Raw genomic sequence first — 426,658 nt, 5'->3', positions numbered from 1 at the left:
CCATGCCGAACTCAGTAGTGAAACGAAACAGCGCCGATGATAGTGTAGCATTTGCTATGTGAAAGTAGGACATTACCAGGCTTCAAATTAAAGAAACCCGTTACAGCAATGTGACGGGTTTTTTGCTATCTGGGATTTAGCTAATAGCCAAGAGCCCAAACCGAACTCAGTAGTGAAACAAAACAGCTCGAAGGCGAGCCCCACGGAAGGCCGCCCCGACGCAAAGATAGTATCCCATTTGCTATGTGACTTTTTACCGCTGTGGGCACTATGACATTATACAGGCTTCAAATTGTAGAGAGCCCGAATCTAACGATTCGGGCTTTTTTACGTCTGTAGGAAAGTAAATGTGGGTGAATAGCGGACAATAAACGATGTAGCATTTCACTGTGGCTCTCCACCGCTGAGGGCACGACGACATTCTACTGCGTAGCGCACACACTTCAAATTGTAGAGAGCCTGAATCTAACGATTCGGGCTTTTTTACGTCTGTAGAAAAATTAATTTAGGTTGTACAAACTCAAATTGGAACAGCCTGAAGACAGCCTCCGGCGATGCTAGTGATACCAAACTGTATAAATCTTTGATCAATTTAAATAATTAAATTGCACTATAATGTAGTTAAAAATTTTTATTTAGAACAACTAGATACAAAAATTTTTTGCCTAGTTCTAGCGTAATTTTCTTTACGCTAAATAGACCCCATATATAAGCAGATTGGTATAATAGCTGTATTAACAGGAGTGGATATGTACCAAAACTTTCCTTTATTAATAAATACCAGATCTAATGCTCAGCATCGATTGAAGTTATTTGCCGATCCCCGCTTTACTGAGGGGAAAAAATAGAACCGAAATCGCTTTTTTAAAAGTGAGCAGAAGAAGTATAAATATTTGGAGCAAAGCATACTTTGATCATGGTTTAGTGGGCTAAGTAAAAACCGAGTAACAAAGAGTTAATCGTTCCTAGAAAGAATCTAAAGGGCAGCGCATGTCTGGCATTTATGCTGCGTTATCGCCAATTTATGGGGAATGCCCACACGGCATAGGTCTGCCTTGCCTGAATACTAAACAGTCTGCTGAGAAATCAATCACGAAAGGTCAACACGCCCTAGTAAAATCATATGTAGTCGAAAGCAATCAGCTCAAGCACAAGACGCTTTTAAAAAATTCTAAATCGAAACGGTCCTTAAGACCCCAGAACATGTGTCTCTTGATAACGTGCTTGTTTGGTTTCAAGATGAAGCACGGTTTGGTCAAAGAAGCACAACCACTAAAATCTGGGCAGAGAAAGGAGCAAGACCAAGAGCGATTCAACAGCAGCAATTTGAGTATTCATACCTTTTCGGCGCTGTTTGTATTAGTAACAGACATACTGAAGCACTTGTTTACTGGTGAGTAATAGTGAAGGAATGAGAAAACATTTAAAGCTTATATCAAATCTATATCTGAGGGTAAGTACTCAGTAGTTATAATGCATCAAGCTAGCTGGCACTCAAGCTATCTTGTTGCAGAATTCAACAATCTCGTAATTATCCATCCATTCCCTTATTTACTTAACCTGAACTCTGGTTAAGAGATTTACTACGTATTGAATCATGATGATATTTAAATTTATTTTCCCCAGCCAGAGATTTTCAGTGAAAAAAAGGCAACTTTATGCGTCAATAGCGGGCCTATTGCAAGTAAATTCAACGCAGTTAGCGCAAAAAATAGCTGCTAGAGATAGATTTATTATAAAGAGTTTAGGTTACTTAGTGTTGGCATGGGATATTCGTTGAATGGATCAAAAACGCCAGCGTGAGCTGGCGTTTTAATGCAAATTCAAAGCTAATTTATAAAAAAATAATTAAGCTTTAGGCCCTGCATTCTTTATATCATCAGACACATCGTACTTAGCAAAGTTTTCAGTGAAGTCAGCAGCAAGTTTAGCGGCATATTCATTGTACTTAGCTTTATCTTCCCAAGTATTGATAGGATTGAGTAAGTTAGTATCTACACCCGGAACTTCAACAGGTACATCAAGGTTTAATACATCGATATGTTGTGTTTCAACACTTGCTAATTTACCTGATACGATTGCATCTACAACTGCGCGAGTTGTTGGAATGTCAAAACGTTTACCAGTGCCGTAAGGACCACCTGTCCAGCCGGTATTAACTAAATATACTTTAGCGCCAAACTCGCGTACTCGTTTCATTAGTAACTCGGCGTAAACGCCTGCTGGACGAGGGAAAAATGGTGCACCAAAACATGTTGAAAACGTAGATTCAATATCACTTGTAGAACCAATTTCAGTCGATCCTACTTTTGCTGTATAACCACTTAAAAAATGAAATGCGGCGGCTTCTTCGCTGAGTATTGATACCGGTGGTAGTACACCACTAACATCACATGTTAAGAAAACAACGGCTTTTGGTTCGCCTGCACGGTTTTCTACTTTTCGCTTTTCAACGTGCTCAAGCGGATAGGCCGCACGGCTATTTTGAGTTAGGCTCGTATCGTGAAAATCTGGAACGCCTTTTTTATCTAACACGACGTTTTCTAAAATTGTACCGAAACGAATAGCATCCCAAATAACAGGTTCATTCTTTTGAGAAAGATCGATACATTTAGCGTAACAACCGCCTTCGATGTTAAATACACTACCGGGTGCCCAACCATGTTCATCATCGCCGATTAAAAAGCGAGTTGGATCTGCAGATAACGTTGTTTTACCAGTACCTGATAAACCAAAAAATAATGCAGTATCGCCAGCTTCGCCTACATTTGCAGAGCAGTGCATTGGTAATACACCTTTTGCTGGTAGTAGGAAATTTTGGACAGAGAACATCGATTTTTTCATTTCACCGGCATAACGCATACCCGCAAGTAACACTTTACGCTGCGCGAAGTTAATAATAACCGTGCCATCGCTATTTGTGCCATCACGTTCTGGCTCACATACAAATGACGGGACGTTCATCACTTGCCATTGAGGCAGATCAGAAGCGTTGTAATTTTGTGGTTCAATAAACATATTTTTGGCAAAAATATGATGCCACGCTGTTTCTGTAGTTACAATAACAGGCAAGTAATGCTCGGTGTCCGCGCCAACTTCTAGGTGAGAGGTGAAGTGGTCGTTACTTTGAACATGTGCTTCTACGCGAGCCCATAGTGCGTCAAATTTATCTTCATCGAATGGGCGATTTACGTTGCCCCATTGGATATCGTCTTGAGTAGTTACTTCTTGAACAATAAAACGATCTTTTGGTGAACGACCAGTACGACGACCGGTGATTGCAACAAAAGCTCCGTTTGCGGCTAAAGTCCCTTCGCCACGGCGGATCGCGTGCTCGACAAGTTCAGCTGCGGTTAAATCGACAAAACGTGTAGCGCTTGAAGTCATGTTTATACCTAACTATATGAGAGATTGAACGGATAGCTCTGGGTTCTTAATTACCTTAAGCTGTAATTATAGTAACAGAAGGGTTGGGGATGTTCGAGCCTATGAAAGCGTTAAAAACACATATATTTAGTAAAAAACATGAATAATTTCAATGATACCGGTGTCATAAAAGTTGTTAGTTTTATGACACCGGTATCATTTTTTATGAACAAAAAAGCTGCAGTGTTTACAGCTTTTCAGAGTGTACTTTTTTTAGAGGGGGTTCTTAATTAAAAATGTTTTTTACGTCTTGTTCATTAAAAACATATTCTTTTAAACAATAATGACAGCTAATGTTAACCGAACCTTTTTCATCAATATCTTTAAGTAGGTCTTGCTGTCCTATATTGACAAGGGCAGTAATTGTTTTCTCGCGACTGCAACCACACTTAAATTTAATGGCCTGTGGTTCGAACACACGAGGGTTATCTTCGTGGTATAAGCGAGTAAGCACTGTATTAGCATCAAGATGTAATAGTTCTTCGTTTTTAATCGTATTACTTAGGGCTTCTAAATGGGCAAAGTCTTCAATTGATTTTTGCTTGTCAACAGGGAGTACTTGTAAAAATAAACCACATGCTTTAGCGCTGCCTTCAGTTGTATCAGTTGCAAACCAAAGACGTGTTTTTAATTGCTCTGACTGCTCAAAGTAACTTTCAATACACTCACTCAATGTATCGTGTTCTAAAGGCACAATGCCTTGGTAGCGTTCGCCTTTATCTGGGGTAATAGTTATCACCATGTAACCTTGGCCGATAAGCTCTTTCACGGTGGTCCCTGTTACTTCACTTTGCAAACGAGCGATACCACGCATATTTTGTTTATCGTCGCCATTAATAACTGCGTATTTAACAGGCCCATCACCTTGTAACTGTACGGCTATTTCACCTTCAAACTTTAAAGTTGCAGTGAGTAAGCATGTTGCAACGAGCAATTCACCTAGTAATGCTTTAACAGGAGCCGGATAATTATGATCGGCAATCATTTCATTGTAGGTACTTTCGATTTGAACGAGTTCGCCACGAACATCTAGTTCATTGAATAAATAACGGTGAAGTAAATCTTGTTGCATGAGCGGCTTTACCTAACTTGATTTCATTTTTAAGAGTTCGCGTCTTTGCTTTTTATCTGGTTTTTTTACCGGATGAGGTGCAAAGAAGCTGTTATTTTTACGTGCGATGGTATTCTCTTCGCGTTTAACAATACTTGCAGCAGATTCTTGATACAAGGTCTGTGCAATGGGGGCGCTTTGTCGGTTTTCAAGCACTTTTAATATAGTAACTATTTTTTCATCCACGCCTTGAGCAAGTTTAACGGTTGCTCCAACCTCTACAATTTTACTCGCTTTGGTACGCTGGCCATTATAATGTACTTTACCGCCTTGTACCATTTCACGAGCAGCTGCGCGTGTTTTATAAAAACGTGCTGCCCATAGCCATTTATCTAATCGAACTTTTACTTCGTCTGCATGGTCTGAGTTTGACTTGCTATTACTTCTTTTACTCATAAGGCATTCTATCCACTTTAGTTATAACTTAAAATTTATCATGGAATCATCATCGGATGAAGGTATTACATAGGAAGTTTGCTTTTTATACAGACAAGTTAAATTAATTCATTCTGTTTACAAAGTTTAATATTAGTACTCTTGTTGAATGAAAAATGAAAGGGTACTATGGGTACGCGCTTACGCAGTAAATTAAAATAAGAATACTATTTATGGAACAGCAAATTCAGCAATTTAAACAATTTTTAACGCGGTTACCGCATGCTAAATTAAGTGCGTTAGTTACACTGTTAGTTGTTGTTTACCTTGCTTTTTTATTATCAAAATTAGTTTGGCTTGTTTGGCCAAAGCCGGTTATATCTCCTCTTGCTCCTGCGCAACATACTAGTCAATCAAATAATGTTCGTAATAGTTCGGCCCAACATATCATTGAACAATTTTTATTCGGTAAAGCAATTGTAACAAATAACAATAACACTGCGCAGCAATCGCAGGTTGTTAACAATGCGCCAGAGACTCGCCTAAGTATTAATCTCACTGGTATTGTTGCGGTGAGTAATGATGATCAAGGTGGAGTGGCGATTATTGAATCACAAGGTAAACAAGTAAGTTATTTAGCTGAAGATGTTGTACAAGGTACCCGAGCTAAAGTGGCGCAAATATTACCAGACCGTGTAATTTTAAACGTGAGTGGCCGCTTTGAAACATTAATGCTCGATGGTCTCGATTTTACTAAAACGGTATCGATGCCTGTTTTAGCTGCACGTAATGATGAAGATATGGGGCCGCAGCAATTTGTATCGAGTGAGCTGAAAATAGATGCCACTGCTGATCCGCAAGTAAAGCAATCAATAATAGAGACACGTGAAGAATTACTCGAAGAACCAGGTAAATTATTTGATTACATACGTGTTTCACAAGCAATGAACGATGGAGAGCTCATTGGTTATCGCTTAAGTCCAGGTAAAGAACCTGCATTATTTAAGCAAATGGGTTTACAAAATAACGATTTAGCTATTGCAATTAATGGCTATCAACTAACAGATCTAAAACAGGCAATGTCAGCTATTAATGAGCTGCGCAATAGCACGGATGCCAATATCACTATAGAACGTGATGGCGAACAAATAGATGTGCAATTTAGTCTGCAATAACATAGCTTTGGAGTTTTAATATAATGGTTCAGGTGCTACACCTCAAAAAAATTAAAAAAGGGTTAGCTAAGTACGCGGCACTTTTTTTAGCGGCAAGTATTTCATTGTCAGTTTCAGCTGTTGAATACGCTGCTAACTTTAAAGGGACAGATATCAACGAGTTTATCAACATCGTTGGTAAAAACCTTAATAAAACAGTCATCATTGACCCTAATGTGCGTGGCAAAGTAAACGTACGCAGCTATGAGTTAATGGATGAAGCACTTTATTATCAGTTCTTTTTAAATGTATTGGAAGTTTACGGTTACTCGGCCGTTGAAATGGATAATGGCATTATAAAAATAGAAAAAAGTTCTGATGCTAAAAAGTCTAATGTACCACTAATTACCGAAGGTAGTGACGCTAGCGGCGACATGATGATCACACGAGTTGTACGAGTTAAAAACGTAAGCGTACAAGAACTTGGCCCACTGGTAAGGCAATTTAGTGACCAAAAAGATGGTGGTCATGTTGCAAACTTTAATGCGGCAAATGTGATGATGCTTACGGGTCATGCAGCATCGGTTAATCGTTTAGTTGAGATTATTCGTTCGGTTGATCAAGCTGGCGATAAGCGTGTAGATATAGTTAAGCTTAAGTTTGCTACTGCTGATGATGTAGTGTCAGTGGTCGATAATATCTACAAAGATAATGGTAAAGGCAGTGTTCCTGAGTTCTTAATTCCAAAAGTAGTGGCAGATGGCCGAACTAATAGTGTAATTGTAAGTGGTGAAGGTCAAGCTCGTACGCGTGCAATTGAACTTATTAAGCGCTTAGATGGGGAGTTAGAAAGCCAAGGTAATACAAAGGTATTTTACCTAAACTACGCGAAAGCTGAAGATTTAGTGAAAGTATTACAAGGCGTTAGTAAATCGCTAACGGATGATGCGCAAGGCGGGGCGACAAAAACACGTAGCCGCAGTAAAAATGAAACCAGTATTGAAGCCCACCCAGATTCCAACTCATTAATTATCACAGCGCAACCAGACACAATGCGTTCACTTGAATCAGTAATAGAGCGAATAGATATTCGTCGTGCACAAGTTTTAGTCGAAGCCATAATTATAGAAGTGATGGAAGGCGATGGGGTTAACCTCGGGTTGCAATGGATTTCTGAACAAGGTGGTATGCTGCAATTTAACAATGGTAAAACGGTTCCTGTTGGGTCTGTTGCGGTAGCAGCTGAACTATCTCGAGATAAAACAGTGACTAAAACGATCATAGGTACTGAAACAGGCACACCTACTCAATATAACGAAACTTCTGAGGGTGACTATGGCCCTTTAGCTTCAATATTGGGTGGTATTAATGGTTTAGCAATGGGTGTGATAAAAAATGATTGGGGCGCTATTATACAGGCAGTATCAACCAATACTAACTCAAATATACTGGCAACACCGTCTATTACAACAATGGATAACCAAGAAGCATCTATTTTAGTCGGTCAAGAAGTGCCTATTATTACTGGCTCTCAAACAGGTACAGATAATGGTAGTAATCCATTCCAAACGGTTGAGCGCCAAGAGGTCGGTATTAAACTAAAAGTAACACCGCAAATTAATGATGGCTCAGCGGTACAGCTTACTATTGAACAAGAGGTGTCGAGTGTTAGTGGTGCAACCGCTGTTGATATTTCAGTGAATAAACGTTCAATTAAAACAACCGTTATGGCCGATGATGGTGGCATGGTTGTTTTGGGTGGTTTGATTGATGAAGACGTACAAGAGAGTGTTTCTAAGGTGCCATTACTAGGGGACATACCTGTATTAGGGCATCTGTTTAGATCAACAAATACAACGCGCAAAAAGCGTAATCTAATTGTATTTATTCGCCCGACTATTATTCGTGATGGTATAAGCATGAATAAGTTAAGCTTTAACAAGTATAACTTTATTCGTGGTGAGCAATTTAAACAGCGCGAAGATGGGATTGAGTTAATGCCTGCGACTGATTCACCAATTTTACCTGAATGGAATGATGAATTAGTACTGCCACCAACGTATGAAGATTCTTTACGTAAACAAAATGCACAAGAGCGTAAAGATGACTAATGCGATTGAAGAGATAAACCAAGATGTGGTTCATCCTAAAATGCATAAGCAGGACGAGCTATCAATCGATGATGTGCTAATCGAACTCCCCGCAAAGCGATTACCGTTTTCGTACGCAAGACGTGCTGGTGTATTACTGAGCAAAAATAAAGAGCATCGAATAGTATATTACCGTGGCGAGCTTGATGTGGAGGTACTATTAGAAGTACGCCGTATTGCAGGGCATGGTTTTACGCTTGAGCAGCTTGCGGATGATAAGTTTGAACTATTGCTTGAAGCATCTTATCAGCGAGATAGTTCGGAAACCCAGCAGATGATGGAAGACATTGGCAATGAAGTTGATTTATTCTCACTTGCTGATGAACTCCCGCAAACTGAAGACTTACTTGCTGGTGACGATGATGCACCTATCATAAAACTCATTAATGCCATGCTGAGCGAGGCAATTAAAGAGGGCGCGTCTGATATACATATCGAAACCTTCGAGCAAGAGCTTGTTATTCGTTTCAGGGTGGATGGTGTATTAAAAGAAGTGCTTAAGCCAAATCGAAAACTGGCCTCTCTATTGGTGTCGCGTATAAAAGTAATGGCTAAGCTTGATATAGCCGAAAAGCGTATCCCACAAGATGGTCGCATTAGTCTTCGTATTGCAGGACGTGCAGTTGACGTGCGTGTATCTACAATGCCATCGAGTTTTGGTGAGCGTGTAGTACTGCGTTTACTTGATAAAAATAATGCCCGCCTAAATCTTGAAGACTTAGGTATGACCGCAGATAATCGTGCATTGTTTTCAGATTTAATTAGTAAACCCCACGGCATTATTTTGGTAACAGGGCCAACGGGCTCTGGTAAAAGTACCACTTTATACGCTGGTATGAGTCAAATTAACTCACGTGATCGTAATATTTTAACTGTTGAAGATCCAATTGAGTACGAGATCCCAGGCATTGGCCAAACACAAGTTAATAGCAAAGTTGATATGACATTTGCTCGAGGTTTGCGTGCAATATTACGTCAAGATCCTGATGTAGTGATGGTGGGTGAAATACGCGATCTTGAAACTGCGCAAATTGGTGTTCAAGCGTCACTTACCGGTCACCTTGTTATGTCTACTCTGCATACTAATACCGCATCGGGTGCAATTACCCGTATGGAAGATATGGGTGTTGAACCATTCCTACTTTCATCTTCATTGCTCGGTGTGTTGTCGCAACGTTTAGTACGTACGTTATGTAATACCTGTAAAGAAGGCCACACAGCAGACGAGCATGAATGTCAGCTGTTAGGTGCTCCTTTTGAAAGCCAACCGACGATTTATCGAGCTGTAGGTTGTGAGGAGTGTAACTTCAATGGTTACCGTGGTCGTACTGGTATTCATGAGTTGCTGGTAGTTGATGAAACAATACGTGAAATGATTCACAACGGTAAAGGTGAGCAAAGCGTAGAGAAATACATTCGTAAACGCAGTCCAAGCATCCGTCAAGATGGGTGTAGCCGTGTACTTGCAGGCAAAACAACACTTGAAGAAGTATTGCGTGTTACCCGTGAGGAAGGTTAATTATGGCGGCGTTTGAGTATCGTGCCTTAGATGGTAGGGGTAAAGAAAAAAAAGGTATTTTAGAGGCTGATACCGCGAAACAAATTCGCCAAATTTTACGTGATCAAAAATTAACGCCACTTGAGGTAGTCCCAGCAGCGCAAAGTGACAAACAAGTAAAAGGTGAAAAAGCGCCTTTATTAGGTAGCTTTTTTAAACCCACTATATCTACTTCTGATTTAGCACTTATCACCCGTCAATTGGCCACGTTAATTCAATCCGCATTGCCTGTTGAGGGAGCCGTCATGGCCGTAGCCGAGCAATGCGAAAAACCACGTTTAAAGCGCATGTTGATGTCGGTACGTTCAAAGGTTGTTGAAGGTTATACACTTGCCGATGGTATGAGTGAATTTCCACATGTGTTTGATGACTTATACCGTGCAATGGTTGCAGCAGGTGAAAAGTCGGGTCATTTAGATCAGGTATTAAATCGATTAGCTGATTACACTGAGCAACGCCAACATATGCGCAGCCAAATTACGCAAGCTATGGTTTACCCTATTATTCTGGTTATATTTGCCATTGGTATTGTTGCGGTTTTGCTGGGAACAGTAGTCCCTAAAATATTAAAAACCTTTGAAAAAACCAAGCAAGTACTCCCTTGGACAACAGAGTGGGTAATGGCCGGTAGTCATTTTGTACAAAACTATTGGTTTATCAGTTTAATTGCTATCACTGGCATCGCTATTGGTATTAAACATGCCTTAAAAAAACCAAAAATACGTTTTTGGTGGGACAATCGAATACTCCACATGCCAGGTATTGGTAAGGTTGCACGTGGTATAAATACAGCTCGCTTTGCGCGAACGCTAAGTATTTTGTCATCAAGCTCAGTACCTTTACTCGAGGGAATGCGTATATCGGGTGGGGTGTTAGTAAATGAAAAAATTAAAAAAGCAGTGGCGGATGCTTCCGATAGAGTGAGTGAAGGTGCTAGTTTACGAGCTGCCCTTCAGCAAACTAAGTTGTTTCCACCGATGATGCTGCATATGATAGCCAGTGGCGAAAAGTCAGGCGAACTTGAACAAATGCTAGAGCGCGCTGCAAATAACCAAGACCGCGAATTTGAAAGTATGGTTAATGTATCGTTAAAATTATTAGAACCGGCAATGATTGCCTCTATGGCGGTTATTGTACTGTTTATAGTGATGGCAATTTTGCAGCCAATAATGGCAATGAATAAAGCCGTAGGGCTTTAACTCTTGCTTAGTTTTTTTATATATTAGTGGTTTTACCTAAACCATTTTTACTTAATATTTTAGAATAATGAGGTAATTACGTGAATAAACAATCAGGTTTTTCTTTACTAGAAGTGATGGTGGTACTGGTTATCATCGGGATGATTATGTCAATTGTTGCGCCTAATATTATGGGTCAGCAAGAAGAGGCTGCAATTGATAAGGCACACTTGGATATTCAGCAACTTGAAGACGCAATGAGCCTTTACAAGCTTAAAAATAAAAGCTATCCAACCACAGAGCAAGGCCTTGAAGCGCTTGTAAATAAAACGAATATTGAACCGGTACCAAAGCGTTTTCCAGATGGTGGTTTTATTAGTGAATTACCTGATGATCCATGGGGTAAACCATACCAATTAATCAGCCCAGGAGAAGCCGGGAAGTTTGATATTTTTTCTGTTGGACCTGATGGTGAAGCTGGTACAGAGGATGATATAGGTAACTGGGATCCTGAGAAGCAATAATGTTAATCAATAGTGCTTTGAATTTATACGTTAATAACCAGAGCTTGCTATGCAAGTAAGCTCTGAACGTATGCATAGAAAAAGCCGAGGCTTTAGTTTAATTGAAATTTTAGTGGTATTAGTGATCATCGCTTTTGCTACCAAAATGGTGGTATATAGCTTAGAAGGCGGTGCAGAGGATGAGCTAGATACTCAAGCACTTAGGCTGCATACCACCATTAATATGGCATCAGAGTTTGCTATTTTGAACCAAGTTGAATTGGGATTTCAGGTAGACAAAAATAAGTTCGAATTTTTAGTTTTTGATAGTGAGAAATGGATAACGTTTGACCGAGAAGAGTTATTTAATCCCGTTGAGTTTGACGAACGTTTTAAATTAACACTAAACCTAGAAGATTTAGCGTGGGCAGCAGATAACTTACTCGAACAATCCAATTGGCGTGAATTAATGAGCGGCGGCGACGAAGACAGCTTATTAGAACTTAAAAAGCTCAAAATCCCTCAAGTACTTATACTGTCATCGGGTGAAGTCAGTGCATTTCAGCTAACACTTGAGTTAAAAGATCAAAGAGAGCCTGTTTACTTTATAGAGGGTGAATTTACTGCCCCTGTTAATTTGCGCCGAGAGCCAGAATAATGGATAACAATAAAGGATTTACTTTATTAGAGGTATTAGTTGCGCTAAGTATTTGTGCTATGACAGGTATTGCAGCAATGCAAGTAACTAGCGAGCATATACATCACTTATCAAGCATTGAAGATCAAACATATGCCTCATGGGTCGCAGAAAATATCTTGGTAGAGCAGCGCACTAAAGGTGAGCAATGGCAAAGTAAAAGCGGGTTGCGTGGTAGCGAAGTAATGGCGGGGGTTGAGTGGTTTTGGCAACAAGATGTGATGCCTACGGCCGACAAAAGCTTTGTTAAATTAACCATTACTGTTTTTAGTGACGAGAAGTACGAGCGTTCTGTTTATGAGCTTTCCACCTATTTGAATAAAGGTAAGAAATAAGTGAAGCAACGTGGATTTACATTACTTGAAGTAATGGTCGCTCTAGGAATTTTAGCCTTTGTTATTATTGCTACTCACCAAATATTAGAGACTACGACACGGTCTAAAGATGCCTCAGATGAAAAAATAGCTGAGTTAAATGGCTTACAAACTACATTCAGGTTAATGGATCAAGACTTTAGCCAAATGACTAAACGCGCAGTGCGAAACGAAGCCGGCGATGTACAAGAGCTCTATTTACTCGCTGGGCGTTATGTTTTAGAAAGCCAATATCATGGGATTGCGTTTGTGCGTGATGGCTGGGTAAATCCAATTAATTTACTACCCCGCTCAGAATTACAAGCGGTTGGTTATAGAGTGATTGATGATAACTTAGAAAGAGTGTATCGCGTGTATGTAGATCAACTTGATAACACTGAACCACGAGTGCAAGTTATCCTCAAAGGTATCGAAGAGCTAAAGTTTGAATTTCTTGATGACAAAAATAAATGGCTAGAGCAATGGGATATTAAGGCATTACCGAAAGCGGTTGCCGTTACATTGCAGCAAGTTGACGCGAAACCAATTCGCCGTGTATTTTTAGTGCCAGGACAAGGCAAGGTGATCACGCCCACGAGTACAGCAACAAATGGTTCAACACCTAATACAACTAATAAAAATAGCAGAGGCACGCCATAATGGGGTATCAATCATCGCGTGGGGCTGCCATTGTTATTGTATTATTTATGGTGGCGTTAGCGGCTATTTTAGCTGTAGAAATGAGTGCTAATTTGATGGTCCAAGTACAAAAAAGTACCAATTTGCAAGGACACCAGCAAGCTAAGTGGTACGCATATGGTGCAGAAGAACTAGCTATTAAAGCACTTACTCAAAGTAAAAAAGATGACCCTGAGAAAACAACATTAGATCAAATATGGGCAAAACAAGGTGATGTTCCTTATCCAGTTGATAATGGCAAGCTGAGTGGCAAAATAACGGACCTACAAGCTTGCCTAAATTTGAATGCTTTAGCCGCAGAACCTGATATAAATAGTGCAAATAAAACAAACCCAGCGCATAAAGCATTGTTTACATTACTTGAAAACATAGAAGACTTATCTGCGAATGAGTCTGAAGAAGCAATGGCTGACAGTGTATTTGATTGGTTAGATGCCAACAGCATTACATATCGCTCAGGTGCAGAAGAGGGAGAGTATTTGTCACAAAAATTCCCATACCTGACCGCAAATAGCTTATTTGCATCAACTTCAGAACTACGATTGATCAAAGGCTTTAATCCGCTGGTAATGGAAAAAATACTCCCTTACGTGTGTGTTATTCCAGGTAGTACTTTGCTTTCTATTAATATAAATACATTAACGCCAGAGCAAGCTCTCCTACTCAGTGCGTTTATTGATGAGTTGAGTTTATCCGGGGCTGAGGCCGTAATAGCAGCAAGACCAGAAGCTGGGTTTGATAGCAAAGAAGTATTTTTTGAACAAGTACTTCAGCAAGGCGGGAAAAACATTAAAGCAGTAGAAAACTTATTTAGTATTAATAGCGAATATTTTAAATTACAAACGCAGGCAACGTTTGTTGATTTGCGTTTTTCGATGACCACATTACTGTATGCCAGCAATGGTGACGTAACGATACTGGCGCGAAAATTTGGAGGCGTACAGTGACAGAAATATTATTGATCCGCACGGGTCAAACTGAACAAGAAACACTTAACTGGTTAATATACTCACCACAAGAACAAGAAATAATAGCCAGTGGAGAGCTTGCTAATGCCAGTCATTTAAGCGAGCTAAGTGAAAAAGCGCAAAGTCGTGAGGTGGTTATTTTACTGCCAAGTGATCAAGTACAGCTAAAAACAGTTACTTTGCCTGCTAAATGGAATCGTAAGCTTGAGCAAGCACTACCGTATATGCTTGAAGAAGATATTGCATGTGACGTAGATGATTTATTTATAGCGGTCGGTGAATCAACCATGATAGATGAGCAACATGCTATACGTGTTGCTATGGTCGATAAAGAGTGGTTTGAGCAATGGCTTGCGCTATTTGTAGAGCATAATTTGTCTGTATATAAAATATTACCAGATGCTTTGTTATTACCTACAGCAGATGATGCAATAACGGCCATAGAACTCAATGGACAATGGTTATTTAAGCAAGGTCAATGGCATATAAGTGCTGTAGAAAGTAGTTGGTTAAATGGTTATTTAACGGCAATGGGTAATCCTGACATAAAGCATTTTAGCCCAGCGACTCAATTTCCTGAAACGGTTAGCCTGCAAGCGCAAACAAGTGATTATGATTTACCTTTAGCATTATTTGCTAAACAGCTTGATAACGTTAAATTCAATCTTCGCCAAGGCATGTATCAACTTAAAAAGAAAAGTACATTATGGTGGGGATACTGGAAAAGTGCTGCGGTTATTACAGGTGTTGCATTAGTATCAACTATTGCAATAAAGGCCGTAGAATTAAATCAATTAAATACTCAGCTAGAAATCACAAAGGCACAAGTGGTTGAGCGTTACCAGAATGCGTTTCCAGGCACTAAAGTTCGTCCGCAACTTGTTAAGAGTCAAATTAGAGGCGCATTAAAAAAAATACAGGGGTCAAGCGACGCTGGCTTTTTAGACTTAACAACAAATTTAGTTAATGTATTTTCTCAAGTGAGTGAATTCACACCTGAAAATTTACGCTACGATAAGCGTCGTAACGAGCTGCGTATTCGAGCTAGGGCGAAGGATTTTCAAACTTTCGGTAAAGTAAAAATATTGCTTGAAAAGCAAGGTTTAACGGTTGACCAAGGCTCATTGAATAACGATGGCGACTTTGTCGTGGGTGAAATTAAACTGCGAGGTGCGGTATGAAAAAGCAGTTGATGCAACATTGGCATTCGCTAAAGGAACAAGAACAACATTTAGTTATGATTGCAGGTGGTGTGTTTATTATTTTCATTTTAGTAATGGGGATCTTTAGGCCACTAAATAATGCAATAGAACGTGCTGAGCAAGCGCAAATTAAACAACAAGAGCTATTGGTTTGGGTTGATGAGAGTATTGTTAAACTCAAAGCTGCGGGCAGTACACAAATTGCCAGTAGCCAAAATTTAAGCCAAATAGTTAACTCAACGCGTGCTCGCTACAAAATTAGCATCAGCAAAATGCAGCCAAGTAATGATTCACTGCGTTTGACGCTCGACTCAATCGAGTTCAATCATTTGATAGAGTGGCTCGATGAACTTGTTAATCAGCATGGTTTACGTGTCGAGAACTTGGATTTAAGCCGCGATGATAAATCTGGTTATGTGCGCGTAAGCCGCTTGGTATTAGAGAAGTAATTAATGAAAAAAACAATAACATTATCTATTTTATTTTTATTTAGCTTTATTATTTTTTGTATTGTTAAGTTGCCCGCAGTTATTGCATTGGACTTAGCTAAACCTTATCTACCTAAGCAGTTAGAAGTAGGTCAAACCGTTGGTAGCATTTGGCAAGGGCAAATGATGCAAGTACGCTTTGATGGCGAGCAATTAAATAATGTGCGTTGGGATATTGCTGGATGGGAGTTATTTACCGGCAACTTAAATACTAATTTAAAGTTTGGTGATCCGCGTGAGCGCAGCGATATTTCAGGCTATGCAAATGTAAATTATGGCTTATTTAATAATACAATTAAAGTAACTGATGGGCTTGTTCGCTCCACCGTTGAAAGAGCAATGCAGCGTATTCAATTACCACTGCCAGTAACAGCAAAAGGCCGCGTAATATTAGAGCTTGATGAATACAGCTCAGGCACGCCCTATTGTGAATCATTAAAAGGCGAAATAGCGAGTCCAGATATTGATGTACAGGGTTTAAACGGTTGGTTTAACATTGGTCCGCTTGGTGGTAACCTTAGTTGTAAGTCTGGCGACATAGCCATACTTATTGATCCTGATAACACCTTAGGGCTTGAAGCTGATGCGATGTTAAAGGCTAATTTCGATTTTAAAGTAGCTGGATACGTAAAGCCTGATGCAACATTACCAAAAGACGTACACGATGCAGTGAAGTTTTTAGGTCGTCCAGATAGAGAAGGTCGTTATCCGCTTAATTTTTAATGTTTACAAATAAAGAGTTTTAATGCAATTACCTCAATTTACTGAGTTGCATGCTACGCAGCTCAGCACATTTTTAGATACTCAGCCTGAAGCGATGACCTTATCGCAAAGCCAAGGTTACTTGTTTGGCGTAATTTGTTCTCCTGAGCCATTAGACGTGCATGAGTGGATTGCACAAATCTTACCAAACACGACAGATAATTTAGACGAAGAAGTCTTGTTTTTATTTATGGCGTTATACCATCAAATAAGCGAGCAAGTGTTTGAGATTGGCTATAAATTACCAACGCAATACAGTTTTGATTTTTGTAAAAGCTGGAGTGAAGGTTTTTTAACAGCGACAACGACTTACACTCAAAAACTATTAACCTCTGAGCAATTAGAAGCAGAATATAATGATGCATTAGAGAGCGCTCAAGCGACATTAAGCTTTTTTGCTCTAGGTGAAGACGCCATTACTACTATCGCTGCGCAAAATAACTTAGGACTACAATCGCTTTGCTTACAGCAATATGAATTAATGGGTGATTTTGCATTAGGCTTTGCCGAGTTGATTGAAATTGTCGCACTTAATAGTGGTTTGTATACAGATGAAGGGTGGGACGAGTAGCTTTTGGGTTACTTATTTTTATAAGTAACCTATTATAAATCTTATTAAGCGCCTAATTCTAACTCTATGTCTGTGCAGCCTTGCTTGCACTTTATTATGCCTTTACCAGACTCTCCAGTGGCTAAATTGAGTGTTAGCATGGTGTTGCACTGTTCGCATTTCAATGCTTTTCCTTGCGCTAATTTCTTAAGCATATTTCGATGTTTGTGAAATGAGTCGCTCGCTTTTTTATTCAATTTTGAAAAGTCCATTACTTCACTCGCTTTTGCGCTAACGATTCAGACACTATTTTGCATACTGTATTTAAGCGGTCATCATAAAAATACAGATTTAAATCACGTTCGCGACAATAACGTAAATGAAATAATCGTACTGAATCATCTGTTGTAAATGTTTTTTCTACATATTCATGCTCAGATTCTGATAATCCCAATTGAGCGCTTATATTGCTTTTAGCCATGCTTGCTGCTGGGTTTCTATTTACTTTTGTTGACTCGCCTAAAAGGCTAACGCCTTCACCTAAAAGCTTTTCTCTTGGCTCTTTTATAAGCGGATGATCGATAGTAAAAAAAGCAAGGATCACAATGACTAATATAATAAATTTTTTCACGAAAGCGCAAACCTTGATCTAAATAGGGTTAAATTATTATGCAGTGTAATAAAATGTGTTTTAAAAGCAAGTGGCGAGGGTGAATAAATTATTAGCAATCAATACCAGTAATTCTAATCAATATTGGTATAATGGCTAGCAGCAGTCAGATATTTCTGAAATATCTGAAAGTATTCAAGTGTCGATTTATTAAACTGAGCATAGTTAGCAAATAACTTGTTAGACCTTATAATATTAGAGTATTTGAATATTGCTGAACTTTTCTTTCCAAGCGGCGTTGAGGAACTTCGATGGACAAACAAATTAAAGTAAAGAACATCCCTGTAGAGGTTAAAATCCAAAAACCGGATTTAAGCCGCCAAGACGACAGATTCAACCCCCGAAACCGCATTTATGTGCGTGCTGTAAAAGGCCTCCATCAGTTACTTAGGCAACGCATCGGTTTTTTAGGCTTACTTGCATTTATGTTGCTCCCTTGGATTAACTTTAACGGTCAACAGGCCGTATTGTTTGATTTGATGGGTCAAAAGTACAATATTTTTGGCTTAACACTATGGCCTCAAGATTTTACTATTTTAGCCTTTATTTTTATGTTGGCGGCCTTTGCGCTGTTTTTGGTCACTACTTTTTACGGCCGAGTATGGTGTGGTTATACCTGCCCGCAAACGGTGTGGACTTTTATATTTATTTGGTTTGAAGAAAAGTGTGAAGGTAAAGCTAATCAGCGTAAAAAGCTCGATGAGCGGCCAATGAACTTTGATAAGTTTTGGCGAAAAACCGCTAAACATACTAGTTGGATATTATTTTCGTTATATACCGCTATTTCTTTTGTGGGTTATTTTACACCTATTCGGGAGTTGCTTCCTGATTTTGTCACTTTCAATCTAGGGGGATATGCGCTTGTTAGTGTGATCTTCTTTGCAGTATGTACCTATTGCAATGCAGGTTGGATGCGTGAAATTATGTGCTTACACATTTGTCCGTATTCTCGCTTTCAGTCGGCTATGTTCGACAAAGACACGTACACGGTAACTTATGATGAAAACCGTGGTGAAAGTCGCGGTCCTCGTTCTCGTAAAGTCGCTCATCAAGATTTAGAAATGGGTGACTGTATAGACTGTAATTTGTGTGTTCAAGTATGCCCAACAGGTATTGATATTAGAAATGGGCTACAAGCCGAGTGTATAAACTGTGGTGCCTGTATAGATGCGTGCGATGGTGTAATGGATAAAATGGAATACCCGCGTGGGCTTATTTCATATACAACAGAGCGAAACCTCGAAACACCTGAAAATAAAACAAATCCTTTGCGAGCTAAAATAATAGGTTACACGGTCATCTTAGTAATATTAACCAGCGCACTCGTGGCTAACATCGCACTGCGTAAAACAATGGACTTTGATATTATTCGCGATCGTAACCAATTATACCGTGTTGATTTTGATGGTTTAGTAGAAAACACCTATACATTAAAGGTCATTAATAAAGCGCAGTACGAGCAAACTTTTAATATTAAAGTACAAGGTTTAGATAACTTTAAATACATAGGAAAACAGTCATTCACTGTGCAAGCAGGGCAATCACACAATGTGCCTTTATCATTAGTAATGGATCCATATGACTTAAAAGCACCTATGACAGAGTTTAACTTTGTGCTTTCACCAATTAACGAACCAGATAACGAAATATTGCAGCCAAGTAACTTTTTCAAAGCGCGATAATAAATTAACAAAAGCGGGGCAGCCCGCTTTTATTTTGTATAAGAGGCATATGAGTAAATTTAGTTTTGTTGACTTAACCCCTGACCTTATTCTTGATGCTATCGAAAGCGTTGGTATTTATGCCGAGTCTGGTTTACTTGCTTTAAATAGCTACGAAAATAGAGTTTACCAATTTGTCGCTGAAGGCGGGAAACGCTACGTCGTTAAGTTTTACCGCCCCGAGCGCTGGAGCAAAGAGCAAATTCAGGAAGAGCACGATTTTGCATTTGAGCTAGCAGAGGCCGAAGTGCCAGTTGTTGCCCCAATAGTGCATAACGGAGCAAGCTTGTTTGAACATCAAGGATATTGGTTTACGCTATTTCCTAGCGTAGGCGGGCGCTTATTTGAAGTTGATAACTTAGATCAACTTGATGTGTTAGGGCGTTTAATTGGACGTATGCATCAAATTGCTAAAACAAAAGCATTTACGCACCGGCCAACAGTGACATGCGAAGAATACTTGCATACAGCTAAAGTTCATCTACAAAAAAGTAACTTAGTCCCTCTTGGTTTAAAAACAGCTTTTTATACTATTTTAGATTTAGTAATAGAAAAAGCTCAAGCGCAATACAAAGAGGTAGAAACGATACGTCTACATGGGGACTGTCACGCAGGCAATATTTTGTGGGCAGGAGACGCACTTATGTTTGTTGATTTAGACGACAGCCGCCAAGGGCCTGCAATTCAAGATTTATGGATGATGCTCAGTGGCGACAGAATGACACAGCTGTTACAGTTAGATACCCTAGTGGGCGCATATGAAGAGTTTTGTGATTTTGATCACACTCAACTCAAATTGATTGAACCTTTGCGAGCAATGCGTATTATTCATTATATGGGTTGGGTCGCAAATAGATGGAGTGATCCGGCTTTTGTACGGAACTTTTCATGGTTTGCAGATGACAAATATTGGGAGCAACAAATTTTAGCTCTCAAGGAGCAGCTTTCTGCATTACAAGAAGAGCCGTTAAAGTTATTGCCATAACATTTTCTTTAAAGACTATTACAATGAGACACACATGCTTAAAAAAATAAAACTTAGCTTATTGCTTCTTTGTTTACCCTTTGCAGCTTTTGCTGCACAGTTTGAAGTTGATAACCAATATACAGTTATTGATGTAGAAAAAAGTTCAACTGCACAAGTAACCGAGTTTTTCTCATTCTATTGCGGCCACTGCTTTAAGTTTGAACCTGTTGCTAAAGCTATCGAAAAAAACTTACCAGACGATGTCGTGTTTATTAAAAATCACGTTAACTTCTTAGGCGGTGTGTCACCGCAAACACAATCAAATTTAAGTTTTGCTTATTTAATTGCTAAAAAGCATGGTCAAGCACACAATATTGCTGAACAAATATTTAAGAGTATTCATATTCAAGGTGCACCGCTAACAGAAATAAAAGATGTTAAAAAACTCCTAGAAATTAATGGTATTGATAGCAACACGTTTGATAGTGATATTGCTAGCATGCCAATTATTTCTGCTGAACGCGCACTGCAAGATAAGCAAAATAAATATTCAGCGTTAGGTGCGCTCACCGGAGTTCCTACCTTTATTGTTAATGATAAATATAAGATAAATATAAATACTATTAAAAGCCAAACAGAGCTTGATGAGTTAGTTAAATTTTTACTAGCATTATAAATTTTTGGAGAATAAAAATAATGATCAAATTAGTTAAAGCAGGCTTGCTTGCACTATTACTGCCTATGGCAGTGACAAGTTTTGCAGCAACTTATGAAGAAGGCGTGCATTACGATGTTGTATCTGAGCGCGCAACTAAAAAGCCAGAAATTAAAGAGTTCTTTTCATTCTACTGTCCGGCATGTAATAACATGGAAGGACTCATTTCAGAATTTAAACCGTCACTTGATAAAAACGTTAAGTTTAAAAAGAGTCATGTAGATTTTGTGGGGGTTCGCGATCCAGAAAATCAACAAATGATGAGCCAAGCGCTTGCAACAGCAGAAGTACTTCCGCAAAAAGATAAAATTATCTCTGCTATTTTTAATCACATTCATACCAAGCGCGCTAAGTTTAATGAGCTTGCAGATGTAAAAGATATCTTTGTAGCGCAAGGCGTTGATGGCGGTAAGTTTGACAAGTTGTTTAAAAGTTTTTCGGTACGTACGCTAAGCTCTAAAATGAAACGCGATCAAGACTACTTTAAAGAAAAAGGCGCACTTCGTGGTGTACCTACTTTTATTGTCAATGGTAAATATAAGTTAAACCTCGGTAAAGAGTCGGGTATAACTAAGCCAGAAGATATCAGTAAACTGATTAACTATTTAGCAAATAAATAAGTTTAGCTAAATCAAAAAAAGCTCCTTAATGGAGCTTTTTTGCTTTATAAGGATATAGTGATGGAAAAAATATTAGTATCGAGTTGCTTGCTAGGACAGCCTGTTCGCTACGATGGTAGGGGGCACGCAATTTTGCATCCACAGCTTAATTTGTGGCAAAAACAAAATAGATTAATAGTGTTTTGTCCTGAGGTCGCTGGTGGGCTTCCTATACCTGGGGCGTGTTGATCTTTGTAGATTGAAATTTGTTCAATCGCGGCGCGAGGTTTGTAACCTAGTGGGCTAAGTAAAAGCCGAGCAACAAAGAGTTGATTGTCCCTAGAAGGAACCCTTCGGGCAGCGCATGTTTGGCATTTATGCTGCGTTATCGCCTATTTATGGGGAATAACCACACTACATAGGCTCTGCCTTGCCTAAAAACCAAACATACAGCTGCAAAATCAATCACGAAAGGTCAACACGCCCTATATCCCCTGCTGAAATAATTCAGGGGAGAGTAGTTACTAATTTAGGAGAAAATGTAACAGAACAGTTTCAAACTGGAGCTAATATAGCGTTAGAACTGTGTAAAAAGAATCAAGTTCGTTTTGCCCTACTTAAAGAATCGAGCCCTTCTTGCGGACGAAATACAATATATGATGGAAAGCATCGCGGAGTAAAAATCGAAGGACTGGGTTTAACTGCTGCATTATTAATAAAAAATGGTATTCAAGTATTTAGTGAAGAGCAAATACCAGCACTTATAAAAGTACTGGCACTTTAATTCTGGCTGGTTATTTGCGTTGTAAAAAAACACCAGACTCAATGTGATGTGTATATGGGAACTGATCAAATATAGCAAAGCGCTTAACGTTGTGCGTACGTGTTAAGAGATCAAGGTCACGCTCAAGGGTTTCAGGATTACACGATATATAAATTATGCTTTCGTAGTTAGCCACTAAGTCACAGGTTAATTCATCCATGCCCGCGCGCGGTGGATCAACTAATATGGTTTGGCAGTCATAGCTTTTAAGGTCAATACCGTCTAAACGAGAGAAAGTACGCTCACCGTTCATAGCTTGGGTGAATTCTTCGCTCGACATACGAATAATATCTAAGTTCTCTACGTTGTTTTTAGCAATATTGTATTGAGCAGAGTGTACAGATGATTTTGATATCTCTGTTGCCAACACTTTATTAAACGAACCAGCTAACGCAATTGAAAAGTTACCGTTGCCACAGTAAAGCTCTAATAAATCATTTTTAAGTGGTTTACATAAATCTTGTGCCCACTCCAGCATACTAATATTTACTTTAGCATTAGGCTGAGTGAAACTGTTTTCTACTTGTTGGTAAATAAGCTCGTGACCATTAACTGTTAAGCGTTCAGTTACAAAGTCATCACCCAGCACTTCTTTTTGTTTGCGAGCACGGCCAATAAAGTCAATTTTGTATTTACTGCTCAGCTTTTCTTTAAGCACTTTAATTTCATTTAACCATTCATCATCTAGTGGCTTGTGATAAAGCAAACTTACTAAAATTTCACCACTTAGCGTTGATAGGTAATCTATTTGAAATAACTTACGACGTAATATTTCGCAAGGCTTAAGGTTTTCAATCATCACCTGCATTACTTCACCTACTAAAGGTGCTGCTGGATCAAACGTATCAACACGGATTTTGTCTTTTGTTTGTTGATCAAACATTATATGAAACAGATCGTCGCCATCATGCCATACTCTAAATTCAGCACGTTGACGGTAGTTAGTTGGCTCTGAACTAAATACTTCTAATTGTTCTACACCAAAACGTTGGAACTGTGCACGTATTCGCTGCTCTTTCTCGCTTAATTGTGCATCGTATTGTGTGGTATCGATTTTAATAACTGCCATTAACGTTACTACCTTATCTCTGAGATCTGTTTATCGGCGCTATTGTAGGGGGCGAGGCGTATTTGTCTAGTTTTGACTAGAATTAATGCTGTTTTTTTGTGCGTTCCCCTTTAGTTTTATACGTTATAGCCGATAATAAATTACTCACGCTTAGGAGACGAATTATGAAAATCAATAATTTTGGCTTTATGCCAAATAACAATATCAATAAATTCAATAATAAAGTAACGATACCACAGCCAACAATTAAGTCTCCTCAAGATAGTTATCAACAAAGCGGGAAAGAACTTGCTGCAAAAGTGTTGGGCGATAAGATGGCTGAGCAACTTGGCTTACCTGTTGCTGAGAAAAAAGCAGATAAGTCATTATTTGATTTTGGCGAGGTAGTTAAAAATGTACTCGATTTTGTGACAGGTACACTCAAAAATGCGAAGGCTAATGGTGCTGATGATGACAAGCTCAAAGGCATACTTGGTGAAGCCCGCAAAGGTGTGCAAATGGGGATTGATGATGCAATTGATGAATTAAAAGGTACCGGTGTATTTAATACCGATATTGAAGAAGGCATTAATAAGTCCAAAGAAGGTATCTTTAATGGTCTTAATAAGCTTGAAGATGATTTGTTTAACCCACAACCGGCGAGTGTGAGTATTAGTCAGGCTCAATACGCTAGTTTAAGCAATAACGCTGAATACAAATTTACTACTGCAGAAGGTGATGAAGTTAGTATTAGTTTCTCCGACTCTTTTGAGTCACAGTCAGCGAGCGGTTATCAAAAGCAGGGAAATAGTGAAGGGTATATAAGTGAATCATCGCAGTCTCGAGAGTTATCATTTTCTATGTCGGTTAATGGTGATTTAAATGAAGATGAACAAAAAGCGATTAATGAACTAATGGAAGACATACAAGGAGTGAGTAAAACTTTTTTTAGTGGCGATTTAGACAAAGCATTTGAAGAAGCGCAAGCGTTGAGTTTAGATAACGAACAGTTAGTCGCTTTCTCAATGGATTTAAGACAAACCAAAACGGTTGCAACGATAAAAAGCTACGAAGAATACAGGCCAATACCAGAGAAGGCGGTCTCGGAAAAAATAGCCCCTTTTAATGACGATTTAAAAGAAGTTTATACAAAAGCAGCCGATCTGGGTCTGCAAAGCCAATTATCGGGTATTATGGAATGGTTAAATCAAGATCAAAGCGGGATTGATAAATTAGTTGATTATACTAAAGCAATGTTTGAAAACCTGGATCAGCTAAATACTGCGGCAGATGAGCTGGCTAATCTAGAATCACCGCAAAGTTAAACTGCTTTCCTTTACAAAAGTGACATGTCAAACTGCTATTCTTAATTTACAGTAGGAACAGTGGTTTGTCAGTGCACATTATGGTTTTTGATTCAGGTATTGGTGGCACTACGGTACTTGAGCATATTCAGCAGAGCATACCTCATGCTCAATACAGTTATTTTATGGATAATGCTTTACTGCCATATGGTGCTCAATCACAACAAACTATCATCAATCGTTTATGCGCCCTTGTACATTTCATCAAACAAGAAGCCCTCGACGTCGATTTAATTGTTATAGCCTGCAATACCGCATCCACGTCAGCGTTGAGTGCGGTACGTCAAATTACTGATATTCCAATTGTAGGCGTTGTACCTGCAATAAAGCCGGCGGCTCAATTAAGTCAATCAAAACATATCGGGCTTCTTGCCACGCCTACAACTGTATCAAGTTCATATACGGCTAAACTAATTCAAGAACATGCCAGGCATATAACGGTGAACTTATATAGTAGTGTTAAGTTGGTGTCGCTGGCAGAGCAGTACTTTTTTACTCAACAACTAGATACAGATGAGCTTTATAAAGAGCTGGATAGTTTAGAGATCAATAAAGAAGTTGATGTGTTGGTGCTAGGGTGTACACATTTTCCTATTTTAGCTAAACCAATAAACGCGTATTTTAATTCAAAAGTACAGTTGCTTGATTCTGGAGCTGCAATAGCCAATCGTGTTAGTGATTTACTTAGTAGTTACTGTGGGTTGAATAAAAAAGCTTCGCATACAAAAAAGCCGCTGCAATATTATGCAACGGCTGATATTTTTAGTACTAAGCTAGTAGTAAAGCTGGTTACACTGATTGATCAAGTTCAGGACGTATTGAATTAGCATCCTCATCTTGTTTTTGCTTTGCTTCACGAACTTTTAAAGTACGTTGTTGGAACTCACTATCATTTAACTTTGTTATAGCATTGTCAGCATCGGCTTGCGCCATTTCAACAAAACCAAAGCCACGACGTTTGCCAGTATTTTTGTCCTTTAATAAGCGGACATTAAATACTTTGCCTTGTTCTTCAAATAATGCACGAACAACACCTTCGTTTGCGCGATAAGGGAGGTTACCAACATAAAGAGTCTTAGTTTTCACTTCAACTTCTTCAGCGCCTTCAGATGACATTGCTGCGATAACAATTCCACCTATTAATAAACCAGCACCAAATAATAGTGCAGGGTCTAAGGCTAAGCTGCCAAAAACAAATTTAATGACAACAAAACCAACTACGGCAAGGATAACAGAAAATATAAAAGACTTTTGATCGGGTAATTTCATTTTAGATCTACCAATAAACAGGAAATAAACATTAATTTAACATTGTGAACTTGCTATCTTAACGTCTTAATCAAACATAGCAATGGTATTTGTGTTAAATAATAAAAAACAGTGTAAAAAAGCATCACCTTAGCTGTGTTTTTATATGGTTTCATGGTGTTTTGTTCTATTTTTGTTCGAACAGTAAAAAGATCTTAAAAAAGGGTTGATCTGTTTTCGGATCTCCCTATAATGCGACCCCACTGAGACGGGAAACGGCAACGCATAGCGAGGCAGCAACGACTCAGAGAGTTACATAAAACTTAAGTTTTGAATCTTCCAAAAGAAAGTTTAAAACTAAGTGTTGACTCGAAAAATAAAGGGTGTATTATTCGCATCCCTTGAGACGCTAAAGCGACTCAAAACGTTCTTTAACAATATAAAGCAATCATCTGTGTGGGGTGATAACATCAAGATGACTGTAACTCTAATCGCGCCAATCGCGATGGATGAAGGTCTTCGTTTTGCTATCCGTGAAGGCGGCCGTACTGTAGGTGCTGGTGTTGTAGCAACTATCGTAGCGTAATTATTAGCCTAGCTAATTATTACCAAAAAGCCCGAGCTTAGTCTCGGGCTTTTTAATGCCTGAAGAAAAGTGTCAAATGAAGGTGGCGTATCGTAGCGTAATAATTAGCTTAGCTAATTATTACCAAAAAACCCGAGCTTAGTCTCGGGTTTTTTAATGCCTAAAATAAAGTCTTTGCTTAATTTTTATCTCTCAATAATTCTTATTATAATACCAATCGGCGTAAACCTTTGAGTAATTTAATGGTAAGTGTCTAGCAGAGTACACCAGCCTATAACTCGTCGAAACTACTAAGCTATTTTCGAGTTTTAATTAGGAAATGACCATGAGAAAAACATGTAGCTCTGGCGAAGCAATACGCTAGCGAACTGAGAGTTGCTAACAAAGTTCGTATCAAGGCGTTTTGTTAGCACAAAGATCACGAAACACGTCGACTTTCAAAAACCCATTAGTGGACTTGTAGTACTCATTGAGGGTGTGCAGAAACGTGATGCCTACATTAGGGCATTATTTTTAAGCGAAAGATAAACTCAAATTGCTGTATTGGAATAAAACAGGCTTCAAACGAATCGAAAATGTAGTGGTCAATAAAATTTGACTACAGTTTTAGAGTCTTCGTACTATTTTAGGTTAATTTAGCACTAAACCGGCGTTATAATGATTGCAACTGAATGCGTTGCAGGTTTAAATTTCGCCATTTTTTCCACCAAATTTGTATGCAGATAGCATAACCTGTTTTTCTTAACGTAATTGGTATTACAGTTTAGATGGGGTTTTAATTCTTCAGTATCTGTTTAAGTATGCATACAGCCCACTAGTGGCTCGTGTAATCGCTTTCCACGCCTTGGGATAGGTACGATTATTAACTCAACGAAATTAGGTAGAGCTTTCATCCAATTACTCAATGGTCTTGCGATCCTATCTGCATAGGGAAAGCTAATTAATTTTATGAATTGGCACCAGATTGCCTAGAAACGAATAATACAACACCGCTATAGTTGAGTCTAAGTGATAAAAAACTAACAAAATAAGCACTCCGTAACAATATACTCTGAGGTCACTTGGTAATAGACGTTGAGCTTTGTGCCCGCAGGGACGGCGCTACTTAGAGTATCCATAATCTGAAATGTTAACATATTTTGATTAAAATCTAATAATTTGGCACATTTAAAGCCGAAGAATTCACCAACACTTGCGTATAGCGCTTTATAAATACTCTCTTTTGCTGAAAATATAATGCTCAGTGGAGAGGAGAGTTGTTTACCTAGTCGCTGAAATACCAAGATTTCATCCTCTCTTAATATTTGATTATTAAGATTATCCTCAAGCTCATCAGGCATCTTTTTTTCAATATCTATACCGATTCCTTTGGCTTGGTTTGCATGCATAACTATCGCTATAGCAAGATCTGTCGTATGTGAAATTGATCCTATTGCTTTTATAGGCCATAAAGGCGCTCTACTTTTTGACGTGCCGATAATCTGATGTTTAAACCCCAATTTATCAAGGGCTCTTGTGGCACAAATTCGACCAGCTAAATATTCAGCTTTTCTTTTTATTACTGCCTTATTTAATTGTTCAGGAAAAGGTTGTCCGTAATATTGAAAACTATCGGGGGTAAAATATTGCTCAGAAAAGTTTATACAATAAAAGGGTACTAGTAATTGAGAGGTGAAATTAAAATTTTCTAGAATTTGCATTTTTTACTCCAATATTGAGCGGCTAAGCGTTTCAGGACTAGTTTACAAGGTCAAACATGCAATTTAAAATACATATCAGCTTTAAGGTACTAAAGTTTTTACGTCGAAAGACCAAGCATATGCGTAATGCTGGTCGGTTAAGTGAAAGCCAATAAATGAAAGAGCTACAGGGCGATTCAGCTGAATTTTCCTGTAGCCCTTTAATTATATAACTTGAAGCACTTATATCGGATTTCTATAATCAGTACTAATTTTATGAATAAGAGTGAATATATATTCATAGAATGCTTAACGGGCTGGCATTAGAGTAGATGCTTTTAAATCTAAACTAATACACGTACTAGATCACATTAATCGGTAGTGTTCATCAACTAGTTCAACATGATTTCCCATAAGATAATTCAGAACATTGTCATAGATTACATCTTTTAACTTAATTTCTTTCTGTAACGTGGTTTAATGGATTCTACTACCCCAGTTAAGAGATAATCAACTTAACTGGGGATCGATAATGACAAAACGTAAAAAGTATTCCAAAGAATTTAAACTTGATGCCATCGTATTAGTTGTTGATCAAAACTACTCTCAAGCAGAAGCCTCTATAAATTTAGGGGTAAATCCCAACATGCTTAGTCGGTGGGTAAAAGAAGCTGAAAATGATGATGGGCAGGCTTTTAGAGGGAACGGTAATTTAACCCCTGAGCAAGAAGAGATTAGAGAGCTAAAAGCGCAAGTGAAACGCCTAGAAATGGAGCGTGAAATATTAAAAAAAGCGACGGTCTTCTTTGCCAAAGAAACGAAGTGAAATATTCGTTCATAACCCAATACAAGAAGACTTGGCCTGTGGCGGCCATGTGCCGAATACTGTGTGTAAAAAGTAACAATTACTATAGTTATCAAAAGCGACATTCAACTAAATCAGAGGATCCAACACATCAAGAAATGATTGATTGGGTCAAGGACATAGCGCACTTCAGTGATAATACTTACGGTGAAAGGCGTATTCAGAAAGTCTTAAATGCACTCGGTTTTCCGGTGAGCCGTCACAAAACAGCACAGTTAATGAAAGAGGCAAATGTCTGGGTGCGTTATAAAAAGAAATACAAAGTAACAACGAATAGTGACCATAACAAGCCTATTTATCCCAATGTACTTGAGCAAAACTTCAACGTTGAAGCCGCTGATCAAGCTTGGGGACAAGATATCACTTATGTTTGGACTGCAGAAGGTTGGTTGTATCTGGCGGTAGTGATTGATTTATATTCGCGTAAAGTCGTTGGTTGGAGCATGGGCTCACGAATGAAAGCGCAGCTTGTCTGTGATGAACTGACTATGGCGATGTGGCAACAGCAACCCAAAGCAGGGTTAATTATCCATTCAGATTAAGGGGTTCAATATGCAAGCCACCAATATCGTAGATTGCTCAAGTCAAATGACTTTATTGGTAGCATGAGTAAGAAAGGCTGTTGCTGGGATAATGCTGTTGCAGAGAGCTTCTTCGGTAGTTTGAAGCCAGAGAGAGTGCATTGGAAAAATTACCCAACGCGTTATGAAGCTCAGCAGGATGTAATGAATTACACCTGCATGTGGTACAACAGTCGTCGCTTGCATTCGTACTTAAATTATCAAAGCCCAAATGACTTTGAAGAACGAACCGAAACATTAGATATAGTTTCTTAACTAGGGTGACTGAATTTAGTTGACCACGTCAAATAGATACTCTAAGGTGATTTCCTCCCCCCTCTTGCTTGCCTTGAGCAAAATTTAAGTATTTAGATTCATTACTCTAACGTACTAGATTAAATGTTGTTAATTAGCTAGGGATATGTTTTTATATCAAAAGATAATTGTCTAATCCCTATAATAGATATAAACATTTTCGAACGATTAAAGATAAATAGAAGTTTTTTATAAAAGCTTTTAACTGATTATTTGAATTACAGAATCAATAACAGGGGACGGATATCCAAAATTGGCAAAACAATATATTTCAATTAACTAAGGATAGTTATGCAAGCTTCAAGTATTTTCAACGGTTATATCGGATCACACTTATGTTACCATCTCGGGAAAAGTGGAATCTTTGATCTTTTCAACGATGCCGAAAAAATTGACATAAAAACCCTCACGGATAATAAAAATAACGAACAAAAATCAAGCCTGTTTAAATCCTTAATTGACTATAGCCTTAAGTTTGGACTTTTTGAGCAAGATCAGCATGAAAAGTTATCGTTAACGACATTGGGTAAAGATTTAAAAAAAACGTAGGCTTTTTTACTTGGGCTGTGGGCGGTTATGGTGATTTCATCAAAAACTTTACTTCGATAAATCCAGACAATGGCGAATCTTTTTACTCAATGGTCGACGGTGGTGATGTGGCACTGGGTTCGCGCCAAGCCAATCGTGCTTTTATGTGGGATACGGTGGTCGCTGAATTTGACCAACAAGATATCAAAAACATTGTTGATTTAGGCAGTGGTAATGCAGGTGCATTGATTAATGTCTGTAAGGTTTTTAACGGTGTTAATGGTATTGGTATCGACATTAGCAGTAAAGCGATTGTTGAAGCCAACGAAAACATTTTAAACAATGATATGCAACAGCGCATCACGGTGCACAATCAAAACGTATTAGACGCTATTGATGACCCTGCACTGGGCGAAAAATTTGACCAAGTCGATACAGTAATGTCTTTTATGATGATGCACGATTTGTTTAACGCCCAAGACCCAGTCAAAGTATTGCGTAAGCTGCGGACTACCTTCCCAAATGCAAACACTTTTTTCATCGCTGACACCTTTTTGTCAGATGAGCAGCAGCTTGACGCCGATACACCGATTTTCAGTTATGGTTTTGAGTATGTGCATCATTTTATGAACATTAAATTGTTCAACAAAGAAGACTATGAGCAGTACTTTGTTGAGGCCGGGTTTGAAATCACTAAGGTGAAATATCTTAATGTGCCAAATACCTATTTATACGTTTTAAAATAGGGGCAATATTATGAGTAATCATCAGTTTTATAGTGATTTACCAATATTCAAAGAGGTTGAGGGCCATACTCGCTCGGTGCCGTTTTTTCTTTGCCAAGAGATGTTTGGTGGTATGCCCTTTGAGCTGGCCGGTGGCGATATTTCTCAATTGGTTGATGTGCCTGTGGCCAGCCCTCATTGTCATGAGGTTGATGAGATTTATTTTTTAATCTCGGCCAAACCCGCTGATGCGATCATTGATGTAACCATTGACGGGGAGGTGAAAACTTATGTTTCACCAAGTGTCATACATGTGCCAGCAGGTAAAGAGCATCAATTTATCACCAAAAAAGCCAGTAGTGGCAGTTTTTGCTTTGGTATTTTGTACGGTAAAGAAGGAAGCCAGTAAATGACTAAATTAACCACCTTTAACGCCAGCGATAATCATGTGCAAAATCGTTTGCATCTAAACGAAACCAACAGTGATAAATTGCAAGTGTTAGATTCGTTATTTTTGGACGAGTTTAAAAAAATCAGTACCTACCCCGATCCAAGCAATGCTGAATTAATCAACACCTTGGCAGAGTTTTATCATGTGCCAAAAGACATGCTAATACTGGGTAACGGTGTCGACGAAATAGTGTTATTGATGTGTCTAACCTTTTTAAAAGGTGGGAAGTCGAGTTTAATTGCTGAGCAAACTTTTCCTGGTTATGAAACTTCAACCATAGTGGTGGGCGGCAAAAACATTAAAGTGCCTTTGGTGAATTTAAAATGTAACCTAGAGCGCTTTAAAGATGGTATCAATGATGATGTGGCGGTAGCATTTTTATGTAATCCTCATAACCCAACAGGTTCGCTGATGAGGATCAATGAGGTAGAGCAGTTTATTGAGGTGATGAACCAAAACAACATTATTCCGATCATTGATGAAGCGTACATTCAATTTGCTGATGAACAAAAACACTCGGTTTTGCAAAAAATAGCCAACGGTGCCAATGCGATAGTGCTTAGAACGTTTTCTAAAGCTTATGGTTTGGCCGGATTGCGGGTGGGTTTTGCCATGGGACCTAAAGCATTAATCGACCTAGTCGCACAGTCGGCGTTGGCTTTGCCTTTTAGGGTGAACCGATTTGCCCAACGTTTGGCTGGTGAAGTATTATCATTGGGCACGCTAGAGAAAACAGTGCAAGAAGTGAATGGTTTGATGGCACAGTTGACGGCTCAACTGAGCCAAAACAACATCGAATTTGTGCCTTCATCTACCAATTTCATGTGCTTTAAACCGCACCATGGCACCGAGCAATTGATGGCTAGGGCGAATCATTTGGGCACTCAGGTTCGCGACTGCACGGCTTTTGGTTTATCTGGCTGGATCCGAGCATCGATTTGCAGCCAGCAAGATTTACACAATTTGTTAAATTTGCTCAGCATTGTGCCCGTTGAGGCTAAAGACGAAGAACTACTTCAAACCTGTGAGTAATGCCACCTTTAATTTACGCTTTAAGCAAATTTTAGTTACCGCTATACCGCATATGTTGTTGATGATGTCGCAAAGTTTGATCAGTATCGTCGACATGCTCATTGTGGGCAATATTGGCGTGACTGCGATTGCGGCTGTTGGTTTGTGTGGCTTTATATTTGCAGTGCTCACCAGCGGTGTTACCGGCATTATGATCAGCGTGCAGTCTGTTGTTGGCAAAAAAATCGGCGAAGGAAAACCGCAAAGTACAGTGAATGCATTGCATGGCGCTTTGCTTGTTGCCATTGTAGTTGGTTCAGTCATTACGTGCAGCTTATTTTTTATCCCTTGGTTTATCTATTTGTTGATCGATGATCCGCTGTTGGCCAGTAACAGTATCGAATATCTTCAAGCCCTAGTGTTGGCTGCACCTGCTATAGGCGTGGTTAGGGCCTTTCGGGGTTATTTTGCTGGCATCGGAAAAAATCGATTCAGCTTGATGGTCATTTTGTCTATTTATACGGCAAATATTTTGATCAGCTACAGCTTAGTGTCGCTTGGTTTTGGCATTAAAGGAGCTGGATTGGGTACTGCCATATCGTTTTATATTGGCGTTTTGTTGTTTTTGGCTTGTGGTTTTTTAGTCGATAAACAGTATCGTTTTTTTAAGCGGGTATCGATCACAGTTCATTTCAAAGAGATCGCCAAGTTGTCGTTTTATGCCGGTTTTCAACAACTTTTTTTCTCCGCTGGATTTGCTGTCATGTTTATCATTGCCAGTCAAATCGGTGCTCAATCACTGGCTATTGTTACGGTGCTGAACAATTTGATGCTGTTTAGTGTGATGCCGTTGATTGGATTAGGTCTGGCGTCTGCAACATTTGTCAGTCATTCGTTAGGTGCAAAGCAAAACGGTGAGGCAAAAAAATGGGGCAATACAGCTCTGGCAGTCGGTTTAACCTTATGTGCACTGCAATTATTGATATTATTGATACCACAGCAAGTGCTGACATTATTTTTAAAAGATTCGGCTTTGGTTGAGAAAGTGCTTGGATTATTTCAACTCACTGTTATTTTTATCTTTTTTGAAGCTTTTGCACAAATTTTGAAATTTGCGATGTTTGGAGCAGGTTATAATCGTCGAATTGCTAGGGTAACTATCGCTTTACAATGGCTATTGTTTATCCCTGGGGTTTATTACCTTTGTATCGTGAAAAATCAGCACATTGACGTACTTTGGTTTTGCTTTTTAGCTTATAGAGCCATCGAGGCACTATTGATAGCCCTGATGTGGCAAGGTGAAAAATGGTTTTTTGATAGCACAAAACAGGCTGACATCGCCAAATAGCCTCTGAATTAATTATTAAAGGATTATCTAATGAACATACTCATTATTAACTTCGAATCGTTGTCAGCAAACCCTGTTTCACAATGGTTGGCACAGCACAATTGTTACATGATCACCACTGAATATTCGCTCAAAAATATTACCCCGGATGCTGCAAGCAGCTATAAGCATATTGTTGGTATTGATAGTGCTGATAATGATGATTTGATTTATTATTTTGCCGAAAAGCTCAATAGTAATGTTAAATTTGATTATGTAATCGGCATTCGCGAGTTTGACCTTTTACCTGCGGCTTATTTACGCAAGCAATGGGGTTTACCTGGTGCGTCTTTAGCGTCTACTATGGCTTATCGCGATAAAGGGCTAATGAAAACCCTGTTACGTGATAATAATATTGATGTTCCAGCGTTTTCTGTGATCGACAATACTTTGGATTTGACCAATTTCATTAATACCAACCAATACCCAGTATTGATTAAGCCTAGGGCATCAAAAAGCTCAAGAGGAATTTCGGTGTTAAGGGATGAACAGGATTTATATCAAAGGCTTAAAATAGGTTTGAAACGATCGTCAGAAGACTTAATTAATTTAATGGTCGAAGAATTTATTGATGGTCCAATGTACCATATTGATGGTTTGGTGATCGACGGTGAGATCCGCTTTATTTGGCCTTCACTGTATGTGACCAATTGTAGCGGATTCCCTGACGGCGAGCATATTGCCAGTTGCATGTTGGCATCAAACGACCCATTGCTTGAGTCACTCAATCGTTATGTCAGCGATTGTATTGATGTATTGCCCTCGCCTGAAAACTTTGCTTTTCATGCCGAGGTGTTTAACTGTAGTGATGGTTCATTAAAGTTATGTGAAATCGCTGCCCGTGCTGGAGTTGGTCCGGTGATGACAGCCATTGAAAATGTGTTTGGTATCAACATAAAAGAAATTGCTTTTAAAGCGTCTATTGGTCAAAAAGAACCCCAGATACTTGATCATGTGATTGTTGAACCAGAGCAATTTTGCGGTTGGATCATCATTCCAAATAAAGTCAGTAATACTTATGTTGATCACTTGCCGAGCAAATGTCCTTTTGAACAGGTGAAAAACTTTAATGTATTCGCCAGCAACGGCGATTATTTTGATGACGAGCGGTGTGTATTAGCCGAAATTGCTATTACTGGGGCTAGCACGGAAGAAGTCAAAAACACCATTGAAAAAACTATGGATTGGTTTAATTCGACGGTACAGTGGAAGTCGAGTATGTGATTTTTTTAAGCATGCTACACCAAAGAAGTTAGTATTAAATCAAGGGTAAAAATTCATTCTAAATAAAGTTTAACCGTATAAAAAACCATATCAAAGTGAATGAAAACCATGATGGTTTTTGATTATAAAAGAAATCTTCTTTATGCTGCTTTTATCCTTAAATCTAGATGTTTTAAATGTCTCCTTTCATACACACCGAACCCGAGGAGCAAAACCTCCCTTATCCTATCAGTCTACATCGCCAGCGGTGGCCTGATTAAAAAAAGCCCGAATATTACTATTCGGACTTTTATCTAACTGATTAAACTATATGATTTAGGATTATAAAATAGAGATGAAACTCTATTATTACATCATTCCGCCCATACCACCCATTCCGCCCATGCCACCCATATCAGGTGCACCAGCTTCATCTTTTGGGATTTCAGCTACCATTGCTTCAGTAGTGATCATTAGACCCGCAATAGACCCTGCAAATTGTAGTGCAGAGCGTGTTACTTTAGTTGGATCTAGGATACCCATTTCAATCATGTCGTTGTATTCGCCAGTTGCTGCGTTGTAACCGTAGTTACCATCGCCGCCTTTAACTGCGTTAATTACAACTGATGCTTCTTCGCCAGCGTTAGTTACGATTTGACGAAGTGGCGCTTCCATCGCACGAAGTGCAACTTTAATACCGTGGTTTTGATCTTCGTTGTCGCCAACTAAATCAACTAGCTTGCTAGCAGCACGTACAAGTGCAACACCGCCGCCAGGTACTACGCCTTCTTCAACCGCTGCACGAGTTGCATTTAATGCATCTTCAACACGGTCTTTTTTCTCTTTCATTTCGATTTCAGTAGCAGCACCTACTTTGATTACTGCAACACCGCCAGCTAGTTTAGCCATGCGCTCTTGAAGTTTTTCTTTATCGTAGTCTGATGTTGCTTCTTCAATTTGTGCTTTAATTTGTGAAACACGACCGCTAATACCCGCTTCTTCACCAGCACCGTCAATGATAGTTGTATCATCTTTGGTGATGATTACGCGCTTAGCTGTACCTAGGTCTTCAACTGTTGCTTTTTCAAGCTCTAAGCCGATTTCTTCAGAAATAACAGTACCGCCAGTTAATACGGCGATATCTTGTAGCATTGCTTTACGACGGTCGCCAAAACCAGGTGCTTTAACCGCTGATACTTTAACAATACCGCGCATGTTATTAACGACTAATGTAGCTAGTGCTTCGCCTTCAAGGTCTTCTGCGATGATTAGTAGTGGTTTGCTTGCTTTAGCAACCGCTTCTAATGTTGGTAATAATTCGCGGATGTTAGATATTTTTTTATCTACAAGTAGAATAAATGGGTTATCTAGTTCAACAGTGCCTTTTTCTGGGCTGTTGATAAAGTAAGGAGATAAGTAACCACGGTCAAACTGCATGCCTTCAACAACATCTAGTTCGTTTTCAAGTGATTGACCTTCTTCTACAGTAATAACACCACTGTTACGGCCTACTTTTTCCATTGCTTGTGCAATGATGTCGCCAATCTCTTTATCAGAGTTAGCTGAAATAGTACCTACTTGTGCAATGGCTTTAGTGTCAGCACAAGGAACAGATAACGCTTTAAGTTCTGCAACAGCAGCAATAACTGCTTTGTCGATGCCGCGCTTAAGATCCATCGGGTTCATGCCCGCAGCAACCGCTTTAAGGCCTTCGTTAACAATAGACTGTGCAAGTACTGTAGCGGTAGTTGTACCATCGCCGGCTGCATCATTTGCTTTAGATGCAACTTCTTTAACCATTTGTGCGCCCATGTTTTCAAACTTGTCTTCAAGTTCGATTTCTTTTGCTACAGATACACCATCTTTAGTGATAACTGGAGAGCCAAACGATTTGTCTAGTACAACGTTACGGCCTTTAGGACCTAATGTAACTTTTACTGCGTTTGCTAGGATGTTTACGCCAGTTAGCATTTTAGCGCGTGCGTCACCTGCAAAAAGTACTTCTTTTGCTGCCATGTTTTAAATTCCTCTAAATTCTTAAATGTTTATAAACGAAAAGTAGGTTTAGCCTACAATGCCTAAAATATTATCTTCACGCATGATCAGGTACTCTTGACCTTCGATCTTTTCAACTTTTTCAACATATGAGCCAAATAACACAGTGTCACCGGCTTTAACTTCTAACGCTCTCACGTCACCGTTTTCTAAAACGCGACCATTACCTACGGCTATAACTTCTCCGCGAGTTGACTTCTCAGCTGCAGAGCCAGTTAATACAATACCGCCAGCAGATTTTGTTTCTTCTTCTAGACGTTTAACGATTACGCGATCTTGTAAAGGACGAATGTTCATGTTTTTAGTTCTCCTAACAGTTTCTGAACAGGACAGAAAAAAGCTTTTCTAATTTGCATTCATTAATGGGGGTAGAGTGAAAAATTCCAAGAGAAAAAACGATAAATTTTTAATCTTTTCGCTCATATTCACCATCAATAGTTGTTGGCTGGTCCATTTGCTGCTGTTCACGCGGTGAATGCGGTTGTTGAGCAAATGGCGATGGCCCTTGTTTCATGCTTGCGCTCATTCTAACAGTTGCTTGGCTAGCAAGGCCTGCAGCCAATTTGTTACGAATAGCAGGGGTTAGTAATAGTAGTCCAAATACGTCAGTCATAATGCCTGGGGTAAGTAATAATACGCCCGCAATTACAACGCATATTCCGGTAAATAATTCTTTAGCTGGCATTTGCCCTTGCGCCATTTGCGTTTGCACATTCTGCAATGCGCCCATGCCTTGTGTCTTCACCATTTTGGCACCTAAAATAGCGGTCATAACAACCAGTGCAATTGTTGCAAACCCGCCAATTACATCGCTTACTTGAATTAGTAAGGCGATTTCGATAATAGGCACGATGATAAACAACACAAATAAAAATCTAAACATAACGCTCTCTAAATAATGACACTCAAAAGAGTTGATGAAATATAAATGAGGGTGACGAGGTCTCTTTTCAAGGTTAGGGCATCGCTATAGTTATTTTACTGTTATTTTAGCGTCTACACATTGTACCCTCTATCAGATACTATGAAGCTAGACACTGTTAAATAAGTAAGGTTCATAATGACTACGCAATTTAAACTGATTTTTACGACCTGCAAAGACGAAGGCGAGGCACGTATGCTCGCAAGGGCGTTAGTAGAGAAAAAACTCGCTGCTTGCGTAAATATCTTACCCAATGTGGGAGCTATTTATATGTGGGAAGGTGAAATAGCTGAAGCAATAGAAGCTAAATTACTTATAAAAACGAAATCAGACAAGATGAACGATGTGTTTTTAACCATAAAAGCAATGCACAGTTACGAAGTGCCAGAGATACAAGTTATTGATGTTGCAACCGGAAACTTAGCCTATTTTAATTGGATGGATGAGGTATTAAATTAATGCGTTTTTTCTTTTTATTGTTGGTAACTTTATTAGTTGTGCCTGTAAAGGCTGCGACTAATAATGTGCTTGGTGATTTATTAGGACCTCCTCAACATACTTTTTTGCCTGTAGAGCAAGCGTTTGCATTTGATTTTGACCAGCAAGGCAATACTTTGTTTGTGGGCTGGGATATAGCACCAGATTATTACCTGTATAAAAAGAAAATAGAAATCATTGCCAAAGGCGCAAACATTCAAGTGGGTGACTCTGGTAGTGGCGAAATTATTGAAGATGAATTTTTTGGTAAAACAGCAGTCTTTTTTAACGCTGTAAGTGTAATAAGTAAATTAAGTAATGTTACCGACGGTGCCGTAGTTAAAGTGCGTTACCAAGGCTGTGCTAAAGCAGGGCTTTGTTATCCGCCAGAAGTGATTAGTATTCCACTTAGTGTAATTAGTGGCGCACAGATTAAGAATGTAGATCAAAATAGCGCTTCCGATAAAGCCGCAACAGCGCAAAGCACATTTGCAGCCCTTAACGAGCCAGCAGCTGAACCTGCAACAAATTCAGGTGACACCGAAAAAGAACTTACTTTTACTGAGCAATTAGCAAGTCAGAGCTTAATAACTAATTTACTCATATTTTTTGTCGTTGGTGTTGGCCTTGCTTTTACGCCATGCGTATTCCCCATGTTTCCTATTTTGTCGAGCTTAATTGCGGGGCAACAAAATCTTTCTACTAAAAAAGCCTTCGCATTATCGTTTGTATACGTACAAGGTATGGCTGTTACCTATGCGGCTCTTGGTCTCGTTGTTGCAGCACTAGGTGGGCAAGTACAGGGGTATTTACAGCATCCATTTGTGCTAATCAGTTTTAGTTTGCTGTTTGTATTACTCGCTATGTCGATGTTTGGTTGGTACGAAATAAAACTACCTAGCAGTATGATGAATAAACTCACTCAGGTAAGTAATAATCAAAAAGGCGGCAACTATGTTGGCGTATTTTTAATGGGTGTACTTTCGGGATTGATTGCATCACCTTGCACTACGGCGCCACTGTCGGCTGCACTCTTATTTGTAGCGCAAAGTGGCGATTACCTAGTAGGTGGTTTAACGCTGTACGTGCTCAGTTTGGGTATGGGATTACCATTGTTATTACTCGGTACATCTGGCGGTAAATTGCTGCCTAAAGCGGGTGGTTGGATGGAGCAAGTTAAAACCTTGTTTGGTTTTGTAATGTTAATAGTGCCACTTATATTACTTGAGCGTCTAGTAAGCGCTGACATTATATTATTAATGGCAGGTGTGCTTGCATTAGCAACAGCACTGTACTTACATCATTGGCAAAGTAGCCAAACACAACGCAAGTTAAAAACTGCATTATGGTTTGCTGCCACTCTATTAGTTATTACAGGCTTTACGTTAACTAAAAACTACTTTTGGCCAGTACAAGTACAAACAGTACAGGTAAGCTCACAAAATAATGAGTTTAAACAGGTTGCTGATTTAGCCGAACTAAAAGAAGCCGTTGCACAAGCAAACGACGAAGGTCGAATGGTTATGGTCGATTTATATGCCGATTGGTGCGTGGCGTGTAAAGAGTTTGAACATTACACGTTTCCAGATGCCCAAGTACAAGATGAGTTTAGCCACTATCAGCTTATTCAAATTGATTTAACTGAGAGTGATAATAAAACAATTGAGCTAATGGAAGAGTACACGGTGTTCGGTTTACCGAGTATTTTGTTTTTTAACACCCAAGGTAAAGAGCTAAGTACACAACGTGTAACGGGCTTTTTAAATGCTGAGGATTTTGCTAAACACCTCGCTGTAGTGCGCGCTAGCGCACAATAATAGTGCAACAACGCCACTTGATTTAATCAAGTGGCGGATTCTGATTTCCTTCCTGATTTATTCCTACAGCACTGATTAGACCAGTATTTTGCTGCTATTTACGTCGAAATCACTATAATAGTTGGTTAACGTGAGAAATTGTTGCTACATTACTTTTTTTACTTACTTAAAAGTGAAAAATTAGCTAGTAACTGCTTAACTCATTACTTATAGGATATATCGCGTATTATGGCTGCAAAATTTAGCTTTTTAGTTATAAATGGTCCAAATTTAAACATGCTGGGCAAGCGTGAACCGGATAAATACGGTTTTCAGACGCTCAGTGAGATTATGAACGAACTAATCAGTGCCGCTAATAGTCTAGATGTTGAGTTAACGCATTTTCAAAGTAATAGTGAGCAAGCACTCATTGAACGAATACACGATGCTTGGCAAGCGGTTGATTGCATAATAATTAACCCAGCTGCATTTACGCATACTAGCGTCGCATTACGTGATGCACTGTTAAGTGTTGATATTCCGTTTTTTGAGGTGCATTTAAGTAATGTGCACGCACGTGAAGCGTTTCGCCATCATTCGTATTTTTCTGATGTGGCACAGGGCGTGGTATGTGGATTAGGCGCAATGGGTTATCACGCAGCATTGAATGCAGCAGTTAACCGGTTGCAAAATACAATTTAAATTAACACACAAACTAACTAATAGGCGGGTCGTATAATGGATATTCGCAAGATAAAGAAGTTGATCGAATTAGTAGAAGAATCAGGTATCGCTGAGCTGGAAATTACTGAAGGTGAAGAATCAGTACGTATTAATCGTAACAATATGAGCGCAGGCCCGGGTTACCCGCAATTTGCTCCACAGCAATATGCACCAGCGCCAGCAGCCCCAGTTGCAGCAGCTCCTGCTGCAGTTGAAGCAGCACCAGTAGCATCGGCAGAACCTACGGGTCATCAGGTTAAATCGCCAATGGTTGGATCTTTTTACGCAGCGGCCTCTCCAGAAGCGCCAGCGTATGTAGAAGTAGGTCAGCAAGTTAAAGTTGGCGATACACTTTGTATCATCGAAGCTATGAAAATGATGAACCAAATTGAATCAGACAAAGCGGGTACAGTAAGAGCTATTTTAGCTGAAAATGGCGAGCCAATTGAATTTGATCAACCTCTATTCATAATTGAATAATAGCGTAACGTAAAAGGCCAACTCTAATGTTAGATAAAGTAGTCATTGCAAACCGAGGTGAAATTGCACTTCGTATATTGCGCGCCTGCAAAGAGCTTGGGATCAAAACGGTTGCTGTGCATTCAACGGCGGATCGCGATCTTAAGCATGTATTGCTTGCAGATGAAACCATCTGTATTGGTAGACCAGCAGCCACTGAAAGTTATTTAGATATTCCGCGCATTATTGCAGCGGCAGAAATAACTGATGCGGTCGCTATTCATCCAGGTTACGGTTTTCTTGCAGAAAACGCCGATTTTGCCGACCAAGTTGAGCAAAGTGGCTTTGTATTTATCGGTCCTACAGGCGACACTATTCGCCTTATGGGTGATAAAGTATCTGCTATCGCAGCAATGCGTAAAGCAGGCGTTCCATGTGTGCCAGGATCTGACGGTCCTGTATCAGATGATAAAGAACGCAACATGCAAATTGCTAAACGCATTGGTTACCCAGTAATCATCAAAGCCGCTGGTGGCGGTGGTGGTCGTGGTATGCGCGTTGTTCGCAGCGAAGCTGAACTTATTGATTCAATAGCCTTAACACAGCAAGAAGCTAAGCAGTTCTTTGGCAATGGTATGGTTTACATGGAGAAATTCCTTGAAAACCCACGTCATATTGAAGTTCAAGTATTAGCGGATGGCCAAGGTAATGCAGTACATTTAGGTGAACGTGATTGCTCTATGCAACGTCGTCACCAAAAAGTAGTTGAAGAAGCGCCAGCGCCAGGTATTACAGCTGAAACACGTAAATTTATTGGTGAACGCTGTACACGAGCATGCATTGAAATTGGTTACCGTGGTGCAGGTACGTTTGAGTTTTTATACGAAAACGGCGAGTTTTACTTCATTGAAATGAATACACGTATTCAGGTTGAACACCCTGTAACTGAAATGGTTACTGGTATCGACTTAATCAAAGAACAATTAAAGATTGCTGCGGGTCAGCCTTTATCGTTCACTCAAGACGACGTTGTTATTCGCGGTCATGCTATTGAGTGTCGTATTAATGCTGAAGATCCAGAAACGTTTATTCCGTCACCGGGTAAAATTACACGTTTTCATCCAGCTGGTGGGTTAGGTATTCGTTGGGACAGCCATATTTACGCTGACTACACGGTTCCACCACATTACGATTCTATGATTGGTAAGTTAATTACTTACGGTGAAAACCGTGACGTAGCCATTGCCCGTGCGCGCAATGCACTTAATGAACTTGTTATTGACGGAATTAAAACGAATACTCCTCTGCATAAGAGAATTCTTGCAGATGAGAACTTCCAAAATGGTGGTACGAACATCCACTATCTTGAGAAAAAACTAGGATTATAATTCTAGCGTTTTAAAGAACCGGCTTAGGCCGGTTTTTTTATGCCTGAAACTGCAATTTATCGCCTTAAATAAATATTCTGGTATGATTAGCAAACATACGCTTTTAAGTGAATTTTTGAGGTAGTTATGACGCGTAGTTTTGAATCACACCTAAATGATGAAGTAGCCACAGTCGCCATGGGAAACCAAGTTGCGGTTATTATAGAACAAGGTGCGGTGATTTATTTACACGGCGACTTAGGGGCTGGTAAAACAACCTTTACCCGTGGCGTTGTGCAAGGCTTTGGCCATGCAGGTAAGGTTAAAAGTCCGACATATACACTAGTAGAACCTTATGAGCTTGAACGAGCAAATGTTTATCATTTTGATTTATACCGTTTAGGCGATCCAGAAGAGCTCGAATACATGGGAATACGAGACTATTTTTCGGCAGATGCAATTTGTGTTGTTGAATGGCCTGAGAAGGGTGGCGAATTTATTCCTGTGCCTGATTTAGATATTACCCTAAGCTATGTGGGTAACGAACGTAAAATTGTTATTAATAGTGCGAGTGATCGCGGTATAGCAATTGTCGAAAAACTAAATAAAAAACAATAAAATAGTGAAGGCAGTAATTATCAAATGAGTCGAGCTGTAGTTAAACTCTTTATTTACCTTATGGTTATTACTATAAGCCTGCCGCTGTGGGCGAAAAATACTATTAATAGCGTACGTGTATGGCCATCTCCAGATAGTACGCGTGTGGTGTTTGATTTAAATGACAAGCCCGATTTTAGTTATTTTATGCTAAAAAATCCTAGTCGTTTGGTGGTGGATTTAGAAAACACCAACGAGTTAAAAATACTGCCAAGTGTCCCCCCAAAACACCAAATAGTAAGTAAGTTACGCTACTCAAAACCAAAAAATAAACAAAGTGTCCGGTTAGTTTTTGAATTAAACGCACCAGTAAAACCTGTTGTGTTTGCTTTAGCACCTACAGGTCCTTATAAAAATAGACTCGTTGTTGATTTATATAATAAGAGCCAAGCAAAAACTGTTGTATCACCAGCACAAACAGCGGCTAAAAATCGCCAATTAAGCCAAGAGCGCGATATTGTTATTGCGATTGACGCAGGTCATGGTGGCGAAGATCCTGGCTCCATCGGTCCATCAGGCACGTACGAAAAAACGGTCACACTACAAATCGCTAAACGCTTAGAACGTATGATTGATTCTGAGCAAGGAATGATTTCGCGCATGGTCCGAAGCGGCGACTATTTTGTAAAGCTCAATACGCGTACAAATCGAGCTCGTGAGAAAAAAGCCGACTTTTTTGTTTCTATTCATGCAGATGCATTTTCAAGCCCAGGTCCAAATGGTGCCTCCGTGTGGGTATTGTCGCTCAGGCGAGCAAACTCAGAAGTTGGTAAGTGGATTGAGGATCAAGAAAAACATTCAGAGCTATTAGGTGGTGCGGCCGATGTGATGAAAGACGCGGCTAACGAAAAGTACTTAGCGCAAGCATTGCTTGATATGTCGATGGATCACTCAATGAAAACAGGTTTGAGCGTGGCTGAAGTCATGGTAAAAGAGTTACGCAAAGTGGCGAAACTGCACAAAAAAGATCCACAACATGCGAGCTTTTCAGTATTAAAATCGCCAGATATTCCTTCTATTTTGGTGGAAACAGGGTTTATATCTAACCCACGAGAAGAAAAACTTCTTAAAAGTGCGAATCATCAAGAGCGTTTAGCTAAAGCGATATTTACTGCGATTAAAACTTACTATTTAAAAAATCCACCTGATGATTCTTTATTTGCCAAATTAAGGTCGCAGTATCCGACTAAGCATAAAGTGCGCCCAGGGGAGTCTTTAAGTATGTTGGCAAGTCGCTATGGCATTACAGTCAGTAAATTAAAGCAAGTTAACAAACTAACCTCTAATACTTTATTTATTGGGCAAGAGCTTGATATACCGCAAAGTTAGACCTTATTGTCAGCGTAATGTTTGCTAGGAAATCTTATGAATATTGAAATATTACCCGCGCGTTTGGCTAACCAAATTGCCGCCGGTGAAGTGGTTGAACGCCCTGCGTCGGTAGTAAAAGAGCTTGTCGAAAATAGTTTAGATGCTGGCGCTACACGTATTCAGATAGATATAGAGCGCGGCGGTCATAAGCTTATTCGTATTCGCGATAATGGTTCTGGTATTAGTAAAGATGAACTAACACTTGCGCTGTCTCGTCATGCAACCAGTAAATTAAAATCACTCGATGATCTTGAAAATATTTGCTCTCTTGGCTTTAGAGGAGAAGCGCTTGCCTCAATTAGCTCGGTATCGCGCTTAACGCTTAGTTCAAAACCTAAAGTGCAAGAAACGGCTTGGCAAGCCTTTGCAGAAGGTCGCGATATGGCAGTGCAGGTAAAGCCAGTTGCGCATCCCGATGGGACAACTATTGAGGTAAAAGATTTATTTTTTAATACTCCAGCACGCCGCAAATTTTTACGCACTGAAAAAACAGAATTTAGTCATATTGATGAACTTATAAAGCGTATTGCTCTTAGCCGTTTTGATGTATCGATTACACTGACTCATAACGAAAAGGTAGTTAGGCAGTACCGCGCTAAAACAGACCCAACACAAGCAATCTCACGTGTGGCACAAGTTGCCGGCAAGGCATTTGTAGAGCAAGGGTTACATATTCAATCAGGTGAGGGCGGTTTACAACTGCATGGCTGGGTGCTGCCAGTAGGCTCAGCAAATACCACTCAGTACACTTATGTAAATAATCGTATGATGCGCGACAAGCTTATTTTACATGCGATCCGCCAAGCATTCGAAGAGGTAAGTGGTACTCAAGAATTACCTGGATTTGTTATTTATATTGATATTGACCCGCGACAGGTTGATGTAAATGTTCATCCAGCTAAGCATGAAGTACGTTTTCATCAAGGGCGCTTAATACATGACTTTATACTACAGGCCATTAAGCAGGTCGTAGTGCCACTGCAAGGTGAGTTTACCAATGAACCAGCAAGCGCTGAGAATGAGGCTGCACCTGCGTTTATAGAGGCGACGCATAGCTGCTCGAATAATGTGGAGGCCGAAGGGGTATTTGATTACCCTAAATCGCAATTACAACCAGCTCACTCTAGGGGGGTTGATAAGTCGTCACCAGGAGCTAGCCGTGGCGCCCATAGTGGCGCATATCGTGCGACACCAAGCACAAGTCATCATGATGTAAATGCGTTTTATCAAGGTGTTAGTGAGCAACATGCGGCGCATTTTGACAACGTAGCAAACATACCCGTAACACCGCAGCAGTTAGAGTCTGCGCATAATGTTTTAAAGGTTGTTTCAATTATCAGTGTTCATGACGGTGTATGTGTATTCAGTGCTGGGCAGCAATTGTATTGCTCACATTTTAAATATGCGTTAGTGGATGATTGGCATAATCAAATTAAAGAGCTTGGTAACTTGGAAGGAAAAGCCTTGTTGTTACCTGTGCGAGTCAATTTACCAAAAGAGGATTGCTTGGTGATAGAAGCGCAGCAATCATGGTTTACTTTACTTGGTTTTGAGCTCGTAATAGAAAAACAATTTGTAATGGTTAAAAAATTGCCTGCGTGCTTATATTTACTCGATGTAAGTACAGCGGTAGATGAGCTGCTTAATGCATGCAAAGCAGAGCTTGAAAATATAGATAACTGGTTGGAGTGGCAACTGAAATGCGTGCCAACTCGTTTTTATGCAAGCAATGCATTTTTAACGCAGCAGCTGCGCTTACAAAATAATCCGCAAACTATTGAACGTTTACGTCAAAAAGCAGTTAAAATAGAGCTAAATCACTATTTAACGCAATTAGATTAAGGTATTCGTGTTGAGTCATTTACCAGTCATATTTTTAATGGGTCCAACCGCTGCTGGAAAAACGGCGTTGGCAATTTCGCTGTGTGAACATTTAAATACAGAAATAATCAGCGTTGATTCAGCGTTAGTGTATAAGAGTATGGATATCGGCACCGCTAAACCAGATGCCGAAGAACTTGCTCGCGCACCACATCATTTAATTGACTTACTTGATCCGAGCGAAACGTATTCTGTGGCTGATTTTAGGCGTGATGCAATAAAAAAAATTGATGAATTTCACCAACAGGGTAAAGTACCTGTATTGGTTGGAGGTACGATGATGTACTTTAAGGCACTGGTCGACGGTTTATCGCCACTTCCAGAAGCTGATCCACTAATAAGAGCAGAGCTTGAAGCACAGGCTAAGCAATATGGTTGGCCGCACTTGTATCAAGAGCTGGTAAAAATTGATCCACAAGCCGCTCAGAAAATGAGTGAAAATGATTCACAAAGAATTAATCGCGCTTTAGAGGTTTACCGTATAACAGGTAAAACAATGACTGAATTGCAAAAGCAAAAACAGCCTGCTTTACCTTATACTTTTCATCAGTTTGCTATTGCACCGCAAGAGCGCAGTGAGTTACATGCTCGAATTGAAGAAAGGTTTAAAATAATGATAGAACAGGGGTTTGAAAATGAAGTTTCGACCCTATATCTACGTAAGGATTTGCACCCCAATATGCCTTCTATTCGTTGTGTAGGTTATAGACAAATGTGGGATTACCTTGCGGGTGAAATTGACCATGATGAAATGCTTTTTCGCGGTATCGCAGCTACACGTCAATTGGCTAAGCGTCAATTAACTTGGTTGAGAAGCTGGCCTGATGTAACTTGGTTAACAACAGGCGATGAAGAAAACTTGCATCGTGTAGTAAGTTCGCTAAGCTAGTAGTAGTTGAATTATTTAGCTTTGTTAAATAAGTTCAGCCACTTAATTATAATAACACCTAGAACGAAGGAATAATAACATGGCAAAAGGCCAATCGTTACAAGACCCATTTTTGAATGCACTACGTCGTGAGCGCATTCCAGTATCAATCTTTTTGGTTAATGGCATAAAATTACAAGGTAAAATTCAGTCATTTGATCAATTTGTTATTTTACTTGAAAACACTGTAAATCAAATGGTGTATAAACATGCAATTTCAACCGTTGTCCCTGCTCGTGCAGTCAACTTCCAAGGTGTGTTAGGGGATGACAACTCAGAAGAGCCAGAAGCTGGAAATGTTTAAATTAGGAGCGTAATATTTGTTTGACCGCTATGAATCCGGCGAGCAGGCAATTTTAGTCCATATCGACTTACCTAAAGAAGGAGATCGTGAAGATCTTCATGAATTAGAGATGTTGGTATCTTCTGCTGGTGTTAGTAGTTTGGCGGTTGTGCAAGGCAGCCGTCAAGCACCACATCCGAAACTATTCGTCGGTACCGGTAAAGCAGAAGAAATAGCTGAAATTGTAAAAATCCACAATGCAGATGTCGTTATTTTTAATCATCAACTTAGACCGTCACAAGAACGTAATTTAGAGCGTGTTTGTGAGTGCCGTGTCCTTGATAGAACGACACTAATTCTTGATATTTTTGCCCAACGTGCACGTACCCATGAAGGTAAGCTGCAGGTAGAGTTAGCACAACTTCGTCATATGTCGACTCGATTAATTCGAGGCTGGACCCACCTTGAACGCCAAAAAGGCGGGATTGGTTTACGTGGACCTGGGGAAACTCAGCTCGAAACTGATAGACGTTTATTGCGCGCGCGCATTCAAAATATTCGTGCGCGTTTAGCCAAAGTGGCAGTACAACGTGAACAGGGTAGGCGAGCTCGTACACGTAATGAAATACCTACCGTATCGTTAGTGGGATACACTAATGCGGGTAAATCAACGTTATTCAATCGAATTACAAACTCAGACGTGTACGCAGCCGATCAGTTATTTGCAACGCTCGATCCGACCCTACGTAAGCTTGAGTTAGGAGATGTTGGCCCCGTTATTTTAGCTGATACAGTAGGCTTTATTCGTCATTTGCCGCACGATTTAGTCGCTGCTTTTAAAGCAACACTTACTGAAACTCGTGAAGCTGACTTGCAACTACATGTGATTGACGCGGCAGACTCTCGTCTTCAAGAAAATATTGAACAAGTACAATCGGTGCTCAAAGAAATTGAAGCCGATGAAGTACCACAGCTATTAATTTATAATAAAATTGATGCGCTGGATAACGTAAGCCCACGTATTGATCGAGACGACGAAGGCCAACCTATAAGGGTATGGCTTAGCGCTCAAACTGGTGAAGGGTGTGAATTACTGAGCGAGGCTATTAGCGAGCTGCTCGCTAAGAAGATGTTTAACGAAACCTTATTTCTTACGCCATTGTATGGTCGTCTAAGGGCTACATTATTTAGTTTAAACGCAGTACATGAAGAGCGATTTGATGAGCAAGGGAATTGGCTGCTAGATGTTAGAATGCCAATGGTTGAATGGAATCGTTTAATTAAAGAATTTGGTCCTGAAATTGCTGGTTTTATCAGCCGTAATTAAAAATTGGCGTTTTAATGTCGGTTTTAGTATGAGAAACGCGGTAGATTTGTTAGATTTAACACAATTTCCTAATTTATTTAGATAACAATGGAGTATAGCTATGGCCTGGAATGAACCGGGTAATAATGGCAATGATAAAGATCCGTGGAATAATAAAGGCGGACGTGATCAAGGCCCACCTGATTTAGACGAGGTGTTCCGTAAGTTTAGTAACAAGTTCGGCGGCTTATTTGGCGGGAAAAAATCCGGCAATGGTAGCAGTGGTGGACTTGGCGGAGCCGGTATTTCATTCATACTCATTATCGCCGTTATTGTATGGGCGTTAAGTGGTATTTACACGGTTAAAGAAGCCGAGCGTGGTGTGGTTCTTCAGTTTGGTAAATATGACCGAATTGCGGATCCTGGTCTGCGCTGGAAAATGACCTTTATTGAAACAGTAACTCCAGTCGATATTGAAGCAGTTCGTTCATTATCAGCTTCTGGTTTTATGTTAACCGAAGACGAAAACGTGGTAAGCGTTGAGTTTCAGGTTCAATATCGTGTTATTGACCCATATCTTTACCTATTTAGCGTAACCAATGCTGACAGTAGTTTAGAAGAAGCGCTAGACAGTGCGCTGCGTTATGTAGTTGGTCATGCAAAAATGGACCAAGTATTGACTAATGGACGTGAAGTTGTTCGTCAAAGCACTTGGGATGAGCTTAATAAAATTATTGAACCGTATAACTTAGGCTTAATAGTGACTGACGTGAACTTTAAAGATTCTCGTCCGCCGACTGAAGTTAAAGATGCATTTGATGACGCGATTGCGGCACAAGAAGATGAAGAGCGTTTCATCCGTGAAGCAGAAGCCTATGCCCGTGAAATTGAACCACGTGCTCGTGGTCAAGTAACACGTATGACCCAAGAAGCTGAAGGTTACCAAGAGCGTATTACACTCGAAGCACAAGGTGAGGTAGCTCGCTTTGAAAAGCTATTACCTGAATATCAAGCGGCTAAAGAAGTTACCCGTGAGCGCTTATACATTGATGCAATGGAAGAAGTGTTAGGTAGCAGCTCTAAAGTATTGGTTGATGTGAAAGGCGGCAATAATATGATTTATTTACCTCTTGATAAAATCATGGACAAGCAAGGAACGTCAACACGTGTTGCACTACCAAGCTCAAGTGATATTCAAGATTTACGAAATAAAGTAAATACGTCACGCAATAGCTCTGTTAATAGTGGTAATGACCGCTTTAACAATGATCGCTTCAATGATGGGAGATAATCATAATGAAAAACTTTAGTTTAGTAATACTATTAGCTGCCATTGTTTTGTCTTTCTCAGCGGTATTTGTTGTACCTGAAGGACAAAAAGCAATTGTAATGTTGTTCAGCAAAGTACAAAAAGACAACGACGATCAAGCGGTTGTTTATGGCCCAGGCCTGCATTTGAAAGTGCCATTTTTTAGTCAAGTACGTCGCATTGATGCACGTATTCAAACATTAGATGGGGCACCTGACCGCTTTGTTACCAGTGAGAAAAAAGACTTAATTGTTGATTCGTTTGTAAAATGGCGTGTTAACGACTTTAGCGCTTTTTACTTACGTGCACGTGGCGATAAGCAATACGCTGAAACGCTACTTAAACAAAAAGTAAATAATGGTCTTCGTACAAACTTTGGTACACGTACAATTCGTGAAATTGTATCGGGTGAGCGTAGCGAATTGATGGAAGAAGCGTTAGTACAAGCTTCTGAAAGTGCGCGTGAACTTGGTATTGAAGTATTAGACGTACGTGTTAAGCAAATCAACCTACCACAAGAAGTAAGTAGCTCTATTTACCAACGCATGCGCGCTGAGCGTACTGCGGTTGCTAAAGAGCATCGTTCTGAAGGTCAAGAAAAAGCTGAGACCATTCGTGCTGGTGTTGACCGTCGCGTAACAGTAATGCTTGCTGATGCAGAGCGTAATGCACGTTCTGTTCGAGGCCAAGGTGATGCTGATGCCGCAGGTATTTACGCTAATGCGTATAATAAAGACCCTGAGTTCTTCAGTTTTGTACGTTCGCTTGAAGCTTACAAAAAGACGTTTAAAAATAAGCAAGACGTTATGGTGCTTTCACCAGATAGCGACTTCTTCCAGTATATGAAAGGCGCAAAAGCTCAATAAGTTTTACGCTAATTATTAAAAAATTAAAAAGCCCTACATTTGTGGGGCTTTTTGTTGAATGTAATTTGATGCTTTAAATCACTGTTATTCATGTGGTTATATGATGATATTTGGATATAACAATTGTACGCAGAAAAAATAAGCTGAACAGGGGTGATCTTTACTTTAGTTTTCTGGTAAAATCTCGTCCTAATTTTCTCTAAGTGAATTTACGATGGGTAAAAACGTTGTTGTATTAGGCACCCAATGGGGTGACGAAGGAAAGGGTAAGGTAGTTGATCTCCTTACAGACAAAGCATCTTTAGTAGTTCGTTATCAAGGTGGCCACAATGCGGGTCATACTTTAGTTATCGAAGGTGAAAAGACGGTTCTACACCTTATTCCATCGGGTGTATTACGTGACAATGTTAAATGTGTGATTGGTAATGGTGTAGTTTTATCGCCAGAAGCGCTAATGAGAGAAATTGGCATGCTTGAAGAACGTGGCGTACCAGTACGCGAGCGTCTTCTTATAAGCGAAGCATGTCCGCTAATCTTGCCTTTCCATGTTGCATTAGATGTAGCCCGTGAAACTGCACGCGGTGATAAACCAATTGGTACAACTGGTCGTGGTATCGGTCCTGCGTACGAAGATAAAGTTGCGCGCCGTGGTTTACGTGTAGGCGATTTATTTAATCCTGAATTATTTGCAGCTAAATTAAAAGAAGTTCTTGAATACCATAACTTCACTTTAGTTAACTACTACAAAGTAGACGCTGTAGATTTCCAAAAAACGTTTGATGATGCAATGGCTGTTGCTGATATCTTAAAAGCAATGGTTGTCGATGTAACTGAGCTTTTAGATCAAACGCGTTTAGCAGGCGAAAATATTTTATTTGAAGGTGCACAAGGTACATTACTTGATATCGATCATGGTACTTACCCTTATGTAACATCTTCAAACACTACCGCTGGTGGCGTTGCTACTGGTGCTGGTTTTGGCCCTTTAAACCTTGATTACGTTTTAGGTATTATTAAAGCGTACACGACACGTGTTGGTTCAGGCCCTTTCCCTACAGAGCTTTACGATGGTCTTGATAAACAAGATCCAGTAGGTAAGCACTTAGGCGATAAAGGTCATGAATTTGGCGCAACAACAGGTCGACTTCGTCGTACTGGTTGGTTAGATGCAGTCGCTATGCGTCGTGCGGTTCAAATCAACAGTATCTCAGGTTTTTGTTTAACTAAGCTTGATGTTTTAGATGGTTTAGAAACACTTAAAATCTGTACTGGTTACAAGCTTGAAGATGGCACAGTTACTAACGTAACGCCATTAGCAGCTGAAGGTTACGATAAAGTAACGCCAGTATACGAAGAAATGCCAGGTTGGTCAGAGAACACAGTTGGTGTAACTACACTTGAAGGCTTACCTAAAGCTGCGATTGACTACATCAAGCGTATTGAAGAAATTACTGGTGTTCCAATTGATATTATTTCTACAGGTCCAGATCGCGTAGAAACTATGGTACTTCGCAACCCGTTTGTGTAATTACTATTAGCCAAAAGAAGCTGCCTAGTGCAGCTTTTTTTATGCCTAAAATTCACCTTGGAACGATCTTTGTATATTATTTAATAAGTTTATTTTTATAAGTGGTGAACATGCGTTTATTTTCTCATAATTGCGTATTAACGTTTTTGTTAATCTCGCTGTCTTTATTGATAATACCCAATGGCTTAGCAGAAGAAACGTCCGCCGCAGTGCCTTTATACACAGAGCCAGAGCTAATTGCGTTGATCAATAAAAATACACATTTAGCTCGCGTTAAGGCAGATGATTGCCAGCTAGTGCAAGATATAGAGGCACGAGCCAATAAAATGGCATTGCCGTCTTATCAGTTTTTGTATGGCGATATGCTGGCTTATAACGTATGTGTTGACCGAAACGTAGAGTTAGGTGTCTATTACATGCGAAAAGCTGCTGAGCAAGGCTTAGCGGCAGCGCTAGAGCAGTTAGGGCGTTACTACGACACTGGGCGTTTAGTTCAGCAAGATAAAGCAATGGCAATTACGTATTTGCGTGAAGCATCGTCGCAAGGCAATCTAAAAGCACAACTACGTTTAGTTAAATTATTTAATGATGGCTATGGCAGCCCGCGTGATTTTGAAGATGCATACCGCTGGCTATTTAATTCTATGGTGGCGGATAAAGCGACTCATAAAAAAATTGAGCTAGCATTGACTAAGTTAGCGCAAAAAATGCCAGATAGTGTGGTTGCGAGAGCTCGTCTTCCTATTTAATGGCCCTTAAAAAACAAAACCCTAACTTCTTAAGTTAGGGTTTTTGAGTTTTTACAGGTAGTAGAAGTGTTTAACTTTCTTCTTTAACCTTTATTTGCGGGTCTTTTAAAACCGACATTTTAGGCGGCTGTAATGCAACAACACGCTCGCCTTCTTGCGGCGGTTTTTCCATGTTAATAGTAAAAGGTCTTAGCTTAATAGGTGTATCTTCGTCGCTATCTTTATCACCTTTAAGAATAAATAAAGGGATAGCTTCTGGGTTCATTTCTAAATATTGCTCCCAGCTAAACTCATCAGAGATACGCGTTGCGCTCACTTTACCACCTTTGGCAATAATACTACTCAAACGTGCATATGAACCTTCATCCCCAAACAGTATTTGTCTAGATAAAAATGTTGCGCTATCTTTATTTGCTTTTGCGTGCGACGTTGATGAGCGTAGCGAAAATACATTTTTTTCATTAAGTAAGTGAGAAAAGTATTGAACACCTAACGCGTTATGATGGCGATTAGGGGATAACGCTAATACGCTTCGAATCGTTGTTAGTGGCAAATAGCGCTCAGCATGTTCTGATTGTGGATTACCGTAATAACAAGCTAGGCCATCCATACGAGCCATTCTGCAGTTCTCCCATGCTGGATCTGAAAGGTGAACCGGAATATTTTGCTCTTGTAGACCACGGCCGATTGCACGTGAGACATGGTTGGCACCAATAATTAATATAGTATTTGGTGACGGTTGACGTACACCCAATAACTTAGCAACAGGAATAGCGGTTAAGCTCTGTAGTACAACGGTAATAATGATCACTGTAAATATGAGTGGCACCATTTTTTCAGCATCAGCAACGCCAGCCTCCATCATACTTAGTGCGAATACAGACCCCACAGCAGCGGCAACAATACCTCTAGGGGCTATCCAAGCAAGCACTAAGCGAGACTTCATTGGCAGCTCAGTGCCATAGGTAGAAATAGCAATACACAATGGGCGAGCAACAAAAAGCACTATCGCTAAAAATATAAATACATCGCTGTCGAGCATCATTAAATCAGAAAGCTGCAACCGAGCTGCAAGTAGAATAAATAATGTTGAAATTAAAATCATCGATAAGTCTTCTTTAAACTCAAGGACGGAATCAATTTCTAAATCATCTTGATTGGCAAGCCAAATGCCAAATACAGTCACTGCTAATAGGCCAGATTCATGACTTAAATAGTTTGATATCGAAAAGCTAACAAGCACTAGTGCTAAAATACCAAATTTATGTAGCTCAAATGGGAGCCATTCGCGTCGCATTAACAGTGTTGTTAGCCAGCCAGCAGCAACACCAATACTTAAACCAACACCCAGTGTTTTAATTAGAGCGATAATAGTATGACTAAGTACTTCTCCCTGGCCTACGAGCATGACGGCTTCAAATACTAATACCGCAAATAATGCACCAATTGGGTCAATTACAATACCCTCCCAGCGAAGTATTCGGTCTATATCCTGTGTTGGTCGCATTGAATTTAGCAGTGGTGCTATAACGGTAGGACCTGTTACAACGAGTACAGCACCTAGCACTGCTGCTACGCGCCAATTAAGCTCAAGCAGCCAATAAGCACTTAGGCTTATAATAATACAAGTAACTAGCATGCCAATTGAGCAAAGGTTTCTTACCACTTTGCCAATACCTTTTAGCTCCCTAAAATGCAGGGTGAGTGATCCCTCAAATAAAATTATTGCAACGCTTAGTGATACAACCGGAAAGAGTAAATCACCTAAAAGTGCATCAGGATCTAAAACACCACTAAATGGTCCAAGTAAAAGACCAGTAAGCAATAAAAAGAGGATAGCGGGTACTCTAAAAGCCCACGCGACCCATTGGGCAAGCACAGAGCAGAGTGCGATACCGGCTATGTAAATTGCTGACATAGATTAAGAATTCCTTATTTGAGACGATATATTTTAAAAGTATAACTTTTGTTAATTATTAATACAGGGGTATACACGGGAAATTAAAATATTACTAATCAATTTTAGCTGCTTATAAAAAATTAGTCGGTTTTAATTACAGTGATTAAGGGTGAATACCTTATAAACCCCTAGCAGGCCTATCTATCTAATTGATTTATATATTAAATAACTGTTTAGATAGCAATGCATAATAGACTTGTTTGAATTTTAGCCTTGATCTCAGTGCGTAATATAGCGTATTATACTTCGAGTTCGAATTATTAGTTATCTAATTAAGATTGCAGGATTAAATAATTGGGTGTTAATCTTATGCTCATATTCGTTATGTATAATCCTGTTTTAAATGCTTAATTAGTAATTGAGCGTTAAAATATCATTTACCGAACTATTTGGTATGGTTTTGCTAAACAAATTTGTTTATTCAATTAAACAAAAAAAGGTTTGAGTTGAACTATTACCTTGCAATATTTAATCCCCATCGTGGCGATTAAATCTCGGTCCTTAAGTCTTCACCCTATCTGTTGGTGTATCAGACTCTAGAGGCTCTATGTATGTTGTTAATAAAAAAGCCACACACAGCTTTTTACAGCGATGCATAAACAACACTTTTTAAACTTTCTTACTAGTACAACTCATAAACTGAGCTGTATCTATTTTATTTCTGAGCTTAAATTTAAAACAATGTTTTAGATTTTGCCTACTTGTGTGTGTTTAAAAGCGTTGTGAATGATAAATAAATCCGAAGCTATGTTTTGTACCTAGCTACTTAGTTTTAGCTCACCAATAGTGGGCACATATAAAATGGAAAGTTGAGCATTTATGCAAAAGTTAAATTGGCGACGCATTGTACTTAAAGTAGGCAGCGCTTTAATCGCACCAGATCAAGATGGTTGCCGTTCACGTTATATATTAACCATCGCACAGTTTATCGTTCGTTGTCGTGCCCGTGGTATTGAAGTGATCTTGGTTTCTTCTGGCTCGGTAGCTGCTGGCTCACACTTATTCCCATCGGATAAGCCTCGCTCGGTTGTCATGAAAAAAGCAATGGCGGCGGCAGGTCAAACAGAAATGATAGCTATGTGGGATCGCTTTTTCGATTTTCCATCAGCGCAATTGTTATTAACGCATGGTGATTTACGAGACCATGAACGCTACCAAAGTATTCGAGAAACAGTATTTACTTTACTTGAGCACGGTATATTACCAATCATTAATGAAAACGACGCTGTAACGACAGACGATCTTAAAGTGGGTGACAATGATAATTTATCTGCAATGGTTGCTGCCGCTGCCGATGCCGATGCGCTACTAATCTTTTCGGACGTTGATGGGTTATACGATAAAAACCCTAACTTACACCAAGACGCCACTTTATTACCTGAAATAAAATCAATTGATGAATCTATTTATGCTATGGCAGGATGTGCTACAAGTGCTGTAGGCACAGGTGGTATGAAAACTAAAATAGAAGCGGCTGAAAAAGCAACATCACACGGCATAGCAACCTACATTATTAATGGGTTTAAAGAAGAAACGTTTACTCGGCTACTCGCGGGCGAAAACCCTGGCACTATCTTTCTGCCTTACGAAAAACCAATGCAAGATTCGGTACATTGGATGACGCACACAGCAAACGAGCAAGGTGAAGTTGTTGTCGACGGGTCGTTCGATGAATCGCTTGAAGGTGAAACCGGATGTATTCGCGGTGATGAGATAGTTGAAGTGCATGGTGAATTTGCTATCGGTGACACTATTTTAGTCCGTAGTGAGGACGGCACGCGCTTAGCAAAGGCGACCGCGAACTATAGTAGCTGCTTATTAAACTTTATTGCAGACAACGAACAGAGTGAATTCAGCGATAAAATGCAGGATTCAATTGGACCAGTTATATCTGAAAAACATATCGCACTATTGGAGAAATCATGAGTTTAATTACGGACATTTCACGTCAAGCAGCTAAAGCTGCACATACACTTGCTTTACTCGATACCGAGACTAAAAACAAAGTATTAGTTGAAATGGCAGCGGCACTAAGAGAGCAAAAAGACTTTATAATTAAAGAAAACGAAAGCGATTTAAGCGCAGCACGCGACAATAACTTAGCAGCTTCAATGATTGACCGTTTAACGCTAAACGATGAGCGTATAGAAGCAATGGCAGAAGGTATTGAAGTTATTGTTAGCCTTGATGATCCTGTTGGGCAGTTACGCGACATTACTGAGCGTCCAAATGGTATCAAAATTCGTAAAATGCGTGTACCTCTTGGTGTTGTATGTATGATTTATGAAGCCCGCCCAAATGTAACGGCCGATGCGGGTGCACTTTGTTTTAAATCAGGTAACGGCGTAATTTTACGTGGCGGTAAAGAAGCACTTAAAAGTTCGCAAGCTATCGCAAGTGTGATGCACAGCGTACTTGAAAAGCATAACTTACCAGTATCACTTATTTCAGTGATTCCAGATCCAGATCGCGCACTATTAATGGAATTAATGCAGCAACGTGAAAGCATTGATTTAATCATTCCACGTGGCGGCGAAGGCTTAATCAACTTTGTTACTGAAAATAGTACGATTCCTGTAATTCAGCACTACAAAGGTGTTTGTCATCTTTACGTAGATAAAGATGCAGACCTAGAAGTTGCGCTTAACTTACTACTTAATGGCAAAACGCAGCGTACTGGTGTTTGTAATGCACTAGAGGGCTTGGTTGTTCACCAAGATGTTGCCGATGAGTTTTTAAATCTGTGCGCAGTAGTATTGCGACAAGAAGGCGTGAAAGTAAATGCTGACAGCTTTGCGGCCAAATATTTTGATAATGCAACCGTGCTAGCGGACGATGAATTTGGTGAAGAGTATTTAGATTTAGAGATTGCCATCCGCGTGGTGCCTAATTTTACAGCCGCAGTTGAGCATATTGCACAATTTGGCTCAAACCATACAGAGGTTATTTGTACTAAAAATCAAACAGCGGCAGAGTTATTTCAACGCAGTGTAGATGCTTCTGTTGTTATGGTTAATGCTTCTTCACGCTTCTCTGATGGTTCACAGTTAGGTTTAGGTGCAGAGATTGGTATAGCAACATCTAAGCTTCACGCATATGGTCCTATGGGTCTTGAATCACTTACTACTGAAAAGTACTTAGTGAATGGTGAAGGCCAAGTCCGCGAATAAGCTAACTAGCCTGAATCCTGGATAATAAATCTATCTTAAGCAGCTATTTTCAGCGCTAACTACGTTGAATTTACTGAAAACCTCCGGCTAGAGAAAATAAATTTAAATATCACCATGATTTAATACGTTAGTAAATCTCTTAAGTAGAGTTCAGGTTAACTATATAAAACAATAAAGCCGAGCATAGCTCGGCTTTATTGTTTTAGCTTCGAAATGACTCGCAACACCGTTAGTTATTTATTTTTTTAAGCCATTCGCTTGCAGGTTCTGGCTTATGTAAATGATAACCCTGCAGGATAACTTGAGGATACTCTTGTAATAAATCAAAGTGAGATTGATTTTCCACCCCTTCAGCCACAACATCTAGTTGAAATAACTTTCCTAAACTGACTATCATATCAATAATTAATTTATCGTTATTATCCTTCGGTGCATCAAAAACGAATGATCTATCTATTTTTAATTCTTGGATCGGTAACTGTTTTAGATAAGTAAGACTAGAATAACCAGTGCCAAAATCATCTATTGATACACGCACACCTAGGTTTTTTAATAATTGCACCGCTTCGATTGCTGATTCAATATTATTTAACAGCGTGCCTTCAATGATTTCTATTGTTAATTGGTTCGGCTGTATCTTGTAGCTATCTAGTTGCGTTTTTAATAGCGATAAAAAACGCGGTTCATGGAAATGTCGACCACTAATATTTACAGATACACTTAGTGCTGCATGGCGTTTATCTAACTTTTTAATCAACGATAAAGCATTTTTAAGTACCCAACAATCTAGGTCATAAATGATGTCTGACTCTTCAGCAATAGGAATAAACTCCGCTGGGCTAATAAACCCTTTCTGAGGATGGATCCAACGCAATAATACCTCACCGCCTTTTAGTATTTGCTGACTATTAAATTGTGATTGTACATAAAGGGTAAACTCATTTTGTGAAATAGCTTTGCGTAAATCTTGTTCAATTTCAAATCGGCGTTTAGCTTGCTCACCAAACGAATTATCAAAAAAAGTAACGCGGTTTCCGCCTTTCTCTTTCGCTTTATAACAGGCGGCTTCGCAGTTTCTTATGGTTTCAATTGCACTTTCCCATTTGTCTTCACGAGGAAAAATATACGTGCCGATGCTTATGGTAATACTGATTTTTTGGCCGTCAATTATAAAAGGCTCATTAATCGCACTTAATAATTTTTGGGCCTTATGCTCAGCTATTTCTTGAGTTCTTAGGCGACCAACACCTTTCTCAACACTGCTCAGCGCTGAAAACCCATCACTACCTAAACGTGCTATAACATCTTTTTTACCAAGCTTATTGTGAATGCGCTTTGCAAGTTCTTTTAAAACTTTATCGCCTGCTAACAAGCCTAGTCCATCGTTGATGGAGCGAAAGCTGTCAATATCTATAATATAAATATAAGCATAGTTATTATTTAAAGAGCAATTTTGTAGTTGTTGCTCTAACTGCTTTAAAAAGCCATTTCTATTTGGTAACGCTGTTAGCTCATCATGCCATGTAAGATAGTCAATGCGTTCCTGTGTTATTTTTAAACTTGAAATATCGCTAAAAACAGCAATGAAATGAACTTTAGTGTCTTGTTCGCTCTTTACCATACTAAGCGTTAATAGCTCAGGGTATAGTTCACCATTTTTTCGTCTCGTAACAAGCTCCCCACTCCAATAACCGGCCTTATTAGCATGCTGCCATACATCACTAAAGCTAACGCCTAGTTGATTATTTTGCTTTAGTTCATGCAATTGCGTGTTGAGAGCTTCTGTTTCAGTAAACCCTGTAATGCGGCAAAAAGAAGGATTAACAGCGATAATACTGCCTAGTGAATCAGTTATAACAACGCCATCTGCAGTGCCTGTAAGAGCTTGGTAAAATAACTTTTGCTTTGAAGATAGCAGCTTTAATTCTTCTTCTCGCTTGCTTAACTCAAGAGCAAGTGCTTCTATCTCAAGTAGTTTATCGTGTAAGTCAAAGTTTTTTTCGATGAGTCTATCAAGCATCCCTTGTGATGTGATATGGGTGCGAACCCTTGCCCTGACTAACGCAAGCTTGTAAGGCTTATGGATATAATCAATAGCGCCTAGCTCAAAACCATACTCTTCAGAGTCCTCGGTTGTAAGTGCTGAAACAAAAATAACAGGGATACCTTTAGTACTTTGTCTCGATTTTAGTGTTTTACATACTTCGTATCCATCCATGCCTGGCATCATAATATCAAGTAGGATCAAATCGGGGCGAGTAGATTCTACAAAAGCTAAAGCTTGTTCACCGCTGGTAGATACTCTGATGTCGTAATCGGTAAGTAACCCCTCTACCAAAACATGAAGGTTATTGGGTTCATCATCAACAATAAGTACTAAAGGTTTGTGCTTACTGCTATCAGACTCAGTTGTTTTTTTTGCCAAGTACATCGAATGCACACTCAATCCTTTTGATGATAATTACTATATAATTTAGCTTAGTTCTTTGTTATTGGCTAGGGCGTGTTGACCTTTCGTGATTGATTTTGCAGCAGACTGTTTGGTATTTAGGCAAGGCAGAGCCTGTGATGTGTGGTTGTTCCCCATAAATAGGCGATAACGCAGCATAAATGGCAAACATGCGCTGCCCTTTGGGTTCTTTCTAGGGACGATTAACTCTTTGTTGCTCGGTTTTTACTTAGCCCACTAGGTTACAAACCTCGCGCCGCGATTAAATCGCCCCTAGATTGAACAAATTTCAATCCACAAAGATCAACACGCCCTAGTTTAAATCCCTCTCTCTAAACTTGGTTATTAGCTCTATTACTAATTGATAGTTAAAGTGATTAATAGCTGATTTAAGGCCAAGAATAGGGTGAGGTGGCTTAAATGGTAAGTTGTCTAAATTGCTCAGTAAGCTGTTAGGAATAGGCTTGGCATTAATAGCTAATTCATATATCTCTTCTATTACATCATTTAGAGCCGCATTGGTATCCAAACTATTATCACTATGAATTTGTTGGGTTAATAGGTATTGGTCTATCGCTTGAAAAGTAATAGCGAGTTGCTTACTAAATTGTGCAAATGAAATAACGTCTTTATTTTTAATCTGTGATTCAATTTTTTTAGCGTTGTGTTCTAGGTTTTCTAATCCTAAAGTTCCTGCTAGGCCTTTTATTGTATGAATATGACGCACCAGATCTATATTGTTATTAGCGTCTAAAAATTCTTGGCACTTTGTTATAAAGTCCTCGTAATCAGTAGAAAATTGTATAAGCAGTTTATTAAATAAACGTTCATTGCCCTCCAAATTTTTAAGCGCTAACGAAACATTGATAAGCGATTGCTCTTTATTTGTTGATAGGTGTTTATTTATAACCTCATAAAATGTATCAAAAATAAGTGGTTTTGCTAAAAAGTCATTCATACCAGCTGTTATAGCTGCTTTTTCATCTTCAGGTAATACCGCCGCTGTTAATGCTATTATTGGTAGTGTTTCGCCGCTTTCTCTTAATTTTTTTGTGGCTGAAATACCGTCCATCACAGGCATTTGGATATCCATAAGAATAATGTTGAATGTCTCTTTTTTTATGCATTCAATCGCTTCTAGTCCATTTAGTGCAGCAACACTATCCACCTCTAGCTTTTTCAGCATGGCGGTTGTAATTTCAACGTTTAATGGGTTGTCATCAACTATTAATGCTTTGCAGCCTTTAAATTTATTGAAAGTTTTATTTTTAGCGATTGTTATCGTTTTTTGTGGAGCAAGTAACTTTAAAATATCAGAATCATTGTAGTGTTTAGCTATAACATGCACATCTTTATGTATCTCTTGTAGAGTAGGCTGCTCTGTATCAGTAATGATCACAATTATTTTTAGAGCGTGTTCAAATGCCTGACTGTTCTCAATTAGTTTATGTAAAATAATACTGCTTTTTGCTTCATCCTGGGTTAATGATAAAATAACAATATCAAAGGGCGAGTTAGGTTGAGATATTTTAGCAAGTGCGCGTAGTGGCTCTTTAGTTGTTTCAGGGGTTATATTTATATCGCTTAACAATGTTATCAGCTTGGTTACTTGTTCTTTTTTAGGGGCAATTAATAAAGCGCGTTTTTTTGATTTATGCTGAGGTGGTAATGTAAATGGCAAAGTAAAATAAAACTCACTGCCTTTATTCATCTCGCTTCTGACTTGTATATATCCGCCAAGTACTTTTGCAAACTGCTGACTTATTGTTAAACCAAGCCCTGTACCACCGTATTTACGGGTGGTTGAAGCATCACCCTGATAAAAAGAATTAAACACTTTTTCAAGTTGCTCCTGCTTTATTCCGACTCCAGTATCCTTAATGCAAAATCGTAGATTTATAATGTTTTTTTGCTGAGAAATAGTTTCTATAATAAGTTGTATTTTCCCGTGGTCGGTAAACTTTATCGCATTCCCAACACAGTTATTTATTATTTGGTTTAAGTAGAAAGGATCACCAATTAGTTCTAAATGAGGGTCTGCATGTAAATTAAATTCGAGTGCTAAGCCTTTTTGGTTCGCTGTATCTTGAAATAAATTAGCGGTGTTATTAACAATGGAGTCGAGTGTGAATGGAATACTTTCTATTTTTACTTCTTCTGAGTCAAGTTTAGAAAAGTCTAAAATATTATTCAAAATATGAAGTAAATTGTGCGCACTAGAAAAGGCCTTGTCGGCATAATGTTGTTGCTTTGTAGGGAGGGAACTATCTTTAAGTAGCTGTAACATGCCTAAAACTCCATTCATCGGAGTACGCAGTTCATGGCTCATGTTTGCAACAAAATCGCCTTTTATTTGATTGGCTTTTTCAGCTTGTGTTATGGCAATAGTGAGTTCTTTATTCATGGCTTCCATCTGTATGTTCAAGCCTTGAGTTTCGATGAGCAGCTCTTTCGTTTGTTTATTTTTGGTATATAACGCATTCGCCGCCTTTATGGCTGAGGCTATTTCACTTTGGTTATTGCTTTCATAATCTAGAATGACCGGTTTTTCGTTATTCATATCATTTAGCAAAGCGGTAAGCTGGGTGATGGGCTTAATAACTTTATTAAAAATAAAATAGCTCACCACAATGAGAATAACGGTAATTAACACGGCCAATAAGTTTGCTTGCTCGGCATTGGTGATTAAGTGTGAACTGAGTGATTTTTCAGCTTCATCTAATTTGCTTTTTTCTGCATCTTTAATTTGATTAGCTAAGTAAAGCAGTTCATTTTCAATACCCGTTAGTACAACATTAATAGAAAAAGTATAGCTACGTGTGAGTAATACAAGCTGATTATATGCTTTTTTTAATTGAGTGGTATGACTTATAAGTGAGTTACTTTCTTTTGATATGCTGGATAATTTAAGGTGCAAATGCTCAAGGTTTTGCTTAACATTTTGTGCGTTATCAAAATTTGGCTTATAAAGATAACTGACTGTTGCATGTTCCAAATTACTTATGGTGAGTAAAATATTTGTATAAAATGCTTTTTTTTCATTTTTTGTTGAAGTGTCTAAGCTAATAATGTGTGCTTTTAGCTCTGCAATAGGTTGTTTAAATTGTGTTATGTAGAGCTGCTCACGCTTTGTTCTATTAATAACAACTTGGCTAAATGTTTCCTGATAGTTATTGAGGTACTCTTTTAAGCGCTTTAGCTCTTCTTGATATGATGAGGTGTGTGATGAGGCATTCATGTTTAACTTACTTAAACTAAGATTGGCTTTTTTTAAATAAAAATTAAATTTTTCTATGGTGTTTTCATTCGCATGGTTCACATAGGCAATAGCTTGGCCTTGGAGCGACACTACATCATTTTCTAAGTCAGTGACGTTTTCACTTTGCATGAGGGCACTGTGTTGTATTTTTTGCGTGTTAAGTAACGATTTTTGTGAGTAATTAAATAAGTAGCTTTGTAAAAGTAATAAGCTAGTAAGGAGGCATGCAGCTAAAACTATTTTTGATTTTATTGAATGCATTTTCATTAGCGACTAATCAACTCATACCATTTTTGTAAACTATAGTCGTATGTTGGCATCACTGTATTCCATACCGCAACATTGCTAAAACGTTTAAGGTAACTGCCGCCATTGCGTTGTTCTCCCATTTTTACTGCTATTTTTCCATTGGTATCTAATAAATTAGCTTTTGCAGCTTTACCGTCGTACCAGTAATCCCACTCATGAGGCGACAGTAAGGGTTTTGAACGTTGAGGATTACTAATATAATAGCCTTGGCGAGCAATAAAAGCGCCGGGCCAACCAGATAACCACCAATTCATATAATCGTAAGCTGCATCTTTTACACTATCTTGTGTTTGTGATGATAAGCACATAACGCCATGCCAGCCTCTATAGCCTTCTTTTGGCGCTGCAAAACGTACATTTACACCTTGCCCATTTAGCGTTGAGACAGCTGGTGAAAACATGCTTTCTATGTGTACTCGTTCACTTTTCATAAACTCGACGGACTCGGGAACTGAGTTCCAATAACCACTAAAATGACCTTGGCGTTTAAAATCAAGTAAAATACTAAATAGCTTATCTAGCTCAGCTCGAGTCATCGCGCCTATATTGTCAAAGGTAATAAGCCCTTTGCTTTGAGCTGCTAATGCAAGATCGAATAAGCCAATAGCGGGCGCATTTACAATGGCTACTTTGCCTTTATTGGTACTGTCTAGTAGCCAACTCCAACTTTCTGTTTCGTAAGCAATGCCAGGTTTTATGAATTGTGTGTTATAGCCAAAAGAGTCAACATTATGTACATAGGGTAAAAAGCTGATGTGGTCGCTTTCCTGTGGGCTTAATGTTCCATCTGCTTGCACATTTAATAATTTATAAGGCGCATCCCCAGCACCAATATTCGCATTGGGCGTTAGGCGTCCAGTTTTGGTCAGTGGGTTTATTTCATCAAAGTGAGTCAGTCGTTTTTTTTCTATAGGCTGAATGGAGCCTGCATTCCACAGTATATTAATACTGTTAGACCACTGCTCATATAAATCGAATGAGCTGGGATCCATAGAGGCTTTTTGCAAGACAGCAGCACTGCCAGCAGGGGAAAACTGTATATCAATACCTAAGTCACTCATTGCTTGTTTGCGAATAGCCTCTTGCAAAGTTACATGAGTACCAAGCACTCTTAATGTTATTTTTTTGCGAGCAAAAACATAAGGAGCATGTGTAATTACACCGGCTGCTAATCCTAGAGTTGCAAGTTTTTTTAGTGTTGAGCGCTTGGGGGTATCCATTTCAAGCCTAAAGTCTTAATGCATATGACATTATGTATAGCTAAGAACTTGTAAAGACTCAAGTTAAAATAGGCGAATTATAAATGAGAGTAGGATAAAGTTTAATGGATTATGCTATAAAATATAGGTAGTTTGAATATTATAGAAAGGGTAGGAAAGTGGTGGAGCTAAGCAGGATCGAACTGCTGACCTCCTGCGTGCAAGGCAGGCGCTCTCCCAGCTGAGCTATAGCCCCACATTCCTATTTTATGTATTACATAAAAGCTTGACTGCTGAGTTTCAAGCGGGACGAACTTTAAGTTTTTTTATAAATTTGGTCAAGTATTTTTTTACTATTTTTACTGTTTACGTCAATTTTTGATAGACTTGGCTTAATTTAAAACTAAAACGATAAAAATAATGAAAAAATGCGCGCTAATGTTCATGGTTTTACTCGCCGGTTGTGTTTCAAGCAATGAACCATCTTTTGAAATAAATAATAAACAGTTTCACGAAAAACAGGATGATCAAGGGAATAAGTTGTTTGCTTATGTGGTTTCGGTAAAAGCAAAACACCGCGATAACTTTGAACTCGATCGTGGCCCGAATAATAGACCAAGCCGTAGTGAAATTAAAAAATATATTGAGCAAGAACATTTTGAAGAGTCGAGTGTTTTAAAGCTAGAGTTAGAGGATCAAGCTGTTAAGTTATTAAACCAAGAGCTAAAAATGCGTCAGTATTGTGATAATAAACACGAAGTAAGCGAAGTATTGTGGCGAGACTTAAGCGTACTGCTCAGAGGGCGTTGTTTGTAATATGCTAGCAGATAAAACAATGTTAGCGACGATTCTAGCGCACTTACATATTGCCTATGATGTAATCGAGCACCCGCCGTTACACACAAGCTTAGCGGCTGATGAGTTTATGGTTAAGCGGCCTGGTACGCGACTGAAAAATTTATTTTTACGTGATAACGAAGGTAAGCAACATTTTTTAGTGATTACAGCGCATAACAAGCAGCTGGATTTAAAAACACTTTCAAAGCAACAGGGCCTTTCGCGTTTAGGATTTGCATCAAGTGAACGACTAGCAAGGTTTTTAAAAGTGACACCTGGGTGTGTCTCAATGTTGGCACTTTTAAATGATAAGCAAAATCAAGTGAGCTTATGGGTTGATCAAGATATTTGGCATGGAGATTTGTTTCATTGTCATCCGTTTGAAAACACCCAAACGTGGTTGCTTAATAAATCAGATTTAGAAATATTTTTTAATCACACAAAGCATCAGCCTCGCGTTGTATTTTTGCCCTCAAGATAGGCCCACACAATTAACGATAAACCACATAAGCAAACAGTAAGTAGAGTAAGCATAAACGCTGTTTGCCCATAATGTTGGTACACCACACCGGGTAATAACGAACCCAATGCGCCACCACTGTAATAAAACGATACATATCCGCCATTGGTTACACTAGGTGGCGCTTTGCTTATTTTATTAACAAGCGGCGCTGCGGTTGAGTGAATTACAAACATTGCCCCACAAAATAAAGTGAATGCGATTAAAAACAAGCTAAGCTGGTGGCTCATTAATAAAATAATACTCACACTATAAAAGCTAAATACAGCGGCTAAAAGGTGCCAAGCTGAAGGGGCTTTTTTAAGTAACCAAGGCGCAGCAATAGAGGCGAGGGCACCAACTAGGTAACCACTGTAAACCAAGCCAATATCGCGAGTATTTGTGATTAAAAACGTATTTTGCAATATAAATGGTAAATAATTAAGTAGTGCGGCAAAGCAAAAAAACATACAAAAAACGGCACCATATACTTTAAGTACAGCGCCTTCTTTTAGTTGTTTAATGTAATCTAGTGGTAAAAGCTGTGACTTTGTTGATGGATTTGTAAAGCGAGAGTGTTTAATTGTTAAAGCTAAAAAAATAAGCATAAAGGCTATAACATAATAAAAGCTCTGCCAATGCCATAAATCGCTAAACAAAGCGGCAAGTACGCGGCCAAAGTAACCCCCAATAATACTGCTACCTATATAAAGGGTCATATTTTTTTGAAGTGCATCAGCGCGATAGCTCATACCTATATAGCTAGTCATTGCAGTTAAAGCCGCAGGAAGTGTTAAGCCTTGCAAAAACCTAACTAACAATAAAAGCTCAAAGCTAGGTACATAAATGAAAAGTAGACAACTTAGGCCTAAAAAAACCATTGCAATACGCAATATGAGCAGCGGGTTATGTTTTGCTAAAAGTACACCATAAACCAGCGGTGCAATAGCTAAAGGTAGCATAGTTGCAGTCATCAGGCTGCCGGCTACTGCAGGGGCTACACTAAATTCGTTCGCAAAAAGGCTGAGTAGAGGTTGTGGTGCATAAAGCACAAAAAAGATAAATACCGAGCAAACGAGTAGATGAGGTAAACGCATTATATGGCTTATACATTTGCTTATTGACTGTACAGTAGTGTATTAAAAATTGCCTTTAATTGATAATTAAAACCACTAATTTTGCGCTACATCATGGTTTGTTTTAACTAGTTTGCTAGATTAATGTCGATAGCGCTGTTATTTGCACTCGTTGGTGATTAAAATAACCTTAATATTAGTTTTTAGTGGAACAAAGCCATGGGTTCATTACAAGACCAATTGCTTCAAGCAGGATTAACAACATCGCATAATGCTAAAGTTGCTAAATCAGAAAAACGTAAGCAACAAAAAAAGCAAAAGAAAGGGGCTACAAGTAACCCAAGTGATCTGCAAAAGCATATTCAACAAACTAAGCTAGAGCAGCAAAAAAAGGCTGAAGAGCTCAATCAAGCACGTCAAGGTGATTTAAAGCAGCGCGAGCAAGAAGCACGGGTTAAGCAAATTTTAGAGCATCATAACCAAGATGCTATTCGTGGTGAGCGCACATTTAATTTTACTTATCAAAATAAAGTAAAAAATATCGACGTAAACGAAAAAACGCAAAAAGCGTTATCGGGTGGTCGTTTAGCTATATGTGTACTCGAAGGGCAATTTTACGTTTTAGACGACGAACCAGCACGCAAAGTGGCTGAAGTTGACGAAAAGTATATTGTTTTTCATGTAGAGCCAGAAAACAAACCAAAAGACGAAGACGATCCATACGCAGATTTTGAAGTACCCGATGATATAGTTTGGTAATAAGCTATTAAGGGTAAGCTCATTTTTATTTGCTAAGGTATATAAAAATGAGTAGGAACGAGTTAGCAGTTTGGTTAAGTTGATCGTCTAGCGTCGTTTCGTACGTATGCTTTTTATTTGATTGTTTACTACAATCAATAGAACAGTTTTTTCTAACCGTTAAAAAAGAAGAGTAAATACAATGAGCAAGATGAAAACACTACTACTAGGCGCGGGTATTAGTTTAGCCGCAAGCTTCTCGTTTAATGCAGCTGCCGCTGATGGCGCTGCACTTTATACAGCTAAAAATTGTCAAACCTGCCATGGCGCTGAAGGTAAAGCACCAATTATGGGTATGTACCCAAAACTAAATGGTCAAAATAAAGACTATTTAGTTGCACAAATGAAAGACATTAAATCAGGCGCGCGTAGCAACGGTATGTCTATGGCCATGAAAGCAATGGTTGCAACGGTGACTGATGAAGAGTTTGACGCAATTGCAGATTACCTAGCTAACGTAAAATAATTTACGCAGTTATTTAGTTTTATAAACAGCCACACAATAGTGTGGCTGTTTTGTTTGTGTTTGCTATAAAATAAAGACTGCTTTAGACTTCTAAACATCTATTTGTACTGATTAACAATGTACGCTTTGAAAAGGTTTAATATGTTTGATTTACCTCAACTTGATTTAAAAAATAAAGTATCAGCACAAGAGTGGCAACTGCGTATTGACTTAGCGGCATGTTATAGGCTGGTTGATCATTTTCGTTGGGGCGATTTAATTTATACGCATTTATCAGCACGTTTGCCTGGCACCGATCATTACTTAGTCAATGCCTTTGGTTTAACTTTTGATGAAGTAACTGCGTCTAATTTAGTGAAGGTCGATTTAAATGGTAATATTATCGACGATACGCCATTTAGTATTAACCCAGCAGGTTTTACCATTCACAGCGCGATTCATGAAGTTCGTGAAGACGCGCATTGTGTTATTCATCTTCATACTAAAGAAACAATTGCTGTTGCCACGCAAAAAAAAGGTTTATTACCGCTTAGCCAGTATTCAATGTTTTCACTGCCATCGCTTTCTTATCATGGCTACGAAGGGCTTGCGGTAAACGACGATGAACGAAAAGTGCTGCAAGACGATTTAGGCAGCACTAACCATATGTTATTAGTCAATCACGGTGGCCTAACGGTAGGTCCAACTGTGGGCGATGCGTTTATGCGTTTTTATGATTTACAGCGCGCATGCGAAATACAATTAGCGCTGCAAGCAAGCTCGCAAGAGGTTATTGAGGTACCGCAGCCTATAATCGACAATATTTATAATCAAGCAAACGTAGTACACAGTGGCAGCACTGGCGGGCAACTTGCGTGGCCTGCGATGTTACGTAAAGCGTATCGACTTGACCCTAGTTTTGCAAAATAACCCATAGTGGTTAATAAGGAATTTAAATGAAAGTAAATCGTGTTGAAGTATTTGATATTCACTGTCCTGATAGACCTTCCTGGACACCGGTGTTTGTACGTATTCATACTGATGAAGGCATTAGTGGTGTTGGCGAAGCGGGCCTTGCTTACGATTTAGGTCACAGCGCAGCCGCAGCCATGATTAAAGAGATGGCTGATGCCTTTTTAATCGGCCATGACCCGTTTCAAACCGAAAAACTATGGTCACGTATGCTGCGTGAGAGCTTTTGGGGCTTAGGCGGCGGACCTGTTGTATATGCTGCAATGAGCGCAATTGATACCGCACTTTGGGATATTAAAGGTAAAGCGCTTGGTTTACCTGTATACCAATTATTAGGTGGTAAAGTTAACGACAAACTACGTACATACGCATCGCAATTGCAGTTTGACTGGGATAGCGAATTTAAAGCGCTAGTACAGCCGCAAGAATATGCAGAAGCTGCTTTAAAAGCGATGGCTGAAGGTTATGATGCGGTAAAAGTAGATCCAATTCAGTACGATAAAGATGGCAATACTTATTACGACCGTACAAAAATAATCTCACGTACTGAAATGAAACTTTACCGTGCACGTATGCAAGCAATTCGCGAAGCCGTGGGCGACGAAGTAGATATTATTTTTGAATGCCACAGTTTACCGGGTGTTACCACAGCCATTCAGTTGGGTGAAATTGCAGAAGAATTTGACTGTATGTATTTTGAAGAGCCAGTTAACTACTTAAACCATTCACTGCATGCCAAAGTAGCCGATAAAGTATCGGTACCGATAGCCGGTGGCGAGCGTTTGTATAACCGCTGGGGAGTGCGTCCATACTTAGAAGATCAAAGTATTGATGTACTACAGCCAGATATTGGTTTGTGTGGCGGTTTTACCGAAACCAAAAAAGTATGTGACTATGCTGATATTTTTGATGTACGTATTCAGGCGCATGTATGTGGTGGCCCAGTTGCTACAGCAGCCTCGCTGCATTTAGAAACAGCGATACCTAACTTTTTGATTCATGAACATCATACTTATGCGATTAAAAAGTGGAACCGTGAATTGTGCTTGCAAGATCCACAACCTAAAAATGGCTTTTTTGAAGTATCAGAAGAGCCTGGGTTAGGTATTGAATTAAACGATGAGATTGTTATGCGCTCTCAACGCGTAGAAATAAAATAGTTCAGCAAAGCATAATAAAGCCCCGCAGCCAATGTACATTGGTTGCGGGGCTGTTGGCTAATTGTTATTTATTCAATAGTGTTTTCTAAATTAGAAGATTCTATTTTTTTGCCTTTATAAATGGTAAATAACTTACCGCCAAAGCGAACTTTACCGCGTTTTCTTTCTATTAATGCGCTGGGTATTATTTCATTATTTAATAGCTCAACAAATTGTTTGCGTGCGCGATGAATTTGAATATTTACATGCGCTTCACTGATCCCTAAATCCTTAGCTAGCTTTTTAACTTGTACCCACCCTTGTGTATCTGCTTCAAAGCCATTTTGAATATCTTGTAGTTTATAACGCGCTAATAGCAGGGTGAGATAGTGATGTGAGCGAACATCAAAATCGAGTAGTGCAGTCTGACTTTTAATTTTAAGTTCGGCTAACTCTTCATCAAGACTGAGGTTAAAAATAAATTCCAAGTTATTACTTGGCTGTGCTTTTAGCTCGACTGTTTTTTCTTGGGTGGCTGCGCCAGCTAGAAATAAGCGCCATACATTGTTGCCCACACGCAAATCTTGACCATCATTAATTGGTTGTTGTAAGTGTTCATGCATGTCTTCATAATACCAACAGTGCTGCTGTGAATCGAAATGCAAAATAACTTCAGGGTGCTTATTATTAGGTAAAAAGTGGTATTGCTCTAGGTATATAATTTGCTCTTGTGATTCATTTACCGGAAACAGTAAATCTCGTGGTGGCTCTACCGAAGTAACGTGATACACCAAATTATTGATTTGTGAAAAACTGAGTTTATCGCCTTGTTTTAAAAGTGTATTTTGGTTTGTAGCGATTTTAATGTCGTTTAACCAGACCCCATTTTTACTTAAATCATTGATATACCATTGCTCATTAAGCCACTCAATTACGGCATGGATACGTGTGACTTCAGGGAAATCAAGAAAAGTATCTACAGAATGCGCTAATCTACCAAAGCGATGAAAGGCACGTAAATATAAGTTTTTTTGCGATTTAGTGTGTTTTAAAATGGCCATAATTAATCATTTATTTCCAGTTGTTATTCTTTATTATAGTTAAATAATATCAATAGATTGCAATTATTTGACCTTTGAAGTTAAACTAATGGTTAACATAATTTTAATAATCGGGAGCAGTGTGTTTAAACTCGAAGATCATTACCGAGAGCTACATCCTTTGGCGCAAGGTGGTATGAGTAAAGTATACCTTGGCATTGATTTAAAATTAGATCGACAAGTGGCGCTCAAGGTCATTGATTTATCATCTCCTATATCTGATAAAACCTTGTTGGAGGCTAAATTATTAGCGTGCTTTAATCATCCAAACATAGTGCAAATTTATAAAACTATTCAACATGACGAGCAATTGATTCTAGAGATGGAATATGTCAAAGGCACAACGCTTGAATGCTTAATTAAACAACAAAATCTTACACTACCAAAAAAACTTGAGTTGCTACTTGATATAACTCAAGGACTATTTGCAATACATCAACAGAATATTTTACACCTTGACCTCAAATCAGCCAACGTATTGGTTAATGAAAGTGGCTCAGCTAAAATTGCTGATTTTGGTATTTCACAAATAAAAGACACTTTTCAAACTCAAGAAAACAGTAGTTTTGGTAGTTTAACAGCTATGTCGCCAGAGCAACTAAACGAGCAGCCGTTAGATTTTAGAAGTGACTTGTTTTCATTGGGGCTAATTGCTTACCAACTTTTTGCTAACCAACATCCATACATGGGGCAATCGCCCACACCTTCTAATAAATCAATTGCAGAACAAATAAAAAATAGTCGCTGCCGTGCTGATGCTTGTGCTATTGCGGATATTCCTGAGCCATTAGGATTATTGATAAATCGTCTTCTTTCATATCATGTAAAGCAACGTCCTGCATCGAGTGCTGAAGTTATTGAAGAGTTGAAGCATATCATGATGTTGCTAAATAATAATAGCGAGACGATTTCTCTGGCGGATATTCAGTTAGCAAGCAAACAGAAAAAATGGAAAGAATTTACTGTTTTTACATTATTATCGTGTATTGCTATTGGCCTTTTTTCAGTGAGTATTTGGTACTGGCAGGCAAATAAACCTAAGACTTACGTTGCAGTACTCCCCATTGAGTTTAGCAAAAAAACTAAGCTATTAGATTCTCAAAAGCAAGTGCTCAATCTGGCAATTAATGATGCTATTAGACAATATTTATTAGATACCTCAGGTTATGCGTTAATTTCTCAGATCGAAATTCGACAAACTCAAAAGTTATTAGGAGACAATTTAAGTTTGCCTATTTTAGGCAAAGCGCTTAATGCGGATCAGTTACTTACTACTCATTTAGACTGTACTCCATTGTCGTGTGATATTAATTTAAGTTTACTTGATGGTAAAACTGGCACTTTAGTTCGTGCTGAAAGAAGCGCGAGTGATACTGAGAATTACATGGGTATTTATAATGTAACAAGCAGCTTCATCGAAAAACTCTATACGGGTGATATTGCGACTAAACAAGCATTAAAAAAAGAGCGTGAATTTTTAGAGCGCTATGTAAGCTTGGTCAACGTTGTTTCAACTAACTCCCGAAATACTCTTTCTGTCATTGCAGATATAGAGGATTTAATATTACATAGCCCTGAATTTACACCTTTATATCCACTATACCGTAAAATTGTACTGCGTCATTATGATGAAACACTCAATCCTGAAGTGATAAAAAAACTAAAAATGACATTAGATACGCTTCCGAGCGCTTATCATGACAGCCCCGCTTATTTAATTGATTTGTTAGAGATTTATCAACATGTTAAAGACAAGTACAATACGGATATAGTAATCGGAAAAATCCAAAAATCAGATATTGAAGAGTTTCAAAAGCAAACTTCGCTAGCTATTTATTATAAAAGAAGTGGTGAGCTAGAACGTTCATTAACTCATGCAAAGCTTGCTTATAAAATAAGACCGATGCTTATAACAACACGAAATTTAGCAATTGTTCATGTAATGCTCGGGGATAATAAAAAAGCATCTGAATATTTATCAAAAATATTAACACATATCCCAAATGATTTTTTTGCCTTGCAAACACTGGCTGATATTTCGCTGTTATCAGGAGATTTAGTTAAAGCGGAAGTAAATTATCAGCGATTAATTACGAGTTCGACAGCTATTTCATCAACATATTCAAATTACTCTATTGTGTTGTCTTTAAAAGGGGATCTTACAGAAGCGCTATATTATGCGCAAAAGGCAGTGGAACTTTCGTCTAAAAATAGTACGCAACAGCTTAACTTGGCCGATATTTTATTTATGTTAGGTAAAAAGGATCAGGCTTTTGACATTTATAAAAACATAGATAAAGGGATTGCTGATGATACACAAGTTGTTGAACTCTTATTAGAAAAAGCGCAAGCGCAAGTTCATTTAGGTAAAAGCCAAAAGGCGATGATTAGCATTGATCGGGCTTTAAATCAAAACTCTGAATTAAGTGAAGTTTATTTTGTAAAAGCTATGGTTCAAACCATTTTAGGAGAAAAGTATTCAGCGGTGGCATCGATAGAACAAAGTATCAAAAAGGGCTGGAGTCCTGTGTTCTATCGGCTTATTTGGTTTAAACCGTTATGTACAGAGAATCAATTTAAAACACTCTTAGGTAAAGAGAATTATAATTCTCTCTGTACATAGGTCAGTTAGTCTGGTTCCATATCTTGAAGGATTACGCGCGGATCTTGAGAAAAATAACGCATTTTAGATTCCGAATTAGCTTTATTTTTCGCTACAAGGCGGAAGTTTACTTCATAATCCGCACTCTCACTTAGCAGGCCAGAAATAGCTTCATCTGGATTGTCAGCAAGTTTTGTTGCCAGCTCAGCAGGTAATGCGTGAGCAGGAATAATGCTTGAAATAGACACAATAAGTGATTGACCGCCATTTGCTACTATACTTGTTAATTGATAATTAAAATTATCTTTGGCATCAGAGAAATACGTGCCATTTTCAGCAAATTCCCACTCAGGGCAATCAGCCAATTCATAATATAAATTGACGGCTTGCCCTGCCTTTAGTTCTTTATAATCAATACAAATATTTTCACTATCTCCACCCGTTGGGCTAGAAATGTCCCATTGTCCATCTTCTTTAGGAATAACTCGAAAGCTAAGATTACTCATTTTAATATCCTGTTTTAGGGTTAATAAATATCATTGTAGTTACTTTTGCAGCTTAAGTAAGCTGCGGTTATGTATAAAGCATATACTTAAGTGAGCTTAGCGCTTTTTTGTATATCACTGCCACAGAGTAAACTAATTATTTACTCGACAATTAACATCATTTAGCGCTTTGGTTGCCTTGCTATCAAGGTGGCGCACAAAACATTGTCCATCTTTAATCATTAACTCAAATTGATCGGGCATGTTGAGCTGCTTGCCCATAATAGGGTTACCCAAAGCATCTTTTTTATTAAGTCTATCAAGTGTCACCGTACTGCTTGTTAGAAATACGTCATCAGCCAATTGTACATGCGGACTATGAAGTAGCAGGGCGATAACTTCGGCGACAGCGGCACTATTAGGCTCTACTAATAATGCATGTTGCAGCTTAGGTGTCGACTCTGAGCTTTGTGCTGAGCATCCAGATAGTGCAATCGCTGTAATAATAGTGACTATTAATGAACGTATTTTCATAGTTTATCTCATGTTATCGCGAAGAATAATGTTTTGTTCAAGCATAGTTTGGATTCGCGTATCTTTTACCTCAGGGGTATCAGTAGATGATGCAAAACCGCGCATGCTGTTTATTGAGCTTGCTGCTGGGCAGCTGCCGGAGGTGCGATACTCTAATGCTGTTCTAAGCAGTCTTTCATCCGCACTACCTAGTTGCTTGGTAAAATCATCTGCAACGGCGCAGCCTTCAATGCGCACTGGTTGACGAGCGTTATCAACCGTATTTTGCGGTGCAAACCCATCTGAGTATTCACCAAAACCTTTATTATTCTGGCCAGTAAATTGAATAGTGAAATAAGTCGTATCACAATTATTGGTAGGGTAAAAACCATAGGGCTTACCACATGTACCAGAGCCAATTTGAATAACCTCTATATCAGCACCGCGTAACCCATTCATAATAGCCTCACTTGCAGAGCAAGTATTACTGGTGGTAAGTACATAAACACGATTTAGGTTTAGTGTAGGTAGTTGGCTGCCGCTTACAATACTTGCGCTTTTATCAAACCCTTTAAACTGATTAGTAAAGGGCATCGGCGTTATTGTTTCACCTGTTACAGGGTTTGTATTTGGATTTTTATCATTAAAGATTGTACGCTCAAAAAATTTACCTTGCGTGTTTGCGTTACCCGCAACCATGTAGGCAACTTGACTAGCCAATTCTAATAAGCCGCCGCCGTTGTAGCGTACATCAATCACTAAATCTTTAATATTACTCGCAGCAAGTTCGTTAAATGCATTATATAGTTGCTCTTCGGCAATCGCGTTGTGAGTATTAAATTGAAAATACCCGACATCACCACCGGCAAGGTCTGTGCGAACATTGATCACTGGTTGGGATGTTACATTTTGGGACGTAAGTGTAATGGTGCGATTTTCGTTAGTGCTGATATCTTTAAATATAAACTCAGTTACTTTCCCTGTTAGCTTTGGAAATAAGCCTGCATTAAGGGTACTAACATCACTAGCTGAAGTTGCATTAACAAAATCAATCCCATCGACTTCAACAAGCTCAAATCCACGTATTATATTTTGACTACTTGCTGGCGTATTTGGCTCGGTATAGGTAACAACGGCTTGTCGTGGGGCACTACTAGCGATTAATTTTATATTAAAGCCATAGCCATAACTAATGCCGGCTTGGTTTTGGCGCTCCCATTCATCGGTTGATAAAGTGAAATGAAAGTTATCTTTCTCAGCACCAGAGTCAGTAAGTTCGTTCGTTTTAAGCAGCTCAAAATAATCAGCTACTGCGCTGGTAAGCGCAGGGTCGGTATCTATAATTTCGTCGTACCACAGGTAAGTTTCGTTACTCCAAGAGCGCAGCCAGTTTTTTTCATTAATTGCTTGGCACTGCCCTTTAAACTGATTTGCATTAGCAAACGTACCGGAAACCCAGCTGGCATTATTTGTAGTTGTGCCAGTACCAGTACTTGTATCGGCTGAGCTTCCTCCACCGCCACACGCGACTAGAGTGCTAGCGAGTGTTAAAGGTAGAAGTATTTTTGCCATATTTAGTTTAGTTAGAGTGAACATGTAGAGGCTCGCTTTTTATACTGTTGAGTAAATATAGCGGTTTTTATTTATACTTGGTAGAGAAGTTTAGCGTTTTTGTAGCTTAATTGGTGCCAAGTGCCTTCACTATGGCATAAATCTGAATAAGAGTGCCATAAGTTGTTGTAGCTAGTGTTGATTTGGCAAACGGGGAAGTTACTAGCAAACATAATGCGCTGCTCACCAAACTGTTTTAAAATTGTGTTAAAGCATTCAATTTGTTGGTGATTATTTAATGCTAAAAGCTCAAAGCCTGAAAACTTTATAAAAATATTACAGTGCTTGGCTAGTTGTTTAATCGCTTGTTGCCACAGTGCAGTATTGTTAGGTAATCCCGCATGGTTAATGACAATCTGTAATTGTGGGAGGTGCTTAGCGTAGTGAGCAATTTTTTCTGTCACCAGTATATTTTCAAGCTCAAACTGCGCCTCAAAATGTAATTTTAAATGACTTAGGTGCTCTAGATTATCAAAGCAATTTTTATTGAGTAAGCGGGGTGCATCATTGCCTTCGGTTATATCCCTAATACCAGCTAAATGAGTATGTTGAATGTTTTTTAGTGCAGCAGAGAAATAATCAGTTTCTTGATCAATTTGCGCAAAACTAATTGCTTTAAAAGGTGTTTTTTTTAAGTGCGTGGTTAGCCAATGTAACTCATTTATTGGCGCATTATTATCAAACCCCGCTTCAATATGTACAAGACCTGCAAGTTTATAATCGGTGCTTTGAATTAAATCTTCTTCGCTAACAGGCAGTTTTATTTTGTCTAAATTTGGCCATGCTGGTGGGGAAGCACCTTGTAACCATGAGTATTGACCCTCACTTAAATTAAAAAAGTGTACATGTGGGTCAATTATTTTTGTACTCATTGGGCTGTATAGCCACCATCAATGCTTTGTAGGCTGCCAGTAATAAAGCTGGCATCGTCACTTGCTAAAAAACTGACAAGTGCCGCAACTTCGTCAGCTTGACCTAATCGATTTAGCGGTTGAAGGCTGGCTTCTTCGGCAACTATTTCAGCTTTGTTAGCGCCACTTTGCGCGCAGTACGCATCTATTGCATTGTGAAATAGTGGAGTCTCTATTGTGCCAGGACATACCGCATTTACACGAATATTAAAGCTGGCGTAATCAAGCGCTGTTGTTTTTGCCATTGAAGCAAGGGCATGTTTAGTTAGGTTATACGCAAACGAGTTTTGCTTACCTATAATTGCCTGATCAGAAGCAATTAATATAATAGAACCACTATTTTGGACTTTCATATTAGGTAGTACACTCTGTACGGCAGCGTAAGCACCTTTCACATTAAGTGCAAAAAGCGCATCGAGGGTTTGCTCATCGGTGCTTTCAATATTAGCGCTTAAGTGTTTTCCTGCGTTGGAAACAAGTACGTCAACACGTTGTGTTTGTTTACATATGGACATTATACAGTGGCGTACGGCAGCGACATCACTAACGTCGCATAGATGAAATTCACCGCTGTCGCTAGGCTCTATATCAAGGTTGTGAACTTGGTAGCCGTTGTGTAATAAACGCTTTACTACGGCTAAGCCAATACCTTTTGTACCGCCAGTGACAATCGCAACTTTAGACATACTTGCTCCTTTAGTGCTTATTAGTGCGAGTGACCACAACCGCCTTCAGCATGAACATGGCCATGAGAAAGTTCTTCATTTGTTGCTTCGCGAACAGAAACAACCTCAACAGCAAATGTCAGTGTTTTACCAGCAAATGGGTGGTTTAAATCACAGTCTGCGTTAAAACGGCCTACTTTAACAATCGTTACCTGATGGCGACCTTGATTAGAGGTAACCATTGCAGTCATGCCTGGTTTCCATACTTTAACATCACCTTGTAAGTGCTTTAAGGGAATGCGTTGAATTAAGTCATCAACACGTTCGCCATAAGATTCACTTGGCTCTAATGTTACGCTAAATTTTTCACCAGCGGCTTTTCCTTCAAGGGCTTTTTCTAAACCAGGAAGCATGCCTTCGCTGCCATGAATATAAGTAAGCGGTGCGTCGTTTGTACTCGTTTCTACTTGCTCACCCGCTTCGCTAAGGGTGTAATGAAATTCAACCGCTGAATTTTTACTAATTTGCATGCTTGTCTCTTTAAATTTTACTATGTTAGGAGGTGATTTTACGCGAAATAGAGTTGTTTATAAACTTAACGTGGTTGATTTAGTGTTTTTTGTAGATCTAATAGTAAATTCTTTTTTATTGGTATTGCTTTAGGTTTTTTTGCTTGGGGTATAAACATCACGAGTTGCGTACCAGGTTTTAATACACTCGATGCAGAGAGTTTATTCCATTTAGCTAAATCACTATGAGCTACATCATACAGCTGGCTGATTTCCCATAGATTATCACCTTGTTTTACCTCATAGTTTACTTCTATAGTGGGAATAACCAATTCTTTATGTTCAAGGTAGGGACTTATTTTATAGTCAACCGTAAGGGATTTTGGAAGCGTTTTTGGTTGCCCAACTAAGAGCTTTTCACCAACACTAATTAAGTTTGTTTGTTTATTATTAAGCTGTTTTAAGGCGATGACTGACATGTCGAAACGCCTTGCAATGCTATAAAGTGTATCGTTTTTTATTACTATGTATTCACCTGCAAAATTAGCCCTAAAAAATTGGCTTTTTAAAAGAGCTTCTTGTCTGATAGGGAGAAGTAAAGTGTGCGGGCCATTGGGTGAGCTTTGATTTTTTAAATAGCCTTGATTGAGCGCATGTAATTGTTTTGAACCTACACCTGAAAGTTTAGCGATCACCGAAAAATCAAATTGTTGACCGACATCCATTTGTGTAGTCAATGGTTTGTAAGCTAATTTTGGACGCTTGAGTGGTTTTTTCGGGTGTTTGACCAGGTAGCTCAATGCAAGTAGTTTAGGTACGTAATCGGCTGTTTCCTTGGGTAAGTTTAACGACCAATAATCGGTGCTTTTTCCTCTTTTTTTGTTTTTTTCAATTGCACGTTTTACGCGACCTTCGCCAGTATTATAAGCAGCAAGGGCATGTAACCAATTACCATCAAAACGTTTGTGTAAGTAGCTCAAATAATCAAGTGCCGCATCAGTTGAGGCGAGTACATCTTGACGACCGTCATACCATTGATCTGACTTTACACCAAAGTGATGTGCCGTTGCGGCTACTAGCTGCCATATGCCTACCGCTTGTTGCGATGATACGATTGTGGGTCTAAAGCCGCTTTCAACAAATGGCAGTAACGCGAGCTCCATGGGTAAGCCTTTTTTTTCAACCTTTTTCACAATGTGATAAAAATAGGGAGCGGCGCGCTTATTTACTGTGCGTAAATAATTTGGCTGTTTTAAATACCAGTTAATGCGCTTATTTAACGCAACGTTTTTATGAATTTTGAAATGCAGGTTATTTGCAACATGTACCCATAAGTCAGTTACTTGAGTTTGACGCTTTTTAATATCAGTTTGTTTAAGTGGCGATGGTGCTAGTTTAGAACTGCTTTGTTTTTTTTGTAATTCATTTTCAGATTGGTTATCTGCCTCATGGTGGGTAAGTATTTTTGGAGCATCTTGTAGCTCAGGCTCTGTACTCCCGCAACCAAATAAAAATAGACTTAAACAAAATAAAACCAAGCTGCGCATAGTGATCACTTTTATACATTCCTTTTATCATTTTAACACAATCCGTTGTGTTGAGTTATTTAGTGTTTTTAGCGCGGATTAGCCCAGCTTGTAAAAATAAATCACTCGATTTTTTGTTAAGTGTCTCTTCTGTATAAGGTTTCATAACTGATTCAGGGAACGACAGCATCAGCTTTTCTACAGTCTGGCCTTTATTGTTTTTTACATGCTCAGTAATGGCTGTTAAAAATAATAAAGGCTGTTTAAGCTGAGCTCTATTAAGCGTACCACCGTGGCCTGGAATAATTAAGCTGAGCTTTGAATCGTTTATATATTGCTTAAGAAGTGCTTGCCAGCTTTTGAGTTCACCGTGACCTGGATAAGGGAGCCAATCTACAGCATCACCTCCAATTAAAACACTGCCACCGTTAGTACTAATGGTTAAATCGCCATTGGTATGTGCTGCATGCGCATTAAGCGTTAGCTCAAAACCGCCTAAATCGAGCGTTTTGCTCTTATTGATAGCAATTTGAGGGGCATTAAGTTGATATTCTCGCCAGCGAAATAGTCGCTTTTTTGCTAACTCTAATTTCTCTCGCCACTGTGGTTGATCTTCTTTAGCAATATTGGCTAAGCGTTGGTAGCTGAGTTCTATACTTTTTTCATAATTATCAAGCTGATTAGTAAATGCTTTTTGATACACACTAAAGTTATCATTGACTCGTTGATGAACAATTAGTTTTGCGTCAGGATAAAAGTGCTGCATTACTGCCATGCCAAGTAAGTGATCATCATGGTAATGCGTAGCAACTAAATAACATAAAGGGGTTTTGAGGCGTTTTTTTAAATCATTAACTAATCGTTCTACACCAGCAAAATTTCCGCTCGCATCTACAAGTAGCGCACATTTTTTGCCCTCAATTAACACTTGATTTGAGTCGTAAAAGCGCAGTTTATCTTCTTGTTTTAAAAATTGAATGTTGGCATTAATTGTCTCCCAACTAACTGCTGCATGGGATAGAGGGGCTAAAAAGAGCAAAATATATGCTAGTAGTAAGTGCTTACATGAAGTGATTCTATTGGAATTAATTAACTTCATTTAATCTCTCAACGCTATATTATTTTAATTGCTCTTATAATAAACAAAAAGCGCAGTGTGCGCTTTTTATTTTTGATGTTTAGGGTCACTTGCCAAATATTGACTCAATTTATCAATAAGTTGGTCTTGTTGTTGCTGCTCAACTGTAGCCTGTGTATTTGCTTCTAGCAATTCATGGCTTAAGTTAAGCGCAGCCATAAGTAAGGCTTTTTGATCGCTTCTGACTGTTGAGCGTTTTTTCATTTTATCAACTAAGTCATTTAGATTTTTAGCTGCTGCTATTAATGCATCTTCTTGTCCTTCGGGACAAGCAAATTGCTGCTCTTTACCTAGCAACTCAACAGTGACCCGCTGGTTTTGCAGCTCAGACATTAGTTAGCCTGTTGTGCGCTTTGTAACTTATCTAGAAGACCCGATAACGTAGTGCTCGCATCTTTTTGTTTTTCTTCGTTTTCAAGAGCTTCCAACTGTAATAGTTCATTCTCGTCAATGAGTTTACTATTTTGATCTTTTAAGTTAGAAACATCTGTTTGTAATTGATTGTTACGATCAATTAAGGAATCGATCAGTTGTTCGAGTTGTTGAAGAGTATTGTTATTCATAAAGGCGCTCATATAACTGTAATTAATGTCATGCAAATGTAAAGCAAAGTGTGTTGATTTGCCAGCATTTACGGCGGTTTTAGCTGATTTTTCTTCTTCGTTAAGGGATAATTCAGCGTATGTGCTTTTTCATTCAGAAATGGTTCACTCTCAGTTGCCAAAGTATAGAGCTTATGGTTCACTGTTTTTTATTAAATAGCGTATGGCGAAAATAAACAATGCTTAGTTACAGACACTCATTTCATGCTGGTAATCCTGCTGATGTACTCAAACATTTAGTATTAGCACAGGTGCTAGGCTATCAAACGCTTAAAGATAAGCCGCTTGATTATATAGACACGCATTCGGGTGCTGGTTTTTTTGAATTAGCTGCAGCTGATGCACAAAAAACACAAGAATATCAAGATGGTATTCAAAAGCTATGGCAACATACAAGTAAGCACGCAGCACTGAATGATTACATTGAGTTAATTAAATCATTTAACGAAACGGATGCACTGGAGTTCTACCCAGGTTCGCCAAAAATAGCTGAACATTTTTTACGTCGCCAAGATAAAGGCTGGTTTTTTGAACTTCATCCGCGAGATCTATTGTTACTAGAAGAAAACATGCAAGGTAAGCGATCGATTCGTGTGCGTGGTGAAAATGGTTTTGCAGGATTAGTGGGATTACTACCACCAGCATCTCGTCGAGCGTGTGTATTGATTGACCCTCCTTATGAAATTAAAGATGATTATGAAACAGTTGTGGCGACTTTAATTAAAGCATATCAACGTTTTTCTACCGGCACTTATATGATTTGGTACCCAGTAGTAGATAGAGAGCGCATTAATAATATGGAACAAGGGTTAATAGATTCCGGCATGCGAAACATTCAATTGTTTGAACTAGGCACTGAAGAAGATACTGATGTGCATGGCATGACGGCATCTGGCATGATAGTCATTAATCCGCCTTGGAAGTTAAAACACACTATGGATGAAGTGTTACCAGAGTTAATGAGTTTATTGAGTAAACCAAGTGGTTTTTATCGTAGCGAACAGCTCGTTGATGAGTAGGTTTTTATCACTTTAGCTTATAAAAAGCGCTGTATTTACAGCGCTTTTTTTGTCTTATTTTTTAACGAATTTGGTTAAAATAACAATACGCTGGCCGTCAACACGGCCTTCAATATGCTCAGGGTTACTTGTCAAACCAATGTTACGTACAGCGGTTCCACGTTTAGCGGTAAGGCTGCTACCTTTAACATCTAAATCTTTAATAAGTGTCACAGTATCACCCGCTTGAAGTACCACACCATTGCTATCAACATGTTTAACATCGTCATCTTCTGCAAGTGCTTTTTTAGCCCAAGTAAGCGTGTCTTCTTCAAGGTAAATCATGTCTAGTGCGTCTTGCGCCCAGCCATTGTCTGGTGCTAAGCGCGAAAGCATTCTATAAGCGACAACTTGTACTGCTGGCGTTTGGCTCCACATACTGTCGTTTAAGCAATGCCAATGTGTTGGTGTTAATTCGCTATTGCTTTCGATTTGATCTTTACATGTTTGGCATGTGTAAATGCATTTATCTGAGTGGGTGTCTGTTACAGGAGGGACTTCGTAAACAGCTAGATGATCAGTTGCTGCACACAATTCACATTGGCTATTACTGCGTTCAATTAAGGCTTTTTCAATACTCATGGAGGCTCTTTTTCAGTGAGTTAACATTTTTATTTATTATACCCCAGCAGAGTCGCTTTGTGTTATATACCCCTTCATTTTGTATGGTTATAGTGTGCAACAAGCGAATTTTTAATATAGGTCTGCGTAATTATACCAATTTTATTAAAAACATGATCATTCTAGCGTATTAAATAACTCACTAACTACGTTAAAAATTATGATACATAGAACAACTATGTATCATAATTTTAGCCTTGTTATTGCGCTATTTTCTTATCGCCATAATAGATCACTAATTTAATGCAATTGGTATTAAGTAAAACCTCTTAATTGAGAAATTGTCACAGGGATTAAGATATTTTTACTATACTTTTAATATGTCATCTGTATTAAAGTGACTATATTGAGTGTTATTTGCAAATATGAACTTACAGGCTAAACCTATTGAAAGTGTCTAATACACCTAATTCAACTCCTTCTATAACGCAATATGTTGCTAGGCAGCCCATATTTAATATTGAAAAAGAACTATTTGCATATGAGCTGCTATATAGAAACTCGCCAAATAACGCTTTTCCAGTAGGTACAAGTGATCAGCACGCCACCAGTCGTTTATTTTTTAATACACTTATGTTGGTGGGGCCTGAGAAACTTACCGCCAATCAACTGGCGTTTATAAACTTATCTACGGATGCATTGCTTGATGATTTTCCAAAATTATTAAATCCAGAAACCACCGTTATTGAAATAGTCGAACGTGCAGTAAATATTGCGGCGGTTGCTAATCGTGTGCGTGCACTTAAAAAGGACGGATATATTTTTGCGCTCGATGATTATGATGGTGATGCTAAGTGGGAGCCACTATTAGCGCTTGTTAGTTATATTAAAATAGAAGCAGATGAACCCATTATAAAAACGACTATATGGGTCAAAAAGCTTAAACGTAATTATCCACACTGTAAGATTATTGTTGAACGTATAGAAACGCACCAGCAATTTTTATTATTAAAAGCGGCTGGATGCGATTATTTTCAAGGGTTCTTTTTTTCTCAACCTGAGATGATTTCCTATAGTGGTGTCGATCCATCTAAAGCAAGTGTATTTGACTTATTGAAATCGGTTTCAAAAGCGTCTTTGTGCTTTGAAGAAATACACCAACGTGTGGCTAAAGATATAGGGATCACCACGCGCATATTAAAGTTGGCCAATGCACGTTCAGGTAATGCTAGTTTGGTCATTACTTCTATCTCACAAGCTGTAGTTTACTTAGGCGAAGATGTTATTCGTCAATTCGTTCGAGTGTTGGCTTTGAGTGATTTGGGTATTGATAAACCGACTGAATTAACTAAATTTGCACTTGTACGAGCAAGGCTTATGGAGCTAATTTTAAGTGAAAGTGATAAAGATCTAGCTGAAAAAGCTTACTTGGTAGGCTTGTTTTCGATGCTTGATGCTATTTTGGATATAGAGCTAAAGGTAATAGTGGAAGAGTTTACACTCGATGAAAGCATTAGTGCTGCGCTATTAGTAGGTGCAGGCGCTTTGGGTGATTGTTTACTGCTGGTTAAAGCGATAGAAGGACAAGATTGGTCATTGGTTGATTCAACACTTCAACAGATCAATTCACAACTTTCGATTGAGGAACTTTATAATTTTATTTTAGAGTCGATGCTTTATAGTGACGATGTGATAGAGGTTATGGTTGATTAAGTATGCGTAATTGGTTGTCTGTTTTAAGTATTATAATTGCGATAGGTTTATTGTTGCCAGGAATTACAAAGCCGGTATTAACAATAGAAGGTAGTATAGATAAATCAAAGCTAGCGCAAGCGGGTATTGAAATGCTGGCTGAAGAGGGGGATGACCGTACTCGTAGTATGCTAATGATGTTTTCGAACATGTTAGGGCTTGATAAGTTAGAAGGCGAGATTAGCGCCTATAACAAAACACAAAGTATTTTAGGCACAGTTAAAGAGCTTGCTAATAACAATAATCTATTTGTAGCCGCTTTAGTGGGGTTGTTTTCTATTGTTATTCCAAGTTTGAAGCTATTATTACAATTGCTCTATTGTTGCCTGCCTTTGAATGGATTTAAGCAAAAGCTCGGTCTGGTTATTTGTGCATTGAGTAAGTGGAGCATGGTTGATGTATTTGTTATTGCATTAATAGTGACTTACTTAGCAGGTAACGCTCATGGTAAAAGTGGTGAGCTACTTGTTATGAATGCACAATTTGGTGAAGGGTTTTGGTATTTTAGCGCATATTGTATATTTGCAATTATCGCCAGTAACTTAATTAAAACACCGGATAAACCGCAATCTACATAATTAAAGTGTTTGTGGTTGCCGTTTGGTTACCTTACAATCATTTTGAAATTTATTAAAGGGCATAATGTTGCAACGTTTTTACTCTAGTTTACTCATGATAACTTTGCTACTCACTTTTGTGGGTCAGGCAGTTGCGTCTGTAGCTATGGTATGCGAAATGCCACATATGCCAACTAAAACAGCAATGCATGCCCAAATGCCAATGACACAAAGTAGTGATGCAACAGCTGTCGCTAGCATGTCTGAAAATATGATGCAGATGGATTGTTGCGACGACGAAAGTACGCCAAAAAATGATTGTAAATGCCCTATGAGTGGCTGCGCTGCTAATTCAATGCTTAATGTTGATACTTTATTTAGCGTTACTTTACTTGAATCTGAAAAAGTAAATGTACGTGTATTTACTACACAAATTAATATACCTCGTTCACTCTATCGCCCTCCTATGTCTGCTTAATAGCAGGATAGGTGTAATATCAATTTTATTGAAAACATGCTCATTCTAGCGAGTTAAATAACTCTCTAACTGCGTTAAAAATTACTTATATAAAGCAACTATACTGCGTAATTTTTTCCTTGTTATAGAGATATTTCCCTACCGCAATAATAGATCATTAATTCAATGCAATTGATATAGAAGGTTTTTGTAAAACTCCTAAACACCTTTTTTGCTTCCTAATTTAAGATTTTCTTTTATTTTTAGATGGAGCAGGTGATGAACCACGCTGTAAGTATTAAAGTCGTATTATGTAGTGTTATGTTATTTAGCACCGCCGTTAATGCGCAAAACAATTCAAATAACCTAAATACAGATACGCTAAAGCAAGTCAGTAATGAGCAAACGCTTAGCTTAACGCAAGCGCTTAATTATGCGCTAACGCATGAGCCATGGCTAAAAGCGAATAGCTACCAAGAAGATGCAGCAATAGCGCAAAGCATTGCCGCAGGCACCTTACCCGATCCTGTTTTAACGGTTGGCTTACTTAACTTACCTACTAACGGTTATGCGTTTGATCAAGAAGGGATGACGCAGTTTAAAGTTGATTTGAGCCAAAAGTTTAGTCGAGGGAATAGTTTAGCGCTTAAACAAAAAGCATTAGCACAGTCTGCGCAGCAGTACCCTTGGCAGCGCGCCGATCGCTTAGCACAAGTAAAAGCAATTGTGATTGAGTCGTGGTTAAACGCGTATCGTGCTCAGCGTAGTATTGCTTTAATTGAGCAAGATAAAGGGCTATTTACTCAACTTATTGACATTACCGAAGCAAGCTACGCAAGTACCTTAGGTAAAACACGTCAGCAAGATATTATTCGTGCGCAATTAGAGCTCACCCGTCTTGAAGATAAACTGGTTATGCTTGAGCAGCAATTTGAAAGTGCTAAAAACCGTTTAGCACAGTGGTTACCTATTAATATGCTTATGCAGCCTTTAAATGCCGAGTTTACTAAAACCACAGGGCTGGTTGATTTTTCGAGCCTTGAATTTGATGAACTAATACAGTTACTCATGGCGCATCCCGCAATTATTGCGCTAGAGAAAACGGTCACAGCAAAGCAAACCGAAGTTGCGCTCGCTAAGCAAAGCTACAAACCTCAAATGGGCGTTAATGTGGGTTATGGTTATCGAGATGATACCCCGATGGGGGAGTCGCGAGCTGATTTACTCTCGGTAGGGTTTAATGTTGATTTGCCATTGTTTACTGATAACAGACAAGATCAACAGGTTAAATCGGCTATTGCTAGTGCAGAAGCTACTAAAACACAAAAGCTGGTGGCGCTTCAAAAACTCAAAGGCATGTACTTTAAGGCGTTTAGCCAACTCGCTCGTTTGCAAAAACGCGATGCGCTTTATCAAAATACGTTATTACCGCAAATGTCAGAGCAATCTCAAGCAACACTAAATGCTTATACACGCGACGACGGGGATTTTTCTGACGTAATGCGTGCACGTATTAGTGAACTTAACGCCAAAATTGACGCACTTAATATTCAAGTAGATCAACATATTATTACCGCCCGCCTTAATTATTATGCAAGTAGCTTAGACACCCAAGTAATGGCAGAACAAACTGGAGAATTACACAATGAATACTAATTTAAAGTTACTTGTTGTCGCCTTAGTTGGCGCCTGCGCCTTTGGGTTAATAGGCGGCTTGGTAATGCAATTTTTACCTAGCAACTCGGCAATGAATGAACAGCAAAATGCTAACAAACAACCCTTATATTGGGTAGCCCCTATGGATAGTAATTACAGGCGTGACACGCCAGGGCTGTCGCCAATGGGAATGGATTTAGTCCCTGTGTATGAAAACGATAGCAACGCTCAGGATGGACCTGGTGCTGTAACTATTTCGCCTGCAGTCATTAATAACTTGGGTGTAAGAACCGCCAAAGTAGAGCTTAAAACACTTCACAGCGATATAAATACAGTGGGTTACGTGCAATATAACCAAGATCAACTTATTCATATTCATCCGCGCGTAGAAGGCTGGATTGAAAGCTTATACGTTAAAGCGCAAGGTGCACAAGTTAAAGCCGGTGAGCCTTTATATACTTTGTACTCACCACAGTTAGTGAACGCACAGGAAGAGTTTTTACTGGCGGTTAATCGTAATAATAGCGTGTTAATTCGCGCTGCAAAGGCGCGTTTAGAGTCGTTAAACGTGTCTGCTGGATTTATTGGGCGTTTGCATAAAAATAAAAAGATAATGCAAAATATTACTTTTTACGCAAAGCAAAGTGGTGTGGTAGATGAGCTAAATGTGCGAGAAGGATTTTACGTAAAACCCGGCACATCAATGATGAGCATTGCTCAGCTTGATGAAATCTGGGTAGAGGCACAAGTGTTCGAGCGCCAATCAGATCTGGTTAGCGTGGGCTTACCTGTAACGATGACGCTTGATTACTTAAAAGGTCAAAAGTGGCTGGGTAAGGTTGATTACATTTACCCCGCGCTTGATGCTAAAAATCGGACGCTGCGTGTCAGGCTTAGATTTAATAATGTAGATCATCGGTTAAAGCCAAACATGTTCGCGCAAGTGAGCATTCACGCTAAAGCGAGTAAGGCGCAATTTACAGTCCCTAAAGAAGCGGTAATTCGCACGCAGCATCAAAACCGTGTGGTTATTGCATTAGGCGAGGGTCGTTTTAAATCGGTAGAAGTCGAAGTTGGGCAAATTAATAGTAGTGAAGCAGTCATTTTGTCTGGTGTAACGACAGGTGACACGGTAGTGACATCAGCACAATTTTTAATAGACTCTGAATCGAGTAAAAGCTCTGACTTTAAAAAAATGGAAATGCCTAGTTCTGGTATCAACTCAGGTATGAGTTCAGGCCCGAATACGGATATGCAGCCACAAAGCGCCACGGTTAACGGCACTATTAACGCCATAGATACACAAAACCGCATTATTAATATTAGCCGAGAAGCCATTAAAAAATGGAATCGAGAACCCGCCACAATGGACTTTGTATTAGCGCCTGATATTGACATTACCCAGTTTGAAAATGCCCAGTATATTAATTTTACTTTTAGCATTATTAATAATGAATTTGTAATTACTAAAGCGCAAAATGCAGAGCCGATTGATCATTCTACTATGCAACCTATGCAGCACAGTTCTCACTAGGAGCCATTATGATAACTGCTATTATTCGCTGGTCTGTTGGCAATCGCTTTTTTGTGTTGTTGCTTACATTAATTTTAATGAGTGGAGGATTGTTTGCACTAAAAAATACGCCCGTGGATGCCTTGCCTGACTTATCTGATGTTCAGGTCATTATAAAAACCACTTACCCGGGGCAAGCGCCGCAAGTAGTGCAAGACCAAGTCACATTTCCGCTCACCACCGCAATGCTTTCTGTGCCGGGTGCGCAAACCGTAAGGGGTTTTTCGTTTTTTGGTGACTCGTACGTTTACGTTATTTTTGACGAAAAAACTGATTTGTATTGGGCGCGTAGCCGAGTACAAGAATACCTAAGCCAAGTAGCAAGTAGATTACCCGATAGCGCTACGCCAGAGCTTGGCCCTGATGCAACAGGCGTAGGTTGGATTTACTTATACGCACTCGTTGATAAAACAAATAAACACGATATTAGTCAGCTACGAAGTTTACAAGATTGGTTTTTAAAGTTTGAGCTACAAACTGTGCCCGGAGTCTCTGAAGTGGCTGCAGTTGGTGGCATGGTTAAGCAATACCAAGTCAATGTAGAGCCTGATAAATTACGTGCATATGGTATCCCGCTTAGCCTTATTCAAACGGCTATTCAACAAGGCAACCAAGAGATGGGCGCCTCGGTAGTTGAAATGGCTGAAGCTGAATACATGGTAACAAGCACCGGCTACATTAAGAGTGTTGCCGACTTGGAAGCTATTCCGCTTGGTGTAAACGCTAATGGTACTGCGCTGCAATTGCGTGATGTAGCTGATATTAGAGTCGGACCGCAAATGCGCCGTGGTATTGCAGAGCTAAATGGCGAAGGCGAAGTAACCGGCGGCATTGTTATTATGCGCTATGGCGAAAATGCACAAAAAACCATTGAGCTCGTAAAAGCAAAATTAGAATCGCTTAAAAAGGGATTACCAGAGGGCGTTGAAATAGTCCCAGTGTACGATCGTTCCAACTTAATAAATAACGCGGTAGATAATTTAACAAGTAAGCTAATTGAAGAGCTTATTGTAGTTGCCTTAGTGTGTGTGGTGTTTTTGTTTCATGTACGCTCATCGCTGGTGGCGATTATTACGTTACCGCTTGGGATTTTAACGGCATTTATAATTATGTATTGGCAGGGGATTAACGCCAATATTATGTCTTTAGGAGGAATTGCAATAGCGATAGGCGCAATGACTGACGGTGCTATCGTCATGATTGAAAATATGCATAAACATATGGAAAAAACGCCCCTTACCAACGAAAATCGCTGGGAAGTTGTGGCTAAATCGGCGAGTGAAGTGGGCCCTGCATTATTTTTTAGTTTATTAATTATTACTGTCAGCTTTATGCCGGTATTTATTTTAGAAGCGCAAGAAGGGCGTATGTTTGCGCCACTCGCTTACACTAAAACCTATGCGATGGCGGCTTCTGCTGGGCTTGCGATTACCTTGGTGCCGGTATTAATGGGTTACTTTATTAGAGGTAAAGTCATTTCGGAGCAAAAAAATCCAGTTAACCGATTACTTGTTGCAGGGTATCGTCCACTCCTTAACTGGGTGCTTAAATTTCCAAAAATGACATTGGTACTCGCGGTGGTTGTTTCTGCTATTGGCTTTTACCCGGTAAATAAAATAGGCAGTGAATTTATTCCGCCACTCGATGAGGGCGATTTAATGTATATGCCCACAACGTATCCTGGTTTATCGGTAGGTAAAGCACGCGAAATACTACAGCAAACCGACAAGTTAATAGCCACAGTACCCGAGGTTAAAACGGTATTTGGTAAAGTTGGGCGAGCAGAAACCGCAACAGATCCTGCGCCGCTTACAATGATAGAAACGTTTATTCAGCTAAAGCCAAAAGATGAGTGGCGCGAGGGTATGACGCTTGAAAAACTTAAAAAAGAACTCGACGGTTTGGTTAAGTTTCCGGGGCTAACGAATGCGTGGGTAATGCCAATTAAAACACGTATTGATATGCTTGCAACGGGTATTAAAACCCCAGTGGGCATTAAAGTTGCGGGACCAAAGTTGAGTGAAATTCAAAAAATTGGTCAACAAATAGAAGTGCTTTTAAAAGATGTGCAAGGCACCGCATCGGTTTACTCAGAGCGAGTAGCCGGTGGACGTTACATAAAAGTAGATATAAATCGTGAAAAAGCCGCGCGTTATAGCTTAAACATTAGCGACGTACAGCAAGTTATATCGACTGCAATAGGTGGTACAAACGTGACACAAACGGTAGAGGGGCAAGAACGCTACCCTGTTAATTTACGATACCCGCAAGCATACAGAGACTCGCCAGAAGAGCTAATGTTGTTATCTATTGTAACGCCTACAGGGCAGCGTATAGCACTTGCTGATGTAGCCGATGTGTTTATTGAAGATGGGCCGCCTGGTATAAAAAGCGAAAATGCACGGTTAAACGGTTGGAGTTTTATTGATATAGGTGGCGTTGATATTGATACTTACGTTGAACACGCTCAGCAAGTGCTCGATAAAGACCTAATACTACCTGCTGGCTACTCAATTACGTGGGCTGGGCAGTATGAATACATGCAGCGTGCTAAAGACAAACTGACTTATGTATTACCACTTACATTAGCGATTATTATTGTATTGCTTTACCTTAATTTTAGAAGCTTTGCTGAGGTCACTATTATTATGGCTACGTTGCCACTGGCAATGATTGGTGGCGTATGGCTCATGTATTTAGAGGGCTTTAACTTTTCAGTTGCTGTAGGAGTGGGTTTTATTGCCCTAGCCGGTGTTGCGGTAGAAATAGGGGTCATAATGTTGGTGTATTTAAACCAAGCCTATCAAGAAAAGTGCCTCGAAGCAGAGCGCGCAGGCAAACCGCTTAGTTTAGTGCAATTACAGCAAGCCATTATTGAAGGCGCTGGACTTCGAGTTCGCCCTGTAATGATGACAGTTGCGACAATTATTATTGGCTTGCTGCCTGTGCTTTATGGCACGGGCACCGGAAGCGAAGTAATGAGCCGAATAGCAGCGCCTATGGTTGGCGGTATGGGCAGTGCAATTGTACTCACCTTACTTGTTATTCCTGCGGTGTATTTTTTATGGCGTAAAAAAGGTCTTCAATAAATTAAATATATAGAGCAATACACTTACATATTGCTCTATAAAAGTTACTTATAATTTGTAAGTTGTTCTATAAAATAGTTATATATTACCATCTTGAAATTCAAGTGATTGTTTTATAGGTCTTTTTAGTTGGCACGTTATACGCAGAGTATTACTTATACAGTCAACAAGTAAGGAATGCACATGCAAGTTAAAACAATTAAAGAGGTATACGATTGGACCGTTTTGTTTCATACACAAATGGCGGCAAATTTTCATAGTGTCAAAGGTATACTCGATGAACATAACGCGATGCTGGTGGACTATTACTTAAATTACGAAAAAAAACTAGCTGAAGATTTAGTCGGGTTTAAGGCGATAACCGAAATAAATACGCTCGATACTTATAGTTACGAATACTTTGCTAAAAACCCTGAATTAATTACATTTCAAGATATTAGTAAAGATCAGCAATTTGATGAAAAAGTTATTCAAGGCTACTTAGCACAACAGCATCAAAAAGTGATTGAGTTGTACGAATACTTACTTGAACGCGCTAAAACAGATAACGGCCAAGAAAAACTCCAGCAAATATTAGAGCTTGAGAAGCAAGGCATAAAGCAAATGATGCAAAGCACTAATCGTCATATGGACATGTAATGCCAATTTTATTAAAAAAATGAGCATTCAAGCGTATTAAATAACTCACTAACTACGTTAAAAATTATTTATAGTCGACTGCATGGATGCAGAGCAATGCAGGGAGCAATTGCCGAGAACAACTACATACCATAATTTTAGCCTTGTTATTGAGCTATTTTCTTATCGCTATAATAGCTTACAAATTTAATGCAATTGTATAAATTATGTAACTATGAACACTTTGTGTGATGCAAGGGTTTAGCTTTTTATTGATTCTAAATTTGGGTCTAAAAGTTGTTTTTTATTAGCAAGGGAATGCTGCTTTCCAACAAAAAAATTTAATCCATGTTTGTCTAATAGTGCTCTGAAATTCAGTATGGACGGACCTTTAGCAATTACTTTCATTTTTTTTAGTTGAGTAATTGCTAGTACTCCTTGAAGTTGGAAATCGTAACTTTGTTGTTGTAATACGCGCTTACTAAACGTTGAGCTTAGTAATAGATAATCAAAGTTAACGTCAGTCAATAAATTAAGCTCACACCTATCTTTGGCAAAGTTATTCAGCCCAATTGAGTAACCAAGTAGCGAAAGCTTCTTAAGGTTTTCGAGCTGTATTGCACATGCTTGGCGAATTTCTTGTTCATCAAATAGTAAGCAGAGTTGGCTTTGACCTTGTTGCTTACTAAGCACTTCGGTAAATAAAGTAAATTCGTGTAATCCTAGCAATAGACATGAGCACGGTACCAATGCCATTTTTATATTCGCATTTACAGCTTTAGTGAAGGCGCGTTGTAGTAGCTGCAACTCCACTTGTACGTGCTGCTCTTGATCGACTGCAAACTTTTTTAAAATATCAAAACTAGTAAAACCAAGTATTGGGTGCTCCCCAAATGCTTCAAATAATGATTCTGATTGATGCTGTTCATTTAAAGTAATTATTTCAGAGCTTCTAAAGCTCATAGGTAATGCGTCAAGATGATGAAGAGTTTGCTGTTCTTGCTCTGGCACAGACTGGGTTAATAAAGGATGGAATAACTCGTATCGGTTTTTCCCAGAATTTTTGGCGTAGTACATAGCAGCATCAGCATCACGGATAATTTCGTCGGTATGTTTATAATCGAGTCTCGAGTAAGTTATACCAATACTCGCACCACTTTTTAAAGAGGTGTCTTTTAAGCTAAATGGCATTTTCATTAAATCGATAATACGATTAGCAACATCTTCTGCCTGCTGTGGCTCGGTTAGATGGGTTAGCAAAATAACAAACTCATCTCCACCTAAGCGCGCTAATAAATCGTGATCACGTATACATTGCGAAAATAACTCACCAACATTTATTAAAAATTGATCACCTGCTTGATGTCCTAGCTGGTCGTTTATATCTTTAAATTTATCTAAATCAATAAACAACACGGCAAAATGGTGTTCAGGGAAACGTTGATAGTGCTGTAATGTTTTTTCGAGTTGAGTTAAAAACAAGCTGCGATTAGGTAGACTGGTAAGCGAGTCATGATGCGCATCATGATAAAGTTGTTGCTCTATTTTCTTTCGCTCATCTATTTGCATTTGTAAGTGTAAGTTTGTTTGGCGTAACTCCTTGGTTTTTTCGTTTACTCTAGACTCTAATTCATGGTAGCTTTTCTTAAGAGCTTGATTAGCGAGCTTTGTTTGCAATACCGCTGCAATTTGGTGAGAGACAAAGGTTATTAGTTCACAATCATCTTGGCTAAAAATATGTTTGTTATTGTAAGCCTGACAAACAATGAGGCCAATTACACCTTGTGATGTTTTAAGTGGAGATCCTAACCAACTGGTGGCTTTTTGTTCTTTTTGTACCGACTGGCTACGTTGTACCGTACCACTTTCTAATAACTCTTTAGCTCGACAAGGGTGTATAAGTTGAGTTTCTTCAGTACTAATTACCAGTTCGCTGTAACCTTTCGAAAAGCGTCTTGGTAATGTGTTTTCTTTAAATTCATCGACACAGTAGGGAAAGTTTATCCAACCGGATTCTTTATCATAAAGCGCAATATATAAATTTTCAGCGTAGGTAATTGTTTTTATTATTTCGTGTATTTTGAAGTAAGCATCATTAATATTTTTAGCTTGAGTCGCCAGTTCTGATATCTTAAATAAAATTTGCTGGCGTTGCAGGGCATGTTTACGTTGCTCAATTTCAATGTTGAGCGCGTCGTTACTATGCGTTAGTGCACGAGTTCTTATTTTAACTTCAGACTCAAGAAGCTCACGTTTTTTTACACGCTCTATAGCCGTAGCTAAATAAAGCGACATAACCTCAAGTAGCTGTATTTGTTGTGAACTATATGTTTGCTGCGTATCGTAGCTTTGCGCTGCTAACACACCAATAATATTTCTTTCTTGGTAAACAGGTACTCCTACCCAATGTTCTGCAGGCGTTCCCATTGCTTTAAATAGACCTTGATCCGCTGCCTCTTGCATTTGCTGTTTGGTAAAGTGAGTTGTTTTACCTTGCTTAAATACGTATCCAGTTACCCCTTTATCAAAACAATTAGGTTGATTAAGGGCAACGGCAATTGCGTCTTTTTCATCTGAAAAATAAGAAAGCTCTAACGATTGGCTGTGTTGATCTAACAACACGACATAAAAACTTTTACTGGGAACGTACTTTTGCAAAATATCGTGAATGGCGGGGTAGAGTAAGGTTAGCTCGGCAACAGTGCTTGCTTGCTCTGATAATTGGATAAGAGCATTTTGTAAATGATGCGATTGCTTGTATTTTTCTAATAGCGTTTTAAGACGTTTATTTTGATACGCTAATTTACAATGCGCTGAGCGTTTATCTTCCAATGATGTAACCGGCTATTTTTATTGTATAGTTATTAGCCTTATACTTTCATTTTTAGCGTTCACCGTCAAGTTGATATTATCGTAAAGTAGTCGCTAAAAGTGCTAAATTAGGCATTAAAAAAGGCTTACCTGTCGGTAAACCTTTTTATTTTAAAAACATTTTGTTTATTTAGATGACATAAAATCGATAGCTGCGCTAATTTCATCATCAGAACAATCCATACATGTACCTTTAGGAGGCATTGCGTTGAATCCGTTAAGTGCATGATCGAGTAAAATATCTTTACCTTTGGCTATACGTGGAGCCCAATCGTCAGCTGATTTTGGTGCACCTAATGCGCCTGTGCCATGACATGCAAAGCAAGAGCTTTGGTATACTTGTTCGCCAGAACGGGGGCCAGTAGGTACGGCAGCTGCAGCGGCTTTATCACCTTCAAGATATACAGCACCAATTGGCGCGAGACGTTTTTTAATTGCATCTTCAGTCATAGAGTTATCATATGGCTGTGCGTATGCGGTGGTTGCTAGCAATAATAATGCTGCAGCTGTTAATTTTTTCATTTTGCTTTGCCCACTTCGATTTGAACGTGATCAATCACGATATAGATGACGGAAATTGAACCGATTATAACTCTCTGGCGCAATTTATAAAATGCTAAGAGACGTTTTTATTAATAAAACTGAATACTTTTTGCGTTAACGCAATAAATTTAATAATTTTTGCTTTTTGTTTAGCAATAAAATAAACGTAGTTAATTATAAACAAGTAAACGATCTTAAGATCAAAGTTAGTTTATAGCCAATACGCTACTAACAAGCTTTTCGATCCCAGCATCTGCGTCAAGAATAGTTTGAGCCAACATATAAGCAGGTGTAGTCACTAGTTTGTTCGATTGATCAATAACGACATTATTAATCTCGCAGTTAATATGTGTTGCGCCCAATAAGCTAAGTGCTTGTGCAGTATCAGGATCGTTGCCAATAGTAAGTTGAGCATTGTTGTAAATAAAAGGGATTAAAGCCGGTGCAATACACATATAACCGGCAGGTTTTTTTGCTTGAGCAAATGCTTTACAAGCATTAAGTACGTCATTATTAATAGAGGCTTGAATGCCTTTAACGGCAAAGTCGCATAAGTTTTTCGCAGCGCCAAAACCACCAGGAACAATTAGCGCATCAAACTGAGTAATATCGAGCTCAATCAGTGATTTGACTTCACCTCGCGCAATGCGAGCTGCTTCTGTTAATACATTTCGTTTATCAGTCATTACTTCGCCGGTTAAATGATTAACTGTGTGAAGTTGTTCGATATCCGGTGCAAAACATTGATAAGTGGCACCATTTTTAGCTATGTGTAACAAAGTTAAAATTGCTTCATTAATTTCACTACCATCGTATACGCCACACCCTGCTAATATTACAGCTACATTTTTCATGCTTTTGTGCTCCTTAATTGAATTTTCTAGGTGTATAGTTTGAAGTTTAACATGGACGAAATTTTTCGTTTAAATAAAATTTAGTATAAAAAACGTTCGCTAAGTAAGTTGTTGCGCGGTATATGCCATTCGCTAGTTATACTCTATGAAAAAAAGTATAAAGGATCGCTATGATCTTTGATCCATTATGCTAGAATACTCCTCCGGTTATTCAAATGGATAGGAATAATCAAAGTGAGTAACAACATAAACGGTTATTAAAAAACCTTTTTCCACATTGGTTTAAAATAATAAAAAAAGAACCTCGTATTATCTTTTTTAAACAAAAACAAGTAGTTAAAGTATTTTCTAGGCATTTTAAAATGCTTTGGGAGAATAGCTTGTGGCTGTTATCTACACACTTATCCACAGCTTGCTCTAGTTTTAATAACACGATAAGCAGTAATTCTCTGTCGTTTTATTTACTACCTTATGGCATGCTTATAATTACCTTAATTTTTTGCATTTAGGATCCAAATTCACCATGGCTCAGATCCCCGAAAACCCACTTATTTTAGTTGATGGCTCGTCATATTTATTTCGTGCTTATCATTCTCCGCCGCATTTAACTAATTCTAAAGGTGAGGCTACGGGCGCTATTTATGGCGTGATCAATATGCTTAAAAGTTTGATCAGGCAATATGATCCCTCACATATGGTGGTTATATTTGACGCTAAAGGCAAAACGTTTCGTAATGATATGTACAGCGAATATAAAGCAAATCGTCCGCCAATGCCGGATGACTTACGCACTCAAATAGCACCGATACACAGTATTATTAAAGCGATGGGCTTTCCGCTAATTAGTATTGAAGGCGTTGAAGCTGATGATGTTATTGGTACATTTGCACGTATAGCATCAGAGCAAAAGCGCCATGTACTCGTCTCTACTGGCGATAAAGATATGGCGCAGCTTGTTAATGAACACGTTACGCTAATAAACACGATGACCGACAGTATTTCAGATCCCGTCACCGTGGTTGAAAAGTTTGGTGTAGGCCCCGAACTTATTATTGATTACTTAGCATTAATGGGCGACAAGGTTGATAACATTCCGGGCGTTGAAGGTTGTGGCCCTAAAACTGCGGTTAAATGGTTAGAAAAATATGGCTCTCTTCAAGGTGTAATGGATAACGCCAGTGAGATTAAAGGTAAAATAGGTGAAAAGTTAGCAATTGCGCTTGATCATCTGCCTTTAAGCTACGAACTTGCAACTATTAAGTGCGATGTTGAAGTGGAATCTGATCTTGATACATTCAAACTTCAAGAGCCTAACAAAGACGAATTAATTGCATTATATGGTGAGTGCGAATTCCGTCGTTGGTTAGCTGAGTTACTTGATAACCCTAAAGATGCTGAAGGTCACTTAGCAGTACCTACCGAAGCCAATGAATTACCAAAAGTAGAAGATGCTCATTACGAAACGATTTTGACGCAAGCGCAGTTTGATACATTAATAGATCAATTAAATAGTGCTGAGTTATTTGCGTTTGATACTGAAACAACAAGCCTCGATTACATGAAAGCGCAATTGGTGGGCATGAGCTTTGCCGTAAAAGCGGGTGAAGCTGCTTATTTGCCGGTAGCGCATGACTACCCGGGTGCACCAGAACAATTAAGCCTTGAATTTGTAATGCAAAAATTGGGTCCAATTTTGGCAGATGCAAACAAAGCTAAAGTAGGGCAAAACCTTAAATACGATAAAAGCGTATTAGCTAATGCAGGTTTTGCGCTAAATGGCATTAAGTTTGACACTATGCTTGAGTCGTACGTATTCAATAGTGTGGGCACGCGCCACGATATGGACTCGTTAGCTCTTAAATACCTCGGCCATAAAAATATTAGCTTTGAAGATATTGCTGGTAAAGGTAAAAAGCAGCTTACCTTTAATCAAATTGAACTTGAAAAAGCAGCGCCATATGCTGCAGAAGATGCCGATATTACTTTGCGCCTACATGAGGTGCTTTGGCCAAAAATAGCGGCAGATGAAAAGCTAAAATCTGTATTCGAAGATATAGAAATACCACTTGTTAGCGTGATTTCTGATATTGAATGCACCGGTGTTGCAATCGATAGCAACATGCTTGCAGCGCATAGCCAGCGCTTAGGTGAGCGTTTAATTGAGCTTGAAAAAGAAGCGTTTGAAATAGCAGGCGAACCATTTAACTTAAGTTCTCCAAAGCAACTACAAGTATTGTTGTTTGAAAAACTTGAGCTGCCGATTATCAAAAAAACGCCTAAAGGTGCACCTTCTACCGCAGAAGAAGTATTGCAAGAGCTTGCTCATGATTATCCGTTACCTAAAGTAATTATAGAGCACCGTGGTTTATCAAAGCTTAAATCAACGTACACCGATAAATTACCATTAATGGTGAATGAGAAAACCCAGCGTGTGCATACCTCTTATCATCAGGCCGTAACAGCCACGGGGCGTTTAAGCTCAACGGATCCTAATTTACAAAATATTCCAATTCGCTCAGAAGAAGGACGCCGTATTCGTGAAGCGTTTATAGCCGCAGATGGTTACAAAATTGTCGCTGCGGATTACAGTCAAATTGAGCTGCGTATTATGGCGCATCTTTCACAAGACAAAGGTCTATTAAGTGCATTTGCTAACGGCTTAGATGTACATAGTGCAACTGCCGCTGAAGTATTTGGTGTTGAGCTTGATGATGTAACTACCGATATGCGCCGTAAGGCTAAAGCAGTAAACTTTGGCTTAATTTATGGTATGTCTGCATTTGGTTTAGCACGTCAACTAGATGTGCCACGCCACGAAGCGCAGCATTACATAGATAAATACTTTGAGCGTTTTCCAGGTGTATTAGAGTACATGGAAACAACACGCGAGAAAGCGGCTGAAAATGGCTACGTTGAAACTATATTTGGTCGTCGCTTACATTTACCAGAAATAAACGCACGTAATGGCGCGCGCAGAAAAGGAGCCGAACGTGCTGCTATAAACGCACCAATGCAAGGCACTGCCGCTGATATTATTAAAAAGGCAATGCTGAGTGTTAACCGCTGGGTACATGAACAAGCGCCAAATACGATTAAGCTACTAATGCAGGTACACGATGAATTGGTATTTGAAATCAAAACAGAGTGCGCGGCACAATACACAAAACATATTTGTGAACTTATGTCACAAGCAGCTGCACTTGATGTGCCGCTCATAGTTGAAGCTGATGAAGGTGATAACTGGGAGCAGGCTCATTAATTGATTTTAAGCTATAAATAACGCGGCTAATTGCCGCGTTATTTTTTATGGGTTAATTGCCAAAAATCGTCGTTTTTGGTTTGTTGTCAAATGCTCATCAAGTAAAGCTGTGATCATGTGTTGAGCTTGTTGCCCAGTGTATTGCTTATTTAATTGATCAATTTGAGTTACTAATTGTAAGTTTAGGCTCTGCCATTGCAGGCGTTGTTGTTGCAAGTTAATTAAGCGTGTTGCGGCAGCATCACCAAACTCTCCTGCGAGCTGGTTATAATCCTGACTAATAAGTGCTTGTTCAAGTTCATTATTTAATGCGTTTAACTGCTTGCTTGGTTTTAGCGCTTGAGTAAGGTGTTCAGGTAATGCTCCCTCAAGGTTTGCTAATAATTGTTGCTTTAACTCATCATTAATATGGCGATCTTGATTGATCTCGAGTTTAGCAATGGTATAGCGTTGCCACTGATTATCATCATCAAATAGTAGCGCAATCTCATCGTCGTTAAAGTATTGGCTTTGAACCGCAAGCATCTCTTTTAATTGTTCCGATAGCGATAAACCGTTTAGCGAATTTTGTAGTTCAGCAATGGCTTCTTTAAAGCTTAAATAACGGGCAAATAAAGCCGCGTGTTTTTTACATTGTTGTATTTGCGTGCAGGCTTGCTGTGTTTGCGTAATGCTAAAATTATCGTGTTCTTGCTCAGCTAGAATAATGTGGTCAAACATATCATCAACAGCCGTTGGAATGTTCACATCTGGCGGAAGAGTCTGCTTGTTAGGCTGAAAGATAAAATAACTAATAACAAGGGCCGTGATAATAAACACAAGCCCTACAAAGTATGAACGAAACATTATTTACAAACCCATGTTTTTTAGACGGTTTGCGTGCTGGCGATAAACGCTAAGTGGATCGGTTTCAAAAATATGATGAAAGCCAATCATCTGATTTACTTCATCAAGGTGATTCATTTTGTAGTTGTCTTTTAAAACATAGCCAAGGTGGCTACTACAACGTGAGACTAATCCATCATCATCCCCAGGAATGAGTAATGACGTAATCGCTAATGGAGCATCTGAGGGATCAAAAACATTAGTGAGTGTGCGAGTGCCGCTCCATGAAAAGTAATAAACGCCATTACTTGCTTGCATTGTGCCTTGGTCGCACTGAGATGCGGGTAAACCTTCAGGATATTTCTGATTAAACGCAAGTGCACCTTTCGTGGTTAAGCTCTCAAGTGCTCCAACAGCATTTTGTGGTAATCCATTATTACCTGATAGTAGTCCGATTAATCCACCAAAGGCATTAAATGCAGCTTTTGCAACGCCTTCAAGTTTTGAACCAGGAATTAGGCCTTGACGAACAACATCAGCAACAGGGCTTCCAAAATTTACGCCACCGACACTGGTTGCCGAAGCAATAATATCAGGACGAACAGAAGCGACATAACGAATACTTTGCGCGCCTTGGCTATGACCAATTAGATTAACTTTAGACGCGCCCGTTAATGCCATTATTTGTTCGACTTGTTGCAGTAATTGCTCACCTCGCTGCTCTGAGCTATTTACAGATGAAACTGAAGTGACATAAACGCGAGCGCCATCTTTACTTAGATTTGTTGGAATACGATAGAAGTAATCAATACCTAAGATGTCGTCAAACCCCATTATTCCGTGAGTCAAAACGATTGGATATTTAGTTTGCGTATAGCCTGCATTTGCTGCAAAGCTTAAAATAAACAGTAAGCTACAAATAGATAGAACAAATATTTTTTTCATAAATGGTACTCTTTTGTGTATGTTTTATAACGTCATTAAACTGCTATTAGCAATTTCATTTGTGTGTTTTTTATTCAGCGCGTTACTAATAAAACAAATAATTAACATTTTAGCAATGTTAATTTTAAGTTAAATTAAAATGAAATTTGTAGGATTAGTTATATGTTTATCAATTCTTTCAATTCATCCCTTTATTTAGTTTATTTCTCAAGCCTAGTTTGTTAAAGTGCCGCCCGTCCTATCCTGTAGGACATCCTGTTGATGATGCATCTGAAAAGGTGCAACAAATTGATAGCTTCTCCCCAGTTTGCTATATCGGCCTACCAACGTGTTTGTTGGGCCGTTTTTTGTTTTATCCCCCCTTACATTAATCTACTTATTACTCATCCAAAACTCAGCTTGTATACCAATTTAAATCGATCATAGCTGCACCTTAAAGCCGTCTTTTTAAATAAAGTCGTAATGAAAAATCGAATCCGACATTTTAGTATGGTTTGGGGGAACATCGGGTGATACCATCAAACAAGGGTCTATTTAACCTAAACTCCAGTTAAGAGGTAACACATTGGACCATAATGATATTTAAATTTATTTTTCTCTAGCCAGAGGTGTTCAGTAAATTCAACGCAGTTAGCGCTGAAAATAGCGGTTTGAGATTAATTTATTATCCAGAGTTCAGGTTATTCATATTTATTTAAGGAGTGCATTATGTTTAAAGCGTTAGCTATTGCAGGTTTATCGTTATCAAGTTTGGTTATTTCTAATGCCGCTCAAGCTAACTGGCAATTAGTAAATGATAAAAGTCAGTTGAGTTTTGTTTCGATTAAAAAAGATACCGTGGCTGAATCACACCATTTTACTAACCTCGAAGGTATGCTTTCAGATAAAGGTGAGTTTAGCGTTAGTATTGATTTAACATCAGCTGAAACCTTAATCCCCATTCGTAATGAACGTTTAACAACGTTATTATTTGAAGCGGCTAAATTTCCAAATGCCGTTTTAACGGCAAATTTAACTAAAGAGCTGAGTAATATTAAAAAGCCCGGTCAATATGTATTGAAGGGTATTAAAGCTGAGCTTGATTTTCATGGTAATAAAAAGCCATTAGTAATTGATGTACTGGTTAATAGTACGCAAAATGGAGATTTAACGGTGTCATCATTTACACCTATTATTATTAATAGCGATGATTTTGGTATAACGGAAGGTGTTAAACAGCTGCAGAAATTAGCGGGCTTACCTTCAATAGCAACAGCTGTGCCTGTTACGTTTGCAATTACACTTAAAAAGCAGTGATTTCTTTAAGTGAGCTTAGCAAGCAATTAAGCGAGCCAAGTAAACCTTTTGATAGTTGGCAGCCTACTTATTGTGGTGAGTTGCCAATTGTCATTAATCATGAAGGTAAATGGTTTTACGAAGGCAGCGAAATAACACGCCTCGCCATGGTAAAGCTATTTGCTTCTGTATTATGTAAAGAAGAAGAGCTGTTTTATTTAAAAACACCCGTCGAAAAAATAACAATAACGGTTGATGATGCACCGTTTATTATTGTTGATTGGCGTTTTGAAAATACAGCACAAGGGCAGGTTTTGTGTTGCATCGATAATGTGGATAGGCTGTGGTTGGTGGGCGCTCAGCAGCCTTTGTATGTGAAAGATTATAAAGGCTCAAAAGTGCCTTATTTAAAGCTACCTAATGGGTGTAGTGCGCGTGTTGCGCGAAGCGTATTTTATCAGTGGGCTGAAAAAGCCGAGACTGATAAGCTCGGCTACTTTATTAAATCTGCTGGTAAACAGTTTTATTTATCGTAATTCAGACGTATTAAGCGTCTGGATTAGTTTCCTCAGTCGCTTTATCTGCAGGTGGCACTGCTATGATAGGGCCCAAAAACCATTCATCTAGCTTTTTAGCAACTTCTGGTAAGCCCGTGCCTTTTAGTGATGAAAATGCATGGACTGTTATATCCCCATCAAGCGTACTTAATTCACGGCGAACTTGCAGTACTTGCGCTTTACGTGCGCCTTGCTTAAGTTTGTCAGCTTTAGTCAATAGCGCCAATACTGGAATTTCACTACCAATTGCCCAGTTAATTAAATCGCGGTCTAGATCTTTTAAAGGATGACGAATATCCATTAAAATAACGATACCTTTTAAGCTTTGGCGCTTTTGCAGATATTCACCTAACGACTTTTGCCATTTCTTTTTCATTTCGATTGGCACTTTAGCAAAACCATAACCTGGCAAATCGATAAGGCGCATATCGTCAACATCAGCTAAATCGAATGTGTTGATCAGTTGAGTACGGCCAGGCGTTTTACTGGTACGTGCTAGTTTTTGATCTGTTAATGCATTTAATGCACTTGACTTACCTGCATTGGAGCGACCGGCAAACGCAACTTCAATTCCCGTATCAGCAGGTAATTTAGTAATGTCTGGAGCGCTTGTTACGAAAGACGCAGTATTATATTTGATACGAGATTTGAGCACAGGCTCTCCTAAAACTTAAAAAAATAACATTGAGTAAACCAAATTTACTCAGGGCGCGTATTTTATACTATAAAGGATGTATTAAAAAGCGTATTTAACCACCTAAAAGCAACGCCTGTGGTACATTTAAAACATGTTAAAGCTTAATCTAAGTCAAAACCCTGTAAATTATAAGCTTAATATGTGTAGAAAACGTGCCAGAGAATTTATTATCGTGTAGAATATGTTTATTACAGCATCACGATTGTAGATGATACAGGGTCGGAAACAGAGAATTCACCATGAAAAAAATAGCACTATCTTTAACAATATTGCTTGGTGCGTTGTCAGCAAGCAACGCAACAGCATTTGATGGCGATGTAAACGCAGGTAAAGAAAAATCAGTAACGTGTGCGGCTTGTCACGGCCCAGACGGTAATGCACCGATTAACATTTACCCTAAAATTGCAGGTCAACACCCAGATTACATCCTTAAACAACTTAAGGATTTAAAATTAGGTATGACGTCAGGCGGCAAAGAAGGGCGTATGGATCCAGTAATGAGCGCAATGGCTATGCCACTTAGCGAGCAAGACATGAAAGATCTATCTGCTTATTTTTCTTCAATGAACATGTCTGAAGGTGTTACACCTAAAGATGTTGTTGAAGTTGGCGAAATGTTATTTAAAGCAGGCGATGCCGAACGAGGAATTCCTTCGTGTGCTGCATGTCATGGTCCACGTGGCAATGGCTCATCACTGGCTAAATTTCCAAAAATTTCTTTTCAGCATCCAGGATACATCAAAGCTCAGCTTGAAAAATTCCGTGATGGTACACGTCATAATGACCTAAATGGTATGATGGGCGATATAGCGAAGAAATTAACAGATAAAGACATTGAAGTGCTTTCTCAGTACTTAGGCGGTTTACACTAAAGTCGTATTTATTTAATTTTAATTAATAAATACACTACAATGTTTACAAAAAGCAGCTCAAGCTGCTTTTTTTGTGCCTGAAACTAGCGATATTGCCGTTGTTATTTGTAAGACATTGGCCATACGGTAGTGTAAGAAAAGTCTTATTTTAAAAGTTTTATTTTTATTAAGTTATTGTAATTTAAATGAAGTTGAATTTGTTAACGTAGATGCTGCAAGAAAAAACATATAAATTAGTTGTAACAAAGTTATTAACGAGTAGATTAACCACTGTCGCAAAACAACAATAATAAAACGGAAATTACTATCAAGGAAAGTAGCGCGGCATGACTACATAGCACAAGATTAGTGCTACTAAAGGAAATAATAAAAAAGTGTCAGGATGGCCGATAATAATAAAAAACTCATGGAAGTTTAATAATAAAAACAAAATGGAATGTAACAAGGAACGTAAAAATAATAACAATACGGACTGATAATAATAAAAATAATAAAGACTAAAAAAAGTCGAAGGGAGAAGTGTCCAGATAATGGCGCTCAGATTAGCAGGCGGTAGAGATGTTTTCTCTACCGCCTTTTTATTTGTCCTGTTACAATACCCACCGTTTAAAATTAGCGATTAATTAGCTAAGGCGCTTTTAAATGGGAAACCCAACCTCTATAGCGCAAACTGAATTCTTCTGGCTAGGCCAGCACTGCGATGCCCATTAATTTGCGCTTCGCTCAAAACCTCTTAAGTGAGACGATCAAGATATGAGTAGAACTAAAAAGTCACGCAAAAGCCCAGCAAACGGACCTGTTCGTTTAAGCCAAGATAAGCTTAAAGAAATGCGCGCATTAAAAGAGCAGCGAGTTAAAAAAACCAAAGGTGCTAAGCCTGGTTCGCGTAATGCACCTGATGCATTAAATGGCGATAGCCAAAATTCACAGTCAGGCTCTAGAGATAAGCGCATTGGTAGTAAAAAACCAGTGCCACTAGTTGCAACGACTGTTGAACCAAAAGTAGAAATGAAACGTAACTTAAAGCCAACAATTGAGCTTAAAAAAGTTGTGCAACCTGAGTTTACACCAGAGCAAGAGCTTGAAGTGCTTGAAAACGATGTGCGTTTACTTAAATTAGTAGAGCGTCACGAAGGCGGTGAGCTATTAACGGGTAAAGATGCCAAGTACTTTAATAGCCGCATTGCTCGTCATCAGGTTTTATGCGAATTGTTAGGGCTTGAAGACGACGATGAGCCAGAGCTTGAAGATGACTTTATTGACGAAGATAATTCAAACTCAGACTTTGATCAGTATCTATCAAATGATTTAGCAAATGAATGGCTAGATGATGAAGAAGATAAGTAATTAAGGGTAATTAATGAGTACTGCGATAATTTTGGCCTTGTTTTCAGGCGCGGCTATAATAGCTGGTTTAGCATTCTATGCCGGTCAGTTGCTGTATAAGTTAAATGCGCAAAAAAAGTTAATTGCTAAAACGCAGGCTGAACAAAAGCAAAAGCTTGAAAAGTCGCGTTTAAAGCGAAACGCAAAACTAGCCGATAGTATTCATTTAATTGCACGTGCAATGAATGAAGAGCAGTGTGAGTTTTCTGAAGGCTGTTTACGCATTTGGGTACTTATGTCTCAATATAGCTTTGAGAACGAGCAAGATTTGACTGTTAAATATCCTGGTATTTATAAAATGTATCAGGTAGTTAAAGAAATGCCGACGCACGATGCACGTAAAAAATACGCTAAAAAAGAGATTTTTAAGCTAGATAAAGCTCGCTGGCAAGCTGAAGAAACACTTAAAGATGAAGTTAAAGCCGATTGCGCTAAAATTATCATCGAGTTTAAAGCCGCTCCAGGCAGCGATAAAGTGGTTTTTAATTAAAGCTACAACTCAAATACAAAAAGCAGACCTAGGTCTGCTTTTTTTTGTGCCGATGTATTTATTATCCAGAGTTCAGGCTAAATCACTCTTGAAAAGCGCGTTGCGTTAATTTGTTTTTGTAAATGAGCGTCAAAGCACATGCAAATAATACGAATAAATAAGTTACCGCGTGGTGTCACGCTAATTTTATGCTCAGTTATCGTTAGCAACTCATCTTTAATGAGCGGTGCAAGCGCAATTAACGCATCTTTAAAGTAGTCATTAAATACAAGCGTATGTTTTTCGCTAAACGCTTGTATATCTAATTCAAACTGGCAAATTAGCTGCTTAATTGCATCAGCACGAATTACATCGTCATGTGTTAAGTGCATACCTTTATTAAGAGCACAGCCGTTTTGTATTTCTACGCTGTGGTAATAATGCTTTAATTCTTTTTGATTTTGTAAAATGGCAGTGCCAATTTGTGAAATTGATGACACACCTAAGCCTAATAAATCACAATTTCCATGTGTTGTGTAACCTTGAAAATTACGGTGTAATTTACCTTTATTTTGTGCAACAGCTAGTTCGTTATCAATTTTTGCAAAGTGGTCCATACCAATAAACTGATACCCTGCTTGCGTCATTTGTTCTAGCGTATTTTTAAACATGGTGAGTTTATTATGTGCACTGGGTAAATCTACCTCTTTAATTTTTCGCTGTGCGGCAAAGCGCTCTGGTAAGTGCGCATAGTTAAACACCGATACTCGGTCAGGGCTTAACTCAATAAGTTGCTTTATAGTTTGTTTAAAGCTCTGTGGTGTTTGTAGTGGTAGCCCATAAATCATATCTGCATTAATAGATTGAAACCCCAGTTCGCGAGCTTGTGTAATTAATTGCTTAACGGTATCTGCATTTTGCGGGCGATTAACAGCAAGCTGTACGTCATCGTTAAAGTCTTGAATCCCAAACGAGACACGATTAAAGCCAAGCATTCTTAAATCAACAAGCATATTATCGGCAAGTGAGCGTGGGTCTATTTCAATGCCGCGTTCAGTAGTTCGCGTAAAATTAAAGTGCTGCTCTAAAAGCTTTATTAAACGGGTCATTTGTTTTGCGGTTAAAAAAGTGGGTGTACCGCCACCTAAATGTAATTGCTCAACCGTGTAGTTTTTAAATAAATGAGCCTGAGCAATAATTTCTTTTGCTAAAAAATCGAGATAAATATCTGCTTTAGATTGGTGGCGTGTGATTATTTTATTGCAGCCACAGTAGTAGCAAAGCTGGCTACAAAACGGAATATGAATATACAAAGAGAGTGAGCGACTATTTGATGATTCTATCGCGCTTAGTAAGTCCTGCTGCTGATACTCATCACTCAGCGATAAAGCGGTGGGATACGAGGTGTAACGGGGGCCAGACACATTATATTTGTTTATTAGGGTTTCATCCCACTGTGGAAGTTTAATCATCACGCGCACCTAAGTATTTATTTAGGGGGAGATTATAAAAAAGTACACAGGGAGGCAGTTTGATCTATAACAAAAAAGGTGCCAAAGCACCTTTTTAATAAAATATAAGTTAATACGACATAAACTAATACGTAACGGTATGTGCATCTTTGAGATATTGGAATAACTCTTTATAACCTTTACCTGGCTTTTCAGCTTTCGCTTCTTTTGCCGCATTACGAACTAATTGGCGCATTTGTTGACGATCAAGAGACGGAAACTGTTCAATCGTCTCATTAATAAGGTCATCGCCTTGTTCAATTAAATCTGAACGTAGTTGCTCAATTTTTTTGACCAATACTTCAGCTTGGTTATTTTTATTAAGCATTACATCGATAATCGCTCTAATAGCGTCAATGTTTTCTACAGTACGCAACGTTTTAGCAATGTAATTTAAGTGACGGCGGTACGCGTCGCTTTTATTGCTAATTTTATCAGCGACTACCATGGCCGCTTTTAAATCATCATTTAATGGTAGGCGTTCGCGCTGTTTTTTACCCATTTTGGCAATTTCAGTACCTAACTGATGAAACTCTTGCGCTTCACGCTTAAGCTCCGTTCTTGATACATATTCAATTTCTTCTTCAATTTCAGCAGGCTTGCCTTTTTTCTTTGCCATGGGGTGCTCTTAAATAAAAATAACTTTTGCCATTATACATGAATATGATACTTAGGAATATTAGCTGATGTGATGCATTGAGTGTGTTAGCATTTAAATATAAGAAATGCGTGCATTATGCCCCTAAGGCTCAGGACTTAATTTATGAAAAGCCAACAAAACGATCCAATTTATTCGCAAATATCGCAAGTTAAAGATGCGGTAGCAGAAGTACTCGAACATGCTAAAAAATTAGGCGCGACAGCTGCAGAAGCGGCCATGTCTAGTACGTCTGGTTTATCGGTTAGTACACGAATGGGTGAAGTAGAAACCATTGAGTTTAACCAAGATGGCGGCTTAGGCATTAGCGTATATGTTGGTAATAATAAAGGCTCGGCGTCAACCGCTGATTTAAATCCAAAAACATTACGCACGGTAGTCGAAAAAGCGATTGATATAGCCAAATTTACATCGGATGACCCATTCAATGGCGTTGCTGATAAAGAGTTACTTGAATTTAATCCTAAAGATTTAGATTTATACCATCCTTGGGATGTAAGCCCAGAGGAAGGTATTGAGCTTTGTCATGCAGCTGAGCAGGCTGCATTAAATGCAGATGAGCGTATTGTTAATTCAGATGGCGCGAGTTTTTCATCGCACCAAGGGTTACGTGTGTACGGTAATAGCCATGGTTTGATAACGGGTTTTCCACGTACTCGTCATAGCATTAGCACTATGGTAATAGGTCAAGATGGCGAACACATGCAACGGGACTCTGCTTACACAGTGGCGCGCGATCAAGCGGGTTTAAATGATGCAGCAGCAGTGGGTCTTGAAGCCGCTGCTGAAACATTAGCCAAATTAAACAGCCAAAAGTTAGGCACAATGAAAGTTCCGGTTGTTTTTAGAGCAGACATTGCAAACTCATTGTTTGGTCACTTAGTGTCGGCCATTGGTGGTGGCGCGCTTTATCGTAAATCAAGTTTTTTACTTGATAGTTTGGGCACACAAGTATTTAGTAATTGCGTAAACATTGCAGAGCGTCCGCATATTTTGAAAGGCTTGGCATCGTCACCGTTTGATAGCGAAGGCGTTAAAACATTCGACAGAGAAATTATTCAAGGCGGCGAGTTACAAACTTATTTATTAGCAAGCTATGCCGCGCGTAAAATGAATATGAAGCCAACAGGCCACGCTGGCGGTATACATAACTGGCTTGTTGAGCAAACTCATAACGATTTAGCTGCACTATTAAAAACCATGGGCACAGGCTTATTAGTAACCGAGCTAATGGGGCAGGGCGTAAATACAGTAACGGGTGATTACTCACGTGGTGCTGCTGGCTTTTGGATTGAAAATGGTGAAATTCAATATCCGGTAAGCGAAATTACCATTGCCGGTAATTTAAAAGACATGTTTAAAGGTATTTCTGCTATTGGTGGTGATATAGAACGTCGTGGTGGTATTCAAACTGGTTCAGTATTAATAGAGCAAATGCAAATAGCCGGCGCGTAGTATTAATACGCAGTGTATACTTAGACCGAGAGTATTATCTCTGGGTCTAAGTGAGTTTTTACGAGGTGTAAAATGGCTAAAGATAGATATGCACCAAAACCGCTAACCGATATTATGGCGGGGTTAAATAATCGTTTATCGGCTTATGCGGGCAAAAGCCAAACACTTGATACACAGCAAACCTTATTAAAAGATTTTTTAGGACCTAAATTGGGTGATAAATGCCGAGTTAGTAATTACCGAGACGGCACGCTAATGATAGAGGCGGTGTCGGCACCTATTGCGCTTAGACTTAATTACTTAAAAATGGATATGCTTTCGCATTTTAGAGCCGCTGGAATGGCAGAGCTCGGACAAATAAAAATCACTGCAAATCCTCAAGCGACTCAGCGATTAAGTACCGCGAACAAGTCGGGTAGTCCTACAGTTACCAATTCACGAAAAATGAGTGAACAAACAGCGGATTACTTAAATGCAATAGCAGCTTCTGCACCTCCTTCTTTAAAAGAAAAGCTAGAACGTTTAGCGCTTCATGGAAAAAATAAAAGTTAGCCTTAACTACCCACCATCTTGTTATTGGTGGGGCTAATTTGGCAGCTCACCGTATTCAAAATACTTTGTTACATATTCTATTTTATTGTTGGCTTAATGAGGTTTATGATACTTCATGGTGCTTTTTATTATTTAAAGCCCCTTGATACCCATTCCATTAAGTAAAAGCGTATAGGCAGTGCTATTTTTACTCCTGCTATATTCAAGAATTTAATGGAGTTGGTATGTGATACCAACCCGCATAAATCTTTGATCAACTTAACGAATTAAATTGCACTATAACGTCGTTAAAATTTTTTATTTAGAACAACTAGATACAAAAAATTTTGCCTAGTTCTAGCGTAATTTTCTTAACGTTAAATAGACCCCATATATAAGCAGGTTGATATTAAATTCTAACTAACAAACGGAATCATTATGAATAAAGTAACAATGGCCGCTGCGAGCATCGCGCTTGCACTTGGTTTAGTAGGTTGTGGTGAAAAACAACAAGAAGCTAAAGTAACCGACACTCCAGTAGTAACAGCGCCTGCTGAAAAACCACTAGAGCTTGGTATTGAACTCGCTAATATGGATAGTTCAGTTCGTGCACAAGACGATTTTTACTACCATGTAAATGGCCAGTGGTTAGCTAAAACTGAAATACCAGGTGATAAATCTAACTACGGTTCTTTTTCGCAGTTATATGATGAGTCGCAAAAAGCGATGAAAATAGCCCTTGAAAGTGCAGCCGCTAACAAAGCCGCTGAAAAAGGCAGCGATGAATATAAAATTGGTGCATTTTACAAAAGTTACATGAATCAAGCTTCTCGTAATGAGCTAGGTATTACGCCATTACAACCATCAATAGACACGATTGATAGCGTTAAATCTAAAGCAGATTTAATGGGCTTAATGGCTAAAGTTCAAAAACAAGGTGGTAGTTTACCGTTTGGTTGGTTTGTAAATAACGATGCTAAAAACTCAAGCGAGTATGCATTGTACTTATCTCAGTCGGGTCTTGGTTTACCAGATCGTGACTATTACTTAAAAGATGACGAAAAATTCACTAAAATTCGTGCATCTTATGAGCAATACATCACCGATATTTTAGCTAAGTCAGGCGTTAAGAATGCAGCAGAAGCAGCTGAGAGCGTGCTTGCATTTGAAAAAACATTAGCTGATGCTCAGTGGAGCCGTGTGCAAAGTCGTGATGCAACTAAATCTTATAACAAGATGACAGTAGCAGATGCTAGTAAACTGATGGGCGACCTTGATTTAGCCGAATTTTTTAAAGATGCAGGCGTAAGTGCAAATGACATTATTGTACGTCAACCAAGCTACTTAGAAGCACTTGCTACTATTTATAAAGACACTGGTTTAGCAACGTGGAAAAACTACTTAAAATTTCATTTTGTAAGTGGTTATGCAGAACTACTTAGTGAAGATCTAGTTAACCTTAATTTCGACTTTTACAGTACAACACTGCGCGGTGTAGAAGAGCAAGCACCACTTTGGAAGCAAGCAGTTGATGCATCTAACAGTGTACTTGGTGAAATTTTAGGTAAAGTATACGTTAAAGATAACTTCCCACCAGAAGCGAAAGCGCGCATGGAAGAGTTAGTTGATAACGTAATTAAAGGTTACGGTGTTGCTATCGAGAACCTTGAGTGGATGAGCCCTGAAACTAAAATTGCAGCGAAAGAAAAGTTAGACAAATTTACGCCTAAAATTGGTTATCCAGATACGTGGAAAGATTACTCTGAGCTAAAAATTAACTCAGATGAGCTAGTTGGTAACTACATTCGTTATAGCGAATGGGCATACGCAGACATGATTGCAAAATTGGGTAAACCAGTTGATCGTTCTGAGTGGCACATGACACCGCAAACAGTAAATGCTTACTACAACCCAGTAAACAACGAAATTGTATTTCCAGCCGCTATTTTACAACCGCCATTCTTTAACTTAGAAGCAGATGATGCAGTAAACTACGGCGCAATTGGCGCAGTAATAGGGCATGAACTTGGGCATGGTTTTGACGACCAAGGCGCTAAATATGACGGTGACGGTAACTTACGTAATTGGTGGAGCGAGTCAGATCTTAAGCAATTTGAAGAGCGAAGCGCTGCTTTAGTTGCACAGTATAACGAGTACAAACCATTTGAAGATGCAAGTGTTAATGGCGAGCTAACGCTTGGCGAAAACATTGGTGACTTAGGTGGCTTAACCGTTGCGCACAAAGCATATATGCTATCTTTAGGTGATAAAAAAGCCCCAGTGATTGATGGTTACACAGGCGAACAACGCTTCTTTATGGGGTGGTCACAAATTTGGCGTCGTAAATATCGTGATGAAGCATTACGTAATCGCTTAATGACAGACTCGCATTCACCAAGTCATTACCGTGTAATCGGAATCTTGTCGAATATGCCTGAATTTTACAAAGCGTTTGACGTAAAAGAAGGCGACAAAATGTATATCAAACCAGAAGATCGCGTAAAAATTTGGTAATTAACTAATTACCCCGATTTAAGGTTAATTAAAAGCCAGTAAGTATTTAGCTTACTGGCTTTTTTATACGCCATAATCATTTTATTCTTTCAGCCTTACTATAAACGCTATAAACGCGGTAATTAACTGCAATTTAATGCGATACCGACTTTTTTGAGATAGTACTGTTCTTGCTCTAAATCTGCTTGTAGTAGAGTATATTCTTGTAAGTAGCCATCGCAAAATTTTATAAATAACCCTGTGCTGCTTGCGCTAATTTCCATGCTTGGCTTTTGACTCGCTTGCCGTTTTTGATTAAATAAAATAGCTAAACGCAAAATAGTAATAAGCTTAAGCACTCGCTGCTGCGAGATGGTTATAAAGTCGGAGAGTTCATTAAGCTTGATTTTCTTACGATAAAAGCGAATAAGCGAACTTAGTATTAATTGCTCCTGTTGCGTAAAACCAGGTAATTGGCTATTGGCAACAATATAGGCACTGTGTTTATTTATGCCTGATGAGTTTATAGATAAACCAATTTCATGCAGTTTTGCTGCCCACATCAGTAGTGCAATATCGTCTTGATTATTAAGTTGCCATGGGCCTTTTAAGCGTTCGTAGAGCCAACTAACCGTGTCAGAAACACGGATTGCATGGGTCTTATCTACGGTGTATCTGTCGCTTATATTATTAATGGTATTACTGCGAATGTCGTTATCAACCAGTTTTTGCTGCATTTCATGGAGTAACCCTTCACGCAGCGAAAAGTCGCTGTAGGTAAGCTGGGTTATTGCAAACTCTCTAAAAATAGCGATTAGGATGGCAAGGCCACCACAAATACTAAGCTGGCGTTCAGGCGTTAAACCTTCAATTAGCAGGTTATCTATTCGTTGAGCGCTGATAAATTGTTGTTTAAGGTTAATTAAATCGTCGTAAGTTATACAAGATTGATGTGGCTTTTTCGCACTTATCATCGCGAGTATTGCCTTAATTGTACCCGATGTACCAATAACATTTTTCCAGCCTTCGTTTATGTAACTAGCAAAAATAACTTCTATTTCTTGCCCCGCTTTTATTTCAGCTTTATTGAAGTGCTTAGGGCTAATTATACCATCAATAAAAAATTGATTTGTGTAACTAACACAACCCATATTACGGCTAGTAAGTAGTTTGTGTTGAAAGTGCTGGCCGATTATTAATTCTGTACTTCCACCGCCAATATCAATTACAAGACGGTTATCTTCATTATGTAGGTAGTGGGCAACACCTTGATAAATAAGACGAGCTTCTTCTTGTCCTGCAATAACGTTAATATGAAATGGAAATACCTCATTTGCGTGTGCTAAAAAGGCATGGATATTTTTAGCGCGTCTAAAGGTATGGGTTGCCGCTACTTTTACATTACAGGCAGGGAAATCTTGCAGAGTTTTAGCAAACTGTTTTAGCACGACTAAAGCGCGATCAATAGCATACTGGCTTAGTTTTGACTTATCATCGAAGCTATCAGCTAAATACACACGCTGCTTTTCTTTATGTAAAATTTGCAGTGTGCCATCAACTTCACGAGCAACGACTAAGTGAAAGCTATTCGAGCCTAAATCGACAGCGGCTATAGATGGGCGATTACTCATTGTTATAATTACTTTCCCATTTTTTTAGATGATCATAAGTCGCTATTTGTGAACGAATTTTTTTACGATTCCCACGTCGCACATAAGTGTTTTTTTGTTCTTTGTCGATTAAGCGTGCTTTTGTGCGGTCTTTAAATTGTAGCTCTAAAATATCAATAATGAGCAGCTTTAATTTAGCGTCTAAAATTGGCACGCCCACTTCAACACGATGGTCAAGATTACGGGTCATCCAATCAGCAGACGAAATATACACTTTGTCCTCGCCGTTATTACCAAACACCATTACGCGAGGATGCTCTAAAAAACGATCAACAATACTAATCACTCTTATGTTATCGCTAAACTTGGCTACCCCAGGTATTAATGAGCACATACCGCGCACAATAATGCGAATTTTGACGCCACAACGACCAGCATGATAAAGCTTATCAACAAGCTGCTTGTCGACCAAATTATTTACTTTAACGGTAATTTTACCGGCAAAACCATTTTCGACGTGTTGAATTTCTTTATCGATTAAATCGAGTAAAGTGTCACGAGCATTGATAGGTGATAGCATTAAGTATTCAAAACTAAAAGGCTTATAGCTGCTTTCTATAAATCTAAATACGCTGTCGCATTCTTCACAGATCCCGACATGTTTCGTGAATAAACTAAAGTCGGTATATATTTTGGCGGTTTTTTCATGAAAATTACCGGTTCCAATATGCGCATACTTTACTATTTGGCCTTTTTCTTTACGTTGAATAATACACAACTTGCTGTGCACTTTTAACGCGGGTATACCAAAAATTACTTTAATGCCTGCGCTGCTTAATATTTTTGCCCATTCAATATTATTTTGTTCATCAAAACGGGCCTTTAGCTCAACCATTACGGTAACTTGTTTGCCATTTTTAGCGGCATTAATCAATGATGAAATAAGCCGCGATTTACTTGCAACACGATAAATATTAACTTTAATTTGTGTCACTTTAGGATCAAAGGCTGCTTGGCGCACATATTCCAGTAAATGATTAAATGTGTGGTATGGGTAGTAAAGTAAAATATCTCGCTCGGTAATAGCGTCAAATACGCTGGTGTGTTTGTTAAACGCGGTGCTTTGTAATGCAGGTAATGGTTTATTTTCAAGATACTGCCGGCCTACATTAGGGAAGGCAATAAAATCTCTAAAATTACGGTAGCGTCCAGCTGGGATCAGCGCATCATGATGGGTTACATTTAGCCGTTTTTTCATTACTTTAAGCATGCTTTCGGGCATCGTTTCGTCATAGACTAAGCGTACAGGTTCTGCATAAATACGTTGTTTTAATCCTTTGGACATCTTATCCAGCAGACCCTCTTCTAATTCATCATCAAGATTATATTCGGCATCACGGGTAAGCTTAATTGAGTGACCTTGGATAGTTTGAAAACTAAAAAAGCTGCTGAATACGTCATTTAAAAAATATAAAATAACATCATCAAGCATCACAATAGTTTTATGGCGGCGGGTTTTCTCGCTTGGTAAATTTATAAATCTTGGTACACGATCGGTTGGCACTTCGAGCATTGCGTAATGATTTTTCTCGTCACTCATTTCTACAAATAAGTAAGTCATGGTGTCATTTACGTAATCTGAGTAATCTCTATTTTCATCAAGTAAGATTGGGGATATATGTTGTAGAACATTGTCAGTAAAGTAATTTTTTAACCAATTTAAATGAAATTCACTTAGCTTCTCAGGTCTATTTACGTGAATATTATGTGTGGTTAAATCATTTAAGATTTGTTGGTGAATTTGATTGAATTTTTTACCAAGCAGTAATACTTTCTTTTGTATCTGACTTAGTAGTACTTCGTCTTCTTCAAAATTAGCATTGGGAAGTTTGCTTAATAAAATGCGGCGTTTAACGTCGGCTACACGGACTCTGAAAAACTCATCAAGGTTATTAGAAAAAATACCTAAAAAACGTATGCGCTCAATTATAGGGTTACTTTTGTCTTTAGCTTCTTGCAGCACACGTTCGTTGAACGACAGCCAGCTTAACTCCTTTGAAAAATACTCAATAACGTGGGTGTGTTCTATGTGGGCATTCATACTTCATTCCGCTATTTAATGCTGAATAAAATATAATGTAACTTAATGACATTAAAATGACATGCGTGCCAGCGATGTGGCACGCATAAGGGAGTATTATACTTCTTCGGTGTCTACGATTAGATCACTTGTTATTGACTCGAGCGCATCAATAACTTCTTCTTTATTCATTCCATTTGGCAAAGTGACTGTCGCCACAGCGCTAAAAATAGGTACTCCCCAATTAGGTGCGCTTTGTTGTCTTGAATTTAAGTGAGTAATATTAGCCCCTTTATGGCGTATCACACTTGCTAGTTCTTGAACAATACCAGGGCGATCGTTACCTGTAATAACTAGATTAATTTGCTCAAGTGATGATTGTTCAATTTCAGTGTTACCCGCTTCAATGCGTACATCGAGCTTGGGAAGTGCATTGAGTGCGCTTTGTAAGGATTGAAAATGCTCCTCTGCTACTTCAAGTTGAATAATACCTGCAAAGTGACCTAGTAGATGGCTCAAGTTACTACTAAGCCAGTTTCCGTGATTCTCCAATACGACCGAGGAAATATTCTCGACTAATCCAGGGCGGTCTTTCCCTAAAATAGTAATAACCAGTTGCTTCATAAATAATTCTCTTTTTAAGGCCAAAGAAAGTAAATGCGTAGGCACTAAGTGTTTAATTTATCGGTTGTTAAAGTGTAGCTATAAAGTCCTAATTTTAAATTGATAAAAGCGGGATTTAATATACATGCTATGCATTTTCTAAAGCTACGATTGCCTATTTGATACTTTGTGAGTATTGACCTCGATAAATGCTTTGTCCAATTATTTTACAATTTAGTTCACTTATAAGTCACCCATTTAAAGTTTTATTAAGCTAATTGTTTAACTGCTTTATTTATAGTTGCTATTAAGAGCTTATTATTACTGCTGTAACATTACTGTCATCTTGATGAAATATAATTTATGCAACGTTAAGATTTAAGGGTGTTTTGATGACTTCCAATCCGAATAAACCGACTTTTAATACGGATCGAAGCCGTCTATTTAAAGATCGGTTTGCCCAATTTGGCATAACCGCAGGCGGGGTAATGGTATTAGTGGCACTGCTATTAATATTCTTTTATCTTCTTTATGTAGTACAACCAATTTTTGAATCAGCTAAAGTTGAAAAGCGTAACAGCTTAAACATTGCTAATGCAGATCAGATTGTCGGTTTAGGCGTTGAAGAGCAAACTGAGGTGGCTTATTTATTAGGTCAACAAGGGCAAGTTGATTTTTATAATATTGAAAAATCAAATTTCGGTAAAAAACTCAAAACCCTCGATGTCATATTGCCAAGCGAAGCAAGTAGTTTTGCAACAAGCGCACCGTTTCAGGGGCAATATGCTTATGGCTTGAAAAACGGCACCGTGGTGGTGGTTGTACCTAAGTTTTTAGTTACCTTTCCAAACAACAAGCGAAAATTAACCCCACGTGTTGATTATCCACTTGGTAAAATGGCATTAGCAGTAGATGAGCAAGGAGCGGCAATTAAGCGCTTTGCGTTTAGTCATTACGAGGATAAAACGGCTGTGGTTGCGTTAACTGCAGATAAACGTGTTTTATTCAGCAGCTTTGTGGCTGAAGAAAATATGTTTACCGGAGATGTTGAATGGGTTGTGCAGCGCACTGAACTTGATATCGAAGGCCGTGTAGATGAGCTTCTAATATCACCAGATACAACGCGTACATTTATCCGTTCGGCTAATCAAATTTATGTATATGATACACGCGACCCAAGCGATGTTGAGCAAATACAATTGCTTTCAGCCAACGAAGAACGCGCAAATATAGTGTCTGCTCAATTATTAGCGGGTGCAAATTCGTTAATGCTTGCTAATGATAATGGTGAAGTTTCACAGTGGTTTGAAGTGAATACTGATACTGGCCGAGAGTATCAAAAAATTCGTTCATTCGAGACGAGTAAACAAAGTAAACTCAATATATTCACAGAATTTTACCGACGTACATTTTTCACTACCAGCAGTAATGGTGAGTTGGGTGTTTACTACACAACAAGTGAAGCTAAATTATGGCAGGGTAAAGTAAGTGAAGGTGAAATTAAAAACTTTGCAATTGCACCACGCTCTAATGCCGCATTAATTTTAGCGGATGACAAATTAACGGTACTAGAAATACACAATGAACATCCAGAAGTAACGTGGTCAGCACTTTGGCAAGAAGTATGGTATGAAGGTTACCCAGAGCCTGCTTATATTTGGCAATCAACCTCAGCCAGTGATGACTTTGAATCTAAGTTTTCATTAGTGCCAATTTCGTTTGGTACAATTAAGGCCGCATTCTACGCCATGTTATTTGCAGTACCAATTGCATTGTCATCGGCTATTTACACTGCTTACTTTATGTCGAGCGGATTACGTAAAGTTGTTAAACCAACAGTAGAAATAATGGAAGCACTGCCGACTGTTATTTTGGGCTTTTTAGCGGGCCTTTGGTTAGCACCACTGATTGAAGAGCATCTACCCGCAATTGTTGGATTGCTCATCTTATTACCGCTAGGTATTTTAGGTGCTGCATTTGGGTGGACTAAATTGCCAGCTGGTATTCGTCATAAAATTCCTGAAGGCTCTCATTCAATAATCCTTATACCCGTTGTGTTATTTATTGGCTGGTTTTCATTTGCGATGAGCGAAACGATTGAGCTTTGGATGTTTGACGGCAACGTACGTCAATATTTAACAAATGAACTTGGTATGACGTTCGATCAACGTAACTCACTAGTTGTTGGTATTGCGATGGGCTTTGCGGTTATTCCTACTATTTTCTCAATAGCAGAAGATGCTGTGTTTAGTGTACCTAAGCATTTATCAAACGGTTCATTAGCGTTGGGTGCAACTCAGTGGCAAACACTTGTACGTGTTGTATTGCTAACTGCCAGCCCTGGTATTTTTTCCGCCGTAATGATGGGGTTGGGCCGTGCTGTTGGTGAAACAATGATTGTACTGATGGCCACCGGTAATACACCAATAATGGATTGGAGTATTTTTCAAGGAATGCGGACGCTTGCAGCAAATATTGCAGTTGAAATGCCAGAATCAGAAGTAGGCAGTTCACACTATAGAATATTATTTTTAGCGGCTTTTGTACTATTCATATTCACCTTTATTTTCAACACAATCGCTGAGTTTGTTCGCCAGCAATTGCGTGAAAAATACAGCTCAATGTAAGTGGAGAGACACGACATGGTAAAGCAGTGGTTTAGGTCTGGTTCTCCTTGGATTTGGATGACCGGTGGTGCAGTGAGCATCAGTTTGATTTCAGTGTTAGGTTTATTAGCAATGATAGCCTGGAAGGGATTAAGTTTTTTTTGGCCTTCTGAAGTGATGCAGTATGAGCTTGAAGGCTCTATTGCAAAGCAAACCGTTATTGGTGAAGTTTACGACCGAGAAATGGTACCCAAAGAGCGTTTATCTGCAACAGGTGTTGATGTATCAGCATTTGATAAAGAAGAGTTTGAGCGTTTACTTATCAAAACAGGTAACCGTGAATACGTCGATTTAGATTTTCGTTGGATACTTGAAACCGATATAAAAGAAAAATCGGCACCAGCGACACTTGCGGTATTTGAGCGTAGTAAAAACGGTAATTTTTATGGTTACCTAGAGAACGTTATTAAAGATGGCAAGCCAGTTGCTGGTGATACCGTTGAGGCTTTACACGAACTTGTTGATCGCGCAGTTGATTTAAATGATGAAGCGCTTGATTTACAAAACGGCGATATTGGCCACATTAACTATGAACTTGAACGCTTACGGTTAAAAGAGAAAGGTTATTTACTTGATAATGAGTTAACCGATGAGCGTGTTGCTGAACTTGCTCAAGCGCGTGCTAATTTACGTGCAGAGTATGGCGTACTTGAAAAAGAGTTATTCGCACTGCGTAAACTTGCAAAACGTGACTATGTTACTGTAAAAGATATGCGCGGTGAAATTGTGACTATCCCTATGTATCAGGTACTTGATGTTTGGTTTCCAAATGACATGGGCTTTTTTGCAAAACTAGGTCATTACTTTGTACAGCTAGGCAAGTTTGTATCTGATGATCCGCGTGAAGCAAATACCGAAGGTGGCGTGTTTCCTGCCATATTTGGTACTGTTTTTATGGTTATGCTAATGGCGGTAATAGTAACGCCGTTTGGTGTTGTCGCTGCAATTTACTTACATGAATATGCAGCGAAAAACGCAGTGACGAAAATGATTCGTATTGCAGTCATTAACTTAGCCGGTGTGCCTTCAATTGTATACGGTGTATTTGGCTTAGGCTTTTTTGTTTATATGTTAGGTGGTAGTTTAGACCAATTGTTTTACCCTGAAGCATCGCCAACCCCTGTATTTGGTACGCCGGGTGTAATGTGGTCAGCATTGACATTGGCTATATTAACGCTCCCTGTTGTAATTGTATCGACCGAAGAAGGGTTATCTCGAATTCCAAGCACGGTACGTGATGGTTCATTAGCGCTGGGCGCAACAAAAGTTGAAACGTTATGGCGTATTGTAATTCCAATGGCAAGCCCTGCAATTATGACCGGTTTAATACTCGCTGTTGCGCGCGCCGCAGGTGAAGTTGCACCATTAATGCTGGTGGGTGTGGTAAAAATGGCACCTACATTGCCACTTGATGGTAACTTTCCATATTTTCACTTAGATAGAAAGTTCATGCATTTAGGGTTTCATATTTACGATGTTGGCTTTCAAAGTCCAAATGTTGAAGCAGCGCGACCACTGGTATATGCAACTGCATTTTTATTGGTGTCGGTAATTATAACGCTCAACATAACGGCCATTGGTATACGTAACCATTTACGTGAAAAATTCAGATCGCTTGAACACTAATTAGTAAAGATTTTATAGGTAATAAACATGATTACAGTCGCTACACAAGTAAACCAAGCAAATTTGGGCATGAAGTTAGATTTAGATAATTTAACCGATGAGCAAAAAGCGCTAGAAATTAAAGACCTTGATCTTTACTACGGTGATAAACAAGCGCTTAGTAAAGTGAACATGAGCATCCCAAAAGGCCAAGTAACGGCGTTCATTGGTCCATCGGGTTGTGGTAAATCAACGTTACTGCGTTGTATCAACCGTATGAATGACCTTGTTGATATTTGTCGCATTGAGGGTGAAATATTACTGCATGGACAAAATATTTACGATAAAAGCGTTGATGTTGCTGCGCTTCGCCGTAATGTGGGCATGGTGTTTCAACGCCCTAATCCGTTTCCTAAATCAATTTATGAGAATGTGGTTTATGGTCTACGCTTACAAGGTATTAAAGAAAAGCGCAAACTAGATGAAGTGGTAGAGCAATCACTTCGTGGCGCAGCCCTGTGGGATGAAGTAAAAGATAGATTACACGATAGTGCATTTGGTTTATCGGGTGGTCAGCAACAGCGTTTAGTTATTGCTCGCTCAATTGCGATTGAGCCAGAAGTCCTTTTATTGGATGAGCCGACATCGGCACTCGATCCAATTTCTACTTTGGTAATCGAAGAGCTAATAAACGATTTAAAGAATAAATTTACCGTTGTTATTGTTACACATAACATGCAACAAGCAGCGCGAGTATCTGATCAAACCGCCTTTATGTACATGGGTGAATTAATTGAATACTCAGATACAAATACCTTATTCACAACACCAACGAAGAAAAAGACCGAAGATTATATTACCGGTCGTTACGGTTAATTAGCCTATTACAGCGTGTTGTATAAGATCAAAAGAGAAGGTAATTATGGAACATAACATTAATAAACACATTTCTGGGCGCTTTAACCAAGAACTAGAAAATGTGCGTAATCACGTATTAAGCATGGGTGGCTTGGTTGAGCAACAACTAAGCAGTGCACTTGATGCCGTTAGTCGAAACGATGCAGAGCTTGCGCAAAAAGTCCGTGAAAATGACTATAAAGTAAATGCTATGGAAGTGAACATTGATGAAGAATGTACACGAATTATCGCTCGTCGCCAGCCTGCGGCTAGCGACTTACGTTTAGTAATCGCCATAGCGAAAACAATTGCTGATTTAGAGCGCATTGGTGATGAAGCAAAGCGAATCGCAAAAGTTGCTCTTGATTCATTTACCAAAGATCAACAAGATCTACTCGTAAATATTGAAAACATGGGCCGCCAAGTTTTAAAAATGTTGCATGATGTACTTGATGCATTTGCCCGTATGGATGTGCAACGAGCATTTCAGGTTCACAAGGAAGATGCCAAGGTAGATCGAGAGTATGAAGCCATTACACGTCAAATTATGACTTATATGATGGAAGACCCTCGTTCAATCCCAAAAATTATGGACTTAGTTTGGTCTGTTCGTTCGTTAGAGCGTATTGGCGACCGTTGTCAAAATATTGCTGAATACATTATTTATTTTGTAAACGGTAAAGATATTCGTCATACATCTCAAGAAGATATAGAAAAATCATTATAAATTTAACTATTTCATTCTTTTGTATTAAAGCGACCTTGTGTCGCTTTGTGCGTTGCAAGAGCAAGTGAAGCAATAAAAAGCGTTCACAATCGTTGTTAATGCTGTAAAATTCATGCTGCAAAGCATATCAATTTGATTAAAGGGTCAGTTATGCCTACAAACGCGTTTTTAGGAGTATTTGCAAAATCTCCTATCAAGCCAATGGAAGAACACATAAAGAAAGTTCATCAAGCAAGTAAAGCTTTGATACCTTTCTTTAATCACGTATTTAAAGAAGAGTGGGTACAAGCTGAAGAGCTTCGCATCACGATTCGTAATTTAGAGCGTGAAGCCGATGATATGAAAAGAGATATACGTTTACAGTTACCGCGCGGTTTATTCATGCCGGTAGAGCGTACAGATCTGCTCGAATTAGTAACCCAACAAGATAAAATTGCAAATAAAGCAAAAGACATTGCTGGACGTGTGATTGGTCGTGAAATGACCATTCCAAAAGTTATGCAAGTTGATTTCTTGGCTTATTTAACTCGTTGTGTTGATGCGACAAAACAAGCATCTAAAGCAATTAACGAATTAGAAGAGCTGCTAGAAACAGGCTTTAAAGGTCGTGAAGTGACCTTAGTAGAAAAAATGCTAGTTGAATTGGATGCAATAGAACAAGACACGGACGACATGCAAATAAAAGTACGCCGCCAACTACGAGATGTAGAAGGTGAGTTAAATCCAATTGATGTGATGTTTTTATACAAAATCATTGAATGGGTTGGCGAGCTTGCAGATATTGCAGAGCGCGTAGGATCACGTCTTGAGCTGATGTTAGCTCGTTAATTTAAAATCAGTTCAAACACGAAAGATTAAGGTTTTACAATGGATATCATTGCATCTTACGGCACGGTATTAATTTTAATTGCCGCAGCAGTCGGCTTTTTTATGGCTTATGGTATTGGCGCGAATGACGTAGCTAACGCCATGGGTACTTCTGTAGGTTCAAAAGCATTAACAATCAAACAGGCTATTTTTATAGCAATGATTTTTGAATTTGCAGGTGCTTATTTAGCTGGTGGTGAGGTTACATCAACAATTCGTAAAGGAATTATTGATGCGGCACCATTTGCAGATATTCCAGAACTTATGGTTCTGGGTATGATTGCTTCTTTATTTGCAGCCGGAACATGGCTATTAATGGCTTCGTTTCTAGGTTGGCCAGTATCAACGACTCACTCAATCATTGGTGCAATCATTGGTTTTGCATTAGTTGCAGTAGGCACTGAGGCAATTCAATGGGATAAAGTAGGTGGTATTGTAGGTAGTTGGATTATAACGCCTGCTATATCTGGTTTTATTGCATACTTAATATTTATGAGTGCGCAAAAGCTTATTTTTGATACAGACGCTCCACTTAAAAATGCAAAGCGTTATGTACCGCTTTATATGGGCCTAGCAGGCTTTATTATGGCCTTAGTTACAATTAAAAAAGGCTTAAAACATGTTGGTGTTAATCTAGGTTCTGTTGAGGGTTATGCACTTTCAATCGCTGTTGCAGTGGTTGTAGCAATTATTGGTAAAATTGCTATTTCTCGCTTAAACATTGATCCTAAAGCCGATAAGCAAATGCAGTTCAACAATGTTGAAAAAGTATTTGCAGTATTAATGGTACTAACAGCCTGTTGTATGGCGTTTGCTCATGGCTCTAATGACGTTGCTAATGCTATTGGTCCACTAGCTGCTGTTGTAAACATTGTTGAAAACAATGGTGAAATTGCTAAGAAAGCCGCTATTGCTTGGTGGATTCTACCGCTTGGTGGTTTTGGTATTGTGGCAGGTCTTGCTATTTTAGGTAAAAAAGTAATTAAAACGATTGGTGAAGGCATTACACATTTAACACCTAGCCGTGGTTTTGCTGCTGAATTAGCTGCCGCTTCAACGGTTGTTATTGCATCAGGCACAGGTATGCCAATCTCTACTACACAAACCTTAGTGGGTGCGGTATTAGGTGTAGGTATGGCGCGTGGTATTGGTGCTCTTAATATGAGTGTTATCAGAAACATTGTAGTTTCTTGGGTAATTACGTTGCCAGTTGGTGCTGCCCTTGCTATTGTTATTTTCTACGTACTAAGAACCGCATTTGGGGTTTAACAAAAAAGTACTCAAAGACTTTTAGCTTGAAAAGATCTCAATGCCCTAGGTGTTGGGGTCTTTTTATTTGTGGAAAGAAAAATGACGAATCTCCCAAGTATTAAACAGTTACAGTATTTGTTGGCTGTTCACCAGTATCAGCATTTTGGCCGTGCAGCGAATGCGTGCTTTATAGGGCAATCAACTTTAAGCAGTGCGATTCAAAACCTTGAGGAAACACTTGGTTGTCAGCTCATTGAGCGAGAAAATCGTAGCCTTATGTTTACCAGCATTGGTGAGGAAGTAGTAGAACGTGCACGTAGGATTATTAACGACACAATTAGTTTAAAAGAGCTTACTAAAAGCTTTTTAACACCACTGCATGGTAAATTAACCGTTGGTGTAATACCGACTATCGCCAGCTTTATTGCGGCTCGGCTCTATCACTTTTGTAAAGAAACTTTTGGTGATTTAGAACTGGTGTTAATAGAGGATACGAGTGATAAGTTACTCGATAAGCTCGAGCATGGACATATTGATTTAGCGTTACTGGCTTTGCCATATGAAACCGACAAGTTTCACACTCAAGTGCTTGCTAAAGATCATTTTAGTTTGGTGCATCATAAAGATTACACACCAGCAAAGGGCGTGGAGGATTTTAATTTACTGCCGGATGCAAGTGTATTTTTACTCGAACGAGAGCACTGTATGACAGGGCATGCGCTCAGTGCGTGTCATTTAAATCGTGCTAGCTGTATTAACCCCTTTGAAGCGGCGAGTTTGCATACATTGCTTAGTATGGTTGAGCATCAGCTTGGTGTGACTTTTTTACCGCAAATGGCGATTAATGCCGGTATTTTGGATAATAAAAACATGATTGCGACCCCTTCGCAAAATGATGCATATAGGGATGTGGGTATATTGTGGCGTAAGACAACTGGGCGTATTCGTGATTTTAAATTGTTTAGCCAGCAACTTGAATCATTCTTAAAGTATCAATGCAGCTTAGATTTTATTAAAAAATAAAGCAGCTACAAAGGCTGCTTTTGATCATGTTTATGACCTTCGAAAGGTTCTAGTTCAGGTAAAAATAATAGGTAAATCCATACGACTAGGTTAAAGTAGGGCACACATCCTAAGATAGTAAATACCTTAACAGGATAGCCTTTAATCGTTGCATATCGATAACATTGATATGCAATAACAAAGTGTATAGCTAGTAACAAAGTAACTAATTGCATCATACCTTTCTCCTTAAGATCCTAAGTAGTATCAAACTTAACTACAAAAGCCAGTTATGTACCATTAAGTGGTAATGTCATGTTTTTCAAGTGTAATCCGTTAAACAGCATGACATTCGCTGTGTTGTGAGTAGAGTATAGGCAATAAAGACAATAATGACAGCAATAAAATGCTTAAAATTGTTTAATTTTACGGATTATTAGCTAGGTGATTGTTGATAAAAAACTTTATTATTTAAAATATTTTCAAGCTCAGCTTTAACTTTTTCGATGGGCATTGGGCGAGCTATAAAGTAGCCTTGACCATAATCTACGCCAATCTCTTTTAGTGCATAAAAGATCTCTTTATTTTCAACATATTCAGCTACAGAGAGTTTGTCGAGAGAGCTACTTATGTCATTGATTGCTTTTACTAGGGCTAAATCAATAGGATCATTTAGCATATCACGTACAAAGGAGCCATCAATTTTAACATGCTGCGCGGGAAGTTGTTTTAGATAGTTAAACGTACTAAAGCCAGTACCAAAATCATCTATTGAAAAGTGGCAGCCTAGGTTATTCAGCTTTTCGATCATTTTACGCGTTGCTTTTAAATTATTTATACTTGCTGACTCAGTAATCTCAAAAATAATACGGGTAGGAGATACTTGGTACTTTTCTAAATTTGATTCAATAAGCGGTAATAATCGTTCATCTAAAAAAGACTGAGCAGATAAGTTAATAGCAACTTGCTTTAATTCTGGATGTTTCGCAACGCAAGAAACGGTGTTACGTATAACGCATTGATCCATCAAAAAAGTATCGTTTAGCATTTCAAGAGAAGGAATAAATTGGTCAGGATATACGAGTTTATTATTGAGTTTTAAGCGCAGTAGAACTTCAAAATAGGCTACTTTATTCTCTTTAAAGTCCCATATAGGCTGATAGTGAAGCTCTATATTATTTTGCTGTAATGCTTGGCGTATTTCATGGCCCCACTCTAAACCTGTTTGTAATGTATTGTTTTGCTTATCTTCTTTTGAATAGCAGTGAACTAAGTTACGACCTAAGTTTTTAGCAATATATAAAGCAATGTCGGCTTGTTTTAAACACTCATTAGGGTCACAATTTTTGGATGTTATTTGGGCTAAACCAATAGAGCAACTTATAGTATAAACTTGGTCGCCAGACATAAATGCATGTTTTTCTATTGCACTGCACACTCCCTCTGCTACTAAGTGAGCCTCAAGCAAGTTCATATTTGTTAGTATTACGGCAAATTCATCGCCACCAATACGACAAACTAGATGATCACCACCAATATTATCTTTAAAAAGCTCAGCGACTTCTTTTAAAACAACATCGCCTTGATGATGCCCTTTGCTGTCGTTTATTATTTTGAAATGGTCAAGATCAATATAGATCAATGCGTGTTCAATATTGGTATGTGTTTGATCAGGCATGCAAATTTGGTTAAGTTGTTGATCAAAATAATAGCGGTTGTGCAGTCCCGTTAATGTGTCGTGTAATGCTAAATGACGCAGCTGTAATTCTGCTTGTTTTCGTTCATGGATATTATCGATTGTTGCAGTAATTGTCGCATTATTACGACTATTTTTAATCAGCTGAAGCCTGCATTCAACCCAAATTTCATTCCCATTTTTATGATTTATTTTTATTTCAATTTGTTGTTGCTGATCACCGCCATGGAGAATATTGCTTACTGTATTTTGTAGTTTTTGCTGGCATTCACTTGTACAAAAATCAGTGAGTGGGCGTTGCAGTGAATACTTCACGCCAAAGCCACTGAGTGTCTCCCATGCTGGGTTAATGAAGCGAATAAGGCCTTGTTGATCTAGTTCAAGGACAACCGTATTTAAGTGCAATAAAATACGTTGATGAGCTGAAAATAACTCTTTGTATTTTACTTCACTCAAACTTAATTGCTCAACTTTGTTGGCAAACTCAGCGTAACTCACCATAAAATCTTCTCGGCGTGCTGCGTGATCACATACTTTGTTCAAAAATGAAGGGTCGTAGGGGGCGCGGATAAAATCGGTAACGCCTGACAGCAAAAGCTGTTCGGCATAGTCTGCATCTGCGTTATCTATAATCGTTACAATCGCTTGCTTAGGGTTATGCTGTAAAATATCTTCTACTAATATGCTTGATATTTCAGCCCTATTTGCTGTTGCATCGAGTAACACAATTGAAAACTGCTGCTGATAATAAGCACTAAGCGCCTCTTTACTTGTGGTTACATGAGTAATTGCAAAGTTTAGTTTGAGTTGTTCGCTAATATCATTGGCTTTACTTTGCTGAGGTTCTAATAGTAATAGATTTAAGCGACTGCTTTTTTCTAAGTGTGTTGACAGCACATTAGCCAAAACTTGTGGCAACATATCTTGATGCTCAAAAGGCAGTACCGCATCAATACCATAGCTACGGGCGGTCGTTTCGGCTATTCGCTCACAGTAGATAGGGGGAGTTAGTAATATAGGTGTGTTTTTTGTGGTTTTTAATAAACCAGAACGGATCATTCGAGAAAAACGCCAGCCATCAATCTTACCTACATTCAGCCCTGTAATAATAATATCTACAGGTTGTTGCTTTAAGATTTTTAAGGCTTCCTGACTGTCTTGGACTTCAATAAAAGTAAACACATTTAAGCTATCTAAAGTGGCACGAATAGTGCGGCGCTCAGCACTACTTGCATTTAATATTAGCAACTTAAGCCGTTTTGCCACGTATTATTACCCCTACAAAAACTTATAATTATTTAACCGAGTTAGAGTAATGACATTTCTTTACAAGAACAAGAAGATTTGACTCTAAGTATAGACACTATTGGATTTTTGAGGTTGAAATTACACATTTCCCTTGTTTTTATACACAATAGAATATTGTTTAATTTATATAAGTAACCGAACTTAAGACATAGATTACTCGGTTTTTATTTATTGCCACAAAATAGTAGCCGCAGCTATTGCCAAATACCTTTAAATCCACCGAAATTAGGCTGATTTCTTGAGCTTAATACACGATAGATATACACTTGGCGCGATTTTAAATGATGTGGATAACCAATTATGCGCGTGGCTGACTTTAGCTTTGACTTACCTGATGAATTAATTGCTCGCTTTCCTAAAACGGATCGAACGAGTAGCCGCTTACTCAAGCTTGATGGCCCAAGTGGCGAGATTGAGCACAAAGTTTTTAGTGACATACTTGAATTAGTTCATGAAAATGACTTATTAGTTTTTAATAACACCAGAGTGATCCCTGCGCGTATGTTTGGCCAAAAAGCATCGGGTGGTAAAGTTGAGGTTTTAGTTGAGCGCGTACTGGATGAGCATCGCGTGTTGGCGCATGTTCGAGCAAGTAAGTCATTAAAGCCTGGTAACGAAGTGATCCTCGAAGGTAAAGCTAAAGCAATAATGGTGGCGCGTCACGACACCTTATTCGAACTTGAATTTGATCATAGCCAAAATGTGCTCGATATATTAAATGACATTGGGCATATGCCATTACCACCTTATATTGATCGCCCTGATAATGAAGCCGACCGCGAGCGCTATCAAACGGTTTACGGTGAAAAACCAGGTGCTGTTGCAGCGCCCACAGCAGGCTTACATTTTGATAAACAACTAATGGCTGCGTTAAAAGAAAAAGGCGTACAAATGGCATTTGTTACCTTGCATGTTGGCGCAGGGACATTTCAGCCAGTGCGTGTAGAGACGATTGACGAACATGTAATGCACTCTGAATACATTGAAGTACCACAAGATGTTGTAGACGCCGTTGCACAAACTAAAGCAAACGGCGGGCGAGTGATCGCTGTTGGTACAACGTCAATGCGTTCACTCGAATCTGCTGCAAAAATACATGGTGGCAAGCTCGATACTTACTTTGGTGATACCGATATATTTATTTATCCGGGTTATCAGTTTAACGTAGTGGATGCAATGGTTACTAATTTCCACCTACCAGAATCAACGCTTATTATGTTAGTGAGTGCCTTTAGCGGCCAAGAGAACATAATGGGGGCTTATAACACCGCAATTGAACAACAATATCGCTTTTTTAGTTACGGTGATGCGATGTTTTTAACACGTAAATATTAAATTTTTAGTAAAAATAACTACAAACCCCAACACATTTTTGAGGTTTGTATTTACGATAGTAAATCAGCATCGAATTTACCGTAGCTAATAGTATTAACTTAGCAAAAAGGGTAGAATCAAGCGGTTAAATTATAGCTTGTTGGACTGTTTTTCTGACATTGAGGATGATATGAAATTTGAATTAGACCGTACAGACGGAAAAGCGCGCCGTGGCCGCTTGATTTTTGACCGTGGTGTAATAGAAACACCCGCGTTTATGCCTGTAGGTACCTACGGTACTGTTAAAGGTATGACGCCGGATGAAGTAAAAGCAACGGGTGCACAAATTTGCTTAGGGAATACTTTTCACCTAATGCTTCGCCCAGGTACTGAAATCATCAAACAACACGGTGATTTACATGACTTTATGAATTGGGACTTTCCAATTCTAACTGACTCGGGCGGTTTCCAAGTATTCAGCCTTGGTGCTATGCGTAAAATTACCGAAGAAGGGGTGTTGTTTAGTTCACCTGTTAACGGTGAAAAAATTATGATGTCGCCAGAAAAATCAATGGAAGTACAGCGTGATTTAGGATCTGATATTGTTATGATATTTGACGAATGTACGCCGTATCCTGCGACTGAAAAAGAAGCTAAAGACTCTATGGAGTTATCGCTTCGTTGGGCTAAGCGTTCAAAAGAAGGGCATGGCGACAATCCATCTGCGTTATTTGGTATTATTCAAGGTGGTATGTACCCACAATTACGTGCACAATCACAAGCTGGTCTTGAAGAAATTGGTTTTGATGGTTATGCATTAGGTGGCCTATCTGTAGGTGAACCTAAAAACGAAATGATGAATATTCTTGATCATTGTGCGTTTAAAATGCCAGAAGACAAACCTCGTTATTTAATGGGGGTTGGTAAACCTGAAGATTTAGTTGAGTCAGTGCGTCGTGGTATTGATATGTTTGATTGTGTTATGCCAACGCGTAATGCGCGTAACGGTCATTTATTTATTACCACGGGCGTTGTTAAAATTCGTAACGCTGTGCATAAAACAGACACAGGACCATTAGATCCAGAGTGTGATTGCCATACCTGTGGAAACTATTCGCGTGCCTACTTACATCACCTTGATAAGTGTAATGAAATTTTAGGTGCTCGACTAAATACAATTCATAACTTACGTTACTATCAACGTGTTATGGAAGGTTTACGTAACGCGATCAGCGAAGGTAAATTAGAAGAATTTGTACAAGATTTTTATGCTCGCCGAGGCCAAGAAGTGCCAGAGTTGGCTGATATAAAAAATTAAACTTTAAAATTATAGAGGAAGTATCATGAGTTTATTTATTTCAAATGCACAAGCAAGTACTGGCGCAGCAGCTGCCGGCGGTGGAACTATGCAAATGCTAATTATGTTAGCTATTTTTGGTTTAGTTTTTTACTTTTTGATTTATCGTCCACAAGCGAACCGTGTTAAAGAGCACAAAAGCTTGATGAATGCGATGGCAAAAGGTGACGAAGTGCTAACCCAAGGTGGCTTAGTCGGTAAAATCGTTAAGATTTCTGAAGATAAAGATTTCATCGTTATCTCTTTAAATGAACAAGCAGAAGTAACAGTACAAAAATCGTCTGTATCTGCAGTATTGCCAAAAGGCACAATGAAGTCACTATAAAAATAATAAGGACGACCCCGTGTTAAACAAGTTTCCAGTTTGGAAGTATTTACTTGTTTTAGCTGTGGTAGCCATTGGCCTTTTATATGCCTCTCCAAACTTGTATGGTCGCGATCCGGCTATACAAGTTTCAGGTGCTAAAGGCGCTGATGTCGATCTCAGTGTTGTAGACAAAGTAAACGCAATCTTAAAAAAACATAATGTAACCGCTAAATCGACAATACTTGAAGATGGACAAATTTTAGTTCGTTTAAAAAATGTTGAAGAACAGCTAAAAGCGCAAGATTTACTGCGTGACTCGCTAAGTGATGATTATATTTCTGCTATTAATATGGCACCAGCTCAACCGGCTTGGTTAAAAGCGGTGGGTGGTAACCCAATGAAGCTAGGTCTTGATTTAAGTGGTGGTGTACATTTCACCATGGAAATCGATATGGCGACAGCGGTTGATAACCAACTTGAGCAAATGGAACAAGATTTTCGTAGTGATCTGCGCGAAGAAAAATTACGCTACCGCAGTGTTCGCCGTGTAGCTGGCTCAGAGCGTATGCGTGTAGAAATGCGTACCGAGGCCGATAAAGACGCGGCAGAAAACTTCCTGGAGACTCGCTACCCACTAAACGTTTATATTGATGATAGCAGCAACGATAACGCATTTTTTGCGACAATGAGTGAGCAAAAACTCAAAGAAATTCGTGATTACGCTATTAAGCAAAATGAAACGATTATTCGTAACCGTATCAACCAAATTGGTGTTGCAGAGCCAAACGTACAGCGCCAAGGTGCTGAGCGTATCATTGTTCAACTGCCAGGTATTCAAGATACAGCCCGCGCTAAAGAAATTTTAGGTGCTACGGCAACGCTCGAATTTCGTGAAGTAGACGAAAACGCAGATGTTAGCGCGGCTGCTCAAGGCCGTATTCCGCCAGGTACTGAAATGATCATGAGTCGTGACGGTTACCCTGTTGTACTTAAAAAACGCATTATCCTAGAAGGCAGCCACATTACTGGTGCGCAATCTGGCGCAGATGAATATCAACGTCCACAAGTAAGCATTTCGCTAGATAGCAAAGGTGGGGCAAAAATGAATGCCTTTACCAAACGCGCTATTGGTAAGCGTATGGCGACGGTATTTATTGAATATAAACCATCGGGTAAAAAAGATGCAGACGGTAAAGCACTTCCACCTATTAAGGTAGAAGAAGTAATAAACGTAGCAACAATTCAAGCTCGTCTTGATCGCTCGTTCCGTATTACGGGTATTGATAACCCTGCTGAAGCGCATAACTTGAGTTTACTACTTCGTGCTGGTGCGCTTGTAGCGCCAATTCAAATTGTTGAAGAACGCACGGTAGGACCAAGCTTAGGCCAAGAAAACATTGAAGCAGGTATGACTGCGGTTGCACTTGGTTTTGCGTTTGTACTGGTGTTTATGCTTGTGTACTACAAAGGCTTTGGTATGGTGGCAAACCTTGCACTTGCGGCTAACTTAGTACTGATTGTAGGTGTTATGTCGTTAATTCCAGGTGCTACGCTTACTTTGCCAGGTATTGCCGGTATTGTACTAACAGTTGGTATGGCTGTTGATGCTAACGTGCTTATTTTTGAACGCATTCGTGAAGAGCTGGCCGATGGCCGCAGTCCTCAACAAGCGATTCATTTTGGCTACGATAGTGCATTTAGTACTATTTTTGATGCCAACATCACCACCTTAATCGCTGCCATTATATTGTTCGCAGTAGGCACCGGCCCAATAGCAGGCTTTGCGGTTACGCTTGCGATTGGTATTTTAACTTCAATGTTTACAGCTATTGTTGGCACCCGTGCGGTAATCAACTTGTTTGTTGGCGGTAAACGCATTGAAAAACTTTCTATTTAAGGAGCAGACATGCAAATTTTAAGTTTGGGTACTCGAACCCTTCGTTTCATGTCTCTTCGAAAAGTGGCTATGGGCTTTTCGACGTTATTAATTTTAGCGTCGTTTGCATCAATTTTTGTTAAAGGCTTAAACTTTGGTTTAGATTTTACCGGCGGTACTGCGGTAGAAGTTGGTTTTTCACAGCCAGCTGATCTTAAAAAAGTACGTGATGCGCTAGCTGATAACGGTTTTGCTGATGCATCGGTACAACTGTTTGGTTCAAGCCAAGAGATTTTGGTTCGATTAGCACCACGCGGCAGTGATGTAAAAGCGGAAGTAATTGGTAACCAAGTAATCGACGCACTTAAAAAAGCAGACGACAGCGTAGTAATGCGCCGTATTGAGTTTGTTGGCCCAAGTGTAGGTGAAGACTTAAAAGAGCAGGGTGGCTTGGCCATGTTAACTGCGCTTATTTGTATCTTGATCTATGTTGCATTTCGCTTTGAATGGCGCTTTGCTGTGGGTGCGGTAGGTGCACTATTACATGATGTTATTATTACTGTAGGTTTGTTTTCTGTATTAGGTTTAGAGTTTGATTTAACTATATTAGCGGCAATCCTTGCGGTAATTGGTTATTCACTTAACGATACTATTGTTGTATCGGACCGTATTCGTGAAAACTTCCGTAAAGTACGCATCGACGATACCGTTGAAATTATTGATATTTCACTTACGCAAACACTTAACCGTACACTTGTAACATCAATCACCACTATTTTAGTATTGATTGCCTTGTTTGCATGGGGCGGACAAACTATCCACGGTTTTGCAACTGCATTGCTGTTTGGTGTGTTTATTGGTACTTATTCTTCAATTTATGTAGCCAGCTCGGTTGCTCTTGCAATGGGCGTAAGCAAAGAAGATTTAATACCAGAAGTAATTGAAAAAGAAGGCGCAGACCAAGACGCTATGCCGTAATGGATTTGTAACTGCTTTATAAAAAAAACCGCTCCTTGAGCGGTTTTTTATTGTCTGTTGTTTGGCTATCTGCCATATAACGGTCATACAGGGTTGTTACTTTGTCGCTCTTATCATAATTATAATTGGGCCTAGCAGTGACTGTGCAACGTAAAGTTTTAGAATATATTTTAGATAACGGTGAAATAACCACATTATTCCAACCTATTTTTGATATATCTAATCACACTATTTTAGGCTACGAAGCCCTTAGTCGAGGGCCTAAAAATAGCCCTTTAGAGATGCCAAATAAGCTCTTTGCAGTTGCTCATGAACATGGACTGATTTCTGAACTTGAATTGTTATGCCGCTCCAAAGCAATCGAAAATTTTGTAAAGTTGGCCTTGCAAGGAAAACTGTTTTTGAACGTAAGCCCTAAGATTTTACTCGATCCGTGCCACCCCAAAGGAGAAACCCTACACTTAATTGAGCAATTTGGTTTGGCGGCCAATCGCGTAGTGATAGAGGTGACGGAGCAAGAAAAAGTAGACGACGGTTTCTTGTTGTTAAAAACTATCGCGCATTATAGAGAGCTGGGTTTTACCATAGCAATAGACGATCTGGGAGCTGGCTATTCAGGGCTAAAGCAGTGGTCAGAGCTACAGCCCAACTATGTAAAAATAGATCGTTACTTTATAGATTACTGCGATCAAAGTGAGGTTAAAAAAGAGTTTTTAAAATCAATTACCGTGCTGGCTAGAGCAACTAACACCTCTGTGATTGCTGAGGGGATTGAGCGTCCTGAAGAGTTGGCATTAGTCGAGGGTTTAGGTATTAAAAATGTACAAGGTTTTTTACTCGAAAAGCCAAGTCAGCAACCAAGTTACGATTTTAGATCAGAGCAAATACAAGCCCTTACGCTAAAGGAAAAAGATCAATTTGATCAATCTATGGCAATAGGGTTGCTAAACCTCACACAAGCTCAAATTGGCAGTGAAACACGCTGTAAAGATGCTCATAAGCTATTTGAACAGGATAAGTCGATTATTAGTATCGCGGTATTAAACCAGCAAAGTCAGCCTGTGGGGCTACTACACAAGGATCAACTAACCGAAGTGTTTGCGGCACCTTATGGCCATGCGCTTTACGATAAGCGCCCAGTGACAGCATTAATGGATAAGCATCCATTGGTTGTCGACGAAAATCAAAAACTAGATACGGTGAGCCAGCAAATAACGGAGCAAGATTTTGATATTCGTCGTCATATTGTGATTACACGCAATAATAAGTATTTGGGATTAGCGCCACTTAGAGATATTTTAAAACATATAACAGAAGAAAAAATTCGTCACGCCCAGCATGCAAACCCGTTAACGATGTTACCTGGCAATGTGGCAATAAATGAAACAATCGAGCAGAGATTGCGAAACAGAGATAAGTTTTCTCTAGCTTACATTGACTTAAACCATTTTAAGCAATTTAATGATTTATATGGCTATGCCAGTGGCGACAGTGTGATCAAGCTGTTAGCGGATGTAACCGTGCAAGCTTGCGCAAACAGTGCTAACTTTGTAGGACATATTGGCGGCGACGACTTTATGGTTGTGTTTGATCAAACCGACGCGGTCGCTATTTGTAATACTATTATTGAACAATTTGAACTGCAGTCGAGAGTGTTCTTTACACCAGAGCATATAAACAATAAAGGGTACTGGGCAACAAATCGCGAAGGCGAAAAGCAATTTGTACCTTTACTTACTTTATCGATAGGCTTAGTGGAACCTGATTTACAGCAGTGTAAAAATAGTCATCAAGTCGCTGCATTAGCAACGGATGCTAAAAAAGAAGCCAAACGATATCGCCATAGCTATCTTTTTATATGTAAACGCAGAAGGCCAGCCCCCGCAGTAGTGCGCTTAACAACTAATAAAAGGGCGATTTAAAACCATAGGTGATAACTAAAATGATAACTATGTTGCCATTGAAGTATTTAATTAGTGCGATAAGTTTATTTGCGTGTAGCGCGATAGCAAACGAGGTTAATATCGTACATATTGCACAAGAGCAGCGCGTACAATATGCCCGTGATGACTACCTCAATGAACTACTTGCAAAAGCGCTTATTAGCGCACAATATCCTGCTGACATTCGCGCTGTACTCATTCACCCACACCAGCAACGGACTTTAATTGCGCTTGATACAAAAAGCCTGGATTTATATTGGAGTATGAGTAGTCCTGAGCGAGAATCATTAGCCATAGCGATTAAAATACCCTTATTTAAAGGCTACATAGGCAAAAGAGCATTATTGACCAGTAAAGATAGCTTAACTAGGTTTAAAGGTATTAATACCATAGAGCAGCTTAGTAAGCTTTCTGCTGTGCAAGGGCATGATTGGCCTGATACCAAAATAATGGCTTTTAATGGCCTGCATGTAAGGCCACTTGCAAATTATCAAGCGATGTTTACATTAACCAGCAGAGGGCGTATCGATTATTTTCCGCGTTCATTTATAGAAGTTAATTCAGAGTTAGAGGCAAATAAGCAAAGCAACTTGATGATAGTACCTAATTTATATATTAGTTATCCAACGGGGTTTTATTACTTTGTGTCAAAGCGTAAACCAAAGCTTGCAGAGGCAATTGAAAAAGGATTAAAAATAATGCAAGAAAATGGAGAGTTTGATGCGTTGTTTAATGAGTACTTTGCCAAAGAGATAAATAACTTGCCTTACAGTAAAGCTGATACTGTTGAAATTAAACTCGACAACCCTTATTTTTAGGCACAAAAAAAGGAGCCCAAGCTCCTTTTTAGCATGCTATTAAACGCATTAAATTAGCGAAGTAACGACTCAGTTAATACTGGACGAATTTCACGAATAATTGCTTGAGTCAGTTTTGGTGAACCACAAATGATATTGCCACTGTGGTTATAGTTATTGCCACCAGCGAAATCTACAACCATACCGCCCGCCTCTTTAACCATTAGTTCGCCCGCAGCAGAGTTCCACGGTTTTAAACCAATTTCAAAAAATCCATCAACACGACCCGCTGCAACATATGCCATATCTAAAGCAGAACAACCCGCACGACGAATGTCTGCAGTGTGCACAAATAATGCTTTAAACGCTTCGGTGTATGCATCCATGTGGTTTTTGTTTTTGAAAGGGAAACCAGTCGCGAGTACAGTGCCCGCAAGAACCGTTGTTTTGCTAACACGTAAGCGTTTGCTATTAAGTTGAGTACCTTGGCCGCGAGATGCAGTGAAAAGTTCACCACGAATTGGATCATAAATAACAGCTTGGTCCAAACGACCTTTAACTTTAAGTGCGATAGAAACCGCATAATGAGGGATGCCTTTGATGAAATTAGTTGTTCCATCGATAGGATCTACAATCCATTGGTAATCATCATCCTTGCCTTTATGCTCACCTAATTCTTCACCAACAATAGAGTGAGTAGGGTAAGACTGTAAAATAGTGTCACGAATTACGGCTTCGGCTTCTTTATCAATGTTAGTTACTAAGTCGTTAGCGCCTTTTTGTTGCACTTCAACTTTTGATAAATCTTCACTTGCGCGAAGTAAAATTTTGCCTGCGTTGCGCGCAGCGCGAACCGCAATGTTTAACATTGGATGCATGGAGTTACCTTTGGGTTGTAAAAGAACGTTTATATATTTCAGCCGGCGTATTTTAGCGACTTTTGACATAAAGTAAACAATAAACCCCAAATACTTATGTTTGTTTTTTATACAACATTGAAAGTTTAGCGTATTTATTAAAATATTTAGAGGGGATGCTGCTTTTAAAATAAAAAACTAAAAATAACACTTTACCTAAAGTTAGCTTGAGGTTTTATCGTGTGCCTAAATTAATAAACAGGAACACATTATGTATTTAGAGCACGTTAATTTAGTCGCTAATAATATTGAGAGCATGCTTAAATTTTATCAAGCCGTCTTTCCGAATTGGTCAATTAGAAGTGAAGGCGAGGGTACTTGGTATGGAAAGCCCAGACGCTGGGTACACTTTGGCGATGACACCCATTACATAGCAATAAGCGATCATGGTGAAGGTGAAAACAGAAACCTATCGGGTCATCAGGTGGGTTTTGCGCACTTTGCTTATGTAACTAATAACCTAGATGAGGTAATAATACGTTTAAATAAAGCAGGCTTTGTAATAAGTAAGGATGGCAGTGACAACCCATTTAGAAAAAACGTCTACTTTGTTGATCCGGCGGGTTTTGAAGTAGAGTTTGTCGAGTATTTAAGTGATATCCCCAGTGAAAGAAATAATGATTTGTAGCTTTATACTAAGCACCGTAAATTACGGTGCTTAAACATACTCAATATTATTGACGATTATTACCAGCTCCCAGCTGGGTTTTTAGCTCATTAGCAAAACTTATAAATTTTTCTTTTATGGTGCGTTTAATTTTTACTTCAACAGAGCCTAACACTGCTCTTCCTTCAATATGAATAGTGGGTCCTTGGCGCTTATTGAGCGATACCGATTTATTTTCAAGGCTACTTAAAATACAAAACATTTTAGACACTACGTTTACATGCTCCGGTACGTAAATTTCATCGCTGCCAAAAATACAATTAACGTGAATAGTCACATTTTGATGAGCAAAAATAGCGTCAGTAAAATCAAGTACCACCGAACCCATAAAATTGCTTAGATAAATATTTTTTGGCACAACCCATTGGCCACTTCGCTCGTTAGAGCCCAAGATGCTGCGTAGCGTAAAGTCATCATCACTGTTTTGCTGTGCACTGTAGTGTGGTGTGAACTGCGATTGTTTTTCGGCTTTGTATTGCTGATCGGTATTAAGTGTTAAATCTTCTACTAAGGCGAGTAGGGCTTCGTTATTAGATGCATCCATCGCTTTATCTAAGCGCCTTTCAAATGCATCAACAGAAATAATTCCATGACTGTAATTATAAATTAATTGATCAATGACTTGTTCGCGCACTTGCTCTATTGGACGGTCTTCAACTTTTACAGACATGGGCATTCCTTATTATATTCGCTATTAATATTGCTCTTGTTAGTTTGATTGCAAATCATATACCACTTATAAGTACTTTAATTATCAATGGGTTAATTTTTAACTCGTTTTTTATTTCGTTATATTAGCGATAGATTAACCAAAACAGCAATTATCTAGCTAATTTTACTATTTGAGAAAGTTTTACCGATAAGTCTGTAAATACTGGCATAGCCATAATCAAATTATTATCAGCATTAAGCTTAACTCATTGATTTTTAATATTAAATAAAGTTGGCCTAAAGTTCGCATTAATAAAAGTGTCTTTAATCAAAAGGAGAAAGATTATGAAAACATTTAACAAATCTATTATCGCGGCTTTAGTTCTTGGTTCTACGGCTATGAGTGCCCAAGCAAACAGCTGGGAAAACGAAAGTAAAGATGCTTGGATTGATGGTAAGGCAGAAACAGTTCTTCTTATGAACACTAATCTAAACAACTTTGACATTAATACAGATGTAAAAAATGGCAAGGTAGTACTTACAGGTAAAGTTGATAGCGAAGTAGAAAAAGAGCTAGCAGAAGAACTTGTATTTAGCCTAGACGGCGTATCTGGTGTTGACAACAGCCTTACAGTTGTTAAAAATATGGATACTAAACACACAGACAAAAACATGATGAACGATGATGATAACGACTTAACTGACGCTAAAATCACCACAGTAATCACAACGCGCTTCCTGTTTGACTCAGAAGTGGGCGGAACAGATATTGACGTTGATACCGACAACGGTATAGTAACCCTTAATGGTTCTGTAGAATCTGAAGCTGAAAAACAGCTAGCAGTTAAAATCGCTAAAAATGCTGAAGATGTTCGTGACGTAGTTGATGAGTTAACTATCGTTGCTGAATAACACAGTGTAGCTAAAACCCAGCATTGCTGGGTTTTACGTTTTTTATACCAATAACATTAAATCAGTGAGCTATTTAATGCTATAGAAAGGTCATATTTTTAATGAAATTGGTATTAATACTTAATTTAAATGGAGTTTTATCGTGGATATCATTCGTATAATATTATCTGTTTTATTGCCGCCGCTGGGTGTGTTTTTACAGGTAGGCTTAGGTTTACATTTTTGGTTAAATATTTTACTAACCTTGTTAGGCTATTTCCCAGGACTGATACATGCAATTTATATTATTGCTAAAAAGTAATACTGTTCAACCCGCTGCATAAGTCGCTGTGACTTGAAAATGACGATTTTTAAGTTTAGAGGTAAATTGAATTTATCAGCGGGTCGTAATTTTAATCAGTCCACACCTTCACCGTTCGCTCTAATTTTTGTAAATTTAATATTTACACCCACCGAAAGTTTACTATTTAAGCAGTTAGCTTACTGATTGTTAAAATAAATGTTTTTGGTAGTGACAAGCCCCTAAAAAGTTTTTATACTGCAGTCCACTTTAGTCACTCAGGTGATTAAACGTTTCAAAATTAACTGTTTCAGTTATATAAAGTTGGCCCCTTAGCTCAGTTGGTTAGAGCACACGACTCATAATCGTTAGGTCCCCAGTTCGAGTCTGGGAGGGGCCACCACTTTTACAAGCTTTCCAAGTAAATACCTACTAACCAAAATTACCTTGTGCTACCTCTGTGCTACTTTTTACTATAAATCAATTATTAAAAATAGTCCTATCATATTAATTGATATTGCAATTAATATCTTTAAAGTAAGCATTTGGTCTCTTTTTAATAGAGCTAACTAAAAAGGATTCATTGCAGTCATTATTTTATTGGCTGTTAAAGCATATGAGGCAATATATGGATAATGGCTATACCCTACTGATTTCTATACTAAGTGGTTTATTTGGAGCCCTAATATCAGCTTTCTTGAGTTTTAAAGTTAGAGTTATAGCCCAAAATAAAATAAAAAAGGACTTAGAACATCGTATTGCTTATGTCTATGTATCTCAGTTAAGTTTTTTGGTTGCTGCAAATGCATGGTTACAATCTTTTTTTGAGAAAATAGAAGCTCAAGTAGACACTCCGATCCCTGAAAATGAGTTTACTTTTTCACACGCGATATCAATTATTTTTGAAGATATGATTAGAGAAAACAATAGTCATTCATACGAAAATATAGTTGGTTTTGAGGGATTAGTAGAGCTTCATATTGACAGCCTAACAAAGACTTATCTGACATTTGAACAACAAGCTGAACTCCCGAAAGATGCTCTTATCTTTTACCAACGTTATGAGAAGAAGCTAAAAAATGTTGTTGTAATTATTAAGCAATTTAGCTCGTACCTTTCAGATAAAGAGCAGTTCTTAAAGCTTGATGCCATTCAAATTTATCAAGCAATCGAAAATATTAAACTATTTCTTGATTCAGCAGGGTTGCTGCGTACAGCAATGATTAAGTTCGGGAAAATAAATCAAGCTGAAGCTAACTCAATGCTTGAGCAACAATTACAAACTATTGAAAAAGATATTTTAGTAGCAGGTAAAAATAAGGTGCAACTATCAAAAGCAAGAGAATTTTTAATTAGAGAAGGGGCAATTAAAAAGTGAAAGATATCAAGCCCAAGTTAATGTTACCTTGAAATCAATGTTTTATGTTGTCCATAAAAACTCTATTGATTATAAAGAGCGGCTGGTAAGTAGCGACTGAATATGCACACGATTGAACTTTTACAGTATTTTTGGAGATAACATGACATTGTTTTGGGCTGCTATTAGTGCGGTTTTAGTTTTTTATTTTAGGGAGTCAATAAAAGTTGCACATCAACAGCGAAATATAACATCAAAACTTGATGCTTATTTGGTTCACTGGTCTTTGAAAATAATAGAGGGTGATGACACTGTCTTTAAGTTATCTAGTGTAGGTTTAAGCTGGGCTGAAAAGCATCAGAATTGTAATAGCATTAAAGAAGTATTAAAAATAAATGAAGAGTTCAAAGTAAAACTTCAGGAAATGAAAAGTGAGTTATTTTTAGAAGGTGTATTTGAAGAAGTGATCTCGAGTGCTAATCAGAAAGTGAAAAGCAGTGGGCTTAGCTTAGATCAAATCTCGAAAATGCTAACAGAGTATCGTCGTGATTTTATAGACGGAAAGTTGTACCCAAGCGATAATGACTTATCGGTACTCACTCCATCAACGGCTAGGTTAGCTATATCCTTAAAGCTTAATATAATATCTATACTTGAGGGGTTGGTGATATTATTGGTTAAGATTGAAAAAGCTCCAAATCAAATGGAATCAAAAGATGAATTATTTGATTTATATATTTGCTGGCTTAAAGTTGTTCGAGATAAGCACTTATTGATCAAGTCAAATCGAGAGCTACTGTCTGAAGGGGTATTTAGGATTGCCTGTAGTAACTTCATTTCTGGTTTATGAAGCTGGGCTCAAAAAACTGATCAATTAAGTGTTATTACGTATTACCTTAAATAAACCTCAGTAATTTCAGCTCTGAAGTGGCCTAGCTCTTGCGACACAGTTTCAAGAGCAATAGCTCTCGCTAACCCCAAGCTTTTTAGTTCTGCCATTCTCTCTTGTGCATAGCTGTGTCTAAGACCATGACCGCCATTAGAAAAAAAGAGTGTGCGACTAGATGCTTTAGAGAATGAGCACGACCATTTATGGCCACCGCCAAGATCGTAGCGTTGCAAATAGTTAATTTCCCTGTCACGAACGGTTATAGGCTGTGCTAAGCGCCTTTGTTCTAGCTGTGTAGCTAATGCGTTAGGTATTAATACATCACGGATTAGGCCGCCTTTGCCTTTCACTGTATAAATACAACCTTCTCGACCAAGCCATTTGCTGTCTAACGTTGGGCGGCTATCTGCTTTACGCTCTGATACTCTGGCTATTGTTAAAAGTTCATGGGCTCTTAATCCTGCTGCGTAGGCTATTTGTGTAGATAAATTATATTTTCTAGTTTGATGTTCACTGATTGCATGAGCTTGGACTGGAGTGTAGGCGCGAGACTTTTCGATTATCTCTTTTTCGGATTTTATGACAGTCAGCGTTTCTTTAGGGCCAAGTTTACTATTGAGTTTAAACATAGCTTGAATTGCTTGCCGTTCCATATCCAGCGTTTTTTGGCCTGCAAACTCACTGCGGTAATCAAGATATTTATAAGCATCTTGAATACTCATGCCTTGCACACCATTAATGCCAATATCCTTTGACCACCGAGCTATTTTTATCAGCGCAGTTTTATAGCTTCGAGCAGTTCCTAGAGATTTAATAATTTTGTGCTTATATAAGTTTTTAACCAGCTTCTCCGCTTGCGTTTCTGGTTTTGCGAACTTAGCCATTCTTTTGTACCCACCGTTTTACAGTTGTCCAATGTACTCTCACTCCTTTACGCAAGAGCCATCTTTGAAGATTGGCTATACATGTATCTTCCTCGTAAAGAGCTAGAAGTCGCTGTTTATCTAGCTTGGATGGCTTAAATCGTTTTTTACTGATCAATTTTTTCTCGTTTTTTAGGCGCAGTGCTTCTGCTTTAGCATTAAAGGTCATAGTTATTCTCCGGTGTGGTTGTAAGAAAAACTGGCTGATTAAGCTCAGCGGCTAACGCCTATTCGCCCCTGTTTTACGCATGCGTAAGGCTCGGACTGATCGCGCCTAAAAATCAAAAGACTTGGTTTTATAATGAAGCTGAAAGCTTCTGAAGTGGGGGTTACAGAGAATGTAACAACGTGTTGAAGGCAGCAGGAAAGCGCCTGTTTTTTTCTTGCCCGTAGGGCTTGATTAACATTTAGATTAGCAGCTTTAATTAATATTTCAATCTGCAAATAAAAATCTGCGTGTAAGATGCTCAAGAGCCCATACCCCGCTATGTTCAAGCCTATTTTAGGCTTCTACATAGCGGGGTATGGGCGAAGCCCAGGAAAGAGAAGGCAATTGCTCATGATGCCTCAGTTTGAAATGGTTTAATTAATTAACTTAAAAGTGATTTATTACTTCATTCACACTTTTAAGCATGATAATTATTAGTTTCAATTACAAGGAATATTGAATGACTGAAGAGACTAAAAGAAAAAGCGAAACAATAGAGAGAATTGCGACCAAACTGTCAATCTTAGCTATTTTAGGCGGTGCAATTGCTGCTATTAATCATTATGCAGGTTATAGCTTTTTGAAGGGAGTTATAGAGGTTATAGGATTAGGCAATTCCAATGTTGAATTAAGTAATCAAGAAACTACACATATGACTATGTTTGCTATCCGTACTATGCACGAGAACTGGATGGACGAGGTAGCGAAGTTTTTCAAAATGGGTTGGGAAAGTATTTCTGTACTTTGTCTTATTGTTGCTCTCTATTGGTATTTATTTTTTGAGCACAAACTATCAAAAAAGAATAAAAATAAGCCAAGTAGGGTGTTCAATTGGCTTAAAAAAATTCCTGGTGGCTTAAAAAAATTGTTCGCATATCCTTTTTTCGCATTTATAGGGTTGATCATTTATATGATATCTATATCCACCTTGCTGTGGGTTGTTTGGGGTATTTTATCAATATTCTTTTCGGCTGGTCAGTCTTATGGCGCTAAGTTAATAGGGGATGGTGTTTGTGGGTCTTTTAAAGAAGTAAAAAAAGAAGAATATAGTAAGGTCTCGGGGTGTACAGTTTATATTGATGCTTATGGTAATTACTTACAAGGTAGAATCGTTTACACGGGTAAGAAAGAGTTTATTTTTGTCACTAATACAGAAAGTGTTATTTTTGATGAAAAGGGGAAACATTTGGCTTGTTCACCAAGATATGATTTAGATAAGGGTGCTGATAAGCAACTTAAGCATCATTGTAGTGCGCCATTAGCTATCCTAACCAAGTCTGATAAATAATTATATTTCAATTATTAGAGTCGGCTGCCTTAAGAGCTAGACTCTAAAATAACCAATGCTAATTTATCTTCGATACAATATAGATACGCAGTAGGCACCTCTAAAATATCAGCAAGTGCTTTTACTGTTTTAAAGTCTGGGGCATGTACTCCTTTTTCGTATTGGTTCATTCTTGCTGATGCAGAAAACTCATCCATTCCAGCTAAAATTCCTAACTGTTTTTGCGATAGCCCTTTGGCTTTTCTTGCCTCTTTTAAGCGTTTTGGAAATGGTGATTCGTCATTAGTTTTCATTATTTATTGTTCTTAGCTTGAAAACTAAGAGTTTCTTAGCTTTAATTGAATCTAGATACTAAGGAGTCCTTAGCTTTTGCTTTTGTAACGAATTTAGTTTGGAGGAATGAATATGCTTGAAACGTTTGTGTGTGTATTGGTCGGGGCTATCTACTTGTTGGTAAGTATCTTTACAAGCGATGAGCAGTCGTCGAACGAAAACGAGCAACTAGATCAATTGAATGATGGCATGGGCAATATTATCGCTGATGGTGAATTTATGTCACGTCAAGAAGCTGAGGATGCACAATCACGTGGTGAACTTTACGATACCTATTACTAATCACTTAAAAAATAGGGCAGTGTTCAAAATTAGGCATGCCTAATTTTAAGGAGTAATTTAATACTACTTTTAGGCTTACTCAAAAAGTTGAGGTGAGGCCATTCATTCCTTTAGAAGCATTTATCTTTTATATAATTAGTTAATTAAGGGTAGTAGGTTTCGCCCTTAAGCTACCCAAAGCTTCCAAATTAACCTACACAAATCCCGTATTGAGGTAAAATATCATCGATAATTGTTAATTTATGCTTTTTTGCTGCATCATGAAAATACTTCCAGTTTGATGTCATAAAATCGGCAGTAAATTCATATCTGTCTTCATCACCATTAGCCAAAGTGGTCCCTAGAGCTTGATGTTTCCATGAACCCTCTCCTTTAGCTATATAATCAAGGGTATATGCACCTAAGTTGAATCTATCGTTTTCAATTGCTTCTAGCCAAAGCTTGTGGCGAGTTTCGCCTTCGTTCATATCAAACTCTATAAAACACTTAGATATCTCAAGTTTTAACTCCTCAGGTAGTCCATTTTCTTCAATATCTAAGTATCTTTGATAGGCTTTACATAACTCATTTGCAGCTATTAAGAAGTCTACAGTATTATTTCTCACTACCTCTTCCCCTAACCCATTGGTATAGCTCCACTCTTGATGGGGAAGATCTGGATTGGAAAGTGCTTGGCCATGGCCTAGGCTAGGTATGTCATCCTGAAAAATGTTAGAAAAGAAACCTGAAACTCGTTCCGTAAGCTCAAGCTCTGGGTGTCCATTCCGATCTAAAATATTTTCAACTTTATTAACATCATGATTGACTCCTGCAAAGCCTTGATGCCCCCAAGTATCAATAAAAACATGAGAGGTAATTCCTAATCGATGTAAACCATAAGGTCTATTTTTTTCTGCAATACATTCATCAATCATATCTTTAGCAATATAAGAACCAGGTTTACACACCAGCTTTTTAATGAATGTTCCAGATGGATTTTGACCAGCAGGTAGGCCACCGTTGCCAGGAAGAAAATGGAATGGTACCCAGACTTTCATATTCTTCAAGCTGTCTAGGTTTTTATAATCCAACATTTTATGAGCTGTAGCTATACGTTCATACGCAGCGCCGTTACTGAACTCTATATGACCATAGTTTGTTGCATCATCCACATATTGAGATGCGTGAGCAATAATAGTAGCTTCTTCTACCGAAAATCCAGCAGCTCTTGCTATAACCCATGTCATACCGTGGTGTAAATCAATTTGCATTTTACAATCCTTATTTGTTGTTTTTTTATCCACCTTTCCAGTAAAACACAAATTATCTCAAAGGTTAATTAAGAACTGCCATAGCAGATATGCTGTTTTGCTTTTACTTTCTCTTTTTTGGTTATGTTAAATGCTTTGATGTTTTTTTTGTACCTATAAAAAACCCATAAAAAGTCAGGGGGGTTTTTCTGAGAATAAAAAAGATTTATGTGAATAATAGTAAGCACTCAAACTAAATGGTAATTAATCGGAGTGCTTTATGCCGAAAATCAAACCTCAATTTTATACAGCAGATGAAGTTGCAGAAGCTTTATGCTGCTCTAAGCAAACCTTATACAATAAGCTAAGTGAGAACAGGCAAGCAAAAGCGCGTCACTCACTGCCTCCTTATATCAAGCAAGGTGGTAAAACACTCTTTCCTATATCAGAGTTCCACCACTGGATTGAAACGCAGCCTTTAATTCGTTGTGGGGAGGTATATTACTAATGGCCTTCACACTAAACAGCAAAGAAATAATCACCAACTGTCCTATCGAAGAGCGAACTTTTGGTTCATACCCAGCCTTTTTGATTGATCCATGTATTTTGCCCCTTAAAAAGCTTGAGCAATCCACTATTAAAGGCTTTGGCAAATACAAAACTGTAATGTTGAGCAGTCCTCAAATTTTGCCTCATGGTCACTATGCAAGGTTGATCATTGCTCACCTAACAACACAAGTCAGTAGAAGGCCAGAGCTTCCCTCATACGTCATAGCCAAATCTGTAAGTGAGCTATTTCAGCAAATAACAGGACAAGACAGCATATCAGGTGGCACATACGCTAATTTTTTACTCTCTCTCGAAAGAGTATTTGATACGACATTTACAGTTGTCCCGACTAATAAATCAAAAGATAAAATGCGAAGAAGGGGATTTTTCGCTGAGGCGGATAATTTGATTAACCATGAGTATGGTATTGGCTATTTCAATGCTAAATATAAACAGGTTCTCTATACCCCCTCGAACAGCTTTAAGGCGCTGATAGCTGATGATAAAAGCATTATTCCCATTGATTTAAGGTTCCTTCAACTTGCTCGAGCTAAAGACATAGTCCTCGCCCATGATCTTTACTTGTATCTCATACGACGAGGTTATGGACGTGAAAAAATTGTTTTTGTCCCTTGGGGAACCCTCCACAAAGATGTTTTTCCCTACCTAGACAGGCTTGCTCTGAGTAGGTTCAAGCGGCGATTTTTGTGCGCTTTAGACTTCATTCTTGAATGCCATCCTCACTCTGGCATCCGTTTAGATAAAAAGGATAAAGGTATCGTCATTCCGCCTAACAACTATCTACTTCGTGGCAGAGGAGGCTAGTTGTTTAGTTGCTTACAAATTATGTATAAGTAGTTGCTAGTAATGTCACTGGCGGGCAAAAGTTTGTCACTGGCGAACAGTTTTATGTCACTGAGAACCAAATGTTTGTCACTGAAGGACAGTACCACCAATGTAGCCCTTTATTATCAAGGCCTCTAGCTCCCTACTTAATACCTTAAATTCTCAATATCCAAAAATCTTATTATTAAGGACACTTAACTGTGAATAACAAAACTTATAAGTACGAAAAGTACATGAAGAACCTGCCTTACATCAAAGACCTTCAGTTATACAAGGCTGTGGGGATGACTCTTTATCTTGTCATTGATAAAAATAGAACTTTAAAATTTGCACTCTCTTCTGCAAGCACAAAGCATAATTTTAAGCCAAAGAAGCGAATTGAAGACCTTGCCCGAATCGCTCTCCTTGATGACTTCTTCGACAAAAGGCAAAGAGCTAATGCATCAATAGAAAAACGAGAAGAGGCTGCCCAAATTCATAGGGTATATTCAGAATTTGAATCACTTGCTAATAGGCACTTAAGTGACATAATGAATAGAGAATCATAAGGCTTCATATGACACCAGAAGAATTAGAGCGACAGGCAATTGCCTATGCTAAAAATAATAGGACTCGTATAGCTCGCGAGTTAACAGATAAAGATCGGTTTCCTCCCGATAACAGGCCGGTTTCTGTTTTTATGGCAGGTTCGCCTGGCGCAGGAAAAACTGAAGCTTCAAAAGCTTTTTTAGAAGAAATTGGTGCTGATAATGTACTCAGGCTTGATCCAGATGAGTTAAGAGAACTAATACCTGGTTATACAGGTGATAACTCTTATTTATTTCATCGTGCTGTATCTTTTATTGTTGAGAGAACACTTGATCATGCTTTTAAAAACAAGCAGTCATTTTTGTTAGATGGTACTTTGGCAAGTTATGATGTTGCAGAAAAAAATATTGAGCGTTCTATTCGTAAAGGTCGAAAAGTGCTTATTTTGTTTGTGTACCAAAAGCCAGAGTATGCATGGGAATTTGTTGAAGCCAGAGAGAAGTTAGAAGGGCGTAGAATTTTACCAAATACTTTTATAGATCAATTTTTTGCATCACAAAATGTTATCAAGGAACTTAAATTAAAATTTGGAAGTCAAATTAAAGTAGATTTATTGGTTAAGAATAATAAGGGCCGAACACGTTTTTATCATGATAACGTTCAGGCAATTGAGCATCATTTAGATGAAAAATTCACTAGAGAAGATCTACAGAGCCTGATAGAATCACCATCCAGCTCAAAAAACGAGCTTTAGGAGTACCTATGTTTTCAAATTTATTAAAGCCAAAGCAAGCTCAAAATTCTAAGCTTTCAGACTTTGTACTTGACTCAAGTTCAAGTGAGAAAAAGCGAGTTTATAATCAAGTTATTGAGCGAGCAATTTCCTCTCAAGTACAGGTAGTAAACAAAGCACCTGTAGGTCAACGATAATTAATAAAAAGTCCCGTATAGGGACTTTTTTGATTTAGAAGAAATTTATAAATATCAACTTAACAAAGTGCTCATCAGCTCAACTTTTTGTTCCTTAGTTAAGTTGGCCAACAGACTTTTCATTTCACTCATTTGATCGTTAGGCTTTTGTTCAATCAAACCTGCATATTTGGCTATTGTTTCTGTTACTTTTTCTGCGGGCTCTTTAAGCTCCTCAGCGGTTAAAATTAAATAGCCAGCAGTTACATCACTTTTATCTGTAATATGGTTTAGAAGGCGTTTAAGGAGGTATCCTGACACTCCGCTACTCTCTGCCATTGATGTAAATGTGCGGCGCAAATCATGCGAAGTGATTTTTACTCCTGCAATTTGGCATACATGTTTTAACGTTTTCTTAGGATCAGTTAGGTAGCCTTTTTTACTATTTGTACCAAATACATAGTCAGATACCTTATAATCTTTTCGTCGATTAAATATCTCAGCTAATCGATCTGTAATAGGGAACTCGACATCTAAGCCATTTTTTGTATCTTCTAAAATAAATATCCTATCTTCAAGGTGTACTTGTGACCAAGGAAGTTGCAGTAACTCTGATCTTCTTAGGCCTGAAAAGGTTAAAAACTCCAGGTAATCACAAAAACCAACGCGAGTATTTTGACGATATTTAGCTGCTTCATTTCTAACTTCATATAATGCATCTACAAAAGGTTTTAGTTGTGAACGACGCAGCCGTGTTGTTTTACGCTTTACATTATTCCAGCTTCGTTTTTCAGAAAGTGCATCTACAGGGTTTTCTGGAAATAATGAGCGACCTTCAGAAGATTTGTATTCAGCTTTAGCAAAGTTAAATAAAGCACGCATTAGGCGCATGGTATAATTTGCCTGAGCAGGACTTCTTGAGGTTATTTCTCGTTGGCGCTTTAAAATCATTGTTTGATTAATATCGGCTAGACGTTTGTTATGCCAATCAGATAGGTAGCAATCTATTTTTTGTTGATACCCTCTTTCAGTTATAGGCTTAAGATCTCTAGATTCGATGTATGAATCAAAGGCTTCTTTCAAGGTAATTGAAGCTGCTCTAAATTGGCGCTTAAGGTCGTTCGGGTTTATACCCTCAGCAATATCTGCCATTACTTTACGAGCCATTCGCCTTGCATCATCAAGTGTAATTGATGGAAAGTACCCAAGGGTGACATTAATAGGAGTATCTCTCCCTGGTATCTTTTTATAAACTCTAAATGATTTTCTACCAGCTACGCCTACATCTAAAATGAGTCCTGACAATAGATTGTCATAATAGCGAGTGCGTTTACCGTTTGATTCTATCTTTTCAAGCGACAATTCTGTGAAGCGAAATTTTGTGTCTGACATATGGTGCTACCTCTGTGCTACTTTGAACGTAAAATTTAACGTTCTGAAATACATAATGATTTATGCATCAGAGGTAGGGTTTATTCAATAACCCCATGATATAACTATAAAAATTAGTAAATAGCTATATCAAAAAGTAACTCGTAGTAAGTCCTTGTTTTGCAACTCATAATCGTTAGGTCCCCAGTTCGAGTCTGGGAGGGGCCACCATTTTTACAAGCTTTCCAAGTAAATACCTACTAACAGAAATTACCCTGTGCTACCTTTCACTATAGCAGATACATTAAAGCTTACTATTTTGAATACGAGACAGACGGTGATCCCCCTAGAAATAATAGATTTGGAACTGATTTATCAAGTGAATCAAAGGTTACAAGCTGACTTTAAAAGTAATACGCTGAGTGGCATTACAGCCACAAACCAGAAATTTAATCTCTGCACGAAGGTAGGAAAGTAAAACCTAACTCCACATCAGTTGCTTTTCTTAGTCTGAAGGGGAAAAAGGAGCTTCTTGATAGTAATGAGAAAAGGAAATAGACTTAAAATTTGCAAGACTTAACGAAACAAAAGTGCTTTTTAACGGGCTGAGTTTGTATCTAAGTAATTTCAGATTTAAAGTGACCTAGGTCTTGAGACGCAGTTTCAAGAGCTATTTGCCTAATTATCCCTAACTTTTGCAGCTCAGTCTGTACCACTTCGGTCTAAGCCCATGACCGCCATTAGAAAAAATAGTGCGCTATTAGTCGTTCTTTAAAATGAGCATGACCATTTACTTCAAATTGCTCAAATACTTACGCTGTTGGTATTATGTATCACTCTTCTTTACTAGCTTATCTAAATCACCAATTAATGAGACTAGCTTGTTGTAAGAGTGATGATTTGTTTGTAATCTTCAAATTTGCCTTCATTTTTCACTCTCTCAGTTTTATTTGTCTCACTGCTATTTTCTAGTGTTTTAAGTAATACATTATCAATAATGCGAATATTACTTTCGCTGGTTGTTTTTTCGGCGAGTTTTGTTTTCAGTTCATATTGAGATAGGAGCGGATTTTTTTGATAGGTTTTTTTATCAATATCTACTTTATTACTTTGTCCTACTTCAACTAATTCACCATTTTGGGCGGCGGCATTGATTTCATACTCTTCTTTTTTATTGTAGTGATCTGGCCGATCAAGTTGATAATCAAGGTGAGTATTTGCAGTCTTGCTTTGATTAACTTCATTTGAGTTGCCAGATTTATTCAGCTCGGTGCTTTGCTTTAATTCAACAGCACTCGTAGAAGACGTTTTGTTAGCTTTAGAAAATTCAAATTTAGCATCAAAATCGGCTAATTTAGAAATACCAGTGCCTAAGGCGTTGGTTTGTTCTTGGTTAATATCTTTATTACGAGGATCCTTTATAATTATTTTATCGACTAAGTCTGCGACTATGTCTTGTCCATTAGTAAATTGTTCCTTGGCAATTGACTCTATACTGCTATATTGCTCTGCTGCTGTAGACATGCTACTAAAAGCGTCTTTAAATAAAGCAAAGCCTTTGCGCATGTTCATGTCACTTTGGCGACCAAATATTGATTCATTATCGTTACTATTGCCTTTACTATTTTGGCGATTATCTTCCAAATTTTTATCTAAAGTACTAAGGTATTGCTGCATTTGTTGGTCATCTTTGTTGCCAAAAATAGACATGTCTAACGCGAAGTTTATTTTTTCAGCCCCATTTGATGATTCAAATACAAGCCCTTGTTGCTCTTTACTAATGTTATAACTAAGAGAAAGAGCATCATTTTCATACTTAGTGTTTTTATTATCGTCTTTATTATCATGTGTTTTTGAAAACGATACATCAAAGCCTGATAGCTGCTGACTATTAAAATCGGCTAAAAAAGTCATGTCAATCTTATCTAAAGAGTCATCGCCGTATTTTGATGTTTTTGTAAGGCTAAAGTAATCATCGGCCATTTTACCGACTCCAGAAAGCACTTCGGTGAGTGCCTTATGCTCAGCTTCGGATAAATCGCCTTCAACTTCATAGTTAAGAATCGTTTCACTTTTTTCTATAGAATCATTCTTTGAGTAATCAATAGAGATGCGAACAATGTCACCTTCTTGTGTTTTTACTGATAATTCAAATCCAGACGTTACATCATCCTTATAGGCCTGGACTGTTTCTTCGATGCTTTTTTTACTTTTGGCTAGAAAGGATTTTTGCTCATGACCTAATTGCCCAAGCCCAAGTAAAATATCACTTGTATTGGTATAGGCTGTATTTACATCTCGTACTGATTTATCTAGATAAGCGAGTAGATCATCACTGTTTTTATTTTGCGTTAAGCCTTCTTGGTAATTGGTGAATATTGTTTTGGTGGTAAGTTCTTCATTAGACAGTTTATACGTGGAAGACGCTTGTTGAGTCGATTGAGGTATTAATTTAGAAAGCTCTTGATGCAGTAGCTGCTCAACTTTTTCTTGGCTGAATTTGCTAAGGAGTTCTTCTGTTATTTCTGGTGCAATACTTTGCAATTCATCCGTGAGTGCGTACTCTGAATTACTGTTTGCTTGCGTCATTTTTGCAATTGAACTCGGCATTCCATTAAATATATTAATCATAATCATTCCTTAACTCTGAATTTATATTAGCCTATGTATCGGTCAGTAAATTTAAAACTTTAACCTAGAGCGTATTAATCCTTGGTGGTTGAATTTGCAGCAGTGTGTTTGGTGTTTAAGTAAGACAGAGCCTATGATGTGTGGTTGCTCACCATAAATAGGCGATAACGCAGGAGCAGTTACCGAGCCCACTAGGTTACAAACCTCACGGCGCGATTAAATCGCCCCTAGATTGAATGAATTTTAATCCACAAAGGCCAACACGCCCTAACAAGATATAAACTTTACAGCTAAGACGTATTGATGTTGATGATTAAATTTGACACAAATTTTGAGGTGAAAGTTAATCTTAAATAATTAACCTGAGATCTGGTTAAGAGATTTACTAACGCATTGAATTATAGTGATATTTAAATTTATTTTCTCTAGCCAGATATTTTCAGTGAAAACAAGGCGAATTTACACGTCAATAGCGGGCCTATTGCAGTAAATTCAACGCAGTTAGCGCTGAGAATAGCTGCTCGGGATAGATTTATTATCCAGAGTTGAGGTTAATTAACAAAACTATTTTTTTCAGTCCTAAATCTGTCTTAGTTTTATAATAAACAGATTGTTATGTAATAATTTTTTGAATCACTTTTACTGTTAATTATTTCTTAAATTCTCAAAGATGATATCCTGTTTGAGTCACACTTAAATACATAGAGCATACTCGATACAATAATGATTAATAACCAATTCTATATAGCAGGGAACCTGTGAAAATACCAAAACGCCTACAACCTCTCGTTGATGATGGTTTAATTGATGAGGTTATCAGCCGATTAATGAGCGGCAAAGAAGCCGATGTTTTTGTTGTTCGCTGTGGCGAGCATATTCGTTGCGCCAAAGTTTATAAAGATGCTGTTAAACGTAGTTTTAAAAAAGCAGCCCAGTACCAAGAAGGGCGAAAAGTTCGTGGTGGTCGCCAAGCCCGTGCTATGGGGAAGCGTTCAAGCTATGGTCGACAGTTAGAGGAAGAGATTTGGCAAAATGCTGAAATTGATGCCTTATCACGTTTAGCTAATGCGGGTGTACGAGTTCCAGAAACATATTGTTGTATGGATGGCGTGCTAATTATGGAGTTGGTTTCTGATGATGCTGGCGATGTTGCACCTCAACTTGGCCATGTAACGTTGACGCAAGAAGAAGCGATTGCACAACATAAGTTAATGATGCACTACATTATGTTGATGTTGTGTGCGGGCATTATACATGGTGATTTATCTGAATTTAATGTTTTAGTTGATGATAAAGGGCCCGTTATTATAGATTTACCGCAAGCGGTTAATGCCTCTGCAAACAATAGTGCTGAGGCTATGTTTGCCAGAGATGTAAATAATATGCGCCGTTATTACGGTGAATTTGCACCGGCTTTGTTACATACACAATACGCTAAAGAAATGTGGGCGTTATTTGAAGAAGCTAATTTAACACCTAATTCTATACTTACTGGCGAGTTTGAAGACGATAGTGAAAATGCTGACGTTGATTCTGTTTTAGAAGAAATTCAAGCGGCCAGAGAAGAAGAAATAGAACGATTGGAGCGTATTAACGGCTCCGATGATGATGAATAAACTAGGTTTTTTGATGCTTTAGGATTAATTTTTTAAATTTGCTCTACTTTTTTTGGATCACAGCGTTTAGCTAAACGCTGTGATCCAAAGAGTGCTTTGTACAGTGCCAATCCGCAATAATACTTAATCATTTTGAGGTGCCAAATTTGGCGCTAACTGCGTTAAAATTTCCTCATTTAGAACAACTAAATAACAAAGTTTTTGCCTTGCCATCGACACGTCTTACTGCCTAAAAAATAGAACACTTAATTAAGTGAATGAGTATAACAAACTAATTTTTACGATATATCTCATGCTCAATATCATAAATAATTACGCTTAAGCTGTCTGATTCTCTGCAATAGGTTTTTAAGCACGAAAGTAAGCGCTCGCTTAACATTTGTTTTTGTTCTATGGAACGTCCAGCCATTATATGCGCTGCAATATGAATAAACCCTTCTTTACCTGCACCTAGTTGATATTGCTGATAAGCAATGGCACGTGTTTTTATGGTTTCTAAATCAAACAAACCACTTTCGAAAGTGGTGCTATGGATTTTTTCTACCAGAACTTGTGGCAAAACAGGGAGGTCTTCTGAGTGTTCAATAATAATGTGCGGCATTTAGACGTTTCCTATTGTGTATTACAGCATGGGCATGGGTTAATTGTATCAATACAACAGGGCTCACTAAACCCTGAATTATTTAAAACCTTTGCTTTAAACTAATTTAGTCGTATTAATTTTTGATGTTAGTATAAAAGCCAATAAGTGAACCCTTGCTTATTTAGGTTGGCACTCAATTGTCGATATATTGATTAAGGATATGTATGAAACTACTACAAAAAATTAAACATTTGACTGTACTTGTGGGGGCTGTTGTTGCCTTAAGTGCTTGCTCTGATGATGTCGCATCGGTAAGTCTAGGGTTATTTACGACTAAAGATGTTGTAGTCAACTCTCAGCAAGATCCAATCATTAAAGGGGTTACGTGCCATATTAGCCATATAGAAGCTGATTTGGATTTTTCTGATCCGTCAGATATGTCTATTGCGTGTCGTCAAACCGGACCGATTACCGCAGATCAACTTCAAGCAATTGATCGTAGTAAATCGGGCGAGGTTGTATTTAAATCATCTAAAAGTATTCTATTTAAATCGTTAAAAGTACGTCGTATTTACGATGCTAAAAATCGTACTTTATTGTATTTATCGTATTCAACTAAAGAATCAAGTGGTAGTCATCACCATGCGCTATCGACAGTACCGCTTTATAACACCAAAGCGTGGGACTGGGCACTTGAACAAGAATAATTATACCAATTGCATCAAATGAGTGATCTATTATAGCGCGAAGAAAATAACACAATAACAAGGCGGAAATTGTGACATATAGTTGTTCTATATGAATAATTTTCAACGCAGTTAGTGAGTTATTTAATGCGATAGAATGATCATGTTTTTAATAAAATTGGTATTAAACTAAAATTAAAAGAGCACATTATGTTAGCTTTATTTAAATCAGCACCATTATTAGAAGCGCAAGAGCAGCAATGGCTTATTGATACGTTTATTTGGGCTGTCGAAAATTTTGATGTTGAGTTTTTTACTAAACAAACCCAAATTGTATTGCCAACAGCTGCGTTTTTTCCAGATTCGGTATCAAGTATTGAAGAAATGGCGACGAATGTTTTTACTCGCGTTACTAATTACGCGGGTATGAGCGCATGGCCGATTCAGCTTGTTGCGCCGCAGCAATTACAACCACAGGTTTTTCCACATTTTGAATTTAGCGATAAAATACGTGGCGAAGGCAGCCATTTAATTGTGCCACCGAGCCATATGGTGAGCGTTTCTTTTAATCCAAATCAGATTAACCAGCCGCAGGATTTAGTGGCAAGTTATGCAGGTACATTGGCCACTATACTTATTCATCATGTTGGCGTGTTACCGCCAGGCGGTAAAGAATACTTACCACAAGCGGCTGATGCACTTGCTTGTTTTTTAGGGTTTGGCGTGATGATGAGCAACACTGTGTATCAGTTTAAAGGCGGTTGCGGCTCGTGCTATAACCCATACGCTAATCGTGAAGCTAAATTAAGTGAAACTCATACTGTGTTTATGCATGCACTTGTTAGTTACTTTAAAAAAGATAAAAATTCTAAAAAACATTTAAAGCCACATCTGCGCAGTCAATTTAAAAAAGCTCAAAAAGAAATTAAAGAATTAGTACATAACTCGGCTAATCCGCTGCTATTAGCATATTCGCCAAACTAGTAAGGGTGCTTGTGGATTACTTAGATGAGTTTTTACTGATTGTTATTGCCCATTTTTTTGCTGTAGCAAGCCCTGGTCCCGACTTTGCTGTAGTACTTAAGCAAAGTGTTCAACAAGGTCGGCGTAACGCATTGTGGACAAGCGCAGGTGTTGGCGCTGCTATTTTACTGCACATTGCATATTGTGTTTTAGGTGTTGCGCTTATTTTAACGCAATCACCTAGTTTGTTTATGGCGTTGAAATATGTAGCGGGTGCCTATTTAGCTTACTTGGGCGTACAAGCGCTTAAAGCGGCAAAACCGCCTGCAAGCGCTGAAGATGAGGTTGAAAACAAAATAGTTCAAGAAGAACCAGTGTGGCTTGCCTTCAGACGCGGATTTTTAACAAATGCGTTAAACCCAAAAGCAACGCTGTTTTTTATGTCGTTATTTACGCTAGTGATTAGCCCAACCACACCGACTAGCGTGCAGGTAGGTTACGGTGTGTACATGGCGCTGGCTACATGGGCGTGGTTTTCAATGCTTTCAATGGTGCTTTCTAAGGCGAGTGTAAGAGAGTTTTTCCAACAGCGTGGCTACTGGTTTGACCGTGGAATTGGCGTTATTTTAATTGCTCTGGCGATACGTGTTGTTATTTAACCTGAACTCTGGTTAAGATATTTACTAATGTATTGAATCATAATGATATTTAAATTTATTTTTCTCTAGCCAGAGATTTTCAGTGAAAACAAGGCGAATTTACGCATCAATAGCGGGCCTATTGTAAGTAAATTCAACATAGTTAGCGCTGAAAATAGCTGCTTGAGATAGATTTATTATCCAGAGTTCAGGTTATTTAACTTATTTAAAAAGCGCAGGAGATAACATGCCGCTCTATAATTTTTCGTTTGGCTCTAATATGTCATCTAATCGTTTATTAGCGCGTTTACCTAATGCTAAACGAGTTGGAACAGCGGTTCTTAAAGGATATGAACTTACGTTTGACATGTTATTTAAAGATGGCTCAGGTAAGTGCAGTATTTGCCCAAGCGCTAAAAAAGATGAACTAGTTTATGGTGTTATTTATGAGATTAGTGATGCCGAAAAAATCATTTTAGATGGCATTGAAGGCGCCGGCTACGACTGCGTAGATATAACCCCAACGCTATTAACAGGTGAAACAATAAACGCACATTGTTATATAGCAAATACGCACGACAGCGATGTGCTCCCATATGACTGGTACATAAAGCATGTTCATCGCGGAGCACTTGAAGCCGGCGTACCAAAAGCATACAGTGATGCTATATTAAATCGTCCACAAAAAAGCGATACCAATCAAGCACGCGCAGCCCTTGAGTTTGCCGTACATCAACAATAATAAATAGGATTGATATGAAATTAACCCAACTAGCCACAATTGCTTTATTAGTAGGCACTGCCTTTAATAGCTCGGCACAAGTAGACACCGACAAAATTGATAACGTGATCAAGGCGTCAATGGCACGTTTTGACGTGCCTGGAATGGCGGTGGCTATCGTTGAAAACGATAAAGTGATATTTGCTAAAGGCTTTGGTGTCGTTAATCTTGAGACCAATAAAAAAGTAAATAAAGATACCTTATTTGGTATTGCTTCAAACACGAAAGCGTTTACTTCCGCTGCACTGGCTAAGCTGGTTGATGAAGGTAAATTAAGTTGGGACGACCGCGTTATTGACCGCTTACCAGAATTTAGGTTGTACGACTCATATGTAACACGCGAAATGCGTATTCGTGATTTATTAAGCCATCGCAGTGGGCTCGGGCTTGGGCAAGGCGATTTAATGATTTGGCCAAGCACGGATAAGCCCGTTGATGAAATTTTAGCTGGATTAAAATATTTAAAACCTGCGAGCAGCTTTCGTAGTAAATATGCTTATAACAATTTGATGTTTGTTACCGCAGGCGAAGTGGTTGCACGTGTATCGGGTATGAGCTGGAACGATTACATCGAAAAAAACATTTTACAGCCACTGCATATGGATAATTCACGCGCCGGCTTTTCACGTATTCCAAAAAGTAACACTAACTGGGCAACAGGCCATATTCCTATGGATGGCATGCTTCATCCATTTTTTGTGAACTACCTTGAGGACTTTAGAGGCGCAGGCGCAATTGCATCAAGCGTAAGCGACATGAGCCAATGGCTTCGTACGCAATTAGCAGGCGGTAAAATGCCAAATGGCGAGCAGCTCTTTAGTGAGCAACAGCAAACGCAAATGTGGCATCCACATATTACGTCTATTGCATCTAAAAGTGCGTTTGAATCATATCATCAGCAATTTAGAGGCTATGGGTTAGGTTGGAGTATTGAAGACTACCATGGCTTTAAAAAGTTAGGTCACGGTGGTGGTATTTTAGGAATGGTATCGCAAGTAACTCTGCTACCAGAGAAAAAACTCGGTATTGTTATTTTATCTAACCAACAAGCTTTTAGCGCGCTTTCGGCGGTTACACACGAAGTGCTAGAAGACGCACTTAACCTTGAAGATAAAGATTGGGTTGAAGACTTAGCTAAAAAACACTTTGAAGGAAAACAAAAAGCGTACGCTAATGCATCCCCAGAAGCGCCCGCTGATTATCAGCCACAATTACCAAATATTAATTACACGGGAACATTACATGATGATTGGTATGGCGACGTCATTGTTGAGCAGTTAGATGGCAAATTACGGATTGATTTTACACACACTAAACGCTTAAAAGGCACGCTTGAGCATTACACGGGCAATACATTCATTGTTAAATGGGACGAAAAATTGCTAGAAGCTGATGCGTTCATAACTTTTGATATGGACACAAAAAATAGAGTTAACGGCGCTAAAATGCGCGCAGTATCAACAGCGGTTACTGATTTTAGCTTTGACTTTAGAAACCTACAGCTAAAAGCAAAATAGTAATTTAATCTCGCTATACACCAAAGTCGCAAAGCCACTCGTCGGTGGCTTTGCTATATTAAGTTTTTACACCTTGTAAGGGACTTTTTATGCGTACCGCTGTTATTTCTCATCCTCATTGCCGTAAGCATAAAATGATAGACGACCACCCCGAGTGCCCTGAGCGTCTAGATGCTATAACCGACCGATTACTTGCCAGTGGTGTAGATGTCGGCTTAACGCATTTGCAAGCTCCTAAAGCAGCGCGAGAGCATTATTTACTTGCCCATGACGAAGCACTTGTTAAACACGTAGAAACCACACTCCCAATCGAGGGGCTCGCTAATTTAGATGGTGATACTTGGTTATGCCCTGATTCGTTTAAAGCAATTGAGCGTGCAGTAGGTGCAGGGGTGTTTGCGGTTGATGAAATACTTGCGGATAAGCTAGATGCCGCTTTTTGTTCGGTGCGCCCACCAGGTCATCATGCTAATAGAGAGTCATCCTCAGGATTTTGTGTGTTTAATAACTTAGCTATTGCCGTTAAGTATGCACAAAGCAAAGGAGTTAAGCGCATTGCGATTGCTGACTTTGATGTACACCACGGTAATGGCACACAAGATATTTTTATCGATGATGAAAATGTGTTGCTTTGTTCGTTATTTCAGCATCCTTTTTACCCTAATACGGCAGTAAAAAATAATAATCACATAGTTAATTCACCGCTGCCAATAGCCAGTAATGGCGACGATTTAAAAGACGTGTTTACTCAACAATGGCTGCCAAAATTAAAGGCGTTTAAACCCGAATTACTTTTTATCAGCGCAGGGTTTGATGCTCACTTAGAAGATGATATGGCAAGCCTAAAGTTTGTTGAAGATGACTACATTTGGCTTACCGAGCAATTATGTGAAGTAACAAAAGAAAGTGGCTGTAAAGGGGTTATATCGTATCTTGAAGGTGGCTATGCGCTATCAGCGTTGGGTAGAAGTGCTGTAGCGCATATAAAAGTGCTTACTGAGATTTAATTGTGCTGCGTTTTATAGCTCAAGTAAGTTAAATGCCTGCTCAACGGTCAGGGTCGTTATTTTACTTAAACAACAATGCCCTTCATTTAATAAGTAACTTGTTGTGATTACAGCAAGTTGCTCTGCGCTTAACGGCTCTCGCGGTGTATTGTCTAAAGTGCAGTACTCACCACATTTATTAAGTATAACCACATCAGCTAAATCGTTTGTTGTAACGCTGTGCAAGTGCTCTTCACGCTCTTTTTGTGTGTGCGCTATTTCAAGCTCATTATAAACAATAAGCAACTGTGGAAATTGATTAAGCATTTAGCCTACCGTTACTTCGTAAGACGTAAATTTACGAATGTTAATAACGCCTTTTTCGAAAATTAAGTACTGGCCTTTAATACCCTGTAATACACCACTTACAACGGGGTCTTTATCAAAGTTAAATGAGCTGATTTTTGTTGGGTATTCGGTGACTGGAAAGCCTAAATTAACCACATCTTCATCTAATTGCTCTATTGCTGTTGCACCAAATAACTCGCTTAGTTCGTTGAGTTTTTCGCTAATTTGTGGAATTAACTCAGCCGCTGCTGCTTTTAAATCAAGTGCTTCGTTTTGGCCTTTCAACATATTGCGCCAATTGGTTTTATCAGCAATAAATTCAGCCAGTGCCACTTCAACTAAACCTGATTGCAGGCGAGTTTGTACTTTGAAAATAGGCAATGCTTGAGTTGCACCTTGATCAACCCAGCGGGTAGGTATTTGTGTATGACGAGTAATACCGACTTTGAGTCCTGAGGTATTGGCAAGATATACATAGTGCGGGATCATGCAGTTTTCTTCGCCCCACTGTGGCTCTCGGCACGTACCTTGATCGTAATGACAGGTTTCTGGTTTCATAATGCACATATCGCAGCTAGCGAGCTTGCGCATACAGACAAAACAGTGACCTTGAGAATAGCTTTTTTTAGTTTTTTTACCGCAGCTAGAACACAAAATAGTGCCGCTAAAGGTAAGTGTAAGCTCTTTGCCTATTAGTGCGTTTAAGTCTACTAAGTGCTCACCTACGGGTAAGTGGTACTGTACTGGTTCGGTTAAGCTCGATTTTAATTTACGCAGTGTGCCTTGCATCTTTACTTGGCCCCTAAAGATGTTAAAAAGAGGAGTCTAACATTTTTAAGCTATATTGGCTTTTTAAGAAATGTAAATAATCGGTGTAAGGCAGCGCTTTGGCATATAAATAACCTTGAGCGTAGTTAGCGTTCATGTCTTTAAGTAGATGATGAATTTCTTGGGTTTCAACGCCTTCTATAGTGATTGATAAGCCCAAGTTGTGCGCCATATCAATGGCAGTTTGTACAATAACCTGATGAGTTGGGTTGTTAGGTAGGTCAAAAACAAATGATTTATCTATTTTTAGTTCACTAAAGTGATAATTAATTAAATAACTCAATGACGCGTAACCCGTACCAAAGTCATCTAAAACCACTTTAATACCCAATGCGCCTAGGTCATCAACCAATTTAATGAGGGCATCTTGACTATCTACAAAAGCTGATTCGGTCAGCTCAAATTTAAGTAAACGTGCAGGTATTTGATATTTAATTAAAATGTTTTCTACTTTTTCAGCTAAATTATTGATAGCTAAATTTTTAGCGCTTAGGTTTACGCTTATGGTGTGTTCAGGGTAGCCATTTTTTGTAAGCTCAACAATATCTTTACAGGCCTGCTCGATAACCCATAGAGTTAACTCGTTAATAATCCCAGTGTGTTCGGCAAGAGTAATTAGCTCTTCTATAGATAAACTGCTAAATGCAGGATCGGGCCAGCGTAATAAAGCTTCAGCCCCACTTACTTGGTTATCAAATAAGTTAACTTGTGGCTGATAGTACAGTGCGAGTTGATTATTATTTATTGCTTGTTGCAATTTGGCCGCTAAAGATACATCCATCATGAGGTTATTGCTGCTTGAGGATGAACCTATTTGGTTTGGGCTGTTTTTGGCGTTTTTAAGTGCCAAATAACCACGCTTTAACCAATATTCAAAATCGTTATTTTGAGCAGCAGAGCTAATGCCTATACTGTAATTAAGTTGCAGGTTAAGCCCTTTAATTTCATATTGCTTAGGCAGATTATTAATTATCTTTATCAGTAGCGCTTCTAAGGTTTCTTGATTTTGTGTTTTAGTTGAAATACAGGCAAATACACCGCTATTCAGATCAGCCAATCGAGGGCTTGTATTTAAATTTGTTTCAAGGATTACAAATTGACGTTCGTGGCTTAATTCGAGTTCAAGCTGTTTCGCTATATGTTTTGCCAGTGCATAACCTTGAGAAGGGGTAATAATGGTATTGAGCGAATTGAAGTGACGTATTTTTATTAAACACAAAGTGGTAGAGCGTTCTTGGCCTTGTAATGCCATAAATGCGTGTTTTAGCTTTGAGCTATTAAGTAGCTTAGTTTGTTGAGTGTGTGTGGCGTGGTAGAGTGCTCGTTCACGTTGATAACGCACTCGATCGGCTAATGCCATTGCCATCAATATCACTTCACATAGTATGGCGACTAAAAAAGCATGGCGTGTAGTAAAGCTATAAGATAAAAGTCCAGTGAGCTCCATTGGCTGTATTGCAGCACCAAATATTAAAGGTATCCACGAAAGCACGTAAAACTTAGCCCATCTAAATCCAGTACGTAGTTTTTTATAAATTAAAATAACACAGACAAGATAAAGCACGCCCATCACGCAAAAGAAGATGGGTGCTGATATGTTCTCAGGAATGAATAAGCTACTTATTGCTAATATAAACATAGCGTAAAGTAACGATATGCCCATCTTATAACGCCAGCACTTATCTTTGTGGTAGCGTAAAAACATAATGCAAAAAGACAGTGTAAAAAAAGAGATCGCGTAGTTAGTAAATATAACTTTTTCGTGAATAAATAATTGCCACTCTAAAGGCCATAAGTAGAAACCAAAGCCCAGTACTGCTCCCATCATGGTTATTGCACTAATAATATAACCAATATAAATGAGGTAAACACGGTCTTTTATGCCAAAATAAAGAACCAAGTTATAAAGCGCTGCCATCAGCAAAACGCCCACAAAAATCCCCCAAATACCCGTTTGCGAACGCACTAAATCGATAAATTCTTTGTCACGATATAAGTTAACAGGCGTTTTACTTATACCGATAGTGTCTATTTTTAGAACCAATCGTTGTGATGTTCTACTATCTAACGAAAAACGAATATGCGGTACGCTGTATTGAAATAATGAAAGTAACTCTTCCTTATCGCCGAGCCTGAAAGTATTAATAATTTCATTGTTTTTTGTTAGGTGATATATAGTGAGGTGATCGACCATAGGATTGTCAAAATGAGCAACTATATTTTCTTTTTTTAAGCTCTTATTTTCTAAGTCAAGAAATAGCCAATAATTTTGCTGTGCAAAGCTCCAAGGTATTTCAGAGAATGAATCATGAATAAGAAGATTTGGTTGGCTCACTATATCGTTAAGTGTAAGTGTTTTTTTCTCATCAATGTAATACGCATAATCGAGGTACACCGGTGCCGTTTTATCAATTGTATATCGAGTAGGCATTACAAGGTTTGATGTCAATGTACTGATAATAAAAAATATAAATATCAGAATGGCAACAGCAATTGCATTGTAGCGTAAAGTTCTTAGTTCCAATATTTGCGCACTTTTAAAGACCTTTTAAATAGTGTAGCACTAAAAAAGCGCAGGTAAGCTGCGCTTTTTTAGTTTAATTAACTCATTACACCAATAAGTTTTACTCGTGGGAAGCCTATTGCTCGCGGGCAATGGCACGATAAGCAATATCTGTACGATATTCCATACCATCCCAGCTAATTTGTTTAACAAGCTCATAGGCGCGTTGCTGCGCTTCTGTAACTGTATTACCGAGTGCTGTTGCGCATAATACGCGACCGCCTGCGGTTACAACGTCACTGCCATTTTGCTTAGTACCGGCATGAAATACTTTTTCGCCTGCGGGGTAATCAACTTGCAGCCCCGAAATAACATCACCTTTTGGATAATCACTAGGATAACCTTTAGCGGCAAGTACGACGCCAACGGCTGCGCGTGAGTCAAACTCAATCGTTGTTTTATCAAGTTCTACACGGTTAGCTGCTTCAATCAATTCAACAAGATCTGACTGCAAACGTAGCATCATTGGTTGAGTTTCAGGATCGCCAAAGCGACAATTGTACTCAATTACTTTAGGAGTGCCTGTTTCGTCAATCATCAAACCTGCGTATAAAAAACCTGTGTACGGATGGCCTTCGCTTGCCATGCCTTCTACTGTAGGGGTGATCACTTCGTTCATAATACGCTGGTGGATTTCATCAGTAACAACAGGCGCAGGTGAGTATGCACCCATGCCACCCGTATTAGGACCCGCATCGCCATTGTAAGCGCGTTTATGGTCCTGACTGGTAGCAAAGGGTAATACGTTTTTGCCATCAACCATAACTATGAAAGAGGCTTCTTCACCGTCTAAAAATTCTTCAATAACAACACGGCTTCCCGCATCACCAAACGCATTACCCGCAAGCATATCGCGAATAGCATCTTCAGCTTCACGCTCGTCCATGGCTACAATTACGCCTTTACCCGCAGCCAAACCATCTGCTTTTACAACTATTGGCGCGCCTTTTTCTTTTAAATAAGCAAGAGCAGGGTCAATTTGTTCAAACGTTTGATAGTCGCCTGTCGGGATTTTATGACGTGCTAAAAAGTCTTTAGTAAACGATTTAGAGCCTTCGAGCTGAGCTGCGCCCGCAGTAGGGCCAAAAATAGCCATGTTATGTTCACGAAACTTATCAACAACACCCAGTACTAACGGTATTTCTGGACCTACAATTGTAAGCTCTACTTTATTTTGCTGTGCAAAACTAAGTAAACCCTCTAAGTCGTCAACGTTGATTGCTACGTTTTCAAGTTTAGGTTCAAGTGCAGTGCCTGCATTACCAGGTGCTACAAATACAGTGTTTACTTTGATGTTTTGAGCGGCTTTGAACGCAAGCGCGTGTTCGCGGCCGCCGCTGCCAATGACTAAAACATTCATGGCGAAAATTCCTATTTAAAGCGGTTTCTTAAATTTCAGCGTCATGCGGTCGCTTTCACCAATGGCTTTATATTTATCAGCATCTTGTTCGCCGAGTCTTAAGCTTGGTGGTAGCGTCCATACCCCTTTAGGGTGATCGGCTGTATCTTTTGGATTTGCATTTATTTCACTGCTTGCTACTAATTCAAACCCTGCTTGTTTTGCAAGCTCTACTACGTAGCTCTGCTTCATATAACCTGACGTTTTTTGATCTTCGTCAGCGCGCTCTTCAGCTAAACGGTGCTCAACTAAACCTAATGTGCCACCTGGTTTAAGGGCTTTATAAAAAGCTTGGAATGCACTTAATGCTCCGCTTTTATCTTTGCCCATGTACCAGTTATGTACATTACGAAATGTTAAAACCATATCGGCACTGCCAGCTGGCGCAATATCTAAATGTGTTACAGGCGCAAACTCAGTAATTTTAACGCTATTAAAACGCTCATCGTCAGCTACTTTTTGCTTAAAGCCCGCAAGAGAGCGTTGGTAGTAGCCAACTGATGAATCAGCAGGAAAATGCGCAGCATAATAAGTGCCTTGCTCTTTTAGTGCTGGCGCTAAAATTTCACTATACCAACCACCGCCAGGTGCAATTTCAACAACGGTCATTGTTGGTTTAAAGCCAAAAAATGCCAGTGTTTGAGCTGGATGGCGATATTCGTCACGAGCACTGTTTTTAGTACTGCGCTCACTTGATTTTAGTGAGTGCTCAAGGCTCGATTCGTGGTTATGGCTAAGTGCCATAGTCGAAGTCATAGTTAGTGTGGCTACAAGTAGCGATTTTAGCGCAAATTTCATCATCTGTTCCTTCACATTATAATTTTAAATAGGTTATTGAATAGTCAGAATACGTGAATTTATAGCAAACAAAAAGGGCTAAACCAACGTTTAACCCTTTGTGTGATTAGTGGCGGAAATGGCGCATACCAGTAAGTACCATTGCCATACCAGCTTCATCTGCGGCAGCAATTACTTCTTCATCGCGCATTGAGCCACCAGGCTGAATTACCGCAGTAATACCAGCGGCTGCTGCTGCGTCAATTCCATCACGGAATGGGAAGAACGCGTCAGACGCCATAACTGAACCTTTAACTTCAAGGTTTTCATCAGCGGCTTTAATGCCTGCAATTTTAGCTGAGTATACGCGACTCATTTGGCCTGCACCTACACCAATAGTCATGCCGTCACGGGCATAAACAATCGCGTTTGATTTAACAAACTTAGCGACTTTCCAGCAAAACAGTAAATCTTTAAGTTCTTGCTCTGTAGGCTGGCGCTTAGAAACAACTTTTAAGTCGCCTTGCGTTACCATGCCTAAATCGCGATCTTGAACTAAAATGCCGCCGTTAACACGTTTAATATCTTGGCCAGCGGCTTTACCTGTCCACTGTCCACATTCTAATAAGCGAACGTTCTTTTTAGCTTCAACAATTTTTGCAGCGTCGCTCGAAATACTAGGTGCGATAATTACTTCAACAAATTGACGGTCAACAATTGCTTGTGCAGTTGCAGCATCTAGCTCTCGGTTAAAGGCAATAATGCCACCAAACGCAGATGTAGGGTCTGTTTTAAAAGCGCGCTCGTATGCTTGTAGAATATTGCTCCCAATTGAAACACCACACGGGTTAGCATGTTTTACAATTACGCACGCTGGTACATCAAATTCTTTAACACATTCAAGTGCAGCATCGGTATCTGCAATATTGTTAAACGAAAGGGCTTTACCTTGCAATTGAGTGGCTGTTGCAACTGATGCTTCAGCAATGTCATTTTCAACATAAAAAGCAGCATCTTGATGTGAGTTTTCACCGTAACGCATATCTTGCTTTTTAGTGAACTGCATATTGATAGTACGTGGGAATTTAGTCTCTACAGCAGCTTCCTCGGTGTAATCAGGAACCATTTTACCAAAGTAGTTAGCAATCATGCCATCGTATTGAGCTGTGTGCTCGTATGCGGCAATCGCTAAATCAAAACGGGTCTTATACGTAGTAGAACCATTGTTGTTTTGCATTTCACTAATAAGACGGTCGTAGTCGCTCGCGTTTACCACAATTGTTACATCTTTGTGGTTTTTAGCGGCTGCACGAACCATTGTAGGGCCGCCAATATCAATATTTTCAATGGCATCTTCAAGGCTGCAGTTTTCTTGAGCGACAGTATTCGCAAAGGGGTATAAGTTAACTACAACTATGTCGATAGCAGAAATGTCGTTCTCTGCCATTACGCTTTCATCTTGTCCGCGACGGGCTAATATGCCGCCGTGAATTTTAGGGTGAAGAGTTTTTACGCGACCATCCATGATTTCAGGGTGGCCTGTGTGATCTGACACTTCAGTCACTTTTATGTCGTTATCAGCAAGTAGTTTGCATGTGCCGCCAGTTGACAATATATCAACGCCTTGCGCTTCTAGTGCGCGGGCAAATTCAACAATACCGGTTTTATCAGACACACTTAATAGTGCGCGACGAATGGGACGATGAATATCCATTGTAGTTTGATTTCCTCAGTTAATGAGCTAGCTTAGAAGCGGGCATTTTAACTGATTACTACTCAAAAAACGACTTATAAAGGCTTAATAAGCGTGAGCATTTTGCAATTTGGTTAATAAGTTGTAGGCATAAAAAAAGCACCCTAAGGTGCTTTTTTAATAATTAGCTGTGGTAAATCACAGCCAGCATATTAGTTCATGCCGTATTTTTTTAGCTTTTTACGTAAAGTACCACGGTTGATACCTAGTAAAATTGCTGCACGTGTTTGATTACCACGTGTGTATGTCATTACTTCTTCAAGTAATGGCGCTTCTAGCTCTGAAAGAACAAGGTCGTAAACGTCTTGCACATCTTGACCGTTAAGCTGTTTTAAATAGTGGTGAACAGCTTTTTTTACTGCATCACGCAATGGCTGCGGTTTCTCGTGTGACTGAACATGAGGGTTAGTGATAAATGGAGAAGTCACGTTTTGTTCGAACATTATTAAGTCTCTTTCTTTCTTAGTTAGCTGCTAGTGTTTTAAAGTATTGCTCTAATGCGACGACCTGTGCCTGTGGGTTGTCGAGCGCATTAAATACTCGCCTAAACTGACCATCACTGTCATGGGTTTGCAAATACCAAGATACATGTTTGCGAGCAATTCGTGCGCCCATTGGTTCACCGTAAAACATATGGAGGTTTGTTAAATGCTCCATTAAAATGCTGCGTACCTCTGCAATAGCAGGTGGCTGCATATGTTCACCAGTTCGCAAATAGTGGTCTATCTCCCTAAATATCCAAGGGCGACCTTGGGCGGCTCGACCAATCATAATGGCATCTGCACCCGTATAGTCTAAAACCTGTTTTGCTTTTTCAGGTGATGTAATATCACCATTGGCAACAACAGGGATCGACACTGAACGTTTTATATCCCTAATCGTGGCGTACTCAGCATCACCTTTATACATACATGCGCGCGTACGCCCATGTACAGCAAGTGATGCAATGCCATAACGTTCAGCTATTCTCGCAATCTCTACACCATTACGGTTATCCGGATCCCATCCTGTACGGATTTTAAGTGTCACAGGTATATCAACAGCATTAACAACTGCGTCAATAATCTCTTCCACAAGTTCAGGAAACTGTAATAAAGCAGAGCCTGCGAGTTTCTTGTTCACTTTTTTTGCTGGGCACCCCATATTGATATCTATGATCTGTGCACCGTTAGCAACATTGAATTGTGCGGCCTGCGCCATAAGCTCAGGATCTGCTCCTGCAATTTGCACAGCACGTATACCCGATTCACCGCTGTGATCCATACGGTTCATCGACTTTTCTGTTTTCCAAACCCTAGGATTAGACGATAACATTTCAGACACAGCAAGCCCAGCGCCTAAGCGACGACAAAGTTGTCTAAATGGTCTGTCTGTAATGCCCGCCATTGGCGCAACAATTACATTATTCTCAAGTTGGTATTTACCGATACGCACTATATTCAATAGGCCTCTTTTCAAGGGGCGCTAAGTTTACGGTTTTTTTAGCAAAAATCAAAGGCTATAAATTGAACAAAAGTGACTTTTTTTTGCACTTTTCGTATTGACATTTGATAACCGTATGACGAAGCGGTTTATTTGTGTGAAATTTAAGCTGATTTTGTTTTTACTATAAAATAGGTTTATTTTTTATTATGTAAAAAAATAGTAAAGCCTGTTAAATACAGGCTTTACATGAGCGTTTTGAGTTAATACTCTAAATTCATGTTTTAAGTGAATTACACTTTTTTGGTACCACTGACGCGTGTCCAGTCACCTTCAACAGCAATATTATCAAGTTCAATAAAAGGCGCGTAAATATCAGCAACTGATTGTGCTTGCTCTTCTAAAATGCCTGACATGGCAATTTTTCCGCCTGGCTTTAATAAGCCTAAAATGACACTGTGTAATTCTCGTAGCGGCTGCGCTAATATATTTGCCACAACAATGTCGGCGCTAAATTCCGGCTGGTTTTCAGGCAGGTATACTTCAAGTTTGTCAGCCACCCCATTACGGTTAGCATTATCTAGGCTTGCTTCGAGTGCTTGTGGGTCAATATCAATCCCAATCATGCGCTCTGCGCCTAGTTTTATAGCAGCTATGCCTAAAATGCCTGAGCCACAGCCAAAATCTACCACTGTTTTACCTGTTAGATCTTGGCTTTCTAACCATTTGAGGCACAGCGCTGTTGTTGCATGTGTACCCGTGCCAAAAGCAAGGCCCGGATCAAGTAGTACATTTACTGCATCAGGATCTGGAATGTCGCGCCAGCTTGGACAAATCCACAGTTTTTCACCAAATTGAATTGGGTGGAAGTTATCCATCCATTCACGTTCCCAGTCTTTATCCTCAAGCTGCTCAATTTTATAAACTAAATTGTCTTTCAGCTCCTCATGACGTTTTAATAATGCAACGACTGCGTTCATATCGTGATTAGCTTCGAACAAGCCAATAACTGTGGTATCAGCCCAAAATACAACAGTGCCAATTTTTGGTTCGTAAATAGGGGTGTCTTTTGCGTCAATAAAGGTTACTGAAGCGCTACCCGCTTCCATTAATAGGTCGCTTACGGCATCAGCTGTTGCAGCATTGGCATTAATTCGAATTTGGATCCAAGCCATGGTTATTTCCTTCAAATAGAAAAAAGGCCGCTATAGCGGCCTTTTTAGTTTATATAGTAGCGCTAAATTATTTAGCGTCTAAAAAGCTTTTCAGTAAATCTGAGCGAGAAGGGTGGCGTAATTTACGCAGCGCTTTCGCTTCTATTTGACGAATACGTTCACGTGTTACGTCAAACTGTTTACCTACTTCTTCTAAGGTGTGGTCGGTATTCATATCAATACCAAAACGCATACGCAGTACTTTCGCTTCACGAGCTGTTAGGCCTGCAAGTACATCGTTAGTTGCGCCACGAAGCGACTCCATTGTTGCCGAATCGATTGGCGAATCAATAGTTGTATCTTCGATAAAATCACCTAAGTGAGAATCTTCATCATCACCGATTGGTGTTTCCATTGAAATTGGCTCTTTAGCAATCTTAAGTACCTTACGGATTTTATCCTCAGGCATCATCATGCGTTCTGCTAATTCTTCTGGATTTGGCTCACGACCCATTTCTTGTAACATTTGACGAGAGATACGGTTAAGTTTATTAATCGTTTCAATCATATGTACTGGAATACGGATTGTTCTTGCTTGGTCAGCAATAGAACGAGTAATTGCTTGACGTATCCACCACGTAGCATAAGTAGAGAACTTATAACCACGGCGATATTCAAACTTATCAACCGCTTTCATCAGACCAATGTTACCTTCTTGAATTAAATCCAAGAATTGTAAGCCACGGTTTGTGTATTTTTTAGCAATTGAGATTACAAGACGTAAGTTAGCTTCAACCATTTCTTTTTTCGCACGGCGGGCTTTCGCTTCACCAATGCTCATTCGACGGTTAATGTCTTTAATACGCTCAATGCTTAAACCTGTTGTTTGTTCAATAACAGATAATTTATTAATGCTACGAATGATTTCTGGCTTAACTTCTTCAAGTTTAGCTGAATACTTTTCGTTACCTGAAATTTCTAAATCAACCCAAGAAGCGTCTGTTTCGTTGTTAGCAAAATGCTTAACGAATGTTTTCTTTGGTAATTTAGCAATTTGAACAGCTTGCTTCATGATAAGACGTTCTTGAACGCGAACTCTGTCCATCATTTCACGCATGTTATTTACCATGCGATCAAACTGTTTAGGTATTAATTTAAAGGTCCTGAAAAGCTCACCGATTTCAAATATGGCAGCTTGTGATTCAGGATGCGAACGACCTTTAGCTTCAAATGTATCACGTGCTTTATTGTATAGATCACGTAAGTTTTCAAAATGAATGCGCGCTTCTTCAGGATCTGGCCCTGTGTCTACTTCTTCTTCATCTTCATCGTCGCCATCAATATCGTCTTTATCATCTTTATCATCATCAAGCTGTTTAGCGCTTAATTCTGAACCAATGTTAGTTGCCGAAATTGGCGCTTCATCTTCATTAGGATCAATGAAGCCGACGATAATATCGCTTAAACGCATTTCTTCGGCTTCAAACTTATCCCACTGTTCAAGTAGGTAAGTTATCGCTTCAGGATATTCAGCAACAGAAATTTGTACTTGATTGATACCTTCTTCAATACGTTTAGCGATAACAATCTCGCCCTCACGTGTCAGAAGTTCAACAGTACCCATTTCACGCATATACATGCGCACAGGGTCTGTAGTACGGCCGATTTCTTTTTCTACAGTCGCAAGGGCTGCAGCGGCAGCTTCAGCTGCGTCTTCGTCTGTCGTTGTTTCTTGCATCATTAATTCATCAGCATCAGGCGCGTTTTCGCTAACCTTGATACCCATGTCATTAATCATGCTTATGATATCTTCTACTTGATCTGAGTCTATAATGTCTTGTGGAAGGTGATCATTTACTTCTGCAAAAGTTAAGTAGCCTTGCTCTTTACCCTTTTGAATCAGAAGTTTTAATTGTGACTGAGGAGTTGGATCCATAGAGATTGTTTCTTCCACTCTGATAAGTTGATACAACAGGCGCCATCATGTAGTTTGCATTAAGCTAACTAGAATAATGTGACGCAGTGAATAGCACAGTATAACAGCCTAAATCAAATCTGACTAGGGTCTGTTGGTCTTTCAGGATTAAAGTTTATTCAATCCAAGGGTGGTTTAATCGCGGCGCGAGGTTTGTAACCTAGTGGGCTAAGTAAAAACCGAGCAACAAAGAGTAAACCTCCCTTGGGTCGAACCCAAAGGGCAGCGCGTGTTTGGCATTTATGCTGCGTTATCGCCTATTTATGTGAAATAACCACACTACATAGGCTCTGCCTTGTCTAAATATCAAACACACTGCTGTAAACTTAACCTCGAAAGATAAACAGACCCTAACTGTTAGTAGCTTTTAACGCTGTCATTAACAAATGACATTCAAGTCTTTCGTCGCTATTGAGACCTTGTGTCTTGTCCTTTATTAATAAGGTCTCTAGTCGATAATTTAAACACTGATCTTCAATAAATTTAAAAGTATTTTTAAAAACAGTCTCTAAACGCTCTTCATTTATCTCATGTTGCCACATTGTGAGCTTAATTAGTGGCTCATAGTCTTCAGTTCCTCTGAAAAATTCAAGCAGCTGTGCGGTGGTAATGTTTTCTTTTTCTAATGCTTGTTCTTGTAAGCGCAACAGTAGGCCGATACCAGCGATATTCATTTGCGCTAAGTCGGGCAAATAAGGAATACTTTTAGCTAGTTGTGGGTGTTGAATTAAAATTCCAATGGCTTGGCGCATCGGTGTTATTTTAAATTTTCGCTCAATAGAATGCTGCTGCTTAGGTGTTTTTAAGCGATTATTAAGCTGCTCGCGTGTTCGACCAATTAAACGACCGAGTTGTTCAAGAATATTTTCTTGGTAAAACTCACTGGGTATTTTTTCGATGAGTGGCAGTGCAGCGCTCAGTAGTTTTGCTTTACCTGAATCAAGCGTTAAATCTATTTCTTGGCTTAATTTATTAAACAATACTTTAGTGAAGTCATCAGCTTCACTTAAGCGTTGTTCAAACAGTTCTTTACCTTCCTTTTGCACTAAGGAATCAGGGTCTTCACCATCGGGTAAAAAAGCAAAGTTTAAGGCTTTTCCATCATTCAAATAAGGGAGTGCATTTTCAAGTGCTCGCCAAGCAGCATCACGGCCTGCACGGTCGCCATCGTAACAACAAATAACTTTATCCGTTGTTCTAAAAAGGGTGTGCATGTGCTCGCTTGTTGTTGCAGTACCAAGTGCGGCTACAGCGTATTCTATCCCTTGCTCAGCAAGCGCCACCACATCCATATAGCCTTCAACAATAAGCACATGGTCTAACTTTTTATGGGCTTGTTTTGCCTCGTATAAACCATATAACTCAAAACCTTTATGAAAAATTCGGGTTTCGGGCGAGTTTAGATATTTAGGGCCTTGGTCTGCTTGCATTACACGACCACCAAACGCAACCACACGTCCGCGTTTATCGCGGATTGGGAACATTAAACGATCGCGAAAAAAATCAAACTGTCTGCCTGGTGTTTTTTCTGAAGCGAGCTTTAGCTCAACCAATTGTTCTTTTTGATCTTTATTGCGACCAAGTTGAAGGCATAAACCATCCCATTCACTCGGGGCGTAACCAATCATAAATTTCTTAACTATTGCACCGCTTAAACCACGGCCTTTAACATAGTCAATGACTGCCGCCGAATTGCTGTGGTGTTTTAATTGATGCTGATAAAAGCGCGCTGTATGGAGCATTAAATCGTAGTCAGAGCGTTTTTGCGCTGCGGTACGTTCTGGCGCTGAATTTGTGCCTTGTTCTCGAGGTACTTCTAAATTAAGCATGCTGGCTATTTCTTCAATAGCATCAACAAATTCAAGTTTTTCATATTCCATCACAAACGAAATAGCGTTCCCGTTAGCACCACAGCCAAAGCAATGATAAAACTGTTTATCTTGCGATACAGTGAACGATGGGGATTTTTCGTTATGAAATGGGCAACAAGCTTGATAATCCTTACCTGCTTTTTTTAGACCTACTTTTGAGTCTATCAGGTCGACAATATCGGTTCTGGCAAGTAAATCATCTATAAAGTTACGTGGGATCTTTCCAGCCATTAGTAAAATACAGTCCTGAAATAATAAGAAGAATAACGAATATGAAATTTACTTTTTTATACTTGCTTGATGCAAGATATAACATGCTTTAACTTACCAAAATGATAGCTAAATAAATAGGGAAGCTATCAATAATTTCATTTTAAAGTGGTAAAATTGATGCATTTTTATCAAAGCTAAAAACAAAGAAACCGAGCACAAGGCTCGGTTTACTTCAATCATACTATAATGTATGTGGGCGTATTAGGCAGTTAATCGTTGCTTAATTAAACCAGAGATTTTGCCCATATCGGCGCGACCTTCAGCTTTGCTTTTGATTATACCCATTACTTTACCCATGTCTTGCATACCTGCTGCGTTAGTATCAGCAATAGCCGTGTCAATGAGAGCAATTATTTCTTCTTCACTCAATTGTTGAGGTAAAAAAGTTTCAAGCGCTACTATTTCATTGGCTTCAATATCAGCTAAATCATCACGCCCAGCATCTTTGTACTGAGTGTAAGAGTCACGACGTTGTTTAACAAGCTTCACTATAACGGAGGTAATGTCTGCGTCGTCTAGTGTTATTTGCTCGTCAATTTCACGTTGCTTGATTGCAGCAAGTACCATGCGAATAGGGTTAAGACGTTGTTTGTCTTTAGCTCTCATCGCATCTTTTTGCGCATCTTTTAGCGTTATTAAAAGGCTCATTTATACAAGACCTAATATATTAGTATAATTTAACGCGGCGAGCGTTATCACGAGAAAGTTTTTTCATGTGACGCTTAACAGCAGCAGCTTTTTTACGCTTACGCTCAGCTGTTGGTTTTTCATAGTGCTCGCGACGACGAACTTCTGAAAGGATTCCTGCTTTTTCACATGAACGCTTGAAGCGACGAAGTGCTACGTCAAACGGTTCGTTCTCTCTTACTTTAATTACTGGCATTAAAAATTCACCTACCTAAATTATGAGCGTTGCTCAAGTTGATCAAACATTGATCAAGTGGTTCAAAAATGGTGCGGTATTGTAATCCGAAGCAACACCACATGTAAAGGACAATATTAACAGAAACGCATCATGTAAAATAGTTTTAATTTGCTTGGCGCTGATACAACCTACAGAATACTTGTCCAGCTTTCTTTTCTTTAAGTAACAACCAGTTACTGGGCGCTTCAAATGACTTTAAGTCACTTTCTACTTCAACATAAATTAAAGATTTTGAGTTGAGCCATTGATTTTTTTCTAAAAAAGCACAGCTAGTTTGGGCTAAGTTTTTATGAAAAGGGGGATCAACGAAGACAAGATCAAAAGGGGCATTTAGATTTTTTTGTTCCAAAAACGATAATGTGTTTGTGTTTTTTACGTGCGCATTTTGCAATTTCAACGTCGTTATATTCTGCTCAAGCTGTTTTGCGGCTGATGAATCAAGCTCAATAAGAGTAGCACTCTTAGCAAAGCGAGATAATGCTTCAAAGCCTAAACCGCCGGAGCCGGCAAAGCAATCGAGCACGTTTGTATCTCGTGTATCTTGCATTAACCAATTAAAGACTGTTTCTTTTATGCGGTCTGTGGTCGGGCGAAGACCTTGTACGTCTTTTACTGGAAGCTTTCGACCTCGAAATTGACCACTTATAACTCTAATAAAGCCATCACTCGATGTGTTGGTGTCTTTATTTTTCGCTGTTTTATTTCTCATTTAGCTCACTAAAAAATGGTATCTGGGATCTAGCTCAGATAATATTACAGTAGATTACGTATAGCTTCATTTTTCAACCGCATTAAAAGTGTTACTATTTAACACTTATGTTTTGAACGGTTGTTTGGCTGGCAAATATTGCTGAGCATTTCCAAGCTATTTTCAAATTTTAGTTTATCAGATTTTTATAAGTGGTTATTAGCAAGTATGGCAAAAAAAAGTAAATTCCTGTCTTGGTTAGGTTTTGGTAAGTCAGATGAAAAACAAACAAAAGAAACTAATAACCAACAAACGTTGGCCGAACAACAAGAAACTGAGCGTTTAGAGCAAGCACGTGTTGAAGCTGAAAAAGCAGAGGTTGAGCGTTTAGAACAAGCACGTGTTGAAGCTGAAAAAGCAGAGGCTGAGCGTATAGAACAAGCACGTGTTGAGGCTGAAAAAGCAGAGGTTGAGCGTTTAGATCAAGCACGTGTTGAAGCTGAAAAGCACGCTATTGAACAAGCACATGCAGAGTTATTGGCAAAAGAGCAAGCTGATGCCCAAGCACAACAATTAGAGCAACAACATCGTTTAGCTGAACAAGAAACGCAAATGCGCCTTGAGCGAGAGCGTATTGCAGCCGAACAAGCAGAGAATGCGCGTTTAGAGCAAGCACGTGTTGAAGCTGAACAAGCAGAGAACGATCGTTTAGAGCAAGCACGTGTTGCAGCTGAAAAAGCAGAGAACGATCGTTTAGAGCAAGCACGTGTTGCAGCTGAACAAGCAGAGAACGATCGTTTAGAGCAAGCACGTTTTGCAGCCGAAAAAGCAGAGAACGATCGTTTAGAGCAAGCACGTATTGCCGCTGAACAAGCAGAGAACGATCGTTTAGAGCAAGCACCTATTACCGCTGAACAAGCAGAGAACGAGCGTTTAGAGCAAGCACATATTGCAGCTGAACAAGCAGAGAACGCTCGTTTAGAGCAAGCACGTATTGCAGCCGAACAAGCAGAGAACGATCGTTTAGAGCAAGCACGTATTGCCGCTGAACAAGCAGAGAACGCTCGTTTAGAGCAAGCACGTGTTGAGGCTGAAAAAGCAGAGAACGCTCGTTTAGAGCAAGTACGTATTGCTGCAGAAATAGCAGAGAACGCTCGTTTAGAGCAAGCGCGTGTTGCAGCTGAACAAGCAGAGAACGAGCGTTTAGAGCAAGCGCGTATTGAGGCCGAAAAAGCAGAAAGCGATCGTTTAGAGCAAGCACGTATTACGGCTGAACAAGCAGATAAACCTAAAAAAGAAGGGTTTTTCTCTCGTCTTAAAAAAGGTCTGTTAAAAACTCGTCTCAATATTGGTTCTGGGTTTGCATCAATATTCAGCGGCAAAAAAATAGACGATGATTTATTTGAAGAACTTGAAACCCAACTATTAACTGCCGATTTAGGTGTTGACACTACCATGAAGTTAATCGATCGATTAACTGATGGCGCAAATCGTAAGCAGCTAAAAGATGGTGATGCGCTTTATGAACTGATGAAGCAAGAAATGGCAACCATGCTCAAAACTGCAGAGCAGCCTTTAGTTATACCTGTTGATAAAAAGCCGTTTGTTATATTAATGGTGGGCGTAAATGGTGTAGGTAAAACAACCACTATAGGTAAACTAGCTAAGCAATTTCAAAGTGAAGGCAAGTCAGTTATGTTGGCTGCCGGTGATACATTTAGAGCCGCAGCCGTTGAACAATTACAGGTATGGGGAGAGCGCAATAGTATTCCTGTTATTGCACAGCACACAGGTGCTGATAGCGCGTCTGTTGTTTTTGATGCATTCCAAGCAGCCAAAGCTCGTAAGATTGATGTGTTAATCGCCGATACAGCGGGTCGCTTGCAAAATAAAGATAATTTAATGCAAGAGCTTGAAAAAATAGCACGTGTAATGAAAAAAATAGACCCAGATGCGCCGCATGAAGTGATGTTAACAATAGATGCTGGAACAGGTCAAAATGCTATCAACCAAGTGAATTTGTTTAATCAATGTGTTGGTTTAACGGGCATTACTCTTTCAAAACTTGATGGGACGGCAAAGGGCGGTGTTATTTTTGCTGTGGCTGATAAATTTAATATCCCAATTCGTTATATTGGTGTTGGCGAAAGCATTGATGATTTACGCACTTTTAAGAGTGACGACTTTATTGATGCGCTATTTAGCCAAGATGAGGACGACGTTTAATTTACCAAAAGGGAGCTTGCTCCCTTTTTAATTGCGAGGAATACCAATTGCATTTGTGTTTTTGATGAAGTTGGCATAATAAAAAATGATACATTTTCAGCAAGTAAGTAAAACATATCCAGGAGGGCATCGCGCTCTCGAAAAAGTTAATTTTCATATCAAACAAGGTGAACTGGCGTTTTTAACCGGCCACAGTGGGGCGGGTAAAAGTACGTTATTAAAGTTGATTAGTTTAATGGAGCGCCCATCAGCGGGTAATGTATTTATTAACGGTGTTGATTTAAATAAGGTTAACTCACGCCAAGTTCCTTATGTTCGTCGTGATATTGGCATTATTTTTCAAAATCATCGTTTATTAGAGCGCTATAGCGTATTTGATAACGTAGCATTACCATTAATCATTGAAGGTACTCACCATAACCAAATTTCAAAGCGTGTTCATGCTGCTCTCGATAAGGTGGGTTTAATTGATAAAATAAAATGTCACCCGTCTATGCTTTCAGGAGGCGAGCAGCAACGTGTTGGTATTGCTCGTGCTATTGTAAACTCTCCGCCAATTTTATTAGCCGACGAGCCGACTGGTAATTTGGATCCTGAGCTTTCAATGGAAATTTTGCGATTATTTGAAGACTTTAATAAACACGGTACAACGGTGCTTATTGCTACACACGATTTAGGTTTGGTTGCGCGCATGAAATACAGAAGTTTAACCTTAAAAGAGGGGCGAATGCTTCAAGACCCCTTAGCTGAGGGGGCATTATGAGCTTACTGTTTAAAGGTCGCCATAATAAAAACGAAAAGCAAAAAAAATCTATCTTGGCTGGCGGTTACTTTTTTATTATTAATATTTTTCGCCAAGGCGTGCATAGTCTCGGTGAAATGTGGCGAACCCCTTTGGCATCTTTGATGACAATTGCCGTGCTTGGGTTGAGCTTAACACTACCCGCCACACTTTATTTAGTGGTTAAAAATGTTCAACAAGTCAGTAGTGGGTTTGAAGAAGCGAGCGAAATATCATTGTTTGTAAAAGAAACAATGAACGAGCAACAAACACAAACCTTAGTTAAACGACTGGCACTTTACCCAGAAATTGAAAGTGTGACGTTTATTTCAAAGCAGCAAGCGCTGACAGAATTTAAAGATGTGTCAGGGTTTGGGCAAGCGTTAGAGTACTTAGATAGTAATCCACTTCCTGATGTTGTGCTTATAACGCCAACTAAGCGCCATAGTCAACCTAACGCAGCTAAAGCGCTTTTAACCAAGCTTGAAAATGAGCGTGAGGTTGATTTTGGTAAGCTAGATATAGCTTGGTTAGAGCGTTTAAATGCACTCCTTAGCTTACTAAAAGAAAGTGTAATAACAATCACGCTACTATTATTGACTTCGGTTACGCTTATTATTGGTAATACTATTCGTTTATCTATTATGGATAAAAAAGAAGAAATACAAGTAATGAAACTGGTAGGGGCTACCAATACATTTATTCATGCGCCATTTTTATGGACTGGTATTTGGTATGGCGTTATTGGCGGGTTATTCGCTTTTGTATCGGTGGCTTTGATGATGTGGTGGCTATCTTCTGCCGTAAGTACTGTTGCAGGGGTTTATCAAACTAGTTTTTCGTTGATTGGCTTGTCATTAAAAGAATTTGGATTTTTGGTTTTACTTGCAACAAGCTTAGGCTTTATTGGCTCATACCTTTCTGTAAATCGTTATATTAAAGAAATAGAACCTGACAAAGTATAAGTGAACCAACCCAGCTCGATATGCGTATGTTGTTGAGCTGGGTTATACCTCCCATTATTAAAACTGTCATAATTTTGTACTATTCTCCATTTTAAGTAATGAGTTGTAAACGATGTGCTGCGCTAAGGTTAAGCCCTTACAGTGCCTTAATTCATCACTTATTCAGTCGCTTATAGTAGACTTAGACAACGCTAAAAACCTCTTGATTTATGATTCTAAAAAAGTTTTAAATTGGGGTTAGCACTCTTAGGTAAAGAGTGCTAAGATGGTTTCAAATGTTTATCACCGAGGTGAAAAATGAGTAAAGATTTATACGCAATGGCACTTACAGTCGGACAACAAAGCGCAAGCATGGACGGTTACCTTCAAGCGGTAAGCACTATCCCTATGCTTAAAGTTGAAGAAGAGCAAGAGCTTGCCAAGAGGCTTCAGGAAGAAGGCGATCTTAGTGCTGCAAAGCAACTCATTATGTCGCATTTACGTTTTGTAGCGCATATTGCTAAAAGCTACTCGGGTTATGGTTTGCCACAAGCAGACTTAATTCAAGAGGGCAACATTGGCCTGATGAAAGCGGTAAAGCGTTTCGACCCTACCGTAGGTGTTCGTCTAGTATCGTTTGCAGTGCATTGGATTAAAGCAGAAATTCATGAGTTCGTGCTTAAAAATTGGCGTATTGTTAAAGTTGCAACGACTAAAGCACAACGTAAATTATTTTTTAATCTGCGCAAAAACAAAAAACGTTTAGGTTGGTTTAACCAAGCTGAAGTGAGCACTGTGGCAAGCGAGTTAGGTGTAAGTGAAAAAGAAGTTCGTGAAATGGAATCGCGTATGAGCGGCCAAGACATGGGCTTTGACTTAACTGGTGATGATGACGATAACGCACCAACAAGTACTTATTCACCTGTACAATACTTGACCGACGGCGCAGCTGATTTAGCTGATGATGTTGAACAACAACAGTGGAAAGAACAGGCGCATACGCGTTTATTTAGCGCCCTTAAAACACTCGATGAACGCTCGCAAGACATTGTTAGTGCACGTTGGTTGTCTGACGACAAGGCAACTCTTCAAGAGCTTGCACAAAAGTACAGCGTATCTGCTGAGCGTGTTCGTCAGCTTGAAAAAACAGCGATGAAAAAGCTACAAAGCGCTATGAGCTAATAGTGATTTGAGCAACAAATTTTAAAAGCCCTGCATGAAAATGCGGGGCTTTTTTGTTTTTGTATAGGTTGCTTTGAGGCAGTAAAGTCAGTTGAAATAAGCTGAGCAGGTGCGCATAAACTATAGCGACCCGCTAATTTTTTCGATTTTTAAATGTGCTATTACATAGGAGGGTTTCACAATGTCATCAGTGCCTACAAATAAAGATGAATTGTATCAAGCGATAAAACTAAACTCTGAAAAAATACTTGAAGATTACTTATCAATTCCAAAAGAGTATGCACATAAAAATGGTATCGAGGGTAATGTTAAAGGAGCGATAATTAATGTTGCAGATACACTCGCTTACCTTATTGGTTGGGGCCAGCTAGTGTTAAAGTGGCACCAATTAAAGTCAGAAGGTTCTGATGTTGATTTTCCAGAGACTGGGTATAAATGGAATGAGTTAGGTCAATTGGCTCAATGCTTTCAATCACAGTTTAAAAGCTGGTCATATAGTCATTTGATTTTAGAGTTTAAAGTGACAATAGCTAAAATATTATCGCTTATAGAGTCCTTAGATAATCATAGTCTTTATGACACTGCTTGGTATGAAAAATATACGCTAGGTAAAATGATCCAGCTAAATACATCTTCACCCATGAAAAACATGCGCATAAAAGTGAGGCGGTTTAAGAAAATCAATCAAATATAGCAGTAGATCGTATGATATTTAAAATTTAAATATTCAGTACCTTTTAAGTGTTATTTTTTTATTTTCACTTATTGCTTGCTACATTATTTCACTCAACTTTACCTAGGGCGTGTTGACCTTTGTGGATTGAAATTTGTTCAATCTGGGGCGATTTAATCGCGGCGCGAGGTTTGGCATTTATGCTGCGTTATCGCCTATTTATGGGGAGTAACCACACGACATAGGCTCTGCCTTGCCTAAAACCAAACAGCCTGCTGCAAAATCAATCACGAAAGGTCAACGAGTCCTAGCACTTATTCTTTTGCCCTCGGCCTGTGCGAGTTGAATATATTTATGTTCGACCAGCTGTGAAACTGGCACAAGTTCGAAACCTTGCTCTGATAGTTGTGGCAATACTTTGCGTAAAAAGGCAATTGTTTCTGGGTAGGGGTGAGCAATTGCAATAGCAAAATTATGCTTAGTGGCTTGCTGTTTTAACTCATCAAACCTCAGTTGTAATTGTTCTGCAGTGGTTATGTTGTCTAAGAATACTTGGCGGCTAATATTGGCTACACCTAAAAAGTTAGCGGCATTTTGAGCTTGGCTTAAATCAGTAGTGCGACTATCTAAAAAATATAAATGACGTTTTTTGAGAACCTCCATAGTCCACTTCATGGCTTGGCTTTGTTGCGTAAGTGCTGAGCCCATATGATTATTAACCCCCTTAACTTGTGGCAAGCTCGCTAAAGCTGTGCCTAGCGTTTGCTGAAGCTGCTCTTTAGTCATATTTAGTGTAAGTGCGCCTGGGCCTAGCTCTTTATCATTTAGCGCCTGCATAGGGACGTGAAGTAATAACTCTTTATTTGATTGGCTAGCAAGCGTTGCAAAAATTTGTGAATAAGGTGTGTGAGGTAAAATTGAATATGACAATTGCCCAGGCAGAGTTAAAAATTCCAAGTCCCGTTGGTGATAGCCTATATCGTCAATCACTATTGCTATTTGTTTAGCCTTTACATCTATTGATGCAAAGTAAAATATCAACAAAAATGATGTTATTATTTTTATATTTATAGTTTTCACTTTATAATTTTTATTATCTTTAGGCTCAGTAAGTCGCTCTAAATAAAACGATATTATTGCATGCTGAGTAATTGTTTTGCTTTAACTAATTGCAAATCAGCTAGATTACTTACAGGTAATTGCTGAGTGCTTTTAGTTTGTTCGTTTTTTATTATAACGGCTTTATTGTTTTGTGAAAGGTTTGTTTGATTAATCGCCACATCGGGTGTTATTCCTACGCCATCAATTGATTTTCCTGACGGTGTAAAGTACTTCGCGGTGGTAAGTTTTAAGGCTGTATCTCCATTACCGAGGGGAATGAGTGATTGTACAGAGCCTTTACCAAAAGATTGATTTCCTACAACGGTTGCACGATTATTATCTTTTAAAGCCGCCGCTAAAATTTCAGCCGCTGAAGCTGAATTTTCATTTATCAGCACTACAATGGGGGCGCCTTTTAATACATCACCTCGTTTAGCGTAAAAAGTTTTATTTGCATCAAAAAAGCGACCTTTAGTTGTAACAATAGTGCCGCTTTGTAGAAACATATCAGATACGGCAATCGCACTTTGCAGTGTACCGCCGGGGTTATCTCGCAAATCAATAACAAGCCCCTTAAGTGAGTCATCATAATAGTTTTGCATTGCTGTAATTTGCAAAGCAACTTCTTGCAGTGTGTTATTAGAAAAAGTGTGAATGGCTAAATAACCAGTGCCAGAATCTAAGACTTTGCTTGTAGCACTTTTTAAATTTATTAGTGTTCGAGCAACGTTAAAAGATATATAAGCTTTACTTGTTTGGCGTTGTACGGTTAAGTTTATATCACTAAAGTTGCTATTTCTTATTCGTGTGGCGACTTCGTCAAGTGTCAAATTTTCAACGATTTCGTTATTAACACTTATGATAATATCGCTGGCTAAAATACCGGCTTTTTTGGCGGGAGAGTTACTTACGACGTCTACGATGGTTATTTTGTCTTTAATACTTTTAACTTCAATTCCAAGACCCGTATAGTGGCCATTAGTGTTGTTAAATAGAGCGGTGAGTTCATGCTCGTCTAGGTATTTGGAGTAAGGATCGAGTTTTGAGTACAAGCGTTCAAATTGCTGAGTGCTGTATTCTATGTGTTGGCTGTTTTGTAAGGCCAAATCGTCAACGTAATAGGTGTGTATATTAAATAAAATCTCATCTATTTGTTGGCTTTTTAATTCTTTTACTGAGCTAGCTAGAGCCTGGCTAAATGAAAAAATAAAACTAAATAAAAGCAGACTCATTATCAAGCCTGCATACATTGTTTTTGAATGGTTTGTAGTGGCGGTTTTATTTATCATCAGCTGCTCCAGAGCGGCGCAGCGGTTTATTCAATTAAATGCGTCTGCACCATTTTACAGGATTTACTGCGCGTCCTTTGTGGCGTATTTCAAAGTATAGACCAGAATTTGCTTGTCCGCCGCTTTGACCAACTAAGGCTAACGTTTCGCCTTCACGCACCATATCGCCAACATCTTTGAGAAGCGTTTGTGCGTGTCCATATAAGCTCATAAAGCCTTCGCCATGATCTACAACAATCACCCAGCCATAGCCTTTCAACCAATCAGCAAAGACCACTTGACCATTATGCACGCTGTTAACATTAGCGCCTTCTACAGCCCCAATCAGCACTCCCTTCCAATCAATGCCGCCATGCTTTCGTTGACCAAATGTGTGCTGCAACTTACCTTTGCTTGGCCAATCTAGTTTTCCTTTGCTTTTATTAAGGCCGAGCAATTCAATTTTTTGTGTTTTTTCTTTTTCGAGTTCTTCGATAGTCGAGATTAAGGTTTGCTGGTTTTCTTTTAAATAGTTAATCGAATCTTTGGTACCGCTAAGTTGTGCTTTGAGGTTGTTAAAATTCGCTTTTCGATCACTTTGGGCTGCAATTAATGCGGTTTGACGTCGTTTTTGTTCGTCATGTAGCTCAATTAGTTGTTGCTCTGTTTTTGCAAGTTCAATTTGATTCTGGGCAATTTGCTGCTGCAGTACTTTTAGCTCTTCAATTTGCTTTATTCGGGCTTTATTTAGATAGTTATAATAACTAAGTGTACGCTCAAACTTAGCTGTGTCTTCTTGATTTAGCATCATTTTAGAGTAGTCATCGCCACCAGCCATGTAGGCACTTTTTAATTGTGCGGCTAAAATACGTTGAAACTGGGCATGCTTTTCATCGAGCTGCTGTGCTTTTTGTTGCTGCTGCTTTTGTTGCTGTTGGGCTTTTTTAACTGCTTGTTCTGCCATATTCAGTGCTTTAGCATTTTTAGCGATATCTAGTTCGTGGCTTTTGAGACTTGTTTGTAATTTAGCAATTTTTTTACGTTGCTCATTGTATTCGGCTTGGCTTTGGTTAAGAGCCTGTTGGACTTCTGATAAGTCCTTTTTAGTACGGTCTTCATTAGCGACAGCAGGAGCTGTCGCCAATGAAGCAAGTATTAAAGTGTATTGAATTAATAGATTAATGCGTCTATTCATGTGTTATTTCAGTGTCATGATAGGTGTGCCAGTCATTTCACTTGGCTGCTTCATACCCATTAAGTGCAGCATTGTGGGCGCTACATCGCTCAATGCCTTATCTGCTGATGGGGTTGCATCACGACCTACATAAATAAATGGTACAGGTTCGCTAGTATGTGCTGTATGCGCTTGTCCCGTTTTAAGGTTAGCCATTTGCTCGGCATTACCGTGATCAGCTGTTATTAATGCTTCGCCACCAAACTCTTCAAGTGCACTGATAACACGGCCAATGCAAATGTCTACTGCTTCGCAGGCTTTAACGGCAGCTTCAAATACACCAGAGTGACCAACCATATCGCCGTTAGGGTAGTTACAAATAATAGCGTCGTATTTACCACTTTTAATTGCTTCAACGAGTTTATCGGTTAACATTTCTGAGTTCATTTCAGGTTGTAGATCGTATGTTGCTACTTGCGGCGAAGGGATAAGCTCGCGTGTTTCGCCTTCAAATTCGTTTTCGCGGCCACCACTAAAGAAAAATGTTACATGGGCATATTTTTCGGTTTCAGAAATACGCAGCTGTGTTTTGCCATTTTTTTCAAACCATTCGCCTAAAACATTAACTAAAGGCGTAGGGCCAAACGCAACGGGTGCATTAATATCAGCAGCGTATTCGGTCATCATTACAAAAGCACTAAGTTTAGGTGTTTTTGTTTTAGTGAAGCCATCAAAGCTAGGTTCAACAAAAGCGCGCGTAATTTCGCGAGCTCTGTCGGCTCTAAAGTTTGCAAAAATGACAGTGTCGCCATCGTTTATTGTTACTGGGGTTGCGCCTTCTGGGGAGATGGTTGTAGCGGCGACAAATTCATCGTTTTCATCGCGTTCGTAAGCTGCTGCAAGAGCAGCAACGCCGTTGTCATAACTATAGTCACCCTCACCTAGGGTCATTACGTTATACGCTTTTTCTACGCGGTTCCAACGGTTGTCTCTGTCCATTGCATAATAACGGCCAATTAGCGAGGCTAAGCGGCCGCATTTAAGCTCACTAAATAATGCTTCGATTCGTTCGATAGAGGTTTTGGCACTGCGCGGCGGTGTGTCGCGGCCATCTAAAAATGCGTGAAAATATACGTTTTTTGCACCGCGCTTTGCTGCAAGTTCAATACTTGCGACTATATGATCTTCGTGGCTATGTACGCCGCCAGGGCTTAATAACCCCATAATATGAACTGCTTTGCCTGCCTTTACAGCCTTATCTATATTTTCAACAAGTGCAGGCGTTGAATCAAATTCACCATCGTTAATTGCTTTAGTAATACGAGTGAAATCTTGATAAACGACACGTCCAGCGCCTAAATTTACATGGCCAACTTCTGAATTTCCCATTTGTCCATCAGGAAGACCAACATCAAAACCCGAAGCTGAAATTAATGTGTGTGGGCGTGTAGCCCATAAATTGTCTAATACCGGCGTGTTTGCTGCTAAAATAGCGTTACTTTGCTCATCTTCGCGATATCCCCAACCATCTAAAATCATTAATACCAGTGGTTTTTTATGTTCTGTCATAATAGTTCCTGAATAATTAACACCTGTCTGGCTTTAGCATACCGTGTTTTGTAGCTAGAATCAGCAATCAAAACAGCATATTAAAAATTTTCATAATACGGTATAAAGTAAAGTTGTTAATGTGTGCTTGGTGAGTAGCATGCAGGGGGATTTATGTGCTTTTAAACCGCCGTAAACTCGCATTTTAAGTTGGTTTGGGTATACTTGCGTGGCTAAAGTCTAAAATATCTAAAACATAGCGTTTTAGGATGTAATTTATAGTGGAAGTCGAATGGATCAATATATTGAATTTATCACCAATCACCCCATTTTAAGCCTTGCTTGGGTTGGTATTGTATTTCTTATTGTTAGTGGCTGGATAAAAAGTAAGTTTTCAGCTGTACGTCAAATAAATCCTCAGCAACTTACGTTACTTATTAACCGTGAAGATGGTCAAGTAATCGATATGCGTGCGCAAAAAGAGTTTAATAATGGGCGTATTTCTGGTGCTGAACACTTAAGCCCAGAGAATGCGAAGAAATCTGACTTTTCAAGCCTTGAAAAGTACAAGACTAAACCCATTATAGTGGTATGTACTACAGGTATGACTGCCCAAGGTACTGCAACCGCTATGAGCAAAGCAGGTTTTGAACGTGTCTATGTATTAGCTGGGGGCATGGGGGCGTGGCAATCTGCGAGCCTACCAACCACAACAGGTCGCTAATCATTTTAGCTAGACCGATAGAGGATTTATTATGAGTAATGTTGTTTTATATACTAAGGCGTATTGTCCATTTTGCCAGCGCGCTCTTTCGCTACTAAATAGCAAAGGTGTTGAGTACACTAATATTGATATTGGTGTTCAGCCTGAGTTACGCGATGAAATGATTGCAAAAGCGGGTGGGGCAAGCACAGTACCGCAAATTTTTATTAATGATGAACATATCGGTGGCTGCGACGACATGATGGCTATTGAAGCGCAAGGTAAACTTGACGCTAAGCTAAGCGCTTAATTTAATTATAATAACGAACAAGTTAGGAATAACAATGAACGAAGAAACTCAAGATGTAGCAGCTCAAGAAAGTGGCGCACAATTTACAATTCAACGTATTTACACTAAAGATGTATCTTTTGAAACACCAAATTCACCAGCTATTTTTCAAAAAGAATGGACGCCAGAAGTTAAGCTAGACTTAGATACTCGTTCTAATAAATTAGACGAAGGTGTATTTGAAGTTGTTTTAGCGCTAACTGTAACCGCTTCACTTGGCGAAGAAACTGCGTTTTTATGTGAAATTCAACAAGCAGGTATTTTTACTATTGCTGACGTTGAAGAGGTGCAACTTGCACACATGCTAGGTGCATTTTGTCCTAACGTGTTATTCCCATATGCGCGTGAAGCAGTATCAAACCTTGTTAACCGTGGTACTTTTCCACAGCTTAACCTTGCGCCAGTTAATTTTGACGCATTGTTTGCACAGTACATGCAACAACGTACTGCGCCAGCTGACCAGGTTACAGCAGACGCATAATTTATGAGTACAGCAACGACAGCTGTTACTGTATTAGGGGCGGGGTCTTATGGCACCGCCCTTGCTATTTGTTTAGCCCGAAATGGTCACAATGTGACGCTTTGGGGGCGCAATAGCGACGACGTTGCCACGCTTGCAGCTGAGCGGAAAAATCAACGTTACTTACCCGATGCTCCTTTCCCTGATACTCTTTTTCTTGAAGCCGATTTACAGCGTGCCGTTGCTAGTAGCGCTATTGTGCTTGTTGTTGTGCCAAGCCATGCATTTGGCGATACACTTGCGCAGATAAAGCCTGCATTGCAAGAAGGTGTAAAAGTTGCTTGGGCGACCAAAGGGCTTGAGCCAAACACGGGGCGCTTATTACAGGAAGTTGCTTTACAAGAGTTAGGTGATGGTATTCCATTAGCGGTACTTTCGGGTCCTACATTTGCAAAAGAGATGGCGATGGGATCACCGACTGCTATTTCTGTATCTTCCACGTCTCCTGAATTTGCTCAGCAGTTAGCTGATTTACTTCATTGTGGCCGCTCATTCCGTGTGTATAACAATGATGATTTTATTGGTATACAGCTAGGCGGTGCGGTTAAAAATGTTATTGCAATTGGTGCTGGTATCTCAGACGGGGTAGGTTTTGGCGCTAATGCACGAACTGCACTCATTACACGTGGTCTTGCAGAGTTATCGCGTTTAGGCTGCGCTCTTGGCGCAAAACCAGAAACCTTTATGGGAATGGCAGGTCTTGGTGATTTAATTTTAACCTGTACTGATAATCAATCACGTAATCGTCGATTTGGTTTAGCACTAGGTAAAGGCGAAAGTGTCGATGCTGCTATTGAGTCAATTGGTCAAGTAGTTGAAGGCTTTAGAAATACCAAGGAAGTGTATTTGCTTGCACAGCGTACTGGTGTCGAAATGCCAATTACTGAGCAAATCTATAAAGTTCTTTATGAAAATAAAGATATGAAAGAAGCTGCAATGGCGTTATTAGGCCGAGAGCAACGTTCAGAATAAAAATAAGCCTTCCAGTTCAATTATGTACTGTAAGGCTTATTATTTCAGGTTTTAAAAATACTTACCGACTTTTTCAGTTGCAGGGCCAGTGTTTTCATATCTTCTGAGTATGTTTGAACTTGTTCAATTTTCCCCATACTGTTTTGACCCGCAGAGACGACCTCATTAATATTTTTACTCAAGTCCTCAGCAACCGCGCTTTGTTCGGATACAGCACTAGAAATATGACTCGACATATGTGTAATTGATTCTATCACTTCAGATATATTTGAAATCAATTCGCTGGCTGTACTTGCCGCACTCATGCTTTCTTGGCTCATATTTTTACTTAAACTCATAACATTTACAGCTGATTGTGATCCCTGTTGTAGTTTATTTATTGTTTCATGGATCTCAGCCGTGCTTGTCTGTGTTCTGCTCGCTAAAGATCTTACTTCATCAGCTACTACAGCAAATCCACGGCCTTGTTCACCGGCTCTGGCAGCTTCAATCGCGGCATTTAATGCAAGTAAGTTCGTTTGCTCTGCTATTGCCTGAATAACATCTAGCATAGATACAATGCCCTGCACGCTATCTTCAAGGCTACCTATAACCGTTGATGCTTCATCGAGTTGAGCAGCTAATCTCTCTATTGAGTTAATTGAGCTTAAAAAGGCATCATGCACCTTTTTAGCATCTACATTTGCTGTTTCAGCAGAGCTTAGCGTCAACTTAGCATTACTTTCAATTTCTACTGCCGATGACGCCATTTGTGTAATTGCAGTGGCAATTTGATCTGTTTCCGACTGCTGCTCTGTCAAATAGCGAAAACCTTCACTGCTAACATCAGAGATGCTACCAGCAACGTTAAACGAATCCTCAACGGAAAGCTTAACATCGTTAATCAGCTCGGCTATTTTATGTTCAAACTGATTAAATGAAGCCGCAAGTTTTCCTATTTCGTCATTACGGCGAACAATTATTTGTTGAGTTAAATCACCATCTCCATTGGCAATAGTTGCCATTTTTTCAGCAACTTCAGATAAAGGTTGAGCAACTAATTTTTTAAAAATATAAACTAAAACGGCGCCTAAAATAGTCACTAGGAGTAAAACTTTAATGATTGAAAATATAGCCAACTCAAGCAGTGCCGCTTCAATGTGACTAAATTCGACATAAAGGTTAATTTTGCCAACTTTATTTTGCGTTCCGGCATCATCATAAAACAATTCATTTTGTACCATTGACGGTGTTTCAGCCCCGTCGGTTTCAACAAAAAGTTGTCCGTTAGTATCATATATAGTGATTTTTGATATATTTTGAGATGCAACTTCCGCATTGATTAACTTTTTAGCTAGTTCATCTTGAAAATTCCACATCGCATTGGGCAGTGATAGCCCAATGCGTTCTTTTGTCAGATTAATCTCATTATCAAGCTTTAGTTTTAATTGGCTACTTTGTGCAGTGTAATCATAAACACCAAAGCAAAGTAAAACAAAAACCATTGCGCTTAATGTAGTAATAACCAGTCTAAATAAAATTGAACGAGTCAAAATAGCCCCTTACTTAAGGTAGTTTGCCATAATGGTATTAACATCGATTTTTGCTAGTCCTTGATTATAAATTGTTTGCCATTTTTGTCCTTCTGCATCATTTCTAAAGGCAATGTATAGCTTTTTATCTTCTAATAACGTTGTATTCATGGCTACTTTACTTTTTATTCCTGCTAAAGACTTATCTGTAGCTAGTAAATACTTAAGCACATTGGCATCAATCACCGCAGCATCAATTCGTCCAGCAGCTACTTTTTTAATGTTTAGGACATCAGAAGGTGCTGCGTCGCCTTTAATTGTGCCAGAAGCTATCATGTCATCAAGCTCCTTAGTGTTGACATAATCTTGTACAACACCAATACGTTTACCTGAAAGGTCATTCACCGATGAAAAGGTTATTGGCTTAGCGCTATTTTGCACAAGGCCGAGCGGACCAGTGCCAGTTGCATCAGAAAAAATAAAATCACTGGTTTCGTGCATATATTCTGGAAAGTATCCAACATATTTTGAATTTGCTTGTAAGGCCGAATTTACTGCACGAGACCAAGGATAGAAGTCAACAATAAGCTCATGCCCTTCAGCCTTAAATGCAGCTTTTGCAACGGCTACAGATGCGCCTTGTTGTTCTAATGATTTATCAGAATAAGGTGGCCAAGCCAGTGATGTTAAATGCACTGTTTCAGCAGCGACGAAATTAGAAAAAGTAATAAAAATAAATAGTAATGTAATTTTCATGTATAAACCCTTAGAAATTAAATGTTCTTGAAACGGTTATTAGTAAAGTTGTATCGCCGTATGTTTCTAAATTTGTACCTTCATAGCCTGCAGCCAAATTCAAATCACTCCATGTATAATTTGCGGTTATACCCAATGCATCTAGTTATCGTCGAAGCTTAAAGAATCAGCACTTAAGCTAATTGAGAATACATTATTAATTGGAATATTGTGCGTCCAGCCTCTGTAGTAAAATCATCCCATGCGTACCAAAATTAAGGTTAGTAGTGCAAAAATTGAATTTAGCATAAGTTTTGATGTAATCATAATGGGAACTGAATTTATCACCCGAGTATGTCTATTGTGCAATATCAATACCTAGATTAATTAAACCGGTTAAGCTTGTGTAATAGCCAATATAAGCATCTGCTTCTATATCTGTACATTCTTGAGTTTGACTAACGCCATTAAATAAGTAATCAGACGCAAACGGAGTGGGCTAAAAGTAACGAATAATAAAAAAGTTTTCCCATAGAGTTTTAACTATAAGTAAATAACTGTATGAGAATGAGCTTAGTTCAATAATTATATTTATGAGAAACGTACAAGAAAAAAATTAGCGAATATTAGGCGTGTTGAGCTTTCTTGACTTTGCAGCTGTATGTTTGGTTTTTAGGTAATGCAGAGCCTATGTGGTGTGGTTATTCCCCATAAATAGGCGATAACGGAGCATAAATGCCAAACATGTGCTGCCCTTTGGGTTTTTATAGGGACGATTAAATGTTAATTGCTTCAGTTCGTAGGACGAATTGTTCTACTAATATTCATTAAAAATAGTATTGAACAACTCTTTATTGTTGGCCCAGCTTTGGGCTTAGGAAATAATAGATTGATGATTTAGCCAAGGGCTTTAATTTTTACTTATGATATGCCTTGGCTTAAATGTAATAAAGGATCTAAAGCACTATTGTGCGTTAGGAAAGCCTAATTGACGCCACGATTCATAAACAAATACAGCGACTGCATTTGATAGGTTCATGCTGCGGCTATTGGCTTGCATAGGAATGCGTACACGTTGCTCATTTGGCAGTGCTTGGATCATATCATCTGGAAGACCACGAGTTTCAGGGCCAAATACAAGGCAATCACCCGCTTCGTAACTTGCTTGATGATGAAATTGGCTACCTTTGGTGGTGCATGCATATACTTTTTTAGGTTTACATTTTTCAAGGTAATCTTCAAATGAGGCATGACGCTGAACATGGCTAAACTCGTGATAATCAAGGCCAGCACGTTTTACACGTTTATCGTCCCACTCAAAGCCCAGCGGTTCAATTAAGTGCAGCGAATAACCTGTATTTGCGCACAAGCGAATAATATTACCCGTATTAGGCGGTATTTCAGGTTGGTATAAAACGATATCCAGCATAGTGAGCCTTTTCAATAATCTAAAGTTTAACGATGTGCAGTATACACGAAACCCTCAAAAAAAATGATATACTCAAATTATTGAATACATCTATTTAGCGGATAAAAACGTGCATAACCGTAGTTACGAATTTTGGGTTAAAACTTCCAGTATTGTTACCATGGTCATGGTTAGTTTGATGATTGCTGCAAAAACGTGGGCATGGCTAGCATCGGGGTCTGCGTCAATGCTTGGCTCGTTAACCGACTCACTAATGGATATTACGGCCACGGCGATGAGCTTTTTGGTTTTAGGCTACGCGCTGCGCCCAGCTGATGACGACCATCGATTTGGTCATGGCAAAGCCGAAGCCATAGCGGGGCTTGGGCAAGCTGCATTTATTGCTGGCTCCGCTTGTTTACTTGCATTTCATGGTGTTGAGCGCTTGTTTAATCCCGTTGTTCTTAGCCATTCTCTTCTCGGTGTTTGGGTAAGTATTTTTGCCATTGCGTGTACTTTAGTTATCGTATTTGTACAAAATAAAGTGATTAAATATACAGACTCAATCGCAATTAAGGCCGATTCTGTGCATTACAAAGGCGATTTGATTTTAAATGCTGCTGTGTTACTCGCTATTTTATTAGCTTATTACGGGGTGATGTATGCCGATCCACTCTTTGCAATTGGTGTAGCCGGCTACTTAATTTATAACAGTTGGGATATTGCTCGTGATAGTGCCGACCACTTAATGGATAAAGAGCTGCCAGATGATGAAAAACAAAGCATATTTGACATAGCCAAGGCGCATACTGATGTGCATGGTGTACATGGTATTCGTACTCGCCAAGGCGGCAAAATTAAGTTTATTCAAATGCATTTAGAGCTTGATGATAACTTAAGTTTAATTCGCGCACATAATGTAGCTGATGAAGTTGAAGCATTGATAACCAAAGAGTTTGAGTCACAGGTCGATATTTTAATCCACCTCGATCCATTGTCGGTAATTGTTAAGCCGTCACCGACTCACAAAACTGATACAAGCTTGTAAGCAGAGGTTTGCGTATTTCATCACGTTCAAAGAACAGTTCGTGCTTCGCGCCAGTAAAGCTTTCTAATACCGCGTTGTCGTGCCGGTTTGCCAATTTATAGTGTGCATTGTTGTCGACTATCTCGTCGTTTTGCGCGCTGGCAATATACAGCGGAATGGATACGTTTAATGTATCCATCGACGATATAAATGCAAACGTAGCATTTAACCAGCCATAAGTAACACCACCAAGCTGTAGTAACGGCTCTTCATGATAGGTTTTTCTAAATAACTCGTAACGTTCAAGGCTACTGGTTAGTGTATTTAACGCAAATTCATCGGCAGTGTAATCGGTTTGTCCTAGCGCATAAGTGTTTTTAAAGCCAAGTTGTGTTGCTGTACTTGCAACGAATTTAGCTAAAGGTTTTGGTATGCCTTTAGTGTAAATGTCGAGCATAGGGGCTGAGAAAAATGCGCCACTAAAATTGTGTTTAAAATGTGCAAGATACTCAAACGCGACGGCTCCACCCATAGAATGGCTCACCAACACCTTACTCCCTTGCCAATGAGCATCTACAACCCGCTTATTAAATAAATTTAGATCAGCACTGTAATCTTTAAATTGGTTAACATGGCCTTTATGTTTATTTTTTAGCTGTCGGTAAGAGCGACCTTGCCCTTGATGATCGGCGATAAACACCGCAAAATTATTGTTATAAAGCTCCCACAACAATTCTTTATATTTATCTAATCCTTCAAGACGTCCTGCGCTGATAACAATTGCAGTGTGTGCATTATTAGGCAAAGCATAGGCATAAAATAGTTGCCCGCTAGGAGTCTCTAAATAAGCTTTAATGAGTGTTTTGGTATAAAAGTTATTAATCGTTAATTGATTACTTTGCAGGTCGTGCTCACTACTATAAAACATGGTTTACTCTTTAATTATCGGCAGGGTGATATTAGCACACAAGCCGCCTTGATCTTTATTCGATAATACTAAACTACCGCCGTGTGCGGTAATCGCATTTTTTGCAATTGCTAAGCCTAAACCAGTACCACCACTTACACGATCCCTGGCATCTGATTGCCTAAAAAACGGCTCACAAAGTTTATTAAGTTGCTCATCTGGTACACCAGAGCCATCGTCACATATTTCTATATAAATTGCATCACAGTGCTTTAGTGTAACGCTAATGGTGCTATTTGCGTATTTAATGGCGTTACGCAGCAAATTTTCAAGAGCGCTGGCAATAAGGGCTTCATCGCAGTCAATGCTCACTTGTGCATCACCACTTACTTGTAATTTTTTACTATTTTGTTTGGCCTCAAATTGTGCATCATTTAGCACATGGTCAACAATAATTTGTAGTGACTGGGTTTGTAATGAAAGCGCTTGGCTTTTTGCTTCTAAGCGAGAGACTTGCAGCACATCAGCAATCATTTTATCTAACTGATTAGCTTCTTTTTCTATACGTAATAAATACGACTGACTAGCTTCGTTTGCTTGCATTTGAGCAAGGCCCGTTGCCATTTTTAAACGCGTTAATGGCGAGCGCAACTCATGGGATATATCGGCAAGTAAGCGTTTTTGAGAGCTAATAAGTAGCTCCAATTGATTTGCCATGCTGTTGAAGTCACGACCAAGTATGCCAAGTTCGTCTTTTCTGTTTATTGAAATAGCAGCTCGCGCACTTAAATCGCCATTGGAGAGTTTAATCGCGGCTTTCTTTAAGCTGTTAATTGGCGCAATTAAATTGCGACTAAATAAAAAGCTTAAAATCAGAGAAGCAAAAATAGCAATAAACACTTTCATCCAAATAGGCATTAATTTTAAACGAATAAAAAACGGCTGTTGCTGATTAATATCTATTTCGTATAAATAAAAGTCACCTTCAGGCAGGGTTATTTTTATAGGTCCAAAAGCTTGGTATTTTTCGGTAAAAATAACTTGTGGAGCCATATTTTTAGTGAAATTAAGTAAGCTTAAATCTACATCACTCGGCACTTGTTTGCTCGTCAATGAATCCTCAAGTTGATCTGAGTTTAAATATAATAATTTGCGTTTGGATAGGCGAGGATGAGAGAGCGTTTCACTAAGCGAACGCCTGTGTTTAATAACCGAGCGCTCGAGGTTTTTGGCTGTGTAAAGCAGGTTTTTCTTCATAGGCCCGTGCAAAGGCTCATTACTTACCGCATTGATTGCAGTAATGTTACTTAAAAAAATGAGTGCAGTAACCGTGCCTATTATTGTTAACCAAAACCATATAAATATTTTAAAAAATAAATAATGTCTAGGGTTTTTAACATAAGTAAACAAAGCAGACTTACTCGCCTTGAATGAATACATAGCCTGTGCCTCGCATTGTTTTAATTCGCTCTGTAGGGATGTACTCAGCTATTTTTTTACGTATATTACTAACGTGCATGTCTATAGAGCGATCGAATGACGCCAAGCGGCGACCCAACACCTCTTCGCTAATCAGCTCTTTACTCACCACGTCACCAGCATTTTTGCAGAGCAACGCTAATATTTCATATTCGGTGCCTGTAAGGCACAACACATGCTCGTTTATAGAGGCTTCTCTGGCAGCATAATTAACGATTACACCATTGATTAGTACTTTGTTACTGGCCGTCATATTTAAACTATTTATATGCTCAATACGGCGCGTAATTGCTTTAACACGGGCGAGTAATTCACGGTGGTTGAAAGGTTTTGGAATATAATCATCGGCGCCTAGCTCTAAGCCAAAAATGCGATCGAAGTCTTCGCCTTTTGCAGTGAGCATAATCACCGGTGTCAATTTGGTTTGTCTTAACTGTTTAAGTACTTCAAAGCCATCGAGAGTCGGTAGCATTACATCAAGCAATATGAGTGCGTAGTCGTTCGCCTGAGCTAGCTTTAAGCCTTGCTCGCCATCGTGTACGCTTTGTATTTCAAAGCCCTGCGCCTTTAAATACTCGCTTAACAGCTCACAAAGGCCCGTATCGTCATCAATCATTAATAGTTTCATTTGCAAACCCTTAGAGTTACTTATGGCGTAATTTTACGCGCAAAATTATCTGAAAGTGAATCTTTACACAACCTTTACACTGCTTTGCGTTACTTTGCATTGCAAGATGTATAGTTAACTCAGCTGATTAAGCAGTGACAACTAACCGAACTAAACCATAAGTTAAACCCATCGTTAAGGTATGATTATGACTAAATTAAATACACTTTCTAAATTAGTACTTGTTTGTGGTCTTGCAACTGCCACTCTAGGTGCAGGTAGCGTAATCGCTAAAAGTGACGGACACAAGCAAGGCCATTCTCAAGCGCATTTTTTACTTTCTGAACGTGGTGCTAATAAGCTTGATTTAACCGATGAACAACAAACCCAATTAAAAGCAATTTTTGAAGCTCAAAAAGCCCAAATGCAAACGCTAAGAGGCACTGATAAAGAAGCCCGAAAAGCGCAGCATGAGGCTAACAGAGCAAAAAAAGAAGCATTACTTGCTTCTGTTAGCTTTGACGAAAATGCAGCAAAAGAATTATTAGCGCAACGCCATCAAAAAGGCGAAGAGGTTGGACTCATTAAATTAAAAACTCAGCATCAGGTATGGCAAGTTTTAAATGCAGAGCAACGCGAGAAATTTGAAAAAATGCAAAAGCGTATGAGTAAAAAGCACCGTAAACAAAAAAGTTAATTTTACTTTTTTGTAAATACAGGGCTAAGTAAAAACCGAGCAACAAAGAGTTGATCGTCCCTAGATCGAGCTCAAAGGGTAGCGCATGTTTGGCATTTACACTACGTTATCGCCTATTTATGGGGAATAACCACACTACATAGGCTCTGTCTTGCCTAAATACCAAACAGTCTGCTGTAAAATCAATCACGAAGGGTCAGCACGCCCCAAAAAACCAGCGTAATGCTGGTTTTTGTTTTTAGGGCATTATGGAGATAAATTATTTAAAAAAATCATCTTCATTTTTAGCCATCATGGCTTCAATATCTTCAATCATGTCTTGGCTAAATTCATCTGCGGAGGTGATTGGCGCAGAAATTTTATTATTTTCAAACGACCACTCACCGAGATCAATAAGCTGGCAGCGCTTTGAGCAAAACGGGCGAAATGGACTTTGCTCTGACCATTCAACTTTAGTTTTACAGGTTGGGCAGTTTACAACAGTAGGCATAAATTACTCTCTACAAATTTTTGGTGCATATTACATTACTTAACCTGAACTCTGGATAATAAATCTATCTCAAGCAGCTATTTTCAGCGCTAACTACGTTGAATTTACTTACAATAGGCCCGCTATTGATGCGTAAATTTGCCTTGTTTTCACTGAAAATCTCTGGCTAGAGAATAATAAATTTAAATATCACCATGATTCAATACGTTCGTAAATCTCTTAACCTGAGTTCAGGTTACTTAGATGTGAGTCTCTAAGTATTCTAAATTATATCTTCAGAGCTTTATAATTATTACGGTGAGTCTTTAAAAATTAGTCACACGGTTAATTTCAGCAAGTGAGGTCATACCATCAGCGGCTTTACGAATACCAGATATACGCAAATTATTAAACCCAGCTTTAAGAGAGACATCTGCTATTTCTAATGAGTTGCCGCCGCGCATAATAATTTGGGCAATTTCAGGAGTGATTTGCATAACTTCGTAAATACCCACACGACCTTTATAGCCATCAGTGCAGCTATCACACCCTTTGGGTGCATAAAGTGTCATTTCACTTATTTGTTGTGCGCTAAAGCCTTGGCGAGTGAGTTCTTCGCTTGGTAGTATTTCAGGCGTTTTACACTTAGGGCATAAACGACGTGCTAGGCGTTGGGCTATAATTAAGCTGATCGAGCTTGCTACGTTATAAGCTGGCACACCCATATTTAATAAACGGGTGATTGTTTCCGGTGCAGAATTAGTATGTAGGGTTGATAATACTAAGTGGCCGGTTTGTGCCGCTTTAATAGATATTTCGGCGGTTTCTAAATCACGTATTTCACCCACCATTACCACGTCTGGATCTTGACGTAAAAAGGCGCGTAATGCATTGGCAAAGGTCATATCCGCTTTAATATTAATTTGTACTTGGTTAATACCTTCAAGGTTAATTTCAACCGGATCTTCTGCGGTGCTAATGTTGCGCTCTGGTTTATTTAGTATGTTTAAACCAGTGTAAAGTGATACTGTTTTACCAGAACCGGTTGGCCCTGTTACTAAAATCATACCTTGAGGTTGAGCAAGTGCATCCATATATAATTTTTTTTGTTCTGGTTCGTAACCTAATACATCAATGCCTAGCATAGCGCTTGAAGAATCAAGGATACGCATTACTATTTTTTCGCCCCACAGCGTTGGCATCGAACTGACACGAAAGTCGATACTTTTTCGTTCAGTTATTTTTAGTTTTATACGGCCATCTTGTGGTTTACGTTTTTCAGCAATATCGAGGCGTGCCATTACTTTTATACGCGCAGAAAGTTTAGTTGCAAGAGTGTTGGGCGGACTTGCTACTTCGTGCAAAATGCCATCAATACGAAAACGGATGCGGTATTTGTGTTCATAGGGTTCAAAGTGTAGATCAGACGCGCCTTTTTTAATTGCATCCATCAAAATTTTATTGATGTAAACAATGATCGGCGCATCTTCTTTTTCATCATCTTTTGGTGCGGAGTCTTTTACACCTTCGGTGTCTAAGTCTGCAAATTCTTTAAATTCATCATCACTTAAATTTAAACTTCCCGCTGCATCGAGTAATTGCTCAATTTTATTATTAAGCTGAATATAATCAACAACAACAATCTCACACGACAAACCAGTGCTAAATTCAAAATTTTCAAATGCGCCATAGTCGGTTGGATCAGAGGCTGCGATGTAAACTTTTCTATCTTTTTTTACCAGCGGTAAAATATGATGCTTGCGAATAAGTTTTTCTTTTACCAGCTCTGCAGGAATTTTAGCAGGATCAAAATCTTTTAGATCGAAGTAGGGTACGCGAAATAAATCGATGCATTGTGCAGCTAAATCTTTACTGTCGATTTTACCACATTTAGAAATAAGCTCAGCTGTTGAGGTAAATTCTTGTTGTTTTTCTTTGACCATATCTGCATCGATACGACCAAGGGTAATAAACTTTCTCAATAACGGTGAGTTAATATTCATTGCGCACCTGTTTAAATCTTTCAATGTTAACAATTTATCAGAAAAAAGAAGGGGATTACATCACTCTTCACAATCTAGGCTAATTTTATAAGCTGAAACCGTAATATATGACCGTTTAAGTTGTGTTTTTTGACACTAATTTTAAGTAATGATCATGAAGTAACAAAAGATCTAACTTTACGAGTGCTAAATCGCGGTCGTTATTTAAAATGTCGTCCGCTTTTTGCTGTTTATTTTCACGAGACATTTGCGTGGCAATAATACTATTTACTTGATCAAGACTCACGCCGTCGCGTTTAACGGTTCGCTCTACTTGTATGTTTTTAGGTACGTCTATGAGGAGAGTACGATTGCACTGTTTATCAAGGCCATTTTCAAATAACAATGGTGCAACTAAAACGACATAAGCACTACTGGCCGCATTTAAATCGGCGAGTATTTTATTACGGATCAGAGGGTGAAGTAAGTTATTTAGCCACTCTTTATCTGTATGGTTAGTAAAAATACGGGTGCGCAAGGCACTTCTGTTTAACGTACCATCGCTTAGTAATATCTCTTCACCAAAGTGAGCAATTATTGCATTTAAACCTGTGCTGTTGGGCTCTACCACTTGGCGAGCGACTATATCGGCATCAATAATTGTTATCCCAAGCTCCTCAAACATATTACTGATAGCTGTTTTACCGCAGCCAATACCACCTGTTAAACCTAATACCCAATTTGGGCTTTTGGTATTTTTTTCACCTGTTTGCTTATTCATTTTAGTAACCAACTAAATTTAAATACATAGTTTGCAGTTGGTTGCCCCAAAGCATAGTGATCCAACCTGCGATTGCCAAGTAAGGGCCAAAAGGAATGGGGGTGGCTTTGTCTTTTCCTTGAATACTTAATAATGTAATACCAATAATGGCACCGACTACGCTTGAGAGTAATATAATCGTGAGCAGTGATTGCCAACCAAGTAGGGCACCAAACACGGCAAGTAATTTAAAATCGCCGTAGCCCATACCTTCCTTACCGGTAAGTAACTTAAATAACCAAAATACACTCCATAAGCTTAAATAACCGCAGGCCGCACCAATAATGGCATCGCTGGGTGATATGGTATAGCCCATTACAGATGCTATTAAGGCAAGCCACACAAGCGGTAATGTAAGCTGGTCGGGTAAGAGCATGTGATCAATATCAATGAATGTTAATGCAACTAATGCCCACGTAATTAAAATGTAGAGTAATGCTTGTTCATTAGCACCCACAGTATATGCAACAGCTAAGCTCAATAGCGCGGTAATGGCTTCAACAAGTGGGTAGCGTGCGGCTATCGTATTTTGACAACTTGCGCATTTTCCTTTTAATGCGAGCCAACTAATAATTGGGATGTTTTGCCAAGGTTTAATGGCGGTTTTACAGTGCGGGCAGGTTGAGTTGGGTTTTACTAAATTAAATGGCGTGGTATTTAAAGGTGCGCTATTTTTAAGGTCATCCTCTAATAAAATACGGCATTCACTTTGCCATTCTTTTTGCATCATTAAGGGCAGCCGATAAATGACCACATTTAAAAAGCTACCTACACATAAACTAACTAAACCAATGGTGGTTAAGTAAAACCACAATTGGCTTTGCATTACTTCTATAATACTTTGCATATAAAAAACCAAATAATTAAATAACAGAACCAAGTTGGAAAATAGGAAGGTACATAGCAACAATTAAACCACCGACCAGCACACCGAGTACAGCCATAATTAATGGTTCTAATAAGCTAGATAAGCCATCAACTGCATCATCTACTTCTTGCTCATAAATAGTGGCTACTTTGGCCAGCATATCATCAAGTGCGCCAGACTCTTCACCAATAGCAACCATTTGGATTACCATATCGGGGAATATTTTTGAATTGCGCATAGCCCAGTTCATCTGGTTACCAGAGGCAACCTCTGCTTTTATATCTAAAATAGCATAGCGATATACCGCATTACCTGAAGCACCCGCCGCAGAATCAAGAGCCTCAATTAACGGTACACCAGCTGCAAACGTGGTAGAAAGTGTGCGCGCGTAACGCGCAACGGCCGCTTTATTTAAAATCATGCCTATTACAGGTAGCTTTAATATAATCCTATCGTTGGCATCACGCAGTTTTAGGCTTTTAAGTTTGGCTTCTTTAAAAATCCACCCAGCGGCTACTATTATTACTAATGCCATCCACCAATATTCTTGCATAAATTCAGAGATAGCAATCACAAATAAAGTAAATGCAGGCAGCTCAGCACCAAAACCAGCAAAAATATCCTGAAATTGCGGGACTACAAATATGAGCAAAATAGAAGTAACAATAAGTGCCACCACTAATACCGCGATAGGATAAAACATGGCTTTTTTAATTTTGGATTTAAGCGCTTCAGATTTTTCTTTATAAATAGCAACGCGATCAAATATTTTATCAAGTGCGCCCGATTGCTCGCCCGACTCTACTAAATCGCAATATAAATCATCAAAATAACGTGGGTATTTTCTAAGTGCAGTAGACAGAGGTTGGCCGGCTTTTACGTCACCCGCAATCGCTTCCATTAGCTTACTTACACTCTTATTAGTTGCGCCAGAGGCTATCATTTCTATCGATTGTATAAGGGGGACGCCTGCCATAAGCATGGTGGCAATTTGCCGAGTTACTAATGCTATATCTTTTGGGGTTATTTTTTGAGTACGTATACCAAATAAAGGTTTTGGTTTGCGTTTAACTTTTGAGGGGGTAATCCCTTGCTTGCGCAGCTGTGCTTTAACCAAAGCAATGCTATTCCCAGTAAGCTCTCCTTCAAGACGTTTTCCTCGGGCGCTAACACCGATCCATTGGAAAGTATCGAGTCCTTTGCTTTCTTTTTTTTTTGCCATGCTGTTATCCTGCTGCTGCACCATATAGGTATAAGCTTTGTAATGTATAATAGCCATAAATTTGAACTTAAACAATTGATGCTATTACTTTTAGGTATTAATTCACTGGTAGGTTTTGAAAATGAACACTCAAAAATTTCGTATAAAACTAAAATGGGCTTTAATGCACTTTGTTTTAGGTGCTATTTTTCTATCAATACTTAGTTTGCATATTTTTAATAATTGGTTTTTTGCTGGACGCTACTTATTAACCGATTTGGTAGAGCTAACATTAATTATACTATCTTTGGATTTAATATTAGGGCCAATCCTTAGTTTTTGGCTGCTCTCACCGGTAAAGCTTTTTAAAGAAAATATAATAAATATATTTGTAATTTTATTGCTTCAATTGAGTTCATTAGCTTATGGCATTATTCAAGTCGATAGTCAAAGGCTTGAATACATAATAAAGTGGCAAGGTTCATATTTTGCTGTCACTAAAGGTGATTCAAGAAAAAGTAGAAAATTAGAAAATTTTTATACTTTTAAAGAACCAGCTGTTGGTAGTAAAAAAAGAATAATTTATAATGAGTTACTTAAAAAATCAGTTTCACCAGTTGAGATGTACGAGTTTTTTGAACAATCTAGTTTTGAAGCTGAATGTGAAAAAACATGCGAGATTATTACTAAAAAAGGTGTTGTGAATGTGACAAAAGAAAATAAAGAATTAGTTTTTAACAAGTCCCTTCATTAATACAGGTACTAAGAGACGATAGCTGCCATAATAGCTGATTGGAATTTACTATCGCTGTAATGATATAAGTATCCCCTGAGCTTGATATAGATGCTTCGCTAGCCGCAGTAGATTTTATTTGATAAGTGCCGGATGAGTTAGATATTTCTATGTCTGATATGTAGTTAGGTGCTATAAAGTCTGATTTTTTAGAACTTGTTTTTTCAAATGAATCACATTCACTAAGGGAGTGTTTGATATAAAAGCAAATTTCTACTTGGCGTTGAAGTGCGTTAGAAGCAAGAACAACCTCGGTAAATTTAGAGCGTTTAAAGTGATTGTTATAGGTAGGGAGAGCTAATGATAATAATACCCCTATAATAGTGATAACTATCATTAGCTCTACTAGAGAAAAGCCTCTGGCTATTCTCATTAGCTAGCTATTAACAAATGCCGTTAGATATACATGAGCCTGTTTGGACCCAAGTCAATGTTCCTAGCGGTGCTGCAGCTGTTCCTGCAGGCGATGGTGTTAGTATGTATGTAGAGTCATCAACCGTACTCTCGCCGGTTGCGGTAACAGCAGCTGTCTTTATTGTTATAGCAACTGATTTCACTTGTGTACCAGCTGCAGCCCCATCTGCATCTAAACCAATTTTAGCCGCTGTATCACAGTTCTCTAAATCACCTTCCCCGCGAGTTTGGTAACAAACATCAATTAAACCCTTAGCTGATGATGCAGCAAGTACAACCTCAGAGAAGCGTGCTTTTTTAGTGTAAGTTTGATATTGCGGTAAAGCGATAGCAGCAAGAATACCGATGATTGCGATAACAATCATTAATTCTATTAGGGTGAAACCCTGTTGTTTTTGAGTCATTGTTTTCATGTTTCCTCTCCTAAAGGATAGATTTTTGTATGTTCAATCATGTAAGTGGCAAGCCGCTTAACTTAATTGATTTATTTACCGTTTTATTTAAAGTAAATTTTACTGCATTTTTAGCTTAGGTTTAAACACAAAAGCTAAATACGAATTCATTATATACAAGCTATTAAACGATTAACTAAACACTCACTCCTTTATATGCTAGGAATACCAAACTGCATAAATCTTTGATCAATTTAACGAATTAAATTGCACTATAACGTCGTTAAAAATTTTTTATTTAGAACAACTAGATACAAAATTTTTGCCTAGTTCTAGCGTAATTTTCTTAACGTTAAATAGACCCCATATATAAGCGGATTGGTATAACAACTAACAGCTCAGAGTATAGACATAAAATAAACAGTTTAGTGACTTTCGTTTTTACAACGTTAATAACAAGCTGCTTTTTACTTGGTGCACCTCTGTTACTTAGTATTGCTTTTAAAGTGTAAGTAATACACCGGTGTAATTCTATCACTGTTTTTTACTATTTAGCATCGTTGTAAAGCTAAAAAAGGATACTTTATTTAACAAATTGTTACAAAGTAATCCTTTTGGGTTATTAAATGCTTTTTTTCATATTCTGTCAATGAATTAGCGAGGTTTAAGTTTTATTTTTGTATTATTTTCAGTCGAAACGCATAGATAAATCGATTGATTGTAAATTTTTTGTTAGTGCTCCGCTTGATATAAAATCAACACCCGCTTGTGAGTAGGTTTTAAGCGTTTGTAGAGTCATATTGCCTGAAACTTCAAGCTTTGCGCGTTTATTAGTTAAAACAACGGCTTGCTTAATTTGTTCAACACTAAAGTTATCCAGCATTATAATATCAGCGCCAGCATTAATGGCTTGATCTAGCTCATTAAGTGATTCAACTTCTACTTCAATTGGTTTATTTGGGTGATTTAATTTTGCTTGAGTAACGGCTTTGTCAATTGTGCCACAGGCTGCGATGTGGTTTTCTTTAATTAAGAATGCATCAAATAAGCCAATGCGATGATTTGCTCCGCCGCCACATTTTACTGCGTATTTTTGTAATGCGCGCAGGCCCGGTATGGTTTTACGGGTATCGAGTAATTGTGTTGTGGTGCCACTTAACTCTTTTACGTAATGGGCCGTTGTTGTGGCTGTGCCAGATAATGTTTGTACAAAGTTAAGCGCGGTACGCTCAGCCGTTAATATTGAGCGGGCTGAACCGGAGGCCGTAAATAAAGTGCTATTAGCTTTCACGGTATCACCATCATTTATAAGCACAGTTACGTTAACTGTTGGATCTACTTGTTTAAATACTTCAAGGATAATGTCTTTACCGCAAAATATGCAGTCTTCACGTGTTATTACTTTAGCGCTTGCTTGCTCGTTTTGTGGGATCAGTTGCGCGGTAATATCACCCTCTTGCGCAGTTTGATAATTTAAATCTTCGTCGAGAGCCAAAGTGACTAGTTGAGTGATGAGAGTGTGCGAAATAGACATAGTAAAGCTCATAAGCGTTAATAAATTAAGCAAATTTTACTATGTTTGTCGATGAAAGAGAAGCGCTTAGCTTTTAATGCTCGACTACAAACAAGATCAGTTTAGAGATGGTTTTTCCTTATTTAACCTGAATTCTGGTTAAGAGATTTACTAACGTAGTTAACGCTGAGAATAGCAGTTTGAGATAGATTTATTAGTTAGAGTTCAGGTTATTGAGCATTGATACCAAAAAACTTAGCATTGGACGTTACTCGCTATCATTTTTTTTATAAATCCTTTAGCATCAGTGCTATATATTTTTGGTATTAATACAATAAACGTGTCATGAAAATAGATTTAAATGGTGTGATGAGTAACACGCTCCAGCGTAGTTGTACGCATTTTGATGAGCGTCCAGATAATACCGATATTTCATTGTTGGTTATCCATAATATATCGCTACCCGCAGGGCAGTTTGGTACGCCTTTTGTGGATGATTTATTTATGGGATCACTTAACTGTAATGCTCATAACAGCTTTGCTGATTTAGAGGGAGTTAGGGTATCAGCACATTGTTTTATTAAGCGTACTGGCGAAATTTTACAATATGTACCTTTTTCTAAGCGAGCGTGGCATGCTGGTTTATCTGAATTTGCAGGGCAAACAGCGTGTAATAATTTTAGTATTGGCATTGAGCTAGAAGGCACGGATACCACTGCTTATACTTTAGCGCAGTACAAAGTGTTAACGAGTGTGGTGCAATCTATAATGCAACGTTATCCTAAAATAACACCTTCACGTATTGTGGGGCACTGCGATATAGCACCGGGCCGCAAAACCGACCCTGGCGATAGCTTTGATTGGCGATTGTTTTTTAATATGCTTGAGCAATCAAGCTAAGAGAGTAACTACAATGATTTTGGTTTCTATAATAATAGCATTAATACTTGAGCGTTTAGGGGCTCGCTCAAGTTATTGGCAAATAAGTTATTACGCGAATGGTTATTTAAAACGCTCGACTAAATTACTCGCAGCGAAAGGTTTATTTGCCTCAGGTATTGGATTTTTAATTTGGCTTGGGCTTCCTGTTATTGCGATGGCGTTTATTTATTGCTTATCTGACTTTGTGTTGTGGCACTTGGGTATTAATGTTGCCGTGCTTTTAGTGTGTTTTGGTTGTGCAAAACAACGTGCGTTATATAAATCATACTTAAATGCTTTAACGCGAGATGATGGTACAGCAGCATCGTTATATGCGTTGCAAATTGGGCAAAAGCGTACTGAGGATCAAGATAACGGCGAAACCTTTGGGCAAACATTAGCGTGGGTTAATTTTAGATTTTACTGCGCGGTTATTTTTTGGTTTGTTATTTTAGGTGCGCCAGGCGCTGTTTTGTATGCGTTAGTACGTACTTTTGCAGATCTTGTCAGAGAAGATCATAAGGTGATTTTTGCCAAACACTTTAAGTTAGTACATAAATTGTTATTTTGGCTTGATTGGTTACCAGCGCGTATAACGAGTTTTGGTTATTTAGTGATAGGAAACTTTAATAAGGGTACAAGTTGTTGGCTGCGTTATGCGCTTGATTTTTCCAGCCCTAATCGCAAGGTCGTCACTTGCACAGCATTAGCCGCTGAACAAGTAGAAAAACGCTATTACGGCTGTACCTACGAAGCCACTTGTATGATTAAGCTTGTTAAGCGCAATGTATTATTTTATTTAGTCCTTATAGCGTTGCTTACATTATTTGGTGGGCTGTCTTAAGTTAATACCTTCTTAATAAAGCACCTTATGCAATGTGAGGTGCTTTATCTTTTTATAATTTTCAAACACAATAAAATAGAGTGAAAACTCTAAACTCATCTGGTCAGACCAATTGCTTTTCATCTTGTTAACGTTCTCTTTTTGTATCAAATTGTGTATTGTTTGACCTTCGTTCAAAATGCGTTACGCTACTGCTATTACTCAAATGTTGTGTAAATTGACAGCTATTAGGCTTTTTGATACCTTATTGTCAAATTTTGGTATGACCAATTTACCTTCTGGGTAAGTCATACCTCTTAAAGCCTTATTTTATGGGCTCTTGGTATTAATACAACGCGGACGTTGATTCATGTCTTTAAAGATTAAAGCAGCAAAATTATCTGATGTTATTTTACAGCAACTAGAGAACATGATTCTTGAAGGCTCATTAGCACCAGGTGAAAAGTTGCCACCAGAGCGTGAACTAGCAAAGCAGTTTGAAGTGTCTCGCCCATCGCTGCGTGAGGCGATTCAAAAATTAGAAGCAAAAGGTTTAGTGACGCGTCGCCAAGGTGGTGGCACGTTTGTAAAAAATCAGCTAGAAGAAGGCCTTACTGATCCATTGTTTGATTTGATTAGTAAGCATCCTGAATCGCAGTTTGATTTACTTGAATTTCGTCATGCATTAGAAGGGATTGCAGCTTATTACGCAGCACTGCGCGGGACCAGCACCGATTTTAGCAAAGTAAAACAAAGCTTTGATGAAATTGCCCTAGTTAATGATGATTTACAGCAAAAAGCAAAAGCGATTAATGAATTTCACTTTAGCGTGGCAGAAGCTTCGCATAACGTGGTGTTATTGCATTTAGTTAGAGGTATGAAAGCGCTGCTTGAGCAAAACGTATTGCAAAATTTAACTGTTTTATTGAAAAAGTCAGATATTAGCAGTCAGTTAGCCCAGCACAGGCGTTTATTAATGGATGCCGTTATTGACGGTAATCCAGAACAAGCCCGTTTAGCAAGTAATGCGCACTTAGCATTTATTGAAGAAGCATTGCTTGAAGCAGGCAAAGAACATTCGCGAATTGAACGTAGTTTAAGACGCACCAAACAAAATTAAGTTAATACGCGACTACTTTGAACACACTAAATCAAGTAGTAGTGAGATTAAATTAACAATATTCGTATTTTACACATAAGGAAACCTCCATATGTCTGAAGTCAATAAAATTGACGTAGACGCGCTAGAAACACAAGAGTGGTTACAAGCTCTTGAATCAGTTGTGCGCGAAGAAGGTGTTGAACGAGCTCAGTTTTTACTTGAGCAAGTATTAGAGCAAGCCCGTTTAGACGGCGTTGATATGCCAACGGGTATTACCACGAACTACGTTAATACTATTCCTGTAGATCAAGAGCCTGCTTACCCAGGTGATGTAAATCTTGAACGTCGTATTCGTTCAATTATACGTTGGAACGCGATTATGATCGTTCTACGTGCATCTAAAAAAGATCTCGACTTAGGCGGCCATATGGCGTCTTACCAATCATCTGCTGCATTTTATGAAGTGTGTTTTAACCACTTCTTTAAAGCACCAAATGACGTAGACGGTGGTGACTTAGTTTATTATCAAGGTCACATTTCTCCAGGTATTTATGCGCGTGCATTTGTTGAAGGGCGTTTATCAGCTGCACAGCTTGATAACTTCCGTCAAGAAGTTGATGGTGAAGGCATACCGTCTTACCCACACCCTAAATTAATGCCTGAATTTTGGCAATTCCCTACAGTATCAATGGGCCTAGGTCCAATCGCGTCTATTTATCAAGCGCGATTCTTAAAGTACTTAGATGGCCGCGGCTTGAAAGACACTAAAAATCAACGTGTATATGCGTTTTTAGGTGATGGCGAAATGGACGAGCCAGAATCACGTGGTGCTATTTCTTTCGCTGCGCGTGAAAAGCTAGATAATCTGTGTTACCTAATTAACTGTAATTTACAGCGTTTAGATGGCCCAGTAATGGGTAACGGTAAAATCATCCAAGAGCTTGAAGGCTTATTTAAAGGCGCTGGCTGGAACGTCATTAAAGTAGTATGGGGCAGCGGTTGGGATATCTTACTTGCTAAAGATACTACCGGTAAGTTACTACAATTGATGAACGAAACCATCGATGGTGATTATCAAACATACAAAGCTAAAAATGGCGCGTACGTACGTGAACATTTCTTTGGTCGTTATCCTGAAACAGCGGCACTTGTTGCTGACATGACAGACGACGAGATTTTTGCTCTTAAGCGTGGTGGTCATGAACCATCAAAATTATACGCTGCATTTAAAAAAGCTGAGCAAACAAATGATCGTCCAACGGTTATCCTTGCTAAAACTGTAAAAGGTTACGGCATGGGTGAAGCGGCTGAAGGTAAGAATATTGCGCACCAAGTGAAAAAAATGGACATGTCACATGTGGCACATTTACGTTCACGCTTAGGTTTAGATGATTTAGTGTCTGAAGAGCAACTTGCAGAGCTACCTTATTTAGAACTTGAAGAAGGTTCGCCAGAGTACAAATACCTACATGCTCGCCGTGATGCATTGAAAGGTTACACGCCAAAACGTATTCCTAACTTTACTGAAAAGTTACAGCTACCAGAAGTAGAAGCATTTAAGCCATTACTTGATGAGCAAAAACGTGATATTTCTACCACGATGGGCTTTGTGCGTGCACTTAATATCTTATTAAAAGATAAAGGCATTGGTAAAAATATCGTACCAATTATTGCTGACGAAGCGCGTACGTTTGGTATGGAAGGTTTATTCCGTCAAATCGGTATTTATAACCCGCATGGCCAAAACTATACACCACAAGATCGTGATATCGTTTCTTACTATAAAGAAGCTACATCAGGTCAAGTACTGCAAGAAGGTATCAATGAGTTAGGTGCAATGTCGTCATGGGTTGCTGCTGCAACATCATACAGCACTAACGATTTACCAATGATCCCATTCTACATCTACTATTCAATGTTTGGTTTCCAACGTGTTGGCGACATGGCATGGATGGCAGGTGACCAACAAGCACGTGGTTTCTTATTAGGTGCTACAGCCGGTCGAACAACGCTAAATGGCGAAGGTTTACAGCACGAAGATGGTCACAGCCATATTCTTGCTAACACTGTGCCTAACTGTATCTCTTACGATCCAACCTATGCGTATGAAGTTGCGGTTATCATCCAAGATGGTATTCGTCGTATGTACGGTGAAGATCAAGAAAATATTTACTACTACTTAACGCTAATGAACGAAAACTATGCACAACCTGCTATGCCAGAAGGTGCTGAAGAAGGTATTCGTAAAGGTATTTACAAGCTTGAAAGCTACGCGGGTAAAAAAGCCAATGTACAGTTATTAAGCTCAGGTACTATTATGACTGAAGTACGTAAAGCCGCTACGATTCTAAGCGAAGAGTATGGCATTGCGTCTGACGTGTTCTCTGTAACGTCGTTCAACGAGTTAACACGTGATGGGCAAGATGTTGAACGTTTCAACATGCTTAATCCTGAAAGTGAGCAAAAAACAGCGTACATCACAAGCGTATTAAACGACTCTGTGACTGTTGCAGCAACGGATTATATGAAAAACTACGCAGAGCAAGCGCGTTCATTTATTCCAAGCAGCAACTACAAAGTGTTGGGTACTGATGGTTACGGCCGCTCTGATAGCCGTGAAAACCTACGTCGTCACTTTGAAGTTAACGCAAGCTACGTTGTTGTTGCTACGTTATCTGAACTTGCTAAACGCGGTGAAGTTGAGAAGTCAGTAGTTGTTGATGCGCTTAAAAAGTTCAACATCGACACTAACAAACTTAACCCACTGTACGCATAAGAGGTTTGCAATGAGTATTGAAATTAAAGTACCAGATATCGGTGGCGATGAAGTTGAAGTAACCGAAATTCTAGTAAGTATTGGCGATAAAGTAGATGTTGACCAATCATTACTAACGGTTGAAGGCGATAAAGCCTCAATGGAAGTGCCTGCTGCGCAAGCGGGGACTGTGAAAGAGATTAAAGTAAACGTTGGTGATACAGTAACAACTGGCTCTTTAGTCTTTTTGTTTGAAGGCGAGAGTGAAAGCACTGGCTCGACTAAAGCATCAGCCGCTGCTCCAGCTAAATCTGAAGAGGCAGCACCTGCTGCTTCTACAGGTTCTTCAACTAAAGAAGTAACAGTACCAGATATTGGCGATGACGAAGTTGAAGTAACTGAAATCATGGTTGCTGTTGGCGACACCGTTTCAGAAGAGCAATCTATCTTAAACGTTGAAGGCGACAAAGCCGCAATGGAAGTGCCAGCGCCGTTTGCTGGAACAGTTAAAGAAATTAAAGTGGCCGCTGGCGACAAAGTAAAAACAGGCTCACTTGTGTTTGTTTTTGAAGTAGCAGGAAGTGAACCTGCGGCACCAGCTAAAGAGTCGGCTCCTGTAGAAGCGCCAGCAGCTAACTCAACAGAAAACGCAGCACCAAGTACTAAAGAAGTGAATGTACCTGATATTGGTGGCGATGAAGTTGAAGTAACTGAAATTATGGTTGCAGTTGGTGATACGGTTGAAGAAGATCAATCAATCTTGAATGTTGAAGGCGACAAAGCGGCAATGGAAGTACCAGCTCCATTTGCAGGTACAGTTAAAGAAATTAAAGTAGCCGCAGGCGATAAAGTATCGACTGGTTCATTGATTTTTGTATTTGAAGTTGCAGGCAGTGCGCCAGCAGCATCTGCACCCGCTGAAAAATCAGCACCTGCAGCAGCGGCTAAAACTGAGTCGGCACCGGCTCAAGCAGCACCTGCAAAAGCAGGTAATGAAAGCTTCACAGAAAACAGCGCGTATGCTCATGCATCGCCAGTTGTTCGCCGTTTAGCGCGTGAGTTTGGTATTAACCTAGCTAACGTTAAAGGCACTGGTCGTAAAAATCGAGTGGTTAAAGAAGACGTGCAAAACTATGTTAAAACATTAGTTAAGCAAGTTGAATCTGGTCAACTATCAGCAGGTAGTAATGCTGGTGGTAGTGAGCTTGGTTTAATTCCATGGCCTAAAGTCGATTTTGCTAAGTTTGGTGAAATTGAAGAGAAAAAACTATCTCGCATTCAAAAGCTATCAGGCAAAAACTTACACCGTAACTGGGTACAAATCCCACACGTTACACAGTTTGACGAAGCTGACATCACAAGTCTTGAAGTATTCCGCAAAGAGCAAAATGCACTTAGCGAGAAGAAAAAGCTGGGCGTTAAAATCACACCACTTGTGTTTGTGATGAAAGCAGCGGCTAAAGCACTTGCAGATTTCCCAACGTTTAACTCTTCACTGTCTAACGACGGCGAAAGCTTAATCCTTAAAAAGTACATTAACATTGGTGTTGCAGTTGATACGCCAAATGGTTTAGTTGTACCAGTGTTTAAAGATGTTGATAAAAAAGGCATTATTGAGCTATCGCGTGAATTAATGGAAGTATCTGTTAAAGCACGTGACGGTAAGCTTACATCGTCTGATATGCAAGGTGGCTGTTTTACTATTTCTAGCCTAGGCGGTATTGGCGGAACGGCATTTACGCCGATTGTTAATGCACCAGAAGTGGCTATTTTAGGTGTATCTAAATCTGAGATGAAACCTAAATGGAATGGTAAAGAGTTTGAACCTAAGCTAATGGTTCCGCTGTCTATGTCATACGATCATAGGGTTATTGACGGCGCATTAGCAGCACGCTTTACTGTAACGCTTGCAAGCTACATGAGTGATATTCGTCAGTTAGTGATGTAACCAATTTAATAAAATTGGTGTACGCAATTAAATAAAATCAAATCCCAGCCAGTTGTTTTTAGCTGGGATTTTTACTATATGCAATGATACAATCTTTGCACTATTTGTGAATTGCTCTGATTTTCTGCCTTGCAGAAACATGGCAGTTAAATTTTAGGGCAATGTCCCGTTCAAACGATTAAGGTAAAAGCATGAGCAACGAATTAAAAACTCAAGTTGTTGTACTAGGCGGTGGTCCTGGTGGTTATTCTGCGGCTTTCCGTGCTGCTGACTTGGGCTTGGAAGTTACATTAGTAGAATCTCGTGAAACATTAGGCGGCGTATGTCTTAATGTTGGTTGTATTCCTTCAAAAGCACTTTTACACGTAGCTAAAGTGATTGATGATGCGGCTGAAATGTCATCTCATGGTGTTACTTTTGGCGCACCAAAAATAGATTTAGACCAAGTTCGTACTTGGAAAGATTCTGTCGTTGGCCAGTTAACTGGTGGACTAGAGGGCATGGCTAAAATGCGCAAAGTGAAAGTCGTATCTGGTTACGGCAAATTCACTGGCAGCAATACTTTAGTTGTTGAAGGCGCAGACGGCGCTACAACTATCACGTTTGATAACGCGATTATTGCGGCTGGCTCTAAACCGGTTAACTTACCTTTCATCCCACAAGATGACCGTGTAATTGATTCAACTGGTGCATTAGAACTTAAAGACGTACCAGAAAAACTACTTGTTTTAGGTGGTGGTATTATAGGTCTTGAAATGGGCACGGTTTATCGTGCACTAGGTTCTGCAATTGATGTTGTAGAATTTGCTGATCAATTAGTACCAGCGGCTGATAAAGACATTATCAAAATTTACCAAAAATACGTAAGCAAAAAATTCAACGTAATGCTTTCAACAAAAGTTGTTGGCGTTGAAGCTAAAAAAGACGGCTTATACGTAACATTTGAAGGTAAAAACGCACCAGCAGAACCGGTACGTTACGACAAAGTACTTGTTGCAGTTGGCCGTACTCCAAACGGTAACTTACTTGATGCTGAAAAAGCGGGCGTAAATGTTGATGAGCGTGGCTTTATTAATGTTGATAAGCAATTACGTACTAACGTAAGCCATATTTTTGCAATTGGTGACTTAGTTGGTCAACCTATGCTTGCGCATAAAGCGGTTCATGAAGGCCATGTTGCTGCAGAAGTTATTTCTGGTCAGAAGCATTTCTTCGACCCTAAATGTATTCCTTCAATTGCGTATACAGACCCAGAAATCGCTTGGGTAGGTGTTACTGAGAAAGAAGCAAAAGAGCAAGGCTTGAGCATTGAAACTGCGGTATTCCCATGGGCAGCTTCTGGTCGTGCTATTGCATCATCTCGTACTGAAGGTTCTACTAAACTTATTTTTGATAAAGAAAGTGGCCGTATAATCGGCGGTGCTATGATTGGTATTAACGCGGGCGAAATGCTTGGCGAAATCGGTCTAGGTATTGAAATGGGTGCAGATGGTGAAGACTTAGCGCTTACTATTCATGCTCACCCTACATTGAACGAATCAATCGGCCTTGCAGCTGAAATTTTTGAAGGTTCAATCACTGACTTACCAAACAAAAAAGCAGTTAAAAAGAAGAAGTAATTTAACTTTTTAGTATTTGCTTGAAAAACCCAACTTCGGTTGGGTTTTTTATGTCTATTTTTAACCTAGATAAATATAAGATTAAATAACAAGAAGTCGTTACAATGCGCGCTTAATTAATTGAAGGTAAATACAGTGAAAAACTCAGTTTTAGCATTACGCGCTCAACAAATAAGTGAATCCCGTCGCGAGTTTAATGCTCGAGGCGGTAAATTAGATCGCTGTGAGCAATGCTTAATAGCGAAGCACTACTGTATTTGTAAAGGTGTTGAACATGCCGATTGTGAGGCTGCTGTGTGCTTATTAATGTATCACAATGAAAGCTTTAAACCTTCAAATACAGGGCGTTTAATTGCTGAGATAGTACCAAATAACCACGCTTTTAGATGGGATAGAACAGATCCTAATCCAGCGCTTTTGGCCTTAATAAACGATCCTCAGTATCAGCCGATGGTGGTTTTTCCCGCTGAGGATGTAGAAGAAGGTAGAGCCATTACAGAGGTTAATATTGAATCAGGTAAAAAGCCGCTATTTATATTTTTAGACGGTACATGGCGTGAAGCTAAAAAAATGATTCGTAAAAGCCCGTACTTAGATAACCTACCTGTGCTTTCTGTTACTGCTGAGAAACTATCTGATTATCGTCTAAGAGTTGCGCCTCATGCGCATCAATTAGGCACTGCCGAAGTCGCTATTATGGTGCTAGCGCTTGCTGGCGAAATGGATGCATCAACAAAGTTAGAGCAGCATTTCATCAAATTTCGTGATGCGTATTTACTCGGTAAGCGTAACAAAGGCCGGCCGTTAGAAGGTTAATGTTAAACACAGCTGTAGCTTTAACCTCGAAAGATAAATAATCTGAACTCTGGATAATAAATCTATCTCAAGCAGCTATTTTCAGCGCTAACTGCGTTGAATTTATTTGCAATGGGCCCGCTATTGACGCGTAAATTCGCCTTGCTTTCACTGAAAATCTCTGGCTAGAGAAAATAAATTTAAATATCACTATAATTCAATGTGTTAGTAAATACCTTAACCAGAGTTCAGGTTAGAGAATAAATTTATTATAAGCCGCTATTTTCGGCGCTAACGGGGTTGAATTTACTAAAGTCCCATAATCAGAACTTAACATGTGTACCCCTGCATATAACTGTACTGGCAATAAAAAGCTAATTGACTGTAGATGAACAGCACTCTACTTTGCTTGAAAACTAAACATATTGCCGGAAATGTAATTTCATAGGTTAATACTAACCAGCATCAGTATTTGAATAATTCGATTTTTACATTTTGAAATAAGCTTTCCTTAATTTCTCCTTTACTTGAAATCAGTCCTTTTTCATTGTTATTTTTTGTTTTGTTAATTCTTTTTTATGCCGCTTGTCCCATTAAACTGTCCTCCTGTACCATTTTTAGATAAATCAAATTATACCCACTAGATATATGTTTATAAATCTCGTAATGTTTCCAAATGGTGAACAGCTTGTAACAAGTTGATGCATTCTCATTCGATTTCACTCTCGATTACACCCAGGTTCTATTAGCGCTTAGAGTTTAAAGGCCCTATTGCACAGATAGATTTAACTTTCCGATAAGGAGATAACTAAAGAGCTCGATTAGTGTAAAAAATGAAAAGATAACGATTAAATAATCATATAATTTAGGAAGTAGAAAATGAAATTAATGAAATTAAAAAAAACCGCAATTGCTACTGTTATATCGTTACAGCTTTTGGGTTTTGGCCAAGTTGCAATAGCCGATAGCAAGATCCCAGAAATTTCACCAATCATGTACGACACACTGGGTGGTGGCTTAGATGGTGCTCCGCTATTTATTGACGTTGGTTCGGATAGTTTTTTACTTGAGAAAGATAAGTGGCAGAGTATTCAAATATTTGCAGAGTCGGCCGTTGGCCTACCAAATAGTGAGGCTGCATTTAGAAGCGCAACTCGCTATCCTAATAGCACACCATTGAATAATCACTATATCTCTCTGATGGGAACGTTTGGGTCTATCTATTCACTAGGAGAAAGCTGGAACCGTAAAATTTATCCTGATGCGATTAATCTTGCTACAAAATTAGCAAATTATTCGGATATTCATTTGGCGTTAATTCAACCTTTTATCAATGGGTTAACTAGCTTACAGAACGCATCTCTAAGTGGAGATTTAAAAGCTGCTGAACAAAACCGTCAAACTACCATTGCATTTCTTAACACCTTTATTAATTTTGTCGATGGCAACCTTACTTCAACAGAATTGCTAGTGGACCAAATAATCGCTTTTCAGTCTGGTTTAACAACACAATCTGGTCAGCTCAATCAATCCGAGATGACTCTTGGCGATATTCTAAATAAAGAAGAGCCCGCTAATATTCGTTCCCGTATTGCTAAGTTAAAAGAAAAAATAGCAAAATTAAATGAGGATATTAGTGATAAGGAACGCGACATAGGTTTAACGGCTATTGGCGGTCCATTAGCCTTACTTATAGGCGGCAGCATTCAAGGCGCTCAGCTAGAAAGTTTGAAAGACGATGTTAAAGATATTGAATCTCAAATCGAAACTCAAAATAAAGAGCTGGCACATGCTAGCAAATTAGCAACCTCATACGAAGTCGCAAAATATCAAGTAGAAGGCATGAATACAAAAATAAAAGATGCACTTAGAAACGTACGTTCAATACAAGTGCACTGGCAAGCATTGCACAGCGATATGAGCTCACTAAGGGATGTACTTAAAGAGCTAGACGGCGAGAATGGATTGCGTAACGCCAATGTTGTGGTTGCCGGTATTGTTTCATCACCACTTGCTAGTAATGCTAGCAACTCTTGGATAAACATTTCCAATAAAGCGAAAGCGTTCTTACAAAACGCATACCTTCCAATCTCAAAACAATAAACTAACCACTATTCAAACAGTTGCACTTTTAATCAATATGAAGGAGTAATCTAGACTGGGTCTAGGTTATTTCCTTATGTTGTTATTTTTCTGCAACAGGGAGTTATTATGAAATATTCTTTACTCAGCTTATTAATAGGCTGTACTTTCGCGAGCCAAGCGGCCACATGGTCAGATTTATATCAGCTTAAATCTAGCGATAATTTGCCTGCTGTCACGATGAAAAGCCAGCAACGGGTTGATGATCAAAATTATTTGGTGTCAGCCCTTCACTTAAACCTTAATGACGTGCTAAATAACGCAAAGGATCACAGTACTATAGTGATTGCTGCCGACACGGTTGAAATTAATCGAAATATGCTATTTGATGCGCCAAACAAACGGATATTTATTGTTGCACGAAAAATCATAGGAGATGGCACTCTCAGTATTAATTTAGACACTCAAAAGGCGCAAGCATCGACGCTAGTGTTGGTAGCGGATTCTGTAGAAGCTAAAATTAATATTGTAACAGCGCATTCACCAAGTGACGGAGAGCTTGAGCGCTTTAGTGTTGAGCCAAAATCATTTGGTACACTTTACCAAGTTTTTCAAGGGAATAAGTTTACAAGACCGATTTCGTCTGATCTAATTTCTTTGATTTCAGTCCATAAAGAATACATTTTAGATGTATTTGAAAAATCTTTTGATATGGCTGTTTCTATTTATGATCAAAACCCTGCATTGAGCCTCGAAATGCTAACTTGGGCTGAGTCTATTTTAAACTCAGCGCACAGTGTCAGAGAGTCAACATCTCAGTCAAAGAACTTTTACTTGCAGCTTGCTAATTTTAAACAATTTTTATCTTACGCAACCATCAATAAAAATTATGTGCCTAGCTTATCTCTTGATTTTTACAAACTAACGCTTAAAACCTACATAGAGGCAATGGAAGCATATCAAGCCAGCTACAATAACTTTAAACAGCAAGGCCGTAGTTTAGAAAGTAAACGCCAAGATCTTACACTGATGCAGAATAATTTATCTGACGTTGCTGCCGCTGAACAGCGTATTATTTCTCGTTCTGTGGAGCAACTTAACAGCTTAGTAAAAACGCTTGGTGAGCAAAAGAATTCGTTTCAAGCGCAAGATAACAATGTATTTGATTCAGCTTTAGTTTTTGAAACGGGGATCTCGGATTACAAACAAGACAAAATAAGCGAAATAGGCCTCAAGGTTATAGGGACTGTCGTCAATGCGGGAAAAGCACTTGCTGGCGCTGCAGGCGGTGACGTTAGCGGTTTGACAGAGTTGATTGCTAGCCTTCCGGAAACTATCAAAGAAATTAATGAGTTGAAAACCAAAATCGATGATATCGCCTCGTTAATGCAGCGAGTACAAACGGTTGGTGGTCAGCTAGATTCTTTATCGAAAAAGACAGCAAATCCTTTTTCTAGTAGCGAGTTAGCCTTTGAGTTTAACCGTCTTAATGCGCTTATTCCTACAAAAGAAGAGTCTAACCGTATCTGGGATGAGTTTTTAATTACGGCAAAAGCACAGATGAAAAAGGCTATTGATGAAGATATTGATGGGTCAAGCGATTACCAAGTTGCAATTGAAAAGCTAATTAATCATGGTAAAGCAATTGTGGCTGTTGAAATAGACGTAGCGCAAGAGCAATCTCGCCAGATTGACTTGCGTATCACTGCCGATGCGAAGCTTAAGCAGATCAGCCGAATTGATGAATTTCTACAAAACAATTTAAATAGTCTAGATGAAGTACAGCAAATGGAAGAGCAGTTATTCCGCACACTAAACAATCTAAAACGACCTATTTTTGTAGCGTTGACTAACTATCAAGCCGCTTTTAATTATTGGTCGTTAGGCGAAGCTATTGTGATGCCAAGTCTTAATCAAACTTATCAGGAGTACCGCCGCGACCTTGCATTACTTCGTGAGCAAGAAGCAGCTTCATTGGAGAGGTTTAATCCACGACCACAAGACTTTATGCTCACAATTGATAACTTAAATGCGCCACAGCAGCTTGTAGATTTTGCGAAAGATGGCGAGATGAGTTTTACTTTATCATTAGATAATGCCAATTTTTCACAGTTTGATCGTGTGCGCTTAGATGAAGTAAATGTTGTAATTGAAGGTAATGAGTTAAGTGAAAATCAGCGATATGACATAGAAGTGAGATCGAGTGGTCACTACCTAGATAGATTTAAAGGGCAGCCTTACCAATTTAGTGCTGAGTCACTTTATCGCTTAGTTAGCTACGAGTTGTTAGATAGTCAATTATCCCGTATTGCGCTAATTACCAGTGGTGCAATTGCTGGTGACTACGCTATTAATTACTTTGAACCAACCCCTTTTACAACTTGGTCTATTAAGCTTAAACAACCAGAGTTATATGATTTAAGTAAAGTAGAAAATATTAAGGTGTCGTTTAAGGGAAATGCCATCCCTAAACAATAAATAGAGGGCGTATTTCTTTTTTGAGATTAAATTTGCAGTTGTGTGTTTGGTTTTTAAGTTAGGTTGAATCTCTGAGGTGTGGTTATTGCCAATAAATAGATGATGCGGGGCATAAATCCCAAACATACGCTGCTCACGGCTTTTTCTCAAGGCAGATTGCTCCTGTGTTACTTGCATGTAGATAATAGATCATAGGTAATAGATATTTAATTTTAGCCGGATACAGAATTATAATGCTCACATACGCTGCAGCTAATTAACCTGAACTCTGATTAAAATATTCACTAACGTGTTGAATCATGCTGATATTTAAATTTATTTTCTCTAGCCAGAGATTTTCAGTGAAAACAAGGCGAATTTACGTGTCAACAGCGGGCCTATTGTAAGTAAATTCAACGCAGTTAGCGCTGAAAATAGCTGCTCAAGATGGATTTATTATCCAGAATTTAGGTTAATTAGTTTGTTGAAACTTATTTGGGCTTCTAATCGGTTTGAATTTTAAGCAAAGAAAAGCGCGCTCTATCTCTAGGCGCGCTTGCGGAATCTTCTAATTTTGCATCCTGCAATTGAACTTAATCAACTCCAATTTTTACTAATCCATGTCTATTACTATATTACTTTTTAGTTCTATGTAATGTAGAACAATCCAGATCTATATCCTTTATTCCTAAACATCCTGTAGGGGTAAATACTATTACCAAATCCTCAATTGCACTTCCTAGTGCATCCATGTTTTAAGCAATCCCTTGTGTTACCTAAAAAGGCCTGTCCATTTATTCCTTTAACGTCCTGTTAAACAACTAATCTGTGTTGTTATCCTTTTCGCGTCTTCCTGACGCTGTCCATATTGCAACATTCCATTGTGATACTCGTCCTGAGCCTGTCCTAAAATCCGTATTATCCTGAGTAACCTAATCATTGGTTGGTCGAGTAAGCAATCCATTTCCATTTACTCGTAAGCATCACTGCTTGGTTGATGAGTAAATTATAGGTGAATAAGGTAGTTAAAATAGGATAAAGCGGCATCAAATTGCAGCTAGTGCAACTGTGATTTTTTATTTATTATTAAAATACAATGGGTTACTTTTTTTATGCTGCTTTTTTGTGTTATATTTTACTCATTTGCTGTCATATCCGTGAGAGATCTCCCACATGGTATTTCCATTTCAGGCGTTTCTGTCTATTTACAGCCATTTAAAGTGTGCACTTTATAGCGGTTCAAGATAGAATTATTTGATAATAGTTATTGTTTAGGTGAAATAATGAAGAAAGCACTTACTATCGTTTTGGGACTTGTTGTATCAGTACCTGCATTTGCAAATGACGTTGTTAATATTTACTCTTTTCGTCAACCGTACCTTATTCAACCCATTTTAGATGATTTTACAAAACAAACCGGTATAAAAACTAATGTTGTGTTTGCAAAAAAGGGCTTAATTGAACGCGTTAAACGAGAGGGGAAGCACAGTAAAGCCGATCTAGTTTTAACCTCTAATTTTAGTGCGCTTATTCAATTAGAAGACTTAAATTTAACGCAAAGAATAAAAAGCGACAGTGTCAATAAAAATGTGCCTGCAGCTTTTCGCGACACAGATGGTCAGTGGGTTGCATTAACAAAGCGCGTGCGAAATGTTTATTCGTCAAAAGAGCGTGTAGGCGCGTTACCAAACCTAACTTATGAAGATTTAGCAGACCCTAAATATAAAGGGCAAATTTGTACTCGTTCGGGAAAACATCCGTATAACTTAGGGCTTGTTGCATCTATGATTGCTCATCATGGTGAGGCAGAGACTAAAGTGTGGCTGGAAGGCGTTAAAAATAACCTAGCGCGTAAACCGCAAGGCAATGACCGTGCTCAAGTAAAGGCGGTTAAAGAGGGGTTGTGTAACTTAGCGTTAGGCAATAGCTACTATCTTGGTAAAATGCTACAAGATAAAGAACAAAAAGCATGGGCTGAGGCGGTGAATATTAATTTTCCGAATCAAAATAACCGTGGTTCGCACATAAATGTATCGGGTGCTGTTATTACAAAGTTCGCTAAAAACCCTGAAAATGCCTTGAAACTTATAGAGTATATGACCGACAATAAAGCACAAAACGTGTATGCCTCGCTTAATATGGAGTATCCGGTTAAGGCAGGTGTTGAATTATCAAGTTTGGTTGCGTCTTGGGGTAGCTTTAAGGAAGACAGTTTACCACTTGATGAGATCAGTAAATATCGTCCGTTAGCACTTAAGCTGATTGATGAGGTGAAGTTCGATCTTTAATGAATTATAATTTTAAGCTGTCTAAATGGCAGCTCTTTGCGTGGTCGACAGGCTTAATATTGTCGGCCCCGCTGCTCTTCCTCTTATTTGAATCCGTACAGGGCGACTCAGAGGTATTTACTCATCTCTGGAATACCGTACTTTGGGATTACATAACTAACACTGTGTTGCTGATTTTCGGCGTTTGTGTGCTCAGTTGTGTGATCGCATTGCCGCTTGGATGGCTAACTGCTTACTGTCGCTTTCCCGGTAAAAAACAGTTTGAATGGGCACTTATGCTGCCCCTTGCCATGCCTACCTATATTATTGCTTACGTATATACAGATTTATTAGATTACGCAGGCCCTGTGCAAATAACGTTGCGCAAGTGGTTTGGCTGGCAATCACCTAATGATTACTGGTTTTTTGATATACGCACATTACCAGGTGCCATAGTGATGATTGCTTTGGTTCTTTATCCGTATTTATTTTTGATTTTTAAAACAGCGCTTCGCGAGCAATCGTTTAAATTAGTCCAAGCTAGCCAGTTAATGGGACTATCTCCTTGGAAAAGTTTTTTTAAAGTAAGTTTAGTACTCTCCAGAGGTGCAATTGTTGCGGCCCTTGCGCTCATTAGTATGGAAACGATGGCTGATTTTGCAACGGTCAGTTACTTTGCTGTAAGCACCTTAACGACCGCTGTTTACGATACATGGTTTGGTTATTACTCACTGACAGCGGCTGCAAAAATATCGGGTGTTATGCTATTACTTTTATTTTTAGCATTAATGGCTGAGCGCTTTAGTCGCCGTGAACAGGCCGTGTTTGAGCGCCAGTCGAGCGTTAACAGTGAATCGCTTTATATTTTAAAGGGTAAGCCAGGGTGGTTAGCCACTGCATTTTGTAGTTTTATTTTACTGATTTCTTTTGTGATCCCCATAGCGGTACTTATTAATTATGCCGTTACTTATTTTGGTAAAGCATGGAGCAGCGAGTTTTTTAGTTACGCTTGGCAAAGTTTAAAAGTAGCAGGAGTGGTGAGTTTAGTAACCATTGCTTTGAGCATATTAGTGGTTTTTTATCAGCGCGTGGCAAAACAAACATACCCGCTTATTCCAGGACGCTTAGCAAGCACAGGCTATGCATTGCCTGGCACCGTACTTGCCATTGCGGTTTTATTACCGCTTACATTGTTAGAAAATACCATAAATACAGTACTCGAACCGTATAATTTAGACATAGGTTTGCTGCTTAGCGGCAGTGTTTTTACCATTATTATTGCTTATATTGTTAGGTTTTACGCTATTGCACACGGAGCGATAGAGTCGAGTTTTTTACGCATTAGTCCATCACTTGATATGGCAAGTCAGTCAATGGGTAAAAGCCAAGGGCAAACATTAAGGTTAATACACTTGCCTCTATTACGACGAGGTTTGCTTACTGCGGCGTTACTGGTATTTATTGAATGTATGAAGGAGCTGCCAGCGGCATTACTACTTAGACCCTTTGGTTTTGAAAGTTTGGCGACTCACGTATTTCAGTATGTAAGTGATGAGCAACTAGAGCTGGCCTCTATATCTGCTTTATTTATTGTGATTGTGGGCTTTATTCCTTTGTATTTTATTAACCGTTCTATGGAGCAACGTAGTTAAATGAGTAGTTTAATTTTACAAGGCGTAAGTTATCACTATAACGACACCCAAGTGCTTCATGATCTAGATTTAACGGTTGGTAAAGATGAAATAGTGTGTTTACTTGGGGCCAGTGGTTGTGGAAAAACAACGACACTTAAAGCTATCGCAGGATTAATTGAAACGAGCCAAGGCCGTATTTTTATAGATGGTAAATTGGTGAGTGATGAAAGCTCATTTATTTCACCAGAGCATCGTAACATTGGCATGATGTTTCAAGATTATGCGTTATTTCCACATTTAACAGTTGCTAATAATATCGCATTTGGGCTAAGTTCAATGGATAAAGCCCAGAAGCAGCAACGTGTTGATGAAATGCTTAAACTTGTGCATTTAATTGGCTGTGCCGACAGGTTCCCGCATCAGTTATCGGGTGGTCAACAGCAACGTGTTGCTATAGCTAGAGCACTAGCTTATAGGCCGAGTTTATTACTCCTTGATGAGCCTTTTTCTAATATAGATACTCAAGTACGTTTTGAGTTAATCGCTGATATCCGGCGAATTATTAAAACATCTCAAGTGTCTGCTGTATTTGTGACACATTCAAAAGAGGAGGCATTTGCCTTTTCAGATACACTTGCCATTATGCATCGCGGAAAAATTGCTCAACAAGGCTCGCCAGAGCAGCTTTTTTCAATGCCAAGTTCAAAGGAGGTTGCGCAGTTTCTGGGTCAAGGCATATACTTAAGCGCAGAAGTATTAACGGCAACTGAATACAGTACTCCGTTTGGCTTAGTTAAATCGTATATTGCGCATGAACATACTGCAAAAGCAGGGGAAATATATGTTCGTCCTCACCAAATAGAGTTAGTGAGCGACAATATACATAATGAACAAAGCGAGCGAGCAACAATATTAAGCAGTCGCTTTATTGGCTCTGCGTATGTTTATACGGTTGTTATTGCTGAACAGGAAATTGAAGTTGCTGCACAATATGGCCAGTCATTTGATAAAAATGAGCAGGTTATAATAAAAATAAAACCTCACACGGTGAATTTTTTCGAATCATAACTAATTTGTTATTCGCTGTGTTAATCCGTTTATAAGCTAAGGAATGACAATGGCGCAAGCGCAGTCGGGGATTTGTGCTGAGGCAAACTTACACGGTTTGCATTTATTTTTTAATGTGTTTGATGGCCAAGATGAGTCTCTGCGCGCAAAACTAAAGCAAGTTAGTGCAATAGAAGAAGAGTTTAGCGACCAATTTTCTGAATCAATGCTGTCATGCATGCTTGCTATCGGCGCACAGTACTGGCCGCATATCTTGCCTGAATATATCCCAAGTGAATTACAGAGTTTTCCTAATATAAATCACAGCGATCATCATATGAGCGTGCAGCCGTGTGATTTATTTGTACAAATACGCTCAGACCGAGAAGACGTTAATCATTTATTTGCACTGCAAATTTTAAAATTATTTGCCCCCGATGTTGAGCTGGTGGAGCAAATTCGTAATTTTCGGTTTTTGGATGGCCGAGATTTTAACGGCTTCATTTATGGAGGCGACACAGCCCTTGGAAGAAAGAAACGTGCTACGGCCTTGGTAAATAAACAGGGGAGCTTTGAAGATCAAGGCAGCTATATTCATGTACAGCGTTATAAGCACGATTTAACAATGTGGCAGCACTTATCATTGAGTGAGCAAGAGCAAATAATGGGGCGTACGCGTCTTGATAATACGCTTATTACACCTACTGTAGAAACCTCTCATGCTGTGCGTAGCGAGCTAAAAGACGAAAGCGGGCAACCGCTATTATTAAATCAGAGCATGCCTTACGGTGATGTTTACGAGCAAGGGATGTTATCTATTTCCTGCGCCTCGACAGGAACAGCATTTGAAAAAGTACTGAAAAGCCGTTTAGGTGAGAAAGAGTGTTATGATCAGTGGCTTGATTTCACTCAAGCCGACATGGGTTCTGCTTTTTTTGCACCCTCTATAGGATTTTTAAAGCAGCTTTAATTTTTTAGCTTGTTATACCAACCGGCATAAATATCTGAACAAGTTAACGAATTAAATCACTCTATAACGTTGTTAAAAATTTTTTATTTAGAGCAACTAGATATAAAAATCTTTGCCTAGTTATAGCGCAATTTCCTTATCGTTAAATAGACCCCATATATAAACCGGTTGGTATTAAACGTTATCGAATAATAGTCTTACGCGCTCTAGTGTGACGTCTATTTCAGATATTTTTGCAGGTGCAATGAATATTGTATCGTCGCCTGCAATGGTCCCTAGCACGCCATCTGCTTTACCTAACGAATCGAGTAAACGCGCAATAAGTTGAGCAGCCCCTGGGCTTGTGCGAATAATGATCATCATTTCGTTGTGCATAATGTCGATTACTAATTGGCGTAATGGGCTCTTTGCCGTGGGAACGCCCATTTCTGCAGGTAAACAGTAGACCATTTCTTGTTTAGCGTTACGTGTACGTACCGCACCAAACTTACTTAGCATCCGAGATACTTTGCTTTGGCTGATATTATCAAAACCTTGCTCTTTTAACGCGTCAACTATTTCGCCTTGAGAGCCAAAATTCTCTTCTTTTAAAAGTGATTTAAATGCTTTTACCAGTGCTTCTTGTTTATCTTGCGGTTGCATAGTCTTTATTCATTTTTGTTATTTATGTCGTAAATTCTACACAATAATGAATAATTATGCAGTAGTTGTTTAGTTAACTTGCCAGTTTGATGCGATAAACCAATAAAGTTTACAACTATGGTCGAAAATATACCTGAAATACACAGGATAAATTTGTTTTTAGTCGCTAATTTCATTATCTTAAGAGCCACAAATATTTCCTACCTCAAATGACGGAGAATTCCAATGAAAGTTGCTGTATTAGGTGCTGCAGGCGGTATCGGCCAAGCATTGTCTTTATTATTAAAAACAGGCTTGCCAGCTGGCTCTGAATTATCACTTTATGATGTTGCACCAGTAGTACCAGGTGTTGCGGTTGACCTTTCTCACATCCCAACAGATGTTAAAGTAGCAGGTTTTGGCGCAGATGAACTAAACAAAGCGCTTGAAGGCTCTGACATCGTTCTTATTCCAGCGGGTATGCCACGTAAACCAGGCATGGACCGTGCTGATTTATTTAATGTGAATGCTGGTATCATCAAAACGTTAGCAGAAGGCATTGTTGCTAGCTGTCCTAAAGCGTTAGTTGGTATTATTACTAACCCAGTAAACGGCACCGTTCCAATTGTTGCTGAAGTATTCAAAAAAGCGGGTACTTACGACGCTAAACGCGTATTCGGTATTACTACGCTTGACGTTATTCGTTCAGAAGCATTTGTTGCTGAGCTAAAAGGCGTAGACGTAGCAACAGTGAAAGTACCAGTAATTGGTGGTCACTCTGGCACAACTATCCTGCCTCTACTTTCTCAAGTTGAAGGTGTTTCTTTCACTGATGAAGAGGTTGCTGCACTTACTCCACGTATCCAAAATGCAGGTACTGAAGTTGTAAATGCTAAAGCAGGCGGTGGTTCAGCTACGTTATCTATGGGCGCTGCTGCTGCTCGTTTTTGTATGTCTTTAGTTAAAGGCCTACAGGGTGAGGAAGTTGTAGATTACGCGTACGTTGCTGTTGAAAATGGTGATGCAGAGTACTTTGCACACCCAGTACGTTTAGGTAAAAACGGCGTAGAAGAAATCCTTTCTTACGGCGAACTAAGCGCATTTGAAACAAAAGCAAAAAATGACATGCTTGAAACACTGAAAAAAGACATCAAAGAAGGTGTTGATTTCATGGCGTAATAGCCGGTTTGAGCAAAAAAAAGCCTGCATTTGCAGGCTTTTTTTTGCTCAGAATTAAGTTCACACTGTGTAACTAGTGGTCGCGATTAACCGCAATTCGGGCAAGGCTTATGAGAGCTTGCTTATAGTCAGACTCAGCTAAAAAGTCTAAACACGTAATGGCTTTGTCAGCTTCAAGCTCTGCTTTTTGCATTGTAAATTCTAGCGCGTTGGTTTGTTTAAGTGCAGATAAAATTTCTTCTAAATGATCCATGCCATTACTGTGTTCTATTGCATCACGAATGAGTTGTGTTTGTTGCTCATTACCGTGCTGCATAGCATAAATAAGCGGAAGCGTTGGCTTACCTTCAGCTAAATCATCGCCAATGTTTTTACCTAATTGGTCGGCATCTGCGTTGTAATCGAGTACATCATCTACTAACTGAAACGCGGTGCCTAAATGCATACCGTATAGGTTTAGTGCATCAAGCGTAGCTTGATCTTGCTCTGTAATGATCGCAGCAAGGCCGGTGGCTGCTTCAAACAACTTAGCTGTTTTAGAGTAAATAACCTGCATATAGCTAGCTTCAGTTGTATCTGGGTCATTACAGTTCATTAATTGCAGTACTTCACCCTCAGCAATTATATTGGTTGCATCGGCAAGTATTTGCATAATTTGCATTTTGCCTAGGCCAACCATTAGCTGAAATGAGCGAGTATAAATAAAATCACCTACAAGTACGCTCGCAGCATTGCCAAATTCAGCATTTGCAGTAGGCGTGCCACGACGCAAGTTTGATTCATCTACAACATCATCATGTAATAGCGTTGCTGTATGAATAAACTCAACAATTGTCGCAAGCGTTATATGATCTTTACCCTGATAACCGAGTGCTTTGGCTGCTAAAATAGCTAACATTGGACGAACACGCTTGCCGCCACTATTAACTATATACAAACCAAGCTGGTTAACTAACGCCACATCTGAACGCATTTGCGCATGTATAAGTTGATTGACGTCATTCATATCGCTTTTGATTAACGCCTGGATAGCTTGTATATCCATTGATCTCCGAGCCAATTTTTATGTGTGAACGGCGCAGATTGTACAACAAAAAATGCACTAGCTCGATATTTTGTGACGATTGATTGAAAAAACACTATTAAAGTATTGAATAGAGGCTTAATTTGGCAAAGTAACTGATTAATTGATAATCAAAATGCACTGTCAGTTAAGTTTAATTATTATACTGTAACGCTCCTAGTTAGCTGCGATAGTTTATTTTAGCTAATGGTTAAAAAGCGCTTGGCAAAAGGGCTAATTAATATAAAATGGAGGAAATAATGAATTGTCCTCAATGCAGCTACTTTTTATTCGTTTTAATTACAAAAGAGGGTTGCTAGTTTTTTCGCATTAGCGTAAACTTCGCGCCCTATCGAAGAATATTTTAGTTGCGCCGATTTGAGGGCGCACAGACGGAGTTAATTATGTACGCGGTTTTCCAAAGTGGTGGTAAACAGCATCGTGTGACTGAAGGTCAAACGATTCGTCTTGAAAAATTAGACGTTGAAACTGGTGCGGCAGTTGAATTTGATTCAGTGCTTTTAGTTGCTGATGGTGAGAAAATCGAGATCGGTGTACCGTTCGTAAACGGTGGTAAAATAACAGCTGAGGTTGTTTCACATGGTCGCGGTGAGAAGATTAAGGTTGTTAAATTTAGACGCCGTAAGCATTCTCGTAATCAAATGGGCCATCGTCAATGGTTCACTGAAGTTAAAATCACTGGCATTAGCGCTTAATTAGAGGTACTTAGAAATGGCACATAAAAAAGCAGCTGGTAGTACTCGTAACGGTCGCGATTCAGAAAGCAAACGCCTAGGTGTTAAGCGTTTTGGTGGCGAATCAGTTCTAGCGGGTAGCATCATTGTACGTCAGCGTGGAACTCGTTTTCACCCGGGCACTAACGTAGGTATCGGTAAAGACCACACTATCTTCGCAAAAGCAGATGGTAAAGTTCAATTTGAACAGAAAGGTCCTTTAAACCGTAAATACGTAACTATCGTAACTGAGTAATCAGTAAGGTAGTTAAAAAACCCCGCCTTTGCGGGGTTTTTTGTTTTCAGTTCTTTTATAATATATACCTAAGTGTTTTTTCGTTGTGTGCTCTAAAGGCTACTTCGGTATATAATAGTTAAATTAACAAGCCAATCCCTAAAGTGAGTAATCATGAAGTTTGTAGATGAAGTAGAAATTCGCGCAGAAGCTGGTGACGGTGGCAGCGGTATCGTGTCTTTCCGTCGTGAAAAATATGTTCCTGATGGTGGACCTGATGGCGGTGACGGTGGAGACGGTGGTAGTGTTTATCTACAAGCTGATGAAAACTTAAATACCCTTATCGATTATCAATTTGAGCGCTTTCACAGAGCTGAACGCGGTACAAATGGTCGTAGCCGTAATTGTACTGGCAGAAAAGCAGATGATTTGTTTGTTATGGTGCCGGTTGGTACGCGTATTATGGATGTTGAAACGCAAGAAGGGCTTGGCGATTTAACTCAACATGGTCAAAAAATTCTAGTTGCAAAAGGCGGTTTCCACGGCTTGGGGAATGCGCGTTTTAAATCAAGTACTAACCGAGCGCCTCGTCAAAAAACATTAGGTACACCAGGTGAAGTACGTAACCTGAAGCTAGAGCTACTGCTATTAGCTGATGTAGGCTTACTAGGCTTGCCAAATGCAGGTAAGTCGACATTCATACGTAGTGTATCTGCAGCTAGACCGAAAGTGGCTGACTACCCATTCACTACGCTTATACCTAACTTAGGTGTTGTACGCCCTGAGGCAAATAAATCATTCGTTATTGCCGATATACCAGGCTTAATCGAGGGGGCTTCTGATGGTGCTGGTCTAGGAATACAATTCTTAAAGCATTTAGAGCGTTGTCGTGTGCTATTACATATCATTGATCTACTGCCAGCAGATGGTTCAAACCCTATTGATAATGCTTTTGCAATAATTAATGAACTGCATCAGTACAGTCCAAAATTAGCTGAAAAGCCACGTTGGTTGGTATTCAACAAAATAGATTTGTTACCTGAGGATGAAGCAAAAGCTTTATGCGAAAAAATAGCTGAAGAGCTTGGAGAGACTGAAAATATTTATAACATTTCAGCGATTAATAAACTCAATACTCAGCCTTTAATTCACAACATCATGACGTTATTAGATAGCATGCCGAAAGAAAAGTTTGCTGAAATAAAAGATGAAGAAATAGAGTTTAAGTGGGACACTTATCATAAAAAAGCCACTAAAGGCGACGATGATGATTGGGATGACTGGAATGAAGATGATTACGACGTGGAAGTTGTCTACGAGCGTTAATTACAGTTAATTATATAAAAGGAGCAATCGCTCCTTTTTCTTTGTTTAATTATAAAGTTTTAGGTATTTAGAATGGTAATTTCAATGATTGCTGCAATGGCAAATAATCGTGTAATTGGTTTAGAGAATAAAATGCCTTGGCATTTACCCGCCGACTTACAGCACTTTAAAAGAATAACAACGGGTAAGCCGGTAATAATGGGTCGTAAGACGTTTGAGTCAATAGGGCGTCCTTTACCGGGTCGTCGTAATATTATTATCACTCGAAATAGCAAATACTGTGCGGAAGGCATTGAGATTGTTACAACACCAGAGGCTGCTTTAGATCTAGTTGGTGATGTGGAAGAAGTGATGATTATTGGTGGTGGGAATATTTACCAGCAATTTTTAGAGCATGCTGATCGCCTATATTTAACGTTTATAGATTTAGATATTAAGGGTGATACACAGTTTCCTGATTACCAAAAAGTTGCTAATTGGGAAATAAAAGAAGAAGAAAGTAAACAAGCTGATGAAAAAAACAAATCTAGTTATAAATTCGTAACTTTATACAAAATTAAATAACATTATTGCGGTATCTTTAGTTAGTTGATACAATATTGACCAATCAACATAGGAATAAAGTACCATAAAGGTGTATCATGTCTAAATTATCAAAGTTAGTTGTTATTGCTGCTGTTGCAGTTGGTTCATTTTCTTATACAGCGCCTGTAAATGCTGACGATCAATTAGCGGTATCCATTTGTGAATATATTGCTGCTGATGATAAAAATCGCCTACGTAGTAAACTTAAAAGCTCTCGTGTAAAAATTCGTAATATTTATGATGCAGTCCAATGTAATGGTAATAACTTATTACGCCATGCTGTCGCAAGCAATGCCGTTAGCACTGGTGAGTACATAGTTAAAAACCTATCGAAGAGCTCACTTGCAGATGGTGCAGACATCGCTTGGGCTGAAAGTAATGGTAACGGTGGTTCACCTCTTATTGCTGTAATTAAAGAGCGTGCAGGTCTTTAATTAAGAAAAGTAAAACTCCATATACCCTTTATTTAATGAGGTATGGTTTTATATAAAAAAGCGCTCCTTTATTTGGAGCGTTCTTGTTTTAAAATAGTATTTTTTCACCTCGCTAAAATTGCACCTGCAATGAACATAATAATCACCATCAGGCAGTTCGTAAACTTCGCTATTTTACTTGACCGTTCCCCTCGTTTTTATAACAACCACTAGTCACCTTCTGAATTTGACAAATCACATTACTTTTAATCGTCGTTGTAGCCCTTGGATATGTTGACCTTTCGTGATTGATTTTTCAGCAGTGTGTTTGGCATTTAGGCAAGGCAGAGCCTATGTGGTGTGGTTATTCCCCATAAATAGGCGATAACGTAGCATAAACACCAAACATGCGCTGCTCTTTGGGTTCTTTCTAGGGATGGTTAACTCTTTGTTACTTGGTTTCTACTTAACCTGAACTCTGGTTAAGATATTTACTAAGGCATGTTGATGACGTAAAGGGTAGGGGAGTCTATTTAAATATAGTGCTCTAAATAAAAAAGCCGTATTTAAGTTATTAAATACGGCTTTTTTATTAAGTTATAAGTTCGAATTTACACTTTGAAAGCATCTACAGATAAGCGTAATTCTTCAGCTAGTTTCGCAACTTCAGAGCTCGAAATGTTAGTTTGACTTGCACCTTCAGCTGTTTGTTCTGCAATCGCTACAATTGATTCAAGGCGCTCGCTAATTTCTTGGGCTACTTGCTGCTGCTCAAGCGCGGCAGTGGAGATTTCTTCACTGACATCGTGAGCTTGTGATACAGCAAATGTGATTGAGTCAAGAGCAGTGCTTGCAAGATCTGATTGTTCAACACACGATACGGCACGCTGCTTACCTTTGCCCATTGCCGTTACGGCCGCTTCTGCGCCAGTCTGCAGTGATTCAATCATTGATTGTATCTCTTGGGTAGATTCTTGCGTTTTACTTGCTAAAGAGCGCACCTCGTCAGCTACAACGGCAAAACCTCTGCCATACTCACCAGCACGAGCTGCTTCAATCGCAGCATTTAATGCAAGCAAGTTAGTTTGGTCTGCAATACCACGTATTACATCTAGTATACTGCCAATTGATGCACTGTCTTGATGTAGTTTATTAATAACCTGAGAGGCGTCATCAACTTCACGAGCTAATTGCTCAATAGTTGATTTATTATTATTAGAAATACCTTTAACGCGTTCAGCTTCTTTATCGGCATTTTTAATTTCACTTAGGGCTTGCTGCGCACTATTGCTAACTGTTTGCGATGTACTACTCATTTCGGTTGTTGCAGTTGCAGCTTGCTCAACCTGAGCCTGTTGATTACGAATTGCTTGGCTTGATTCCGCTGTAATTGCAGATGTCTGCTCAGATGCAGCAGCAAGTTGAGTTGAGCGAGAAATAATACCTTTAATCAAGCTACGTAAGCTATCTATTAATGTGTTACAACTTTTCGATAGTTCGCCAAATTCATCTTTAGCACTGTCATCTAATCGCTGTGTCATGTCACCACTAGCAACAATATCTAAAATTCGATTAACCTCTGCAAGCGGTTTGGTAATTCGGCTTACGGTAATAACTGCAATAAGAATCGCAAGAATAGTCGCAATGATCATACCAACCCATGTCCATAAATTGGCAGAATCTACATCATTACGAACCCCTTCTTGAAGTTTAAATGCTTCGTCACTAGCGCGGTTAACTAATTCATCAATTTGATTTAGTGCCATTTTTGTTGCTTGTTCAGATTGCGCAAGTTCTTTTTCTGTAAGCGTAATCGCATCAATTAACCGCTTTTTATTTGCAGCCAAACTATTGCTGCCTTTTATGTTGTTTTCTAGAGTATCAACAAACCCTTTAAGGCTACCAAATAAATCACTATGGCTTTGCTCTATAGCTGGCTTGATTAAAGCGACTGTGCGTATCACTTCATCTAGATAATAAGTTTGCTCATTTTTAACAATATCGAGTGTGTTAAGTGTTTTAACAGTCAGCATATCTGTACTGTTACTTACAACTGACATAAAGTTGTTTTCTAAATTATTAGCGGCTTGAAATGCGCGAGGGTGATTTTCTTCTAATCCATCAATATCAATGATATCAAGAACCAAAGAGTTCGCGTCTTCAGCATTAAGCTCTATTTTTTCAAGCTGCGCTTTTAATGTTTTATTTAGCGCGAGTTGTTTTGCTTTGTCTGCGATTAAGTTCTCAACAGTGCCTAAAAAGCTTAAATATGTTTTTTCTACATTTTGGCTGTTTTGACTTAGTTCGGGATCTTCTTTAACAACAGCCTGTAGTTCGCTATGAAGCGTATCGAATAACTTTTTTTGTTCTAGTACACGTTTTTTTATTGGCTCCAGCTCACTTGCTGACGAGGTATAAAAGCTAGCTTGGGCAGCTTTACTCATTAAGATAAATTCGGCTTGTAGCTCAGAACTCTTGTTCAATGCAGGAAGCGATAAGAGGTTCACTTTTTGAGTAGAACGGTCAATATTGGCTATTTTTATTAGAGAGTTGCCACCAATTATTAAAAGTAAAAGTGTGATGAATATAAAACCACCCCAGATACGTTGCCTTACAGTTAGATTCATATGGATTTCCACTCAAAAGTACTTCATTTAAAACTTATCGGCATTTATGCTGATAAGTTAAGTAATTAACAACAATATATTTAATTATATTTTAACTCTTAGTCTACAAACCTAACAGATGTACAGTTTTTTTTCAGTTTATTTAGACAAAAGATGAGATTTTTCGGTAATTCTTTTTTTATTCGCGAGTTCCATTAAGGTCATGCTGTTACCCCATACACAGCCTGTATCCAAAGCATGTACGTGCTTGTAACCCGTTTCACCTTTAAGAGCAGCCCAGTGACCAAAAACAATGTCGTGTTTTGCATTGTAAATATTTGGATGACAAAACCAAGGATTTAAAGTGTTACTCTGGGTTATTGTGCCTTTTGCATTAAGTTCTAACTTATTCTCGAGTGTTAAAAAGCGCATCCGAGTGAAGTAGTTAATTATGTATCGAAACTTTTCAAATTCATCGAGAACGCTTGACCACGCTATAGGATGAGGTTGATACATCAGTTTAAAAAACATTTTAGCGTTATTTGATTGATAACAGGTCTGTGCAAATTGCGCGTGTTTTAATGCTTGCTTAACTGACCAATCAGGATTGAGTCCAGCATGGGATATAAAACTATTATGTTTTTCTAAATATAATGCAAGTGGTTGAGTTTGCAAATAACTAACATAGCGCTGTAGTTTATTGCTATCAAATATTGGAACGAGTTTATCTTTTGGGTTGGCGGGTTTATTAAGATAATGACAGGCAATCATGTGCAGATCATGATTGCCAAGAGTGATGGTTACGCTATTTTGGTGCTTATAAATATAATCTAAGCAAGCTAGGGAGTCCGGCCCTCGTGCTATTATATCGCCCACTAAATAAAGATGATCTTTACTGGGATTAAAGTCAACTCGTTGCAGTAAGGCGTTAAACTCATTAAAGCAGCCTTGTAAATCACCTATCGCATAATCAGCCATCAGATATAGCCATTACTTAATGTAAAATATTAGGGCATGCTAAACGAAACACGTTAATTGGGGCTTGGAACTCAGAACCAAATTCGTTGCGCAGAGTATAATGCCCTTGCATTGTACCTACTGGCGTATCGAGGATAGCACCGCTCGTATATTTGTAACTTTCTCCAGGCCCGATTGTGGGCATTTCACCTACAACTCCTTCGCCCTCAACTTCAATTTCTTTACCATTTGCATCTGTTATCAACCAGTATCGACTGAGTAATTTAGCACTACAAAGGCTGTGATTTCTAATTGTTACCGAATAAGCAAATACGTATTTTTCAATTTCAGGTTGTGATTGGCCTTCTACGTAAAATGTTTCTACCGATACTTTTACAGGTGATCCAATATTACTGCTTGTTGTCATAAATCCAGTTAGCTATATCAATAAATTGTTGTAAAGATAAGCGTTCAGCACGTAATGTTACATCTATTCCAATGCTGGTAAGCTCTTCAGCGGTTAGTAGGTTACCTAAACTATTTCGTAATGTTTTACGACGTTGGTTAAAGGCTTCTAGACAAACCGTATTTAAAATTTTAACGCTTTTTGCAGTGCGTTGTTCTGGTTTCTTAGGTATTAGGCGAATTACAGCCGAATCTACCTTAGGTGCAGGTTTAAAACACTCTGGTGGAACCTCTATCACTGGCATTGCGTTACAGTAATATTGAGTCATTACGCTTAGGCGACCAAACGTTTTGCTGCCAGGGCCTGCCACCATACGTTTTACTACTTCTTTTTGTAGCATAAAGTGCATGTGTTCAATATTGTCAGCAAACTCAAAAAGGTGGAACAATAATGGTGTTGAAATATTATAAGGTAAGTTACCAAACACTTTTAATTTTTTGTCATCTCTAACTAAGCTTGCAAAGTCAAACGTCATTGCATCGCCTTGGTTTACTGTTAGCTTAGGACCTAAAAAAGGGTGTTCAATTAAACGTTGCGCTAAATCTTTATCTAATTCAACAACCGTTAGGTGGCCACTTAGCTCAGCAACAGGTTCTGTAATTGCGCCAAGGCCAGGTCCAATCTCTACTAAGTTGTCTTCTGGTTTAGGATCGATAGCAGAGACTATTTTATCGATAATCATTTCGTCGAATAAAAAGTTTTGCCCAAAACGTTTACGGGCGCGGTGTCCTAAATGTACTTTATCGGTCATTGATTTGTGCTTTTTCTTGGGCGAGCTTAATTGCTTCGCGGATCGCTAATTCAAAACTGCCAACATCGGCTGTACCTGCACCGGCTAAATCTAGCGCAGTACCATGGTCAACTGAGGTGCGAATAAATGGTAAGCCGAGCGTTATATTCACCGATTTACCAAATCCTTTGTATTTTAGCACAGGTAAACCCTGATCGTGATACATAGCAAGTACTGCATCTGCTTGCGATAAATATTTATCTTGAAACAGAGTGTCGGCAGGTAAAGGGCCAATTAGATTCATTCCTTGGCTTCTCAGTATTTCGAGTGTCGGAGTAATCGTTTCTATTTCTTCACGGCCAAGGTGGCCATCCTCTCCTGCATGTGGGTTTAATCCACACACTAATATTCGAGGTTTGTCGATACCAAACTTAGTTTGTAAGTCGTGATTTAAAATCCCAGCAACTTTGATTAATCTATCTTCGGTAATCGCACGTGATACGTAAGCAAGCGGTATATGAGTTGTTACGAGTGCAACCCTAAGTCCTTCAGTTGCTAACATCATCACCACATCAGCGGTATTTGATTGCTGTGCAAAGTACTCTGTATGGCCGCTAAACGAGATGCCAGCTTTGTTAATAATGCCTTTATGCACAGGCCCAGTAACAACAGCATCGTATGTGCCATTCATATTTTTTTCACTTGCTATGCGCAAAGTATCTAATACATATTGACCATTTGCATCGTTCAGTACACCAAGCTCTACCTTAGCAGCTAAATCGACTTGATCTATGTATACACTGCCTGCTGGAGCGGGTAATGCTGGCTTATTCTCATCAAATTTAATTAAATTAATCGATAAACCAAGATGTTTTGCGCGCTCTTTGAGTAGTGAGCTATCTGCAATAACAACAAGCTGTGCATCCCACGCTTGCTGAGCAAGCGTGAGTAGCAAGTCTGGGCCGATACCAGCAGGCTCGCCTGGAGTAATAGCAATTCGTAAAGTCATATTTACTCGTCTGTAGGAAGAATGTTTACGTAAGCTTGCTCGCGCATTTCTTGCTGCCAATTAAAACTTTCTTCCTTAAATTTACGGTTAAATAGCATGCCGTGTGCGCGATTACGTTTAGCTAAGTCTGTTTTATCAGCCACACGTTTACCTAATAGCTGAACTATATGCCAACCGTATTGAGTTCTAAATGGTTCGCTAATTTCATCTTGGTTGAGTGAAAGTAGGGCATCTTTAAATGCTGGAACGTATGTTGTTGGGTCGGTCCAGTCGTATTCACCGCCTTTAAGTGCTGAACCAGGATCTTCAGAATGTTCTTTAGCTAACTCGGCAAAATCTGCAGTGCCTGCGCGCAACTCTTTGGCAAAACCAATAAGCATATTACGTGCTTTTTCTTCACTTAAAATAATTGATGGTTTAATCAGTATATGTCGAGATTTAACTTCAGTTGTTTCAACAACTTGACGTCCACGGATTTCTTGAACTTTAATAATATGAAAGCCAGCACCAGAACGAAGTGGACCAATAATAGCGCCGCTTTTTTGGCCCTTTACTGCTTCCGCAAATAATGACGGCATTTCATTGATGCCCATCCAACCAAGTTGTCCGCCTTCAAGTGCTTTTGAACCACTAGATGAAGAAATTGCAATACGTTTAAATTCTTGGCCGTCTTGCAAAAACTCAATGACTTTATCTGCACGAACCTTCGCATCAGCGATTTCATCAGCGCTTGCATTGTTAGGGATATCAATGAGGATATGACCAATATCATACTCTTCAGTATTTTGACCTTGGCTCTCCATGATTTTTAATAGATTATCAACTTCTTGCTCGCTAATGTAAATGCGACGATCTACATTTGCTCGCGTTACTTGTTGCGTCGTAATTTCTCTGCGTATTTCTTCTCGGTATGCTTGAAAGCTCTCGCCTGAGTCTTCAATAGTGCGACGTAAATCGGCAATGCTTCCGCCTTGATCTTTAGCCATGCTTGCTAATGTTTGATCAAGTTGGCTATCAGATATTTCTAGGCCCATACGATCGGCCATTTGCATCATTAGCGTTTGACTTACTAAACGCTCTATTGCTTGTACACGAAGTGTTTCGTCTTTAGGCAGTTGTTGATTTTGCTCTTTGGCTTGCTTTTTAACACGATTTATAATGGTGTCAACTTCGCTTTTTAAAATAACCCCTTCGTTTACAACGCCTACGACCTTATCAATCTCTACCGGAGCTGCTACTGCACTTTGGCAAAGGCTGACACTTAAAACTGCTGATGTTAATAATTTTTTTAAATTCATATTCTTTTTACTACTCTTGCTAATAGTACTATTGTGATACTAGTTATTAAGAAAATACGGTCTACGATAACCAAAAATACCTTGCTGTAATAATTTTTGTGCACCGTAACTGTTTTTACTACCAAGCCCTTTTAATACAAAATTCAAACGAATACTTGAATCAAAAGTTGCTTGCTCTTGTCCTATTGACTGATTCAAATCTGTTTCAATTTGACGATGGCCAGTAATTTGGAATGCCCAACAGCATGATTCATACTGCAAGCCACTCAATATTTCAACACTTCTATTATTATCGAGGTCACGATGATAGCTTGCAATAAACTTCCATTCGTCACTAATTGGAATGCTTGTAAAAACGCCTGCTTGTTCAATTGTATTTCCTGAGACATCATTTGCATAGCGATGGTTCAATTGTACTAGTTGATTATTGTCACCTTTATAATCTAAGGTCGCATTTGATTGGATCATCTGTTTACTATCGGTATCATATTGAATACCGCCAGAGAAGTACCAACGGCGATGCCAATGTAACATGGTTTGTGCCGCAAATAATGCATTGTAATTAGTACCAGAGGCTAGCCCTTGCTCTGTCGGCTTAGCTGAATCACTTAAATAAAATATTTGTCCGGCACTAAAGTTAAATACCTCTTCTTGTTTTTTATCGAACAAGCGCGTTGTTGCACCAAGAGTGAATTGATTGGCAGCAGCAATGCGGTCAACACCCGAAAAGCGAACGTCTCTAAATAAACCGTAGTAATCGTCTTGTAGTTTAGTGGTATCAAACAAGCCTATATCAGATTGATCTTTATTGGTTGTATACAAATATTGAATTTGTGGCTCTAGGGTTTGAATACCATCTTCAATAAAATAGGATGTATCACGCTCAAAATTGAGTTGAGAATATAAGCGAACTTTTGGAATTGTTCGAGATATGCTTTCGCGATATTGTGTTCCTTCTAAATCACCATGTTGCTTATAGTTTGTTTGCAATAAACTTATTTCAGACAAAAAAGACCATGCATGCTCTTTATAATCAAAGCGTGCTTTAGGCTCAATATGAACACGTGTTGCTTGATCAATAACTGCTGAGTCATTCGTAAAATGGCTTATTTCACCAGCGATACTTAAATCAAAATTATCAACGCGCCACGGTGCTGTTTGCGTAAAGTTAATTTGCGGTATTGCGGTATATGACTTTAAATGATCACCTAGTACTTCAAAGTTTTGTACTTTAATATCTGTCCGCCACGTCTCGCCGAGATGGGTTAATGAACCTGTACGATATAATTGAGTGTCAGTTTTACTGGCGTAGTTAGATTTTAGATCAGTAATATAGTTATCATCGCTCACGTTACTGATATCAACGTTGGCGCGCCAATTTTCACCTATATAGCTTCTTTGTTGCCAATGAAACATATAACGTTCACCAAGATCGGGTTCAGAGTCATCTTTGTTTAAGTACTCTATACCGACTAAGCCTTCGTGCTGCTCTGTTAAGTATCTAAACTCTGTTTGTAGTTGCAGGCCTTTGCGCGACATGTAGCGTGGCGTAATGGTGGCATCTAAATTAGGTGCAATATTCCAGTAATATGGCGTTATTGTTTCAAGTCCATATTTATCCGAACTTGAGATGTTTGGTGTAAGCAAGCCCGATTTGCGGCGCTCATCAAGCGGGAAAGTAAAATATGGCAAATACAAAACGGGTGTATCAAGAATTCGTAATATAGCGTTATGTGTTTCGCCCCAGCCTTCCTCGCGCGATAAATTAATTTCGTCCGCTTCGATTTCCCATGCAGGGGTTTCGCCAGGGCAAGCAGTAAAGCTTGCATTCATGAGCATTAAGCCAGACTCATTAATTGATAGCTTTTCAGCACCGCCTTTACCTTGTTGCTCAGTTAAGCTGTAGTCTGCACCAAGCAAACTAACTTCTGAATTATTTAGGTCAGCGTTTAAGCCCGTACTACTTATTTGGCTAATGGCATCTCGGTAAGTAATTGGGCCTGTTGCATTTAATAAACCGCGTTGCTTGTCTATCAGGGCAGTTTGTGCGGACAAACTCATCTTAACGGTGTTAATATCAACATTGCCGGTAAACTCAGCGCTTTGGGTGCCCAAGAGCTCTACATCATCAGCTTTAATGTCAACGGTACCAAGTTTGAGACCTGGAAGCGGTTGCCAAGCTCTGGTTTGCATTGAAGTGCCACAAAATTTGTGCGCAAATTCAGTTTCGGCAAGCGATGGTGCGCTAAGAACGCTTAGCATCAATATGCCCCAGGTTTTGCTCATTTATAGACCTCAATGTTTTTTATTTTATTTAGACTAGACATAATAAAGGAAAATAATGGCAAATACAGTAATTGACCTAATTAACTTAGTGAAAAGTAGATATCTTATAAAATGACACGCTTTAAAAATTTACAGCAATTTATAAACACACACTTTAATACTCAGGTAGCTACCTTAACGGCTATTACGGCCGATGCGAGTTTTAGGCGTTATTATCGTTTAAATTACGCTAATAAGCGCTTTATAGTGATGGACTCAGATCCACAAAAAGTGAATAACACTCCTTATATACTGCTCAATCCTGTATTTACTGAACACGGCTTTTTATTACCTCGTATTATAGCCAGTGATGAAACACAGGGCTTTTTTATATTGAGTGATTTAGGGTGTACACATTTGGCTGATATGCTCGACGATGTAAATAGGGTCACGTACTATCAACAGTTAATTACGTTAAGTGCGCAGTGGGCAAAAACACCGGCATCGCCATACATGCAAGCTTATAACAAAGATTTTATTACGCTTGAATTAGATATATTTAAACAATGGTTAGTTAATGATTTTATAGATCTTGAATCAACCTTAGAGTCAAATACCCAACTGCAAACAATGTGGCAAGCAAGCTGCAAGCTTTTAACTGAGGTCATGTTAGCTCAACCTACGGTAACAATGCATCGCGACTACCATAGTCGCAATATAATGAATAGCGATGGTCAATGGGCAATTATAGATTATCAAGATACAGTTCGCGGTCCGCTTTGCTATGATCTCGTATCGCTACTACGCGATTGTTACTTTAAATTACCAAAAGATGAGCTAACAACTTTACTTGAATTTGGTTACGGTGAGTTTACTCGTCAAAACTTAGTGGCTAACACTTCCTTTAATGAGTTTAAATATTGGTTTGATTTAACGGGCCTGCAACGCCATCTAAAAGCGGCAGGTATTTTTTGTCGATTATATTTACGCGATGGTAAGGCCGGCTATTTAGACAATATTTTACCTACTCTTGATTACATCATTGAGGTAGCGGCTAATTATCCCGAGCTTAAAGCGTTGAGTGATTGGACTAAAAATAGCATAGTGCCAAAAGTGATTGAAAAGTTAGCAAAGGAGCGCAAATGAAAGCGATGATTCTAGCTGCAGGGCGCGGACAACGCATGATGCCACTCACCCAAAACATGCCAAAGCCTATGCTAAAAGTGGCTGGAAAACCGCTGATTGAGCACCACATTAATAGTTTAAAAGCCGCTGGTATTAAGGGCATTGTAATAAATCTCGCGTGGCAAGGTGATAAAATTAAAGATTACTTTAAAGACGGTAGCCAATTTGGTGTAAGCATAGAGTACAGCCAAGAAATTAAGGGAGGGCTTGAAACTGCAGGTGGCATTATTCAAGCGCTACCATTACTGGGGGATTCATTTATTGTTATTAATGGCGATGTATTTACCGATTACGATGTCAGCTCGCTTGCTCAGTTGCACTTACAGCCAGGTGAGGCGCATATAGTATTAATAGAAAATCCACCACATAACCCTGAGGGAGATTTTACGTTAAGCCATTTATCGCCCGAAAGTCCAAAATATACATTCTCAGGTATTAGTCGTTACCAAGCGGACTTTTTTAAAGGTATTGAACTGGGTAGCTGTCCACTTGGGCCAATATTGCGTAAAAAATTAAGTGAACGTTTAATCTCAACCGAACTCTATATTGGTCAGTGGGATGATATAGGTACACCCGAGCGTTTAGTGGCACTTAATGAGCGCTTAGCGCTAGCCAATACATAAAATTTACTAAAAGGTAGTTATTTAGATGTGGGGAAAAATACTCGGTTTTTGTTTTGGCTTTATGTTTGGCCGATTTTTTGGAGCCATTCTTGGCCTTTACTTAGGCCATTTATTTGATAAAAGCCTAAAAAGTGACTTTGATAAAGCGGGTGGATTTTCAAGCTTATTTAAAGGTGACGATGTACACGAGCGTCAAGCGTTATTCTTTTCGAGCTGTTTTGCTGTTATGGGTCACATCGCAAAATCGAATGGCCGAATTAGTGAGGTACATATAAAAGCAGCCAATTTATTTATGGATGAAATGGGCTTGAAAGGGGAGGATCGTCGTGAGGCTCAATATGCTTTTTCATCGGGTAAAGGTGTAGATTTTTCACTCAAAGAAACCGTAAGTGATTTTAAAGAACGTTTTGCTAAACGTCATGATTTGATGCAATTGTTTTTAGAAATTCAAATTCAAATGGCCTTTTCCGATGGGGTATTAGCTGAGCAAGAAAAACAACTTCTTCATGAAGTTAGTAAGCAGCTAGGTATTTCTAAAACACATTTTGCGTTTGTACTAAAACGCTACCAAGCTGAGTTTAACTTTAGGCAGCATCAACAACGCTTCAAGCAGCAACAAAGCCAAGGGCAAAGCAGTAGCTATCGTGAAGGTTCTGGCCATCATGTACCACCAAATAATAATATGGATCGTGCACAAGCACTTGCGCTACTAGGGCTTAATGATGGTGTTACTGAACGTGAGATAAAAGTAGCGTATCGTAAGTTAATGGCGCAGCACCATCCTGATAAACTGGTATCGCAAGGATTACCAAAGCACATGATGGAGCTGGCTGTTAAAAAAAGCCAAGATATTCAGGCTGCTTACGAGTATTTAAAAAAGGCGGCGTAGAAAACCGTCAATTTCTTTAGTCAAACGTGCGTGTTGCTCTGGTTGATCGCGCAGGCCAAATAGCTGGCGTTGGCGATAATCAAATTTAGCATTACGGTTAACCCAGCGTTGGCGATTTTTAAGATTCATTAAAATTTCATTGTTGTCATCAGCGTAGTAAATATCGAGTAAGGCTGGCGTAACAAGTGATGTTGTTTGGCTTAAATCTTTATTACGCTTAGTGTTAGGTAAATAGCTGCTTAAACTAATAAATGCATTAAGTTGTGAATCTGTAAATTCAGCATAGTGTTCTAGCAACACTCCTGCACTGGTGCCTTGCGCAATAACCACTATGTTACTAGGCTCCTTCATTGCAGTTTGGTATAGCGCATTAAAACGAGCAATTAAATTTATTTTATAATTATCAATTACTTCGTTCGTTACTTTCTCTATTGCATCGACATGATGTGGCTCAGGCTGTTTTTTTATGTCAGTAGGTTTGTCTGCATTTTCGGTCGTGCCGGGTATTGAGGTGGCTGTTTCAGGTGTGATTGGAGGTGCTATCTTGCTGGCTTGCCAATCTATATCGGGTACGGTCATCGCGTAAGTTGTGTAGCCTAAGTTATTTAACTCTTTACGTAAAAAACTCATCCCCGCATTGTTAGTAGGAGCGGTTTGCCAATCAGGTATAAGTAACACAATACCTCTAAAGTCGGCGCTCATGTATTCACTGTATAAACTTAAAAATTCGTTGTCGCCTGCAAGTATTGATTTTATTTCATCATTAGGCAGTAGACGTTCAATATCGCCGTTTTCAATGCTTGATAGACTCGGTGGAGCAATGTGCTCAGCAGCAGATACTTGCATGTCTAAAAATAACGTACTGCTTAGTAATACGTTAAACAGCGTATTTTTTAAAAATGGTGCAAATACCATAATAAACCTAAATAATTAATACTAATTAGATATCGGCGCTGCACGCTAAAAGTTTAGCGTTATGATTTAATAATCACTATTAGTAAGGCTTATTAAAATTCAAGCTCGGCTTCAAATGTAAGTACTTGCTCTGTTACTGGGTGCTTTAGTTGCAGCATTTGTGCATGCAGTTGTAAGCGGGGCGCTGCGGCAAGTGCGTCTTTATGAGCATAGAGCCTATCACCTAAAATAGGGTGGCCAAGGCTTAGCATATGCACACGTAACTGATGTGAGCGCCCAGTTATTGGCGTTAGCTCTACACGGGTAGCATCTGCTTCGCGTTCAAGTATTTTAAAATGTGTAAGTGATGGCTTACCATTTTCGTGATCAACCATTTGTTTAGGGCGGTTAGGCCAATCACAAATAAGCGGCAAATCCACGGTTCCGGTATCGACCTCAAGCTGCCCAAATACACGCGCAATATAACGCTTAGCGGTTTCGCGCTCTTGAAACTGCATGCTTAAATGCCTGTGGGCTGCTTTATTCATAGCAAGGCAAAGTATGCCTGATGTTGCCATATCTAAACGGTGGACTATTTTAGCAGTTGGAAAAACACGATTAACACGGCTTATTAAGCAATCGGCGTGTTTAGGATCTTTACCCGGGACGGTTAATAACTCACTGGGTTTATTAACGATGAGCAAATCGTCGTCTTGGAAAAGTATTGTTAAATACGGGCTCATTGGGGGATTATAGTTAACTAACACAGCCTGCCTTAATGATTTTTAAGGGCGCCATTTTAGTGAATTAGTCGGGGAGATACAAGATGAGTATGGCTGGCTTAGTTTTAAAGGTTGAAGTGAAAAACCGCAGTTCTATTTATTCACCCTTCGTATTTTTAGATATAAAAAGCGCGATATAAGTATCGCGCTTTTTTAATTTACAGCCACTAGCAATCGTTTTCTAGTGGCTTACAGTAGGAGCTTTAGTGTGAAACCACGATTAGTCGAATGGCATCAAGTTGTAACTGCGTTTTTTCAATGTACGTAGTTAGGTCGTTGCGTTGCTTATCGTAAAATGTTATTTCTTCTTGGCGAATATTCGGGTTAATTTGCTTAAGGGCAACCAGTCGCTCTTGCTCTTCACTGAGTGACGTTTGCATTTTAACAAGCGACGCTGCACGAATAACTTCAAGTTTTTCTTGTGCCATATCTTTAGCGGTAGTGATCATCGGGTGGACAGCGCTTTGTAGTGCACCTGCAAGTTTACTTGCTGTTTGACGGCCAACAGCAGATAACTGCTGGTTAAAACCTTCAAAAGCCACATTCTCACCTAAGTTATTACCTGCTTTATCAAGCAATATACGAATTGGTGTAGGCGGTAAAAAGCGACCAACCTGTAATACTTTTGGTGCCATTGCTTCTGCAACAAAAATAAGCTCAACAAAAAAGGTGCCTGGTGGTAACTTTTTGTTTTTAAGCAATGCTACCGATGCGCTACCAAAGTCGTCGTCACAAATCATATCCATGGTACCTTGCACCATTGGGTGATCCCAACTAACAAAGTGCACGTCTTCTTGCGAAAGAGCCGTGTCACGATCAAAGGTAACCGTCATGCCATCGTCTTTAAGCGATGGGAATGAGGCACTTAACATGTGCTCAGTTGGCTTTAAGATAATGGTGTTTTCGCCTTTATCTTCTTGGCTTACGCCGAATGTATCAAACACGTTGATCATGTAGCTTGGTAACTCAAACTGGTTATCGAGTTTTTCAATATCAGCTACAAGCGAGTCGGCAGCACCTTGACCCGATGAATGTAGTTCGAGTAAACGATCTCGTCCGCTTTCCATTTTTTTACGCAGTACCGCATTTTGTTGTGCTACTTGCTCAAGTAATGGATCGAGTTCGTCTTCATCGCAGTTATGCGCAGAAATATATTCAAGTAAGTCATCGCGAAACTCTTTATAAAGCATTTGCCCCGTTGTTGATGTAGATTCGAATGCGTCTAGGCCTTCGTTATACCATCGTAGTAATACTTCTTGAGCGGTGTTTTCAAAATATGGCACGTGAATGTTCACATCTTGCGTTTGACCTATACGGTCTAATCGACCAATACGCTGCTCTAGTAAGTCCGGGTTTAGTGGTAAATCAAACAACACTAAGTGATGCGAGAACTGGAAATTACGACCTTCTGAGCCAATTTCTGAACACAGTAATATTTGTGCGTTGTCGTACTCATCTGCAAAAAATGCAGCAGCGCGGTCACGCTCAATAATAGACATGCCTTCGTGAAATACTGACGCTTTAATTGCTTCGCGTTCACGCAGTATTTGCTCAAGGCTGATAGCTGTTTCAGCTTTAGCACAGATAAGCAGTACTTTTTCGCGCTTAAGCGTTTTAAGGGTGTCGATTAACCAATCAACACGTGGGTCGAATAAACCCCAGCTTGCGCTTTCACCTTCAAATTCTTGAAATATTTTTTCAGGAAAAAGAGCGCGGTGTGCACTTAGTTCAGGATTTTGAATGCCGCCCATGTTACCGAGAACCGACATTGCGGTTTTATACTGCTTTGGCAATGCCATTGGGTAGGCGTGTAATTTACGACTTGGGTAGCCATCAATGCCGCTGCGACTGTTTCTAAATAATATACGACCTGTGCCGTGGCGATCGAGCAGCATGTTAAGTATTTCTTTACGTGCTGGTAAATCACCTTGCTGTGCTTTTGCAAGAATATCAGTAATATCGGTTTCTTTTAATAGCTCAATTAGCGTGGCTTTGGCTGTGTCATCTAGCCCTTGCTCTTGCAGTAATTGATTTGCAGCTTCGGCTACGTCTTTATAATTTGCTTCTTCTTCTTTAAACACGTCGTAATCGTAAAAGCGGTCTGGATCGAGTAACTGTAAACGTGCAAAGTGACTGCTGTGACCAAGTTGATCAGGTGTTGCTGTAAGTAAAATAAGGCCCGGAATATCTTGGCTAAGCTCTGCCATACGTTGGTACTCTGAGCTTGGCTTACCGTTGTTAATACTTAGGTGATGGGCTTCATCTATTACTAAAAGATCCCAATCAGCAAGCGTTGCTTGTTCAAACCAGCGTTTTTTCTTGGTTAAAAACTCAAGACTGGTAAGTACTAGTTGCTCTGTATCAAATACGTTTGGAGAGTCAGCAAATGCTTCGTCGCAGCGCTCTTCATCAAAAATAGAAAAACGTAAGTTAAAGCGGCGTAGCATTTCTACTAACCATTGGTGTTGTAGATTTTCTGGTACAACAATGAATACGCGGCTCGCACGACCACTAATAATTTGTTGATGTAAAATCATGCCCGCTTCAATTGTTTTACCAAGGCCTACTTCATCTGATAAAAGTACGCGAGGTGCAAAACGTTTACCCACTTCTTGGGCAATATAAAGCTGGTGCGGAATAAGATTAGCACGCTGACCAATTAAGCCTTTAATAGGCGATTGTTCACGTTCAAATTTATGTAACCACGTTTGGTAGCGAAGTGTATAGCGATCAAAACGATCGACTTGACCTGCAAATAAACGATCTTGTGGTTTATTAAACTTAATAAAATGATCTAAAAAGGTTTCTTTAAGCTTGGCTGTTTCGCCGTTATCAACACGTGTGCCGTGATAACACAGTAACTCGCCTTGTACTTCAATAGACTCTACTTCTAATTCCCATTCTTCAACGCTTTTGATTACATCGCCAGGATTAAACGCCACACGGGTAACAGGTGCTTCTGCACAAGAGTAAACACGGCTCTCACCACTGGCAGGAAATAATATGCTGACCTGACGGCCTTCAATGGCAACAACGGTGCCTAATCCTAAATCTGACTCTGTATCACTGATCCAACGCTGACCTAAGGAAAAATTCATGTATGTCTCGTCTATGATGAAAAAGGCGGCTATGTTACCTGTAAGCTAACACCACTGCAAGGCGCTATTTGGCTCACTTTTAATTAATTTTGTAAGTGTTAATTATTACTATTAACACAACTTGTTTATGGCTAATTTTTTTATAAATCAAAACTAATTATGGTTTGTAATAAAACGGACTTTTATGACAAATAGACTAAACTTACATTATGCCTTGGCAATTAAGTATTGCAGGTTTAAGTTTTGCCCGTTTTACTTAGTTATTTTGGTATAGCATAAAAATCATAAAACGTAAGGAAAGTGCTATGGAAAAAGCTTCGAACCTTGAAAGTAAAATGTATGTGCTAGATACCAACGTGCTACTTCACGAACCCCTCGCTTATTTGTCTTTTCAAGAACACAATGTTGTTATTCCGATGACAGTACTTGAAGAACTTGACCACATAAAAGACAGAAAACACGACGTAAGCCGTGATGCGCGCGTCGCTATTCGTGGGCTAGATGAAGTACTTAAAAATGCAACCCCTGAACAAATGTTACAAGGCGTGGCGCTGCCAGGTAATAAAAAGGCAAAAGCGAGCTCTGCGGGTACACTCATAATTGTAAACGATCATTTATTTGCCGACTCGATTTCGGGGCTGCCTGGTAACGAAAACGATCATCGGATTATTAACTGTGCGGTGTATTTACAAAAGCAACACAGTGATTCAAAAGTTATATTGGTGACAAAAGACATAAACATGCGCTTAAAAGCCAAAGGCGCAGGACTTAAATATGTTGAGGATTATCGTACCGACCAACTTATTGACGACATAAGCTTACTCACTAGTGGTTATAAAAAAATTGAAGGCGATTTTTGGGAGCATGTTGGGCAGTGCAATACAGAGCAACATGGCCGAGATACATTTCATCATGTGCCTAAAAATTTAATCCCTGATGTATTTTGTAATGAATATTTGCTTGATGGCGGAGATCACTTTGCTGCACGTGTTAAATTCTACGATGATGAGCACATTACGTTAAAAGATATTAGCGTTGAGCGTTTAATGCATCAACAAGCATGGGGGGTTAAGCCAAAAAATATTTATCAAGGTATGGCGCTTGATGCATTACTTGATACAAGTATAGAGCTTGTCATTTTAACTGGCCCAGCAGGGTGTGGTAAAACTTTGTTAGCGCTTGCCAGCGCCCTTGAAATGGTTATCGAAAAAGGTATTTACGACAAAGTAATAGTCACTCGTAATACCCCAGAGATAGCAGAATCCATCGGCTTTTTACCCGGTACGGAGGAGGAAAAAATGGCGCCATGGCTTGCAGCGATTACCGATACGCTGGAGGTATTGCACAAAGGCGACGAAAATCCGATATCGAGCCGAAACTATATTATGGAAAAGGCTAATGTGCAGTTTAAATCGGTTAACTTTATGCGTGGGCGTAGCATTCAAAATGCGGTAGTAATTTTAGATGAGAGCCAAAATTTAACGGCATCCCAGCTGAAAACGATTATTACTCGCTGCGGCGAAGGTACTAAATTAATTTGTACGGGTAACTTGGCGCAAATAGACAGTAATTATCTAACCCCGGTGACTTCGGGCTTAACGTATATAGTAGAGCGCTTCAAAAAATTTGAAGGCAGCGCAACTATAAACCTCAATGGTGTTGTACGTAGTCGATTAGCCTCATTCGCAGAAGAAAATTTATAACTTGCGCTTAACAAATTGGCTCGATAGTCTATTGATTGATTTTCGGGCCATAACGCAGGCAGTACGTTGATTTTTTTACCTCTTAAACATTATTATCGTTCTTTATTTGTTGCGCTTTTAGTCCCCCTAATCGTCGCCTTTTTACTTTGTTTGCACTTATATACTATTAAATTAGAACGTGCTGTTGAAAAGCGCGAAGCTGACTTTAGGAATGTTTCAGCGCAGGTCAATCATGATATGGAAGCTGTGAGTAACTTATTAACGGCCATGTTTACTTTGTATAAACAGCCTCCTCATCAAGAGTTTAGCCACGTGTTGCTTAAGGGTGTTAATCAACACAAAGGTTATTACTATCATCATTTTGCTGATCAAGGCTCGGAGGTTGTTGGTAAAGGAGAATTTGCGTTATCTACACGTGCTATTTCTCAGTGGCAGCAAGTTATCGCTTTGGGGCCATCGTTTAATACAACGCTTGCATTGATGCCGTCTTTATCGGCGGTTGCCTATGTTGATGATGATGGATTTGCGTATGTGGCTAGGCGTAATAAAGATCAAAGTTTATTTTTAACGGAAATATTAAACGGTAAATTTAAACCCGAATTTTCGCCAAATAAGCTCTCTTCAAGCTCTATAATTAAAGTAAATGACAAAGCGTATTTTGCAATAGGTCGACAGCGAGAGATTGACTCGCACGATTACATTATTTTAATTTATGATATACAGGCAATCTCTGCTTGGTTAAAAAAGATCTCTCCAGCGAGCAGTGGAGAGTATGTTTTTATGAACCAATCACATCAAATTATCGCCAGTTCAAAAAATGAAATAGCACAAGCAACAAGGTTAAAACCTTATTGGCCTAAGTCGGCTGAACTCCATCAAAAATCAACGGTGTTAACAAGCGATAAAAACTACTTTATGCAAGCGATGGGGAATTTACCCATCCACGCTGCGTTTTATGAATCTAAATCACAATTAGTAACCCCGATTCAATACGAAATCTTATTAGAGTTTATATTTTTGACGCTATTTTTAAGTTTGATGTTTGGCGTGTTTTTTTGGTTAAGTCAGCGTATTTTTGTAAAGCCGATGACCCGCTTAATGCATTATTTAGAGCAAAATGATGAACAGCAAAGTGAACAGCTTAATTACAAAGTACCACTGAACTGGCAACCTTGGTTTTCTAAAGTAAAGCGTGTGTTTATTAAAAATGAACAATTAGTAGAATCGTTACAAAATGCAAATAAAAAATTAGATGAACAGGTACAGCTACAATCCGAAAAATTAAAACGCAGTTACGAAGCAAAAGAGCGTCACTTAGCTTTGCTAAATACCATGCTCAATAGTGTGCCAGATCTTATTTATTTCAAAAATATCGATGGCTCCTTTTTAGGATGTAATAAAGCATTTGAAGCTTACATAGGTAAAGAGCAAACTGCGTTGGTAGGTAAGTGCATGGAAGAAATAAGTGATGATGACGAGCAAATTAGTATTCTTGAGAAGCAGGTGTTACAAAATCGCAACGATATTCAACAGCGTATAGATACAGAAGACAAATCTTATCAATTAACTATAGCTCCTTTTTATAATGAGCATCAGCAACTGTTGGGAACAATGGGAATAGGACGCGATATAACCGAGCAACAGCAAACGTTATATGCTTTAAAAGCGTCAGAATCTAAATTTAGAAGTGCAATTGAATTTGCTGCAAATAGTGTTGTATTGTTATCGCTTGAACACACTATTTTACAGGTTAATAAAGCCGCTCGAAAACTATTTTTTGAACAGCCCGTTTTAGTTGGAGAGCCACTTAAAGCGCTGTTTGATAATAACCAATGGCAAGAGATAGAGGCCACCTTGGCCCAGCTACTTGATGATAAGAAAAAAGTGTACCATTTAACATTAGCGCAAGGAAATCTCGCTAGTTGGCTACAAATGAGTGTATCGCTTGTGTGGGACGAAAAACGCGATCCATCTTATTACGTGATCCACTTACAGGATGTCAGTGCACTTACTAAAGCGAAACACGATGCGGAGCGTGCAACTCTTGCTAAAAGCCGGTTTATCGCTAATTTAAGCCATGAAATACGTACCCCTCTTAATGCAGTATTAGGTTTGCTTGATATGCTTACAGAGCAAGGGCTTACCCGAAAACAGCTAAAACAAACGGGGCAAGCTAAGCATGCTGCGCAGAGCTTATTGCTAATGCTAAACCGAATGCTTGATTTTGCTCGTGTAGAGAGTGCACAAGCTGAACTGAAATTAACGCCATTTAGCATTGTTGATCTCATTGATATTTGTGAGAGCCTAACAGCGCCTTTGTGTGAAAACAAAGATGTTGAGTTTGTGATTGATGTAGACCCTTTAATCGCCCCAGTTTTAATATGCGATAGTATTCGTTTACAACAAATACTAGGCAATCTATTAACGAATGCGGTTAAGTTTACAAAAGCAGGGTCAATCACGCTTAAAATGGATTTGCTCAAAGATGAAAGTGCTGAGCAGGCGATTTGCTTTCGAGTGATTGATACTGGAAACGGTATAGATAAAATAGATCAAAGGCGTCTATTCGATGCCTTTACTCAAGGGGACGAATCGTCGACACGAAAGCATCAAGGCGTTGGCTTGGGTTTAGCTATTGTTAAACATGCGGTTTCGTTAATGGGCGGCGATATTGCTTTAAAAAGTGATAAAGGACATGGGAGTGAATTTTACTTTAGCATTTCACTACATGTCGATACAACAACACACTACTCATTACCAAGCGATACGTTGAGTATTGTTTCAGAGCAAAGTCGGGAGTTAAATCGTGTCACGGAGGCTTTTTCACAATTAGCTCGCGTTGATTTAAATGAAGCTTTAAAGTCCCCACTAAAGCTTGCAGAGACTAAACAATTAATCATAGATGCAACTGATCTTCCTATATTACTAAAGGTAAAAGTAATAAAGGATTCGTTAACGTCAAATGCCACTTCCATTATTTTAATAAATCATCAGCAAACAATAAATTTATCGACGATTGAGTCTTTAGATATCCACTATATTAAGGCTTCAGCACTTGGCCAGCGACTGTTTAATTTAAGTGCGAATCTTGAACCGAGGTTTAAAGGTAGTGAAGTTATTTTAGATTCAGGGAAAGGTAATCAGGATATAGCAGGTCTCTTAATATTAGCAATTGACGATAATCAATTAAATTTAGACATTATCAATAGTGTACTGTGCCAAGCTGGAGCTAATGTTGTTGTTGCTTTAAGTGCCCAAGAGGGGATGGAATTATTATTAGGGTTGAGACCTGATTTAATTTTAATGGATGTCCAAATGCCACATATAGATGGCTGCCAAGCAACAATATTAATCCGCCAACAGTTTGACGCAGAACAACTCCCTATTTTTGCATTAACAGCACATTGCGAGCCGGCAGATATTGAGCGTTCCTTAGGCTGTGGTATGAACAAGCATTTAGTGAAACCTGTTGTGGCTAACGTATTAATTGAGGCAATAGCAGAGTTATCGCTCTCTAAACCTTGTTTTTTTGATAGATCATTTGCTTTAGCGCAGTTTAATTTAGATGAAACGTTACTAAATACTATGATGTATAAATTTGCTGAACTGTGTGAAACCCAGTTAGTACAAATAAAGGAGAGTACCAATGAAGTTGATTTGGTACGCTTAGTGCATAGTATCAAAGGGGTCGCAGGTAATTTAGGCTTTAAAAGACTATCGTATTGCGCGCAGCAATGTGAGAAGCGCCTTAAAACAACTAATAGCCTAGATGAATCTATCGAAATTACCATGCAAGCACTCATTATGCAGTTAAAACAGGTTATTGTTTTTATAAAAGTTTAGGGGCTCAGGATGTCAAAAAAAGCGAAAGTACTGATTGTTGATGATGATCCTATCAATCTGTTGGTACTAGAGAAAACATTGAATGCTGAGCATGACGTATTTTTAGTTGGAAGCGGTGAAAAAGCGCTGAACTTTGTAGAAACAATGCAAGTTGACTTAATTATACTTGATGTAGTGATGCCAGGGCTTAATGGTTATGAAGTGTTGGTTAAGCTAAAAGAAAACCCAATCACACACGCGATACCAGTTATTTTTATATCCGCTAATCACAGCCACGAAGATGAATCTAAAGGTTTAGAACTTGGTGCTATGGATTATATAACTAAGCCATTTAGCGCCTCTATAGTTCGCGTAAGGGTACGTAATCAGTTATTAATAAAGCAAAAAAATGACTTGCTAGAAATGCTAGTTTCAATAGATGGCTTAACAGAAATACCGAATAGACGTTATCTTGACGAAAACCTCTCCCGAGAGTGGCAAAAAAGCAAACGCAGTGGCTTACCTCTTTCCGTTATACTTATGGATATAGATCACTTTAAACGCTACAACGATTATTACGGACATCGTGCTGGTGATGATTGTTTAAAAAAAGTAGCCCACGCGTTGGTTGGTCAGTGTGAGCGAGGAAACGATTTTATTGCTCGCTATGGCGGGGAAGAATTTGCCGCTGTATTACCCGAAATAGGTAAGCTGGAGGCAGTCGCATTTGCAAGTAAATTACGAAAAGCAGTTAATAGTTTAAACATAGAGCATACAGAGTCACTCAACGCTAACCACATCACCATTAGTATTGGTATAGCAACGACTGAAAGTGGCAAAATAGGCGCAGAGCACATTCTTTTAGAAGAAGCTGACATAGGCCTGTATGCGGCAAAGGATGCTGGGCGAGATAGAATAGTCGCACGCTAAAAACTTAATATACAAAAAACGCCAATATTCATATATTGGCGTTTTTCGTATCAAACACTTTTTATTGGTTACTGCGTGATCATACCTAAAGCGGTTTCACCAATGCCCACTAACTTATCATTTTTAAATACAAGTGGCGTACATTCATCTTTCGTTGTTTTAGAATCTGAATGCTTGCTATGAGTTACATAAAAAAGTACTTGGTATACATCGTCATCTTTTTTTAATAGTTCTGTGAAATTAGGTGTTTTTAATTGCGCTAAAACAGAGTGATAACTGCTATCCATTTTTAGCTCTGATATAGCTTCACGATTATTTTTATGTTGTACTTGCCAGCTAGATGAATTCTTACCAGCCCAATGAGTCTCAGCTTCACCATCTGATACGGCAATAACACAGCCTGTTAAAAATGGAGCGATTAAAGCGGCTGCTAAAAGTGATTTTTTCATTTTTATTTACCTTAATAAGATTTTTAATTGGTTATTAGCTGTATCAAAGCAAAGAGTAGACCATATTTTTAAACTTTTATTAATCAGCTTGTTAGGTGGATTAGACTGTTTTTATTTAATAAAATATTAAATGAATTAGTAAAAACAGCCATTTTTTAGTTTATTTGATTACTACAATAAAATCATTACACCAAGCGGTTGCGTGATTCGCCTTTGGTAAATGCAGCAATATTTAAACTTACTTCATTAATTAAACGCACAATAGATTCAGTGCTTGCCCATGCTATATGTGGAGTAAGTAAAAGGTTATTACCTTTATAATTAGCAAGCGGGTTTGAAAGCTCAGCAGGTTCTTTAGTTAGTACATCAACACCGGCTCCAGCAATTAGGTTTTGCTCAAGCGCTGTAGCTAAGTTGGATTCGTTAATAATCCCACCACGCGCTGTATTAATAATTATAGCGCTTGGCTTCATCATTTTAAGCTCATTAAGTGCAATTAAATCACAAGTTTCATCTGTTAGCGGGCAGTGTACGCTGATTATATCGGCTATTTGAATGGCCTCTTCAAAAGGGGTTCGACCATCGCGACATGCAGCGCCTTTACGCTCGGCAATAATAACATTAGCACCAAATGCCTCAGCCACTTTAGCTACGCCTTGACCTAACGTACCACCGCCTATAATGGCAAATGTTTTGCCTTGTAAGTCGTTAAAGCTGTAATCGAGTATGCAAAACATGTCACTTTTTTGCCACGCGCCTTGCTGACAATCTGCCTGGTAGCGGTGTGTATTACCCAGTAAGTTAGTAATTAAAGAAAATGTATGCTGAACAACTGAAGGGGTTGAATAGCCAGCTACGTTAGTAACAGCAATACTAAACTCTTTAGCGGCCTCTAAATCAACATTATTAGTCCCTGTAGCACTCACACAAATAAGTTTTAATTTTTTTAATTGGCTAATCGTTTCCCGATTTAAAACTACTTTATTAGTGATTAATACATCAGCGTCTTGGCAATGTTCAATAACTTGCTCTGGGCTGGTAAGCTCATAAGTCGTTAATTTACCAAGTTGTTCAATACAAGTAAGAGACGTTTTAGCTAACGTTGCGTTATCAAGAATAGTAATGTTCATTATGAGCCCTAAAATAAGTGGATCTGAAAGAGTTAAAATCGTAAAAAAGAGGCTTACGATCCATCAAAAATCTAAAATATGGCTTAAGGTACTACGAAAGAAAGGCTTTGTTAATGGTATTACTACCAAATGACGAGAGAGTTTTGTAGTAGTGGTCTGCCCACTAGTAGGTTGAGAACATGGTATTTTGCTAGACTGATCAGTTTTTTTGCACTTATAAGCAAGCCTATGGTCATAGAAGGTAATGAAACTCGACTTTAACTAGATTTATTAGCGAGTTGCTAAGAATAAAAATCATTTTTTTGGTTATTTCGCATTTTAGATTGGCTGAGTTATAATCGAATATAGACATAAACGGTACGCTTTGGTGTGCTGTTTTTTAACATTATAGATGTAGTAATGAGTGAATTAGAAGATAAGTACGCTGATATAAGACCCTATAACGATGATGAAGTTACGGCTTCGCTATCGCGTTTAATCAACGATAATGCATTTATTGATGTGATTGCAAAGTACAATTTACCGCGTTTTTTATCGGCGGTGCCCTTTATTACACGCCCGTTAGTAAGAAGTCAGTTGCGCAAAAAATGGGGAAGTGTAAGCACCGTTGAGGATGTACAAAATGAAGTTGCGCAATACCTTAATAAATTAGTAAAGCGCACTACATCAAAAGTTACTTTTTCAGGGCTCGATAAATTAGATCCAAACCAAGCTTATCTATTTATTTCTAACCACCGCGATATTGTACTCGATCCTGCATTAGTGAACTGGGGATTGTTCCAGTATAAAATGAAAACAGTGCGTATTGCTATTGGCGATAATTTATTGCAAAGACCTTATATCACTGAGCTTATGCGCTTAAATAAAAGCTTTATTGTGAAACGTTCGACCAAAGCACCAAAAGAGATGTTAAGAGCGCTGACTCAGCTTTCATCCTACATTTATGATTCACTAATAAGTGGTAACTCTATCTGGATTGCACAAAAAGAAGGGCGCGCAAAAGATGGTTTTGATCAAACAGATCCAGCGCTTCTAAAAATGCTACAGCTAAATGGTAGAAAGCAAAAGAAACAATTTGGCGATTATATTAAAGAGTTAAAAATAGTGCCTGTTTCTATATCTTATCAATATGAGCCGTGCGCTATTGCTAAAGCTAAAGAGCTTTATCATAAGCAACACCACGGTGAATACACTAAATCAGCGGGTGAAGATATCGCCAGTATTGTTGAGGGGTTTAGTGCTGCAAAAGGACATGTACATTTAGCATTTGGAGAGCCGATTGAATCGCACTGTGATAGTGCTGAGGAACTTGCAAAAACGATTGATAAACAAATTGTCGATTCTTTTTACTTGCACCCAGGGAACTACATTGCTGGTGGCTGCAAAAAAGAAGTGATTAACTCACCCGATACCATTACGTTTGAACAGCGTATGGCGAGTGTACCCGATGAACTAAAGCCATTGGTATTGGCTATGTACGCCAAGCCATTTCATCGTAAAACTGAAATTAATACAAACAACTGCGAACATTAATTGGTTAGTTATTATAAAAGCAGCAACTTAATTGCTGCTTTTTTTTTGCTTAAAAAAAACGCTATACTAAAAGTCTGATTCTTTTAAGTGGTATTCACTTTATGCAACAAATTGAAATATTTGATATTCCAAGCCCTTGCAAGAGTATTTGCTTAGTGAATAATAGAGGGTATTGCAAAGGCTGTTACCGAAGTCGTGATGAGCGTTTTACTTGGAATTCCCTGACCAACAGCGAAAAGAAAAAAGTGCTCAGTTTATGCCAGCAGCGCTATAAGCGTTACTTGCAAAAACAGCAGCAAAATACAGTATTTAATAACACTACAGAGCAGCGTGGTTTCGATTTTTAAATTTTAAATTATATTTTGCCCGCAAAGCATAGACAGTCCCATTACTATTTAATTTAGTTAATGCATGTTGTAATTTTTTAACTAAATTTTTATTTTTTTTATGTAAGTAGTGATAAATTGGGTAGATCATTAGTACTTCTTTTTCGAAACAACCGGTGGGCGAAGGTATTGATTTATTATCCATGAAAAAATCAAGTAGCAAAACACCTTCTACCTTTTTTTGAGCTAGCAAGTTCAGCTGTGTATTCATATTTTTTACTTCAATAATATTCCCCACAAAGCTTGTACTTGCTAAATAACGTTTTTGTACTGGGTAGCCTGCTAAAATAGCTACGTTTTTTAGTTGCTCTAATGTATTAGGCTGGCAAGCTTTATATAATACTAAATTAAATTGCAGCAGTTCGTAGTCAACTCTAATTAAGTTATTAAAATTGTTTTCGACACTAATATCACGGCCTAACTGCCCATCAAGGACACCATTATTAGCCGCTAAGAGTGCATTTTGGCGGTTAAAGTCGATAACATGAATTTTATGGCCAATGTCGGTGTAGGCTAGCGTTAATAACTCAAGAACATAATTTGCTTGCGGAGTGCTTTCTGGGCGGTTAAAAGTGAGGTTGTATTGATGAGCAAAACATGGTGCACTGAACAATAAATAACCTAATAATAACAAGGTACTAAGGCGTTGATGCACTATCACTTCCAATTGCAGTAAAAATCAATAAAATGAGAGGCTGATAATAGCAAGTTGCTTACCTTTTGCCCAGTTTGTCTGAGCAGCATTTTTATAAAATTAATGAGGAAATACTGTGAGTTTTAATTTATGTTTGTTACCGCGTGAAGAAAAATACCAAATTCAGCTCGATTATGAAGCATCATTCTGGGCATACCAAATTAAGCGTAATAAAAAAACACGTGAACAAGTGTACAACACCATTCACAGCCGTCCGATTGCTGAACAAATGTTCTTAAAGCAGCAGTTTGAACAGTATTTGGCATTGATGCTGAGCTAGGCATGTATAGGGTTGAAGTATTAGATAGAATTAAAACGCCACTTGTTAATAAATTTTATGATCAATACAGCGTCAAAGGACGGGCTAATAAACAAGATCAGCTTTGGGTTGTTTATTATAAAGCGCAAATAGTTGCCGCATGTAGGTTGCAAAATAAGGATGACTTTTTATTTTTATCGACGGTTTTTGTAGCGCCAGAATATAGGTCCAAAGGCCTTGCAAAGTTACTTATCTCAACGCTATTGAAGCGCCAAAATAAAACTATTTATACCTTTGCTTATAAAAACTTAGCAGATTTATACCATTCTATTGGTTTTAACCAAGTGTTAACATATACTCTTGCGTTGCAAGCACTTTTTAATATTTACACACACCGCAATATCGTCGCCCTAAAGTACCCATAATAGTAAAATAACAATATGGAATAAGCATGAGCAAAGACGTCAACTGGATCATAAGTTGTTTTATCGTTTGCATAGCGATCTTAAGCTGCCAAGTAAGCGCACAAGTAAAGCGTTTATCTCCTAGTGAGGGCTTATCACAAAGCTATGTTAACACCATGCTGATTGATAACAATGGGTACTTATGGCTTTCGACCGAAGCTGGGCTTAATCGCTATGATGGTTATCAAGTACTTTCTATTAATGGTCCTAATGGTGAATTAGAGGAAGCTATTATTGATCGAATTTACCAAGATCCTGACGGTCATATTTGGATTGCATCCTTACTTGCAGGATTATTTAGATACGATCCCGCAACGGATTCATACAAGCAATTTATAACCAAACCCACCAGTGAAGAGCAAATAATTAATCAATCTGTTTTTAGTATGCTTGCCGTTGACAATAAAACGTTATGGATTGGGCGCGGTCGGGATTTTGCTAAACTTGATATTGAAAGTGGCGATATAACATCTATTTTTGAACTGCCCAGCGAATACAAAGACACCCTCATTAGAAAGTTATTTCATTACAACGGTTATATATTTATTGGCACTACTCATGGGGCTTATGTTTTTGATATTGCTAGTAAGCAAATACGGCCACTACAGCACTTAAAAGGAGAGGCTAATCATATTTATCAAAATAATGTGAAATCGTTTGCTTTAGGTGAAAATAATCAGCTGCTGGTCGGTGCGGTCAAGGGGTTATATCAGGTCGATATTAGTAATTTGTCAGGGATGTTTGAGCGCCCAGATCTAACCTTTAAAAGTAAAGTGTTGTTAGCTAATTTAAATATTTGGGAAATAGCGAATGAGCAGGGTAAGCTCGATTTAGCCACTGATAAAGGGCTATTTAAGTTTGATTTACACAGTGGCGAACTGGTTAAAAATACACGTATAACAGAGAGTAAATACACACTTGCTGATACCAGTATTATTGATATGGCAAAAGATAAATCGGGTGGAATATGGGTAGCGACCAAAACAGATGGCGCGTTTTATTTATCAAATGACAATTATCATTTTAATAATGTTGATGGTAGCTCAATTAGAGGCGATGGGTTATCGCATCATTCTGTTTGGGGAATTACAGAGTACAAAGATAAATTATGGCTTGCTACGCATAACGGTATCACAGAGGTCGATTTAAAAAATAATATTGGAAAGGCTTATCTAAAAAATTATCAAGTAGATTTATTAACTACCGAATTTACTGTTTATGAAGTTATGCCTTATAAAGATAAATTATGGCTTTATAGCAATCGTGGGCTATTTATTTTTGATCCCCTTACGCATCAAATCAGCGAACCTAAAACAAAAAATTCAGCTAATCAGCAGCAAATAACAGGTTGGGTGCATGGTGTTACTTTAATGCCAAATGGTGATTTGTATTATGTGCATTCTGATCATGGTGTATTTGTTTATAATATTGATAGTCAAATAGTGACTCGATTAGGGGGAGAAATAGCACAGTTTGAGCCCTTTTTAGTATATGGTTTTTTACCACCACTTACTAATAAGCCAGATTCACCATTGTTTTTTAATGCGGGGATTTTATATCAAATAAACCCTGATAGTTTAGCGCTTAAGGTCATTTATAAAGTGCCTAAACAGCACGAAAACATTGCTATCAGTGTGTTGTCGTATGTAATGGATAATAATAATGTTTTATGGATATCACTATCTAACTTTGGCTTAATTGGCGTCAATGCTTCTACCTATGAGCTTGTACACACAATTGACTTAGAAAAAAATAAACTAGGTACTTTGCTTTATAATATGGTACTTGATGATGAAGGGATGATTTGGATGAGTAGCCATAAAGGAATTTGGCGACTAAATCCTAAAACGCTACATTTTCAACAGTTTACTGTATCCGAAGGATTGCTCTCTGCTGAATTTAATAGCAATGCAATGGCACAGCTAAAAGATGGCCGTATTGCTTACGGTGGTTTAAAAGGTTTTACTTATTTTCACCCGATGGAGAATAAAAACCTTCGCTCACTTATCGATCATGTCAATATCACGGGTGTTGATTTAATGTCGCGAGACCTATCACTTGATTTAAAGCAGCCACTTAACGAAGTGGTTTTAAATCATGATGATATAGGGCTAGAAGTGGCATTTTCAGCCATGGCTTTTAGCAATCAAGAACGTATTATTTACGAGTATCAACTCGATAACGGACAAAAAACGTATACACGTAATAACAATCGAGTTTTGTTCCCTAAATTAAATCCCGGTAATTACCAACTAAAAGTATGGGCGAAAGATCCGCTTACTGGTGAATATACTCCCCCAGCGATTTTAAAAATAAAAGTTAAATATCCTTTATGGCGTGCTCCATATTTTGTGGTGCTATATGGCGTGCTATTTATTGCTTTTGTGGCAATGTGGGTAATGCGCCGTAATAAAATTCAGCGCATTTTATTAGCTGCTAATAAAGAGAGTAAAGAAAGTGAAGCGCGTTTAAAAATAGCGTTAGAGGGCAGTGAATCAGGTGTGTGGGATTGGAAATCAAGTAGCCCAAGTATTTATCAGCCCCGTTTACGTGACGAGTTAGGCTACGAAAGTGAAACGGTTAATCTTGATGAATATTTAACTAAAATTCATCCACAAGATAAGCAGCTATTTCGTTTAGAGTGGTTAGAGTTTTTATCTACCGAAAAGGGGTATTTTAATTGCACTTACCGTTTACGTCACGCTAAAGGTCATTGGCGCTGGTATAAGGATTTTGGAAAAGTAGTTGAGTGGGATGGAAAAACCCCTCAAAAGGTAGCGGGAACATATACAAATATGACCCGAGAAATGGTGTTCGAAGAGCATGCCTTACTCTTTACCGCTGCATTTGAACAAACTCGAGATTGGGTGTTCATACTCGACAAAAATTTAAATATTCGCGCTTCAAATAAATCATTGCAAACAGCTTTTAATTTTTCAGCCGAGTCTTTGTCTAGTCGGTCTTTAAACTTAGGGATCTCGCGTAGCGCGCTTTTTGATTATTTACGTATCGTGCAAAAGTTATTGGTAGGAGAGCATTTTTCTTGTGAGGATAGTGTAATGCTCGCTAATGGCGAGGTGCGCCATGTATTAGTAAAAATAAGCGCGGTGGCCGATAACGATCAATCTCTGAGTAGCTATGTCATTATTTTAACGGATATAAGCGCACAAAAAACAGCTGAAAATGAGCTTCACTTACTGGCCAATTATGATGTATTAACGGGCTTGCCAAATAGGGCTCTTTTTAATGACCGTGTTGAACATGCATTAGAGCAAGCAAAGCATTATCAATGCAAAGTTGCACTGTTACATATAAATATTAAACGCTTTAAATATTTTAACGATTCATTAGGGCATGAGGTTGCAGACGAGCTAATTAAAAAAGTGGCTAAGCGATTAAAACTTACTTTGCGGCCATCAGATAGTATTGCTCGCTTTGGTGGTGATGAGTTTGTAGTGCTTGTTGAAGATATTCATCAAATAGAAGAGGTTTTATTAATATGCACCAAGTTAATGGATTGTGTGAATAAAAATATTAGTATTGGCGGGCAAGTGGTAAATGTGAACTTAAGTATTGGTATCGCTATTTCGCCGGATGATGCGCAGCAAAAAAGCGCGTTACTAAAAGCTGCCAATATTGCGCTTTACCATGCTAAAGATTCACTTGAAGGAAGCTATCAATTTTATAAACAGGAAATGAATCAGCGAGTACAAAAAGCGCTTCATTTAGAATCACAATTGACTAAAGCATACCAAGAACATGAGTTTTGTAATTATTACCAGCCGATTATCAATTCTCAAAGCTATAAAACAGAAGGATTTGAGGTATTATTACGTTGGCCTGAAAATAAACTAGTACAAACTCAGGAGTTTTCTTTGGCCGCTGAGGGCATAGGCTTAATCACAAAAATAATGCTGCAAACATTGGCTCGTGCTTTGAGCGAACTAAAAGAGTGGCGTAAAATTTCACCCGACCTTTATTTGTCTATAAATCTATCTGCACTTGATTTTGAATTTGAAGAATTAGTCCCAGAGATAATAAAGGCATTAAGTACCGCTGGCGTGCCATCAAAAGCAATTGTATTTGAGATCACTGAATCAATACTAATGCGCGATTCAAAACATGCTTTACACAGTATGGAGATGCTTAAAAATTTAGGCTGTAGGTTGTACATGGATGATTTTGGTACAGGTTATGCCTCATTGACTTATTTAAAGCGCTTTCCTATTGATGTATTAAAAATAGATCGCAGCTTTGTGCAAGATATAGGTATTGATTACGGCGACGAGGCAATTATCCAATCTACATTGACATTAGCTCACAGTTTAGGAAAAGAATGTGTTGCTGAAGGTGTTGAAAGTTCGCACCAACTCGCCTTTTTAAAAGAGTTAGGCTGTAAGCATTTTCAGGGCTATTTATTCAGCCGACCGGTTCCTAGTCAAGACGTACCGTTTTTAGTGTCCCGCGATTGGGAGGATATATTTACCCAAAGTATGGGTAGTTAGGTTGTTGATTTAATAAATTAGGCTCCAGAGCGTGTTGACCTTTGTGGATTGAAATTTGTTCAATCTAGGGGCGATTTATCGCGGCGCGAGGTTTGTAACCTAGTGGGCTCGATAACTGCTCCTGCGTTACTCTAATGGCTTACATCCCTGTAAGAATAAGTAAAAATCGAGCAAAGTTTCCGCGTCCTGCTCACGCCCCTTACCTAAATCCATGTAGGTAACAAAGAGTTGGTTGTCCCTAGGAAGAACCCGAAGGGCAGCGCATGTTTGGCATTTATGCTGCGTTATCGCCTATTTATAGGGAATAACCATAAATAGGCTCTAACTTGTCTAAATACCAATCAGTCTGCTGAAAAATCAAGCACGAAAGGTCAACAGGCCCTAGGGGCGCTTTCCACAGTTGCGACAAAATAAGTGACTATTACGTTCGTTAAGTTGAGCTTTTATTGCTTTATTTGCTTCTAGTTTACTAAGCCCTAGCTTATGGCGAAGCTCTTCTAGGTGGTTACGTTGTTCGTCGTTAAGAGAGCCATCGTTGATTGTATTACCGTGGACTTGCTCATTTACAGCGTCTTCAAAAAACTGACGGCGTTTACGTAATTGCTCTGAAAAACTTGAAGCTAATAAGCCTGTAGGAATCGCTACCATCCCCATGCTGAGTAAAGTAATAACGCCACCAAATAATTTGCCAAGTGGCGTTATTGGCACTACATCGCCATAACCTACAGTAGTTAGTGTTGCCATTGCCCACCACATAGCGGCAGGAATAGATCCAAACTTATCTGGTTGCACGTCGTGCTCAATTAAATAAACACCGCAGGAAGCTAAAATGAGTACCACAGCCATAATAAAAAAGGCTGCAAAGAGAGCGCTACCTTCATTTACAAAAGCTTGCAAAAGTAGCTGCATAGCACGTGAATAGCGAGTTAGCTTAAATACCCTCAAGAGCCGAAGTACACGTAAAAAACGTAAATCGAGCGGGAACAAGAACATTAATAAACTAGGTAAAATAGCGATTAAATCTATAATAGCCAATGGAGATAAAAGGTACTTTAACCGACGCTTGGTATTAGAGCCTTCAATCGCGGCATACTTGGTTTTATCCACACAAGCCCAGAGCCTTACACAATATTCAATTGCAAAAATAGCCACTGAGATTATTTCTAACATTAAAAACGCATCGTAATACTGCTGTGCAACGCTTGCTATAGACTCAATTACAATTGCCACTACATTAATCATAATTAAACTAATGAGTGCTACATCGAGTATATGACCAGCACGTTGATAATCCCCTGTACCTTCAAATAGGCCAGCTATTCTTTGTCTTAGTGTTAGTGTTTTTTTCATTATTTAAGTTTAAGTACCATATTAATACTGCCTTCTTCAAAATCGCGGCTAATTTTAAAACCTAGCTTACGCGCAAGTTCAATCATCCCAGTGTTTTCTGACAAGGTAATACCTTCAATCGATTCTACTCCTTGGCGTTTACAATGATTAATTGCAGCTGTCATCAGTATTCGCCCAAGGCCTAACCCCTGACAGTCTGAACGTACAACAATAGCGAACTCAGCATGTAAGTTATCGGGATCCATAATAACTCTTGATACACCTAGCGTGCGTGTTTTACCTTCAAATCGTTGACACACAATAAAAGCCATCTCACGATCGTAGTCAATCTGTGTCATTTTGGCGAGTTGATCATGATTAAACTGTGGTAGTTCACCAAAAAAACGCTTGTATCGATCTTCTTTATTAAGTGATTGATCAAATGCCTGATGTGCTTGCTCATCTTCAGGTTTTATAGGTCTAAGAGTTGCCTGTGTGTTGTTTTTAAGTGTGACAACCTCAACAAGTTCAATGGGGTAGGGGCGAATAGATAAGCGCTTACGATGACTTTGAGCTTTATAGCGGTCAAGTGTCATGGTCGCATCAAGCACTAAAAATTGCCCATTACTGGCAAGTATAGGGTTAAGCTCCATTGAACTTATATCCGGCTGATCAATAACTAACTGCGAAATAAGAGTTAGTAGCGCACATAAACGGTATTTATCGACTTTTTCAGGGAGTATTCGCTCTTTTAATACGCCTTTGTCGTGCGCTGCGGCAATTAAATATTTTGCCAAGTTCATATTTAATGGAGGCAAAGCAACGGCTGCTTGCGCGTACTCAAGCCCCGTTCCTGCTTCACCTAATAAAATAACAGGGCCAAAATTGGGCTCTGTTTTAATTGCAATTCGAAGTTCATTCGCGCCGGCTCGTGGCGCCATTTTTTGTAGTGAAAACCCTTCAATAATTGCATCAGGGTAAGTGTTTTTAATACGAATAAGCATCGCAAAAGCCGTCTGCTCAACTTCGTTTGCATCGTTTAGGTTGAGCACCACGCCACCGACTTCGGATTTAGAAGCAATACTTGGGCTAATAAGCTTTAATGCTACTGGAAAACCAAGCTCTATGGCTTGTTCTTTAGCTTCTGTTGGTGTGTAAGCAACTTCAGTTTGAATACATTCAATACCATAATGACTTAAAATTTGACTCGCTTGGTGAGTAGATAAGTAACTTTGTTCATCATCTAACTGTTCATTAATTATTGCTGTTGCAGCCACTTTATTTATTTTGCCATCATCGGTGTTCGACTCAGGTGTTTGCGTTAAATGTTTTTGGTTACGGCGATAAGTGACCAAATGCATAAATGCGCCCACAGCCCCTTCAGGCGTACGATATGTAGGTATTGCATGGTTAGAACACACCTTTCTTGCAGCATAGGATGCGTCTTCGCCCATAAAGTTAGTAATAACGTAAGGACGTGCCATTTTAGGGAGTGTTTGTAAGGTTTCAACAATAATATTGGCGTAGTCTTCGCTTGGTGCTAAAGCCGAAGGGGTATGAATTATCAGTAAGTTTTTAACTTCTTTTGCATGCAGTAAAATTTCTAATGCTTGCTTATAACGAGCGGGGGCTGAATCGCCAAAAATATCGACAGGGTTTGACGTAGTATCTGATTGCGGGATCACTTTATTAAGCGCCCGCCGTGTTTCATTGCTTAGTTCGGCTAACTTTCCTGAGCTTTGAATAAGCTCATCAACAGCCATTACACCTGGTCCGCCACCATTTGTTAAAATAGTAAGTTGTTCTACTTTTAATAACTTAGGATGCATAGCTAAGGTTTGTGTTGCCGCAAATAGCTCACGCAGATCGTTTACGCGTAGCATACCAGCACGCTGAAATAACGCATCGTAAACAGCATCAGAGCTTTGTTTTCCACCGGTGTGAATTTCTGCAGCGAGCGCGCCAGCGCTTGTTTTTCCTGTTTTAATTGCAATAACGGGTTTACTAAAAGCGGCGGCTCTCGCTGCTGATATAAAGCTTCGGGTATCTTCAATATTATCTATGTAGAGTAAAATAGCGTTTGTTTTAGCATCACGTCCTAAAAAATCAAGTAGCTCACTAAAATTGATATCAAGACAGTCGCCTACGGATACAAAATATGAAAAGCCAATTTCTTTATTTTTTGCCCAATCTAAAATAGTTGAACAGACCGCTGCTGATTGCGATACAAATGCAATTTTACTTGGGTTTGCTATGGTGTGTGAAAAACTTGCATTTAAGCCAATATGGGGAATCAACAAACCTAAACAATTGGGTCCAAGTAAAGTAACGTGATGAAGTTGAGCGCATGCTTTTAGCGCACTCTTTTGTTCACCTGAGAGGCCATCGGCAATAATAATGGCACTTTTACAGCCTAACTCTGCAAGTTCCTTAATAATATTTATCAAAGTATTTTTGTTTGTACAAATAACTGCAAGATCAGGCACTTTTGGTAAGTCAGCAATCGAAGAATAAGCAAGTACCCCATGTACCGCAGTATGATTTGGAGTAACAGGCATGATAGGCCCTTTAAAACCACCTTGGAGTAAATTACGCATAACCACGAAACCTGCACGGGTAGAGATATTAGAGGCACCAATAACGGCCACGGAGCTTGGGTTAAAAAACTGACTAATTCGCTTAAGGCTCATGGTTTTTCCTTGGCAGATTAAATTTTGCGTTATTAATAATCTCAATGTACCCTGTTTATCGTGTTATTTCGAGCGCGCAATTGCTTATTATTGACGTTGATCAAGGAGGCTAATGTGAAAAAAGCATCCGGTTTTTATATTGTTATAACAGCTATTTGTTTAAGTATTGGTTTAATTCGTTTTGGCTTTATTTCAAAACCCCGCGCCACGATTTAATCGCCCCTAGATTGAACGAATTTCAATCTAAAAAATCAACACGCCCAAGGAAATAATATGTCAGAGTCTAAATATGGTCAGTTTGTTTTGGCCCCACGTTCGTATTTTTTTACCGCAATAGCGAGTGTGGTGTTTGCGTTTATAGGTTTTAGTTATAACGCATGGCGTATGGAAGTAAGTGAGGATAACAACAATACACGTATTGCGAGTTTTCAAATATTACAAGAACTAGCTGAGCTTGAACTTATAGTATTTGCAGCGCATTACGATAGTAACGAAGTTGAAGGTAGTCCAAGAAAAGGGTGGGTGAAAGTTAATCTGATTCATGACTTGAGCTATTTAGCCGTCGACAAAGTACGATTAAAAGCTCAAAAATTGCAAAAAAACTGGCAAACTAATTGGCCTAATATGGTTGAGCATGAAAGTGCTGCGCAATCTATAACACATGCTATTGATAATGTACGTATAGAAGTTGTTAGTGAGTTAAAGCGCCTTGATTAAGTGTACAACTTGGGCTGTTGAACGCTGTAAGTAAGCGGCACTTAGTAAAATAGTTGTTTCGCTTAGGTTTACTTCTTTTAATGCGTTAGCAAGCTGTTGCTTTGCATTTGGGTTTTGTTTTTGCTCTATTTCCATAAGCGCGAGTAATGCTGAAAACTCATGCTTTACTGGTGTATTTTGTTTGTGTGCGTAAGCGATATAACAAGCGACAGGGGTGAGTCCTTGTTTATTCGTCTGTGCTAGAGCTTTAAGTAAGTCGTCGTTAGATTCAAATAACATTAAAGATCGCACATAATTAAAAGGTAATTTTTTTGAATCGGCATGTTTAAATACATTATGTAGTACGTTATTCCCCTGAATGTCTTGCGCTAAAAAGCCTTTGTTTATTCTCAGTGCTGGCGTAAAAAAACTCAATGCATCAACACTTATTAATTGGTTAACAAAAGGTGCTGGCGGCATGTTGTTTGTTAAAATACGGATAGCGATATTTTGCATAAAATCATATTTTATACTCAAGCGCTGAGCACTTTCATATAAGTGATTTAGCTGCAGAGTTTGTTGAGCTGGCGTCAACTGTTTAAAGTCGTTATCGAGCTCATTTAACTGCTGCTTTGAAATGCGTGCGTTAAGTAATTGTATGCTTAAATCCATTATATTCTCCATCGCTAAGGGCTTATTTACTCTAGCTTAAACTCCTGCTATGTAAAACAAAAAGGTCGCAAATGCGACCTTTTGTATTTATAACGACGGTATTAAGCTTGTTTACTTGCTATCCATTCGTTAACAAAGTTTTCTAGTACATTTAATGGTACTGGGCCATTTTTAAGGACAACGTCGTGGAATTGACGAATATCGAACTTATCACCAAGCTGCTTTTTAGCATCTTCACGCAGTTCTAAAATCTTAAGCATGCCTACTTTATAAGCCGTTGCTTGTGAAGGCATTACAATGTGACGCTCAACCATTTTAACACCATCAGATGTAGCATTAGGTGTATTATTTACGTAGTAATCAATACCTTCTTGACGAGTCCACTTCATTGCGTGGATACCCGTATCAACTACTAAACGACAAGCACGCCATAATTCCATAGAAAGACGGCCAAAGTCTGAGTATGGGTCTGAGTACATACCCATTTCTTTTGGCACTAATTCTGAGTATAAACCCCAACCTTCAATGTAGGCTGTGTAGCCACCAAATTTACGGAACTTAGGCACGCCTTCTAACTCTTGCGAGATAGCTATTTGCATGTGATGACCCGGAATACCTTCATGGTAAGCCAATGCTTCCATTTGATAGGTTGGCATTGCTTCCATATCATAAAGGTTGGCGTAGTAAACACCTGGACGTGAACCATCTGGCGCAGGCTGTTGATAAAATGCTTTACCGGCTGCTTTTTCTCGAAACGCTTCAACAGCTTTAACTTTCAGGTCCGCTTTTGGCTTAACAATGAATAGCTCATCAAGGCGAGACTTCATTGTGTCAATAAGGCCCGTTGCTTCGTCAAGATAACGCTGCTTACCTTGTGCAGTGTTTGGGTAGTAAAATTGCTTGTCAGTTTTCATAAACTGCATAAACGCTTTTAAATCACCTTTAAAGCCTACTTTATTTTTAATTTCACGCATTTCATCATGAATACGTGTTACTTCAGATAGACCAATCGCATGAATATCTTTAGCCGTTAAATCGGTCGTTGTTGTGCGCTTAAGTGCATTGTTATAAAACGCTTCACCTTCAGGTAACTTCCATGCGCCATCACGGTCGTCAGCACGCTTTTCTAGCTGCGCTAGGTAATTAATAAGCTTAGAGTAAGACGGTTTAACTGCCGATTTTAATGCGTCTGATGCATCGTCAATTAGCGAATCTTTTTCGACTTGGCTGATTTCAAGCGCAGTTACTTTACGTTTAAAATCGGCAAGCAGGGTAGAGTCATCGCCTTTTTCAAACGGTGCGCCTTTAATGATATTTTTGCTTGAATCAATGACGTGTGGAAACACAAATTTAGGTGCAATAATATTTTTTTCTGCACGTACATCTAGATCAGTAATAAGTTGATCAATAACAGCGGTTACACCATTTAAGCGTGAAATGTAGTCTTTCGCTTCTTTTACATTACTAACTTGGTGTTGATTGATCAAAAATGCAGGGATCATCGAGTGAGTGCCAAACATTTGATTTACTGGGTAGTTATGGTTGCGCCATTTAAAGTCAGCAATAGAACTTTCAAGATCTTGTTTTTTTAAGTCGTAGCTTACCTTTGTTGCATCATCTAATAAATCACGATTGATTGCTGTTAGTGCCACTAGGTCGGCTTTTGTTTGTGCAAAATCTTTAAGCTTTCTTTCTTCGCTGCCATCATCCCATTTATCGTAATCTTGCTTAATGCCCATATAAGTTTGGTACACAGGGCTACTCATTACGTCACGGTTAAATGTGTCTTCAAAAAACGCATTTGCTTTGTCTATTTCACTTTGTTGTGATTGCACCGCTTGAGTTTGTACTATAGGAGTCGTAGTTGATTGCTGTGGTGCTTGTTGGCAACCAGCAAGAAGTGCAGTGCTTATAGCCGCTGCAATAAAAGTAAGTTTACGCATTGTCTTCCCTTTTGTTATTAGAAACCCATTATGGTGTTTTTATATTGTTTTATTTAATTACTAAATACTACACAAATAATTCTAGCAGGTCGTTTAAAAAGCGATGACCTTTTAATGTTACCTGCCAATAGCTATCTGTTTGAGTCAATAAACCTTTGTTAATAGCTTGGTTTAATGCATCTTGCTGGCTTAGCAATGGCAGTGTCGTTAATTTATTAAAATCGGTAATTGGGCAAGGTTCAACAAGGCGAAAGCGATTCATAAAAAACTCAAATGCTAAATCATCTTGCCCTACGTGCCAGCTTTTGTACATATAGGGTTTAATTAAATCCATATAGCCGCGTGGATGTTTAACTTTTTCAGTGCGCGTAATAAGCCCTGTATTTTCATCAGTAACCTTACCATGTGCGCCGCAGCCAATACCAAGATAATCGCCAAAACGCCAATAATTCAAGTTATGTTGGCATTGATAGCTAGCTTTTGCATAGCCCGATATTTCGTATTGTATGTAACCCGCTTGCGCGAGTAGCTCGACCCCTTGCTCTTGAATGTCCCACAGTGTTTCATCTTGAGGAAGGGTCGGTGGCTTTGAAGCAAACTGCGTATTGGGTTCGATAGTTAACTGATACCACGATATATGAGGAGGATCGAGCGCAATTATTTGCTTTAAATCGCTCAGTGCATCGTCAAGAGTTTGCCCCGGTAAGCCATGCATTAAATCTAAGTTAAAGCTATTTAAACCCGCTTCTTTGGCTTGCTGCGCAGCGTAGTTTGCCTCGTCGCTGCCATGAATTCGACCAAGTGCTTTTAGCTTGTCGTTTTGCATGCTTTGCACGCCAATTGAAATTCGATTAATGCCCGCTTTTACGTAATCTTTAAAGCGGCCTGTTTCTACTGTGCCAGGGTTCGCTTCAAGGGTGATTTCGCAGTGTTCTTCAAGACCAATTAAGTTATCAACTTCATTAAGTAAGCGGGTGTAAGCTGCACCTGTTAATAGGCTAGGAGTGCCGCCACCAATAAAAATACTATGAATTTTACGCCCTTGCACTAAGTGCAAATCCGCTTTTAAATCATCAATTAAATGCTGAACATACTCAGCTTCAGGTATTTCGCCTTTTTGTCCGTGGCTATTAAAATCGCAGTACGGACATTTTTGCACGCACCAAGGCACGTGCACATATAAGCTCAGAGGTGGAAGATTCACAGGCCGCCTTTTTGCTTTAGTTCTAGCAGTAATTTTTGCAATGCTTGGCCGCGATGGCTTACTGCATTTTTTTGCTCTTTTGTAAGCTCTGCACTGGTGCAATTAAGTGTAGGCACAAAAAAAACTGGATCGTAGCCAAAACCACCGTTGCCATTTTGAGTTAATGTGATCTCGCCTTCCCAGCTAGCACTGCAAACCAGTGGTGTTGGATCGCTTGCGTGGCGCATTAGTACCAGTACGCACCAAAATCGTGCGCTACGAACTGGGTTATCACCTAAATCAATCAGTAGCTTATCAATATTATCTTGATCGCTAGCTTGCGCGCCCGCAAAGCGAGCTGAATAAACACCAGGCGCACCATTTAAGCCATCAACTTCTAAACCTGAATCGTCGGCAATGGCCGGCATACCAGTAATTTTAGCAGCATGACGCGCTTTAATAATGGCATTTTCAATAAAAGTAGTGCCCGTTTCGGCCACGTCGCCGACGTTAAAATCACTTTGTGGAACCACATTAATTTCAAGTGGACGCAGCATGTTTGCTAGTTCGTTAACTTTGCCAGGGTTGCCAGTGGCGAGTACTAAAGTTTTGCTCATAATATATTTAATCTACGTAAAATTTTTGTTGAAACTGTAATTTTTGAAATTGACTACTTTGCTGAATTTCAATTTCAAATCGTAAAATTTCTTCGTTAGTGTAATCAACTTGGGCAAGGTAATAAATTGAGTTACCTTCTTTTACTTCTTTAAAAGTAAGCGTTTGTTTGTTGCCAAGTAGGTTTCTAGCTGTACCAGTAAGCTTTGCCGTTTGTGGTGTGTTGTCGGCATCATTTTTTAAAATAGAAATATTTACAATACCTTTATAACCACTACGTTCAAGGCCATATGCTTTTGCTATTTTTGGTTGAATAAACGTAGATGGGAAGGCAATGTAATGCACTTGCCATGGACCAAGTTCTTTATACTGTGCACCTTGCATTTGTTCGCTGTGCGCATTAAACGCAAGCGCTAAAAAGGCAATAAAACAAAATTTAATTAAGCGATTCATTATGTATTCCTTAAAACATATAAAAAAGAGGCCTTTGGGCCTCTTTTGTTAAAATTTATATTAGGCTAAAAAGTCCATAAGCAGCATTTGTAAAAATTGAATACCAATAATAAGCACCAAAACAGATAGGTCTAGTCCGCCCATTGACGGTAAAATTTTACGAATTGGTTTTAGCATTGGTTCAGTAAGTTGATGAAAAACAGCTTCAATAGGGTTATAGCCTTGGCTAACCCAACTTAAAATAGCGCGAATAATAAGAACCCAAAATATTAAGTTAAGGCCTTCTTTTAGCACCGTTATAAATGCTTGAATGAGTACAGGTTGTATTGCCCATGCGCCATACATAACAAGCATTAAAGTACTTATTTTGGCTATTGCGACAATAAATGCCAGCAATAGTGAGGCTAAATCAAGCCCACCAAATCCTGGGATGATTTTGCGCAGAGGCTTTACTGCAAACGAAGTGGCTTTAACCACAAACTGGCTCATTGGATTATAAAAGTCGGCTTTTGCCCACTGCAGCCAAAAGCGCAGTAATACCACCATTAAAAACAAATCAAACAGGGTACTGATTAAAAATTGCATGGCATTCATAGTGTAACCTTCAATAAAAAGTAATTTTAAAGTTCTTTTTCCATTTGCATCGCACGGGCGATACATGCATCCATTGCATCGCCAACCGTTTTCGTCAAGCCTTGCTCTTTTAAATGCTCAACCGCTGCGTGAGTAGTACCGCCCTTAGATGTTACGTTTGAGCGTAACTGCGAAATACTAATATCAGGCTGGCTAATTGCCATTTCCGCTGCACCTAATGCTGTTTGCTGGACTAAACGACGTGCGTCTTCATTATTAAATCCTAGCGCTTTGGCTTTTTCTTCTATGGCTTCCATAAACAAGAAAAAATAAGCAGGCGATGAGCCTGTAACCGCAATAATATCGTTTATTTGTGATTCGTGTTCAACCCATACAACAATGCCCGTACATTCAAACACCTGTTGTACGAACTCGTGTTCGCTTTGCGTTTCATCTGCGCCATATAAGCCAGAGACGCCACGGCCTAATAAAGACGGCGTGTTTGGCATACAGCGTATCATTTTAACGTCTTGACCTAGCATTTCGCGTAAACGTTTTACGGTTAAACCCGCAGCAACAGAAATAAATAGTTTGTTACTAAAGTCTACACCCGATTCTTGAAACGATTGACATAGATCGCCCATCATTTGTGGTTTAACAGACAAAACAATTACATCAGCATCGCGCAGGGCTTCGTTATTGTCACTGGTGGTTTGCACCTTGAAGTCGGCTGCTACCTTTGCAAGCTTATCTTGGTTGCGGTTAGTCGCAATGATATTATTTGCGTTAAAACCGTTTTTCACCATGCCACCAATAATGGCGTAGCTCATATTACCCGTGCCTATAAATGCGATTTTTTTATCTGACATAAATCTGTTATCACCTTTTAAGTTCGTGTTCCAAAAATGTCTGTGCCGATCCTTACCATCGTTGAACCTGCACTTATTGCTGCTTCAACGTCGTTGCTCATACCCATCGACAAAGTATCTATATGAGGATATTGGGTCTTTAGTTTATCAAAGCAAGTTTGTAATTGCTCAAAATATTGAACTTGCACCTGCGTAACAGCTGTTTTTGCAGGAATTGCCATCAGTCCACGTAGGGTTAAATGTGTACATTGCTCTATAAATTGAGCTAATTCAGCAATTTCATCAGGGTGACATCCTGACTTTGCTTCTTCTGCACTGATATTTACTTGAATAAGTACATTAAGTGGCGGCATTACTTCAGGGCGCTGGCTGTCTAACCGCTTGGCTATTTTTAGTCGATCAACACTTTGCACCCAATCAAAATTGCTAGCCACTAAGACACTTTTATTTGATTGAATAGGGCCAATGAAATGCCAAATGATGTCGCTATATGCGTGTAGTTGAGCTATTTTATCTACAGCCTCTTGAACATATGACTCACCAAATTCGCGTTGACCGTGCTCGTAAGCGGCAATAATATCTTCGCTTGGTTTAGTTTTAGACACTGCTAGCAAAGTTATTTCGTTGTTATTTCGTTGTGTGTTTTTTGCAGCCACTGCGATTCTAGCGTAGGCGGATGTGAGTCGTTCTGCTATTGTAACCATATATTTATCAGTTAGTTGTGGAGTCATAAATGGATATTACCGAATTATTGGCGTTTAGTGTGCAACACAAAGCATCCGATTTACATTTATCATCAGGTGTTTCACCTATGATACGTGTAGATGGTGATGTGCGTCGCATTAATATACCAGCATTAGAAGAAAAAGACGTAAACAGTTTGGTCTACGATATTATGAACGATAATCAGCGTAAGGACTATGAACAAAATCTGGAAGTCGATTTTTCGTTTGAAGTGCCTAATCTTGCGCGCTTTCGTGTTAATGCATTTAATTCTAATCGCGGCCCAGCAGCCGTATTTCGTACTATTCCAAGTGACGTGCTCACACTTGATGATTTAGGTGCTCCTGATATTTTTAAAACAATTTCAGATAACCCGCGCGGACTGGTGTTGGTCACAGGTCCTACAGGATCAGGTAAATCAACAACACTTGCTGCGATGGTTGATTATATAAATCAAACAAAGCATCACCATATCCTGACAATAGAGGATCCAATCGAATTTGTTCACGATAATAAGCTAAGCTTAATTAACCAGCGTGAAGTTCATCGTGATACACATAGTTTCTCCAATGCACTTAGAAGTGCATTGCGTGAAGACCCCGATGTAATATTGGTTGGTGAGCTGCGTGATTTAGAAACTATTCGGCTTGCAATGACAGCCGCTGAAACGGGTCATCTTGTATTTGGTACACTCCACACAACATCGGCTCCAAAAACGATTGACCGTATTATTGATGTCTTCCCAGGTGAAGAAAAATCGATGATCCGCTCAATGCTTTCTGAGTCTTTACGTGCTGTGATCTCGCAAACATTAATTAAAAAAATTGGTGGAGGGCGTGTTGCCGCCCACGAAATTATGATTGCTGTTCCTGCGATTCGTAATTTGATCCGTGAAGATAAAATTGCGCAAATGTACTCATCTATTCAAACGGGTGCTTCAATGGGCATGCAGACAATGGATCAGTGTTTAACCAGTTTGGTTAATCACGGGGTTATTACTAACACTGCAGCACAAGCTAAAGCACAAGACAAAACACAGTTTGGCGGTTAAGGAATTATTATGGCTTTATCTTTACATCACTTTTTATTAATAATGATTGAGAAAAAAGGTTCTGATTTATTTATATCGAGCCAGTTACCCATTAGTGCAAAAATTAATGGCGAGCTTATAGCGTTATCGGATGAGAAGCTAACCGATGCGCAGTCTCTTGAATTAGTTGAGTCTGCAATGAGCGAAAAGCAAAAAGCAGAATTTCATAACACCAAAGAATGTAATTTTGCGATTGCGACGGATGAAGGACGTTTTCGTATATCCGCTTTTTGGCAGCGCGATAGAGCAGGAATGGTTATTCGCCGAATAATCACGCAGATACCGGATATACAAGAGTTAGGATTACCTTCAACACTGACTGATGTAATTATGTCTAAGCGTGGCCTCGTGCTGTTTGTAGGGGGGACTGGTACGGGTAAGTCGACCTCATTAGCTGCATTAATTGGTTACAGAAACCGCAACCAGCGCGGGCATATTTTAACAATTGAAGATCCAATTGAATTTGTTCATGAGCATCGCAAAAGTATTATTACTCAGCGCGAAGTAGGGCTTGATACCGAAAGCTTTGAAGCAGCCCTCAAAAGCTCTTTGCGCCAAGCGCCAGATGTAATTTTGATTGGTGAAATACGCTCACAAGAAACTATGGAATATGCGCTAAGTTTTGCTGAAACAGGCCACTTATGTGTTGCTACACTACATGCAAATAATGCCAACCAAGCGATTGACCGTATTATGCATTTAGTGCCTAAAGAAAAGCACGATAAGCTAAAGTATGATTTAGCACTTAACTTGCGTGCTATCGTTGCTCAGCAATTAGTGCCAACGTCAGATGGTGAAAGCCGAGTTGCTGCAATCGAGATTTTACTTAATTCGCCAATGATAGCGGAGCTAATTAAAACGGGCGATATTGGTGGTATTAAAACCGCAATGGCTAAATCGAAAGAGATGGGAATGCAAACTTTTGACCAAGCACTCTTTGAGCTTTACAGCCAGCAACGAATTAATTACGCCGATGCGCTACATCACGCAGACTCACCAAATGATTTGCGCTTAATGATTAAACTGCGTAATAACGAGCAACAAGGAGCTGGTTTTTTACAAGGTGTGACAATTGATGGTATGGATGGAAAAGACAGTAATTACTAAAAATTACACTTAACCTGAACCTTGGTTAAGAGATTTACTAACGTATTGAATCATGGTGATATTTAAATTTATTTTCTCTAGCCAGAGACTTTCAGTGAAAACAAGGCGAATTTACGCGTCAATAGCGGGCCTATTGCAAGAAAATTCAACGCAGTTAGCGCTGAAAATAGCTGCTCGAGATAGATTTATTATCCAGAGTTCAGATTACTTAACCAAAGCTCAGGTTACTTAACCATAAAAAAAGCGCCAATTTGGCGCTTTTTTATTTATACCAAACTGCATAAATCTTTGATCAATTTAACGAATTAAATTGCACTATAACGTCGTTAAAAATTTTTTATTTAGAACAACTAGATACAAAAATTTTTGTCTAGTTGTAGCGTAATTTTCTTAACGTTAAATAGACCCCATATATAAGCAGACTGGTATTATACATTTTTGTTATTCACCATAACTAGATTCAAAAAAGCTTTCTAAAATAATCACGGCAGACATATTATCAACATTACCTTTACCTAGCTTTTTATAACCACCTTGTTCAAATAAGCGGGCTTTCGCATCAGCGGTTGTTAAACGCTCATCTTGAGTTTGCACTGCAATGCCATAATGGTTGTGCAATCGATTGGCAAACTTTTTAGCTTTGAAGGTAACTTCTTGCGACGTTCCATCCATATTTAGTGGCAAGCCAACAACCATTAAATCGGGTTGCCATTCATTTACTTGTACTGCAATATCATCCCAATTAGGAATGCCATCTTGTGCTTTTACAGCTTTAAGGCTCGACGCACTGCCAGTGAGTTCTTGGCCTATGGCAATACCAATACTTTTGGTACCAAAGTCAAAACCCATTACCGTTCGCTCGCCCTGTGGCTTAAATATTCGTTTTGTCATTTGTATCTTATTTAGTTATGCATGGCCTGCTTCGGGGCTAAGCTGACTTACGTCAAAGCCCAGCATTGAAACCGCTTTTTCCCATCTTTTTTCAACGGGTGTGTCAAAAATGATCTTAGGATCTGCCTCTATGATCAGCCAGCTATTGTCAAGCAGCTCTTGCTCTAACTGGCCCTGCTCCCAACCCGAGTAGCCTAAGGTTATAATAAATTGATCAGGTGCTTGCGCAGTTGTTAAACTCGCGAGTACGTCTTTTGAGGTCGTGATCATTATTTCATTACTGAGCTTTTGGCTTGAGGTATAGCCTAATTTTGGAGAGTGTAATACAAAGCCTCTATCTGTTTTAACTGGGCCTCCGGCAAATACAGCAACTTGAGCTGCTTGTTGTGATTTATCGTTATCAATTTCTACTTTATCGAGCAATTCACCAACGGTTACATTAATTGGTTGGTTAATTACCAAGCCCATAGCCCCATCTTCATTGTGCTCACAAATATAGGTAACAGCACGTTTAAAAAAAGGGTCTTGCATCGACGGCATCGCGATTAAAAAATGATTTTCTAATGACTGCATAGATTTCACCCTTTAGTTATACCAAGCTGCATAAATCTTTGAGCAATTTACCGAATTAAATTGCACTATAACGTCGTTAAAAATTTTTATTTAGAACAACTAGATAAAAATTTTTGCCTAGTTATAGCGTCATTTTATTAACGTTAAATAGACCCCATATATAAGCAGACTGGTATTATTTGATAATGAATTTTTAGTATGGCATAAATCTTTGAATTGACATAAAAACCCATCAATTGTATGAAATACTTAAATTAATGGGGGTTTAAATAGCGTCAGTTATTTATCTAATTTACGTTCTATGGCATCAAATAGAATACCCGTTATAGAAATATCATAAGCGGCTTCAATTTCACGTACGCATGTTGGTGCTGTTACGTTAATTTCTGTTAGCTTATCGCCAATGATATCCAAGCCTACAAATATTAGGCCTTTTTCTTTGAGTGTGGGTGCTACAGCTTGCGCTATTTTTAAATCTGATTCGCTAAGTGGGCGTGCTTCCCCGCGACCACCAACGGCCAAATTGCCGCGAGTTTCCCCATTTTGTGGGATACGTGCTAGGCAATATGGAATTACTTCGCCATCAACTATTAATACGCGCTTATCGCCTTGTTTGATCTCAGGGATATAATTTTGTGCCATTGCAAACCGACTGCCGTGCTCTGTAAGTGTTTCGCAAATTACGCCAATGTTCGCGTCGCTTTCTGTTACACGAAAAATAGAAGCGCCACCCATACCATCCAGTGGTTTTAAAATAATATCTTTATGCTCGGCTAAAAATTCACGGATTTGCTTTTGGCTTCGTGTTACTAACGTATCAGGTGTATGTTCACTAAACCATGCTGTAAATAGCTTTTCGTTCGCATCGCGTAGGCTTTGTGGCTTATTAATTATAAGCGTACCTTCTTGCTCGGCGCGCTCTAGAATATACGTTGCGTAAATGTATTCGGTGTCAAAAGGAGGATCTTTACGCATTAGAATGACGTCTAAGTCGGCAAGTGCAATGGTGGCTTTTTCTTCAAGTTCGTACCACTTTTCAGCGTTATTAAATACTTGCGCTTTAGCGGCGGTTGCATATGATTTTCCTTTACGAAGTGATAAATCATCCATCTCCATGTAGTAGATTTCGTAGCCGCGCTCTTGCGCCTGCATCATCATTGCAAAACCGGTGTCTTTTTTGATGTTAAATCCACTAATAGGATCAGAAATAATACCTAACTTAATTGCCATGCGCTGTGCCTTACTATAAATGTTACTGTTTATATGAGGGTGCTTTTAGTTATTTCAATTAGCTAAATCGCCAAATTGAAGTTGTAATGCACTTAAGACCGTTAAAGCGGCTGTTTCTGTTCGTAAAACGCGTGGGCCTAAACGAATATCTACAAATTCTAGTTGTTTAGTTAGTGCCATTTCATCATCGGTAAAGCCGCCTTCGGGGCCCACTAAGAAGCGCACGCCATCTTTAGGCACCGTAATAGTTTTAATACTGTGCTCTGCACGAGGGTGGAGAGTTAGCTTTATTGCATTGGTATCTTGTGCAAGCCATTGCTTTAAATCTACCGGAGGGTGGATGATTGGCACAAAATTACGCCCTGATTGCTCTGCCGCTGCAATCGCAATTTTTTGCCATTGTTGATGCTTTTTATCAAGACGGTCGCCCATTAGTTTTACGCCACAACGTTGACTAAAAATAGGCGTAATTTCGGTAATCCCTAATTCAACTGATTTTTGAATTGTAAAATCCATTTTATCACCACGCGATACGCATTGGCCTAAATGAATTTTTAACGGTGATTCAACATCGTGTAAATTGAGTTCTTGTGGCATCACCACGACATTTTTTTTAGTAACTTCAATAATTTCACTAAGGTACTCGCCGCCTTCACCATTAAAAATGGATACATGTTCGCCAACTTTCATACGAAGAACCCGGCCAATGTGGCCAGCTGCGTCGTCATCCAATGTAACGGGAGTGTTTAAGGCAATACTCGAAGCCTGATAGATATGAGGTACTCGCATGTGGTGTCACTTATCGGTTGGCAGATAAAAATTATATCCGCTATGTTAAGTAAGCACAGGGCTAGGTGCAATTATTTATTTTATATTTAGCGACCTAATTGAACTCAATTAGGCTTAAGGGGGTTTGTGCAATATCAGTCTGACACGATAAGTGATTTGAGTGTGCGGGGTCAGCAAGCTGACTAAAAGTAAAATCACTTTCATTTTGACTAACCAAAAAGCGATTCTTATGCAATGAATTATAAATAAAACGTTGTTTTTCATCGGCAAGTAAATAGTCGGTACGATTAAATAAAACACCTTGTATATTATGGTGCTCATGTAAATAACTAGCGAGTTCAGAAACACTAATTTCGTTTTCGAAATCGCAGTAGCAATAGTCTTTAATAAGCTCGTCAAACATCATTTTAACTAATTGACGCATGTTACTACCTGCAATAACTAAAGTGCTAGGGGCATCAGCGAGGGCGCTATCAAAATAGTGCCCAGCTAGTGCTCGACTAAAATCGTTATCCACATCAATTAGTAAAAAGTTGTTTATTTTAAATGCCATAAGGCCTCATTGCATTTAAGCAAAGATGTAACTGACTTAATTAAATACAGAGCGTTTATAGCAACTTTATTAAAAATCAGTGTTAAATAGAAAACATGCTAATAAGTAAATAGCCGATTGCACAGAAAACAGCAAATTCTATGCACGCAATACCGATATTATCTTGGTGATCGACCTCAAGAGCGGTATCAATATTAGGTAGTGATATTTTTTTTATTATAAATGTAAGCGTATAAAGCAATGCCCACATTACACTGCAATGCATAACAAGTGTAAATAGATTTTCAACCATCTTGCCATTTTGAAATGCAGCGCTCGACAAGCCGGCATAAGCAGCTAACGCTAAACCAATAGATTTACCAGCGTAGCGAATACCAATAGAAGTATTTTCTAAATTAAAATTACTTTGTAATGAAGCCCCTTGATTGGCTTTTGCAAATCGGTACTCACGTATTTTGCTATCAAGGGCAAACATCCCTTGCAGCACAAAAAAGCTGACAAATGCAATCAGTAAATTACTAAAGCCTTGCGTGTGAGTCCACGTATAAAGGCCTAGAGTCATAATACAGTTGGCGATTAACATTCCTGAATCAACAAGTGCTGCACATACATTTTTCTTTAAAATAGCAGCTTCTTCATTAAAGCGACGTAAAATCCATTTGCGGTGGATCATGTGTCCTATTTTTATAAACGCAAAGAGTAAAAATATTAACACAGCCACTTTTAGTGGATTCGATTGCGCAGTACTGACACTTATTTCATCGAATAAAAAGGCGATGGTTGCTATTACAACCGATATTTCTGAGGCGAAACTAATGCCCATTGCAAAGTTATCGTATTGCGCTAACTCGTCTTTAAGCGCTTGTTTTGCTTTGATTTGAGTTATAATTCGCAAAATAAAAACAGTGATACAAATAACCACAAAACTAATAGCAATAGCAACAAAACTAGTGTTAGATAAAGACAAATATGACATGGTGATCCTGATTAAAGTTAACCTTTTTAGGTTTTAATCATTCTAGTACGGATATTGATGATATAAAAGAGAGGATTGATGAGTAATGTAAAGCAACTTCCTATTCAATTACAAAAACTTGGCTTGATGCGCTTTAAAAAGCTGTATCCGCAACAGCATAATATAGACAGTAAAATTGTAACGTTGTTAGCGCTGAGTGATTTTGCATGGCGTAGTTTAGAGTCGCAACCTGATTTAATGCCATGGCTGTTATGCAAAAATGAACTACAAAATAGGGCTATACACTCTCCTTTTGAAAATTGGGACCTTACTGAATTAGATGAATCTCAATGTCATAAACTCCTTCGCAAGTATCGAGAAAAGTACTGGCTTAAAGTCGCTTTTTTAGATTTATGCTGTAATAACCCTATCTCAGATAGTATTAAATATATTAGCCAGCTTGCAGATATGCTGATTCAAAGCGCAAATCAATGGGCGCACGCACACGTTGCCAAAGTTAACGGTGAACCTTTGGATGAGCGCAACCAAGCAATGCCTTTAATGGTATTAGGAATGGGCAAATTAGGGGGGCAAGAACTTAATTACTCATCAGATATCGATCTTATTTTTGCATATCCTCGCAGCGTTAAAACACAAGGAGGGCGTCGCAGTATTGAGGCACAGGTATTTTATACTAAAGTTGCACAAAAGCTCATCGCATCATTAAATCAAACAACGGGTGATGGACAGGTATTTAGAGTTGATATGCGGCTTCGTCCATTTGGTGAAAGCGGCCCTCTGGTGATGAGCTTTAACGCGATTGAAGATTACTACCAAGAGCAAGGGCGTGATTGGGAACGTTATGCCATGTTAAAGGGGCGCTTAATTGGCGTGCCTAATCAATATTGGGATGAGTTTAATCAGCTTTTAAAGCCGTTTGTATATCGCCGATATATTGATTTTTCGGTTATTGAATCACTTCGTAAAATGAAGCTTATGATTGCTCAAGAAGTCCGCCGTAAGCGATTAACAAATAATATAAAATTGGGTGCTGGTGGTATTCGAGAGGTGGAATTTATTGTTCAAGCCTTGCAAATGGTGCGCGGCGGGCGTGAAGCTAACTTACAAACGCAATCGTTACTCAAAGCATTAAAGGAGTTAACAGTAAGTCAGATTATTGATGATCTAGAAGCTAAAGATCTAAAAAATAACTATCTGTATTTAAGAAAGGTAGAGCAGTACTTACAAATATTTGACGATCAACAAACGCAAACATTGCCCGATGATGAGCTAAACCAGCAGCGTTTGAATCTATTGCTAGCACAGCCAGACTTTACTGCATCGGTAAGTAACATTGAACATGTGATGAGTCAGATCAATAATGAATTTACGCATGTTATAGGTGAGGAAACTGAGCCTCTAGATACTTGTGAAAGTGCGTTTGTAAGCGCATGGGAACATGGTGATATAAGCTTTTTAAATGATCCCAAAGATGATTGGCAACTACCACTGCAAGACTTTAAGTTACGTTTGTCAAAAGCTAAAGTTGGTAATCGCGGACGTGACATTCTTGATAAGTTAATGCCAGCACTGCTCAAGCAGTTAAGTAACTTTGACGCCAGTGCAACAGCATTTACGATGATTTGCCAAATCCTCAATAAAATTATCTCTCGCACTGCGTATTTAGAATTACTATACGAAAATCCAGGTACATTAAAACAATTAGTTTTACTGTGCTGTCATAGCAAGTGGATAGGGGAGCATATATCTCGTTACCCAATACTGCTTGATGAATTAATAGACCCCGCAGTTCTTTATAAGCCAACTCCGTTAACTGCTTATAAGGATGAAATAAGGCAATATTTCTTACGTATTGAGCATGACGACTTAGAATTACAAATGGAGTCGTTAAGGCAGTTTAAGCAAACTCACCAATTACGTATAGCAGCCGCTGATGCGACGGGTGTTATTGATGTCATGAAAGTAAGCGATCACTTAACTGCATTAGCTGAGGCTGTTGTAGGTCAGGCCGTAAATATTGCATGGCACAATACAGCTCAGCGTTTTGGTACGCCCCAAGGTACTGATGACGAAAATAAAGGCTTTGCAGTCATAGCGTATGGTAAAACAGGTGGTTTTGAAGTCGGTTATGATTCAGATTTAGATTTAGTATTTGTACATAATCATGATGGTTTAAGCCAAACGAATGGTAAAAAACCAATCGATTCACGGCAGTTTTATTTAAAGCTAGCACAGCGCTTAATGCACTTATTTAATACCCGTACCGCATCAGGTATTTTGTATGAACTCGATACACGTTTACGTCCTGAGGGAGCTTCTGGCTTATTAGCAATTAATCTTGAGAGCTTTAATCACTATCAGCAAACTCAAGCATGGACATGGGAGCATCAAGCGCTTGTGCGCGCCCGACTTATTTTAGGTCAAGATGAACTTATTGAGCGTTTTGCTGAAATCCGTAAGGACATTCTTTGTCAGCAGCGTGATATAAAAGTATTAAAAGATGATGTAATAAAAATGCGTGAAAAAATGCGCGTCCATTTAGCAAAAGGCAACACAGATAAATTTGATTTAAAACAAGATATTGGTGGTATGGCCGATATTGAATTTATTACTCAATACTTAGTGCTTAAATATGCTCATGAATTTGAGAGGTTAACGGTGTACTCTGATAATGTAAGGATTTTAACTGATGCCGCAAAAATCGGATGCATTACAAAAGAGCAGCAACAGCAGTTAATACACGCTTATATATCGTATCGTTCTCGTTATCATGTGCTGAGCTTGGAGCAGCAAGGTCGGTTAGTGCCACGTGTACAATTTGAAGAAGATATTACTAATGTTAAGCGAATTTGGGATATCATTTTTGAATTGAATTGAATTGAATTGAATGACAGAAATCCAAGCGCAGGCTTGGATTTTTGGGTTACTTACTCACACATTTATTTTGACACAGTTTGATCGAACAAACTCAGATGGTTTTTCAGTGATAATTGCAGCACGTTGTTTGTGACAAAAATAAGTGTAAACCTCGTATTCAAACTCATCATTTATAGCGCGACCAATTTGGTAAAATGTCGAGGTGAAATCGTTATCCACTCTAAAGTAATCTTTCACTACAAAGTCTTTATCTAAATACCAATATAAGGTGATGCCTTCGTTCTCGGCAAATTCAGAAAGCGCCTCTTTTAGTGTGGTTCCGCTTTCAAAGCGTCTAGGTTCGATTTTTCCAGCCCAATTTGTTGGCATAGGATCAACGATCCGAGTGCGCTCGGTTAATACACGATCTAGAGTTTGCTCTGGCGCAGCTAATTTTAGAACAAAGTTACCGCGTTCTTTATCATTTTTAGCTTTATTCTGGATTGAAGCATAAAAGCGTGACAGTCCTTCAGCAGCTGCATTTTTGGAGTGTTTAAAATCCAATACTAAGCCGTCACCCAGTAAAAAATAGAGCGCAAATATTATTAATAACACTGCAACTAAAAGATGTTTCAGCCAAAACCACATAATTATTACTCACTTAATGCGAATCTTTAATAGTTATATCAATTACTTCTTGTAAAAAGAAGGGGTATTTTTGTCAGGTCTCGTTTTAAAGCGGCGGTGCAGCCACATATATTGCTCTGGTGCTGCATTAACAGATTGTTCTATGCGTTGGTTAACACGTGTTACATCCGCTTTATTATTGCCACTGGGAAAATTTTCGAGCTCGGGTAATACTTCTAAATGATACTTGCCATTTTCATCACGGCGAGTAATTAAGCTCATGGTTTCACAGTACTTACTGCCAGCAAACATAAGTGTGCCAGTAGTTGTTGCTGTATCTGGTACTGCATAAAATGGAACAAATTCGCAGCGTTTACGGCCGTAGTCTTGATCCGGCAAGTAGTAACACACCTTTTTGTTTTTGAGTGCTTTTAATAAGCCTTTCACATCTTTACGGCCAATTAAATACTCGTTTGAACGTAAGCGTCCATTGGTTGTAAAGTATTCTATAAGCGGATTATTATGAGGACGGTAAAAACCAATACCTTGGCATTTTAAACCCATAATACGGCTAGCCATTTCTAAATGTAAAATATGGGGAACAAGCAGCAAAACCCCTTTACCAGATTGTTGCATACGCTCAAAGTGTTCAAGCCCTTTTAATGAGCCAAGTGCTTTTTGTACACGCCATTGCGGCCACCACCAAGCCATACCTGTTTCGACCATAGCGATACCGGTGTTTTCCATATTTTTCAAAACTAAAGCTTTTTGAGCTGCTGCGCTCATATCTGGAAAGCATAATTTAATGTTAACTTCTGCAATATGGCGGCGGCGCTTCATAAATTTATAAACTAAACGCCCAAGCAATTCCCCCATCGCTAATTGTAATTTTTGTGGTAACCAAGATATTAAATATAAAAATAGAATGCCGATCCACGTCAGCCAATATCGAGGGCCTAAAAAAGATGCTTTGAAAGGAGATGAGGTGACCACAAAAATTCTCTAATAATAAAAAACACTAGTTTAACGCTAAGCGTTATAAAATACAAAAGCCAGCATGTAGCTGGCTTTGGCTGTATAACACTTTATTCCAACTATAACCTAAGCGGCTTTTAAACCTTGGTTTATAGCCACTAAATCTTCACTTTGTAGCGTACCTGCAGCCTGCTTTAAGCGTAGAGTCGACAGCACATATCTGTAACGTACATCAGCAAGGTTACGCTTAGCGTTGTATAAGTTTTGTGTACTAACCAATACATCAACAATAGTTCGTGTGCCCACTTCAAAACCCGCTTCAGTTGCTTTAAGCGCACTTTGGGCTGAAACAACCGCTTGCTCTAGTGCTTTGTAGGTAGCAATGTCCGAAACAACTTGGTTGTAAGATGTAATAACTGTGCGTGTTATAGCACGGTAATTGGTTTCATAATCTTGACTTGCAGCTACGTAAAATGCACGGGCTTGATTTGTTGCAGCAACCGTTGCGCCACCTGAATAGAGTGGAACACTAAAGTTAATCCCGACAGATGATAAATCTTCACGTGGGCGATTATTAAAATCTATATTATTTGTCGTTGAATCAGTTAGGGTATCGCCATAGCTAGCGTTTAGAGTTAGTTTTGGGTAATGCCCCGCTTTTGCTTGCTCAATTTGATCTTTTGCAATATCGACGGTTACTTTAGAGACTTGTAAGCTAATATTTTTGTTTTCAGCAACTTTAACAAAATCTGAAGAAAGTTTGGCAGGCTTAGTTGTAGAGAAGCTGTCGGTATTTAAAAAGTCTAATTTTGCATGATACTTACCAGTGATTTCGCGAAGTTGCTCACGGGCTGTTTCTACAGCATTGCCGGCGATAATCTCTTGAGCTACTGAATTATCAAACTGAGCTTGCGCTTCGTGTACATCAGTTATTGCTGTTAAGCCCACTGCATAACGCTGTTTTGTTTGTTCAAGTTGGCGTTCAATAGCACGTTTTTCAGCTTCTACAAACTCAAGGTTGTCAACCGCACTTAATACGTTAAAATAACCTTCAGCAACGCGTATAATTAAGTTTTGCTTAGCTGCATCGTATTGCGCACTTGCTTGCAGAGCTTGTTTGTCTGCAATGTCTAACGAGTTCCAAGCGCCTAAATCAAATAAAGTTTGGCTTAAACTTAAGCCTCGAGAAAACTCATCGTTATCAGTATTAAACTGATTAATAGCCGATAAATCTTCAGATTGTCTATAAGAGGTTGAATCAGTTTTTTTGTAACCCATACTTAAACCAATTTGAGGTAATAATGCACTCATGGCAAGATCACTTTGGTAAGATTGTGCATCAGCTTGGGCTTTTGCTTTTAACACGGTGGGATCGTTAGCTGTCGCTATTTCAAAAACTTGTAGTAAATCTTCAGCGTTAGCGGCTGTAGCGCCTAATGCGCATGATAAACTAACCAGCGCCGCAAGGATGTTCTTTTTCATATTAGGTTCAGTCCTTAGACAATTTTTATACTAAAAGCATGTTAACCTGTTTTACTTCATAAAAAAAAATTTTTTTGTAAAACCGTATGTTCAAATGTAACAGGATATATTATCGCATTTTAGTTGTTGAGCAATATAGGAAACCAATAGATGGTAAATAAAAGCTTGGTTCAATTTACACATAAAGATGTGAACATAAAACCGATAAAAAATCTCTACAAAGGTTTCTTTCAGGTTAATTTATACGAGTTTGAACATGCATTATTTGCAGGTGGCACCTCACAGTTAATTAGTCGTGAAATTTTAGAACGAGGCGATGCAATTGCTGTACTTCCTTATGATCCCGTATCAGATAGCATTCTCTTAATTGAACAAATACGAATTGGCGCCATTAAAAGCAAGCATTCGCCGTGGCTGCTAGAATGTATAGCCGGAATGACGGATGGCAGTACAGATTATGAATCAGTTGTTAAAAAAGAAGCGTATGAAGAGGCTGGACTTGAGTTAACAGAGCTTGAATTTATGCTTTCATATTTATCAAGCCCTGGGGGCACAACAGAGCGCCTCTATTTATATTTAGCTCGTGCTGATTTAAGCCAAGTGAAATCGGGGGTTTATGGCCTTGAAAGCGAAGGCGAAGATATAAAAACACACGTTTTATCGGTTGATGATGCGTTAATGCGGCTCAATAACGGTGAAATGGATAATGCCGCAACGGTTATCTGCATGCAGTGGCTTGCACTTAATCGCGAAAAAATGAAAGGAAAGTGGGCATAACTTTTAAATTAACTAAATTCGGTTAAAAAATAATGGTGGTACTTTGACAGCACAATTAGCAACGCAGCGATATATTCAAAGCCTCCCAAAGTATTTAACGCTTTGTGAGCATAATTACGTGCGACTATTAAAGTTGTTACCTAGCGAGCGCAATGTAGGAAGCATTCGCGAAGTAAAACTAGGCAACAGTGAGTTTGCTACAAAAATTGATGGTAGCGCAAAATACACTATGGATATTTCAATCAAGCAACTAACAGGCATGGTGAAAAGTATTACACCGCTATATTTAACTGTAAGGTTGTATCACGATGCTAAAGTTGCTGAAATTATTCATCACGATTATCATCAGCGAATCAAGCCATCTTATGGATACCCTAATCCTAAAATGCACCAAAAAGATGAAAAGTATCAACTCAATGCGTTTTTATATGACTGGCTTGTAGCTTGTGTTGAGCATGGGCAAGCAACCCTTAATTGGGATGTAAATAATGGGCTGGTTTAATGAGCCTTACAAATTTAATACGTCTTCATTACGCATAGCTCATATAACTGACTGCCATTTATTTGCTGATAAAGCGGATGAGTACTTTGGTGTAAATACGGCATCACATTTTGAGCAAGCATTAGCGCATATGGCCACGCAAGCACTAGATGGTGTGATTTTTGGTGGTGATCTAACACAAGATCACAGTTTTGAATCTTACCTGCTGTTTAGTGAATTGATACATAAAAGCGCATTAACATGCCCTGTATTTTGGCTGCCAGGTAATCATGATGAAACAGCAATGTTGAGTCGTATAAGTGGTGGGCAGATAAATAGCGCTAAACATATAGTGGCAAACGAAATTGAGTTGTTACTTATTAACTCAAAAGGTCCCACACCAGCTGGCTGGGTTAGCGGTGCGCATTTAGATGAAATAGCCGATTGTTTAGTGCAATCAAGTAATGATAAGCTCATCTTTTGTCACCATAATCCATTGCCAATAAATGGTTACCTCGATAAACATATGCTTGAAAATGGGCCTCAATTATTAAATGTTCTGGTAAATAGTGGTAATGTTAGTGGGCTTTTTCATGGTCATGTTCATAATGAATATGAACAAAGCTATAGAGATCTAAAAGTCTATGCAACGCCAGCCAGTTCAGTGCAGTTTAAAAAGTATAGCGCACAGTGGCTGCAGCAAAATTGTGGCCCCGCTTACAGAATGTTTTATATAGACGCGCAAAAAGCTAGAACAAGTGTAAAAACGGAAGTCATATGGCTAAACGGGTAATTTATATTCATGGTTTCAATAGTTCACAAAAATCATATAAAGCTGTGCGCTTTGGTGAGCTTATGGCAAACTATGATGTTGATTATTGTGTACCGAACTTAAACCACGAGCCTCTACAAGCTATAATTAAGCTTGAGCAATTAATAACGCCTAATACTGTTTTATTAGGTAGCTCGTTAGGTGGTTTTTTTGCCACATATTTATCGCAGCGTTATCAAATTCCTGCAGTGGTTATTAATCCCGCAGTAGCACCGTACACATTATTGCAGACGTTACTTGGTCCAAATTATAATCCGTATCAAGATTATTATTATGATTTAAATAACAGTCATATAAACGCTTTAAAAGCACTGGCTGTCGATAAACTAAAACACCCTGAATTATTGTATTTACTACAGCAAACAGGCGATGAAGTGTTAAATTTTCAACACGCAGTAAATTATTATTCACAATGCAAGCAATTGGTAGAATTTGGTGGTGATCATAGCTATACAGGTTTTGAAAGCACTTTTGCGAATATTGTAGATTTTCTTAAAATCACGTAAAACTAGCTAAGCTCGTCTTAGCACATATAAAGATAAAAATTATGAGTGATCAAAATTATAACGCCGAAGCCATTGAAGTACTTAATGGGTTAGATCCGGTAAAAAGACGTCCTGGGATGTACACCGATACTGTAAGGCCAAATCATTTAGGCCAAGAGGTTATCGATAACAGTGTCGATGAAGCGATGGCGGGTCATGCTACTCGTATTGACGTAATACTTCACGAAGACAACTCGCTTGAAGTAAGTGATGATGGACGTGGTATGCCCATTGATATTCACCCTGAGGAAGGCATTCCTGGGGTTGAATTAATCTTCACTAAGTTACACGCCGGCGGCAAGTTTTCTAATAAAAACTATCAATTTTCTGGCGGTCTACACGGTGTCGGTATTTCTGTAGTAAATGCGTTATCTACGCGTGTTGAAGTAACGGTACGACGCGATGCTCAGCAATACAGAATGGCATTTGAAAGTGGCGATAAAGTAGAAGACTTAAACGTAATTGGCACTGTGGGTAAGCGCAACACAGGTACTACGGTTCGTTTTTGGGCAGATGTTAGCTATTTTGATTCACCAAACTATTCAATTACTAAACTAAACCATTTATTAAAAGCCAAAGCGGTTTTATGTCCTGGGTTACGTATTAAGTTTGTTAACAAACAAACAAAAGAAACCCAAGAGTGGTTTTACGAAACAGGCTTAAAAGATTACTTAATTGAAGCTATTAAAGGCTTTGAAACATTACCGCAGGACCCGTTTGTAGGCGAATTTAAAAGCTCAATTGAAGGTGCAGATTGGGCTGTTGTATGGCTACCTGAAGGTGGCGAATCCATAGCCGAGAGTTATGTGAACCTGATCCCTACCGCACAAGGCGGTACGCATGTAAATGGTTTACGCCAAGGTTTACTTGAAGCAATGCGTGAATTTTGTGAGTTTAGAAACTTACTCCCGCGTGGCGTAAAGTTAACCCCAGATGACATTTGGGAGCGCTGTAGTTACGTGCTGTCAGTTAAAATGCAAGACCCACAATTTGCAGGTCAAACCAAAGAAAAACTATCATCACGCTCGTGCGCTGCATTTGTATCGGGTGTTGTAAAAGATGCGTTTAGCTTGTGGTTAAATGAGCACACTGATACCGCAGAGCTGTTAGCGGAGTTATGCATTTCAAATGCACAAAGCCGCTTACGCGCTGCTAAAAAAGTAGTTCGTAAACGCGTTACCGCAGGCCCTGCATTACCAGGTAAATTAACAGATTGTAGTGCCGCTGATAACGACCGTACTGAATTATTTTTAGTAGAGGGGGATTCTGCAGGTGGCTCTGCTAAACAAGCGCGCGATCGTGAGTTTCAGGCAATTATGCCGCTGCGAGGTAAAATTTTAAATACGTGGGAAGTTGAATCGGGGCAAATACTCGCATCGCAAGAAGTACACGATATTTCAGTGGCACTGGGTATTGACCCCGAATCAACCGATATGTCGGGATTGCGCTACAATAAAATTTGTATATTGGCCGATGCTGATTCGGATGGATTACACATTGCAACTCTATTGTGTGCTCTGTTTGTTCGTCATTTTCCAGAGCTAGTAAAAACAGGGCATGTGTATGTTGCAATGCCGCCATTATTTAGAATTGATATTGGTAAAGAAGTTTACTACGCACTTGATGAAGGCGAAAAAACCGCTATCTTGGCGCGTATAGAAGCAGAAAAAAAGCGCGGAAAAGTAAACGTACAGCGATTCAAAGGTCTGGGTGAAATGAATCCGTTGCAGCTTCGTGAAACTACGATGGATCCAAATACCAGACGTTTGGTGCAGCTTACACTTGATGAAGAAGTAGAGACCATGGAAATGATGGATATGCTGCTTGCTAAAAAACGATCGCCAGATCGTCGTCAATGGCTAGAGGATCATGGTAATAAGGCACAAGTTTAGTTACTTGTGCTTAACACTAGGAGAGACGAATGAATAAGTTACTAGGAAGTTTGCTATTACTTGGGCTGACTACCGCTCCGGCAATAGCTAAAAACATACTCGACGAGCTTACTGTAGCACCTGGGTTTGAAATCAGCTTATTTGCAGATGATGTAGAAAATGCACGTCAATTAGCGGTTTCAAAAAAGGGGATTGTTTACGTAGGTTCTCGTAAAGCAGGCAATGTATATGCGCTTATCGACCATAATAGCGACGGTGTTGCTGATAAAAAAATGCTGGTTGCCGAGGGATTAAATATGCCGTCGGGTTTAGCCATTAAAGATGGCGACCTGTATGTAGGTGAAGTACATCGCATTATTCGCTTTAAAAATATTGATACTCAATTAAAAAAACCAAAGTTTGAAATACTGTATGACGCATTGCCATCTGAGCGTCACCATGGCTGGAAATTTTTACGTTTTGCACCAACGGGGGAGTTAATCATACCGGTTGGTGTACCGTGTAATATTTGTGCTGAAGACGATCGTTTTGGCCGAATTTTTGCGTTAGATGTCGAAACTAAACAAATAAAAACCATAGCAAAAGGGGTTAGAAATACAGTAGGTTTTGATTTTCATCCTGCCACCCAAGCCTTATGGTTTAGTGATAACGGTCGCGATATGATGGGCGATGATATTCCACCGGATGAGTTAAACCGTGCAACGCAAGAGGGCGAACATTTTGGCTTTCCGTATGTGCACGCAGGTGCGATCATCGATCCTGAGTTTGGCAAAGGCAAAAATATTGCCGATTACACGTCGCCAGCCCTCGCTCTTCCAGCGCATGTCGCACCACTAGGTATTCATTTTTATAATGGTAAGCAATTTCCAGCAAGTTATAAGCAGCAATTATTTGTAGCTGAACATGGCTCATGGAACCGTTCTAAAAAGTCAGGCTACAAAGTAGGGTTAGCAACAATTGAAGTCGGTCGCGTAACTAAATATACACCTTTTATTACTGGCTTTATGAAAAACGAAATAACATTTGGACGCCCTGTTGCATTTGCAGAATTAGGCGACGGCAGTCTGTTAGTAAGCGATGATTACGCCAATGTAATCTACCGTGTAAGCTATAAGAAAAACTAGGTAAGCTTTAATGAGTGATACAGATACCTTGCTAATGCAAGGAATTGAGCAACAAACTATGGGGCGTTTTACCGAAGACGCTTATTTAAACTATTCCATGTACGTAATCATGGATCGTGCTCTACCGCATGTAGGCGATGGCCTAAAACCAGTACAGCGACGTATTATTTATGCGATGAGCGAACTGGGTTTATCAGCTAATGCTAAGTATAAAAAATCAGCCCGTACAGTGGGTGATGTACTCGGTAAGTACCATCCACACGGCGACAGCGCCTGTTACGAAGCGATGGTATTGATGGCGCAGCCGTTTTCCTATCGCTACCCATTGGTAGACGGGCAAGGAAACTGGGGCGCTGCAGATGACCCTAAATCGTTTGCTGCAATGCGTTATACAGAAGCGCGTTTGTCTAAATTTTCAGAAGTACTATTAAAAGAGCTTGGCCAAGGCACAGTCGATTGGACACCAAACTTTGATGGCACAATGGACGAGCCCGTCGTACTGCCTTCTCGCTTACCACATATTTTGCTTAACGGTATAACCGGTATTGCAGTTGGTATGGCAACCGATATTCCGCCACATAACGTACGAGAAGTCGCCAGTGCATGTTGTTTATTGCTTGATAAACCAAAAACAGAGCTGGAAGAATTACTTGAGCTTGTACATGCACCAGATTATCCAACCGACGCTGAAATAATTACCCCAAAAGCCGATATTCATAAAATATATAAAACCGGTCGCGGGTCTATCAAAATGCGGGCGGTATACACCGAAGAACATGGCGATATAGTGATTACAGCGCTTCCGCATCAATGTTCTGGTGGTAAAGTGCTTGAGCAAATTGCAGCGCAAATGAACGCTAAAAAATTACCCATGATTGCCGATTTACGTGATGAATCAGATCACGAAAATCCAACTCGTATAGTGATTATACCGCGCTCTAACCGTATTAAAGCAGAGCCATTGATGGCGCACTTGTTTGCGACCACCGATTTAGAAAAAAACTACCGTGTAAACTTAAACATGTTGGGACTAGATGGTCGTCCACAAGTTAAAGACTTACGTTGTATTTTAAGCGAGTGGCTAATATTTAGACGCGAAACCGTGCGTCGCCGCTTGCAGTATCGCTTAGATAAAGTATTAGCGCGTCTACATATTTTAGAGGGTTTATTAGCCGCCTTTTTAAATATTGATGAAGTGATTGAAATCATCCGCAGCGAAGATAAACCAAAGCCTGTATTAATGGAGCGCTTTGATTTAACTGATACGCAAGCGGAAGCGATTTTAGAATTAAAGCTTCGTCATTTAGCAAAACTTGAAGAGTTTAAAATTCGCGGTGAGCAAGATGAACTAGCCAAAGAGCGTGATAAATTAGCGCAAATTTTGGGTTCAGAACGTCGTATGTCAACACTGCTTAAAAAAGAAATTCAAGAAGCAGCTGAAATGTACGGTGACGATCGCCGCTCGCCAGTGATCGAGCGTTCAGAAGCGAAAGCACTTAACGAAAAAGATTTAATACCTTCAGAGTCAGTTACTGTCGTGCTATCAGATAAAGGCTGGGCACGCGTTGGTAAAGGCCATGACTTAGATGTACAAGGGTTAAGTTATCGCTCTGGTGATGGCTTTAGAGCTTCAGCAAAAGGTAAGAGCAATCAACCAGCGGTCTTTTTAGACTCAGCAGGACGGGCGTTTGCAACCGATGCTCATAGCCTACCTTCTGCACGTAGCCAAGGTGAGCCGATGACAGGACGCTTTAATTTAACCGCCGGCGCTAATTTTGAACATGTAGTAATGAGTGAAGATGAGCAAGTCTTATTGATGGCGTCAGATGCGGGCTACGGCTTTATTACTGATTTTAAAGATTTAGTGAGTAAAAATAAAAATGGTAAAGCGCTGGTCAGTGTTCCTAAAGGTGGAATATTACTTTCACCAATAAGAGTAAACGATGTAGCAAGTGATTACTGTATGGCTATTTCTAACGAAGGTCGAATGCTTTTATTCCCATTACGCGACTTACCAAAATTAGGTAAAGGTAAGGGTAATAAAATAATTTCTATTCCAGGGGCTAAAGTCCAAGCTCGCGAAGAATTTGTAAAAGTATTGGCTGTTGTACCAGAAGGAAGTAGTGTAACGCTTCATGCCGGTAAACGAAAATTAACACTTAAACCAAGCGATTTAGAGCATTATCATGGTGAGCGGGGCCGTAGAGGTAATAAGTTACCACGCGGCTTGCAACGTGTTGATGAGGCTGTTGTAGAGCTAACTCCTCAAGATGATGAACCAATAGACGTTATTAGCGAAGAGTAGCCAATCACTTTTTTGTATAAATAAAAACGGTCTACATTTGCAGGCCGTTTTTGTTTTAAAACCATTTTAAAGCAATATTAAAACAAGCAGCTTAAATATTTCAGCGTACACTTGTGCGCTATTGACTCGTTTGTGTCACAAAATAACGCTATAATACTCATAATTGATTTTTGGAGAAGCCCATTTGTTAGCTGTTATACGTATTTTTATTATGCTGTTGTTTATATTATTGAGTTGTTTTTTTGGCTTACTACTGTCATTAGTAAGGCCATTTCACCCTAATAACGTGCATATTATAGCGGGCTGGTTTGGCTCAATGGCTAAAATGATTGGCGTTAAACTGGTTTTAACTCGTCACAAAAGTGCCACCGACATAGGCCCAGCTGTTTATGTTGCTAATCATCAAAATAGTTATGATTTATTTACTATTCCAGCCATGGTGCCAAAAAACTGCGTAAGTTTAGGCAAAAAAAGTTTAAAATGGATTCCATTCTTTGGTCAGCTGTATTGGTTGTCAGGTAATATTTTAATTGATCGATCAAATCGCTCTAAAGCTGCGGGTACAATTTCAAAAGCCGCTGAAAAGATAAAGAAAAATGGCCTATCTGTTTGGGTTTTTGCGGAAGGTACACGTAGTTATGGACGTGGTTTATTACCTTTTAAAACAGGGGCTTTTCATACAGCAATGAGTGCAGATGTGCCCATAGTACCTGTATGTATGAGTACAACGCATAAAACCATTGAGCTAAATCGTTGGGATAATGGTACAATTTATATAGAAATGTTAGCGCCTATATCACTTGATGAAAGTATTGGTGCGCGAGAGCACGCCAAAAATGTACACAGTATTATGGCTGCTAAAATAACTGAATTAGATGCTCAAGTGAGAGAAAAATAATGGAAAACTGGCGTGAAATAAGTGAAGACATCGTATCATCATTACTTGAAGATGGGTCTGATCCTGAAATACTTTATGAAGTAGAGCATCACTTTGTGTGTGAAGATTTCCCTAAATTAGAGCAAGCAGCGCTTGCTGCTTTTAAATTAGGTTACGATGTTGAAGAGCCTGCAGAGCTTGAGCTTGAAGACGGCAGTAAAATTTGGAGCTTTGACATAGTTGTAGAAGCTGAGCTTGATGTTGACGTTATTATGGAAGACGTTGATAAATTAGCGCAATTAGCCGTTGAATGCGAAGTAGAATACGACGGTTGGGGGACTTACTTTCAGGAGTAACTCCACCGTATGAAAAAAGGCGAGCATTGTGAAATGCTCGCCTTTTTTAATTTATCGATATTATAGCCATTTTTTATTTTTGAAATACACACCAATACTCGCTGTTAAGACCACTAAAAACACCACAAATAGCGTAAATGCATAGGGGCTCTCTGTACCCGGTATTCCTCCTACGTTTACACCTAAAAGACCGGTTAAAAAGCCCAAAGGTAAAAATAATGCGGCCACCACCGACATCACATACATTCGTTGGTTTAACTGCTCAGAGACTTGGTTGGTGATTGTTTGCTGAATGATTTGCGCCCGTTCAATGGAGCTGTCTAGTTCCTCAAGGTAGCGAATTAGTAAGTTTGTAGTCTCATTTAGTTTTGCTTTATCGTCATCTAACAGCCACGGGTAGTGATTATTGACCATTGAACTAAGGGCTTCTTTTTGCGGTTTTAAATAACGTTTCAAGGCAATTGCTTGACGACGTAATTGTGATAGGCCTTGGTTATCAAACTTTTTACTTGGCTCATCTATTTCTTCTTCAAACTCGTCGAGTGTCTCATCTAGTGAGTCGATAACGCTTTGCATGCGAGAGGTTAGTTTTTGTGTAATAGAACATACTAGCTCAGAAATATTACATGGGCCTGTATTGGTGTGAAATGTCGTGAGAATGTCTTGTATTGACAATAAGCGGCGTTTACGTGTGGTGATCACAATATCTTGGTTAATAAAAAGACGAATTGACACCATGTCTTCTGGGCTTTGTGCTGGGTTTAAATTAATGCCACGCAAAAATAGCATATGACCGTTAGTTGCAGATGTAATTCGGGGGCGTGTCTCATCTGCGGTTAACGATTCAAGTTCATAATCGGTTAAAAACTCACAGTTTTTAAGCCAGTTAACAACTTCCTTTTGACTGTAATCCATATGTACCCATAACTTTCCTTGTTCTGGCTTCCAGTTATGCAGCTCATCGCTGTTTTCTATAGCGCGAGCGCCACCTTTTTCGTCAAGCACAAGGGCATGGAGTAAGCCATTAATCATATTAATTTCTCATAATAGTGTATTTTTAATACTGTTAACTATAGTGTACCCACTTAAGTAATATAAGTTAGCTATATTTTTATATAAGTTATCGCTGTTACTTAAAATTTTGAAGTAAATACACATAAAGGTTTTTACTGTTTTTTAATTCTTAGCTGGGGTGTGTATTGTTAAACTAGTTGCTAATAAAGAACAATCAAATTGTTTTATCGACTAGATAAATTTATTTCGTTGGTGTTTTTTGGCCTGTAGCGTATAAGTCACTTTTTTAATAAGGGCACATTTATGACAGCAAAGATAACAGTTGGTTGGCGTGAGTGGCTAAGTTTACCAGAGCTTGGCATCGATCGAATAAAAGCTAAAATTGATACCGGCGCCCGTACTTCATGTATTCATGCAATTAATATTGAAGAATATGAAGTTAACGGAGAAAAATGGGTTAAATTTACAGCCCAACCATTGCAAGAAGATGAGCAAACGCAAGTTACCTGCAATGTAAAAGTTAAAAAAAAGAAATATGTAACTAGCTCAGGTGGACAGCGAGAACTACGTTATTTTATAGAGACAACATTGCATGCAGGCAACGATAGTTGGCCGATAGAAATTACATTGACGAAGCGTTCAACAATGAAGTTTAGAATGTTATTAGGGCGTACAGCCATGGAAAATCGCATAGTCGTTGACCCGGCTTTATCTCATTTATTATAAAGTATTGAGTTTTTAGATTGGTAATAAAAATCTGAAAAGTTAATGCTATACAACTTAGTTAAGGTTTTAACTATGAAAATTGGTATTTTATCTCGTAACAAAAAATTATATTCAACACGCCGTTTAATTGAAGCGGCAGAAGCGCGCGGGCACGAAGTTAAAGTGATCGATGCATTACGTTGTTATATGAACATAAACTCAGAGCAGCCAGAAATTCACTACCGTGGTGAAAATCTAAAAGATTTTGATGCAATAGTTCCACGTATTGGTGCATCTGTGACTTTTTATGGCTGCTCTGTCTTACGTCAGTTTGAAATGATGGGCGTGTACCCTGTAAATGAATCTGTGGCTATTTCCCGTTCACGCGATAAATTACGTTCTCTGCAGCTTTTGTCACGCAAGGGTGTGGGTATGCCAGTGACAGGTTTTGCTAGTAAGCCAGATGATGTAAAAGACTTACTTGAAATGGTGGGGGGCGCACCAGTAGTTATAAAATTACTTGAGGGCACTCAAGGTATCGGCGTTGTTCTTGCGGAAACGCGTAAAGCGGCAGAAAGTGTTATTGAAGCATTCATGGGCTTAAAAGCCAATATTATGGTGCAAGAATACATTAAAGAAGCGGGTGGTGCAGATATTCGCTGTTTCGTTTTAGGTGACAAAGTTATTGCAGCAATGAAACGCCAAGCACAAGAAGGTGAGTTCCGTTCAAACCTTCACCGTGGTGGTAGTGCTACATTAGTTCGCATTACTCCAGAAGAGCGCAAAACAGCAGTTGCTGCAGCTAAGTCAATGGGCTTAAACGTAGCAGGTGTCGATTTACTTCGTTCGTCGCGTGGTCCACTTGTGATGGAAGTAAACTCATCACCAGGTCTTGAAGGTATTGAAATAGCGACAGGTAAAGATATTGCGGGCATGGTGATTGACTTCATCGAAAAAAATGCTTCAAGTAAAGGAACTGCAACACGTGGCAAAGGTTAAAATTAACCGCCCTTTCACTTTATTAGGTGAAAGCATTGGCGTAGGTGAGCGTAAAACACTTGCCTTGGAGGCTGCTAAACTTTACACCCATTCACCTCTTAATATTCCAATCGAAGTGGTTAACGGTGTGATGGAAGGGCCTGTGCTAATGGTCTGTGCTGCTATTCATGGCGATGAATTAAATGGCGTTGAAGTTGTGCGCCAGTTACTTGCTAAAATAGATCCTAGTCAGCTACGTGGCACGTTAATAGCTGTGCCCATTGTTAATGTGTTTGGTTTTATTCATAAGTCGCGTTACTTACCAGACAGACGCGATATGAATCGTAGTTTTCCTGGTTCTGAGCGTGGCTCGCTTGCTGGGCGAATGGCGTATATGTTTTTTAATAAAGTAGCCGTGCATTGCACGCATATTATTGACTTACATACGGGGGCTATTCACCGAACTAACTTACCGCAAATTCGCGCTAATTTAGCCGATCAAGCAACGGCAGATATGGCTAAGGCATTTGGCACGCCAGCGGTTATTGATGCCTCATTACGAAATGGTTCATTGCGTAGTGAAGCTGCAAACTTAGGTATACCTGTTATAACCTATGAAGCGGGTGAGGCACTGCGCTTTGACCCTATTGCTATTGCAGCCGGTGTGCAGGGTGTTGATTATGTTATGCGTCATTTAAAAATGATCCGTGGCAAGCGTCCTAAAAAATTACCAGATCCTATTATTGCTGGCTCGACTAGTTGGATACGCGCTGAAGTTGATGGCATTGTACGTGCACAAGTGTCGTTAGGTGAACGTGTAATCAAGGGGCAGGTACTTGCTTATATTAGTAACCCATTAGGTGATTCAGAGCTTGAGCTTTTAGCGCCTAAAGGCGGTATTGTTATTGGTCAGCAAACGATGCCATTGGTAAATGAGGGGGATGCAGTATTTCATCTTGCTTATTTTGCTAGTGATAATAGTTTAGTAGAGCAGCAGTTAGAGAGCTTCATAGACGAAATCAATGATTTAGATGACGAGCTAAAAACAGCTGAGCTAAATAATTAATTTATAAAAAGCCGTTTTAGTGACGACTAAAGCGGCTTTTTTGTATGTGCAGGTTTTAATTTAGGGTTTTTTAGGGCCAATAATACGTTTTATAACAGGTGTTTTTGTTGGCTTGGGTTGTTTATTTAAAACCAGTACGGGACGAGTTACAAAAAGGTTATTAGGATAAATAACACGGTGCCCGTCAATGTGCTCAAGTACAACGTTCATTAAGCCCATTTCTACAATCCGGCCTTCCACATGATTAGCACCATCAATAATTCGCACCCAGTAGCCAACGCGGCAATCGTTTTGAATAAACATTAACAAAAATGCAGTAAGGTTGCTTAATAACGACCATGCAGCAAAAAGCGCTACACCTAGCATAGCAAACAATGAAGAGCCAAGGACAAGTAAGCCACGCAACTCAATCCCCCAAAACACAAGCACTAAACAGAGCATTACAATAGCAAGTATAATTTTTAACAGCAGCTCTGCACGGTATTTACGATGTATATCGACTTTACCTTTAATTGCCTTTTCGAGTAATTTTTTTGTCAGCTTTAATAACACAGGAAAAAGCAATAAGGCTATTAAGGTTACAATGAGTTTATATTGCGTGCCAAATAACTCTAAAATTTCTAACGGTTCCAAAATACGCTCTCAAATCAATTATAAGCATTAATTAAGTAGATAGTTTAACGTTTTAGTATGCAACGAAATAGCTATTTCGTGTAACTATCAACTTAAATATAGGGTGATTTAATTCGTTAAATTGCTAATATTTATCCCTACTGGTATTTTTTAAAACGATTTTTTTACATTGACTAGCCATTGTACTGAGTCTGCATCACCGTCACTGTCAAGGGGAGCTGCTACATCAATGTGGATCATGGTGCCTGCGTTGGCTCTGCTTGGCGCAAGGCGTAGACCCACGCCTACATTTTTTAGCACGTGATTATTTTCGCCATTATTTTTACCGTTAAACCATGCTCGCCCTATATCGAGAAATCCAGCACCACCGACTTTAAATAGCTGAAGCAGATCGTATTCCCAGTAATAACGCTTTTCTAAGCTGAATAAAAAGCTACGATCACCGTGTTGATAATCCATTGGATAACCGCGCAGTCCAGTTTCACCGCCTAAAGTAAGTTGCTGATCAGCAGTGAGGTTTTTTGCATACTGCAAGCGTCCTTTTATATACCAAGACTCATCAATACTGGTATTTAAATAATATTGAATTTGGCTGGTGGCTTTAAAGTTTTCGAGTTGTTTATCTTCTTTATTCCAATAACCTTCAATATCGGTATTAAAACGCCATAACGTATTATCGCCAGTAAAGTGTGCTTTTTTGAAACTAAAAGAATAGACAGCGCGGCTGTCATCATCGCTCAGTGACTCATCTGAATAACCAAGTAAAGCTTTAACATTCCAGCCTAGGTTTAAATCTTCAGTACGATAGATACTGTCGAAGTTGCGCACTTTTATAAAGTTATCTTCAAACCAATGACCGCTGATGTAAGGGTAACTTAAGCTTCTGTCTTTTGCTAACGGCGCAAAGGTTGTGTCTATTGCTTTAAATGTATGCTGCTCATCTACGTAGCCTAAGCTTATGCGCTGGGTCCAATTATTATTTAGTGTTTTAGAATGGCCTATGTATGCGCTATTTAAATCGGTTATTTGATCAAATTCACTAAACTCTTCCCCTCTTCGATATAGCGACTCTTCGCGCTGCTCAGAGTAACTTAAAATACCATAACTAAAAGGAGTATCTATCGCATAAAACGGGTAGGTTAGTTCGAGCAAATGACGTTTTCCATCATTATTATCGGCATATTCTAATCGGCCACGATATCGGCTAGAAAAAATGTTAGGATCATCATACACAAATAAATAACCATTGCGGTCACTGTCTGTGGTACGCGAAAACGACAAACGTTTACCCCAACCAAACAGGTTTGATTCTCTAAAACCTATACTCGATTTATTTTCACCGCCACTACGGCTAAAGTTTACTTCGGGTAATAAAGTCCATAAATCACGAGTCACTACGTTTACGTTAATGTCGCCATCGCAGTTTTCAGTTGCGCTGATTTGAGCGTCATACAAATAGCCTTCTTTTCTAAGAAGACGCTCTGATTCAGCTAGTTTTTTAGCATCGTATTTATCGCCTTCAGTAAATAGTAATAAGTTTGTAATTACTTCAGGCTCTGTTTGTATGTGAGCGCGGTTAGCAAAGCGAAACAGTGCATTATTCTCAGCTTCTAATTCAGTATTAAATACATTGAGTTGCTTAAGTGAAATGGTTGCAATCTTTGCGTCGGGCTTAGCTGCAATAAGGATTGTATTATCGTTTAGCTGACGACGTAAATTGTTATCATCAGAGTGTTTTAATTTTTCAATTGGGCAGCTGCTATCACCATTAGTTTGCGCTAATGCGTTGGGAATAAAAAAGCTTAAAATACTTAAGCTAATACAATAATGTGCTATCCGCTTTTTATTAACCATTTAAACTCTTTATTGTTTCGTAGCAAATGACTACCGTGATATCAGCTTACATCATTGTTATAAAAATGTAAGTTAAAAGTATTGAGTAAAGAAATAAAATATAGTCAATTATTAGGGGAGTGCTTATAAGTGAGTTCTAGGTTGAACTTCGTAGCGACGATGGGATTATTTACTAAAACGTATTTTTAACGGAGTAAGTAGAATATAAAAAACTTACTCGATTTTTATACCAATATACGTTTATGAAATATGCCGACGCGGTGATTTAGACAACGAGGGCAAACCATAAGCAGCTTCTTAGCTTAAATAAAAAGTAAGGGCAGCAAGTAAGTGTTCGGCATCGAAACCTTCGCCATTGATCCACGTGCTCTCACTGTAATGTTCAAAATTTAAATTAAAAGTTTGCAGCTGATAAGTAAACCTAATTTGGTGACGATCCGCTCCAGCAGAGTATTCATTAATTGTTATTTCATCAGAATGTAAAAACAAAGAACCCCATATTTCAAAGTCCTCATCATGAGGGGCCTCTTGTGGGTATATGGTAATGCACTTATGAATGTGGTTATATTCTATTTTTGTCATAACACTCTTATTGGGTAGCTAGATAATGTCGAATTGCAGTTAAAAAGGCACCGCCGTATTTATTTAATTTGGTAAATCCAACCCCCGATACCTTCAAAAATTCGCTATCGTTTGTAGGCATAAGCTGCGCCATTTCGGCTAATGTTTTATCGTTAAATACAACATAAGGTGGAACATCATCGGCATCAGCAAGCTCTTTACGCAACGCTCTTAAACGGGCGAATAGTTTTTTATCGTAGTTAAACTGTGCGAGTTTATCTTGGTAAACGTGCTTAGCCTGCAGGCGAGGCTCAGCGAGTTGCAGTGCATATTCGCTTTTTAAAATAGCGCGAGCTGCTTCTGTTAAACGAAGTGATGCACCTTGCGTTATATCTTGGCTAAGCAAGCCTTGATGAATTAGTTGACGTAAAATACTGAGCCAAAACTCACTGCTTTTATCCCTACCTATGCCATAGGTACTTAGCTCGTGATGGTTGTTATCGCGTATACGGCTAGTATTTGCGCCGCGTAGTAGTTCAACAATATAACCAAGACCAAAGCGTTGATCGGCTCTATATACACAGGATAGGGCTTGTTGGGCTACCAACGTACCATCAAAGCTTTTTGGCGGATTTAAGCAAATATCGCAGTTACCACAAGGTTCGCGTTGGTATTCACTAAAGTAATTGAGCAAAATCTGGCGACGACATGTTTGTGCTTCAGCAAAACTTGCCATTGCATTGAAGCGCTGCTCTTCTACGCGACGACGTTGTTCGTCGTCTATATCTTCAAAAAAACGCCTAACACGGCCAATGTCGGCCGGATCAAAGTACATAATAGCCTCTGCAGCAAGGCCATCTCGCCCAGCACGTCCAGTCTCTTGATAATACGACTCTATACTTTTTGGAATATCGTAATGCAACACAAAACGTACGTTAGGTTTATTAATACCCATACCAAAGGCAACGGTTGCCACCACAATTTGAATATCGTCACGGGCAAAGCCAGTTTGTACAAATTGGCGTTGCTCGTTACTCATACCAGCGTGATAGGCGGCGGCATTTAGCCCTGCATCGGCCAGCTTTTCAGCAATATCATCTACACGTTTTCGGCTAGTGCAATAAATAATTCCGCTTTGGCTTTTTTGTTCTTTTAAGTAGCGCAGCAGTTGCACCATAGGTTTAAATTTTTCTTCTATGGTGTAACGAATATTAGGGCGATCAAAGCTGCCAGTGTGAATATACGGCTGTTGTAACTTTAATTGTGCAACAATATCGAAACGGGTGGCTTTATCTGCTGTGGCAGTGAGCGCCATCATGGGTACATGTGCAAAACGCTGTTTTAGTTCGTTTAAACGAAAGTAGTGTGGTCTGAAATCGTGGCCCCAATGTGATACACAATGGGCTTCATCTATAGCAAACAAACTTACATTTAAATGTGATAAACGCTCTAAAAAATCGCGCTGCAATACTTTTTCAGGTGCTACGTATAAGAGTTTAATTAACCCCTGATGAAGTTGTTGATACACCAACTGCTGCTCTTCACGTGCTAAGCTGTTATTAACGTACGCAGCTTTTACACCAAGTGCTTGTAGTTGAGTGACCTGATCTTGCATTAGTGATATGAGCGGAGATATAACAATGGTTACGCCTTCAAGCACTAAAGCCGGAATTTGATAACATACCGATTTACCACCGCCAGTAGGCAGTAATACAAGCGAATCTTGCCCATTTAGAGCCGCATCGATAACTGCTTTTTGACCATCACGAAATTCGCTGTAGCCAAACACTTGTTTGAGGACAGTTTCAGGTTTGCGCACTAGTGTGCTTGAAGATAGTGTTGATGTATTCATTGGCGGGTATTTTAGTGGTTTTTTAGTGAGATGTCTTTAGCTGAATTACTTAACCTTACCCCTATTGTAAGTAAATTTAACTCTGCTAGGGTCTGTTGATCTTTGTGGATTGAAATTTGTTCAGACTAGGGGCTATTTAATCGCGGCGCGAGGTTTGTAACCTAGTGGGCTCGGTAACTGCTCCTGCGTTACTCTAATGGCTTACATCCCTGTAAGAATAAGTAAAGACCGAGCAACAAAGAGTTAATCGCCCCTAGGAAGAACCCTTTGGGCAGCGCCTGTTTGTCATTAATGCTACGTTATCGCCCATTTATGGGGAATAACCACACTACATAGGCTCTGCCTTGCCTAAATACCAAACAGACTGCTGCAAATTTAACCTTGAAAGATCAACAGACCCTAGGGCGTGTTGATCTTTGTGGATTGAAATTTGTTCAATCTAGGGGCGATTAAATCGCGGCGCGAAGTTTGTAACCTAGCGGGCTAAGTAAAAACCGAGCAACAAAGAGTTAATCGTCCCTAAAAAGAACCCAAAGGGCAGCGCATGTTTGGTATTTATGCTGCGTTATCGCCTATTTATGGGGAATACCACACTACATAGGCTCTGCCTTGCCTAAAAACCAAACATACTGCTGCAAATTCACCCACCAAAGTTCAACACGCCCTAGTGTTGAAATAGCTTTTTAATATCAGGCTTATTTAAAATGATTAAAATGACTTAACGAGAGCCTCGTAGTTTTGCTTAAGTTATGCTTTACTCATCGTACCAGTTTAAACATAGAGAATAATAATGAATAAAGAAATGTTAATTGAACAAGTGGGCGCATTGTTTGTAAATGGCATGCCATTTAATCAGTTTTTAAATATCTCGGTTGAGTCACTTACTCCAGAGCAAGCAAAAATAAGTTTTCCTTGGCAAGACGTTTTTATAGGCAACCCAGCCCAAAAAATATTACACGGTGGTGTTATCTCTGCTGTGCTCGATAACGTTGGAGGCATGCTCGCTGCCGCCAGTGTAATTGATAAGCTCACTGATTTTGATATACAAAGCGTGCAACAAAAATTAGCAACGCTTGGCACCATCGATATGCGCACCGATTATTTACGCCCAGGTAAGGGGGAGGTATTTACTGCGAGCGCCACACTTATTCGTTCTGGTAACAAGGTGTGTGTATGTCGTATGGAATTACATAATGAACAAGCGATTCAAATTGCTTTTGGTACAGGCACGTATTTAGTTGGATAAAACAGCAATGGCAAGTAGACTAGCGACCTTTTAAATCACTAAGTGTTTATTATGTCGATTGATACTGAACAGCGTAAAGGTGCTATTTTTGCTTGTCTTGCTTTTTTTATGTGGGGTCTTGCGCCAATATATTTTAAGTTGCTTCAGCATGTTTCTGCGTTTGAAATTTTAATGCATCGAGTTGTTTGGTCGGTTGCATTTTTAGTATTAGTAGTGAGCGTTTTAAAATATTGGGATAAAGTTAAGCGCATTGTTGTGCAACCTAAGCTTTTGTTTATGCTTGTTATTACTTCTGCATTACTTGGGTTTAATTGGGGGTTATTTATATGGGCTATAAATAACAACCACATGCTTGATGCAAGTTTAGGCTATTACATTAATCCTCTTTTAAATGTTCTGTTGGGTATGCTTTTTTTAGGTGAGCGCCTGCGTAAATTTCAAGGTGTTGCTGTAGCGCTTGCGTTTACGGGGGTGTTATTGCAATTAATTAGTTTTGGCTCGTTTCCTGTGGTGGCTTTTTCGTTGGCGATATCGTTTGCACTTTATGGTTTGTTACGTAAAAAACTACCGGTTGAAGCCCTACCTGGCATATTGCTAGAAGCAATTATTTTGCTACCAGTCGCCCTCATTTACTGGTGGTTAATGGCACCTTCTGCTACATCAAACTTATCTGCAAACGATTGGTACACTGGTGTATTACTTATTAGTGCAGGTATAGTAACAACACTGCCGCTACTTTGCTTTACCGGCGCAGCAAAACGCTTGCAATATACTACCTTGGGCTTTTTCCAGTATATTGGGCCAAGCCTCATGTTTATTTTAGCTGTAGTGTTTTATGGTGAAGTATTTGATGCAGAACGTTTAATTACATTTGCATGTATTTGGAGCGCGTTAGCTATTTTTAGTTGGGATTCATATCATCAGTCACGCAAACGAAAAAAAGCGGCTATTACAGCCGCAGAAGTATAGTTAACTAATAGAGCTGTTAGCTAACTACTTTATTACGACCAGATTCTTTAGCGTCGTATAACTTTAAGTCGGCCTGTTTTAATAATTCATCGATTTGATAAACAGGTCCAATTGAAAAGCCAATAGAGAGCGTAAACTTAATTTTAGCTTTGCTAAACTCTTGGCTGTTTGTTTCGATAAAATACCTAAAGCCTTCTAATCTTTTAAGCGCTTCTTGCTTATCGGTGTCGGCAAAATAAACAGCAAACTCTTCGCCACCCAAGCGTGCCACTAAATATTTTTTAAAGTATTTGCTAAAACAAATAGATAAACCTTTTAACACTTCGTCGCCTGCGTCATGGCCATAGGTATCGTTGATTGCTTTAAAGTGATCAATATCCAGCATCGCCAATGCGCCATTACCTTCATCAAGTTTAATTTTTTTAAGGGATTTTTTTGCCTCTTCAAAAAAGTAACGACGGTTGGGTAATTTAGTAAGGTAGTCAGTATTCGCTTGTTTTTTTATAGTTGCTAAAAGCGTTAACATATCGACGTTTTGGCTAAGCCTGCAATAAAATTCTTCACTATTAAAAGGTTTATGTAAGTAATCATTTGCGCCATTTTTTAAAAACAGCGTCGATAAATCAGATGAATCAGCACCTGATATACCAATTATTGCTTTCTCATCGTTGTTATATAAACGGCGTATTTCGGTACATAACTCATCACCATTCATATTTGGCATTTCATTGTCAGTAATAATAACAGAAATATCAGGAGCAGCCTCAAGCATGGCAAGTGCTTCTTTTCCATCTTCAGCTTGTAATATTTGATATTTATGACGTGTCAGTAGGCTACAAATATAATGTCGTGTAGGTGCAGAGTCATCAACAACGAGCACTTTGATATCTTCGTTTCGAGGGAGTCTTAATAATTGTTTTTCGAGATACTGATAAGCTTGTTTATTCTCTTTAATGATGTAATCAATTATTGGGTATTTTTCTACTGTTTCACGGGTTTTTTTGTCAATATTACCCGTCATAACAATTGTTGGAATTTCGGCCTGTACAGTACAGGGTACTGCTTCACCTGACGGGGCGTCGGGTAAAATATAATCGACAACAGCACAAAAGTAGTTATTCTTACTTATAAGTTCTTTTGTTTGTGCCAATGACTCTGCTATATCAACCTCATACCCAGCCTTAAGCGCGATGTGCTTTTGCACACGCGCGATTGTTGGCGTATCTTCAACTATCAGTAATTTTCGCGTCACGTAACAACCTTGTTTATATTTTGCAAAATTATTTGCTTATATAAGTTGTAACTGTTAAAACGCAAAAAAGCAAATAACTTAGGTACTTACAGGCTATCAGATTCAGAGTAATAGTCTTGGCTAATAGGCACTGGGGTTGATATTTTTGAGCGGCCAAATAAGGTATGAAACTTCGTTTTACAAGTCGTTAGCTTTAAGTATTTAACCCAAGTACGCTCGATTGGATTAGTTGGTTCTTGTGAACCAGTTACCACGGCTAAAAACTGTTTTTGGTGTTCATTTTGCGGCTCAATTGTTTTGCTGTATAAGCCTTTTAAAACAACGCCGTGTTGCTCTAAGATGCTGGCTTCTAATAAGGTGAAGTTTCCGCTGCGGCTAAAGCCTCGTGGAAAATTCTGATCATCATAAAATTGACGTTGGCTAACAAATGCTTGGCGTAGTAATGAAATGTTATTGCTCATAGCTTTATCCTCATACCTTAGTAATTAGCTGGAGTATGATGCAAGTTTGGCAATTTATTAAACAAATTATTTTTATCGTGAGGATAAAAAATTGGATATCGATTTATTAAAAACATTTGTTGAAGTCGTGCGTACGCGCCACTTCGGTAAAGCGGCCGAAAACCTTTACATTACGCAGTCTGCAGTAAGTTTTAGAATTCGTCAATTAGAGCAAGGGCTTGGTGTTAATTTATTTATACGCCAGCGTAATAATATTCAACTCACAGCACCGGGTGAGCGTTTATTGCCGCATGCGCAAATGATTATTACGGGTATGCAACGTGCTAAAGTTGATGTTGCACTTGCTGATAACATGCACAAACAAATTAGCTTAGCTGGAACGCCTAATATTTGGGATGCATTCTTACAATTCGGTATTACTAACATTGTATCGGCCATGCCGGGTGTGTCGTTGGTCGCTGAAGTTAAAGCACAACAAGAAAGTACTCGTTTATTGCTAGAACGTACGCTCGATTTAGCTATTTTATTTGATCCCCCTAAAGTAGATGAACTAGTTGTTGAGCGTATTTGTGAACTGCCAATCATCCCCGTGAGCGGGTACGATACTGCAACTAACGAGAACTTCTTTGATAACCAATATGTGTATGTTGATTGGGGGACTACTTTTTCACTTTGGCATGCTCGTCAATTCACTGGTAAAACACCGCCTTACTTTAGAACTAGCACCGGGCGTATTGCACTTGACCTAATACTACAATGTGGTGGTAGTGCATTTATACCTCAAGTATTGGTTGAAGGGCATTTAGAAACCGGTGAGTTATTTCATGTAAAAGATGTAGAAAACACGTCAAGGGATGTATTTATTGCCTATCATAGAGATAATGAACAGAAAGAATTAATAGAAACCTTAGTTAGCTTGTTAACGCAAATGACGCCAAGCCTGTTGTTAAAATAGGTAAGTAGGTGCGGTCGTTTATTTGATTTTCATGTTGTTTTGGTTTCATATTTAATGCATTTTTATTAATTAAAAAAGACACTAATATTTCTATTGTAATATTAGTGTCATTTAGTGGTGACAAAATGCAGCTGTTTTAAAAAATTAGTCTTTTGTGATTATCCAAGGAAATAACATGAAATTTGTAAAATCGAGCTTATGCTTAGCACTATTAAGTGGTTTATCTTTTAATGCAATCGCGGATGTCGACGTGTACGGTAAAGCGAACGTAACGGTACAGTCATCTGATGATGGTGAAGGGTCTTTTACTGAGATTAAAAGTAATGCATCTCGTTTTGGCTTAAAGGGTTCTGAAAAAATAAATGACGGCTTAGAAGCTGTTTATAAGTTTGAATTTCAAGTTGATGTGTCTGATGCTGATTCAAAAGGCGATAATGACGATAACATTTCTGCGCGTAACCAATACGTTGGTTTAAAAGGTGCGTTCGGTCAAGTTGTAATTGGACGTAATGATACTGCACTTAAACAATCTCAAGGTAAGTTAGATTTATTTAATGACCTTGAAGGCGATATTAAAAATGTATTTAAAGGTGAAAATCGTTTAGGTGATTCAGTTAGCTATTCATCAAACTCATACGAAGGTTTTAAAGTACTTGCTACTTTTATTGCCGAAGATGACGTGGATGCAGATAATGGTTATTCAATGGCTGTTACTTACGGTGATGTTGCACTTAAAAAGAGTGCAGTATATGCATCTATTGCGGCTGATAGTGAAGTAAATGGCTACGATGTAGTACGTGCGTCAATTCAAGGTAAAATTGAAGGCTTTAAATTGGGCGCAATGTACCAAACACAAGAAAAAGTAGACGGTAGCGCAGAAGCTGATGGTTACTTAGTAAATGCGGCTTACAGCATGGGCAGCAATACTTTTAAAGTGCAATATCAAGCTATGGATTTTGACGACAGTAATGATAAGTCAGCAATCTCAGTGGGTATTGATCACAAATTAAATAAAAACATTAAAGTATTTGGTTTTTACTCAAGCTTCGATATGGATAACAATGTTGACCAAGACTACGTAGGCTTGGGTATGGAATACAAGTTTTAACGATTAGTTAAAACACTCCCTTTTTAACCGCATTCTTTAAGTGCGGTTTTTTTTGCTTTAAATTATTTACTTAGCCGCCCATAATAGACATTCATTTGGAATGAGGTGAGAGTCCTCGACTGTTCCCGCAACTGTAATTAGCGCAAAGCTTTAAGTCAGATACAAATGGTATAATACCAATTTTATTAAAAGCATGATCTTTCTAGCAAATTAAGTAACTTACTCACTGCGTTAAAAATTATTCATATAGAACAAGTATATGTCATAATTTTTACCTTGTTATTGTGCTATTTCTTTGTCGCTATAATAAATCACTAATTTAGTGCAATTGGTACGAATTCTTTTAACGAGCGGGTTTACTCATTTTTTCTTGTAGTGCATTAGTATTTTTATCGCATTTTTAGTGAGTTTAACCCCGTCTAGGACTGACTATTGCACACTCAAACGCCATTAAATACACCATTACTAAACGTTAAAAACCTATCATGGGATATTGGTAATAAAACGATCCTTAAAAAAATAAACCTTAAAATAACCACAGGTAAATTTGTTGGTTTGATTGGTCCCAATGGCGCAGGAAAATCGAGCTTATTGCGTTGTTTATATCGTTTTAATAAACCAACTGAAGGTGTTATAGAATTTAACAACACCGATATTTGGCAGCTAAAAAGTGATGAGTACGCAAAAAAAGTAGCGGTTGTTTTACAAGAAACCCCGTCGCAATTTAACTTAAGCGTATTTGACGTTATTACGCTTGGGCTAACGCCTCATAAATCGCTATTTAGCTCGGTAACTAACATTGATAAACAAAAAATTACCCAAGCTATCAACACTGTAGGGTTGGCAGATCATAGCGATCAAAGCTTTGAATCGCTCTCAGGTGGGGAAAAGCAACGTGCCTTGATAGCCCGCGCCATAGTCCAGCAACCTCAACTGTTAATAATGGACGAGCCTACCAGCCATTTGGATGTTAAATATCAAATACAGGTAATAGAGCTGGCTAAATCTTTGGGTGTTACGGTGTTTGCATCGTTTCACGATTTAAACTTAGCTTCTGCAATGTGCGATGAACTGGTCGTTATTAAAAATGGTGAAATTACGCATTCAGGCACGCCAAGTGAGGTATTAACCGAAAACATGCTAGGCGACGTTTTTGGTGTCTGCGCCCAAGTAAATAATCACCCACAGCTATCGCAATCTGGAAATAGTATCCCTCATATCACTTACTTTTATGGTTACGAATAATATGAGCGCTGTTGATACTCGCCACTCACTTGCGCTATTTATAAGTGCTGCAGCTGCTTTATTTAGCTTATTTGCAGCACTTAGTTTTGGCGCAGCAGAGATCTCATTGCAAGATGTACTTAATAGTTTTTTGCTCTCAAATGATGCCTCTTTTAATACGCGTATTATTTACGAGCTAAGAATGCCACGTACATTACTCGCCTTTTTAGCCGGCTCTGGTTTAGCCATTGCGGGGCTTATTTTACAAACGGTAACGCGCAATCCGTTAGCCGATCCTTACTTATTTGGAATATCGTCGGGTGCCTCTTTTGGGGTGGTGTTACTTATGGCGCTATCCGGCATTAGCGCAGGTTTTATGTTATCGGCAGCGGCATTGTTAGGTAGTTTACTCGCTATGAGTTTATTAATACTTATTGCAGGTAGGCAACAAAGTGCACAGGTAGAATCAATGTTATTAGCAGGCGTTGCTCTGTCGTTTTTATTTAGCGCGTTTACCAGCTTATTGCTTTATTGGAGCGATCCTCAGGCGGTAGCCGCTATTTTATTTTGGACACTGGGCAGCTTTGCGCGTGCGCAGTGGGCTACGCTTTGGTTGCCTTTATTGGTAATCGCATTATGTACATTTTTAATGCTGAGTTTTAGAAGGCAACTCAATGCCATGCTACTTGGCGATGAGAGTGCAATTACATTGGGTGTAAGAGTGCAGCGCTTTAGAATCCTCATGCTGGTTTTAAGTTCGCTAATTACCGCTGTGCTGGTGGCTATGTGTGGCGGCATAGGATTTGTAGGGTTAATGGTGCCACATATTGTGCGCTTTTTTATATCTCAAGGCTCCATAGCTGGATTACTGGTAACCAGCTTGGTGGGTGGTACATTTATGGTGTGGGTTGATGTACTTTCGCGTTCATTACTAAAAAACCAAGAGTTACCCGTCGGTGTTATTACAGCTGCTATTGGTAGCGTGTTCTTTTTAAGTTTGTTATTTTTTAGAAAATCAAAGGTGTAACTCCATGAAAACCTTAATGGTGCAAGGCACTACATCAGACGCAGGTAAAAGTACCTTAGTTGCAGCGCTTTGTAGAGTGTTTGCCAAGCGAGGGATAAATGTTGCGCCCTTTAAACCTCAAAATATGGCACTCAATAGCGCCGTAACTAAAGATGGCGGCGAAATTGGCCGCGCCCAAGCACTACAAGCAATAGCTGCAAAGGTGGAGCCCGAAATCGACTTTAACCCTATATTACTTAAGCCTAATAGCGACACCGGCGCACAAGTGATTATTCACGGAAAAGCGATAAGTAATATGGAAGCGGGTGCTTATCATAATTATAAAAAAGTGGCGATGGATGCGGTAATTACTTCACATAACCGCTTAGCGAAACGTTTTGATTTACTACTCGTTGAAGGGGCCGGCAGCCCTGCTGAAATAAACCTGCGTGAAAATGACATTGCTAATATGGGGTACGCCGAAGAGGTAGATTGCCCTGTTATTATTATTGCTGATATTGATAAAGGGGGTGTGTTTGCACACTTGGTGGGCACGCTTGCGTTGTTAAGCAAGTCAGAAAAAGCGCGTGTAAAAGGCTTTGTTATAAACCGCTTTAGAGGCGATATCAGTTTACTGCAAGGCGGGCTTGATTGGCTTGAAGACTATACAAATAAGCCCGTACTTGGTGTATTACCTTATTTACACGACTTAGCACTTGACGCAGAAGACGCTGTCGCAATTGATAATAACGTAACTAACGCCACAATTAATATTGCAGTGTTGCTCGTTCCACACATTAGTAATCACACCGATTTTGATGCACTGCGTTTGCACCCACATATTAATATAAATTATGTATGCCACACGCAAATTATCCCAGAAGTTGATCTGATCATTCTACCAGGCAGTAAAAACGTGCTAGGTGATTTAAATTTTTTGAAAAATGAAGGTTGGGACGCACAAATTAAGCGCCACTTACGCTATGGTGGCAAAGTACTTGGTATTTGTGGTGGCATGCAAATGCTGGGTAATACGCTCAACGATCCCGATGGTATTGAGTCGTCATTAAAACAAGTAAATGGACTTGCCCTATGTGACTTTGAAACCACGCTGACAACGCAAAAAGTATTAACTAAAATAACCGCTACACTGGTTTTAAATAACCAATCAACCCCCTGTAGTGGTTACGAAATACATGCAGGAATTAGCCAAGGTGCAGCGCTTCATAAGCCATTTTTAAGCTTTGATGAAAGTCACCCCCATGGTTTTGCGTTTGACGGTTTTATTAGCGATGATAACGCCATTGCAGGCACCTATCTACATGGCTTGTTTGATGAAGCCGATGCTACATCGCAAATTTTAAAGTGGGTAAAACCAAGCGCCTCAATTAATCCAATTAGTATTGTTGATCACCGTGAGCAGCAGTTAGAACAATTAGCAACCATGTGCGAAACGCATTTAAACATACAGCAAATTATCTCGATTTATGAAGGGCACAATAATGACTGAACAAAACAACGATAAGCACAAGCAGCGCCAACAAAAAGTAAAAGAACAAGTGGATGCACGTGTTGCCGCCGCACAAGATGTAAAAGGTATTTTTCAGGTAATTACCGGTAACGGTAAAGGTAAATCAACCTCGGGCTTTGGCGTTGTAGCACGCTGTGTGGGACATGGTAAAAAAGCGGCCGTTTGCCAATATATAAAAGGTACTTGGGAGTGCGGCGAGCGTAATTTATTACAAGGAGCAGGCGTTGAATTTGTTGTAATGAACACCGGTTTTACCTGGGATACGCAAAATAAAGAAGCCGATACTGCAGCCGCGCAGGCAACATGGCAAGAGTCAAAACGTATGCTTGCTGATAGCAGTATTGATTTAGTATTACTTGATGAGCTTACGTATATGGTGACCTATGGCTATGTAGATTTAGATGAAGTAGTAATGGCGCTGAACAACCGCCCGCCAATGCAGTCGGTTATTATTACAGGGCGTGCAGCACATCGTACTTTAACAGACCTTGCCGATACAGTAAGCGAAGTGCGTAATGTAAAACACGCATTCGACTCAGGTATAAAAGCGCTTGAAGGGTTTGATTACTAATGTTTAGAGCGTTTTTTATTGGGCTACTGTTTTTTAGCGTATCGAGTAATACATTTGCAGAGCAGGTAGAGGATTCTAAAAAGCTGCGAATAATTGCCCTTGCACCGCACATAGTCGAAAATCTATTTGCCATCGGGGCGGGCGATAATATCGTGGGTACAGTTGATTATGCTGATTACCCTGCTGAGGCCCAAAGTATTGAGCGCATTGGGGGTTATTACGGTATCTCCCTTGAAAAAGTATTGGCGCTTAAACCCGACTTAGTTATTGCGTGGAAAAGTGGAAATCAAAGCGAAGATTTAGCCCAAATAGAGCGCCTAGGTATAAAAGTATATTTGAGTAACCCAACCACAATCGACGCTGTTGCCGACGAGTTACTTACTTTTGGTGAATTTACAGGAAATATTGAGCAAAGCCAACAAGCCGCTAACGCATTTAAACAAAAGCTAAACGCGATTGTTAAAAGCCAGCAAGGTAAAAAAAATATAACTGGGTTTTATCAGTTATGGCCAGAACCTATGATGTCAGTAGGCAAAAATACATGGATCAGCCAGCTAATAGAAACATGCCATGTAAGTAATGTATTTGCACAGAGCGTTACAGATTATCCGCAAATTAGTATCGAAAATGTCATTGTTACCAAGCCACAAGTTATCATTATCCCTGATGAAAAATCAAAAACGCCACAACCCGTTGTTAATTGGCAAAAATGGCCAGAAGTACCAGCCGTTAAAAATGGTCAATTTATTAGCGTAAATGCCGACTTATTACATCGTTTTTCGCCGCGTATGCTAGATGGGCTGGCTGATATGTGTGATAAAATAGACGCATCACGTAAACAGATTAAGAGTATACAATGAGCGATTGGGCTAAATTTTTAGAAAGTGAATTGCAGCAACCTTACATGCAACAAACGTTAGAGTATGTGGCTAATCGCCGCAATGAAGGTGTTGCTGTTTATCCGCCTGAACCTCAAGTGTTTAGTGCTTTTGATGCCACAGCGCTTAATAACATCCGCGTTGTCATTTTAGGGCAAGACCCATACCACGGTGAAGGGCAAGCGCATGGTTTGTGTTTTTCGGTATTGCCTGATGTAAAAAAACTGCCGCCGTCGCTTAAAAATATGTATAAAGAGTTAGCTACCGACATTACTGGTTTTACTATTCCAGATCACGGGTTCCTGCAAAGTTGGGCAGATCAGGGCGTATTTTTACTCAATACCGTATTGACCGTTGAGCAAGGGCAAGCGCATTCTCACAAGCATTTAGGATGGGAGCAATTTACCGATAATGTAATTGCACATATTAATAAGTACTGCGAAGGTGTGGTATTTATTTTATGGGGTGCACATGCACAAAAAAAAGGTAAGGGTATAGACAGCGCTCGCCATCATGTTTTAAAAGGGCCGCATCCATCGCCGCTTTCGGCGCATAGAGGCTTTTTTGGCTGTAAGCATTTCTCACAAACGAATGAGTTACTACAAGTTCAAAGTGAAAAGCCAATTAACTGGCAAATCTAATTTCTTTCAAAGAGCTTAAATGGTTTAAAAACATTAAAAAAGGCTTCCATATGCTGGAAGCCTTTTTGTTTAGTTGGTGTGTATTGAATTAAAAATCGAGCTCATCAATTGCAATACTGTCTGTAAAATAGTCTAGTTCTTGTAGTTCTTTACGAAGGCGTTGCTTATCTTTTATTGCTTCTATTTCACGCCATTTTCTTTTTTTATTTTTCTGAGAGGTTTTCCGTGTTGTATCAGGACCTTCTAGTATCTCTAATATATCGTTTAGGCTATCCATGAACTTCTCCTATTGATTTTGTGACCTCAAGAATACCTATACCACAGGCCTAGCTAAAATAGAATAAAAAAGTGACAATAATGTTACATAAGTGTGATGTATTGATGAAGGTTTTACTAGATAGAAGTTATTTCAGGCACAAAAAAAACGCCGCAAATGCGACGTTTTTTAAAGTACGTTTGTATCGCAAGTTACATTGCTTTAAAACGTGCTTCTAGTTGTTCTTGTGCATCAGCAAAAGAGCGAATACCTTCAGCTAGCTTTTCAGTTGCCATAGCATCTTGGTTATGTAACCAACGGAACTGCGCTTCTGTAAGCGGCTCTGGTTTTGGCTCTTGTGGAACATCGCTTTCTAGCAAGTACTCCTGTGCGCCTTCAAGGTTGCCTAAATCTTCTAAAAGATTAGGGCTAATAGTTAGCTTGTCGCAACCAGTAAGAGCAATAATCTCGCCCGTGTTACGGAAACTAGCACCCATCACAACTGTTTTGTAGTCATGGCGTTTGTAGAATTCAAAAATGCTACGCACAGACTGAACGCCTGGATCTTGTAGCGGATCGGTCGGTTTTTCCATACCGTTAGCAACATGCCAATCTAAAATACGCCCAACAAATGGCGAAATTAGAAATACGTTTGCATCGGCACATGCACGAGCTTGGGCATCGCTAAATAATAAAGTAAGGTTACATTTAGTGCCTTCTTTTTCTAGCTGCTCAGCGGCTTTAATACCTTCCCACGTAGACGCAACTTTAATTAAAATCTTGTCTTTGCTTACGCCTTCTTTTTCGTAAAGACTCAGTAGGGTATGTGCTTTATCAATCGTAGCTTGGGTATTAAACGAAAGGCGCGCATCTACTTCAGTAGAAATATAACCAGGTACAATGGCGCTAATTTCTTTACCAAGCAATACGGCAAAGTAATCACATGCTAGTTCAAGTTGTTTAGCTGGCTCTTGCTCGGTTTCTTTTGCATAGCTCCAAGCTTTATCTAGGTAAGGCTTATAAGCTTCAATCTCGCTCGCTTTTAATAAAAGCGACGGGTTTGTGGTTGCATCTTCTGGTTGATGCTTTTTGATCGCTTCAATATCGCCAGTGTCGGCTACGATAGATGAATGTTGTTTTAGCCTTTGTAGAGCTGAAGTCATTTGCTTTCCTCATTCCAAGCAAGTTAAAAGAAAAATCTACACCTTAATATATTTGATCCATACTGCAACAGTGTGACAATGCTTGATAGGTCTTATGTCCTTATCAATAGAAAAACGGCAGTGCATGGGTTATTAAGGGAGGATTTATTTAAACAAAACGTGCTTTTCGTTTCATTTAATGTTGAAATTGACATTAAATAAATTACAAGTCAATAGCTAACTATGATCACTGTTATTTCACCTGCAAAAAATCTTGATTACGAAACGCCACCCGCAACAGACAAGTTCACTCAACCTGAATTACTAGAGCACAGCGAAGCGCTCATGAAAGTATGCCGTGAACTAACACCAGCGCAAATTGGCAGTTTAATGAAAATTAGCGATAAGCTCTCTGGGCTTAACGCAGCACGCTTTAGCGAGTGGGCGCAGCCGTTTACACAAAGTAATGCTAAGCAAGCCGTGCTTGCCTTTAATGGCGATGTATACGGCGGTTTAGATGCAAGCACGCTTAAAGCTAGCGAGCTTGATTACGCACAAAGCCACTTACGTATATTGTCGGGTTTATACGGTTTATTAAAACCACTGGATTTAATGCAAGCTTACCGATTAGAAATGGGCACTAAGCTTGAAAATTCACGCGGTAAAAACCTATACGAATTTTGGGGGGGCGTAATAGCTAATAAGTTAAACGACGTATTAAAGGCGCAAGACGCACAATACTTAGTTAACCTTGCTTCAAACGAATATTTTAAAGCTGTTGATAAAAAAGCGCTTAATGCACAAATTATCACTCCGCACTTTAAAGACTGTAAAAATGGCCAATATAAAGTAATTAGTTTTTACGCTAAAAAAGCACGCGGCATGATGGCGCGCTACATTATCGAAAATAAAGTAACGCAGTTAAGCCAACTTAAAGAGTTTACGGTAGCAGGTTATTACTTTAGCCCTGAGGCAACAGCTAAAGAGCTAGAGCCGGTATTTATGCGCGACGAACAACGTTAGGTTCATAAGCTTAAATAAAAATTTAAAAGCCATGCATTGCATGGCTTTTTTGATGTTGGCGTTATATTTGCAGTCTCATCTAATATTAATGAGAACACTAATTAAATAGGTGCAAATAAAATGATCAGCATTCCGTCAATTGGCGAAGCAGAAAAACTAATAGAGGAAAAGCTCGGAGGGTGGTTTGACGTGGTTATCAGTCATATCCCTAATTTTATAGTCGCTGTAGTTATAACCATCGTATTTTCAATGTTGGCGCGTTTTGCTGGCCGTTTAATGAAAAACTTGTTGCGCCGATCTCTTGACTCAAAACAAATTGCCGATTTGATGGCGTCAATATTCAAAGTTATTGTACTGTGTGTTGGTTTATTTATCGCGCTCGATTTTATGGGTTTAAAAGGCACGGTAACCTCGTTATTAGCGGGTGCGGGTATTGTTGGTTTAGCCATTGGTTTTGCATTTCAAGATATGACCGAAAACTTAATCGCCGGTATAGCAATGGGTGTGCGCAAGCCATTCAAAACGGGTGATGTGATCGAAACAGACGACGTGTTTGGTTCAGTGCATTCAATAAACCTGCGTAACACACTCATAGAGAGCTTTCACGGGCAGCTCATACTGGTGCCTAATAAAGTGCTATTTAGAAATGTGCTAAAAAATTACAGTACCCTAGGAGTAAGACGTATAGAAGTGCCCGTTGGTATTTCGTATGGTGACGATATAGAAAAAGCATCCCAAGTTATTACCGATAAAATTAATGGATTTGATTTTGTTATTCGCAAAGACGAAACCGCCGTATACGCTGAGGGTTTTGGTGATAGCAGCATTAACTTATTGGTATGGTTTTGGATTAAATATCCTGGCGAGCCTGATTTTATGACGGTACGCCACAAGGGCATAGTTGCTGTTAAGCAAGCACTAGATGAAGCCGACATAAGTATCCCATTTCCAATTCGTACGCTTGACTTTGGTATTAAAGGCGGCGAAAAGCTCGATGCCATGATAAGCGATAAAATAAGGCAGCAGTCATCAACTAAAGACAGTAGCGATGGTGCTGACTCTAACCAAAGTGAATAACTTAGTGAACCCATTAACTAAAAGTATTGGGAAATAGTTACTTACGAGCAGCGCGTTTTTACATGGTAAAAAACGCGCTTTTTTTGGTATTTAATTTGTTTTAATTTTTTAATGCGCTAATTTTAAATTAACTATTACTTATTAAGTGCTCATAAATGTCAAATTCAAAAAATAATTTATTTTTAAAAATTAGTCACTGGAGTTTGAAAACTAAATTAACTTTGATTTTTTTATTCGTTGGAATTTTACCGGCACTAATAACGACCACCATTTCTACATTACAATCTAAGTCGCGCGTTGAGCATAATATATCGCAATCGCTTGAAGCAATTAACCAAATTAAACGCACTCAAATTGAGGATTATTTTAAGCAAAAAACGGCTGATATTGAATTATTGGCTATGATTATTCCGCAAATTAATAAAGACAGTTACGACAGCTTTTTCAGCGAATACATTAAAAAATATGGCTATTACGATCTGTTTTTAATTGATGATGAAGGATTAATCTATTATACCCAAGCAAAAGAATCAGATTACCAAACGAATATTTTAAATGGAAAATACGCGAGTTCAAATTTAGGGACGCTTATTCAGGAAGTTAAACTTTCAAAACGTTTTGGTATTGTTGACTACAAACCTTACGCCCCAAGTAATGACGAGCCCGCAGCGTTTATTGCAATACCAGTACAGAATAGTGAAATTATAGTTGCGTTGCAGCTCTCCAGTGAAGGTACTAATCAAATAATGGGAGTACGTGATGGCATGGGTAAAACGGGAGAAAGTTATCTCGTTGGCGAAGATAAGTTAATGCGTTCTGATTCGTACCTTGATCCAGAGGGGCACTCTTTAAAAGCAAGCTTTGCAGGTAACGTGAAAAACAATGGTGTTAATACTGACGCTGTTAATTTTGCATTGAATGGCCAGCAAGGCACTAACCTAATTAAAGATTATAATGGTAACAATGTGTTGTCTGCTTATAACAGTATAAAAATTGGCAATTTTAACTGGCTTATATTAAGCGAGATAGATGAATCAGAAGCTTTTGAATCGGTTAATCAAGGTATAATTTTTAGTACGATACTTATTGTGGGGGCTGCAATTATTGTTATTTTCATAGGAGTTTTCTTTTCCCGAAAAATAGCAAATCCAATTATTGTTGCTTCTTTATTTGCTGAGAAAGTCGCATCAGGTGATCTAAGCAGTAATATTAAAGTACATGCCCACGACGAAGTCGGCATGTTACAAGTAGCGTTACACACTATGTTAGAAAACCTACGTAAAATGATCAGTGAGTTATCTAATGTTGCACTTCAGCAAGGCAGTACTGCTACAGAGCTTGCTTCTGTGACTGAGCAAACTAGCTTGGCAGTGACAGAGCAGCAAGCGCAAACTATACAAGTTGTTGCTGCTACAACCGAAATGAGTGCAACGATAAAAGAAATCGCGAGTACAACGTCTAACGCATCTCTACTTTGTGAAAATATTCAAACTATGGCCCGAGAAGGCTCTGAAAATAACGATAGTACTTATAATGCGCTTGTCTCTTTAGGTGAAGCAACGCAAGCCACGGCGCAAGAGGTGACCAATCTACGTCATAATTCGGAGAAAATAGTTAACGTATTAAGCGTGATTAAAAAAATAGCAGATCAAACCAATTTACTCGCCTTAAATGCTGCCATTGAAGCTGCACGAGCAGGTGAACAAGGGCGAGGTTTCGCAGTTGTTGCTGATGAAGTACGTAGCCTTGCGAAGTCGACTCAAGAATCAACTATGGAAATTGAAGTTATCATTGAAGCCGTTGTTAATGCGAGTAATGCAGCAGTAAAAACGATGACGACAAATGTTGATCATACAACCCAAGTTCAGGAAATCGCGAGTAAAGCTAATCTGATTAATAACAAAGTAGCAAAAGAAGTGGATGGGATTTTTGATATGGTTGTTCAAATTGCAGCCGCTTCAGAAGAGCAGACCACCACGATAGATGAAATAGCACGAAATATTGAAGCTATAAATATGGGGATATCTGAAACGGAGCAAGCGGTTAGAGATATTGCAGAATCTAGCAGTGAGCTATCTCGTATGGCGAGTAATTTAAATGATGAAACTCAGAAATTTACTCTATGATAGCAATACATTAGCTATGAAAGTTACAACTAAGCGCTACAAAAAACAAAGTAGGTGAGTCAATAACAGCCATGCTTGAGGCTATAAACTAGGTGAACGTATTTTTAATATTAGAGAGTGCGTTTATGTATATACATATTGGAGATAAGCGTTGTAGTTAAAATGTTATATCTCCTTTAAAGGTGTCTGAAATATTTGATAATTTTTTTGTAACGGCTAACCGCTCAAAAATTTTCGCTCTGAAATTATATAACACTGATTTTGTTACGAATAATTTTTACTCCATCCATATTTTCTAAAAACTTTTGAGCCAACGCACGCTGAAAACCAGTTTGTGCTGTGCCGTATAAATCTACCTCACCATCTTTTACCTGCACACGAATATTGTTAAGTACAAAATTAGGGTTAGTACGTAGCGTGTTAGTAATGGTTTGTTGTAAGTTAGGCACAGTTGCTACACTGCTCACTACCGCTAAACTTGTTGCAGCACTTACTTTCGTAGCGCAAGCTAATAAAAATAAACAACAAAATGATATTAAAGCGATAGTTGATTTAAAGCGGTTCATAACTTAATCCTTACATTACGGTTAGATAGTGTAGCCACAATATGGAAATTCCATCGGCTGAGTTATCGTTGTAAATACAATTTCGATGCCAAGATTAATGTACTGAAATATAAGGGGATTTTATTAAGTGGGAATTCAGGTGGGCAAAAATTACATTTAAATGAGTATGAGTTACATGCTTTGATTACAATTGTTACAGGTACAAGCTTTGCAGGTACTAGGCTTTTGAAGACAAGCTTTATTGCTCACGGATTTTTTTACTAAAGTTTTGTGTAAATATGGCTTATAAAATTTAATGGATTATTTATATGGCGCATAATTACCGTGAGCTTTTAGCCTATATAGGTTGGGGAAATAAAAAGGTCACAATTGAGCTAATTAAGCTTACTAAAAATGGGCATTCATATTACTTTAAAGATGAGCTATGGCAGCGAAATTTAAGAGGACTTGGTGACCATCGCTGCACCTCTGCATCAGGGGAAAAGTTAGAAATAGCTATACTTAATCGAAATCGTACACCTTACTGGGTTGAATCAGATAAAGTAATTATAGCTGAGTCAGCAGCTGAGCGTTTTGAACAGTGGACAAAAGGTACATTATAACAGTTGAGCTGGGCGCATTAAAAAGCCGACAAAAGCCGGCTTAGTATAAAAATGTTTTAGGTTACTTTTTCTTTTTAACCTTGGCCTTTTTCTTAGCTTTCATTTTTACTGGATCTTTACGCTTTTTAGCTGGTGGCTTCGCTTCTTTATGCTGTGGTTCAACACCTTTAATTACACGGCGTTTTAATTTTTGCTCAACGTAGCGCTCTACTTTATATAAAATACCAATGTCGTGTGCTTCAACTAACGATATTGCTATCCCTTTTTTACCAGCACGACCGGTACGGCCAATACGGTGTACGTATACGTCAGCGGTACGTGGCATATCAAAGTTAATAACATGGCTGATGTCAGATACGTCAATTCCACGTGCAGCTACGTCGGTAGCAATTAATATGCGTGTTTTGCCACTATGAAAGTTTTCCATCGCTTTCATACGTTTGTCTTGAGGCATTTCACCGCGTAACCATGCAGCTTTAACATCATTGTTGGTTAGTTCGCCAATCAGTGTTTCTAGGCGCTCACGGGTTTTTACAAACACAATTGCTTTAGTGACATCAGGGTTTTTAAGTGTGTTTACTAGTAATTCAAGTTTATGATGATAATCGTCAGCTAAATGAACCCACTGATGAATTTTGGCTTTTTCTTTACGTGATGACTCAGCTTCAAGTAGTGCAGGGTCGTTAAGTGTTGTTTCTGCAAATCTTTCTACACTGTCACCTTCAAGAGTTGCTGAGAATAAAAAGCACTGACGACGATTTCTAGCTTCGTCACATATACGCTTCATTTCTTTTTTAAAGCCCATGTCTAACATGCGATCAGCTTCGTCAATAATGAGCATTTCTACGTGTTCAGCATGAAAGTTTTCAGTTTCTAAATATTCCATTAAACGCCCCGGTGTGGCGATTAATATATCATTGTTTTTTTCAAATATTTCTTTATGCGTGCCGTAATTTATACCGCCAGTTACGACACCTATCTTTAGGTTAGTTCGTTTTGCAAGTAGCTCACATTGCTCATGAATTTGATAAGCAAGTTCACGCGTTGGAGTCATAACGAGCACGCGTGCAAACCCTGGATCACGGCGCGGGAAATCCAATAAATATTGAATAGCTGGAATTAAAAATGCTGCGGTTTTACCTGTGCCTGTAGGCGCTGATGCTAAAACATCACGCCCTTTAAGCGCTTCAGGAATCGCTTGTTGTTGAATACTTGTTGGGGTTTCGTAACCCATTTTATTAATAGCGTCGAGTAACTTGTTATCAAGATCAAAGTCAGAAAATTGCATAGAGTGTCTAAAATAAGGGACAATTACTTGCAATTATACGCGCTATCCACCAGTTGGTGAATGAAAAGGTGAAAAAATGTCTGGTTTTGCATTTAAACAATTTAAGGTTGCACATGAGCAGTGCGCAATGAAGGTTTCTACTGATGGAATTTTACTTGGTGCATGGGCCAATTTAAGTGGAGCTAAGTCATTATTGGACATAGGTACAGGTACGGGGTTACTGGCATTAATGTGCAAACAACGTAATCTAGAACTTACCATAACAGCTGTAGAAGTTGATGAGCACGCGTATGTTCAAGCATTACAAAATGTAGCTAATAGCCCGTGGTCAGCAATCAGTATTGAGCACCGAACTATTCAAAGCTTTAGTAGTGACGTTAAGTTTGATGTGGTTATTTCTAATCCGCCATATTTTAATCGCAGTTTAAAAGGCGATAATGCAGCGCGTAATACGGCTCGCCATACAGATGGCCTAAGTTTTGATGAGTTAATTAGTGCATTTAAGCGCTTGAGCCACAGTGGCTCTCGCTTTAGCTTAATACTGCCGAACGTTGAAGACGCATTATTTATTGAGCTTGCTACTAAAAATGGGCTTCACTTAAATACTCACTGCCAAATAAAAGCCACACCCAACAAAGAGGTAAGCCGCAGCTTAATGACATTTAGTTATGTAAAAAGCGATATAGAATCATCAATTCTGTGTATTCGAAATTTAGATAATACCTACACTGCTGATTATATAGCTCTGTGCAAAACATTTTATTTAAAAATGTAAATTACTTAGTGATAAAAGTTATTTAGTAATAAAGGATAGTTTACCTTTTATGCATACGTATTCAGTTTCTATTTAGGCAATATCTAAACTAGTGTTAACAACTTGTAAATAACGCGAGTGCGCTGTTTCACTCGTTCAACAATTGGATCACACACTATGACACTCAATAAAATCATCACCACCGCAGGTTTAAGTTTGGGCTTGACCTTACCCAATATTATTAGTGCTGCTCCCACTACATTTGTGCATTTATTTGAATGGAATTGGCAAGATGTAGCGCAAGAATGCGAACAGTATTTAGGGCCGAAAGGCTATGCTGCGGTACAGGTTTCTCCCCCAAATGAACACATCACAGGGAGTCAATGGTGGACACGCTACCAGCCTGTTAGCTATGAGCTGAAAAGTCGTGGCGGTAACCGCGCAGAGTTTATTGATATGGTTAATCGCTGCAGTGCAGCAGGGGTTGATATTTACGTCGATACACTTATTAACCACATGGCAGCAGGAAGTGGTACAGGCACGGCGGGTAATAGTTTTGGTAATAAAAGCTATCCTATTTATAGCCCTCAGGATTTTCATCAAAGTTGCACTATTAACAATTCTGATTATGGTAATAATCGTTATCGAGTGCAAAATTGCGAACTTGTCGGCCTTGCTGATTTAAATACGGCTTCAAACTACGTACAAAATACTTTGGCAGCCTATATTAACGACTTACAAGCTATTGGCGTAAAAGGCTTTCGGTTTGATGCTGCAAAGCACGTTGCTGCAAGTGATATTCAAAGTTTAAAGACGAAAATAAACGGCTCACCAGTCATATTTCACGAAGTAATTGATCAAGGTGTGGAGGCTGTGAGTGCTTCTGAATATTTAAGCTCAGGTTTAGTAACTGAATTTAAATACAGTACCCAACTAGGTAATACTTTCAGAAAGGGTTCGCTTGCATGGTTAAGTAACTTTGGTGAAGGGTGGGGCTTTATGCCTAGCTCTTCTGCCGTCGTTTTTGTCGATAATCACGACAATCAGCGAGGTCATGGTGGTGCGGGAAATGTAATTACCTTTGAAGATGGGCGTTTATACGACTTAGCCAATGTGTTTATGTTGGCTTATCCGTATGGTTATCCAAAAGTAATGTCGAGTTATGATTTTCATGGAAATACTGATGCTGGTGGACCAAATGTATCGGTCCATAATAGCGGTAACTTAGAGTGTTTTGGTAGTAACTGGAAGTGTGAGCATCGCTGGTCATATATTGCAGGCGGGGTCGATTTTAGAAATAACACTGCCGATAACTGGGCGGTAACAAACTGGTGGGATAACACAAATAATCAAATAGCGTTTGGGCGCGGTAGCTCCGGTCATATGGCCATTAATAAAGAAGATTCTACACTCAATGCGACTGTCCAAACTGATATGGCGTCTGGTCAATATTGTAATGTGCTAAAGGGTGAACTGTCGGCTGATGGCAAGCGTTGTAGTGGGGAGGTTATAGCAGTTAATGCTAACGGTACTATTAATTTGAATGTGGGTGCTTGGGATGCAATGGCGATTCATAAAAACTCTAAATTAAATACAAGCTCTGCGCCAGATACAGGGAGTGACTGGCAACGAACCGTTGTTTTTATTAATGCACAAACACAAAGCGGGCAAGATATGTTTTTGCGTGGTGGTGTAGATCATGCTTATGCAAACGCAAATTTAGGTCGAAATTGCCAAACAAGTAACTTTGAATGTGCAATGCCTATTCGTCATAATAATTTAAAAAATGTGACAACAAGCCTTTGGAAAACAAATGATAATTACCTTGATTGGTATGGCATAGAAAATGGACAAAGTGTCGAAGCAGAAGGCTCTGCCACAGACTGGACAACAAAAACATGGCCTGAGGGCTGGGGAGCTGAAAAAACGCTAAGCGCTGATGGTTTTGGTGTTGCACCACTAAATATATGGGGCGAACACTATTGGATGCTTGATGTCGATATGGATTGTAGTAAAGCAGTTAATGGCTGGTTTGAGCTAAAGGCATTTATTAAAAATGGCCAAGGGTGGGAGGCTGCAATAACTCAAGCTAACACACCTTATGCGAGTACTAATCATATGGCGCAATGCGGAAAAATTAATAAATTTGAGTTTAATAACTCAAGCGTAGTAACACGTAGTTTTTAAAATTTAGCGTAACATTGTAAATTTAAACCTAAACAAACGATTCCGATTTGTTTAGGTTTTTTAGGTACTGTTCTTTTATAGTGTGTGTATAAATCACCTGTTATGATTCACTCATTAGTTACATTAAATTAAGACAACACAATGAAAAAATTAAATAAAATAATACTACTAAGTGCATTTTCTGCGATTGTTTTGGCAAGCCAAAGTGTGTTTGCTGCGATAACACCTGTTGGGCTTTGGAAAACGATTGATGAGGATACTAGTGAAGCTAAATCGTATGTGCGTATTACCCAAACTAACGGCGTTTTAAGTGGTAAAGTTGAAACTATCCTAGACCCTACAAAACAAAATGATATATGCAGTAAGTGTGATGGTGAGCTAAAAGATCAACCTATTTTAGGAATGACCATTATTACTGATGTAAAAGCACAAGAGGATGACGTATGGGGAGATGGTGAAATACTCGACCCAACAAATGGTAAAACCTATACCTTACAACTCACAGTGCAAGATGAAGGTGAAAAGCTTGAAGTTCGCGGCTATATTGGCTTTTTTTTCCGCAACCAATATTGGTTGAAAGTTGAGTAATTACTTTGTTGCGTAGCAATAATAGCTACGCAATTTAAATTAAAGCGTTTCACCGTATTCAGTCATTACTTGTTCAGCCCAAGTCGCAATACGGTCGTCACTCAGCTCATATTGGCTGTCTTCGTCCAGCGCGAGTCCTACAAATTGTTTGCCATCGGGCGTGAGTGCTTTTGAGGCTTCAAATTCGTAGCTACTATCGTTTGGCCAAAAACCAAGTTGAGTAAATGTTTGTGTATTTATTTCATCGTGAAGCATGCCTAGCGCATCTTGGAACCACTGCCCGTAACCTTGTTGATCGCCCATGCCAAATAAAGCAATGGTTTTACCATTTAGGTTTACGTCGGCTATGTCATCCCATTTTGACTCCCAGTCTTCTTGTATTTCACCAAAATCCCATGTTGAAATACCAAAGATGATAAAGTCGTACTGCTCTGCATTTTTTAGTGGCTCGTCTTTAATATTGTGCAGGGTAACGATATCGGCACCAATAATGTCGCGAATCTTTTCTGCTGCCATTTCGGTGTAGCACGTGGTAGAACCAAAAAATAAACCAATTTGCATCGTATTTATCACTGTGTAATTGCCTGATATGATAGGCTCAAGTTTACCGTAAGGTATTTTTAATTGATACCTTAGCAAAGCATGAGAGCATAATGTGACAACGCTATCTGACGATTTTCCTGAAAATAATAGCAGTATGAGCAGTAATAGCGACTACCTAGAAACCTTTTTAGATAGCCTGTACTTAGAGCAAGGCGTAAGCGAAAACACATTAAGTGCTTATCGCAGTGATTTAGATAAATTTTGCCTGTTTTTAAAAGGCGAAAACTTACTAAGTGTAACGGGGCTTGATGTAGAAAGTTACTTGGCCCACCGAGTCGATTTAGGTTTAAAACCACGCAGCACGGCGCGTAGTATTAGTGCTTTAAAACGTTTTTATCAGTACTTTGTACGCGAAAAACTAATTAGCGATTCACCTATGCTAAATATTGCTCAGCCAAAAGCAGGGCAGTCATTGCCTAAAACACTCTCAGAAGCAGAGGTTGAAGCATTATTAAATGCGCCCAACACCGAAGAAGCTATGGGCCTGCGCGATAAAGCCATGTTAGAGGTGCTATACGCAACGGGTTTGCGTGTGAGTGAACTTGTTGGGCTGCGCATGGAGCAAATTAACTTGCGCCAAGCGGTTGTGTTTGTAAAAGGTAAAGGTAATAAGGAGCGTTTAGTGCCGCTTGGCGAAGAAGCCATGTATTGGCTTGAACAATTTTTAAAGAGTGGACGTGCGCAAATGATAAAGCATGCCACCGATTTTGTGTTTCCGTCTAAACGCGGTGTTGGCATGACGCGACAAACTTTTTGGCATAGAATTAAACACTATGCTATTTTGGCTGCTGTGGAGTCTCCAATATCGCCCCATACTATGCGACATGCGTTTGCTACGCATTTGTTAAATCATGGAGCCGATTTACGTGTAGTACAAATGATGTTGGGTCATAGTGATTTATCAACCACACAAATTTATACCCATGTTGCAAATGAACGACTAAAATCGGTACACGCGCAGCATCATCCGCGCGCTTAATTTGAAATTTATTACGACTAAGCCGGTCAATTTATAAGTATTTTTGGAATAGAGAAAATTATGAAAAAATTAATGTTAGCAGGTGCCATGTTGTGCACAAGCATTGGTGCATTTGCAAATGGCGTTACTGTTACTCCAGATGCTACTGATCCGATAGTTACTAAATTTGCGACTTTAGGCGTAACAGTTAAGCAAATTAATCCAAGTCCAGTCGCTGGCTTAAAAGAATTGATCACCAACAAAGGCGTGCTTTATGCAAGTCCAGATGGCCAATTTTTAATGCAAGGTACATTAATCGACCTAAATAATCGAAATAACTTAACAGAGCAAGCGCTAAACGGCGTGCGTGTTGAGGGTATTAAAGATTATGAAGACTCGATGATTGTGTACAAAGCACCAAACGAAAAGCACAGCATTACCGTATTTACTGACATTAGCTGTGGCTACTGTCGTAAATTACATCGCGAATTAGATGATTTACTTGAAGCGGGTATTACCGTTAAGTACCTTGCGTTTCCACGTGGTGGCCTGCAAGGTTCTGGTTATACAGACTTAATGAATGTGTGGTGTGCTAAAGATCAGCAAGAAGCACTTACAGAAGCTAAATCGGGCGCAGATACTAAAGTAATTGCAGGGTGCAGTGCACCTATTGCTGAGCATTACCAACTTGGTCAGAGTTTTGGCATTAGCGGCACACCCGCTATTGTTTTAGAAGATGGTACGATGATCCCAGGTTATCAGCCAGCGGCAGCATTAAAAGCAGCCCTAGATGCTAATAAAGCGTCATAATACGCTTTATAACTAATAAAAAGGCCTTTATGGCCTTTTTTTGTCTTTTTAATACGACTAAATAAGTTAAAAATCTGCATGAAAAAACTGATCATTGCGCGCGAAAACGTTGACGATTCACATCTACCGAGTAATTTACACCCAGTAATAAAACAAATTTATGCGAACCGTCATGTGTTCAGTGCCGATGAGCTAGATAACAGCGTAGCTACGCTTCATGATTTTAAATTGTTCAAAGACATAGATAAAGCCAGCGATTTATTGATTGAAGCATTAAAAGCGCAAAGCCACATTTTAATAGTCGGCGATTTTGATGCCGATGGTGCAACGAGTACGGCCACTTTAATGCAAGGTCTTTCGATGTTTGGCTTTAAGCATTTAGATTACTTAATTCCGGATCGGTTTAGCTTAGGCTACGGTTTAAGCCCAGCCCTTGCAGAGCAAATAGTACAAATAAAGCCTGATTTAGTGATCACCGTAGATAACGGCATATCGTGTATTGCCGGTATTGATATTTTAAAAGCGGTTGGCATAAAAGTGCTGGTAACAGATCACCACTTGCAAGGTGAACAACTACCAAATGCGGATGCAATAGTAAATCCAAACAGGCACGAGTGTGATTTCCCGTCTAAATCTATTGCAGGCGTTGGCGTTGCTTTTTACTTATTAATAGCGCTAAGAAGCGTAATGCGAGACCTTGGTTATTTTGAGCAGCAACCGCCACCTAATTTAGCTAATTTACTCGACATTGTAGCGCTTGGTACGGTGGCTGATGTTGTCGCGCTTGATGCAAACAACCGCACCTTAGTACATCAAGGCTTAGCACGAATTCGCAGCGGTAAAACACGTCCAGGTATTACCGCGCTTATTGAAGTGGCTAATCGCAATGCTGCTCGCTTAAGTGCAAGCGACTTTGGTTTTTCACTTGCGCCTCGTTTAAATGCAGCAGGGCGATTAGATGACATGAGTTTGGGTATAGCGTGTTTACTAAGTACCGACATAAACCAAGCGCGTAGTATAGCGAGCGAGCTCGATAGCCTAAACTTTGCAAGACGCGAAATAGAGCAAGGTATGCAAGCCCAGGCGCAGGCCGTGCTTGATAGGCTCGCGTTTAACGACGACAACATTCCGGATGCTATTTGTTTGTTTCAAGATGATTGGCACCAAGGTGTTATTGGTATTTTGGCAGGTCGCTTAAAAGAAAAATATCACCGCCCAACGGTTATATTTGCTGGTGGCGAAAATGGTGAAATAAAAGGCTCGTGTCGTTCTATTGAAGGGCTACACATGCGCGATTTACTCGAAGGACTCAATACTGCCGACCCGCATTTAATCAATAAATTTGGTGGTCATGCCATGGCAGCCGGTTTAAGTATTAACGAGCAACATTTTAACGACTTTAAAAAAGCATTTGATGTTGCTGTTAGTGCGCAACTGAGTGAAGAAAGTAAACGTTGCATTGTGTTTAGCGATGGCGAGCTACCAAACGACTGCTTTACAATGGAGTTTGCTCAGCTATTAAAGCAATCAGGTCCTTGGGGGCAACAATTCCCTGAGCCCGTATTTGAGCATACATTTGAAATAATACAGCAGCGTATAGTCGGCGAAAAGCATTTAAAGCTGGTGTTAAAACATCAATCAGGGCGGTTAGTTGACGCGATTGCTTTTGGTATTGATGTAAAAGAGTGGCCCGACACAGAAGCGAAGTTTGTAAAACTAGCGTACCAGCTAGATATAAATGAGTTTAGAGGTAAATTTACACTGCAATTAATCGTTAGAGAGCTTGAAAAAGTGCATTAAAAAATATGCACAAAGCATGCATAAAAGGCTAATAAAACGCACGTTTTTTTGTTAAAATCGGGCTTTTTTATCATTTGACGATAACTTACGCGGTATAAACGCGCGTAAATCAGCTATTTTGGAGTAATGACCATGTTTGAAGTGAATCCTGTGATTAATCAAATCAAGGAAATTCGCGAACGTACTGAATTGCTTCGGGGGTACCTTTGACTACGCTCTTAAACAAGAACGCTTAGAAGAAGTTAACGCCGAACTGGAAGATTCAGCCGTATGGAATGAGCCAGAACGCGCACAAGCGCTTGGCCGTGAAAAATCAGCACTAGAAGCGGTTGTTGAAACAATCGACAACCTTGTAGCCGGTACTGATGACGTTGAAGGCCTGCTTGAACTTGCTGTAGAAGCTGAAGATCAAGATACCTTTGATGAAGCACAAAGCGAACTCGCTGATTTGAATGCGCAGTTAGAAGGCTTAGAGTTTCGTCGTATGTTTTCAGGCCCTCATGACTCAAACGATGCGTACCTTGATTTACAATCGGGTTCTGGCGGTACTGAAGCACAAGACTGGTGTAACATTCTACTGCGTATGTATTTACGTTGGGGCGAGGCTAAAGGCTTTAAAGTTGAGCTAGTTGAAGCAACCGACGGTGATGTTGCCGGTATTAAAGGTGCAACAGTGCGCTTTGTTGGCGAATATGCTTATGGTTGGTTACGTACAGAGACAGGCGTACATCGCTTAGTGCGTAAAAGTCCGTTTGACTCAAGTGGTCGTCGTCATACTTCGTTTGCTTCTGCGTTTGTATACCCAGAAATTGACGATAATATTGAAATTGATATGAATCCGTCAGACCTACGTATAGATGTTTATCGTGCATCGGGCGCGGGTGGTCAGCACGTTAACACCACCGAATCAGCGGTTCGTATTACTCACGTACCAACAAATACCGTAGTGCAGTGTCAAAACGAGCGTTCGCAGCATAAAAATAAAGCCCAAGCGATGAAGCAGTTAAAAGCCAAATTATTTGAGCTTGAGCTACAACAGCAAAATGCTGAAAAACAAACGCAAGAAGACGCTAAATCTGATATTGGTTGGGGTAGTCAAATTCGTTCATACGTACTTGATGACGCACGCATTAAAGATTTACGCACCGGCGTTGAAAACCGCAATACCCAATCTGTACTTGACGGTAACTTAGATAAATTTATTGAAGCCAGCCTTAAATCTGGCCTATAACCACCAAGCTAATAAAGAGCTAAAAAATGACTGATAAAATCCAAGACGAAAACAAGTTAATCGCTGAGCGTCGCGGCAAGTTAGACGCGATACGTGAAAATTGCCCAGCCAACGGTCATCCAAACCAATTCCGTCGTGAGCATTACACGGCTGATTTGCAAGCCCAGTTTGGTGATAAGAGCAAAGAAGAATTAGTTGAGCTACAAGAAGTTGTGTCTATTGCTGGCCGTATTTTAGCAAAGCGTGGACCGTTTTTTGTAATTCAAGACATGAAAGGTCGCGTACAAGCGTATGCATCTAAAGATGTCCAAAAAGATCTTAAAGAAAAATATGGTCAGCTAGACACTGGCGATATTATTGGTGTTAAAGGCGCGTTAAATAAATCGGGTAAAGGCGATTTATACGTAGAAATGACAGAGTATCAACTATTAACTAAGTCACTTCGTCCATTGCCTGAAAAATTCCATGGCTTATCGGATCAAGAAACAAAGTATCGCCAACGTTATGTTGATTTAATCACTAACGAAGCAACGCGCGAAACATTCCGTATCCGTTCACAAGTTGTTGAAGGCATTCGTCGCTTTTTAGCAGACCGTGACTTTATGGAAGTAGAAACACCCATGCTACAGGTTATACCTGGCGGCGCATCTGCGCGTCCGTTTGTGACTCACCATAATGCGCTTGATATCGATATGTATCTACGTATAGCGCCAGAGCTTTACTTAAAGCGCTTAGTGGTAGGTGGTTTTGACCGTGTATTTGAAATTAACCGTAACTTCCGTAACGAAGGATTATCTACACGTCACAATCCAGAATTCACAATGATTGAATTTTACCAAGCATACGCTGATTACATCGACCTGATGAACATCACCGAGGACATGCTACGTACAGTTGCAACTAACGTATTGGGTAGTCCAATCGTTATAAATACAACCAAAGACGAAAACGGTGAAGTTACAGACTCGGTTGAGTATGACTTTGGCCAACCGTTTACACGTTTAAGCATGGCGGACGCCATCTTAAAATATAACCCTGAGTTTGATGCTGCGGTATTTAACGACCCAGAAAACCACTTTGACGAATTAAAAGCGTACGCTAAACAAGTGCATGTTAAAATTCCTGAAAACTGTGTTTGGGGCCCTGGTAAGTTCTTATGTGAAATATTTGAAGAAACAGCAGAGCACATGCTTATTCAACCTACGTTTATTACTGGCTACCCGTGGGAAGTATCTCCACTTGCACGCCGTAACGACGAAAACTCATTTGTTACAGATCGCTTTGAGTTTTTTGTTGGCGGTCGTGAACTTGCAAATGGTTTCTCTGAGCTTAATGATGCACAAGACCAAGCTGAGCGTTTTACTCGTCAAGTTGAAGAGAAAGACGCAGGCGATGATGAAGCAATGCATTACGATGAAGACTATATACGCGCACTTGAGTACGGCTTACCGCCAACGGCAGGTGAAGGTATTGGTATTGACCGTTTAGTCATGTTGTTTACTGACTCATCAACAATTAAAGACGTTATTTTGTTCCCGCATATGCGTCCACAAGCCGACTAAGCTTTTGGATAAAACAACGTAAGTTAATAAACGCCGCTTAATAGCGGCGTTTTTGTGTTTAGGGTTGGTTAATACGAAATTCAGCTTCATTAATTTATTGTTATTACAGTTTTTAGTATCAAAAACGGCAGTGATATAACTTTTTGATATGACTTCTTTTAACCTTATGTTGTATTTATGTAAAATTCTTAGCTACACTGTGGCTAAATTTTAGGCAGTCTGTAATCGATGCTTTAAATACAAATACTTAAATGGACTTATAAAATAATAAAATGAAAAATAAACGAGTTGAAGAGCCACTAGAGCCTTGTACAACTGAGCAAGAACGACAAGCTTACTACAGAGCGTGTATCGCTGAATTTCAGCAATTGGGGTATCAAGAGCAGTATTTAGCAAGCTTAACTGACGATTTAGTACCAGCGCAGGGTATTACTGCTGTTAGCAAAGACTCAAAGTTAGTTTAATAATCAAACTAATTACACTTTAAAACCAATCATATGTGTGATCTATAACCATATAACCACTTTTGGTAGAAAAGTGTTTGACATATTTTCTTAAATCTTTATTATACGCCCCACAAGACGGAGAGGTGTCCGAGTGGCCGAAGGAGCTCCCCTGCTAAGGGAGTATAGAGTTTGTAGCTCTATCGAGGGTTCGAATCCCTCCCTCTCCACCATTTCTTTTAATGGCGTGTTTTGTGAATTTTTAAAGTATGGGTGCATAGCTCAGCTGGATAGAGTACTCGGCTACGAACCGAGCGGTCGGAGGTTCGAATCCTCCTGCGCCCACCATACTTTAATAACTCTGCTTAGAGCTTAAATAAGCAATTAAAGTGTTTGGCTTTATAACCAAGCGGTCGGAGGTTCATTCTTACAAGATACGTCCTGCGCCCACCATACTTTAATAACTCTGCTTAGAGTCTAAATAAGCAAAAGCTCTACTTAGAGTTAAAATAAGTAAACTATAAAGTGGGTGCATAGCTCAGCTGGATAGAGTACTCGGCTACGAACCGAGCGGTCGGAGGTTCGAATCCTCCTGCGCCCACCACTTTATAGACTCATACTTAGAGTATAAAAAAGTAAAGTGTTGGCTAAAGCCAAACGGTCGGAGGTTCATTCTTACAAGATACGTCCTGCGCCCACCACTTTATAGACTCATACTTAGAGTATAAAAAAGTAATAGTAAAAATGAAAGCGGGTGCATAGCTCAGCTGGATAGAGTACTCGGCTACGAACCGAGCGGTCGGAGGTTCGAATCCTCCTGCGCCCACCACTTTCATGTTTTCGTACACTTTTAAGTGTAAGAAAAATAAACCGATGGAAATCGGTTTTTTTATGTCTGAATTTATACGCTCTGCTTAGAGTTTAAATAAGCAATCTATGAAAGTGGGTGCATAGCTCAGCTGGATAGAGTACTCGGCTACGAACCGAGCGGTCGGAGGTTCGAATCCTCCTGCGCCCACCACTTTCATAAACAAACCGACATTAAGTCGGTTTTTTTGTGCCTAAAATAAAGTGAAATAACAAAGAGCCACCTGTAGACGCTGAGCTTGCTCGCGTGAGAAGCGTAAGCTTCTAATCACTTACCACTGATACTTTATTTACGAGCTTCGCTCGTCGCGTCAGCAAGCTGCACGCCTACAAGTAAAGACAGCTCTAGTCTTTAAATCCAAACTCCGAGCTTATATATCCGTTGTAGACGCAGAACTTGTTCGCGTGAGAAGCGGTAGCTTCTAATTACTTACCACCGATATAACTGGTACTTTATTTACGAGCTTCGCTCGTCGCGTCAGCAAGCTGCACGCCTACAGGTAAAGACAGCTCTAATCTTTAAATCCAAACTCCGAGTTTATTTATCCGTTGTAGACGCTGAGCTTGTTCGCGTGAGAAGCGAGCGCTCAGAGCAAAACATTTACGAGCTTTGCTCGTCGCGTCAGCAAGCTGCACGCCTACAAGTAAAGACAGCTCTAATCTTTAAATCCAAACTCCGAGTTTATTTATCCGTTGTAGACGCTGAGCTTGCTCGCGTGAGAAGCGGTAGCTTCTAATTACTTACCACCGATATAACTGATACTTTATTTACGAGCTTCGCTCGTCGCGTCAGCAAGCTGCACGCCTACAAGCAAAACCAGCCCAATCTTTTAAATTAAAACTCCGAGCTTATTTATCCGTTGTAGACGCAGAACTTGTTCGCGTGAGAAGCGGTAGCTTCTAATTACTTACCACCGATATAACTGATACTTTATTTACGAGCTTCGCTCGTCGCGTCAGCAAGCTGCACGCCTACAAGCAAAACCAGCCTAATCTTTAAATCCAAACTCCGAGCTTATTCATCGTTGTAGCCGCAGAGCTTGCTTGGGTGAGAAGCGCCTGCTTCTAATTACTATATCTACTCAAGCCCACTTAACCTTTTCTAAAGCTGCTCTTTAATATTACCTATGTTATTTTAAACGCCTTGTTTAAAAGGATATTGCAGTATGTTTAAAACCCTATTTATTACGTTATTTTTTATTTTTAGCGCTATTTTTATTCCAAGCGTGCAAGCCAACGAAGCTAATAACTCTCTTGTGGTAGGTGCGCAGCAATACGCTAAATATTTACCGCAGTTAAAAAATAAACGCGTAGGGCTAGTAGTTAATCAAACATCAACGGTAGGGCAAACTCACTTAGTCGATGCTCTGCTGACGAAAAACATAAACATAACTAAAATTTTTGCACCTGAGCATGGCTTTCGCGGCGATCACGATGCGGGCGCCCATGTAAAAAATGCCGTTGATAGCAAAACCGGTATTCCGCTTATTTCTATTTACGGTAAAAATAAAAAACCAAGCCAAGCTGCTTTAGCCGATGTTGATGTCATTATTTTTGATATTCAAGATGTAGGCGTACGTTTTTATACCTACATAAGCTCTATGCACTACATGATGGAAGCCGCTGCAGAGCAGGGGATAGAATTTTTAGTACTCGACAGACCCAACCCAAATATTGCCTACGTTGATGGACCAATATTAGAGCCAGAATTTAAATCGTTTGTAGGCATGCACCCAATTCCTGTATTACACGGTATGACCGTTGGCGAACTTGCCAAAATGATCAAGGGCGAGGGCTGGATCAATAAAGCGCCCGATTTAAAATTAACCGTGATCCCTGTTGATCATTATACTCGCAAAAGTGCTTATAGTTTGCCTGTAAAACCCAGCCCTAATTTGCCTAACGATCAAGCCATTGCACTTTACCCATCACTTTGCTTTTTTGAAGCAACGCCTATTAGTATTGGTAGAGGCACCGACTTTGCGTTTCAGGTAATTGGTTACTCGCCAATTACATTGGGCGATTTTAGTTTTACACCGCGCGCAATTAAAGGCGCTGCTTTAAACCCTAAATTTAAAAACCAAACCGTGCAAGGGCTCGATTTAAGACAAGCAAATATTACAGGTTTAAATTTAACTTACTTAATAAATGCGTACACGGAGCTTAGTAAAAACAACATCTCGTTTTTTGAGCGCGCTGACTTTATGGATAAACTAGCGGGTACTAATAAATTGCGCTTAGCTATTGAAGCAGGGCAATCAGAAGCGCAAATAAAACAAAGCTGGCAGGCGGGGCTTGCGCAATTTAAAGCGCAAAGAGCGCCTTACTTGTTATATAAATAAGGGCTAAGCATGTTTATTGCTTTAAAAAATAAAAGGTATAGTTATATAAAAAATGCATTTATAGCGGCGTTAAGCTTTATTGTTGTGGGTTGTAGTACGCCACCTGAGCCTATTAGCTCGGTGCTACCACTTACAAAAAGCCAACTTGTAGAGCTGCCTAATGCACAAGTGGTTGTAACGTTTCCTGAGGTAAACCCAAGTAGCCGGTTTTATGTAAATAATCGAGGGACGTTTAAAGCTTACAAAGGGCGCGGGCAATTATTAATACAAAACCACAACGCACAAAGCGCCGATATTTACATTAATAATCAAAAGCTCGACGTTAGCCAACTGAGCGCCAACACCTTATACAATTACAGTTTGGCAAAAAATACTCACAATGGTGTTAATACCTTTAAAGTTGAAAATATTCTCCCTGCTGGCGCAAGCTTAACACTGCGTTTTGCATTTCCTACTTTAAGTGATGAACCAAAAAAGCATATAGATTTTACTGAAGTAGACACATTAATTGGACGCGATGTAAAAGCAGGTTTTCCTGGGGCTGTATTGGCTGTTGTTAAAAATGGCGAGCTAATAAAGTTAACCGCCTATGGCGATGCAAAACAATATCAGCAAAGTGACTTAATGCTACTTCGCCCAGAACCAATGCAAACTAATACCTTGTTTGATTTGGCCTCAAACACCAAAATATTTGCCACCAACTTTGCACTTATGAAACTAGTAAGCGAAGGGCTATTAAATATTAATAAACCCGTGCAAAGCTACCTAAGCGAGTATAAAGGCGAAGGGCGAGTACAACGTACAGTAAAAGAGTTACTCACTCACAGCGCCGGATACCCGCCGGTATTTGACTTCCATCGCAAAGATGGCAGTTACGGCGATGCGTTTTATTCGCAAAATAGTAAAACGACCAAACAGCTATTACTTACCAGCGTGCCTTTTAGTAGTAAATCATCTGGGCAGCATGTTTACTCAGATATTGATTACATGATTTTAGGCGTACTCATTGAGCGCATTACAGGGCAGCCTCTTGACGAATACCTAGAGCAGCAAGTGTATGCGCCACTAAAATTAACTAACACGTTATTTAATCCACTTAAAAAAGGCTTTAAGCCGCAGCAATTTGCAGCCACTGAGCTTAGCGGCAACACACGAGACGGGCGTATTAAGTTTGATAATGTTCGCACCACTGTTTTACAAGGCCAAGTGCATGACGAGCGCGCTTATTATTCACTTGATGGCGTAGCAGGGCATGCGGGGCTATTTAGTAACGCCCACGACTTAGCTGTGCTTTGCCAGCTATTATTAAATAATGGTGGCTACGGCGACCAACAATTATTTAGTGCAAGCGCTTTAGCCCAATTTTTAACGCCGCAATCAAGCGATGAAACCTACGGGCTTGGCTTTAGGCTTGCCGGTAATAACCAAGCAAGGCGTTGGCACTTTGGTCCTTATGCAAGCGCGCAGGCTTATGGCCACACCGGTTGGACAGGCACAGTAACCGTAATAGACCCCGCTTACGATTTAGCTATTGTTTTACTTACCAATGCTCGCCATAGTGCAATTAAAGGCTCGCTAAAACGTTACGAATTTACAGGTAAACAATTTGAAACCGCGCAGTACGGATCGGTAGTGTCGCTTATTTATGAAGCGCTACTAAATCAATAAGCTATCGTATAGGTTAAAACGTACTAACAGCATTACTCTAAGTGATTTATTTACAGGTGACTTGAGTAAGGCAATCCATTAAGCTAAGCGGTTTACAAATCTAAGCCAGTTTAAGCTGCTAGGCTTAACAAATAAGCGATAAAACGCGTACAAAGCGAGAGTGGCTCGCTAATAATTAAGGTTAACTTTTTATGCATTGGTATTCTATTTTACCGCCGCTAATTGCGATTGCTATCGTGTTTTGGCGAAAAGAAGTGATTATGGCGCTACTTGTTGCTGTTGCTTCTTCTGAGTTTTTACTCGCCTTTCAGGGCGAAGGTAATAGCTTGTTTGACACTTTTTTAAATACCATTGAGCGTATTATTTCGGTTGCCAGCTCGCCAGGTAATACACGCATATTAATATTTAGTATTTTAATAGGTGCCTTGCTTGCCTACATTCGCGAATCTGGCGGCGTTGCAGCAACGGTTAATATGCTAATGAACAAAGGTATTGCAAAAAGTAAGCGCCAAGTGGGATTTTTAACCATGTTTACCGGCATTGCGGTGTTTATAGAATCTAACTTGAGCGTACTCACCTCAGGGATTTTATCGCGTGGCTTATTCGACAAATTTAAAATGAGCCGAGCGCGCCTAGCGTACATTATTGATAGCACCAGTGCGCCAGTGTGTATTTTAATACTACTTAATGGCTGGGGTGCATTTGTACTTGGTTTGTTAGGTAACTACGAGCTAGGTGAGTCGGCTGTATCGGTGTTGTGGGGCAGCGTTGGGTATAACTTTTACGCCATAATTACCCTTGCCATTGTTTTTTATACCATCGCGTTTGATAAAGTGCATGGCCCAATGAAAGAAGCCGAAGAAAAACTAGAGCTTCAAACAACTGACTTAAAAGAAGAAGTAAAAGGCTCTAAAGCGCGTTACATGTTAATCCCGCTTATTACGCTTATTACCAGCATGGTTGGCTTTATGTATTACACCGGAAATGGTGTACTAGCCGAGGGCAGCGGCTCTAAATCAGTATTATATGCAACGGTTTTAGCCATTGTTGTCGCTTACTTTTTAATGATTGGCTCACGTAAATTTACGCATCATCAATTAGTTGATACCGGTTTTAAAGGTATGGGCGAATTAATGCCATTAGTCGCCATTGTACTGCTTTCGCTTACACTTGGCGCAAGCTTAAAAGAGTTGGGTACTGGTGTATTTGTAGCATCGCTTGTTGGCGACTACCTACCTATTTACTTAATAGTACCGGTGCTGTTTTTAACTGGCGCAGTAATGTCGTTTACTACGGGTACATCGTGGGGCACGTTTGCCATATTAATCCCAATTGGCGTGCCACTTATTCAAGCGCTAGGTTTACCGCCATCGCTTGTTGTTGGTGCTATTTTGGGTGGTGGTATATTTGGCGATCATTGCTCGCCTATATCCGACACCAGCGCTGTATCGGCTATTGCATCGGGATGTGACTTACTCACCCACGTTAAAACGCAGCTACCGTATGCCTTATTTGGTGGTGGCCTTACGTTTTTAGCGTACTTAGTAACAAGCATTATTGTTTTGTAAAATTTGATTATTTAAATACTAAAAAGCCTGCTTAGTCGCAGGCTTTTTTGTTTTCAAAATAAATAAAGCTAATTAAGATAGAGCCAAGCAAGACCAAACTCAAAGGCTCTATAATTATTAGAAAAACTATTTAATTATAGACTTAAGTACCCGTATTTATATTTTTTAGGTTATTGTATAGCATGAGCTTTAAGCTTTTTGATAGCTGGCAATTCTTACTTTTCAACTCATATAAGGCTGTAAATCCACACTATGTTTGCAATTGATAATATCATTCTCGTTAGTGCCATTTTAATTTTACTAGGAGTGATCTCGAGCAAGTTATCTGCACGCGTTGGCTTACCGGTGCTGGTGCTATTTTTACTTGTAGGTATGCTCGCAGGTGAAGACGGTATTGCAGGTATTTCATTCGACAACGCAGAGGCTGCACATGCTCTGGGTACTCTAGCGCTTGCCATTATTCTATTTGATGGCGGCTTACAAACGCCTACCAGTTCAATTAAACAAGTGTGGAAACCCGCGTCTGCTTTAGCAACCGTCGGGGTGTTATTTACCGCTGTAATTACAGGCCTTGTGGCCACTTATATTTTAGACCTGCCCATATTACAAGGTGTTTTACTGGGCGCTATTGTTGGCTCTACAGATGCCGCAGCAGTGTTTGCGCTTTTACGAAGTGCGGGCATTCACTTAAACAAAAAGCTTAAATCGACCCTTGAAATAGAAAGTGCCTCGAACGATCCAATGGCTATTTTTCTAACGGTTGGATTGCTCGAAATGCTCGTTAACGACATGCCAATAGGGCTGGATCTACTACAGCTATTTGCCCAACAAATGGGTGTTGGCGCTATTTGTGGTCTTTTAATTGGTAAGGTATCGGTTTGGTTTATTAATCGAATTAAACTAAATGCATCGGGTTTGTATTTAGTGATGGTAACCGCATTTGGACTGCTTTCTTTTGGCCTTTCAGCAACGCTCGGCGGTAGTGGATTTTTAGCTGTATTTATAACGGGTGTTATTTTAGGTAACAGTAAATTTGTATATAAACGCGGTATTTTTCTGTTTCATGACGGCTTAGCCTGGCTTGGGCAAATAACCATGTTTGTTGTATTAGGACTCCTTATTAACCCGTCGTCGTTGGTTGACGTATGGTTAGAAGGGTTGCTTATTGCACTGGCACTTATTTTTGTTGCTCGCCCATTAGCGGTAGCGCCTATTTTAAAACTGTTTGGTTTTAACAATCGCGAAACCTTGTTTGTATCTTGGGTTGGCCTTAGAGGCTCAGTGCCCATTATTTTAGCTATATTCCCATTACTATTTGGTCTTTCAGGGGCTGAACTTATTTTTAATGTTGTTTTTTTCGTGGTATTAATTTCAGCCACGTTACAGGGCTCAACAATGCCTTGGATGGCTAAAAAACTAAATTTAGTAGAGCCGCCACCTGATTTGGCTGCTGCAACACTCGAAATTACAGCGCTAAACGATATTGATATAGAAATTGTAGAATACACTTTAAGTGACGTTTCTCGGGTTTCTGGGCGCAGCTTGTCACATGCGGCACTTCCTGAGAGTGTGGTTGTTGCTATGATCACACGGGGCCCGTCAATCATCCCGCCACGAGGCTCAACTAAGTTAAAAGCAAATGACCACTTATTTGTTGTTTTAAAACCAGATAACAGACCTTTTGTTGATTTAGTTTTTACAGCAACCGATAAAACAAACCATCAAGATAGCCACTTAGCCCACAACGAACTTAAAGTGAAAGGTGTAACGCTAGTAGGCGATATATTTTACTCATACCACATGCAAATAGACGCGCCAGAAGATATAAGCTTGGAAGAAGTAATTAACCAAAAGCTTTCAGGAGAGGTCAGTAAAGGCGCTATTGTTGTTATTGGTAATGTGCAAATACGCGTTATAACCATGGTACATACACGCATAGTTACCATTGGCTTAAAGTACTTAAATAATCCAGAAAAGCGGCTTTTAAAGCAGTAATCATGAACAATGATTTATTTAGCGCTAGGCTCACGTTTATAGCGTACGTAAGTTGGGTTGAGTGACACGAAACCCAACGGATCTCCAATAAAATGAGCACACCCAAAGCTAGTTATATATAGTGTTTCTTGTTGGCGGACAGCTTGCGGGCGCTAGCCCATAATTAATATTAGATATAGGTTAAGTTTTTATAACGTTTACCATGGAAGAAGAGACAAAGCGCGAATAAAAATTCATTATTTTGCTGTAAAAGTGTTAAAAGCTAAACACTAGTGTTTCTAGTTAATTATGAAAGCTTGTTCTAAATCGTTGATGAAAAATACTTTTTAAATTAGTATTAACAGGCTCTTGATGGGATTGAAGTTAAGTTGTTGTAGCTTCAGTTTGCCTTATGTCTGATAAGGCAAGGTTCACTTATTTATATAGGTGGGCAAATCTAATCTCTACACTTAGGTGTTTGGTTTAACCAAAATGTCAACTTCAACGGCATGTTATCTAAAAGTATCTACACCCATCTTGAGCTTTTTAAGGGAGTTTTATTACATGGATAGTAAGTTAAGTAAAAATATAAGTAGTTTAAGTGATCAAATCTGGTTTACTAGAAAATGCAGGATTAGAGCTTCGGAAAGGCTCCTGTCTAATTATTTCCATTCAAATTTAATACTAGTATGGTACTCCTTTCTAACCTTTTCTTTTTCGGTATACTTAATTAAAAACCCAGACTTTTTTAATCTGAATACAGATATAATAATGGTTCTTACTACTGGAGCCGTCTTTACTCTTTCGTTATTCATTCCTCAATTGAATTTAAAAGCTAGATATGAAAAGTTGAAAAAGAATTACATTGCAATGCAAGGGCTAGTGTCTGAGCTTTCTTTATGTGATTCGAAAAATAATTTTTTCGAGATTCAAGGGGATTATCAGGCTCTCCTTGATTCAGTAGAGAACCACAGACCCTTTGACATGCTTTACTTTGTTCATTTTGAAGCTGATAAAAATTGTAGTAGGAACTTATCTTTTTTTGAAGTGTTAAGGCTTTATGTTTATGTTTTTGTCCGTACTTCATTCATTACTTTAGCTTACACCTTGCCTGTCTTTTGTGTGGTTTCTTTATGAATGAAAGTGAGTTTTTTAACGCTATATTTGAGAAAAAAAATCTTACAAATGTTTATCTAAAATATATCCATTTTACTCCTTCTACTGGGGTTGATGGAATTAATGCTAATGAAAGATATAACTATGAATCAGAAATAGATCTGATAGTTAGGAAAGTCCACACCAGAAAATATAAGTTTAGTAAATACAAGGAAAAGTTGATTTCAAAAGGTGCCGAGAAATATCCAAGAGTGATATCGATACCTACAGTCAGGGATCGGCTTGTTTTAAAAGCGCTTCATTTGTTTCTTCAAGGGATTTTCCCTGAAAGTTCAAAAACTCTTATTCCCCAAATAATGCTGGATAAGATTAAGCAAGACGTTAAAAAAACGTGTTATAAATCTTTTATCAAAATTGATATAAAAAACTTTTACCCAAGTATCGAACACGATTTATTGCTGAATAAAACATTTAATAAAATTAAAAGTAATGAAGCTAGGGATTTAATTAATAAAGCTCTTACTAACCCTACTGGTGTGAAAGCTAACACTCAGGGTGTCCCTCAAGGACTTTCAATTTCTAATATCCTAGCAGAAATGTATGTTAGTGATATTGATAATACATACAAAGGTTCTGCACTAATTTCTTACAATCGGTATGTCGATGATATATTGATATTTTCTGAAGAAAATAGGCCAAAGATACTTTTGGATAAAATTATAGATGACTTTAAATCATTAAAATTGGAGTGCCATCATTATGATAATCTGGGCAGTAAAACCAAAATTGGGTCTTTAAACGAAAGCTTTGATTTTTTAGGATATTGGATTAATAAGCGTAGGCTTACGGTTAAAAAGGAATCTATTTGGAGGGTAGAGAACTCTATAGCTAAAATTTTAAATGCTCATAAACACATACCTCAAGCTAAAAAATATATAACGGAAAATAAATTAAATTTAAGAATTACTGGTTGTATATATGAAGGCAAGCGAAGAGGATGGCTTTTTTATTACTCTCAAATGGAAGATGAAACAGTTTTATATAGGCTTGATGCTACTGTAAAAAAACTGCTCAAGCAGTCGAAGTTAAATACAATTATTAACCAAAAAAAATTCTCCAAAGCTTATAAAGAGTGTGCAAGAGATGTGATTGAAAATCACAAGTATATTATTAACTTTGATGGATATACATTAGCAGAGAAAAGAAGTTTATTATCGAGCTACATGGATGTTGCGACAATCGAAGCACTAACGCCCGATACGGTGAATTCTTTATTTACTAAAAGAGTACGGCATCTGATCAAGGATTTAGAAGAGGATATTAGAGACAATAGCTAATACTGTAAAAAACACTCATATTATTAAATGCTTTATATAGGATATATATTCGTACTAAGTGTCAATCTCTATATAAATTACCACTAATCAAGCCACCTAAGCCCCACATTGCCTAACCCCAGCACCCGCATGTTTAAGCGCAATAATCTGTCCTTTACCGTTATGTGCCATAGCGAGTATATCACCCGTATTTATATTACTTTCAACCGCATGTTTACCTTTTAAATCACTCAACAATGACTGCTTTATTTGCACGAGCATTTCATCATTACAGCTGGCTATGTACCAGTCGTTATCTACCTTCACTAGAGTGCCGTATTCTATGTGGCGTTGTTGGTGGCGGCGTAAATCGTTAGCTAATTGGCTATCGAGTGCGTGTTTTTGCTCTGTAAAGGTGCTTGCGTAGCTACCTGCTTGGTTTATTTCATGTGTTTTAATAATTGAATAGTCGTGAATGTCTATAGTGTTAAATACGCTGTTAAGTACGGTTTTAGGCTTTGTATTTATTACGTTGCTATTATCAAACACAATAAAGGCGAACACACCCAGTGCGCAGGCTAGGCTGGTTAGCTGTAGCGTAAAGCCGATCTTTTTAGGCTTAGTGTGCGTGGCTTTATTAAGTAGCACTTTTTGCTGATCACTTGTAAGTGTAGTGCGCGCTTTTCGCTCTTTGTAATGTTGTGTGAGCTTTTGATCAAACGGCTCATCAGGCTTGTTCATTGTTTGCTCCTAATAAACGTTTAAGATTTTGCTTGGCATAACGCAGCCTTGTTTTAGCGGTCTCAAGGCTGCTTTGCGTTATAAGTTCTATGTCGGCGAGCGAAAAGCCTTCTTGTTGTAATGTTATGGCTTCGCGCTGTACAAAGCTCAGTTGCTTTAGGGCGGCGTCGAACGCGTCGTAACTTATGTTTGAGCTGCCTATAGTTAAGCCACTTTCGCTTTTATCATTTTGTGCTGCTAAATGCGTGTTTTCGTCAAGCTCTACAAAGTGCTGTTGCCTGCGGTATTCGTCAATGAGTGTGTTGCGGGCAAGTTTAAATAACCACGCTTTGGGTGTGGTTTGCGCTTGGTAAAGGTGGCGCTTTTCGATTACTTTTAGCCATGTTTGTTGGCTTACGTCGTATGCTAAATGCGTATTAGATTGCGTAACAAGGTAGTGGTATAAGTCGTTACTGTAGAGGGCAATAAGCTGCTCTAAGTAACGATTGTCGCCACTTTTTGCGTAACTTGCCATGCAGTCCTTGCTTGGCGTTTCAAATAACCATGACTTAATACTTAGTAGCATAGGCTCATCGCTTTTATTGTTGTAATTTAAAATCGAGCTGTACGGTTTGACCTGTTTGTAATTGTGCCACACCTTCAATTACTTTGGGGCGATATTTCCAGCGTTTAATGGCTCTTATTGCTTCGCGATCAAAGGTACGTTTTGGCTCGGCGTTAATAACTACTGGGTCGATTACCTCCCCCGTTGGCGAAATGCTAAAGCTTAGTTGCACCCAACCTTCAATGCCATCGCGCGCTGCTGTGGTTGGGTATTTAGGGTTTATGCGCACTATGGGTGTTGCATCCCCTGTTGGGCGATTAATGGTGTTGTTAATGTCGCCACCAAAATCGTCAATCGTAACTGGCGTAAAGTCGCTAATTGCCAACACAGGATCCGCTGATGTATCAAGCGGTGGAGCTTTTTGCGGCACTTTAGGCATAGGTGGTGGCGGCTGTATTTTTTGTATATGCCTTACTTTTGAATCCTCAGGCGCTTGAAAAATCTCTACTATAATATCGCCCCCTGGTTTAACCGGTGCGCGTTGCTCGCCACTTATTAAATATTGCATAAACGCAAAAGCTGCAAAGGTCATCGCGGCGCCGCCAATAACGGCAGTCGATGTTTTAATAAATACTGGGTTGTTAGGTACTTCAAGTGTGTGCATAAGCCGCTCCAAATTTTATTGACCACTACAATTAGGGTGTTTTCAAAGCTATAACGGGTGGCAAATCAAAAAGGGGTGAAATAATTTTATAAAAAATGTGGGGTTTAGTTACAATAGCCATTCGCAAATATTAAAACTTAACTTTTTAGGCTGTTATGCAACTCATTGAAATAAATAAAGCGCGTTACCGTAAACATTTAAACCGTGTTATTGCTGGATGTGGTATTGGTTTGGCTGTAGGCAGCTTGGCTATATCGCAAACGTTGATTGCTTTATTTCCTGATGAAAGTGGCAGCCACTTTCATTGGAACTTAATAGGTGTTGCTATTACAAGCCTTGGGCTTGCGTGGTTACTTAATAAATACCGTACACATAGCTTTATGACAGAAGTTGTTTATGTGTGGGAGCTTAAAAAAGCACTTAATAAAATAACCCGTAAAATGGCTAAGTTAAAAGCCGCTGGCCGTGAAGGCAATGCCGATGCGTTATTAGCAATTCATTATAGCTACGCGGGCTCTCGGTTATTGTGGCAGCTAGACGATAACCTAATCACTATGGACGATTTAGCCATTAAACAAGCTGAGCTTGAATCTGTTGCAGCGCAACATAACGTAACGCTTAACGTTGAAGATTACGACGTAAGTATTTTAAAACAGTTTTAAAACAGTTTTAAAACAGTTTTAAAACATAGGTTTTTAAATTAGTTAGAGGAGCCTTAATGAAAAAAGTACTCATAGTTTGTTTAGGTAATATTTGTCGCTCGCCAACCGCAGAAGCGGTATTAAAAGCCCGAGCTAAAAAGCTAGGTGTTAACGTTAAAGTTGATTCGGCGGGGACTATTGGTTACCACGAAGGTAAAACGCCTGATAGTCGCTCAATGGCAGCAGGGGAGAAGCGCGGTTACAGCTTTAAGGGTATTTATTCACGTAAAGTACGTACAAGCGACTTTACTGAGTTTGATTTAATTTTAGCGGCCGATACGCAAAATTTAGCTGATTTAAAAGCCCAATGCCCTGAGCATCTACAGTACAAATTAGCGTTGTTTTTAGAGTTTGGTGAACAGAGCGTTAGTGCGATTCCCGATCCTTATTACGGCGGCGATGATGGCTTTGAAAATGTGCTCGATTTAATTGAAGCGGCAAGCGATAAGATTCTTTCAAAAATTTAATCACCAATAGCTGCTAATTTAAAATATAACTAGGCTTTCCGTATTGCATTTAGATCCTAAAGTGGGTACATTTTGTGCTGATTTTATACTTAATTAAAGGGAATTTTATGAAAACAAAAATATTACTACTCGCTTTATCTATTGCTTCTTACTCTAGTGCTGCCAACGAGGTTAGTTTTTCGATTGGGGGGGGCTATCCTTATTTAGTTATTCCTGAAGTGTCTTTATCGGCAAACGATGGCACGCAGCGCTGGTATGCAAACTATAAACTAGGCCTTGATGATGGATTTTCAGCAGGTTTTGAACAAGCAGTAAGCGATAATAAAAAGCATGCTTTTGGCGCGCTTGTGGGTGCTATTGGCGCAAGAGATACTGATAAAAAGTGTGAAAGTTCAACTAATGATGATATAGCCAGTGAATTTGGTAATATTATAGGTTGTGCAATTGGCGATATTTTTGATGAAGAAACCACTAACGGTGTAGGGCTTACTTACAGCTATAACTTTAATGGGTTAAACAATTCCGGTTTTAGACTGGAATTAGATATAGGTTACGGCAAAGCAAGTGATAGTAACGAAAAAAGAGCAGATGGCGGTATTAGTTTAAGTTATGAATTTTAATTGCTTTGAGAATAACAATTAAATCAAAAAGGCGCTAAATGGCGCCTTTATACATTATTAGTTTAGTGCCTAACTTTGAAGTCGAGTTGAACTTGAGTGACAGCATTAACAGGTTGGCCTTTTTCAAACTTTGGTGCATAGCGCCATTGCTCAACAGCTTTTATCGCCGATTTTTCAAAAGAGACACCACCATCAGAGTTTAATATACTAACGTTTTTTACAAATCCTGCCGTGTCTACTTCAAATTCCATAGCAACACTGCCACTTCGACCTTGTTTTGCCTTATTTAAAGGATAATCGGGATTAACACGGTAAAGCGGTTTTTGCTCTTGCGATTCTTTCCACGGCACCATTTTAGCAATAGCTAAGCAGTGTTTAGTTGCTTCATCACTTTTGCCTTGTTTCTCGTAAAGCCCAATAAGCTTAGAGTGCGCGCTTAGCTCTGCGCTATGATCAAAGCTTAAGTTGTTATCGAATACACCCACTACACGGTTTAGTCTTGCAATCGCTTGATTATACTTTTTACGACCTTCTGCGAATGAGGCCATTAAAAAATCTGCTTTGATACGATCAACTGAATTTTCAGGCAAATTGGCTTGATAGTACTCATCAGCCTGTTCTAAATAACGTTTAGCTTTGCGGTAATATTTATGTGAAAACTTTCGAGCAAGCACAGAGGCGGCTTCAAATTGCATGTCGGCAACAAGCTTTGGATTATTTTGCTCCGTTGCTATATCAATCATGTGTTCAAAATGGTTAGCAGCTTCTCTATCTGATTCGGTATTACTTGCCATACCGAGCAGAGCGTCGAGTGTTTCGACTGATTTATTACCGTGATTTTTACCTAAAATGTCGTGCGCTTGCTTATAAAGTGCGTAACGCTGCTCGTAACCATCGCTAATGCGTGGGTTAATAGCTTTGGCATAATTAATAGCTAGGTTTGCTGTGTTATCTGACTCTTCGCCATAATTAGCTGAGCCTAAGGTATAAGCAAGCTCAGCGGCTTGCTTCACGTTTTTATTTTCTGCAACTGCAGTTAAGTAGGTTTGGTACGCTTGTGAAAAGTTGACTTGTGGGTTTGTTGCTTGGCTTGCAAGTGAATAAGTACTTAGCGTTGATAAGCTTAAGCCTATAATTAAGGCGAGTTGTTGGCGTTTCATAATAATCCCTATCATTGTCTGGCTTACAAAATATCAAATTAGTAAGTATCTGTCATTTTTTTGGGTAAATTAACGTAAACAATACAGTGCTCTATTTGCATCAATTTATTGCTAACTGTCATTGAAAATAACGCCTGTCGTCGCCATATAATTGCCATAAACAGTTTTGTACTACGGTGTATTTATCGTATTTTGTGATATTATCACTTTATTGTCGTGTCGTAGTTATTTAAATATTTGGATTTGTCGTGGCGCAAGTAAGAGCAAGAGTCCAGCTTAATGTTGGCAGAAATAGTGATATCCCTGCAGAAATAATCTCATTTACTGATTTAAAAGATGGCAAAGAACATATTGCTATGGTGTTTAACAACGCTGATACAGAGCAAGATGTACCGCTTATTCGTATGCATTCAGAGTGTTTAACGGGTGATGTATTTTACTCATCGCGTTGCGATTGCGGCGAGCAGCTAAATGAATGTATTGAAATGATGCATAAGCAAGGCGGTATTTTATTGTATTTACGCCAAGAAGGCCGTGGCATTGGTTTATACAATAAAATTGATGCTTACGTATTGCAATCGCAGGGTATGAACACCTACGAAGCTAATAACCATTTAGGCTTTGCTGATGATTTACGCGACTTTTCGGATGCGGTATTAATGCTCAATGCGCTTAATTTAAGCCACGTTAAATTAATGACCAATAATCCGAAAAAGCTTAACGCATTAAAAGACGCCGGTATTAATGTTGATTCGGTTGTAGGTACACATGCGCACATTAAAGCGGGTGTTGCGGGTAATAAGTCGTACCTAGAAACAAAAATTAAGCATGGTGCACACATGTTAGATATTAAGAAAATTAAAAAACCTTAATCATTTAATTACGTTTCGTCTATTAATCCCCCCTCACGCCAAGTTATACTTGGCGTGTTTCGTTATAAATTAAGAGCAAGTATGTCTACACAATTACGAATTTTTAAAGCCGATGCTGGGCTAAAGTGGTTAAAAGCCGGATGGCTTATTTTTAAAACCCAGCCAGCAACCTTTATTTTTATGCATTTATTTATTGGTATTGTAGGGCTACTGTCATTATTTTTACCACTGCTGCAAGTTGTGGCAGCGCTAGCTACGCCATTTTTAACGGCTGGATTTTATCAAGCTGTACTTACAAAACAGCAAGGTGGAAAAATAATGTTAGCTGATATCCTCAAGCCATTTTCGGCTAAGGGAAATCGTTTAGGGTTATTGCGTTTAGCACTTTATCAAATGGGGGCGGGTATTTTAATGGCGTTACTTGCTAATGGCTTATTTGCCGATGCAGTGGCTGTTATGAGCCAACCAGGACTTGATCCAAACGTAGCACTTGAACAAATGCTTGAGAGTATTTCGGGCGCGAATGTAATTTTATTTTTTATGGCAATGCTAATTTATTTAACGGCATTTGCGTACGCTGTGCCACTTGTTTATTTTAGTAAAGAAACACCATTAACGGCGCTTAAAAAGTCGTTAATGGTGTTTTATCATAATATTTTGCCACTTGGCGTTTTTGGCCTTATTTGCGCATTATTTATGGCGCTTTCGATGTTCTTATCGTTCTTACCACTGTTGATTTTAATGCCGATTTGCTACATTAGCTTTTTTGTATCTTATCAAGCCATTTTTATGCCTGTTGTACCACCAAGTGACGACATTAATGTTAAGCCACTTAGCAGTGAAACAAGCGGACGTTTTGACGCTTAATGGATGATAAATTAAAGCAAAAACTAAAAAACTATGTACTTTGGTTACTAGGGCGCCAAGAATATTCGCGTCGTGAGTTAACGCTCAAATTACAGCAAAAAGAAGCCACAGAAGAGTTTATTGAAACGTTGCTTGATTGGTGCGAAAAGCACAATTTTATTAACGAGCAGCGATACTGTGAAGGCTTTGTAAGAAAACACATATTTAAATGTCACGGGCTTAAGCGAATACAAAGCGAAGCGATGGGCAAAGGGATTGATCGTTCGCTATTAGGAATAGTAGTTGAAGAGCTTGAAGTAGATTGGTTTGAGCTTGCGCAGGATGCGTACAATAAAAAATATTCGAATACACCGGCCGACCTCGATTACAAAGATAAAGCTAAGCGCGTGCGCTACTTAATGTATCGGGGTTTTAGCTACGATGAAATTAATTTTGCAATGCAAGCACAGTAAATACAGGTGAGACTTTCAAATGCAGCACATGACTACCGCACAAATTAGGCAACAATTTTTAGACTTTTTTGCCAGCAAACAACACCAAGTTGTCCCTTCAAGCTCGCTTATTCCGGGTAACGATGCCACGTTGTTATTTAACAATGCCGGCATGGTGCAATTTAAAGATGTATTTTTAGGGGCAGAAAGCCGCCCTTATACACGTGCGACAAGCTCGCAGCGCTGTGTACGTGCAGGCGGTAAGCATAACGATTTAGAAAACGTAGGCTACACAGCACGCCACCATACATTTTTTGAAATGTTAGGTAACTTCAGCTTCGGTGATTACTTTAAGCAAGACGCGATTAAGTTTGCATGGGAGTTTTTAACTGAGGTAGTAAGCCTGCCAAAAGAAAAACTTTTAGTAACTATTTATCACGATGACGAAGAAGCGTTTGAGTACTGGTCAAAAGACATTGGCTTAAGTGAAGATCGTATTATTCGTATTGCGACCTCAGACAACTTTTGGTCAATGGGCGATACTGGTCCGTGTGGTCCGTGTTCTGAAATATTTTATGACCATGGCGAGCATATTTGGGGCGGACCTCCAGGCTCACCCGAGGAAGACGGCGATCGTTTCATCGAAATTTGGAACCTTGTATTTATGCAATACAACCGTCAAAGCGACGGTACTATGTTGCCTCTACCTAAGCAGTCTGTTGATACGGGCATGGGCCTTGAGCGTATTGCTGCTATTTTACAGGGCGTGCATTCAAACTACGAAATCGATTTATTCCAAGGCTTAATTGCCGCTGCTGCAAGTGTAACTAACGCACAAGATATGGGCGACAAGTCACTACGCGTAGTGGCGGATCATATTCGTTCGTGTGCGTTTTTAATCTCAGACGGTGTTATGCCATCTAACGAAGGCCGTGGTTATGTACTGCGTCGTATTATTCGTCGTGCTGTGCGCCACGGTAATAAGTTAGGCGCACAAGGTTCGTTTTTCTATAAATTAGTTGCGGCGTTAATTGAGCAAATGGGTCAAGCGTATCCTGAGCTTGCTAAGCAACAAGAAATTATCGAAAAAGTATTACGCATTGAAGAAGAACAGTTTGGTAAAACACTTGAGCGTGGCTTAGCTATTTTAGAAGAAAGCTTAAGCGACCTTAAAGGCGATATTATACCGGGCGACTTAGTATTTAAACTTTACGATACGTACGGTTTTCCAGCTGATTTAACGGCCGATGTTGCGCGTGAGCGCCAGATGACGATTGATCATCAAGGCTTTGAAGAGTGTATGGCTGTACAACGCAAAACAGCGCAGCAAGCGGGTAAGTTTGGTGCCGATTATAACGATCAATTAAAATCAGATAAACACACTGACTTTAAAGGTTACGACAGCACACATTATAGCGCGACAGTGGTTGAAATTTTTGCCGGTGGTGAAGCTGTTCAGTTACTAGAAGATGGTCAAAAAGGTATTGTAGTACTAAACCGCACACCGTTTTACGCTGAATCAGGCGGCCAAACGGGCGACACGGGTACTATTACAGTGGCTGGTGGCGAATTTAATGTTACTAATACAACTAAGCTTGGTAATGCATTTGCTCACCACGGTACTGTACAAGGTCGTATTGGTGTTAACGATAAAGTTGACGCAACTATTGATAATACGCGCCGCGACAGCATCAAGAAAAACCACACAGCTACGCATATTTTGCACGAAGCACTACGTCAGTTATTAGGCGATCATGTAGGTCAAAAAGGCTCACTTGTTCAACCTGATCGTTTACGTTTTGATTTCTCGCACTTTGAAGCCGTAACTAAAGATGAGCTACGTGAAATTGAGCGCGTAGTTAATGACGAAATTCGTCGTAATTTTGCACTTAATACTGAGCTTATGGCTATTGATGATGCTAAAGCGAAAGGCGCTATGGCGTTGTTTGGCGAAAAGTACGATGACGAAGTACGTGTAGTAACCATTGGTGACTACTCTATTGAGCTTTGTGGTGGTACTCACGTTGAACGCGCAGGCGACATTGGTTTATTCAAAATTGTATCTGAAAGCGGTATTGCCGCAGGCGTACGCCGTATTGAAGCCGTAACCGGTGCTGATGCTGTAGCGTACGTTAGCGAGCAAGAGCAACAACTTAGCGATGTTGCGGCTTTAGTTAAAGGCGATAGTGCATCAGTTCTTGAAAAAGTAACTGCTTTACTTGAGAAGTCAAAAAGCCTTGAAAAGCAAATTGCGCAACTTAACGATAAGTTGGCAAGTGCAGCGGGTGCGTCTTTACTCGATTCGATTGTTGAAATAAACGGTGTTAAGCTACTTGTAGCAAACGTTGAAGGTACTGAATCTAAAGCACTGCGCGGTATGGTTGATGACCTTAAAAACAAAATTGGCTCAGGTGTTATTGCACTAGGTGTTGCCAGTGGCGACAAAGTAAGCCTAATTGCCGGTGTAACGAAAGACCTAACAGGCAAAGTAAAAGCCGGTGAGTTAGTTAATCATATGGCAGGCCAAGTAGGTGGTAAAGGTGGCGGTCGTCCAGATATGGCACAAGCCGGTGGTAGTGAGCCACAAAACCTTGCTACTGCACTGGATAGCGTTACTGCTTGGTTAACTGAGCGTACTTAAGCCTAAGTGGCGCTTATTGTTCAAAAGTTCGGTGGCACTTCGGTCGGCTCAATAGAGCGAATTGAAGCGGTTGCCGACCTTGTTGTAAAAACCAGACAACAAGGACATCAAGTGGTTGTGGTGCTCTCGGCTATGTCGGGAGAAACCAACCGCTTAATTAATCTTGCCAAACAAATAGATACTCGCCCGAGTAGCCGTGAACTCGATGTACTTATTAGCACTGGAGAGCAGGTTTCTGTATCACTGCTCGCTATGGCTATTATAAAACGTGGCCACTCAGCGGTGAGTTTATTAGCCGATCAAGTCAATATATTAACCGATAACATGTTTGGTAAAGCTCGCATTGCAGAGGTTGCTGCTACGCGCTTAAAGCATGAGCTTGAGCATAATCGTATTGCTATTATTGCTGGGTTTCAGGGACGTGATATTGAGGGCAACATTACAACGCTTGGACGCGGTGGCACCGATACATCGGCTGTCGAAATAGCAGCAGCCATAAAAGCCGACGAATGCCAGATCTATACAGACGTTGACGGCGTATATACTACAGATCCTCGTGTCGAGCCCAACGCGCGCAGAATGGGCCAAGTTACATTTGCTGAAATGCTGGAGCTGGCAAGTTTAGGGGCGAAAGTTTTGCATATACGCTCAGTAGAAGCTGCAGGTAGGCACAATGTGCCACTTAGGGTGCTTTCGAGCTTTAATCCCGATGAAGGCACGTTAATAAGTTTTGAGGAGAGCGATATGCCAAACAAGGTGGTATCGGGAATTGCGTTTAATCGCGATGAGTGCTTAATTAAAGTAGAAGACGTTCCAGCAGGTACGCAAAATCTTTCAAAAATATTGAAACTTTTTGCCGATAATGGCATCGAAATAGATATGATTAATCAAGTTAATCATAACTTTGAAAAAATAGACTATGCTTTTACAGTGCACTCGAATGATTACCTGCAAGCACTTGAATTAATCTCTGAGCAACAAGTTCAACTCGGTGCTCAAAATGTAGGCGGGTTAACCACAGTTGCTAAAGTGTCTGCTGTGGGGATGGGTATGAAATCGCATTCTGGTGTCGCTAGTTTATTTTTTGATGCATTAGCACAGGAAAATATTAATGTTGTTTTAGTGTCTACTTCAGAGATTAAAATTTCAGTTTTAATAGATGAAAAGTACCTAGAGTTGGCTGTTCGTGCATTACATAAAGCATTTTTAACAGAAAATGAATAGATTGGTAGTTTTTACTTACTTTTCAGTCTGATTTTCATTAATATGTTTAAGCGGAATCTTATAATTTATATTGGAACATGGGAGCAATAGAATGCTAATACTAACTCGTAGAGTGGGTGAAACCCTAATGATTGGTGACGAAGTAACAGTTACCGTGCTAGGTGTTAAAGGAAATCAAGTTCGAATCGGTGTTAATGCACCAAAAGACGTATCAGTGCATCGTGAAGAGATTTATATGCGCATACAAGCTGAAAAGTCGAACCCAAATCCGGGCAATGCTTAATCAACACGTATAAATAGCTGAGTACTTTACTGGGCTATATTAAAAAACCACTCATTGAGTGGTTTTTTTGCTTATGAAATCGAGTATTTCAGAGCTGAGAATTTGCTTTGAAATATACTGCATACCGCTTTTATTTTGAAGCAGGATACCTTGCTGCGTATCTATTACTGTATTGATGTCTTGCCATGCTAATTGATAGTTTTTGTAATGATTGGCAGATTTAATACCGTCGTCATCGAAGGTAAGTGTTACTTCTGAGCCAGAAGCTCTACTAAGCATTTGTCTGGTTACCCACCAAGGTCTGCGATAGTAAAAAGCGACGCACTCTAGTACACCAAGCATAATCAAAAACGATCCTAAGTAGTGATCATTTAACCCATAAATACCAAATAAACCAAGTGCAACGAGCAACACAAGTAAAAAATACTTAGGTTTTGCGCGTTTACTGTAAGGCAGTGATTCATCAAAGCACTCGTAAAAATAGGGTTTATCGAGTGTGTAGGTCGTTGTAAATGCCATATTATCTTATTTAAAGTATCATTTTTTTCTATTTTAACAAGCTAACCTCTAAATGAGCAGCTTTATAGTCAGTGATTTTATTGCAGACACAAAAAAACGGCTCAAGAGCCGTTTTTTAGCGGTGCTAAAAGTATTAACAGTTAGTTTCTTCAGCGTTTACGCCTTCTTTAACTTCTTCGCATGCATCTTCTACTTTGTTCTGCACGTCAGTTACTGCTTCGTCAATACGTTCGCCTGCGTCTTCCGCATGGTTGTCTTCACAACCCATGATGAAAAAACTTGCGAATAGACCAATTAGTGCTGCTTTTAAAGTTGTAGATTTCATAATGTGATTCCTTGTAAGTTTAAATTAAATTTTAGTGTTAGTTAGTGCTTTATCTACCTGGGAGATTTTCCACGTAGTGCACCTGAAACTAATGAAATCACTAAAAGTACTATAAAGATAAAAAATATAATTTTTGCTATACCAGCTGCGGCACCTGCGATGCCACCAAAACCTAACACTGCAGCGATTAAAGCAATAACTAGAAATGTAATTGTCCAGCGTAACATTGTTTTCTCCTTGGTTTATAAATTTTGCTCACAATAACTAATGCCAGTTACATGCCAATATTTATTTTTGTTTAATATCATGCGGTTATGGTTTTTGTGTGTGTTTTATTTTTAATTGGTTAGTAACTTTTACGCTTTGTTATGTAACTTATTCACACTACTGAAAACTACTGATAAATATTTACTGGATATATTTTATTTGGTAAGACCAATTTGCAATTGTGAGGTTTCTTTATGATTTTTATAATTTTTAATGTCTATTTTTACTAGGTTAAATAGTTAATTAACAACTTATATATAATTTTTAGCTATAGTTGTTATTCACTCTATGTATTGTAGGTCCTGTTTTTGTTGGCCTACAGCATGTAAATTAATTGGGTGGCATGTTGTTTTAAGATTAATTGGTTTTACCAATTTACAAGGTGTAGACAAAGTTATTGGTTTTGTTATCATCCAGTGAATAAATATTTAATTAAATTGATTTTTTATTTCAATGTAGGTTTCAAGGGGAAATAAATGGATATAGGTGCTCTACTCACAACAGCTGGTAGTTTAATGCTCACCGGTATGGTTGGGGTGTTTGTATTTCTGTCGATATTAATTGGTGCAGTAACGCTTATGTCAAGTTTGGTAACGCGCTTTAGCGAACCAGAGGTAGCAATACCAGCTAAATCGCCGTCTTTTAAATCTCAAGGTGTGCCTAATGAGCACATCGCTGCTATTAGTGCTGCCATTGCTCAGTACAAATCAAATAATAAATAAGGGGCATATTCATGGCTAAATTAAAATTAACAGAATTGGTATTACGCGACGCGCACCAATCATTACTCGCAACCCGAATGCGCCTTGACGATATGCTGCCAATTGCTAGTAAATTAGATAACGCAGGTTATTGGTCTATTGAATCGTGGGGTGGTGCTACATTTGATTCGTGTATTCGTTATTTAGGCGAAGACCCATGGGAACGTATTCGTGCACTTAAAAAAGCAATGCCTAATACTAAGCAGCAAATGTTATTACGTGGTCAAAACTTATTAGGTTACCGCCATTACGCAGATGACGTGGTTGAAAAATTTGTAGAGCGCGCACATAAAAATGGTGTTGATGTTTTTCGTATTTTCGATGCAATGAACGATGTACGTAACCTTGAAACAGCGATTAAAGCGGCTATAAAAGTAGGCGCACATGCTCAAGGTACTATTTCTTATACTGTAAGTCCTGTGCACACGCTTGATATGTGGCTAACGCTAGCTAAGCAATTAGAAGATTTAGGTTGCCACTCAATTTGTATTAAAGATATGGCGGGTTTATTAAAACCATACGACGCTGAAAAACTAATTAAAGCACTTAAAGAAACCGTATCGGTTCCTATTGCTATGCAGTGCCACGCTACAACTGGTTTAAGTACAGCAACTTATCAAAAGGCGATCGATGCGGGCATTGATATGCTTGATACCGCTATTTCATCTATGAGCATGACTTACGGACATTCAGCAACCGAAACCATTGTGGCAATTGTTGAAGGAACCGAACGTGACACCGAACTTGATTTAAATCATCTAGAAGAAATAGCGGCTTACTTTAGAGACGTACGTAAAAAATATGCGGCATTTGAAGGTAGTTTAAAAGGGGTTGACGGACGTATTTTGCTCGCTCAAGTACCTGGTGGCATGCTTACAAATATGGAAAACCAGCTTAAAGAGCAAGGCGCAGCAGATAAGCTTAATGAGGTTTTACTCGAGATACCGCGCGTACGAGAAGATCTAGGCTTTTTACCATTAGTAACACCCACGTCGCAAATTGTAGGCACTCAAGCGGTACTCAACGTGCTAACAGGTGAGCGCTACAAAACAATTACTAAAGAAACTGCGGGCGTATTAAAAGGTGAGTATGGCTTAACACCCGCGCCAATGAATAAAGATCTACAAGAGCGTGTACTTAATGGTGCAGAGGTTATTACTTGTCGTCCTGCTGATAATATTGCGCCTGAGCTTGCAACGCTTGAAGCTGAGTTGTTAAAAGAAGCGCAAGAGCAAGGTTTAACACTGGCTGATGAGCAAATTGATGACGTACTAACTTATGCATTATTCCCACAAGTTGGTTTAAAATTTATTAAAAATCGTAACAACCCAGATGCATTTGAACCAGTGCCTTGTGTTGAAGATAAAAGCAATAAAGCACCCTCTAAATCTGCTTTAAATAATCACAGCGTAAAGGCCGAGCAATACAGCGTAAAAGTAGACGGTAAAGTTTACGACGTAGTAGTAGCGCAAGGCGGTGAGCTTAAAGAAGTAACCTTAAAAGATTCCGAGCATATGCCCCAGTCTGCGTCGGTTGCCTCGGGCGAGACACTTAACGCACCTTTAGCGGGTAATATTTTTAAGGTTAAAGTAAAAGCGGGGCAAGTGGTAAATGAAGGTGATGTAGTTATCATAATGGAAGCCATGAAAATGGAAACGGAAGTGCGTGCCATGCACACGGGTACTGTTGCTGAAGTACTTGTTTCTGAGGGTGACTCAGTTACAACGGGCGACGCTATGATTGCATTAGCATAAGGAGTAAATAGAGGATGGACGGTATTTTAAACCTCTGGCATGCAACGGGCATCGCTAACTTTACAATCCCATCGCTAATAATGATTGCGGTAGGTTGTTTACTCTTATTTTTAGCGATAGTTAAAGGCTTTGAACCATTGCTGTTATTACCTATTGGCTTTGGCGCTATATTAACAAACATACCCGTGGCTGGTTTATCAGACCCTGGTGGACTTTTGTACTACGTATATTATGTAGGTATTGATACGGGGATTTTTCCGCTGTTGATATTTATGGGGGTTGGAGCGCTAACTGATTTTAGTGCACTTATTGCAAACCCTCGTATGCTGTTATTAGGTGCGGCTGCACAGTTTGGTATTTTTGCGACTTTGTTTGGCGCGATATTACTAAACTATGTGCCAGGCTTTGAGTTTACCCTACAGGATGCGTCCGCTATTGCTATTATTGGTGGTGCCGATGGCCCTACTGCAATATTTTTAGCATCAAAACTAGCTCCTGATTTACTCGGCGCAATTGCGGTCGCGGCATACTCATACATGGCATTGGTGCCAATTATTCAGCCGCCAATTATGCGTGCATTAACAACACCAGAAGAGCGCAAAATTAAAATGCCAGAGCTGCGTAAAGTATCTAAAAAAGAAAAGATTATTTTTCCGCTTATGGTGCTTAGTTTAACTGCCATGTTTTTACCAGCAGCAATACCGCTAGTGGGGATGTTTTGCTTAGGTAACTTAATGCGTGAGTCAGGGGTTGTTGATAGATTGAGCAACAGTGCGCAAAACGAAATCATCAATGTAACCACTATATTTTTAGGGTTGGCGGTCGGTTCAAAACTAGCCGCAGATAAGTTTTTAACGGTTGAGACGATTGGTATTTTAGTGCTTGGCGCACTGGCTTTTGCAATTGGTACGGCATCAGGCGTATTTATGGCAAAAGGACTTAATCGCATATCTAAAACACCTATCAACCCATTAATTGGTGCAGCGGGTGTATCTGCAGTGCCAATGGCCGCGCGAGTGGTTAATAAAGTTGGCCTTGAAAGTAATCCACATAACTTTTTGCTTATGCATGCAATGGGGCCCAACGTAGCGGGTGTACTTGGTAGTGCAGTTGCCGCGGGTATTTTATTAGCACTTGTTGGTTGATAATTAACCTGGTAGTTTATAAATGATTTAGCGCAGTTTACTGCGCTTTTTTTTGTTATTAATTTCTCATCGCTTAATGGTTTCTTGTTTAGCGCTTTTTGTTTACAGTGGATACTCTTCGCAATTTTAAGGATAGTCAAAATGCTCCACACTCCTCTAGCAAAATATTTACCGAACGTTAGTAAGCTTGTATTTGGATGTATGGGCTTGGGCGGCGGTTGGAATAAAGACGCAATTACTGACACGCACGTTAAACAAACTCATGAATGTATAGATAGCGCTATTGAAGGCGGTATTAACTTTTTTGATCATGCAGATATTTATACTTTTGGTAAAGCTGAACAAGTATTTGGTAAGGTGTTAAGTGAACGATCAAACCTTAGAGAACACATATATCTGCAATCTAAGTGTGGCATTCGTTTTGAAGATGACTTAGGGCCAAAACGCTACGACTTTTCGGCTAACTGGATTGAGCAATCTGTTGAAGCGTCCTTAAAGCGACTAAACACAGAGTATTTAGATGTACTTATGCTGCATCGCCCAGATCCACTCATGGAAGTTGATGAAATTGCCCGTGTATTTAGTTGTTTAAAAGAAAGTGGCAAGGTGCGACACTTTGCAGTATCGAATATGCAGCAGCACCAAATGAATTTTTTGCAGCATGCGCTTGATATGCCCATAGTGGCTAATCAAATTGAAGCGAGCCTACAAAAGCATCAGTTTGTTGATGAGGGCGTTTACACCGGTAACACCGATGGTAAAAATCTCAATTTTACACCTGGGTGTATTGAATATTGCCGCAGCTTTGATATTCAAATACAAAGTTGGGGAAGTCTGTGCCAAGGTCTATACACAGGAAGCAATTTATCAAACGCATCTCAGGCTGATATAAATACGAGTCTTTTAGTTAATAAGCTGGCTGCACTTTATGGCACTTCTGCTGAGGCAATTGTACTTGCGTGGATACTTCGTCATCCAGCATCTATTCAGCCCATTACTGGGACAACTAATGCTAAGCGAATTCAAGCTTCTTGTGATGCTGTAAACGTAGAGTTAACCCGAGAGCATTGGTACGCGCTTTATGTCAGTGCTAAAGGCCATGAATTACCGTAAATAAGGTTTAACTATGAACATATTTGTTATTTTAATTTGTTTATTTGTCGCCTTAGCTGTGCTGATCCCATTACTTGAAAAATACCAAAGTAAAATGGGACTCGAAGGCGCAACTAAGTACAGTAAATATATATGGCCGTTAGTGATGGTATCTTTGGTTATTCAGCTCATTAATGTATTAATGTATTAATGGTTTATAGCGTATACAAAAAAGCCTTTGCCGGTTAATCCTGCAAAGGCTTTTTTAATACTTATAAATAAACTTTATTTAAGTGCTAATTGTAGCTCGCGATTGCGCTCAAGTTGGGCAATAAAGCTATCTGCAATAGGTTTAAATTTAGCAAGTTCTGAGCGCGGTAATGGCTCAGATTTAGGTAGCTTTACCGTTTTAGGGTTACGATGAACACCGTTGACTAAAAACTCATAATGCAAATGCGCGCCAGTAACACGACCAGTAGATCCTACAGTACCAATTTTTTGGCCCTGTTTAACTTTTTGCCCTGTTTTAACTAGTTTTTTATTTAGGTGTAAGTACTTAGTTACGTATTGTGTACCGTGGCTAATAAATACGTAGTTGCCATTGTATTTACTGTAACCCGCTTTAATTACTTTACCGTTACCAGATGCAACGACTGGTGTACCGGTGCGTGCTGCAAAGTCGATACCTCGGTGAGCTCTAACTTTTCCTGTCACTGGGTGTAAGCGGCGAGGGTTAAAGCTCGAACTAATATATTTAAAGCTGACAGGTGCACGTAAAAATGCTTTTTTCATACTACGCCCTTCAGGCGTATAAAAACTTCCATCGGTGTGACGAATAGCAGAAAAACGTTGCCCTTGATTAATAAATTCAGCTGCAATAATTTTACCAGTGCCAATAAATTCACCATCTACGTAATGAGACTCGTAAATTAAACCAAACTGATCGTTTTTGCGAATGTCGTTTGCAAAATCAACATCCCAGCCAAATATATCAGCAAAGTTCATTATTTGGCGTTCACTTAAACCTGCTGCAATGGCAGAGGTCCAAAAGTTGTTAGCTATTTCGCCACCAGCCGTTTTTGTTAGAGTTTCAATTTCTTTACTATCGATGGCTGTATCGTAGTTACCTTCATCATTTAGAGTAATAAATAATGTGTCGGTTTTAGAAATAACATAGCGTAATTGAGCGAGCTCGCCATCTGCTGACGTTGCAAAACTTAATACTTCTCCTGGGTGGATTTTAGTAAGCTTTCGCGTTTCGGCATTAGTATTAACAAGCTTGTAGAGCGTTTGAGCTGAAAAGCCTGCGCGTTTAAATATGATTGCTAAGTTGTCACCATTTTTAACTTGGTGATCGACTAGATTATACTCAGGTAGTTTTTCTGCGGCGTGCTCTGAATTTAACTCTGTTAGTTTTTCTTTGCTATCAACTTTAACGAGTAATTCATAACGCTTACCAATTTCTAGTGCGTTTGCACTGTTGTCTTTGGAAGCGGTTGCTTTTTCGGATGGAAGAAAGGTCAAGCCGATGATCGCAGAAACTAGGCCTAAGATAAGCAATTTGTGTTTTTTGGGGAGCGTGTTAACCACGTGAACCATAAAGTGCCTTTTCCTGCTGTCAAGATAATAAATACGTAATATTGCAGGATATACCTAATAATCTACGAATACCAGTATTTTGTAGATTTAAACTGGCGGCAAATTGCGCTAAAATCGGGCTTTTAAAACCTTTTTTAACTGCACAACAAATTAAGACGGCTTTGTTTTTATTTAGTTGCATGAATCGATCAAAAAGTTGTTTAAATTGATTAAAAATTTGTTATGTTAGCTACACATATAGATTCGGTTTAAAGCTTATTAAACCGAGATTGCGCAAGTAACTAGTCGCCCCCTTCGTCGGCAGAATTTTGGAGTAATACAAAGTGGATTTACAAACCGCTCTAGCAGAGATAAAACGCGGTGCAGAAGAAATATTAATTGAAGACGAATTAGTTGAAAAACTTAAGTCGGGCAAAAAGTTAAAAATTAAGGCTGGTTTTGATCCAACGGCACCTGATTTACACCTAGGCCACACTGTACTAATTAATAAAATGAAGACTTTTCAAGACTTAGGCCATGAGGTTATTTTCTTAATTGGTGATTTTACCGGCATGATTGGTGATCCAACGGGTAAAAACGTAACGCGTAAACCACTTACTCGTGAAGACGTACTTGCTAATGCTGAGACGTATAAAGAACAAGTGTTTAAAATCCTTGATCCTGCAAAAACAACGGTTGCATTTAATTCTACTTGGATGGAAAAGCTAGGTGCCGCAGGTATGATTAAATTAGCTGCAAACCAAACCGTTGCGCGTATGCTAGAGCGTGATGATTTTAAAAAGCGTTATGGTAGTGGTCAGCCGATTGCAATACATGAATTTTTATACCCTTTAGTGCAAGGTTGGGATTCTGTTGCGCTTGAATCAGACGTAGAACTGGGTGGTACCGATCAGCGCTTTAACTTATTAATGGGCCGCGAGCTTCAAAAAGTTGAAGGTCAAAAGCCACAAACAGTACTTATGATGCCATTGCTGGAAGGCACTGATGGCGTTCAAAAAATGTCTAAATCGCTTGGCAATTACATTGGCATTACTGATGCGCCAAATGATATGTTTGGTAAAATAATGTCAATTAGTGACGTGCTAATGTGGCGTTACTACGATCTGTTAAGTGCGCTTTCTATAGACGAAATTGCAGCTCAAAAAGAACGTGTTGAGCAGGGAACTAACCCACGCGATATCAAAATTGAACTGGCAAAAGAGTTAATAACTCGCTTTCATAGTGCGGCTGATGCGCAAGCAGCCCATGACGATTTTATTCAGCGTTTTCAGAAAAAAGCGCTACCAGATGAAATTCTTGATATGACTGTAACAACTGAAGATGACACTATTTTGATTGCTAATTTACTTAAAGAAGCAAACTTAGTAGCAAGCACTTCAGAAGCAATGCGGATGATTAAGCAAGGTGCGGTTAAACTCAATGGTGAAGAGAAAATCACTGATACTAAACTTGAAATAGCAAAGGGTACAACGGCTATTTATCAAGTAGGTAAGCGTAAGTTTGCAAACATTACGGTTGCTTAAGCACAGTTTAAAAACAAAAGAACCAGCTTAGGCTGGTTTTTTTGTATTTTTATTTTTAGTCTATACAAGCAATTATACTAAACTGCGTAAATCTTTGATCAATTTAACGAATTAAATTGCACTATAACGTAGTTAAAAAATTTTCATTTAGAACAACTAGATACAAAAATTTTTGCCTAGTTCTAGGGCCTGTTTATCTTTCGAGGTTAAATTTGCAGCCGACTGATTGGTATTTAAGCAAGGCAGAGCCTATGCAGTGTGGTTATTCCCATAAATAGGCGATAACGCAGCATAAACGCCAAACATGCGCTGCCCTTGGGTTCTGCCTAGGGGCAATTTACTCTTTGTTGCTCGGTTTTTACTTAGCCCACTAGGTTACAAACCTCACGCCGCGATTAAATCGCCCCTAGATTGAACAAATTTTAATCCTGAAAGGTCAACAGGCCCTATCGTAATTTTATTAACGTTAAATAGACCCCATATATAAGCAGATTGGTATTAAATTACTTTTAATACTTCCACAGCCACAATTACTAACAACCAAAATGCACGAATTTGGTTTAACCTATTAATTATAGTCGGCACATCATCTGCAACAGGAAGTCTGTCAGTACCAATACGCATTTTATTAAATCGTTTGCCAAAATATATCGCAGGTCCCCCTAATTGTATTCCCAGCGAGGCAGAAAAAGCACTTAGCAGCCAACCGGTATTTGTTTGATAAAAGTGCCTGCCGTAATGCTTTATATAATGTACTGCGAGTTTACTTTCATTACTGATAATCACCGTGAATGCAAGTAAACGTATAGGAATAAACTCTATAGCAAAGAGAATCAATTTAAGTGGTGCTAAAAAAGGACTGTTGGGAGTTATTTCAGAACGCCATGCATATTGAATCAAAGTTAATAATCGATAGGCGAGCACAGCTATTGGGCCAAGTACTAAAAATATAAATATAACAACAAAGTAATAACGAGCGCTGCGTAATATTAAGCTCTCTATGAGTGCTTTAATAATTCCAGGGGCAGAGAGTTGGCTCACATCACGGGCCAGTAGCGGCTTTAAAAGTTCGCGAGCAGCAGATTTTTGGTTTTGTTTAGTTAACTTTGCAATGCGAATCGCTTTTTTGTCTACGCTTTTGCTTTCTAGGCAGAGGTATAAAATAAGCCCGGCGAGTAATTCAGGGTAAAAAGCAAACTCTAATATTAGTACAACAATAATGAGTACAATACTTAAAATAAGCGTGCTAGCTAGCATTGCAGCCAAGTATTGATAGTTATCAGGTTCTTTAGGTTTATAAGTACGCTTTCCAATTGCGCGAAAAATAGCGACTAAGGCTGTACTTGGATGATACCAACTAACTAAAGGAATAAAGCGCTCAGCAAGGAGCGCTATAATAAAGGCAATAAAGTCCAAATGGTTTTGAACAATATTGCTAAGCATTTAAAGCTTAACAGCGGTTAGTTTTTCTAGAAGTGCAACAACCATTTTAGATGAATTGATTGATGCGGTTTCTAGGTATTCTTCAAACGACTGCGGAGATTCTTTGCCGGCAATATCTGACATCGAACGGATAACCACAAACGGGGTGCTCAGTGCAAAACACGTCTGCGCTATTGAAGCGCCTTCCATTTCAACAGCAAGCATTGTAGGAAAGTCATTACGTGCTTTATCAATACGTACAGGGTCACACATAAATGTATCACCAGTACAAATTAGACCTACTAAGGTTTTAACATCACTAATTTGTGTAATTGTTTGCTGCGCAGCTTCAACCAATTTAGGGTGAGCTGTAAAACCTGCTGGCATTTGAGGTACTTGGCCAATCTCATAACCAAAAGCAGTTACATCTACATCGTGATGACGCACTTCTGATGAAATTACTACATCGCCAACGCTAAGTGATGGATCAAAACCACCTGCAGAACCCGTATTGATAACACAATCAGGTTTAAAGTTATCGATAAGTAAGGTAGTTGCAATAGTTGAGGCTACTTTTCCAATACCAGATTGAACGAGTGTGACTGTATTACCAGCCAATTCGCCAGTATAAAAAGTGAAACCTGCTTTAGTCAAAATTTGTGGATTTTGCATGGCTTCACGCAAAATTTTAACTTCTGGCTCCATTGCGCCAATAATACCAACGTTCATAGTTTTAAATTCCTGAGTTTGAATAAATTTATTATACGTGAAGTTAGTTATAAAAAACAAAAAAGCGAGCAGTTTTAAACAGCTCGCTTTTTTATGTATTAATGCCCGATTTAAATTTCAGCTAATGCAGTAGAATGAGCTTTAGCTTGCGATGGTGATAGCACCGCTGGTTTGCTGACGCGGTTACGAACAGGACGCTGCGTTTGTGAAGAGCCAAGCTTACCAAGCTTAAACATAATGGCATCGCGCACTTCTGAAGGGCGATACCCTGATTTTACTTTCATACGAATATGTGGGATGCCGGCTGCTTCTAATGCCCCATTAACAAACCAATCTCGCTGTGCTTTATGACCGTCTTTATTCGCGTTGTTTACGAGATCAACGGCAGCCACTATGGTCATTTTTTCTTTATCTATTAATACAAAATCAAGCTGTTTGTTTTTTGCCTTAGCAATTGCTGCTCGTTTAGATTTAACAGATAAACCTTCTTTGCAGTCAATTACATCGATTAGCTTAACGCGGCTAACTATTTTGTATTGGTCGCCAACAGCACGTTCAAGTAAATTTAAAAACGCACTTTCTACTTGCGTAAATACACTTTGCTTACGCGTAAAAGGATAAGGGTTTCCGCCATCATCATTAAACTTTGACACAAAGATTGATGCGCCTACCACTAATACTAAAATTGATAATAAAGCGAACTCCATACGGTAACTCCACAACAACAAATTGACACTAATTTTATAAAGCAATTTATGTGCCTAAATAGTGCCAGTTAAGAATTTACCGCCGTATCTTATTTATATGTAATTGAATTTACGCTTTGTATCCGTTTTCAATTCCTTTCACTGCTATCGCGACGGCATCGTGAGCATGTAATGATTCGTAATGATTGATTTGCAACCAATAATCGGCATAGTTGCTTGCTTCAAGACTCGCTTTTATTTTGCGAGCTGCGTCTTCACAAAACATCAGATTTTGGCCATTTAGACGAGCAAATTCCTGTTCGTCTTCTCGCTTTACAGCAGCCTGAACAGGTGTTTTTAGCTCATTTTCAAGAGTATTAATTAAGTTTATAACATCAAACTCGTTAATATCACGGTTGAGTTTAACCTTTACATTAGCAATTGAACGCTGAGAATGAGGTGTTGCAACAATACCTTGCGTAGTGCCAAGCCATTCGTGAACATCTTTTTGACTTAATGTATCTTGATTGAATTTTTCGTTAAATGCATTTTGTATAAGCTGACGCGCGAGAGCTGCCGAGCATGGGCAAGTTGATGAGTAGGTAACATCGACGGTTAACTCATAGCTAATTATATTGTGCTCAATAGTACTGGTTAATGTTAATGGATAGCTCTTCCAGCCGACTTTACCACTCAATAGTGATTTTCGGCGCAGTGGTAATTCAAATTTAAATTCTATTTGCGCTTTGTCACTGAGATTTTCATGGCTACTAATAAAGGTATTGAGTGTGTTAGCTAACGTCTGCGGATTAACTTGTTGCTCGGTTGAAAGTACATCGAGTGCTAAATATAAGCGCGACATATGAATGCCTTTAGCATCTTCCTTATGCAAGTTTACAAATGCGCGGGCTTTCGCATTAACGGTAACAGGAGCAAGGTCGCGCGATTCAAAAATAAATGGCAGCTCAATTTCAGCCATGCCAACCCAGTCTAACTTACCGGTTTGTAAGGCGGGAGCCGTGTCGGCTATGTCGGGCATGTTAGTTTGCATGGTATGTTACTCGTTATTAGCAATGATAAAGCGACGTATTTTACATGAAATAACCACTGGCTGAAACGAAGACTTTTAACTGTCGCTATCTTCAAAGGTGAATTTTTTCTATTTTTGTCGCACAACATGAAAATAGCGAATAGAAAAATGCTAAAATCGGCGAAAATAATATGTTTAGTATTTTGTTCTGCTCTATTTATATTTAAGCACACAGCTAAGAGATAAACTTAACTATGACCGATTACTCTTTGAGCCCTTGGGTTCGAATTCTTTCTAGCCTGATAACTCGATTTGGTGAGTTTAAAGCGGCCGTTGCTTGCTATACGCTATTTCTGACAGCGTCGCTTATTTTATCAAGCATGTTTTATTATGTGGCTGTAGGGGAAATTCACCTTGTTGATATTTTAGCCGTCATCTTTTTTACCGCAGTGGTTTCTCCGTTAGTCATCAGTGTATTATTAAATTCAATTCGTCAATTAGATGCTTCGTATGCTTATCTTGATAGTGCTACTAAGCAGGAAAAACTATTAAACCAAACACTCAAAGATAACATTAGTCGATTAAATGTTGAGATCGACGAACGTAAAATGGCGTTTCATGCTAAACACCGTGCAATTGAAGAGCTTCGTAAAGAGATAGCAGAGCGTAAAAAAACGCAGCAAGAGCTTGCGCAGCAAGGTATGTTATTACGCTCAATTGTTGATTCGTCCCCTGATTTATTTTATTACCGTGATAATAATGGCGTATTTGCGGGTTGTAATAAAATGTTTGAAGAGGTGATGGGTAAAACGAGTGCTGAGCTTATTGGTAAAACGGCAGAGCAAACGTTTCCAAGTGAGTTTTTGTCTGAAGTACTAGAAACAGATAAGCAGGTAGAGCAAACCCATCAAGCGATAACAATTGATGTTGGCTACGATGTTGAAGGTGAAAAACGTTGGTTTGAGTTGCGTAAACTTCCTTTCATTAATGACGAAGGTGATTATATCGGCTTACTTGGCTTTGGCCGTGATATTACGAGCCGTAAAGAGGCCGCTCAAGCACTCGAAACCGCCTATAAAGATAAAGGGAAATTTATTGCCACCCTCAGCCACGAATTGCGGACACCGCTAAATGGTATTGTAGGGTTAACGCGTATGCTGCTTGATACAGATCTAGATAAACAACAGCGTAGCTGGAGTAATACTATTTTTTCGAGCGCTGAAACGCTAGGTAATATTTTTAACGATATTATAGATCTAGACAAAATAGACAGAGAGCAGCTTGATATAGCAACTAATCCTATTAATGTCTCTGACTTTATAAACGATGTTGTTAATTTTGCGGGACTTATTGCTGAGCAAAAAGATCTTGAATTTAATATTGAGCGCAGCGGTATGCTTGATATATATGCATTGCTCGATCCTACTCGTTTGCGTCAAGTCGTTTGGAATCTAATAAATAATGCAGTTAAGTTTACTCAAAGCGGTGAAGTTAAACTTGAATGTGTGCGTGAGAATCGTATTGAAGGCCCTTGGCTAATAATGAAAATATCAGATACAGGCCAAGGTATTCCACCAGAGCAGCTACCGCGTATATTTGATATGTATTATAAAGCACCTGATTTAAAAGGGACTAATGCCATTGGCTCTGGAATAGGCTTGTCGGTTACCAAAGCGCTGGTTAGTGCAATGAGAGGTGTGATCACCGTTGAAAGTAGCGAAGGTGAGGGCAGCTGCTTTACAGTCCAAATTCCACTCAATCTATGTATAGCACCAACAGAGCAAAGTTATGTTGGCCGTGGACTCTATATTTTATTGGTAGAAGATGTGCCGCTTAATGCTGAAATTGCAACTAACTTATTAGAGCAGCGAGGTCATGAAGTACTGTGGGCCGAAACGGGCGAAGACGCTTTGTCTTTTGTCGAAACTGAAGATGATTTAGATTTAGTCTTACTCGACATGCAATTGCCTGATATAAATGGCGATGAAGTAGCGAGGCAGATAAGAGCAGATAGCCATTTTGATAAATTACCAATAGTGGCACTGACGGCTAATGTAAGAAGTGCAGAAGAAGAGCTTAAAGGTATATCTATACAAGGTGCGCTCGCAAAACCTATTAATACTGTAAAGCTTGATAAAATGCTGGCTGATTTATTTGATATAAAGCAAATTGAGAGTAGTACACCACAATTAAAAGTAAGTGATGAGGCTCTTATTGGTATTAATGCGCATTTACTCGATGCTGAAACAATTGAAGACTTTGTTAACTCTATGGGCTTAGTTGTATTTAGGCGCAGTAGTCAGTTATTTGAAAAACTTAATCCACAGTATCAGCAAGAGCTACTGACTTCATTAAATGCAGGTGATAGAGAAGAATACAAATCTGTAGCGCACAAGCTCAAAGGAGCGGCAGGTTCGGTTGGCTTAAATGATGTGCAGTTACATGCAAAAGTCATGGAGCATGGTGCTACAGAGGAAACTGATGATGTATTAAAAGAGTGGTTGAATGTATTAGCAGATAAAATAAATGAAGGGCAACAAGCCCTTCATTTATTTTTACAACAATTAGAATAACAGTGAATTATTTTAATTAGCTGTCGATTTTACCTATAAAGCGATAACCTTCACCGTGGATGGTGCTAATTAGCTCCGACGTTGAGTTGTCGCTTTCAAAATGCTTACGAATACGACGGATAGTAACGTCAACAGTGCGGTCATTTGCGCGAAGTTCACGACCAGTCATATGTTTGATTAATTGCTCACGGCTAAAAATACGACCTGGAGAATCAAGCATCAAGCGCAGTGCTCTATATTCACCTTTAGGTAAACGTTTAGCGTCACCACTTGGAGAAGTAAGGCAACGGCTATTTTCATCAAGTTCCCAACCATTAAACGTAATAACACCATTTGTTTCTAGTGTTGATTCTTCACCGCCTAGAGCTGTTCGAGTAATTAGATTACGAGCTCGAATAGTCAATTCACGTGGGTTGAACGGTTTGGTGATGTAATCATCTGCACCAATTTCAAGACCTAAAATGCGGTCAACGTCGTTATCACGGCCAGTTAAGAAAATAAGGCCTACTTTACGCTTTTGGCGTAATTCACGGGCTAATATAAGGCCGTTTTTACCTGGAAGATTGATGTCCATAACTACAAGATTGACGTCATCATTATTTGTAAGCTTGTCATGCATATCATCGCCATCAATGGCTTCAATAACTTTGTAACCTTCAGCTTCAAATAAACTAACGAGGTTTAGTCGAGTTACGTCTTCATCCTCTACGATTAGAATGACTGGCGTTTGCATTATTTATTAACCTTTTTGGATTGTTTTACGTACAAAAAAACCGATCTTATTTTATAAAAATCAATTGCTAGAGATTATAGAATCTTATCTAATTGTTAACAAGTAAAAACAATTTGGATAAAAATAAAACAGTAGAGGGATCCAAAGTCTACCTAAAAAGGGCTATGCAAAAACTACTGTTTAATCGATATATTAGCGGATGCAGCTGTTTGAATTATAAGCGTCGAAGCGATTTTCTCTAAAAGTTGATACATCCATCAACGGTATAAAGATATTTAAAATTATCAGACTAATTCAAAGCGAAATTATATCATTTTCTAACCTTTCATCAATGTATGTGATATCACAAATACGATAAAGTTCATAAAGTATTTTGTATTAATTATTTAATGAAATTAAATAGTTTTTCACTATACACCACATGCCTCTTAAATGAGGCCATAAAGTCGTAATTCAAGTACAAACCTTAAGTTTATGCACTTTTAGTAATATTTATTTTAGGGTATTGTAATTATAAATCGGGTTCCCTGTTTTTCTTCTAAATCAAATAGAATTCTACCGCCTAACGCTTGAGTTACTAAATTGTAAACTAAGTGCATACCAAGCCCACTCGCGCCTTGCCCTCTTTTTGATGTTACAAAGGGATCAAAAATTCGATGTTGAATTGTTTTATCAACACCTTGGCCATTATCGCTGTAGGTTATAATTATATGCTCTTGTGCTTGTTCAATATCAATAACTATTTTATTATTTTCAATGCCTACAAACCCATGAATAATTGAATTGAGTAGTAGCTGCTGAAATATTTGCTGTAAAGGCTCTGGTTTGCTTTGGACGATTAAGTCAGTGGGGCAGTTAATTGTAATTGTAGGTTTTTTTACAATTAGCTCGGAATGTATTGATATTAATATATCGCTAATAAGTTTATGAATATTAATATGTGTTTTAGCACCGTCATCTTGAATAACCGCTACTTTTTTGAAGTTGGAAATTAAATCGGCGACGCGATTTAAACTACGATAAATTAAATCTAAATTTTCGATGCCTTCATCTATAAAGCGCTTCAATTGATTGGAGGTTAGTTTTTTCTCATCAAAACTAATTCGAACATCAGCGAGTTTATCACGTAATAAAGTTGAACTTGTGATCCCAAGCCCTATAGGCGTGTTAACTTCGTGAGCTACCCCTGCAACCATTTGTCCGAGGGAAGCCATTTTTTCATTTTCAACAATTTGCGTCTGATACTGATGCATTCGCTCTAATGTTGCGAGCAATTCTTGATTGGCTTCTCTGAGTGCAATTGTTCGTTGATTTACTTTTCCCTCAAGGCTCTGATTAAGTTGTTTTATTTCTTCTTTATCTTTTTCATGTCGCTTTAGCTGTCGTTGAGTTCTGGTTAGCATAATATTTAAGCTATTAGAAAGTGCAGTAATTTCTTTCACGTTTGTTGCAGGTGCACGGGCATCGTAGTTATGATTTTTAGATACATCCTGCAAAAGCATACTCAGCTGCTCAATAGGTTTAGCAATTCGTTTTTGTACCTTAATAGCGATGAAATAAACAACAACGAGTATTAATAAGGTCAATAATATATCAATAAAGATTTTTTGTTTTATATAGTCATCTAAACTTTCAAGGCTGCCGCGCATATAAACATAGCCAACGAGTTCTTTATTATTATAAATAGGGCGTATAAGTTCAATGTGATCATTTACTATATTGGGCGTTTTTAATTCATTTATACTGTCTATTTTAAGCGGTACAGGTGGTGTTTTTTTTGCATTAAAGCTGATAAAAAATGCAGGTTGCTGTGATTTTTTTTCAATAGAATAAATATGAATGTTTTTTATTAGTGGAATTTTATCAAACGACTTCAATCGTTTTTCTTCTGTTTGTCGATCATCATTGATGACTGAGTTACTAGCATCAAAAGCCACAATTTCAGAGAGGATAACAAGTTTACTAATAATTAATTGTTTCTGTTCTTTTACGCTTAAATAAGTGGAAATAGAGATAGATAACGATAAACAAATAGCGGTTATCAGCATGATTAAATTTATTAATGCTTTGCGGATACTGCTTTGATGTACTTTTTTAGGCATTATGTCATCGTCGACTGAGTTAATTGTAATGATTGAAATTTAAGTTTAGCAAAGGCGAAGGGAAATGGAGGAAAAAATTAAACATTATATCTATTCGTAAGTAGGGTTGAGCACAAAATCACCCAACCCATGTAAATATCTAGCTACTGTATACTGCAAATTTGTTGCTTTTGAACACGGTTTGATAATTATCAAATTGCGTTTCAAGAATCGGAGTATATTTTAAAAAGCTGTTTGCCACTATATTCAATTTACCCGTCTTAGTTAGATGTTGCTTGGCGTTTGATAAAAAAGCTTCAGCGACTGTGTAATCAGTAGATATGCCTGTATGAAATGGCGGGTTGCTAATGATTAGGTCAAATTTACCCGTAATGCTGTTAAGGCCATCGCTTAATAAAGCTTCGCCTTTAATGCTATTAAGCTTTAGAGTTTGCTCAGTTGCATAGGTAGCCAACGCACTTACATCACTACATGTAAAATCTAGAGCTGGATTTTTTAAGCCTAAAAATGTAGCTATTAAGCCCGCACCACAACCAAAGTCCAGCACTTTACCTTGCTTAATGGTTGGCGCGTTTTCAAGTAGTACCTTTGTACCAATATCTAAACCGCCGTGATTAAATACACCCGGTACGCTAATTGCTGTAAATTCTGTATCCGCGACAGTGACTAAAAACTGTTTATGGTATTGAGTTATATCAAAACGAAGGTGTTGTTTAATTTCAGAAAAAGAATAAAGAACACAATGTTTTGCAGAATCAATTTTATTACTATAAACAGTTTTACCTGCCAATTGTTTTTCAATTGACTTAACGCCGCTTTTGTTTTCGCCTACAACTAACAGTTTGGCGTCAGTTGTAATAACTGCGCGAATGTTATCGAGCGTCATTAATAGTTCAGGTTTTGATTTGGGGTAGTAAAGAATTACTAAGTCGTAGCTGTGGCCTGAAATTGTATGATCAATGAAAATATCAACATCTTTCGTATTTTTAGCAAATTCGCCATTGGCATGATTATAGCTAAATGCAGTTATTTTACTTTGCGGATTAAGTTTTTTAAGTTCAGTTAAAAAGCCATCCTGAGCAAAGTTGACCACCAAGATAGATTTACCCGTTAGTTCCTCGCTATTTCGAAGTAACAGTAAACTAGGGTTGGTTAATACGCTCATAAATGGCTTTGCCTTACATATGTTTAGTTTTATTAGAGTTAAAAAGAGTCTTTAAAGTTATTAATTACTTAGTGCGCTCAAACATTAAATCCCATACGCCATGTCCTAAGCGATGACCACGTTGTTCAAACTTAGTTAACGGGCGCAAATCTGGGCGTGGAACGTAATCGTTCGTCTCTGACTGATTTTTAAAGCCAGGAGCCACTTTCATAACCTCAAGCATATGTTCAGCGTAGTTTTCCCAATCTGTGGCCATATGAAAAACGCCGCCCACTTTTAGTTGAGTTCTTAATTTTTCAACAAACTCAGCTTGCACAATACGACGTTTATGATGGCGCTTTTTATGCCAAGGATCTGGGAAAAACAATTGCAGTGTTGTCAGGCTTTCATCTGCAATACAATCTGCAAGTACTTCAATTGCATCATGTTCAAAAATACGTAAATTTGTAATACCCGCTTCATCAGCGTCCATTAAGCATGCGCCAACGCCAGGGCGATGTACTTCAATACCTATAAAATTTAGATGCGGCGCATTTTTTGCCATCTCTACAAGCGATTTGCCCATACCAAAACCAATTTCAAGCACTACATCATTATTATTACCAAAAACTTCGCTTAAATTAAGCATGCCGTTTTTATGCTCTAAGCCCATAGTTGGCCAGCATTTTTCAATTGCTGCGGCTTGACCTTTGGTTAATCGACCTTCGCGTTTTACAAAACTGCGAATAGTGCGGATGTATTTACCTTCTTGCTTAGCTTGCTCAAGATTACTGTTGCTTGATTCACTCATATTATTGGCCTGACAAAAACAATGTGTATAAAAATGGTTGCGTATTATCCCTGACCAAGCCGCCAATCACAAGTATTAGCTTATTTTACACCCCCTATAGCTTGATCTTTTTAATAACTGCAATAGACTGAGCCGCCATTGAGCACGAGTGAAAGTTATAATATGTTAGATCTAAATAAAGAACAGTCTCATTGGTTTTCAAACCAAGTGGTTGATTGGTATCACCTTCATGGTCGTAAAACGCTTCCGTGGCAGTTAGGCAAGACACCCTATAAAGTATGGGTGTCTGAGGTAATGCTTCAGCAGACCCAAGTTGTTACTGTTATTCCTTACTTTGAAAGATTTATGGAGAGCTTTCCAAATATTATTGCTTTGGCAAATGCTGATGAAGATCACGTATTGCATCATTGGACGGGCTTAGGTTATTACGCCCGTGCTCGTAACCTTCATAAAACAGCTAAAATAGTACGCGATAAGTACAACGGAGAGTTTCCTCAAACACTTGAAGAGGTTATTGCATTACCAGGGATAGGGCGCTCCACAGCGGGAGCTGTACTGTCGTTGTCGCTTGGCCAGCATCATCCAATTTTAGATGGCAATGTTAAACGAGTATTGGCGCGTTATTTTATGATTGAAGGCTGGTATGGTGTAAAAAAAGTAGAGAATCAGCTTTGGTATTTATCAGAGCAATTAACACCTAAAAACAATGTGACAGAGTTTAATCAAGCGATGATGGATTTGGGGTCAAGCTTATGCTCTCGAAGTCGTTTTGATTGCCAAGCGTGTCCATTGAATAGCCACTGCGGCGCTTTTAATGCTGGCAAAGTAAAAGAGTTTCCTCACTCAAAACCTAAAAAAGCAAGCCCTAAAAAAAGCTGTCACCAGTTAATTATAAAATGTGATGATAAAGTTTTAATGGAGAAAAGGCCTAGTTCGGGTATTTGGGGTGGTCTTTTTGGCTTTTTTGAATTTAACGAGCGTCAAGATTTGGAGGCATTTTTAGTTCAACAGGGATTTAAAATAGAGTTAGAGTCGCTTGATCCATTTGTGCATGTGTTCTCACATTTTGAATTGACGATAAACCCACATGTGCTCAATATTGATAGTTTTTTAGATGTCGTAAACGACAGGCAATTAGTCTGGTATCCATTAGATCAATCTGTTGAGGTAGGTTTGGCTGCCCCAACTAAAAAGTTGGTTAAACAAATCGCACCAATAGGTTAAACTGTTAGCATTTAGCGCTAAAGAGAATTAATTATGGCACGTACAGTATTTTGTCAAAAGTTACAAAAAGAAGCTGAAGGCCTTGGGTTTCAGTTATATCCAGGTGAAATTGGCGAAAAGATTTTTAATAACATTTCTAAAGAAGCTTTTGCACAATGGCAGCATAAACAAACAATGTTGATCAATGAAAAGCATCTTAATATGATGGATCCAGAGCATCGCACTTTTTTAGAAGAGCAAATGGTTGGCTTTTTATTTGAAGGCAAAGATGTAGAAATTGAAGGCTATCGACCGCCAGAAAAATAATGTATTTAAATTTTTTTAAAAAAGGGCTATTTAGCCCTTTTTATAGCTTATAAAAATTAATCGATTAATTCATCTTCTTGCTCGGAAGTTTTAATTTGTTCTTTTAAAAACTGAGCTGCTTTGGAGTATTCAATCTCTAGCTGATCCCTTAAACCAATGAGCTCATCAACGGTTAGCTCATCCGCTTTACATTTATCTTCAAACGTAGTTGTTAGATCCGCAACCATTTCTGCTCCAATGGTTTTTGAGATTGATTTTAGCTGATGGCAACTTCCAATTATTTCATTTAAATCATTCATCATAACGCCTGAGTTGATTGACTTGATCAAACTTTGACTTTGATCTAAATACATTTTGAAAAAGCGTATTTGCTTAGCTTTATCACCATTTATGTATTTTTCGACGGCTTCCATGTCTATTGGCAATGCTATATTTTGATGAATAATCTCATTTTTACTTTGGTTTTGTTTGTCACTCCAACGGCTTAGTGTGTCTTCCAGCGCATTTAGTTCTATTGGTTTAGTGATGAAATCGTTGATGCCAACGGCTAAACAGCGTTCTTTTTCGCCTTTTAAAGCATTCGCTGTAACGGCAATAATATAAGGTTGTGCGTCTATTGCTTCTAGTAATTCAGCCTCGCCTCTAATTTTTTCGACCATATCGTAACCAGACATTTTAGGCATATGTAAATCTGTTAAAATAAGTGAGTAGTTACTTTTACGCCACATATTAAGGCCTTCTTCACCATCATTAGCAACCTCAACGCCGTATCCCAATATGTGCAATTGATCAGTTAAAACTTGCTGGTTAAGTAAGTTATCTTCAACAAGCAGTATTAATTTATTCGCTTGACGTGCTTGTTCAACGTTTAGCTGGCTCTTAAGTGTTTTAGTTTTTTTGATTTTTTTCGGTTTATGTAGACCCGCTGCCACAAGCACAGAGAGCATAAAGTTTGACTTACATAACGGTGATGCATTGATGTAAAAAATATTGTTGTGGTTAATCGCTGCTTCGTCTAGCTTACTTAGCACGACGACTTGTTGGTTATTGTCCTCTAAAGAGTAAAGTAGGCGTCTTAATAAAGCATTAATACTATCCATATTATCAATACCATCAACGACCCAAATTACATCTCTAACATCGAGTTGGGTTTCAATGTCTTGCTCGTTATGTGCATAGGTTATTTTAGCGCCCATAAATGACAAATAGCGATACATAATCTTTTCACGTTCTAAATGGTTACTTACTACAACAATGTGTTTTCCATCTAAAGCATTTTTATGAGCATATTGAATTTTACCTTTAATACTAAATGGCAATTCAACCGTAAATTCGCTTCCAATACCAATATGGCTAGTTACATGTATTGTGCCAAGCATTAACTCAGTTAAGCTTTTGCAAATTGAAAGGCCTAGGCCTGTGCCACCATACTCTCTGGTAATTGAGTTTTCAGCTTGGATGAAAGGATTAAATATTTCCCGTAACTGAGACTGGGTCATGCCTTTACCGTTATCGGTTACACAAAAACGTAGAGTAAAGTGATCGGCAGTATTATGGGCAACTTCAACAGATATTTTTACATGGCCCTGTGTTTTGTCGTCAGTACTGGTAAATTTAATCGCGTTGCTACATAAATTATAAAGTACTTGGCGCACTCTAACTGTATCGCCCATCAAATTAATTGGAATATCAGGTGCTATAGATAACTCTAAATCAAGCTCACGCTTTTTAGCGACTGAAGACAGTACACGAGAGACTTCTTCAATAGTATCGGTTACTGAAAAGGGAATGGGATCGATGTTTAATCGGCCCGCTTCAATTTTTGAAAAGTCTAAAATATCGTCTAAAATACTCAATAATGAAAAAGCGGATTCGCGAATAATGGTGCTCAAACGATGTTGCGCACCATCAAGTTCTGTTTGTCTTAATAAGTCAATTGTTCCAATAACACCGTTCATAGGCGTTCTTATTTCGTGACTCATGGTTGCTAAGAAGGTTGTTTTAGTCTCACTGGCACGTTCAGCTTTTAATGAAGCTTGTTCTAGTGCAATTGTACGGTTATGAACTTCTGTATCTAAACCATTTTGAAGTTTTTTTAGTTCTACCTGTGCATCATTGTTACTAGTAATAGCTGTTTGCATTTTTTGCAAAAGCAAATTAATATTTTTTGCGATCTCACCAAGCCCAATATCTAATTGCTCATTTACACTACGATTGTAATTACCAGTGTCGGTTATGGTGTGTAATTCATTGCTCAGCAAAGTAATACTTTTACTTACACGGTTGTTAACATGTCGATTAAAGAGCAGTGCTAATAGAAAAAGCGTTATAACACTGGCAAAAGCTATAACATAAGTAATTATTTGAGAATCTAATGTGCTTAATGCAGAGCCCGATACGTCTTGCTTAATGATCAATTCACCAATTGGCTGCCCGTTAAGCATTAATACATGGTGTAAAATATTGTCTTCAATTAAATGTTTATTGAGCTGAATAGGAAGCGGTGCTGGTTTTACGCTACTGTAAACCAGTTCCGTTTGCGACGAAGCACTAAAGCGATACAGAGTATATTGAAAGTTATTATCAAGTAACGACGTTAAATCTAATAGTTGCTTTACTTTTCCTTGGCCAGACATGGTTAGTGCATCTACCATAGGTAAATCTAGTCTTGTTGCAAGTTTATTAATATCAATAGAAGATACGACTTCTTCAGTATGGTTTTTATTAGACGGATAAAAAGAATAAGCAACAATAGCGAGTGTTGTGACCACAATATTGATGATTAAAAAAAGAGGCAATAAGCCCTTGACCGGAGAGGAAAATTTGTTCTGCATTACTTGTTCCCATTGGTATGTTTAATACGATAAGCCCTTATCGTGTTTATCTTGGTAATCGTAACAGTTACAAAAAATAATTCACTACGTGTTTAGTCTGGTTTAAATGTATTTATAGTTTGTTTTAATGCTTAGCAGTAGTAAAAATAAGCGTTATTGATAAAAAATAGACAGAGTTGGCTGAAAACCGTTCAAACAGTTATTAAAGTAGAAAAAAAAGTTGACTTGTAAGGGCAAAACTCGTTTAATACGCCGCACGCCCAGATAGCCCTGTCAGTAGAGCTAAGTGGGAATTGAATTAAAAGTCCTTTAAGATTTTTAATTAGCACTGTTTAAGTGCCTCGATAGCTCAGTTGGTAGAGCAGAGGATTGAAAATCCTCGTGTCCCTGGTTCGATTCCGGGTCGAGGCACCATTTATTTAAGTAGTGGTGTTTAATCAACAGTTTAAACATTATTACGCGTGCCTTAGCACACAGTTTTGTGTGCCGACTTAGCTCAGCTGGTAGAGCAACTGACTTGTAATCAGTAGGTCAACCGTTCGACTCGGTTAGTCGGCACCATTTATTTAAAGTAGTTTGAAAAGAAAAACTGTAATCAGTAGTCTGTTCAAATTACCCGTCGACTCGGTTAGTCGGCACCATTTATAAAATTAATTGTAAAATTACAATTAATTAGCACAGTTTATGTGCCTCGATAGCTCAGTTGGTAGAGCAGAGGATTGAAAATCCTCGTGTCCCTGGTTCGATTCCGGGTCGAGGCACCATTATTAAAGTTATCAATCTTTAAAATTGATAAAGTGCCTTAGCACACAGTTTTGTGTGCCGACTTAGCTCAGCTGGTAGAGCAACTGACTTGTAATCAGTAGGTCAACCGTTCGACTCGGTTAGTCGGCACCATTTATTTAAAGTAGTTTGAAAAGAGAAACTGTAATCAGTAGTCTGTTCAAATTACCCGTCGACTAGGTTAGTAGGCACCATTTATAAAATTAATTGTAAATTACAATTAATTAGCACAGTTTATGTGCCTCGATAGCTCAGTTGGTAGAGCAGAGGATTGAAAATCCTCGTGTCCCTGGTTCGATTCCGGGTCGAGGCACCATTTATTAAAAAACCTGCTTATGCAGGGTTTTTTATTTTAGTGCTTCATAAGTTATCAATCTTTAAAATTGAAAGTGCCTTAGCACACAGTTTTGTGTGCCGACTTAGCTCAGCTGGTAGAGCAACTGACTTGTAATCAGTAGGTCAACCGTTCGACTCGGTTAGTCGGCACCATTTATTTAAAAGCCTCGCGTATTGCGGGGCTTTTTTATTTTAAATTTTAGAATTAAAAGCCTATGGTTGATAGTAAAGCAGCTGACTTGTGATCAGTAAGCTGTATAAGTTACCCGTTCGACTCGGTTAGTCGGCACCATTTATTTAAAAGCCTCGCGTATTGCGGGGCTTTTTTGTTTTAAATTTTAGAATTAAAAGCCTATGGTTGATAGTAAAGCAGCTGACTTGTGATCAGTAAGCTGTATAAGTTACCCGTTCGACTCGATTAGTCGGCACCATTTATTTAAAAGCCTCGCGTATTGCGAGGCTTTTTTGTTTTAAATTTTAGAATTAAAGGTCTATGGTTGATAGGAAAGCAGCTGACGTGTGATCAGTAAGCTGTATAAGTTACCCGTTCGACTCGGTTAGTCGGCACCATTTATTTAAAAGCCTCGCATAATGCGGGGCTTTTTTGTTTTTGATTTCAACGTTAGAAGTCCTCGCGTTTTCAGGACGGGACATATATCTAGCTCTCTTTTAAACCCTTCATCGATTGATGTTTTATTTCTAGTTAAAAACTGCTGATCATTTACTCATTTTTACCGTACAACTTACCTACGTGTTCATTCATCGCTAGCTATGTAATGTTATGTAAAGTAGGTTGAGCAAAATTTGCCAAAGTGCTTGAATTACGTTCATAAATAGCAGTAATTCAGGTTTAATTATGATTTGGCAATGCAAGCCAACCCTATTGGCAATGAGTGTGATGCTGCTCTGTGGTTGTGCGAGTAATTTAAACTCAGCGCAGCGCGTGCAAGCGCCAACTAATGTGCCACAGCAATGGCAACAAAAAGCATCAAGCTCGGTATTAAAAGTACAAGAGCAATGGCTTACACAATTACAAAACCCTACGCTTGATAAATTTGTACAAAAAGCACTTCAAAATAATCAGCAGCTTTTGCAAATGAGTTACGATGTAGAAATTAAAAAGCAGCAGCTTATTGTATCGGGTGCTGCACTTTTGCCCAGCCTTGATTTATCAACTCGTACGAATCGCAGTAAAAATAATCGTCCTGTAAGTTACAATAACGCAAGCTCAGTAGGTTTAAATTTAACCTACGAGGTGGATTTATGGGGGAAGCTTTCTGATTCAAAACGCCAAGCTAACCTAACTTATTTAGCCCAACAAGCGCGTTTCGAGCAAGCTAAACAACAACTAGTTGCGGATGTAGTAACTAGTTGGTTTGATGTAGTTACAGCTCAGCAATTACTTGATTTATTTAAGCGCCGAGAAGCCAATGCACAACAAAATCTCGATATTATTGAATCCGGTTATCGCCAAGGTATAAATGAAGCACTTGATGTGTATTTAGCTCGCAATGAGCTTAATAACGAACGCTCTCGAATTGCGACTCAGACGGCTAGTTTATCGGCTTCAGCAAGGGTACTTGAACGCTTATTAGGTGAATATCCAAAAGGGGTGATTATAACTAGCAGTGACTTGCCGGTTATTAATACCGATATTTCACTGGGCTTACCCTCTGAACTTATAACGCGAAAACCTACACTGAGAGCAAGTTGGTATGAACTTTTAGCAACTGACGCCTCCTTGGCGTATGCACACAAGCAGCGCTTTCCTAGCTTAAACTTAACAGCTAGCTTAAGTGATAGTACCAATAGGGTAAGTGACTTGTTTTCTCCATCTAGCCTTGCATGGTCGCTACTTGGTAGTATTTCAGCACCAATTTTTGAAGGTGGACGCTTAAAAGCCAACGAAGAAATAGCGCGTTTTAATACTCAAAAGCAAGAGCAACTTTATTTGCAAACACTTTACGATGCGTTTGGCGATGTAGAGAACGCAATTTCACAGCAGCAATCTCTTAGTGCACAGTATACAAGCACACTAAAAGCACAAGAAAATGCACTTGCGGCAGAGCAATTATCATTTGAGCAGTATCAAAGTGGCTTAGTAACTTACACCACAGTGCTGGATGCACAGGGACGCTCTTTTGATGCGCAAAGCTCTTTAATCGACATTAAAAACCAATTAATAACTAACAGAATTAACTTACACATTGCCCTTGGTGGTGATTTTGCAAAGCCCTCAAGTGGACTAAAGAGCAATAACGATGAAAACTAAAACAGCAAAAATTATTATTCCTGCCGCAGTTATTATTGCTGCCGTTTCTATTGTATTTTTTATTAAGGGTAATCCGCCAGAGGCAAGGCGTTTTGGTTCTCCTCCTAAGGCATCAATAAGTGTCGCGGCACTTGAGCTTAAACCGCAAAGTTATCAAATTATGATAGACAGTTACGGTACGGTAAAGCCACGAACACAAAGTTTATTGGTTGCTCAGGCATCAGGGCAAATAATCGATGTAAGTGATGACTTTAGAGAAGGCGGATTTTTTGAAAAAGGAGACGTACTTTTAAAGTTAGACGATAGAGATCATCAAGCTGAAGTTAAATCGGCACAAGCTAATTTATTAACCGCAGAGCAGGGTTTGTTAGAAGAAAAAGCACGCGGTCAACAAGCGATTACCGATTGGAAGCGTCTAGGTGGGGAAAAACAGGCAAGCAGCTTGGTGTTACGTGAGCCTCAACTAGCCGCAGCAGAAGCTGAAGTGTTGTCAGCGCAAGCAACACTTGAAAAAGCAATGCTTGATTTAGAACGAACTAAAGTAACAGCACCATACGCTGGACGTATATTAAGTCGCAATGTTGATTTAGGACAGGTCGTTAGTAACAACACGCAACTTGCCACTATTTACGCGATAGATAGTGTAGAAATTCGTTTACCGATTAAAAATAAAGATCTCTCGTTTGTAAATTTACCAGAGCAATATCGCGATGGTGCTAAAAACCAAGCTGGCTCAATTGTGCAATTCACATCAGACTTAGTTGGCGAGCAAACTTGGCAGGGGCAGTTAGCGCGTACCGAAGGTGCAATTGATGAAAATGCGCAGCAGCTTTACGTCGTTGCTAAAATTAATGACCCATATAAAGCAACAGCTAGTAACCAGTACCCAATAAAAATAGGGCAATATATAAAGGCGCAAATTACAGGTAAAACAGTGCCTAACGCACTTATTATTCCTAACAGCACAATTTACCAAGGCACATACGTTTACATTGTTGAAGAGGGCGTGCTTAAGCGCAAAGACATTACACTTGCTTGGCAAAATGCCACACAAGCGATGATAAAAACTGGCTTACAAGCGAGTGATAAGCTTGTTATTACACCACTTGGACAGGTGAGTTCAGGAACTCGAGTGAATATTTTAGGTCAGCAAAGCGCAGAGCAACCTAAAAACGAAGCTAATCGACAAGGTAAAGGAAAGCGCCTATCACCGCAGCAGCTTGAACAAAAAGCAAAAGAGTTAGGTATTAGTGTCGAAGATCTAAAACAACGTCGTGCAGCAAAACAAGGAGATAAGCCATGATCGCTTGGTTTACTAAAAACCATGTTGCTGCCAACTTATTGCTAGTGACACTGTTGCTATCAGGACTTTTTAGTTTATCAAGCAAAATTCCGCTTGAGGTCTTCCCTTCATTCGAAACCGATATGATAAGCGTACGCGTTAGTTTACGTGGAGCAACACCTGAGGATGTAGAGCAAGGTGTAACTATTCGAATAGAAGAAGCAGTACAAGATTTAGAAGGCATTAAGCAAATATTTAGCCGCTCCTCGGAAGGCTCTGGCTCGGTAACATTAGAGGTTGAGAGTGGTTACGATCCTCGTGAGCTTTTAGCTGATATAAAAAGCCGTGTAGATGCAATTAATACTTTTCCAGGAGATGCTGAAAAGCCAATAGTTGCGCTTGCTGAGCGAAAACGTGAAGTAATTGCAGTGACGGTATCAAGTGACTACGGTGAAAAAGAAACCCGTGAATATGCTGAGCAAGTAAGGGATCAATTACTGCGTTTACCTAATGTAACACAGGTTGAATTAAGCGGTGTACGAGACTACGAGTTGGCTATTGAAGTAAGCCAAGACATTCTTCGTCAATACGATTTAAGCCTTGCACAAATATCTAGTGCAGTTGCTAACTCAAGCGCTGATATTTCTGCCGGTAACTTAAAAACAGAAGGTGGCGACGTACTCATAAGCTCTAAAGGGCAAGCCTACCGCAAAGATGAATTTGCTAATATTGTTGTTAAAAACCAAGCCGATGGCACTATTATTCGCTTAGGCGATATAGCAATAATTAATGATGATTTTGAAGAAACACCAGTACGAACGCGTTTTAACGGTAAGCAAGCTGCGTTTATAGACGTGTATAGAATTGGCCCACAAAGCGCGATAACGGTTGCTGACGATGTTAAAAATTATATAAAAGAGCAGCAAAGTTCACTCCCTCAAGGGTTTGAGCTAAGTTATTGGGATGATGATTCAGAGCTCGTTAAAAGCCGTATTTCTACTCTGACTACCAATGCCTTACAAGGCGGTATTTTAGTACTTGCGTTACTGACTCTATTTTTACGCCCTGCGATTGCATTTTGGGTTTTTATTGGTATTCCAGTTTCCTTTATGGGCGCGTTTATAGCCATGCCTATTTTTGGCGTTACCCTTAACATTATGAGCTTATTTGGCTTTATTCTAGTGCTCGGAATTGTGGTCGATGACGCTATAGTTACTGGTGAAAACGTTTATACCCATTTAAAAACGGCTGAGTCGGGCGAGCAAGCGGCAATTTTAGGCACTCAAGAAGTCGCAACGCCAGTAACCTTTGGTGTATTAACTACAGTCGCTGCATTTTTACCTTTGGCCTTTATTGAAGGAGCCCGTGGTGCTTTGTTTGCACAAATACCTGTTGTGGTCATTCCGGTACTCTTATTCTCGCTAATTGAATCTAAGTTTGTATTACCAGCGCATTTAAAATACATAAAACTGCGCCATCAAAAAGGTGAGCCGTCAAAGTTTGATGTTATTCAACAGCGTTTTGCAGATGGATTTGAAAACGCGATTTTAAAATACTACCAACCTATATTAAACACAGCCCTGCGTCATAAGCTGGCAACAGTAAGTTTGTTTATCGGTGTGTTTTTTATCATCTTAACCATGATCACCAGTGGATGGACTAAGTTTGTATTTTTTCCGCGTATACCAAGTGAAACCGTGCGCGTTAATTTAACACTACCCACAGGTACACCGTTTGAAGTAACCAATAAATATGTAATAGATATGTCGCAAAAAGCGCAGCAATTACAACAAAAATACCGGGATCCAAATACAGGTGAAAGTGTTATTTTAAATATACTTGCAACAACGGGGGGTCGTGGTGGTGTATCAAATTCTGGTTCTGTACGTTTTGAAATAACCCCTGCTGAAAAGCGTGATTCAGACATTGGTTCGCGGGAACTTGCAAGCGAATGGCGCGATTTAATCGGTGTAATACCAGGTGCCGAAAGTTTAACGTTTAGAGCCGAAATTGGTCGCAGCTCAGACCCAATCGATGTTCAGCTTAGCGGCACTTCGTTGACTATTTTACAAGATGTGGCTGATCATATTAAAGCCCGTTTAGCAACATACCCTACGGTATTTGATATTGCTGATAGCATGTCTGATGGTAAAGAAGAGCTGCAAATTGAGCTTACTCAGCAAGGTCTGGCACTGGGCTTAAATAGAGTCAATGTAGCTGGGCAAGTACGTAACTCGTTTTTTGGCTCGCAAGTACAACGTATTCAACGCGGACGTGATGATGTACGTGTAATGGTGCGCCTACCTATAGATGAACGCCGCTCGGTAGCTGATTTACAAAACATACTAATAAATACACCTAATGGGGGCTCTGTACCACTATCTCATGTGGCAACACTGACTGCAGGGCAAAGTCCGTCGACTATTAATCGAATCGATCGTTACCGTACTTTAAATGTAACAGCGGATATTGAAAAAAGTAACACGAATATGACTATACTTCAGGCTGATTTAGCACAATATCTTGATGAGCTGATGCAGCAATATCCAGGGGTAGACTACAAGCTAGAAGGAGAAGCTAAAGAGCAAAGAGAATCATTTGGCTCACTGGCTTGGGCATTAGTATTTGTATTTTTTATTATTTATGCGCTATTAGCTATTCCGTTTAAATCGTACTTACAGCCAATTATTGTTATGAGTGTAATTCCATTTGGTATGATTGGCGCTGTGGTTGGGCATTGGATCATGGGCATGGATTTAACCATTATGAGCTTATTGGGTATGCTTGCGTTAATTGGCGTCGTCGTGAATGACTCCCTAGTACTCGTTGACTTTATCAATAAAAAACGCAGTGAAGGCGGTGAGTTATTGGAGGCTGTAAAATTAGCCGGAGCATCTCGTTTTCGTCCTGTAATGCTAACGAGCTTAACAACTTTTATCGGCCTAATGCCGTTATTGTTTGAAAAGGCGACACAAGCGCAGTTTTTAATCCCTATGGCGGTGAGCTTAGGTTTTGGGATTATTTTTGCAACCTTTATTACTTTATTGTTAGTCCCCGTAAACTACATGCTGATGGAACGTTTTCAAGGTTGGTTTAAATAATACAAAATGACTATTAAAGCTGTGGGAAGCTAATTGCCTGCAGCTTTTTTGTTTTTAGCTGTGCAAAACTAACTGCTTTATTTAAAGAGTAAAGATATAAACGTGGGTATTAGAATAAAGTGTGGACTTACGCATTAAATGGACTTCGATAATGGTGTTCCCCAAGATACGGTACTTGGTTTCAGTCCTGAAACCAGAAGGTTTCAGGGCGGGAATCTGCGGTTTACCGTAGGCTTCTCGGTACATGCCGAGCTTGCACAATAGTATACGAACAGAAACCCTAGTATAAAATTTATCGGCTCAGGGACTTAACCAAGCTCCAGTATCCCAGGGAACAATTTAAGTATATAAGACATAACCCAATCCTTAAACCCTAAACGTAAAAAATTAAACTGTTCGTTTAGTTTTTCCGCATCTTTAACTCATCATTTACTTTATCGCATGCTTTTTGAGCTTGATCATACAATTTATTGGAGTTGCTTTTTATCGAGTGGTAGCATTGCTTTAACTTGCAAAGCGAAGACGCGATTATGAACGATTTACCAGATTACGAAAAAGCCCAGCTGCTTTTAGAAAAAAATGAAATATTTGTATCACCCGCTGAAGCCCACGGCGTTATTAGTGGTTTACTAGCGTGCGGTTTAACCATTGACGACAAAGAATACTTAGGCCTTTTGAGCGATGTATTTAACGATGGTGAATCGTTTAGTAACGATTTAAAGCAGTTTTTTGGCACTATTTATAAGCAAGTAGTCGCGAGCTTTAATGATGACGAATTTCAGTTTGATTTATTTTTACCAAGTGACGACGAAACACTCATCGATCAGGCTAATGGCCTCGTATCATGGGTAGCTGGTTTTATGCTTGGTTTTGGTTTAAAGCAAAAAGACTACGGTAAGCTATCGAGCGATGTTAAAGAAGTGATTACTGACTTTAGCGAAATTACCCGTCTAGATACCACTTTCGAAGAAACCGAAGAAGACAGCCAAGCACTGCACGAAGTGATTGAATATGTACGTGTATCAGCGCTACTTTGCTTTGCAGAGCTTGGTAAAGAACAAAACACGCAAAGCACTAAAAAAACACTTCATTAACGTTTAAAAAAGTAAAACGGGTTGATTAATAATGGTTGAAGTACAAAAGTCAGAATTTAAAGCACGCCGCGAGCATCTACTTGCGCAAATGGATAAAAACAGTGTTGCGATTATTCCCGCTGCCAGTGAAGTGACGCGCAGCCGTGATACCGAATATGCATTTAGGCAAGACAGCGACTTTTTTTACTTAACCGGCTTTAATGAACCCGATGCTGTACTTGTACTGTGTAACAACAGCGATACACCCAGTACGCTATTTTGCCTTAATAAAGATAAGCTTGCTGAAATCTGGCATGGGCGTCGTATCGGCTTCGATAAAGCCAAAAGTGAATATTTATTCGACGAAACTTACGCATTAAGTGAGCTAAGTGAACAATTATTGAATTTGGTGAACGGCCAACAGATTTTATTTTACGCACAAGGCACGTATCCGACTTTTGACGGTAAAGTATTTTCGTTGTTAAACAGGCTGCGCAGTGCACCTAAAAAAGGCTACAAAGCACCAGATACAATTAAAGATGTACGTAGCCTTATTCACGAAATGCGTTTGTTTAAATCGCCAAGCGAAATAGAAATTATGCGCGAAGGCTGCGAAATTAGTGCGCGAGGACATATGCGTGCCATGCGTTATTCGCATGTGGGGGCGACTGAATTTCAGCTAGAAGCAGAGCTTCATCATCATTATGCAATGAACGGCGCACCGCACCCAGCTTACGGTACGATTGTTGGTAGTGGTGACAATGCTAATATTTTGCATTACACACAAAATAGCGATGTGCTAAAAAATGGCGACCTAGTACTTATCGACTCAGGTTGTGAGTTACAAGGTTATGCAGCAGATATAACCCGTACGTTTCCAATAAATGGTAAATTTAGTGAAGAGCAAGCGGCGCTTTATAATGTTGTACTTAAAGCACAAGACGTTGCTTTTGGTGAAGTAAAACCGGGCGGTTATTTGTCACATGCTAATAAACTAGCAATGGAAGTAATGACGCAAGGTTTGCTCGATTTAGGTATTTTAACTGGCGACTTTGACGAGCTAATGGCAAAAGGAGCGTGTAAAGAATATTACATGCACGGGCTAGGGCATTGGCTGGGGCTTGATGTCCATGATGTTGGCGATTATAAGCAAGATAATGTTGAGCGTGCATTTGAGCCGGGTATGGTACTTACTATAGAGCCTGGGCTTTATATAAGTGAAGATTCAAACGCCCCGCAAAAATACAAAGGCATTGGTATCCGCATTGAAGATAACTTACTAGTTACCGAAAACGGTCATGAAAATCTGACCCTAAGCGTGCCTAAAACAATTAGCGATATAGAAGCACTCATGCAAAGTGCTAAAAACGTATAAAGCTCGGAGAATATTGTGGCTAAGCAGTTTGATGTAGTTGTTATTGGCGGTGGTTTAGCAGGAGCGAGCTGCGCGTTAAGTGTGGCTAAAACTAACCCCGCTTTAAGTATTGCTGTTGTGGAAGCTAATCAAGTAACTGGCGAATATCATCCAAGCTTTGACGACAGAAGCATTGCACTTGCTCAGCAATCGGTAGAGTACCTACAAAGCCTCAATTTATTTGAGCAAAACGCGCCTTACACTGCAGCAATAAAAAAAGTGAGCGTGTCTGATCGGGGGCACTTTGGCAAAGCGCACATTAATTGCGATGAGTTTGCTAAGGCTTCACTTGGTTACGTGGTAGAAGTTAATCCATTTGGCCGAGCGCTTCACCTGCGTTTAACGCAGTCAAACATTGCGCTTTACTGCCCCGATAGCGTAACTGCCATTGAGCAAACATTGCATAGCAATACACTCACCCTACAAAGCGGCGAGCAATTAAGTGCAACGTTATTAGTTATTGCTGATGGCGCACAATCACCAACACGTAACTTACTCGGGCTTGCTTTTAATACTCAGCCTTATGAGCAAGGCGCAATTATTGCCAACCTAGAAGTAGCTGATGGGCATAATAATCATGCTTTTGAACGCTTTACACAAAATGGCCCGATGGCGTTATTGCCCATGAGTAATAATCGTTATTCGTTAGTCTGGTGTATGTGCCAAGAAAAGATTGAACAGCACATGGCACTTAGTGAGGAAAACTTTTTAAGTGCCTTGCAAGGTGCGTTTGGTTATCGCGGCGGGCAATTTACAAAAGTAGGCATGCGCGCAAGTTATCCGCTCGTTTATGGGCAAGTAGAATCCTTAATTGCTCACCGCACTGTGGTAATTGGTAATGCTGCACATGCAATTCATCCTATTGCAGGGCAGGGTTTTAATTTAGGCCTTCGCGACGTACAAGTACTGAGTGACTTAATAGCAAATAGCCAGCACGATTTAGGCTGCTATGCGTTTACCCGTGAATACTCACAAAGACGTCGCGATGATATTAAAACCGTAATGACTTTAACCGATGCACTGGTTAGGCTTTTTTCAAACTCATCGCGAGTGTTTGCATTTGGGCGCAGCATTGGGTTGTTTTCGATGGATTTATTTCCCGCATTAAAAGCGCCATTAGCTAAACAGTTAATGGGGCAAGTTAAACAAGGTAGGCGTTTATGAAACAAGCACAGGTTTGTATTGTAGGTGGTGGCTGCGTAGGGCTAACATTGGCACTTGGATTGACAAAAGCTAATATTAGCGTGGTTGTGCTAGATGGTGCGCCAACTCAAGCACTACCTTGTGACGAATATGGTTTGCGTGTAAGTGCGCTAAGCATTGCGAGTCAAACCTTGCTTGAACAATTAAACGTATGGCCCGAAATTATCGCACAGCGAGCGTGCGCTTATACGCATATGGACGTACGTGATGCCGACAGCTTTGGCAAAATAGCATTTAATAACGAACAACTTGAGCTTGAACATTTAGGTCATATTGTTGAAAACGACATTATCCGCTACGCGCTTATAAAAGAGTTAGAGCAACAAAGTAGTGCCACACTAATGTTTGATACACAGTATCAGCAAATACATCAAAGCGAATCTGATGTATTTATAACGCTTAAAAGCGGGGAGCCAATTATTGCAAAACTGCTGGTGGCCGCTGATGGTGCAAACTCAGCTATTCGTAAACAATTTAATATGGCGCTGAGCTTTAAAGATTACGACCATCATGCACTTGTGGCGACTGTAAAAACCAAAGAGCCACATGCAAATACCGCCCGCCAAGTATTCTTACCAACCGGGCCACTGGCATTTTTACCGTTAAGCGATGCCAACACGCATTCCATAGTGTGGTCTACCAGCCCAAATCATTGCGATGAACTGCTTGCAATGGACGATAACAGCTTTAATAAAGCGGTAATGGCTGCAATAGATGGTCAATACGGGCTGTGTGAAGTGCAAAGTAAGCGCGCTGCTTTCCCACTTAAAATGCGCTACGCCCAGCAATGGGTTTCAGGCAAAGTGGTACTCATTGGCGATGCTGCACACACGATTCACCCATTAGCAGGGCTTGGTATGAACCTAGGCCTAAAAGATGCCGCTTATTTAATTGAGCTTTTAACAAGTAATAATAAAGAATTTGCTAGCACGCGCACACTTCGCGATTACGAGCGTACCCGTAAGCTCGATGCACAAAAGCATATAGCTATGATGCAAGGGCTAAAAGAGCTATTTGAAGGTGCAAACCCGTTTAAAAAGCTTATTCGTGGAGTAGGGCTATCGTTAGTTGATAATCTTGGGCCAATCAAGCACCTGTTCGCTAAAGAAGCAATAGGGAAATAAAGTAGGTTGAGTTGAGTAAAATAAAATCTCACGAAAAAAGCTGTTAGTTATTCGCTTTCAATAAAACCCGAGGTTTAATTTAAACATCTGGTTTTTGTTTTAAAGTGATTTTTTAATACATTAAAAGCTGCGCTTTTCACGCGAGCAAGCTCGGCGTCTACAAGAAATATTACACTCTGTGCCTAACTTTTACTGTAGGCGTATAGCTTGCTAGCGCGGCGAGCGAAGCTTGTAATAATTACCTTTACAAACTTATCTATTAAAGCGTTAAAAACCTACTTGCTTAATTATCCGACTAAGCGTAAAATGCGCGCTCATTTCGGCTTTTAAACTATTAATTCCTTGCCTTAAACCGACCGGCCGAAACGGTAGAAGGCTCTATTAACCGTAAGGAATATCCATGCGTCATTACGAAATCGTATTCATGGTTCACCCAGATCAGAGTGAGCAAGTTGCTGGTATGATCGAACGTTATACTGGTTCTATCACTGAAGCAAATGGTGTTATTCACCGTCTTGAAGATTGGGGCCGTCGTCAATTGGCTTACCCAATTAACAAGCTTCATAAAGCTCATTATGTTCTTATGAACGTTGAAGCACCTACTGAAGTAATCAGCGAGCTAGAAACTACTTTCCGCTACAACGATGCAGTGCTTCGTAACTTAGTTATCCGCACTAAAACTGCTGTAACTGAAGCGTCTCCTCTTGCAAGAGAAGAGAAGAAAGAAGCACCAGCTGCTTAATTGTTTTGAGTCCTAGCATGGCGTTTAACTGGCGGTAAATATAAATGGTTAGCCCTTTTATGAATCAGCTGGTTATATCTGGGGTAGTTTGTAAAACTCCCAAGTTTAGCCAAAGCCCTGCTGGCATCCCGCATTGTATTTTTGTTGTAGAACATAAATCAATGCAAACCGAAGCAGACCTTAACCGTAATAGTTACGTGAGGCTTCAGGTAGTTGCCAGTGGAAAGCAAATGCAACAACAGACTCAACATTTGCACGTTGGGCAGGCATTGCAAGTGAGTGGTTTTTTAAATCGCCACGAAGGTCGTAACGGCCTTAGCCAATTGGTTTTGCATGCTCAGCATATAGAAAGAATTATTTGAGGAATTAATCTCATGGCACGTTATTTCAGACGTCGTAAGTTCTGCCGCTTTAAAGCGGAAGGCGTACAACAAATCGATTACAAAGATCTAGCTACTCTTAGAAACTATGTTACAGAAAGTGGCAAAATCGTACCTAGCCGTATTACAGGTACTAGCGCTAAATTTCAGCGCCAGCTAGCAACTGCTATTAAGCGTGCTCGCTACTTAGCCCTTCTTCCATACACTGACTTACATAAGTAAGCAGCGGATTAACAGTTTTTAAAAGGTGTAGAAACATGCAAGTTATTCTACTAGATAAGATCGCTAACCTAGGTAGCCTAGGTGAACAGGTTGTAGTTAAATCTGGTTTCGCACGTAACTTCCTTTTCCCTCAAGGTAAGGCAGTTCCTGCGACTAAAGCTAACATTGAAACGTTTGACGCTCGTCGCGCAGAACTTGAAGCGAAAATCGCTGACCAGTTAGTTGCTGCACAAGCACGCGCTGAAAAACTAGAAGCATTAGCAGAAGTTACATTAGTATCTAAAGCTGGTGACGAAGGTAAGTTATTCGGTTCAATCGGTACTCGTGACATCGCTGACGCTATCTCAGCTGTTGGTGTTGAAGTTGCTAAGTCAGAAGTTCGTTTGCCTCTAGGTACTATCCGTGAGACTGGTGAATTTGACGTATCAATTTCAGTTCACTCAGACGTAACGGCTACTATCAAAGTAATCGTAATCGCTGAAGCTTAATTTTCAATTAAGCGACAAAAGCCGTGCTATTAGCGCGGCTTTTTTGTGTCCGTAATTTAGCAAACTTTAGTTATTAGTTAAGGAGACAGTTAAATAAAATCTTTTATAAACCTCATTTTGCTGCATTTATTTTTTCATTTCATCTAAACCTTTTCTAACTGTCATTACGTCTAACTTATCAATACACTTAAATAGCAACTCAACAATAATAATTAAAAGGCTAGATCAAGGATGCTACACGTTAAACCCGAACAAGCGCCATTGTGCGAAGCTGCATTAATTGAGCGAGTTAAGTCGGGCGACCAGAGCGCATACAAAGCGTTATATGAGCTGCATATAAAACGTGTTTACGGTTTATGTTTGCGTTTATTGGCCGATGAAGCACATGCTGAAGATGCAGCCCAAGAAGTTTTTGTGCATGTATGGTACAAAATAGCGCAGTTTGATGGGCGATCGCAGTTTTCTACTTGGCTTTACAGTGTTGCCAGTAACGTGGCGATTAGTTATGTACGCAAGCAAAAAAACTGGTTACAAAAAGTAGTAAGTATTGAGCACAGCGGTATGGATGAGCAGTCGGCTAACGACTGCAAAGGCTTAAATGGTCTCGATAAGTTAATAGTAAGGCTTCCTGAGCGCGCACGCATGGTATTTGTGTTGTTTGCAATTGAAGGTTATAGGCACGAAGAAATAGCCGAACAATTAGGCATGGCCGTTGGTTCAAGTAAATCGCAATATCATCGAGCTAGGCAGTTATTACAAGAGTGGTATGAAAATGAATAAACCAAATTTTGACGACTATTTAAACAAGTCATTAAACACCCTTGATAAAAATATCGCGCCTCGCAAAAACTTGTGGACGGGGATTGAGCGAGCGATTGTTGATAACAAGTCTATACAAAAAAATACTAGAGTTTGGCCAAAGCTAACTGCAATAGCTGCATGTTCGATTGCTGGGTTAATAGCACTAAACATGTTTGTTATAAACTCAGAGCGACAGCCAGTCATGGTGATGAGTGATTACTTTACACAGCAAAAGCAAAGCTTACTTGTGCAATATAAAAACCAAGAGGCACTAACCACCAATTGGCAGGCGCAATTGCAAGAACTAGAAGAGGCAGAGCAGGCAATAAAGGAAGCGCTTAAAAATGAACCACAAAATCGAGCGCTACTAACAATGTTAGCGCAAATATATCAACAACAACTTAGTTTAATTAACAAAGTGCATGCACCACATTGGCAGCATATTTAGGAGAACAACATGAAAGCGATTTTATTAGGATTGAGCTTATTACCACTTGTAGCATTTGCCGGTGAAAAAATAGATAAGCAAATGGAGGTGCCAAATAAAGGTCTTATTTTTATTGAAAACCAACGTGGTGATATAAGTATAACTGGTTGGGATAAAAACGAATTTAAAGTATCTGGCGTGCTTGATGATAAAGCACAGGGGTATGAGCTTAAAACGAGTGGCAACAAAACTCAGTTTATTGTAAAAATGCCGCATACAACAAGTTGGGATAACAATGACGGTGGTTCAAAACTGACTATTTTTATGCCGAAAAGCAGCGCGCTTGAGTTTGCAGGTGTGAATGTATCTGTCACTGCAAAAGAGCTACACAACGGCACTGAGGTCGATGTAGTTAATGGCGAAATAACAGCAAGCGATTTAGCCGGTAACATTAAACTCACTAGTGTTAATGGTGATGTAAACGCACAAAACCTCAGTGGTAATATTCAATTTGAAACTGTAAATGGCGAAATTAATGATAAACAGTCAAGCGGGGAATTACGTTTTAGCGCTGTAAATGGCGATATTAAATCAAACTCAATTGCAACTGATGTACGTCTTGAAAACGTAAATGGTGATATAAAATTTACTCTATCGAGTATTAAAAATTTACGTATTAATACCGTAAATGGTGAAGCTGAAGTGCGCATTAAAGAGCTTTTAAAAGGGGGCGATGTTCGTTTTGAATCGGTAAGTGGCGACGCGGAATTTTTCTTTCCTGCTGATGTATCGGCTAAGTTTGAAATTGAAGCTCATGCCAATGGCAAAATAATAAATGAGCTCAGCGGTGATAAAGTTCAAAAAGCTAAATATGGGCCTGCTAGCGATTTAGAATTTAGCATTAATGGTGGTAATGCTAACGTTGAAATGGATACGATTAGCGGACGAATCGAACTTAGAAAGAAATAACACTTATTCCCTTCTAGATTACAAAAAGCAGGAAAAGATTTCCTGCTTTTCTATTTGCACAGCCTCTGCAAGTCGATAGAATAGAGCCATTCAATTTTAGTACCGTGAAGTTATGGCCAAACCAGATAAGCAAGTCGACACTCTTAAAGTTCCTCCCCATTCAATAGAAGCTGAACAATCTGTTTTAGGTGGCCTAATGCTTGATAATCAAGCTTTTGATCGCGTAGCTGAGCTTGTTGTATCACAGGATTTTTATACCCGCACGCATAAGTTAATTTTTGAGGCGATGACGGCGCTTGCTGAGATTGGCGATCCAATCGATTTAATCACTATTTCTGAAAGTTTAGAAAAAAATAATAAATTGGCAGGCATTGGTGGTTTTGCTTACTTAGCCGAAATTGCTAAAAACACGCCAAGTGCTGCGAATATTGACGCCTACGCGAGCATTGTACGTGAGCGTGCTGTTGTACGTGAAATGATTGGCGTGGCGAACGAGATCGCAGAGGCGGGTTTTAATACAGAAGGGCGTACTAGTCACGATTTACTTGATTTTGCTGAAAGCAAAGTATTCAAAATAGCTGAACAACGTACAAAAAGTACGGAAGGCCCACAAAGTATTCATAACATCCTTGAAAAAACCGTTGATAAAATAGAAGAGCTTTATCAATCTCCACAGGATGGTGTTACGGGAGTCAGTACTGGGTATGCCGATCTTGATAAAATGACGACGGGCTTACAGCCATCCGATTTAATTATTGTTGCAGCGCGTCCTTCAATGGGTAAAACCACTTTTGCGATGAACCTTGCGGAACATGCCGCGATGACTCAAGACAAACCAGTACTAATTTACTCGCTAGAGATGCCGTCAGAACAAATTATGATGAGGATGTTAGCGTCTCTTGGCCGTATTAACCAAACTAAAGTGCGTACAGGTCAATTAGATGATGACGATTGGGCGCGACTTTCATCAACCATGGGTTTGTTGATGGAAAAAGGCAAAATGTATGTTGATGATGCGTCGGGCTTAACACCTACCGATGTACGTTCACGTGCAAGGCGTATCGCCCGCGACCACGGCGGCATTAGTATGATCATGGTCGATTACTTGCAGCTAATGCGTGTACCAAGCCTTGCTGATAACCGAACGCTTGAAATTGCAGAAATTTCGCGTTCACTTAAAGCATTAGCAAAAGAGCTAAAATGTCCGGTTGTCGCGCTTTCGCAGCTTAACCGAACGCTTGAGCAACGTGCCGATAAACGCCCAATTAACTCAGATTTACGTGAGTCAGGGTCAATAGAGCAAGATGCCGATTTAATTATGTTTATTTACCGTGACGAAGTTTATAACGAAGATAGTACCGACAAAGGTATTGCTGAAATTATCATAGGTAAACAACGTAATGGGCCAATTGGTAAAGTGCGTTTAACATTCCAAGGTCAATTTTCTCGCTTTGATAACTATGCGGGACCAGCGGTAGATGACGATTACTAATGCGCTTAGCCACTGCTGAAATTAATTTAGCTGCACTTGCGCATAATTTAGCGCAAGTTAAGTGTTTTGCACCTAACAGCAAAGTGATGGCGGTGCTAAAAGCAAACGCTTACGGGCATGGTTTAGTAACGATTGCGCAGCATTTAAATAATGCTGATGCATTTGCTGTGGCGCGGATAGATGAAGCGTTAGCTCTGCGAGCTGGGGGCTTAACAAAACCAATAGTTTTACTAGAAGGCTTTTTTAACAAAGCCGATTTACCTATTTTGCTCGCCAACAACTTTCAAACTATTATTCACGATGAATACCAATTAGCCGCGCTTGAAAAAGCAAAGCTTGATGCACCAATAACATGCTGGTTAAAAGTAAATACAGGTATGCATCGATTAGGTATTGCGCCAGAGCAATTTGATGAATTTTATAGCCGTCTTCAAAAAACACCTAATGCTAAAAATACGGTTAATTTAATGACTCACTTTTCGTGTGCTGATGATGTTGATAATGCGAAAACGGTTCAACAAATCACCTCGTTTGATAATTTAGTGAATGGCATTGACCAAGCGCATTGTTTATCAAACTCTGCCGGTATTATTGCATGGCCAAGCGGCCATGGTGATTGGGTACGTCCTGGGCTTATGCTGTATGGCGTATCGCCAATGGCAAATAGTATTGGTGCACAACATAAATTAAAACCAGTTATGCGCTTAACTACGCGTGTAATTGCCGTGCGCAATGTACCAGCCAATGAAGCAGTAGGGTATGGTGGGCGTTGGAAAAGCGATAAACCAACTAAGTTAGCCGTTGTTGCTATGGGCTATGGTGATGGTTATCCACGGCATGCTAAAGAGGGCACGCCAGTTATAATAGGTAAGCAACGTTATGGCATTGTGGGAAGTGTAGCTATGGACATGATTAGCGTAGATATAGGTGCTAATGAGCACAATATTAAAGTAGGCGACAGAGTCACTATGTGGGGCCCAGAGCTACCGGTAGAAGAAATAGCAATGTGCGCTGATACTATCCCTTACGAGCTATTATGTAATATTACACCGCGCGTAAGCTATGAGTATCAGCGTTAATACAGCTAACTAAGTTAGTTGTATTACGATATTTACTCTTTTATAAAGTAAATATCGCTAAAGCCCATGCGGGCAAATTCCTGGTCGCGAAAGTTACGCACAGAAGCAGACCCTTTTGAGGTCATTTCTATTTGCTGTACCATGCTCAAGTAACTAGTCAGATCAATACCTTCGGCAGCAGCAATTGCTTCATACATGTCATGGTATTTATCTTTAGCGAAATTAATTTCGCGCGGTTCGTTTTTAAATTTATAGGTTATTCTACGTGCCATATTAAGCTCATTTCAATTGAGTGTTACAGCGATTTTACACTGTATTTAATAACGGCTCTAGCATTGAATGACGTATTGTAATCGGTAATAATACCAATTTTATTAAAAACATGATCATTCTAGCGAATTAAATAACTCACTAACGACGTTAAAAATTATTTATATAGAACAACTATGTATCATAATTTTAGCCTTGTTATTGTGCTATTTTCTTATCGCTATAATAGACCACTAATTTAATGCAATTGGTAATTAAAATAAAGAGTCAAAAATGAAATTATCAGTAGAGATCAGCAAATACCCACTCCATCAAGATTACATTCCGTTTATTAAAGGCTTTATTGACCGATTAAACGAATATGATGATTTAAAAGTGATCACAAATACACTCTCGACTCAAGTTTTTGGTGATTACGATTTAGTAATGCAAGTACTTAGCACCGAAATTAAGCGCTCGTATGAAGAGTTTGGTAAAGCTATTTTTGTATGCAAGTTTCTTTCTGGCGATTTATCGCCTGAATAATTTATAACAAATGGCACAATTAAACGGTAACTGCACACTATGGATTTTTTAACACAAACCTTGAGTGGTTTTACAGCAATGTCGCACTGGGAATATATTGCGGTAGGGCTATCGATAGCCTATTTACTACTGGCAATAAAAGAAAGCCTGTGGTGCTGGCCAGCTGCATTTTTTAGCACACTTATTTATACTATTATGTACTGGAATGGCGCGCTATTAATGGAGTCGCTACTTAATTTTTACTATATGTACATGGCTGTATTTGGCTGGATTGTGTGGCGAAGAGGCAAAGCCGAAAATCTAAATATTACATCATGGTCGATAAATCGCCATGCTGTTCTAATTAGCTCAACAACCGTGGCCGCAATTGTAATTGGCTACATAATGCAAAACTATACTCATGCCGACTTTGCCTATCTTGATAGTTTTACAACGTGTTTTGCAGTAGTTACTACTTACTTAGTGGCTAAAAAAGTGCTAGAAAACTGGCTGTACTGGATTGTAATTGATGCCGCTTCTATGTACTTGTATTATGAAAAAGGCTATTACCCAACACTTGCGCTCTTTATATTCTATACCATTATGGCTGCATGGGGCTTTAAGACTTGGTATGAAGAGTATGAGCAGAGCCAAGCAAAGCCTTTAGCACAGCTTTAATCAATGATTGAGCATCATCAGTTAGTAAAAATGTGTAGTGCGTTTATAGAGCCTGCAAGCGTTATTTCAAGTGAGCGATTGCTGAATGGCTTTAGCAACGATAATTTTTTAATACGTACCAAGCAACAAGGGTATTTATTAAAGTGTTATAAAAGCCATTGGCCAGCCATAGGGCTTGAAGCACAGCGTTTTTTAAGTGAGTTTAATATATGCCCTGCACCTCTTTGGCTCGATAAGGCAAACCAGTGCGCTGCGTTTGATTACATAGAAGGTGATACAGCTCAATCACGTACGAGTGTTGCGCATAGTTTAATTAATAAACTAGCTCAAGTTCATGCCTATTGCGTTAAAACCCCGCTAATGAATATAGCCCAAGAGTTACTTTTTTATCAACGCAGTACGATTTACAAACAATATCAATCGCAAATAGAAAAGACGCTTAAGGTAATTTCTGACATGCCGTTTAATGAAGGGTTTTGTCATAATGATTTAGTTAAAGAGAATATCATTGTTAGTGCTTCTGGCATGTATTTAATTGATTTTGAATACGCAAAAACTAACGATGTATATTTCGATCTGGCATCACTTGCCATTAGTTTTAATTTAAGTGAGCAGAATGAACGTGTGTTATTAGCTGATTACGAAAATTGCACCGTGAGGAAAAATAAATTCACTCAATCAATCGATAAACTTAATTGCTATAAGTTATTGTATTTAGTGTTGTGCATAGGATGGTATGAGCAGCGCGCTACAAAAAACAAGTCGGTTGAGTTACGCGCGCAGCTAAATAAAATAACAACACTTATGGTGTTTTAAAGACCGCCAAAACGTGCTGCTAATTCTTTATACTTCGCAACTTCGTTTGCGTCAAATTGCGGTTCACCGTCTTCATCTTGTGATTTAGCAATTAATAAACTTTCTCGAGTAAGGCGTTTTACTCGCTCTACTTTTACACCTAAAAACTCTGCAACTTGCTCAGTTGACATTAAACTCATAATTACTTCCTCGTCTTAATTTTAGAACCTAGTTGTATATCATAGTGAATTTGTTACTAAGTCGTTACTGTTTTTTTATAATATTATAATATTATAATAAAATAGCGCGTTTTTGCCTCTTTATTAAGTATTTTATTTATAATAGTTTGATTTGTGAGCATTAAAGTTAAATACACTAGTATTTAGCGGAAGATATCTTTATCATTATGCATGCTAAAGCACTGATATCGCGAGTTGGTGTGGCGGCAACAAATGTGCTCTCGTGGTGAAATGGATATCACGTGGCCCTCCGGAGGCTGAGTTGTAGGTTCGATCCCTACCGAGAGCGCCATTTGCTTTGTATCCCTTGCCAATTATATTTCCAAGATCTTATTTAAAATACTCGTCATATTAATAATCCTTTTTAGTCATATGTTATTGAGAATAACTCAAAGAGTAGACTTTTAGGGTTAAATAATGATATTTAAGGTGCATATTCCTTAAATTTAGAAACCCCCACTTTTATGCTGATCACCTTACCCATATCAGAGATTACTCCCGGCATGTATGTTGATAGTGTTGCAAAGCAACATGAAGGGATTGATAGCATAAAAATTAAGACAAGTGGATTAGTGCGAAGTCGCTCTATTATTGATCGCTTGGTGGCTGAAGGGGTCTTAGAACTCATTATCGACTTTGAGAAAGGCGATGCAGCAATACCCGTTAAATACAAGCCGAAAGTAGAGCCTAAAGTTGTTGAAAGTAAAAAGGCGAAAGAGGTAGAGGAGGCTGATAATTTACAGTCGGGCGTAACCGTAAAACAAGAGTTTGCTAAGGCAAGTGTTAATTACGATCAACATAATAGAAAGCTACAAGCTTTGTATGGGGATTTAACCTCTGGTTTAACACTTAACTTGAATATGCTCGATGAAATAGTAACAGAAATAGTTGCCTCAGTTTTTCGTAATCCAAATGCTATGACTATTCTTACACGTATTAAAGATAAGCATAGCTACAACTGGCGACACATGATCAACTGCGCTATTTTTACGGCTGTATTTGCAAAGTATTTAGGGTATGAAGAGTCGTTAGTGCAAGAATTTGCAATGGGGGCATTATTGCACGATTTGGGTCATGCTAAATTACCTCAAGGTATATTTTCAAAACCAACTCCAGTTACAAAAAATGAGCTTACAGTAATTAAAAAGCATGTTTCACAAAGCCTAGGTTTAGTTAAGGGAGTTAAAGGAATAACACCACTGATGCTTGATATGATAATAAATCACCATGAGCGTTTAGATGGGTCTGGTTATCCTCGTGCTATTAAAGCTGAAAACCTAAGTCGTCCTGCGCGTATTATGGCGATTGTTGATGTGTATGATGCGATGACTGCCGATCGACATCATCAAGACGGGGATGAACCAATTAATGCTCTGCGCTATCTGCTGGCTAACAAGCAGATGTTTGATGCCGAATTAGTGCAGCACTTTATTAAGTGCCTAGGTGTGCATCCAGTGGGTACTATTGTAAAGCTTACAAATGAACGATTGGCGTTGGTGTTAGAGGGTAATAAATCGAACCCAATTAAGCCGAAGGTGAAACTGTTTTACAATGCAAAGCATAATCATCATGTTACTCCTAAAGATATTGATTTAAGTGATAACACTCAAGATCTTAAAATTTTAGCCAGTGTTAAACCATTAGACTATAAAATTAATTTATCTCGTTTGTTAAAAGAGCACTTGCTTGAGTAGCCTTTTTACATTGCTTATATTGATATTGTTTACTTGAAATAAACGCGCCTAAGAAACAGCTTCCCATAAGTATCAACCACAATAAAGTTCCCCATTCTACATGTAACGCTAAGCAGCACAGTGCAAGAGAAATTAATGCGCTAAACATGGCACCTACCCAATAATGATTTACCGGATTATCACATTGACCTGCCCGCGTGCAGGCACAGTAATTTGCTTTATAAAAACAAAAAACACTTACACCACAAAAAGCAAGGCCACCTATAATGAGTGAAATGATCACGATTTTATTTCCTTTGCGATTTTTAAAGAAGTGTAAATTGCAATAGATTTCAAGTCAATCTAAATGATAATTAGTTACATTTAGAGCTTATGCTCTAATAGCATATTTCTCATCCGATGAGTTTTAATAAGTTGTTATAATGTCGTTAAAAATCATGTTTTTTGGTGTTTTGTGACGTGTTACTAGGGTTTTTTACAAAAAATTAAGGTAGTGTACTCGGGTTTTAAATCTTAATAACAACACACATAGCTACCCAAACAGTTCGTTTGGTTAAGGACACAACAATGAAATTTACTAAAACTCTAATTGCAGTATCGCTGGCATTTGTTTCTGCAGATACATTTGCTGCCGCATTCCAACTTGCAGAACAAAATGCATCAGGTCTAGGCCGTGCATACGCAGGTGAAGCCTCTATTGCAGATGATGCGTCTGTAGTTGCTCGTAACCCAGCGCTAATGACATTATTCAAAAACAAGCAATTCAGTGTTGCAGCGATTGGCGTTATCCCTGATGTAAGCCTTGAAGGAACTGGTACAAACAATGGTTTACAAGCCAGTGTATTAGATGAAGATAGCATTGTGCCAAGTGCGATTGTTCCTGCTGGTTACTTTACGATGCCAGTTAACGATAAAGTATCTGTTGGTTTTGGTGTTTTTTCTAACTTTGGTTTAGCGACTGAATTTGATAACGATTATGCTGCAGGCCAAATTGCAGGTGAAACTGAAATTTTAACTGTTAACATGAATGCCAGCGTTGCTTACAAAGTAAGTGAACAGTTTAGTTTTGGCGTTGGCTTAAACGCCGTTTACGCTGAAGCAAAAATTATTCGTAAGTTTGGTGCTTCTCCATTACCGATCCCTGCTTCAGCTGATGCTGTCAATCTTGAAGGTGATGATGTGGGTTACGGTTTAAATATTGGCTTAATGTATCAATTAGATGAAAATAGCCGTTTTGGTTTTAACTACCGGACAGAAACAGATATTACTTTTGAAGGTGATTACTCTAATGAGCTTCCTTCAGCATTTATCCCTGGTGGCTTAGATGGAAAGTTAGTACTACCTGGCTCTGTTGAAATTACACTACCAGCAATCGCTGAGTTTTCTGGTTCACACCAACTTGATGACAAATTAGGTCTTCACTACAGTGTATTATGGACAGGCTGGAGTAGCTTTGATTCATTAGAAGCACAAGTAACATCACCAACAGGTAATAAGTTTAGTGCATTTGAAAAAACAGAAGATTTTTCTGATTCAATGCGTTATTCAATTGGCTCGGACTACCAGTTGAATGAAAACATATTACTACGTGCAGGTGTTGCATTTGATGAGTCTCCTGTATCACAAACACACTTATCAATCTCGATTCCAGATACAGATCGTTTTTGGTTCTCGTTTGGTGGTAACTATACAATCGATCAAAATTCAAATGTCGATTTAGGTGTGAGCGTACTTCGTGGTAAAACACAAAACTTTACTGAAGAAGACAAGCTGGGTTCTGAGTGGTCTTTTGAATCAAAAGGTCATGCAGTGCTAATTGGTGCTCAGTACAACTACAAATTTTAATGTAGAAGTGTCTTGTGGTTAATCACAGGACACAAAAAAGCCGCTCATTTTAATAAGTGAGCGGCTTTTTTAATGCCTGTTTAACAAATGCTAAACAGGCATAATAACTAAAATTATAAATTTTCTATTTTACTTTTTTGCGCAAGTAGCTTAGTTTTAGCATCGCTAAACTCAGCCAGTTTTGCATTTTCTTTAGCAAGTACGGCTTCAGGTGCGTTGTTTACAAACTTTTCGTTAGCGAGTTTGTTTTGCACTTGTGCTAAGCCTTTCTCGGCTTTTTCAAGTTGCTTATTAATACGCGAAAGCTCGGCTTCTACATCAATTAAGCCCGCCATTGGGATCATGATCTCAAGGTTGCCAACATAAGACGTGGCACATGCAGGTGCATCATCTTTATTTTCAAGCATTGTAAACTCTTCAATTTTTGCAAGTGATGCTAAAAATGATTTGTTTTCTTCAATGCGGCGCATGTCGTCGCTTGATGCATTAGCAAGTAATACGCTAAGTGGTTTACTTGGACTAATATCCATTTCACCACGAATATTACGAATAGCTAAAATGAATTGTTTAACCCACTCTAAATCGTCCATTGCTTTAGCATCAACGCTTGCTTCATTATAAACAGGGAAGCCTTGTACCATAATGCTAGTGCCTTTAGTTTCAAGGCCTGCAAGTGGCGCTACACGTTGCCAAATTGTTTCTGTGATGTATGGCATCATTGGGTGCATTAAGCGCAGTAGGCTTTCAAGCACGGTAATTAGCGTATTACGTGTACCGCGCTGTTGTGCTTCACTGCCTTTAAATAATACGGGTTTAGTGAGCTCTAAGTACCAATCACAGAACTGGTTCCAGGTGAATTCGTAAAGTGTATTAGCGGCTAAATCAAAGCGGTAGTTATCAAGGTGCTCAGTGTAGGTTTTAACTGTTGCTTCATATTGGCCTAAAATCCAACGATCAGCTAACGAGAACTCCTTTTGTGCATCTTTTGCAAAACCACAGTCTTGCTCTTCTGTATTCATTAATACGTAACGGCTCGCGTTCCATAGTTTATTACAGAAGTTACGGTAACCTTCAAGGCGGTTCATGTCCCAGTTAATATCACGACCGGTAGATGCCATCGCAGCAAGGGTAAAGCGAAGTGCATCGGTACCGTGAGCTTCAATACCATTTGCAAATACTTTACGGGTATCTTTTTCGATTTTTGCAGCAAGTTTTGGCTGCATCATGTTACCAGTACGCTTTTGTACTAAGTCTTCAAGCTCAATGCCGTCAATCATATCTAGAGGGTCAAGTACGTTACCTTTTGACTTAGACATTTTATCGCCATTGTCATCGCGTATTAAGCCCGTTACATACACGGTTTTAAATGGAACTTGTGGTTTGCCATTTTCATCTTTTATAAAGTGCAGCGTCATCATGATCATGCGCGCAACCCAGAAAAAGATAATATCAAAACCAGTTACCAACACGTCAGACGGGTGGAAGGTTTTTAAATCATCGGTGTTTTCTGGCCAACCTTGCGTTGAGAACGTCCAAAGCGCAGACGAGAACCAAGTATCAAGTACATCTTCGTCTTGGCTTAGCGCAACATCATCTGCGATATTGTTGTCGCGGCGCACTTCTGCTTCGTCGCGACCAACAAATACGTTGCCTTCGCTGTCGTACCAAGCTGGGATGCGGTGACCCCACCAAAGCTGGCGTGAAATACACCAATCTTGTACGTCGTTCATCCACGAGAAGTACATGTTTTCGTATTGCTTAGGTACAAATTGAATGTCGCCATTTTTAACTGCGTCTTTTGCAGGTTCAGCAAGTGGTGCAACACGTACATACCATTGGTCGGTAAGCAGCGGCTCGATTACCACGGCAGAGCGGTCACCGTAAGGTACCGTTAACGCATGGTCTTCGATTTTTTCAAGTAAACCAAGTTCTTCAAATTCTGCGATAATCGCTTTACGTGCAGCAAAGCGATCAAGCCCGTGCAAGCGCTCTGGAATTGGCGCGTCAAACTCAAGCTCTTTACCGTCAAAGGTGTATGTTTCACCTTGAGTAAGGATAGCGGCGTCTTTATCGAAAATGTTGATCATCGGCATTTGATGACGCTTGCCAACTTCGTTATCGTTAAAGTCGTGCGCTGGCGTTATTTTTACACAACCTGTGCCTTTGTCTTTATCGGCATGTTCATCAGCAACTATTTTAATACGACGATTAACGATGGGCAATAAAATGTCTTTACCGATTAAATCTGTATAGCGCTCGTCATCTGGGTTTACTGCAACACCCGAGTCACCCAGCATAGTTTCAGGGCGAGTTGTTGCTACTACAATGTAGTCTTTACCGTCTTGTGTTGTTACACCGTCGGCCAGTGGGTAACGTAAGTTCCACATGTGGCCTTGTTTATCTTTGTTTTCAACTTCAAGATCAGAAATAGCAGTGTGTAATTTAGGATCCCAGTTTACTAGGCGTTTGCCTCGATAAATTAGATTTTCTTTATGGAGGCGTACAAACACTTCTTTAACGGCTTCAGATAAACCATCATCCATTGTAAAACGTTCACGATCCCAATCAACCGATGCGCCAAGGCGACGAAGCTGTTTAGTGATAGTGCCGCCTGATTCTTTTTTCCATTCCCAGATTTTATTAATAAAATCTTCACGGCCCAAATCGTGGCGTGTTTTACCTTCTTCAGCATGCAGTTTACGCTCAACCAACATTTGCGTTGCAATACCTGCGTGGTCAGTACCTACTTGCCATAATGTGTTGTTACCTTGCATACGTTTAAAACGCGTTAGGGTATCCATTATTGTATCTTGGAAGGCGTGGCCCATGTGTAAGCTACCAGTAACATTTGGCGGCGGGATCATAATTGAATATGGGGTGCCTTGGCCAGATGGCTTAAAGTAGCCTTTTTGTTCCCAGTCTTGGTATAGAGACTGTTCGATATCTTGCGGATTGTAGGTTTTATCCATTACACAGAACCTTAAATAAGTACTTAAATTAGTTGGTTAGCTATTTAACTAAAGGTGTTTTAGTTATTAATATCTTGCGTGGTGATATTGGCACCGAGTTGGCGCAGCTTTTTAAAGCGCTCGCGAGCAGCTTGCTTAGCAACGGGTTCTACGGGTACAAAATCAAAAACTTGGTTAAATCGACGGATAAAATCCGGTAAGTTATTAGCCAAATTAATTAAAACTTTACGATTACCAACAGGAGGTGTGATGCCAATTTCTACCGGCGCGCCGCCTTTAGGGCCTTCGCCTTGCAGGTTGTGAGGCACAAAACTGTCGGGATCGAATGCCCAAATTATTTCATCAATGGCACAGGCGGTCTCGTTGTTATCTACACAAATAAATACACGTTGACCATTTCGATACTGTTCGGCTGCAATTTGTGCTGCCAAAGCAAAATGATCACCTGGCTTTGCCAACGATTCATCTTGCTGTTTTAGAACGAAAAATTTAGCGTTCATGTTCATTGTATCGGGGTTTCCCATCACATTAAATGCGCACTAAGTTGATACACATAAATTAAGAGGCAGATTTTGCCATATAACGCGTTTTGCTTCAATTAATACACAAATAAATAAGGCGCCAAACGGCGCCTTATAAACAGCTTTAAAGTTAAATGTTCACTTTAATCTTGAGCGGCTTCGCTCACACCTGCTCTATTTAATAAATACTGAGTAAGCATAGGGACAGGGCGGCCGGTAGCACCTTTTTTAGCACCACTTTTCCATGCTGTACCGGCTACATCTAAATGCGCCCAGTTGTACTTTTTAGTAAACTTAGATAAAAAACATGCCGCAGTAATAGTGCCTGCAGAGCGTCCACCTAAGTTAGTAAAGTCAGCAAATGGGCTGTCTAGTTGATCTTGATAATCATCCCACAGCGGTAACTGCCACGCACGGTCGCCACTTTGCTCAGAGGCTTTTAATAAGTCGTGTGCCAGAGGGTTATGATTTGACAGCAAACCCGTTGCATGCGCGCCAAGGGCTACAATACATGCACCTGTAAGCGTTGCTACATCAATTACAGTATCTGGGTCAAAGCGTTCAACGTACGTTAACGCATCACATAACACTAAACGGCCTTCGGCATCGGTGTTTAACACTTCAACCGTTTGCCCTGACATAGTTGTTAAAATATCACCAGGACGATAAGCATTTGGGCCTGGCATGTTTTCACAACCCGCTAAAATACCTATCACATTAATAGGTAATTGCATTTGTGCTAATGCGCGCATTGCACCAATAACACCTGCAGCGCCACCCATGTCATATTTCATTTCGTCCATGCCTTCGCCAGGTTTTAATGAAATACCGCCTGAGTCGAACGTTAAACCCTTACCAACAAGAACAATAGGCGCTTGATCGTCGGCTGCGCCTTTATAGTTAATAATTGACATAACTGATTCGTTAACGCTGCCACGACCAACAGCTAGGTATGAGTTCATACCTAGTTCTGCCATTTGCTCTTCACCTATAAGATCAACAGTAATGTTGTCAAAATTGCTTGCCAGCTCTTGTGCTTGCTCGCCTAAATACGCAGGATTACAAATGTTTGGTGGCATGTTAGCTACGTCTTTACATAACTTGCTACCTGCAGCAATAGCTAAGCCATGCTCAATCGCACTTTCACCAATAGTAAGTTCGCGACGCGTTGGCACGTTAAACACCATTTTACGAAGTGGACGGCGAGGATCTACTTTTTTGCTTTTTAACTGGTTAAACGTATATAAACAATCTTGTGTAGTTTCTACCGCTTGGCGTACTTTCCAGTATGTATCGCGACCTTTAACATGCTGCTCTGTTAAAAAGCATACCGCTTCCATCGAGCCGGTATCATTTAAAGTATTTATTGTTTTAGAAATAATTTGTTTATATTGTTTGTCGTCAAGTTCGCGCTCTTTACCACAGCCTACAAGCAGTATGCGCTCGCTTAATACGTTAGGTACATGATGCAATAATAAAACTTGACCTGGTTTACCTTCTAAATCGCCTCGACGAAGTAAATTTGAGATATAACCATCACTGATTTTATCGAGTTGTTCACCAATGGGGGATAACCTACGTGGCTCGTAAACGCCAACCACAATACATGCGCTACGTTGTTTTTCTGGGCTACCACTTTTTACGCTAAATTCCATTGTTACTCCTGGTTTTGAGTCAATTAAGCTATTAAATAGGGGCTAAAAAAGATTTTTAGTCTAATAACTATAATATTAGCCGATTTTGCTAGACTCTTACTGTGTAATTGAACTTTATATGTTTAAGGGCTACTAATGCAACATTATATCGTGCACTTAGGTAGGATAATTATTTTTGATGGCTTATAATAATAGCCTATTTGTCAGTATCAACTGCGTAAAATAGCTATTTTACGATTCAACACTCACTATTGTAGTGAAATTTCATGTTTAACAGGGGCGAGCATTGCTAATTTTCCGTTATTTGACCGCTGAGGTTTTAAAATCGCAGGTCGCCGTATTTTTAACTTTAATGACAATATTTTTGTCGCAAAAGTTAGTTGTTATTTTAGGTGATGCCTCTGAAGGCAGTATCCCCGCAAAATTAGTCTTGTCGATGATTGCTCTGAAATTACCGCAATTAGCATCTTTAATACTTCCGCTGAGTATATTTTTAGGCATTATTTTGGCTTACAGCCGCATTTATGCAGATAGCGAAATGACAGTACTTAAAGCCTGCGGCGTAAGTGAGTGGTACGTTGTACGCGTAACACTTATATCAAGTGCTGGGTTGGCATTTTTAGCCGCAGCACTCACTATGTATATAGCACCATGGGCAAGTGAACAGGAGTATCAATTAAAGGAACAAGCTAAAGCCGATGCTGGTTTGTCTGCGCTCAGGGCTGGGCGATTTCAAGAAACCGGCAACGAAAAAGCGGTGGTGTTTATTCACAACATTGAAAATGGCGGTAAAGAATTAAACAAAGTATTTGTAGCGCAATTACCTAATAACGAAAAAGACGACTTAGCGCGCCTAGTATACGCAGAGCAAGGTGTTGTAGTCGAGGCATTAAGTGGCGAGCAACAACTGGTACTTACTGATGGTAAACGATACGAAACTGATGGCTCAACGCCAGCGCTTAACTTAACTGAATTTGACGGGTACAGTGTGCAAATTCGCGAGCAAGAAATAGAGCATCAACGCCGTAAGCTAGAAGCAGTACCTACTAATCAATTACTCAAAATCAATACACCCGAATCGATTGCGCAGTGGCAGTGGCGACTAGCTATTCCCCTTTCTATTCCATTGCTCACTTTGCTAGCTGTGCCACTTAGTGTGGTGAACCCTCGTCAAGGTAAGTTTGCCAAGTTGGTGCCTGCTATTGGTTTGTATTTAGGTTATTTTATTTTACTTAATGCGGCTAAATTTGCTGTTGAAGATGGCAAAATCCCTCCCTCAATTGGCTTATGGTGGATCCACTTAAGTGCCCTATTCATTGGCGGATTGTTAATTATTAAAGGGCGGTCACTTGGTGCTTGGCTCAAAGCTGTTGTAATTAAACGGGAGCTAGGTTCATGATGAAAACGCTTGATTGGTACTTAGGGCGCAGTATTTTACAAACAACAGGCTTTGCTTTATTAGTCTTGGCTGGTATTAGCACCCTTATCAAATTCATCGAACAGCTAAAGTCGGTAGGGCGTGGAAGTTATGATTTAATGACCGCAATGCTTTACACCTTGTATACTATTCCTGGTGATTTAGTTGTTTTTTTCCCGATGGCAGCACTCATAGGTGGCTTAACAGGACTAGGGGCTCTTGCTTCTAACAGTGAGCTGGTAGTTATGCAGGCTGCAGGCATGTCGCGCTTACAAATTATTGTATCTGTTATGAAAACCGCCGTTTTTATGGCTATTTGTATGATGGCGCTTGGTGAGTGGGGCGCTCCCGAAGCACAGTTACATGCAAAAGAAATGCGTAATCAAGCAATTCATGGTGGTGATGTATTTAATGCGCAAAAAGGTGTATGGGCTAAAGATGGTAATAACTTTATTAATATAGAAGATGTTGACCAAAATGGAATGCTGCACGGTGTGCATATGTATCACTTTAATAAGTCGTTAGACCTAACTCAGATAACAAAAGCTAAAAATGCGGTCAGCAGAAATGAAGGTTGGTTACTACGTGATATAAACAAAGTGATAATAACGGATGAACAGATCACGACGGAACAAGTTGCTGAAGAGTTTTACGCTTCACAATTAACCGCCGAAAAATTAGGGGTTGTATCGGTAAAACCTGAATCGTTATCGTTTTCTGGTTTATGGTCGTATTTAGGTTATTTAAAACAGAATGAGCAAGATACAAGTACTTATGAACTAGCGCTTTGGCGTAAGCTTATGCAGCCAATATCTATAGCTGTAATGTTACTTGTAGCACTGTCGTTTATATTCGGTCCACTGCGCACGGTTACCATGGGGGCTCGCATCATTATGGGAGTTGTAACTGGTATTGTATTTCATTTAACAAATGAAATATTTGGCCCTGTGGTAATGGTTTATCAAATTCCTGCCTTTGTGGGGGCCGTATTGCCAAGTATCATATTTATAGGTTTTGCAACTTACTTAATGAATAAACGAGTCTAATGTTTGATATATAGCAGAGCATTTCGCCTAAACAAAAAAAGCGTGACCAAATCAAATTGTCACGCTTTTTAATATTTGTTTAACCCCACTGTTGAGATTAATCAAGCTCTCGATAAACACGTTTGTTCTCTTCTTTTGTTAATGCAATAACTTCAGTTTTAGATACATAATCTTGTAATGCTTTTTTATTTTTTAAATCAACTAACACGACTAAATTACCCAAACCAAGCAAGGAGCTTACGCAGCGTACAATTGCTTGAGGCCAGCTAATAAGATTACCTTCGAGCGTTTGTACTTTTAAACGCCATGCGCGCATTCCAATAGTTTGGCCGCTTTTAGTCCAAAAATATGCAAAAAAGAAAACGTTAATACCTACAAATAGCGTACTTCTAATTCCGTATAGCAGTGGCGAGTCTTGGATAAAAGCAGCAGGATCATCCGTCTGAGCAATAAAGTCTAATGCAATTAAGCCCTGAATTACCGCAAAGTAAAGTATAGCTGTAAGCATAGATAAGGAAATTACAACTAAAGCGTCGTAAATCAAAGACGCAAAACGCCGCCAAAAACTTGCACGAGAAAACTCACCTGACATAAATACACTCTCACTATTAATATGCGCGCTAGTTTAGCAAATAAGCTCATAAATACTAGGATCTATAGACGTTGCAGCAACACCTATGCGTATGCTTATCTTTAAATGTTAATGATTGCTCAAATGTTAAGCGGTTGATTGTCGTAATGCGATAAAACGCTTGCTGCCAACCTTATTGTTTGTATAATGCTTAGCATAGAGACGAAGGCAAATAAATAATCCTTAGCTCTAAAGTGGTTTTTCTTTATCTTCTACTACTTAGAAGTTCAAAGAAAAATTATGCCAGCGTGATGAAATTGGTAGACATGGGGGATTCAAAATCCCCTTCCGAAAGGAGTGGCGGTTCGAGTCCGCCCGCTGGTACCACTTTTTATAACCCCGACCAAATTGGTCGGGGTTTTTTTATGTCTGAAATTTGGGTTTTATTTTTAACTCACTATAAACGGATTTTTTATCGGTATTTTCATTTTTATTATTGCCCCCGATCGTATCATCTAAATATTAGCAGCCTTTGCTTTTAAATGGACTCAAATAGAATAATAGTATTTAACCTGATCTCTGGTTAAGAGATTCACTAACGCATTGAATTATGGTGATATTTAAATTCATTTTCTCTAGCCAGAGATTTTCAGTGAAAACAAGGCGAATTTACGCGTCAATAGCGGGCCTTTTGCAAGTAAATTCAACGCAGTTAGCGCTGAAAATAGCTGCTCGAGATAGATTTATTATCCAGAGTTCAGGTTATATTAGTAATACGAGAGTGCTATTTTTCATAAAACAAAGTGAGGACACTTAAAATTAGACAAAGCCGCTTTACATTATTTGTAGGTATTATAGTAGTGGAATTGGTTTATGGGCTATAAGTACGCCTTATATATAGTAGATGCATCATGTTTAGCCTGATATTTGAGCTGAAATTTCCTTTTAGCTCCTTATTTGTATAGCTTTTATACTAAATTCATTTAATTGTTAAAAAGCTGAAATAAAACATTGACCCCCGCTCGAATCTCCCTATAATGCGACCCCACTGAGACGGGAAACGCCGAAGCATAGCAAGGCACGAACTACTCAGAGAGTTAAATAAAACTTCGGTTTTAAATCTTCCAAAAGAAAGTTTAAAACTAAGTGTTGACTCGAAAAATAAAGGGTGTATTATTCGCATCCCTTGAGATGCTAAAGCGACTCAAAACGTTCTTTAACAATGTAAAGCAATCATCTGTGTGGGCACTCGTACAGATTGAGTTCTAACAGCCAAGCTTAGTTCGCTAAGTAAGGCAAACAAATTAGAGTCTCAATTGAAATCTGAGTGACCAACAGAAGTAACTTATTTATAAGTTGCTTCGGCACAGTCAATTCAATATCGAAAGATATTAAAATAAATTCAGAATTCATTGAGCTGTCGAAAGACATAAAACTTTTTAATTGAAGAGTTTGATCATGGCTCAGATTGAACGCTGGCGGCAGGC

The 426,658-nt window shown here is 39.1% G+C and carries 382 protein-coding genes, 16 tRNA genes, 1 other RNA gene, 3 pseudogenes and 1 riboswitch; of the genes and pseudogenes, 248 read left to right on the top strand and 154 right to left on the bottom strand.

The annotated features are described in order from the left end of the window. Positions 1-1,239: 1,239 nt before the first annotated feature. Entirely contained in the window at positions 1,240-1,401 is a 162-nt protein-coding gene (locus tag ACJJVZ_RS18820) for a hypothetical protein (protein ID WP_405602693.1), read from the top strand. 238 nt (positions 1,402-1,639) lie between these two features. After that, positions 1,640-1,780 carry a hypothetical protein gene (locus tag ACJJVZ_RS18815; RefSeq protein ID WP_405602691.1) on the top strand — a complete coding sequence of 47 codons (141 nt, stop codon included), beginning with the start codon at positions 1,640-1,642 and terminating at the stop codon, positions 1,778-1,780. Positions 1,781-1,848: 68 nt separating this feature from the next. On the opposite strand, the gene ACJJVZ_RS18810 is transcribed toward ACJJVZ_RS18815, so the two are convergent. The 3 genes from ACJJVZ_RS18810 to hslR all read right to left on the bottom strand — a co-directional run bounded on the left by ACJJVZ_RS18810 (position 1,849) and on the right by hslR (position 4,933). Then, the gene (locus ACJJVZ_RS18810; RefSeq protein WP_405602689.1) at positions 1,849-3,387 is read right to left on the bottom strand and encodes a phosphoenolpyruvate carboxykinase; all 1,539 of its coding nucleotides are present in this window, start codon (positions 3,385-3,387) and stop codon (positions 1,849-1,851) included. Positions 3,388-3,652: 265 nt separating this feature from the next. Further along, entirely contained in the window at positions 3,653-4,498 is an 846-nt protein-coding gene (hslO, locus tag ACJJVZ_RS18805; protein ID WP_405602686.1) for an Hsp33 family molecular chaperone HslO, read from the bottom strand. 12 nt (positions 4,499-4,510) lie between these two features. Continuing rightward, positions 4,511-4,933 carry a ribosome-associated heat shock protein Hsp15 gene (gene hslR, locus ACJJVZ_RS18800; protein ID WP_405602684.1) on the bottom strand — a complete coding sequence of 141 codons (423 nt, stop codon included), beginning with the start codon at positions 4,931-4,933 and terminating at the stop codon, positions 4,511-4,513. Positions 4,934-5,145: 212 nt separating this feature from the next. On the opposite strand from hslR, the gene gspC reads away from it, so the two are divergent. The 13 genes from gspC to ACJJVZ_RS18735 all read left to right on the top strand — a co-directional run bounded on the left by gspC (position 5,146) and on the right by ACJJVZ_RS18735 (position 17,195). Then, the gene (gene gspC / locus ACJJVZ_RS18795) at positions 5,146-6,087 is read left to right on the top strand and encodes a type II secretion system protein GspC (protein ID WP_282131969.1); all 942 of its coding nucleotides are present in this window, start codon (positions 5,146-5,148) and stop codon (positions 6,085-6,087) included. 23 nt (positions 6,088-6,110) lie between these two features. Then, positions 6,111-8,177 (top strand): type II secretion system secretin GspD, encoded by a 2,067-nt coding sequence (gspD, locus tag ACJJVZ_RS18790; protein WP_405602681.1) that lies wholly within the window; start codon positions 6,111-6,113, stop codon positions 8,175-8,177. Further along, positions 8,170-9,735, top strand: coding sequence for a type II secretion system ATPase GspE (gspE, locus tag ACJJVZ_RS18785; protein WP_405602679.1), 1,566 nt, complete (start codon positions 8,170-8,172; stop codon positions 9,733-9,735). The genes gspD and gspE overlap by 8 nt, the downstream gene beginning before the upstream one ends. 2 nt (positions 9,736-9,737) lie before the next feature. Then, positions 9,738-10,973 (top strand): type II secretion system inner membrane protein GspF, encoded by a 1,236-nt coding sequence (gene gspF, locus ACJJVZ_RS18780; RefSeq protein ID WP_193154633.1) that lies wholly within the window; start codon positions 9,738-9,740, stop codon positions 10,971-10,973. Between the two features lie 80 nt (positions 10,974-11,053). Then, a complete protein-coding gene (gene gspG / locus ACJJVZ_RS18775) occupies positions 11,054-11,476 on the top strand; it encodes a type II secretion system major pseudopilin GspG (protein ID WP_077536640.1) in 423 nt (140 codons plus the stop codon). Positions 11,477-11,525: 49 nt separating this feature from the next. After that, the gene (gene gspH, locus ACJJVZ_RS18770) at positions 11,526-12,113 is read left to right on the top strand and encodes a type II secretion system minor pseudopilin GspH (RefSeq protein ID WP_193154635.1); all 588 of its coding nucleotides are present in this window, start codon (positions 11,526-11,528) and stop codon (positions 12,111-12,113) included. Next, on the top strand, positions 12,113-12,487 hold the full coding sequence (gspI, locus tag ACJJVZ_RS18765; protein ID WP_077536642.1) for a type II secretion system minor pseudopilin GspI: 375 nt from the start codon (positions 12,113-12,115) through the stop codon (positions 12,485-12,487). The genes gspH and gspI overlap by 1 nt, the downstream gene beginning before the upstream one ends. Further along, complete coding sequence (gene gspJ, locus ACJJVZ_RS18760) at positions 12,488-13,165, top strand: type II secretion system minor pseudopilin GspJ (RefSeq protein WP_193154637.1); 678 nt, start codon at positions 12,488-12,490, stop codon at positions 13,163-13,165. It abuts the gene before it with no gap. After that, positions 13,165-14,151, top strand: a complete 987-nt coding sequence (gene gspK / locus ACJJVZ_RS18755; RefSeq protein WP_273047312.1) for a type II secretion system minor pseudopilin GspK — start codon at positions 13,165-13,167, stop codon at positions 14,149-14,151. The genes gspJ and gspK overlap by 1 nt, the downstream gene beginning before the upstream one ends. After that, positions 14,148-15,353, top strand: coding sequence for a type II secretion system protein GspL (gene gspL, locus ACJJVZ_RS18750; protein ID WP_405602675.1), 1,206 nt, complete (start codon positions 14,148-14,150; stop codon positions 15,351-15,353). Before gspK ends, gspL begins: the two co-directional genes overlap by 4 nt. Then, positions 15,350-15,823 (top strand): type II secretion system protein GspM, encoded by a 474-nt coding sequence (gene gspM, locus ACJJVZ_RS18745; RefSeq protein ID WP_077536646.1) that lies wholly within the window; start codon positions 15,350-15,352, stop codon positions 15,821-15,823. Before gspL ends, gspM begins: the two co-directional genes overlap by 4 nt. A 3-nt stretch (positions 15,824-15,826) precedes the next feature. After that, complete coding sequence (locus ACJJVZ_RS18740; protein WP_405602672.1) at positions 15,827-16,585, top strand: type II secretion system protein N; 759 nt, start codon at positions 15,827-15,829, stop codon at positions 16,583-16,585. A gap of 22 nt (positions 16,586-16,607) precedes the next feature. Then, a complete protein-coding gene (locus ACJJVZ_RS18735; RefSeq protein ID WP_405602670.1) occupies positions 16,608-17,195 on the top strand; it encodes a UPF0149 family protein in 588 nt (195 codons plus the stop codon). Between the two features lie 44 nt (positions 17,196-17,239). Here the strand turns inward: ACJJVZ_RS18735 and ACJJVZ_RS18730 are convergent, their stop codons facing one another. Together ACJJVZ_RS18730 and ACJJVZ_RS18725 are read right to left on the bottom strand one after the other, a co-directional pair. Then, positions 17,240-17,446, bottom strand: a complete 207-nt coding sequence (locus tag ACJJVZ_RS18730) for a hypothetical protein (protein ID WP_077536649.1) — start codon at positions 17,444-17,446, stop codon at positions 17,240-17,242. Continuing rightward, positions 17,446-17,805, bottom strand: a complete 360-nt coding sequence (locus ACJJVZ_RS18725) for a hypothetical protein (RefSeq protein ID WP_077536650.1) — start codon at positions 17,803-17,805, stop codon at positions 17,446-17,448. Before ACJJVZ_RS18725 ends, ACJJVZ_RS18730 begins: the two co-directional genes overlap by 1 nt. Before the next feature lie 290 nt (positions 17,806-18,095). On the opposite strand from ACJJVZ_RS18725, the gene ccoG reads away from it, so the two are divergent. The 6 genes from ccoG (at position 18,096) to ACJJVZ_RS18695 (ending at position 22,630) form a co-directional block, all read left to right on the top strand. Next, positions 18,096-19,526 (top strand): cytochrome c oxidase accessory protein CcoG, encoded by a 1,431-nt coding sequence (gene ccoG / locus ACJJVZ_RS18720; protein ID WP_405602667.1) that lies wholly within the window; start codon positions 18,096-18,098, stop codon positions 19,524-19,526. A 49-nt stretch (positions 19,527-19,575) separates the two neighbouring features. Then, positions 19,576-20,550, top strand: coding sequence for a serine/threonine protein kinase (locus ACJJVZ_RS18715; protein ID WP_138585103.1), 975 nt, complete (start codon positions 19,576-19,578; stop codon positions 20,548-20,550). A gap of 34 nt (positions 20,551-20,584) precedes the next feature. Further along, positions 20,585-21,208, top strand: coding sequence for a thiol:disulfide interchange protein DsbA/DsbL (locus ACJJVZ_RS18710; RefSeq protein ID WP_138585102.1), 624 nt, complete (start codon positions 20,585-20,587; stop codon positions 21,206-21,208). A 20-nt stretch (positions 21,209-21,228) separates the two neighbouring features. Further along, positions 21,229-21,867, top strand: coding sequence for a thiol:disulfide interchange protein DsbA/DsbL (locus ACJJVZ_RS18705; protein ID WP_405602663.1), 639 nt, complete (start codon positions 21,229-21,231; stop codon positions 21,865-21,867). Between the two features lie 60 nt (positions 21,868-21,927). Continuing rightward, positions 21,928-22,095: a 2-thiouracil desulfurase family protein gene (locus ACJJVZ_RS18700; RefSeq protein WP_405602660.1), complete on the top strand. Its 168-nt coding sequence runs from the start codon at positions 21,928-21,930 to the stop codon at positions 22,093-22,095. 181 nt (positions 22,096-22,276) lie between these two features. Further along, entirely contained in the window at positions 22,277-22,630 is a 354-nt protein-coding gene (locus ACJJVZ_RS18695) for a DUF523 domain-containing protein (protein ID WP_405602657.1), read from the top strand. A gap of 10 nt (positions 22,631-22,640) precedes the next feature. On the opposite strand, the gene trmA is transcribed toward ACJJVZ_RS18695, so the two are convergent. Continuing rightward, positions 22,641-23,738 carry a tRNA (uridine(54)-C5)-methyltransferase TrmA gene (gene trmA, locus ACJJVZ_RS18690; RefSeq protein ID WP_405602654.1) on the bottom strand — a complete coding sequence of 366 codons (1,098 nt, stop codon included), beginning with the start codon at positions 23,736-23,738 and terminating at the stop codon, positions 22,641-22,643. A 164-nt stretch (positions 23,739-23,902) separates the two neighbouring features. On the opposite strand from trmA, the gene ACJJVZ_RS18685 reads away from it, so the two are divergent. Next, positions 23,903-25,042, top strand: coding sequence for a DUF5610 domain-containing protein (locus ACJJVZ_RS18685; RefSeq protein ID WP_405602651.1), 1,140 nt, complete (start codon positions 23,903-23,905; stop codon positions 25,040-25,042). A 65-nt stretch (positions 25,043-25,107) separates the two neighbouring features. Continuing rightward, positions 25,108-25,908, top strand: coding sequence for a glutamate racemase (murI, locus tag ACJJVZ_RS18680; RefSeq protein ID WP_193154652.1), 801 nt, complete (start codon positions 25,108-25,110; stop codon positions 25,906-25,908). On the opposite strand, the gene ACJJVZ_RS18675 is transcribed toward murI, so the two are convergent. Continuing rightward, a complete protein-coding gene (locus ACJJVZ_RS18675; RefSeq protein WP_405602649.1) occupies positions 25,871-26,350 on the bottom strand; it encodes an RNA recognition motif domain-containing protein in 480 nt (159 codons plus the stop codon). The two genes, murI and ACJJVZ_RS18675, sit on opposite strands and share 38 nt — an antisense overlap. 439 nt (positions 26,351-26,789) lie before the next feature. On the opposite strand from ACJJVZ_RS18675, the pseudogene ACJJVZ_RS18670 reads away from it, so the two are divergent. Next, positions 26,790-26,915: pseudogene (locus ACJJVZ_RS18670) on the top strand (elongation factor Tu); the annotation flags it as partial. A gap of 1,019 nt (positions 26,916-27,934) precedes the next feature. On the opposite strand, the gene ACJJVZ_RS18665 reads toward ACJJVZ_RS18670, so the two are convergent. Next, complete coding sequence (locus tag ACJJVZ_RS18665) at positions 27,935-28,615, bottom strand: 4'-phosphopantetheinyl transferase (RefSeq protein ID WP_405602647.1); 681 nt, start codon at positions 28,613-28,615, stop codon at positions 27,935-27,937. Positions 28,616-29,126: 511 nt separating this feature from the next. Here ACJJVZ_RS18665 and ACJJVZ_RS18660 point away from each other — a divergent pair. The 7 genes and pseudogenes from ACJJVZ_RS18660 (at position 29,127) to ACJJVZ_RS18630 (ending at position 35,660) form a co-directional block, all read left to right on the top strand. Continuing rightward, positions 29,127-30,295: pseudogene (locus tag ACJJVZ_RS18660) on the top strand (IS3 family transposase). Positions 30,296-30,625: 330 nt separating this feature from the next. Beyond that, positions 30,626-30,883, top strand: a complete 258-nt coding sequence (locus ACJJVZ_RS18655; protein WP_405602645.1) for a hypothetical protein — start codon at positions 30,626-30,628, stop codon at positions 30,881-30,883. A 17-nt stretch (positions 30,884-30,900) separates the two neighbouring features. Further along, positions 30,901-31,608, top strand: a complete 708-nt coding sequence (locus tag ACJJVZ_RS18650; RefSeq protein ID WP_405602643.1) for a methyltransferase domain-containing protein — start codon at positions 30,901-30,903, stop codon at positions 31,606-31,608. 10 nt (positions 31,609-31,618) lie between these two features. Then, positions 31,619-31,996, top strand: a complete 378-nt coding sequence (locus tag ACJJVZ_RS18645) for a hypothetical protein (protein ID WP_077536759.1) — start codon at positions 31,619-31,621, stop codon at positions 31,994-31,996. Continuing rightward, the gene (locus tag ACJJVZ_RS18640; RefSeq protein ID WP_077536760.1) at positions 31,997-33,070 is read left to right on the top strand and encodes a histidinol-phosphate transaminase; all 1,074 of its coding nucleotides are present in this window, start codon (positions 31,997-31,999) and stop codon (positions 33,068-33,070) included. Beyond that, positions 33,063-34,397, top strand: coding sequence for an MATE family efflux transporter (locus ACJJVZ_RS18635; protein ID WP_077536761.1), 1,335 nt, complete (start codon positions 33,063-33,065; stop codon positions 34,395-34,397). Before ACJJVZ_RS18640 ends, ACJJVZ_RS18635 begins: the two co-directional genes overlap by 8 nt. Before the next feature lie 30 nt (positions 34,398-34,427). After that, positions 34,428-35,660, top strand: a complete 1,233-nt coding sequence (locus tag ACJJVZ_RS18630; protein ID WP_405602639.1) for an acetyl-CoA carboxylase biotin carboxylase subunit family protein — start codon at positions 34,428-34,430, stop codon at positions 35,658-35,660. A gap of 348 nt (positions 35,661-36,008) precedes the next feature. On the opposite strand, the gene groL is transcribed toward ACJJVZ_RS18630, so the two are convergent. The 3 genes from groL to ACJJVZ_RS18615 all read right to left on the bottom strand — a co-directional run bounded on the left by groL (position 36,009) and on the right by ACJJVZ_RS18615 (position 38,577). Then, positions 36,009-37,655 carry a chaperonin GroEL gene (gene groL / locus ACJJVZ_RS18625; protein ID WP_405602637.1) on the bottom strand — a complete coding sequence of 549 codons (1,647 nt, stop codon included), beginning with the start codon at positions 37,653-37,655 and terminating at the stop codon, positions 36,009-36,011. Positions 37,656-37,703: 48 nt separating this feature from the next. Beyond that, on the bottom strand, positions 37,704-37,991 hold the full coding sequence (locus tag ACJJVZ_RS18620; RefSeq protein WP_077536773.1) for a co-chaperone GroES: 288 nt from the start codon (positions 37,989-37,991) through the stop codon (positions 37,704-37,706). A 109-nt stretch (positions 37,992-38,100) separates the two neighbouring features. Continuing rightward, a complete protein-coding gene (locus ACJJVZ_RS18615) occupies positions 38,101-38,577 on the bottom strand; it encodes an FxsA family protein (protein ID WP_405602635.1) in 477 nt (158 codons plus the stop codon). Between the two features lie 177 nt (positions 38,578-38,754). Between ACJJVZ_RS18615 and cutA the strand changes: the two genes are divergently transcribed. The 15 genes from cutA (at position 38,755) to ACJJVZ_RS18540 (ending at position 54,316) form a co-directional block, all read left to right on the top strand. After that, positions 38,755-39,075, top strand: a complete 321-nt coding sequence (cutA, locus tag ACJJVZ_RS18610; RefSeq protein ID WP_405602632.1) for a divalent-cation tolerance protein CutA — start codon at positions 38,755-38,757, stop codon at positions 39,073-39,075. Then, positions 39,075-40,910: a protein-disulfide reductase DsbD gene (locus ACJJVZ_RS18605; protein WP_405602629.1), complete on the top strand. Its 1,836-nt coding sequence runs from the start codon at positions 39,075-39,077 to the stop codon at positions 40,908-40,910. The genes cutA and ACJJVZ_RS18605 overlap by 1 nt, the downstream gene beginning before the upstream one ends. A 228-nt stretch (positions 40,911-41,138) precedes the next feature. Beyond that, positions 41,139-41,591 carry a type II 3-dehydroquinate dehydratase gene (gene aroQ, locus ACJJVZ_RS18600; RefSeq protein WP_405602626.1) on the top strand — a complete coding sequence of 151 codons (453 nt, stop codon included), beginning with the start codon at positions 41,139-41,141 and terminating at the stop codon, positions 41,589-41,591. Positions 41,592-41,627: 36 nt separating this feature from the next. Next, positions 41,628-42,092: an acetyl-CoA carboxylase biotin carboxyl carrier protein gene (gene accB, locus ACJJVZ_RS18595; protein WP_405602623.1), complete on the top strand. Its 465-nt coding sequence runs from the start codon at positions 41,628-41,630 to the stop codon at positions 42,090-42,092. Positions 42,093-42,118: 26 nt separating this feature from the next. After that, positions 42,119-43,459 (top strand): acetyl-CoA carboxylase biotin carboxylase subunit, encoded by a 1,341-nt coding sequence (gene accC, locus ACJJVZ_RS18590; RefSeq protein WP_077536779.1) that lies wholly within the window; start codon positions 42,119-42,121, stop codon positions 43,457-43,459. 126 nt (positions 43,460-43,585) lie between these two features. Continuing rightward, positions 43,586-44,056, top strand: coding sequence for a tRNA (adenosine(37)-N6)-threonylcarbamoyltransferase complex ATPase subunit type 1 TsaE (tsaE, locus tag ACJJVZ_RS18585; RefSeq protein WP_405602620.1), 471 nt, complete (start codon positions 43,586-43,588; stop codon positions 44,054-44,056). 24 nt (positions 44,057-44,080) lie between these two features. Next, on the top strand, positions 44,081-45,424 hold the full coding sequence (locus tag ACJJVZ_RS18580; protein ID WP_405602618.1) for an N-acetylmuramoyl-L-alanine amidase: 1,344 nt from the start codon (positions 44,081-44,083) through the stop codon (positions 45,422-45,424). A 36-nt stretch (positions 45,425-45,460) separates the two neighbouring features. Next, entirely contained in the window at positions 45,461-47,308 is a 1,848-nt protein-coding gene (gene mutL, locus ACJJVZ_RS18575) for a DNA mismatch repair endonuclease MutL (protein ID WP_405602615.1), read from the top strand. 10 nt (positions 47,309-47,318) lie between these two features. Further along, positions 47,319-48,236 (top strand): tRNA (adenosine(37)-N6)-dimethylallyltransferase MiaA, encoded by a 918-nt coding sequence (miaA, locus tag ACJJVZ_RS18570; RefSeq protein ID WP_193154972.1) that lies wholly within the window; start codon positions 47,319-47,321, stop codon positions 48,234-48,236. Between the two features lie 79 nt (positions 48,237-48,315). Then, positions 48,316-48,579 (top strand): RNA chaperone Hfq, encoded by a 264-nt coding sequence (gene hfq, locus ACJJVZ_RS18565; RefSeq protein ID WP_077536783.1) that lies wholly within the window; start codon positions 48,316-48,318, stop codon positions 48,577-48,579. 16 nt (positions 48,580-48,595) lie between these two features. Next, on the top strand, positions 48,596-49,885 hold the full coding sequence (gene hflX, locus ACJJVZ_RS18560; RefSeq protein ID WP_405602610.1) for a ribosome rescue GTPase HflX: 1,290 nt from the start codon (positions 48,596-48,598) through the stop codon (positions 49,883-49,885). Between the two features lie 100 nt (positions 49,886-49,985). Next, complete coding sequence (hflK, locus tag ACJJVZ_RS18555) at positions 49,986-51,155, top strand: FtsH protease activity modulator HflK (protein WP_182702965.1); 1,170 nt, start codon at positions 49,986-49,988, stop codon at positions 51,153-51,155. Between the two features lie 5 nt (positions 51,156-51,160). Next, a complete protein-coding gene (hflC, locus tag ACJJVZ_RS18550) occupies positions 51,161-52,039 on the top strand; it encodes a protease modulator HflC (protein WP_405602607.1) in 879 nt (292 codons plus the stop codon). A 214-nt stretch (positions 52,040-52,253) separates the two neighbouring features. Next, positions 52,254-53,567, top strand: a complete 1,314-nt coding sequence (locus tag ACJJVZ_RS18545; RefSeq protein WP_077536787.1) for an adenylosuccinate synthase — start codon at positions 52,254-52,256, stop codon at positions 53,565-53,567. Between the two features lie 110 nt (positions 53,568-53,677). After that, entirely contained in the window at positions 53,678-54,316 is a 639-nt protein-coding gene (locus ACJJVZ_RS18540; protein ID WP_405602604.1) for a tetratricopeptide repeat protein, read from the top strand. A gap of 70 nt (positions 54,317-54,386) precedes the next feature. Here the strand turns inward: ACJJVZ_RS18540 and ACJJVZ_RS18535 are convergent, their stop codons facing one another. Further along, entirely contained in the window at positions 54,387-56,234 is a 1,848-nt protein-coding gene (locus ACJJVZ_RS18535) for a cation:proton antiporter (protein WP_405602601.1), read from the bottom strand. 861 nt (positions 56,235-57,095) lie between these two features. Between ACJJVZ_RS18535 and proB the strand changes: the two genes are divergently transcribed. Next, a complete protein-coding gene (gene proB, locus ACJJVZ_RS18530) occupies positions 57,096-58,202 on the top strand; it encodes a glutamate 5-kinase (RefSeq protein WP_405602598.1) in 1,107 nt (368 codons plus the stop codon). Next, positions 58,199-59,446: a glutamate-5-semialdehyde dehydrogenase gene (locus tag ACJJVZ_RS18525; RefSeq protein WP_405602595.1), complete on the top strand. Its 1,248-nt coding sequence runs from the start codon at positions 58,199-58,201 to the stop codon at positions 59,444-59,446. Before proB ends, ACJJVZ_RS18525 begins: the two co-directional genes overlap by 4 nt. A 229-nt stretch (positions 59,447-59,675) precedes the next feature. On the opposite strand, the gene ACJJVZ_RS18520 is transcribed toward ACJJVZ_RS18525, so the two are convergent. The 4 genes from ACJJVZ_RS18520 to ACJJVZ_RS18505 form a co-directional block, all read right to left on the bottom strand. Next, the gene (locus ACJJVZ_RS18520; RefSeq protein ID WP_405602706.1) at positions 59,676-61,877 is read right to left on the bottom strand and encodes an EAL domain-containing protein; all 2,202 of its coding nucleotides are present in this window, start codon (positions 61,875-61,877) and stop codon (positions 59,676-59,678) included. 331 nt (positions 61,878-62,208) lie between these two features. Continuing rightward, positions 62,209-65,421: an ATP-binding protein gene (locus tag ACJJVZ_RS18515; protein ID WP_405602594.1), complete on the bottom strand. Its 3,213-nt coding sequence runs from the start codon at positions 65,419-65,421 to the stop codon at positions 62,209-62,211. Continuing rightward, the gene (locus tag ACJJVZ_RS18510) at positions 65,421-66,683 is read right to left on the bottom strand and encodes a PotD/PotF family extracellular solute-binding protein (RefSeq protein WP_405602591.1); all 1,263 of its coding nucleotides are present in this window, start codon (positions 66,681-66,683) and stop codon (positions 65,421-65,423) included. The genes ACJJVZ_RS18515 and ACJJVZ_RS18510 overlap by 1 nt, the downstream gene beginning before the upstream one ends. 159 nt (positions 66,684-66,842) lie before the next feature. Further along, positions 66,843-66,918 (bottom strand) — tRNA-Ala (locus tag ACJJVZ_RS18505). Positions 66,919-67,082: 164 nt separating this feature from the next. Here ACJJVZ_RS18505 and ACJJVZ_RS18500 point away from each other — a divergent pair. Together ACJJVZ_RS18500 and ACJJVZ_RS18495 are read left to right on the top strand one after the other, a co-directional pair. Then, on the top strand, positions 67,083-67,478 hold the full coding sequence (locus ACJJVZ_RS18500; protein ID WP_077536795.1) for a hypothetical protein: 396 nt from the start codon (positions 67,083-67,085) through the stop codon (positions 67,476-67,478). Between the two features lies 1 nt (position 67,479). Beyond that, positions 67,480-67,980, top strand: a complete 501-nt coding sequence (locus ACJJVZ_RS18495; protein WP_138584542.1) for a prolyl-tRNA synthetase associated domain-containing protein — start codon at positions 67,480-67,482, stop codon at positions 67,978-67,980. Here ACJJVZ_RS18495 and ACJJVZ_RS18490 read toward each other — a convergent pair. Next, entirely contained in the window at positions 67,947-69,095 is a 1,149-nt protein-coding gene (locus ACJJVZ_RS18490) for an MFS transporter (RefSeq protein WP_138584541.1), read from the bottom strand. The genes ACJJVZ_RS18495 and ACJJVZ_RS18490 overlap by 34 nt on opposite strands. Before the next feature lie 198 nt (positions 69,096-69,293). On the opposite strand from ACJJVZ_RS18490, the gene ACJJVZ_RS18485 reads away from it, so the two are divergent. The 4 genes from ACJJVZ_RS18485 to ACJJVZ_RS18470 all read left to right on the top strand — a co-directional run bounded on the left by ACJJVZ_RS18485 (position 69,294) and on the right by ACJJVZ_RS18470 (position 72,449). Continuing rightward, complete coding sequence (locus tag ACJJVZ_RS18485) at positions 69,294-69,833, top strand: DUF2058 domain-containing protein (protein ID WP_138584540.1); 540 nt, start codon at positions 69,294-69,296, stop codon at positions 69,831-69,833. A gap of 181 nt (positions 69,834-70,014) precedes the next feature. Then, complete coding sequence (locus tag ACJJVZ_RS18480; protein WP_077536799.1) at positions 70,015-70,338, top strand: c-type cytochrome; 324 nt, start codon at positions 70,015-70,017, stop codon at positions 70,336-70,338. A gap of 141 nt (positions 70,339-70,479) precedes the next feature. Beyond that, positions 70,480-71,247 (top strand): class II aldolase/adducin family protein, encoded by a 768-nt coding sequence (locus ACJJVZ_RS18475; protein WP_077536800.1) that lies wholly within the window; start codon positions 70,480-70,482, stop codon positions 71,245-71,247. 26 nt (positions 71,248-71,273) lie between these two features. After that, entirely contained in the window at positions 71,274-72,449 is a 1,176-nt protein-coding gene (locus tag ACJJVZ_RS18470) for a mandelate racemase/muconate lactonizing enzyme family protein (RefSeq protein ID WP_077536801.1), read from the top strand. Between the two features lie 68 nt (positions 72,450-72,517). Here ACJJVZ_RS18470 and ACJJVZ_RS18465 read toward each other — a convergent pair whose 3' ends face one another. Beyond that, entirely contained in the window at positions 72,518-73,489 is a 972-nt protein-coding gene (locus tag ACJJVZ_RS18465; protein WP_193154962.1) for an FHA domain-containing protein, read from the bottom strand. A 121-nt stretch (positions 73,490-73,610) separates the two neighbouring features. Between ACJJVZ_RS18465 and ACJJVZ_RS18460 the strand changes: the two genes are divergently transcribed. After that, positions 73,611-76,151, top strand: coding sequence for a protein kinase domain-containing protein (locus tag ACJJVZ_RS18460; RefSeq protein ID WP_405602585.1), 2,541 nt, complete (start codon positions 73,611-73,613; stop codon positions 76,149-76,151). Between the two features lie 5 nt (positions 76,152-76,156). Here ACJJVZ_RS18460 and ACJJVZ_RS18455 read toward each other — a convergent pair whose 3' ends face one another. The 10 genes from ACJJVZ_RS18455 to zapB form a co-directional block, all read right to left on the bottom strand. Then, positions 76,157-76,636: a hypothetical protein gene (locus tag ACJJVZ_RS18455; protein ID WP_182702395.1), complete on the bottom strand. Its 480-nt coding sequence runs from the start codon at positions 76,634-76,636 to the stop codon at positions 76,157-76,159. 132 nt (positions 76,637-76,768) lie between these two features. Then, complete coding sequence (locus tag ACJJVZ_RS18450) at positions 76,769-77,149, bottom strand: hypothetical protein (protein WP_405602582.1); 381 nt, start codon at positions 77,147-77,149, stop codon at positions 76,769-76,771. Positions 77,150-77,152: 3 nt separating this feature from the next. Beyond that, positions 77,153-78,724: a S41 family peptidase gene (locus ACJJVZ_RS18445; protein ID WP_405602579.1), complete on the bottom strand. Its 1,572-nt coding sequence runs from the start codon at positions 78,722-78,724 to the stop codon at positions 77,153-77,155. Between the two features lie 47 nt (positions 78,725-78,771). Further along, positions 78,772-79,611, bottom strand: coding sequence for an amidohydrolase family protein (locus ACJJVZ_RS18440; RefSeq protein ID WP_405602576.1), 840 nt, complete (start codon positions 79,609-79,611; stop codon positions 78,772-78,774). Next, positions 79,608-80,336, bottom strand: a complete 729-nt coding sequence (locus ACJJVZ_RS18435; protein ID WP_193154956.1) for an SDR family NAD(P)-dependent oxidoreductase — start codon at positions 80,334-80,336, stop codon at positions 79,608-79,610. Before ACJJVZ_RS18435 ends, ACJJVZ_RS18440 begins: the two co-directional genes overlap by 4 nt. Before the next feature lie 20 nt (positions 80,337-80,356). Further along, entirely contained in the window at positions 80,357-80,845 is a 489-nt protein-coding gene (locus ACJJVZ_RS18430) for a peptidylprolyl isomerase (RefSeq protein ID WP_193154955.1), read from the bottom strand. 65 nt (positions 80,846-80,910) lie between these two features. Next, complete coding sequence (locus ACJJVZ_RS18425; protein ID WP_405602573.1) at positions 80,911-82,371, bottom strand: transglycosylase SLT domain-containing protein; 1,461 nt, start codon at positions 82,369-82,371, stop codon at positions 80,911-80,913. Between the two features lie 55 nt (positions 82,372-82,426). Continuing rightward, positions 82,427-83,449, bottom strand: coding sequence for an MBL fold metallo-hydrolase (locus tag ACJJVZ_RS18420; RefSeq protein WP_405602571.1), 1,023 nt, complete (start codon positions 83,447-83,449; stop codon positions 82,427-82,429). A gap of 66 nt (positions 83,450-83,515) precedes the next feature. Beyond that, a complete protein-coding gene (locus ACJJVZ_RS18415) occupies positions 83,516-83,821 on the bottom strand; it encodes a cell division protein ZapA (RefSeq protein WP_077536811.1) in 306 nt (101 codons plus the stop codon). Next, on the bottom strand, positions 83,821-84,051 hold the full coding sequence (zapB, locus tag ACJJVZ_RS18410; protein WP_077536812.1) for a cell division protein ZapB: 231 nt from the start codon (positions 84,049-84,051) through the stop codon (positions 83,821-83,823). Before zapB ends, ACJJVZ_RS18415 begins: the two co-directional genes overlap by 1 nt. A 218-nt stretch (positions 84,052-84,269) precedes the next feature. Between zapB and ACJJVZ_RS18405 the strand changes: the two genes are divergently transcribed. Then, complete coding sequence (locus tag ACJJVZ_RS18405) at positions 84,270-85,109, top strand: 23S rRNA (adenine(2030)-N(6))-methyltransferase RlmJ (protein ID WP_138584531.1); 840 nt, start codon at positions 84,270-84,272, stop codon at positions 85,107-85,109. A gap of 54 nt (positions 85,110-85,163) precedes the next feature. On the opposite strand, the gene ACJJVZ_RS18400 is transcribed toward ACJJVZ_RS18405, so the two are convergent. After that, complete coding sequence (locus tag ACJJVZ_RS18400) at positions 85,164-85,730, bottom strand: alkylphosphonate utilization protein (protein WP_182702387.1); 567 nt, start codon at positions 85,728-85,730, stop codon at positions 85,164-85,166. Between the two features lie 426 nt (positions 85,731-86,156). Here ACJJVZ_RS18400 and ACJJVZ_RS18395 point away from each other — a divergent pair, with 426 nt between their 5' ends. The 7 genes from ACJJVZ_RS18395 (at position 86,157) to ACJJVZ_RS18365 (ending at position 95,432) form a co-directional block, all read left to right on the top strand. Continuing rightward, positions 86,157-87,422, top strand: coding sequence for an EAL and HDOD domain-containing protein (locus ACJJVZ_RS18395; RefSeq protein ID WP_405602566.1), 1,266 nt, complete (start codon positions 86,157-86,159; stop codon positions 87,420-87,422). 2 nt (positions 87,423-87,424) lie between these two features. After that, positions 87,425-88,039, top strand: a complete 615-nt coding sequence (locus tag ACJJVZ_RS18390) for a paraquat-inducible protein A (protein ID WP_405602564.1) — start codon at positions 87,425-87,427, stop codon at positions 88,037-88,039. A 64-nt stretch (positions 88,040-88,103) separates the two neighbouring features. Beyond that, positions 88,104-88,496 (top strand): hypothetical protein, encoded by a 393-nt coding sequence (locus tag ACJJVZ_RS18385; protein ID WP_405602561.1) that lies wholly within the window; start codon positions 88,104-88,106, stop codon positions 88,494-88,496. A 258-nt stretch (positions 88,497-88,754) separates the two neighbouring features. Further along, entirely contained in the window at positions 88,755-90,131 is a 1,377-nt protein-coding gene (locus tag ACJJVZ_RS18380) for a TolC family protein (RefSeq protein ID WP_405602559.1), read from the top strand. Continuing rightward, the gene (locus ACJJVZ_RS18375) at positions 90,121-91,665 is read left to right on the top strand and encodes an efflux RND transporter periplasmic adaptor subunit (protein WP_405602557.1); all 1,545 of its coding nucleotides are present in this window, start codon (positions 90,121-90,123) and stop codon (positions 91,663-91,665) included. The genes ACJJVZ_RS18380 and ACJJVZ_RS18375 overlap by 11 nt, the downstream gene beginning before the upstream one ends. An 8-nt stretch (positions 91,666-91,673) precedes the next feature. Further along, positions 91,674-94,793, top strand: coding sequence for an efflux RND transporter permease subunit (locus ACJJVZ_RS18370; protein ID WP_405602554.1), 3,120 nt, complete (start codon positions 91,674-91,676; stop codon positions 94,791-94,793). A 183-nt stretch (positions 94,794-94,976) separates the two neighbouring features. Beyond that, positions 94,977-95,432: a hypothetical protein gene (locus ACJJVZ_RS18365; RefSeq protein ID WP_273049009.1), complete on the top strand. Its 456-nt coding sequence runs from the start codon at positions 94,977-94,979 to the stop codon at positions 95,430-95,432. 240 nt (positions 95,433-95,672) lie between these two features. Here ACJJVZ_RS18365 and ACJJVZ_RS18360 read toward each other — a convergent pair whose 3' ends face one another. The 3 genes from ACJJVZ_RS18360 to elbB form a co-directional block, all read right to left on the bottom strand. Further along, the gene (locus tag ACJJVZ_RS18360; RefSeq protein ID WP_405602551.1) at positions 95,673-98,243 is read right to left on the bottom strand and encodes a diguanylate cyclase domain-containing protein; all 2,571 of its coding nucleotides are present in this window, start codon (positions 98,241-98,243) and stop codon (positions 95,673-95,675) included. A 165-nt stretch (positions 98,244-98,408) separates the two neighbouring features. Next, positions 98,409-98,804, bottom strand: a complete 396-nt coding sequence (locus tag ACJJVZ_RS18355; protein WP_077536822.1) for a cytochrome c5 family protein — start codon at positions 98,802-98,804, stop codon at positions 98,409-98,411. 227 nt (positions 98,805-99,031) lie between these two features. Continuing rightward, the gene (gene elbB / locus ACJJVZ_RS18350; protein WP_405602548.1) at positions 99,032-99,679 is read right to left on the bottom strand and encodes an isoprenoid biosynthesis glyoxalase ElbB; all 648 of its coding nucleotides are present in this window, start codon (positions 99,677-99,679) and stop codon (positions 99,032-99,034) included. Positions 99,680-100,202: 523 nt separating this feature from the next. Between elbB and polA the strand changes: the two genes are divergently transcribed. Further along, a complete protein-coding gene (gene polA / locus ACJJVZ_RS18345) occupies positions 100,203-102,938 on the top strand; it encodes a DNA polymerase I (protein ID WP_405602546.1) in 2,736 nt (911 codons plus the stop codon). Between the two features lie 45 nt (positions 102,939-102,983). Here the strand turns inward: polA and ACJJVZ_RS18340 are convergent, their stop codons facing one another. Further along, positions 102,984-103,784 (bottom strand): lipase secretion chaperone, encoded by an 801-nt coding sequence (locus tag ACJJVZ_RS18340; RefSeq protein ID WP_193154941.1) that lies wholly within the window; start codon positions 103,782-103,784, stop codon positions 102,984-102,986. A gap of 3 nt (positions 103,785-103,787) precedes the next feature. Further along, a complete protein-coding gene (locus tag ACJJVZ_RS18335) occupies positions 103,788-104,708 on the bottom strand; it encodes a triacylglycerol lipase (RefSeq protein WP_193154940.1) in 921 nt (306 codons plus the stop codon). Positions 104,709-105,416: 708 nt separating this feature from the next. Between ACJJVZ_RS18335 and ACJJVZ_RS18330 the strand changes: the two genes are divergently transcribed. After that, positions 105,417-106,004, top strand: a complete 588-nt coding sequence (locus tag ACJJVZ_RS18330; RefSeq protein ID WP_193154939.1) for a YceI family protein — start codon at positions 105,417-105,419, stop codon at positions 106,002-106,004. Next, positions 106,001-106,519, top strand: coding sequence for a DUF1285 domain-containing protein (locus ACJJVZ_RS18325; RefSeq protein WP_405602543.1), 519 nt, complete (start codon positions 106,001-106,003; stop codon positions 106,517-106,519). The genes ACJJVZ_RS18330 and ACJJVZ_RS18325 overlap by 4 nt, the downstream gene beginning before the upstream one ends. Positions 106,520-106,529: 10 nt before the next feature. Here the strand turns inward: ACJJVZ_RS18325 and yihA are convergent, their stop codons facing one another. Next, a complete protein-coding gene (gene yihA, locus ACJJVZ_RS18320) occupies positions 106,530-107,195 on the bottom strand; it encodes a ribosome biogenesis GTP-binding protein YihA/YsxC (protein ID WP_193154937.1) in 666 nt (221 codons plus the stop codon). A 281-nt stretch (positions 107,196-107,476) separates the two neighbouring features. Here yihA and ACJJVZ_RS18315 point away from each other — a divergent pair, with 281 nt between their 5' ends. The 3 genes from ACJJVZ_RS18315 to ACJJVZ_RS18305 all read left to right on the top strand — a co-directional run bounded on the left by ACJJVZ_RS18315 (position 107,477) and on the right by ACJJVZ_RS18305 (position 109,985). Further along, positions 107,477-108,109 (top strand): cytochrome c, encoded by a 633-nt coding sequence (locus ACJJVZ_RS18315; protein WP_077536830.1) that lies wholly within the window; start codon positions 107,477-107,479, stop codon positions 108,107-108,109. Between the two features lie 753 nt (positions 108,110-108,862). Continuing rightward, on the top strand, positions 108,863-109,456 hold the full coding sequence (yihI, locus tag ACJJVZ_RS18310; protein WP_405602540.1) for a Der GTPase-activating protein YihI: 594 nt from the start codon (positions 108,863-108,865) through the stop codon (positions 109,454-109,456). Between the two features lie 13 nt (positions 109,457-109,469). After that, positions 109,470-109,985 (top strand): DUF2489 domain-containing protein, encoded by a 516-nt coding sequence (locus ACJJVZ_RS18305; protein WP_405602537.1) that lies wholly within the window; start codon positions 109,470-109,472, stop codon positions 109,983-109,985. 77 nt (positions 109,986-110,062) lie between these two features. Here ACJJVZ_RS18305 and hemN read toward each other — a convergent pair whose 3' ends face one another. Both hemN and yjgA read right to left on the bottom strand, forming a co-directional pair. Next, a complete protein-coding gene (gene hemN, locus ACJJVZ_RS18300) occupies positions 110,063-111,436 on the bottom strand; it encodes an oxygen-independent coproporphyrinogen III oxidase (protein WP_405602534.1) in 1,374 nt (457 codons plus the stop codon). Between the two features lie 124 nt (positions 111,437-111,560). Next, positions 111,561-112,094 (bottom strand): ribosome biogenesis factor YjgA, encoded by a 534-nt coding sequence (yjgA, locus tag ACJJVZ_RS18295; protein WP_007582068.1) that lies wholly within the window; start codon positions 112,092-112,094, stop codon positions 111,561-111,563. Positions 112,095-112,238: 144 nt separating this feature from the next. On the opposite strand from yjgA, the gene pmbA reads away from it, so the two are divergent. The 3 genes from pmbA (at position 112,239) to ACJJVZ_RS18280 (ending at position 116,633) form a co-directional block, all read left to right on the top strand. Beyond that, on the top strand, positions 112,239-113,588 hold the full coding sequence (gene pmbA, locus ACJJVZ_RS18290) for a metalloprotease PmbA (protein ID WP_405602531.1): 1,350 nt from the start codon (positions 112,239-112,241) through the stop codon (positions 113,586-113,588). Between the two features lie 72 nt (positions 113,589-113,660). Continuing rightward, positions 113,661-114,140 carry a DUF721 domain-containing protein gene (locus ACJJVZ_RS18285; protein ID WP_405602529.1) on the top strand — a complete coding sequence of 160 codons (480 nt, stop codon included), beginning with the start codon at positions 113,661-113,663 and terminating at the stop codon, positions 114,138-114,140. 417 nt (positions 114,141-114,557) lie between these two features. Continuing rightward, complete coding sequence (locus ACJJVZ_RS18280; protein ID WP_405602527.1) at positions 114,558-116,633, top strand: M13 family metallopeptidase; 2,076 nt, start codon at positions 114,558-114,560, stop codon at positions 116,631-116,633. Positions 116,634-116,755: 122 nt separating this feature from the next. Here ACJJVZ_RS18280 and ACJJVZ_RS18275 read toward each other — a convergent pair whose 3' ends face one another. The 3 genes from ACJJVZ_RS18275 to ACJJVZ_RS18265 all read right to left on the bottom strand — a co-directional run bounded on the left by ACJJVZ_RS18275 (position 116,756) and on the right by ACJJVZ_RS18265 (position 120,926). Further along, positions 116,756-118,243, bottom strand: a complete 1,488-nt coding sequence (locus ACJJVZ_RS18275; protein ID WP_405602525.1) for an exopolyphosphatase — start codon at positions 118,241-118,243, stop codon at positions 116,756-116,758. Then, a complete protein-coding gene (ppk1, locus tag ACJJVZ_RS18270) occupies positions 118,236-120,323 on the bottom strand; it encodes a polyphosphate kinase 1 (protein ID WP_193154930.1) in 2,088 nt (695 codons plus the stop codon). The genes ACJJVZ_RS18275 and ppk1 overlap by 8 nt, the downstream gene beginning before the upstream one ends. Positions 120,324-120,419: 96 nt before the next feature. After that, positions 120,420-120,926, bottom strand: a complete 507-nt coding sequence (locus tag ACJJVZ_RS18265) for a glycine cleavage system protein R (RefSeq protein WP_077536839.1) — start codon at positions 120,924-120,926, stop codon at positions 120,420-120,422. A 371-nt stretch (positions 120,927-121,297) separates the two neighbouring features. Between ACJJVZ_RS18265 and ACJJVZ_RS18260 the strand changes: the two genes are divergently transcribed. From ACJJVZ_RS18260 to ACJJVZ_RS18230, 7 genes are all read left to right on the top strand, one after another. After that, positions 121,298-123,532 carry an ABC transporter permease subunit gene (locus tag ACJJVZ_RS18260; RefSeq protein ID WP_405602521.1) on the top strand — a complete coding sequence of 745 codons (2,235 nt, stop codon included), beginning with the start codon at positions 121,298-121,300 and terminating at the stop codon, positions 123,530-123,532. A 15-nt stretch (positions 123,533-123,547) separates the two neighbouring features. Beyond that, positions 123,548-125,197, top strand: coding sequence for a phosphate ABC transporter permease PstA (gene pstA, locus ACJJVZ_RS18255; RefSeq protein ID WP_405602519.1), 1,650 nt, complete (start codon positions 123,548-123,550; stop codon positions 125,195-125,197). A gap of 27 nt (positions 125,198-125,224) precedes the next feature. After that, positions 125,225-126,052 carry a phosphate ABC transporter ATP-binding protein PstB gene (gene pstB / locus ACJJVZ_RS18250; protein WP_138584108.1) on the top strand — a complete coding sequence of 276 codons (828 nt, stop codon included), beginning with the start codon at positions 125,225-125,227 and terminating at the stop codon, positions 126,050-126,052. A gap of 46 nt (positions 126,053-126,098) precedes the next feature. Then, the gene (gene phoU / locus ACJJVZ_RS18245; protein WP_077536843.1) at positions 126,099-126,800 is read left to right on the top strand and encodes a phosphate signaling complex protein PhoU; all 702 of its coding nucleotides are present in this window, start codon (positions 126,099-126,101) and stop codon (positions 126,798-126,800) included. Positions 126,801-126,950: 150 nt separating this feature from the next. Next, positions 126,951-127,628, top strand: a complete 678-nt coding sequence (locus tag ACJJVZ_RS18240; RefSeq protein WP_182700961.1) for a TIGR00153 family protein — start codon at positions 126,951-126,953, stop codon at positions 127,626-127,628. Positions 127,629-127,667: 39 nt separating this feature from the next. After that, positions 127,668-128,936, top strand: coding sequence for an inorganic phosphate transporter (locus ACJJVZ_RS18235; RefSeq protein WP_182700962.1), 1,269 nt, complete (start codon positions 127,668-127,670; stop codon positions 128,934-128,936). Positions 128,937-129,017: 81 nt separating this feature from the next. Continuing rightward, on the top strand, positions 129,018-129,941 hold the full coding sequence (locus ACJJVZ_RS18230; protein WP_405602516.1) for a hydrogen peroxide-inducible genes activator: 924 nt from the start codon (positions 129,018-129,020) through the stop codon (positions 129,939-129,941). A gap of 5 nt (positions 129,942-129,946) precedes the next feature. On the opposite strand, the gene ACJJVZ_RS18225 is transcribed toward ACJJVZ_RS18230, so the two are convergent. Both ACJJVZ_RS18225 and ACJJVZ_RS18220 read right to left on the bottom strand, forming a co-directional pair. Next, the gene (locus ACJJVZ_RS18225) at positions 129,947-130,159 is read right to left on the bottom strand and encodes a hypothetical protein (protein WP_405602514.1); all 213 of its coding nucleotides are present in this window, start codon (positions 130,157-130,159) and stop codon (positions 129,947-129,949) included. Between the two features lie 197 nt (positions 130,160-130,356). After that, positions 130,357-132,882, bottom strand: coding sequence for an EAL domain-containing protein (locus tag ACJJVZ_RS18220; RefSeq protein WP_405602511.1), 2,526 nt, complete (start codon positions 132,880-132,882; stop codon positions 130,357-130,359). 342 nt (positions 132,883-133,224) lie between these two features. Between ACJJVZ_RS18220 and queA the strand changes: the two genes are divergently transcribed. The 7 genes from queA (at position 133,225) to ACJJVZ_RS18185 (ending at position 141,517) form a co-directional block, all read left to right on the top strand. After that, the gene (queA, locus tag ACJJVZ_RS18215) at positions 133,225-134,259 is read left to right on the top strand and encodes a tRNA preQ1(34) S-adenosylmethionine ribosyltransferase-isomerase QueA (RefSeq protein ID WP_193154927.1); all 1,035 of its coding nucleotides are present in this window, start codon (positions 133,225-133,227) and stop codon (positions 134,257-134,259) included. A gap of 169 nt (positions 134,260-134,428) precedes the next feature. Further along, positions 134,429-135,556 (top strand): tRNA guanosine(34) transglycosylase Tgt, encoded by a 1,128-nt coding sequence (gene tgt / locus ACJJVZ_RS18210; protein ID WP_193154926.1) that lies wholly within the window; start codon positions 134,429-134,431, stop codon positions 135,554-135,556. A 25-nt stretch (positions 135,557-135,581) separates the two neighbouring features. After that, positions 135,582-135,920, top strand: a complete 339-nt coding sequence (yajC, locus tag ACJJVZ_RS18205; RefSeq protein WP_007375993.1) for a preprotein translocase subunit YajC — start codon at positions 135,582-135,584, stop codon at positions 135,918-135,920. 19 nt (positions 135,921-135,939) lie between these two features. Further along, positions 135,940-137,799, top strand: coding sequence for a protein translocase subunit SecD (gene secD, locus ACJJVZ_RS18200; RefSeq protein WP_077536851.1), 1,860 nt, complete (start codon positions 135,940-135,942; stop codon positions 137,797-137,799). Positions 137,800-137,808: 9 nt separating this feature from the next. Continuing rightward, complete coding sequence (gene secF, locus ACJJVZ_RS18195; protein ID WP_138584115.1) at positions 137,809-138,756, top strand: protein translocase subunit SecF; 948 nt, start codon at positions 137,809-137,811, stop codon at positions 138,754-138,756. 137 nt (positions 138,757-138,893) lie between these two features. Further along, positions 138,894-140,678, top strand: coding sequence for a GGDEF domain-containing protein (locus ACJJVZ_RS18190; RefSeq protein ID WP_405602506.1), 1,785 nt, complete (start codon positions 138,894-138,896; stop codon positions 140,676-140,678). A gap of 29 nt (positions 140,679-140,707) precedes the next feature. Then, positions 140,708-141,517, top strand: coding sequence for an ABC transporter substrate-binding protein (locus tag ACJJVZ_RS18185; RefSeq protein WP_182701012.1), 810 nt, complete (start codon positions 140,708-140,710; stop codon positions 141,515-141,517). Between the two features lie 53 nt (positions 141,518-141,570). On the opposite strand, the gene suhB is transcribed toward ACJJVZ_RS18185, so the two are convergent. Continuing rightward, positions 141,571-142,374, bottom strand: a complete 804-nt coding sequence (gene suhB, locus ACJJVZ_RS18180; RefSeq protein ID WP_002957826.1) for an inositol-1-monophosphatase — start codon at positions 142,372-142,374, stop codon at positions 141,571-141,573. 250 nt (positions 142,375-142,624) lie between these two features. Between suhB and ACJJVZ_RS18175 the strand changes: the two genes are divergently transcribed. Then, entirely contained in the window at positions 142,625-143,041 is a 417-nt protein-coding gene (locus ACJJVZ_RS18175) for a VOC family protein (RefSeq protein WP_138584117.1), read from the top strand. A 46-nt stretch (positions 143,042-143,087) separates the two neighbouring features. Here the strand turns inward: ACJJVZ_RS18175 and ACJJVZ_RS18170 are convergent, their stop codons facing one another. Next, a complete protein-coding gene (locus ACJJVZ_RS18170) occupies positions 143,088-143,750 on the bottom strand; it encodes a LiaF domain-containing protein (RefSeq protein ID WP_138584118.1) in 663 nt (220 codons plus the stop codon). Positions 143,751-144,076: 326 nt separating this feature from the next. Between ACJJVZ_RS18170 and ACJJVZ_RS18165 the strand changes: the two genes are divergently transcribed. From ACJJVZ_RS18165 to ACJJVZ_RS18145, 5 genes are all read left to right on the top strand, one after another. Next, complete coding sequence (locus ACJJVZ_RS18165) at positions 144,077-144,643, top strand: BON domain-containing protein (RefSeq protein WP_405602504.1); 567 nt, start codon at positions 144,077-144,079, stop codon at positions 144,641-144,643. Between the two features lie 142 nt (positions 144,644-144,785). Beyond that, on the top strand, positions 144,786-144,944 hold the full coding sequence (locus ACJJVZ_RS18160; protein ID WP_008166086.1) for a YqaE/Pmp3 family membrane protein: 159 nt from the start codon (positions 144,786-144,788) through the stop codon (positions 144,942-144,944). A 305-nt stretch (positions 144,945-145,249) separates the two neighbouring features. Continuing rightward, positions 145,250-145,326 (top strand) — tRNA-Ile (locus tag ACJJVZ_RS18155). 225 nt (positions 145,327-145,551) lie between these two features. Continuing rightward, positions 145,552-146,301: a hypothetical protein gene (locus ACJJVZ_RS18150; RefSeq protein WP_182719235.1), complete on the top strand. Its 750-nt coding sequence runs from the start codon at positions 145,552-145,554 to the stop codon at positions 146,299-146,301. A 142-nt stretch (positions 146,302-146,443) separates the two neighbouring features. Beyond that, the gene (locus tag ACJJVZ_RS18145; protein WP_405602501.1) at positions 146,444-147,130 is read left to right on the top strand and encodes a hypothetical protein; all 687 of its coding nucleotides are present in this window, start codon (positions 146,444-146,446) and stop codon (positions 147,128-147,130) included. A 41-nt stretch (positions 147,131-147,171) separates the two neighbouring features. On the opposite strand, the gene ACJJVZ_RS18140 is transcribed toward ACJJVZ_RS18145, so the two are convergent. After that, positions 147,172-148,053 (bottom strand): site-specific integrase, encoded by an 882-nt coding sequence (locus ACJJVZ_RS18140; RefSeq protein WP_405602499.1) that lies wholly within the window; start codon positions 148,051-148,053, stop codon positions 147,172-147,174. Between the two features lie 707 nt (positions 148,054-148,760). Between ACJJVZ_RS18140 and ACJJVZ_RS18135 the strand changes: the two genes are divergently transcribed. Next, positions 148,761-149,588, top strand: a complete 828-nt coding sequence (locus ACJJVZ_RS18135) for a hypothetical protein (RefSeq protein ID WP_138571278.1) — start codon at positions 148,761-148,763, stop codon at positions 149,586-149,588. A gap of 29 nt (positions 149,589-149,617) precedes the next feature. Here ACJJVZ_RS18135 and ACJJVZ_RS18130 read toward each other — a convergent pair whose 3' ends face one another. Further along, the gene (locus tag ACJJVZ_RS18130) at positions 149,618-149,881 is read right to left on the bottom strand and encodes a helix-turn-helix domain-containing protein (protein ID WP_405602496.1); all 264 of its coding nucleotides are present in this window, start codon (positions 149,879-149,881) and stop codon (positions 149,618-149,620) included. 112 nt (positions 149,882-149,993) lie between these two features. Here ACJJVZ_RS18130 and ACJJVZ_RS18125 point away from each other — a divergent pair, with 112 nt between their 5' ends. Then, positions 149,994-150,203, top strand: a complete 210-nt coding sequence (locus tag ACJJVZ_RS18125; RefSeq protein WP_405602494.1) for a hypothetical protein — start codon at positions 149,994-149,996, stop codon at positions 150,201-150,203. A 188-nt stretch (positions 150,204-150,391) separates the two neighbouring features. Here the strand turns inward: ACJJVZ_RS18125 and ACJJVZ_RS18120 are convergent, their stop codons facing one another. Continuing rightward, positions 150,392-151,453 (bottom strand): DUF6765 family protein, encoded by a 1,062-nt coding sequence (locus ACJJVZ_RS18120; RefSeq protein WP_405602493.1) that lies wholly within the window; start codon positions 151,451-151,453, stop codon positions 150,392-150,394. Positions 151,454-151,712: 259 nt separating this feature from the next. Between ACJJVZ_RS18120 and ACJJVZ_RS18115 the strand changes: the two genes are divergently transcribed. From ACJJVZ_RS18115 to ACJJVZ_RS18095, 5 genes are all read left to right on the top strand, one after another. Next, the gene (locus ACJJVZ_RS18115; protein ID WP_405602491.1) at positions 151,713-151,940 is read left to right on the top strand and encodes a helix-turn-helix transcriptional regulator; all 228 of its coding nucleotides are present in this window, start codon (positions 151,713-151,715) and stop codon (positions 151,938-151,940) included. After that, entirely contained in the window at positions 151,940-152,806 is an 867-nt protein-coding gene (locus ACJJVZ_RS18110) for a hypothetical protein (RefSeq protein ID WP_405602489.1), read from the top strand. The genes ACJJVZ_RS18115 and ACJJVZ_RS18110 overlap by 1 nt, the downstream gene beginning before the upstream one ends. Before the next feature lie 221 nt (positions 152,807-153,027). Next, entirely contained in the window at positions 153,028-153,375 is a 348-nt protein-coding gene (locus ACJJVZ_RS18105) for a hypothetical protein (RefSeq protein WP_405602487.1), read from the top strand. An 8-nt stretch (positions 153,376-153,383) separates the two neighbouring features. Beyond that, a complete protein-coding gene (locus ACJJVZ_RS18100) occupies positions 153,384-154,109 on the top strand; it encodes a zeta toxin family protein (protein ID WP_029772766.1) in 726 nt (241 codons plus the stop codon). Between the two features lie 8 nt (positions 154,110-154,117). Continuing rightward, the gene (locus ACJJVZ_RS18095) at positions 154,118-154,285 is read left to right on the top strand and encodes a hypothetical protein (RefSeq protein WP_290191677.1); all 168 of its coding nucleotides are present in this window, start codon (positions 154,118-154,120) and stop codon (positions 154,283-154,285) included. A gap of 54 nt (positions 154,286-154,339) precedes the next feature. Here ACJJVZ_RS18095 and ACJJVZ_RS18090 read toward each other — a convergent pair whose 3' ends face one another. Together ACJJVZ_RS18090 and ACJJVZ_RS18085 are read right to left on the bottom strand one after the other, a co-directional pair. Then, positions 154,340-155,656, bottom strand: coding sequence for a tyrosine-type recombinase/integrase (locus ACJJVZ_RS18090; RefSeq protein ID WP_405602484.1), 1,317 nt, complete (start codon positions 155,654-155,656; stop codon positions 154,340-154,342). Between the two features lie 855 nt (positions 155,657-156,511). Continuing rightward, positions 156,512-158,266, bottom strand: coding sequence for a hypothetical protein (locus tag ACJJVZ_RS18085; RefSeq protein WP_405602482.1), 1,755 nt, complete (start codon positions 158,264-158,266; stop codon positions 156,512-156,514). Between the two features lie 758 nt (positions 158,267-159,024). Here ACJJVZ_RS18085 and ACJJVZ_RS18080 point away from each other — a divergent pair. Then, entirely contained in the window at positions 159,025-159,882 is an 858-nt protein-coding gene (locus ACJJVZ_RS18080; RefSeq protein WP_193154923.1) for a PA4780 family RIO1-like protein kinase, read from the top strand. A gap of 271 nt (positions 159,883-160,153) precedes the next feature. Here ACJJVZ_RS18080 and ACJJVZ_RS18075 read toward each other — a convergent pair whose 3' ends face one another. Beyond that, positions 160,154-160,483 (bottom strand): 5-carboxymethyl-2-hydroxymuconate Delta-isomerase, encoded by a 330-nt coding sequence (locus tag ACJJVZ_RS18075; RefSeq protein ID WP_077536859.1) that lies wholly within the window; start codon positions 160,481-160,483, stop codon positions 160,154-160,156. Positions 160,484-160,689: 206 nt separating this feature from the next. On the opposite strand from ACJJVZ_RS18075, the gene ACJJVZ_RS18070 reads away from it, so the two are divergent. The 6 genes from ACJJVZ_RS18070 to ACJJVZ_RS18045 all read left to right on the top strand — a co-directional run bounded on the left by ACJJVZ_RS18070 (position 160,690) and on the right by ACJJVZ_RS18045 (position 166,057). After that, positions 160,690-161,172 (top strand): CreA family protein, encoded by a 483-nt coding sequence (locus ACJJVZ_RS18070; RefSeq protein WP_077536860.1) that lies wholly within the window; start codon positions 160,690-160,692, stop codon positions 161,170-161,172. A 189-nt stretch (positions 161,173-161,361) separates the two neighbouring features. Then, on the top strand, positions 161,362-162,135 hold the full coding sequence (locus tag ACJJVZ_RS18065; protein ID WP_077536861.1) for a hypothetical protein: 774 nt from the start codon (positions 161,362-161,364) through the stop codon (positions 162,133-162,135). An 11-nt stretch (positions 162,136-162,146) separates the two neighbouring features. Further along, positions 162,147-162,773: a LysE family translocator gene (locus ACJJVZ_RS18060; RefSeq protein WP_138586870.1), complete on the top strand. Its 627-nt coding sequence runs from the start codon at positions 162,147-162,149 to the stop codon at positions 162,771-162,773. Positions 162,774-162,999: 226 nt separating this feature from the next. Next, positions 163,000-163,494 carry a gamma-glutamylcyclotransferase family protein gene (locus tag ACJJVZ_RS18055; protein WP_138586627.1) on the top strand — a complete coding sequence of 165 codons (495 nt, stop codon included), beginning with the start codon at positions 163,000-163,002 and terminating at the stop codon, positions 163,492-163,494. Positions 163,495-163,508: 14 nt separating this feature from the next. Further along, positions 163,509-165,050 carry a serine hydrolase gene (locus ACJJVZ_RS18050; RefSeq protein WP_405602478.1) on the top strand — a complete coding sequence of 514 codons (1,542 nt, stop codon included), beginning with the start codon at positions 163,509-163,511 and terminating at the stop codon, positions 165,048-165,050. An 89-nt stretch (positions 165,051-165,139) separates the two neighbouring features. Continuing rightward, on the top strand, positions 165,140-166,057 hold the full coding sequence (locus ACJJVZ_RS18045) for a histone deacetylase family protein (RefSeq protein ID WP_405602475.1): 918 nt from the start codon (positions 165,140-165,142) through the stop codon (positions 166,055-166,057). 12 nt (positions 166,058-166,069) lie between these two features. Here ACJJVZ_RS18045 and ACJJVZ_RS18040 read toward each other — a convergent pair whose 3' ends face one another. The 14 genes from ACJJVZ_RS18040 to rsmD form a co-directional block, all read right to left on the bottom strand. Further along, entirely contained in the window at positions 166,070-166,363 is a 294-nt protein-coding gene (locus ACJJVZ_RS18040; protein ID WP_077536866.1) for a DUF4144 family protein, read from the bottom strand. Then, a complete protein-coding gene (locus ACJJVZ_RS18035; protein WP_405602473.1) occupies positions 166,364-167,173 on the bottom strand; it encodes a DUF2797 domain-containing protein in 810 nt (269 codons plus the stop codon). Positions 167,174-167,195: 22 nt separating this feature from the next. Beyond that, positions 167,196-169,736, bottom strand: a complete 2,541-nt coding sequence (locus ACJJVZ_RS18030; RefSeq protein WP_405602470.1) for an EAL domain-containing protein — start codon at positions 169,734-169,736, stop codon at positions 167,196-167,198. Positions 169,737-169,851: 115 nt separating this feature from the next. Beyond that, positions 169,852-171,135 carry a phosphoribosylamine--glycine ligase gene (gene purD, locus ACJJVZ_RS18025; RefSeq protein ID WP_193154918.1) on the bottom strand — a complete coding sequence of 428 codons (1,284 nt, stop codon included), beginning with the start codon at positions 171,133-171,135 and terminating at the stop codon, positions 169,852-169,854. Between the two features lie 15 nt (positions 171,136-171,150). Beyond that, entirely contained in the window at positions 171,151-171,972 is an 822-nt protein-coding gene (locus ACJJVZ_RS18020; RefSeq protein WP_193155040.1) for a class I SAM-dependent methyltransferase, read from the bottom strand. Positions 171,973-172,078: 106 nt separating this feature from the next. Next, complete coding sequence (purH, locus tag ACJJVZ_RS18015; protein ID WP_405602467.1) at positions 172,079-173,665, bottom strand: bifunctional phosphoribosylaminoimidazolecarboxamide formyltransferase/IMP cyclohydrolase; 1,587 nt, start codon at positions 173,663-173,665, stop codon at positions 172,079-172,081. 191 nt (positions 173,666-173,856) lie between these two features. Beyond that, a complete protein-coding gene (gene fis, locus ACJJVZ_RS18010) occupies positions 173,857-174,147 on the bottom strand; it encodes a DNA-binding transcriptional regulator Fis (protein ID WP_002957804.1) in 291 nt (96 codons plus the stop codon). A gap of 19 nt (positions 174,148-174,166) precedes the next feature. Beyond that, positions 174,167-175,138 (bottom strand): tRNA dihydrouridine synthase DusB, encoded by a 972-nt coding sequence (dusB, locus tag ACJJVZ_RS18005; protein ID WP_171037543.1) that lies wholly within the window; start codon positions 175,136-175,138, stop codon positions 174,167-174,169. A gap of 281 nt (positions 175,139-175,419) precedes the next feature. Then, complete coding sequence (gene prmA, locus ACJJVZ_RS18000; RefSeq protein ID WP_405602464.1) at positions 175,420-176,301, bottom strand: 50S ribosomal protein L11 methyltransferase; 882 nt, start codon at positions 176,299-176,301, stop codon at positions 175,420-175,422. Between the two features lie 67 nt (positions 176,302-176,368). After that, positions 176,369-178,216: an RNA polymerase sigma factor RpoD gene (gene rpoD, locus ACJJVZ_RS17995; RefSeq protein ID WP_077536874.1), complete on the bottom strand. Its 1,848-nt coding sequence runs from the start codon at positions 178,214-178,216 to the stop codon at positions 176,369-176,371. Positions 178,217-178,605: 389 nt separating this feature from the next. Beyond that, positions 178,606-180,357: a DNA primase gene (dnaG, locus tag ACJJVZ_RS17990; protein ID WP_077536875.1), complete on the bottom strand. Its 1,752-nt coding sequence runs from the start codon at positions 180,355-180,357 to the stop codon at positions 178,606-178,608. 243 nt (positions 180,358-180,600) lie between these two features. Continuing rightward, positions 180,601-181,047 carry a GatB/YqeY domain-containing protein gene (locus ACJJVZ_RS17985; protein WP_193154916.1) on the bottom strand — a complete coding sequence of 149 codons (447 nt, stop codon included), beginning with the start codon at positions 181,045-181,047 and terminating at the stop codon, positions 180,601-180,603. A gap of 19 nt (positions 181,048-181,066) precedes the next feature. Beyond that, positions 181,067-181,282 carry a 30S ribosomal protein S21 gene (gene rpsU / locus ACJJVZ_RS17980; protein WP_002957797.1) on the bottom strand — a complete coding sequence of 72 codons (216 nt, stop codon included), beginning with the start codon at positions 181,280-181,282 and terminating at the stop codon, positions 181,067-181,069. 145 nt (positions 181,283-181,427) lie between these two features. Continuing rightward, the gene (gene rsmD, locus ACJJVZ_RS17975) at positions 181,428-182,033 is read right to left on the bottom strand and encodes a 16S rRNA (guanine(966)-N(2))-methyltransferase RsmD (RefSeq protein WP_273050039.1); all 606 of its coding nucleotides are present in this window, start codon (positions 182,031-182,033) and stop codon (positions 181,428-181,430) included. A gap of 207 nt (positions 182,034-182,240) precedes the next feature. Here rsmD and ftsY point away from each other — a divergent pair, with 207 nt between their 5' ends. The 5 genes from ftsY to ACJJVZ_RS17950 all read left to right on the top strand — a co-directional run bounded on the left by ftsY (position 182,241) and on the right by ACJJVZ_RS17950 (position 187,839). Then, entirely contained in the window at positions 182,241-184,238 is a 1,998-nt protein-coding gene (gene ftsY / locus ACJJVZ_RS17970) for a signal recognition particle-docking protein FtsY (RefSeq protein ID WP_405602460.1), read from the top strand. 85 nt (positions 184,239-184,323) lie between these two features. Beyond that, positions 184,324-185,001, top strand: a complete 678-nt coding sequence (ftsE, locus tag ACJJVZ_RS17965; protein ID WP_405602458.1) for a cell division ATP-binding protein FtsE — start codon at positions 184,324-184,326, stop codon at positions 184,999-185,001. Continuing rightward, the gene (ftsX, locus tag ACJJVZ_RS17960; protein ID WP_405602455.1) at positions 184,998-185,984 is read left to right on the top strand and encodes a permease-like cell division protein FtsX; all 987 of its coding nucleotides are present in this window, start codon (positions 184,998-185,000) and stop codon (positions 185,982-185,984) included. The genes ftsE and ftsX overlap by 4 nt, the downstream gene beginning before the upstream one ends. A gap of 297 nt (positions 185,985-186,281) precedes the next feature. After that, positions 186,282-187,145, top strand: a complete 864-nt coding sequence (rpoH, locus tag ACJJVZ_RS17955; protein ID WP_077536880.1) for an RNA polymerase sigma factor RpoH — start codon at positions 186,282-186,284, stop codon at positions 187,143-187,145. 181 nt (positions 187,146-187,326) lie between these two features. Next, entirely contained in the window at positions 187,327-187,839 is a 513-nt protein-coding gene (locus ACJJVZ_RS17950; RefSeq protein ID WP_405602453.1) for a ClbS/DfsB family four-helix bundle protein, read from the top strand. 276 nt (positions 187,840-188,115) lie between these two features. Here ACJJVZ_RS17950 and ACJJVZ_RS17945 read toward each other — a convergent pair whose 3' ends face one another. The 4 genes from ACJJVZ_RS17945 to gpmM form a co-directional block, all read right to left on the bottom strand. Then, positions 188,116-188,883: a divergent polysaccharide deacetylase family protein gene (locus tag ACJJVZ_RS17945; protein WP_405602702.1), complete on the bottom strand. Its 768-nt coding sequence runs from the start codon at positions 188,881-188,883 to the stop codon at positions 188,116-188,118. Positions 188,884-188,951: 68 nt separating this feature from the next. Then, positions 188,952-190,208, bottom strand: a complete 1,257-nt coding sequence (locus ACJJVZ_RS17940; RefSeq protein ID WP_405602451.1) for a S41 family peptidase — start codon at positions 190,206-190,208, stop codon at positions 188,952-188,954. A gap of 34 nt (positions 190,209-190,242) precedes the next feature. Next, on the bottom strand, positions 190,243-191,382 hold the full coding sequence (locus tag ACJJVZ_RS17935) for a murein hydrolase activator EnvC family protein (RefSeq protein WP_405602449.1): 1,140 nt from the start codon (positions 191,380-191,382) through the stop codon (positions 190,243-190,245). A gap of 3 nt (positions 191,383-191,385) precedes the next feature. Continuing rightward, positions 191,386-192,930, bottom strand: a complete 1,545-nt coding sequence (gpmM, locus tag ACJJVZ_RS17930; protein WP_273047985.1) for a 2,3-bisphosphoglycerate-independent phosphoglycerate mutase — start codon at positions 192,928-192,930, stop codon at positions 191,386-191,388. 271 nt (positions 192,931-193,201) lie between these two features. On the opposite strand from gpmM, the gene ACJJVZ_RS17925 reads away from it, so the two are divergent. The 4 genes from ACJJVZ_RS17925 to gpsA are packed head-to-tail and all read left to right on the top strand — an operon-like array spanning position 193,202 to position 195,453. Beyond that, on the top strand, positions 193,202-193,633 hold the full coding sequence (locus ACJJVZ_RS17925) for a rhodanese-like domain-containing protein (RefSeq protein ID WP_077536885.1): 432 nt from the start codon (positions 193,202-193,204) through the stop codon (positions 193,631-193,633). Positions 193,634-193,664: 31 nt separating this feature from the next. Then, the gene (gene grxC, locus ACJJVZ_RS17920) at positions 193,665-193,922 is read left to right on the top strand and encodes a glutaredoxin 3 (RefSeq protein WP_077536886.1); all 258 of its coding nucleotides are present in this window, start codon (positions 193,665-193,667) and stop codon (positions 193,920-193,922) included. A gap of 34 nt (positions 193,923-193,956) precedes the next feature. Continuing rightward, entirely contained in the window at positions 193,957-194,442 is a 486-nt protein-coding gene (gene secB / locus ACJJVZ_RS17915; protein ID WP_077536887.1) for a protein-export chaperone SecB, read from the top strand. 3 nt (positions 194,443-194,445) lie between these two features. After that, positions 194,446-195,453 (top strand): NAD(P)H-dependent glycerol-3-phosphate dehydrogenase, encoded by a 1,008-nt coding sequence (gene gpsA, locus ACJJVZ_RS17910; protein WP_077536888.1) that lies wholly within the window; start codon positions 194,446-194,448, stop codon positions 195,451-195,453. A 44-nt stretch (positions 195,454-195,497) separates the two neighbouring features. Here the strand turns inward: gpsA and ACJJVZ_RS17905 are convergent, their stop codons facing one another. The 3 genes from ACJJVZ_RS17905 to trmL form a co-directional block, all read right to left on the bottom strand. Beyond that, complete coding sequence (locus tag ACJJVZ_RS17905) at positions 195,498-196,985, bottom strand: methyl-accepting chemotaxis protein (protein WP_182700989.1); 1,488 nt, start codon at positions 196,983-196,985, stop codon at positions 195,498-195,500. Positions 196,986-196,994: 9 nt separating this feature from the next. Beyond that, the gene (locus tag ACJJVZ_RS17900; protein ID WP_077536890.1) at positions 196,995-197,720 is read right to left on the bottom strand and encodes an ABC transporter substrate-binding protein; all 726 of its coding nucleotides are present in this window, start codon (positions 197,718-197,720) and stop codon (positions 196,995-196,997) included. Positions 197,721-198,663: 943 nt separating this feature from the next. Continuing rightward, positions 198,664-199,128, bottom strand: coding sequence for a tRNA (uridine(34)/cytosine(34)/5-carboxymethylaminomethyluridine(34)-2'-O)-methyltransferase TrmL (gene trmL, locus ACJJVZ_RS17895; protein ID WP_077536891.1), 465 nt, complete (start codon positions 199,126-199,128; stop codon positions 198,664-198,666). Positions 199,129-199,288: 160 nt separating this feature from the next. Here trmL and ACJJVZ_RS17890 point away from each other — a divergent pair, with 160 nt between their 5' ends. Next, the gene (locus tag ACJJVZ_RS17890) at positions 199,289-200,155 is read left to right on the top strand and encodes a cation diffusion facilitator family transporter (protein WP_405602700.1); all 867 of its coding nucleotides are present in this window, start codon (positions 199,289-199,291) and stop codon (positions 200,153-200,155) included. Here ACJJVZ_RS17890 and ACJJVZ_RS17885 read toward each other — a convergent pair. From ACJJVZ_RS17885 to ACJJVZ_RS17875, 3 genes are read right to left on the bottom strand one after another with little or no spacing between them, the layout of a single operon-like run. Further along, complete coding sequence (locus ACJJVZ_RS17885; RefSeq protein WP_273047976.1) at positions 200,115-201,062, bottom strand: alpha/beta fold hydrolase; 948 nt, start codon at positions 201,060-201,062, stop codon at positions 200,115-200,117. The two genes, ACJJVZ_RS17890 and ACJJVZ_RS17885, sit on opposite strands and share 41 nt — an antisense overlap. A 3-nt stretch (positions 201,063-201,065) precedes the next feature. Next, positions 201,066-202,481, bottom strand: coding sequence for an ATP-binding protein (locus ACJJVZ_RS17880; protein ID WP_405602442.1), 1,416 nt, complete (start codon positions 202,479-202,481; stop codon positions 201,066-201,068). Then, complete coding sequence (locus ACJJVZ_RS17875) at positions 202,459-203,148, bottom strand: response regulator (RefSeq protein WP_077536894.1); 690 nt, start codon at positions 203,146-203,148, stop codon at positions 202,459-202,461. The genes ACJJVZ_RS17880 and ACJJVZ_RS17875 overlap by 23 nt, the downstream gene beginning before the upstream one ends. A 187-nt stretch (positions 203,149-203,335) precedes the next feature. On the opposite strand from ACJJVZ_RS17875, the gene ACJJVZ_RS17870 reads away from it, so the two are divergent. Further along, on the top strand, positions 203,336-203,824 hold the full coding sequence (locus ACJJVZ_RS17870; protein WP_405602439.1) for a Spy/CpxP family protein refolding chaperone: 489 nt from the start codon (positions 203,336-203,338) through the stop codon (positions 203,822-203,824). A 259-nt stretch (positions 203,825-204,083) separates the two neighbouring features. On the opposite strand, the gene yacG is transcribed toward ACJJVZ_RS17870, so the two are convergent. From yacG to ACJJVZ_RS17845, 5 genes are all read right to left on the bottom strand, one after another. Beyond that, on the bottom strand, positions 204,084-204,314 hold the full coding sequence (gene yacG / locus ACJJVZ_RS17865; RefSeq protein ID WP_077536896.1) for a DNA gyrase inhibitor YacG: 231 nt from the start codon (positions 204,312-204,314) through the stop codon (positions 204,084-204,086). A gap of 305 nt (positions 204,315-204,619) precedes the next feature. Next, a complete protein-coding gene (pilB, locus tag ACJJVZ_RS17860; protein ID WP_182700994.1) occupies positions 204,620-206,296 on the bottom strand; it encodes a type IV-A pilus assembly ATPase PilB in 1,677 nt (558 codons plus the stop codon). A 115-nt stretch (positions 206,297-206,411) separates the two neighbouring features. Beyond that, positions 206,412-207,056 carry a dephospho-CoA kinase gene (gene coaE, locus ACJJVZ_RS17855; RefSeq protein WP_138584918.1) on the bottom strand — a complete coding sequence of 215 codons (645 nt, stop codon included), beginning with the start codon at positions 207,054-207,056 and terminating at the stop codon, positions 206,412-206,414. Between the two features lies 1 nt (position 207,057). Further along, positions 207,058-207,942 (bottom strand): prepilin peptidase, encoded by an 885-nt coding sequence (locus tag ACJJVZ_RS17850; protein ID WP_405602436.1) that lies wholly within the window; start codon positions 207,940-207,942, stop codon positions 207,058-207,060. Between the two features lie 16 nt (positions 207,943-207,958). Beyond that, a complete protein-coding gene (locus ACJJVZ_RS17845) occupies positions 207,959-209,185 on the bottom strand; it encodes a type II secretion system F family protein (RefSeq protein ID WP_405602433.1) in 1,227 nt (408 codons plus the stop codon). A 121-nt stretch (positions 209,186-209,306) separates the two neighbouring features. On the opposite strand from ACJJVZ_RS17845, the gene ACJJVZ_RS17840 reads away from it, so the two are divergent. Next, complete coding sequence (locus ACJJVZ_RS17840; RefSeq protein WP_405602431.1) at positions 209,307-209,918, top strand: fimbrial assembly protein; 612 nt, start codon at positions 209,307-209,309, stop codon at positions 209,916-209,918. Here ACJJVZ_RS17840 and ACJJVZ_RS17835 read toward each other — a convergent pair. The 3 genes from ACJJVZ_RS17835 to nadC all read right to left on the bottom strand — a co-directional run bounded on the left by ACJJVZ_RS17835 (position 209,899) and on the right by nadC (position 212,297). After that, positions 209,899-210,330, bottom strand: a complete 432-nt coding sequence (locus ACJJVZ_RS17835) for a prepilin-type N-terminal cleavage/methylation domain-containing protein (protein WP_405602428.1) — start codon at positions 210,328-210,330, stop codon at positions 209,899-209,901. The genes ACJJVZ_RS17840 and ACJJVZ_RS17835 overlap by 20 nt on opposite strands. 10 nt (positions 210,331-210,340) lie before the next feature. Further along, positions 210,341-210,775 carry a prepilin-type N-terminal cleavage/methylation domain-containing protein gene (locus ACJJVZ_RS17830; protein WP_405602698.1) on the bottom strand — a complete coding sequence of 145 codons (435 nt, stop codon included), beginning with the start codon at positions 210,773-210,775 and terminating at the stop codon, positions 210,341-210,343. Between the two features lie 676 nt (positions 210,776-211,451). Then, positions 211,452-212,297 (bottom strand): carboxylating nicotinate-nucleotide diphosphorylase, encoded by an 846-nt coding sequence (gene nadC, locus ACJJVZ_RS17825; RefSeq protein ID WP_273050388.1) that lies wholly within the window; start codon positions 212,295-212,297, stop codon positions 211,452-211,454. Positions 212,298-212,621: 324 nt separating this feature from the next. On the opposite strand from nadC, the gene ampD reads away from it, so the two are divergent. The 13 genes from ampD to ACJJVZ_RS17760 all read left to right on the top strand — a co-directional run bounded on the left by ampD (position 212,622) and on the right by ACJJVZ_RS17760 (position 232,696). Next, on the top strand, positions 212,622-213,176 hold the full coding sequence (ampD, locus tag ACJJVZ_RS17820) for a 1,6-anhydro-N-acetylmuramyl-L-alanine amidase AmpD (RefSeq protein WP_405602425.1): 555 nt from the start codon (positions 212,622-212,624) through the stop codon (positions 213,174-213,176). A 13-nt stretch (positions 213,177-213,189) separates the two neighbouring features. Further along, complete coding sequence (gene ampE, locus ACJJVZ_RS17815; protein ID WP_138586618.1) at positions 213,190-214,041, top strand: beta-lactamase regulator AmpE; 852 nt, start codon at positions 213,190-213,192, stop codon at positions 214,039-214,041. Between the two features lie 349 nt (positions 214,042-214,390). After that, positions 214,391-215,140 carry a pyruvate dehydrogenase complex transcriptional repressor PdhR gene (gene pdhR, locus ACJJVZ_RS17810; protein WP_077536905.1) on the top strand — a complete coding sequence of 250 codons (750 nt, stop codon included), beginning with the start codon at positions 214,391-214,393 and terminating at the stop codon, positions 215,138-215,140. A 91-nt stretch (positions 215,141-215,231) separates the two neighbouring features. Further along, complete coding sequence (gene aceE / locus ACJJVZ_RS17805) at positions 215,232-217,898, top strand: pyruvate dehydrogenase (acetyl-transferring), homodimeric type (RefSeq protein ID WP_405602422.1); 2,667 nt, start codon at positions 215,232-215,234, stop codon at positions 217,896-217,898. Positions 217,899-217,908: 10 nt separating this feature from the next. After that, on the top strand, positions 217,909-219,825 hold the full coding sequence (gene aceF / locus ACJJVZ_RS17800; RefSeq protein ID WP_405602419.1) for a pyruvate dehydrogenase complex dihydrolipoyllysine-residue acetyltransferase: 1,917 nt from the start codon (positions 217,909-217,911) through the stop codon (positions 219,823-219,825). Positions 219,826-220,016: 191 nt separating this feature from the next. After that, positions 220,017-221,444: a dihydrolipoyl dehydrogenase gene (gene lpdA / locus ACJJVZ_RS17795; protein WP_405602416.1), complete on the top strand. Its 1,428-nt coding sequence runs from the start codon at positions 220,017-220,019 to the stop codon at positions 221,442-221,444. Positions 221,445-221,579: 135 nt separating this feature from the next. Beyond that, positions 221,580-222,260, top strand: a complete 681-nt coding sequence (locus ACJJVZ_RS17790) for a tRNA-uridine aminocarboxypropyltransferase (protein WP_273048217.1) — start codon at positions 221,580-221,582, stop codon at positions 222,258-222,260. An 858-nt stretch (positions 222,261-223,118) separates the two neighbouring features. Continuing rightward, a complete protein-coding gene (locus tag ACJJVZ_RS17785; protein WP_405602412.1) occupies positions 223,119-224,342 on the top strand; it encodes an alpha-xenorhabdolysin family binary toxin subunit A in 1,224 nt (407 codons plus the stop codon). A gap of 108 nt (positions 224,343-224,450) precedes the next feature. Next, the gene (locus ACJJVZ_RS17780) at positions 224,451-226,799 is read left to right on the top strand and encodes a hypothetical protein (protein WP_405602410.1); all 2,349 of its coding nucleotides are present in this window, start codon (positions 224,451-224,453) and stop codon (positions 226,797-226,799) included. Positions 226,800-228,061: 1,262 nt separating this feature from the next. After that, positions 228,062-229,066: a Fe(3+) ABC transporter substrate-binding protein gene (locus ACJJVZ_RS17775; RefSeq protein WP_077536912.1), complete on the top strand. Its 1,005-nt coding sequence runs from the start codon at positions 228,062-228,064 to the stop codon at positions 229,064-229,066. Beyond that, positions 229,066-230,697 (top strand): ABC transporter permease, encoded by a 1,632-nt coding sequence (locus ACJJVZ_RS17770; protein WP_405602406.1) that lies wholly within the window; start codon positions 229,066-229,068, stop codon positions 230,695-230,697. The genes ACJJVZ_RS17775 and ACJJVZ_RS17770 overlap by 1 nt, the downstream gene beginning before the upstream one ends. Further along, positions 230,698-231,747, top strand: a complete 1,050-nt coding sequence (locus ACJJVZ_RS17765; protein ID WP_193154890.1) for an ABC transporter ATP-binding protein — start codon at positions 230,698-230,700, stop codon at positions 231,745-231,747. A 49-nt stretch (positions 231,748-231,796) separates the two neighbouring features. Continuing rightward, the gene (locus tag ACJJVZ_RS17760) at positions 231,797-232,696 is read left to right on the top strand and encodes a Dyp-type peroxidase (RefSeq protein WP_077536915.1); all 900 of its coding nucleotides are present in this window, start codon (positions 231,797-231,799) and stop codon (positions 232,694-232,696) included. A gap of 174 nt (positions 232,697-232,870) precedes the next feature. Here ACJJVZ_RS17760 and argR read toward each other — a convergent pair whose 3' ends face one another. Both argR and ACJJVZ_RS17750 read right to left on the bottom strand, forming a co-directional pair. Continuing rightward, the gene (gene argR, locus ACJJVZ_RS17755) at positions 232,871-233,338 is read right to left on the bottom strand and encodes a transcriptional regulator ArgR (protein ID WP_024611653.1); all 468 of its coding nucleotides are present in this window, start codon (positions 233,336-233,338) and stop codon (positions 232,871-232,873) included. Between the two features lie 5 nt (positions 233,339-233,343). Beyond that, on the bottom strand, positions 233,344-233,529 hold the full coding sequence (locus tag ACJJVZ_RS17750) for a hypothetical protein (protein WP_125825543.1): 186 nt from the start codon (positions 233,527-233,529) through the stop codon (positions 233,344-233,346). 34 nt (positions 233,530-233,563) lie between these two features. Here ACJJVZ_RS17750 and mdh point away from each other — a divergent pair, with 34 nt between their 5' ends. After that, positions 233,564-234,496: a malate dehydrogenase gene (gene mdh / locus ACJJVZ_RS17745; RefSeq protein WP_007586102.1), complete on the top strand. Its 933-nt coding sequence runs from the start codon at positions 233,564-233,566 to the stop codon at positions 234,494-234,496. Between the two features lie 73 nt (positions 234,497-234,569). On the opposite strand, the gene ispB is transcribed toward mdh, so the two are convergent. After that, a complete protein-coding gene (gene ispB, locus ACJJVZ_RS17740) occupies positions 234,570-235,541 on the bottom strand; it encodes an octaprenyl diphosphate synthase (protein ID WP_405602401.1) in 972 nt (323 codons plus the stop codon). 422 nt (positions 235,542-235,963) lie between these two features. On the opposite strand from ispB, the gene rplU reads away from it, so the two are divergent. From rplU to ACJJVZ_RS17715, 5 genes are all read left to right on the top strand, one after another. Beyond that, complete coding sequence (gene rplU, locus ACJJVZ_RS17735) at positions 235,964-236,275, top strand: 50S ribosomal protein L21 (RefSeq protein ID WP_182701009.1); 312 nt, start codon at positions 235,964-235,966, stop codon at positions 236,273-236,275. Positions 236,276-236,291: 16 nt separating this feature from the next. Then, the gene (rpmA, locus tag ACJJVZ_RS17730) at positions 236,292-236,549 is read left to right on the top strand and encodes a 50S ribosomal protein L27 (protein ID WP_002957747.1); all 258 of its coding nucleotides are present in this window, start codon (positions 236,292-236,294) and stop codon (positions 236,547-236,549) included. A 153-nt stretch (positions 236,550-236,702) separates the two neighbouring features. Further along, positions 236,703-237,854, top strand: coding sequence for an Obg family GTPase CgtA (gene cgtA / locus ACJJVZ_RS17725; protein WP_077536917.1), 1,152 nt, complete (start codon positions 236,703-236,705; stop codon positions 237,852-237,854). A gap of 72 nt (positions 237,855-237,926) precedes the next feature. Then, entirely contained in the window at positions 237,927-238,418 is a 492-nt protein-coding gene (folA, locus tag ACJJVZ_RS17720) for a type 3 dihydrofolate reductase (RefSeq protein WP_405602396.1), read from the top strand. 77 nt (positions 238,419-238,495) lie between these two features. Next, positions 238,496-238,873, top strand: a complete 378-nt coding sequence (locus tag ACJJVZ_RS17715; protein WP_405602393.1) for a DUF3718 domain-containing protein — start codon at positions 238,496-238,498, stop codon at positions 238,871-238,873. A gap of 590 nt (positions 238,874-239,463) precedes the next feature. On the opposite strand, the gene ACJJVZ_RS17710 is transcribed toward ACJJVZ_RS17715, so the two are convergent. From ACJJVZ_RS17710 to lptD, 7 genes are all read right to left on the bottom strand, one after another. Next, a complete protein-coding gene (locus tag ACJJVZ_RS17710; RefSeq protein WP_405602390.1) occupies positions 239,464-241,479 on the bottom strand; it encodes a methyl-accepting chemotaxis protein in 2,016 nt (671 codons plus the stop codon). 138 nt (positions 241,480-241,617) lie between these two features. Continuing rightward, positions 241,618-242,436 carry a symmetrical bis(5'-nucleosyl)-tetraphosphatase gene (locus ACJJVZ_RS17705; RefSeq protein ID WP_405602387.1) on the bottom strand — a complete coding sequence of 273 codons (819 nt, stop codon included), beginning with the start codon at positions 242,434-242,436 and terminating at the stop codon, positions 241,618-241,620. Between the two features lie 16 nt (positions 242,437-242,452). Further along, on the bottom strand, positions 242,453-242,842 hold the full coding sequence (apaG, locus tag ACJJVZ_RS17700) for a Co2+/Mg2+ efflux protein ApaG (RefSeq protein ID WP_138583877.1): 390 nt from the start codon (positions 242,840-242,842) through the stop codon (positions 242,453-242,455). Further along, entirely contained in the window at positions 242,826-243,632 is an 807-nt protein-coding gene (gene rsmA / locus ACJJVZ_RS17695) for a 16S rRNA (adenine(1518)-N(6)/adenine(1519)-N(6))-dimethyltransferase RsmA (RefSeq protein WP_077536923.1), read from the bottom strand. The genes apaG and rsmA overlap by 17 nt, the downstream gene beginning before the upstream one ends. Then, entirely contained in the window at positions 243,622-244,620 is a 999-nt protein-coding gene (gene pdxA, locus ACJJVZ_RS17690; protein WP_405602355.1) for a 4-hydroxythreonine-4-phosphate dehydrogenase PdxA, read from the bottom strand. The genes rsmA and pdxA overlap by 11 nt, the downstream gene beginning before the upstream one ends. A 2-nt stretch (positions 244,621-244,622) precedes the next feature. Beyond that, positions 244,623-245,918, bottom strand: a complete 1,296-nt coding sequence (surA, locus tag ACJJVZ_RS17685; RefSeq protein ID WP_182702941.1) for a peptidylprolyl isomerase SurA — start codon at positions 245,916-245,918, stop codon at positions 244,623-244,625. Between the two features lie 39 nt (positions 245,919-245,957). Beyond that, positions 245,958-248,204, bottom strand: coding sequence for an LPS assembly protein LptD (gene lptD / locus ACJJVZ_RS17680; RefSeq protein WP_405602352.1), 2,247 nt, complete (start codon positions 248,202-248,204; stop codon positions 245,958-245,960). 111 nt (positions 248,205-248,315) lie between these two features. On the opposite strand from lptD, the gene ACJJVZ_RS17675 reads away from it, so the two are divergent. From ACJJVZ_RS17675 to djlA, 3 genes are read left to right on the top strand one after another with little or no spacing between them, the layout of a single operon-like run. Continuing rightward, positions 248,316-249,329: an aminoglycoside phosphotransferase family protein gene (locus ACJJVZ_RS17675; RefSeq protein ID WP_405602350.1), complete on the top strand. Its 1,014-nt coding sequence runs from the start codon at positions 248,316-248,318 to the stop codon at positions 249,327-249,329. Continuing rightward, a complete protein-coding gene (gene murU, locus ACJJVZ_RS17670; protein ID WP_405602347.1) occupies positions 249,326-249,991 on the top strand; it encodes an N-acetylmuramate alpha-1-phosphate uridylyltransferase MurU in 666 nt (221 codons plus the stop codon). Before ACJJVZ_RS17675 ends, murU begins: the two co-directional genes overlap by 4 nt. Before the next feature lie 25 nt (positions 249,992-250,016). Then, a complete protein-coding gene (gene djlA, locus ACJJVZ_RS17665) occupies positions 250,017-250,880 on the top strand; it encodes a co-chaperone DjlA (protein ID WP_182702937.1) in 864 nt (287 codons plus the stop codon). On the opposite strand, the gene ACJJVZ_RS17660 is transcribed toward djlA, so the two are convergent. The 3 genes from ACJJVZ_RS17660 to rapA all read right to left on the bottom strand — a co-directional run bounded on the left by ACJJVZ_RS17660 (position 250,863) and on the right by rapA (position 255,654). Further along, positions 250,863-251,795, bottom strand: a complete 933-nt coding sequence (locus ACJJVZ_RS17660; protein WP_405602344.1) for a DUF3530 family protein — start codon at positions 251,793-251,795, stop codon at positions 250,863-250,865. The genes djlA and ACJJVZ_RS17660 overlap by 18 nt on opposite strands. A gap of 92 nt (positions 251,796-251,887) precedes the next feature. Beyond that, positions 251,888-252,541 (bottom strand): bifunctional tRNA pseudouridine(32) synthase/23S rRNA pseudouridine(746) synthase RluA, encoded by a 654-nt coding sequence (gene rluA / locus ACJJVZ_RS17655; protein ID WP_405602341.1) that lies wholly within the window; start codon positions 252,539-252,541, stop codon positions 251,888-251,890. A 218-nt stretch (positions 252,542-252,759) separates the two neighbouring features. Beyond that, the gene (rapA, locus tag ACJJVZ_RS17650) at positions 252,760-255,654 is read right to left on the bottom strand and encodes an RNA polymerase-associated protein RapA (RefSeq protein ID WP_405602338.1); all 2,895 of its coding nucleotides are present in this window, start codon (positions 255,652-255,654) and stop codon (positions 252,760-252,762) included. Between the two features lie 305 nt (positions 255,655-255,959). Between rapA and ACJJVZ_RS17645 the strand changes: the two genes are divergently transcribed. From ACJJVZ_RS17645 to ACJJVZ_RS17635, 3 genes and pseudogenes are all read left to right on the top strand, one after another. Next, positions 255,960-257,357, top strand: a complete 1,398-nt coding sequence (locus ACJJVZ_RS17645; RefSeq protein WP_405602335.1) for a PhoH family protein — start codon at positions 255,960-255,962, stop codon at positions 257,355-257,357. 66 nt (positions 257,358-257,423) lie between these two features. After that, a pseudogene (locus ACJJVZ_RS17640) lies at positions 257,424-261,241 on the top strand (ATP-binding protein). Then, positions 261,210-262,109, top strand: coding sequence for a diguanylate cyclase (locus tag ACJJVZ_RS17635; protein WP_405602333.1), 900 nt, complete (start codon positions 261,210-261,212; stop codon positions 262,107-262,109). The pseudogene ACJJVZ_RS17640 and the gene ACJJVZ_RS17635 overlap by 32 nt, the downstream one beginning before the upstream one ends. A gap of 68 nt (positions 262,110-262,177) precedes the next feature. Here the strand turns inward: ACJJVZ_RS17635 and ACJJVZ_RS17630 are convergent, their stop codons facing one another. Both ACJJVZ_RS17630 and ACJJVZ_RS17625 read right to left on the bottom strand, forming a co-directional pair. Then, complete coding sequence (locus ACJJVZ_RS17630; protein WP_182702932.1) at positions 262,178-262,558, bottom strand: DUF3192 domain-containing protein; 381 nt, start codon at positions 262,556-262,558, stop codon at positions 262,178-262,180. 185 nt (positions 262,559-262,743) lie between these two features. Continuing rightward, positions 262,744-263,688, bottom strand: a complete 945-nt coding sequence (locus tag ACJJVZ_RS17625) for a D-2-hydroxyacid dehydrogenase (protein WP_405602329.1) — start codon at positions 263,686-263,688, stop codon at positions 262,744-262,746. Between the two features lie 399 nt (positions 263,689-264,087). Here ACJJVZ_RS17625 and ACJJVZ_RS17620 point away from each other — a divergent pair, with 399 nt between their 5' ends. Continuing rightward, positions 264,088-265,221 carry a 1-acyl-sn-glycerol-3-phosphate acyltransferase gene (locus tag ACJJVZ_RS17620; protein ID WP_193154871.1) on the top strand — a complete coding sequence of 378 codons (1,134 nt, stop codon included), beginning with the start codon at positions 264,088-264,090 and terminating at the stop codon, positions 265,219-265,221. Positions 265,222-265,322: 101 nt separating this feature from the next. Then, positions 265,323-265,568: a DUF1289 domain-containing protein gene (locus ACJJVZ_RS17615; RefSeq protein ID WP_193154870.1), complete on the top strand. Its 246-nt coding sequence runs from the start codon at positions 265,323-265,325 to the stop codon at positions 265,566-265,568. Here ACJJVZ_RS17615 and ACJJVZ_RS17610 read toward each other — a convergent pair. After that, complete coding sequence (locus ACJJVZ_RS17610) at positions 265,540-266,262, bottom strand: hypothetical protein (RefSeq protein WP_405602325.1); 723 nt, start codon at positions 266,260-266,262, stop codon at positions 265,540-265,542. The two genes, ACJJVZ_RS17615 and ACJJVZ_RS17610, sit on opposite strands and share 29 nt — an antisense overlap. Positions 266,263-266,377: 115 nt before the next feature. Here ACJJVZ_RS17610 and ACJJVZ_RS17605 point away from each other — a divergent pair, with 115 nt between their 5' ends. Genes ACJJVZ_RS17605 through ACJJVZ_RS17595 form a run of 3 tightly spaced genes read left to right on the top strand, consistent with a single transcriptional unit; the run spans position 266,378 to position 271,529 of the window. Next, a complete protein-coding gene (locus ACJJVZ_RS17605) occupies positions 266,378-266,581 on the top strand; it encodes a DUF3283 family protein (protein WP_077536939.1) in 204 nt (67 codons plus the stop codon). Between the two features lie 2 nt (positions 266,582-266,583). Then, entirely contained in the window at positions 266,584-266,985 is a 402-nt protein-coding gene (locus ACJJVZ_RS17600) for a GNAT family N-acetyltransferase (protein WP_182702928.1), read from the top strand. Between the two features lie 26 nt (positions 266,986-267,011). Next, complete coding sequence (locus tag ACJJVZ_RS17595; protein WP_405602321.1) at positions 267,012-271,529, top strand: EAL domain-containing protein; 4,518 nt, start codon at positions 267,012-267,014, stop codon at positions 271,527-271,529. Positions 271,530-271,910: 381 nt separating this feature from the next. On the opposite strand, the gene ACJJVZ_RS17590 is transcribed toward ACJJVZ_RS17595, so the two are convergent. Together ACJJVZ_RS17590 and ACJJVZ_RS17585 are read right to left on the bottom strand one after the other, a co-directional pair. Next, on the bottom strand, positions 271,911-272,879 hold the full coding sequence (locus ACJJVZ_RS17590; protein ID WP_405602318.1) for an ion transporter: 969 nt from the start codon (positions 272,877-272,879) through the stop codon (positions 271,911-271,913). Next, positions 272,879-275,548, bottom strand: coding sequence for a bifunctional acetate--CoA ligase family protein/GNAT family N-acetyltransferase (locus tag ACJJVZ_RS17585; protein ID WP_405602316.1), 2,670 nt, complete (start codon positions 275,546-275,548; stop codon positions 272,879-272,881). The genes ACJJVZ_RS17590 and ACJJVZ_RS17585 overlap by 1 nt, the downstream gene beginning before the upstream one ends. 273 nt (positions 275,549-275,821) lie before the next feature. Here ACJJVZ_RS17585 and ACJJVZ_RS17580 point away from each other — a divergent pair, with 273 nt between their 5' ends. Continuing rightward, positions 275,822-276,265: a hypothetical protein gene (locus tag ACJJVZ_RS17580; RefSeq protein WP_138586162.1), complete on the top strand. Its 444-nt coding sequence runs from the start codon at positions 275,822-275,824 to the stop codon at positions 276,263-276,265. Here ACJJVZ_RS17580 and ACJJVZ_RS17575 read toward each other — a convergent pair. The 8 genes from ACJJVZ_RS17575 to ACJJVZ_RS17540 all read right to left on the bottom strand — a co-directional run bounded on the left by ACJJVZ_RS17575 (position 276,248) and on the right by ACJJVZ_RS17540 (position 283,283). Next, positions 276,248-276,916 (bottom strand): hypothetical protein, encoded by a 669-nt coding sequence (locus tag ACJJVZ_RS17575; protein WP_405602314.1) that lies wholly within the window; start codon positions 276,914-276,916, stop codon positions 276,248-276,250. The two genes, ACJJVZ_RS17580 and ACJJVZ_RS17575, sit on opposite strands and share 18 nt — an antisense overlap. 101 nt (positions 276,917-277,017) lie before the next feature. Further along, positions 277,018-278,859: a DUF885 family protein gene (locus tag ACJJVZ_RS17570; protein ID WP_138586160.1), complete on the bottom strand. Its 1,842-nt coding sequence runs from the start codon at positions 278,857-278,859 to the stop codon at positions 277,018-277,020. A 67-nt stretch (positions 278,860-278,926) separates the two neighbouring features. Beyond that, on the bottom strand, positions 278,927-280,063 hold the full coding sequence (hemW, locus tag ACJJVZ_RS17565) for a radical SAM family heme chaperone HemW (RefSeq protein ID WP_405602311.1): 1,137 nt from the start codon (positions 280,061-280,063) through the stop codon (positions 278,927-278,929). Then, entirely contained in the window at positions 280,060-280,659 is a 600-nt protein-coding gene (gene rdgB / locus ACJJVZ_RS17560) for an RdgB/HAM1 family non-canonical purine NTP pyrophosphatase (protein ID WP_405602308.1), read from the bottom strand. The genes hemW and rdgB overlap by 4 nt, the downstream gene beginning before the upstream one ends. Before the next feature lie 7 nt (positions 280,660-280,666). Beyond that, a complete protein-coding gene (locus ACJJVZ_RS17555) occupies positions 280,667-281,110 on the bottom strand; it encodes a DUF4426 domain-containing protein (protein ID WP_405602306.1) in 444 nt (147 codons plus the stop codon). Between the two features lie 60 nt (positions 281,111-281,170). After that, positions 281,171-281,704 (bottom strand): YggT family protein, encoded by a 534-nt coding sequence (locus tag ACJJVZ_RS17550; protein ID WP_077538936.1) that lies wholly within the window; start codon positions 281,702-281,704, stop codon positions 281,171-281,173. Positions 281,705-281,730: 26 nt separating this feature from the next. Next, a complete protein-coding gene (gene proC / locus ACJJVZ_RS17545) occupies positions 281,731-282,552 on the bottom strand; it encodes a pyrroline-5-carboxylate reductase (protein ID WP_405602302.1) in 822 nt (273 codons plus the stop codon). 17 nt (positions 282,553-282,569) lie between these two features. Further along, positions 282,570-283,283 carry a YggS family pyridoxal phosphate-dependent enzyme gene (locus ACJJVZ_RS17540; protein WP_405602300.1) on the bottom strand — a complete coding sequence of 238 codons (714 nt, stop codon included), beginning with the start codon at positions 283,281-283,283 and terminating at the stop codon, positions 282,570-282,572. 2 nt (positions 283,284-283,285) lie between these two features. Here ACJJVZ_RS17540 and ACJJVZ_RS17535 point away from each other — a divergent pair, with 2 nt between their 5' ends. Then, a complete protein-coding gene (locus tag ACJJVZ_RS17535) occupies positions 283,286-284,326 on the top strand; it encodes a type IV pilus twitching motility protein PilT (RefSeq protein WP_138586153.1) in 1,041 nt (346 codons plus the stop codon). 9 nt (positions 284,327-284,335) lie between these two features. Further along, a complete protein-coding gene (locus tag ACJJVZ_RS17530; RefSeq protein ID WP_405602297.1) occupies positions 284,336-285,472 on the top strand; it encodes a PilT/PilU family type 4a pilus ATPase in 1,137 nt (378 codons plus the stop codon). Between the two features lie 441 nt (positions 285,473-285,913). Here ACJJVZ_RS17530 and ruvX read toward each other — a convergent pair whose 3' ends face one another. From ruvX to ACJJVZ_RS17500, 6 genes are all read right to left on the bottom strand, one after another. After that, complete coding sequence (gene ruvX, locus ACJJVZ_RS17525; RefSeq protein ID WP_077536954.1) at positions 285,914-286,363, bottom strand: Holliday junction resolvase RuvX; 450 nt, start codon at positions 286,361-286,363, stop codon at positions 285,914-285,916. A 15-nt stretch (positions 286,364-286,378) separates the two neighbouring features. After that, positions 286,379-286,936: a YqgE/AlgH family protein gene (locus ACJJVZ_RS17520; protein WP_077536955.1), complete on the bottom strand. Its 558-nt coding sequence runs from the start codon at positions 286,934-286,936 to the stop codon at positions 286,379-286,381. A gap of 279 nt (positions 286,937-287,215) precedes the next feature. Beyond that, positions 287,216-288,166, bottom strand: coding sequence for a glutathione synthase (gshB, locus tag ACJJVZ_RS17515; RefSeq protein WP_138586392.1), 951 nt, complete (start codon positions 288,164-288,166; stop codon positions 287,216-287,218). Positions 288,167-288,220: 54 nt separating this feature from the next. Then, on the bottom strand, positions 288,221-288,955 hold the full coding sequence (gene rsmE / locus ACJJVZ_RS17510) for a 16S rRNA (uracil(1498)-N(3))-methyltransferase (RefSeq protein ID WP_138586391.1): 735 nt from the start codon (positions 288,953-288,955) through the stop codon (positions 288,221-288,223). Between the two features lie 94 nt (positions 288,956-289,049). Then, a complete protein-coding gene (locus tag ACJJVZ_RS17505) occupies positions 289,050-289,508 on the bottom strand; it encodes a hypothetical protein (RefSeq protein ID WP_405602292.1) in 459 nt (152 codons plus the stop codon). A gap of 82 nt (positions 289,509-289,590) precedes the next feature. Beyond that, complete coding sequence (locus tag ACJJVZ_RS17500) at positions 289,591-290,484, bottom strand: hypothetical protein (RefSeq protein ID WP_138586389.1); 894 nt, start codon at positions 290,482-290,484, stop codon at positions 289,591-289,593. A gap of 78 nt (positions 290,485-290,562) precedes the next feature. Between ACJJVZ_RS17500 and glnE the strand changes: the two genes are divergently transcribed. Continuing rightward, positions 290,563-293,361 (top strand): bifunctional [glutamate--ammonia ligase]-adenylyl-L-tyrosine phosphorylase/[glutamate--ammonia-ligase] adenylyltransferase, encoded by a 2,799-nt coding sequence (gene glnE, locus ACJJVZ_RS17495; protein ID WP_405602289.1) that lies wholly within the window; start codon positions 290,563-290,565, stop codon positions 293,359-293,361. A gap of 54 nt (positions 293,362-293,415) precedes the next feature. Here the strand turns inward: glnE and ACJJVZ_RS17490 are convergent, their stop codons facing one another. The 3 genes from ACJJVZ_RS17490 to tolC all read right to left on the bottom strand — a co-directional run bounded on the left by ACJJVZ_RS17490 (position 293,416) and on the right by tolC (position 296,424). Continuing rightward, on the bottom strand, positions 293,416-293,988 hold the full coding sequence (locus ACJJVZ_RS17490) for a toxin co-regulated pilus biosynthesis Q family protein (protein WP_405602286.1): 573 nt from the start codon (positions 293,986-293,988) through the stop codon (positions 293,416-293,418). A gap of 42 nt (positions 293,989-294,030) precedes the next feature. Then, the gene (gene lpxL / locus ACJJVZ_RS17485) at positions 294,031-294,960 is read right to left on the bottom strand and encodes an LpxL/LpxP family Kdo(2)-lipid IV(A) lauroyl/palmitoleoyl acyltransferase (RefSeq protein WP_405602284.1); all 930 of its coding nucleotides are present in this window, start codon (positions 294,958-294,960) and stop codon (positions 294,031-294,033) included. 108 nt (positions 294,961-295,068) lie between these two features. Beyond that, positions 295,069-296,424, bottom strand: coding sequence for an outer membrane channel protein TolC (tolC, locus tag ACJJVZ_RS17480; protein WP_405602282.1), 1,356 nt, complete (start codon positions 296,422-296,424; stop codon positions 295,069-295,071). A 150-nt stretch (positions 296,425-296,574) separates the two neighbouring features. On the opposite strand from tolC, the gene ACJJVZ_RS17475 reads away from it, so the two are divergent. From ACJJVZ_RS17475 to rraB, 9 genes are all read left to right on the top strand, one after another. Then, positions 296,575-297,201, top strand: coding sequence for an NUDIX domain-containing protein (locus ACJJVZ_RS17475; protein WP_182702188.1), 627 nt, complete (start codon positions 296,575-296,577; stop codon positions 297,199-297,201). Positions 297,202-297,244: 43 nt separating this feature from the next. Next, positions 297,245-297,703 carry a DUF1249 domain-containing protein gene (locus tag ACJJVZ_RS17470; RefSeq protein WP_405602279.1) on the top strand — a complete coding sequence of 153 codons (459 nt, stop codon included), beginning with the start codon at positions 297,245-297,247 and terminating at the stop codon, positions 297,701-297,703. Continuing rightward, on the top strand, positions 297,690-298,475 hold the full coding sequence (locus ACJJVZ_RS17465) for a metallophosphoesterase (RefSeq protein ID WP_405602276.1): 786 nt from the start codon (positions 297,690-297,692) through the stop codon (positions 298,473-298,475). Before ACJJVZ_RS17470 ends, ACJJVZ_RS17465 begins: the two co-directional genes overlap by 14 nt. After that, positions 298,460-299,020: a YqiA/YcfP family alpha/beta fold hydrolase gene (locus ACJJVZ_RS17460; RefSeq protein WP_405602273.1), complete on the top strand. Its 561-nt coding sequence runs from the start codon at positions 298,460-298,462 to the stop codon at positions 299,018-299,020. Before ACJJVZ_RS17465 ends, ACJJVZ_RS17460 begins: the two co-directional genes overlap by 16 nt. 41 nt (positions 299,021-299,061) lie before the next feature. Then, on the top strand, positions 299,062-300,951 hold the full coding sequence (parE, locus tag ACJJVZ_RS17455; protein WP_138583918.1) for a DNA topoisomerase IV subunit B: 1,890 nt from the start codon (positions 299,062-299,064) through the stop codon (positions 300,949-300,951). Between the two features lie 29 nt (positions 300,952-300,980). Then, positions 300,981-302,075, top strand: a complete 1,095-nt coding sequence (locus ACJJVZ_RS17450; RefSeq protein ID WP_405602269.1) for a PQQ-dependent sugar dehydrogenase — start codon at positions 300,981-300,983, stop codon at positions 302,073-302,075. A 10-nt stretch (positions 302,076-302,085) separates the two neighbouring features. Continuing rightward, positions 302,086-304,380, top strand: coding sequence for a DNA topoisomerase IV subunit A (gene parC, locus ACJJVZ_RS17445; RefSeq protein ID WP_405602267.1), 2,295 nt, complete (start codon positions 302,086-302,088; stop codon positions 304,378-304,380). A 184-nt stretch (positions 304,381-304,564) separates the two neighbouring features. After that, positions 304,565-305,278: a 1-acylglycerol-3-phosphate O-acyltransferase gene (locus ACJJVZ_RS17440; protein ID WP_138583921.1), complete on the top strand. Its 714-nt coding sequence runs from the start codon at positions 304,565-304,567 to the stop codon at positions 305,276-305,278. After that, positions 305,278-305,613 carry a ribonuclease E inhibitor RraB gene (gene rraB, locus ACJJVZ_RS17435; RefSeq protein ID WP_007376503.1) on the top strand — a complete coding sequence of 112 codons (336 nt, stop codon included), beginning with the start codon at positions 305,278-305,280 and terminating at the stop codon, positions 305,611-305,613. Before ACJJVZ_RS17440 ends, rraB begins: the two co-directional genes overlap by 1 nt. Before the next feature lie 60 nt (positions 305,614-305,673). On the opposite strand, the gene ACJJVZ_RS17430 is transcribed toward rraB, so the two are convergent. Then, positions 305,674-306,645: a zinc transporter ZntB gene (locus ACJJVZ_RS17430; protein WP_193154859.1), complete on the bottom strand. Its 972-nt coding sequence runs from the start codon at positions 306,643-306,645 to the stop codon at positions 305,674-305,676. A 285-nt stretch (positions 306,646-306,930) separates the two neighbouring features. Here ACJJVZ_RS17430 and ACJJVZ_RS17425 point away from each other — a divergent pair, with 285 nt between their 5' ends. The 3 genes from ACJJVZ_RS17425 to ACJJVZ_RS17415 all read left to right on the top strand — a co-directional run bounded on the left by ACJJVZ_RS17425 (position 306,931) and on the right by ACJJVZ_RS17415 (position 309,376). Then, positions 306,931-307,353, top strand: coding sequence for an ATP-dependent zinc protease (locus tag ACJJVZ_RS17425; RefSeq protein WP_405602263.1), 423 nt, complete (start codon positions 306,931-306,933; stop codon positions 307,351-307,353). Positions 307,354-307,425: 72 nt separating this feature from the next. Then, positions 307,426-308,331 (top strand): 30S ribosomal protein S6--L-glutamate ligase, encoded by a 906-nt coding sequence (rimK, locus tag ACJJVZ_RS17420; protein WP_077536973.1) that lies wholly within the window; start codon positions 307,426-307,428, stop codon positions 308,329-308,331. Beyond that, complete coding sequence (locus tag ACJJVZ_RS17415; protein ID WP_138583924.1) at positions 308,318-309,376, top strand: succinylglutamate desuccinylase/aspartoacylase family protein; 1,059 nt, start codon at positions 308,318-308,320, stop codon at positions 309,374-309,376. Before rimK ends, ACJJVZ_RS17415 begins: the two co-directional genes overlap by 14 nt. Before the next feature lie 60 nt (positions 309,377-309,436). Here ACJJVZ_RS17415 and ACJJVZ_RS17410 read toward each other — a convergent pair whose 3' ends face one another. The 4 genes from ACJJVZ_RS17410 to recQ all read right to left on the bottom strand — a co-directional run bounded on the left by ACJJVZ_RS17410 (position 309,437) and on the right by recQ (position 314,276). Next, a complete protein-coding gene (locus ACJJVZ_RS17410; RefSeq protein ID WP_077536975.1) occupies positions 309,437-310,009 on the bottom strand; it encodes a mechanosensitive ion channel domain-containing protein in 573 nt (190 codons plus the stop codon). A 150-nt stretch (positions 310,010-310,159) separates the two neighbouring features. Further along, positions 310,160-311,863 (bottom strand): POTRA domain-containing protein, encoded by a 1,704-nt coding sequence (locus tag ACJJVZ_RS17405; protein WP_405602259.1) that lies wholly within the window; start codon positions 311,861-311,863, stop codon positions 310,160-310,162. Positions 311,864-312,160: 297 nt separating this feature from the next. Next, entirely contained in the window at positions 312,161-312,445 is a 285-nt protein-coding gene (locus ACJJVZ_RS17400) for a DUF3630 family protein (protein ID WP_405602256.1), read from the bottom strand. Between the two features lie 7 nt (positions 312,446-312,452). Beyond that, positions 312,453-314,276 (bottom strand): DNA helicase RecQ, encoded by a 1,824-nt coding sequence (gene recQ, locus ACJJVZ_RS17395; RefSeq protein WP_273049997.1) that lies wholly within the window; start codon positions 314,274-314,276, stop codon positions 312,453-312,455. Between the two features lie 790 nt (positions 314,277-315,066). Here recQ and ACJJVZ_RS17390 point away from each other — a divergent pair. Further along, a complete protein-coding gene (locus ACJJVZ_RS17390; RefSeq protein WP_405602252.1) occupies positions 315,067-315,522 on the top strand; it encodes a thioesterase family protein in 456 nt (151 codons plus the stop codon). Positions 315,523-315,573: 51 nt separating this feature from the next. Further along, entirely contained in the window at positions 315,574-316,491 is a 918-nt protein-coding gene (gene rarD / locus ACJJVZ_RS17385; RefSeq protein ID WP_405602250.1) for an EamA family transporter RarD, read from the top strand. Positions 316,492-316,507: 16 nt separating this feature from the next. Here rarD and ACJJVZ_RS17380 read toward each other — a convergent pair whose 3' ends face one another. Both ACJJVZ_RS17380 and ACJJVZ_RS17375 read right to left on the bottom strand, forming a co-directional pair. Beyond that, positions 316,508-317,743 carry a diguanylate cyclase gene (locus tag ACJJVZ_RS17380; RefSeq protein WP_405602247.1) on the bottom strand — a complete coding sequence of 412 codons (1,236 nt, stop codon included), beginning with the start codon at positions 317,741-317,743 and terminating at the stop codon, positions 316,508-316,510. 86 nt (positions 317,744-317,829) lie between these two features. Continuing rightward, on the bottom strand, positions 317,830-318,204 hold the full coding sequence (locus tag ACJJVZ_RS17375) for a DUF413 domain-containing protein (protein ID WP_077536982.1): 375 nt from the start codon (positions 318,202-318,204) through the stop codon (positions 317,830-317,832). Between the two features lie 91 nt (positions 318,205-318,295). Here ACJJVZ_RS17375 and ACJJVZ_RS17370 point away from each other — a divergent pair, with 91 nt between their 5' ends. From ACJJVZ_RS17370 to ung, 8 genes are all read left to right on the top strand, one after another. Beyond that, positions 318,296-319,159: a LysR family transcriptional regulator gene (locus ACJJVZ_RS17370; RefSeq protein ID WP_077536983.1), complete on the top strand. Its 864-nt coding sequence runs from the start codon at positions 318,296-318,298 to the stop codon at positions 319,157-319,159. Between the two features lie 175 nt (positions 319,160-319,334). Next, positions 319,335-320,267, top strand: a complete 933-nt coding sequence (locus tag ACJJVZ_RS17365; protein ID WP_138583928.1) for a porin — start codon at positions 319,335-319,337, stop codon at positions 320,265-320,267. A gap of 45 nt (positions 320,268-320,312) precedes the next feature. Next, a riboswitch (cobalamin riboswitch) is annotated at positions 320,313-320,453 on the top strand. Between the two features lie 246 nt (positions 320,454-320,699). Next, positions 320,700-321,512, top strand: a complete 813-nt coding sequence (locus ACJJVZ_RS17360; protein WP_405602242.1) for an ABC transporter ATP-binding protein — start codon at positions 320,700-320,702, stop codon at positions 321,510-321,512. 1 nt (position 321,513) lies between these two features. Continuing rightward, positions 321,514-322,518 carry a FecCD family ABC transporter permease gene (locus ACJJVZ_RS17355; RefSeq protein WP_405602239.1) on the top strand — a complete coding sequence of 335 codons (1,005 nt, stop codon included), beginning with the start codon at positions 321,514-321,516 and terminating at the stop codon, positions 322,516-322,518. Between the two features lie 4 nt (positions 322,519-322,522). Next, positions 322,523-324,007 (top strand): cobyric acid synthase, encoded by a 1,485-nt coding sequence (locus ACJJVZ_RS17350; RefSeq protein ID WP_405602236.1) that lies wholly within the window; start codon positions 322,523-322,525, stop codon positions 324,005-324,007. Beyond that, complete coding sequence (gene cobO / locus ACJJVZ_RS17345; protein ID WP_193154837.1) at positions 324,000-324,599, top strand: cob(I)yrinic acid a,c-diamide adenosyltransferase; 600 nt, start codon at positions 324,000-324,002, stop codon at positions 324,597-324,599. The genes ACJJVZ_RS17350 and cobO overlap by 8 nt, the downstream gene beginning before the upstream one ends. Further along, a complete protein-coding gene (locus ACJJVZ_RS17340; protein ID WP_405602233.1) occupies positions 324,599-325,459 on the top strand; it encodes a cobalamin-binding protein in 861 nt (286 codons plus the stop codon). Before cobO ends, ACJJVZ_RS17340 begins: the two co-directional genes overlap by 1 nt. Further along, positions 325,456-326,118 (top strand): uracil-DNA glycosylase, encoded by a 663-nt coding sequence (ung, locus tag ACJJVZ_RS17335; protein ID WP_193154833.1) that lies wholly within the window; start codon positions 325,456-325,458, stop codon positions 326,116-326,118. Before ACJJVZ_RS17340 ends, ung begins: the two co-directional genes overlap by 4 nt. A gap of 88 nt (positions 326,119-326,206) precedes the next feature. Here the strand turns inward: ung and ACJJVZ_RS17330 are convergent, their stop codons facing one another. After that, positions 326,207-326,395, bottom strand: coding sequence for a DUF3545 family protein (locus tag ACJJVZ_RS17330; protein ID WP_002961395.1), 189 nt, complete (start codon positions 326,393-326,395; stop codon positions 326,207-326,209). Between the two features lie 191 nt (positions 326,396-326,586). After that, a complete protein-coding gene (gene tal / locus ACJJVZ_RS17325; RefSeq protein ID WP_007376481.1) occupies positions 326,587-327,537 on the bottom strand; it encodes a transaldolase in 951 nt (316 codons plus the stop codon). Between the two features lie 222 nt (positions 327,538-327,759). On the opposite strand from tal, the gene yaaA reads away from it, so the two are divergent. From yaaA to ACJJVZ_RS17310, 3 genes are all read left to right on the top strand, one after another. Further along, complete coding sequence (yaaA, locus tag ACJJVZ_RS17320; RefSeq protein WP_405602228.1) at positions 327,760-328,539, top strand: peroxide stress protein YaaA; 780 nt, start codon at positions 327,760-327,762, stop codon at positions 328,537-328,539. Positions 328,540-328,659: 120 nt separating this feature from the next. After that, the gene (locus tag ACJJVZ_RS17315) at positions 328,660-329,616 is read left to right on the top strand and encodes a mechanosensitive ion channel family protein (protein WP_405602226.1); all 957 of its coding nucleotides are present in this window, start codon (positions 328,660-328,662) and stop codon (positions 329,614-329,616) included. 155 nt (positions 329,617-329,771) lie between these two features. Beyond that, entirely contained in the window at positions 329,772-331,742 is a 1,971-nt protein-coding gene (locus tag ACJJVZ_RS17310; protein ID WP_405602224.1) for a methyl-accepting chemotaxis protein, read from the top strand. Positions 331,743-331,987: 245 nt separating this feature from the next. Here the strand turns inward: ACJJVZ_RS17310 and ACJJVZ_RS17305 are convergent, their stop codons facing one another. Continuing rightward, the gene (locus tag ACJJVZ_RS17305; RefSeq protein ID WP_077536993.1) at positions 331,988-332,308 is read right to left on the bottom strand and encodes a BON domain-containing protein; all 321 of its coding nucleotides are present in this window, start codon (positions 332,306-332,308) and stop codon (positions 331,988-331,990) included. A gap of 308 nt (positions 332,309-332,616) precedes the next feature. On the opposite strand from ACJJVZ_RS17305, the gene ACJJVZ_RS17300 reads away from it, so the two are divergent. Next, positions 332,617-332,910 (top strand): hypothetical protein, encoded by a 294-nt coding sequence (locus ACJJVZ_RS17300; RefSeq protein WP_405602221.1) that lies wholly within the window; start codon positions 332,617-332,619, stop codon positions 332,908-332,910. A gap of 61 nt (positions 332,911-332,971) precedes the next feature. On the opposite strand, the gene srmB is transcribed toward ACJJVZ_RS17300, so the two are convergent. After that, positions 332,972-334,198: an ATP-dependent RNA helicase SrmB gene (srmB, locus tag ACJJVZ_RS17295; RefSeq protein WP_077536996.1), complete on the bottom strand. Its 1,227-nt coding sequence runs from the start codon at positions 334,196-334,198 to the stop codon at positions 332,972-332,974. Positions 334,199-334,274: 76 nt separating this feature from the next. Here srmB and ACJJVZ_RS17290 point away from each other — a divergent pair, with 76 nt between their 5' ends. The 3 genes from ACJJVZ_RS17290 (at position 334,275) to ACJJVZ_RS17280 (ending at position 337,727) form a co-directional block, all read left to right on the top strand. Further along, a complete protein-coding gene (locus ACJJVZ_RS17290; protein WP_405602219.1) occupies positions 334,275-334,973 on the top strand; it encodes a tRNA1(Val) (adenine(37)-N6)-methyltransferase in 699 nt (232 codons plus the stop codon). Positions 334,974-335,129: 156 nt separating this feature from the next. After that, entirely contained in the window at positions 335,130-337,139 is a 2,010-nt protein-coding gene (locus ACJJVZ_RS17285) for an alpha-amylase family protein (protein WP_405602217.1), read from the top strand. Between the two features lie 141 nt (positions 337,140-337,280). After that, complete coding sequence (locus ACJJVZ_RS17280; protein ID WP_405602214.1) at positions 337,281-337,727, top strand: DUF2147 domain-containing protein; 447 nt, start codon at positions 337,281-337,283, stop codon at positions 337,725-337,727. Between the two features lie 39 nt (positions 337,728-337,766). Here ACJJVZ_RS17280 and fldB read toward each other — a convergent pair whose 3' ends face one another. After that, positions 337,767-338,288, bottom strand: a complete 522-nt coding sequence (gene fldB, locus ACJJVZ_RS17275) for a flavodoxin FldB (RefSeq protein ID WP_405602696.1) — start codon at positions 338,286-338,288, stop codon at positions 337,767-337,769. 94 nt (positions 338,289-338,382) lie between these two features. On the opposite strand from fldB, the gene xerD reads away from it, so the two are divergent. The 17 genes from xerD (at position 338,383) to ACJJVZ_RS17190 (ending at position 356,006) form a co-directional block, all read left to right on the top strand. Then, positions 338,383-339,309 carry a site-specific tyrosine recombinase XerD gene (xerD, locus tag ACJJVZ_RS17270; protein WP_077537000.1) on the top strand — a complete coding sequence of 309 codons (927 nt, stop codon included), beginning with the start codon at positions 338,383-338,385 and terminating at the stop codon, positions 339,307-339,309. A 60-nt stretch (positions 339,310-339,369) separates the two neighbouring features. After that, positions 339,370-340,098 carry a bifunctional protein-disulfide isomerase/oxidoreductase DsbC gene (gene dsbC / locus ACJJVZ_RS17265; protein ID WP_182703099.1) on the top strand — a complete coding sequence of 243 codons (729 nt, stop codon included), beginning with the start codon at positions 339,370-339,372 and terminating at the stop codon, positions 340,096-340,098. 78 nt (positions 340,099-340,176) lie between these two features. Beyond that, positions 340,177-341,898, top strand: a complete 1,722-nt coding sequence (gene recJ, locus ACJJVZ_RS17260; RefSeq protein WP_405602210.1) for a single-stranded-DNA-specific exonuclease RecJ — start codon at positions 340,177-340,179, stop codon at positions 341,896-341,898. 132 nt (positions 341,899-342,030) lie between these two features. Further along, positions 342,031-343,129, top strand: a protein-coding gene (gene prfB, locus ACJJVZ_RS17255) for a peptide chain release factor 2 (protein WP_405602207.1) whose coding sequence is annotated in 2 segments (ribosomal slippage) — positions 342,031-342,105 and positions 342,107-343,129 — 1,098 coding nt in all. Because the reading frame shifts where the segments join, the coding sequence is not laid out codon by codon here. 26 nt (positions 343,130-343,155) lie between these two features. After that, on the top strand, positions 343,156-344,691 hold the full coding sequence (lysS, locus tag ACJJVZ_RS17250; RefSeq protein WP_405602204.1) for a lysine--tRNA ligase: 1,536 nt from the start codon (positions 343,156-343,158) through the stop codon (positions 344,689-344,691). Positions 344,692-344,963: 272 nt separating this feature from the next. Then, entirely contained in the window at positions 344,964-345,155 is a 192-nt protein-coding gene (locus ACJJVZ_RS17245; RefSeq protein WP_138584985.1) for a hypothetical protein, read from the top strand. A 119-nt stretch (positions 345,156-345,274) separates the two neighbouring features. Further along, a tRNA-Ser gene (locus ACJJVZ_RS17240) sits at positions 345,275-345,367 on the top strand. Between the two features lie 38 nt (positions 345,368-345,405). Further along, positions 345,406-345,482: transfer RNA gene (locus ACJJVZ_RS17235), tRNA-Arg, on the top strand. A gap of 179 nt (positions 345,483-345,661) precedes the next feature. After that, positions 345,662-345,738, top strand: a tRNA-Arg gene (locus ACJJVZ_RS17230). Between the two features lie 148 nt (positions 345,739-345,886). Then, positions 345,887-345,963, top strand: a tRNA-Arg gene (locus tag ACJJVZ_RS17225). 115 nt (positions 345,964-346,078) lie between these two features. Beyond that, a tRNA-Arg gene (locus tag ACJJVZ_RS17220) sits at positions 346,079-346,155 on the top strand. 1,012 nt (positions 346,156-347,167) lie between these two features. After that, a complete protein-coding gene (locus tag ACJJVZ_RS17215) occupies positions 347,168-348,343 on the top strand; it encodes an exo-beta-N-acetylmuramidase NamZ domain-containing protein (protein WP_405602201.1) in 1,176 nt (391 codons plus the stop codon). A gap of 9 nt (positions 348,344-348,352) precedes the next feature. Then, a complete protein-coding gene (gene pbp4b / locus ACJJVZ_RS17210) occupies positions 348,353-350,011 on the top strand; it encodes a penicillin binding protein PBP4B (protein WP_294122277.1) in 1,659 nt (552 codons plus the stop codon). 191 nt (positions 350,012-350,202) lie between these two features. Then, positions 350,203-351,579 (top strand): Na+/H+ antiporter NhaC family protein, encoded by a 1,377-nt coding sequence (locus tag ACJJVZ_RS17205; protein ID WP_149606911.1) that lies wholly within the window; start codon positions 350,203-350,205, stop codon positions 351,577-351,579. Between the two features lie 252 nt (positions 351,580-351,831). Continuing rightward, a complete protein-coding gene (locus tag ACJJVZ_RS17200; RefSeq protein WP_405602197.1) occupies positions 351,832-353,574 on the top strand; it encodes a potassium/proton antiporter in 1,743 nt (580 codons plus the stop codon). Between the two features lie 543 nt (positions 353,575-354,117). Then, on the top strand, positions 354,118-354,690 hold the full coding sequence (locus ACJJVZ_RS17195; protein WP_405602195.1) for an SLATT domain-containing protein: 573 nt from the start codon (positions 354,118-354,120) through the stop codon (positions 354,688-354,690). Next, a complete protein-coding gene (locus ACJJVZ_RS17190; protein WP_294122261.1) occupies positions 354,687-356,006 on the top strand; it encodes a reverse transcriptase domain-containing protein in 1,320 nt (439 codons plus the stop codon). The genes ACJJVZ_RS17195 and ACJJVZ_RS17190 overlap by 4 nt, the downstream gene beginning before the upstream one ends. 96 nt (positions 356,007-356,102) lie before the next feature. Here ACJJVZ_RS17190 and ACJJVZ_RS17185 read toward each other — a convergent pair whose 3' ends face one another. From ACJJVZ_RS17185 to ACJJVZ_RS17175, 3 genes are read right to left on the bottom strand one after another with little or no spacing between them, the layout of a single operon-like run. After that, complete coding sequence (locus ACJJVZ_RS17185) at positions 356,103-356,726, bottom strand: hypothetical protein (protein ID WP_405602192.1); 624 nt, start codon at positions 356,724-356,726, stop codon at positions 356,103-356,105. Then, on the bottom strand, positions 356,713-357,291 hold the full coding sequence (locus ACJJVZ_RS17180) for a sigma-70 family RNA polymerase sigma factor (RefSeq protein ID WP_405602189.1): 579 nt from the start codon (positions 357,289-357,291) through the stop codon (positions 356,713-356,715). Before ACJJVZ_RS17180 ends, ACJJVZ_RS17185 begins: the two co-directional genes overlap by 14 nt. A 13-nt stretch (positions 357,292-357,304) precedes the next feature. Further along, positions 357,305-357,934, bottom strand: a complete 630-nt coding sequence (locus tag ACJJVZ_RS17175; RefSeq protein ID WP_138489627.1) for an energy transducer TonB — start codon at positions 357,932-357,934, stop codon at positions 357,305-357,307. A gap of 155 nt (positions 357,935-358,089) precedes the next feature. Here ACJJVZ_RS17175 and ACJJVZ_RS17170 point away from each other — a divergent pair, with 155 nt between their 5' ends. The 3 genes from ACJJVZ_RS17170 to ACJJVZ_RS17160 all read left to right on the top strand — a co-directional run bounded on the left by ACJJVZ_RS17170 (position 358,090) and on the right by ACJJVZ_RS17160 (position 359,722). Further along, the gene (locus ACJJVZ_RS17170) at positions 358,090-358,596 is read left to right on the top strand and encodes a DUF3087 domain-containing protein (RefSeq protein WP_405602186.1); all 507 of its coding nucleotides are present in this window, start codon (positions 358,090-358,092) and stop codon (positions 358,594-358,596) included. A gap of 56 nt (positions 358,597-358,652) precedes the next feature. Next, complete coding sequence (locus ACJJVZ_RS17165; RefSeq protein WP_405602184.1) at positions 358,653-359,102, top strand: low molecular weight protein-tyrosine-phosphatase; 450 nt, start codon at positions 358,653-358,655, stop codon at positions 359,100-359,102. 107 nt (positions 359,103-359,209) lie between these two features. After that, positions 359,210-359,722 (top strand): hypothetical protein, encoded by a 513-nt coding sequence (locus ACJJVZ_RS17160; RefSeq protein WP_405602182.1) that lies wholly within the window; start codon positions 359,210-359,212, stop codon positions 359,720-359,722. A gap of 62 nt (positions 359,723-359,784) precedes the next feature. Here the strand turns inward: ACJJVZ_RS17160 and ACJJVZ_RS17155 are convergent, their stop codons facing one another. Then, complete coding sequence (locus tag ACJJVZ_RS17155; RefSeq protein ID WP_405602180.1) at positions 359,785-360,882, bottom strand: TonB family protein; 1,098 nt, start codon at positions 360,880-360,882, stop codon at positions 359,785-359,787. A gap of 248 nt (positions 360,883-361,130) precedes the next feature. On the opposite strand from ACJJVZ_RS17155, the gene ribA reads away from it, so the two are divergent. From ribA to csrA, 6 genes are all read left to right on the top strand, one after another. Next, positions 361,131-361,754 carry a GTP cyclohydrolase II gene (ribA, locus tag ACJJVZ_RS17150; RefSeq protein WP_405602178.1) on the top strand — a complete coding sequence of 208 codons (624 nt, stop codon included), beginning with the start codon at positions 361,131-361,133 and terminating at the stop codon, positions 361,752-361,754. A gap of 81 nt (positions 361,755-361,835) precedes the next feature. Then, positions 361,836-362,621, top strand: a complete 786-nt coding sequence (locus ACJJVZ_RS17145; protein ID WP_405602176.1) for a BPSS1780 family membrane protein — start codon at positions 361,836-361,838, stop codon at positions 362,619-362,621. After that, positions 362,621-363,073 carry a regulatory protein RecX gene (locus ACJJVZ_RS17140; protein WP_077537019.1) on the top strand — a complete coding sequence of 151 codons (453 nt, stop codon included), beginning with the start codon at positions 362,621-362,623 and terminating at the stop codon, positions 363,071-363,073. The genes ACJJVZ_RS17145 and ACJJVZ_RS17140 overlap by 1 nt, the downstream gene beginning before the upstream one ends. A 19-nt stretch (positions 363,074-363,092) precedes the next feature. Beyond that, positions 363,093-365,693: an alanine--tRNA ligase gene (gene alaS / locus ACJJVZ_RS17135; RefSeq protein ID WP_405602171.1), complete on the top strand. Its 2,601-nt coding sequence runs from the start codon at positions 363,093-363,095 to the stop codon at positions 365,691-365,693. A gap of 6 nt (positions 365,694-365,699) precedes the next feature. Continuing rightward, positions 365,700-366,917 carry an aspartate kinase gene (locus ACJJVZ_RS17130; RefSeq protein ID WP_138584158.1) on the top strand — a complete coding sequence of 406 codons (1,218 nt, stop codon included), beginning with the start codon at positions 365,700-365,702 and terminating at the stop codon, positions 366,915-366,917. Between the two features lie 91 nt (positions 366,918-367,008). Continuing rightward, positions 367,009-367,200, top strand: a complete 192-nt coding sequence (csrA, locus tag ACJJVZ_RS17125) for a carbon storage regulator CsrA (RefSeq protein ID WP_004587515.1) — start codon at positions 367,009-367,011, stop codon at positions 367,198-367,200. A 51-nt stretch (positions 367,201-367,251) separates the two neighbouring features. Here csrA and ACJJVZ_RS17120 read toward each other — a convergent pair whose 3' ends face one another. From ACJJVZ_RS17120 to ACJJVZ_RS17110, 3 genes are all read right to left on the bottom strand, one after another. After that, positions 367,252-367,719 carry a YcxB family protein gene (locus ACJJVZ_RS17120; RefSeq protein ID WP_405602168.1) on the bottom strand — a complete coding sequence of 156 codons (468 nt, stop codon included), beginning with the start codon at positions 367,717-367,719 and terminating at the stop codon, positions 367,252-367,254. A 133-nt stretch (positions 367,720-367,852) separates the two neighbouring features. Beyond that, the gene (locus ACJJVZ_RS17115; protein ID WP_138584160.1) at positions 367,853-368,044 is read right to left on the bottom strand and encodes a hypothetical protein; all 192 of its coding nucleotides are present in this window, start codon (positions 368,042-368,044) and stop codon (positions 367,853-367,855) included. Positions 368,045-368,097: 53 nt separating this feature from the next. Continuing rightward, positions 368,098-368,271: a DUF1328 family protein gene (locus ACJJVZ_RS17110; RefSeq protein ID WP_006794345.1), complete on the bottom strand. Its 174-nt coding sequence runs from the start codon at positions 368,269-368,271 to the stop codon at positions 368,098-368,100. 516 nt (positions 368,272-368,787) lie between these two features. Here ACJJVZ_RS17110 and ACJJVZ_RS17105 point away from each other — a divergent pair. From ACJJVZ_RS17105 to ACJJVZ_RS17085, 5 genes are all read left to right on the top strand, one after another. Then, positions 368,788-369,033: an OadG family protein gene (locus ACJJVZ_RS17105; RefSeq protein ID WP_193154789.1), complete on the top strand. Its 246-nt coding sequence runs from the start codon at positions 368,788-368,790 to the stop codon at positions 369,031-369,033. Between the two features lie 11 nt (positions 369,034-369,044). Beyond that, entirely contained in the window at positions 369,045-370,826 is a 1,782-nt protein-coding gene (oadA, locus tag ACJJVZ_RS17100) for a sodium-extruding oxaloacetate decarboxylase subunit alpha (protein WP_405602163.1), read from the top strand. Between the two features lie 14 nt (positions 370,827-370,840). Further along, positions 370,841-371,971 (top strand): sodium ion-translocating decarboxylase subunit beta, encoded by a 1,131-nt coding sequence (locus ACJJVZ_RS17095; protein ID WP_138584162.1) that lies wholly within the window; start codon positions 370,841-370,843, stop codon positions 371,969-371,971. Positions 371,972-372,112: 141 nt separating this feature from the next. Further along, the gene (locus tag ACJJVZ_RS17090; RefSeq protein ID WP_405602159.1) at positions 372,113-373,084 is read left to right on the top strand and encodes an aldo/keto reductase family oxidoreductase; all 972 of its coding nucleotides are present in this window, start codon (positions 372,113-372,115) and stop codon (positions 373,082-373,084) included. 13 nt (positions 373,085-373,097) lie between these two features. Next, entirely contained in the window at positions 373,098-373,274 is a 177-nt protein-coding gene (locus tag ACJJVZ_RS17085) for a hypothetical protein (RefSeq protein WP_405602157.1), read from the top strand. A gap of 74 nt (positions 373,275-373,348) precedes the next feature. Here ACJJVZ_RS17085 and ACJJVZ_RS17080 read toward each other — a convergent pair whose 3' ends face one another. Further along, on the bottom strand, positions 373,349-374,662 hold the full coding sequence (locus tag ACJJVZ_RS17080) for a peptidoglycan DD-metalloendopeptidase family protein (protein ID WP_405602155.1): 1,314 nt from the start codon (positions 374,660-374,662) through the stop codon (positions 373,349-373,351). A 323-nt stretch (positions 374,663-374,985) separates the two neighbouring features. Between ACJJVZ_RS17080 and tyrS the strand changes: the two genes are divergently transcribed. Continuing rightward, positions 374,986-376,185: a tyrosine--tRNA ligase gene (gene tyrS, locus ACJJVZ_RS17075; protein WP_077537029.1), complete on the top strand. Its 1,200-nt coding sequence runs from the start codon at positions 374,986-374,988 to the stop codon at positions 376,183-376,185. Positions 376,186-376,683: 498 nt separating this feature from the next. On the opposite strand, the gene ACJJVZ_RS17070 is transcribed toward tyrS, so the two are convergent. From ACJJVZ_RS17070 to folE2, 4 genes are all read right to left on the bottom strand, one after another. After that, a complete protein-coding gene (locus tag ACJJVZ_RS17070) occupies positions 376,684-377,628 on the bottom strand; it encodes a cobalamin biosynthesis protein (protein WP_405602152.1) in 945 nt (314 codons plus the stop codon). After that, positions 377,629-378,336, bottom strand: coding sequence for a 5'-methylthioadenosine/S-adenosylhomocysteine nucleosidase (gene mtnN / locus ACJJVZ_RS17065; RefSeq protein ID WP_138584166.1), 708 nt, complete (start codon positions 378,334-378,336; stop codon positions 377,629-377,631). It abuts the gene before it with no gap. A 110-nt stretch (positions 378,337-378,446) separates the two neighbouring features. Next, positions 378,447-379,043 carry a DUF2726 domain-containing protein gene (locus ACJJVZ_RS17060; RefSeq protein WP_193154775.1) on the bottom strand — a complete coding sequence of 199 codons (597 nt, stop codon included), beginning with the start codon at positions 379,041-379,043 and terminating at the stop codon, positions 378,447-378,449. A gap of 109 nt (positions 379,044-379,152) precedes the next feature. Then, entirely contained in the window at positions 379,153-380,073 is a 921-nt protein-coding gene (gene folE2, locus ACJJVZ_RS17055; protein WP_193154773.1) for a GTP cyclohydrolase FolE2, read from the bottom strand. A 233-nt stretch (positions 380,074-380,306) separates the two neighbouring features. Here folE2 and arcB point away from each other — a divergent pair, with 233 nt between their 5' ends. After that, positions 380,307-382,625 carry an aerobic respiration two-component sensor histidine kinase ArcB gene (gene arcB, locus ACJJVZ_RS17050; protein WP_273047269.1) on the top strand — a complete coding sequence of 773 codons (2,319 nt, stop codon included), beginning with the start codon at positions 380,307-380,309 and terminating at the stop codon, positions 382,623-382,625. 16 nt (positions 382,626-382,641) lie between these two features. Here the strand turns inward: arcB and arcA are convergent, their stop codons facing one another. The 4 genes from arcA to trmB form a co-directional block, all read right to left on the bottom strand. After that, positions 382,642-383,358 (bottom strand): two-component system response regulator ArcA, encoded by a 717-nt coding sequence (arcA, locus tag ACJJVZ_RS17045; RefSeq protein WP_077537035.1) that lies wholly within the window; start codon positions 383,356-383,358, stop codon positions 382,642-382,644. A 497-nt stretch (positions 383,359-383,855) separates the two neighbouring features. Continuing rightward, the gene (locus tag ACJJVZ_RS17040) at positions 383,856-385,460 is read right to left on the bottom strand and encodes an ATP-binding protein (protein ID WP_405602147.1); all 1,605 of its coding nucleotides are present in this window, start codon (positions 385,458-385,460) and stop codon (positions 383,856-383,858) included. Between the two features lie 139 nt (positions 385,461-385,599). After that, entirely contained in the window at positions 385,600-386,625 is a 1,026-nt protein-coding gene (locus ACJJVZ_RS17035) for a methyltransferase (RefSeq protein WP_138584171.1), read from the bottom strand. Positions 386,626-386,689: 64 nt separating this feature from the next. Next, positions 386,690-387,415 carry a tRNA (guanosine(46)-N7)-methyltransferase TrmB gene (gene trmB / locus ACJJVZ_RS17030; RefSeq protein WP_138584172.1) on the bottom strand — a complete coding sequence of 242 codons (726 nt, stop codon included), beginning with the start codon at positions 387,413-387,415 and terminating at the stop codon, positions 386,690-386,692. 162 nt (positions 387,416-387,577) lie between these two features. On the opposite strand from trmB, the gene mutY reads away from it, so the two are divergent. Together mutY and ACJJVZ_RS17020 are read left to right on the top strand one after the other, a co-directional pair. Then, positions 387,578-388,639 (top strand): A/G-specific adenine glycosylase, encoded by a 1,062-nt coding sequence (gene mutY / locus ACJJVZ_RS17025; protein WP_273047265.1) that lies wholly within the window; start codon positions 387,578-387,580, stop codon positions 388,637-388,639. 33 nt (positions 388,640-388,672) lie between these two features. Continuing rightward, complete coding sequence (locus ACJJVZ_RS17020) at positions 388,673-388,945, top strand: oxidative damage protection protein (protein ID WP_077537040.1); 273 nt, start codon at positions 388,673-388,675, stop codon at positions 388,943-388,945. Between the two features lie 56 nt (positions 388,946-389,001). Here the strand turns inward: ACJJVZ_RS17020 and ACJJVZ_RS17015 are convergent, their stop codons facing one another. Next, complete coding sequence (locus tag ACJJVZ_RS17015; RefSeq protein ID WP_405602142.1) at positions 389,002-391,779, bottom strand: ATP-binding protein; 2,778 nt, start codon at positions 391,777-391,779, stop codon at positions 389,002-389,004. Between the two features lie 338 nt (positions 391,780-392,117). Here ACJJVZ_RS17015 and ACJJVZ_RS17010 point away from each other — a divergent pair. From ACJJVZ_RS17010 to ACJJVZ_RS16965, 10 genes are all read left to right on the top strand, one after another. Continuing rightward, positions 392,118-392,193 (top strand) — tRNA-Phe (locus ACJJVZ_RS17010). A gap of 71 nt (positions 392,194-392,264) precedes the next feature. Then, positions 392,265-392,340: transfer RNA gene (locus ACJJVZ_RS17005), tRNA-Thr, on the top strand. Positions 392,341-392,467: 127 nt separating this feature from the next. Continuing rightward, positions 392,468-392,543 (top strand) — tRNA-Phe (locus ACJJVZ_RS17000). 57 nt (positions 392,544-392,600) lie between these two features. Next, a tRNA-Thr gene (locus ACJJVZ_RS16995) sits at positions 392,601-392,676 on the top strand. A gap of 126 nt (positions 392,677-392,802) precedes the next feature. Continuing rightward, positions 392,803-392,878 (top strand) — tRNA-Phe (locus ACJJVZ_RS16990). Positions 392,879-392,975: 97 nt separating this feature from the next. Next, positions 392,976-393,051, top strand: a tRNA-Thr gene (locus ACJJVZ_RS16985). A gap of 58 nt (positions 393,052-393,109) precedes the next feature. After that, positions 393,110-393,190 (top strand) — tRNA-Thr (locus ACJJVZ_RS16980). 564 nt (positions 393,191-393,754) lie between these two features. After that, positions 393,755-395,170 (top strand): TolC family protein, encoded by a 1,416-nt coding sequence (locus tag ACJJVZ_RS16975; RefSeq protein ID WP_405602140.1) that lies wholly within the window; start codon positions 393,755-393,757, stop codon positions 395,168-395,170. Beyond that, positions 395,160-396,473, top strand: a complete 1,314-nt coding sequence (locus tag ACJJVZ_RS16970) for an efflux RND transporter periplasmic adaptor subunit (RefSeq protein ID WP_138585469.1) — start codon at positions 395,160-395,162, stop codon at positions 396,471-396,473. The genes ACJJVZ_RS16975 and ACJJVZ_RS16970 overlap by 11 nt, the downstream gene beginning before the upstream one ends. Beyond that, positions 396,470-399,553 carry an efflux RND transporter permease subunit gene (locus ACJJVZ_RS16965; protein WP_405602136.1) on the top strand — a complete coding sequence of 1,028 codons (3,084 nt, stop codon included), beginning with the start codon at positions 396,470-396,472 and terminating at the stop codon, positions 399,551-399,553. Before ACJJVZ_RS16970 ends, ACJJVZ_RS16965 begins: the two co-directional genes overlap by 4 nt. Positions 399,554-399,707: 154 nt before the next feature. Here ACJJVZ_RS16965 and ssrS read toward each other — a convergent pair. Continuing rightward, positions 399,708-399,890: non-coding RNA, 6S RNA (gene ssrS / locus ACJJVZ_RS16960), on the bottom strand. A 193-nt stretch (positions 399,891-400,083) separates the two neighbouring features. Between ssrS and ACJJVZ_RS16955 the strand changes: the two genes are divergently transcribed. From ACJJVZ_RS16955 to alr, 13 genes are all read left to right on the top strand, one after another. Further along, a complete protein-coding gene (locus ACJJVZ_RS16955) occupies positions 400,084-400,647 on the top strand; it encodes a UPF0149 family protein (RefSeq protein WP_007378383.1) in 564 nt (187 codons plus the stop codon). A 31-nt stretch (positions 400,648-400,678) separates the two neighbouring features. Further along, positions 400,679-402,001 (top strand): Xaa-Pro aminopeptidase, encoded by a 1,323-nt coding sequence (gene pepP / locus ACJJVZ_RS16950; protein WP_193154757.1) that lies wholly within the window; start codon positions 400,679-400,681, stop codon positions 401,999-402,001. Between the two features lie 15 nt (positions 402,002-402,016). After that, positions 402,017-403,204 carry a 2-octaprenyl-6-methoxyphenyl hydroxylase gene (gene ubiH / locus ACJJVZ_RS16945; RefSeq protein WP_405602133.1) on the top strand — a complete coding sequence of 396 codons (1,188 nt, stop codon included), beginning with the start codon at positions 402,017-402,019 and terminating at the stop codon, positions 403,202-403,204. Beyond that, positions 403,201-404,367 (top strand): FAD-dependent monooxygenase, encoded by a 1,167-nt coding sequence (locus tag ACJJVZ_RS16940; RefSeq protein WP_182703385.1) that lies wholly within the window; start codon positions 403,201-403,203, stop codon positions 404,365-404,367. The genes ubiH and ACJJVZ_RS16940 overlap by 4 nt, the downstream gene beginning before the upstream one ends. A gap of 400 nt (positions 404,368-404,767) precedes the next feature. After that, complete coding sequence (gene rpsF / locus ACJJVZ_RS16935; RefSeq protein WP_077537049.1) at positions 404,768-405,109, top strand: 30S ribosomal protein S6; 342 nt, start codon at positions 404,768-404,770, stop codon at positions 405,107-405,109. Between the two features lie 44 nt (positions 405,110-405,153). After that, positions 405,154-405,471, top strand: a complete 318-nt coding sequence (gene priB, locus ACJJVZ_RS16930; RefSeq protein ID WP_033015549.1) for a primosomal replication protein N — start codon at positions 405,154-405,156, stop codon at positions 405,469-405,471. Between the two features lie 12 nt (positions 405,472-405,483). Next, positions 405,484-405,711 (top strand): 30S ribosomal protein S18, encoded by a 228-nt coding sequence (gene rpsR / locus ACJJVZ_RS16925; RefSeq protein WP_006793721.1) that lies wholly within the window; start codon positions 405,484-405,486, stop codon positions 405,709-405,711. A 35-nt stretch (positions 405,712-405,746) separates the two neighbouring features. After that, on the top strand, positions 405,747-406,199 hold the full coding sequence (gene rplI / locus ACJJVZ_RS16920) for a 50S ribosomal protein L9 (protein ID WP_193154751.1): 453 nt from the start codon (positions 405,747-405,749) through the stop codon (positions 406,197-406,199). 231 nt (positions 406,200-406,430) lie between these two features. Further along, the gene (locus ACJJVZ_RS16915) at positions 406,431-406,979 is read left to right on the top strand and encodes an RNA polymerase sigma factor (protein ID WP_193154749.1); all 549 of its coding nucleotides are present in this window, start codon (positions 406,431-406,433) and stop codon (positions 406,977-406,979) included. Further along, complete coding sequence (locus tag ACJJVZ_RS16910; RefSeq protein ID WP_405602127.1) at positions 406,966-407,448, top strand: hypothetical protein; 483 nt, start codon at positions 406,966-406,968, stop codon at positions 407,446-407,448. Before ACJJVZ_RS16915 ends, ACJJVZ_RS16910 begins: the two co-directional genes overlap by 14 nt. 9 nt (positions 407,449-407,457) lie before the next feature. Continuing rightward, complete coding sequence (locus tag ACJJVZ_RS16905; protein ID WP_138585461.1) at positions 407,458-408,396, top strand: DUF4097 family beta strand repeat-containing protein; 939 nt, start codon at positions 407,458-407,460, stop codon at positions 408,394-408,396. 112 nt (positions 408,397-408,508) lie between these two features. Continuing rightward, positions 408,509-409,888, top strand: a complete 1,380-nt coding sequence (dnaB, locus tag ACJJVZ_RS16900) for a replicative DNA helicase (protein WP_077537054.1) — start codon at positions 408,509-408,511, stop codon at positions 409,886-409,888. Continuing rightward, positions 409,888-410,967, top strand: a complete 1,080-nt coding sequence (alr, locus tag ACJJVZ_RS16895) for an alanine racemase (protein ID WP_138585460.1) — start codon at positions 409,888-409,890, stop codon at positions 410,965-410,967. Before dnaB ends, alr begins: the two co-directional genes overlap by 1 nt. 32 nt (positions 410,968-410,999) lie before the next feature. On the opposite strand, the gene ACJJVZ_RS16890 is transcribed toward alr, so the two are convergent. Continuing rightward, positions 411,000-411,239: a DUF2960 domain-containing protein gene (locus ACJJVZ_RS16890; RefSeq protein WP_077537056.1), complete on the bottom strand. Its 240-nt coding sequence runs from the start codon at positions 411,237-411,239 to the stop codon at positions 411,000-411,002. A gap of 271 nt (positions 411,240-411,510) precedes the next feature. Between ACJJVZ_RS16890 and ACJJVZ_RS16885 the strand changes: the two genes are divergently transcribed. From ACJJVZ_RS16885 to ACJJVZ_RS16875, 3 genes are read left to right on the top strand one after another with little or no spacing between them, the layout of a single operon-like run. Next, complete coding sequence (locus ACJJVZ_RS16885; protein WP_138585459.1) at positions 411,511-411,762, top strand: hypothetical protein; 252 nt, start codon at positions 411,511-411,513, stop codon at positions 411,760-411,762. Between the two features lie 39 nt (positions 411,763-411,801). After that, complete coding sequence (pnuC, locus tag ACJJVZ_RS16880; protein WP_138585458.1) at positions 411,802-412,419, top strand: nicotinamide riboside transporter PnuC; 618 nt, start codon at positions 411,802-411,804, stop codon at positions 412,417-412,419. Positions 412,420-412,422: 3 nt separating this feature from the next. Continuing rightward, the gene (locus ACJJVZ_RS16875; protein WP_405602122.1) at positions 412,423-413,235 is read left to right on the top strand and encodes a phosphotransferase; all 813 of its coding nucleotides are present in this window, start codon (positions 412,423-412,425) and stop codon (positions 413,233-413,235) included. On the opposite strand, the gene ACJJVZ_RS16870 is transcribed toward ACJJVZ_RS16875, so the two are convergent. Further along, the gene (locus tag ACJJVZ_RS16870) at positions 413,232-413,414 is read right to left on the bottom strand and encodes a helix-turn-helix domain-containing protein (protein WP_077537060.1); all 183 of its coding nucleotides are present in this window, start codon (positions 413,412-413,414) and stop codon (positions 413,232-413,234) included. The genes ACJJVZ_RS16875 and ACJJVZ_RS16870 overlap by 4 nt on opposite strands. A gap of 256 nt (positions 413,415-413,670) precedes the next feature. Here ACJJVZ_RS16870 and ACJJVZ_RS16865 point away from each other — a divergent pair. After that, positions 413,671-413,745 (top strand) — tRNA-Arg (locus ACJJVZ_RS16865). 172 nt (positions 413,746-413,917) lie between these two features. After that, a complete protein-coding gene (locus ACJJVZ_RS16860) occupies positions 413,918-415,147 on the top strand; it encodes an HD-GYP domain-containing protein (RefSeq protein WP_273048679.1) in 1,230 nt (409 codons plus the stop codon). Here the strand turns inward: ACJJVZ_RS16860 and ACJJVZ_RS16855 are convergent. Continuing rightward, positions 415,107-415,430 (bottom strand): hypothetical protein, encoded by a 324-nt coding sequence (locus ACJJVZ_RS16855; protein WP_193154741.1) that lies wholly within the window; start codon positions 415,428-415,430, stop codon positions 415,107-415,109. The two genes, ACJJVZ_RS16860 and ACJJVZ_RS16855, sit on opposite strands and share 41 nt — an antisense overlap. Positions 415,431-415,714: 284 nt before the next feature. On the opposite strand from ACJJVZ_RS16855, the gene ACJJVZ_RS16850 reads away from it, so the two are divergent. Further along, positions 415,715-416,992, top strand: coding sequence for an outer membrane protein transport protein (locus ACJJVZ_RS16850; protein ID WP_405602119.1), 1,278 nt, complete (start codon positions 415,715-415,717; stop codon positions 416,990-416,992). A 113-nt stretch (positions 416,993-417,105) separates the two neighbouring features. Here ACJJVZ_RS16850 and ACJJVZ_RS16845 read toward each other — a convergent pair whose 3' ends face one another. The 3 genes from ACJJVZ_RS16845 to pepA all read right to left on the bottom strand — a co-directional run bounded on the left by ACJJVZ_RS16845 (position 417,106) and on the right by pepA (position 422,137). Further along, on the bottom strand, positions 417,106-419,961 hold the full coding sequence (locus ACJJVZ_RS16845) for a valine--tRNA ligase (protein WP_405602116.1): 2,856 nt from the start codon (positions 419,959-419,961) through the stop codon (positions 417,106-417,108). Between the two features lie 59 nt (positions 419,962-420,020). Further along, positions 420,021-420,467 (bottom strand): DNA polymerase III subunit chi, encoded by a 447-nt coding sequence (locus tag ACJJVZ_RS16840; RefSeq protein WP_138585454.1) that lies wholly within the window; start codon positions 420,465-420,467, stop codon positions 420,021-420,023. Between the two features lie 158 nt (positions 420,468-420,625). Further along, positions 420,626-422,137 carry a leucyl aminopeptidase gene (pepA, locus tag ACJJVZ_RS16835; RefSeq protein WP_138585453.1) on the bottom strand — a complete coding sequence of 504 codons (1,512 nt, stop codon included), beginning with the start codon at positions 422,135-422,137 and terminating at the stop codon, positions 420,626-420,628. Between the two features lie 286 nt (positions 422,138-422,423). On the opposite strand from pepA, the gene lptF reads away from it, so the two are divergent. Together lptF and lptG are read left to right on the top strand one after the other, a co-directional pair. Beyond that, entirely contained in the window at positions 422,424-423,536 is a 1,113-nt protein-coding gene (lptF, locus tag ACJJVZ_RS16830; RefSeq protein WP_193154733.1) for an LPS export ABC transporter permease LptF, read from the top strand. Further along, positions 423,533-424,600 (top strand): LPS export ABC transporter permease LptG, encoded by a 1,068-nt coding sequence (gene lptG, locus ACJJVZ_RS16825; RefSeq protein WP_193154732.1) that lies wholly within the window; start codon positions 423,533-423,535, stop codon positions 424,598-424,600. Before lptF ends, lptG begins: the two co-directional genes overlap by 4 nt. 97 nt (positions 424,601-424,697) lie before the next feature. Here the strand turns inward: lptG and ACJJVZ_RS16820 are convergent, their stop codons facing one another. Next, positions 424,698-425,192: an RDD family protein gene (locus ACJJVZ_RS16820; protein ID WP_405602112.1), complete on the bottom strand. Its 495-nt coding sequence runs from the start codon at positions 425,190-425,192 to the stop codon at positions 424,698-424,700. A gap of 281 nt (positions 425,193-425,473) precedes the next feature. Between ACJJVZ_RS16820 and ACJJVZ_RS16815 the strand changes: the two genes are divergently transcribed. Further along, positions 425,474-425,558 (top strand) — tRNA-Leu (locus tag ACJJVZ_RS16815). Positions 425,559-426,658: the final 1,100 nt, after the last annotated feature.

This window comes from Pseudoalteromonas sp. Ld19 (genome assembly GCF_045064135.1).
GTDB lineage: Bacteria > Pseudomonadota > Gammaproteobacteria > Enterobacterales > Alteromonadaceae > Pseudoalteromonas > Pseudoalteromonas aliena.
The sequence above is the reverse complement of the archived record's forward strand: the minus strand, read 5'-3'. Positions and strand labels throughout refer to the sequence as shown.

Bases quoted from the DNA above. Each gene is read 5' to 3' on its own strand.
- ACJJVZ_RS18435 (WP_193154956.1), bottom strand. From the start codon at position 80,336: ATGTCTAAAGTTGCGATTGTCACTGGCGGTACAAAAGGTATTGGCTTA.
- ACJJVZ_RS17830 (WP_405602698.1), bottom strand. From the start codon at position 210,775: ATGACTCAAAAACAACAGGGTTTCACCCTAATAGAATTAATGATTGTT.
- ACJJVZ_RS17200 (WP_405602197.1), top strand. From the start codon at position 351,832: ATGTTTGCAATTGATAATATCATTCTCGTTAGTGCCATTTTAATTTTA.
- ACJJVZ_RS18340 (WP_193154941.1), bottom strand. From the start codon at position 103,784: ATGTTTCGTTCATACTTTGTAGGGCTTGTGTTTATTATCACGGCCCTT.
- cobO (WP_193154837.1), top strand. From the start codon at position 324,000: ATGACTGAACAAAACAACGATAAGCACAAGCAGCGCCAACAAAAAGTA.
- ACJJVZ_RS18305 (WP_405602537.1), top strand. From the start codon at position 109,470: ATGAGTACTGCGATAATTTTGGCCTTGTTTTCAGGCGCGGCTATAATA.
- ACJJVZ_RS18455 (WP_182702395.1), bottom strand. From the start codon at position 76,636: ATGAGTAATCTTAGCTTTCGAGTTATTCCTAAAGAAGATGGACAATGG.
- ACJJVZ_RS17315 (WP_405602226.1), top strand. From the start codon at position 328,660: ATGATCAGCATTCCGTCAATTGGCGAAGCAGAAAAACTAATAGAGGAA.
- ACJJVZ_RS17405 (WP_405602259.1), bottom strand. From the start codon at position 311,863: ATGGTTAATAAAAAGCGGATAGCACATTATTGTATTAGCTTAAGTATT.
- ACJJVZ_RS18120 (WP_405602493.1), bottom strand. From the start codon at position 151,453: ATGCAAATTGATTTACACCACGGTATGACATGGGTTATAGCAAGAGCT.
- ACJJVZ_RS18020 (WP_193155040.1), bottom strand. From the start codon at position 171,972: ATGAAATTTGCGCTAAAATCGCTACTTGTAGCCACACTAACTATGACT.
- ACJJVZ_RS17925 (WP_077536885.1), top strand. From the start codon at position 193,202: ATGGATCAATATATTGAATTTATCACCAATCACCCCATTTTAAGCCTT.
- hslO (WP_405602686.1), bottom strand. From the start codon at position 4,498: ATGCAACAAGATTTACTTCACCGTTATTTATTCAATGAACTAGATGTT.
- ACJJVZ_RS18615 (WP_405602635.1), bottom strand. From the start codon at position 38,577: ATGTTTAGATTTTTATTTGTGTTGTTTATCATCGTGCCTATTATCGAA.
- ACJJVZ_RS16955 (WP_007378383.1), top strand. From the start codon at position 400,084: ATGAACGATTTACCAGATTACGAAAAAGCCCAGCTGCTTTTAGAAAAA.
- ACJJVZ_RS18150 (WP_182719235.1), top strand. From the start codon at position 145,552: ATGGATAATGGCTATACCCTACTGATTTCTATACTAAGTGGTTTATTT.
- tal (WP_007376481.1), bottom strand. From the start codon at position 327,537: ATGACTTCAGCTCTACAAAGGCTAAAACAACATTCATCTATCGTAGCC.
- rimK (WP_077536973.1), top strand. From the start codon at position 307,426: ATGAAAATTGGTATTTTATCTCGTAACAAAAAATTATATTCAACACGC.
- ftsX (WP_405602455.1), top strand. From the start codon at position 184,998: ATGAGCTTACTGTTTAAAGGTCGCCATAATAAAAACGAAAAGCAAAAA.
- ACJJVZ_RS17465 (WP_405602276.1), top strand. From the start codon at position 297,690: ATGGGCTGGTTTAATGAGCCTTACAAATTTAATACGTCTTCATTACGC.
- cgtA (WP_077536917.1), top strand. From the start codon at position 236,703: ATGAAGTTTGTAGATGAAGTAGAAATTCGCGCAGAAGCTGGTGACGGT.
- ACJJVZ_RS17375 (WP_077536982.1), bottom strand. From the start codon at position 318,204: ATGAGCAATAACATTTCATTACTACGCCAAGCATTTGTTAGCCAACGT.
- ACJJVZ_RS18430 (WP_193154955.1), bottom strand. From the start codon at position 80,845: ATGCAAATTAGTAAAAATTCAGCGGTTGAATTTCATTACACCCTTAGC.
- ACJJVZ_RS17190 (WP_294122261.1), top strand. From the start codon at position 354,687: ATGAATGAAAGTGAGTTTTTTAACGCTATATTTGAGAAAAAAAATCTT.
- ACJJVZ_RS16870 (WP_077537060.1), bottom strand. From the start codon at position 413,414: ATGAGTTTAATGTCAACTGAGCAAGTTGCAGAGTTTTTAGGTGTAAAA.
- ACJJVZ_RS18415 (WP_077536811.1), bottom strand. From the start codon at position 83,821: ATGTCTGAGCTGCAAAACCAGCGGGTCACTGTTGAGTTGCTAGGTAAA.
- rplI (WP_193154751.1), top strand. From the start codon at position 405,747: ATGCAAGTTATTCTACTAGATAAGATCGCTAACCTAGGTAGCCTAGGT.
- ACJJVZ_RS18520 (WP_405602706.1), bottom strand. From the start codon at position 61,877: ATGTACTTGGCAAAAAAAACAACTGAGTCTGATAGCAGTAAGCACAAA.
- ACJJVZ_RS17020 (WP_077537040.1), top strand. From the start codon at position 388,673: ATGGCACGTACAGTATTTTGTCAAAAGTTACAAAAAGAAGCTGAAGGC.
- ACJJVZ_RS18365 (WP_273049009.1), top strand. From the start codon at position 94,977: ATGCAAGTTAAAACAATTAAAGAGGTATACGATTGGACCGTTTTGTTT.
- ispB (WP_405602401.1), bottom strand. From the start codon at position 235,541: ATGGATATACAAGCTATCCAGGCGTTAATCAAAAGCGATATGAATGAC.
- ACJJVZ_RS18115 (WP_405602491.1), top strand. From the start codon at position 151,713: ATGCCGAAAATCAAACCTCAATTTTATACAGCAGATGAAGTTGCAGAA.
- ACJJVZ_RS18235 (WP_182700962.1), top strand. From the start codon at position 127,668: ATGGATATCATTGCATCTTACGGCACGGTATTAATTTTAATTGCCGCA.
- polA (WP_405602546.1), top strand. From the start codon at position 100,203: ATGGCTCAGATCCCCGAAAACCCACTTATTTTAGTTGATGGCTCGTCA.
- ACJJVZ_RS18090 (WP_405602484.1), bottom strand. From the start codon at position 155,656: ATGTCAGACACAAAATTTCGCTTCACAGAATTGTCGCTTGAAAAGATA.
- gpmM (WP_273047985.1), bottom strand. From the start codon at position 192,930: ATGACAGAACATAAAAAACCACTGGTATTAATGATTTTAGATGGTTGG.
- gspD (WP_405602681.1), top strand. From the start codon at position 6,111: ATGGTTCAGGTGCTACACCTCAAAAAAATTAAAAAAGGGTTAGCTAAG.
- murU (WP_405602347.1), top strand. From the start codon at position 249,326: ATGAAAGCGATGATTCTAGCTGCAGGGCGCGGACAACGCATGATGCCA.
- prmA (WP_405602464.1), bottom strand. From the start codon at position 176,301: ATGGCTTGGATCCAAATTCGAATTAATGCCAATGCTGCAACAGCTGAT.
- hslR (WP_405602684.1), bottom strand. From the start codon at position 4,933: ATGAGTAAAAGAAGTAATAGCAAGTCAAACTCAGACCATGCAGACGAA.
- rpmA (WP_002957747.1), top strand. From the start codon at position 236,292: ATGGCACATAAAAAAGCAGCTGGTAGTACTCGTAACGGTCGCGATTCA.
- mdh (WP_007586102.1), top strand. From the start codon at position 233,564: ATGAAAGTTGCTGTATTAGGTGCTGCAGGCGGTATCGGCCAAGCATTG.
- ACJJVZ_RS18400 (WP_182702387.1), bottom strand. From the start codon at position 85,730: ATGAGTATTGAAAAAGCCTTAATTGAACGCAGTAATAGCCAATGTGAA.
- ACJJVZ_RS18495 (WP_138584542.1), top strand. From the start codon at position 67,480: ATGCTAGCAGATAAAACAATGTTAGCGACGATTCTAGCGCACTTACAT.
- ACJJVZ_RS17765 (WP_193154890.1), top strand. From the start codon at position 230,698: ATGAGTAGTTTAATTTTACAAGGCGTAAGTTATCACTATAACGACACC.
- dsbC (WP_182703099.1), top strand. From the start codon at position 339,370: ATGAAAAAATTAATGTTAGCAGGTGCCATGTTGTGCACAAGCATTGGT.
- ACJJVZ_RS17390 (WP_405602252.1), top strand. From the start codon at position 315,067: ATGAATAAAGAAATGTTAATTGAACAAGTGGGCGCATTGTTTGTAAAT.
- gspF (WP_193154633.1), top strand. From the start codon at position 9,738: ATGGCGGCGTTTGAGTATCGTGCCTTAGATGGTAGGGGTAAAGAAAAA.
- ACJJVZ_RS17330 (WP_002961395.1), bottom strand. From the start codon at position 326,395: ATGGATAGCCTAAACGATATATTAGAGATACTAGAAGGTCCTGATACA.
- ACJJVZ_RS18735 (WP_405602670.1), top strand. From the start codon at position 16,608: ATGCAATTACCTCAATTTACTGAGTTGCATGCTACGCAGCTCAGCACA.
- ACJJVZ_RS18370 (WP_405602554.1), top strand. From the start codon at position 91,674: ATGATAACTGCTATTATTCGCTGGTCTGTTGGCAATCGCTTTTTTGTG.
- ACJJVZ_RS17015 (WP_405602142.1), bottom strand. From the start codon at position 391,779: ATGCAGAACAAATTTTCCTCTCCGGTCAAGGGCTTATTGCCTCTTTTT.
- ACJJVZ_RS18075 (WP_077536859.1), bottom strand. From the start codon at position 160,483: ATGCCGCACATTATTATTGAACACTCAGAAGACCTCCCTGTTTTGCCA.
- ACJJVZ_RS18095 (WP_290191677.1), top strand. From the start codon at position 154,118: ATGTTTTCAAATTTATTAAAGCCAAAGCAAGCTCAAAATTCTAAGCTT.
- pdxA (WP_405602355.1), bottom strand. From the start codon at position 244,620: ATGACTTTACGAATTGCTATTACTCCAGGCGAGCCTGCTGGTATCGGC.
- ACJJVZ_RS17425 (WP_405602263.1), top strand. From the start codon at position 306,931: ATGACAGCAAAGATAACAGTTGGTTGGCGTGAGTGGCTAAGTTTACCA.
- parE (WP_138583918.1), top strand. From the start codon at position 299,062: ATGAGTGATCAAAATTATAACGCCGAAGCCATTGAAGTACTTAATGGG.
- trmB (WP_138584172.1), bottom strand. From the start codon at position 387,415: ATGAGTGAATCAAGCAACAGTAATCTTGAGCAAGCTAAGCAAGAAGGT.
- ACJJVZ_RS17880 (WP_405602442.1), bottom strand. From the start codon at position 202,481: ATGTATTCATTCAAGGCGAGTAAGTCTGCTTTGTTTACTTATGTTAAA.
- purD (WP_193154918.1), bottom strand. From the start codon at position 171,135: ATGAATGTTTTAGTCATTGGCAGCGGCGGCCGCGAACACGCGCTTGCG.
- ACJJVZ_RS17575 (WP_405602314.1), bottom strand. From the start codon at position 276,916: ATGGATTTAAGCATACAATTACTTAACGCACGCATTTCAAAGCAGCAG.
- aceE (WP_405602422.1), top strand. From the start codon at position 215,232: ATGTCTGAAGTCAATAAAATTGACGTAGACGCGCTAGAAACACAAGAG.
- purH (WP_405602467.1), bottom strand. From the start codon at position 173,665: ATGGATATTCATCGTCCCATTCGTCGCGCACTATTAAGTGTGTCTGAT.
- accB (WP_405602623.1), top strand. From the start codon at position 41,628: ATGGATATTCGCAAGATAAAGAAGTTGATCGAATTAGTAGAAGAATCA.
- ACJJVZ_RS18055 (WP_138586627.1), top strand. From the start codon at position 163,000: ATGCCGCTCTATAATTTTTCGTTTGGCTCTAATATGTCATCTAATCGT.
- ACJJVZ_RS18240 (WP_182700961.1), top strand. From the start codon at position 126,951: ATGCCTACAAACGCGTTTTTAGGAGTATTTGCAAAATCTCCTATCAAG.
- ACJJVZ_RS18820 (WP_405602693.1), top strand. From the start codon at position 1,240: ATGAAGCACGGTTTGGTCAAAGAAGCACAACCACTAAAATCTGGGCAG.
- ACJJVZ_RS18465 (WP_193154962.1), bottom strand. From the start codon at position 73,489: ATGGCCATTTTAAAACACACTAAATCGCAAAAAAACTTATATTTACGT.
- yjgA (WP_007582068.1), bottom strand. From the start codon at position 112,094: ATGGCAAAGAAAAAAGGCAAGCCTGCTGAAATTGAAGAAGAAATTGAA.
- ACJJVZ_RS18645 (WP_077536759.1), top strand. From the start codon at position 31,619: ATGAGTAATCATCAGTTTTATAGTGATTTACCAATATTCAAAGAGGTT.
- rapA (WP_405602338.1), bottom strand. From the start codon at position 255,654: ATGAATTTTTCCTTAGGTCAGCGTTGGATCAGTGATACAGAGTCAGAT.
- lpdA (WP_405602416.1), top strand. From the start codon at position 220,017: ATGAGCAACGAATTAAAAACTCAAGTTGTTGTACTAGGCGGTGGTCCT.
- ACJJVZ_RS18140 (WP_405602499.1), bottom strand. From the start codon at position 148,053: ATGGCTAAGTTCGCAAAACCAGAAACGCAAGCGGAGAAGCTGGTTAAA.
- ACJJVZ_RS16965 (WP_405602136.1), top strand. From the start codon at position 396,470: ATGATCGCTTGGTTTACTAAAAACCATGTTGCTGCCAACTTATTGCTA.
- ACJJVZ_RS18740 (WP_405602672.1), top strand. From the start codon at position 15,827: ATGAAAAAAACAATAACATTATCTATTTTATTTTTATTTAGCTTTATT.
- ACJJVZ_RS17600 (WP_182702928.1), top strand. From the start codon at position 266,584: ATGTATAGGGTTGAAGTATTAGATAGAATTAAAACGCCACTTGTTAAT.
- ACJJVZ_RS16975 (WP_405602140.1), top strand. From the start codon at position 393,755: ATGATTTGGCAATGCAAGCCAACCCTATTGGCAATGAGTGTGATGCTG.
- rpoH (WP_077536880.1), top strand. From the start codon at position 186,282: ATGAGTAAAGATTTATACGCAATGGCACTTACAGTCGGACAACAAAGC.
- proB (WP_405602598.1), top strand. From the start codon at position 57,096: ATGCAAAAGTTAAATTGGCGACGCATTGTACTTAAAGTAGGCAGCGCT.
- ACJJVZ_RS17535 (WP_138586153.1), top strand. From the start codon at position 283,286: ATGGATATTACCGAATTATTGGCGTTTAGTGTGCAACACAAAGCATCC.
- ACJJVZ_RS17095 (WP_138584162.1), top strand. From the start codon at position 370,841: ATGGACGGTATTTTAAACCTCTGGCATGCAACGGGCATCGCTAACTTT.
- ACJJVZ_RS18330 (WP_193154939.1), top strand. From the start codon at position 105,417: ATGTTTAAAGCGTTAGCTATTGCAGGTTTATCGTTATCAAGTTTGGTT.
- ppk1 (WP_193154930.1), bottom strand. From the start codon at position 120,323: ATGAATGCCCACATAGAACACACCCACGTTATTGAGTATTTTTCAAAG.
- ACJJVZ_RS17645 (WP_405602335.1), top strand. From the start codon at position 255,960: ATGGAAAAAGCTTCGAACCTTGAAAGTAAAATGTATGTGCTAGATACC.
- ACJJVZ_RS17780 (WP_405602410.1), top strand. From the start codon at position 224,451: ATGAAATATTCTTTACTCAGCTTATTAATAGGCTGTACTTTCGCGAGC.
- alr (WP_138585460.1), top strand. From the start codon at position 409,888: ATGCGCTTAGCCACTGCTGAAATTAATTTAGCTGCACTTGCGCATAAT.
- lysS (WP_405602204.1), top strand. From the start codon at position 343,156: ATGACTGATAAAATCCAAGACGAAAACAAGTTAATCGCTGAGCGTCGC.
- elbB (WP_405602548.1), bottom strand. From the start codon at position 99,679: ATGAAAAATGTAGCTGTAATATTAGCAGGGTGTGGCGTATACGATGGT.
- ACJJVZ_RS16845 (WP_405602116.1), bottom strand. From the start codon at position 419,961: ATGGATAAAACCTACAATCCGCAAGATATCGAACAGTCTCTATACCAA.
- queA (WP_193154927.1), top strand. From the start codon at position 133,225: ATGCGCGTGGCTGACTTTAGCTTTGACTTACCTGATGAATTAATTGCT.
- pepA (WP_138585453.1), bottom strand. From the start codon at position 422,137: ATGGAATTTAGCGTAAAAAGTGGTAGCCCAGAAAAACAACGTAGCGCA.
- ACJJVZ_RS17180 (WP_405602189.1), bottom strand. From the start codon at position 357,291: ATGCTACTAAGTATTAAGTCATGGTTATTTGAAACGCCAAGCAAGGAC.
- ACJJVZ_RS18700 (WP_405602660.1), top strand. From the start codon at position 21,928: ATGGAAAAAATATTAGTATCGAGTTGCTTGCTAGGACAGCCTGTTCGC.
- ACJJVZ_RS16915 (WP_193154749.1), top strand. From the start codon at position 406,431: ATGCTACACGTTAAACCCGAACAAGCGCCATTGTGCGAAGCTGCATTA.
- ACJJVZ_RS18170 (WP_138584118.1), bottom strand. From the start codon at position 143,750: ATGTCTGTAAAAGTTGAAGACCGTCCAATAGAGCAAGTGCGCGAACAA.
- ACJJVZ_RS18355 (WP_077536822.1), bottom strand. From the start codon at position 98,804: ATGAAAAAATTAACAGCTGCAGCATTATTATTGCTAGCAACCACCGCA.
- ACJJVZ_RS17580 (WP_138586162.1), top strand. From the start codon at position 275,822: ATGTCAGAGTCTAAATATGGTCAGTTTGTTTTGGCCCCACGTTCGTAT.
- ACJJVZ_RS18425 (WP_405602573.1), bottom strand. From the start codon at position 82,371: ATGCGCAGCTTGGTTTTATTTTGTTTAAGTCTATTTTTATTTGGTTGC.
- ACJJVZ_RS18380 (WP_405602559.1), top strand. From the start codon at position 88,755: ATGAACCACGCTGTAAGTATTAAAGTCGTATTATGTAGTGTTATGTTA.
- coaE (WP_138584918.1), bottom strand. From the start codon at position 207,056: ATGAATAAGCAAACAGGTGAAAAAAATACCAAAAGCCCAAATTGGGTA.
- ung (WP_193154833.1), top strand. From the start codon at position 325,456: ATGAGCGATTGGGCTAAATTTTTAGAAAGTGAATTGCAGCAACCTTAC.
- ACJJVZ_RS18185 (WP_182701012.1), top strand. From the start codon at position 140,708: ATGTTGCCATTGAAGTATTTAATTAGTGCGATAAGTTTATTTGCGTGT.
- ACJJVZ_RS17540 (WP_405602300.1), bottom strand. From the start codon at position 283,283: ATGACTCCACAACTAACTGATAAATATATGGTTACAATAGCAGAACGA.
- ACJJVZ_RS18110 (WP_405602489.1), top strand. From the start codon at position 151,940: ATGGCCTTCACACTAAACAGCAAAGAAATAATCACCAACTGTCCTATC.
- arcB (WP_273047269.1), top strand. From the start codon at position 380,307: ATGACCGATTACTCTTTGAGCCCTTGGGTTCGAATTCTTTCTAGCCTG.
- ACJJVZ_RS16970 (WP_138585469.1), top strand. From the start codon at position 395,160: ATGAAAACTAAAACAGCAAAAATTATTATTCCTGCCGCAGTTATTATT.
- ACJJVZ_RS17710 (WP_405602390.1), bottom strand. From the start codon at position 241,479: ATGAATCTAACTGTAAGGCAACGTATCTGGGGTGGTTTTATATTCATC.
- csrA (WP_004587515.1), top strand. From the start codon at position 367,009: ATGCTAATACTAACTCGTAGAGTGGGTGAAACCCTAATGATTGGTGAC.
- recJ (WP_405602210.1), top strand. From the start codon at position 340,177: ATGAAAAAACTGATCATTGCGCGCGAAAACGTTGACGATTCACATCTA.
- dnaG (WP_077536875.1), bottom strand. From the start codon at position 180,357: ATGGCTGGAAAGATCCCACGTAACTTTATAGATGATTTACTTGCCAGA.
- ACJJVZ_RS17060 (WP_193154775.1), bottom strand. From the start codon at position 379,043: ATGGAGTTCGCTTTATTATCAATTTTAGTATTAGTGGTAGGCGCATCA.
- ACJJVZ_RS16875 (WP_405602122.1), top strand. From the start codon at position 412,423: ATGATTGAGCATCATCAGTTAGTAAAAATGTGTAGTGCGTTTATAGAG.
- ACJJVZ_RS18375 (WP_405602557.1), top strand. From the start codon at position 90,121: ATGAATACTAATTTAAAGTTACTTGTTGTCGCCTTAGTTGGCGCCTGC.
- gpsA (WP_077536888.1), top strand. From the start codon at position 194,446: ATGAGTACAGCAACGACAGCTGTTACTGTATTAGGGGCGGGGTCTTAT.
- ftsE (WP_405602458.1), top strand. From the start codon at position 184,324: ATGATACATTTTCAGCAAGTAAGTAAAACATATCCAGGAGGGCATCGC.
- ACJJVZ_RS18335 (WP_193154940.1), bottom strand. From the start codon at position 104,708: ATGAAAAAAATATTTGTTCTATCTATTTGTAGCTTACTGTTTATTTTA.
- ccoG (WP_405602667.1), top strand. From the start codon at position 18,096: ATGGACAAACAAATTAAAGTAAAGAACATCCCTGTAGAGGTTAAAATC.
- ACJJVZ_RS18540 (WP_405602604.1), top strand. From the start codon at position 53,678: ATGCGTTTATTTTCTCATAATTGCGTATTAACGTTTTTGTTAATCTCG.
- ACJJVZ_RS17845 (WP_405602433.1), bottom strand. From the start codon at position 209,185: ATGGCAAAAAAAAAAGAAAGCAAAGGACTCGATACTTTCCAATGGATC.
- lptG (WP_193154732.1), top strand. From the start codon at position 423,533: ATGATGAAAACGCTTGATTGGTACTTAGGGCGCAGTATTTTACAAACA.
- yajC (WP_007375993.1), top strand. From the start codon at position 135,582: ATGAGTTTATTTATTTCAAATGCACAAGCAAGTACTGGCGCAGCAGCT.
- ACJJVZ_RS17035 (WP_138584171.1), bottom strand. From the start codon at position 386,625: ATGAGCGTATTAACCAACCCTAGTTTACTGTTACTTCGAAATAGCGAG.
- accC (WP_077536779.1), top strand. From the start codon at position 42,119: ATGTTAGATAAAGTAGTCATTGCAAACCGAGGTGAAATTGCACTTCGT.
- ACJJVZ_RS17340 (WP_405602233.1), top strand. From the start codon at position 324,599: ATGTTTAGAGCGTTTTTTATTGGGCTACTGTTTTTTAGCGTATCGAGT.
- ACJJVZ_RS18525 (WP_405602595.1), top strand. From the start codon at position 58,199: ATGAGTTTAATTACGGACATTTCACGTCAAGCAGCTAAAGCTGCACAT.
- mutL (WP_405602615.1), top strand. From the start codon at position 45,461: ATGAATATTGAAATATTACCCGCGCGTTTGGCTAACCAAATTGCCGCC.
- ACJJVZ_RS17705 (WP_405602387.1), bottom strand. From the start codon at position 242,436: ATGGCTGATTATGCGATAGGTGATTTACAAGGCTGCTTTAATGAGTTT.
- ACJJVZ_RS18655 (WP_405602645.1), top strand. From the start codon at position 30,626: ATGCAAGCTTCAAGTATTTTCAACGGTTATATCGGATCACACTTATGT.
- ACJJVZ_RS17490 (WP_405602286.1), bottom strand. From the start codon at position 293,988: ATGTGGTTTTGGCTGAAACATCTTTTAGTTGCAGTGTTATTAATAATA.
- rplU (WP_182701009.1), top strand. From the start codon at position 235,964: ATGTACGCGGTTTTCCAAAGTGGTGGTAAACAGCATCGTGTGACTGAA.
- ACJJVZ_RS17460 (WP_405602273.1), top strand. From the start codon at position 298,460: ATGGCTAAACGGGTAATTTATATTCATGGTTTCAATAGTTCACAAAAA.
- ACJJVZ_RS18730 (WP_077536649.1), bottom strand. From the start codon at position 17,446: ATGGACTTTTCAAAATTGAATAAAAAAGCGAGCGACTCATTTCACAAA.
- hemN (WP_405602534.1), bottom strand. From the start codon at position 111,436: ATGATTAAACTTCCACAGTGGGATGAAACCCTAATAAACAAATATAAT.
- zapB (WP_077536812.1), bottom strand. From the start codon at position 84,051: ATGAATAACAATACTCTTCAACAACTCGAACAACTGATCGATTCCTTA.
- ACJJVZ_RS17195 (WP_405602195.1), top strand. From the start codon at position 354,118: ATGGATAGTAAGTTAAGTAAAAATATAAGTAGTTTAAGTGATCAAATC.
- parC (WP_405602267.1), top strand. From the start codon at position 302,086: ATGAGTGATACAGATACCTTGCTAATGCAAGGAATTGAGCAACAAACT.
- ACJJVZ_RS17770 (WP_405602406.1), top strand. From the start codon at position 229,066: ATGAATTATAATTTTAAGCTGTCTAAATGGCAGCTCTTTGCGTGGTCG.
- ACJJVZ_RS18500 (WP_077536795.1), top strand. From the start codon at position 67,083: ATGAAAAAATGCGCGCTAATGTTCATGGTTTTACTCGCCGGTTGTGTT.
- ACJJVZ_RS18445 (WP_405602579.1), bottom strand. From the start codon at position 78,724: ATGTTCACTCTAACTAAACTAAATATGGCAAAAATACTTCTACCTTTA.
- cutA (WP_405602632.1), top strand. From the start codon at position 38,755: ATGACTACGCAATTTAAACTGATTTTTACGACCTGCAAAGACGAAGGC.
- ACJJVZ_RS18710 (WP_138585102.1), top strand. From the start codon at position 20,585: ATGCTTAAAAAAATAAAACTTAGCTTATTGCTTCTTTGTTTACCCTTT.
- ACJJVZ_RS18580 (WP_405602618.1), top strand. From the start codon at position 44,081: ATGAGTCGAGCTGTAGTTAAACTCTTTATTTACCTTATGGTTATTACT.
- ACJJVZ_RS17620 (WP_193154871.1), top strand. From the start codon at position 264,088: ATGAGTGAATTAGAAGATAAGTACGCTGATATAAGACCCTATAACGAT.
- ACJJVZ_RS18280 (WP_405602527.1), top strand. From the start codon at position 114,558: ATGAATAAAGTAACAATGGCCGCTGCGAGCATCGCGCTTGCACTTGGT.
- hfq (WP_077536783.1), top strand. From the start codon at position 48,316: ATGGCAAAAGGCCAATCGTTACAAGACCCATTTTTGAATGCACTACGT.
- aroQ (WP_405602626.1), top strand. From the start codon at position 41,139: ATGGCTGCAAAATTTAGCTTTTTAGTTATAAATGGTCCAAATTTAAAC.
- nadC (WP_273050388.1), bottom strand. From the start codon at position 212,297: ATGTCTATTTCGCACACTCTCATCACTCAACTAGTCACTTTGGCTCTC.
- ACJJVZ_RS18640 (WP_077536760.1), top strand. From the start codon at position 31,997: ATGACTAAATTAACCACCTTTAACGCCAGCGATAATCATGTGCAAAAT.
- ACJJVZ_RS17950 (WP_405602453.1), top strand. From the start codon at position 187,327: ATGTCATCAGTGCCTACAAATAAAGATGAATTGTATCAAGCGATAAAA.
- ACJJVZ_RS17550 (WP_077538936.1), bottom strand. From the start codon at position 281,704: ATGAATGCCATGCAATTTTTAATCAGTACCCTGTTTGATTTGTTTTTA.
- ACJJVZ_RS17120 (WP_405602168.1), bottom strand. From the start codon at position 367,719: ATGGCATTTACAACGACCTACACACTCGATAAACCCTATTTTTACGAG.
- ACJJVZ_RS17635 (WP_405602333.1), top strand. From the start codon at position 261,210: ATGTCAAAAAAAGCGAAAGTACTGATTGTTGATGATGATCCTATCAAT.
- ACJJVZ_RS17785 (WP_405602412.1), top strand. From the start codon at position 223,119: ATGAAATTAATGAAATTAAAAAAAACCGCAATTGCTACTGTTATATCG.
- groL (WP_405602637.1), bottom strand. From the start codon at position 37,655: ATGGCAGCAAAAGAAGTACTTTTTGCAGGTGACGCACGCGCTAAAATG.
- ACJJVZ_RS17280 (WP_405602214.1), top strand. From the start codon at position 337,281: ATGAAAAAATTAAATAAAATAATACTACTAAGTGCATTTTCTGCGATT.
- recQ (WP_273049997.1), bottom strand. From the start codon at position 314,276: ATGAATACATCAACACTATCTTCAAGCACACTAGTGCGCAAACCTGAA.
- trmL (WP_077536891.1), bottom strand. From the start codon at position 199,128: ATGCTGGATATCGTTTTATACCAACCTGAAATACCGCCTAATACGGGT.
- ACJJVZ_RS17555 (WP_405602306.1), bottom strand. From the start codon at position 281,110: ATGAATCGCTTAATTAAATTTTGTTTTATTGCCTTTTTAGCGCTTGCG.
- ACJJVZ_RS17625 (WP_405602329.1), bottom strand. From the start codon at position 263,688: ATGAACATTACTATTCTTGATAACGCAACGTTAGCTAAAACGTCTCTT.
- ACJJVZ_RS16885 (WP_138585459.1), top strand. From the start codon at position 411,511: ATGAAATTATCAGTAGAGATCAGCAAATACCCACTCCATCAAGATTAC.
- ACJJVZ_RS18275 (WP_405602525.1), bottom strand. From the start codon at position 118,243: ATGAGTAATCGCCCATCTATAGCCGCTGTCGATTTAGGCTCGAATAGC.
- rsmD (WP_273050039.1), bottom strand. From the start codon at position 182,033: ATGAGAAATAAAACAGCGAAAAATAAAGACACCAACACATCGAGTGAT.
- ACJJVZ_RS17475 (WP_182702188.1), top strand. From the start codon at position 296,575: ATGGTAAATAAAAGCTTGGTTCAATTTACACATAAAGATGTGAACATA.
- ACJJVZ_RS17350 (WP_405602236.1), top strand. From the start codon at position 322,523: ATGAAAACCTTAATGGTGCAAGGCACTACATCAGACGCAGGTAAAAGT.
- ACJJVZ_RS17935 (WP_405602449.1), bottom strand. From the start codon at position 191,382: ATGAATAGACGCATTAATCTATTAATTCAATACACTTTAATACTTGCT.
- secF (WP_138584115.1), top strand. From the start codon at position 137,809: ATGCAAATTTTAAGTTTGGGTACTCGAACCCTTCGTTTCATGTCTCTT.
- ACJJVZ_RS18230 (WP_405602516.1), top strand. From the start codon at position 129,018: ATGACGAATCTCCCAAGTATTAAACAGTTACAGTATTTGTTGGCTGTT.
- ampE (WP_138586618.1), top strand. From the start codon at position 213,190: ATGATTTTGGTTTCTATAATAATAGCATTAATACTTGAGCGTTTAGGG.
- ACJJVZ_RS18175 (WP_138584117.1), top strand. From the start codon at position 142,625: ATGTATTTAGAGCACGTTAATTTAGTCGCTAATAATATTGAGAGCATG.
- ACJJVZ_RS17900 (WP_077536890.1), bottom strand. From the start codon at position 197,720: ATGAAAATTACATTACTATTTATTTTTATTACTTTTTCTAATTTCGTC.
- ACJJVZ_RS17300 (WP_405602221.1), top strand. From the start codon at position 332,617: ATGGCGCATAATTACCGTGAGCTTTTAGCCTATATAGGTTGGGGAAAT.
- ACJJVZ_RS17085 (WP_405602157.1), top strand. From the start codon at position 373,098: ATGAACATATTTGTTATTTTAATTTGTTTATTTGTCGCCTTAGCTGTG.
- ACJJVZ_RS17985 (WP_193154916.1), bottom strand. From the start codon at position 181,047: ATGAGCCTTTTAATAACGCTAAAAGATGCGCAAAAAGATGCGATGAGA.
- srmB (WP_077536996.1), bottom strand. From the start codon at position 334,198: ATGCAATTTTCTGACTTTGATCTTGATAACAAGTTACTCGACGCTATT.
- ACJJVZ_RS18630 (WP_405602639.1), top strand. From the start codon at position 34,428: ATGAACATACTCATTATTAACTTCGAATCGTTGTCAGCAAACCCTGTT.
- ACJJVZ_RS17940 (WP_405602451.1), bottom strand. From the start codon at position 190,208: ATGATAAATAAAACCGCCACTACAAACCATTCAAAAACAATGTATGCA.
- aceF (WP_405602419.1), top strand. From the start codon at position 217,909: ATGAGTATTGAAATTAAAGTACCAGATATCGGTGGCGATGAAGTTGAA.
- ACJJVZ_RS17850 (WP_405602436.1), bottom strand. From the start codon at position 207,942: ATGCAAAGTATTATAGAAGTAATGCAAAGCCAATTGTGGTTTTACTTA.
- ACJJVZ_RS18810 (WP_405602689.1), bottom strand. From the start codon at position 3,387: ATGACTTCAAGCGCTACACGTTTTGTCGATTTAACCGCAGCTGAACTT.
- ACJJVZ_RS17870 (WP_405602439.1), top strand. From the start codon at position 203,336: ATGACTAAATTAAATACACTTTCTAAATTAGTACTTGTTTGTGGTCTT.
- mutY (WP_273047265.1), top strand. From the start codon at position 387,578: ATGTTAGATCTAAATAAAGAACAGTCTCATTGGTTTTCAAACCAAGTG.
- ACJJVZ_RS18705 (WP_405602663.1), top strand. From the start codon at position 21,229: ATGATCAAATTAGTTAAAGCAGGCTTGCTTGCACTATTACTGCCTATG.
- ACJJVZ_RS17170 (WP_405602186.1), top strand. From the start codon at position 358,090: ATGCAACTCATTGAAATAAATAAAGCGCGTTACCGTAAACATTTAAAC.
- folE2 (WP_193154773.1), bottom strand. From the start codon at position 380,073: ATGCAAACTAACATGCCCGACATAGCCGACACGGCTCCCGCCTTACAA.
- ACJJVZ_RS17585 (WP_405602316.1), bottom strand. From the start codon at position 275,548: ATGAGCCTTAAGCGAATTAGTCAGTTTTTTAACCCAAGCTCCGTGGCC.
- rpsF (WP_077537049.1), top strand. From the start codon at position 404,768: ATGCGTCATTACGAAATCGTATTCATGGTTCACCCAGATCAGAGTGAG.
- ACJJVZ_RS16840 (WP_138585454.1), bottom strand. From the start codon at position 420,467: ATGAACATGAACGCTAAATTTTTCGTTCTAAAACAGCAAGATGAATCG.
- ACJJVZ_RS17760 (WP_077536915.1), top strand. From the start codon at position 231,797: ATGGCGCAAGCGCAGTCGGGGATTTGTGCTGAGGCAAACTTACACGGT.
- gspI (WP_077536642.1), top strand. From the start codon at position 12,113: ATGGATAACAATAAAGGATTTACTTTATTAGAGGTATTAGTTGCGCTA.
- pstB (WP_138584108.1), top strand. From the start codon at position 125,225: ATGATTACAGTCGCTACACAAGTAAACCAAGCAAATTTGGGCATGAAG.
- rsmA (WP_077536923.1), bottom strand. From the start codon at position 243,632: ATGACCGATAAAGTACATTTAGGACACCGCGCCCGTAAACGTTTTGGG.
- ACJJVZ_RS18265 (WP_077536839.1), bottom strand. From the start codon at position 120,926: ATGAAGCAACTGGTTATTACTATTTTAGGGAAAGACCGCCCTGGATTA.
- gspC (WP_282131969.1), top strand. From the start codon at position 5,146: ATGGAACAGCAAATTCAGCAATTTAAACAATTTTTAACGCGGTTACCG.
- rpoD (WP_077536874.1), bottom strand. From the start codon at position 178,216: ATGGATCCAACTCCTCAGTCACAATTAAAACTTCTGATTCAAAAGGGT.
- gspM (WP_077536646.1), top strand. From the start codon at position 15,350: ATGAAAAAGCAGTTGATGCAACATTGGCATTCGCTAAAGGAACAAGAA.
- ACJJVZ_RS17115 (WP_138584160.1), bottom strand. From the start codon at position 368,044: ATGAAATCTACAACTTTAAAAGCAGCACTAATTGGTCTATTCGCAAGT.
- ACJJVZ_RS18385 (WP_405602561.1), top strand. From the start codon at position 88,104: ATGTTGCAACGTTTTTACTCTAGTTTACTCATGATAACTTTGCTACTC.
- pilB (WP_182700994.1), bottom strand. From the start codon at position 206,296: ATGAATATTAACTCACCGTTATTGAGAAAGTTTATTACCCTTGGTCGT.
- ACJJVZ_RS17500 (WP_138586389.1), bottom strand. From the start codon at position 290,484: ATGTCATATTTGTCTTTATCTAACACTAGTTTTGTTGCTATTGCTATT.
- ACJJVZ_RS18390 (WP_405602564.1), top strand. From the start codon at position 87,425: ATGCGTAATTGGTTGTCTGTTTTAAGTATTATAATTGCGATAGGTTTA.
- apaG (WP_138583877.1), bottom strand. From the start codon at position 242,842: ATGACAACAAGCAGTAATATTGGATCACCTGTAAAAGTATCGGTAGAA.
- grxC (WP_077536886.1), top strand. From the start codon at position 193,665: ATGAGTAATGTTGTTTTATATACTAAGGCGTATTGTCCATTTTGCCAG.
- hflK (WP_182702965.1), top strand. From the start codon at position 49,986: ATGGCCTGGAATGAACCGGGTAATAATGGCAATGATAAAGATCCGTGG.
- ACJJVZ_RS18440 (WP_405602576.1), bottom strand. From the start codon at position 79,611: ATGAGTACAAAAATAATTGACCCACATGTACACTTTTTTAATTTAAGT.
- ACJJVZ_RS18490 (WP_138584541.1), bottom strand. From the start codon at position 69,095: ATGCGTTTACCTCATCTACTCGTTTGCTCGGTATTTATCTTTTTTGTG.
- ACJJVZ_RS18035 (WP_405602473.1), bottom strand. From the start codon at position 167,173: ATGCAAGGCACACTGCGTAAATTAAAATCGAGCTTAACCGAACCAGTA.
- ACJJVZ_RS18100 (WP_029772766.1), top strand. From the start codon at position 153,384: ATGACACCAGAAGAATTAGAGCGACAGGCAATTGCCTATGCTAAAAAT.
- ACJJVZ_RS17675 (WP_405602350.1), top strand. From the start codon at position 248,316: ATGACACGCTTTAAAAATTTACAGCAATTTATAAACACACACTTTAAT.
- ACJJVZ_RS17400 (WP_405602256.1), bottom strand. From the start codon at position 312,445: ATGACAAAAATAGAATATAACCACATTCATAAGTGCATTACCATATAC.
- ACJJVZ_RS17305 (WP_077536993.1), bottom strand. From the start codon at position 332,308: ATGAACCGCTTTAAATCAACTATCGCTTTAATATCATTTTGTTGTTTA.
- alaS (WP_405602171.1), top strand. From the start codon at position 363,093: ATGCAGCACATGACTACCGCACAAATTAGGCAACAATTTTTAGACTTT.
- ACJJVZ_RS17105 (WP_193154789.1), top strand. From the start codon at position 368,788: ATGGATATAGGTGCTCTACTCACAACAGCTGGTAGTTTAATGCTCACC.
- trmA (WP_405602654.1), bottom strand. From the start codon at position 23,738: ATGGCAGTTATTAAAATCGATACCACACAATACGATGCACAATTAAGC.
- ACJJVZ_RS18135 (WP_138571278.1), top strand. From the start codon at position 148,761: ATGACTGAAGAGACTAAAAGAAAAAGCGAAACAATAGAGAGAATTGCG.
- ACJJVZ_RS17155 (WP_405602180.1), bottom strand. From the start codon at position 360,882: ATGAAACGCCAACAACTCGCCTTAATTATAGGCTTAAGCTTATCAACG.
- mtnN (WP_138584166.1), bottom strand. From the start codon at position 378,336: ATGAACGTTGGTATTATTGGCGCAATGGAGCCAGAAGTTAAAATTTTG.
- ACJJVZ_RS17290 (WP_405602219.1), top strand. From the start codon at position 334,275: ATGTCTGGTTTTGCATTTAAACAATTTAAGGTTGCACATGAGCAGTGC.
- ACJJVZ_RS18620 (WP_077536773.1), bottom strand. From the start codon at position 37,991: ATGAACATTCGTCCTTTACAAGATCGCGTAATCGTTAAACGTCTAGAA.
- ACJJVZ_RS17570 (WP_138586160.1), bottom strand. From the start codon at position 278,859: ATGCGTAAACTTACTTTTATTGCAGCGGCTATAAGCACTGCACTTCTT.
- ACJJVZ_RS16820 (WP_405602112.1), bottom strand. From the start codon at position 425,192: ATGTCAGGTGAGTTTTCTCGTGCAAGTTTTTGGCGGCGTTTTGCGTCT.
- ACJJVZ_RS17715 (WP_405602393.1), top strand. From the start codon at position 238,496: ATGTCTAAATTATCAAAGTTAGTTGTTATTGCTGCTGTTGCAGTTGGT.
- ACJJVZ_RS16905 (WP_138585461.1), top strand. From the start codon at position 407,458: ATGAAAGCGATTTTATTAGGATTGAGCTTATTACCACTTGTAGCATTT.
- proC (WP_405602302.1), bottom strand. From the start codon at position 282,552: ATGTCAGATAAAAAAATCGCATTTATAGGCACGGGTAATATGAGCTAC.
- ACJJVZ_RS18285 (WP_405602529.1), top strand. From the start codon at position 113,661: ATGGCTAAAGATAGATATGCACCAAAACCGCTAACCGATATTATGGCG.
- ACJJVZ_RS18450 (WP_405602582.1), bottom strand. From the start codon at position 77,149: ATGAAAATACGTTCATTAATAGTCACTATTATTACAGCGATTGCACTA.
- ACJJVZ_RS18470 (WP_077536801.1), top strand. From the start codon at position 71,274: ATGAAAGTAAATCGTGTTGAAGTATTTGATATTCACTGTCCTGATAGA.
- ACJJVZ_RS17630 (WP_182702932.1), bottom strand. From the start codon at position 262,558: ATGAAAAAATCACTTTTAGCAGCCGCTTTAATCGCTCCATTTTTAACA.
- ACJJVZ_RS16890 (WP_077537056.1), bottom strand. From the start codon at position 411,239: ATGGCACGTAGAATAACCTATAAATTTAAAAACGAACCGCGCGAAATT.
- ACJJVZ_RS18315 (WP_077536830.1), top strand. From the start codon at position 107,477: ATGAAAAAAATAGCACTATCTTTAACAATATTGCTTGGTGCGTTGTCA.
- ACJJVZ_RS18485 (WP_138584540.1), top strand. From the start codon at position 69,294: ATGGGTTCATTACAAGACCAATTGCTTCAAGCAGGATTAACAACATCG.
- ACJJVZ_RS16940 (WP_182703385.1), top strand. From the start codon at position 403,201: ATGAAACAAGCACAGGTTTGTATTGTAGGTGGTGGCTGCGTAGGGCTA.
- ACJJVZ_RS18405 (WP_138584531.1), top strand. From the start codon at position 84,270: ATGCTTAGTTACAGACACTCATTTCATGCTGGTAATCCTGCTGATGTA.
- ACJJVZ_RS17595 (WP_405602321.1), top strand. From the start codon at position 267,012: ATGAGCAAAGACGTCAACTGGATCATAAGTTGTTTTATCGTTTGCATA.
- ACJJVZ_RS17140 (WP_077537019.1), top strand. From the start codon at position 362,621: ATGGATGATAAATTAAAGCAAAAACTAAAAAACTATGTACTTTGGTTA.
- rraB (WP_007376503.1), top strand. From the start codon at position 305,278: ATGGAAAACTGGCGTGAAATAAGTGAAGACATCGTATCATCATTACTT.
- ACJJVZ_RS18165 (WP_405602504.1), top strand. From the start codon at position 144,077: ATGAAAACATTTAACAAATCTATTATCGCGGCTTTAGTTCTTGGTTCT.
- argR (WP_024611653.1), bottom strand. From the start codon at position 233,338: ATGCAACCGCAAGATAAACAAGAAGCACTGGTAAAAGCATTTAAATCA.
- phoU (WP_077536843.1), top strand. From the start codon at position 126,099: ATGGAACATAACATTAATAAACACATTTCTGGGCGCTTTAACCAAGAA.
- ACJJVZ_RS17615 (WP_193154870.1), top strand. From the start codon at position 265,323: ATGCAACAAATTGAAATATTTGATATTCCAAGCCCTTGCAAGAGTATT.
- tolC (WP_405602282.1), bottom strand. From the start codon at position 296,424: ATGAAAAAGAACATCCTTGCGGCGCTGGTTAGTTTATCATGCGCATTA.
- ACJJVZ_RS17145 (WP_405602176.1), top strand. From the start codon at position 361,836: ATGTCTACACAATTACGAATTTTTAAAGCCGATGCTGGGCTAAAGTGG.
- ACJJVZ_RS17080 (WP_405602155.1), bottom strand. From the start codon at position 374,662: ATGGTTCACGTGGTTAACACGCTCCCCAAAAAACACAAATTGCTTATC.
- fis (WP_002957804.1), bottom strand. From the start codon at position 174,147: ATGTTCGAACAAAACGTGACTTCTCCATTTATCACTAACCCTCATGTT.
- ACJJVZ_RS18050 (WP_405602478.1), top strand. From the start codon at position 163,509: ATGAAATTAACCCAACTAGCCACAATTGCTTTATTAGTAGGCACTGCC.
- glnE (WP_405602289.1), top strand. From the start codon at position 290,563: ATGAGTAATGTAAAGCAACTTCCTATTCAATTACAAAAACTTGGCTTG.
- rdgB (WP_405602308.1), bottom strand. From the start codon at position 280,659: ATGAGCAAAACTTTAGTACTCGCCACTGGCAACCCTGGCAAAGTTAAC.
- ACJJVZ_RS17520 (WP_077536955.1), bottom strand. From the start codon at position 286,936: ATGCAGTCATTAGAAAATCATTTTTTAATCGCGATGCCGTCGATGCAA.
- yihI (WP_405602540.1), top strand. From the start codon at position 108,863: ATGAGTAGAACTAAAAAGTCACGCAAAAGCCCAGCAAACGGACCTGTT.
- ACJJVZ_RS17185 (WP_405602192.1), bottom strand. From the start codon at position 356,726: ATGAACAAGCCTGATGAGCCGTTTGATCAAAAGCTCACACAACATTAC.
- ACJJVZ_RS18480 (WP_077536799.1), top strand. From the start codon at position 70,015: ATGAGCAAGATGAAAACACTACTACTAGGCGCGGGTATTAGTTTAGCC.
- ACJJVZ_RS18420 (WP_405602571.1), bottom strand. From the start codon at position 83,449: ATGAAGTTAATTAATTCCAATAGAATCACTTCATGTAAGCACTTACTA.
- lptD (WP_405602352.1), bottom strand. From the start codon at position 248,204: ATGAGCAAAACCTGGGGCATATTGATGCTAAGCGTTCTTAGCGCACCA.
- ACJJVZ_RS17450 (WP_405602269.1), top strand. From the start codon at position 300,981: ATGAATAAGTTACTAGGAAGTTTGCTATTACTTGGGCTGACTACCGCT.
- ACJJVZ_RS16860 (WP_273048679.1), top strand. From the start codon at position 413,918: ATGCTGATCACCTTACCCATATCAGAGATTACTCCCGGCATGTATGTT.
- ACJJVZ_RS17355 (WP_405602239.1), top strand. From the start codon at position 321,514: ATGAGCGCTGTTGATACTCGCCACTCACTTGCGCTATTTATAAGTGCT.
- ACJJVZ_RS17590 (WP_405602318.1), bottom strand. From the start codon at position 272,879: ATGAAAAAAACACTAACACTAAGACAAAGAATAGCTGGCCTATTTGAA.
- ACJJVZ_RS17660 (WP_405602344.1), bottom strand. From the start codon at position 251,795: ATGGTATTTGCACCATTTTTAAAAAATACGCTGTTTAACGTATTACTA.
- ACJJVZ_RS18605 (WP_405602629.1), top strand. From the start codon at position 39,075: ATGCGTTTTTTCTTTTTATTGTTGGTAACTTTATTAGTTGTGCCTGTA.
- arcA (WP_077537035.1), bottom strand. From the start codon at position 383,358: ATGCAAACGCCAGTCATTCTAATCGTAGAGGATGAAGACGTAACTCGA.
- rsmE (WP_138586391.1), bottom strand. From the start codon at position 288,955: ATGCGAGTACCTCATATCTATCAGGCTTCGAGTATTGCCTTAAACACT.
- ACJJVZ_RS18145 (WP_405602501.1), top strand. From the start codon at position 146,444: ATGACATTGTTTTGGGCTGCTATTAGTGCGGTTTTAGTTTTTTATTTT.
- oadA (WP_405602163.1), top strand. From the start codon at position 369,045: ATGGCTAAATTAAAATTAACAGAATTGGTATTACGCGACGCGCACCAA.
- ACJJVZ_RS17160 (WP_405602182.1), top strand. From the start codon at position 359,210: ATGAAAACAAAAATATTACTACTCGCTTTATCTATTGCTTCTTACTCT.
- ACJJVZ_RS17365 (WP_138583928.1), top strand. From the start codon at position 319,335: ATGAAATTTGTAAAATCGAGCTTATGCTTAGCACTATTAAGTGGTTTA.
- ACJJVZ_RS18070 (WP_077536860.1), top strand. From the start codon at position 160,690: ATGAAACTACTACAAAAAATTAAACATTTGACTGTACTTGTGGGGGCT.
- ACJJVZ_RS17875 (WP_077536894.1), bottom strand. From the start codon at position 203,148: ATGAAACTATTAATGATTGATGACGATACGGGCCTTTGTGAGCTGTTA.
- ACJJVZ_RS17505 (WP_405602292.1), bottom strand. From the start codon at position 289,508: ATGGCATTTAAAATAAACAACTTTTTACTAATTGATGTGGATAACGAT.
- ACJJVZ_RS17835 (WP_405602428.1), bottom strand. From the start codon at position 210,330: ATGAGAATAGCCAGAGGCTTTTCTCTAGTAGAGCTAATGATAGTTATC.
- ampD (WP_405602425.1), top strand. From the start codon at position 212,622: ATGAAAATAGATTTAAATGGTGTGATGAGTAACACGCTCCAGCGTAGT.
- ACJJVZ_RS17040 (WP_405602147.1), bottom strand. From the start codon at position 385,460: ATGCCTAAAAAAGTACATCAAAGCAGTATCCGCAAAGCATTAATAAAT.
- pstA (WP_405602519.1), top strand. From the start codon at position 123,548: ATGGTAAAGCAGTGGTTTAGGTCTGGTTCTCCTTGGATTTGGATGACC.
- secB (WP_077536887.1), top strand. From the start codon at position 193,957: ATGAACGAAGAAACTCAAGATGTAGCAGCTCAAGAAAGTGGCGCACAA.
- pmbA (WP_405602531.1), top strand. From the start codon at position 112,239: ATGAAAAGCCAACAAAACGATCCAATTTATTCGCAAATATCGCAAGTT.
- ACJJVZ_RS17215 (WP_405602201.1), top strand. From the start codon at position 347,168: ATGTTTAAAACCCTATTTATTACGTTATTTTTTATTTTTAGCGCTATT.
- ACJJVZ_RS17245 (WP_138584985.1), top strand. From the start codon at position 344,964: ATGAAAAATAAACGAGTTGAAGAGCCACTAGAGCCTTGTACAACTGAG.
- ACJJVZ_RS18515 (WP_405602594.1), bottom strand. From the start codon at position 65,421: ATGAAAATGCATTCAATAAAATCAAAAATAGTTTTAGCTGCATGCCTC.
- rpsU (WP_002957797.1), bottom strand. From the start codon at position 181,282: ATGCCAGTAATTAAAGTAAGAGAGAACGAACCGTTTGACGTAGCACTT.
- ACJJVZ_RS18715 (WP_138585103.1), top strand. From the start codon at position 19,576: ATGAGTAAATTTAGTTTTGTTGACTTAACCCCTGACCTTATTCTTGAT.
- ACJJVZ_RS18065 (WP_077536861.1), top strand. From the start codon at position 161,362: ATGTTAGCTTTATTTAAATCAGCACCATTATTAGAAGCGCAAGAGCAG.
- ACJJVZ_RS18475 (WP_077536800.1), top strand. From the start codon at position 70,480: ATGTTTGATTTACCTCAACTTGATTTAAAAAATAAAGTATCAGCACAA.
- hflC (WP_405602607.1), top strand. From the start codon at position 51,161: ATGAAAAACTTTAGTTTAGTAATACTATTAGCTGCCATTGTTTTGTCT.
- ACJJVZ_RS16850 (WP_405602119.1), top strand. From the start codon at position 415,715: ATGAAATTTACTAAAACTCTAATTGCAGTATCGCTGGCATTTGTTTCT.
- ACJJVZ_RS18085 (WP_405602482.1), bottom strand. From the start codon at position 158,266: ATGATTAATATATTTAATGGAATGCCGAGTTCAATTGCAAAAATGACG.
- suhB (WP_002957826.1), bottom strand. From the start codon at position 142,374: ATGCATCCAATGTTAAACATTGCGGTTCGCGCTGCGCGCAACGCAGGC.
- ACJJVZ_RS17110 (WP_006794345.1), bottom strand. From the start codon at position 368,271: ATGTTACGCTGGACAATTACATTTCTAGTTATTGCTTTAATCGCTGCA.
- pepP (WP_193154757.1), top strand. From the start codon at position 400,679: ATGGTTGAAGTACAAAAGTCAGAATTTAAAGCACGCCGCGAGCATCTA.
- gspE (WP_405602679.1), top strand. From the start codon at position 8,170: ATGACTAATGCGATTGAAGAGATAAACCAAGATGTGGTTCATCCTAAA.
- ACJJVZ_RS17890 (WP_405602700.1), top strand. From the start codon at position 199,289: ATGGTCATGGTTAGTTTGATGATTGCTGCAAAAACGTGGGCATGGCTA.
- folA (WP_405602396.1), top strand. From the start codon at position 237,927: ATGGTAATTTCAATGATTGCTGCAATGGCAAATAATCGTGTAATTGGT.
- ruvX (WP_077536954.1), bottom strand. From the start codon at position 286,363: ATGACAAAACGAATATTTAAGCCACAGGGCGAGCGAACGGTAATGGGT.
- pnuC (WP_138585458.1), top strand. From the start codon at position 411,802: ATGGATTTTTTAACACAAACCTTGAGTGGTTTTACAGCAATGTCGCAC.
- ftsY (WP_405602460.1), top strand. From the start codon at position 182,241: ATGGCAAAAAAAAGTAAATTCCTGTCTTGGTTAGGTTTTGGTAAGTCA.
- djlA (WP_182702937.1), top strand. From the start codon at position 250,017: ATGTGGGGAAAAATACTCGGTTTTTGTTTTGGCTTTATGTTTGGCCGA.
- gspH (WP_193154635.1), top strand. From the start codon at position 11,526: ATGCAAGTAAGCTCTGAACGTATGCATAGAAAAAGCCGAGGCTTTAGT.
- ACJJVZ_RS18675 (WP_405602649.1), bottom strand. From the start codon at position 26,350: ATGAAATTACCCGATCAAAAGTCTTTTATATTTTCTGTTATCCTTGCC.
- tsaE (WP_405602620.1), top strand. From the start codon at position 43,586: ATGACGCGTAGTTTTGAATCACACCTAAATGATGAAGTAGCCACAGTC.
- ACJJVZ_RS17165 (WP_405602184.1), top strand. From the start codon at position 358,653: ATGAAAAAAGTACTCATAGTTTGTTTAGGTAATATTTGTCGCTCGCCA.
- ACJJVZ_RS18535 (WP_405602601.1), bottom strand. From the start codon at position 56,234: ATGTCAGCAATTTACATAGCCGGTATCGCACTCTGCTCTGTGCTTGCC.
- ACJJVZ_RS17885 (WP_273047976.1), bottom strand. From the start codon at position 201,062: ATGTTTTATAGTAGTGAGCACGACCTGCAAAGTAATCAATTAACGATT.
- surA (WP_182702941.1), bottom strand. From the start codon at position 245,918: ATGAATTTAAAAAAATTATTAACATCAGCAGTTTTAAGTGTCAGCCTT.
- ACJJVZ_RS17285 (WP_405602217.1), top strand. From the start codon at position 335,130: ATGACACTCAATAAAATCATCACCACCGCAGGTTTAAGTTTGGGCTTG.
- ACJJVZ_RS18225 (WP_405602514.1), bottom strand. From the start codon at position 130,159: ATGATGCAATTAGTTACTTTGTTACTAGCTATACACTTTGTTATTGCA.
- ACJJVZ_RS17840 (WP_405602431.1), top strand. From the start codon at position 209,307: ATGAACACTCAAAAATTTCGTATAAAACTAAAATGGGCTTTAATGCAC.
- gspK (WP_273047312.1), top strand. From the start codon at position 13,165: ATGGGGTATCAATCATCGCGTGGGGCTGCCATTGTTATTGTATTATTT.
- fldB (WP_405602696.1), bottom strand. From the start codon at position 338,288: ATGCAAATTGGTTTATTTTTTGGTTCTACCACGTGCTACACCGAAATG.
- ACJJVZ_RS17205 (WP_149606911.1), top strand. From the start codon at position 350,203: ATGCATTGGTATTCTATTTTACCGCCGCTAATTGCGATTGCTATCGTG.
- priB (WP_033015549.1), top strand. From the start codon at position 405,154: ATGGTTAGCCCTTTTATGAATCAGCTGGTTATATCTGGGGTAGTTTGT.
- ACJJVZ_RS18260 (WP_405602521.1), top strand. From the start codon at position 121,298: ATGACTTCCAATCCGAATAAACCGACTTTTAATACGGATCGAAGCCGT.
- pbp4b (WP_294122277.1), top strand. From the start codon at position 348,353: ATGTTTATTGCTTTAAAAAATAAAAGGTATAGTTATATAAAAAATGCA.
- dnaB (WP_077537054.1), top strand. From the start codon at position 408,509: ATGGCCAAACCAGATAAGCAAGTCGACACTCTTAAAGTTCCTCCCCAT.
- ACJJVZ_RS18045 (WP_405602475.1), top strand. From the start codon at position 165,140: ATGCGTACCGCTGTTATTTCTCATCCTCATTGCCGTAAGCATAAAATG.
- yacG (WP_077536896.1), bottom strand. From the start codon at position 204,314: ATGCCTACTGTTGTAAACTGCCCAACCTGTAAAACTAAAGTTGAATGG.
- ACJJVZ_RS17175 (WP_138489627.1), bottom strand. From the start codon at position 357,934: ATGCACACACTTGAAGTACCTAACAACCCAGTATTTATTAAAACATCG.
- ACJJVZ_RS17070 (WP_405602152.1), bottom strand. From the start codon at position 377,628: ATGCTTAGCAATATTGTTCAAAACCATTTGGACTTTATTGCCTTTATT.
- ACJJVZ_RS18510 (WP_405602591.1), bottom strand. From the start codon at position 66,683: ATGGATACCCCCAAGCGCTCAACACTAAAAAAACTTGCAACTCTAGGA.
- pdhR (WP_077536905.1), top strand. From the start codon at position 214,391: ATGTCTTTAAAGATTAAAGCAGCAAAATTATCTGATGTTATTTTACAG.
- ACJJVZ_RS18665 (WP_405602647.1), bottom strand. From the start codon at position 28,615: ATGCAAATTCTAGAAAATTTTAATTTCACCTCTCAATTACTAGTACCC.
- ACJJVZ_RS18130 (WP_405602496.1), bottom strand. From the start codon at position 149,881: ATGAAAACTAATGACGAATCACCATTTCCAAAACGCTTAAAAGAGGCA.
- rpsR (WP_006793721.1), top strand. From the start codon at position 405,484: ATGGCACGTTATTTCAGACGTCGTAAGTTCTGCCGCTTTAAAGCGGAA.
- ACJJVZ_RS17090 (WP_405602159.1), top strand. From the start codon at position 372,113: ATGCTCCACACTCCTCTAGCAAAATATTTACCGAACGTTAGTAAGCTT.
- ACJJVZ_RS18040 (WP_077536866.1), bottom strand. From the start codon at position 166,363: ATGCTTAATCAATTTCCACAGTTGCTTATTGTTTATAATGAGCTTGAA.
- ACJJVZ_RS16910 (WP_405602127.1), top strand. From the start codon at position 406,966: ATGAAAATGAATAAACCAAATTTTGACGACTATTTAAACAAGTCATTA.
- ACJJVZ_RS17775 (WP_077536912.1), top strand. From the start codon at position 228,062: ATGAAGAAAGCACTTACTATCGTTTTGGGACTTGTTGTATCAGTACCT.
- ACJJVZ_RS18125 (WP_405602494.1), top strand. From the start codon at position 149,994: ATGCTTGAAACGTTTGTGTGTGTATTGGTCGGGGCTATCTACTTGTTG.
- rarD (WP_405602250.1), top strand. From the start codon at position 315,574: ATGTCGATTGATACTGAACAGCGTAAAGGTGCTATTTTTGCTTGTCTT.
- gshB (WP_138586392.1), bottom strand. From the start codon at position 288,166: ATGGCAATTAAGTTAGGTATTATTTCTGATCCTATTAGTGGATTTAAC.
- ACJJVZ_RS17310 (WP_405602224.1), top strand. From the start codon at position 329,772: ATGTCAAATTCAAAAAATAATTTATTTTTAAAAATTAGTCACTGGAGT.
- ACJJVZ_RS17530 (WP_405602297.1), top strand. From the start codon at position 284,336: ATGGCTTTATCTTTACATCACTTTTTATTAATAATGATTGAGAAAAAA.
- ACJJVZ_RS17430 (WP_193154859.1), bottom strand. From the start codon at position 306,645: ATGATTAATGGCTTACTCCATGCCCTTGTGCTTGACGAAAAAGGTGGC.
- tgt (WP_193154926.1), top strand. From the start codon at position 134,429: ATGAAATTTGAATTAGACCGTACAGACGGAAAAGCGCGCCGTGGCCGC.
- yaaA (WP_405602228.1), top strand. From the start codon at position 327,760: ATGATCACTGTTATTTCACCTGCAAAAAATCTTGATTACGAAACGCCA.
- ACJJVZ_RS18685 (WP_405602651.1), top strand. From the start codon at position 23,903: ATGAAAATCAATAATTTTGGCTTTATGCCAAATAACAATATCAATAAA.
- ACJJVZ_RS18545 (WP_077536787.1), top strand. From the start codon at position 52,254: ATGGGTAAAAACGTTGTTGTATTAGGCACCCAATGGGGTGACGAAGGA.